General features: G+C 45.8%; 368 protein-coding genes, 7 tRNA genes, 1 other RNA gene and 2 pseudogenes (1 of these 378 only partly in view). 255 read left to right on the top strand and 123 right to left on the bottom strand.

The window, feature by feature from the left end:
* Both F3I09_RS12100 and F3I09_RS12095 read left to right on the top strand, forming a co-directional pair.
* On the top strand, positions 1–1399 hold the 3' portion of the coding sequence (locus F3I09_RS12100; RefSeq protein ID WP_149695281.1) for a DUF2357 domain-containing protein. 890 nt of this gene lie to the left of the window's left edge; the window shows 1399 of its 2289 coding nt (coding positions 891–2289); its start codon lies beyond the left edge, outside the window; it ends in the stop codon at positions 1397–1399.
* A gap of 23 nt (positions 1400–1422) precedes the next feature.
* On the top strand, positions 1423–2319 hold the full coding sequence (locus F3I09_RS12095; RefSeq protein WP_149695280.1) for an aldo/keto reductase: 897 nt from the start codon (positions 1423–1425) through the stop codon (positions 2317–2319).
* 2 nt (positions 2320–2321) lie between these two features.
* On the opposite strand, the gene F3I09_RS12090 is transcribed toward F3I09_RS12095, so the two are convergent.
* The gene (locus F3I09_RS12090; RefSeq protein ID WP_149695279.1) at positions 2322–3884 is read right to left on the bottom strand and encodes a S41 family peptidase; all 1563 of its coding nucleotides are present in this window, start codon (positions 3882–3884) and stop codon (positions 2322–2324) included.
* Between the two features lie 362 nt (positions 3885–4246).
* Between F3I09_RS12090 and F3I09_RS12085 the strand changes: the two genes are divergently transcribed.
* The 5 genes from F3I09_RS12085 to F3I09_RS12065 all read left to right on the top strand — a co-directional run bounded on the left by F3I09_RS12085 (position 4247) and on the right by F3I09_RS12065 (position 13299).
* Positions 4247–6535, top strand: a complete 2289-nt coding sequence (locus F3I09_RS12085) for a GH92 family glycosyl hydrolase (RefSeq protein ID WP_149695278.1) — start codon at positions 4247–4249, stop codon at positions 6533–6535.
* Positions 6536–6661: 126 nt separating this feature from the next.
* Positions 6662–7489, top strand: a complete 828-nt coding sequence (locus F3I09_RS12080; RefSeq protein ID WP_149695277.1) for an N-acetylmuramoyl-L-alanine amidase — start codon at positions 6662–6664, stop codon at positions 7487–7489.
* 17 nt (positions 7490–7506) lie between these two features.
* Entirely contained in the window at positions 7507–8259 is a 753-nt protein-coding gene (locus tag F3I09_RS12075) for a hypothetical protein (protein ID WP_149695276.1), read from the top strand.
* 376 nt (positions 8260–8635) lie between these two features.
* Complete coding sequence (locus tag F3I09_RS12070; protein WP_149695275.1) at positions 8636–11842, top strand: SusC/RagA family TonB-linked outer membrane protein; 3207 nt, start codon at positions 8636–8638, stop codon at positions 11840–11842.
* Positions 11843–11865: 23 nt separating this feature from the next.
* Positions 11866–13299, top strand: a complete 1434-nt coding sequence (locus F3I09_RS12065) for a SusD/RagB family nutrient-binding outer membrane lipoprotein (protein ID WP_149695274.1) — start codon at positions 11866–11868, stop codon at positions 13297–13299.
* A 230-nt stretch (positions 13300–13529) separates the two neighbouring features.
* Here F3I09_RS12065 and F3I09_RS12060 read toward each other — a convergent pair whose 3' ends face one another.
* The gene (locus tag F3I09_RS12060) at positions 13530–14315 is read right to left on the bottom strand and encodes an SDR family oxidoreductase (protein WP_149695273.1); all 786 of its coding nucleotides are present in this window, start codon (positions 14313–14315) and stop codon (positions 13530–13532) included.
* Between the two features lie 80 nt (positions 14316–14395).
* Complete coding sequence (locus F3I09_RS12055) at positions 14396–15520, bottom strand: acyltransferase family protein (RefSeq protein ID WP_149695272.1); 1125 nt, start codon at positions 15518–15520, stop codon at positions 14396–14398.
* Between the two features lie 129 nt (positions 15521–15649).
* Here F3I09_RS12055 and F3I09_RS12050 point away from each other — a divergent pair, with 129 nt between their 5' ends.
* The 3 genes from F3I09_RS12050 to F3I09_RS12040 all read left to right on the top strand — a co-directional run bounded on the left by F3I09_RS12050 (position 15650) and on the right by F3I09_RS12040 (position 20055).
* A complete protein-coding gene (locus tag F3I09_RS12050) occupies positions 15650–16678 on the top strand; it encodes a LacI family DNA-binding transcriptional regulator (protein ID WP_223233221.1) in 1029 nt (342 codons plus the stop codon).
* A 1063-nt stretch (positions 16679–17741) separates the two neighbouring features.
* Positions 17742–18908: a galactokinase gene (gene galK / locus F3I09_RS12045; RefSeq protein ID WP_149695271.1), complete on the top strand. Its 1167-nt coding sequence runs from the start codon at positions 17742–17744 to the stop codon at positions 18906–18908.
* A 79-nt stretch (positions 18909–18987) separates the two neighbouring features.
* Positions 18988–20055 (top strand): UDP-glucose--hexose-1-phosphate uridylyltransferase, encoded by a 1068-nt coding sequence (locus F3I09_RS12040; RefSeq protein WP_149695270.1) that lies wholly within the window; start codon positions 18988–18990, stop codon positions 20053–20055.
* A gap of 229 nt (positions 20056–20284) precedes the next feature.
* On the opposite strand, the gene F3I09_RS12035 is transcribed toward F3I09_RS12040, so the two are convergent.
* Entirely contained in the window at positions 20285–22333 is a 2049-nt protein-coding gene (locus F3I09_RS12035; protein ID WP_149695269.1) for a TonB-dependent receptor, read from the bottom strand.
* Between the two features lie 862 nt (positions 22334–23195).
* Between F3I09_RS12035 and F3I09_RS12030 the strand changes: the two genes are divergently transcribed.
* The 14 genes and pseudogenes from F3I09_RS12030 (at position 23196) to F3I09_RS11965 (ending at position 38525) form a co-directional block, all read left to right on the top strand.
* Positions 23196–24035, top strand: coding sequence for an energy transducer TonB (locus F3I09_RS12030; RefSeq protein ID WP_149695268.1), 840 nt, complete (start codon positions 23196–23198; stop codon positions 24033–24035).
* A gap of 210 nt (positions 24036–24245) precedes the next feature.
* Complete coding sequence (locus tag F3I09_RS12025; RefSeq protein ID WP_149695267.1) at positions 24246–26825, top strand: phosphoenolpyruvate carboxylase; 2580 nt, start codon at positions 24246–24248, stop codon at positions 26823–26825.
* A 169-nt stretch (positions 26826–26994) separates the two neighbouring features.
* Positions 26995–27297, top strand: coding sequence for an urease subunit gamma (gene ureA, locus F3I09_RS12020; RefSeq protein WP_089809655.1), 303 nt, complete (start codon positions 26995–26997; stop codon positions 27295–27297).
* 37 nt (positions 27298–27334) lie between these two features.
* Positions 27335–27631 (top strand): annotated as a pseudogene (gene ureB, locus F3I09_RS12015) (urease subunit beta); the annotation flags it as partial.
* A gap of 74 nt (positions 27632–27705) precedes the next feature.
* A complete protein-coding gene (gene ureC, locus F3I09_RS12010) occupies positions 27706–29427 on the top strand; it encodes an urease subunit alpha (RefSeq protein WP_149695265.1) in 1722 nt (573 codons plus the stop codon).
* Between the two features lie 8 nt (positions 29428–29435).
* Positions 29436–29939, top strand: coding sequence for an urease accessory protein UreE (ureE, locus tag F3I09_RS12005; protein WP_149695264.1), 504 nt, complete (start codon positions 29436–29438; stop codon positions 29937–29939).
* A 6-nt stretch (positions 29940–29945) separates the two neighbouring features.
* Positions 29946–30632, top strand: coding sequence for an urease accessory protein UreF (locus F3I09_RS12000; RefSeq protein WP_188133773.1), 687 nt, complete (start codon positions 29946–29948; stop codon positions 30630–30632).
* A gap of 55 nt (positions 30633–30687) precedes the next feature.
* The gene (ureG, locus tag F3I09_RS11995; protein ID WP_149695262.1) at positions 30688–31326 is read left to right on the top strand and encodes an urease accessory protein UreG; all 639 of its coding nucleotides are present in this window, start codon (positions 30688–30690) and stop codon (positions 31324–31326) included.
* Positions 31269–32105 (top strand): urease accessory protein UreD, encoded by an 837-nt coding sequence (locus F3I09_RS11990; RefSeq protein ID WP_149695261.1) that lies wholly within the window; start codon positions 31269–31271, stop codon positions 32103–32105. The genes ureG and F3I09_RS11990 overlap by 58 nt, the downstream gene beginning before the upstream one ends.
* An 11-nt stretch (positions 32106–32116) precedes the next feature.
* Positions 32117–32818: a sulfite exporter TauE/SafE family protein gene (locus F3I09_RS11985; protein WP_149695260.1), complete on the top strand. Its 702-nt coding sequence runs from the start codon at positions 32117–32119 to the stop codon at positions 32816–32818.
* Positions 32819–32996: 178 nt separating this feature from the next.
* Complete coding sequence (gene gndA / locus F3I09_RS11980; RefSeq protein WP_149695259.1) at positions 32997–34409, top strand: NADP-dependent phosphogluconate dehydrogenase; 1413 nt, start codon at positions 32997–32999, stop codon at positions 34407–34409.
* 60 nt (positions 34410–34469) lie between these two features.
* Positions 34470–35975, top strand: coding sequence for a glucose-6-phosphate dehydrogenase (zwf, locus tag F3I09_RS11975; protein ID WP_149695258.1), 1506 nt, complete (start codon positions 34470–34472; stop codon positions 35973–35975).
* Positions 35976–35980: 5 nt separating this feature from the next.
* Complete coding sequence (gene pgl / locus F3I09_RS11970) at positions 35981–36706, top strand: 6-phosphogluconolactonase (RefSeq protein WP_149695257.1); 726 nt, start codon at positions 35981–35983, stop codon at positions 36704–36706.
* A gap of 370 nt (positions 36707–37076) precedes the next feature.
* Positions 37077–38525, top strand: coding sequence for an alpha-L-fucosidase (locus tag F3I09_RS11965; RefSeq protein ID WP_149695256.1), 1449 nt, complete (start codon positions 37077–37079; stop codon positions 38523–38525).
* A 375-nt stretch (positions 38526–38900) separates the two neighbouring features.
* Here the strand turns inward: F3I09_RS11965 and F3I09_RS11960 are convergent, their stop codons facing one another.
* From F3I09_RS11960 to F3I09_RS11950, 3 genes are all read right to left on the bottom strand, one after another.
* Entirely contained in the window at positions 38901–41723 is a 2823-nt protein-coding gene (locus tag F3I09_RS11960; protein ID WP_149695255.1) for a S8 family peptidase, read from the bottom strand.
* A gap of 121 nt (positions 41724–41844) precedes the next feature.
* Positions 41845–43401: an FMN-binding glutamate synthase family protein gene (locus tag F3I09_RS11955; RefSeq protein ID WP_149695254.1), complete on the bottom strand. Its 1557-nt coding sequence runs from the start codon at positions 43399–43401 to the stop codon at positions 41845–41847.
* A 40-nt stretch (positions 43402–43441) separates the two neighbouring features.
* Positions 43442–44260 (bottom strand): mechanosensitive ion channel family protein, encoded by an 819-nt coding sequence (locus F3I09_RS11950; RefSeq protein ID WP_149695253.1) that lies wholly within the window; start codon positions 44258–44260, stop codon positions 43442–43444.
* A 148-nt stretch (positions 44261–44408) separates the two neighbouring features.
* Between F3I09_RS11950 and F3I09_RS11945 the strand changes: the two genes are divergently transcribed.
* The 8 genes from F3I09_RS11945 (at position 44409) to F3I09_RS11910 (ending at position 59572) form a co-directional block, all read left to right on the top strand.
* A complete protein-coding gene (locus F3I09_RS11945; protein WP_149695252.1) occupies positions 44409–47006 on the top strand; it encodes a family 20 glycosylhydrolase in 2598 nt (865 codons plus the stop codon).
* Positions 47007–47227: 221 nt separating this feature from the next.
* On the top strand, positions 47228–49813 hold the full coding sequence (locus F3I09_RS11940; protein WP_149695251.1) for a phosphatidylglycerol lysyltransferase domain-containing protein: 2586 nt from the start codon (positions 47228–47230) through the stop codon (positions 49811–49813).
* Positions 49814–49824: 11 nt separating this feature from the next.
* Positions 49825–50526 carry an AcvB/VirJ family lysyl-phosphatidylglycerol hydrolase gene (locus tag F3I09_RS11935; protein WP_149695250.1) on the top strand — a complete coding sequence of 234 codons (702 nt, stop codon included), beginning with the start codon at positions 49825–49827 and terminating at the stop codon, positions 50524–50526.
* Positions 50527–51317: 791 nt separating this feature from the next.
* The gene (locus F3I09_RS11930) at positions 51318–51608 is read left to right on the top strand and encodes a hypothetical protein (protein ID WP_149695249.1); all 291 of its coding nucleotides are present in this window, start codon (positions 51318–51320) and stop codon (positions 51606–51608) included.
* Positions 51609–51921: 313 nt separating this feature from the next.
* On the top strand, positions 51922–52236 hold the full coding sequence (locus tag F3I09_RS11925) for a LytTR family transcriptional regulator DNA-binding domain-containing protein (protein WP_188133772.1): 315 nt from the start codon (positions 51922–51924) through the stop codon (positions 52234–52236).
* A gap of 1784 nt (positions 52237–54020) precedes the next feature.
* Positions 54021–54617 carry a response regulator transcription factor gene (locus F3I09_RS11920; protein WP_149695247.1) on the top strand — a complete coding sequence of 199 codons (597 nt, stop codon included), beginning with the start codon at positions 54021–54023 and terminating at the stop codon, positions 54615–54617.
* Between the two features lie 315 nt (positions 54618–54932).
* Positions 54933–58040 (top strand): TonB-dependent receptor, encoded by a 3108-nt coding sequence (locus F3I09_RS11915; protein ID WP_149695246.1) that lies wholly within the window; start codon positions 54933–54935, stop codon positions 58038–58040.
* An 11-nt stretch (positions 58041–58051) separates the two neighbouring features.
* Positions 58052–59572, top strand: coding sequence for a RagB/SusD family nutrient uptake outer membrane protein (locus F3I09_RS11910; protein ID WP_149695245.1), 1521 nt, complete (start codon positions 58052–58054; stop codon positions 59570–59572).
* A 45-nt stretch (positions 59573–59617) separates the two neighbouring features.
* Here F3I09_RS11910 and F3I09_RS11905 read toward each other — a convergent pair whose 3' ends face one another.
* Together F3I09_RS11905 and F3I09_RS11900 are read right to left on the bottom strand one after the other, a co-directional pair.
* Positions 59618–60277, bottom strand: coding sequence for a siderophore-interacting protein (locus F3I09_RS11905; RefSeq protein WP_149695244.1), 660 nt, complete (start codon positions 60275–60277; stop codon positions 59618–59620).
* 39 nt (positions 60278–60316) lie between these two features.
* Complete coding sequence (locus tag F3I09_RS11900) at positions 60317–61171, bottom strand: AraC family transcriptional regulator (RefSeq protein ID WP_149695243.1); 855 nt, start codon at positions 61169–61171, stop codon at positions 60317–60319.
* A gap of 141 nt (positions 61172–61312) precedes the next feature.
* Here F3I09_RS11900 and F3I09_RS11895 point away from each other — a divergent pair, with 141 nt between their 5' ends.
* Positions 61313–61549: a hypothetical protein gene (locus F3I09_RS11895; RefSeq protein WP_149695242.1), complete on the top strand. Its 237-nt coding sequence runs from the start codon at positions 61313–61315 to the stop codon at positions 61547–61549.
* A 1-nt stretch (position 61550) separates the two neighbouring features.
* Here F3I09_RS11895 and F3I09_RS11890 read toward each other — a convergent pair whose 3' ends face one another.
* From F3I09_RS11890 to F3I09_RS11870, 5 genes are all read right to left on the bottom strand, one after another.
* The gene (locus F3I09_RS11890) at positions 61551–62483 is read right to left on the bottom strand and encodes a M48 family metallopeptidase (protein WP_149695241.1); all 933 of its coding nucleotides are present in this window, start codon (positions 62481–62483) and stop codon (positions 61551–61553) included.
* Between the two features lie 306 nt (positions 62484–62789).
* Entirely contained in the window at positions 62790–63266 is a 477-nt protein-coding gene (locus F3I09_RS11885; protein WP_149695240.1) for a MarR family winged helix-turn-helix transcriptional regulator, read from the bottom strand.
* A gap of 117 nt (positions 63267–63383) precedes the next feature.
* Positions 63384–64565 carry a mannonate dehydratase gene (uxuA, locus tag F3I09_RS11880; RefSeq protein ID WP_223233220.1) on the bottom strand — a complete coding sequence of 394 codons (1182 nt, stop codon included), beginning with the start codon at positions 64563–64565 and terminating at the stop codon, positions 63384–63386.
* A 204-nt stretch (positions 64566–64769) separates the two neighbouring features.
* The gene (locus tag F3I09_RS11875; RefSeq protein ID WP_149695238.1) at positions 64770–66080 is read right to left on the bottom strand and encodes a glycerate kinase; all 1311 of its coding nucleotides are present in this window, start codon (positions 66078–66080) and stop codon (positions 64770–64772) included.
* Between the two features lie 429 nt (positions 66081–66509).
* Entirely contained in the window at positions 66510–66938 is a 429-nt protein-coding gene (locus F3I09_RS11870; protein WP_149695237.1) for a hypothetical protein, read from the bottom strand.
* A 199-nt stretch (positions 66939–67137) separates the two neighbouring features.
* On the opposite strand from F3I09_RS11870, the gene F3I09_RS11865 reads away from it, so the two are divergent.
* From F3I09_RS11865 to F3I09_RS11855, 3 genes are all read left to right on the top strand, one after another.
* The gene (locus F3I09_RS11865; protein WP_149695236.1) at positions 67138–70155 is read left to right on the top strand and encodes an amidohydrolase family protein; all 3018 of its coding nucleotides are present in this window, start codon (positions 67138–67140) and stop codon (positions 70153–70155) included.
* Positions 70156–70180: 25 nt separating this feature from the next.
* Entirely contained in the window at positions 70181–71476 is a 1296-nt protein-coding gene (locus F3I09_RS11860; protein ID WP_149695235.1) for an amidohydrolase family protein, read from the top strand.
* 106 nt (positions 71477–71582) lie between these two features.
* On the top strand, positions 71583–72086 hold the full coding sequence (locus F3I09_RS11855) for a pyridoxamine 5'-phosphate oxidase family protein (RefSeq protein WP_149695234.1): 504 nt from the start codon (positions 71583–71585) through the stop codon (positions 72084–72086).
* Between the two features lie 92 nt (positions 72087–72178).
* Here F3I09_RS11855 and tyrS read toward each other — a convergent pair whose 3' ends face one another.
* Positions 72179–73462 carry a tyrosine--tRNA ligase gene (gene tyrS / locus F3I09_RS11850; RefSeq protein ID WP_149695233.1) on the bottom strand — a complete coding sequence of 428 codons (1284 nt, stop codon included), beginning with the start codon at positions 73460–73462 and terminating at the stop codon, positions 72179–72181.
* 128 nt (positions 73463–73590) lie between these two features.
* Here tyrS and F3I09_RS11845 point away from each other — a divergent pair, with 128 nt between their 5' ends.
* Positions 73591–74286 carry a hypothetical protein gene (locus F3I09_RS11845; RefSeq protein WP_149695232.1) on the top strand — a complete coding sequence of 232 codons (696 nt, stop codon included), beginning with the start codon at positions 73591–73593 and terminating at the stop codon, positions 74284–74286.
* Positions 74287–74350: 64 nt separating this feature from the next.
* On the opposite strand, the gene rfbD is transcribed toward F3I09_RS11845, so the two are convergent.
* The 6 genes from rfbD to F3I09_RS11815 all read right to left on the bottom strand — a co-directional run bounded on the left by rfbD (position 74351) and on the right by F3I09_RS11815 (position 80348).
* Positions 74351–75214 carry a dTDP-4-dehydrorhamnose reductase gene (rfbD, locus tag F3I09_RS11840; protein ID WP_149695231.1) on the bottom strand — a complete coding sequence of 288 codons (864 nt, stop codon included), beginning with the start codon at positions 75212–75214 and terminating at the stop codon, positions 74351–74353.
* Positions 75215–75781 carry a dTDP-4-dehydrorhamnose 3,5-epimerase gene (gene rfbC, locus F3I09_RS11835; protein ID WP_149695230.1) on the bottom strand — a complete coding sequence of 189 codons (567 nt, stop codon included), beginning with the start codon at positions 75779–75781 and terminating at the stop codon, positions 75215–75217.
* A 2-nt stretch (positions 75782–75783) separates the two neighbouring features.
* Positions 75784–76839, bottom strand: coding sequence for a dTDP-glucose 4,6-dehydratase (gene rfbB / locus F3I09_RS11830; RefSeq protein ID WP_149695229.1), 1056 nt, complete (start codon positions 76837–76839; stop codon positions 75784–75786).
* A gap of 92 nt (positions 76840–76931) precedes the next feature.
* The gene (locus F3I09_RS11825) at positions 76932–77870 is read right to left on the bottom strand and encodes a UDP-glucuronic acid decarboxylase family protein (RefSeq protein WP_188133771.1); all 939 of its coding nucleotides are present in this window, start codon (positions 77868–77870) and stop codon (positions 76932–76934) included.
* A 28-nt stretch (positions 77871–77898) separates the two neighbouring features.
* On the bottom strand, positions 77899–79212 hold the full coding sequence (locus F3I09_RS11820) for a UDP-glucose/GDP-mannose dehydrogenase family protein (RefSeq protein WP_149695228.1): 1314 nt from the start codon (positions 79210–79212) through the stop codon (positions 77899–77901).
* Positions 79209–80348 carry a DegT/DnrJ/EryC1/StrS aminotransferase family protein gene (locus F3I09_RS11815; protein WP_149695227.1) on the bottom strand — a complete coding sequence of 380 codons (1140 nt, stop codon included), beginning with the start codon at positions 80346–80348 and terminating at the stop codon, positions 79209–79211. The genes F3I09_RS11820 and F3I09_RS11815 overlap by 4 nt, the downstream gene beginning before the upstream one ends.
* 106 nt (positions 80349–80454) lie before the next feature.
* On the opposite strand from F3I09_RS11815, the gene F3I09_RS11810 reads away from it, so the two are divergent.
* Positions 80455–81723, top strand: a complete 1269-nt coding sequence (locus tag F3I09_RS11810; protein WP_149695226.1) for a 3-deoxy-D-manno-octulosonic acid transferase — start codon at positions 80455–80457, stop codon at positions 81721–81723.
* On the opposite strand, the gene F3I09_RS11805 is transcribed toward F3I09_RS11810, so the two are convergent.
* Positions 81693–82655 (bottom strand): hypothetical protein, encoded by a 963-nt coding sequence (locus tag F3I09_RS11805; protein WP_149695225.1) that lies wholly within the window; start codon positions 82653–82655, stop codon positions 81693–81695. The two genes, F3I09_RS11810 and F3I09_RS11805, sit on opposite strands and share 31 nt — an antisense overlap.
* A gap of 128 nt (positions 82656–82783) precedes the next feature.
* On the opposite strand from F3I09_RS11805, the gene F3I09_RS11800 reads away from it, so the two are divergent.
* The gene (locus tag F3I09_RS11800; RefSeq protein WP_149695224.1) at positions 82784–83356 is read left to right on the top strand and encodes a thymidine kinase; all 573 of its coding nucleotides are present in this window, start codon (positions 82784–82786) and stop codon (positions 83354–83356) included.
* 74 nt (positions 83357–83430) lie between these two features.
* On the opposite strand, the gene F3I09_RS11795 is transcribed toward F3I09_RS11800, so the two are convergent.
* On the bottom strand, positions 83431–83907 hold the full coding sequence (locus F3I09_RS11795) for a GtrA family protein (protein WP_149695223.1): 477 nt from the start codon (positions 83905–83907) through the stop codon (positions 83431–83433).
* A 60-nt stretch (positions 83908–83967) separates the two neighbouring features.
* Positions 83968–85452 (bottom strand): acetyl-CoA carboxylase biotin carboxylase subunit, encoded by a 1485-nt coding sequence (accC, locus tag F3I09_RS11790; RefSeq protein ID WP_149695222.1) that lies wholly within the window; start codon positions 85450–85452, stop codon positions 83968–83970.
* Between the two features lie 39 nt (positions 85453–85491).
* Here accC (F3I09_RS11790) and F3I09_RS11785 point away from each other — a divergent pair, with 39 nt between their 5' ends.
* The 4 genes from F3I09_RS11785 to F3I09_RS11770 all read left to right on the top strand — a co-directional run bounded on the left by F3I09_RS11785 (position 85492) and on the right by F3I09_RS11770 (position 88614).
* Positions 85492–86157 (top strand): heme exporter protein CcmB, encoded by a 666-nt coding sequence (locus tag F3I09_RS11785; RefSeq protein ID WP_149695221.1) that lies wholly within the window; start codon positions 85492–85494, stop codon positions 86155–86157.
* Between the two features lie 91 nt (positions 86158–86248).
* The gene (gene ccsA / locus F3I09_RS11780; protein WP_149695220.1) at positions 86249–86911 is read left to right on the top strand and encodes a cytochrome c biogenesis protein CcsA; all 663 of its coding nucleotides are present in this window, start codon (positions 86249–86251) and stop codon (positions 86909–86911) included.
* Positions 86908–87159, top strand: coding sequence for a CcmD family protein (locus tag F3I09_RS11775; protein ID WP_149695219.1), 252 nt, complete (start codon positions 86908–86910; stop codon positions 87157–87159). Before ccsA ends, F3I09_RS11775 begins: the two co-directional genes overlap by 4 nt.
* A 36-nt stretch (positions 87160–87195) precedes the next feature.
* Complete coding sequence (locus F3I09_RS11770; RefSeq protein ID WP_149695218.1) at positions 87196–88614, top strand: Glu/Leu/Phe/Val dehydrogenase; 1419 nt, start codon at positions 87196–87198, stop codon at positions 88612–88614.
* 227 nt (positions 88615–88841) lie between these two features.
* On the opposite strand, the gene F3I09_RS11765 is transcribed toward F3I09_RS11770, so the two are convergent.
* Complete coding sequence (locus F3I09_RS11765; protein WP_149695217.1) at positions 88842–89285, bottom strand: type I restriction enzyme HsdR N-terminal domain-containing protein; 444 nt, start codon at positions 89283–89285, stop codon at positions 88842–88844.
* Positions 89286–89520: 235 nt separating this feature from the next.
* On the opposite strand from F3I09_RS11765, the gene F3I09_RS11760 reads away from it, so the two are divergent.
* From F3I09_RS11760 to F3I09_RS11745, 4 genes are all read left to right on the top strand, one after another.
* A complete protein-coding gene (locus F3I09_RS11760) occupies positions 89521–90291 on the top strand; it encodes an AMP nucleosidase (RefSeq protein ID WP_149695216.1) in 771 nt (256 codons plus the stop codon).
* A 15-nt stretch (positions 90292–90306) separates the two neighbouring features.
* Positions 90307–92055 (top strand): ABC transporter ATP-binding protein, encoded by a 1749-nt coding sequence (locus tag F3I09_RS11755; protein WP_149695215.1) that lies wholly within the window; start codon positions 90307–90309, stop codon positions 92053–92055.
* Positions 92056–92146: 91 nt separating this feature from the next.
* Positions 92147–93196, top strand: coding sequence for a tRNA preQ1(34) S-adenosylmethionine ribosyltransferase-isomerase QueA (gene queA / locus F3I09_RS11750; RefSeq protein ID WP_089835339.1), 1050 nt, complete (start codon positions 92147–92149; stop codon positions 93194–93196).
* Positions 93197–93267: 71 nt separating this feature from the next.
* A complete protein-coding gene (locus F3I09_RS11745; protein ID WP_149695214.1) occupies positions 93268–93951 on the top strand; it encodes a 2-C-methyl-D-erythritol 4-phosphate cytidylyltransferase in 684 nt (227 codons plus the stop codon).
* 3 nt (positions 93952–93954) lie between these two features.
* Here the strand turns inward: F3I09_RS11745 and F3I09_RS11740 are convergent, their stop codons facing one another.
* Both F3I09_RS11740 and radC read right to left on the bottom strand, forming a co-directional pair.
* Positions 93955–94935 (bottom strand): Gfo/Idh/MocA family protein, encoded by a 981-nt coding sequence (locus F3I09_RS11740; RefSeq protein WP_149695213.1) that lies wholly within the window; start codon positions 94933–94935, stop codon positions 93955–93957.
* A 62-nt stretch (positions 94936–94997) separates the two neighbouring features.
* A complete protein-coding gene (radC, locus tag F3I09_RS11735) occupies positions 94998–95708 on the bottom strand; it encodes a DNA repair protein RadC (protein ID WP_149695212.1) in 711 nt (236 codons plus the stop codon).
* A 240-nt stretch (positions 95709–95948) separates the two neighbouring features.
* Here radC and F3I09_RS11730 point away from each other — a divergent pair, with 240 nt between their 5' ends.
* The 4 genes from F3I09_RS11730 to F3I09_RS11715 all read left to right on the top strand — a co-directional run bounded on the left by F3I09_RS11730 (position 95949) and on the right by F3I09_RS11715 (position 98919).
* On the top strand, positions 95949–96896 hold the full coding sequence (locus tag F3I09_RS11730) for a ribose-phosphate pyrophosphokinase (protein ID WP_149695211.1): 948 nt from the start codon (positions 95949–95951) through the stop codon (positions 96894–96896).
* Positions 96897–96935: 39 nt separating this feature from the next.
* On the top strand, positions 96936–97517 hold the full coding sequence (locus F3I09_RS11725; RefSeq protein ID WP_149695210.1) for a 50S ribosomal protein L25: 582 nt from the start codon (positions 96936–96938) through the stop codon (positions 97515–97517).
* Positions 97518–97668: 151 nt separating this feature from the next.
* Positions 97669–98244 (top strand): aminoacyl-tRNA hydrolase, encoded by a 576-nt coding sequence (gene pth / locus F3I09_RS11720; RefSeq protein ID WP_149695209.1) that lies wholly within the window; start codon positions 97669–97671, stop codon positions 98242–98244.
* A gap of 63 nt (positions 98245–98307) precedes the next feature.
* Entirely contained in the window at positions 98308–98919 is a 612-nt protein-coding gene (locus F3I09_RS11715) for a fumarylacetoacetate hydrolase family protein (RefSeq protein WP_149695208.1), read from the top strand.
* A gap of 377 nt (positions 98920–99296) precedes the next feature.
* On the opposite strand, the gene F3I09_RS11710 is transcribed toward F3I09_RS11715, so the two are convergent.
* A complete protein-coding gene (locus tag F3I09_RS11710) occupies positions 99297–99731 on the bottom strand; it encodes a MarR family winged helix-turn-helix transcriptional regulator (protein WP_149695207.1) in 435 nt (144 codons plus the stop codon).
* 73 nt (positions 99732–99804) lie between these two features.
* On the opposite strand from F3I09_RS11710, the gene F3I09_RS11705 reads away from it, so the two are divergent.
* The 3 genes from F3I09_RS11705 to F3I09_RS11695 all read left to right on the top strand — a co-directional run bounded on the left by F3I09_RS11705 (position 99805) and on the right by F3I09_RS11695 (position 103476).
* Positions 99805–101934, top strand: a complete 2130-nt coding sequence (locus F3I09_RS11705) for a thiamine pyrophosphate-dependent enzyme (protein WP_223233218.1) — start codon at positions 99805–99807, stop codon at positions 101932–101934.
* Between the two features lie 94 nt (positions 101935–102028).
* Positions 102029–102102, top strand: a tRNA-Met gene (locus F3I09_RS11700).
* 162 nt (positions 102103–102264) lie between these two features.
* Positions 102265–103476 (top strand): hypothetical protein, encoded by a 1212-nt coding sequence (locus F3I09_RS11695; protein ID WP_149695206.1) that lies wholly within the window; start codon positions 102265–102267, stop codon positions 103474–103476.
* Positions 103477–103742: 266 nt separating this feature from the next.
* Here F3I09_RS11695 and F3I09_RS11690 read toward each other — a convergent pair whose 3' ends face one another.
* Complete coding sequence (locus F3I09_RS11690) at positions 103743–104633, bottom strand: hypothetical protein (protein ID WP_149695205.1); 891 nt, start codon at positions 104631–104633, stop codon at positions 103743–103745.
* Between the two features lie 47 nt (positions 104634–104680).
* On the bottom strand, positions 104681–106120 hold the full coding sequence (locus F3I09_RS11685) for an MBOAT family protein (RefSeq protein ID WP_149695204.1): 1440 nt from the start codon (positions 106118–106120) through the stop codon (positions 104681–104683).
* Positions 106121–106423: 303 nt separating this feature from the next.
* On the opposite strand from F3I09_RS11685, the gene F3I09_RS11680 reads away from it, so the two are divergent.
* Positions 106424–107302 carry a hypothetical protein gene (locus F3I09_RS11680; RefSeq protein ID WP_149695203.1) on the top strand — a complete coding sequence of 293 codons (879 nt, stop codon included), beginning with the start codon at positions 106424–106426 and terminating at the stop codon, positions 107300–107302.
* 60 nt (positions 107303–107362) lie between these two features.
* Here F3I09_RS11680 and F3I09_RS11675 read toward each other — a convergent pair whose 3' ends face one another.
* Positions 107363–107557 carry a hypothetical protein gene (locus F3I09_RS11675; protein ID WP_149695202.1) on the bottom strand — a complete coding sequence of 65 codons (195 nt, stop codon included), beginning with the start codon at positions 107555–107557 and terminating at the stop codon, positions 107363–107365.
* 182 nt (positions 107558–107739) lie between these two features.
* Between F3I09_RS11675 and map (F3I09_RS11670) the strand changes: the two genes are divergently transcribed.
* On the top strand, positions 107740–108504 hold the full coding sequence (map, locus tag F3I09_RS11670) for a type I methionyl aminopeptidase (RefSeq protein ID WP_149695201.1): 765 nt from the start codon (positions 107740–107742) through the stop codon (positions 108502–108504).
* A gap of 148 nt (positions 108505–108652) precedes the next feature.
* Here map (F3I09_RS11670) and F3I09_RS11665 read toward each other — a convergent pair whose 3' ends face one another.
* Positions 108653–109525: an aldo/keto reductase gene (locus tag F3I09_RS11665; RefSeq protein WP_149695200.1), complete on the bottom strand. Its 873-nt coding sequence runs from the start codon at positions 109523–109525 to the stop codon at positions 108653–108655.
* A gap of 19 nt (positions 109526–109544) precedes the next feature.
* Positions 109545–109919 (bottom strand): AraC family transcriptional regulator, encoded by a 375-nt coding sequence (locus F3I09_RS11660; RefSeq protein WP_223233217.1) that lies wholly within the window; start codon positions 109917–109919, stop codon positions 109545–109547.
* A 196-nt stretch (positions 109920–110115) separates the two neighbouring features.
* Here F3I09_RS11660 and F3I09_RS11655 point away from each other — a divergent pair, with 196 nt between their 5' ends.
* Positions 110116–110883: an SDR family NAD(P)-dependent oxidoreductase gene (locus tag F3I09_RS11655; RefSeq protein ID WP_149695198.1), complete on the top strand. Its 768-nt coding sequence runs from the start codon at positions 110116–110118 to the stop codon at positions 110881–110883.
* 123 nt (positions 110884–111006) lie between these two features.
* Positions 111007–111585 carry a Crp/Fnr family transcriptional regulator gene (locus F3I09_RS11650; protein WP_149695197.1) on the top strand — a complete coding sequence of 193 codons (579 nt, stop codon included), beginning with the start codon at positions 111007–111009 and terminating at the stop codon, positions 111583–111585.
* 164 nt (positions 111586–111749) lie between these two features.
* On the opposite strand, the gene F3I09_RS11645 is transcribed toward F3I09_RS11650, so the two are convergent.
* Positions 111750–113165 (bottom strand): aldehyde dehydrogenase family protein, encoded by a 1416-nt coding sequence (locus F3I09_RS11645; RefSeq protein WP_149695196.1) that lies wholly within the window; start codon positions 113163–113165, stop codon positions 111750–111752.
* Positions 113166–113249: 84 nt separating this feature from the next.
* Entirely contained in the window at positions 113250–113501 is a 252-nt protein-coding gene (locus F3I09_RS11640) for a hypothetical protein (RefSeq protein ID WP_149695195.1), read from the bottom strand.
* Positions 113502–113917: 416 nt separating this feature from the next.
* Here F3I09_RS11640 and F3I09_RS11635 point away from each other — a divergent pair, with 416 nt between their 5' ends.
* The 3 genes from F3I09_RS11635 to F3I09_RS11625 all read left to right on the top strand — a co-directional run bounded on the left by F3I09_RS11635 (position 113918) and on the right by F3I09_RS11625 (position 120202).
* A complete protein-coding gene (locus F3I09_RS11635) occupies positions 113918–116371 on the top strand; it encodes a glycoside hydrolase family 2 TIM barrel-domain containing protein (protein WP_149695194.1) in 2454 nt (817 codons plus the stop codon).
* 120 nt (positions 116372–116491) lie between these two features.
* Positions 116492–118378, top strand: coding sequence for an alpha-L-fucosidase (locus F3I09_RS11630; RefSeq protein WP_149695193.1), 1887 nt, complete (start codon positions 116492–116494; stop codon positions 118376–118378).
* Between the two features lie 24 nt (positions 118379–118402).
* Positions 118403–120202 carry a glycoside hydrolase family 36 protein gene (locus tag F3I09_RS11625; protein ID WP_149695192.1) on the top strand — a complete coding sequence of 600 codons (1800 nt, stop codon included), beginning with the start codon at positions 118403–118405 and terminating at the stop codon, positions 120200–120202.
* A gap of 82 nt (positions 120203–120284) precedes the next feature.
* On the opposite strand, the gene F3I09_RS11620 is transcribed toward F3I09_RS11625, so the two are convergent.
* The 5 genes from F3I09_RS11620 to F3I09_RS11600 all read right to left on the bottom strand — a co-directional run bounded on the left by F3I09_RS11620 (position 120285) and on the right by F3I09_RS11600 (position 125153).
* The gene (locus F3I09_RS11620) at positions 120285–121076 is read right to left on the bottom strand and encodes a polysaccharide lyase family 7 protein (RefSeq protein WP_149695191.1); all 792 of its coding nucleotides are present in this window, start codon (positions 121074–121076) and stop codon (positions 120285–120287) included.
* A 48-nt stretch (positions 121077–121124) separates the two neighbouring features.
* Complete coding sequence (locus tag F3I09_RS11615) at positions 121125–122276, bottom strand: T9SS type A sorting domain-containing protein (protein WP_188133770.1); 1152 nt, start codon at positions 122274–122276, stop codon at positions 121125–121127.
* A 235-nt stretch (positions 122277–122511) separates the two neighbouring features.
* A complete protein-coding gene (locus F3I09_RS11610; RefSeq protein WP_149695190.1) occupies positions 122512–123192 on the bottom strand; it encodes a response regulator transcription factor in 681 nt (226 codons plus the stop codon).
* A complete protein-coding gene (locus F3I09_RS11605; RefSeq protein WP_149695189.1) occupies positions 123189–124010 on the bottom strand; it encodes a sensor histidine kinase in 822 nt (273 codons plus the stop codon). The genes F3I09_RS11610 and F3I09_RS11605 overlap by 4 nt, the downstream gene beginning before the upstream one ends.
* A 672-nt stretch (positions 124011–124682) precedes the next feature.
* The gene (locus tag F3I09_RS11600; RefSeq protein WP_149695188.1) at positions 124683–125153 is read right to left on the bottom strand and encodes a hypothetical protein; all 471 of its coding nucleotides are present in this window, start codon (positions 125151–125153) and stop codon (positions 124683–124685) included.
* A gap of 242 nt (positions 125154–125395) precedes the next feature.
* On the opposite strand from F3I09_RS11600, the gene F3I09_RS11595 reads away from it, so the two are divergent.
* The 7 genes from F3I09_RS11595 to F3I09_RS11565 all read left to right on the top strand — a co-directional run bounded on the left by F3I09_RS11595 (position 125396) and on the right by F3I09_RS11565 (position 130867).
* Entirely contained in the window at positions 125396–126337 is a 942-nt protein-coding gene (locus F3I09_RS11595) for a caspase family protein (protein WP_149695187.1), read from the top strand.
* A 26-nt stretch (positions 126338–126363) separates the two neighbouring features.
* Positions 126364–127491 carry an SUMF1/EgtB/PvdO family nonheme iron enzyme gene (locus F3I09_RS11590; RefSeq protein ID WP_149695186.1) on the top strand — a complete coding sequence of 376 codons (1128 nt, stop codon included), beginning with the start codon at positions 126364–126366 and terminating at the stop codon, positions 127489–127491.
* 14 nt (positions 127492–127505) lie between these two features.
* Positions 127506–127838 carry a YegP family protein gene (locus F3I09_RS11585; RefSeq protein ID WP_149695185.1) on the top strand — a complete coding sequence of 111 codons (333 nt, stop codon included), beginning with the start codon at positions 127506–127508 and terminating at the stop codon, positions 127836–127838.
* Between the two features lie 84 nt (positions 127839–127922).
* Positions 127923–128327 carry a TerB family tellurite resistance protein gene (locus tag F3I09_RS11580; protein ID WP_149695184.1) on the top strand — a complete coding sequence of 135 codons (405 nt, stop codon included), beginning with the start codon at positions 127923–127925 and terminating at the stop codon, positions 128325–128327.
* A gap of 3 nt (positions 128328–128330) precedes the next feature.
* The gene (locus F3I09_RS11575) at positions 128331–129572 is read left to right on the top strand and encodes a hypothetical protein (protein WP_149695183.1); all 1242 of its coding nucleotides are present in this window, start codon (positions 128331–128333) and stop codon (positions 129570–129572) included.
* Positions 129569–130477 carry a hypothetical protein gene (locus tag F3I09_RS11570; protein ID WP_149695182.1) on the top strand — a complete coding sequence of 303 codons (909 nt, stop codon included), beginning with the start codon at positions 129569–129571 and terminating at the stop codon, positions 130475–130477. Before F3I09_RS11575 ends, F3I09_RS11570 begins: the two co-directional genes overlap by 4 nt.
* 99 nt (positions 130478–130576) lie before the next feature.
* A complete protein-coding gene (locus F3I09_RS11565; RefSeq protein WP_149695181.1) occupies positions 130577–130867 on the top strand; it encodes a hypothetical protein in 291 nt (96 codons plus the stop codon).
* On the opposite strand, the gene F3I09_RS11560 is transcribed toward F3I09_RS11565, so the two are convergent.
* Complete coding sequence (locus F3I09_RS11560) at positions 130849–131565, bottom strand: Crp/Fnr family transcriptional regulator (RefSeq protein WP_149695180.1); 717 nt, start codon at positions 131563–131565, stop codon at positions 130849–130851. The two genes, F3I09_RS11565 and F3I09_RS11560, sit on opposite strands and share 19 nt — an antisense overlap.
* Before the next feature lie 88 nt (positions 131566–131653).
* On the opposite strand from F3I09_RS11560, the gene F3I09_RS11555 reads away from it, so the two are divergent.
* The 4 genes from F3I09_RS11555 (at position 131654) to F3I09_RS11540 (ending at position 135276) form a co-directional block, all read left to right on the top strand.
* The gene (locus F3I09_RS11555) at positions 131654–132058 is read left to right on the top strand and encodes a glycine cleavage system protein H (protein WP_149695179.1); all 405 of its coding nucleotides are present in this window, start codon (positions 131654–131656) and stop codon (positions 132056–132058) included.
* Between the two features lie 9 nt (positions 132059–132067).
* A complete protein-coding gene (locus F3I09_RS11550; protein ID WP_149695178.1) occupies positions 132068–132664 on the top strand; it encodes a methyltransferase in 597 nt (198 codons plus the stop codon).
* Between the two features lie 31 nt (positions 132665–132695).
* Positions 132696–134372 (top strand): SulP family inorganic anion transporter, encoded by a 1677-nt coding sequence (locus F3I09_RS11545; protein ID WP_149695177.1) that lies wholly within the window; start codon positions 132696–132698, stop codon positions 134370–134372.
* 196 nt (positions 134373–134568) lie between these two features.
* Positions 134569–135276: a Crp/Fnr family transcriptional regulator gene (locus F3I09_RS11540; RefSeq protein ID WP_149695176.1), complete on the top strand. Its 708-nt coding sequence runs from the start codon at positions 134569–134571 to the stop codon at positions 135274–135276.
* A 16-nt stretch (positions 135277–135292) separates the two neighbouring features.
* Here F3I09_RS11540 and F3I09_RS11535 read toward each other — a convergent pair whose 3' ends face one another.
* Both F3I09_RS11535 and F3I09_RS11530 read right to left on the bottom strand, forming a co-directional pair.
* Positions 135293–135898: a class I SAM-dependent methyltransferase gene (locus F3I09_RS11535; RefSeq protein ID WP_149695175.1), complete on the bottom strand. Its 606-nt coding sequence runs from the start codon at positions 135896–135898 to the stop codon at positions 135293–135295.
* 541 nt (positions 135899–136439) lie between these two features.
* On the bottom strand, positions 136440–136865 hold the full coding sequence (locus F3I09_RS11530) for an ADP-ribosylation/crystallin J1 (RefSeq protein WP_149695174.1): 426 nt from the start codon (positions 136863–136865) through the stop codon (positions 136440–136442).
* Between the two features lie 163 nt (positions 136866–137028).
* On the opposite strand from F3I09_RS11530, the gene F3I09_RS11525 reads away from it, so the two are divergent.
* Entirely contained in the window at positions 137029–137916 is an 888-nt protein-coding gene (locus F3I09_RS11525; RefSeq protein WP_149695173.1) for a sugar phosphate isomerase/epimerase, read from the top strand.
* 173 nt (positions 137917–138089) lie between these two features.
* Positions 138090–139313 (top strand): ATP-binding protein, encoded by a 1224-nt coding sequence (locus F3I09_RS11520; RefSeq protein ID WP_149695172.1) that lies wholly within the window; start codon positions 138090–138092, stop codon positions 139311–139313.
* Here F3I09_RS11520 and F3I09_RS11515 read toward each other — a convergent pair.
* The 8 genes from F3I09_RS11515 to F3I09_RS11480 are packed head-to-tail and all read right to left on the bottom strand — an operon-like array spanning position 139310 to position 146896.
* The gene (locus tag F3I09_RS11515; protein ID WP_149695171.1) at positions 139310–139993 is read right to left on the bottom strand and encodes a VIT1/CCC1 transporter family protein; all 684 of its coding nucleotides are present in this window, start codon (positions 139991–139993) and stop codon (positions 139310–139312) included. The genes F3I09_RS11520 and F3I09_RS11515 overlap by 4 nt on opposite strands.
* Before the next feature lie 23 nt (positions 139994–140016).
* On the bottom strand, positions 140017–141090 hold the full coding sequence (locus F3I09_RS11510) for a hypothetical protein (protein WP_149695170.1): 1074 nt from the start codon (positions 141088–141090) through the stop codon (positions 140017–140019).
* Positions 141087–142697 carry an FAD-dependent oxidoreductase gene (locus F3I09_RS11505; protein WP_149695169.1) on the bottom strand — a complete coding sequence of 537 codons (1611 nt, stop codon included), beginning with the start codon at positions 142695–142697 and terminating at the stop codon, positions 141087–141089. The genes F3I09_RS11510 and F3I09_RS11505 overlap by 4 nt, the downstream gene beginning before the upstream one ends.
* A 3-nt stretch (positions 142698–142700) precedes the next feature.
* Positions 142701–144227, bottom strand: coding sequence for a polyamine aminopropyltransferase (locus tag F3I09_RS11500; protein ID WP_149695168.1), 1527 nt, complete (start codon positions 144225–144227; stop codon positions 142701–142703).
* Positions 144228–144239: 12 nt separating this feature from the next.
* The gene (locus F3I09_RS11495) at positions 144240–144443 is read right to left on the bottom strand and encodes a DUF350 domain-containing protein (protein WP_149695167.1); all 204 of its coding nucleotides are present in this window, start codon (positions 144441–144443) and stop codon (positions 144240–144242) included.
* 16 nt (positions 144444–144459) lie between these two features.
* Positions 144460–144639 (bottom strand): hypothetical protein, encoded by a 180-nt coding sequence (locus tag F3I09_RS11490; RefSeq protein WP_149695166.1) that lies wholly within the window; start codon positions 144637–144639, stop codon positions 144460–144462.
* Entirely contained in the window at positions 144632–146539 is a 1908-nt protein-coding gene (locus F3I09_RS11485; protein ID WP_149695165.1) for a DUF4178 domain-containing protein, read from the bottom strand. Before F3I09_RS11485 ends, F3I09_RS11490 begins: the two co-directional genes overlap by 8 nt.
* A gap of 3 nt (positions 146540–146542) precedes the next feature.
* Positions 146543–146896: an S-adenosylmethionine decarboxylase family protein gene (locus tag F3I09_RS11480; protein ID WP_149695164.1), complete on the bottom strand. Its 354-nt coding sequence runs from the start codon at positions 146894–146896 to the stop codon at positions 146543–146545.
* A gap of 117 nt (positions 146897–147013) precedes the next feature.
* On the opposite strand from F3I09_RS11480, the gene yiaA reads away from it, so the two are divergent.
* Both yiaA and F3I09_RS11470 read left to right on the top strand, forming a co-directional pair.
* Entirely contained in the window at positions 147014–147439 is a 426-nt protein-coding gene (gene yiaA, locus F3I09_RS11475; RefSeq protein ID WP_149695163.1) for an inner membrane protein YiaA, read from the top strand.
* Between the two features lie 84 nt (positions 147440–147523).
* A complete protein-coding gene (locus tag F3I09_RS11470) occupies positions 147524–147856 on the top strand; it encodes a DUF4870 domain-containing protein (RefSeq protein WP_149695162.1) in 333 nt (110 codons plus the stop codon).
* A gap of 120 nt (positions 147857–147976) precedes the next feature.
* Here the strand turns inward: F3I09_RS11470 and F3I09_RS11465 are convergent, their stop codons facing one another.
* A complete protein-coding gene (locus F3I09_RS11465; protein ID WP_149695161.1) occupies positions 147977–149083 on the bottom strand; it encodes an isoaspartyl peptidase/L-asparaginase family protein in 1107 nt (368 codons plus the stop codon).
* A 119-nt stretch (positions 149084–149202) separates the two neighbouring features.
* On the opposite strand from F3I09_RS11465, the gene F3I09_RS11460 reads away from it, so the two are divergent.
* The 4 genes from F3I09_RS11460 to F3I09_RS11445 all read left to right on the top strand — a co-directional run bounded on the left by F3I09_RS11460 (position 149203) and on the right by F3I09_RS11445 (position 156917).
* Positions 149203–151365, top strand: coding sequence for a hypothetical protein (locus tag F3I09_RS11460; RefSeq protein ID WP_149695160.1), 2163 nt, complete (start codon positions 149203–149205; stop codon positions 151363–151365).
* A 64-nt stretch (positions 151366–151429) separates the two neighbouring features.
* Entirely contained in the window at positions 151430–152560 is a 1131-nt protein-coding gene (locus F3I09_RS11455) for a glycoside hydrolase family 88 protein (protein WP_149695159.1), read from the top strand.
* 137 nt (positions 152561–152697) lie between these two features.
* On the top strand, positions 152698–153867 hold the full coding sequence (locus F3I09_RS11450; RefSeq protein ID WP_223233216.1) for a PepSY domain-containing protein: 1170 nt from the start codon (positions 152698–152700) through the stop codon (positions 153865–153867).
* A 596-nt stretch (positions 153868–154463) separates the two neighbouring features.
* Entirely contained in the window at positions 154464–156917 is a 2454-nt protein-coding gene (locus tag F3I09_RS11445) for a glutaminase family protein (protein WP_149695157.1), read from the top strand.
* Between the two features lie 564 nt (positions 156918–157481).
* Here the strand turns inward: F3I09_RS11445 and F3I09_RS11440 are convergent.
* Complete coding sequence (locus F3I09_RS11440) at positions 157482–157715, bottom strand: hypothetical protein (RefSeq protein WP_149695156.1); 234 nt, start codon at positions 157713–157715, stop codon at positions 157482–157484.
* 167 nt (positions 157716–157882) lie between these two features.
* Between F3I09_RS11440 and F3I09_RS11435 the strand changes: the two genes are divergently transcribed.
* Positions 157883–159343 carry a sialate O-acetylesterase gene (locus F3I09_RS11435; RefSeq protein ID WP_149695155.1) on the top strand — a complete coding sequence of 487 codons (1461 nt, stop codon included), beginning with the start codon at positions 157883–157885 and terminating at the stop codon, positions 159341–159343.
* 238 nt (positions 159344–159581) lie between these two features.
* Positions 159582–160475, top strand: a complete 894-nt coding sequence (locus F3I09_RS11430) for a DMT family transporter (protein WP_149695154.1) — start codon at positions 159582–159584, stop codon at positions 160473–160475.
* On the opposite strand, the gene F3I09_RS11425 is transcribed toward F3I09_RS11430, so the two are convergent.
* Positions 160456–160875: a hypothetical protein gene (locus tag F3I09_RS11425; protein WP_149695153.1), complete on the bottom strand. Its 420-nt coding sequence runs from the start codon at positions 160873–160875 to the stop codon at positions 160456–160458. The genes F3I09_RS11430 and F3I09_RS11425 overlap by 20 nt on opposite strands.
* 105 nt (positions 160876–160980) lie before the next feature.
* A complete protein-coding gene (locus F3I09_RS11420) occupies positions 160981–161223 on the bottom strand; it encodes a hypothetical protein (RefSeq protein ID WP_149695152.1) in 243 nt (80 codons plus the stop codon).
* Positions 161224–161720: 497 nt separating this feature from the next.
* On the opposite strand from F3I09_RS11420, the gene F3I09_RS11415 reads away from it, so the two are divergent.
* The 7 genes from F3I09_RS11415 to F3I09_RS11385 all read left to right on the top strand — a co-directional run bounded on the left by F3I09_RS11415 (position 161721) and on the right by F3I09_RS11385 (position 171423).
* The gene (locus tag F3I09_RS11415) at positions 161721–162320 is read left to right on the top strand and encodes an RNA polymerase sigma-70 factor (protein ID WP_149695151.1); all 600 of its coding nucleotides are present in this window, start codon (positions 161721–161723) and stop codon (positions 162318–162320) included.
* A 41-nt stretch (positions 162321–162361) separates the two neighbouring features.
* A complete protein-coding gene (locus tag F3I09_RS11410) occupies positions 162362–163366 on the top strand; it encodes a FecR domain-containing protein (protein ID WP_149695150.1) in 1005 nt (334 codons plus the stop codon).
* A 58-nt stretch (positions 163367–163424) separates the two neighbouring features.
* The gene (locus F3I09_RS11405; RefSeq protein ID WP_149695149.1) at positions 163425–166913 is read left to right on the top strand and encodes a TonB-dependent receptor; all 3489 of its coding nucleotides are present in this window, start codon (positions 163425–163427) and stop codon (positions 166911–166913) included.
* Positions 166914–166937: 24 nt separating this feature from the next.
* Positions 166938–168560, top strand: coding sequence for a RagB/SusD family nutrient uptake outer membrane protein (locus tag F3I09_RS11400; RefSeq protein WP_188133769.1), 1623 nt, complete (start codon positions 166938–166940; stop codon positions 168558–168560).
* Between the two features lie 33 nt (positions 168561–168593).
* Positions 168594–169739, top strand: a complete 1146-nt coding sequence (locus F3I09_RS11395; protein WP_149695147.1) for a SusE domain-containing protein — start codon at positions 168594–168596, stop codon at positions 169737–169739.
* 84 nt (positions 169740–169823) lie between these two features.
* Positions 169824–170927 (top strand): glycoside hydrolase family 76 protein, encoded by a 1104-nt coding sequence (locus tag F3I09_RS11390; protein WP_188133768.1) that lies wholly within the window; start codon positions 169824–169826, stop codon positions 170925–170927.
* Between the two features lie 208 nt (positions 170928–171135).
* The gene (locus F3I09_RS11385; protein ID WP_149695145.1) at positions 171136–171423 is read left to right on the top strand and encodes a GIY-YIG nuclease family protein; all 288 of its coding nucleotides are present in this window, start codon (positions 171136–171138) and stop codon (positions 171421–171423) included.
* A 22-nt stretch (positions 171424–171445) separates the two neighbouring features.
* On the opposite strand, the gene F3I09_RS11380 is transcribed toward F3I09_RS11385, so the two are convergent.
* The 12 genes from F3I09_RS11380 to F3I09_RS11325 form a co-directional block, all read right to left on the bottom strand.
* On the bottom strand, positions 171446–171850 hold the full coding sequence (locus tag F3I09_RS11380) for a hypothetical protein (protein ID WP_149695144.1): 405 nt from the start codon (positions 171848–171850) through the stop codon (positions 171446–171448).
* A 3-nt stretch (positions 171851–171853) separates the two neighbouring features.
* On the bottom strand, positions 171854–172975 hold the full coding sequence (locus tag F3I09_RS11375) for a hypothetical protein (RefSeq protein WP_149695143.1): 1122 nt from the start codon (positions 172973–172975) through the stop codon (positions 171854–171856).
* Between the two features lie 88 nt (positions 172976–173063).
* Positions 173064–173225: a phosphatidate cytidylyltransferase gene (locus tag F3I09_RS11370; protein ID WP_149695142.1), complete on the bottom strand. Its 162-nt coding sequence runs from the start codon at positions 173223–173225 to the stop codon at positions 173064–173066.
* Between the two features lie 45 nt (positions 173226–173270).
* Positions 173271–174485, bottom strand: coding sequence for a DUF3570 domain-containing protein (locus F3I09_RS11365; protein WP_149695141.1), 1215 nt, complete (start codon positions 174483–174485; stop codon positions 173271–173273).
* A 6-nt stretch (positions 174486–174491) separates the two neighbouring features.
* Positions 174492–174728: a DUF4266 domain-containing protein gene (locus F3I09_RS11360; protein ID WP_149695140.1), complete on the bottom strand. Its 237-nt coding sequence runs from the start codon at positions 174726–174728 to the stop codon at positions 174492–174494.
* The gene (locus tag F3I09_RS11355; RefSeq protein WP_149695139.1) at positions 174715–175641 is read right to left on the bottom strand and encodes an FAD:protein FMN transferase; all 927 of its coding nucleotides are present in this window, start codon (positions 175639–175641) and stop codon (positions 174715–174717) included. Before F3I09_RS11355 ends, F3I09_RS11360 begins: the two co-directional genes overlap by 14 nt.
* A 6-nt stretch (positions 175642–175647) precedes the next feature.
* The gene (locus F3I09_RS11350; RefSeq protein ID WP_149695138.1) at positions 175648–176076 is read right to left on the bottom strand and encodes a thioredoxin family protein; all 429 of its coding nucleotides are present in this window, start codon (positions 176074–176076) and stop codon (positions 175648–175650) included.
* A 54-nt stretch (positions 176077–176130) separates the two neighbouring features.
* A complete protein-coding gene (locus F3I09_RS11345; protein WP_149695137.1) occupies positions 176131–178758 on the bottom strand; it encodes a mechanosensitive ion channel family protein in 2628 nt (875 codons plus the stop codon).
* Positions 178759–178839: 81 nt separating this feature from the next.
* Positions 178840–179421: a nitroreductase gene (locus tag F3I09_RS11340; protein WP_149695136.1), complete on the bottom strand. Its 582-nt coding sequence runs from the start codon at positions 179419–179421 to the stop codon at positions 178840–178842.
* Between the two features lie 98 nt (positions 179422–179519).
* Entirely contained in the window at positions 179520–179978 is a 459-nt protein-coding gene (locus tag F3I09_RS11335) for a thioesterase family protein (protein ID WP_149695135.1), read from the bottom strand.
* A gap of 55 nt (positions 179979–180033) precedes the next feature.
* On the bottom strand, positions 180034–180627 hold the full coding sequence (gene rdgB / locus F3I09_RS11330) for an RdgB/HAM1 family non-canonical purine NTP pyrophosphatase (protein ID WP_149695134.1): 594 nt from the start codon (positions 180625–180627) through the stop codon (positions 180034–180036).
* A gap of 45 nt (positions 180628–180672) precedes the next feature.
* A complete protein-coding gene (locus tag F3I09_RS11325; RefSeq protein ID WP_149695133.1) occupies positions 180673–181170 on the bottom strand; it encodes a hypothetical protein in 498 nt (165 codons plus the stop codon).
* Positions 181171–181361: 191 nt separating this feature from the next.
* Here F3I09_RS11325 and F3I09_RS11320 point away from each other — a divergent pair, with 191 nt between their 5' ends.
* From F3I09_RS11320 to rpsG, 4 genes are all read left to right on the top strand, one after another.
* Positions 181362–182474 (top strand): branched-chain amino acid aminotransferase, encoded by a 1113-nt coding sequence (locus F3I09_RS11320; RefSeq protein ID WP_223233215.1) that lies wholly within the window; start codon positions 181362–181364, stop codon positions 182472–182474.
* Positions 182475–183037: 563 nt separating this feature from the next.
* Positions 183038–183328 (top strand): hypothetical protein, encoded by a 291-nt coding sequence (locus F3I09_RS11315; RefSeq protein WP_149695132.1) that lies wholly within the window; start codon positions 183038–183040, stop codon positions 183326–183328.
* Between the two features lie 131 nt (positions 183329–183459).
* Positions 183460–183840: a 30S ribosomal protein S12 gene (gene rpsL, locus F3I09_RS11310; protein ID WP_012789278.1), complete on the top strand. Its 381-nt coding sequence runs from the start codon at positions 183460–183462 to the stop codon at positions 183838–183840.
* 33 nt (positions 183841–183873) lie between these two features.
* Positions 183874–184341, top strand: coding sequence for a 30S ribosomal protein S7 (gene rpsG / locus F3I09_RS11305; RefSeq protein ID WP_149695131.1), 468 nt, complete (start codon positions 183874–183876; stop codon positions 184339–184341).
* A 438-nt stretch (positions 184342–184779) separates the two neighbouring features.
* On the opposite strand, the gene F3I09_RS34680 is transcribed toward rpsG, so the two are convergent.
* Genes F3I09_RS34680 through F3I09_RS11285 form a run of 4 tightly spaced genes read right to left on the bottom strand, consistent with a single transcriptional unit; the run spans position 184780 to position 190479 of the window.
* Complete coding sequence (locus F3I09_RS34680) at positions 184780–188229, bottom strand: hypothetical protein (protein WP_304487123.1); 3450 nt, start codon at positions 188227–188229, stop codon at positions 184780–184782.
* Between the two features lie 31 nt (positions 188230–188260).
* The gene (locus tag F3I09_RS11295; protein ID WP_149695130.1) at positions 188261–188737 is read right to left on the bottom strand and encodes a hypothetical protein; all 477 of its coding nucleotides are present in this window, start codon (positions 188735–188737) and stop codon (positions 188261–188263) included.
* A gap of 41 nt (positions 188738–188778) precedes the next feature.
* Positions 188779–189957, bottom strand: coding sequence for a type IX secretion system outer membrane channel protein PorV (gene porV, locus F3I09_RS11290; protein ID WP_149695129.1), 1179 nt, complete (start codon positions 189955–189957; stop codon positions 188779–188781).
* An 18-nt stretch (positions 189958–189975) separates the two neighbouring features.
* On the bottom strand, positions 189976–190479 hold the full coding sequence (locus F3I09_RS11285) for a T9SS type A sorting domain-containing protein (RefSeq protein WP_149695128.1): 504 nt from the start codon (positions 190477–190479) through the stop codon (positions 189976–189978).
* 395 nt (positions 190480–190874) lie between these two features.
* Between F3I09_RS11285 and fusA the strand changes: the two genes are divergently transcribed.
* The 34 genes from fusA (at position 190875) to carA (ending at position 214561) form a co-directional block, all read left to right on the top strand.
* A complete protein-coding gene (fusA, locus tag F3I09_RS11280) occupies positions 190875–193022 on the top strand; it encodes an elongation factor G (protein WP_223233214.1) in 2148 nt (715 codons plus the stop codon).
* A gap of 435 nt (positions 193023–193457) precedes the next feature.
* Entirely contained in the window at positions 193458–194057 is a 600-nt protein-coding gene (locus F3I09_RS11275) for an outer membrane beta-barrel protein (RefSeq protein WP_149695126.1), read from the top strand.
* A 1396-nt stretch (positions 194058–195453) separates the two neighbouring features.
* Entirely contained in the window at positions 195454–195759 is a 306-nt protein-coding gene (gene rpsJ / locus F3I09_RS11270; RefSeq protein ID WP_012789286.1) for a 30S ribosomal protein S10, read from the top strand.
* Positions 195760–195972: 213 nt separating this feature from the next.
* Positions 195973–196590, top strand: coding sequence for a 50S ribosomal protein L3 (gene rplC, locus F3I09_RS11265; RefSeq protein ID WP_149695125.1), 618 nt, complete (start codon positions 195973–195975; stop codon positions 196588–196590).
* 1 nt (position 196591) lies between these two features.
* Positions 196592–197230, top strand: coding sequence for a 50S ribosomal protein L4 (gene rplD / locus F3I09_RS11260; protein WP_149695124.1), 639 nt, complete (start codon positions 196592–196594; stop codon positions 197228–197230).
* Between the two features lie 56 nt (positions 197231–197286).
* Complete coding sequence (rplW, locus tag F3I09_RS11255) at positions 197287–197586, top strand: 50S ribosomal protein L23 (RefSeq protein WP_089809394.1); 300 nt, start codon at positions 197287–197289, stop codon at positions 197584–197586.
* Between the two features lie 84 nt (positions 197587–197670).
* Positions 197671–198504, top strand: a complete 834-nt coding sequence (gene rplB / locus F3I09_RS11250; RefSeq protein ID WP_149695123.1) for a 50S ribosomal protein L2 — start codon at positions 197671–197673, stop codon at positions 198502–198504.
* An 84-nt stretch (positions 198505–198588) separates the two neighbouring features.
* Positions 198589–198855: a 30S ribosomal protein S19 gene (rpsS, locus tag F3I09_RS11245; protein ID WP_089835258.1), complete on the top strand. Its 267-nt coding sequence runs from the start codon at positions 198589–198591 to the stop codon at positions 198853–198855.
* Between the two features lie 86 nt (positions 198856–198941).
* Positions 198942–199301 (top strand): 50S ribosomal protein L22, encoded by a 360-nt coding sequence (rplV, locus tag F3I09_RS11240; protein WP_110054716.1) that lies wholly within the window; start codon positions 198942–198944, stop codon positions 199299–199301.
* 43 nt (positions 199302–199344) lie between these two features.
* Positions 199345–200139: a 30S ribosomal protein S3 gene (rpsC, locus tag F3I09_RS11235; RefSeq protein WP_149695122.1), complete on the top strand. Its 795-nt coding sequence runs from the start codon at positions 199345–199347 to the stop codon at positions 200137–200139.
* 41 nt (positions 200140–200180) lie between these two features.
* Positions 200181–200600, top strand: a complete 420-nt coding sequence (rplP, locus tag F3I09_RS11230) for a 50S ribosomal protein L16 (protein WP_012789294.1) — start codon at positions 200181–200183, stop codon at positions 200598–200600.
* 72 nt (positions 200601–200672) lie between these two features.
* The gene (gene rpmC / locus F3I09_RS11225) at positions 200673–200879 is read left to right on the top strand and encodes a 50S ribosomal protein L29 (protein WP_110054718.1); all 207 of its coding nucleotides are present in this window, start codon (positions 200673–200675) and stop codon (positions 200877–200879) included.
* 59 nt (positions 200880–200938) lie between these two features.
* Positions 200939–201196: a 30S ribosomal protein S17 gene (gene rpsQ, locus F3I09_RS11220; protein WP_176842403.1), complete on the top strand. Its 258-nt coding sequence runs from the start codon at positions 200939–200941 to the stop codon at positions 201194–201196.
* A gap of 71 nt (positions 201197–201267) precedes the next feature.
* Complete coding sequence (gene rplN / locus F3I09_RS11215; protein WP_012789297.1) at positions 201268–201636, top strand: 50S ribosomal protein L14; 369 nt, start codon at positions 201268–201270, stop codon at positions 201634–201636.
* A gap of 158 nt (positions 201637–201794) precedes the next feature.
* On the top strand, positions 201795–202133 hold the full coding sequence (gene rplX / locus F3I09_RS11210) for a 50S ribosomal protein L24 (protein ID WP_149695121.1): 339 nt from the start codon (positions 201795–201797) through the stop codon (positions 202131–202133).
* Positions 202133–202708, top strand: a complete 576-nt coding sequence (rplE, locus tag F3I09_RS11205) for a 50S ribosomal protein L5 (protein WP_149695120.1) — start codon at positions 202133–202135, stop codon at positions 202706–202708. The genes rplX and rplE overlap by 1 nt, the downstream gene beginning before the upstream one ends.
* Positions 202709–202779: 71 nt before the next feature.
* Complete coding sequence (rpsN, locus tag F3I09_RS11200) at positions 202780–203049, top strand: 30S ribosomal protein S14 (RefSeq protein WP_110054721.1); 270 nt, start codon at positions 202780–202782, stop codon at positions 203047–203049.
* 126 nt (positions 203050–203175) lie between these two features.
* A complete protein-coding gene (rpsH, locus tag F3I09_RS11195) occupies positions 203176–203574 on the top strand; it encodes a 30S ribosomal protein S8 (RefSeq protein ID WP_149695119.1) in 399 nt (132 codons plus the stop codon).
* Positions 203575–203724: 150 nt separating this feature from the next.
* Positions 203725–204279, top strand: a complete 555-nt coding sequence (rplF, locus tag F3I09_RS11190) for a 50S ribosomal protein L6 (protein ID WP_149695118.1) — start codon at positions 203725–203727, stop codon at positions 204277–204279.
* 86 nt (positions 204280–204365) lie between these two features.
* On the top strand, positions 204366–204719 hold the full coding sequence (gene rplR, locus F3I09_RS11185) for a 50S ribosomal protein L18 (RefSeq protein WP_149695117.1): 354 nt from the start codon (positions 204366–204368) through the stop codon (positions 204717–204719).
* A 38-nt stretch (positions 204720–204757) separates the two neighbouring features.
* Positions 204758–205276, top strand: a complete 519-nt coding sequence (gene rpsE / locus F3I09_RS11180; RefSeq protein WP_106604070.1) for a 30S ribosomal protein S5 — start codon at positions 204758–204760, stop codon at positions 205274–205276.
* A 69-nt stretch (positions 205277–205345) separates the two neighbouring features.
* Positions 205346–205531 (top strand): 50S ribosomal protein L30, encoded by a 186-nt coding sequence (gene rpmD / locus F3I09_RS11175; RefSeq protein WP_106604069.1) that lies wholly within the window; start codon positions 205346–205348, stop codon positions 205529–205531.
* 112 nt (positions 205532–205643) lie between these two features.
* Positions 205644–206090, top strand: coding sequence for a 50S ribosomal protein L15 (gene rplO, locus F3I09_RS11170; RefSeq protein WP_089835246.1), 447 nt, complete (start codon positions 205644–205646; stop codon positions 206088–206090).
* Between the two features lie 173 nt (positions 206091–206263).
* Positions 206264–207607: a preprotein translocase subunit SecY gene (gene secY, locus F3I09_RS11165; RefSeq protein ID WP_149695116.1), complete on the top strand. Its 1344-nt coding sequence runs from the start codon at positions 206264–206266 to the stop codon at positions 207605–207607.
* A gap of 120 nt (positions 207608–207727) precedes the next feature.
* Positions 207728–208528 carry a type I methionyl aminopeptidase gene (map, locus tag F3I09_RS11160; protein ID WP_149695115.1) on the top strand — a complete coding sequence of 267 codons (801 nt, stop codon included), beginning with the start codon at positions 207728–207730 and terminating at the stop codon, positions 208526–208528.
* A 115-nt stretch (positions 208529–208643) separates the two neighbouring features.
* Complete coding sequence (gene infA, locus F3I09_RS11155; protein ID WP_012789309.1) at positions 208644–208862, top strand: translation initiation factor IF-1; 219 nt, start codon at positions 208644–208646, stop codon at positions 208860–208862.
* Positions 208863–208890: 28 nt separating this feature from the next.
* Entirely contained in the window at positions 208891–209007 is a 117-nt protein-coding gene (gene rpmJ, locus F3I09_RS11150) for a 50S ribosomal protein L36 (RefSeq protein WP_012789310.1), read from the top strand.
* A 36-nt stretch (positions 209008–209043) separates the two neighbouring features.
* Positions 209044–209424 (top strand): 30S ribosomal protein S13, encoded by a 381-nt coding sequence (gene rpsM / locus F3I09_RS11145; protein ID WP_149695114.1) that lies wholly within the window; start codon positions 209044–209046, stop codon positions 209422–209424.
* Between the two features lie 92 nt (positions 209425–209516).
* The gene (rpsK, locus tag F3I09_RS11140) at positions 209517–209918 is read left to right on the top strand and encodes a 30S ribosomal protein S11 (RefSeq protein WP_110054730.1); all 402 of its coding nucleotides are present in this window, start codon (positions 209517–209519) and stop codon (positions 209916–209918) included.
* Between the two features lie 161 nt (positions 209919–210079).
* Positions 210080–210685 (top strand): 30S ribosomal protein S4, encoded by a 606-nt coding sequence (gene rpsD / locus F3I09_RS11135; protein WP_106604066.1) that lies wholly within the window; start codon positions 210080–210082, stop codon positions 210683–210685.
* Positions 210686–210811: 126 nt separating this feature from the next.
* The gene (locus F3I09_RS11130; RefSeq protein ID WP_089835240.1) at positions 210812–211807 is read left to right on the top strand and encodes a DNA-directed RNA polymerase subunit alpha; all 996 of its coding nucleotides are present in this window, start codon (positions 210812–210814) and stop codon (positions 211805–211807) included.
* Positions 211808–211876: 69 nt separating this feature from the next.
* The gene (gene rplQ / locus F3I09_RS11125; protein ID WP_149695113.1) at positions 211877–212356 is read left to right on the top strand and encodes a 50S ribosomal protein L17; all 480 of its coding nucleotides are present in this window, start codon (positions 211877–211879) and stop codon (positions 212354–212356) included.
* A 172-nt stretch (positions 212357–212528) separates the two neighbouring features.
* On the top strand, positions 212529–213356 hold the full coding sequence (locus tag F3I09_RS11120) for a hypothetical protein (RefSeq protein ID WP_149695112.1): 828 nt from the start codon (positions 212529–212531) through the stop codon (positions 213354–213356).
* Between the two features lie 95 nt (positions 213357–213451).
* Positions 213452–214561 (top strand): glutamine-hydrolyzing carbamoyl-phosphate synthase small subunit, encoded by a 1110-nt coding sequence (gene carA, locus F3I09_RS11115; RefSeq protein WP_149695111.1) that lies wholly within the window; start codon positions 213452–213454, stop codon positions 214559–214561.
* A 597-nt stretch (positions 214562–215158) separates the two neighbouring features.
* Here the strand turns inward: carA and F3I09_RS11110 are convergent.
* Both F3I09_RS11110 and F3I09_RS11105 read right to left on the bottom strand, forming a co-directional pair.
* Positions 215159–216385: a pyridoxal phosphate-dependent aminotransferase gene (locus tag F3I09_RS11110; RefSeq protein ID WP_149695110.1), complete on the bottom strand. Its 1227-nt coding sequence runs from the start codon at positions 216383–216385 to the stop codon at positions 215159–215161.
* Between the two features lie 154 nt (positions 216386–216539).
* Entirely contained in the window at positions 216540–216929 is a 390-nt protein-coding gene (locus F3I09_RS11105) for a DUF1573 domain-containing protein (RefSeq protein ID WP_149695109.1), read from the bottom strand.
* A gap of 208 nt (positions 216930–217137) precedes the next feature.
* On the opposite strand from F3I09_RS11105, the gene F3I09_RS11100 reads away from it, so the two are divergent.
* Complete coding sequence (locus F3I09_RS11100; RefSeq protein WP_149695108.1) at positions 217138–219537, top strand: thiamine pyrophosphate-dependent enzyme; 2400 nt, start codon at positions 217138–217140, stop codon at positions 219535–219537.
* Positions 219538–219960: 423 nt separating this feature from the next.
* Complete coding sequence (locus F3I09_RS11095; RefSeq protein WP_149695107.1) at positions 219961–220671, top strand: response regulator transcription factor; 711 nt, start codon at positions 219961–219963, stop codon at positions 220669–220671.
* 74 nt (positions 220672–220745) lie between these two features.
* On the opposite strand, the gene F3I09_RS11090 is transcribed toward F3I09_RS11095, so the two are convergent.
* Together F3I09_RS11090 and F3I09_RS11085 are read right to left on the bottom strand one after the other, a co-directional pair.
* Positions 220746–221456: a YebC/PmpR family DNA-binding transcriptional regulator gene (locus F3I09_RS11090; RefSeq protein WP_089835233.1), complete on the bottom strand. Its 711-nt coding sequence runs from the start codon at positions 221454–221456 to the stop codon at positions 220746–220748.
* 161 nt (positions 221457–221617) lie between these two features.
* Positions 221618–223114, bottom strand: coding sequence for an amino acid permease (locus tag F3I09_RS11085; protein WP_149695106.1), 1497 nt, complete (start codon positions 223112–223114; stop codon positions 221618–221620).
* A 197-nt stretch (positions 223115–223311) separates the two neighbouring features.
* Here F3I09_RS11085 and F3I09_RS11080 point away from each other — a divergent pair, with 197 nt between their 5' ends.
* The 3 genes from F3I09_RS11080 to F3I09_RS11070 all read left to right on the top strand — a co-directional run bounded on the left by F3I09_RS11080 (position 223312) and on the right by F3I09_RS11070 (position 226770).
* On the top strand, positions 223312–224679 hold the full coding sequence (locus tag F3I09_RS11080; RefSeq protein WP_149695105.1) for a dicarboxylate/amino acid:cation symporter: 1368 nt from the start codon (positions 223312–223314) through the stop codon (positions 224677–224679).
* A gap of 128 nt (positions 224680–224807) precedes the next feature.
* On the top strand, positions 224808–225473 hold the full coding sequence (locus F3I09_RS11075) for a DedA family protein (RefSeq protein WP_149695104.1): 666 nt from the start codon (positions 224808–224810) through the stop codon (positions 225471–225473).
* Positions 225466–226770: an MFS transporter gene (locus F3I09_RS11070; RefSeq protein ID WP_223233212.1), complete on the top strand. Its 1305-nt coding sequence runs from the start codon at positions 225466–225468 to the stop codon at positions 226768–226770. Before F3I09_RS11075 ends, F3I09_RS11070 begins: the two co-directional genes overlap by 8 nt.
* Before the next feature lie 35 nt (positions 226771–226805).
* Here the strand turns inward: F3I09_RS11070 and F3I09_RS11065 are convergent, their stop codons facing one another.
* The 3 genes from F3I09_RS11065 to F3I09_RS11055 all read right to left on the bottom strand — a co-directional run bounded on the left by F3I09_RS11065 (position 226806) and on the right by F3I09_RS11055 (position 229048).
* Entirely contained in the window at positions 226806–227267 is a 462-nt protein-coding gene (locus F3I09_RS11065; RefSeq protein WP_149695103.1) for a MarR family winged helix-turn-helix transcriptional regulator, read from the bottom strand.
* Positions 227268–227521: 254 nt separating this feature from the next.
* Positions 227522–228460 carry a malate dehydrogenase gene (gene mdh / locus F3I09_RS11060; RefSeq protein WP_149695102.1) on the bottom strand — a complete coding sequence of 313 codons (939 nt, stop codon included), beginning with the start codon at positions 228458–228460 and terminating at the stop codon, positions 227522–227524.
* Between the two features lie 78 nt (positions 228461–228538).
* The gene (locus tag F3I09_RS11055) at positions 228539–229048 is read right to left on the bottom strand and encodes a peroxiredoxin (RefSeq protein ID WP_149695101.1); all 510 of its coding nucleotides are present in this window, start codon (positions 229046–229048) and stop codon (positions 228539–228541) included.
* Positions 229049–229413: 365 nt separating this feature from the next.
* Between F3I09_RS11055 and efp the strand changes: the two genes are divergently transcribed.
* The 3 genes from efp (at position 229414) to accC (F3I09_RS11040) (ending at position 231958) form a co-directional block, all read left to right on the top strand.
* A complete protein-coding gene (gene efp, locus F3I09_RS11050; protein ID WP_149695100.1) occupies positions 229414–229980 on the top strand; it encodes an elongation factor P in 567 nt (188 codons plus the stop codon).
* A gap of 54 nt (positions 229981–230034) precedes the next feature.
* Positions 230035–230511 (top strand): acetyl-CoA carboxylase biotin carboxyl carrier protein, encoded by a 477-nt coding sequence (gene accB / locus F3I09_RS11045; protein WP_149695099.1) that lies wholly within the window; start codon positions 230035–230037, stop codon positions 230509–230511.
* Positions 230512–230620: 109 nt separating this feature from the next.
* The gene (gene accC / locus F3I09_RS11040; protein ID WP_149695098.1) at positions 230621–231958 is read left to right on the top strand and encodes an acetyl-CoA carboxylase biotin carboxylase subunit; all 1338 of its coding nucleotides are present in this window, start codon (positions 230621–230623) and stop codon (positions 231956–231958) included.
* Between the two features lie 78 nt (positions 231959–232036).
* Here the strand turns inward: accC (F3I09_RS11040) and F3I09_RS11035 are convergent, their stop codons facing one another.
* Positions 232037–232303, bottom strand: coding sequence for a hypothetical protein (locus F3I09_RS11035; RefSeq protein WP_149695097.1), 267 nt, complete (start codon positions 232301–232303; stop codon positions 232037–232039).
* A gap of 52 nt (positions 232304–232355) precedes the next feature.
* Complete coding sequence (locus tag F3I09_RS11030) at positions 232356–234554, bottom strand: glutamine synthetase III (RefSeq protein ID WP_149695096.1); 2199 nt, start codon at positions 234552–234554, stop codon at positions 232356–232358.
* A 363-nt stretch (positions 234555–234917) separates the two neighbouring features.
* Between F3I09_RS11030 and purL the strand changes: the two genes are divergently transcribed.
* Positions 234918–237173: a phosphoribosylformylglycinamidine synthase subunit PurL gene (gene purL / locus F3I09_RS11025; RefSeq protein ID WP_149695095.1), complete on the top strand. Its 2256-nt coding sequence runs from the start codon at positions 234918–234920 to the stop codon at positions 237171–237173.
* Positions 237174–237959: 786 nt separating this feature from the next.
* On the opposite strand, the gene F3I09_RS11020 is transcribed toward purL, so the two are convergent.
* Positions 237960–239207 carry a pyridoxal phosphate-dependent aminotransferase family protein gene (locus tag F3I09_RS11020; protein ID WP_149695094.1) on the bottom strand — a complete coding sequence of 416 codons (1248 nt, stop codon included), beginning with the start codon at positions 239205–239207 and terminating at the stop codon, positions 237960–237962.
* A gap of 119 nt (positions 239208–239326) precedes the next feature.
* On the opposite strand from F3I09_RS11020, the gene pafA reads away from it, so the two are divergent.
* From pafA to F3I09_RS11005, 3 genes are all read left to right on the top strand, one after another.
* Positions 239327–241018, top strand: a complete 1692-nt coding sequence (gene pafA / locus F3I09_RS11015) for an alkaline phosphatase PafA (protein ID WP_223233211.1) — start codon at positions 239327–239329, stop codon at positions 241016–241018.
* A 96-nt stretch (positions 241019–241114) separates the two neighbouring features.
* The gene (locus F3I09_RS11010) at positions 241115–241894 is read left to right on the top strand and encodes an enoyl-CoA hydratase/isomerase family protein (protein WP_149695092.1); all 780 of its coding nucleotides are present in this window, start codon (positions 241115–241117) and stop codon (positions 241892–241894) included.
* A 109-nt stretch (positions 241895–242003) separates the two neighbouring features.
* Entirely contained in the window at positions 242004–242666 is a 663-nt protein-coding gene (locus tag F3I09_RS11005; protein WP_149695091.1) for a hypothetical protein, read from the top strand.
* Positions 242667–242917: 251 nt separating this feature from the next.
* Here the strand turns inward: F3I09_RS11005 and F3I09_RS11000 are convergent, their stop codons facing one another.
* Complete coding sequence (locus tag F3I09_RS11000) at positions 242918–243301, bottom strand: hypothetical protein (RefSeq protein WP_149695090.1); 384 nt, start codon at positions 243299–243301, stop codon at positions 242918–242920.
* A gap of 152 nt (positions 243302–243453) precedes the next feature.
* Between F3I09_RS11000 and F3I09_RS10995 the strand changes: the two genes are divergently transcribed.
* The 3 genes from F3I09_RS10995 (at position 243454) to F3I09_RS10985 (ending at position 246673) form a co-directional block, all read left to right on the top strand.
* Entirely contained in the window at positions 243454–244884 is a 1431-nt protein-coding gene (locus tag F3I09_RS10995) for a tetratricopeptide repeat protein (protein ID WP_149695089.1), read from the top strand.
* Positions 244885–245163: 279 nt separating this feature from the next.
* Positions 245164–245928 carry a phosphosulfolactate synthase gene (locus F3I09_RS10990; protein ID WP_149695088.1) on the top strand — a complete coding sequence of 255 codons (765 nt, stop codon included), beginning with the start codon at positions 245164–245166 and terminating at the stop codon, positions 245926–245928.
* Positions 245929–245938: 10 nt separating this feature from the next.
* On the top strand, positions 245939–246673 hold the full coding sequence (locus F3I09_RS10985) for a shikimate dehydrogenase (protein ID WP_149695087.1): 735 nt from the start codon (positions 245939–245941) through the stop codon (positions 246671–246673).
* A gap of 246 nt (positions 246674–246919) precedes the next feature.
* On the opposite strand, the gene F3I09_RS10980 is transcribed toward F3I09_RS10985, so the two are convergent.
* The gene (locus F3I09_RS10980; protein ID WP_149695086.1) at positions 246920–247717 is read right to left on the bottom strand and encodes a bifunctional 2-polyprenyl-6-hydroxyphenol methylase/3-demethylubiquinol 3-O-methyltransferase UbiG; all 798 of its coding nucleotides are present in this window, start codon (positions 247715–247717) and stop codon (positions 246920–246922) included.
* Between the two features lie 103 nt (positions 247718–247820).
* On the opposite strand from F3I09_RS10980, the gene truB reads away from it, so the two are divergent.
* A complete protein-coding gene (truB, locus tag F3I09_RS10975) occupies positions 247821–248513 on the top strand; it encodes a tRNA pseudouridine(55) synthase TruB (RefSeq protein ID WP_149695085.1) in 693 nt (230 codons plus the stop codon).
* 68 nt (positions 248514–248581) lie between these two features.
* On the opposite strand, the gene F3I09_RS10970 is transcribed toward truB, so the two are convergent.
* On the bottom strand, positions 248582–251014 hold the full coding sequence (locus F3I09_RS10970) for a BamA/TamA family outer membrane protein (protein WP_149695084.1): 2433 nt from the start codon (positions 251012–251014) through the stop codon (positions 248582–248584).
* Positions 251015–251123: 109 nt separating this feature from the next.
* On the opposite strand from F3I09_RS10970, the gene F3I09_RS10965 reads away from it, so the two are divergent.
* Complete coding sequence (locus F3I09_RS10965; RefSeq protein WP_149695083.1) at positions 251124–251870, top strand: RNA methyltransferase; 747 nt, start codon at positions 251124–251126, stop codon at positions 251868–251870.
* Positions 251871–251957: 87 nt separating this feature from the next.
* On the opposite strand, the gene F3I09_RS10960 is transcribed toward F3I09_RS10965, so the two are convergent.
* Positions 251958–253190 carry an ABC transporter permease gene (locus tag F3I09_RS10960; protein ID WP_149695082.1) on the bottom strand — a complete coding sequence of 411 codons (1233 nt, stop codon included), beginning with the start codon at positions 253188–253190 and terminating at the stop codon, positions 251958–251960.
* Between the two features lie 105 nt (positions 253191–253295).
* Between F3I09_RS10960 and F3I09_RS10955 the strand changes: the two genes are divergently transcribed.
* Entirely contained in the window at positions 253296–254588 is a 1293-nt protein-coding gene (locus tag F3I09_RS10955) for a DUF5103 domain-containing protein (RefSeq protein WP_149695081.1), read from the top strand.
* A gap of 105 nt (positions 254589–254693) precedes the next feature.
* On the opposite strand, the gene F3I09_RS10950 is transcribed toward F3I09_RS10955, so the two are convergent.
* The 4 genes from F3I09_RS10950 to ffs form a co-directional block, all read right to left on the bottom strand.
* Positions 254694–256013: an NAD(P)/FAD-dependent oxidoreductase gene (locus tag F3I09_RS10950; RefSeq protein ID WP_149695080.1), complete on the bottom strand. Its 1320-nt coding sequence runs from the start codon at positions 256011–256013 to the stop codon at positions 254694–254696.
* 162 nt (positions 256014–256175) lie between these two features.
* Complete coding sequence (locus F3I09_RS34740) at positions 256176–256349, bottom strand: hypothetical protein (protein WP_188133767.1); 174 nt, start codon at positions 256347–256349, stop codon at positions 256176–256178.
* Positions 256350–256526: 177 nt separating this feature from the next.
* The gene (gene fsa / locus F3I09_RS10945) at positions 256527–257177 is read right to left on the bottom strand and encodes a fructose-6-phosphate aldolase (RefSeq protein WP_089835205.1); all 651 of its coding nucleotides are present in this window, start codon (positions 257175–257177) and stop codon (positions 256527–256529) included.
* Between the two features lie 238 nt (positions 257178–257415).
* Positions 257416–257515: signal recognition particle sRNA small type (gene ffs / locus F3I09_RS10940), an RNA gene on the bottom strand.
* 257 nt (positions 257516–257772) lie between these two features.
* On the opposite strand from ffs, the gene F3I09_RS10935 reads away from it, so the two are divergent.
* Entirely contained in the window at positions 257773–258219 is a 447-nt protein-coding gene (locus F3I09_RS10935) for a DUF5684 domain-containing protein (protein WP_149695079.1), read from the top strand.
* Between the two features lie 58 nt (positions 258220–258277).
* On the opposite strand, the gene F3I09_RS10930 is transcribed toward F3I09_RS10935, so the two are convergent.
* On the bottom strand, positions 258278–259003 hold the full coding sequence (locus F3I09_RS10930; RefSeq protein ID WP_149695078.1) for an RDD family protein: 726 nt from the start codon (positions 259001–259003) through the stop codon (positions 258278–258280).
* A 233-nt stretch (positions 259004–259236) separates the two neighbouring features.
* Here F3I09_RS10930 and F3I09_RS10925 point away from each other — a divergent pair, with 233 nt between their 5' ends.
* Genes F3I09_RS10925 through F3I09_RS10905 form a run of 5 tightly spaced genes read left to right on the top strand, consistent with a single transcriptional unit; the run spans position 259237 to position 264652 of the window.
* The gene (locus tag F3I09_RS10925; RefSeq protein WP_149695077.1) at positions 259237–260220 is read left to right on the top strand and encodes a stage II sporulation protein M; all 984 of its coding nucleotides are present in this window, start codon (positions 259237–259239) and stop codon (positions 260218–260220) included.
* On the top strand, positions 260217–261089 hold the full coding sequence (locus tag F3I09_RS10920) for a DUF4129 domain-containing protein (RefSeq protein ID WP_149695076.1): 873 nt from the start codon (positions 260217–260219) through the stop codon (positions 261087–261089). Before F3I09_RS10925 ends, F3I09_RS10920 begins: the two co-directional genes overlap by 4 nt.
* The gene (locus F3I09_RS10915) at positions 261086–262321 is read left to right on the top strand and encodes a DUF4350 domain-containing protein (protein ID WP_149695075.1); all 1236 of its coding nucleotides are present in this window, start codon (positions 261086–261088) and stop codon (positions 262319–262321) included. Before F3I09_RS10920 ends, F3I09_RS10915 begins: the two co-directional genes overlap by 4 nt.
* The gene (locus F3I09_RS10910; RefSeq protein ID WP_149695074.1) at positions 262321–263301 is read left to right on the top strand and encodes a MoxR family ATPase; all 981 of its coding nucleotides are present in this window, start codon (positions 262321–262323) and stop codon (positions 263299–263301) included. Before F3I09_RS10915 ends, F3I09_RS10910 begins: the two co-directional genes overlap by 1 nt.
* A gap of 10 nt (positions 263302–263311) precedes the next feature.
* Entirely contained in the window at positions 263312–264652 is a 1341-nt protein-coding gene (locus F3I09_RS10905; protein ID WP_149695073.1) for a DUF58 domain-containing protein, read from the top strand.
* Between the two features lie 118 nt (positions 264653–264770).
* On the opposite strand, the gene F3I09_RS10900 is transcribed toward F3I09_RS10905, so the two are convergent.
* The gene (locus F3I09_RS10900) at positions 264771–265406 is read right to left on the bottom strand and encodes a hypothetical protein (protein ID WP_149695072.1); all 636 of its coding nucleotides are present in this window, start codon (positions 265404–265406) and stop codon (positions 264771–264773) included.
* A 28-nt stretch (positions 265407–265434) separates the two neighbouring features.
* Positions 265435–266361: a hypothetical protein gene (locus tag F3I09_RS10895; RefSeq protein WP_149695071.1), complete on the bottom strand. Its 927-nt coding sequence runs from the start codon at positions 266359–266361 to the stop codon at positions 265435–265437.
* 516 nt (positions 266362–266877) lie between these two features.
* Here F3I09_RS10895 and F3I09_RS10890 point away from each other — a divergent pair.
* From F3I09_RS10890 to F3I09_RS10880, 3 genes are all read left to right on the top strand, one after another.
* The gene (locus tag F3I09_RS10890) at positions 266878–267243 is read left to right on the top strand and encodes a DoxX family protein (RefSeq protein ID WP_149695070.1); all 366 of its coding nucleotides are present in this window, start codon (positions 266878–266880) and stop codon (positions 267241–267243) included.
* A 1-nt stretch (position 267244) separates the two neighbouring features.
* Positions 267245–267817 (top strand): FMN-dependent NADH-azoreductase, encoded by a 573-nt coding sequence (locus tag F3I09_RS10885; RefSeq protein ID WP_149695069.1) that lies wholly within the window; start codon positions 267245–267247, stop codon positions 267815–267817.
* Between the two features lie 317 nt (positions 267818–268134).
* A complete protein-coding gene (locus F3I09_RS10880) occupies positions 268135–268335 on the top strand; it encodes a hypothetical protein (protein ID WP_149695068.1) in 201 nt (66 codons plus the stop codon).
* A 194-nt stretch (positions 268336–268529) separates the two neighbouring features.
* On the opposite strand, the gene F3I09_RS10875 is transcribed toward F3I09_RS10880, so the two are convergent.
* Positions 268530–269024, bottom strand: coding sequence for a DinB family protein (locus tag F3I09_RS10875; RefSeq protein ID WP_149695067.1), 495 nt, complete (start codon positions 269022–269024; stop codon positions 268530–268532).
* Between the two features lie 123 nt (positions 269025–269147).
* Here F3I09_RS10875 and F3I09_RS10870 point away from each other — a divergent pair, with 123 nt between their 5' ends.
* Together F3I09_RS10870 and F3I09_RS10865 are read left to right on the top strand one after the other, a co-directional pair.
* Positions 269148–270071, top strand: a complete 924-nt coding sequence (locus tag F3I09_RS10870) for an AraC family transcriptional regulator (protein WP_149695066.1) — start codon at positions 269148–269150, stop codon at positions 270069–270071.
* An 80-nt stretch (positions 270072–270151) separates the two neighbouring features.
* Positions 270152–271012, top strand: a complete 861-nt coding sequence (locus tag F3I09_RS10865; RefSeq protein ID WP_149695065.1) for an oxidoreductase — start codon at positions 270152–270154, stop codon at positions 271010–271012.
* Positions 271013–271259: 247 nt separating this feature from the next.
* Here F3I09_RS10865 and F3I09_RS10860 read toward each other — a convergent pair whose 3' ends face one another.
* Complete coding sequence (locus tag F3I09_RS10860) at positions 271260–272261, bottom strand: nitronate monooxygenase family protein (RefSeq protein WP_149695064.1); 1002 nt, start codon at positions 272259–272261, stop codon at positions 271260–271262.
* Positions 272262–272275: 14 nt separating this feature from the next.
* Positions 272276–272866 (bottom strand): riboflavin synthase, encoded by a 591-nt coding sequence (locus F3I09_RS10855; RefSeq protein ID WP_149695063.1) that lies wholly within the window; start codon positions 272864–272866, stop codon positions 272276–272278.
* Between the two features lie 116 nt (positions 272867–272982).
* On the opposite strand from F3I09_RS10855, the gene rpsU reads away from it, so the two are divergent.
* From rpsU to nusG, 12 genes and pseudogenes are all read left to right on the top strand, one after another.
* The gene (gene rpsU, locus F3I09_RS10850) at positions 272983–273180 is read left to right on the top strand and encodes a 30S ribosomal protein S21 (protein ID WP_089835189.1); all 198 of its coding nucleotides are present in this window, start codon (positions 272983–272985) and stop codon (positions 273178–273180) included.
* An 81-nt stretch (positions 273181–273261) separates the two neighbouring features.
* A complete protein-coding gene (locus F3I09_RS10845; RefSeq protein WP_149695062.1) occupies positions 273262–274206 on the top strand; it encodes a tyrosine-type recombinase/integrase in 945 nt (314 codons plus the stop codon).
* A gap of 192 nt (positions 274207–274398) precedes the next feature.
* Positions 274399–274698, top strand: coding sequence for a ribosome hibernation-promoting factor, HPF/YfiA family (gene hpf, locus F3I09_RS10840; RefSeq protein WP_149695061.1), 300 nt, complete (start codon positions 274399–274401; stop codon positions 274696–274698).
* Positions 274699–274932: 234 nt separating this feature from the next.
* A tRNA-Thr gene (locus tag F3I09_RS10835) sits at positions 274933–275006 on the top strand.
* Positions 275007–275075: 69 nt separating this feature from the next.
* A tRNA-Tyr gene (locus F3I09_RS10830) sits at positions 275076–275157 on the top strand.
* Between the two features lie 195 nt (positions 275158–275352).
* Positions 275353–275425: transfer RNA gene (locus F3I09_RS10825), tRNA-Gly, on the top strand.
* 71 nt (positions 275426–275496) lie between these two features.
* A tRNA-Thr gene (locus F3I09_RS10820) sits at positions 275497–275568 on the top strand.
* 33 nt (positions 275569–275601) lie between these two features.
* Positions 275602–275674: pseudogene (locus tag F3I09_RS10815) on the top strand.
* A 70-nt stretch (positions 275675–275744) separates the two neighbouring features.
* Positions 275745–276932 carry an elongation factor Tu gene (gene tuf, locus F3I09_RS10810; RefSeq protein WP_149695060.1) on the top strand — a complete coding sequence of 396 codons (1188 nt, stop codon included), beginning with the start codon at positions 275745–275747 and terminating at the stop codon, positions 276930–276932.
* Between the two features lie 125 nt (positions 276933–277057).
* Positions 277058–277128 (top strand) — tRNA-Trp (locus F3I09_RS10805).
* Positions 277129–277193: 65 nt separating this feature from the next.
* Entirely contained in the window at positions 277194–277388 is a 195-nt protein-coding gene (gene secE, locus F3I09_RS10800; protein ID WP_149695059.1) for a preprotein translocase subunit SecE, read from the top strand.
* Complete coding sequence (nusG, locus tag F3I09_RS10795; protein ID WP_106602920.1) at positions 277388–277978, top strand: transcription termination/antitermination protein NusG; 591 nt, start codon at positions 277388–277390, stop codon at positions 277976–277978. Before secE ends, nusG begins: the two co-directional genes overlap by 1 nt.
* Positions 277979–278034: 56 nt before the next feature.
* Here the strand turns inward: nusG and F3I09_RS10790 are convergent, their stop codons facing one another.
* Positions 278035–278619 (bottom strand): DUF1579 domain-containing protein, encoded by a 585-nt coding sequence (locus F3I09_RS10790; protein ID WP_149695058.1) that lies wholly within the window; start codon positions 278617–278619, stop codon positions 278035–278037.
* Between the two features lie 111 nt (positions 278620–278730).
* Between F3I09_RS10790 and F3I09_RS10785 the strand changes: the two genes are divergently transcribed.
* The 14 genes from F3I09_RS10785 (at position 278731) to F3I09_RS10720 (ending at position 301412) form a co-directional block, all read left to right on the top strand.
* Positions 278731–279909 (top strand): transglutaminase domain-containing protein, encoded by a 1179-nt coding sequence (locus F3I09_RS10785; protein WP_149695057.1) that lies wholly within the window; start codon positions 278731–278733, stop codon positions 279907–279909.
* Between the two features lie 326 nt (positions 279910–280235).
* Positions 280236–280676: a 50S ribosomal protein L11 gene (rplK, locus tag F3I09_RS10780; protein ID WP_149695056.1), complete on the top strand. Its 441-nt coding sequence runs from the start codon at positions 280236–280238 to the stop codon at positions 280674–280676.
* Between the two features lie 47 nt (positions 280677–280723).
* Positions 280724–281413 (top strand): 50S ribosomal protein L1, encoded by a 690-nt coding sequence (gene rplA / locus F3I09_RS10775; protein ID WP_149695055.1) that lies wholly within the window; start codon positions 280724–280726, stop codon positions 281411–281413.
* Between the two features lie 45 nt (positions 281414–281458).
* On the top strand, positions 281459–281986 hold the full coding sequence (rplJ, locus tag F3I09_RS10770; protein ID WP_149695054.1) for a 50S ribosomal protein L10: 528 nt from the start codon (positions 281459–281461) through the stop codon (positions 281984–281986).
* A gap of 96 nt (positions 281987–282082) precedes the next feature.
* A complete protein-coding gene (gene rplL, locus F3I09_RS10765; protein WP_149695053.1) occupies positions 282083–282457 on the top strand; it encodes a 50S ribosomal protein L7/L12 in 375 nt (124 codons plus the stop codon).
* Positions 282458–282702: 245 nt separating this feature from the next.
* Positions 282703–286512 (top strand): DNA-directed RNA polymerase subunit beta, encoded by a 3810-nt coding sequence (rpoB, locus tag F3I09_RS10760; protein ID WP_149695052.1) that lies wholly within the window; start codon positions 282703–282705, stop codon positions 286510–286512.
* A gap of 146 nt (positions 286513–286658) precedes the next feature.
* The gene (gene rpoC / locus F3I09_RS10755; RefSeq protein WP_149695051.1) at positions 286659–290954 is read left to right on the top strand and encodes a DNA-directed RNA polymerase subunit beta'; all 4296 of its coding nucleotides are present in this window, start codon (positions 286659–286661) and stop codon (positions 290952–290954) included.
* Positions 290955–291053: 99 nt separating this feature from the next.
* Complete coding sequence (locus F3I09_RS10750) at positions 291054–291743, top strand: DUF4397 domain-containing protein (RefSeq protein WP_188133766.1); 690 nt, start codon at positions 291054–291056, stop codon at positions 291741–291743.
* A 145-nt stretch (positions 291744–291888) separates the two neighbouring features.
* Complete coding sequence (locus F3I09_RS10745) at positions 291889–292506, top strand: OmpH family outer membrane protein (protein ID WP_188133765.1); 618 nt, start codon at positions 291889–291891, stop codon at positions 292504–292506.
* Positions 292507–292613: 107 nt separating this feature from the next.
* The gene (locus tag F3I09_RS10740; RefSeq protein WP_149695048.1) at positions 292614–294053 is read left to right on the top strand and encodes an APC family permease; all 1440 of its coding nucleotides are present in this window, start codon (positions 292614–292616) and stop codon (positions 294051–294053) included.
* Between the two features lie 833 nt (positions 294054–294886).
* A complete protein-coding gene (locus F3I09_RS10735; RefSeq protein ID WP_149695047.1) occupies positions 294887–295849 on the top strand; it encodes a FecR family protein in 963 nt (320 codons plus the stop codon).
* Positions 295850–295968: 119 nt separating this feature from the next.
* A complete protein-coding gene (locus F3I09_RS10730) occupies positions 295969–299127 on the top strand; it encodes a TonB-dependent receptor domain-containing protein (protein WP_149695046.1) in 3159 nt (1052 codons plus the stop codon).
* Positions 299128–299221: 94 nt separating this feature from the next.
* Positions 299222–300586: a hypothetical protein gene (locus F3I09_RS10725; RefSeq protein WP_149695045.1), complete on the top strand. Its 1365-nt coding sequence runs from the start codon at positions 299222–299224 to the stop codon at positions 300584–300586.
* Between the two features lie 70 nt (positions 300587–300656).
* On the top strand, positions 300657–301412 hold the full coding sequence (locus F3I09_RS10720) for a DUF4397 domain-containing protein (RefSeq protein ID WP_149695044.1): 756 nt from the start codon (positions 300657–300659) through the stop codon (positions 301410–301412).
* 302 nt (positions 301413–301714) lie between these two features.
* Here F3I09_RS10720 and F3I09_RS10715 read toward each other — a convergent pair whose 3' ends face one another.
* Complete coding sequence (locus tag F3I09_RS10715; protein ID WP_188133764.1) at positions 301715–303097, bottom strand: S41 family peptidase; 1383 nt, start codon at positions 303095–303097, stop codon at positions 301715–301717.
* Positions 303098–303116: 19 nt separating this feature from the next.
* Complete coding sequence (locus F3I09_RS10710) at positions 303117–303635, bottom strand: RNA polymerase sigma-70 factor (protein ID WP_149695042.1); 519 nt, start codon at positions 303633–303635, stop codon at positions 303117–303119.
* 154 nt (positions 303636–303789) lie between these two features.
* On the opposite strand from F3I09_RS10710, the gene F3I09_RS10705 reads away from it, so the two are divergent.
* The 3 genes from F3I09_RS10705 to F3I09_RS10695 all read left to right on the top strand — a co-directional run bounded on the left by F3I09_RS10705 (position 303790) and on the right by F3I09_RS10695 (position 305578).
* Entirely contained in the window at positions 303790–304392 is a 603-nt protein-coding gene (locus tag F3I09_RS10705; protein WP_149695041.1) for a DUF4254 domain-containing protein, read from the top strand.
* A gap of 3 nt (positions 304393–304395) precedes the next feature.
* Positions 304396–305442 carry a glycosyltransferase family 9 protein gene (locus F3I09_RS10700; protein ID WP_149695040.1) on the top strand — a complete coding sequence of 349 codons (1047 nt, stop codon included), beginning with the start codon at positions 304396–304398 and terminating at the stop codon, positions 305440–305442.
* Between the two features lie 65 nt (positions 305443–305507).
* Positions 305508–305578: transfer RNA gene (locus F3I09_RS10695), tRNA-Gln, on the top strand.
* 404 nt (positions 305579–305982) lie between these two features.
* On the opposite strand, the gene F3I09_RS10690 is transcribed toward F3I09_RS10695, so the two are convergent.
* From F3I09_RS10690 to F3I09_RS10665, 6 genes are all read right to left on the bottom strand, one after another.
* Complete coding sequence (locus F3I09_RS10690) at positions 305983–309117, bottom strand: efflux RND transporter permease subunit (RefSeq protein WP_149695039.1); 3135 nt, start codon at positions 309115–309117, stop codon at positions 305983–305985.
* A 26-nt stretch (positions 309118–309143) separates the two neighbouring features.
* On the bottom strand, positions 309144–310202 hold the full coding sequence (locus F3I09_RS10685) for an efflux RND transporter periplasmic adaptor subunit (protein ID WP_149695038.1): 1059 nt from the start codon (positions 310200–310202) through the stop codon (positions 309144–309146).
* Positions 310203–310234: 32 nt separating this feature from the next.
* Positions 310235–311560 (bottom strand): TolC family protein, encoded by a 1326-nt coding sequence (locus F3I09_RS10680; RefSeq protein WP_149695037.1) that lies wholly within the window; start codon positions 311558–311560, stop codon positions 310235–310237.
* 193 nt (positions 311561–311753) lie between these two features.
* A complete protein-coding gene (locus tag F3I09_RS10675; protein WP_149695036.1) occupies positions 311754–312143 on the bottom strand; it encodes a DUF2147 domain-containing protein in 390 nt (129 codons plus the stop codon).
* A gap of 116 nt (positions 312144–312259) precedes the next feature.
* Complete coding sequence (locus F3I09_RS10670) at positions 312260–313021, bottom strand: LytTR family DNA-binding domain-containing protein (RefSeq protein ID WP_149695035.1); 762 nt, start codon at positions 313019–313021, stop codon at positions 312260–312262.
* Positions 313018–314046 (bottom strand): sensor histidine kinase, encoded by a 1029-nt coding sequence (locus tag F3I09_RS10665; protein WP_149695034.1) that lies wholly within the window; start codon positions 314044–314046, stop codon positions 313018–313020. Before F3I09_RS10665 ends, F3I09_RS10670 begins: the two co-directional genes overlap by 4 nt.
* A gap of 188 nt (positions 314047–314234) precedes the next feature.
* Between F3I09_RS10665 and F3I09_RS10660 the strand changes: the two genes are divergently transcribed.
* The 7 genes from F3I09_RS10660 (at position 314235) to F3I09_RS10630 (ending at position 322182) form a co-directional block, all read left to right on the top strand.
* Positions 314235–315083, top strand: coding sequence for a hypothetical protein (locus F3I09_RS10660; RefSeq protein WP_149695033.1), 849 nt, complete (start codon positions 314235–314237; stop codon positions 315081–315083).
* Positions 315084–315121: 38 nt separating this feature from the next.
* Positions 315122–315682 (top strand): Crp/Fnr family transcriptional regulator, encoded by a 561-nt coding sequence (locus F3I09_RS10655; RefSeq protein WP_149695032.1) that lies wholly within the window; start codon positions 315122–315124, stop codon positions 315680–315682.
* A 128-nt stretch (positions 315683–315810) separates the two neighbouring features.
* A complete protein-coding gene (locus F3I09_RS10650) occupies positions 315811–316197 on the top strand; it encodes a hypothetical protein (RefSeq protein WP_149695031.1) in 387 nt (128 codons plus the stop codon).
* A 14-nt stretch (positions 316198–316211) separates the two neighbouring features.
* On the top strand, positions 316212–317249 hold the full coding sequence (locus tag F3I09_RS10645) for an efflux RND transporter periplasmic adaptor subunit (protein WP_149695030.1): 1038 nt from the start codon (positions 316212–316214) through the stop codon (positions 317247–317249).
* 9 nt (positions 317250–317258) lie between these two features.
* On the top strand, positions 317259–320354 hold the full coding sequence (locus F3I09_RS10640) for an efflux RND transporter permease subunit (RefSeq protein WP_149695029.1): 3096 nt from the start codon (positions 317259–317261) through the stop codon (positions 320352–320354).
* 13 nt (positions 320355–320367) lie between these two features.
* Positions 320368–321714, top strand: a complete 1347-nt coding sequence (locus tag F3I09_RS10635) for a TolC family protein (RefSeq protein WP_223233210.1) — start codon at positions 320368–320370, stop codon at positions 321712–321714.
* Positions 321715–321786: 72 nt separating this feature from the next.
* Complete coding sequence (locus tag F3I09_RS10630; protein ID WP_149695028.1) at positions 321787–322182, top strand: acyl-CoA thioesterase; 396 nt, start codon at positions 321787–321789, stop codon at positions 322180–322182.
* A gap of 70 nt (positions 322183–322252) precedes the next feature.
* On the opposite strand, the gene F3I09_RS10625 is transcribed toward F3I09_RS10630, so the two are convergent.
* The 4 genes from F3I09_RS10625 to F3I09_RS10610 all read right to left on the bottom strand — a co-directional run bounded on the left by F3I09_RS10625 (position 322253) and on the right by F3I09_RS10610 (position 325367).
* Positions 322253–323101: a dioxygenase gene (locus tag F3I09_RS10625; protein WP_149695027.1), complete on the bottom strand. Its 849-nt coding sequence runs from the start codon at positions 323099–323101 to the stop codon at positions 322253–322255.
* A gap of 186 nt (positions 323102–323287) precedes the next feature.
* Positions 323288–323947: a class I SAM-dependent methyltransferase gene (locus tag F3I09_RS10620; protein WP_149695026.1), complete on the bottom strand. Its 660-nt coding sequence runs from the start codon at positions 323945–323947 to the stop codon at positions 323288–323290.
* 129 nt (positions 323948–324076) lie between these two features.
* Entirely contained in the window at positions 324077–324262 is a 186-nt protein-coding gene (locus tag F3I09_RS10615; protein ID WP_149695025.1) for a hypothetical protein, read from the bottom strand.
* A 310-nt stretch (positions 324263–324572) separates the two neighbouring features.
* Positions 324573–325367, bottom strand: coding sequence for a TerC family protein (locus F3I09_RS10610; RefSeq protein ID WP_149695024.1), 795 nt, complete (start codon positions 325365–325367; stop codon positions 324573–324575).
* 251 nt (positions 325368–325618) lie between these two features.
* Here F3I09_RS10610 and F3I09_RS10605 point away from each other — a divergent pair, with 251 nt between their 5' ends.
* The 3 genes from F3I09_RS10605 (at position 325619) to F3I09_RS10595 (ending at position 330850) form a co-directional block, all read left to right on the top strand.
* A complete protein-coding gene (locus F3I09_RS10605; RefSeq protein ID WP_149695023.1) occupies positions 325619–326317 on the top strand; it encodes an HAD family hydrolase in 699 nt (232 codons plus the stop codon).
* Positions 326318–326459: 142 nt separating this feature from the next.
* A complete protein-coding gene (locus F3I09_RS10600; protein WP_223233209.1) occupies positions 326460–328502 on the top strand; it encodes a beta-L-arabinofuranosidase domain-containing protein in 2043 nt (680 codons plus the stop codon).
* 11 nt (positions 328503–328513) lie between these two features.
* Entirely contained in the window at positions 328514–330850 is a 2337-nt protein-coding gene (locus F3I09_RS10595; RefSeq protein ID WP_149695022.1) for a family 78 glycoside hydrolase catalytic domain, read from the top strand.
* A 794-nt stretch (positions 330851–331644) separates the two neighbouring features.
* Here F3I09_RS10595 and F3I09_RS10590 read toward each other — a convergent pair.
* Genes F3I09_RS10590 through F3I09_RS10580 form a run of 3 tightly spaced genes read right to left on the bottom strand, consistent with a single transcriptional unit; the run spans position 331645 to position 335255 of the window.
* Complete coding sequence (locus F3I09_RS10590) at positions 331645–332547, bottom strand: hypothetical protein (protein WP_149695021.1); 903 nt, start codon at positions 332545–332547, stop codon at positions 331645–331647.
* Positions 332548–332584: 37 nt separating this feature from the next.
* Positions 332585–333220, bottom strand: coding sequence for a response regulator transcription factor (locus tag F3I09_RS10585; protein ID WP_149695020.1), 636 nt, complete (start codon positions 333218–333220; stop codon positions 332585–332587).
* A complete protein-coding gene (locus F3I09_RS10580) occupies positions 333195–335255 on the bottom strand; it encodes an ATP-binding protein (protein ID WP_149695019.1) in 2061 nt (686 codons plus the stop codon). The genes F3I09_RS10585 and F3I09_RS10580 overlap by 26 nt, the downstream gene beginning before the upstream one ends.
* A 441-nt stretch (positions 335256–335696) precedes the next feature.
* Here F3I09_RS10580 and F3I09_RS10575 point away from each other — a divergent pair, with 441 nt between their 5' ends.
* The 12 genes from F3I09_RS10575 (at position 335697) to F3I09_RS10520 (ending at position 364056) form a co-directional block, all read left to right on the top strand.
* Positions 335697–339107 (top strand): SusC/RagA family TonB-linked outer membrane protein, encoded by a 3411-nt coding sequence (locus F3I09_RS10575; protein ID WP_149695018.1) that lies wholly within the window; start codon positions 335697–335699, stop codon positions 339105–339107.
* 11 nt (positions 339108–339118) lie between these two features.
* On the top strand, positions 339119–340570 hold the full coding sequence (locus F3I09_RS10570; protein ID WP_149695017.1) for a RagB/SusD family nutrient uptake outer membrane protein: 1452 nt from the start codon (positions 339119–339121) through the stop codon (positions 340568–340570).
* A 30-nt stretch (positions 340571–340600) separates the two neighbouring features.
* Positions 340601–341512: a putative zinc-binding metallopeptidase gene (locus F3I09_RS10565; protein WP_149695016.1), complete on the top strand. Its 912-nt coding sequence runs from the start codon at positions 340601–340603 to the stop codon at positions 341510–341512.
* Between the two features lie 88 nt (positions 341513–341600).
* Complete coding sequence (locus tag F3I09_RS10560; RefSeq protein ID WP_149695015.1) at positions 341601–342902, top strand: DUF4302 domain-containing protein; 1302 nt, start codon at positions 341601–341603, stop codon at positions 342900–342902.
* Between the two features lie 24 nt (positions 342903–342926).
* Complete coding sequence (locus F3I09_RS10555; protein ID WP_149695014.1) at positions 342927–351833, top strand: right-handed parallel beta-helix repeat-containing protein; 8907 nt, start codon at positions 342927–342929, stop codon at positions 351831–351833.
* A 2-nt stretch (positions 351834–351835) separates the two neighbouring features.
* A complete protein-coding gene (locus tag F3I09_RS10550; protein WP_149695013.1) occupies positions 351836–355966 on the top strand; it encodes a PKD domain-containing protein in 4131 nt (1376 codons plus the stop codon).
* 48 nt (positions 355967–356014) lie between these two features.
* Complete coding sequence (locus tag F3I09_RS10545; RefSeq protein WP_149695012.1) at positions 356015–357022, top strand: PorP/SprF family type IX secretion system membrane protein; 1008 nt, start codon at positions 356015–356017, stop codon at positions 357020–357022.
* Between the two features lie 18 nt (positions 357023–357040).
* The gene (locus F3I09_RS10540) at positions 357041–358807 is read left to right on the top strand and encodes an OmpA family protein (protein ID WP_149695011.1); all 1767 of its coding nucleotides are present in this window, start codon (positions 357041–357043) and stop codon (positions 358805–358807) included.
* Positions 358808–358810: 3 nt separating this feature from the next.
* Complete coding sequence (locus F3I09_RS10535) at positions 358811–359848, top strand: type IX secretion system membrane protein PorP/SprF (protein ID WP_149695010.1); 1038 nt, start codon at positions 358811–358813, stop codon at positions 359846–359848.
* Positions 359849–359929: 81 nt separating this feature from the next.
* The gene (locus tag F3I09_RS10530; protein ID WP_149695009.1) at positions 359930–360508 is read left to right on the top strand and encodes a collagen-like protein; all 579 of its coding nucleotides are present in this window, start codon (positions 359930–359932) and stop codon (positions 360506–360508) included.
* Positions 360509–360599: 91 nt separating this feature from the next.
* The gene (locus tag F3I09_RS10525) at positions 360600–362831 is read left to right on the top strand and encodes a GH92 family glycosyl hydrolase (RefSeq protein ID WP_149695008.1); all 2232 of its coding nucleotides are present in this window, start codon (positions 360600–360602) and stop codon (positions 362829–362831) included.
* A 385-nt stretch (positions 362832–363216) separates the two neighbouring features.
* Positions 363217–364056 (top strand): hypothetical protein, encoded by an 840-nt coding sequence (locus tag F3I09_RS10520; RefSeq protein ID WP_149695007.1) that lies wholly within the window; start codon positions 363217–363219, stop codon positions 364054–364056.
* Between the two features lie 168 nt (positions 364057–364224).
* Here F3I09_RS10520 and F3I09_RS10515 read toward each other — a convergent pair whose 3' ends face one another.
* Positions 364225–364527, bottom strand: a complete 303-nt coding sequence (locus tag F3I09_RS10515; RefSeq protein ID WP_149695006.1) for a helix-turn-helix transcriptional regulator — start codon at positions 364525–364527, stop codon at positions 364225–364227.
* Between the two features lie 113 nt (positions 364528–364640).
* On the opposite strand from F3I09_RS10515, the gene lysA reads away from it, so the two are divergent.
* Together lysA and F3I09_RS10505 are read left to right on the top strand one after the other, a co-directional pair.
* Entirely contained in the window at positions 364641–365948 is a 1308-nt protein-coding gene (lysA, locus tag F3I09_RS10510; RefSeq protein ID WP_149695005.1) for a diaminopimelate decarboxylase, read from the top strand.
* Positions 365949–365962: 14 nt separating this feature from the next.
* Entirely contained in the window at positions 365963–366619 is a 657-nt protein-coding gene (locus F3I09_RS10505; protein ID WP_149695004.1) for a suppressor of fused domain protein, read from the top strand.
* A 73-nt stretch (positions 366620–366692) separates the two neighbouring features.
* Here F3I09_RS10505 and F3I09_RS10500 read toward each other — a convergent pair whose 3' ends face one another.
* Positions 366693–368738, bottom strand: coding sequence for a metallophosphoesterase (locus tag F3I09_RS10500; RefSeq protein ID WP_149695003.1), 2046 nt, complete (start codon positions 368736–368738; stop codon positions 366693–366695).
* A 246-nt stretch (positions 368739–368984) separates the two neighbouring features.
* On the opposite strand from F3I09_RS10500, the gene F3I09_RS10495 reads away from it, so the two are divergent.
* Complete coding sequence (locus F3I09_RS10495; protein WP_223233208.1) at positions 368985–369821, top strand: DUF4846 domain-containing protein; 837 nt, start codon at positions 368985–368987, stop codon at positions 369819–369821.
* Between the two features lie 572 nt (positions 369822–370393).
* Complete coding sequence (locus F3I09_RS10490) at positions 370394–370933, top strand: DUF1349 domain-containing protein (RefSeq protein ID WP_089835125.1); 540 nt, start codon at positions 370394–370396, stop codon at positions 370931–370933.
* A gap of 803 nt (positions 370934–371736) precedes the next feature.
* Here F3I09_RS10490 and F3I09_RS10485 read toward each other — a convergent pair.
* Positions 371737–374139 (bottom strand): glycoside hydrolase family 2 protein, encoded by a 2403-nt coding sequence (locus F3I09_RS10485; RefSeq protein ID WP_149695002.1) that lies wholly within the window; start codon positions 374137–374139, stop codon positions 371737–371739.
* A 437-nt stretch (positions 374140–374576) separates the two neighbouring features.
* Entirely contained in the window at positions 374577–375440 is an 864-nt protein-coding gene (locus tag F3I09_RS10480; RefSeq protein WP_149695001.1) for a TIGR02452 family protein, read from the bottom strand.
* Between the two features lie 268 nt (positions 375441–375708).
* Here F3I09_RS10480 and F3I09_RS10475 point away from each other — a divergent pair, with 268 nt between their 5' ends.
* The 4 genes from F3I09_RS10475 to F3I09_RS10460 all read left to right on the top strand — a co-directional run bounded on the left by F3I09_RS10475 (position 375709) and on the right by F3I09_RS10460 (position 382464).
* Positions 375709–376737 (top strand): metallophosphoesterase, encoded by a 1029-nt coding sequence (locus F3I09_RS10475; protein ID WP_149695000.1) that lies wholly within the window; start codon positions 375709–375711, stop codon positions 376735–376737.
* Positions 376738–377060: 323 nt separating this feature from the next.
* Positions 377061–378779, top strand: coding sequence for an alpha-keto acid decarboxylase family protein (locus F3I09_RS10470; RefSeq protein ID WP_149694999.1), 1719 nt, complete (start codon positions 377061–377063; stop codon positions 378777–378779).
* A 43-nt stretch (positions 378780–378822) separates the two neighbouring features.
* On the top strand, positions 378823–380835 hold the full coding sequence (locus F3I09_RS10465; protein WP_149694998.1) for a hypothetical protein: 2013 nt from the start codon (positions 378823–378825) through the stop codon (positions 380833–380835).
* Positions 380836–381153: 318 nt separating this feature from the next.
* Complete coding sequence (locus tag F3I09_RS10460; RefSeq protein WP_149694997.1) at positions 381154–382464, top strand: T9SS type A sorting domain-containing protein; 1311 nt, start codon at positions 381154–381156, stop codon at positions 382462–382464.
* 61 nt (positions 382465–382525) lie between these two features.
* On the opposite strand, the gene F3I09_RS10455 is transcribed toward F3I09_RS10460, so the two are convergent.
* Positions 382526–383338 carry a DUF695 domain-containing protein gene (locus F3I09_RS10455; RefSeq protein WP_149694996.1) on the bottom strand — a complete coding sequence of 271 codons (813 nt, stop codon included), beginning with the start codon at positions 383336–383338 and terminating at the stop codon, positions 382526–382528.
* Positions 383339–383699: 361 nt separating this feature from the next.
* On the opposite strand from F3I09_RS10455, the gene F3I09_RS10450 reads away from it, so the two are divergent.
* Positions 383700–383885: a hypothetical protein gene (locus tag F3I09_RS10450; protein ID WP_149694995.1), complete on the top strand. Its 186-nt coding sequence runs from the start codon at positions 383700–383702 to the stop codon at positions 383883–383885.
* 56 nt (positions 383886–383941) lie between these two features.
* Entirely contained in the window at positions 383942–384583 is a 642-nt protein-coding gene (locus F3I09_RS10445) for a hypothetical protein (protein WP_149694994.1), read from the top strand.
* 134 nt (positions 384584–384717) lie between these two features.
* On the opposite strand, the gene F3I09_RS10440 is transcribed toward F3I09_RS10445, so the two are convergent.
* The 3 genes from F3I09_RS10440 to F3I09_RS10430 all read right to left on the bottom strand — a co-directional run bounded on the left by F3I09_RS10440 (position 384718) and on the right by F3I09_RS10430 (position 388141).
* Positions 384718–385173 carry a hypothetical protein gene (locus tag F3I09_RS10440; protein WP_149694993.1) on the bottom strand — a complete coding sequence of 152 codons (456 nt, stop codon included), beginning with the start codon at positions 385171–385173 and terminating at the stop codon, positions 384718–384720.
* A gap of 311 nt (positions 385174–385484) precedes the next feature.
* On the bottom strand, positions 385485–387053 hold the full coding sequence (locus F3I09_RS10435) for a S8 family peptidase (protein WP_149694992.1): 1569 nt from the start codon (positions 387051–387053) through the stop codon (positions 385485–385487).
* A 290-nt stretch (positions 387054–387343) separates the two neighbouring features.
* Complete coding sequence (locus F3I09_RS10430; RefSeq protein ID WP_149694991.1) at positions 387344–388141, bottom strand: AraC family transcriptional regulator; 798 nt, start codon at positions 388139–388141, stop codon at positions 387344–387346.
* A 92-nt stretch (positions 388142–388233) separates the two neighbouring features.
* On the opposite strand from F3I09_RS10430, the gene F3I09_RS10425 reads away from it, so the two are divergent.
* From F3I09_RS10425 to F3I09_RS10415, 3 genes are read left to right on the top strand one after another with little or no spacing between them, the layout of a single operon-like run.
* Positions 388234–389571: a TolC family protein gene (locus F3I09_RS10425; protein ID WP_223233207.1), complete on the top strand. Its 1338-nt coding sequence runs from the start codon at positions 388234–388236 to the stop codon at positions 389569–389571.
* A 3-nt stretch (positions 389572–389574) separates the two neighbouring features.
* Entirely contained in the window at positions 389575–390642 is a 1068-nt protein-coding gene (locus F3I09_RS10420) for an HlyD family secretion protein (RefSeq protein WP_149694990.1), read from the top strand.
* The gene (locus F3I09_RS10415; protein ID WP_149694989.1) at positions 390635–392230 is read left to right on the top strand and encodes an MFS transporter; all 1596 of its coding nucleotides are present in this window, start codon (positions 390635–390637) and stop codon (positions 392228–392230) included. Before F3I09_RS10420 ends, F3I09_RS10415 begins: the two co-directional genes overlap by 8 nt.
* Before the next feature lie 35 nt (positions 392231–392265).
* On the opposite strand, the gene F3I09_RS10410 is transcribed toward F3I09_RS10415, so the two are convergent.
* A complete protein-coding gene (locus F3I09_RS10410; RefSeq protein ID WP_149694988.1) occupies positions 392266–393777 on the bottom strand; it encodes a hypothetical protein in 1512 nt (503 codons plus the stop codon).
* Positions 393778–394632: 855 nt separating this feature from the next.
* Between F3I09_RS10410 and F3I09_RS10405 the strand changes: the two genes are divergently transcribed.
* The 12 genes from F3I09_RS10405 to F3I09_RS10350 all read left to right on the top strand — a co-directional run bounded on the left by F3I09_RS10405 (position 394633) and on the right by F3I09_RS10350 (position 413257).
* Complete coding sequence (locus F3I09_RS10405; protein WP_149694987.1) at positions 394633–397536, top strand: SusC/RagA family TonB-linked outer membrane protein; 2904 nt, start codon at positions 394633–394635, stop codon at positions 397534–397536.
* Positions 397536–399050, top strand: coding sequence for a RagB/SusD family nutrient uptake outer membrane protein (locus F3I09_RS10400; RefSeq protein WP_149694986.1), 1515 nt, complete (start codon positions 397536–397538; stop codon positions 399048–399050). Before F3I09_RS10405 ends, F3I09_RS10400 begins: the two co-directional genes overlap by 1 nt.
* Before the next feature lie 17 nt (positions 399051–399067).
* Positions 399068–400648 (top strand): carbohydrate-binding protein, encoded by a 1581-nt coding sequence (locus F3I09_RS10395; protein WP_188133763.1) that lies wholly within the window; start codon positions 399068–399070, stop codon positions 400646–400648.
* A 13-nt stretch (positions 400649–400661) separates the two neighbouring features.
* Positions 400662–401702 (top strand): DUF5007 domain-containing protein, encoded by a 1041-nt coding sequence (locus F3I09_RS10390; RefSeq protein WP_149694984.1) that lies wholly within the window; start codon positions 400662–400664, stop codon positions 401700–401702.
* Positions 401703–401727: 25 nt separating this feature from the next.
* Positions 401728–404859, top strand: a complete 3132-nt coding sequence (locus tag F3I09_RS10385; RefSeq protein ID WP_223233206.1) for a SusC/RagA family TonB-linked outer membrane protein — start codon at positions 401728–401730, stop codon at positions 404857–404859.
* Positions 404860–404878: 19 nt separating this feature from the next.
* Positions 404879–406405: a RagB/SusD family nutrient uptake outer membrane protein gene (locus tag F3I09_RS10380; RefSeq protein ID WP_188133762.1), complete on the top strand. Its 1527-nt coding sequence runs from the start codon at positions 404879–404881 to the stop codon at positions 406403–406405.
* Between the two features lie 10 nt (positions 406406–406415).
* On the top strand, positions 406416–407117 hold the full coding sequence (locus tag F3I09_RS10375) for a hypothetical protein (RefSeq protein ID WP_149694981.1): 702 nt from the start codon (positions 406416–406418) through the stop codon (positions 407115–407117).
* A 17-nt stretch (positions 407118–407134) separates the two neighbouring features.
* On the top strand, positions 407135–408709 hold the full coding sequence (locus tag F3I09_RS10370) for a DUF5008 domain-containing protein (protein ID WP_149694980.1): 1575 nt from the start codon (positions 407135–407137) through the stop codon (positions 408707–408709).
* 17 nt (positions 408710–408726) lie between these two features.
* On the top strand, positions 408727–410454 hold the full coding sequence (locus F3I09_RS10365; RefSeq protein ID WP_188133761.1) for an alkaline phosphatase family protein: 1728 nt from the start codon (positions 408727–408729) through the stop codon (positions 410452–410454).
* Positions 410455–410483: 29 nt separating this feature from the next.
* Positions 410484–411866 carry a discoidin domain-containing protein gene (locus F3I09_RS10360; protein ID WP_188133760.1) on the top strand — a complete coding sequence of 461 codons (1383 nt, stop codon included), beginning with the start codon at positions 410484–410486 and terminating at the stop codon, positions 411864–411866.
* Between the two features lie 323 nt (positions 411867–412189).
* Positions 412190–412726 carry a hypothetical protein gene (locus F3I09_RS10355; RefSeq protein WP_149694977.1) on the top strand — a complete coding sequence of 179 codons (537 nt, stop codon included), beginning with the start codon at positions 412190–412192 and terminating at the stop codon, positions 412724–412726.
* Between the two features lie 3 nt (positions 412727–412729).
* A complete protein-coding gene (locus F3I09_RS10350; protein WP_149694976.1) occupies positions 412730–413257 on the top strand; it encodes an O-acetyl-ADP-ribose deacetylase in 528 nt (175 codons plus the stop codon).
* Positions 413258–413488: 231 nt separating this feature from the next.
* Here F3I09_RS10350 and F3I09_RS10340 read toward each other — a convergent pair whose 3' ends face one another.
* Entirely contained in the window at positions 413489–413881 is a 393-nt protein-coding gene (locus F3I09_RS10340) for a response regulator (protein ID WP_149694975.1), read from the bottom strand.
* A 619-nt stretch (positions 413882–414500) separates the two neighbouring features.
* Here F3I09_RS10340 and F3I09_RS10335 point away from each other — a divergent pair.
* The 18 genes from F3I09_RS10335 to F3I09_RS10250 all read left to right on the top strand — a co-directional run bounded on the left by F3I09_RS10335 (position 414501) and on the right by F3I09_RS10250 (position 452914).
* Positions 414501–415013 carry a hypothetical protein gene (locus F3I09_RS10335; RefSeq protein ID WP_149694974.1) on the top strand — a complete coding sequence of 171 codons (513 nt, stop codon included), beginning with the start codon at positions 414501–414503 and terminating at the stop codon, positions 415011–415013.
* Between the two features lie 34 nt (positions 415014–415047).
* Positions 415048–416052, top strand: coding sequence for a helix-turn-helix transcriptional regulator (locus tag F3I09_RS10330; protein ID WP_149694973.1), 1005 nt, complete (start codon positions 415048–415050; stop codon positions 416050–416052).
* An 808-nt stretch (positions 416053–416860) separates the two neighbouring features.
* The gene (locus F3I09_RS10325) at positions 416861–418726 is read left to right on the top strand and encodes a beta-N-acetylhexosaminidase (RefSeq protein ID WP_149694972.1); all 1866 of its coding nucleotides are present in this window, start codon (positions 416861–416863) and stop codon (positions 418724–418726) included.
* A 174-nt stretch (positions 418727–418900) separates the two neighbouring features.
* Positions 418901–420556 (top strand): T9SS type A sorting domain-containing protein, encoded by a 1656-nt coding sequence (locus F3I09_RS10320; protein WP_188133759.1) that lies wholly within the window; start codon positions 418901–418903, stop codon positions 420554–420556.
* A gap of 568 nt (positions 420557–421124) precedes the next feature.
* The gene (locus tag F3I09_RS10315; RefSeq protein WP_149694970.1) at positions 421125–424301 is read left to right on the top strand and encodes a TonB-dependent receptor; all 3177 of its coding nucleotides are present in this window, start codon (positions 421125–421127) and stop codon (positions 424299–424301) included.
* 11 nt (positions 424302–424312) lie between these two features.
* Entirely contained in the window at positions 424313–426076 is a 1764-nt protein-coding gene (locus F3I09_RS10310) for a RagB/SusD family nutrient uptake outer membrane protein (RefSeq protein ID WP_149694969.1), read from the top strand.
* 70 nt (positions 426077–426146) lie between these two features.
* The gene (locus F3I09_RS10305; protein WP_149694968.1) at positions 426147–428252 is read left to right on the top strand and encodes a DUF3826 domain-containing protein; all 2106 of its coding nucleotides are present in this window, start codon (positions 426147–426149) and stop codon (positions 428250–428252) included.
* Positions 428245–431340, top strand: coding sequence for a DUF6298 domain-containing protein (locus tag F3I09_RS10300; protein ID WP_149694967.1), 3096 nt, complete (start codon positions 428245–428247; stop codon positions 431338–431340). The genes F3I09_RS10305 and F3I09_RS10300 overlap by 8 nt, the downstream gene beginning before the upstream one ends.
* Positions 431341–431349: 9 nt before the next feature.
* Positions 431350–432741, top strand: a complete 1392-nt coding sequence (locus F3I09_RS10295) for a glycoside hydrolase family 140 protein (protein ID WP_149694966.1) — start codon at positions 431350–431352, stop codon at positions 432739–432741.
* Between the two features lie 230 nt (positions 432742–432971).
* The gene (locus F3I09_RS10290; RefSeq protein WP_223233205.1) at positions 432972–433805 is read left to right on the top strand and encodes a glycoside hydrolase family 43 protein; all 834 of its coding nucleotides are present in this window, start codon (positions 432972–432974) and stop codon (positions 433803–433805) included.
* 32 nt (positions 433806–433837) lie between these two features.
* Entirely contained in the window at positions 433838–435685 is a 1848-nt protein-coding gene (locus F3I09_RS10285) for an exo-alpha-sialidase (RefSeq protein ID WP_223233204.1), read from the top strand.
* A complete protein-coding gene (locus F3I09_RS10280) occupies positions 435685–439473 on the top strand; it encodes a family 78 glycoside hydrolase catalytic domain (protein ID WP_149694963.1) in 3789 nt (1262 codons plus the stop codon). The genes F3I09_RS10285 and F3I09_RS10280 overlap by 1 nt, the downstream gene beginning before the upstream one ends.
* Positions 439470–440369 (top strand): sugar phosphate isomerase/epimerase, encoded by a 900-nt coding sequence (locus F3I09_RS10275; RefSeq protein ID WP_223233203.1) that lies wholly within the window; start codon positions 439470–439472, stop codon positions 440367–440369. The genes F3I09_RS10280 and F3I09_RS10275 overlap by 4 nt, the downstream gene beginning before the upstream one ends.
* A 190-nt stretch (positions 440370–440559) precedes the next feature.
* On the top strand, positions 440560–444882 hold the full coding sequence (locus F3I09_RS10270; RefSeq protein ID WP_223233202.1) for a glycosyl hydrolase: 4323 nt from the start codon (positions 440560–440562) through the stop codon (positions 444880–444882).
* Positions 444879–447281: a glycoside hydrolase family 2 TIM barrel-domain containing protein gene (locus tag F3I09_RS10265; RefSeq protein WP_223233201.1), complete on the top strand. Its 2403-nt coding sequence runs from the start codon at positions 444879–444881 to the stop codon at positions 447279–447281. Before F3I09_RS10270 ends, F3I09_RS10265 begins: the two co-directional genes overlap by 4 nt.
* Positions 447282–447286: 5 nt before the next feature.
* Positions 447287–450058 carry a family 78 glycoside hydrolase catalytic domain gene (locus tag F3I09_RS10260; protein WP_149694960.1) on the top strand — a complete coding sequence of 924 codons (2772 nt, stop codon included), beginning with the start codon at positions 447287–447289 and terminating at the stop codon, positions 450056–450058.
* Between the two features lie 304 nt (positions 450059–450362).
* Positions 450363–451343: a pectinesterase family protein gene (locus tag F3I09_RS10255; protein WP_149694959.1), complete on the top strand. Its 981-nt coding sequence runs from the start codon at positions 450363–450365 to the stop codon at positions 451341–451343.
* Between the two features lie 92 nt (positions 451344–451435).
* Positions 451436–452914, top strand: coding sequence for a glycosyl hydrolase family 65 protein (locus tag F3I09_RS10250; protein ID WP_223233200.1), 1479 nt, complete (start codon positions 451436–451438; stop codon positions 452912–452914).
* A gap of 23 nt (positions 452915–452937) precedes the next feature.
* Here F3I09_RS10250 and F3I09_RS10245 read toward each other — a convergent pair whose 3' ends face one another.
* On the bottom strand, positions 452938–453636 hold the full coding sequence (locus tag F3I09_RS10245; protein ID WP_149694957.1) for a nucleotidyl transferase AbiEii/AbiGii toxin family protein: 699 nt from the start codon (positions 453634–453636) through the stop codon (positions 452938–452940).
* On the bottom strand, positions 453629–454159 hold the full coding sequence (locus F3I09_RS10240; protein WP_149694956.1) for a hypothetical protein: 531 nt from the start codon (positions 454157–454159) through the stop codon (positions 453629–453631). Before F3I09_RS10240 ends, F3I09_RS10245 begins: the two co-directional genes overlap by 8 nt.
* 151 nt (positions 454160–454310) lie before the next feature.
* On the opposite strand from F3I09_RS10240, the gene bglX reads away from it, so the two are divergent.
* From bglX to hisB, 5 genes are all read left to right on the top strand, one after another.
* Entirely contained in the window at positions 454311–456566 is a 2256-nt protein-coding gene (gene bglX, locus F3I09_RS10235; protein WP_149694955.1) for a beta-glucosidase BglX, read from the top strand.
* A gap of 225 nt (positions 456567–456791) precedes the next feature.
* A complete protein-coding gene (gene hisG / locus F3I09_RS10230) occupies positions 456792–457646 on the top strand; it encodes an ATP phosphoribosyltransferase (protein ID WP_149694954.1) in 855 nt (284 codons plus the stop codon).
* Positions 457647–457713: 67 nt separating this feature from the next.
* Positions 457714–459003, top strand: a complete 1290-nt coding sequence (gene hisD / locus F3I09_RS10225) for a histidinol dehydrogenase (RefSeq protein ID WP_149694953.1) — start codon at positions 457714–457716, stop codon at positions 459001–459003.
* Between the two features lie 12 nt (positions 459004–459015).
* A complete protein-coding gene (gene hisC / locus F3I09_RS10220) occupies positions 459016–460065 on the top strand; it encodes a histidinol-phosphate transaminase (protein ID WP_188133757.1) in 1050 nt (349 codons plus the stop codon).
* A 52-nt stretch (positions 460066–460117) separates the two neighbouring features.
* Entirely contained in the window at positions 460118–461254 is a 1137-nt protein-coding gene (hisB, locus tag F3I09_RS10215) for a bifunctional histidinol-phosphatase/imidazoleglycerol-phosphate dehydratase HisB (protein WP_149694951.1), read from the top strand.
* Positions 461255–461373: the final 119 nt, after the last annotated feature.

Raw genomic sequence — 461373 nt, 5'->3', positions numbered from 1 at the left:
TAAGTTAATTCAGAAAGACAGCAGTAATACACGGATGGACAAGGAATACCGGATGCAGCTGGAATTTGTGGGGGAAGCGCTTACTCACTTACTGGCACATCCTGTTTTCAAAGACGTAGGAGAACTGAATGACAAAAAGCGGTTTTCGTCGGTACTGGCTAAACGGCCTGGATACGCAGGGCTGATGAAAGATTGGGAAACCCTGAAAATGGGATTTGAGTTACAGGAAGGGCTGTATGAAATAGAGCTGAAAGATATTGCTTATCTCTACCAGCTCTGGTGCTTCTTTGGCATGACAGACATGATACAACGGATAACAGGCGTATCGCCGGAGATCAAAAAAATGCCCACGATAAAGGGCAACACCTTCCGTCTGTCGCCGGATAAGAACATGCATTCCAAACTGGTGTTTGAGTGTGCCGATGGCATCAATATTGAGCTCTACCAGGAACTGTGGTACACGAATAACTTTGATGCGGGTAATGCAGGAACCATCAATGGAAGTAAGTGCCCGGATATTATCCTGCGGATAGGGAAAAGAGATCAGCCCAGAAACCTGTACCTGACTTACCTGTTTGACGCCAAATACCGCCTGATAGAATCAGACAGGTATAACAAGCTGGAAACGATCGATGTGCCGCTGGATGAAGACCTGAACAAGATGCGTGTTTACAGGGATGCTATTGTCCGCAGGAGGAAGAAGGGCAGTAGGTATGAACATTCCAAAGAGGTATTAGGAGCATATGTATTGTTTCCCGGGATCGGCAAGGAAGAATATTATGGCCGATATTACCGGCAGGTCATTCTTGTAGAGAATGCCGGCGGCTTCCCCTTCCTACCGGGTAATGCAGTGGGACTGGCTTTGCTGGAGCAACACCTGAGATATATTATAAAAGAGGATTCTGCCCGGCTGCTGCAAAAAGCAATGCCGCAAAACGGGATGGTTTATAAGGCTGCGGATGCTTTTGTCCTGGTAGAACCTGTGGCGGCAGCAGACAGCGCACTGTATGATGATCTTGTAACTGGTAATGCAACCAGTTATGCCAGCAGGAAGTTTGATCAGGTAGTGGGAACGGGAAAGGTGCGTTATTTCGCTCCCTACATAGAAGGGAGAGGTATTCCCTGTTTTTATGAAATTGCAGGAGTCAACCTCTTGCCCCGTAAAAAAGTGTTTTCACCCGGACATCCCTTGTTCGTCGACGATGGTCATAAATACATGGTATTAAAACTGGAGGAGAAAGAAACGCTGGATGATTATATACAGATCAAAGGGATGGCGGGCAACAGGCGATATACACAGATAAAACATCTCTATACGCCTAAGGGTGGTTTCATCAGTACTATCCCGGAAAAAGACATACGGCTGGCCGATCGCGGGGAAGAAGAGTCGGAGTCATAAGCAGAATTGCTTAAATTAGGACCATGAACTACAATATTCTTGGCAACTCTAATCTGGACATCTCCGAGATCGCTTTCGGATGTATGTCTTTGGGCAATAATGCTGCAGAAAATGAAGGCCTGATCAACCAGGCCCTGGACAAAGGGATCAACTTTTTTGATACGGCAGACCTGTATCAGCAGGGAGAAAATGAAAGACAGCTGGGCAGGGCATTGAAAGGCCGGCGTCACGAAGCCATCATCGCCACCAAGGTAGGTAACCAGTGGAGGAATGATGGCAGCGGGTGGGACTGGAACCCTTCGCCGGAGTATATTAAGAAAGCCGTGGATGATAGCCTGCGTCGGCTGGGAACGGATTATATAGATCTATACCAGTTACATGGCGGCACCCTGGAAGATCCTATTGATGATATCATTGAGACTTTTGAACAGCTGCAAAACCAGGGAAAGATCCGGTATTATGGCATCTCTTCCATCAGGCCCAATGTGATCAGGGAATATGTGAAAAGATCGAATATCAGCAGTGTGATGATGCAGTATAGCCTGCTGGACAGAAGACCAGAAGAAGAGGTATTCCAGCTATTGAAGAAGGACAATATTGGTGTACTGGCAAGAGGAAGCGTAGCCAAAGGATTGCTGGCAGGCAAACCGGCAGAGGCCTATCTGAACTATAGTGCGGAAGATGTCAGCAAAATGGCGAAAGTAGTAGTTAAATTCTCCGAACATAAACGTACCCCGGCGCAAACCGCTATTTGTTATGTACTGGGAGAACCTGTAGTAAGAGCCGCCGTAGTAGGAATAAGAACGCTGACGCAATTGGAAGAGGCTGCAGGTATGCCCGCTACCACCCCGCTTACGTCAGCGGAAAGAGTATTGTTAGGGTACGAGCTGGTCGCAAATTATTACGACCAGTACCGTTGATATTATTGAATCCGTTTACCTATGCGATAGTCCACCATCCCGTTGAAGCGGGGAGAGGCGATAGATGACTGGATCGCGGCACGCTGGTTGGCAGTGGTTTCTGTCAGCACACGGGCGTTGGCAGATGTTCTGGCAAAGCTACCGGTAGTAATGTAGTTGAAGATCCTATCCAGGTTCTCATCATCATTCCTGTATCCCCATGGCACATTGATATAATCATTCGCCAGCTGGTCGGGCACTATACCTGTGTAATAACCGCCTACGTGGTTAGCATTCTCCGTAGCAAAGTTAATCGCATACAGGTCTGCCAGGTATTGCTTGGTATGTGTGCTGTCATACTTTGAAATGTTGAATGTGATAAAACCTACCGGCTTACCGTAAGTAGTATCTCCTACCAGCTTCACACTCATATATGGCGTCAGGTTATTCAGCGTCAGCTCACTGGCGGAAGCCGTGTGAGCGCCTGTGATGAAGAACACATTGTTCAACGCCAGTCCGCCGGTAAGGTTCGGGAACTTTATACTGGCATCCAGTCCCGTACCGTCCAGGTTTGCCGTCAGCTTATCATTGTACTGATAGTAATACATCGTCTTGTTAGCCGCAGCCGCCGGAGCGATTGCGCTGTCCAGATATTCAGCTGTAGTAACGGAGCCTCCCTGGTTATAACGGAGGTCTACTATCAGGTTGGTAATACCGGCTGCTTTGTATTTGGCGAAAAGGCCATCCAGTTTGCTTTTCGTCAAGGTAGCGGCACCCTGTGTATTGTAGGTATTGGTGAAGGTGTAAAAGACGAAGTAACCCACCTTTTGACTGTTCACAGTATAGATCGTGTCAAACAATACGGGGTTGATGGTGAAAGAGCCGGATGTAAGACTATAGGTGGCCTCGGCCCCTGTCACTGCCTTCTTTACCTTCAGGGTTACGGAGGTGGAGTAATAGATGGCATTGGTCACTTTGGATACGTTGGTGCCATTAGCGCCGTCGTAGCTGATGTTGGTGTCTCCGTTCACGGCAATGATCTCATCTCCGCGGGTCAGGCCTTTCTGGCCGGCCGGGGAGTTCTTATCTGCATAGACGATATACAGGTATGATTTGGTGCCGTCCGAAGCATAGCTGACCTCCATGCCGTAGTTGCCGGTAGCGCTTATTTTATTGAAAGTCTCGGAAAGACCATTCTGTAGTGAGCTGGACAATGAACCAGTACGATCCAGGAAACTATAACGGTCCAGTACGGTGCCGCTGCTGCTTTTGGAATATGTTTTCATGGTGCTCAACAGATCGTCAGCGTTAGCATAGGTGCTGCTGGATGGGTCAAGCTGTGGTACCTGGTTGTACCAGAAATAAGTTGGCAGGTCGGTGGTTTTGTTGCGGCCCCCGTCTACATATGTTACCTGCATGATGCGGTACATAAGATATTTGAGGGAATCTTCATCTGACACTACTGTGGAGGAAGTTGGCGTAGTATTATCTACCTTGTTACTGTCCTTACGGCAGGCGCTGAATATAGCACTGCAAAGAACACCAACCACGACCATTTTCATGGCTAGCGTAAAATGTCTATTCATATGTTCATGTTCTTTTAGGTAATTGACTTGAAATGGGACTTGCGAACATTAAGGTGATTTGATTCGAACTATTTTTAAAACGGCAGATTGGCATCTTGTCGTATAAAGAAACATCACATGGCCTCTTTTCGTCTGTCAAACGACAAAATATATCGTTTGACTTAAAAAATTGGGGCAGGTTTATTCTTGCGGTTACGAATATATTAGTTTTAAAATAAAGATGGCACTCCGAGGTGCAAAGCTAAATCATTTAAGCCTCCGTGTTGGTCACGGTTTCGCCATTTTAAAAAATAGACTTCCACTTTTCGCTTGAAAAGCTATTTTTACAGACTATAAAAGCTAAAATTCCATTCAGTCTCAACATGAAAAGAGTTATTCTATCCGCCCTTATGCTGGCCTCCTGCTGGGTAAAGGCGCAAACTGTCAACAGCGTAACCGATCCTGTAGAATGGGTCAATCCGCTGATGGGTACCGATTCCAAAGGCTCCCTGTCTACAGGTAATACCTATCCTGCTATTGCCACTCCATGGGGTATGAACTTCTGGATGCCTCAGACCGGTAAAATGGGAGACGGTTGGGCTTATACCTACGATTCAGATAAACTGCGCGGTTTTAAACAAACCCACCAGCCTAGTCCATGGATCAATGACTATGGCCAGTTTGCCATCATGCCGGTAACCGGAAAGGTAAAATTCAAGGAAGATGACAGAGCCAGCTGGTTCTCTCATAAAGCTGAAGTATCTAAACCATACTACTATAGCGTATACCTGGCTGATCATAATGTGACCACTGAGATCACGCCTACAGAGAGGGCAGCGGCTATCCGTTTTACCTATCCTAAGACTGACAGCGCCTTTGTAGTGATCGACGCACTGGACAAAGGCTCTTATATCAAGGTATTGCAGGCTGAACGCAAGATCGTAGGTTATACCACCAAAAACAGTGGTGGCGTACCATCCAATTTTAAAAACTACTTCGTACTGACTTTCGATAAGCCATTCACTTATGTGGCGACCTTCAAAAACGGTGAACTGAAAGCCGGTGAAGCGGAAGCCCAGGACAAACACGTAGGCGCCGTGATCGGTTTTGCTACGGTGAAAGGGGAGCAGGTGAACGTTAAAGTAGCGTCTTCCTTTATCAGTCCTGAACAGGCTGAGCTGAACCTGCAGAAGGAGATCGGCAGCAGCAGCTTCGATGTTGTTAAGGATAAGGCAAAAGCTGCCTGGAACAAAGAACTGGGCCGTATCAAGGTGGAAGGCGGTACTTCCGACCAGACCCGCACCTTCTATTCCTGCCTGTACCGTGCCATGCTGTTTCCACGTAAATTCTATGAATATGACGCCAAAGGCGCCGTGGTACACTACAGCCCTTACAATGGCCAGGTACTGCCGGGTTATATGTTCACTGACAATGGTTTCTGGGACACTTTCCGCGCTGTCTTCCCGTTCTTCAACCTGATGTACCCGTCAATGAATGCGCACATCATGGAAGGTATGGTGAATGCCTACAAGGAAAGCGGCTGGTTGCCTGAGTGGGCAAGCCCTGGTCATCGTGACTGTATGATCGGTTCCAACTCAGCTTCCCTGATCGCGGATGCTTACTTAAAGGGTGTGACCGGTTTTGACGTGAACACTGCTTATGAAGCGCTCCTGAAAAATGCAGACAATGCTGGTCCGCTGACATCTGTTGGCCGCGCCGGTGTGAAATATTACAATGAACTGGGATATGTGCCTTATGATGTGAATGTGAATGAGAACACTGCCCGTACACTCGAATATTCATATGACGACTTCACCATCTACAAACTGGCCAAGGCACTGAAACGCCCGGCTGCTGAAGTAGAAAGGTTTGCAAAACAGGCTCGTAACTATCGCAATGTATTTGATCCTGAAACAAAGCTGATGCGTGGTAAGAACAAAGACGGCAAGTTCCAGACTCCTTTCAATCCGTTCAAATGGGGTGATGCCTTCACAGAAGGTAACAGCTGGCATTATACCTGGTCTGTATTCCACGACGTTCAGGGCCTGATAGACCTGATGGGTGGTAAAAACATCTTCGCAGATATGCTGGACTCTGTATTTGCAATGCCTCCGGTATTTGACGATAGCTACTATGGCGGCACTATCCATGAGATCCGCGAGATGCAGATCATGAACATGGGCCAGTATGCACATGGTAACCAGCCTATCCAGCACATGATCTACCTGTACAACTATGCGGGTCAGCCATGGAAAGCGCAATACTGGCTGAGGGAAGTACTGAACCGCCTGTATTCCGCTACTCCTGAGGGATACTGTGGTGACGAAGATAATGGTCAGACCTCTGCCTGGTATGTATTTACGGCTATGGGCTTCTATCCTGTATGTCCGGGTACACAGCAGTACGTAGTAGGTGCACCTTTATTTAAAAAGACCACTGTATCGCTGGAGAACGGCAAACAGCTGATCATCACCGCGCCTAAGAACAGTGAGGCAAACCGTTATGTAAAGGGTATGACTTTCAACGGTAAGCCATATACCAATAACTGGCTGGATCACAACGCGATCCTGAAAGGCGCCACCATCAATTTCGATATGGATGCAGTGCCTAACAAAACGAGAGGTACTGCTGACAAGGATGCACCTTATTCCCTGTCGCAGGAACTGAAATAATCAGCATATCAGTCCCAGACTGACGTCAATCATATACGAACAATAAGCCCGGCCGCTTTAAAACGAGCCGGGCTTCGTTGTTAATTAACGGATAATCATTAAATTAAGATACCAAAGATGAACACTATGAAACCATATCCACGTTTAATGTTATGGGTAATGGCCGCAACGATATACAGTTGTGCTCCTAAACCTTATGCAACGACCAATAAGGCGTACCGTCAGCAGGCAAAGCAATATGCCAATGTGCTGAGAGTACAGCCTGCACCGGTACCTGCAGACGGCGCTCCCACAGCAGTAAATTGGATCGGCACTACGAATTTTAGTATGCGGAAGCCTAACTATGTTATTATTCATCATACAGCACAGGGCTCCTGCGATTCTACTTTCCGCACCTTCACCCTGCCCCGTACACAGGTGAGCGCACATTATGTGATCTGTGGCGATGGGACGATCAATCATATGCTGAACGACTATCTGCGTGCATGGCATGCCGGCCTGTCCAAATGGGGAAACGTCACTGATATGAACTCCTGCTCCATCGGTATAGAGCTGGATAATAACGGGCTTGTGCCGTTTCAGTCACAGCAGATCAACAGCCTGCTGGTGTTGCTGGATTCCCTGAAGCACCGGTACAATATCCCCGCAGCCAATTTCATTGGTCATGGAGATATTGCGCCCAGCCGTAAGGTAGATCCCAGTGCTTATTTCCCGTGGCAGCAGCTGGCGGAGAAGGGGTTTGGCTTATGGTACGGAGATACTTCAAAGATCATTTTGCCGGTAGATTTCAGCAGCAAACAGGCGCTACGTATTGTGGGATACGATACCCGGGATACGGTGGCCGCTATAAAAGCCTTCAAAAGGCATTTTATACCTGCTGATTCCACGACCGGTAATGATTTGAATGAAGGGGAGAAGAAGATAATATTCAGTCTCATGGAACAAAGTGAATAACCTTTTTAATTAATGTTATGCGATCCTTGTCAATTAGCCTCTGCTCTCTTTTATGTATGCTTATTTCTCCCGTATTCGCACAGAAAGGGGACTGGTATACATTTACTACCGGGAATGCGCCGGTTTGTCATCTGAAGATTGATGATGATGAACTGATTGTGGATAACACAGATGGTCCGTCCAGGCAGGTAAAGCTGGCAGGGGCGCCCGGCAAGGGGAGCGGTGAGGAGCGTCTGGAAGTGAGGCGGGTCTTTGATAATGGCAGAATGTATACGATCCATCTGTCGGACGATAATGTCTATTTCTGCACTACCTTCCAGTATTTCAAGCGGCAGGATTCCCTGGTAATGTTTTGTGCAGATGGCGTGGACAATGGATATAAGACCATGCAGGAAGCATTGGCAGCCATTCGAAAAGATACCGGTTCACATTTCAGTATTACCCTCTATAAAAAGGAGCAGCTGGACGCGTTGAAGCGGAAACAGCCCATTACAAAGGCAACTGAAGAAGAGTTTAGTGCCGGTCTTGAAAAATTTACCCGGCAGATGGATCAATTCTGGCAATACAGGGGATATGGCAGGTATGAACCTTACTACGCCTGGATGAACCTGATATATGGTAATGCCTTCGCTGATGCATACCGTGATAAATTTAATCCCTTAACCCTGGATGCGAAGAATCTGAAAGATCCTATATCGAAGTACAGCGCGAACCCGGCAGTAAAAAAACAGCTCCAGGACGCAGGATTATTGCCAGCAGAGGATCATTAGGTACTTATTTCCCCTCTTACTGATATTATCTAAACAAGAATAAATATTATTCAGCCTATTAAGTCTACTTGTTTTGTAGATTACTAAATGTATGTTAATTTTGGCGCTATAATTAAACGCCAACATTAAATGGTCATAGCCTATATGCTCAACAAGGGTACCGCAGCAGAAGTCTGTAGTAAATCAGCCGAAACCATGTCCCGGTGTTGTACCGGCATGCATTGTTCTTCTTACATGTGTATGTAAAGCCAGTTTTCAGATAATTAAATAGTAAACCAACTAATCGTCGTTGCTGCAGGCCGTCGCCTGGCAGATGGAATTTTTTTGTCCCGACAGATCAGGAATCATTCTTAAAACAATCCGTAAATCTGATACAATGATCAAACAATTAAAAACAACAGCTGGCATACTGCTGTTCGTGTTACTGGGCCTGCAGTGGGCACAGGCGCAGGATAACAAGGTATCCGGTGTTGTTACTTCCCGCTCCGATGCGCAGCGTATTCCAGGCGCGATCGTTACTATCAAGGGAACTAACCGTGGTACAAACACAGATGCTGATGGTAAGTTCAGCATCACAGCAAAACCAACTGATACACTTCATTTCTCTTTCATAGGTTATAATCCGGTAGACCAGGTAGTAGGTACAGGTAAGGTAGTCAACATTGCGCTGGAAAGTGCTGAGAGCCGCCTGAACGAAGTAGTGGTAACCGCGCTGGGCATCTCCAGGGAAAAACGTTCCCTCGGTTATGCCGTACAGGAACTGAAGGCGAAAGACATCGCTGAAGCCAAGGAAACCAACCTGGTAAATGCACTGGCAGGTAAGATCGCTGGTGTAACGGTGACCAACAGCCAGGGTAACCTGGGTTCTTCCCGTATCATTATCCGTGGTGAAACTTCCATAGCAGGTAACAACCAGCCACTGTTCATTATAGATGGTGTGCCGGTAGATAACAGCCAGCTGGGTATTGGTACAGGCCGTGACTTTGCCAACGCTATTTCCGACCTGAACCCGGACGACATCGAATCGCTGAACGTATTGAAGGGTCCTAATGCTGCGGCTTTGTACGGTTCACGTGCAGCGGCGGGCGTACTGGTGATCAAAACCAAAACCGGTAAAGGCGCCAAAGGCCTGGGTATTACTGTAAACTCCAGCGCTACCTTCGAGAGCCTGCTGGTATTGCCTAAGTTCCAGGATGTTTATGGACAGGGTTCCGGCGGACAGTTCTCCTATGTAGATGGTAAAGGCGGTGGATTAAATGATGGTACAGATGAAAGCTGGGGACCGAAAATGGATGGCCGTCTGATCCCTCAGTTCTTCTCTAACGGTCAGCCGGCTCCTTTTGTGGCGCATCCTGATAACGTGAGAGATTTCTATGAAACAGGTTATACGCTGAACAATGGTTTATCTGTTGGCGGCAGCAACGAGAAACTGGATTACCGCTTCTCTTTTAATAATACCAAACAGACAGGTATCCTGCCTAACACAGGCATCACCCGTAACTCATTTACACTGAACAGTACCTACCGTATCGCTCCTAAACTGACCCTGAGCACATTCGCTAACTATACCAGGGGCGGCGCAGACAACCTTCCCGGTGTGGATGGTCGTCGCGGTAACAGTGTGACCCTGCAGTTCATCTGGTTCGGCCGTCAGGTAGATACCAAACTGCTGCGTAACTATAAAAACGCTGATGGTACAGACTACAACTGGAACCACAGTTATTACAGCAATCCTTACTGGATCCAGAACGAAAATACAGTAGGACAGGTACGTAACCGTTTCTTCGGAAATGCCCGTCTCTCTTACGATATCACTAACTGGCTCTCTGCCAATCTGCGTGTAGGTACAGATACTTACAACGACAAGCGTAAATACAAGGTAGCATTCTATACCAACGGTACTCCATTCGGTTCCTATACAGAGGATAACTACCTGGTAACAGAAACCAATATTGAGTTTACGCTGAATGCGAAGAAGAAACTGAACAGCGACTTCTCTATTGACGGATTGATCGGCGCTAACGAGCGTACCAATCAGTTCGAGCAGAACTATCAGCAGGCGCCTAAACTGGCGGTGAAAGATGTGTATACCCTGAACAACTCCAGGGACCCATTGATCTCTACCAGCTATTTCTCCAAACTGAGAGTATATAGCGCATTTGCATCTGCACAGCTGAGCTTCAGGGACTGGGCATACCTGAACGTTACCGCACGTAACGACCGCTCTTCTACTCTGCCTGCGGCAAACAACTCTTATTTCTATCCTTCCGTGAACGCAGCTGTGGTACTGAGCGATGCGCTGGGTATTAAAGGCGATGTGTTGTCTTCCCTGAAGATCAGAGGTGGATGGGCACAGGTTGGTAAAGACGCAGATCCTTATCAGCTGATCAATACTTATCCTTTCAGCCAGCCTTTCGGTAGCAACCCGCTGCTGACAGTGAATGATAAATTCCTGAAGAAAGATCTGAAACCTGAGATCACCAAAGCATCGGAAGTAGGTCTGGAGGCAAGTTTCTTCAATGACCGGATCCATACCGATGTGACCTATTATACATCCAGCAGTTACAACCAGATATTGCTGGCTGATGTAAGCGCCACTACCGGTTACCTGAAAAAACTGCTGAATGCAGGTAAGATCAACAACCATGGTGTGGAAGTAACCTTAGGAGGAACTCCGATAACAACAGCTTCAGGTTTCCGTTGGGACATCAACTTCAATTATGCGAAGAATATCAGTAAAGTAATTGAGCTGGATAAAGAAGGATTCCTGAATGATTATGTACTGGGTAGCTCCGGCAACATCCAGGTACTGGCCAGCAAAGGAAAACGTTATGGTGCGCTGTATGGTAAAGCCTACAAACGTGATGCACAGGGACGTGTACTGGTAAATGAATCTGGCGCTGCTGCCGGTACGCCGCAGATCGCTGACGATAAAAAGGTGCTGGGTTACTTTACGCCGAAATGGACTGGTAGTGTAAACAACAACTTCTCCTTTAAAGGATTCACAGTCGGTTTCCTGATCGATACAAGACAGGGTGGTCAAATCTGGTCAGGTACCAACTACACCGGTATCTATACAGGTGTACTGGCGGCAAGTTTACCAGGTCGTGATGAAGAACACGGCGGTCTTCCTTATTACTATGCCAACAATACGGGTACTACCGCGATACGTCTGGCAGATCATAATGCAACAACGCCGAACGGAGAGACCGTACATCATGACGGTATGGTCTTCGATGGTGTAACTGCTGATGGTAAAAAGAATGAGCAGTTGGTATCTGCGCAGACCTATTACAAATCTGTGTATAGTTCTTCCCTGAATGAAACAAGTGTATATAGTGCTTCTTTCATCAAACTGCGTGAAGTAAGACTGGGATATGCGCTGCCACAGGAGCTGATCCACAGATGGGGGCTGCAGGCGGTGAACCTGACTGTAACCGGACGTAACCTCTTTTATATTGACAAGAAGGTGCCAAACATCGATCCTGAAACAGCGTTCAACACTGGTAACGGACAAGGTCTTGAAACCTTACAGATCCCAACAACGCGTAGTATCGGTCTTAACCTGCGGGTATCCTTTTAATGAACAGTTTAAACGTAGCAATCATGAAATTAGTTAAATATATATTGGGTCTGGCAGGTGCAGCAGTGATCTTCAGCAGTTGCACGAAACAGCTGGAAGACATTAACAAGAACCCAAATGAATCTGAAACAGTACAGCCAGACTACCTGCTGACCAATGGCATCAAAGCCAATGTGGATACTTACTGGGGTACTGACGCCTCTATGGAAACCAGTCTGCTGTACGTACAATACTGGGCCAAGATCCAGTATACTGATCCCGACAGGTATGTGCCTGCGGCTACCAGTATCCAGGCGGTATGGAATAACTTCTATGCACAGGGCGTATCCGATTTTACCAAACTGATACAGCTGGGAGATACCCTGCATAATCCTAACTATAAGGCGGTAGGTATCATTATGCGTTCATGGATCTTCCAGGTGTTGACAGACCTGTATGGTGATGTGCCTTATAAGCAGACTTCACAGATCGAGCAATACCTGACGCCTGAATATGATACACAGCGTGATATTTATTTAGGCCTGCTGGCAGAGCTGAAAACAGCGGTAGGACTGATCTCTACGTCAGATAATCCTATTGCCGGCGATATCCTGTACAACGGAAGCATGCAGCGTTGGAAGAAGTTCGCCAACTCTTTAAGACTGCGTATTGCACTGCGTATTTCCGACAAAGAGTTTGCTGCGGCGAAAGCAGTATTTGATGAAATAGGGGCTGACGACAATAACCTGATCATTGACAATTCAGACAATGCACAACTGATCTATCAGGCATCTCCTAACCAGAACCCGGTAGCCAAGAACAGGGAAACCCGTAATGATTACAGGATCAGTAAGAGTGTGGTAGACAAGCTGAATGCATTAAATGATCCGCGTCTGACCATCTATGGTGCACTGCCAAGAGATACTAACAAGATCGTAGGTGTTACGAATGGTCTGCGTACTGATTCTGCAGCCCGTCTGGGTCTGAACAAGACTTCTGATGTTGGTGCGGTATTCACTGCTACTGCGGCTCCTGCTGTATTGTTCAATGCGGCTGAACTGTGGTTCATCAGGGCTGAAGCCGCGCAGGTCGGATTATTATCCGGTGATGCAGCTACGCTGTACACAAAGGCGGTGACTACTTCACTGAAGCAGTATAATGTAAGCGACCTGAATGTAACAGCTTACCTGGCACAGCCTTCGGTGCTATACAATCCTGCTAACTACAAGCAATCCATTGGTGATCAGAAATGGCTGGCGCTGTTTGGAGAAGGGCTGGAAGGTTTTGCAGAATGGCGCAGACTGGACTATCCTAAACTGACGCCGGCATATACCGGTGCACTTGGTGCCGGCAAGATGCCATTGAGATTGACTTATCCATCTTCTGAACAGGCTTTGAACGGGGTTAATTATAAGAAAGCTGTGGCCAATCAGGGCGCCGATCAGCTGACTACCCGTTTATGGTTTGACAAGGAGTAACATAAAAGCGGGACAGTTTTCCCGCTTGCGTAAATGAATTTCCGTTTTTGCTTTACAGAATGAGTCAGGAATGTGGAGTTTTGTTAGATCAGATACACACTTGTTCAATTTGTAATAGTAAAAAGTGATGAATTAGGCCCCGGTTTTTGCCGGGGCCTTTACTTTGTATAAGATCTTGTCTGTTATCAGGTGAATATCTCACATGGTATGTCGTGAGACTGGTATGCCATTTATAGCACAGGTGTTTTCCCTCCATCTACACAGAGGTTGGTGCCGGTAATATAACCAGCGGCCGGCGTAGCCAGAAATGCAGCGGCGGCGGCAATCTCTTTCGGGTCGGCAAACCGTTTCATTGGTATTTCATTCAGCAGTTCCTCTTCAATGGTGGCCACCACGGTATTGCGTCTGGCGGCATTCTGTTCCAGGATGGCCTGCAGGCGGGCGGTATTGGTCGTGCCGGGCAGGACATTGTTCACAGTGATGCCATAAGGCGCCAGTTCACTAGCCATGGTCTTGGCCCAGTTGGCCACTGCTGCACGGATGGTATTGGAGACGCCCAGGTTCCTGAGCGGCGTTTTTACCGATGTCGAAATGATATTGATAATGCGGCCATAGCCGGCAGCGGTCATGCCGGCTATGACTGCCTGTACAAGTATATGATTGATGATCAGATGCTGCTGGAAGGCATCTGTAAATTCGTGAATATCAGCTTCCATTACAGGGCCTGTTTTAGGGCCACTGGTATTGTTCACGAGGATATGCACTGTTTTGCTTTCTGTAATACTCTGGATAGTTTGTTCTACCTGTTGCGTATCCCGGAAATCGGCTACTTTGTAACTGTGTTCCTGTAAATGATCGGTGGCCAGTGTGGCTACAACGGCTTTTAGCGTATCTCTGTTCCTGGCCAGCAGGACGCATTCCGCACCCAATACCGCCAGTTCCCTGGCTGTAGCCAATCCTATACCCTGAGTGCTTCCACAGATAACGGCGGTTTTCCCCTTTAACGATAGTTCCATACTAATAGATAACTGATTATTACACAATGATCTGCAAAAGCCGTTGTCGTCATTATTTAGCTAAGATAGGATATCCTGATCTAAACACGTATGTATATACGCTTTTTATCAAGTATTTTACCTACGGTCCAGCAGAGCAGCATATACACCAGGGCGAACAGCAGCGAGCCTGCTTTTCCCGGAAGTATAGGCTGGAAAATGTAGGTATTGATCCAGCGGAACACACTCATATCGCCTACCTGGAAGAAGTAGAGGAAAATAACCAGTACTTCAGACAGTAAATAGAGGAACAGGGGATTCTTACCAAAAACGGTGAAGAAGCCAGTCCAGCGTTCCTGTTTCTTATAGTCGATCACATAAATCAGTATAGCAAGGATCCAGAGGTCAATTCCCACGGTAAAGAGCACATAGGAGCTGGTCCAGAGCTTTTTATTGATAGGGAACACTGTATTCCACAGTAAAGCCACCAGTATAAGCAGTCCGCCCATCTGTAACAGGCGCTTGCGCCCCAGCGCTGTTTTACTATGTTCCTGGATAAACAGGCCGGTAAAGTAGCCGGCAATGACGTTTACAATAGCCGGAAGTGTGCTTAGCAGCCCCTCAGGGTCGAATGCGATGCCTTCACCGTGATACAGGTGTTTGTCGCCCAGTATCAGTTTGTCAAAATGTATCGCTGCATTACCGGTCAGGCTGTAAGGATCGGCAGGATCTCCGAAGAAATACATGATGGCCCAGTAGCCCAGCAGGAATAATGCGCTCACGGCCCATACCGCCTTTTTAGGCAGATAGTGAATAAGCAGGGAGGCAAAGCAGTAACAGAGGGCGATACGTTGTAATACGCCCAGGATACGGGTGTCTGAAATGGGAATAAATTCCAGGCCGGTATCGGTATGCCGCACAAAGGGCAGCCAGTACATCAGGTAACCCAGCAGGAAAATAAGGATAGTACGGCGGAAGATCTTTGCCAGCACTGTTTTGTTGTCCAGCTCTGCGAATTTGCGCATGCTAAAGCTCATCGCATTTCCTACAGCAAAGAGAAAGGAAGGGAATACCATGTCGGTCGGTGTACAGCCATGCCATTTTGCATGGTTAAGAATGGAATAGGCCGTGTCCCATCCCGGCGTATTCACAATAATCATAAAACATACGGTCAGTCCCCTGAAAACGTCCAGCGGTAAAAAGCGCTGTGGTGTAGCTTTGCTCATAGTCATAATTAGTTACCTGGAAAATAGAAATTGGTTGCCTATAAATATAATACAACCATTTTACTACGCATAGCCAGAAATTTTAGCGTATCCGGAATGAATTTTTTACTTTAGTGTTAAAGCTACCCCTTGTTGAATAACAAAGTCACCATAGCAGACATCGCTAAAGAGCTGAATTTAACGGGTGCTACTGTATCCCGCGCACTGAACAACCGCAAAGGTACCAGTGAGGAAACACGTAAACTGGTGCAGGCTGCTGCGGAAAAAATGAATTACAGGCGGGACAGGATCGCCTGGTCGCTCAGATCAGGTCGCACTAATATCATTGGTGTGATTATTCCCAGTGCAGAAATTAACTTTTTCGGATCTGTTGTACATGGTATTGAAAGCATGGCGAACCAGCATGGTTACAATGTGCTAATTTATCAGTCCAATGAAAAGCCGGAATATGAAAAGAAGGCGATCGAGACCTTCCTGAGTACCCGTGTGGATGGTATTCTGGCGTCTATTGCCAAGGAGACCATGGAGTTCAGTCACTATCTTGAGATCAAGGAGCGGGGAGTACCGCTGGTGTTTTTCGACCGTGCTAATGATAGTCTTAATATTCCATCCGTCGTAGTTGACGACTTTAAGGGGGCGTATTATGCTACTGAGCATTTGTTGAAGCAGGGGTACAAGCGGGTTGCCCATATTGCCGGGCAGCAGCATCTGAAGATCTTCAAGGATCGTCTGGAGGGGTATAAAGCTGCTTTGACGGATAATGGTGTTCCTGTAGAGGATGAGCTGGTCTATTTTGGAGATGTTTCCATTAATGCCGGTCGTCAGGCTATTCAATACTTGTTGGCTTTACCCCAGCCGCCGGATGCAGTCTTTGCTGTGGAGGATTTTACGGCTTTGGGGGCGGTGAAGGAGTTAAAAGATAAGCATATAGATATTCCGGGTGCTTTTGGCGTTGTCGGGTTTGCGAACGAATCTTTTGATGAGCATATTACGCCGAGTTTGTCCAGTATCGATCAGCAGACTGTTGAGATGGGGAAGGAGGCGTTCCGCTTGCTCATGGAATTGATCGAAGGCAATGGTGTTGTCAGCCAGCAGACGCGGACGAAAGTTGTGCTTGAGCCTGTGACGCGGTTTAGGCAGTCTTCTCAGAAACAGTGATCTCCATTTGCTGCCCGTTGCTTATCGGGCTTTCTATTTCTTAAATGACTTTCAATAATTATAGCGAAGGGCTTACCGGCAGCGAGCAGTATGGGCTTGCTGGCTGAGTTCTTTGAAGTTTCTTCCCATTGAGCATCAGGAAGGCGTATTTGGCTTTGTTTATCTATTCAACCCCTGGTAGGTCGTGTCATCATACTTCAAATAACTAATGCCAGCAAGCTCCATCTGCTGCTGCCGTGGTACAGGGCTTCCACTTTCTTAAATGACTTTCAATAATCATAGTGAAGGAACGACCGCAGCGATTCTCTATTTGTTGCCTTGGAGTTCTGTAAGCATGCCATATCATTCATATCATATACAAGCTCCTTCTTCGTATCTCCATAAATTAAGTGGGCGAACTAAAGGAACCAGCGGTGTCAGGTGGAAATCCCTGGCCTTAGTTATTGGAAGTATGCTGATGCGACCTACCAGGGATTTAATAGATAAACAGCGCCCAACACGCCTTCCCAATGCCAAATGGAAGGGAACTTCCAGGAACTACAGCCAGGGATTCCACCTGAGAGCCGCGTACCAGTCCCTTTTTCCAATAGTAAAGAATATCTAAAACAACAAATTCGAAAGAAGGGCCCACAAGAAAAGTGAAGCTTGCAAAATTGAAAGTAAACGATTACATTTAATGTCTATTCCACATCCTTTTTTCTATACTGTGTTGTTTATCAATGATTTATTGTGATAACTGCCAATAGGTTAAGCGTACTGCACCGTAATTTAGAGAGAAGTATTGTAATCGTTTACGTAAATCATTTAACTTTGAGAATTATTCCACATAAATAAAAATTCCATGAGTAAATCCACGGTCAGATTTTAAATGTCAACAGGGTTTCTTCATCATTAACAATACAGTTTTCAGATGAAATAGAACAGCCGACAATAGACAGCCTGCAATATGGGCCGTCAGCTGATTTGTCTGGAATATGGCCTGTAACAGACCGCCACGATTAAGTCTTTGACGGGAGCGCAATGATCTCCCATTAGTATATCAACAAATTTAAAACAATACACAGTGGAGCAAGCTAAATTAAACGCCTTTTCCCAGCAGCATTTTGACCAGGAACCAATTATGGTAAGAGCGGCAGGGCGTATTAACCTGATCGGAGAGCATACCGACTATAATAACGGGTTTGTATTGCCCGCTGCTATTGACAAAGCCATTTACCTGGCTATTGTAAAACGTAATGACAATAAGATCATTTTACATGCACTGGATGTAAATGACAAATATGAAGGAACACTGGATAGAGTGGTACCTACCGCACAGCAATGGCCTGATTATCTGCTGGGAGTAGTACAGCAGCTGCAACAGGCGGGTCATATCATTGGTGGTTTTGAATGTGCTTTCTGTGGTAACGTTCCCCTGGGCGCCGGCCTTTCATCCTCCGCTGCACTGGAATGCGCTACAATCTATGCACTGAATGAACTCTTCGGACTGGAAATAGGCCGTAGGGATATGACGCTGCTGGCACAGGCTGCAGAGAACCACTTCGTGGGTGTGCGTTGCGGTATCATGGACCAGTTTGCGAGCATGTTCGGTAAAAAACAACAGCTGATCAAACTGGATTGCGCTTCACTGGAGTACGAATATATTCCTTTCAACTTTGATGATGTAAGCCTGGTGCTGCTGGATACACAGGTAAAGCACTCCCTGGCATCCTCAGAATATAATACCCGCCGCGAAGAATGTGAAACAGGTGTGGCATTGATCAAAAAACATCATCCGCATGTGAACAGCCTCCGCGATGCCAATATGGATATGCTGGATGCTTATGTAAAAGCACATGATGCTACTGTTTACAACCGCTGTCGCTATGTGGTAGAAGAAATACAGCGCTTGCAGGATGCATGTGAAGATCTGCAGCGTAATGATCTGCATGCATTTGGTAAGAAAGTGTTTGCTACGCATGAAGGGCTGGACAAGCTGTATAATGTGAGCTGTCCGGAACTGAACTGGCTGGCAGAATTTGCGGCTGGTCAGCAGGGAGTGCTGGGCGCCCGTATGATGGGAGGTGGCTTTGGTGGTTGTACCATCAATATCGTGAAGAAATCAGCAGTGCCGGCATTGCTGGAAAAAGCAGCCGCTGGTTATGAACAACAGTTCAAGACTCCGCTGAAAGCGTATGTTACCAGCATAGAAGATGGTTGTCGTACGGTGAATAATTTAGTTAACAATTAAGCGCTGATAATAAGGACTGGCCCTACACCATATACAGGGTCAGTCCTTCATTAAGTGTTCTGATAAATGTTCTGAGAGAATGTCTGAAAATACCTTTGATCTTACAGCTCATCCCCATACCCGTTTAAATATCCTGACAGGAGAGTGGGTATTGGTATCTCCTCACCGTTCCAAACGCCCGTGGCAGGGAAAGGTGGAGTCACCTTCGCTGGTACAGCGTCCGGCTTATGTGGAGGATTGTTATTTATGTCCAGGCAATACCCGTGCTGATGGAACTAAGAATCCGGCATATACCGGACCTATCGCCTTTACAAATGATTTCTCAGCCTTACTGGCCGATACACCAAAGGGCGGTGAGAATGAAGACGGACTGCTGGTAGCCCGGTCACAAAAGGGCATATGCCGTGTGATCTGCTTCAGCCCGCGTCATGACCTTACTTTACCTGAGATGGAACTGCCGGATATCCGTAAAGTGGTAGACCTCTGGCATACAGAACTGGAATCGCTGGCAGCAGTACCTTTCATCAAGTATATACAGATCTTCGAAAATAAAGGAGAGATCATGGGATGCAGTAATCCGCATCCGCATGGACAGATATGGGCGTCTGAAGATGTGCCGATGGAGATAGAAAAGGAAACACGCCAGCAACGCAATTATTATCAGCAGCATGGCCGTAGCCTGCTGACGGCTTACCTGGAGAAGGAGCTGAAACAGGAGGAACGTATCATTGCGCAGAATGAACATTTTGTGGCGCTGGTGCCTTTCTGGGCAGTATGGCCGTACGAGGCTATGATCATCAGCCGCCGTCATGTACAACATCTGTTGCAATTCACACCTGCAGAACGTGATGGACTGGCAGCTATCCTGAAAGAGCTGACCACCAAATATGATAATCTGTTTGAAACATCATTCCCTTATTCGGCAGGTATGCACCAGATGCCGTTTAATGATGGCGACAGTCATCCTGAATGGCACTGGCATATGCACTTCTATCCGCCATTACTGCGCTCTGCTACTGTGAAGAAGTTTATGGTGGGATATGAGATGCTGGCGCATCCTCAAAGGGATATTACACCGGAATATGCTGCCGGACGGTTAAGAGAGCTGCCGGTAGTGCATTATAAAAAAGCAGGGGTGCCTGCATAGACTTGTTTTTTGTTTATTCTTTTTTTGAACCAAAATGTGCAGGGGCCGCTTTTCAGCGGCCCTTTTGATGTGCGCCATGCAGGCCATAGTTCTTTAAAGTGCAGGTCTTGAACAAGCCAGCCAACGGGAATCGTTAGTCCCCGGCAAGGGTGTCCTTCAACCGCTGCAATACAGTAGGCAGGTGGGTATTATAAGGCTCCCCATGTATCCGTAATACAGCATTGGGGGATTATAAAATCACTCTCAGGCCGCCGTAATAATTTCTTCCCGGGGCTGGATTATAATACCTGGCGCCCACGGCATTCAGGTCATTGCCCAGGCTATAACGCTGGTTCAGCAGGTTGTCTGCGCCTGCATACAATGCCAGCCATTTATTGACACCCCAGTTGACTTTCGCCTGTACCAGGTGATATTCCTTAGCAAAAGCGGTATTGGCATCATCCAGCGGCAGGCGGTCTGTGTAGGTATACTGGCCGTATAGTGATACCCGTGCGGGGAATTCCACAAGCAGGGACGCTGTGGCAATATTTTTCGGAACGCCTGTTAATGCATTGCCGGAAAGATCCTTGCCTGCGCTGATATAGTCGCTGAAGAGGAAATGACTGTAGGTATAACTTCCCTGGAGCTGTATGCCGAGGATAAAGCCCTGACGTCTGGGGGACTGCAACCAGGCAGAACCCTGGAACTCCACACCTGTCTGATGAGTACCGCCGGCATTGGTGAAGAACTCTGTACCATCATCATGCAGCTTGCGGACGATGGCATCCTGCAGTTCGTAATAGAAAACAGCCGCATCCGCCTGGAAACGGTTGTTACGGCTATTGAACCGTAGGCCTGTTTCATAATTCCAGCCGGTTTCTGCCTGCAGGGCGGTATTGATAATATTGTCTGAAGCACGTACCTCCGCGATGGAAGGAGGGGAGTAGCCCCTGCTTACAGTGGCGCGTGCCGCCAGATCGGGTGTTATCAGGTAAGAGAGGGAGAAGCGGGGCATTAGTTCGGCCGTAAACTTCTTTTTACCATCCATGCCTGCCGCCAGATCATTGAAGTGGTAGCGGTAATAATTGACACTTACAGCTGCTTCGGCGACCCATTGTTTGCCGGGACGTAAGGTAACACCGGTAAAGTAGAAGTATTGACGGGCAGTGATGTCGCTGGCGGCTTGTAAGGTGTCTCTCACGCCGGCCCTGTTGCCATAGTTGTCAATATCGGCGCCTGTCTGCTGCCATTCCATACCTGTTGTCCAGTCCAGCCGCATATTGCTGTTGCCCAGCGGCTGGTCCTGCAGGGCAATATAGGTACGGGCGCCAAAAGTATTTTCATCCCTTGCTTCGAAGTTGGTGATAAATGGATTTTCGAAGTGGGTATTGCTGCCAAATACAGTGATCACATGCTGCCAGTGTGTGGCGAGCTGTGAGGTATGTACCAGGCCGCCGAACGCTGTTTTATTCCGGATGCCGGCCTGCTGAGTGATGGCGCTGGGCAATGTGGGCGTAGCGGGGCGTGATCCTTTTGGATTGGTTGCTAACTGTGCTGCCGTCAAACCACCAGGAGTATGGTAGTCCAGGTCACTGTAAAACGCGATTAGCTTAAGTTGGTTATGAGGATTATATTGCCATTCCTGGGCTGTTTGTACATAATATCTCTTCATAGCACTGTTATCCCGGTAGCCATCAGAATGGTGTATAGCTTGATAGATATTCAGCTTATAATTGCCCCACTGTTGGTGTAAGCCTATTTGCTCACGGAACAGGCCATAACTGCCACCCTGTATGTCGGCCTTCAGGCGACTGCTGTCTGACAATGTGCCTGCCGGATGGAACAGCACTACACCACCTGAGTTGGCACCGAACTGGCTGCCATCTGGTCCCTTTAATACTTCAATACCCTGGAAACTTCCCGGGTCGGCAAGATTGAGATAGGAATTGCCGCCAGCATCCGTCAGCGGGATCTCGTCCAGGTATAGTTTTACGTTCCGGATGCCAAAAGGAGAGCGTAAAAGGCTACCTCTTAAAGATAAACGGTAACTGCCGGGGGAACGTTCTTCCATCCGTACGCCGGGTACGGTATTCAATGCTGGTAATAGTGTGACGCCCTGTTGCAGTTGTAACTGGCGGTCGGTAAGTACAGTACTGCTGGTAGGTACCTGGAGCAAGGTAAACTGTTTGCCGGGATATGCCTGTATCACTACTTCCCGTAAACGGTGGGTAGTATCAGATGATGATTGTGCATAAGTGGCCAGCGGTAGTATACTAAGTGCCAGTAGAATTTTTTTCATCAGATGGTGTCTTCTATTATTTCAAATCTACTTGTATTTTCCTTATTTGACAGGCTAATTAGGATCACCGGTATTACTCACTACTAATAATATTATTCCCTGACAATGTTATGGCTTGCTATGGAATGTCTTTGCGATCCATCATGATGATATGCCCTGTATAAATTGCTACACGTTTTTCGGCTGTGATAATCAGCAGTTTGTTATGTGCAATAATGCTGCCTGAAAAAAATAATGTCTTTGAATTTGGAAATCTAATTACATGCTGTATATTTGTCTACAGATTCAGTAGACTAATAAGATTTACCACCACCCGGAGAAAAAGCGCTGAGTATTCTCCTTGTTTTGTCCCACCAGCAAAGCAATATTATCAGCAACATAAAAATCAAAAACTGATTATTATATGCATCAGCATAATGGATTATTGATACGTAGTAAGATGGGTGTAGTGGTGAAGAATGATCATACCCAATTTTGTAGTACAGTTGTTTACAACAGCTGTTGCTGATCACTAAGATATTGTTTGCTATAAGCTGTAAATAAAATGCCCGGTCAGGCTAGCGGGGAAGGTGTGTTGCAGATTTATTGGTGGTAAATTATAATGTAATATACCTCCCGCGCCCCCTGGCATTACCTCCTTACCTTTTTATCTACCAACTTTATTTATTACAACATTATTTATACCTGTGGGGTAACGATCATATCGTTACTATTAAAAGATAGTGAATACTTCCTTTAGCAAATAGGTGATCCCGATCCGGATTTCAATCTGGGCTGGTAATATTTATACTCCTCTTAAAGTTTTTAAAATTCTCTTATGGAAAAATAATGACGTTGCATCTATATTGTAAATGTTTATCCCATGAATGCAACGAACATTATTAAATCAGACTTTCTCGACATTCTTTTTGATGGTCGGAATAAAGACTACGGTGCCTATGATTTACGTAGAAGTGAAGACAGGCGTGTGCGCAACGCCATTATTGGTACGACTTCCATCGCATTGGTCATCATCGGTGGATATGTACTCAGTAATAAACTGATGGCTGCGGACATGCATACACGAAAAGACGTAGCAGTGAAAGAAACGATCTTAAAAGATCTTGAAATTCCGGAGGACAAACCCGTAACACCGCCACCACCACCTCCTGCTACACCACCACCGCCGGCCTCTTCATCCATTAGAGTTGCCACACCCACTATTACAGAAGATGATCTTGTACGTCCGGAAGATGAAATGCCGAAGTTAGATAGCATTGGTAATAAAGCTATCGGTGTCGCTAATATTCAAGGTGATCCCAATAGGGTTGAGAATCCGTTTGCCGGTGATGGTACGCCAGGCGGTCCCATTGTAGAACCACCCAAGGTGGCGGAAAGAGAAATTATAGATGGCTATATAGAGATTATGCCATCTTTTCCCGGTGGTGACGATGCATTGGCAAGATTCCTTCAGAAGAACATTCGGTATCCACACATGGCACAGGAAACTGGTATTGAGGGGAAGATATTTGTACAGTTTGTAGTAAACTTTGAAGGAAAGATCAGTGAAGTACAGACTGTAGGGGCCCAAAGGGGAGGCGGACTGGAAGAGGAAGCAACGAGAGTGGTAAAGTTAATGCCAAACTGGAAACCGGGCCGGCAAAACGGACATTCTGTGAGTGTAAGGTATATATTGCCGGTTGGCTTCAGATTAGAGAAATAAATAAGACTAATTCCTTTTTACCCGATCATATTACTCAATTAACAGGTTTATTCTCTCAACACACCCAAATTTAAGGGGGACTTGCGAAAAGGCCGTGGCGGAAGCTGCGGCCTTACTCTTTCTAATAACTTTCCATTCTACTTTGTAACTATTTTATATTATTTTTAGCTCCCGGTTGGCAAAGGCTCTTTTAAATTACGAAATTTAGTTATGGAAGCACCGGTTAATAATACCTTGCAATTATTCAAGAACCTGGTTGGCACCAAGTTCCAGTTATACAATAGTCTCTTTACTGCATTGCCTTTTCATAAGGTAGAAAGAACCGGCGTATTTTTATCATTGTTCCTGATCCATTGTGAAGAAGGATATGAAAAGGAAAAGAGTCCCCAGGAAATTCTCAACTCTTATTTTCAACAATACACCTCCTGCAGTAATGAGCAGCAGAAGCTGGACCTCATGTTCCGCTTTGTGCAGTATGCTGAAAGACAGGTAGTGCTGTTTGACGCCCTGGAAGATGCAGCTTTCCGCGATATTCATGACATGCACGGCTCAGGCTCGCTGAGCCATCTGCAGGCAGAGATCATCGCAGAACAGGCGGAAGAAAAGCTCGCTAAGAAACTGCAGGATTTTTCAGTGAGATTAGTATTGACGGCCCACCCTACCCAATTCTACCCGGGTAGCGTGCTCACCATCATCAATGACCTGTCAAGAGCATTGATCAATGATAATACAGCGCAGGTAAACTCTTACCTGCAGCAGTTGGGTAAAACACCGTTCTTCAAAAAGGAAAAGCCTACGCCTTATGACGAGGCTATCAGCCTGTTATGGTTCCTGGAGAATACTTTCTACCAGGCTGCCGGACGTATTATATCCAAACTAAAAGCACAATTCCCTTCCTCTATCAATAGTACTAATCCGGTGATCAGAATGGGCTTCTGGCCCGGTGGCGACCGCGATGGTAATCCCTTCGTAACTGCAGACACTACATTGCGTGTGGCGGAAGCATTGCGCGGAGGTATTCTCAAATGTTATTACCTGGATGTACGCAGGCTGAAACGTCGCCTCACCTTTAAAGGGATTGAACAGGAACTGGCCGCACTGGAACAGCAGCTGTACAGCAATCTGTTTATTCCCGGTCATAAGACCAATATCACCCAGCAGGAGATCCTGGATACACTGGCACGTATCCGCATTGTGCTCATTGAAGAGAACAATGCACTCTTCCTGAACCTGCTCGACGACCTGGCAAGCCGGGTAGAACTGTTCGGTCTGTTCTTTGCCACCCTCGATATCAGGCAGGATAGCTCTGTACATGGGCCGCTGCTGGATGCGGTAGCTGCTCAGTCAGACTTGTTGCCATCCAACTATGCAACACTCTCTGATGAAGAGAAAATAAACAGCCTGCTGAACATAAAAGGATCACTGAGCCAGGATGCGCTGAAAGAGCCACTGCATAAAGACACCCTGGCTACTATCGCAGCAATAAAGGAAATACAGCAGAACAACGGGGAGTTTGGCTGTCATCGCTATATTATCAGCCATAGTATGAATGCGCTGAACGTGATGGAAGTGTATGGACTGTTCCTGCTGGCCGGCTGGCAGAAGGAATCCATGAGCGTTGATATTGTACCGCTGTTTGAAACAATAGACGATCTCCGCCAGGCTGGTAATGTGATGCGTGAGCTGTATGATAATGCGGCTTACAGGGAACACCTGCGTAAGCGTTCTAATAAACAGACCATCATGCTGGGCTTCTCTGACGGTACCAAAGATGGTGGCTACCTGATGGCTAACTGGAGTATTCACAAGGCTAAGCAGGAGTTAACACGCATTTCCAGGGAATATGAGATAGATGTAGTCTTCTTCGATGGCCGCGGAGGTCCTCCGGCAAGAGGTGGTGGTAAAACACACCAGTTCTATGCATCTATGGGACGGGATATTGCCAATGAAGAAATTCAGCTGACTATACAGGGGCAGACCATCAGTTCCAACTTTGGAACAGTTGACTCTGCACAATTCAACATAGAGCAACTGGTGCATGCAGGTATCGCCAATGAGATATTCTCTTCCCGGGAGGTGACCCTTGCAGATGAAGAGGATGCATTGCTGCAGGAACTGGCAGATGAAGGCTTCAAGGCATTCAATAAACTGAAGTTACATCCTGACTTCCTGGATTACCTGGACTTTGCAAGCCCGCTGCGTTACTATGCTGAAACGAATATCGGCAGCCGTCCATCCAAACGGAATGCTGCAGCTAAGCTGAATCTCAATGATCTGAGGGCCGTACCTTATGTGGGCGCGTGGAGCCAGCTGAAACAGAACGTGCCTGGTTACTATGGCGTGGGAGCTTCATTGGAGGCGCTGGATAAAGCAGGTAAATGGAGTGCAGTTGAAAAACTGTATAAAAATTCACTGTTCTTCCGCACACTGCTGGACAACTGCCAGATGGCGATGAAGAAAAGTTATTTCCCGCTGACTGCTGCATATGGCAAACATCCCCGTTTTGGAGAGGTATGGAATATGATACATGACGAATATAAACGCACACGCGAATATATACTGCGCCTGGTAGGACAAACAGAGCTGATGGGTGCATCGCCGATTGACCAGCTGTCTATACAGATGCGCGAACGTATCGTACTGCCGCTACTAACCATTCAGCAGGGTGCATTGGCCCGTATCCGTGAGCTCAATGAAGCAGGTAATGGTGACGGACTGAAAGAAACGTATGAAAAACTGGTTGTACGTTGCTCTTTTGGTATCATCAATGCCGGCAGGAATTCTGCCTGATACGATTGCAACACTTGTCATAATAACAAACGCTCAATGCATTCCGCATTGAGCGTTTTACTTTCTGCTTTTTTTGCGTAAATTAACAGAGGGAAGATCACTGTAATTTCATTAACCCATTTCCCTGTAACAAACTGTCAGGACTAAGACACATTTAAACCAAAATACTATGCATTTAACGGCAAGGGAAACTGAAAAACTATTGTTATACCTGGCGGGAGAACTTGCTGAAAAGAGAAAGGCCAGGGGACTCAAACTGAATTATCCGGAAGCAATAGCATTGATCAGCAGCCGCTTACAGGAAGCGGCCAGGGACGGACAGACAGTTGCGCAGCTGATGCAGTACGGCGCTACTATCCTGACCCGCGAAGATGTGATGGAAGGTATTCCGGAAATGATCGATGAGATCCAGATAGAAGCTACTTTCCCGGATGGTTCCAAGCTGGTGACAGTACATCATCCGATCAGATAAGAACGACAATCAACCAATAGCTAAATCCTCTTCAACTATGATCCCAGGTGAATATTTTATTGTCCCCGGTGTGATCGACGCTAACAGCGGCCGGACAATCACACAGGTAAAGGTGGTCAACACAGGAGACAGGCCTGTGCAGATCGGCTCTCATTGTCACTTTTTTGAGGTAAACCGCATGTTATCCTTCAACAGGGAAGCGGCCTTTGGTATGCGCCTGAACATTGCGGCAGGTACCGCGGTGCGCTTTGAGCCCGGAGAAGAAAAGACAGTCACCCTGGTGCCGCTGGGAGGAAACAGGAAAGCCTTCGGCATGAATAATCTGGTGAATGGCACTACCATTGGAGAAGAAGCCCGTCATAAAGCCATGGAACAGGTAAAAGAACAACAATTTAAACACCAGCCGGAATGAGTCTTCAGATAAACCGTGACCGCTATGCGGCAATGTATGGTCCTACAACGGGCGATAAAGTACGTCTGGGAGATACAGACATTATCATCGAAATAGAGCACGATCATACTGTATATGGCGACGAGGCCAAATTTGGCGGAGGTAAAACCATCCGCGATGGCATGTCGCAGTCATCCACCGCTACCCGCGATCAGGGGGTGCTGGATATGGTGATCACCAGTGTGATGATCATCGACCACTGGGGCATCGTGAAAGCGGATATCGGCATCAGGGATGGGAAGATCGTGAAGATAGGGAAGGCGGGTAATCCAGATACCATGGACGGTGTAGACCCGGATATGATCATTGGAGCCAGCACAGAAGTACATGGCGGTGCCGGACTGATAGCTACCGCCGGTGGTATTGATACACATATTCACTTTATCAGCCCGCAGCAGATTACCCATGCTTTACATAGTGGTATCACCACGATGATTGGTGGTGGTACCGGTCCCGCAGATGGTACCAATGCTACTACTGTCACACCCGGTAAATGGTTCATCCGTAAAATGTTGCAGTCGGCAGATGCTTTTCCCATGAACCTGGGGTTTCTCGGCAAAGGCAACTGTGCCACCGAAGCACCGCTGTGGGAACAGATAGAAGCCGGTGCACTGGGTTTAAAGATCCATGAGGACTGGGGTTCGTCTCCGGCCGTTATCGATGCCTCTTTGAAGGCGGCAGACAAATACGATGTGCAGGTGGCTATCCATACAGATACACTGAATGAATCGGGCTTCCTGGAAGATACTATTAAGGCGATTGATGGCCGTGTGATCCATACCTATCATACGGAAGGCGCTGGCGGAGGGCATGCGCCCGATATTATCAAAGCCGCCATGTATCCGAATATCCTGCCCTCATCTACCAACCCTACAAGACCGTACACCGTCAATACGATCGATGAACACCTGGACATGCTGATGGTGTGCCATCACCTCGATAAAACTGTACCTGAGGATGTTGCTTTCGCTGATTCCCGTATCCGCCCGGAGACGATTGCTGCGGAAGATATCCTGCATGATATGGGTGTATTTAGTATGATGAGCTCCGATTCGCAGGCCATGGGCCGTGTAGGGGAAGTGATCATCCGCACCTGGCAAACAGCAGACAAGATGAAGAAACAGCGGGGGGCACTGGCAGAAGATAATGGTAAAGGCAATGATAATTTCAGGGCCAAACGTTATGTGGCCAAGTACACAATTAATCCTGCTATCACACATGGCATTGCGACACATGTAGGATCGCTGGAGCCGGGTAAACTAGCCGATATTGTACTATGGAAACCCGCTTTATTTGGCGCCAAGCCGGAAATGATCATCAAAGGCGGTATGATCATCTGTAGCCGTATGGGAGATCCTAATGCTTCTATTCCTACTCCGCAGCCTGTTATGTACAGGGAGATGTTCGGCGCTTTTGGCGGCGCCCTGCATAAGACCTGTGTGACGTTTGTATCACAGGCAGCAGCAGGGAAAAATATCGCGCAGGAATATGGTCTGCAAAAGATCATATTGCCGGTGAAGAACTGCCGGAACATCGGGAAGAAAGATATGGTACATAACAACAGTACGCCGGAAATAAAGGTCAATCCGGAAACATATGAAGTAAGTATAGATGGGCAGGTGCTGACCTGTGAACCGGCAGCGGTATTGCCATTGGCACAACGGTATTTCCTGTTTTAATTGCAGATATGATCATCATAGAAAAGATAGAAGGCAATGTTGCAAACTATTCCACAGCCAACCGGGTCATGGATCCTTTGCTGCTGGAATGGTTTGAAGCAGGCAAACGCTTGTTACGCCGGCATACGCAGGGCGGACAGGAAGTGGCGTTGCGCTTCATGCGGGAAGCACCTATGTTACAACAGGGAGATATTGTATGGATGGACGATAAAAAAGCTATCGTTATAGACATCGTTCCGGCAGCCGCTATCGTTCTGAAGCCGGTTACTATGAAGGATATGGCGGCTGTTTGTTATGAGATCGGCAATAAACACCTCCCATTATTCCTGGAAGGAGATGAAGTCCTGGTACCATACGAGGAGCCTTTGTTCCGCTGGCTGGAAGCTAAGGGATATAATCCTGTTAAAGAACAGCGTACACTAACCAATATGTTGCGAAGCAATATTATACCACATGAACATGGCAGCTCAGGATCGCTTTTTAGTAAGATCATGCAGCTCGCCTCCAAATAAACCATGATGCAGAACTGGCTACCATACCTGCTACACCTGAGTGATCCTACACTGCCGATAGGGGCTTATACGCATTCCGGCGGACTGGAAACCTATGTGCAGCAGGGATTGATAAAAGATGCCGGAGATGCCGCTGCTTTTATCAGGAACATGCTGGAGCATAACCTGCCATACAATGATGCACTTTTCGCTGTGCTGTCATATCGTGCGGCGGAAGCTGGGGATGTGCAGCAGCTGGTACAACTGGACCAGGAGTGTACTGCATTGAAAGCGCCACAGGAACTGAGGATGGCCAGCCAGAAGCTGGGCATACGCCTGCTGAAGTTATTGTCTCCACTGGTGGTGCATGCTACCGGAGATGCTTATATGGCGAACATCAGGTCTGGTGAAGCAGCAGGGCATTATTGCCTGGCATTTGGAGTGTATGCCTGCCTCTCAGGCATTCCGCTATCTGAAGCAATAACCGCGTTCTATTATAACGCAGCTACCGGTATGGTAACCAATAGCGTAAAGCTGGTGCCGCTTGGGCAGCAACAGGGACAGCAGATCCTGTTTGAACTGTTACCGAAGCTGCCTGCATTGGTTGAACAGACATTAAGTATGCCACGGGAACTGGCCGGACGTTGCAGCTTCGGATTTGATATCAGGAGTATGCAGCACGAAAGGCTATATTCAAGATTGTATATGTCTTAGTACATATTCTGTATGGCCGGTACCGTATGAATTGAATTACGTAAACAAGTTGAAAATGCAATCGCGTACATACATAAAGATAGGCGTAGCCGGTCCTGTAGGCGCCGGTAAAACAGCGCTGATAGAAAGGTTGTCCAGGCAGCTGCATGAGCAGTATAGCCTGGCCGTGATCACCAATGATATCTATACAAAAGAGGATGCAGAATTCCTGGTGAAGAACAGCCTGTTGCCTGCCGAAAGGATCATAGGTGTGGAGACAGGCGGCTGTCCGCATACTGCCATACGCGAAGATGCCAGTATGAACCTGGAAGCAGTGGAAGAAATAGCAACGAGATTCCCTGATGTAGAGATCATCTTTATTGAAAGCGGCGGCGATAATTTGTCTGCTACCTTCAGCCCGGACCTGGCTGATCTGACCATCTTCGTTATTGATGTAGCGGAAGGTGATAAGATACCCCGCAAGGGAGGACCGGGCATTACCCGTTCAGACCTGCTGGTCATCAACAAGATTGACCTCGCGCCCTATGTAGGCGCCAGTCTTGAAGTGATGGAAAGGGATGCCCGTAAGATGCGTCAGGGCAGACCATTCGTCTTTACCAATCTAATGACCCAGGAAGGGCTGGACACCGTGATAGGATGGATCAGGAAATATGCATTACTGGAAATGGTGGAGGAGCCTGCTTTGCTGCAATGAAGAGTGAACTGCAAATAAAGGCGGCTGTCAGGGGTATACGTACCTATCTGCAACACTGCTACTATACAAAGCCTTTTAAGGTGGCTGATATCAGTGGGAGCAGGCCCGGTATGTTACATCTGACCATGATGACGGCATCGCCGGGGATACTGGATGGAGATGCATATGATATCCGGGTTACATTGGCGGAAGACGCTGGCCTGCATCTGTACACACAGTCATATCAGCGCATATTTAACATGCAGCATGGGGCCCGGCAACGTTTTCATGTGGAGATGGGACGGGGCAGCAGTTTATGTTATCTGCCACATCCTGCGGTGCCACACGAGCAATCGGTGTTTGACAGTGCTAACCGTATTGAGCTGGGAGAGGATTGCCGCCTATTGTGGGGAGAGATCATTACCTGTGGGCGGAAACTGAGTGGAGAAGTGTTCAGGTGTAAACATTTTCAGAATATACTGGAAGTATACAGGGATGGCAGGTTGTTGTTTAAGGATGTAACCGTTTTGCAACCAGGCATAGTACCACCGGCTAACATGGGCCAGTGGGAAGGATATACACATCAGGCCTCCTTATTATGGCATGATGAAAAGCAGGATATGACAGCGATGGGAGAGGTGTTACACGAGTGTCTGTCCGCAGAAACAAATATTACTGCCGGTGTGTCCCGCACGGCCTCGGGGGCATTGCTCCTGCGTGTACTGGGGCAGGGAGGGGAGCAGTTGTATGAGCTATTCAAAAAGATAGCCCTGCTGGCCGGAGAAGAACGAAAACTATAAAAGTACAGGATATGAATACGGAATTGCAGGTATTGTTGCTGACAGCTGTCACAATAAGTTGTCTGCATACATTGACGGGACCTGACCACTATATCCCATTTATAGCCCTGAGCAGGGTGAGGGGCTGGACTGCCGGTAAGACGGTGGTCTGGACATTACTTTGCGGTATCGCGCATGTGGGCAGCTCCGTATTACTGGGATTGCTGGGTATAGGGCTGGGTTGGTCTTTGTCAAAGATCAGCGGTCTGGAAAACCTGCGTGGAGGGCTGGCCGGTTGGGCCTTGCTCACCTTTGGCCTGCTGTATACGGTATGGGGCCTGAAACGGGCCTGGAATAATAAGGTGCATAAGCATTTTGATGTGTATGATAACGGGGATATATACGTGTATGAACATAAACACGGGCAGATTGTTTATCCTCAGGACAGAACAAGGGTCACACCCTGGATCATGTTGCTCATTTTCGGGCTTGGACCCTGTGAACCGCTGATCCCCCTGTTGACCTACCCGGCAGCGCAACATTCTACCTATGGTATGGTAATGCTGATCGGGTCTTTTACACTGTTCACGCTGCTAACAATGACGGGCATGGTCATACTGGGGTATTATGGCTTTTCTATATTGAAAACCAGTAGTTTGGAGCGGTATGTGCATGCCCTGGGAGGGGGCACAATACTGATATGTGGCATTGGAATGGTATACCTGGGCTGGTAGATTTAAGAAAAATTTAAGACTAGCCGGGAGATTGCATTTATCACGGATTTTCATGTATAAACAATGGTAATTAACATGGGATGTTCAAAGTTTTGTCAGGTCATCTAATAGTAATTGTAATTGGTAATTGATAATTCGTACTTTTACTTCATTCTTTTAGGCACTTACACGATAATTTATGGCACAAAGCGTATTCGATTTTGGCATGATTGGTCTGGGCGTAATGGGTAGAAACCTTTTACTGAACATGGCTGATCATGGTTTTTCCGTTATTGGTTTTGATAAAGATAGTACCAAGACCGGGGCTCTGGAATCGGCTGCTACAGCTGGCACTACTGTAAAGGGAGTGGCAGAACTGGCAACCATGGTACAATTACTGGAGCGTCCGCGCAAGCTGATGATGTTGGTACCAGCCGGTCAGCCGGTGGATGATGTGATCGAATCACTGATTCCCCTGCTGGAAAAAGGTGATGTGGTGATCGACGGTGGTAACTCACATTATACAGATACATTGCGTCGGGTAAAATACCTGCGGGATAAAGGTATTCATTTCATGGGCATCGGCGTATCAGGTGGGGAGAAAGGCGCCCGTACGGGACCAAGCATCATGCCTGGTGGCGACAAGGAAGCTTACGAGAAAGTAAGGCCGATGCTGGAAGCAATTTCCGCAAAGGTAAATGGTGAACCATGCGTAGCTTACCTGGGTAAGGAAGGCGCCGGTCACTATGTGAAAATGGTACACAATGGTATCGAGTATTCCATCATGCAACTGATCAGCGAGGCTTATGCATTGCTGAAACAGGCTGGCCTGGATAACGACCGTTTACACCAGGTATTTAAAACCTGGAATGAAGGCGATCTGCAATCTTTCCTCATAGAGATCACCGCTGATATCTTCCTGCAGAAGGATGATAAGACCAGTGCAAGACTGGTGGACGTGATCTCCGATAAAGCGGGTTCCAAAGGAACCGGTAAATGGACTTCACAGGATGCGATGGAACTGCCTGTTGCCGTTCCGGTAATAGACACCGCCGTTGCCCTGCGTACCCTGTCCGGTTACAAGGATGAACGCGTACAGGCGGCTGCATTATACAAAGCTGCAGATGCAAAACTCAATACACCGGTAGATACCTGGATACAACAGGTACACGATGCACTGTACTTCGGTGTGATCATCAGCTACGCACAGGGGCTGGCTATGCTGCATCAGGCCTCCAGAGAGCTGCAGATGGAAATACCGCTACCTGAAGCAGTGAAAGTATGGAGAGGTGGATGTATCATCCGTTCTACCCTCCTGGAAGTGTACACCACCGCTTACAAAGCGTCTCCTGAGTTACCAAATATCCTGTTGAACAAGGACGTAGCAGCCCTTGTAGAGAATGCCATTACAAACACACGTGCAGTAGTAGCACAGGCAGCCCTGACAGGTACCGCAGCTGCTGGTATCATGTCAGCTCTTGCTTACTTCGATGCTTACCGCACAGAACGTATGCCTACCAACCTGGTGCAGGCGCAGCGCGATTACTTCGGCGCCCATACCTATCAGCGTATAGATGCACCTGGCAGTTTCCATACTGTATGGGGTGAATAAAAAGTTTTGGAGTGTCCGTCCGCCTGAGGCGTGATGGACACTCTCATAAAATATAGAGTTATGCAAAATCATAAACGTCCGCCTGCCTCCATCGTCTTCATCTTCGGCGGCAGCGGCGACTTGAATTACAGAAAACTATCGCCGGCTTTATACAACCTGTTCCTGGATAACTACATGCCGGAAAAATTTGCTATTGCCGGTATCGGCCGTAGTCCCTATGATAATGACGCTTACCGCGAGCGCTTACTGGATGGTATCAAGAAATTTTCCCGCCGTAAAGGAGAACAGAACGGTCACTGGAAAGATTTCAGCCAGCACATAAGCTACCTGCAGATGGATGCGGAAGACCAGTCGGCATATAGCGCCATCACTGACTATGTGAAGGTAAAGGAAGAAGAGTGGAATGAACATCCCAACGTTATATTCTACCTGTCGGTAGCGCCTCAGCTGATGCCTGCCATCGCACAGAAACTGGGTAGCCTGAACCTGTGCAGTGACAAGCGTAACACCCGCATCGTGATAGAAAAACCATTCGGACACGATCTGCAGAGCGCTCACGACCTGAATACATTGCTGCAAAGCCTCTTCTCCGAAGAACAGATCTACCGCATTGACCACTACCTCGGTAAAGAAACAGTGCAGAACCTGATCGCACTTCGCTTTGCCAATGCACTGTTCGAACCAATATGGAACCGCAACTACATCGATCATATACAGATCACAGCTTCCGAGACTGTGGGTCTGGAAGGCCGCGGTGGTTACTATGAAGGTTCCGGTGCACTGCGCGATATGGTACAGAACCACATCCTGCAGGTAATGTGTATGATTGCTATGGAAGCTCCTGTATCTTTTGATGCGAACGAGATCCGTAACAAGAAAGTGGATGTACTGAACGCTATCCGCAAATTCACTAAAGATAAGATACACGAAAACGCAGTACGCGGGCAGTATTCTGCCGGCTGGAGAAAAGGCCAGCAGGTAGTGGGCTACCGTGAAGAGAAAGGCGTAGATAAAGAATCTGCTACTGAAACTTACGCTGCCGTTAAGTTCTATGTTGACAACTGGCGCTGGCAGGGCGTACCGTTCTACGTACGTACCGGTAAGAACATGCACCAGAAGGCGACTAATATCACCCTGCAGTTCCGCCAGGCGCCGCACTACGCGTTCCCTGCCGAATCAGCAGAAACCTGGCGTCCTAACCGCCTGACCATCAGCATACAGCCTGAAATGGATATCCGCATCCGCTTCCAGGCAAAACGTCCGGGTCAAAGCATGGAACTGGATCCGGTAGAAATGGTCTTTAACTTCGACCGCCAATATGGTGACGACCATGCACCTGAAGCATATGAAACACTGCTGCTGGACGTAATGGAAGGGGATGCGACCCTGTTCATGCGTGCAGACCAGGTAGAAGCTGCCTGGAAAGTGGTAATGCCTATACTGGAAACATGGGAATCCCGTACGCCGGTAGATTTTCCTAACTATGCACCTGATTCCTGGGGACCTGAAGATGCAGACGCCCTGATCGCAAGAGATGGTCACGCCTGGATCAACTTACCTAAATAAGAGCAATGGAATTACATATAGCCAAGAACACCCAGGAACTGAGCGAGAACCTGGCCGCATGGATCAGCAATTATATCCAGGAAGTGCTGCAGGACCAGCCTATCTTCACATTTGCCCTCTCCGGAGGAAGCACGCCTAAACAGCTGTATACGCTGCTCACCAAAGAGCCGTATAAACTGATCATTCCATGGGAGAGGATCCACTTCTTCTGGGGAGATGAAAGGGCGGTACCTTTTGAAGATGAGCGTAATAATGCGCGCATGGCCTACGAAACCCTGCTGAACGTGGTAGGAGTGCCTTCAGAAAATATCCATGTAATGCGCACGGATATTGAACCTGAAGCTGCTGCTGTAGAATATGAAAAGATCCTGCAGCAATACTTCAAAGACAGCGACACAACTTTTGATCTCGTACTGTTAGGTATGGGAGATGATGGACATACCCTGTCCCTCTTCCCCGGTACAGAAGTAGTACATGAGAAAAAAGCCTGGGTAAAAGCGTTCTTCCTGAAAGCACAGGATATGTTCCGTATCACACTGACAGCACCTGTTGTAAATGAGGCAGCCTGTGTTATATTCATGGCTACCGGTACCGGTAAAGCCCTGACACTGAAAAGTGTGATAGAAGGCGACTTCAATGCGGAAAAATTCCCTTCCCAGCTGATCCGTCCACAGGATGGAGAGCTGCACTGGTTTGTGGATGAAGCAGCAGCCGGCGCCCTGGAAATGTAAGGGACCGCTGATGATAAAATACTTATAAAAGCCTCTCTGGTATAACCGGAGAGGCTTTCATATTTCAAAGGAATGAGGAATATTGAGTGAAAGTCCTGCAGATCGACGAAAGTTGTTATTGATCTCATTGCATGACCGCATCGACGGCCAACTATAAGTATCGTTGCGCTGGTTTTCCTGAAATAGCTGCTTGTACAGGTCGCGTCTTGCCTGACTGAAAAGGATGGTTTGGGACTATCAGGGAAAGACTAATATTATACCGGTCCCTGTGCAGATGCTATTAGGAATTCATACCCTGTCATTCTATATTTAAGGACGTTAATCAATTTCGGTATTTATCAATTCATGGTCTCATCTATCAACTACTGTTATGAAAAAACTCTTCCTTTATGCAGCGGCTTTTTTTATCGGCTGTGCGCCACTTGCGGCACAACAATACACCGCTGACTGGGCGTCCCTGAACAAACGCGGTATCCCTGCCTGGTTCAATGAAGCCAAGTTTGGCATCTTCATACACTGGGGTGTGTATGCCGTTCCTTCCTTTGCCGTGGTAGGGCCGGGTGGTTATTCCGAATGGTACTGGTATCAACTGGATGGTGCAAAGGACGAAACACATCAGAAAGTAAGGGCTTTTCATGATAAAAATTATGGCAAGGATTTCAGTTATCAGCAGTTTGAATCACAGTTCAATGCCTCCTTATTTGATCCTGCCCAATGGGCCGACGTGTTCCGCCGTTCAGGTGCTAAATATGTGGTGCTGACTTCCAAACACCATGAAGGATATTGCCTGTGGGATAACAAACAGGCAGATTCCGTATGGGGACGGCCCTGGAATGCGGTAACAGGTACCCCTAAAAGAGATCTGCTGGGAGATCTGACCAATGAGGTAAGAAAAGCTGGTTTGAAAATGGGCTACTACTACTCTCTCTACGAGTGGTTCAACCCACTGTGGAAAAAGGACAGAGCCAGCTATGTAAAAAATGTAATGACGCCACAGTTCAAAGATCTTGTAACACGTTATAAACCTTCTGTGATCTTTTCTGATGGTGAATGGGAACAGTCAGATACCGCCTGGCGCAGCACAGAACTACTGGCCTGGTTATTTAATGAATCTCCTGTGAAAGATGAAGTAGCAGTAGACGACCGCTGGGGGAGCAATACAAGAGGGCACAACAATGGCGCTACCTATCTTACCTCTGAATATGGAAGTGGCATGCAGCCCGGTGTAGTATGGGAAGAAAGCCAGGGTATCGGTAATTCCTACGGCTATAACCGTATGGAGACTGTGAATGATTATAAAAAGAGTAATGACCTGATCGTACTGCTGGTGGATATAGTGTCCCGTGGTGGGAACCTGCTGCTGGATATAGGCCCCACTGCCGATGGCCGTATACCAGTAATCATGCAGCAACGACTCGTGGATATGGGCGCATGGCTGGAAGTGAACGGAGAAGCGATTTACAATACAAAGTCATGGAAAGAGACACGGCAGTGGAGTGCAGGAAAGCGTCCACAGGTGAAAGAAGCCAGTTTCATGTCAGACTACAATGTTGCAAAGATGGTAAAGCCATCTAAAGAACATGCACATATTGAGATGTTCTTTACGAAGAAAGATGACGCACTGTATTGTATAGCTACCGGCTATGAACCGCAATTACGAATAAAAGATTTCACACCGGCAAAACAGGCGAAAGCAGTGATACTCGGCTGTAATAAAGCAATAACATGGCAGCAGCAAGGTAAAGACTGCGTGATTAACTTATCCGGATTACGTCCCGGAGATATTACCAGCAACCTGTTTGTAGTGAAGATCAAATAACATAAAGATAAATTGGTACGAAGATCAACTAGCATGAAGTGAAGTCCGGTTAGTATTAGTCTGAAGATAATTGCAGTTGTTTTCCAATACAAATACAGTCTAAGAAATATTAAGCCAGACTACAATTGGACGTCTGCAACCAGCAGTGGGTTCAGATGGAGATCTCTGGCCTTAGTTGTTTGAAGTATGCTGATACGCTTGACGGGAGTTAAATAGATAACTACTGCCCGTACGCATCCTACAGCTAAATGCTTAGGAACTTCAAAGAACTACAGCCAGAGGTCCCATCTGAAAACCCGCTGCAATGTGTTAAACCATCAATTTCACAAACTGTCAATACTTTCCGCATCCCATCTGAAAACCCACTGCAATATATTAATCCGTTATTTTCACAAACCGCTTTGTAAATATTTTCTGCTTTCCTTCATAGATCACGCAGATATAAACGCCCGCAGCCATTCCTTTCAGCGAATAAGTTTCCCGCATTTGCGTCAGTGGACGGGTAAACACAGTGCGGCCGTTCATATCTGTAAAGCGTATCTGGAAATCTCCCAGGCGGCTACTAAGTAGAGTCAGTTGTTGTGAAGCCGGTACAGGGAACAAGTGGAAGTCCTGGTTGATCAATATCTGCACAGACTGTACATCCGAATAAATAGAACGGCCATCAGTTAATTCCAGCCTCACACGATAATAAAAGATACCAGAATGGCCGGGATGATCTTTATAAAGAGCCATGTTATCCTGGCCGTCCGGAATGATATCCAGGCTGGAAAGTGTGATGAAATCGCTGCCCTGTAAGCGTTCCCAATAGATCTTTTTCACCTTGTACCCTGCGTTGAGCACCACGGTAATATCAACACTGTTGTCTGCCAGCACATCTGCCAGTACCTGGCGAAAGAAACAATAAACACCCTGTTGCTCATAGTTGTAAGTAGGACCCTGCAATCCGGCCCAGCCATCTTTATGTACCGGTACCACTGAAATATAAGGTGAGGAAAGCTGTGCTTTGGATATCAGCAGGATGGTGTCTGTCGTAGTCGTGACAGGAGACAGCACCTGCCCTTTCAGCGTATATATCTCATAAGCGGAAGCATGATCAACACCTTTCCAGTTTATCTGCAGCGTATCAGGACAGTTATATCCTACATTGATCGCGATTGGCGCAGATATATTGAAATAATTACTTGTCCAGCTGGTATCCGCGGTGCTCATCCGCAGTAATCCCTTACTGAAAATGCCGGGAATATTCCAGCGGCTGTTTGCACCTGCCAGGGGAATATCAGCAGCTATCGGTATCCAGGTAAGCCCACTGTCTGCACTAAAGGAAAGTGTGCCATTACCGGTATGTGGTGTACGCCAGCGTACCGCAATATTGTCTCCAGCGCTCAGTTGTTCGCCGGCGGCAGGGTATTGCCATTCAAAGGAAGACAGGGGAATAGCCTGCCAGGCAATATGAAAGCGTTGGATGGTACCTGAGGACAGCTGCCGGGCATGGACCCTGATATTCACTGTTCCCACTGCAGGCAGTTCAATGGATACCTGCTCCAGGTTATTCAGACTATCCCTGCCACGGCGGGCAGGGGCTGTAAGTGAATCGGCAGCAGGAAAAGTGCTCAGCAGCCAGGGAAGATAACTATTACCTACATTATCTGTAACAGATAGGTCCAGGTCATTGAGCAAAGCTTTACTAACATTCTCCGTAGCAGCAGGATCATTCCAGCTAAGCGTGATCTTCAACCTGGCGGTATTGGACGGTACATTGACAGGGATAACAGCTGTATTGCCTGTAGTGACCTCGCCGGAAAAAAGCCGCTTGTCTTTGATGGTACGCACTGCTGCGATAGCATTCAGTAGGCCGTATCCGCTGCTATAATCCGGCCCGGGAGTATTAATATCATCCGCGCTGTTGACCAGTATGGCTTTTACCATAGCGGCAGCCGGCGTCACACTATATTCCTGTTGGAAAGCCTCCTGTACAAGGGTTGTAATACCTGTTGTAGTCGCCGCCGCATCAGAGGTGCCGGCTTGTCCGTAAGCCACCAGCTGTGGGTAGATGCGGCCGTCAAAGGCAGGACCTTTGGAACTAAGTAGCGGAACATTATAACCAGTATCAATTCCTCCCACCACCAGCACATTCTTTGCCTGTTTAAATGTACCACTAAGATTGGCATAACCTGCCAATCCCCTGTAAGTGCCATCTGTTGGAGCGGTATTGCCGATATTGCCCGAAGAGAAAATATGTAGCAGCGTATCCAGCGTATATATCTGCTGATCGTATGCTACGGCTTCTGCTCCGTAATAGTTCTCAAGAGAAGTGCCATAGGAATGATTCTGTACAGTAATACCAGCATTCTTAAAATAGTTATTCTCATCTGGTAGCAGACGCTGATAATCGGAAGAACTAAGCTTTGCTTTTACAGCAACACCTTTGCCACTGGGCCCTGTATTTCCAAAACCTGCAATAAGCGTCGCCATCATGGTAGCATGCGGATTGACAGTATTGGCAGCGAGCGGAGAAGGAACCGCTTTTCCTAAAAGATCGATATCAGTTGTATCAAACCATTCTTCTTTCAGGCCTACAGTATGTTTATCGCCTTGTAAGGTAGGATATTGCTGATGGAGGGCATTGATGTAATCAACGGAAGGCAGCGCATTAAAGATAGCGACCTCTGTACGCGCAGTCCGCAACCTGTCTACAAAGCGCACGTTGTGTTGAGCGGTAAATAAAGCCCAGTCTCTCATCTTCACAGCTGCTATCACTACAGGGTAGGACGATGCCGCTGACAGTGGCCGGCAATATCGGAGGGTATTAACAGTATTGTTAAACGACACCTGTACCAGCAGGCTATCCTGCAATTGTAATGTACTCACATCCCTGACCAGCGCATCACTACATTTCCAGTTATGATTGGCAGGATAGATCTTTACAACATGTTTCGCTTCAACAGAATCAAACTGTGCCTGTTGCAGGATATGATGTTGGGGACTCAGTGATCTCGTCAACCCATGTTGTTGTAGCAGGGCATCGCCGGGGAATACGTCAAATTTCACCAGGAAATATCCGGAAGGGGATGCAGTGGTGTCTGCATAACGAAGTACAATGCTGTCGGTAGAGGTACGTTCCTGAGCGGATACATCATAGGTATTGAACAGATTGATCAGCAGGAATAGACATAATATCGGAATGCGGGCATTCATGTGCGGGCAACAATTTTGGTCGAGACATGAATGTAAATAAAAAAAACAGGAATTAAGAATCAGGAATTAGTGGCGGATGAGTATTCCGGCATTAAATTCCTGATCCTTAATTGTCAGGCTTTTACCATGCGTCTATGCTCACAGTCTCCATCTCTTGTCCGGTCAGTAATGAACCGGCGGGTGTGCTGGGATATATTTCTTCGAATGTTTTTACCTGGTTCATGAACACACGGCGGGAAATATGGCTGCGGGTAATGTGGTGTGGTGTTTCCAGACCAGCGGCAGCAGCCAGTTCTATGGCGCTTTCAATGGTATCCTGGTGATAATTGGATACGCGGTGTTTTTTGTCGTCTATTACCAGGCCGGCCATCAGCCATTTGTCCTGGGTAGCCACGCCTGTAGGACAGCGGTTGGTATTACATACCAGCGCCTGTATACAACCGAGGGCCATCATCATAGCACGGGCGCTGTTGCAGGCATCTGCGCCCAGGGCCATTGCACGAAGGATGTGGAAACCGGTCAGTATCTTACCGGAAGCGATCACTTTTACTTTACCGCGGATATTGTAACCAGTCAGGGTATCATGTACAAAAGCCAATGCGTCCATCAGCGGCATCCCTACAGAGTTGGAGAATTCAGGAGGTGCAGCACCGGTACCGCCTTCACCACCATCCACCGTAATAAAGTCCGGATAACAGCCTGTTTCCAGCATTGCCTTACAGATGGCATGGAACTCTCTTTTCTGCCCGATACAGAGCTTAAAACCTACCGGTTTTCCCCCACTCAACTGACGCATACGGGAGATGAACTGCATCATCTGCCTGGGCGTATTGAAGGCGGTATGATAAGGAGGAGAAGCGACGGTAGTATGCGGTTTTACATGACGGATGGCCGCAATTTCAGGTGTATTCTTTGAAGCTGGCAAGATCCCTCCATGGCCAGGTTTGGCTCCCTGGGAGATCTTTAGTTCAACCATTTTAATCTGAGGAGTGGCGCATTTTTCTGAGAAGAGCTTCTCATCAAAATTACCGTCAGCAGTACGACAACCGAAATACCCGGTACCAATCTGCCAGATAATATCGCCACCCTGTGTCAGGTGATGCTCGCTGATGCCACCTTCGCCGGTATTGTGAGCGAAATTACCCAGTTTAGCACCTCCGTTCAGTGCCTGTACCGCATTGGAACTGAGAGATCCGTAACTCATAGCGGAAACATTCAGGATGCTGGCAGAATAAGGTTGTGTACAATCATTCCCCCCGATCAGCACCCGTGGGTCCTTATTCATTTTCTCAAAGGCCCTGGGCTGAATGGAATGAGCCATCCATTCATAGCCTTCGGCGTATACATTGAACTGTGTACCAAATGGTTGGGAGTTCAGTTCCCTTTTGGCACGCTGGTAAATGGTAGAACGGTCCACACGATTTACCGGGCTGCCATCAATATCACTTTCCACGAAGTATTGGTATATCTTGGGACGGATATCTTCCATAAAATAACGCAGACGGCCCACTATAGGGTAGTTGCGCATAATAGCATGTTTTCGCTGGGTTATATCGATCAACCCCATGACAATCAATGGTAATATCAGTACCAATAACCACCAGGTCCAGGGAAAGAAATATCCCAGACAGGTAATGAAAGCCAAACTGACCACCGTAAAAGCAATAAATCCTTTCATATATAAGCTCCCTTTAATAAGGCAGCTAAGTTAGGAAAAATCAGATCAGCTTATTGTTCTTTAACACTGTTGTGATCTTCATAATGATCTCGTTTTTCGTGTTCTCAAAACTTCGGATATCCCCATTCACGATCCAGCAGGACACCGTCACTTTCAGGTTGGCGCCGTCTATATTAGTGAAATAAACCTCAGGCGTTTTGTGCTCCGGCAGTTTATCCACACCTTTCAGTGCGTCGGCGACCAGGCGCCGGATTTCTAACGCACTTTCATGTACGGCGGGTACGTTGAAAGTAATTTCTGTTCTCCGTTCAGGCGTGAGAGAATGGTTAATGATCGGTTTCTGAAAGATCTCTTTATTGGGAATGATGACATGGAGTCCATCGAGGGTACGGATCAGGGTAGAACGAAGCTGGATTTCTTCCACACTGCCGCAAAAGCCGTTTGTTTCTATCTGGTGACCTACTTCAAAAGGCCTGCGGAAGGTGATGAAGATGCCTGATATGAAATTGGCTGTCAGGTCCTGGAACGCAAAGCCGAGGGCCAGACCAATGATGCCGGCGCCTGCCAGCAGGGAGGAAACCGCCTTTTCCAGTTTGAGTACATCCAGCGCCACAAATAGGCCGATCAGGGTGATGATGATGGAAGCAAGGTTGGCAAACAGGCCGCTCAACGCAGGGGTATCGGATAGTTTTAATACAAATTTATACACCAGCATTTTAATGATCCGGGCCAGCAGGAAAAAGGCGACCACTACGAAGATGGCTACTGCCATATTGGGAAGCATTTTAATACCTGCGGTCGTCCACCGGTGCAGCTTATCCCATATAAGGTCTCCCCAGTGCGAAAAATCTGTATTCATAATATCCAGGTTTTGATGAACAGATGCTTATGCTATCCTAATAACTGTGCCATCTGTCTGAAACAGATCAACTGCCGAAAAACCGGGACAATATCAGTTTGTTTTAAATGGGTATAACCTTATCTTACGGGACAACTTATTTCAGCTTATGCAATTTCGCCATCTGATATTAGCATGTGGCCTGCTCACAGGAGCGGTAGCGCCCTCGCATGCACAGGCGCCGTTTGACGCCTCCAGGATCAAAGTTTCATGGGAAGTAGTGGAAAACAACCACCAGGGGAAGGCCGAGTTTCTTTCTGCCTTTACCATTGTAAACAAGGGTAAGACTGCTTTCCCCGCAAAGGGCTGGCAGCTGTATTTCAACTTCGTAAGATCAATTAAGGAAGGTGCTACTACCGGCGGTGTAACGGCCGCACATGTGAACGGTGACCTGTATAAAATATCTCCGGCTGACAATAGCAAGGGTATTGCCCCGGGCGATTCCCTGCGCATAGAAATGGTAGCAGAAGCATGGGCGGTGAACTTTACAGATGCGCCTGACGGGCTGTACCTGGTATGGGACAAGGAACCGGCTAAAGGATATCGCTTAGCCCCGCTGGAAATACGTCCGTCCACTCAGCCTAAACAATATCTGCGCTTCCCGGGCGATAAAACCGCGCTGACCACTCCGGCGGATGTGTATGCCCAGAATAAGAATATCATGGATATTCCTGCTGAACAGTTGCCACTGGTATTCCCCACACCGCAGGAAGTTATCCCCGGTACAGGCGCTTATGCGCTACAGGCCGGTATACAGATCAATGCAACGCCTGCATTTGCAAAAGAGGCTGCTTATCTGGCGGATGAGCTGGGAAAACTGCTGGGGGCTAAACCAACAGCAGGCAGTGGCGGCGGTGTTACTTTAGAACAGGATGCCAGTCTGGCGCCGGAGGCTTACTCCCTGCAGGTAACATCTCAGGGCGTGACTATCAGGGCTGCCGATGGCGCAGGTATCTTCTACGGCATCCAGACCCTGAAAAGTATATTGCCTCCTGCTTCCTGGGCTGGCGTACAGAAAACAGTACAGGTGCCTGCCATACAGGTAAAGGATGCACCCCGTTACGGATATCGCGCCTTTATGCTCGATGTGTCCCGCAACTTCCACAGTAAACAGGATGTATTACGCCTGCTGGAGTTAATGGCACTTTATAAACTGAACGTATTACACTTTCACCTCACTGATGATGAGGGGTGGAGACTGGAAATACCTTCGCTGCCTGAATTGACAGCCGTAGGCGGCCGTCGCGGACATGGCGTGGATGAAAAGGAGCACCTGCTGCCTTCCTATGGTTCCGGTCCTGATGTAACAGATACAGCAGGCAGCGGCTTTTATACAAAACAGGATTTCCTGGAAATATTGAAGTATGCTACAGACAGGCATATTACTGTCATTCCTGAAATAGAAACACCTGGTCACGCACGTGCAGCAGTAAAAGCGATGGAAGCACGTTATGCGAAATTACAGGCAGAGGGAAAGAATGCAGAAGCAACACAATACCTGTTGTCAGACCTGCAGGATAAATCGGTATATCATTCTGTGCAGAATTGGAATGATAATGTGATCAACGTAGCCCTGCCATCAGTATATACTTTCCTTGATAAGGTAGTGGAAGCGCTGCAGGCTTATTACAAGGAAGCAGGTGCGCCCCTGGAATATGTACATATGGGCGGTGATGAAGTACCTGCCGGCGTATGGACAAAATCGCCAGTGGTGCAGGCTTTAATGCAACAGGACAAGACAATTAAGAACACAGATGACCTGTGGTATTACTATTACAGTAAAGTGTATTCATTGCTGAAAGCACGTGGGCTTAAACAATACGGATGGGAAGAGATGGGCATGCGTAAGACCAGTGTTGACGGAAAACAACATTATATCCCTAATCCGGACTTCAGCAACAATGCATTCATGGTGGATGTATGGAACAATGTAATGGGCGGTGGCGCAGAAGACCTGGCTTACAGGCTGGCCAATGCAAATTATAAAGTAGTACTGTCGGGCGTAAGCAATCTGTATTTCGATATGGCCTATATGAAGTCTTTCGAAGAACCAGGATTCTATTGGGGCGGTTTTGTTGATATTGACAAACCATTCTATTTCATCCCTGAGAATTATTACAAAAATTCAAAAGTCGATGCATTGGGCAACCGTCTGAGCCCGGATATCTTCAAAGGAAAAGATCCGCTGACGGCTTATGGTGCAGACAATATCGTGGGGGTACAGGGATTGTTGTGGAGTGAAACAGTCAAGAATTCCGCACGTATGGAATATATGATCCTGCCTAAGTTATTGGGGCTGGCGGAACGTGCCTGGGCAGAGAACCCTGAGTGGGCAACAGAGAAAGACAGTGCCCGCAGTGAGGAATTATATAACAAGGCCTGGAATACTTTTGTGAATGTAGTGGGTAAAAGAGAACTGGTAAGACTGGATCATTACAATGGTGGTTACAATTACCGCATCCCTACACCGGGACTTCAGTTGAACAATGGCGCAGTTTCCGCCAATATACAGCTGCCGGGTTTCACCTTACGTTACACGACGGATGGAAAGGAACCTGATAACAAGAGTAAGATCTATACAGGCCCAGTCACCGAAAAAGGTACGATCCGCTTTAAAGCATTCGATACACGGGGACGGGGCAGCAGGACTGCAACAGTTATTAATCCGCTCAGAGCGCAAACATTATCAAAAGGTGGTGACTTATAGTCATCACCTTTTTTCTTTAATAACAGCTTAAAAACAGGTTAATCCGCCCTCCATTGTGTGGCAGAGACTGTTGTTCCTTATCCCCTTACTGGTGGCCCCTTTGTCCATAAACATAGCCTTAAAATCTCATTAAAGTAGCGTTCCCCTGGTTTTGCCTCTCAACTTCCCCGTAGTTTTGTGGAATAATGTAGTGAACATTTCTCCATTAAACCTAACCTGTAATGGCGTTGAAAGATAAACTGGACCTCGGAACATTGATGCGGAAGTTGCATTGGAAAGAATTATTAGCTGTACTGTTCATATTACTTGCCATCTACTTTTTCCGGCAACAACGGCACGAATTGTACGCACTCGGCCCTGCTATAGAAAAGGCAAACCGCCTGTGGGTGATTGCAGGCATCCTGTTAACAGGAGCTTATATCCTGATGCAGGCATTGATGTACCGTTACAGCTTCCGTTCTGTAGGCGGAAAACTGGACCTGCACCTTGGCACTGAACTCTTTCTGAAAAGGAATCTGCTAAGTATTTTCTTACCTGCGGGAGGCGTCAGCTCACTGGCCTATCTGCCACAAAATCTTCGCCGTAGTCACATCAATAAACAACAGGTACATCAGGCATCGGGTATCTACGGGTTTACCGGTATATTTTCCGTGTTCCTGGTAGGGATTCCTGTAGTAGGATATGCCATTCTGCACGATGAGTCGATGTTTGAAGCAGTGGGAGGCCTAGTTGCTATTTGCGGGGTGCTGGGTGGTGTAGCCTGGCTCGTGCGGTCTATGCAAACCAGAGGTGCAGCCTATAACCTGATGGCGAAGTATTTCCCGGGTGTGGTAAGTCATGTGGATGAGATCTTCGCCTTTAACCTGAATCGAACCTCTTTTGTCCATACTATCCTGGTTTCCGCCGGGATTGAGATCGTGGGGATTGCCCACCTGTACATCAGTATGATGGCTACAGGCGCCACACCTTCCCTGGAGGCGGCCTGTGTGGGATACATTGTTGCCACCATCTTCCTGATCGTATCCCCGTTTTTACGCGGTTTAGGGGCTATAGAATTGTCTCTCGCCTATCTGCTGACCAACTATGGCTTCACATCATTACAAGCGCTGGAAATAACCTTATTATACCGTCTTTTTGAATTCTGGCTGCCACTGGTTGCCGGAGTGGTTGCCTTTCTGCTGAAAGGAAAACAACTGATACTACGGTTAATTCCCCCGGTGCTCATTTTTTTGCTGGGGATGGTGAATATCTTTTCCGTGCTCACGCCGCCACTCAGAGGCCGTTTAAGGATGCTGAGAACTTATATACCGGTGGAAAGCATCCATGCTTCCAACCTGCTGGTAGTGTTTTTCGGACTGATACTGCTGGTGACGGCCACCTTTCTGTTCCGCGGATTGCGGAATGCGTGGGTCGTGGCGTTGTGTGTATCGCTGTTGTCGGTGTTCGGGCATATGAGCAAGGCGCTGGACTATGAGGAAGCATCACTGGCATTAGGCACGTCTATTATCCTGATCATTACCGCCGGCCAGTACCGGCTGAAGAGTAACCGGCAACTGATGAATATTGGTGTGGTAACGGCTGTTGCTACCTTGCTGGTAGTGCTCATTTTTGGGACGGTGGGCTTTTATTTTCTTCATGCCCGCCATTTCGGGATGGAGTTCACCTGGTTACGTTCATTGCAGGCATCCTTCCATGGATTCCTGTTATTGGAAGATGATGGCTTGCATCCGCTTACCCGTTTCGGACAGGAATTCCTGAGCGCCATCCGTGTATTGGGCGTGAGCGCCTGGACTTTTTTGTTCTACACCATTATCCGGCCTTACCTGCCCGCGGGTAAACACAGTAATGCGGCGGCGGAAAAGGCGCACTATTACCTGAGCCAGTACGGGAGTTCTGCCATGGACCACTTTAAGGTGGGAGATGATAAGTTGTTATATGTATCTGACGAATACCATGGCTTTATTGCCTATCGTATTGCGAATGGCTTTGCCGTTGTGCTGGAAGAGCCGGTGTGTGCTGATGAGGTGAAACTGCCTCTGCTGCAGGAATTTGAAAAGCAGTGCCTTAAAATGGGCTTAAAACCTGCCTTCTACCGGGTAGATGAGCAGAGCATGTACTACTTTGAACATCTTCGTAAAAAGAAACTGCTGATAGGGCAGGAGGGGATAGTGGATGTTTCCGCATTCACACTGAGTGGAAAGGACAGGAAGTCATTACGCAACGGTTTGAACAGTCTTGCTGCCAAGGGATATATTACGACGGTCCATACAGCACCTTTGTCACCTGCGTTGGTGGATGAGCTAAAGGAAGTGTCAGACGAGTGGCTGGAACAGTATGATGTAAAAGAGATGACATTCTCACAGGGGCTGTTTGACGCAGATGAGATCCTCGAGCAAGACGTTATTACAGTAACAGATCCGGAAGGCCGGATAGCGGCGTTCCTTAACATTATCCCCGATTATGCTCCGGGTGAGTGTACCTACGATCTGATCCGCAAGCGGACAGATGCCCCGGGGGGCTGTATGGATGCACTGATCATTGCCCTGATACAGGATGCAAAGGAGAAGGGATTACAATATCTCAACCTGGGCCTGGTGCCAATGTCGGGTATTAGCCAGCCGCAGAATACAGCCGAACAGGTAGTGAAATTTGCTTATGAAAAAATAAAAGCTTTCCGCCATTATCACGGTTTGCGTGAGTTCAAGGAGAAGTATGCAACAGAGTGGTCCAATAAGTACCTTGTATACGGGCATGACTTTGATCTTATCCAGTTGCCAGGTGCATTGAGTAAGGTGATGAGAGCATAAACAGGAATAATATGAGAAGAGGAAAGTATGTGTTGCTATTGCTGGCCATCATGGCCGGCGCAATGTCAGTGGAAGCACAAAGTGACATCAGTAAATTGCCCGTAACGGTGAAGGTGCCTGCGGTACCCCTGGCAAATCATCCTGTGGTGTTTTATATCACCGGTGACGGGGGAATGAAGAAGTTTTCCGTAGATATGGTGAATATGCTGGCCGGTAAGGGATATCCTGTTATCGGGCTGAATGCATTAAAATACTTCTGGAGTAAAAAGACACCGGAACAGGCTGCTGCTGATGTGGCGGCGCTGATGCAATATTATGCGGGGCAGTGGAACAATCACTCGTTTATCTTCGTGGGTTATTCTATGGGAGCAGATGTGCTGCCATTCATTTATCATAAGCTTCCTGCGGTGTTGCAGGAGCAGGTACATCACCTGGTCTTTATGTCTCCCTCTGCCAGTACAGATATGGTGGTGCATATATCAGATATGCTGGGCAGGACAAGTACGCCCGGTAGTATGAACGTACCTGCAGCGATGAATAATATTACCGGTAAACCGTTGTTGCTGATATTCGGACAGGACGAAAAGGATTTCGACAGTAAGACGCTTACCATTAGTAATTATAAGCAGGTAGTCTTGCCCGGTGGACATCATTATAATGATGATGCCTCTGGCGTAGTACAACAGATACTCTCATATATCGTACAACGTTAAGTCACTCTTTTGACTTAACTGCATGTTAACTCCCCTTGTTTTCGTGCTAAAACGTTCCACTTGCCCTCTTTTATAAATCTTTCATATACATGAGCTTAGCTAAGGCGAGGTGGACAATTTTGTTCCGTTAACATCTTATTAACTAAAATCTGCGGCGCGTATTGTAGTATTACAACGTAGTGATGCAGCGAAAGAAAGTTAAAGGATATACCACTATTTGTCAGCCATGGATACAGCCCTCAGGTATCTACCTGGGAGTTTTAAAAGTTATCTGAAGGTTACAGCTATAATGGATAAATATTTTTTACAGAAGACATTACCCGGTTGTGGATCTGTGCGGACGAAAACCGTGGTGGAAGAGACTTTTAATGGTTGGTTTTTGATGAATACTCCCCAGGTTTCAACCGGGGGAGTTTATTCTTGATATATGAAATACAACATCAAAAACCAGCAGGGCTGCAACAAAATAGCAGTACATTTTTTTAGCTTGCATAAGGGCCGTCTTTTATGCGAATTTGAGTTGATCGTATACCCTCAAAATATATGTTTATGAAAATTACACTTATAACTACCGGAAACGGTGGGCCCTGTTTGTATGATCCGGATCAATTAAAGTCTTATGAAGATGCCGTTGCCAAAAGAAAAATATCATCATAGCATTCAGCAATCGATACAAAAAGACACAAACATTATGGCTACTCACAACATTAGCCCGGAGAAAGCCGATGCGGACCAGGAAGCAAAAAGCAATTATAATTTAATCTGTTCATTGTAAACCCCACTATGCCAGCATGCCTAAACGTTATTTTGAAAGACTGCAGACCATTGATTACCTGATCAGGATCAAAGGAACCGGAAAACCCGCCCATCTTGCCAAAAGATTGCGTATTTCCGAAAGAACATTATTTGAATTTCTAAAAATGATGAAAGAGCTGGGAGCTCCTATAGCGTATGACCGTTATAAGGAAAGCTACTACTATTCGGAAAAAGGCGGATTCAATATTCGTTTCGTAAAAAACCTGACGCTTGCCTTGTTAGCCATTCAGGCAATGTTTACGGATATTTCGTTCTTACTGCCCTAACTCGTTTTCCTCCTGCTCTTATTTGCATCTGCAGGGGATTTCCCTTGCCTGAACGGAATTGCTGCGGAGTCCGACACTCCGCAGTTAACTCCGTATTAACTATTCCATTAACAGGGAGTTAACCACCCGTTGATGAATCCTTTATACCTTTCCTCATACATCCAAACGAACAAACTTTCAAAATACTTTTCTCATAAGACGGTTTAGATTTCATAAGCTTCTGTACGCAGGTTTCTATTCAGTTACCTGCTAGTTTTAAAACTGTATGCTATTAAAAAACTTTACATCAGCCATAACCACCGCTCCAGATAAAATGAAACACCACACTGTATTTCATGTACACTCCAAAGGCCAGCGTATCAGAATACCTCTGCAGGAACTTCAGTTTGTCGAGATCCGTGCAGACGGCTGCGTACTCCACCTCGCTCATTCACACGTTATTGCTGAAGACACTCCCGAGAAGATCTGGGCATGCCTGCCACATGATCGCTTCCTGGCAGTAAGGCGCAAGTTTATGATCAACCTGCACCACATTGCGGGTATCTGTGATGACTATATCCACATGCGGACAGGGCTTATTTCCCAGCGGGAAAGACAGACAGGCACGATCAGCGCCCATTGGTTGTAAGGAGCCTGAGAATCCCGGGAATTATCACCCAGGGCTACAAACATGTAGCTCCTGTCGGGGTCGGAATGCCGCGGAATTACATAAGGAAGCATGTATATCCTAATGAGGGTAAACATCATCCTGAGGGCTAATAAGATAAAAAACATGGTTGAAGGCCAGCCTGAATAGGCTCGTAATTCTTTTATTCACGCTAAGTAGCTCGGTTTCAGTATGGGATGTCGGTCGGCGCCTCTCTGGAAGGTTATTGAGCGTTGTCAATCGAATAGGATTTTGAATATGGATTGAACAGCATCTGTCGTGTCACCGGAGAGCCGAAGGCCCGCCATTCCCATCTGAAACCGCTGCTACTTATGCTCTCCCTACGATATAAATGGGTGCTTCTTACCCCGGTTTGGATTCGCTTTTAACTGCATTTAACATCGTACAAGCTTCGTTTCTCCTATGTCCAACTTACGTTCATCCTACGTCTTTGAACCTAAGATGAACGTAAGATGGACATAGGAGAAACGAAGCTATATCCTTGTTTAATCCTTATATCCCCGGGATTGCATCAGGGGCTGTAAACATGACGCCCGCCTCAGGCGGGCTGAATGCAGCGAATTACAAGACGTATAAGGCGTATATGAAATGTGTATATGAAATGTGTATATCCGGGGTCATTAGCTCCGCCAGATTCTCTGTTTATAACCTAAGGATACCCCCGGGGGAATCCGGTAACCACAACAAAACATCAATCAACCCTGTCAGGGGTCGCATGTTTGCAGCCTGATGATGACCGGGGGCGTGCATTGTTCGCCCATGGGATCGTGTGTTTATATCTGAGGCCGTTAGGTGCCAAAAAGCTATCAAAGAGGTCCTTATTCGCTTGACCAGTCTTGGAAATTCGGCTGAGGCTATAGCCTATAGGCTCTCTACTATAGCATTATAGGCACTGTTCTATAGCCAACGCTATACAAAAGCTATTGTAATGCAGGCCCAGAGAGCCTATAGATAGGAAGTCGAAGCGAATCTCAAGTGAAGTCGGACCCTATTATACCATAGAAGGCCCCAGTTCGGAATCGTCACATGTCAAGCTAGCGGCATGGTAAAGGCATGGTAAAGGCATGGCAAAGGCATGGGAACCACGACGAACCGTCCCGGAACGGGAATGGGGGGACGCACATAAATCGTATTTCAACAGGAGATAATAAATATTTCAACAGGGGGCAAAAAAGAGCCCTTACCAACTGATGGGTAAGGGCCCTGAACATTCACATGTCAACCGTTGCGGATTTCAGAATGGCAAGAATATCGATAAACCGCAACAAAATAAAATATTTGATAATCAGTACTAAAAAGGGTTATTTATATCAAAACTAGAGATAATATTTTGAATCCGTGGTTAACCGATTGTTAAGGACGCCTCACTTTTAAGATATCGTCCAATGACTTACAACTTGTTTCAGAACCTTGCAAGACATGACTAGTTTTTTCAGTATTTACCTGTAAATTGCTGACATAAATTACTCCGCGTTACACCTATGTCAAACTCTTCTATGGCCAGATATCCGGCTTTTCATTTTGGGATATTTTTAATATTGAATAATTTGTTTATTAGTATTTATTGAAAAATCATATACTTATCCGATTGACTACTGCTGGTATTTGTATCAAATTTGTTTCAGGTATGTGAAACCATGAAATCTAGCCAGTTTTAACATATTGTGCCATACTATTAGACGATCACCAGTATTTACAGTTACCGGCAGGAGGTTTCGCAACATTTCAAACCCAAAAAGAACATTATGAAAAATGTGAGGCGTAACAGCGCTGGGCAGACTGATGAAGCCGATGCTTTAGATGCGGAAGGACAGGGCGAAGCCAAACAACTTATCCAACAGTTAGCGAAAGATATAAGCAACGTCATATTCATGGACATGGATATACCCGGACTAACGCCCACAGAGGCCGCCGGTATATTAAAAGCAGCATACCCTGACATGAATATCATACTGTTCACCGCCCATGGCAATGAATTTTCTGTAGCCAACGTTCATCCACGTAATGTATCATTGAATCCACCGGTCTCCCTGACCAATTTCTTTTCCCAGGTATACGAAGCTGCCATGCAAACCAACATCCTCGCGGTGCAAAAGGTATTGGCCTTTTTTAACCGTAAGACGACCTACAGTCATGACCACCGTTATGGCCTGTCGCCCCGTGAGCTCGAAGTACTGGATTGTCTTGTAAATGGAGATACCTATAAAAAAATAGCTGAACATTGCCACATCAGCGTAGGCACCGTACGCTCACACATTATGAATATCTATCGCAAGCTGGATGTAAATTCCCGTTCCGGCGCCATCGTTAAAGCTATGCAGGAAAGACTGGTAGGTAGCTGAGCCTGTTCGTTCCCCCATCCTTAACTTTTTATTCCCTGTTTTGTTATCTAACTGGAACATGCTATTTTCGGCCAGACCGTATTGTCTGCAACAGCAGCAGCTTGTCTCCCGTGTTATTAGGATTTTGTACTAACCCGCAGTACCCGTAGCATATAATCCATGTATTGTAGGGCGGTCGTTTGTCCGTTTACCCGTACCTCTGTCTTCATATTTTGAACTGTCATTATTTCACCAGCGAGCCTAAAACTTTTGAATACTTAACATCGCACGGACATCACAGAAATTGATCAAACCCAAGCAACAAAAATTATCGTTATGAGAATTAATGGTACAAACAAAGCCGGAGCTTTGCTGCTATTGGCCCTTATTACAGCCTTCCCGGCTGTGGCACAGCAGTCGTCTGCCCCGGCAGAGGGAGCTGCCCCCTCTACCCAAAGCAGTAGATCTGCAGAGCAGGAAGGACCCGTAAGAGGGACTGTAAAGGACAATAACGGAGTCGGCCTCATAGGAGTGACCATCCGTGTCAAAGGGACCAATACAGGTACAACCTCAGGTCCGGATGGTGTTTTCTCCATCAATCTGCCGGCAGGAAAAGATACACTCGTCTTTTCATATCTCGGTTATGTAAGCCAGGAAGTAAAAGCAGGAACATCCCCGTTGAATATTATCATGAAATCTTCGGAAAGTCAGCTGGAACAGGTCGTGGTAATAGGATATGGTACCCAGCGTAAAAAAGACCTTACAGGGTCTATTTCTTCTGTCAAAGGTGAGGACTTGCTGACCCAGCCGGTGCAGACGGTCACGCAGGCTGCCCAGGGCCGTATAGCCGGGGTGCAGGTGATCTCTTCCGGACAACCCAACTCCCAGCCGCAGATCAGGGTACGTGGTACCGGATCAGTGCTGGCGGGTGCCAACCCCTTGTATGTTGTGGATGGCGTATTGACGGATGATATCCGCAATATCGCCACCGCAGATATCTTAACCATGGACGTGCTGAAAGATGCTTCCGCCGCCATCTACGGTGTGCGTGCTGCCAACGGCGTCATTATCATCACTACCCGTAAAGGAAAGGCTGGCGCAGCCCAGATAAGATATGATGCGAACGCCGGCTTCCGGGAGGCCTCCAGCCTGGTAAAAATGGCTAGCCGCGAGCAGTACATTGACTATCTCGCCGATGCAGCACCGGGTAAAGATCCTGTGAACAACCCCTACGTTTTCAACGGTACGACCAACTGGTATGACGAGGTGCTCAGAAAAGCATTTCAGATGAATCACAATATCTCCGTGTCAGGGGGCTCTGAGAAAAGCACCTATTACCTGAGTGGCGGTTATATACAGGAAGACGGTATCATCACTACCAACAATTTCAAACGGTTCACCTTCAGGGCCAACAATGAGATCAATATTACCGACCAGCTGCGCTTCACTGCCCAGTTGTCCTATTCCCGGGCTACCTCCCGCGATGTGGAACTGGGAGATACCTACCGGAACGTTTACAGAGCATCCCCCATTATCAAGGCCATGGAAGGCGGCAGGTATGGCAATACCTCCGGCTGGGCCAACGTGGGTAACCCCCTGCTGTCGCTGAATAAAAGGAATGACGGACGCCAGGAAAACCGTTTACAGGGTAATGTGGCCCTGGAATATTCCCCGGTGCCCTTCCTGAAATTCCGCTCCGGCTTTAATGCGGACCTGAAATATGGAAATGACCGCATCTATGCTTACCAGTACTTTAATGACGATAAGACCTTCCTCGTGGCTGGTGGTAACCAACAGAACCAGAACAGCCGTCTGACCCGGGAAGAATATCGCTCCCAGGGCTGGGTATGGGATAATACCATCACTTTTGACAAAACCTTTGATAAGCACTCTATAACTGTACTGGCTGGTTCCGTAACAGAAGGATTCTACAGTACTTCCCTGAAAGGGGTACGTATCAATGTACCGGAAAGTGAAGACCTCTGGTACCTGGATCTGGGCGATCCCAATATACAGTCCACCATCGCGAATGTGGGCGACAAGTATGCGCGTCAGTCGTTTGTAGGACGTATCAACTATGGTTATGGCGGCCGCTACCTGCTGAGTGCTTCCATCCGTGCAGATGGGAGCTCAAAGTTCAGCAAACGCTGGGGATATTTCCCTACCGTAGGGCTGGGCTGGGTGATCTCTGAGGAAAGTTTCATGAAAGGGAATGGCGTTTTTGATTTCCTGAAACTGCGTGGCAGCTGGGGTAAACTGGGTAACGACAATATCCCCACCAATGCCTATATAGCTGTGACCAGCGTGGACGCTCCTTATGTGTTTGATGGTATTGTTAACATCGGCGGTGCACTGAAAGAGATAAAAGACCCCTTCCTGAAATGGGAGGCTACCACCCAATATGATGTCGGCGTCGAATTTGCCCTGCTGAAGAGCAGGCTGAGTGGTGAAGTGGACTACTACAGTAAAAAGACAACAGACGCACTGGTGATTGTTAACACACCTGCTATCCTGGGGGACCAGGACAACTCCTACATCACCAATGCTGCCTCTTTTAAGAACCAGGGCTGGGAGATCTCCCTGAATTGGAAGGATAAGATCACTGAGGATCTGGGCTACAATATAGGCGGTAATATCACCTTTAACACGAACGAGCTCACAGGTCTTAATGGCGGGCAGGCGCTACTTGGTGGTAACGTCGGGCAACAGAGCTTTGTGACCCGTACAGACAACGGTCATCCTGTGGGTAGTTTCTATGTCAGGGATGCTATTGGCGTATTCAGGGACCAGGCGGAAATAGATAACTATAAGGGCACCAACGGCAACGTGATCCAGCCTGGCGCTGCTCCCGGCGATCTGAAATATAGGGATGTGGATGGCGACGGCGATATCGATGATAACGACAAAATTTACGCAGGCTCATTCCAGCCTAAATGTTTCTTTGGATTTAACCTGGGCCTTAATTATAAAGGATTTGACCTGAGCGCCAACTTCTACGGCAACGCAGGGAACAAGATCTATAACGGTAAAAAGGCTTTCCGTTTTGACCCGGCAGATAATATAGAGGCAAAATATGCTGAAAAACGCTGGACGACTGAACGGCCATCTTCCACTGATCCCCGGATTATTTCGTCCGGTACCCCTGCTTCTACCTATTTCGTGGAATCAGGTACTTATCTGCGTCTTAACAACCTGATGCTGGGATATACCATCCCGGCCAAATGTATGAAGGCGATCGGCATCAGTAATTTCCGCGTGTATGCCACTTCACAGAACCTTTTCACATTGAAGAAGTTCAGTGGCTTCAGCCCGGAATTGCCAGGTGGTACTATTGACGACGCAAACGCCACCAACAACAAAAGCGGTATCCTGGATGCCGGTATTGAACTGAACGCTTATCCAACCACCCGCACTTTTGCGCTGGGTGTTAATGTCACATTTTAAAACGGAACAAAATGAATCTTATACGCAAATATAAAACTATCTGGTGCTGCCTCATGACGGCACTGTTAAGCGGTGTTACTTCGTGCAGCAATTACCTGGATGTAAAACCTCAGGGACAGCTGGACCAGGAGGCTTCAGCCCTGGACCCGGCTACCGCTCAGAAACTGGTGGTAGGTGTGTACAATACTATGTGGGAAGGTGATATGCATGGTTTTGCCTTTGTACAGATGACCAATATTGCCTCTGATGATGCAGATAAAGGCAGTAATACCGGCGATGATATGCCTAACTCAGGCGCTCTGGACAACCTGACAATGAATGCTTCTGTCAATACGCTGAACAGCACCTGGAGGCTTTTCTTTCTGGGTGTGTCACGTGCCAATCAGGCGCTGTCTTCACTGGAATCAAGTACGCTGGATGCGACAATGAAAAATCAGCTGATGGGAGAAGTGCGTTTTCTGCGGGCCTATTTCTATTTTGACCTCGTGCGTTTCTTTGGCGGTGTGCCTAAGATAGATAGGGTGATCACGCCACAGGAAGCGGGTAGCGCCACCTTTCAGACTAAAGCCAGTGTTGATGAGATATATGCTTTGATCATAGAAGATCTTGAATTTGCCCTGGCCAACGTGGCTACGAAAGGCGCCCCTAATTCAGCTGCGGGTAGGGCCTCAAAAGGCGCTGCCGCCGGTATGCTGGCCAAGGTGATGTTATACCGCCAGAACTGGCAACGGGCATTCAGTCTTACAGATTCCATCATCACCCAGAAAGTGGGCGCTTATGGTCTGCTGGACAACTATTTCGAAATCTGGCGGGAAGCAGGGGCCAATAGTAAGGAATCCCTGTTTGAAGTGCAGACGGGAATAAATTCAGCCTGTGAAGCGGCTATTGCCAACTATGCAGAATGTCAGGCGCCCCGTGCCGGTGGTAAGTTCGGATGGGCTGATCTGGGCTGGGGATTTGGCACTCCTTCCCAAAGTCTGCTGGATGAGTATGACGCCGGCGATCTCAGGGAGGCTGCTACCATTATTTTCATCAATCCCAACGGTACTTTCCTCTGGGACGGCTTCCGCGTACCGGGCAGGGACAGCGTGGAAAATGCCCGTTATAATTATAAATCCTATCACAGCCAGACCGCCGAATCCAACTGCGGTAACAGGGGCCGTTTACCAAAGAATCTGCGCATACTGCGATATGGAGAGATCCTGCTGATCCATGCAGAGGCGGCGCTGGCTTTAAACAATCCAGGGGCGGCGATAACTGATATCAATGCACTACATCCGCGTGCCGGCCTGGCGCCTGTAGGAAGTGTAACCAGGGAGTCCATCTGGCATGAAAGGAGAGTGGAGCTGGCCATGGAACATGACCGGTTCTTTGACCTGATCAGGCAGAATGCATTGTCGCCCGGACGGGCAGCTGCAGCTTTTGCAGCGCATGGCAAAACATTTGCGGACAAGAATAAGGTGTTCCCGATTCCTCAGCGTCAGATTGACCTGGGAGGAGGTAACCTGAAACAGAACGATGGTTATAATTGATTAATTCGGCTATACAGCGGCGCCCCGTTTTCCACGGGGCGTTTTTTATTCCCAGAAACCCTGGGCCTTGACCTGTTGCGCTCTGAGCCGTTTGAGCAGTTTTCTTATCTGCACTACCATGGGAATATGTCCGGCAGTATAGAATGTCGTATCGTGCATGGGGATGGGTTGTTGCAGTAGCCAGCGCTCAATGCCTGTAATATGACCATAAGTGGTAATAACCGGCATATCCAGTATGCTGGAAGGTAATGACTGCTGATGACTGATAAGGGCATATAACTGCTGTTGTGCCCCTTTCCGGTGGTATAAAGAGGTAAACTGCCCAATGGCGCTGGCATCACCTATACAGACCAGGTGCGCCGCATTTGAAGGCTGATGAAAGCCACCTCCGGGGCCTGCATACACCAGGGATTGCCCTGGCAGCAGGTGCCTGGCCCAGTTACTGCCCGGGCCTTCATGGCCAACATCTATAAGCAGGACACCCTGTTTGCTGGCTTCATCCCATTGGGCCAGCGTATAGTCCCGGTAGTGGGACTTCCCTGTTTCAAACTTCAGGTGCTGACAACTGCGCCATTTCTCAAAGTCAGGCAGGTGCAATGTGATGGCAAGCAGGCTATCCGTAATATATTCCGCAGCAATAACATGCGCGGCTTTTCCTATCCGCGACATCAGGAATGCCGTGGCTTTTTCTTTCAGGTATGACATATCGCAAAACTAAGGGTGCCTGTAAGGCGGGTATTTATATTATTCCGGGTCAGATGGATACTTTTCCCGGGCTTTCTCTCTGAAGACGGCGGGTGTAAAGCCTGTATGCTGTTTGAAGAAGCGGTTGAAATAAGACACTTCGTTGAACTGCAGATGCCAGGCAATCTCTTTGATGCTTTCTTTTGCATGTAACAAAAGACGCTTTGCTTCCAGTACACGTCGCTCACTGATATGTGCAGAGAGTGTTTGTCCTGTATGCTGTTTTACCACTTCATTCAGATGATCAGCAGAGACATGCATAGCGCTGGCATACTGGGCAGGTTTGGTCCATTCAATGAAATGTACGGCCAGTAATTCCCGGTAGCGTGTCAGCAGCGGAGGGCCTGCCTGTGCATCGGGAGTGGCATGACGGTGAAAGAGCATGATCAGCAGGGCCAGGTAATGCTGTAACATTGCCACATAATGTGGTAAGCGCTCTATATACTCCTTTTGCAGCTGGCTGAATAGTTGTGTGACCTGTTGCAGATCTGCTTCCGGCAGGCGAACCGGCCCCGTTGCATAATTCGGCAATATGGTCTGCACAGGCAGTAGAAAATCTGCCGTAAATGCAATCACATAACTATCGCCATAACCATCGATAGCCATCACCTGATGCACCTGTCCGGGAATGATCAGCCTCATTTCCCCAGCCTGTATGGTGACTTGCTTAAAGTCCAGCATATGGGTAGTAGCACCTTCCAGGCAAAGTCCGAGTAGATAGAAATTATGACGGTGCAGATGCATCATCCTTTCGTCCTTCCCTGCGGGAGACATTTTTTCTATCATTAAGGGAACACCTGCCGGAGAAATATTCTCCAGTTCATAAGAGGTAATGAAGGGGACGGGAGCAGACATGATAAAATTGTTTCCATGGATGTAGACGGATGAAAAAGGGATAAATTGTATGGGTGACACAATAAAAAAAATATCTCCAACCCCTTGTTTATTAATTATATTATGAATAAATTTATATGCCTATGCAAAAACACATAACCTATGAAATGGATTGAAGAACTTAACGTAATCTACCAAAAGCTGGGAGCTGTTGGTTTTGAAGAAGTCAAAAAAGAGATCTTAAAGGCCCAGATGAGTGGCCACGGCGGAGAAACCTACTATCTCGTTCTGCAACAACTCATTATGATCAAAAAGGACAATGTTAAGATTTACGAACTGATCAAAGGAGAAGTAGAAAGTATCATTCACTTCAGCAAGCACATGATCCACCTGAACTGATCTAGTAGGAGTAGGACAGTTCCTCTTTGAGTCTGGCTGCTTTCCAGTATATAGGGGCATTCTCCGGAATTTTAAGCACCCATTCGAGGCATTGCTGCTTATCTCTTTCACGGATATAACTTAATGCCATATAGAAAGCGGCATCATAGCGATATGGTGAATGACTGTTGAAAACCATCTGAAGATCTTTACGCGCTTCCTCGAGATTACCCTCGTCTACAAGGCTGACTCCCCTGTAGTAACGGGCCGTTGCATTTAAGGAGTCCCTAACTATTACCTGATTAAGCAGGCCAATCGCTTTATTGAAATGACCATGATTGAAGGCTGCTGCTGCCTGATGCATAAGTAATGCGGTATCTTGTTCTGTTGGCTGATGATTGGCATGTACCATCTCCGTACCTGAGTACTGGCGGTAGATGTCTTTTTGCCAGGGGCTGACAAACAATAATCCTGCCATACCAGCGCCTATTATTGCCGTTATGATCACGTAGATGCCCACTTTTTTATTGGGGCCATCTTTGGTGTGAAACCAGCGTTCCCGCTGGTCAGCGATTATTTCTTCCAGTTCATCCCTGGTATTGTCCGCGCCTTGCTTGAGGTGAGGAGCCGCTAATGCAGCTTCGATATATCTGATATGCTGTTCGTCGAGGCCGGGTGCGGGCGCTACCGGATGGAAGGACATAGCCTTGCCAGGCTCTTTTTGCATGAGATCCTGCTTCCATTTCAGTTGACAGGCATACAGGAAAAAAGGCTCGAAGTGATTGGTCAGGGTTAATTTGTGAAGATGGGCATAGTCGTATATAGCCATTATCACATCTTCGAATACATTGGCGGCTTCCTTGATATTGCCTCCCCAACCCGTCACCATGTGTTTCACCTTACGGGCAAAACGCTTGTAAATGGCGTCTACAATGGCAGGGGAGCTGTCTAGCAAACCATCGATATATTCATCGTCATTATTTATTGTCCGGCTGGAAACCATAAGTTGCTACGTCTGCTACTTGATATTAAAAGTATTAAATCACTGGTCAATAGACAAAAATAATAATACAATGCCTGTGCCGGAATCTGGGACGGAACATATAAAAGTGAACAGTTATGTTTTATTTTTCGGTCTATGATATGAATTTCCTATTTGTATGACAGCAATCGTCATACATTTTATACTTAAATGAGCATAAACGCGTAGCTATCGCCGGGATTTAATCCACATTAGAAAGAGGTAAAATAATACAGGTATTCAGCACTGTGCGGGGTGCAGATTGGATACCAGCTTCCTTAATATCTGTTTCAGGGCGGCAGCGTCCTCTTCTCCGATAATGTCTGTATACTCCTGTTGTATTTCCTCGAAACTTTCGGCCGCGCAGATAATCAGTTTTTTACCCTCATCTGTCAGGGAAATAAGTGATGCCCGGTTGTCGCTGGCATGTTTGCAGGTACTGATATACCCTTCAGCTTCCAGGTTCTTCACCACTTTGCTCATGGCCTGTTTGGTGATACGGGCTTTTTTAGCCAGTTCATTGTTTATAGTACCCTGCGGCTCAATATTTACGATCAGCACAAGATCTCCCAGTTTGAAGTTGTTATATCCCCGGTGCTGTAGTTTCCCGGTTATTCTACAGTCCATATCCTTCTTCAACAAGCCTAACAACCTGATAAGACTATGTTGCCGTTGCGCCAGATGCTGCTCTAACTGCTCATCCAGTGAACTGTTCATGTTAAATTTTTTTGGAGCTATTAAATAATATTATCAGCGTTCCTGTAACCAGCTGCTTACCCTCTCATTCCTGATCCCAACCTTATAGAGCTGCCAATGGGCAGCAGGTGTGGACTTTCATTTGTTGAAGAGAGAACGTGCAATACCGAGTTCCAGACCCCTTAATTCCGCCAGTCCACGCAGGCGGCCTATGGCGCTGTAACCGGGGTTTGTTTTTTTGTGAAGGTCATCCAGCATCTGGTGACCGTGATCGGGACGCATAGGGATAGACACGCTCCGCTTGTGCATAATAGCCAGTAAGGCCCTTACCACTGCGTACATGTCCACATCTCCCTCCAGGTGATTGGCCTCGTGGAAATTGCCAATACTGTCCCTTTGTGTGCTTCTGAGGTGTATAAAATGAATATGTTCACCCAGGCGTTCTACCATACCCGGCAGGTCATTGTCTGCACGTACGCCATAAGAGCCGGTGCAGAAACAAAGTCCGTTGGCCGCATATGGTGCAGCTGCCAGCAGTTCCCTGGCATCCTGTTCTGTGCTGACGATCCTAGGCAGTCCCAGGATGGGGAATGGAGGATCATCAGGATGGATAGCCAGTTTTATGCCTACTTCCTCAGCAACAGGGGCTATTTGCTGCAGGAAGTAAAACAGATGCAGTTTCAGCTGGGTGGCGTCAATGCCTTTATATTTATCCAGGGCTGCCTGGAATTGCTGTAAGCTAAAGCTCTCTTCAGAACCTGGCAGGCCGGCAATGATATTCCTCTGCAGTAATGCTTTTTCAGCATCGGTCATACTGTCAAAGTGTTCTTTTGCCATGGATATTTCTGCAGGATCATAATCGTTCTCCGCACCCGGACGCTGTAACATGAACAGGTCGAAGGCCAGGAACGCCGCCTTTTCAAAGCGTAATGCCTTTGATCCGTCAGCAACGGTGTAAGCCAGGTCTGTCCTTGTCCAGTCCAGCACCGGCATAAAGTTGTAAGTCACAACATAAATTCCGCACTGTGCCAGGTTGCGCAGGGATTGTTGATAATGCTGTATGTATTCCTTGAATCGTCCGCTTTGCGTCTTGATATCCTCATGAACAGGAACGCTCTCTACTACAGACCAGGTAAGGCCAGCAGCTTCGATCGTCTCTTTCCGCTTCATTATTTCTTCTACCGTCCAGATCTCTCCGTTGGGAACATGGTGTAATGCCGTTACAATACCGGTTGCTCCGGCTTGTTTAATATCGGCAAGGCTCACCGGATCATTCGGTCCGAACCAACGCCATGTCTGTTCCATTCTTAGCATACGCATATCAAGATTTGAGTCCCAAAAATAGGACTTCCGGAAAATAATTAATGATTTAGTAATAAATGATTTCTTCTGTATCACAAGGCCACCGCCACATCGCTGCTTCTTTTTTCATACTGAAATTACGTGTGCTCCAATGGTTTATGCTGACGCTGTCCTTGTAAAAGTTTTGCAAACCTAAGAAAATCTGAGAAGATGAACCAACCTTCATGAAATGATTGCTAGCATTATATCCATAACATTGGTCTGCGTAGGTCCGGTTTTGATTAGTCCTCCTGCCTTTTCAAAGAAGTGGTAAGCATCGTGCTGTTCCAGATAATGCGCTGCATCCAGGCCTTTTGCAGCGGCGCTGAGCATTAATTCGCTGTCTGTAACAGCTCCTGCAGCATCCGTAGGGCCATCGGTACCATCGGTGCCCGCGCTCAAAATAGTAATTCCTGGTTCCGCTGCCAGTAACTGGCCAGCCGCAAGCGCCAGGTGCTGATTACGTCCTCCCAGTCCATGGCCGGTAACCGTAACGGTACTTTCTCCGCCCATTAAGATACATGCAGGCCGCCTGCCTTTCCAGTCTCTGGCTGCCGCCACCAGTTCTGCTGCAATAGACGCGGCCTGCCCCGTGGCTGCAGATGTAAGTACCTGTGTCGAATAACCGAGAGCGATAGCTTTTTGTTTTGCCGCCTCCAGCGCAATGGCATTGCTACCGATCAGGAAGTTATTCACAGCGTGTAGTCCCTGATGCCCGGGTTTCGGTGTCTCCCTGATATCGCCAGCACAGCCGCGCTGCAGGTGGTCATGTATGGCGGCTGGCAACTTTGCTGTCAGGCTATATTTATCAAGTATGGCGACTGCGTCTGAAAAAGTAGAAGGATCGGGTACTGTTGGACCGGAACCGATAATAGACAGATCATCGCCCACTACATCACTGAGAATAAGACTGCACCAGGCATGCGTGTTTGCCAGTAATGCCAGCTGACCTCCTTTCACTGATGACAGATGCTTGCGCACTACATTCATCTCGTGAATATCTGCTCCGCTTTTCAGCAATAGCTCAAATACCTGCTGTACCTGTGTCAGGCTGGCCCCTTCGGGATAATCGGCCAGCAGGGCAGAAGCTCCGCCGGAAAGCAGGAACAATACCACATCACCCGGCTGCACTGCTTTCAGCCGGGCAATCATTTGGGCAGTAGCCTGTACGCCACTTTCATCCGGCAGCGGATGTCCCGCTTCTGCTACCCGGATATGCTGCAACGGTAACGCATGTTCGTATTTGGTAATGACGATGCCCTGAACAGGAACAGGGGAGAGTATAGGCTCCAGTGCCTGCGCCATTGCTGCTGCTGCCTTGCCTGCTCCAAATACCCATACAGGTCTGCCCGCCGGCAACGAGAATGTTTTACCGCATACAGTTAGTGTACCATCCGGTAGCTGTACATGCTGCTGCATCAGGTGTGATGGTTGTACGGCGTCTACCGCAGCGCTGAATATGGATATAGCATGCTCCCGCATCATATTGGTCATAAGCCCGAAATTAAAGTAAATACGGGCGTATTTCAACAGAAAAGGCCCCGCATGTGCGGGACCTTTTACTCAGATGGGTTGGGACGATTAGGAACGTCTCCCGGAAGAATGTCTGTATCTTTCTTATTGCATGAAGCGATCAGATATATTGCTGTCAGTAATGGTACAATTCTCAATTTTGTTGTGTGCATAAGCGTAAAGTAATTAAACATGATTTCTTCAGTGCAGTTAAGACAGCACGTTTGAAAAATAATCTGATATGAGCGTAGCAGCGCAGGTTAAATAAAGGTAAGGTAGAGCTGTATGAGGCAGGTATGATTGGTATGCAGGAGTTGATACAAGCAGTCTGGTATTACTGTTGTTAGCCGGCTAATTTAATAAGAGTCCGATAGCCGTACTGTATTACAGGTTAGTAGCAATGTGATACCGTCAGCGGGCATTACGTTTTTGTTGCTTTTTGTCCATTCTTGTTTCCATTTGTTCTTTCTTCTTCATTTCCCAGTCATTCCATTTCTTATACTGCTCGGGCGTCAGCACTGATTTAAAACGCTGGCTGCGTTCTTCATTCAATGTTTTTACCTGCTGCATCTTGTCTTTTTTGGAAAGCGTGGTGTTATGTTTGATCTCTTCCATACGACGGGTTATATCAGTATTGATCGTATGAATATCTTTGTCCTGCTGGTTGGACAGGTTTAACCGCCGGTCAAGTTTATCGCTCATTTTATTAGCACGTTCTTCGGGCGTAAAGCGTACCTTTTTTGTTGCGGAGGAGTCCCCCTTCTGCGCCATGCTGGTGCCGCTGAGAGCCAGTAACAGACATACCAGCAGCCCACTGATACGGATCATATGTCTTTTCATAAAAAAGGAATTGTTCTCCTGTTAAATATAGGTATTTACTGCAATATTAATACCAATCATCAAAAAACTATATAAATATGCAGGCACCGCATTAATCATTTGTTACTTTTAAGGATCAGCTGGTATTATCCCCTTGATGGACCCTTCTGATAGTCAGGTTGCTATGAAACCAAAATCTAAATAGTTCAAACAAAAGCCAATGAGTAAATTCTTTTCGTCGCGTAAGCGGCTTTCCCGTCTGTGTCTCTTACTGGGCGGCCTGCTTGCAGGTAGTTATGCCCAGGCTCAGGAGACCTTTCCTGTGAATGGTGTGGCTGACAACAGAGAAGGCTGTTACGCCTTTGTCAAAGCTACTATTGTAAAAAGCGCAGGTACTGTACTTAACAATGCCACCCTGGTGATCCGCAATGGGCGCATCGTAAGTATCGGTAATGGCCCCGTGCCAAAAGATGCTGTGGTGATCGATTGTGAAGGTAAATATATCTATCCTTCTTTCGTAGACCTGTATAGCGATTACGGCACACCTGCCGTGAAAAAAGCTGCCGGTGGTTACAGAAGTGAGGTACAGTTCCTGTCTGCCACAAAAGGCGCCTATGGCTGGAATCAGGCTATCAGGAGTGAAGTGAATGCCTCCGCTGTTTTTACAACGGATGGCACCAGTGCAGAGGCACTCAGGAATGCAGGTTTTGGTACAGTCCTTTCTCATCAGCAGGATGGTATTGCCCGTGGTACCGGTGTACTGGTAACGCTGGCAGACCAGCGTGATAATAAAGCGCTGATAAAAGAGAAAGCCAGTGCTCACTATTCTTTTGACAAAGGAAGCTCTACACAGAACTATCCCAGCTCTTTAATGGGTAGCATTGCCCTGTTGCGACAGACATATCTTGACGCCCAATGGTATCAGTCACATCCGGCAAAAGAGGGTACCAACCTCACGCTGCAGGCCTGGAATGATAACCGTGCATTACCACAGATATTTGAAGTACAGGATAAATGGGATGTATTACGTGCGGATAAAATAGGAGATGAATTTGGTGTACAATATATCATCAAGGCCGGTGGTAATGAATACCAGCGCATACCTGAAATGATCGCTACCAAAGCATCATTCATCCTGCCCTTAAACTTCCCTCAGCCTATCGATGTGGAAGATCCGAACGATGCGCGTTTTGTGGCCCTGAGTGAGATGAAACACTGGGAACTGGCGCCTACAGAAGCAGCTGCTTTTGAAAAGGCGAATATTCCTTTCTGCTTTACCGCTTCCGGATTAAAAGATATAAAACAGTTGCTGGCAGCTGTAAGAAAGTCTATTGAATATGGCCTCAGTGAACAAAAGGCATTGGATGCATTAACGCTGTCGCCTGCACGTATCATTAAGGCAGATGATCAGGTAGGCTCGCTGGAACCGGGTAAACTGGCTAACTTCCTGGTAACTTCAGGCACCATCTTTAACGAGAACACGGTACTGTTCCAGAACTGGGTACAGGGTAAAAAATATGTGGTAAAAGATGAAGGCTGGAAAGATGTACGTGGTACCTATACCCTCACCGTCAATCCCGGCAATACAAAATATACCCTCCTGTTAAAAGGAACAGCGGCAACGCCTGCACTGTCGCTCTTGCAGCAGGATACACTGGCTGGTGCTGTTACTATAAATGGTCAGCTGGTAAAACTGGCATTCCCCCTGAAGAAAGGTGGCGCTCAGTTACGGCTGAGCGGCGTAGCCGGCACTACAGAATGGACAGGTACCGGAGTGGATACAAGTGGAAAATGGGTGAAATGGAGTGCTGTGTTCAGTGCAGCATATACACAAAAGGATACCGCTAAACCAAAGACGGCTCCACAGATCGGTAATATCTATTTCCCTTTCAATGGTTACGGATGGGAGTCATTACCTAAACAGCAGGACCTGCTGATAAAAAATGCTACTGTCTGGACAAACGAGCAGGAAGGTAAACTGGAAAATACAGATGTACTGGTACGTAATGGCAAGATCGCCCAGATAGGAAAGAACCTGCCTGCCGGTAATGCCCGTGTTATTGATGGTACGGGTAAACACCTCACAGCGGGCATCATTGATGAACACTCTCATATTGCTATTTCCAGGGGTGTGAACGAAGGCACGCAGTCTGTAACATCAGAAGTGCGTATTGCAGATGTGGTGAATCCTGATGATGTAAACATCTACAGGCAGCTGAGCGGCGGTGTAACAGCGTCTCACCTGCTGCATGGCTCTGCCAACACTATCGGCGGACAAAGCCAGCTGATAAAGCTGCGTTGGGGCGCTGATGCGGAAGAACTGAAGTTTGCAGGCGCAGATCCGTTCATCAAATTCGCATTGGGTGAGAATGTGAAACAATCCAATTGGGGTGACCGCCAGCGGGAACGTTTCCCTCAGACGCGTATGGGAGTAGAACAGGTGCTGACAGACGCCTTTACCCGTGCCCGTGATTATGAAAAAGCAGGTGCGGACAAACGCCGCGACCTGGAACTGGATGCGCTGGTAGAGATCCTGAACAGCAAACGCTTTATTACCTGTCACTCTTATGTACAGAGTGAGATCAATATGCTGATGCATGTGGCAGACACTTTCCACTTCCATGTGAATACATTCACCCACATCCTGGAAGGGTATAAGGTAGCCGATAAAATGAAACAGCATGGCGCCGGCGCCGGTACCTTCGCTGACTGGTGGGCGTATAAGATGGAAGTACAGGATGCTATCCCATACAATGCCACTATCATGCAACGTGTGGGTGTGACCGTTGCCATCAACTCTGATGACGCTGAAATGGCCCGCAGACTGAACCAGGAAGCGGCAAAGAGTATCAAATACGGCAACATGACAGAAGAAGAGGCATTGAAACTCGTTACACTCAATCCAGCTAAACTGTTGCATGTAGACACTCATGTAGGTAGTATCAAAGCTGGTAAAGACGCTGACCTTGTACTCTGGAGTGACAATCCACTCAGCATCTATGCAAAGGCTGATAAAACCCTGGTAGACGGTATCGTTTATTTCGACAGGGAGAAAGACCTGGAACTACGTCAGCGTATCAGTGCTGAGCGTAACCGCCTGGTACTGAAAATGCTGGGAGAGAAGAAAAAAGGCACGCCTACACAGAAAGCTGCCACTACCCTGGAAGAAATGTACCATTGTGAAGATCTGCAGGGTGGCCATCAGCAACGCCTGACAGATGGAAATAATGAATTGTAATTGCCGGACGCATTAACTAAACATCATGAAACGGATCATCTTAACATATATCACCGCGCTTTCCTGTACGGCCGCATTTGCCCAGGAGACAATATATCCTGCCCCGCCGCAGGGAAAGACCATTTACCTGATCAATGCCACTATTCATGTTGGCAACGGACAGGTGCTCGAAAATGGCGCACTGACTTTTTCCAATGGTAAGATCACTGCCGTAGGCAACAATCTTCCTGCTCCCGCTGCCGATGGTATCATCATGGATCTGAAGGGGAACCATGTATATCCTGGCGTTATTTCGCCACTGACCACCCTCGGTTTGACGGAAGTGGAGGCAGTAAGGGCTACTAACGACTTCACTGAAGTAGGGGAGATCAACCCTTCCATACATTCACTGGTAGCGTATAATACCGACTCAAAAGTGATTAATACGCTTCGCTCTAACGGTATCCTGCTGGCACAGGTAACGCCCGAAGGTGGAATGATACCCGGCACATCCTCAGTGGTGCAGCTCGATGCCTGGAACTGGGAAGATGCCGCCTATAAGAAAGACGGGGCCATCCATTTCTATATGCCCAGCCTGTTGCCGCCGCCTTCAATACCAGGACGTTCTTTCACTGTTACGAAAGATAGGGCAGAAGAATTTGCAGAAGAGACAGGTAAGGTACGTTCTTTTCTGAGTGAGGCGAAAGCTTACCTGCAAGAGGAAAAGCATACTGCAGTGAACCTGAAGTTTGAAGCTGTAAGAAAGCTGTTTACCAAAGAACAGAAACTGTTTATTCACTGTAACCTGGTAAAGGAAATGCTCGTGGCGGTTGATTTTGCGAAAGAGTTTGGGATCGATGTGGTGATTGCCGGTGGAGCCGATTCCTGGATCATCGCAGATGTCCTGAAACAAAACAATATTGCTGTCGTGCTGACCCAGCCGCATAGTCTGCCGGTGACGCCTGACGATGATGTAGATCAGCCCTATAAAACAGCCACGCAGCTCCAACAGGCAGGCGTATTGTTCTGCCTGAGCAATGAAGGCTTCTGGCAACAGCGTAACCTGCCTTTCGAAGCAGGTACCGCCAGCACCTATGGTCTTACTAAAGAACAGGCACTGACCGCAGTGACGTTAAATACAGCCCGCATCCTGGGGATCGACAAAAGCACCGGTTCCCTGGAAACAGGTAAGGATGCCAATATCGTTATCAGTACCGGAGATCTGTTGGATATGCGCAGTAGCGCTGTGGTCCATGCCTTTATCCAGGGTAGGGAAATCAACCTGGACAATAAACACAAACAGCTGTACGAGCGTTATAAATATAAGTACGGACTGAAGTAATAAATCAGGAAAATAATTGAAAAGCAGGGTGTTGTACTAACAATACCCTGCTTTTTTTTGAGTTATGGCATGAATTTTTATTGTTCCATAGCAAACACATAAAGAAATGGGAGCAATCCTTAAAAGAGAAGATGCTATCCGCAAGGTCACCGACCTGATCAACGATGTACGGATATGCATGTTCACTACCATAGATGATCACGGACATGTCATTTCCAGGCCTATGGCCACTGTTGATGTGGATAAAGATGGAAATGTATGGTTCTTTTCCGATGAATATTCGGGCAAGGTTACCCAGATCTCAGAGAATAATGAGCTGAACCTTATTTATTCCCATCCGGGTCATAATACTTACCTGAACATCTTCGGTATTGGTTCTATCATCGTTGACAAGGAGAAGATGAAGCAGTTATGGACACCGGCAGTAGAAGCCTGGTTTCCTATAGGTGTTGATGATCCACGGTTATGTCTGCTGAAAGTAGATACAAAACAAGCCTGGTTCTGGGATAATTCTTCCAGTAAGATGGTGATCTTCTTTAATATGCTGACGTCGATTATCACAGGGAAGAAGTATCAGGAAGGGGAGCACGGGGAGCTGGATATAGAGTAGAATACATGTTACAGGTTCAACTGAAAGACATTAAACAGCAAAGGCTGGCAGATGATGAATTGCCAGCCTTTGTTTGTTTATCTATAAATAATTTATTTCACTATCACCAGGTTATATTTGTTACTACCCTTTTGTACCAGGATGTACTTATCATTTAACAGCAGGCTCCTATCTACGATCTTATCTATCCCCGAAACTTTTATTTTATTGATGCTTACTCCATTGTTCTGCACCATTTTTCTCGCTTCACTTTTACTAGGGAATATGCCTGTTGCTGCAAGGAAAGAAACAATATCTTTACCTGCTTCCAGTTCGGATGCGGCAAATTCAAATTGAGGAACGCCATCCATGACATCCAACAGTTCTTGCTCTGTCAGGGACGTCAATACTTCCGTAGTATCTTTACTGAAGAGTATTTCAGACGCTTGCAACGCAAATTCAAATCCTTTCTCTCCGTGCACAAAGGTTGTCAGTTCTTTCGCCAGTCTTTTTTGCAGCAGCCATTGATTAGAAGGCAGCTTATGTAAGGCGATCAATTCATCGATCTCTTCCTTACTAAGGAACGTAAAGATTTTGATATAGTTCTCGGCATCTTCATCAGTAGTCTTTACCCAGAACTGGTAAAACAGGTATGGAGACGTTTTCTGCGGATCCAGCCACACATTCCCTCTCTCTGTTTTTCCAAATTTAGTACCATCTGCTTTTTTCAGCAGGGGACAGGTAAATGCAAACGCCTCGCCATTGGCTTTACGGCGTATAAGTTCAGTACCGGTCACAATATTGCCCCACTGGTCAGAACCGCCCATTTGCAGTTTGACGTTCTTCGCAGTATATAAATGATAAAAATCGTATCCCTGAATCAGCTGATAAGTGAATTCTGTAAAAGACATACCGCTATCGCCTTCCAGTCTTCTTTTTACCGAATCTTTGGACATCATGTAGTTAACAGTAATATGTTTACCTACATCACGGATGAAATCCAGGAAGGATATATCCTTAAACCAGTCAAAGTTATTGACCATTTCAGCGGCATTTGGCTTTGCCGGATCAAAATCCAGGAATTTCTCCAGCTGAGCCTTGATACCTTTCTGGTTGAGTGCCAGGGTATCCAGATCCAGCATTTTCCGCTCTTCTGCTTTGAAAGAAGGATCGCCCACCATACCAGTAGCGCCACCTACGAGCGCAAATGGTTTATGGCCAGCCCTTTGTAAGTGTACCAGCAGCAGGATAGGCACAAGGCTACCTATATGAAGAGAGTCTGCCGTAGGGTCAAATCCTACATAAGCACTGGTCATTTCTTTTAATAATTGCTCCTCTGTGCCCGGCATTATATCCTGCACCATACCTCTCCAGCGTAATTCCTCTATCAGGTTCATGATTAATTGGGATAATTTTTGCAAACGTAAGAAAAGAATTTTAAACGATATGCGGAGGAACGGCGATGTACCTTAAATTCGTACATTGAATCCCGGATAAAACCGCCATTTTCTGTAAAGAATAAACTATGAGAAAAATCTTGTTTTTTATCGCATGTCTGTTGCTGACAGTCAATGCTTTAAGTGCCCAGGACTGCAAGAACTACTACTATATGCTGAACAATGCAGAAGTAGAGATGACCATGTTCGATGCAAAGGGTACTGCTGTAGCTAAAAACGTTTACAACGTATTGTCTGTCAGTAAAGAAGGGGCTGCCAGCGTATCTGATTTTACTTCTACGCTAAAAGATGTAAAAGGAAAGACCATCTCTTCCGGAAAGGGAAAATTCAAATGTGATGGCGGCGCGATCATGGTCGATATGAAAATGTCCATGCCTAGCCTTCCCCAGCTGCAGAACATGAAAATGGAGTCAGAAGGGAACGCCTTTCTGAATTACCCGGCTAACCTCAAGGATGGCCAATCGCTGCCGGATGGTGCTTTCGAAATGAGTGGTAATGCCAATGGCATGGATATGAGCCTCCAGTATAAAGTGACTGACCGTAAGGTGACTGGTAAGGAAAAGGTAACGACCGCCGGCGGTAGCTGGGATTGTTACAAGATCACTTACAACATGAGCCTTTCCATGAAAATGATGGGCATGAACATCCCGATAGAAATGGTGGCTGCAGAGTGGTTTGCACCCGGCTTTGGCGTTGTGAAAACAGAAACCTCCAAAGATGGTAAACCTGCAGGTCATATGGAGATCACTCATGTAAAGAAATAATCTGATCGTATAAAAAAGGAAAGCCCCCTGCCTTGGCAGAGGGCTTTCCTTTTTTGAACCCGGTTTACAGGTTTTTCAGGCATTCCTTCAGGCTTTCACGCCAGTGAAGGATCTGTAAGCCGAAAGTATCTTTGATCTTTTGTTTGTTCAGCACACTGTAAGCCGGTCTTTTTGCCGGAGTAGGATACTTGTCAGAAGTAATAGGCGCCACAGTGCAGGATGCTCCTGTCAGTTCGCGGATCGCTACTGCAAAGTCATACCAGCTGGTTACCCCTTCATTGCTGAAATGATAAACCCCGCCATAATTGCCTGGAGCGTCCCATACTTTTGTGAGGGCGTTCAGGATGGCTTTTGCCAGGTCTACTGCATAGGTAGGTGTGCCTGCCTGATCGAATACCACGTTCAGGTGCTCTTTCTCCTGCATCAGCTCACGCATACGTTTTGCGAAGTTGACACCAAATTCAGAATACAGCCAGGAAGTACGTATCACGATGGTATCGGTATTGGCGTCTATAGCAGCAGCCTCGCCGCGCAGCTTGGAGCTTCCATAGATGCTGGTAGGGCTGGCGTCGTCTGTTTCTGTATACGGTACATTCTGTTTGCCGTCAAACACGTAGTCAGTGGAGATGTGCACCAGTTGTGCCTTGTGTTGCTGACAGATATTGGCCAGGTTCAGTACTGCTTCAAAGTTCAGTTTGAAGGCCAGCTCCTCGTCATTCTCCGCTTTGTCTACCGCAGTATACGCCGCACAGTTGATACAGGCGTGTATTTCCTGCTGTGAGAAAAAGTTGCTGACAGCTTCCTCACTGGTAATATCCAGTTCATTGAAGTCGGTATATACGAAGGAAAATCCGGAATAATCCGCAGCGATCTTTTTCAATGCTTGTCCCAGCTGGCCATTGGCGCCGGTTACCAGAATATTTTTCATTTACTTATTTGGATTGAAAACGAAATTATGCGTACAGTTTTCCAGTGTAGGCAGCACTATATCCTTTTCAGATACAATGGCATCGGCCAGGTCTATACCCCAGTCAATGTTCAGTGCTGGATCATTATAGATAATACCTCCCTCACTGGCCTTATGATAAAAGTTATCGCATTTATACATCACTTCTGCTGTTTCACTTAACACGGAATATCCGTGGGCGAAGCCTTTGGGCACCAGCAGCTGTAATTTATTTTCAGCACTCAGTTCTATGGTAAAGGCTTTGCCATAAGTAGGAGAGCCTTTACGGATATCCACTGCCACATCTATGATCTTTCCTTCCAGCACTCTTATCAGCTTTGTCTGTGCATACGGTTCCTGCTGGTAGTGTAACCCTCTCAGTACACCATAGGTGGAACGTGCCTGGTTATCCTGTACAAAAGGCAGGTGTAACCCTTGCTGCTCAAAGGTCTGCGCGCTGTAGCTTTCGAAAAAATAGCCACGGCTATCATTAAACACCCTGGGTTCATATACTAGTAACCCTGGGATCCCTGTTTCGGTAAAAGGCATAGTTATCTCTTTTGATACTGCTCACTGTAATAATCCTGGTACGCTCCGCTGGTCACATGTTCCAGCCATTCTTCATTGGCGAGGTACCATTCCACTGTTTTTTCAAGACCTTCTTCAAACTGGAGGGAAGGCTCCCAACCCAGTTCTTTATTGAGCTTAGTGGCATCAATAGCATAACGCAGGTCATGGCCGGCGCGGTCTTTTACGAAAGTGATCAGTTTAGCAGAAGTACCTGGTGCACGCTGAAGTTTTTTATCCATGATAATGCACAGCAGGTTAATAAGGTCAATATTTTTCCATTCGTTGAAGCCACCGATGTTGTAGGTTTCTCCTACGCGGCCCTTATGGAAAATAGTATCTATTGCTCTGGCATGATCTTCCACAAACAGCCAGTCACGTACGTTCTCACCTTTACCATATACCGGCACCGGCTTATTGTTCTTGATATTGTGAATGGCCAGCGGAATTAATTTTTCCGGGAAATGATTTGAGCCGTAGTTATTGGAGCAGTTGGATATAACAGCAGGCAGATGATAGGTGTGGTAATATGCCCTCACAAAATGATCTGAACTTGCTTTGGAGGCAGAATAAGGTGAACGGGGATCATACGCAGTCTCTTCGGTAAAGAGACCGTCTTCTCCCAGGCTGCCATATACCTCATCGGTTGACACATGATAGAACAGCTTGCCCTCATAGTTGTCTTTCCAGTATTTCCTGGCGGCGTTCAGCAGCACAGCAGTTCCCATCACGTTGGTCCTGATAAAGGCCAGCGGATCCATGATGGATCTGTCCACATGACTCTCGGCAGCCAGATGGATCACACCATCGAACTTATAAGTAGCAAACAGTTCGTCGATGAATGCTTCATCAGTAATATCGCCCTTCACAAATTTGTAATTGGGCTGATCCTTGATGTCCTTCAGGTTTTCAAGATTACCGGCATAGGTTAATGCATCCAGATTGATGATCTGGTAATGAGGGTAGTTCTTTACAAACAGCCTCACTACATGAGACCCAATAAATCCTGCGCCACCGGTGATTAATATGGTGTTGTGCATAATGATTATTTAATTCCGGGCTAAAATTACGAATTGCGGATGAACCTTTATCTAACCAGTTTTAGGAGTAAAGGCTCATCCGCCGTCCGGAGCTATTTATTAAGAGCTTGTTTGAAATACTCATAAGTGATCTTCAGCCCTTCTTTCCTGTCCACTTTCGGCGCCCAGCCCAGTAATTCCTGTGCTTTGGTAATATCCGGTTTTCTCTGTTTCGGATCATCTTTCGGAAGAGGCTGATAGATAATCTTTTGTTTGCTGCCTGTCAGCGCCAGGATCTCCTCTGCGAATTCTTTCAGGGAGATCTCGGCAGGGTTGCCGATGTTCACCGGAAGGTGATAATCACTCAGCAGCAGGCGGTAAATACCATCCACCAGGTCAGACACGTAACAGAAAGAGCGGGTCTGGGAGCCATCACCAAAAACGGTGAGGTCCTGACCTGTCAGCGCCTGACTCATAAAAGCAGGCAGTGCTCGTCCGTCATCGAGGCGCATACGCGGACCGTAGGTATTAAAGATCCTGATGATCCTTGTATCTACACCATGGAAATTGTGGTAAGCCATGGTGATGGATTCCATGAAGCGTTTGGCTTCGTCATACACACCGCGCGGACCTACCGGGTTCACATTACCCCAGTATTCTTCCGTCTGCGGATGTACTGTCGGATCGCCATATACTTCGGAAGTGGACGCCACCAGGATACGCGCCTTTTTTTCCTTGGCCAGTCCCAACAGGTTGTGAGTACCCAATGAGCCTACCTTCAGTGTCTGGATAGGCATTTTCAGATAGTCGATAGGGCTGGCGGGAGAAGCAAAGTGTAAAATATAATCCAGGTCGCCTGGTACATGTACGAATTTGCTTACATCATGATGGTAATATTCAAATTCCTTTAAAGGAAAGAGGTGTTCTATATTTTTAATGTTGCCGGTCAGGAGATTGTCCATGCCTACAACACGGTATCCTTCTGCGATAAAGCGATCACACAGGTGTGACCCCAGGAAGCCGGCCGCGCCGGTAATCAGTACTCTTTTCATTTCGATAGGCATTGATGAAGTGTGATAATTAGTTAGTTGCAGCAGCACGTCCGACGCTTTCGTAGTGGAAACCCAGTTCAGCCATACGGGATACGTCAAACAGGTTCCTTCCGTCGAATATAAGTTTGTTTTTGAGAGAAGCGCCTATCTTATCAAAATCAGGGGTTCTGAATACGCTCCATTCTGTTGCAATGACCAGGGCGTCTGCATTTGCGAGGCATTCGTACTGGTTGGAAGCATATGTTACTTTATCGCCGATAAGGCGTTTCACATTTGCCATTGCTTCAGGGTCAAACACGGTTACAGTCGCTCCCGCAGCCCGCAGGGCATCTATCATGTATAATGCCGGCGCTTCGCGGATATCGTCTGTATTAGGTTTGAACGCCAGTCCCCAGAGAGCGAAATGTTTACCTTTCAGTTCATCCTTGAACCATGCGTTGATCTTTGGCATGAGGAACAATTTCTGCCGCTCATTCACATCCATCACTGCCGTCAGTATTTTGAACGCGTAATCTGCATCTTCGGACGATTTAACCAGCGCCTGCACATCTTTCGGGAAGCAGCTGCCACCGTAACCGATGCCGGGGAACAGGAAACGTTTACCGATCCTGTCATCGCTGCCCACACCTCTGCGCACCATATCCACATCAGCACCGAGTTTCTCACACAGAATGGCAATTTCATTCATGAAAGAGATCTTGGTAGCCAGGAAGGAGTTAGCCGCATATTTGGTCAGTTCAGCAGATTTCTCATCCATGAAAAGTATAGGGTTACCCTGACGTACGAACGGTGCAAACAGGTCTCCCATCACTTTACGTGCTCTTTCAGAACGGGTGCCGATCACTACACGGTCTGGTTTCATAAAGTCGTCTACCGCCACTCCCTCACGCAGGAACTCAGGATTGGATACTACATCAAAAGGATGTTTACAGTGCTTTGCAACGGTGGCCTGTACCTTTTCGGCAGTGCCTACTGGTACAGTACTTTTATCAACTATCACTTTATAATCTGAGATGAGTTTTCCCATTTCATCGGCTACACGCAGTATATAGGAAAGATCTGCAGAGCCATCTTCTCCCGGAGGAGTAGGCAGGGCCAGAAAAATCACTTCCCCATGTTTTATACCATCAGCAAGGTTGGTGGTAAAATGGAGACGTTCTTCCTTCAGGTTACGCTCGAATAGTTTTTCGAGTCCTGGTTCATAGATGGTGATTTGTCCGTTGGACAGTTTGGCGACCTTGTTAGCATCGATATCAACGCAAACAACATCATTGCCTGTTTCTGCGAAACAGGTCCCGGTAACTAATCCTACGTAGCCTGTGCCTACTACTGTAATTTTCATTTGGAGTTATGATTTATGAATGATTTAACTGAATCAATAATGTGCTGTAGCTGATCTGCATCCATTTCAGTATGGATCGGAAGTGAAATAACCTTTGAGGTAAGGTTGTCAGTAACAGGAAGATTGAACTCAGCGCCACCAAAGCTTGCAAACATTTTCTGGCGGTGAGCAGGCACGGGATAATAAATCATTGCAGGCACCTGACGTTCCTGCAGGTATTGTTGTAACGCATTGCGGTCAGCGCCATTCAGCTGCAGTGTATACTGATGGTATACATGATAACAGTTGCCAGCTCTGTATGGAGTAGTGATCTGAGGAATACCCGCAAATCCGGCATCATAAGCATCCGCTACTGCGCGGCGCGCTTTAATATATTCATCCAGCAAAGGAAGCTTGATATTCAATACAACCGCCTGCAGTGTATCCAGACGGGAATTTACGCCTACTACATCATGGTAGTAACGGGCTGATTGTCCGTGATTGGCGATCATTCTTATCTTGGCGGCCAGCGCATCATCATTGGTGAAGATGGCACCGCCGTCACCGTAACAACCGAGGTTCTTGGAAGGGAAGAAGGAAGTACATCCTATCTGCCCTATGCTACCCAGCTTTTTGGTAGTACCGTCAGAAAAAGTATAATGTCCGCCTATGGCCTGTGCATTATCTTCAATGACAGGAATATTGTATTTCCTGGAAATCTCCATGATAGGCTCCATTTCTGCACTGTGACCATACAGGTGTACAGGAACGATCGCTTTTGTTTTTGGTGTAATGGCCTTTTCCACCTGCGCTGGATCGAGGCAGAATGTTTTAGGATCTACGTCCACAAATACAGGTTTCAGCTGTAACAGGGCAATTACCTCCGCAGTAGCAATGAAAGTGAAGGATGGCGTGATCACTTCATCTCCCGGTGCAAGGTCGAGCGCCATCATGGCTATCTGCAGTGCATCGGTACCGTTAGCGCAGGGAATGACATGTTTCACACCGAGATAACCCTGCAGTGCATTGGTGAATTGTTGTACTGGTGCGCCATTAATAAAAGCTGCATTATCGAGCACTTCAGTCATCGCAGCATCTACCTGCGGCTTTATTTTCAAGTATTGGCGTTTTAAATCCACCATTTGAATAGGAACCATGTGTGGGATAGATATTTTGTTTAAAGTGAGCAAATTTACAAAAATTGACATAGGAAGGGCAGTATCTTTGCAGCCGATCTAAAAAACAGTAAAAGTACCTTCAGGCATGCCGGTAAGCACCATCATATACGATCTGGGAATAAGAGGATATAAAGCAGGAGTGGCTCTGGCCGCTGCTACAGGCAATGTCAAGGCCCGGCGATGGCTGGAAGGGCGCCGCAACTGGAGGGCAGAGCTGGAACAGCACCTGTCCGGTGCCGGTCCCATCGTTTGGGTGCATGCCGCCTCCCTGGGAGAATTTGAACAGGGGCGGCCTGTTCTGGAAGCGATCCGGCAGCAGTATCCGCACTGTAAGATCCTGTTGACCTTTTTCTCGCCCTCAGGTTATGAGGTACGTAAAGACTATCCAGGTGCAGATTACGTATGCTATTTGCCGTTGGATACACCACGAAACGCAAGGGATTTTACCCGTATCGTAAAGCCGGCCCTTGCTATCTTTATCAAATATGAGTTCTGGTACCATATGCTTACCAGCCTTTACCGGGAAAAGGTGCCGGTACTTCTTATTTCGGGCATATTCAGGCAGGGACAGCCTTTCTTCAAGCCCTATGGCGGCATGTTCCGCAAACTCCTGCAACAGTTCAGCTACATCTTCGTACAAAACAGGGAGTCTATGTCCCTGCTGGAACAGATTGGCATCCAACATACAGCTTTAGCGGGCGATACCCGTTTTGACAGGGTCTGGGCCCTGCAGGAAGAGGAACGCACCCTGCCAGGCATTGGCGCATTTATCCGTGACCGGCAGGCCATTATTGCCGGAAGCACATGGGAAACTGACGAATCATTGCTGGTGGCCTGGTGGAAGAAACAGCCGCATGAAGGACCTTGTCTAATCATTGCTCCGCATGAAATAGACGCTGCTCACATCGGTAAATTACAGGGATTGTTCCCCGAAGCAATAAGATATACGGAGTGGATAAAAACAGAAAATAAGCAACCGGGGCGTGTATTGCTGATAGATAATGTGGGGATGCTGTCAATATTATATCGCTATGCAGCGGTTACTTATGTAGGAGGAGGCTTTGGGAAAGATGGTATTCACAATATACTGGAACCCGCTACCTATGGCAAACCCGTATTGTTCGGGCCTGTGTTCCACAAATACCCGGAAGCTGCGTCGCTGATCGCTGCAGGCGGAGGCATTAGTATCCATGACCTGGGTACCTTTGATACACAGATGGGAAGGCTGTTGCAGGATGAATCAATCCGCTTGCAAACAGGCGCCAATGCTAAAAACTATGTGGCTGAGAACAAAGGAGCTACAAGTAAGATACTACAGTATATTCAGGAAAAACGTTTCTTGACAAGATTGTAGAACTGCCTTACAGTACGGTTATCGTCCACCCATCCCTGACGGATCTTTAATTCCCTTTCAATCCAGTATTCTGCTTCCTGGAGAGAATTCAGCTCGTTGATGGTCTTGACAGAACGTTCATAAGTATCCACATCACCACGGAACAATTCCTGGATGAACTGGAATTTATCGTTGATCCCGATAGCCTGACGCAGGTCTTTGACAGGAATCTCATTGAAACGGTCAGCAATCTCTGTCTGTGCCTGTTTCAAGCGATCATTGAGTGAAGGCGTGTTCTGGGCTACCAGTTGATTCAGCTCTTTCAGTTCCTTGTGAACACCGTTGGTGTCCGGCTTTTTCTCAACATTGCCAGGAGTAGTACTAACCGGTTGCGGCGTTTCCTCATTACTATAGATGGTAACGAACGCCGGTTTCCTGTCTACTGGAGTCTGTTCCGTTTGTTGAGGTACGGGAGCAGGAGCTGTAGCCGTGGACGGATATGAAGTAGCGCCGTTAGTAGCTGCAAACGTAGCCGGAGTAGTATTTACAGGAGCAGCGGAAGTCCCGTTCACCGTGGCGGCAGGTGCCGAAGCCGGTTTGGGGAGTGACGTGTTCTGCAACGGTAATGTCAAGGTTGGGGCCTCCGCAGTCGCAAGTGCTGCTGCAGGCGCCGCCTGTTTATTTTCCGGTGATGTTTCTCTGGATGATGTTGTTACAGGGACTTCCACAATAACAGTGGCCGGAGTTGCAGTGGTTGTCAGAGGTGTAGAAGGCATAATCACTGCAACATGGCTGTCCTGCCTTTGTTGCACGCGTTCCTGGTCTCGTTGAAGATTCCTTGCGTGCAGGATCTCTGCCTGTAACAGCTGTACATAGTAAGAGATTGACTGCAGCCCAGCGTTTGAATTCTTTAATTCCTGTAACTTATCAATTAATGCACTTATTTTTTCCATAGCAGTAAAAAAAATAAATTGAATGCAAAATGCGTTCCATGCCTTAATTGTTAACGCGATATGGGGGAATTTATTTTATTTGCATAAAGTTAGCGCATTTTAATTAACTGTTAATCAAATACTAAAATATGTTTATTGAACCTTCTCTAGCAGGAGGGCGAAGGGGGTGGATAGAAGTGATCTGCGGCTCAATGTTTTCCGGGAAGACGGAGGAATTGATCAGAAGATTAAAGCGGGCCCGGATAGCCAACTTAAAAGTAGAGATTTTTAAACCGATGATAGATACGCGTTACGATGTGCAACACATTGTATCTCATGATGAAAGCCGTATCATCAGCACACCACTGGAAAATTCCCAGCAGATATTGCTCCTGGCACAGGAAGTGGATGTTGTAGGTATTGATGAAGCACAGTTCTTTGATGGTGAGTTGCCTGAAGTCTGTGACCAGCTGGCGTTACGTGGCATCAGGGTAATAGTGGCAGGACTGGACATGGATTACCTGGGCAAACCCTTCGGCCAGATGCCTTTCCTGCTGGCAAAGGCGGACTATATTACCAAGTTGCACGCTATCTGCGTGAAATGCGGCAATATCGCCAATTACTCTTACCGTAAAACGAAAGAAAAAGGCACTGTACTTCTCGGAGAAACAGATCTGTACGAACCGAGGTGCAGGCATTGTTATTATAATAATGTAGAATAATACAAAAGGCCGTATCAAAATATCTGATACGGCCTTTTGTATTACGCCTATAAATTTTATTACTCTTCCCTCTATTACCCTTCCTTCACTTTAAACGTAAATTTCTTCTGTGTCAGATAGCTAAAGCCTACTACAAAGATGGTTGTCAATATTTTAGAGATAGTTGGGTAGATAAGCAGATATTCTACGAATAGTTTCATAAATCCATAGTTCAGACAGATACAAATACCTACCAGCATAAAATAGCGGATCAGTTGCACCCTGCCTCTCAGGTTGGATTCAGAAAAAACAATGTATTTACTCAGCAGGAAACCTGTAGGGAATGTAACCGTCATGGCCATGAACAGTGCGGCAATATGCGGACTGATGGTCAGGAAAGTGAAATGCACAGGTTTTTCAATCAGGATGTAATGGTAGCTGATGTAATACAATAGGATATCCATCGCCGTATTGCCGCTGCCGCAGGCGAGATAGCGGAAAGTTTGCAAAGGCATCAGCTTCGCAAAGGGCTGGTAAAAAAAATCTAATACGAATAAAATGAACCTTTTCATAAAATATTTGTACAGCAACAAAACTAGTTAGTTTTACCGTTACTGTACTGCGCTTTTATATTATCTTAACAATTTCCTGTTCTTCCAAAGTTTTTGCTGCTGGTTCACAGGTTGTTGTCTGACCCTCCGCTGTTGCTCCTGCCATACCTGTACAGCCAGTATAGCCGCGGCTTTTGCGGCTTCAGGGTCTGTACGGTCCAGCGATTGCGGCGTAAAGTACTTTCCGATAAAATGAGTGTCAAAAGCGCCGTTAATAAATGCAGGCTGCTGCAGCGCCCAGCTACCGAAGGGTAGTGTAGTGCGGATGCCTTTCACATGATATTCACTGATGGCACGTAGCAGCCGTTCCCTGGCCTCTTCCCGGTCGGCTCCCCAGGCAATCAGTTTGGAGATCATAGGGTCATAATAGATGGGAATATCCATTCCCTGCTCATAACCGTCGTCCACCCGGATGCCATATCCCTGCGGACGTACATAGGTAGTGAGTGTACCCGTGTCCGGTAAGAAATTATTGGCCGGATCTTCCGCACAGATGCGCAATTCGATGGCATGTCCGTTTATTTTGAGGTCGGTCTGGCTGAAGGCAAGCTTTTCGCCCCTGGCCACCCTGATCTGCTCTTTGACCAGGTCCAGGCCTGTGATCATTTCAGTTACAGGATGTTCCACCTGCAGACGGGTATTCATCTCCAGGAAATAAAACTGCAGATTTTCGTCTACGAGGAACTCAACGGTACCTGCTCCATAATACTGGCAGGCACGGGCCACATCTAATGCACACTTCCCCATCGCTTCCCTGATCTGGGGTGTCAGGCAGGATGAAGGCGCTTCTTCAATCAGTTTCTGGTGTCTTCTTTGTATAGAGCACTCACGCTCAAATAGATAGACGTAATTGCCATGCTGATCGCCCAGTACCTGGATCTCAATATGCCGGGGGGCACCTACATATTTCTCAATAAATACTGCATCATCCCCAAAAGCACTCATCGCCTCACTTTTAGCCAGTCTGACCTGTTCTTCCAGTTCATCAGCGCTATTGACCACCCGCATACCCTTACCACCACCACCTGCGGATGCTTTGATCAGGATAGGGAATCCGGTCTTTTTCACTACTTCCCGCGCCTCGTCGATACTGCGCAGCGGCGTTTCTGTACCGGGTACCATGGGAACGCCAAACCGTTGTGCTGCCTGTTTGGCCGCCAGCTTGCTGCCCATTACCTCAATAGAAGACGGACTGGGACCAATAAAAGTAAGTCCGGCATCCTTCACCGCCTGTGCAAAGCGGGCATTCTCACTGAGAAAACCATATCCGGGATGGATAGCATCTGCCCCCGTCTGCCGGGCTGCGCCCATGATCTTATCTGTCAGCAGATAGGACTGGCTGGAAGGGGCCGGGCCGATGCACACCGCTTCATCTGCATATTGCACAAATGGCATGGCGCGGTCTGCCTCGGAATATACAGCTACGGTTGCGATGCCCATTTCCCTGGCGGATCGCATGATCCGCAGTGCAATCTCACCACGGTTGGCTACCAGTATTTTTTTCATGGAAGCGAATATAAGTGATTCTCCTATCTTTGCGCCAACATGAAATCTAGTGCCTTCCGACAAACCATTACCCTGGTAAAAAAGGACATCCTGCTTGAATTACGGCAGAAATATGCCTTTTACGGTATCCTCTTATATATAATATCTACCGTATTTGTGATTAACCTGATGGTCAGTAAGCCGGAAGAAAAGATCTGGAATGCACTTTTCTGGGTAGTACAGTTGTTCGTAGCAGTTAATGCCATCGCCAAAAGTTTCCTGCAGGAGAACAGGGGGCGTCTCCTGTATTTCTATTCCCTGGTGCATCCCCGCAGCTTTATAGTGGCCAAACTGATCTACAATATCATACTGATGTGCGTCATGACGCTGATCACGATCGTGTGCTGTATGATGTTCCTGGGCAATCCCGTTACCAGTTTCCTGTATTTCATGGGAGTGAGCCTGCTGGGAGGCATCAGCCTGTCCCTGCTCTTCACTATGCTGGCTGCTATTGCGGCCCAGGCCAACCAGAATGCCGCATTGATGGCTATTATGGGATTCCCCATTATGCTGCCCCTGCTTATGCTGCTGTCTAATATTGCCAAATCCTCCTTCATTACCGTATATCAACCCGGATTGCCCAAAATGTTCCTTATGTTAGGAAGTATGGACATTCTTATTATCGCTTTGTCCCTGGTATTATTCCCTTTTTTGTGGAAAGATTAACAACTGCTACCCGGATGACGGGAAACAGGTTACTGAATTTTGTGATTAGTGATAAAACGTGTAGGTTTGCCCCCAATATAGTTGGTTTAAAATGGCAAAGCATTGGTGGAAAGCTCTGACGGTATTGATCCTTGTTTATGTAATCATACGGGGATTTACGATTGAGATACCGATAATCGGCACAAACGGGCAATCTTCCCGGGGCCTTTTCTTTCACGTTCCTATGTGGATGTGCATGTACACCATGTTCACTATCTCTGTAGTCAATTCCGTTCTTTATCTCGCTAAATACGACCTCCGTAGAGATGTATATGCCAGCGCAGCTGCTAATGTAGGTGTGTTTTATGGCATTCTGGGTTTCGCAACAGGTACGCTGTGGGCCACCTACACGTGGGGAGGTTCTTTCACCAGCGATCCCAAACAGATGCTGACCGCTGTAGCGCTCATGATCTATATGGCTTACCTTGTACTGCGCCTGTCCATCCCGGACATCGACAAGCGCGCCAGGATCTCTGCCGTGTTTAACGTTTTCGCATTCGCTTTGTTGATTCCCTTAACGTATATCATCCCGCGTATGGTAGATTCCCTTCATCCCGGAAGCGCTACCACGCCAGGATTTGCATCCAGTGACACTGACAACCATATGAAAGAGGTGCTTTACCCTGCATTTATTGGTTGGGTTTTGTTAAGTGTCTGGATCTATACCCTGCTTGTACGGTACAAAAAATTAGAGCTAAAAAATATTTTTAAATGATCAACAAAGCGTTTTCTTTCTGCTGTACCTGCTTACTGTTACTCGTTTCTCTTTTCGCTAATGCGCAGGAAAACCAGAACCAGAATACGGAGACAGGGCCTGTAAACGAATTTTTCCGCAGCAATGGCAAGATATATGTTATAGTAGGAGTGTTACTGATCATCTTTATCGGCATTGTGATATTTTTGATAGCGCTCGACCGGAAGATCTCCAGGCTTGAAAAACGGGATAACTTGCATAGCAAATAAGTCCAACTCTACATATTTATACCAAAACAATTGTCTATGGCGCAAGAGCAACATTATGACTTCTTTAAGAGCGTAGAAAGAAGTTTTGACAAAGCCGCAAAATTCACGAAATGGGAAAATGGGATTCTTGAACAGATCAAGGCCTGTAATGCTGTGTACCAGATTAAATTCCCGGTACGCATCGGGGACAAGATCGAAGTAATAGAAGCCTACCGCGTTCAGCACTCTCACCACAAACTGCCCTGTAAAGGTGGTATCCGTTTTAGCGATGCCGTTAACCAGGATGAGGTAATGGCATTGGCTGCCCTCATGACCTACAAATGTGCTATCGTAAACGTTCCTTTTGGCGGCGCCAAAGGAGGTATCAAGATCAATCCACGTAACTATTCCCCATTCCAGTTGGAAAACATTACCCGCCGTTACACAGCGGAACTGGTAAAAAAGAATTTCATTGGTCCCGGTGTGGATGTTCCCGCTCCTGACTATGGTACAGGTGAAAGGGAAATGAGCTGGATCCTCGATACTTACATGAGCCTCCGTCCGGGTGAGATCGATGGTTACGGTTGTGTAACCGGTAAACCGGTTTCCCAGGGTGGTGTGCGTGGCCGTAAAGAAGCCACTGGTCTTGGCGTGTTCTTTGGCTTGCAGGAACTCTGTAACATCAAGGAAGATATGAAACGCATCGGTCTCGAACCTGGCATCATCGGTAAAAAAGTGATCGTACAGGGTATGGGTAATGTGGGTTACCATGCCGCTAAATATTTCCACGAAGCAGGCGCTATCATCGTAGGCCTGATAGAATGGGATGGCGCCTTGTACAGCGAAAAAGGCCTGGATCCTGATGCCGTGCTGAAACACAGGGCTGAAACAGGTTCCATTATCAACTTCCCGGGTGCAAAAACAATGGGCGCAAATGGAGAAGGTCTGGAAATGGACTGCGATATCCTGATACCTGCTGCGCTGGAGAACGTGATCCACAAAGAGAACGCCCCGCGTATCAAGGCTAAAATAATCGGTGAAGGCGCTAACGGCCCTATCACTCCTGAAGCAGATGAGATCCTGAACAAGAAAGGTGTGATCGTAGTACCTGACATGTTCCTCAACGCCGGCGGTGTGACCGTTTCTTACTTCGAATGGTTGAAAAACCTCAGCCACGTGCGTTATGGCCGTCTGGGAAAACGTTTCGATGAGAATATGAATATCCACATTCTGGGTGTAATCGAAGACCTCACCGGTAAATCAGTATCAGAAAGAGAAAGGAAATTCATCGCACATGGTGCTGATGAAGTTGACCTGGTATATTCCGGCCTGGAAGAAACCATGCATGCTGCACTGCACGAAGTGCGTACCATCATGGTAAATCACCCGGATATTCACGATATGCGTACCGCCGCTTATGTATGTGCAATTGATAAAGTGGGAGCAGCCTATGACCAGTTAGGTATTTTCCCTTGATCTTTGTATCAATATAAAAGTTTACAAAAGAGGGTGTATCTTTGCTGGATACACCCTCTTTTTATATTATGTTCTCTCTTTTAGTGTTGTTTTAAGTCCAACTCAAGTCCACCTCATCTCCACCTTAAATCCACCCTTACTTCATGTGTATAAGGTCTATACTACAGGGTTTTGCAGGAGTGTCTTCATGTAGCAGGCTATCGAAATCAAGCGATGTTAAAATACCATCAGAGATGCACGGGTAACTGTGCAATGAACTGCCATTGTTGTGCATCCACCATATGCTGGCAGCAGAATGTATGCACCCCATTGGTAATGACCAGGTAAGCCGTTGGCAATACCATATGATAACGGACGATTTGTTCCAGTGTGGTTTGGCTAAGCGGCACATCCATTTCCTTACATTCCACGATCATCCAGGGGCGCATATCCCTGCTGTAAACTACAATATCACAACGCTTCCGTAGCTCTCCCAGGTATATTTCCTTTTCTATACCAATCAGTGAAGCAGGGTAGCCAAGAGTGCTTACCAAATAATTGAGAAAGTTCTGCCGCACCCATTCCTCTGGTGTCAGCACCACATACTTTTTACGGAAACGGTCAAAAATGAGCGTTTTGCCGTTCTCCTGTACAATTTTGAAATCCGGTGCCGGAAACTCAATAGCGATCATTCCACAAAGATAAATGATAGATTCCCTTTACGGATAAGCTATACCGGCACTGTATATCCTCCTGATCTATATAGGAACGGCGCTGTACTCCCTGCATCAGATCTGTAAAAAGGGCTGTAATGCTGCAATAAGGGGCCTGTATGATATAGATATATGCAGGACATAACACATGGATAACACTACAGGAAGGGCCGGAGATCGGAGATTTTTCCGTATATTCGTTTGCCAAAAGGCTATGAAGACAAAAGAAGACATTGTAGCTAACTGGCTCCCGCGCTACACAGGAGAAAAGCTGGAGAATTTTGGTTCCCACATCCTCCTCACCAACTTTAGTAATTACCTCACTTATTTTGCGGAATGGCATAACACCGAAATTATAGGTGCCGGAAAACCTATGCAATGTGCCACTGCCGATGACATCACCATCATTAACTTTGGAATGGGAAGTCCCGGCGCTGCAACTGTAATGGACCTGCTCAGTGCTATCCATCCGAAAGCGGTGTTATTCCTTGGCAAATGCGGAGGGTTGAAGAAAAAGAACAATATCGGCGATCTGATACTCCCCATTGCTGCCATACGGGGTGAAGGTACTTCCAACGATTATTTCCCTGCTGAAGTGCCGGCGTTACCGTCCTTCGCGCTGCAAAAAGTGCTCTCCACCACTATCCGTGAATATGGTTGTGATTACTGGACAGGTACCTGCTACAGCACTAACCGCAGGGTATGGGAACATGATATAGAATTTAAACGCTATCTTGAAAAGATCAGGGCAATGGCCATCGATATGGAAACAGCCACCATCTTTTCTGTTGGCTTCTTTAACAAGATCCCTACCGGCGCCTTATTGTTGGTTTCCGACCAGCCGATGATCCCCGAAGGAGTAAAAACAGAGGAAAGCGACAGGAAAGTGACCACCGAATATGTGGAAAGGCATATCCGGATCGGTATTGACTCTCTGAAAAATCTGATAAACAGTCACCAGACAGTGAAGCACCTGCGGTTCTAATACCGCTTTCTCAATATGCAGCAACCATTATTATCCATCCGGAATCTGACGGTTTCTTTTGGCAGTGCAAAGGCTGTCGATGATATTTCACTGGATATTATGCCGGGTGAGATAGTGGGGATTGTGGGTGAATCCGGTTCCGGGAAATCCGTGACTGCATTATCACTTATGCGTTTACTGCAAAACCCCGGTAAGATAAGCGGGGGGAGCCTGCTATATCAGCTAAGGGGCAGCAAAGTGCCTTCGCGCGATATTGTCAGCCTGTCAGCGGCTGAAATACTTTCCTGGCGGGGCAATGAAATAGCCATGATCTTCCAGGAGCCAATGACCTCATTGAACCCACTGCTCAGATGTGGCTACCAGGTGATGGAAACCCTGCTCCTGCATAAAAGAATGAGCAGGGAGCAGGCAAAGCTACAAACCCTGGCCTTATTCAAACAGGTTCGGCTACCGGATCCGGAATTGCTGATGGAAAGATATCCGCACCAGCTCTCCGGCGGACAAAAACAACGCGTCATGATTGCCATGGCCATCAGCTGCCAGCCCCGTTTGCTGATAGCCGACGAACCCACTACGGCCCTGGACGTAACTGTCCAGAAGACCATCCTGGAACTGCTGAAAGAATTGCAACGCCAGACAGGCATGAGTGTGATCTTTATTACGCATGACCTGGGTGTCATTGCAGAAATAGCGGACAGGGTAGCGGTCATGTACAAAGGTCGCATAGTAGAAGAGGGCAGTGTACGGGAATTGTTTACCCACCCTAAGCATCCTTATACCAAGGGGCTGCTGGCCTGCAGGCCGCCGCTGGACAAGCGGTTGTTCAGGCTTCCTGTAACACGCGATTTTATGGAGATCGACCCTCGGGGCAATATTGTCGAAAAAGCCCTGGAAGTAAAAACATTTGTTCACAGTTTGGAGATTCCCCAGGATATTATCATCGATAGAGAACAACAGTTATCACAACGTCCGGCATTGCTGGAGGTGAAGGATCTGCATACCTGGTTCCCGGCCAGGAAGAACCTATTCGGAAAGGTGCTCTCCTGGACCAAAGCGGTCAATGGCGTCAGCTTTGATGTCAGGGAAGGAGAAACTATGGGCCTCGTAGGAGAGTCTGGTTGTGGTAAAACCACCCTGGGCAGGACGCTGCTGCGGCTGGTGCAGCCTACATCAGGCAGTATCCTTTACAAGGGGAAAGACATTACCCATTTGCCGGCTGCAGAGTTGCGGGACCTGCGTAAAGATATCCAGATCATTTTCCAGGACCCTTATTCTTCACTCAATCCCCGTCTGACCATCGGCAGGGCTATTCAGGAGCCAATGAAAGTGCATGGCCTATATGGTAACGAAGCCAGTCGCCGGGAAAAAGTAAGGGAGTTACTGGAAAAGGTGAACCTGCTGCCGGAGCATTATGACCGGTATCCGCATGAGTTCTCGGGTGGGCAGCGGCAGCGTATTGTTATTGCCCGTGCCCTGGCGCTGAACCCTTCCTTTATCATTTGCGATGAGTCTGTCGCCGCTTTAGATGTCAGTATACAGGCACAGATCCTGAATTTGTTAATGCAATTGAGGGAAGAGTTCGGATTTACCAGTATCTTTATCTCTCACGATCTGTCAGTTGTACGTTTTATCAGCGACCGGATGATGGTGATGAACAGAGGGCAAATTGAAGAAGCTGGGCCGGCTGCTGAAGTTTATGAAAATCCACAGCATGCATATACAAAGCAGCTAATTAATTCTATACCTAAAAATATTTATGTGTAAGTCCGTGAACGAGAATCTCACTATAATCAATTTTGATAGATTGTATAATAATCAATACCTTTGCAGCCTTTAAATTTATTCATACCGTAATATGAAACTATCACAGTTTAGATTCGATCTTCCTTTAAATCTGATTGCACAGCACCCTTCCAAGACAAGAGATGAAGCACGTTTGATGGTGGTAAACCGTGCCACCGGAAAAATTGAACACAAAGTTTTCCGTGACATTATCAACTACTTCAACGATAAGGATGTAATGGTGGTGAACAACACCAAGGTATTCCCTGCTCGCCTTTATGGCCGTAAAGAGAAAACCGGTGCAAAGATTGAGGTTTTCCTGTTGCGTGAGCTGAACAAGCAAAACCGTCTGTGGGATGTAATAGTAGACCCTGCCCGTAAGATAAGGGTAGGTAATAAATTATACTTCGGCGACGACGAATCGCTGGTAGCAGAGGTAATTGATAACACCACCTCCCGTGGCCGTACCATCCGTTTCCTGTTCGAAGGTAATGATGATGAGTTCAAACAGGTGCTCGATACCCTGGGTGAAACACCACTGCCTAAGTACATCAAGCGTAAGCCGGAAGATGAGGATAAGGAGCGTTATCAGACCGTTTATGCTAAATATGAAGGCGCTGTGGCAGCTCCGACTGCTGGTTTGCACTTCAGCCGTGAACTGATCAAACGTCTGGAAATCAAAGGTGTTAAATTCGCAGAAGTAACCCTGCACACCGGCCTGGGTACATTCCGTCCTATTGAGGTAGAAGACCTGAGCAAGCATAAGATGGATGCTGAGTATTTCAACATCGATGAGTATGCAGTTAAGATTGTCAACAAAGCGAAAGAAGAAAACCGTAAGGTTTGCGCAATTGGTACTACTACCGTAAGAGCGGTAGAATCTTCCGTAACCGCGCAGAACCTGCTGAAAGCAGCAGAGGGATGGACAAACACGTTCATTCATCCGCCTTACGATTTCGCTATTCCTAATGCACTGGTTACCAACTTCCATCTGCCTAAAACGAGCCTCCTGATCATGGTATGCGCTTTTGCAGGATATGATCTGGTGATGGAAGCTTACCAGCAGGCAATTAAAGAGAAATACCGTTTCTTCAGCTACGGCGACGCCATGCTGATTATATAAGGTTAACGAACTATTGAAAAAGGTCCTGTCTCGTATCAATGCGGGACAGGACTATTCATGTAAGGCCATTTATGGAACAACGTAATAAAATAGCGATCATTGTTGCCGGAGGGTCAGGTTCCCGTATGGGGAGCACCATTCCCAAACAGTTCCTCGAGCTGTCAGGAAAGCCTGTATTATGGCATACCGTGAATGCATTTGTAAGAGCTTTCAGTGATATCCGTATTGTATTGGTATTGCCGGAAGTACATTTTGGATATGTTGAACCCTGGCTGCATGAATTTAGTACAACCGCCAACGTTACCCTGGTAAAAGGAGGTGAAACCCGTTTCCATTCTGTGAAGAATGGTTTGCAGGAAGTAAAGACGCCCTCAGTCGTGTTTGTACACGATGGCGTACGTCCGCTGATCAGTACTTCACTGATCCATACCTGTTATGAAGCTGCTTTAACGAAAGGAATTGCTATTCCGGTTATCGATATGAAAGATAGTATCCGGCAGGTGGAAGGAGAGGAGAATAAAGCGGTAGACCGCGAGCAGTTCAAGATCATACAAACCCCCCAGACTTTTTTGTCTGAATGGTTATTGCCGGCATTTGAATTACCATATGATCCTTTGTTTACGGATGAAGCGACAGTAGTAGAGCGGCAAGGTCACCGCGTACACCTGGTACCCGGAGAAGAAGCCAATATAAAGATCACGCGCCCGCTTGATCTGACCATTGCCAGCGCATTACTAAAAGAAAAGAGTGTATAGTTTTTAAGCTACGTCTGCTGACAGGCTCTTATTGATTTTCGCCAGGATCTGGTGAGCAACTTCCATTGCCTGTAATCCATCAATTGCATTCACCGGCACAGGTTTGTTGAAGAGGATACTGTCACGGAACAGTTCCAGCTCCATGCGGATGGCATTCACCTGTTTGATCTCCGGATTATCAATAGCGATAGTCTTTTTACCGGAATTGGTTTCAATATCCAGGGTAAAGAGTCCTTCATCTTCAGGCGTTTTCAGCTTGATGATTTCGGTCTTTTTGTCGAGGAAGTCAATACCGATATAAGCATCTTTCTGGAACAGGCGCATTTTACGCATTTTCTTCAGAGAGATGCGGCTGGAGGTCAGGTTCGCTACACAGCCATTATGGAATTCTATCCTGACGTTGGCGATATCGGGTGTATCGCTCATTACAGCTACGCCGCTGGCGGAGATGCGGTTGACGGTAGATTGTACAATGCTGAGGATGATGTCAATGTCGTGGATCATCAGGTCGAGAATCACGCTGACATCTGTTCCACGGGGATTGAATTCAGCCAGGCGATGCACCTCAATGAACATAGGTTTCAGCTCATGGCCTTTGAGGGCCAGGAAGGCCGGGTTGAAGCGTTCTACGTGGCCCACCTGGAACTTGATATTGGCTTCTTCCACTAGTTTTACCAGTGTTTTAGCCTCTTCCATGGTGTTAGTCATCGGTTTTTCCACGAAGATGTGTTTCCCGTTACGGATGGCCTGTTCACATAATTTGAAGTGTTGTGTAGTAGGAGCGATGATGTCTATCGCATCTGACGCTTGTATCAATTCTTCCGCGGAAGTGAATCTCGGAATCTGGTACTGTTGAGCTACACTGTCGGCATTCGGATTGTTTGGATCAAAAAAACCGACTATTTCTACGTCTTTCATAGTGGCCCATTGGGATAGATGTATCTTGCCCAGGTGCCCCACACCGAAGATTCCTATTTTGAGCATGTTATTATCTGATAATAAAATAATTGCGAATGTAAGGAAAAAGAGAGTATTATATCGAGATATTATATAATGAATCCTTCCTCTGCCATACTGCAATAACCGGCCTCAGAAACTATGATGTGGTCCAGTATGCGGATATCAAATAAGCTAGCTGCTTTTATGAGTTTTTGGGTGGTATGAATATCAGTTGCACTTGGGCGCAAATTGCCGGATGGATGGTTGTGGCAGAGCATAATTTGTGTGGAGCCCAACTCGACTGCTGCTCTGAAAATGAGCCCGACATCCACGATGGTGCCGGTTATGCCGCCTTTACTGATACAGCGATGCTCTAGTACGCGGCTGGCATGGTTGAGATACAGTACATGAAATGACTCATAGTTGGAGTCGCCTAATATTGGTTTGAAAAAGAGTGCTGCTTCCGCACCTGTTCGTACAGACTTTTTAGCATGCATATACCCAGCCTGCCTGCGGCGTGCCAGCTCCATGGCAGCAACAATAGTACTGGCCTTGGCGATACCGACGCCCTGTATCTTTTTCAACTGGTGTACATTCAGTTTCCCCATTTCCCCGAGATTATTGGAGGACAGGCGTAATATTTCCTGGGCCAGTGACAGTGCAGACTTTTGTTTATGACCATTATTCAGCAGAATAGCCAACAACTCTGCATCGCTTAAAGCAGTGCTGCCTTTATTGATCAGTTTTTCCCGCGGCCGGTCATCAGCCGCCCAATCCTTGATTGCAACGTGATTTGCTGGGTTAACTACCATTTCCATTTTGCTAAAATTATTAGCAAATATATTCCTTCCTTCCGGTTTTTTTCACTTCCCCCAATTTTATTTTAAATTAGCTTCCTGATAAGGAGCCACGACTTAAGGTGTGAATGTAAAGTATTGTAAATAATCACGTTATCTATTTAGTTGTTACCAGAATTGTGTACCTTGGTGCACAATGACTAAAAAAATAAGAATAGCTACTCCAAAAAGCATAGTTTTGCAACCTCTTTCTAATAATCCATGCAACCATCAGTAAAAATTTTCACAGGGAACAGTAATACGGCTCTTGCAGAGAAAATTGCAAAGCGTTACGGTAACGGTCTTGGCAAGCTGACCATTCAAAAGTTCAGTGATGGAGAATTCCAGCCAATCTACATGGAAAGTATCCGCGGTGATTATGTTTTCCTGGTACAAAGTACCAATGCTCCTTCAGACAACCTGATGGAGCTGTTGATGATGATAGACGCCGCGAAAAGGGCCTCAGCAGGTTATATCACTGCAGTGATCCCTTACTTTGGCTTCGCCAGGCAGGACAGGAAGGACAAGCCCAGGGTGGCCATCGCCTCCAAACTGGTAGCCAACCTGTTAACTTCAGCAGGAGCCAACCGTGTGATAACCATGGATTTACATGCTCCCCAGATCCAGGGTTTCTTTGACATCCCGGTAGATCACCTGGACAGCTCCGCAATTTTCATCCCTTACATTGAGAATTTAAAGCTGGAAAATCTTACCTTTGCGTCCCCCGACGTGGGTAGTACCAATAGGGTAAGGGAGGTAGCAGCCTATTTCAATGCCGAAATGGTGATTTGCGACAAGCACCGTAAGCGTGCCAATGAAATTGCTTCCATGGTGGTGATAGGAGATGTGAAGGACAGGGATATTGTATTGATAGATGATATTTGCGACACTGCAGGTACATTGACCAAGGCAGCTAACCTGTTGAAAGAGAAGGGCGCAAGAAGTGTAAGGGCCTTTTGTACCCATCCGGTATTGAGTGGCAAAGCTTACGAAAACATTGAGAACTCCGTACTGGAAGAGCTGGTGATCTGCGACACAATGCCGCTGAAGCAGCAGAGTCCAAAGATCAAAGTGATCAGTGTAGCGGACCTCTTTGCAGTAGCCATCCGGAATATGCACGAAAACAGGTCTATCACGAACCTCTTCGTTCATAGTCACCGGAAGGGATAAGAACAAGCATTATTTATAATAATCATAAATGTTTAATCAATGAAAACGATAACAATCGAAGGACAACTCAGGAGCGAATTTGGCAAAAAAGCCACCCGCCAGGCACGTTCTGAGGGACAAGTGCCTTGTGTTATTTACGGGGGTGCAGAAACCGTAAGTTTTTCAGCGCCGGCAACATCTTTCAAAGATCTGGTATATACGCCTGATTTTCAGATCGCTGAGATCAAAGTAGGTAGCAAGACCTACAAATGTGTATTGAAAGACAAACAGTTTGACACTGTTACAGACGAACTGGCTCACATCGACTTCATGGAACTGGTAGAAGATAAGCCTGTTGCTGTTACACTGCCAATCAGAATTACCGGTCAGTCCGAAGGTGTTAAAGCTGGTGGTAAACTGGTAGTAAAGATGAAGACGCTGAAGGTAAAGGCGCTGCCTAAATATCTGCGTGAGAACATCGAGGTGAATATCGACGACCTGCAGCTGAACGCTAACATCCGTGTAGAAGATGTGGTTGCTGAAAACATCGAGATCCTGAACTCTCCGCGTATTCCTATCGCTTCCGTAGTAATGACTCGTCAGCTGCGTCAGGAAGAAGCTGCAGAAGGTAAAAAGAAATAAGTTTTCTTTCAGAATATTTTGCAAAAAGTCCCGTTCCGGCTCGTCCGGGATGGGACTTTTTCTATTTTTGCCCTGCATTACGTTTCTGTTTCCTTTTGTTATATATAAAAACAGGGCGTAATTCAGTGTTTAGCATTAAAATTGTAATCCGATGAAGTACCTGATAGTAGGATTGGGTAATATAGGTGCAGACTACGAACATACACGCCACAACATAGGTTTTGATATTGCAGATGCTTTTGTGGAAAAGCATGGAGGTAGCTTCCGGGAAGACCGTCTGGCTGATGTAGCTGAAGTGAAGTGGAAGGGGCGCATTTTTGTGGTTATCAAGCCCACCACTTACATGAACCTGAGCGGGAAAGCAGTAAAATACTGGATGGACAAAGAAAAGGTTCCATTGGAAAATATACTGGTATTAGTAGACGATCTGGCATTACCATTGGAAGTGATACGTCTTCGCGCTGGTGGCAGTGATGCCGGTCAGAATGGGTTGAAAAGCATCCAGGAACTGCTGGGCACCAACCAGTATCCACGTTTGCGTTTCGGTATCGGGAATAACTTCCCCCGCGGGCGACAGGTAGAATTTGTTTTGGGTAAATGGAATAATGAGGAATGGGCTATTGTGATGGCAAAGTTGGGGAAATGTGTGGAGCTGATCGAGAGCTTTGCAGCTGTGGGTTTGCCACGTACCATGAATATCTTTAATACCCTGGTCTATCCTTATTAGTAATAAATTTACGAAATCTGATATGATCCGTTCATTTAACCTTAAAACCAAGAAAAATCTATCATGAAAATTATTTGTGTCGGAAGAAATTATGCTGATCATGCAAAGGAACTGAAAAATGAGGTGCCAACCGAACCAGTGATTTTCATGAAGCCGAAGAATGCATTGTTACAGAACAATCATCCGTTCTACTATCCTGAGTTTACCGACAATCTTCACTACGAATGTGAGTTGGTATTGCGTATCAGCAAGAACGGTAAACATATCCAGGAGAAATTTGCGGATAAATATTATGATCAGATAGGTGTCGGCATTGACTTTACCGCCCGCGATCTGCAGGATAAGCAGAAGCAGAAGGGATTGCCGTGGGAGATCGCCAAAGCTTTTGACAATTCCGCTGTGGTGGGGCAGTTTATTCCTATTACACCGGAGCTCGACAAGAAAGATATCAATTTCTGTCTCTATAAGAATAAGGAACTGATGCAGCAGGGGAATACCAAAGACCTGTTGTTCTCGTTTGATTTCCTTATCGCCTACATCTCAAAATTCTTCACCCTGAATATCGGTGACCTTGTATTTACCGGCACACCTGCCGGCGTGGGCCCGGTTGAGATAGGGGATACGCTGGAAGCATTTATCGAAAATGACAGCCTGCTGGAATTCATGATAAAATAAGTGCAAGCAATTATAAGGAACGCTTAACGCAAACTGTTGTGTTAAGCGTTTTTATTTTATGTGAACTATTATCCTTCTATATCGCTATAGCGTAGCGGTTCGTGTTTGTGCTAAGTGTTCTTGTTTTATATGAACTCATATACTTCCAGACCTTTATAACATAACAGAATGTGCTTGCGTTGAGCATTGTTATGAACAATAACCTGCCTGCCGCATACACATGCGGTAATTATCTAAACTGGCAGAACAAAACTACTATCCGGGAAATTTCAGTGGTTAGATGAAGGTGTTGGCAGATAGCTTACGTTAATGACAGATTTCAGATGGTAACATTCATAGTCAGGACCAGCGTAGTCTTCAATTCACGATGATGGTTATCAGGGAATATTATTGTAGATCACATCAAGTATCCTCGTTAACTCAGAATAATCACTTTCAGTCAATCCTGTCCATCCCGTTTTTCGCATTTCCAATACCAGGGGTCTCACATCCTTATACTTTTCCGAACCTTTGGCCGTCAGCTGAAGGAATACCTTACGACGGTCATGCGGGGAGCCTTCTCTGACCACCAGTTCCTTTTTCACCAGTAGTTCAATGATGCGGGATACTGTAGTAATGTCCTTTGAAGTCACTTTGGCAAGCTCATTATGCGTGATTTTCTTGTGCTTATAGAGGTTTTCTATCAGTAACCACTGGTCTACGGTAATATCTTTTTTGTGGGCGTCAAAGGTTTTTTGCCAGTAATTCCGTATCCGTTTTAAGGTAGCGTCCAACTTAAAAAAAGACGGATTGCTTACAAAAGTATCAGTCATATTTGTTAATTTGCAATAGCAATAGTTGCTTTAGCAACTAAAAAAAAGAGTCACACACCAAAACAATTCTTACGTGTTTAAAGATAGTATAAGTGTTCCAACTTTTAAAGCTGCTGTTCCCGGTAAGGAGCGGTCTTCCGGCAAACAGGTCACACTACTCAAGGCTTACCGTTTCATGTGTCAGGCCGTTGAGATGGCCGCCATCTACGAAGCGAACCGCAATATCTGCAAATATGTACATTCTACTTCCCGCGGTCATGAGGCCATTCAGATCGCTGCAGGCATGCAGCTGAGCCCCTGGGATTATGCCAGTCCTTATTACAGGGATGATAGCATGCTCCTGGCTATGGGCTTTACGCCGTATGAACTGATGCTGCAGCTGCTGGCCAAAAGGGATGACCCTGCCTCCGGCGGACGTTCCTACTACAGTCATCCCAGCAGTCTGGATCCTGAGAAGCCCTGCATCCCACATCAGAGCAGTGCTACAGGTATGCAGGTGATCCCTTCTACCGGCATGGCGCAAGGCATCCGCTACCTGGAAAAGATAGGGGCTGCGTCCTTAAGGACGGGACCCAAAGGTGAAGCGCCGGTAGTGCTTTGTTCCCTGGGTGATGGCAGCGTAACAGAAGGAGAGGTAAGTGAGGCCTGGCAGAGTGCCGTATTATGGGAATTGCCTATTATTTACCTCGTACAGGACAATGAATGGGGGATTTCAGCCAGTGCAGAGGAAACCCGTGTAATGGATGCTTATGAATATGCAGCCGGCTTTAAAGGCATGGAACGTATGCGTGTGGATGGTAGCAATTTCGAGGAGTGCTTTCATGCAATGGGCGCTGCTATCGGCTATGTGCGCCAGGAGCGGAAGCCTATCCTGGTACATGCCTGTGTGCCTTTGTTAGGGCATCATACATCCGGCGTACGAAAAGAATGGTACCGCACCGAAGAGGATTTGGCGCTGCACGCAGCAAAGGATCCTAAACCACTGCTGAGGCAGCGGCTGCTGGAGATAGGAGTGCCGGAGAAGGATCTATTGGCAATAGAGTCAGACACCCCAAAATATATCAGTCTCGAATTCGACCGGGCAAAAGAAGCATCGGATCCTACTGTTGATTCAGTAGCCGATCATGTCTTTGCTCCGGCAGCTGTTACCGCTGAAAAAGGTAACAGGTTCCCTTCCAACGGTAATAAGGTTATGATGGTAGATGCCGCCCTGCACGCGGTAGAGGAGATCCTTCAGCAGTTCCCCGAAGCTATCTTTTTTGGTCAGGACGTAGGTCGCAGACTCGGAGGCGTATTCCGGGAGGCAGCTACGCTGGCGGAAAAATTTGGTGATAACAGGGTATACAATACTGCCATCCAGGAAGCTTATATCGTTGGTTCGACCGCCGGCCTTTCCGCTGTGGGCGTCAAACCCATAGTAGAGATCCAGTTTGCTGACTATATATATCCCGGCTTTAACCAGCTGGTGACCGAGATCTCCAAATCCTGTTACCTGAGCAATGGGAAGTTCCCCGTGCAGACACTTATACGCGTTCCTATTGGCGCATATGGTGGTGGCGGACCTTACCATTCCGGTAGCGTGGAATCAACCCTGCTGACCGTCAAAGGCATCAAAGTAGTATATCCTTCCAATGCAGCCGATATGAAAGGGCTGATGAAGGCAGCCTTCCTTGATCCCAATCCCGTGGTCATGCTGGAACACAAAGGTCTTTACTGGAGCAAAGTGCCTGGTACACAGGGCGCTATCACAGTAGAGCCGGACGCTGATTACGTATTGCCACTTGGTAAAGGCAGGATCGTACAACAGTCCCATCCCCGTGACCTGAAAAAAGGAGATACGCTCTGCGTTATCACCTATGGTATGGGCGTATACTGGGCACAGGCAGCAGCCGCCAGTTTCCCTGGTCAGGTAGAGATCATTGACCTGCGTTCCTTATTCCCGCTGGATGAAGAACTGGTCTTTACCACAGTTAAAAAACATGGCAAGGTGCTCATCTTAACAGAAGAGCAGCTGAACAATTCCTTCGCACAGGCATTGGCTGGACGGATTCAACGTACCTGTTTCAAATCATTGGACGCACCGGTGTTTACACTGGGAGCCCTTGACCTGCCGGCAGTGCCGATCAATACCATACTGGAAAATGCCATGCTCCCGAATCCTGAAAAGGTAGCAGCTGCGATGAAAGAATTGTTAGCTTATTAAATATTAGAAACTTTTTAAGGGTAGCTCTTGGCTTTTAGGAAATTCCCTATTATCTTTGCACTCCCGTTTTGGACGAGTGGAGCGGTGGAAATATGGCGAGGTAGCTCAGGCGGTTAGAGCGCAGGATTCATAACCCTGAGGTCAAGGGTTCAACTCCCTTTCTCGCTACAACATGGCAAAGGCTTTTAGAGGATTTCTCTAAAAGCCTTTTTGTTTTGGTGGGGTAAATTCATATTGGTTTATTGTTCCCCACATCCCAAAATTTATCATAGCGTTGACAATTTTGACAAGACATTCTCATTATAATACCTCATTCCTATTTTTTGCAACATGGAAAAACTACTTGATGACTTATTCCAAAGGTGGGAGTCTGCTTTTGACAGGTTTTACCTTATTAGCCATTACAGAGAGCAGGTAAAAACTATTCTGTATGCAGCCAGTAGTCGATATAACCTGGAGAAATTTGATTGGACATCATTTCCTGGTGGTGGCCCATTGATGGAAGATAGGGCTGAGTTGAAACAGGATACTTTGTATGAATATGGATTAAATGCAGAAGGATTTCCTTGTTATTTAAAATTGGAGTATGAGTATAATCAGGTAGGTTGGCAAGGCTGTTATATATATAATGACGACGATGTAGAATATTTAGAATTCAATGTTAGTACAGGTATACCCTCTGTATTCAAGCGAATGGTTTTTCAGGATGGAAAGAAGATCATGTTTCAAAGCCTGACCGTAAATTCTGGTGGTGGGGCTCCTGTATATTTCAATCTGTCAAAGAATGAGATAGTCAGAGAGCTTAAAAATAGTGACTCCTCTTTTTTTGTTGTCGTCAGACGTTTTGAATATGAAGGTGATAGAATTGATAGGTCTTCCAGTATCAATATTATGCCGGGTTTAGGGAAGTATACTTCTCGTAACGAATATACTTATGGTGAAACCGGCGTTCTTGACAAGATCAGAACATTTTTTGAAGACGGAAAGAGTCAGCTCAGTTATTGCAGGAATAGAGAGAATCTTGATTTATCCACGCTTATAGGCAAACTTGCATCTGCTATGGCAAGTGCAATAGTTGAAGTTCTAACGCATCAGGATATACAGGCACCGATTGCTCTTCTTGAGTTATATTATCATTTAGGGGATAATTACCATCCGCTTTTGTCATGGCAATCGGCTCAGGATATTGAGGAAAAAATGCAGCGTGGTGATTTTCCTTTTATCAATGATAAGTATGGTGGTCCTGGTGTAGACATAACACCTTTTGAGGATCTTTTTGTTTTGCTCGAACAGATGATGGATGAAAATGATGACATGGACCCTGGAAGTGTGATGCTACGAAAAGCTTGCGCTATTTTAACGGAAAGTAAACTTTTTGGTAAAATAGAAGTTGCTGAAGATTTTGCTGCATACGCTATCGATTGGTCTATAGATGGACATAATGATGAAGAGTTTGAAGAGATCCTGTTGGAATGTGGGGTGAAACAAGATGTGCTAGCACTATGGAGGCAAAGGGGAATGCTTCCTTTATCAGAGAGATAATCTCTGTAAAGAGAATGGTCCTCTAATAATTGGTTAGACAATTCTCCTTTTCTCGCTACGAAATTAAAATGGCTTTCAGGCAGACGCTTGAAAGCCGTTTTTTTATTAACAATATTCGCTTATGGAAAACGTAAAGGAAGATATCAAAACCTGACCATCATCTAAATCTTCCGAAAACGTCAAACTCAGTAACAGAATCCAACTCCCCACAAAATAGGAGATAAAAAAAAGCGAATTGGCCTCCCAATTCGCTCTTAAATATTCTATCACTCCCCCTTTAAATCAATGATAATTTTAGAAAGTTGTTCATTCACCTGTTCAGCCACCCTTGAATGTCCATAACAAGACCAATGACCATCATTCTCATTCAGTGCCCAACTCCTCTTATCTTGGCTGGAATCAAGAATAATTGTTCTAAACCCATACTGTGACGCCAGTTGAATCACCCTCTTATCCGCACCGGGATGAAAAACTAACATTGTTTTTTTGATCTTATAATGGTTTTGGCAATATTGGAAAAGCTGATTGATATCCTGCTCTTCGAAAGGCTGAGAAGACGCATCTGTATGCTGATGTTTTTCTTTATCCTCCTTATTCACCAGAACAGGAAATTTTAGATATAAAAAATATAGCAGCTTACATGAATACAGCATTTTTTTCAGCTTCGGACTTTTTAATGTTCCGACAAGGATTTTATTGTTTTTCAAGTCAATCTGAACTATATCGGATAATCGTTTTTTATTAGTGAGGCTCTCGGTGAAGTCACTGTTACTAACATATAGTAGATTATACTTTGGATGAATCGTTGAATCCAGGAAATTGGATATTTCCATCGCTTCAATAAAGCTCACTCCCGATCTGCCAGCTTCAAAAAAACCATAATCAGGCATATATCCTTTGAGCAAAGAACCCTGATTACAAGAACGAGGGTTCATCATGTTTTCAATATATGAATCACCAATAATGGAGATAAGAGTATCATTCTTTGTGTCTGCCATTCCAAGCCATCCATACTGATTGATATGCCATGGTTCTGTTGCCCGGGTGAAATAACCATGTTGTCCAGGAATATATCGTTGAATACCCGTTTTGTCAACAAATCGTTGCGGTACATCTGGTACAAGTCTGAAAACTCTGATGATAATCTCACCAGCCATGCAACAGAAAAGTGTGAATACTAATAACCTTAATAGGAACTTTCTCATTAGAATTGAAAATAAATAAATGTTTGAGCTTGCCCCTGGTATATAAACATCAGAAGGATCAATCCGAAATAAAATGTCCATCGCAATGGCAAAGGCAATTTGCTAATATTACTTAGTGCAAAGTTGTTATGCCGCCCAATCCATTCAACGATGAAAAAGAAACCTGTCAGGATCAAAATAATATTTGCAGTACCTGAAATCTCAGGCCTCATAAACAGTGTTTTTGAGAAAATTCCCGATAAGTAGAATAGGGCCTCGCCCACATTAATGGACCGAAAGAAAATCCATGCAAGCACGGTTAACGCAAATGTTGTTAATATCTGTAAAAATTCCTTTGCGGACGGTAGCACCCTGTTTTCGGCGACTATACCGAGATTATTACGGTTTGTTCCCCGCAAAATAGATGGCATAATGTATAGCGCATTTAACCCTCCCCATATAATAAATGTCCAATTGGCACCATGCCAGAAACCGCTGACAAGAAAAATGATAAATGTATTTCTTACTTTCATCCATGTACCGCCCTTGCTGCCTCCTAAAGGAATATAGAGGTAATCCCTGAACCAGCTTGATAATGATATATGCCATCTTCTCCAGAATTCTGCTATATCTCTTGAAAAATAAGGATATGCAAAGTTCTTTAGCAGCTCAATACCAAAAAGCCGGGCGGTGCCTAATGCGATGTCTGAATAACCGGAGAAATCGCCATATATCTGGATTGCAAAAAAGATGGCGCCGAGCAATAATTCGCTACCAGTATGAGCTGATGGATGATCGAATATATTATTCGCGAGCATAGCGCAATTATCAGCAATCACCAGCTTTTTAAAAAGCCCCCATAAAATTTGCCTCATGCCGTCTATCGCCTGGGAGTAGTCAAACGTTCGCCGGCGTTGTATTTGGGGAAGGAGATGCGTTGCCCGTTCTATAGGGCCAGCTACCAAAAGAGGAAAGAAACTTACGAAAACACCATACTCAACAAAGTTCTTTTCTGCTTTTATTCTGTTCTTATAAATGTCAATTACATAAGATAAACCGTGGAAAGTGTAGAATGAAATACCAATGGGCAGGACTAGTTGAAGTGTCCAGGGGTTTATCTTAATGCCCAATAATGATAGCCCGTCAGCAAAAGATTCTATGAAAAAGTTATAGTATTTAAATATGCCAAGAAACCCCAGATTAATAACTATACTTAGCCATAGCCAAAATTTTCTTTGTGCGATATTTTCCGCAGCCTCAATTTTGCGACCAGTGTAAAAGTCCAGTAACGTTGAAAAAAGAAGCAGGAACATAAAATGCCAACTCCAACAAGCATAAAAGAAATAACTGGAAATTAATAATAGAAAATTCTGAGAAATTAATTTCTTATTGAAAACGAACCAATATAAAAAAAATATAATGGGAAGGAATATGGCAAAGGATAAAGAGTTGAATAGCATAAGTTATTTTTAATTCCCTCATTTGAAATGAGCGGGTCAAATATAAGCAGTTTCAAACATATTATTAGAAGGTTCCTTGTAATAAAATGCTGTTATTTAGACATGTAAACTAAAAATATAAATATGTCAATTGAATCGCATTTACTGAGCATATCGGACAGATAGGATCAGGTAACCAGCTTGGAACCAACATAAAATGGTATGGAAAAAGAATGCTGAACGTTATAAGCTCCTTTCCTGTCCTGGAAACGTATATTCGGTTAAAAGATCGTAGATTTAAGATTAGTTGAAACCACTATTATCTTGAAAGCTATTATAACATTATTGAAATCCCTGTTGCTAAGTGATTACCCTTCCGGCTCCTCCATTAACTATTATAATGGCCACCTGTACATCATAGGAGATGATGCTAATAAACTGCTGGTACTCGACAGTAATTACAATGAAGTAAGTGCTGTACCCTTTTTTGATTATGAAGAAAAACGGATACCCAAAGTAAAAAAGGCAGATCTGGAAACGGCAGTCATACTTGATATTGACGGTGGAAAAAGCTTGTTGGCTTTCGGGTCGGCTGCGACAAAAGAAAGAAAAACAGTTGTATTGTTGAGGCTGCGGGATAATAAAGTGCAGTATATCTCATATACTCCATTTGTAAATCGTCTTCAGCAGATTCCGGAAATCAACGTCGAAGGCGCTACCATTGTAGGTCCTCATTTAATTCTAGCTAACCGGGGGAATAAAAGTAATCCTGTCAACAACTTTATCACAACTACTCCCGATTTTTGGCAACGGCAGGAAGATGTGTCGATCAGCATTTCGAAACTCATTATTCCTTTCTCACTAGCTGGCTTTGCCGGCATTTCTGAGTTGTGCTACATTGAACAGGAAGATGTTTTGCTGGTGGTTCTTTCAAGCGAAGACACCGGCAATACTTTTGATGATGGTGTGATAGGGGATAGTTACATTGGATGGGTCAAGAATATAAGTCAGAAACTAAATGAGGGAGACATTTTGCTGGATGGCATTGTTAATCTGTCTGATGCAGATCCCGCATTTAAAGGTGAAAAGCTGGAAGGAGTCTGCTTGTCTGCAGTTACAGACAATGGCTGGTATCTGCATCTGGTAGCTGATAATGATCAGGGAGAAAGTAGACTATTCCATATTAAAATTTTACTGGGATAATTAGTTAGTGACAATTGGTTAGATATTCTTCCCATTCTGGCTACAGAATGGGAAAGGCTTTCAGGCAAACGCTTGAAAGTTTTTTTGTTTCGGTACATACAGGTCCATATCATCCTGTAACACAGAATCTCCTTCATAAATCCTGACAATCAGTTCATCAGGGGCATCTAACAACATGGCAAAGTCTGTGATAGTTAGTGAGGTTAGGAGGTCTTTTTCAATTGCTTCTCTGAGTGGCAGTGATGTATAACTCAAAATGGATAGTTTTAAACAGGAGCTAAAGTAGGCAAATATTGGGTTGGATAAAATTGCGAAGTCGGGGGGATATTTAATTAGCAATTACAATCATGAAAAGCGCATCTTTAAGGGCTTTTTTATAACTTTATTATAGGTAGAAACTACAAAGTTAACACGCTGAAAACTCAAAAAGGGAAAATATGTCAATAACAAAAGAGTCGGAATTATTAGGCATGCAAAAAGCAAGTGAAGCTGTTGCATACACCTTAAAGGAAATGGTTAATTATGCACAACCTGGGATGAGTACGAAAGAGCTTGATGAATTTGGAGCTAAGGTCCTGGACAGCTTTGGAGCAAAATCAGCGCCGTACCTGACATACGGATTTCCAGGTTGGACATGCATAAGTGTCGGTAATGAATTTTGCCACGGAATTCCAACGGACAGACGCATTTTAAAAGAAGGAGACCTAATAAATATTGACGTTTCTGCCGAGCTTGAAGGCTTTTGGGCCGATAATGGAGGTTCCTTTGTCCTTGGACAAGATATCAATCAACATCAAAAATTAGTCGACGCTTCAAAAGAGATTCTGCGTAAGACAATCAGTAATATAAAGGGAGGAGTGAAAATAGCAGATATTGGGCAGCTCATGGAAACAGAAGCTAAGAAACATGGCTACAAGGTTATTAAAAACCTTGGGGGACATGGCATCGGCCGGGGCCTTCACGAAGATCCTGACAGTTTATTGAATTATAAGAACCGTTTTGACCAGAGGAGATTCAAGAAGAATTCGGTCGTAGCAATAGAAACATTTATTTCAACATCATCTACATATGCAGTGGAGCTCAACGACGGATGGACGATGGTCGGCAACAAGGGAGGGTATATGGCACAACATGAGCATACGATCGTTATTACCGATGGACAGCCTATAATACTAACGGAAATGAATGGAATATTTAATTAAGCTTAGATGTTCCGTCAATTCAGGCTACGATAAATTAAAATGGTCTTTCTGAAGAAGAAAGACCATTTTAATTTATACCAGATTTCACTCAGGGCATTTTTTAGCAAATACAAGTACAATCTCTGTTGCGTTACTTTAATGCAGCGCATTAACCTAAAAATTCCAACTCCTCTTTTGATAACGAAATCTCAGCGGCCTTTATATTTTCTTCAAGATGCTGGATGGACGTAGTGCCGGGAATAGGCAGAATCCACGGAGAATGATGAAGCAGCCATGCGATGTTAAGCTGTGCTGTAGTGATGCCTTTGGCATCTGCAACCTGTTTAATTTTATCCTGTCCGGTTGGCAAAGACGTTTGAAGTGAAAAATAAGGAATAAAAGGAATCTGATGTTCCTCGCACAAAGACAGTACCTCTCCGCCTTGCATGCCGTATGGATTGTTTGGATCTGTAACGCGCTGTGTATAGCTATACATATTTTCTACACTGGCAATTTTACTCATTTTGATGGCGGCGTTAAACTGATCAATAGTTGCATTAGTAAGGCCTAAATGCAGAATTTTACCTTCTTGCTGCATCTCTAACATAATTGAGAGGGACTCTTCATAATCTGGACTGTTCGTAGCCTTCCCCAAATGCACTAAAGGTAGCTGCTCCATTTTCAGTTCTTTAAGGTTGTTTTCAACACTCATCCTTAATTCCTCTGGCTTACTGTATGGTTGCCAGCTTTTGTCTGCTCCCCGTTTTGCGCCGACCTTGGTAGCTATGATGAGGTCAGCAGGATAAGGATATAATGCGTCCGCAAGAAGCTTGTTGGTTACTCCCGGCCCGTAATAATCTGCAGTATCAAAAAAGTTGACGCCCAGCTGCACTGCCCTTCTCAACAGCGCTATGGCGTTGTTGCGATCCCGCGGTTCTCCCCAAATATCTTCACCAGTCAAACGCATGGTTCCATAACCTGGCGTACGGGCGGTTAACGGGGTTGCCGTGCCCGCTCCAATAACAAATACTTTGTTACTCATTCTCTCAGTTTAAATCGTTCTACGAAATAGATTTCCTGTATAATGATGGCGTTATACCCGTGAACCTCTTAAAGAACTTAGTAAAATTTGATTCGTCATAATCCAGCTTGTAAGCGATCGTCTTGATCGATAAAGCTGTATCAGCTAATAACTTTTTAGCTTCCAGTAAGATCCTCTGCTCGTAGAAGTAACAGGCATGATGACCGGTTTCCAGTTTGATCACTTTACTCAGATGAACGGGATGCAGGCAGATAATATCAGCAATATCTTTAAGCTCGTACATTTTATCTACCCGTCCGGCCATAAAGTCATTCAAATGGTTGTCTAATACCTGCTTGAACTGAGCTACAATCTCAGCTTTCCGGGAAGTGGAGAGATCAGGAAGTTTAGCCATCATTTTACGTTTTGTATTGCCAATGCAAATTATGAAAGTGTGTTTCCCTAAAATGGTGAAGGATCAAGTTTTTGCTGGTTGATTCTCTTACTTCATGCGGGCCTGTGACATTTATCACATAAACTTCTTATCAAATCTCCTTGTACCATGGGGCAAAGGTAGATCAACTTTGGACTGTAATAAATCAATTAACAAAATGAGACTAAAGGACAAAGTAGCCGTGATAACTGGCGGTAATAGCGGCATAGGTTTTGGCATTGCTGAGGCTTTTAAAAATGAAGGTGCAACGGGGACCATCACTGGCAGGAATCAGAACACAATCGACACTTCAGTTCAGCGGTTAGGCAAGAATTTCGTCGGATTAAAAGGCGACGTGACCAATATGGACGACCTCGAAAATATTTTCAGGACAACATTCGAAAAATTTGGCAGGATTGATACCGTCGTGGTTAATGCCGGAGGGGTTGTTGAAGGCTCTCAAATGGGAACTGTGACCGAGACTGGAGAAGAAAGCTATGACCTGTATATGGACCTGAACTTGAAAAGCGTCTATTTTACAGTGCAAAAAGCACTTCCATATATGAATGATGGAGGGTCAATTGTACTTATCGGTTCCATTGCCGGACATCGCGTAGCTCCGGGAATGGCGGTATACGGTGCCGCTAAGGCTGCTGTAATATCGCTCGCCAAGGGGCTTTCCCTGGATTTGTTGTCCAGAAAGATCAGGGTGAATGTAATTTCGCCCGGGACGATAGATACACCGGTATTTGACAGATTTGTACCCGAAGAGCAGGTTGACCATGTGAAACAACTTTGGGTGAATATTATCCCGACCGGAAGAATTGGTCAGCCGTCTGATATTGGACATGCCGCCGTATTCCTGGCGTCTGACGAATCATCGTTCATTCTGGGGACTGAGATCCTTGTGGACGGAGGTACAACAAATATCAGTCTGATGAAATAGCCGGATACAAGCGGATAAAAGCATGCCCGTAGTGCCCCTACGGGCTTTTTTTACAATTACATGTCTCCCTGAGGATACCCCTGTTAGCGGATTTTGTATAGCTTTGTCAAAAGCTGTGAAATTATGTTTGAGTCATTGGCCGTTTATTTGAAAGAAGGGGCGGGGCTAAGTGATGAAGAACTGGACCTTGTGAGGCAAGTCACAATAGAAAGAAAACTGCGTAAGCGTCAATACCTTCTCCAGGAAGGATATGCCTCTATTTACAATTGTTTTGTTGCCAAAGGATGCCTGCGGCTGTACCGTATTGGTAAGGATGGTGCAGAGCATATCTTAAAATTCGCGATTGAAAATTGGTGGATCAGTGATTGCGAAAGCTTTAGTACAGGTCATCCTGCGCAGGGAACTATCGATGCCCTGGAGGACAGCGAAGTATTGCTTATCAAAAAAGAGGATTTTGAAGCGTTAACAAGAAGAATTCCCAAGTTTCAGCGGTTTAAAGAAAGACTGGATGCCAGAAATTATGACGCTACTCAGCGGCGAATACTAAGTAACATCAGCGAAACTGCTGAAGAGCGATATTTAAATTTTATTAAATCTTACCCTCAATTTTACAGCCGGGTACCGTTGCACATGGTGGCTTCATTCCTTGGGGTTACAAGGGAAACGCTTAGCCGCGTTAGGCAACAGTACTTAAAATCTTAATGCGGCAATTGGCATGCCTTTATTCCCTACGGAAACAAAGGCTTCAGAATACTATCCTGAAGCCTTTATTTTATAACGTTTGTGAATTAGCATATAATCATCTTCCAGCAGGAGCTTCCTGTCTCTCACCATACCGCTTCCATACCGCCGGCGATCTGTATAACTTAAGCAATTAACACCTTCACTTCCAGAAATGCCTCCAATCCGAATGTCCCGTTTTCCCGCCCGATGCCTGAATGTTTGAATCCGCCGAATGGGGCTAATGGATCATGTTTCAGCGTATTGATCAATACTCTGCCTGCTTTAAGCTTAGATGCCAGCTTTTCCGCACGACTTACATCTTTTGAACTGATATACGCCATTAACCCATAATCCGTATCATTGGCAATGGCAATCGCTTCTTCCTCATCATGGTAAGGAATGACACTTAGTACCGGACCAAAGATCTCTTCTCTCGCAATACGCATCCTATTGTTGACGCCCATGAAGATAGTAGGCTTCACATAGTAACCATCGTCAAGTCCTTCTGGACGGCCTGGTCCTCCCCATATTACTTCAGCGCCTTCGGCAATACCGATGTTGATATATTGTTGTATACGGTCATACTGCTTCTGGCTGGCAACTGGTCCAATATTAACGTCATCATTATAAGGTCTGCCTACTTTAAAGCGCCCGGCAGCCTTTATTAATGCTTCCCTTACTTCCCCCATTTTTGCTTCGGGTACCAGTAAACGCGAACCTGCAATACAAGCTTGCCCATTGTTCATAAAAGAAGCCTGCAGTGCCATGGGAATTGCAGTGGAGATATCCGCATCATCTAAAATAATGTTGGCTGATTTGCCACTTAGTTCCAGCGTTAGTCTTTTCATGGTTGCTACTGATTGTTGGGCGATCATTTTCCCTACCTGCGTAGAACCGGTAAAAGCGATCTTCGTAACCATTTGACTTTCCATCAGTGCTTTACTGATAACGTCTCCCCGTCCATTGACCATATTTACCACGCCTGCAGGCAAACCTGCAGCATCGATACATTCCATGATGATCTGAGACTGCCAGGGGCTGAATTCACTCGGTTTGATAATTACAGTACAACCAGCAGCCAGTGCAGGTGCAAGCTTCACCGCTATTGACCCGGAACTGGAATTCCAGGGTGTAAATAGTGCAGTGACACCAACCGGCTCCATTACAATTCTCGATTCATTGACCTTTTTTTCAAATGGATATTGCTCAAGGATCAATATATGACTTGAGAAAGTAGTTGCCGCAAGCATGTTTGACCACTTTGCCCGTTCTTTAGTTGCGCCATATTCTATAATAGTAGCTTCAATAAGATCATCCATTCTCTTCATGATCTCGTCATGGATCTTTTGGAGATAAGTGGTCCGTTCTTTTATCGTGCTTTGGGAGTAGTGCTTTAGCGCCTCACTGGCGGCGGCAATAGCATCATTTGTATCGCTTTCGTTCGCATAGGTGAGCTGCGCTATGGCTGAACCGTCCACTGGACTGATGATATCTGCCTTCTCTGTTCCCTTCGGAGTAGCAAACTTCCCGTTAATGTAAATTCGATCTATGTATTTCATTGTTCTTTTTTAGCAAAATTACAGTGGTGTTAGACACTGGCGTTTGCTATAAAGTCCAATTTACTTTGTTGTGGAGTTCAGCGCCTATCGAGCATACAACTTTGCGCCTGCTACTTCATTGGCATACTGAAGCAGGGCATTGCCTTCTCCACAACATAGGTCTAGCCATTTGGCATATCCTTGTTCTTCCAGACGTTTATCTATATATATTCCGGGATTAAAATTCAGCTCTTTTTCATAGCTATTGACCCCGCTTGCTGTTCGCTTCCGGTTCATCCGGTTATTAGCAACAACAGGCGACCAGATTAATTCGTTTTCTCTTAATAGTTCCATCATTATTAAATATAAAATATTTGAAACGTTTCTTTAGAGGATTTCCGGACCGTGCCGCTTTAAGGTTACTATACCTGGGATATACTTACTGAAGTTAACATGTCTTTGTTTGAACTAATCTTTGTGATTGAGAAAATAATATCAGGATGGGTTATTATTCTATACCCCTTCTCACCAATAGCTCCCACTCAGCCTTCTCTTCAGCTAAATTTCCCTCAAGAATTTCCTTTTATGCAAACGATTGCATAACTTACAACAAGATTCCAGGTTTATGAAAAAGAAGGAGTAGACACCCACTATCATCCATCCCTCTTTTTCTCAATAAATAACGCCGTCAAAACTGTATCGTTGCCATCAATGGTAACGCATGGTAGGGCTTTGCCTGTAATACGAGTATTACAACACATAATTCAATAATAATGATCCGTCACCTGCTCTTCACAGGACTTATCTTTTGTCTATTGCCATTCATGGCGCAGGCACAGCAAAGCCAGCGCCTTACACAGAACTGGGAATTCTTAAAGGAAGATTTAGGCAGCGTATGGGAAGCCGTACGCCCGGCTGCAGAAGGTAGCCCGGAATCAGTTCCCTTGTGGGATAAAGTTACTTTACCTCATTGCTTTAACGCAAAAGATGCCGTAGATCCGGATATAAACTATTATCAGGGTCCAGGCTGGTATAGAACAGCATTGGATATTAAGAATCCTTATGCACAAGGCCGCACCCTCTTACACTTCGAAGGCGCCGGACAAAAAACGGACGTCTATATTTATACTACTCTCGTCGCTCATCACACAGGAGGCTATGATGAATGGACGGTAGACGTCACAGACGCCATACAACGGTTCCTGCAAAGTACCGACGCTAAACGGTACAACGGTAGAGTGCCACTGGAGATCCGTTGCAGCAACGCCCGGGATGTAGAAATGATCCCTTCTTCCATGTCTGACTTTAATGTGTATGGAGGCCTATACCGGTACATAAATCTGGTATATACGCCCGCTTTATCCTTTGAACAATTACACATCAATCCGCAGGTAGATGCACAAGGTAAAACAGGTGTGGTGCAATTGCGTACAGTATTCCGTAATCCGCAGCATACAGCGCAGGCTACGCTGGATATTGACATTCTTGATCCTCAGAAAAAAGTAGTACAACACTACATGCAGCAGGTCGCGTTAAAAGATAGCATACTGGTTATACCTTCAATTACTATTAAGAGACCCTTATTATGGTCACCTGCCCAGCCGCAGTTATATACCGTGCAGGCCCATCTCAAAAGCAGCGCTGGTGAAGCTGTCTGGAGTGGCCATTTTGGCTTCCGGCACTTTGAATTTGTAACGCACGGACCTTTTATGCTCAACGGGCAACGCCTGTTGTTACAAGGTACGCACCGGCATGAAGATGGCGCTGGCGTGGCAGCAGCACTTACTGAAGATATGATACGCCGGGAAATGAAAATGATAAAGGATATGGGTGCCAATTTCATACGACTGGGGCATTATCAGCAGTCACCCCTGGTACTGGAGTTATGTGATAGCCTGGGTATACTCGTGTGGGAAGAAATTCCCTGGTGTCGTGGTGGATTGGGTGGTGACGTATACAAAGAGCAGGCACGCCGTATGCTGACCAACATGATCACGCAGCATGGTAATCATCCCGCCGTGATCTTATGGGGATTGGGAAATGAGAACGACTGGCCTGGCGATTTCCCGGAGTTTGACAAACAGAAGATCCGCGCTTTCATGAGTGAATTAAATGCGCTGGCGCATCTACTGGATAGCTCCCGTAAAACAACCATCCGCCGCTGCGATTTCTGTAAGGATATTGTAGACGTATATTCTCCTTCCATCTGGGCAGGCTGGTACCGCGGCCGTTATACAGAGTACAAGAATGAAACATTAAAAGCCATTGCCGACGTGCCGCACTTCTTTCATGCGGAATGGGGCGCTGACAGTCATCAGGGTCGGCATGCAGAATACCCTGAAGCAGCCCTGAAAAAAGTAACCACCGGCAAAGGCACAGATGAACGCACCGGCGATTTTGCCCTTACAGGCGGTAGCGCACGGGCATCCAAAGATGGAGACTGGTCAGAGACCTATGCATGTAACCTTATTGACTGGCACCTGAAAGAACAGGAAACAATACCACAACTCACCGGAAGCGCTTACTGGATCTTTAAGGATTTCTCTACACCCTTACGCCCTGAGAATCCCGTTCCATACGTAAATCAGAAAGGCATAGTAGCCCGTGATCTTACTCCCAAGGAGGCTTACTACGTATTTCAATCCTATTGGACCACCCAGCCCATGGCTCATATTTACGGACACAACTGGCCATTGCGCTGGGGGAAAGATGGAGAAGAAAAAATGATATGGGTATACTCCAACTGCCCGGAAGCAGAACTGTTTGTAAACGGAAAAAGTTATGGCGTTAAAAAGCGTAACAGCCAGGACTTTCCGGCGGGGGGCCTTCGCTGGCAACTGCCTTTGCACAAAGGGAACTATCAGGTGAAAGTAATAGCCCGTAAGGGAAAGGAAACTGTGACAGACGAAGTGGCCTTTACCTACCAGACAGACCAATGGACTAAACCCGCCCAACTGTTGTTGGAGAAAACCATTACCGGCGACACTGCCATAATAAAGGTAAAACTACTGGACGCACAAGGCGTTCCCTGCCTGGATGCAGCTGACTATATCAATTTTTCTATTGCAGGTAGCGGTACCCTGATTGATGATCAGGGTACCGCTGGTGGATCACGTAGAGTGCAACTGGCCAATGGACAGGCGCAGATCAGCGTGCAACTGAATAAAAGAAAGAGTATGGTAGGAGCCACCGTAAAAGGGATACCGGATGCGTTTATTAATTTATAACACTGCCGGAAACCTAAATAGCGTAGCCGTACTGAATGGAGATAATGAGACCGGAAATAACCACAAAAGATAATCATATTAAATACCTATAAACGTGTAACACACATAAAATATAGTACTATGAGGAACATATTTTTAAGTGTAGTCATTATCATTATGTCATTCAGGCTACAGGCGCAAACGCAGGCGGGCGCCGCTGATAAAGGTGACGAACAGGGCCTTCTGTTGCAGAAAGGTGCCGAACGGGATCAGGCAGCTATTGATGAAGCTGTGAACGGCTGGTGGAAACACAGTATGGAAAATCATGATGCCCGCATTGCCTGGTGGCGGGAAGCTAAGTTTGGCTGTTTTATTCACTGGGGCGTATATTCAGTTGCAGGCGGAGAATGGGACGGTAAAAAAGTGGATGGTTATGCAGAACACCTCATGCGTAAGGAAAGAATACCCAGGGCCGTGTATAGGGAGAAGCTGTTGAAGACATTCAACCCCGAACAGTTTGATGCTGATGCCTGGGTAAGAATGATAAAAGCCGCCGGCATGCGTTACCTGATTATTACATCCAAACATCATGACGGAGTGGCCATGTATCCCTCCGCGATAGGGGATATGAATATCAGCGCTTCCCCTTTTAAACGTGATCCTATGCAGGAACTGTCTGCCGCCTGTAAGAAGTATGGCATCCGCTTCGGATTTTATTATTCCCATGCTTTTGACTGGGAGCATCCGGATGCACCAGGCAATGACTGGGATTACGATAACCCTGCCGGAGACAAGCGTTTGTATGGCGGGCTTAATTGGTTTGATGTTCATCCTGAAAGATTGCCCAAAGCTGTGAAGTATGTGAACGAAAAGGCGATACCCCAGATAGTGGAACTGATCCACAAATACCACCCGGATATACTATGGTTTGATACCCCCAGTAAACTACCTTTGAGTGAGAATATCCGCATCCTGAAAGCGATCCGTGAAGTAGATAACAATGTTGTGGTAAATGGTCGCCTGGCGCGTTCTACCCGTATCTCTTTCGGTGACTATATAAACACTTCTGATCGTCCTGCAGAATTTTATCCCGTTACCGGCGACTGGGAGGCCATTCCTACTACGAATGAATCCTACGGTTATTCAAAGTTTGATGACAGCCATAAACCTGCTGCTTTCTTTATAAGATTGCAGGCTAAAGCTGCTGCCAGAGGAGGTAACCTGCTGATGAATATTGGCCCTATGGGCAATGGTTTGGTAGATCCACGGGATACAGTTATACTGCACAGCATTGGCACATGGATGCAAAAGAACGGAGAAAGCATTTACGGGACAAGCGCTTCACCGCTGCCGTTGCAGCCCTGGGGAGAAAGTACGTTGAAAGGCAATCGACTGTACCTGCATGTATTTGACTGGCCGGAAAAGGCGCCCTTATATGTGGGCGGTCTAAAAAGTAATGTTCGCAAAGCCTGGTTACTGGCAGACCCGCAACAAAAAGGCCTGACTGTAAAAAGGGTGAACAACGAAGATATCACGATTACCCTGCCGGCTAAGGCGACGGATGCTGCAAACAGTGTAATAGTACTGGACATGCAGGAAGTGAAGACCGATAGTATCCGTGTACTGGATTCCCGCTCTATTACCAATGTGCTGCGGGCCTTCGATGGTACGCTGCATGGAAGTGGTTTCCTGTATGGTGATGGTAAAGCCCCGAAATATTATGTATATAACTGGACAAAGCCCGAACAGTATGTCAGTTGGACATTCCGGCTGACGGCTCCTGCGCAGTTTCACGCGAATATCAAATACGCAGCAGATTCCACCACCAACGAAAATAAATTCATAGTAGCCGTAAACGGGAAAACCCTCAATGGGAAAACGCAGGCGGTGCCTTCAAATGAAAAGATCATCACCCAGCCTTTAGGCGATCTGTCTTTGCCTGCTGGCGTACATACCTTAAGTATACGTCCGGAGGCAATTACGGGTAAGGAATTGATGAAATTATTTGAGATCACTTTGGCGCCTTAATAGCTCATAGAAAATTTCATACAGATGATATTTAGGAAATTTTTTCTAGCCTTTTTATTAGCAGGACTGCTGCCAGCAGCAGGCTTGTATGCAGGTCCGGCAGACCAATTCCAGCAGGCCTTAAAGAACAGTAAAGGCATCGTTATAATGGGCAATGGAGAGACTGCCCCAGCTACTGTGCAACTCTCCCGTACCTGGGAAGGCGACTTTTGTACCTCGCGGATTGTAAACACTGGCAATACACCGGTACACCTCCGTGAGGTAATACTGGCGCAGGCAGGCAGAATATTGCCCTCCAATACACCCTTCTATGCAGAAGGATTCCAGATGCTGACACAGACAAGCGGTACCCTTGACAAACCGCAGGTGCTGGGTAATTATACTGATGAGGGACATTACAGGATCCCTCAGCCTGCTGGCTACCTGGCGGTATACAACCTGTTACGGCTATACCCGGTAGGAGAACCAGAGCTATTGGCAGGCTTTACCAGCTGCAGGCGCTTTGTAGGTAAGTTCTATCTCAACGCAGACACTGTTAAAGTGGTAATGGACCTGGAGAACCTGACCCTGGCTCCCGGGGCTTCATTTCAACTGGAAGAATGGGCCTTGCTGAAGGGGAGGGAAGGGAATGCCTTGCTGGAGAAATTTGCGGATCGTATCAATCACCACCATCCTCGCCTGGCCTTTAAAGAGCCTCCTACCGGTTGGTGCAGCTGGTATTGCTTTGGTCCGCGGGTGACTGCACAGAATATCTATGATAACCTGGATTACATCAAAGCTAACATACCCGCCCTGCGATATATACAGATAGATGACGGTTACCAACCGCATATGGGTGATTGGCTCTCAACCGGTCAATCATTTGGCGGTAATATACAACCGGTGTTGAGCAGCATACGGAGCAAAGGTTTCGAGCCTGCCATCTGGGTGGCTCCTTTTATTTGTGATAGCAACTCAATAGTATATAAAGAGCATCCTGACTGGCTGGTGAAAGACGCAAGCGGTAAGCCACTGCGTAGTGACCTGGTGACATTTGGCGGCTGGCGGTTGAAGCCCTGGTATGTACTGGATGGTACCAATCCTGCCGTGCAAAAGCACCTGGAAGAGCTGTTCCGCACCATGCGTAATCAATGGGGATGCACCTACTTTAAACTGGATGCCAATTTCTGGGGCGCTATACACGGAGGCCATTTCTATGATAAACAGGCTACCCGTGTAGAGGCTTATCGTCGCGGTATGGAAGCGATACTGAAGGGAACCGGAGACGCCTTTATCCTGGGATGTAATCATCCGCTATGGCCCTCATTGGGCTTAATACACGGTTCTCGCAGCTCGATGGATATCAAACGTCAGTGGTCTGTTTTTGAGCGATCTGGAAGGGAGAATTTGTACCGTGCCTGGCAGAATGGGCGTCTATGGTGGAATGACCCGGACTGCCTGCTGCTAACAGGTAAAATGCCGGATAATGAGTACCGTTTTCATGCGGCATTGATATACGGTACCGGTGGTATGTTGCTGAGTGGAGATGATCTGACCACTATATCACCCGAACGATTAAATATATTACGGAAAACGGTGCCACCTGCCGCACGTGCTGCTGCTTTTGAAAACACGAAGTTTGAAATAGGCAGGTTGTCTACGCCCAAAGGTAAAAGCCTGGTGTTGCTGAACTGGGATAGTACTGCCAAAACTATCACCGTTAAGCTGGACCGCCCCTGCGAAATCATAGATCATTGGAGCGGCAGAAGTCTGGGAAAATTCTCAGATAGATACACGGTGAACCTCCATGCACATGATGGAAGCGTAGTAGAAATAAAAGAATAGTACAGCGGATAATAAGACAGTTAAAAGGCTTTCAGGCATTTGTCTGAAAGCCTTTTGATTGAATTGAAGCTTTGTAACGAAATCAGTTGGGCGCAGTACCATCTCTGTACACTTTCACACCTCTCCATTTTACAGTGGCGGTGCCGGTCCTTAGTGTGCCGTAGTTGCCATACTTCATATAGTTGGTGACCGCTTCATTATCTGCGATATCTGCTTTCTTAACCCCATTGATATAGATTTTGATCCTGTTGCCCTTGTCTTCCTGTAAGTGAATTACGTTTATATGCACTTCTTTCCCATAAACGTTTGTAGCCAATGTCTGGCCAGCTCCTCTGATGGAACCTCCATCGGCGGCATATCCACGGATCATTAACTGGGTAGCACCGTCAGTACTGCCGAAGATCTGCATCAGTGATTCATCGTCCAGCGGGGCATTGAAAGTAACGTAACCCTCAAATTGGCGGCTGCCTGTCGAATACTCGTTCTGCAACCGTATTTCTGAGCGGTTTGACTTATTATTTACAATGCGGAAGGTCTCTGTGCCATTATCGTACTGGTAGTCCGCGCAGATAGGGTCTCCGACCGACTTATATGATGTCCAGTTAAAGATCTGTAATCCGTCCTCATTGTCCAGGTGGATTTTTTTGGTAGGAGAATATGCAACCCATCCGCTGCCTACTGCGGAAGCGATCGTTACATCTCCATTGATGCTTGCAGTTTTTTGTGTTTCAGATAAAGAGGAATAATGCTCATCAGGTGCCTGCGCCTCTTTTTTACAACTGCAGGTAAGAAAAATGATGACAGAAAGGATCAGCAGTGGTTTTTGCTGCCATAGCAGATGCATGGCATTACTGCCTATTGCCGGAATTTTCATGGCTGTTGGTTTGACCAGTTAATAATGAGGTGGAAATAAAATGTAGCGTTACTGTTTGGAGATCATCTTCGTAATAACTGTTCCATTATGCAGTATGCGCAGCACATAAGTACCTGCCGGAACGGACTTCATATCAAATAAAGTGCGATGGGCGCCGGCTTGCAGGTTTGTATTTATCAGTACGGCTACTCTCCTTTGCTGCATGTCATATACTTCGACAAGCGTCTTGCCAGCGTCTTTGAAGTTGAGATCAATAGTGCTGCTGTTTTCTGCCGGATTAGGAAATACTTTTACCGCTATTGCAGCAGGTTCTTTTGAAGGCTCATTTTTCTTTGAAAGAACCTCTAAATCCTCAGGCGGCGCTGCAAGAGTAGCGCTACAGGTTGCGTTGCCTTCTGCAATGCAGAAATCTGCGAAACGTACCTGCTCATCACGCAATTCTGATATACTGTTCAGGCTACGGTAGATGCCCCATTTAGGACGGCAGAATGTTGTTCCGTCCCGCCACATGTTAATATTACTGTTGCTGTAGGAAAGCAGTGTAACGCCATCACTAACTCTTTTGATCACTATCTCGTAAGTGCCGCTGGTGCTGTACTTTACCTTCTCGACCACATCCACCCATACGCCTTTGAATGAGGATAGGTTGACACTGTGAACTTCACCGCCAGTACCGCCACTGCCAGTGCTGTGGATGATCTGCAGTTTCTGTGGATTGCCTGCCCGCGGTGTAATGGTAATGAGCGGAGCGCCGTCATCGCCATCACCCGCCTTGATCTGGTGAATATGGCAGAAGTTGGCTGTAGGAATAAAACCTGCATCTAATTTGAATTTCCAACGATAAGTAACCGTTTCATTCAATGAGCCCTTCAGGTTGGCAGGGGAGGAGCTCTGTGTTTTGATTTCATTCCTTTGCCGGTCTGTACTGCCATTGCAGCGATCATTATCCGGTGTTACGTGAATGTGGAATACAAAAACATTCTTGTTAAGCTGGCTGTCAAATACCTCAGTAATATGCCTGCCAAACGAAGAGTGGCCGCAGTCGGGCACTTCTCCGGCTGTGCCACTGCCTAAAACGCTTTGAATAAGCTCATAAGTGTCGCCCGGACCATTTGCCTGTAATGTAACCTGGGCATGCAAACAGGTGAACATAGAAAATAAAAACAGCATAATGCTGCCGCATCGTAAGGATGTTTTCATAACGGAAATTTTGAGGTGATAGGAAAAGGGGATTGAAGTTTATCTAAGAAGTAAACGTTTGCTTCGGTTTGCCAATCGATTGCATCTAATGTTAAATTAGTGAGTTTCTAATGAAAAGCAAATTTTTTAATTCGGTAAATGATTGCTATATTCTATAATGAGTCCCCGGAGATGTAATATGTTTATCCGATACCGTGCTGGAGATTGAGTAGTGTCCTGGTTAAAATATATTGGTCTACAGTTGCACGATGCCATGTTTCACGGCATAAAGCGCCAGCATCACCCTGTTCTTTACTTTCAGGCGTTGAAAGAGCGCTTCACGGTAGCCATCAATGGTCTTAGGACTCAGGCTCATTTTCTCGGCAATCTGCTGATAAGTCAGCTCTGAAGCAACGAGCTTAATGAATTCTCTTTCGTTTTCTGACAGATATACAGTGTCTTTATTTTTGCTCATTGTGCCATTTAAATTGTGATTCATAACTTGGGTTGCAGTATCAGAATAATAAAAGCCATTATTGGCAATGGTTTCCAATGCGCGGTGCATGTCTTCGACTTCGATGTCTTTGGATAGATATCCTTTTACACCCAGTCGTAACATGCGTATGATCGCCTCATCCGATTCCACCATGGATATAACCAATACCTTTACCGAAGGATGTGTGCGTTGTAACCACTCCACCGCTTCAAACCCATTCATATCCGGCATATCTATATCCATCAGAATAATATCGGGAAATGGCACCTGTTTCATCTTTTCCTGGAGTTCATATCCATTGTCTGCTTCAAAGAGGATATTATATTTGTTTTGTATGTCACCCAGATTAATGAGTTTGATCAGCCCTTTTCGGAAAAGATTGTGGTCATCAACAATGGCAATATTCAGTGTGTGCTGTGTTGTTGAGGTGAGGTTCTTCATATAACAAGGGATTTAAGTATTTCGGGATGTGGAATGTTTATTGACACTAAGGTACCTTCTCCTTCCCGACTGGCAATATTAAATTCCGCGTTGATAAGGGCCGCTCTTTTACGGATATTCAGCAGTCCGGTACTTTGTTTCTCCCCGCTTTGTTTTAAGGCATCCTCTACATTAAATCCGGATCCATCATCTGCTATCGTCAGGGCAAATCGATCAGGAGAGAATGTGAGGGAGGTGGAGACCTTTGATGCCCTCGCATACTTTACTACATTGTTTAATACCTCCTGACACAGACGGAAGAGAATGATTTCATGCTCCGGGAGCATCCGGTATTCTTCGCCGGATTTGGCAATGATTACCTCATATTTTTTCGTTTTAGCAAGTCGGCTTAACTCATTGTCCAACGCTTTTACAAAGCCAATGTGTATGATATGATCTGTATTCAGATTGGCGCTTAGCGCCTTTAATTCACTCATCAACTGCTTGGCCAGCGACTTTGTTTCAATAATGTTTTCACGCTGTTCCGCCGGACTTTGAGGCAGTATCTCAGAAAGATTTATATTGATCAGCGACACGAGATGGCTGAAATTAGCATGTAATTCTTTGGAAATATGATCAAGGGTTTGCTCCTGGATCGCGAGTTTCGACTGAAGCAGGGTCTGATTAAATGTTTCACGTATTTCTATTATCTCCTGTTGATGTCGGAATCTTTTTCGCTGATAGAGGAACAGAAAATAGATAATAGCAATGCTAAGGCAAAGAACAATACCGGTGGAAATTATAATCGTTAGTGCGGTTGCGAGAGTTGAGGTTTGCATAAAAAGCTTATTAAATAACAGGTGCACATTAATAAATTGAACGTATCATTGATTGGCAGGAACACTAAAGATAAATTAGATTGCTGCATGTTCAGGAATCCCAACATTATCAGAAATGGGAGGGATACTGCGTGGTATATAAATATTCCCAACGTCATCCAAACCAATGGTTCTTTATGTAACACAATTATTCTGGTTTCCTGTAATAACTGTTTAAAATAAAAAAGGCATAGAATAATGATAGGAATGTGAGCAAAGATCACGCTATATGTATTATACTGAAATGGTCCCTGAATGAACAGGTAATCCAGTATGCCGAATGATACCAGCATGAGCGCCACAGGTGGGATGATCCTTTTTATCCGCGCGGCGTCCAGGATAAAGTAAAAGACAGCCAACAAAATTCCAAGGCGGATAGTGATAAAGAGATTATAGATCCAGAAGTTATTTTTTGAATAATCCCAGAAAAACATCTTGTGTATATACAACCGCCAAAAGAATGCCGCTAGTTCGGTTAACAGTGATACTATTACTAATATCGAAAGTAACTGATATGGCTTAGGCCATTTTTGCCGGAAAGTCTTCAGGCTAAAAATGGCGCTAAGCAATAATGGAATAAGAAATAGGTATTCATATTTTAGTAGACGCTGCATTTACTCAATTTACTGAATGTTATTCATAATTACTGTCGTCGCAGCGCGGGGGACATGGTAGTCCCAGGTTGAAATCTTTTACATCTTCAGTAGGGTCGTCTCCGGGAAATAAAATGATCTCTTTGGGGAGGGATGATCTTTCCGAAAAATTTGATTCTTTTTCCAACACCACATTGTGGTGGATGGTGGTGTTACCTATCGCCTTTTCCCTGGTAACATTGAACAACAAACATAACTGGCCTGCATACTGGTGGCCATCCTCGTAGGTGCCAAAGTTGATCCTTATGCCGTCTCCCCCGGCAAAGTCAATTTCTTCCAGCAACTTTACGAAATGCTCTTTCGAATACCAGACAGACTTCGTGTCTGGCTTACCTAATGCCTGACTTAAAACATTGTGTTTCTGATTTTGGAACCGGGTGATACGGTCAGCAGTTGTTTTTTGGCCCACATAGAAAAAGGGAAGGGGCTTTACTGTTACATGGTGTTGCATAATTGGAGTTTTAAAAAATAGGTGGAGTAGGAATTTTTACCACTGCGAAACTATGGCTTCAGTAGCTTACAAAATTCAGCTCATGTCAAATACAGGAAAAATCCTCCCCGCAGAAAAGGGGTTTATCCGGTAATGAGGAAAAAAGGGGATTTTTCCCCCTCCTTACAGGTTTTTTCCTTCATAAGGCTTTGTAACCTTTGTGTTGTCAAACAGAGATTGTTCTTATCCTCAATTTATTCCACATGAGAAAAGCATTGGTTGTCGGCATCGACGAATATCCGGGCGGCGCTAAGTTAAAAGGGTGTGTAAATGATGCAATGGAAGTGGCCGGGCTATTAGACACAAACGCTGATGGATCCCCCAATTTTGACGTGATGGTCAGCAATAATGTAAAGACCAGGTCTGTCCTCAAATCCCTCGTACTCGACCTTTTCAAAGGTGATGATGAAATCAGCCTTTTCTATTTTTCGGGCCACGGATATGTTACAGACATTGGCGGCTATATTGTAACGCCCGATTTCAGCCGTCATGATGAAGGTATTTCAATGGACGAAATACTGAGTGTCGCCAGCCTTTCTGCCGCAAGACACAAGATTGTGATCCTTGATTGCTGCCACGCAGGAGCTATGGGGGCTACCACAATACCCGGCAATAGTGCGGCTTTCCTGAAAGAGGGCGTTATTATACTGGCTTCAAGCCGTAGCACTGAATTGTCTGTGGAAGCATCGGGCCAGGGCGTATTTACCAGTTTACTCATTGACGCATTGAAAGGTGGTGCAGCTGATATTGGAGGAGAAGTAACACCCGGCAATATTTACAGCTATATTGACAAAGCCCTTGGCGGTTGGAAACAACGCCCGGTTTTTAAGGCCAATATAGTACGTACCATCAGCCTGCGTAAAGTAAAACCTCTGGTCGCCTTATCTGAACTGAGAAAACTGACGGAATACTTTCAGCATGCTGATAGCGAGTATCCACTTGATCCAAGTTATGAATATACCGCTGAAGCCCCCGACACCGATAATATCAACACATTTAAGATCCTGCGGAGAATGCAGCTGATAGGTTTGGTTGAACCTGTAGGGGAAGAATATATGTATTGGGCCGCTATCAATAAGAAAAGTTGCCGTCTCACCTCAATGGGGACCTATTATTGGAAGTTACTCACAGATAAAAGAATATAACTCCAATAACATGTAAAATTCCTTTAATGAGAAAGCTGTTTAAGTATGATGTAGCTATCTCCGTTGCCGAAGAAAATAGAGATATAGCAGAGCAAATCGTCGCAGCATTAAAGAAGAGGAGAATACCTCATTATTATTATGAAAATGACGTTGCTGGTAGCTGGGGAGAATATATAATGAATCTCACAAAGGATGCTTACGGCAAACATGCCAGGTACATTTTGCTGATCACCAGCAGGTTCTATGTGGAGAAATACTGGTCTGGCGTGGAATTGCAGGTAGCTGTTTCAAATTTCGTAACGGGGCGACCACGTGTACTACAACTGAGACTGGATGATACTCCTGTAGACAGTATTTCGAAGCATCAGGTATATCTTGAATGGAAAAATAATCCGGAAGAGATTGCCGGGATTCTTAAAGAGAAAATTAAACGGCAGAAACACGCAGCGTTACGTAGAAAGCTCCCGCTTTTCATATGTATTGCGATTTTGATTATTACCGCAGTGATAAGCTATTACATATCCTGGCTACCCGGAAGACACCGGTGGCCTCCTTTGCCTCCTCCCCAAGCGGAAAAGGTATTGATCACAGGTATGTCCATCTTACCGGAAAATGGGAGAAATACTCAAAAGAACATAGACTCTTTTTACATCAGCAACACCGAAGTAACTCTAGCCCAATACAGGAAATTTTGCGAAAGTCAGCAGAAAAGTTTTCCGCCACAACCTCCTTCATCTGATGAGAATGGTCCCGTAAGGAACGTAACATGGTATGAAGCACTCGAATACTGTAAATGGGTGCAGGGGCGGCTTCCCACTGAAGCGGAATGGGAGTATGCTGCCAGTGCAGGTCTGGCTGTCAGGTACAGCGGTAGTAATAATGCAGGAAAGGTCGCTGTCTATAACAAACAAAAACCCCTGAAGGTAGCCTCTAAAGAACCGAATGCATTTAAGCTTTATGACATGACCGGTAATGTAGCAGAGTGGTGCGACAATTGGTCTGATTCTACCCTCTCATGGAAAGCAGTAAGAGGTGGTTCCTACAACAGTAAAATTAATCCCGTGAACGAATTAGACCTGACCTACCGTACTAAAGAACATCCCGACATCCGGAACCCCTACATCGGTTTTAGGGTTGCCTGGAATAGCCACTAATAAAATCAAGCAACATGGAAAATCCCAAATTCGAGCTTTTCAAAAGCTCCGCTAACAGCCAGTACTATTTTCACCTGAAAGCTGGCAATGGAAAAATCACCCTCAGTAGTGAAGGGTATATCGCTAAGCAGTCCTGTAAAGACGGTATTACCTCTGTCAAACAAAATGCCACGGATGAGCAACGCTATGAGCGTAGGCAGAACAACAGTTACACGTTTGTGCTGAAAGCCCGTAACGGAGAGGTTATTGGCCGTAGCCAGAGCTATACTTCTGCTGAAAGCCGTGATGCCGGTATTGAATCTGTGAAGGGAGATGCACCCAGCGCAGATGTTGATGACCTGAGTTAAGATCAGCGGGGAACGATAGTGACTGTTCGTTCCCCTTTCTATCCTTTCTGGTTAACAAGTTACCTAACTCAAATCCAAATAAACATGTCCTTAACACCTGAACTCAAAACTCATTTCCTCAATCTCTATCATATGGCCCTTGCCGATTCACGGGTCGATATAAGAGAACTGGAAACGATTTATCGCATCGGAGAGGCGAGAGGCGTCAGCCGGTCTGACATTGATACTTTGTTATTACAACCCGGTCCTGCCAGTTTCTCTGCTCCTGAAACTGTACTGGAGAAGATAGACTGCCTGTACGATCTCTGTCTCATTGCATGGGCAGACGGCGTGTTGGATCAGGACGAAAAACAAACACTCGAGCTTTACTGCTCACGGTTTGGTTTCCGGGATGAAAACATTACCCCCATCTGTGAATTCCTGTTGGATGAGGCATTCAAAAACACTCCGAAACAACAAGTATTATCCACTGTATCTCAAAACCTCTGATTTATGGGTATTCTGAAAATCACCAAAGAACTTTTTGCCGTAAAAGAGCCGCCCCCGGCTCCGGCTAACCCGGTAGAAGAAAAGAAAGAGAAACTCAGCTACCAGGATTATGGCCTGTACCAGGCGCATATGCTGGGTGGCAGCATGCCCGGATTAAGGGTCTGTCTGCAAAAGGTATATTTTGATTTCAAAGAACGGATAAAGGACGATTTCGATAAACAGGAAGAATTGAAAAGACCCGTAAGAGTCAAACTTGAAGAATATAAAGGCGACATCGAACGATGGAGTAATAAAGTAAAAAAGATCCGCGAGGAAGACCTGCCCCGGCTGAAACAGAAAATTGAAACACTAAAAGAAGAAAAATCGCATATACGGAAGAACCCACAGGAGATCATCGGAGACCAGGCAGGTAAGCCCAGTTTCTATATTGGCAGCATTATCCTGATCTTCCTTACGGTATACCTTTTTGTATTTTATAGTTCAGCCTCTTACTCGGCTTTCTTCAAAGAATTTTCCTTAAACCAGATCGGCGTGGCGAACTCCATTTTTGACGCGCAGGCACTATCAAAAGCAGTCAGTGATGGTGTTACTGAACTGGTACTTATCCTGACTATCCCTTTCGTATTTATGGGATTGGGCTACCTTATTCATAAAATACAGGAAGAAAAAGGATACGTAAAGTATGTTAAGATTGCCTTTCTGATATTTGTTACATTCCTCTTCGATTCCTTTCTTGCCTATGATATTACTGAGAAAATATACAATATAAAGAAGGATAACAGCTTCGGAGACGTACCGCCATTCTCAATTCCGCTGGCTATCGGATCAATTAATTTCTGGCTGATCATCTTTGCCGGATTTATCGTCTACATCATCTGGGGATTTGTATTTGATTTTGTGCTGGATGCTTTCAGTAAGATCGACAAAGTAAAAGTAGCCCTGAAAGAAAAAGATCAGCAGATTGAAGATACTACCAAATTCATCGCTGAGCTGAATGTGGATATTGATAAAATGAGTCATCAGATAGATAATGCGAAAACGCAGATAAAAAAGCTGAATGAAACACTCCACAGTGTTATCATACCCAGGGAATTTGAATTGGAAGCTTTTAGCTTTATGTCGGGGTGGCTGGCCTGGATGAAAGGAAACGGAAAGAATCCTACAGAGCTTGAGGCAGCAGAATCTATCGTACATGAATTTGTCAATGTTGCCATTTACAATTACCCCAAAATGAATAACGGATGAAATACTCATTTTTTTTAGCGGTGTTCCTGCTATGGAGCTGCAAATCAGATACGGCACCGTCTGCAGAAAAGTATGCTAATACAGCGAATACTACTCCGGTCACAAAAAAAGACAAACAGATTAATCTGACAATATTGCTGGATCTGTCGGATCGCATTGACCCTCTGAAGAATCCTGCTAAGCCCGGGCATTTCGAAAGAGATAGTGCATTGATCAGTTATCTTTCGGAATATTTTATCAGCCAGATGAAAACGAAAGGTACTTATATGGCTAAAGGAAAGATGCGGGTAGTATTCCATCCTAATCCTCCTGACCCTGCTATTAGCCAGGCAGCAACAAAGTTGAGCGTCGACTTATCAAAGATGGATGTGAAACAAAAGAAAGTCGTTTACGAAACACTAAAGCAGACAGTCTCAGAAAATGTTAGCAATATCTACAATGCAACTATCAGGCAGTCATTATGGCCCGGCTCAGATATCTGGCGCTTTTTCAAAAATGATGTAAAGGAAATTGCTGTTGATCCGGATTCCAGCTATCGTAACCTGCTCGTCATTTTCACAGATGGATATATCTATCACGCCGACTCAAAAGATAATGATAAAAATCGTTACGCATATATCCTTCCTGAGTTGTTCGATAAATATAGGCTTCGAAATGACAACAACTGGTCGAAAAAGATGGACGACCTGGATTTGGGTCTGATCAGCAAAAGGTCCGACCTGGACCAACTGGATGTGTTAGTGTTGGAAATAACACCTTCTGAGAAATACAAAAACGATGAAGACATCATTCGTAAAATAATGGACAAATGGTTTTCGGAAATGAAAGTCAGGAAATGGAAAATTATTAACAGCGATCTGTTCGAATTTACAAAACAGAAGATCGAAGGTTTTCTGCGGGAATAAATACACTCTCCCTGGATCTTATTTTAACAAACAGCTCGCTAGAATGAATTTTAGACGGGATACCATCCTATTTTTTATACTGTTCAAACAGCACGCCATATGAAACTGGTGAATATTCTTGATACTTACGATACTGCTTTACTGGATCAATTATCCGCCGACAAGGTAGATGAGGCAATCAGTTTAAGATTACCTCAATCAGTCGTTGTTCAGGAGATTGTCTCAGCATTAAGCTCTCAATCTTACATCTCTGATAAGATCCTGTATGCCAGGCCTCCGGCTTTCGCCATATTGAACCTCATCCTGCAATCACCATCTTTTATGGTGGAAATTGAAGGATTCCGTACCAGAGTATTCTTCGGCATGTTATATCATCCGGGAATACCATAACCCGATAACCTGACCAGCTCCTTTACATCCGTGATCCAGATCTTTCTTCCCTGCGAATTCAAAATGCCGGCGGCTTTGAATTCTGTGAGGATCCTGACAATATTTTCCGTGCCCGTGCCTACCATATTGGCGAGGTCACTGCGGGAAAGATTGATCACTATTTCTTCTCCGGGTAATGTTTCTGCTTTGAATTTTTCGCGTAACACAATTAACGCGATTGCCAGCCTTTCTTTCACGGAACGGTGCGCAAATACAGAAATACTATTCGTCAGCACAGTAAATTCATGACTGAGCGCTTTCAGCAGTCTCCGGGGTAGTACGCTGGATCTTTCCAGTACAGCTGTAAAATCTTCTTTGGGAATAAATGAAATGACACTTTCTTCTAATGTGGCGGCAGAATCGAAGTAACGTTCATCCGCCAGGATAGCATGGTAACCGATCAGTTCTCCGGTATTGGCCACATATATAATTTGCTCGCGGCCGGTCTGGTCCACCCGGTATTTTTTAACTTTCCCCTTTTTGATAAAGAATATACCGGAAGCCACGGCTCCTTCCCTGAAGATGACCTCTCCCTTACCATATCGCTGTTCCTGCATATGGGAATAGAGATCAGCATGCTCATCCTCTGGCAGATTATTTAAAATGGAGTGGGATTTAAAATTCCATTTATCAATAGGAAACAGACCCGCTAAACTCATAGACCCGTGTGATTAAAAGTGATCTTTTGCAGCTTTTTAATTGAAAAGTATCAGTGAAATCAAATGGGATCAAAGGTACCTTCGCAGCATGAAAATATCAACTGTTTCTCGTCCGAGGATTAATTTTACCAGCAGTCATGAGTGGATTGATTTTAATGGTACTGTTGGGTTCGTAGGTATTTCAGCACATAGATTGAAAGGAATTAAGAATATAGTTAATATAAAATGGTATAACCCTAAAGGCACTGTTGAAAAAGGCGCTGTTATTGCTGAAATTCATACGGGCGATCAGATTATTCCGGTATGTGCTCCCCTTAGCTGTAAATACCTTGGACGGAATCAGAAATTATCCGGAGATCTGAACCTCATACTGGAAAGTCCCCAGGACAGCGGATGGTTATTCTTTGTAACTCCCCTAAAGATCTATAACCACGAGCCGCTGCTATCTCCGGATCACTATCAGAAACTGATACGCACCAAAGTTACCAATTGATTACAGACTATGGGAAATGCAATAATGAGACCAACATGGTTCCTGACCGACGCCTCATTTGACTGGCTATATCCGGAAAGGATCCAGCAAATGTCAAGAAGACACTGGACTCCGCTGGGCATCGCAAAAAAAGCCGCTGGCTTTTTGGCGGCAGAAGAAGGAAAGAATATTCTCGATATAGGAAGTGGTGTCGGCAAATTTACGCTCATTGGCGCCCATTATTATCCCCTGTCGGCTTTTTACGGTGTGGAGCAAAGAAGCGAACTACATCATTATGCGCTGGCCGCAAAAGAATATACAAAGACGGAGAATGCAGCATTCATAAACCTGAATTTCACACAGGTAGATCTTGCTGCATATGATCACTTTTACTTTTACAATGCTTTCTTTGAGAACTTAGATACCAAAGACAGGATAGATCATCAGATTGAATATTCTGACAGCCTGTATCAATATTATTCCCGTTACCTGTACAAGGAACTGGACAAGAAACCTGCCGGAACCAGACTGGTAACTTTCCATAGTCTTGAAGATGAGGTGCCGCCCGGTTACCAGCTGGTAGATGCCTCTAAAGATTTCCTGTTGAAAATGTGGATGAAAAGGTAATAGTTTGGAGTTTATGTTTTAAGCTTTTTCTATGTTCACGCCTAAACTACTGGAAACATTAAAGGGATATACCCGTAAACAATTTGTAAAGGATCTTCTTGCAGGAGTCATTGTTGGTATTGTAGCCTTGCCGCTGGCCATCGCTTTTGCGATAGCCTCCGGTGTACCACCGGAAAGAGGGCTTTACACTGCAGTTATAGCAGGGTTTATTATCTCAGCTTTCGGTGGCAGTAGGGTGCAGATAGGCGGTCCTACAGGTGCTTTCATTGTGATTGTATACGGCATTATACAACAGTATGGGCTGAATGGGCTGATAATAGCCACTCTTATGGCGGGCGTCATCCTTATTATAATGGGTATTGCGCGTTTAGGTTCTTTGATAAAATTTATACCGTATTCGCTGATAGTAGGATTTACCAGTGGAATTGCACTTGTGATCTTTTCTTCGCAGATGAAAGATTTTTTTGGTCTGGCCATTGTAAACGTGCCTGCTGGTTTTATTGAAAAATGGATAGTATACGGGCATCATATCCCATCCGTTAATTACTACGCGTTGGCTGTTGCTGCCTTTACTACAGGTGCTGTTTTTCTATGGCCTAAAGTCACCCACAAGATACCCGGCTCATTGATCGCCATCATCCTGACGACATTGGCGACTGTGATATTTCATTTGCCTGTGGATACAATTGGCAGCAGGTTCGGGGGAGTGCCAGATTCGCTGCCATACCCATCCCTGCCTCATCTTGATGTTGGGACTATCAGACTATTGATACAACCTGCTTTTACAATCGCATTACTCGGTAGTATCGAATCATTGCTCTCTGCCGTTGTTGCTGACGGGATGATAGGTGGCAAACATAAAAGTAATATGGAACTGATCGCTCAGGGAGCTGCGAATATATTTTCTTCAATATTTGGCGGTATTCCCGCTACCGGAGCTATTGCGAGGACGGCCACCAATATCAGGAACGGAGGACGCACACCTGTTGCAGGTATGATCCACGCGTTGACGTTACTGCTGATCATGCTTTTTGTCGGTAAATGGGCCGCCCTGATACCAATGGCCACCCTGGCCGGGATACTTGTGGTGGTTACCTACAACATGAGCGAATGGGAGAATTTTGTGGCTATAATAAAAGGCCCCAGGGGAGACGCCGCTGTGTTGGTAGTGACCTTTCTGCTTACTGTAATGGTAGATCTGACAGTAGCAATAGAGATCGGGATGATATTGTCTGTGTTCCTGTTCATGCGGAAGATGGCCTTATTTAGCAACGTGAGTATTATTACCCGGCAATTCGACAGCGATAAAACAAACGGAGCGCCTTTAGCTATATCCAATTTTGCCATACCCGAGGGGGTAGAAGTGTTTGAAATAACAGGCCCGTTTTTCTTCGGCGCTGCATATAAGTTTAAAGACGCCAGCAAAATCATTGAAAACAGGCCTCAGGTGCTGATTATCAGGATGAGGGAGGTGCCTGTTATTGATGCTACCGGCATCCAGGTGCTTAAAGACGTAATTCGTGATATGCAGCATCGAGGAACAAAACTCATATTGTCAGAAGTGACAACAAAGGAAGTATATGAAGAGCTGAGAAAAGCCCGGTTGTTGTTTGGTGTTGGGAAGGCCAATGTGGTAGACACTTTCATTAAGGCAATTGCAAGAAGTGAAACAATATTAGCAGACAGGCGGGGAAAACATATTATGTAGTCAATTATCAGAAACCAGCCTTTATCATCTACTTCGATAAGTACATATTCGAAAGTTAGACAAGGAAGATATGGCGTTTGTGAATAGCATAGCGCTATCTCTAACTTGAACAATAGGAGAGAGGGAGTACTTCTGTGCTCCCTTAACTCATTTATCCCATCCGCACGCTTGCTTTTAAAATAGTAACTTGTGCATTATGAGTATCCGGGATAAGTTTCCAATTGATAAATGGGATTTTAAAAGTGAGTCCATCCTGGTGGACCTGCCTCCGGCTGTGTATGAGATGCTGACAGCCCACATGAGTGAGCAGGTCTATAAGAAAAATGAACTGCTGTTCAGGGAAGGTGCTTATCCTTCCGGTATATTTTACATCACGCAAGGCAAGGTCAAAAAATATAAAGTAGACAAGGAAGGCAAAGAACAGATCATTTACATCGCCAATACAGGACAACTGATCGGGTATCATGCTATCTTATCAGAAGAGAGGTACCCCGACTCCGCCACGGTGATAGAAGAAAGCACGATCGCCTTTATTCCTAAGGAAGATTTTCTGAATACCCTCGACCAGTCTCCCTTGCTCAACAACAGGCTGCTCAAAACCCTAAGCCACGAATTTGCGGTGCTGGCCAACAGTCTGACGATGTTTGCCCGGAAAACAGTACGGGAAAGACTGGCGCTGCAATTGATCATTATCCGTGAAAAATACAAGGTAAATTATGTGGAAGGCATGCCCATAGAAATAAACATCAGCCGTGAAGACCTGGCCAGTCTGGTAGGTACCGCACGGGAAAATGTTGTAAGGGTGCTGACTGAATTTAAAGAGAATAATATACTGGAAACAAAAGGCAGAAAGATCATTATAAAAGACGTCAATCAACTGATTGCAATAGCGAACTATAAATAGCCCTTATTTGACGTTATCAGCGCTTTACCCACATTTTCAGTAGGAAATCGACTGTGGCATCCACCAGTTGATAACTAGGGGGTATTTCGTCTTCCAGGCTATGAAATGTCACTAAGCGGGTGCCGCTGGGTTTACTGTCCAATCCTTTGAACATATACCGGGCATAGTAGTTGTACAGGCTCGTGGAGTACTCTATCTGCTGATCAATTTGCCCGTCCTCCACTAAATTTTCAAAAAAGGCATTGTAAAAATAAAAATGATCGAAGTCCTCAAAATTTATCTGTGTAAAGTTGCCATGGATAAACTCAACATTTTTTGCTTCCGTTAAATCCTTAGCTGCACGGGCAAAATGATATAGTTCTTTTCGTTGTTCTACGCCATAGAATCTGGCTTCCGGGAAATGATATCCGCCGATAAGACAAAACTTGCCAACACCGCTGCCGATGTCGAGGATCCTTTTCCCTTCTCCCGTAGCCAGGAACCCGGCCGATCTTTTGGCTACCTCCATTGGTGTCCAGTGTTGCATGGATAGTTTCTGAATTCTTTGCGGATATAACCAGTCAAATGCGGCATCACTCACGTACCAGGACGATGCAGATGTAATATTTCTAATATTTCCCATGTTGGCGCTTAGTCACAATTAAAGATATTTCATCCGCCTGCGAATGAAACATCATTTGGCGCCACAAAGTTAGTAGTGGATGACTTCGTTTGGACTGATACTTTTCAATAAAAAAGCTGCAAAATGTCACTCTTTGACCTCCTGGCAGGAGCATGTGAGTTGCATGTGAGTTGCATATGATCAGGATGTTCCTCCGTTCTTCCTCCGTTCTTCCTCCGTTTTTAACGGAAGAAGAACGGAGGAATGACGGAGGAACATCCTGATCATATCCTGGACAATACCTGTTCTGAACGGGGGACGTCCAAAGGACATCAGATGACACGAAAGGCCTTTATCACGAGATAAGAGGCTTTAATATACATTCTTTAAAACTGCGTCTGGCTCTTTCCTGACATTGCATCGTAAGCGGCGGAAAACCGCTTTGAATGTTGCCCTGTGATGGCATTGTGCAATGCAGGACGCATAGTGAAATCATTTTATAAACGCTCAAAATAACTGAAAAATGAACTGTTTATTACTTCTCTTACTGATAATGCCTTTTTTACTGCTGGAGTGCCTGGCTGTTGGAAATAATCATTTCAGCCAGTACCGGGTCTTCAGGTTTGACAAACTTTTCCCCCAGGAAGGCTTTCACAACCTCAATTTTCCCCTGGATATGCTGATTGAAAGCTTCCAGATCTTCTGCCGGAACCCAGAGTTCATCATGACCAGTACTGCCCACATTTTGCGGCTCATATTTCTCAACAAAGGCACTGTCGATCCTGAACCGGGTAACAATACCGCAAAATCCCGACGCTTCGTCATGCGTATTCCATTCAAACGCGATCTGTTCCGCATATGCCTGATTAAGCACCGGGTAAAAAATGGGCTGCCAGGAAAGTCTTGGAGGGAAACTTTTAAAATCAGCGGCGGCTATCAACAAGAATTCTTTCAATCCTATAGGACGATAAAGGGTGGTCGTTTCCATATAGTTGCAAAATACATTGTTTGGTGGGAATCTGGCATACCACTATGCATCTCTTAGTGTTGTTAAAATTATTCCATCGGGTAGCAACATATTCCGCTAAACTATATCTTTATCCCGGTATCGGCGAGAGCACAGCCCATTTTAAAACAAGAAATAAATTCCAATGACGTCAAGAAGATCATTCCTTAAAACAACCACCTTGGCTTCGGCCGGTTTGCTGATCAGACCTTCCGAATTATGGAAAGCGCCAGCAACAAATATAGGACTGCAATTATATACCGTGAGAGACGCTATGCAGAAAGACCCGGCAGGCACCCTGAAAAAAGTGGCAAAACTAGGATTTAATACCGTAGAAGGCGCCACCTACACCGGTACGCAGCAATTCTATGGTATGGCTCCCAAAGCATATGCGCAGGTGCTGAAGCAAACGGGACTTAAGATGCCCAGCAGCCACTATATACTGGGAGAGCAAAAGATGAGCGGAGCAGACGTAAAAGGAACTGTGTTGCATGAATGGGACAAAGCAGTGGATGATGCAGCTACAGTAGGCATTAAATACATGGTATGTGCCTACCTGTTCGAAGAAGAACGTGGCAACCTCGACCACTATAAACAGCTGGCAGAATATTTCAACAAGGCAGGCGAGACATGTAAAAAAGCCGGTATACAGTTCTGCTATCACAACCACGATTTTGAATTCCAGCAACAGGAGGGGGGGAGGCCTTATGATGTCCTTTTACAGCAGGCCGATAAAGACCTGGTAAAAATGGAAATGGATATCTACTGGGTGTCGAAAGCTGGCCTGGACCCTGTGGCCCTGATGAAAGAACATAAAGGCCGTTTCCCGCTCTGGCACGTGAAGGATATGGATAAAACTCCCCAGCAGGACTTTACAGAAGTAGGCAATGGCTCCATAAACTTCAAGGAAATCTTCAAACATGCAGGCGATTCCGGCATGAAATATTTCTTCGTTGAACAGGATAAATGCCCCGGTGATCCCTTTGTCAGCATCGCCAAGAGCATTAAATATATCAAGAAGAACCTGGTATAGTTTACAAAGCTATCCGCAGTAGATAAATTTCTCATCCTGCCTCACATACCCGCCTTTCACAGCCGGTATGCAGGGCAGGATGATGTGTTTTATTGGGTATACGTCCTCATAATCAATAAGAAAAAATTCTGTGTTACTAAAAGAATTAGTAAATAGCAGCCAAATTAGCTAAGATGAAAGAAAAGGTGTCAGTGACGGATACCGGTATCCAGTCTTCCGGACTGCCGAAAGACTATATGGAGGCCGTAGCCGAATATATCTGGAACGGCTTTGACGCAGCCGCTTCTGTGATCGATATCCATTTTGAATCCAATGAGATTGATACGATCTATAGTTTATCTATTACCGATAATGGTACTGGTATTGACTATGACCTGCTGAAGGAAACCTTCGGTCATTTCAATGATTCCATCAAAAAAGCATCCTTCCAGAAATCTTCCTCCTTCATAAAAGGAAATAAGGGCCGCGGCCGTTTCTCCTTCTCTGCCTTCAGCGGAAAGGCAATGTGGCATACAGTATACAAGGATAGTCAGACGGGAGATATGATGGAATATGATATCTCCATCAGCAGAAATGCAAAGGATTTCTATGATCCGGAAGGGAAGAAGACAACAGTGAAAAAAGCTACAGGTACTACCGTTACTTTTTATGACCTCTTTGAAGTATCCGGTTTCTCTTTTCAGTCAGACGAGTTCAAAAGCTTCCTGGTACGTGAATTCGGCTGGTTCCTCATGCTGAACAGGGAGAAAGAATATAAGATCAGGATCAACGGCGTACCGATTGAATATACACCGTCTATCGCAGAAAGCGATACAGGCGTCATCTCCCTGAAAGATGGAGAAGGGGTGGAATATTACTTCAGGATCACCTTTGTAAGATGGGGCGAAAGGATAGGTGATAAGTTCTTCTTTTATTTCCTGAACTCAAAACAGTCGGAAGTGTTTAAAGACCTGACCTCATTCAACAACAATGCGATCGGGTTCTATCACAGCGTCTATGTGGAGTCCCGCTACTTCGATGCATTCAATCCCGGTGATAATGAGCAGTCCCAGAACCTGTTTGAAAGAACAAAATATCATAGCGTGTTCAAAGAAGTGATGGGGCATCTGCATGAACTGGTAAGATTAAGGCAGAAAGCTTTTGTAGATGGCGAAGCCGCCGTGAAGCTGATAGACATCTATGAGCGGAACGGGGCGTTGCCTAAAACAGGGAACGGCAAAGAATTGCAGCAGTTCCTGAAAGGGATCTACTCTACAGAGCCCCGACTGTTCCAGGGGCTGAATAAGGAGCAGCAACGTGTGTACGTAGGATTGATCGGTATGCTGCTACAGACCGGTAAAAAAGACGAACTACTGGCATTGGTAAGCCAGGGAAGTATGGCGGAGGCTGAAAACTAACTGATCATTTTTGCAATAATATATGCAGCCGCTGCGGCAAGGATGCCCGTGAAAGCTACTTTCAGGGTGCCTTTCAGCAGCGGCTGCCCTGTTACTTTTGATTTAAAATATCCGAATACAAGCAGCGCAAGAATGGTAATACCGCATGACCAGTAAAAGCCGTGCTGGTTGTTGCTGGTGACCAGGTAGGGGAATAAAGGAATAAATCCTCCCGCCAGGTAAGCCAATGCAATTGTAATAGCAGATTGATAAGCCCTGTTCTTATCAGGCTTGTCAAGCCCAAGTTCGTAGCGCATCATGAAGTCCACCCATTTATGCTTGTCCTGACTGATCTGTAAAGTGACTTGTTTACTCAATTCCTCATCTACTCCCATGGACATAAAGATCTCTTCCACTTCTTTCCGCTCTGTTTCCGGCACCCGCGCCACTTCTTCATATTCCCGCTTCAGTTCTGAATCATAATGCTCCACCTCCGTCTGACCTGCCAGGAAACCGCCAAGGCCCATAGAGATGCAGCCGGCAGCGATTTCGGAAACACCCGATACAATGATCAGGTGATTGGTGTCCAGCACGCCGCTTAATCCCGCCGTCAGGGCAAAGGGCACGGTTAGTCCGTCGGCCATACCAATGATGATATCCCTTACTATATTAGAACTGGTGACGTGCGATTCCTGGTGCATAGACGATCTTTTATCTAAAAGTATTAAATTTCATTGCTCCATTTAAATTCTTCTTTCTTTATCTTCCAGATAAAACCATCGAGAACATAATGTGTGATCTGCGGTAAAGCCAGTAACGGCACGATGAGGCTGAGTAACTGATGGCTCAGCTCCAGTGATGGTAGATGCGCGGTGCCGAAGATGGTGGCATGCTCCTGCCAGAGGGTCATATCCCAGAGCCCTTCTTCAATGAACGCAAACAGGAAGATCAGCAAGAGGAATATCACTATGCCATACCTGCTGAACACAAGCTGCAGGAAGGAATTGCCCTTACGCGGATCTTTGTATTGCTTCTGTCCATACATCCAGATCAATGCCATATAAGGAATGCCATGACTGACTACATTCAGGAGCGTAAAGGCCATATCACCGTTAAAGAAGACAATACCAAAGTACCAGGACACAAGCGTGCCCGTGATAATAGCTGTTTTCGGAATATTGATAGTACGTGTGGTAAAACCCAGGTACAATTCCTTGATAACGTATATGGCGACGATCAGGTAGTATACTACCGTCAATAGATGTAGCAAGGCTGCTGAAGGGAAGAAGACAAAGTCATTCTCAATGAACCAGCTAAAATTTCGCGGACCGCTGAAATGCCAGTATGCCATTGGATATAAAGCTGCCGTATAGATTGTAACGGTGTCTATCAATTTACTGTACCTGTGCGCATTTTCCTGTCTGCTATATACACGCATGAATCCGTATTGCTGACGTACGAAATGAAAAACAGCTACATAAGCCAGTATCCGCCAGAATAAAAGGCTGCTCATCGTATACACCAGCACACCTGCTACGAAGCTGACCAATGGTATGATCCAGAGGAGAAAACGTTGTTTGTTCAATGCCTGCGGATCGAAGTAGGTTCTGTACAGGGTACTGTATACATGCGCCACATCTACCAATAGTACCAGCACCACCCATCCGGCTTCAGGCATTTCCTTGTTGTTGCTGAAGAAGGAAGGGAACAGTATAATTACCAGCAGGCTTAAAAATGGAGGTAGTAGTATGAATATACTGTCAGTCCACGGTTTGCTTATCCACGGTTGCTTATTCATATGGTGCGGGATAAATGTGTCATTACTTTTTTTGCAGCGGAAAGCCCCTGGTAAAAGGCTTCCTCAAATATGCTGTTACCCGCCAGGTCGGTATGTGCAAAGTGCAGACGGTTATTCACAGAGGCGGCCAGTTCCTGCCGGATCGTTCCATGTATCATGCCAGGCAATGGTTTGGCCATGGCATGACCCCAGATCATCACATTTACTTCTTCTATGGCATCGGTTATATTCGCATGCACTTTCTCCAGATCATCTACGATCAGTTTCACCCATTCTGCATGTGTTCTTTCCAGCGCCGCTTTCCTCTCTTCTACAGGTGTATGGTCAGTTAAGGGGCGGTAATAGGTCAGGTTCCTGAGATGGATGCCTTGCCGTATGTCCTGGTGAGTGGCATCTACATATCCCAGTGATGGGCTGTTGTATAGCACGTTGTCCCAGCTGAGCGGGGGACCAGTCCTCTCGGTTAGTTCTTTTGTGCGGATATTGGCCACCATCCAGGGACTGTATTGCATATGCTGATGTACGCGTTGTATGCGCGCCTCATCCTGCAGTATCCTGCCTGCTACGAACTGTGGTACGGCAAGAATGCATTGTTGTGCATTGATTCTTTTTAAGCGGCTTTCTTTTACATCGAAGTAGTCCACCGTTAGCCTGTCATTTTCCTGCAGGATGCGTGTTACCAATGCCTGGTTATGAAAATAAGGTTGCAGTTCTTTCTTCAGATGCGCTGCCAACCAGCCATTGCCTTCCGGCCAGGTCAATACATCATGATGATCGGCGTTGCTGCCTTTACCTTTCCTACTGGCGAAATAATGAATACCTACCCAGGCACTGATCTCATCATACGGAGTACCGAAATCATCGCGGGTACAGTAGTTCACATACCACTGCAGGTAAGAAGAGGTCAATCCCTGCTGCTGCAGCCACTGTTTCATGGTGAGGCTGTCCAGTTGTACAAAGGCGGGATCTTTACTGGAATTATCCAGCGGAATAGCAAAAGCATCTTTTCCATCCTGCCCCTTAGCTAAACGAAAGGACTGCATTTTATCCAGGAACTGTTGTATCTGTGCCTTGTCCCCCGCTGGTACGCCAAACTGGGGGATGAGTCCTTCCTGCCACTGACCATTGATGTACAGCCTTTCCTCCGGGTCGAAGCAGATATAATAGTCGTTATAAGCAGGTAGGGGTGCAGAAGCATCACTGGTGATGACTCCACACTCACGCATAAAGTCGGTGTATTCCGTCAGGTCGTTGTTGGGAATGGGAACATAGTGCGCGCCCCAGGGATAGCCGGAAATGTCGTTCTTCCCACAGGCGGCATTGCCACCCATTTCTTTCTCCAGGTCCAGTATAACAATATCGCGGATGCCCTGGCGGTGCAGATGCCGCGCGGCGGATAATCCGCTGACACCTCCACCCACAATGACTACGGCATGTTCTGTCGTGCTGACCGGTGCAGCAAATTTTTTATCCCGCAGCAGATGGCCGGTATGGGCACTGGCTCCTATCACACTACCCCCGATCACCCGCTGCCTGTGGCAGGAGGCGATGAAGCTGCTGACTACTGTGAGCCCGGCTATGGATTGTATAAATGATCTTCTTTGCATATCTCAATGTTCAAGATATTTGCCCCACTCTTCTTCAAAATACTTTACCAGTGCCTGGTTATTGAGTTTATTGATGTCGAGCAACTGATGTGCTTTCATATCCTCTGGGAATGTGAGCATCAGTTGCAGGGTAGTTGGATTCAGGAATTTTAATGGCGATGGAAGATGACTGAACCAATGATGAGGTGCTGACGGAGTAGCCATGATATAGCCCCACTCGCCAAAGGAAGGAACATAGTTGTGATAAGCGATGGTGTGTAGCCCTACTGAACGCAGGGTAGTGTCCACACACCAGAAACTTTTTGGCGCTACATAAGGGGAGGTGCTTTGTATGACAGCAATACCATCCGGACGCAGCGCACGTTTCAGCAGCTGATAAAAAGAAGTGCTGTACAGTTTCCCGATGGAAAAATTGGAAGGATCGGGGAAATCTACTACGATCGCGTCAAATAATATTTTGTTGCTCCGCAGCCAGGTAAAGGCATCTGCATTATGTACATGCACTTTGCTGTTCAGCAGAGAGGAATCATTCAGTCTGACAAGTATCTCCTGGTGGGAGAAGAGCTTTGTCATGGCCGGGTCCAGGTCAACGAGGGTCACCTGTTTCACAGATGGGTATTTCAGTATCTCCCTTACGGCAAGACCATCGCCGCCACCCAATACCAGTACCTGCTCCGGTTGATTGAGAGAGGAGAATGCAGGATGTACCAGTGCCTCATGATAACGGTATTCATCAGCAGTGCTGAACTGCAGGTTGCCGTTCAGGAATAGCCGCAGTTCATGTTTATTTTTAGTGAGTACGATGCGTTGATAAGGAGTGGATGTAGCGTATACCACATTGTCATCATAGGTCATCGTTTCACTGTAACTCATAATGCTCTCGGAGAATACAAAACAGACCAGCTGCGCCAGCAGCAATGTAATGGCGGCCGTCTTCAACAGCACTACCTGTCTGATCTCTTTGGAAAAATGGTGGGCCAGGTACCAGCCTACGCCTACATTCAGAATGCCAAAGAAGAGGGAGGTTCTGATCAGCCCAAGATGAGGAACCAGCAGTAAAGGAAATATCAGGGAAGCCAGCAATGCGCCGATATAGTCAAAGGTGAATACACGGCTGACCAGTTCTTTGAATGCTACCTTTTTCTCCAGTATACGCATCAGCAGAGGGATCTCCAGTCCTACAAGTACACCCGTGATCAGCACAATGGTATACAGTATGATACGAAAGGAGGCCGCCAAGGGGAACACAATAAAAAGTAAGGCGGAACTGAATCCTCCTACCAGTCCTACCAGCAGTTCAATCCTGATGAACCATGCCAGCAGGTTATTATTGAAATACTTCGAGAGGAAGGAGCCTATTCCCATGGAAAACAGGTACACGCCAATAATAGTACTGAACTGTGTGATGCTGTCCCCCAGCAGATAAGACGCCAGGGTACCGGCTACCAGTTCATAGATCAATCCACAGGTGGCAATAACAAATACTGCCGTCAATAACAGCCACTGTGCGCCGTTTTCTTTTTTAGACATTGGTTCGTTTACTTAGTGAATGGCAGATGCGATGATAATAGCCATGGCCAGCATGAAAAATCCTGCCAGTACAGCTACGGCCATATTCTGCTTTTCCATGATCTCCTTGCGCAGGTTATGCCTGGGCGTTAATACTTCTACCAGTACAAACACGATTACAAGGATAGCAATACCTATAAAGGAATAAAGAATAGAGTTGAGAAGTGCGTTTGACATATTAGGTTGTTTGAATTTATTTATGATATCCGTGCTGGCCGGAGGCGCTCCATCTTTCCTGCCCTGACCCTGAGAACAGCCGCCATCCGTTGGTGTCCGAATAGAACAGCAATCCACCAATGAGGCTTGCAAATACAATGAACCACCGGAACGAAAATAAGGGTGATTCCCGCTGGAATGGGTTGAATTTATTCATCTTCGCCTGTTATAAATGTTGAGTATGGACTGTTTGACCAGCGTTGTCTTTCGCTGAAATAAGTTAAAAAATATTTGAAGATAGGCCACAGCAGCAGGAGCCCGATACATATGAACAGGTTCCTGGTATTGGGCACGTCATAATGCCCCGTGATAGTATAGCTTTTTAAAGGAAAATAGGTCGTTTCCCTGGTTGCCTCCAGTTTCAGTGTATAATCGCCATGGGGCACTTCATTGATATAAACGGTACCATTCTGGCTCCCTTCCGACCAGCTGTACCCATCTTCTACACCACTATAATATTCCACACCTTTATTAACGCTGTATTCAGTACCGGTTTTGGTATCGACGAGTGTTGCTTCTATGTCCATCCAGGTATTCTGTACAGGAGAGTAGAAATCTAACAGGATGTTACTTTTCCGTTTCTCCAGGTGGATATCATTGATCACAGCTGTTTGCACAGTGGAAGAATCGGAGAAATAAATTTCACGCATGAACAGTTCCCGCTCGCTGCTGCCGGAAGTAATAGCCAGATGTAGCAGGATCAGCACGCCTATTCCTATCAGGGTGTTCCTGACCAGTTTCATCAGGTCGATATAACCGTTTGGCTGTACTGCTCCAATGCCGATCTGTGTTGGCCGGATAATGGCATCTCCGAGGGCTTCTTTCAGCTCGTCAGGGTCTATATGCCAGCCCTTGAACCAGACAATACCTTCTTCCGGACTTTCCTCCCTGTTCCACATGATGGGTGGTGAAATAAACTCCCAGCACTTTACCTTTCCGTCATTGAAAGCGTTACCGGGAAATTCCCCCTGAGCGGAGATAATATTAAAGCTATACGAGTTGAACAGATCAAAACGATCCCCATCATAGTTGTACCCGCTGGTACTCCTATTTTCCGGAGTGGGTGTTTTACCTTGTTCCCGGAGGTAGATCCAGTGACCATCATATTCACTCAGAAAGGCATAGCCTTCCTGCTCATTGAATAAGGTGTATTCCCGCCATTGTGATTGATATTGGTTCCGTTCTTCTTTTACGATGAAACCGATCACCTTATAGAAAATCCCTTTTATAATACCGGTTGCACCCAGTGTAATGGCTGGAGTCATCTTTTTAAGATTCTTTCCGCGCTGCCTGATAAATTCAAGATCATTCTCAAATACGTATGAGTTGTGACACTTTGGGCATGCACAGCTTTGTGCATAAGGAAAAGTCGCAACATGCAGTGCCGCGCCACAGGTACACTTAAATTCCCTGCCCGGGTTCTCGTAGGGCCGGGTATATTCCAGGGCTAGCGATGTGAAATCGGTATAGTGAACTTCAAAGGTGGGTTGTACCTGCGACCAGTATTCAATAATATGTAAAATCTCTCCGTTGGGACTTGAAAAATCATAGGTGATAAAGGTGCTGTTGCATTCAGGAATAAATAATTCTCCTTCCACGTCCCATTTTTTACAATGGTCCTTACGCAGCAGCATATATCGCTCCTTATTCAGCAGCTTGTTTGTGCCGGGCGCCATCTGTTTGATCGCATCCTGGGCCAGCTCCGGAGGCGTTGCTATAGGCAGGAGAATGGCATACATGCCGTATCCTTCCATGAGGTAGGCAGCAGTTTCGTCCTGGAATATAATTGTCCAGTAACTGAACACCGTTTCTGCCGTCCAGGTCCTGAACCGGCCTGTTACCCTGAATGTTTTGTCCTTCCATTGCCCCATAGTGCCGGGAGCGATAACAGAAGCCTTTTTAGCAATAACAGGGAAGGGCCTGGGCACAATAGTGCCATCTGCCATCTTGTTCAGCACCGTTCCACATGTACACACTGCCACCGAGGTATGCCGGGAGCTGAATGTGACCAGGTTGTTACAGGACGTGCATTGATAGGTAGAAGGGATCACAGTCATTGATTAGCGTTTGAGGAATTGTTCATGTTCAACAGCCGCATTAAAATGAGCTTTGATCGCGCTGTATATATTGTCTACCGTGCCGTCATTATTCCGCAGGTAATTGCTGAGATAAATATCGACATTGATCTTCCCATGTTCCGGCCATGTATGTATAGACAGATGACTTTCACTCAGGCATACCACTCCCGTATAGCCGGAGGGGGAGAAATTATGATATACCTCCCCCAGTTTTTGTAACTGATGGGTAAGAATGAGTTCGTCCGTCAGGGTTTTAAACGCTGTGAATGTATTAAGTGATTGATGCTCAGTAGTATGTAGAGTCGCAATGAGGTGGGTCCCCTTATTATATTGCATAAGTATACAGGATATTCTGAGGCAAAATAATGAATCCCGATGATTTATACCTGAAAACCGCTATTCTCCACCCTTGCAATTTGATCTACTTTAGCGTCGTAATCATCACACAACATAATGAAGCAAAAACCATCACTTGCCTTTATTGCTACCTCCTGGCTTGCATTACTAATAGGAGTGTTAGGTTATATCATTGGACTGTGGAATGCAGAAATGCAGCTCAATGAAAAGGGCTATTATTTTACCATATTAATGTATGGTTTGTTTGCAGGCGTATCTGTACAGAAATGTGTCAGAGACCGTCTGGAAGGGATACCGGTAACGGATATCTATTATGGTATCAGCTGGGTATCTACTCTCTTAAGTATTGTATTGCTGACAGTAGGCTTATGGAATGCGACACTGTTGCCAAGTGAAAAAGGTTTCTACGCCTTCGCCTTTCTGCTGAGCATTTTTGGAGCTATCAGCGTACAAAAGAACACTCGTGATACCCAGGCTGCAAAAGCGGGTATCGTAACCGGAGACACGACAATCGAAAGATAACCCACCCAGATATTGATGGCAAAAGAGATAAATACTTTGGTAGCAATACCTTAGCTTTATCTGAAAAATTAAACCATATCTTTTATGAAAAACCAAACGTTGGCTATTATTGCCTACATCACATTGATTGGATGGATATATAGCTATGTCCAGTATAAAAATAACCCGTATAGGAGCAGGTTGGTGCGCTATCACCTGAACCAGGCACTGGGTATTTTTATCTTTACTGTGATTTTATGGACAGCCATTAAGGTCATTTCAGTAATTGTTCCATCAATAGGCTCAATATTAGCGGTAGCCGGCCTTCTTCCATTGGTCTTAATGACCTTTGGCGCTGCAGCAGCGTCCAAAGACATATTAAGCCCTGTCCCCGGAGTTGGAAAATTGTTTGAGAACAGGTTTGGTTTTCTGAACTGATCTGTTGCGGCATCGTATGCCGCCAAAAAAATAACTATATCCTAATACCCTATACTAACATGAAAAGTGAACCGGGAAACTCCGTTCTGGAGTTTCCCGGAACTTCCCTGAAACTTCCCATTATTTGTAGATCTCAATCGTTATTTTTCCTTCAGCGGTCACCATGCCCCTGTACATTCCTTCGGTATTGAAAGGGAGCGCGGCATGACCCATTTTGTCCAAAGCTATCAATCCTCCGTTCCCTCCAAGTGTGCCTACTTTCTCTATGGCGGCCTTACCGGCCTCCTCTACTGTTAACCCCTTATAGGCCATCAGTGCAGACAGATCATAAGCTACCACACTACGGATAAAAAATTCTCCCCAGCCTGTACAGGAAACGGCCACAGTATTATTGTTCGCATAGGTGCCAGCTCCAATGATAGGTGCATCACCGATACGGCCATATTTTTTATTGGTCATACCACCGGTAGAGGTACCTGCTGCCAGATTGCCAGCTTTGTCAAGCGCAACAGCACCTACAGTACCAAACTTATTATCAATGTTCTCAACACCCAGCTTTCCTGCTGGCTGATAACTATGGTCCAGCTTACTTTTTATGGAGTCTTCCTTCAACGCTTTCTGCAATCCTTCCCAGCGTTCCTCCGTACGGAAATAGGAGGGATCCACGATCTCCAGTCCTGCTTCTTTCGCAAACTGCTCTGCTCCGCGTCCTGCCATCATCACGTGTTCTGATTTTTCCATTACCGCTCTTGCTGCAGAGATAGGATTACGAATGGTAGACACACCAGCCACGGATCCAGCTTCCAGCGTTTTCCCATTCATAATGGCCGCATCCATTTCATTGCGACCATCATGCGTGAATACAGCGCCTTTGCCAGCATTGAACAGCGGATTATCTTCCAGTACACGGATAGTAGCTTCTACTGCATCCAGGCTGCTTTTGCCCGCCTGTAATACTTTGTAGCCTGTCTTCAGTGCTTCTTCCAGCCCCGCTTTGTAGGCGGCTTCTTTCTCGGCTGTCATGTTCTTTTTCAGGATAGTGCCTGCACCGCCATGTATGACAAGCACATATTTTTCCTGCCGGATAACGCATCTGGTACTTACGACAACATCATATTTTTTATGCCGGGTGCTGTCGTCGGCAGTAACGTTGTTGGCGTGCGCCTGCAGTGTGCTGCAAATGATCAGCATCCAGGCCGCGGATTGGAGAAGGGAACGTGTTTTCATGTGGACTAAATTATAAAATCTGGGACACTATGGGACACTTTGTTAACGCAGATGTTGCAAATTAATAATCCGTTTTGCGCAAACGTTTCCATACATTTATTGAAATGTGTTCCACCATCATGAAGTACAGGATACAAAACCGGTTATACGCGCTTTTATTCTTTATGTTACTGCTGTTCCTCAGCTCCACCTCCCGGAGCCAGGAGCTCATCGACCGTATGGCATTGGTTCAGCGGCATAACGTTGTCAATAATAAATTCGATTCACTTTCTTCACTCTCCCTCGGGAACGGAGGGTTTGCTTTTACTGTAGATATCACTGGACTGCAATCCTTTCCTGAAGCTTATAGCCAGGGTGTTCCACTGGGTACTCAGTCCGAGTGGGGATGGCATAGTTTCACCGATACTGCAGGCTATCGCTTTGAAGAAAGTCTTAAAACATATCACCTGAATAATCGTGATATCACCTATGCTGTGCAATGGAATACGCCCGAACGCAATAAACAGGCTTCAGACTGGTTCCGGCAGAACATGCACCGCTTACAGTTGGGGAATATCGGTCTTCAGATACTGCTGAAGAACGGCACTGCCTGTCACTTGTCCGACATCAAAGATGTATCGCAGGAACTGGACCTCTGGAAGGGGGTGATCAAAAGCCACTTCACGGTGGAAGGCAATCCCGTACAGGTGCTAACCACTGTACATCCTGAGACAGACCTGGTAGCAGTCAGGATAGAATCGCCTTTGCTGAAAGAAGGCAGGATAAAACTGCAGATACGTTTTCCTTATCCCACCGGTACTTTTTCAGATGCCGGTGTGAACAGGCAGTACCCTGAGAAACATGTGTCGCGCGTTGTGGAGGTTGGTCAGCGTTCCTTCACGATGGAACACAGCCTTGACAGAACGCGTTACTTCCTGCAGGTGGGAGGCTCAGATGCCATGACACTGGCGCAACAGCAGCGACATGATCACATTATCACGCCGGCTACAACATCTGCCCGTTTTGATTTTGATTTCCGCTTCAGCGAAGAGCGGCCCAATGCTACGCGCACCCTGCCTCCCTTTGAAACGGTACGCACCTTCAGTGAGGAACACTGGTTGCGGTTCTGGCAAACAGGAGCGGCTGTAGACTTCACCGGAAGTACTGATCCACGGGCACTTGAGCTGGAACGCAGGATCATACTTTCACAATACCTGATGGCGGTGCAATGTGCAGGTAACATGCCTCCACAGGAAACAGGGCTGACCTACAACAGCTGGTTCGGCAAGCCTCACCTGGAAATGCACTGGTGGCATGTTGTTCATTTTGCCTTATGGAATCGCCCTGACATACTGGAGAAAAGCCTGCAGTGGTATGCTACTGTCGCCAATAAAGCCCGCGCTATTGCACAACGCCAGGGATACGAAGGCATTCGCTGGCAGAAAATGACTGACCCGGAAGGCAATGAAAGTCCTTCTTCAGTAGGTGCTTTCCTGTTATGGCAACAGCCGCATTTCATCTATATGACCGAGCTGCTGTATCGCCATTATCACGACCACGGTACATTGAACAAGTATAAAGACCTGGTATTCGCTACCGCGGATTTCATGGCGTCGTTTGCGGCCTACGACAGTGCCACGCATCGTTATATACTGGGCAAGGGCATGATCCCAGCACAGGAGCGCTTCAAACCGGAAAGCACCTTCAATGCCACTTTTGAGCTGGCCTACTGGCGCTGGGGACTGACTACAGCCCAGGAATGGCGTACCCGCCTGGGACTGGCCCGTAACGCCCGCTGGGACGCCGTACTGGATAACCTGTCACCGCTCCCGCAAAAAGATGGTCTCTATCTGGCTGCAGAAAGTGCTCCTGATTCATATACCAATCCACCATACATGACAGACCATCCTGCTGTATTAGGCGCACTGGGCATGTTGCCTGCGCGGCCTTACATAGACACCGCTGTCATGCATCGCACTTTCAACAAGATATGGACTTCCTGGAACTGGCAGGAAACCTGGGGCTGGGATTTCCCACTCACCGCCATGACTGCCACTCGTCTTGGTCTGCCCGAGAAAGCGATCGATGCTTTGTTCATGCCTGTAAAGACCAACACCTGGCTGCCCAACGGACATAACTACCAGGACGAACGCCTGCGGCTCTATCTGCCTGGGAATGGTGGTCTTCTGACCGCTGTTGCGATGATGTGCGCGGGTTACGACGGTTGTACACAGGCATTACCGGGTATTCCCGACAATGGCAAATGGCACGTGACGTGGGAAGGGCTACATACCATGCCCTGATAAGCGATGATTGTGTGCGGGTATTTCCACGATTTATGATCCATCCACGTAAAAACTATATATAATGAAGATGCATCTTTTAGTCGCTACTATCCTGCTGAGTCTCGGCGGTTATCTGCCTGCCAGGGCACAGTCGCTGCCGCCAAAAAAGGAAGTGCTGAAAACCCTGACCCTCGCTAACCGTTACTTTATGGAGAAATGGCCGGACGCTGGTAAGGACATCGTACTCCATAAGACCTGGCCTTCCAATATCTGGACGCGGGCCGTCTATTACGAAGGACTCATGGCACTGTACCAGATCGATCCGCAGAAAAGCTACTACGACTACGCCGTACAGTGGGGCGACAAACACCACTGGGGCCTGCGCGGTGGTATCATTACCCGCAATGCCGATAACCAGGCCTGTGGTCAGACGTACATCGACCTCTACCTCATAGATAAACAACCGGAGCGTATTCATGATATTAAAGCCTCCATCGACAGCATGCTGGCGACAGACGTCATCGACGACTGGGACTGGATTGACGCCATCCAAATGGCGATGCCGGTGATGGCGCGGCTGGGGAAGTTGTATAATGACACCTCTTATTTCCATCGCATGTATGAGATGTATGCATTCACAAAATTCAAGCATGGCACTAATGGGCTTTACAATCAACAGGAGCATCTGTGGTGGCGGGATAAGGATTTCGTGCCTCCTTACAAAGAACCTAATGGGGCAAACTGCTACTGGAGCCGTGGTAATGGCTGGGTGTTAGCGTCGCTTGTCCGTACGATGGAATGGCTGCCGAAGTCTTCGCCTTATTATAACATCTATTTGCAGGATTTTAAGGATATGTCCGCTGCGCTGGTTAAACTCCAGCGCGAGGATGGTTTCTGGAATGCGAGCTTGCATGATCCGAATAATTTTGGCGGTAAAGAGCTGACGGGGACTTCGTTGTTTGTGTATGGTATGGCGTGGGGGATACGGCAGGGGTATCTTGATAAGAAGGTTTATCAGCCGGTGGTGGTGAAGGCGTGGAATGCGCTGGTGAAAGATTGTGTGCATGATAATGGGATGCTGGGGTATGTGCAGAGTACGGGGAAGCAGCCGTCTGATGGGCAGCCGCTGGGGTTCGATAAGATTCCGGATTTTGAGGATTATGGGTTGGGGGCTTTTCTGTTAGCGGGGTCAGAGGTTTGTAAGAGTAAGTAGTTGCGTTGATGATGAGGGTTACGTTTTTTTAGAGCCGCCCTGCACCTCAGCTTCAGCCAAGAAAAAATTCCGTTTTCGAGCAAACATTCCCCATTATTTATATCATTTTTACACCTACCCAGCCAACTCAGCCTGGAATGCGACTGCTTATGACTATCAAAAAACTCATCGGTAAACTACACCTATGGCTCGGCTTCATCTCCGGTTTAGGCGTTTTCATTATAGCTACTACCGGCTGCATCCTCGCATTCCAGCAGGAAATTGAAAGTGTCACTAAACCTTATACATACACCGCCAGTCGCCCGGGGGTGAGTCCATTATCACCGTCAGCCTTAAAAGCGATCGCGGTTAAACAGGTTACCCACAAACAACCGAATGGTGTTCTTTATCCCGGAAAGGATAAAAGCGCATCGGTGATGTTCTGGGGTGCTAATCCGGATTATTACTATCAGGTCTTCATGGACCCATACACCGGCAAAGTGATCAAGGTATGGAGTGAAGAAGACGATTTCTTCCACTTCATATTACACGGACATTATTACCTGTGGTTGCCACCCGCAATAGGACAGCCGGTTGTAGCGTCTGTTACATTGATCTTCTTTATTATGCTGATCACCGGCCTGGTGTTATGGTGGCCGAAAAATAAAGCTGCTGCAAAACAGCGGTTCTCCGTGAAGTGGGATGCGAAATGGAAAAGGCTGAACTACGACTTACACAATGTGCTGGGATTTTATATTCTGATAATAGGATTGCTGCTCGCCACTACCGGTCTCGTTTGGGGCTTCCAGTGGTTCAGCAAAGCGGTGTACTTCGCTACCTCCGGCGGCGAACAATTGCCAGCTGATGCGCCACCATTATCTGATACGACGAAAGCCGCCATCTACAGGATACCGGAAGACCATGTATGGCAACAGCTACGGAAGAAAGCACCCGCGGATGCAGCCATCATGGTGTCTTATGCAGCTGACAAATCAGCCGCTATTGCCGCATCGATCAATTACAGGCCCGGCACCTACTATAAACTGGACAATTACTACTTCGATCAGAATACACTGGCTGTACTTCCTGCAAAAGGCCCCTATACCGGAGAGTATGCCAAAGCCGGTTTCGCAGACAAACTGCGGGATATGAACTACGATATCCACATCGGCGCTATTATCGGTTTACCGGGAAAGATCATCGTTTTCCTTGCTAGTCTCGTCTGTGCCAGTCTGCCCATCACCGGAATTTATATATGGTGGGGAAGACGCAATAAGAAACTAAAAAAGAGCGCTGTAGCACGTTCTTCCTCAAAAATGAGCGCATAAGATTCCATGCTAATGTAAACCATTGACTAAATCAATCAACTCCAGGGAAAGGTGTACTTAGTGCTAGCGGGATGATGGACGTCTAACCCCTATGCGCGTTTCTTTGCGCTTGCCTCCAAAGGGAGTATCTGGTGTATGATGGACGTCCAACTATTAGCGGAGGAGTGGAATCAGGAAAAGTAAGGTGGAGCTTGTTGGCCTAAGTTGTTTGAAGTATGCTGATACGCCGCACCAGGGGTTCAAAAAGCTAATCAAAAGCCTAATACGACCTCCCAATGTTCCATAGCAAGGCAACTTCAAAGAACTCAGCCAGCAAGCCCACACTTACTTTTCCGTATGGAACGGTCTCTTAAAACGCGTAACTCTTATCATTCTACGCCAAAAGAACAAGCCGGCGCAAGGAAAAATTAAGCGTAAAGATTACGTTTCCCGAAAAAAATTTCTATTTTTCGTCGGTGAGGAAGATTGTGTGCAGTTAATTTAATCCACGGGTATCATAATATAGGTCTATGAGTCTCAACAGTACTGCCATTGCCGCGGAGGTAGCGGCGCGTTTCCACGTTTTTAATAATCATCATATAAAGCTCCACAAAATCATGAAAAGAATTTTTGGTATGGCTGCCGTATTGCTGTCACAACAGCTATATGCGCAACAACAACAGGCGCCTGCCTATCCGTTGATCACGCACGATCCTTATTTCAGTATCTGGTCGGCAACAGACAAGCTGACCGCCTCTACGACCCGTCACTGGACGGGTACAGAACAATCCCTGACAGGATTTGTAAAGGTAGATGGCGTTACCTATCGCGTATTGGGCGCACCCGGACATTCATACAGGGCATTAGCTGCTACTGCCGATATGGAGCCCTACCAGGTGCGTTATACGGAAACAGCTCCGGCAAAGGGATGGGAAGATCCTGCATTCAATGACGCAAACTGGAAAACAGGGAATGCGCCATTTGTAAAAGAAGAGAAAACTACCGGTACACCCTGGTTCACAGATGATGTATGGGTACGGAGAACCTTCACCGTGGATGATGCTAATGTGGATAAGCTGCTGCTGAAGATCAATCACGACGATAATGCGGAAGTATACCTGAATGGTGAGCGCATTTATAGTTACGTTGGATGGTTAAACCATATGGAATATTTCCCCATCAGTGAAGAAGCAAAAAAGAAACTGCGTAAAGGAACGAATGTACTGGCCATGCATTGTACCAATACCAGGGGAGGCGCTTATCTCGATGGAGGTATCGTAACAGATGATAAAGATAAATGGGCGGATAAAATCCAGGTGGCAGAACAGAAAAATGTTACACTGGAAGCTACACGGACAATCTACGATCTCACCTGCGGAAAGGTAGATGTAAAGCTGACTTTCACATCTCCGTTGTTGCTGAAAGATCTTGATCTGATGTCCCGCCCGGTGTCTTATGTATCATATAAAGTAAAAACCAACGACGGACGTAAACATAAGGTAGAAGTGTATTTCGGTGCATCTTCTGACCTGGCTGTAAATACGTCCGCAGAAGAAGTAACCGCGCAACAGTATACCAGTGAGGGATTGTCCATCCTGAAAACAGGTAGCGTAGCACAGCCTGTATTAGCAAAGAAAGGAGATGACCTGCGTATTGACTGGGGATATCTGTATGTAGCTGTACCACAGTCTGCCGGCGCTACGCAATATGTTACGAAGGAAGGGGTTGCTCCGTCTTCATTCGCAGCTAAACGCAAGCCAGAAACGCTTGACAGAGGCAGACAACTGGTGTTGAATACATCGGTGTCTCTTGGAAAAGTAGATGGTACTGAAAAGGAACAGGTGTTCCTGGTAGGATATGATGATATATATTCTATTCAATATTTTGAAGCAAATCTGAAGCCCTGGTGGAAAAAAGATGACAGCTATACGATAGAAAAAGAACTGAAGAAAGCGCAGGATGATTATGCATCTGTAATTGGCCGCTGTACTGCGTTTGACAAGGAGTTGTATGAGCTGGCAAAACAAACCGGCGGTGAGAAATATGCAAAACTCTGTGTATTGGGATACCGTCAGAGTATTGCAGCACACAAGCTGGTGAAGAGTCCGCAGGGAGAAATTTTGTTCCTCTCAAAAGAGAATTTCAGTAATGGTTGTATCAATACCGTGGACGTGACATATCCTTCTGCACCATTGTACCTGGTGTACAATCCGGATCTGATGAAAGGTATGCTGAACGGTATTTTCTACTTCAGTGAAAGTGGAAAATATACACAGCCATATGCAGCGCATGATCTGGGAACATATCCGCTGGCAAATGGACAGGCGTATGGAGAAGGTATGCCCGTAGAAGAATCAGGTAATATGATCATCCTGACTGCAGCTATTGCAAAAGCGGAAGGCAATGTGAATTATGCAAGACAACATTGGAAAACTTTGACCACCTGGGCAGAGTATCTGCTGAAAGAAGGTTTTGACCCGGCTAACCAGCTGTGTACGGACGATTTTGCAGGTCACCTGGCGAGGAATGCAAACCTGTCTGTAAAAGCAATTGTAGGACTGGGTTGTTATGCAATGCTGGCGGATATGCTGGGAGATAAAGCTTCAGCACAGAAGTATCGTACTGCGGCAACTGAGATGGTGCCGAAATGGATGCAGTTAGCGGAAGATGGCGACCATTACACATTAGCATTCGAGAATAAAGGTACCTGGAGCCAGAAATATAACCTGGTTTGGGATAAGGTATTAAACCTGGGACTGTTCCCCAAAGCGGTATACGAGAAAGAAATAAAATATTATCTGACGCAACAGTTAACATATGGACTACCACTGGATAGCCGTAAAAAATACACTAAATCCGACTGGATATTGTGGACAGCTGCGCTCACGGACAATCAGGCGGATTTCGCTGCCCTGGTGGATCCTGTGTATAAATACGCACAGGAAACACCTTCACGTGTGCCATTGAGCGACTGGCATGAAACCGCTGATGGAAAGATGGTAGGTTTTCAGGCAAGAAGTGTAGTAGGTGGATATTTTATGCAGATATTAGGTACAACGTTGAAGAAATGATATAATAGCTGATCGGCTGAAATGTAATGGGGTGGCTCTTTTGCAAAGAGCTGCCCTATTCTTTTTTAAGTGTAGTAATACTACTACAAAACAATAGGAAACCGGATCATATATTTGTATCAGCAACGAAAGAAATTGCTTCTGTTACTGTCCTATACTATAAAAAAGGTCCCACCCTTTCCCTATTAGAATAAATTACACAAGCGAAACATCTTATTTAAAATATTATACTTGATATGTTATTGCATAGAAAGTAAAGAACTTGGTTTTTATTAGGATATGGTTAGAAAGGGTTGTCATTCTTGGCGACCTTTACTTTTTTATATAAGAGCTTGTACATAAAAAGAGCCTGCAAAGTCATATTTGCAGGCTCTTACTTTTTCGGGTAATGGATAATGAGGTTAGTCTGTATAATGGATGCGTTCCCTTGGGGGACAATGAATGCATGGGGAAAGCACAATGAATGAAAACCCAGGGGGAACAATGAATGGTGGAGTTGAATGGATGAAACAGGGGAATGGATGAATGGGGAATGGATGCAATCGGGGTTAAATGGATGAAAAATCAGTTTTCGCTGAACTCACTGAAAAAGCGGCGCGCCACATGTTTGAACCTGTTTACGTCCTCTTCGTCTTCCAGTTGTATATCAGAATGGTCTGTTGTTGATTTATAATATTGTAAAGCTGCGGAAGCTATGTCCGTATTGGCACCAGCAGTAGCTTTGATATAACGGCTGTTGCTATTCAGATAGTGCAGTGCTTTTATGTCAAAATCGAGTGTGATGATACCGTTTATCATAATCTTATCGTTTTATGCAGAAGACATATAAAAATTTCGTGCCAAAATAATTCACACCCATAAAAAAGCCATTAAAAGACCTTACATAGGATACTTTATCAGGGGAAGTTATTGCGCATCTATTCCCCATTTTGTACCTTGACAAGCGGAATAAAAATTATCATTTCATGCAACTGACCACGTTATTAAAACCATTGCTGACAGGAGTACTATCCTGCGCACTTATACTGAATAGCTATGCTGATGTTCGTTTACCCGCTTTGGTCGGTAGCAACATGGTATTACAGCGTAATAAGCCATTGAACATTTGGGGATGGGCCGATAAGGGAGAAAAGGTGACCGTAAGTTTCCGTAATGGTACCTTTACTGCCATTACAGCAGCAAACGGCCAGTGGAAAGTAAAAATACCTGCCCAAATAGCAGGAGGACCCTATACAATGACCATATCCGGACATAATACAATAAAACTGGACAACATCCTGATAGGAGATGTCTGGGTGGCATCTGGCCAGTCCAATATGGAAATGCCCGTTAAAGGATGGGGAAAGGTGTTAAACTACGAGCAGGAAATCGCCGCTGCGAATTATCCCCAGATCCGTTTTTTTCAGGCGAAACATGTTACCAGTACCGCTCCGAAGGATGATATCACCCCCTGGGACGGAGCCTGGCAGGTCTGCTCTCCGCAGAGTGTACCGGAGTTTTCTTCTGTCGGTTATTTCTTTGCAAGGGAGATATATGGACATGAACATATACCCGTTGGCGTTATTCACAGTTCCTGGGGAGGGACGGTAGCAGAGGCATGGACCAGTGGAGAATCCCTGAAGACAATGCCCGCTTTTGCAGATACAGTGAAGGCGTATGAGCAGCTGACACCTCCGCAATCGCCATCTAATCCCAACAAGACCACCCTTCTTTATAATGCGATGATCCACCCATTGCTACCTTATGCCATTCGCGGGGCCATCTGGTACCAGGGAGAGGCTAACGTTGGCAGGGCATATCAGTATAGGGAATTATTTCCACTGATGATCAAAGACTGGCGCAAGCAGTGGAAAAATGGTGACTTCCCGTTCTATTTTGTACAACTGGCGAATTTTACGGAGAAAAAGGAACAACCTGTGGAATCTGATTGGGCAGAACTGCGCGAAGCTCAGTTAATGACATTGTCTGTACCGAATACGGGCATGGCTTCCGCTATTGATATCGGAGATGATAAGGATATCCATCCGAAGAATAAACAGGAGGTAGCCCGCCGCCTGTCACTCATTGCGAGGGCGAAAGTATATGGGGAGAAGATCCCGTACTCTGGTCCCATCTATCAACTTAAAACGATTTCGGGAAACAAGGTGTATATCGCTTTTAACCATAAAGACGATGGATTGATGGTAAAGGGTGGCAGCAAACTGAAAGGATTTGAGATAGCTGGCGCAGATAAGAAATTCCATTGGGCGGAAGCAAGCATCGTTGGTGACCGTGTGATGGTAACGAGTCCTGAAGTGGAGAAACCGGTAGCGGTGCGCTACAACTGGTCGAATAATCCCAGCGGCAATTTGTATAATGGTGCAGGCCTGCCTGCCAGTCCTTTCCGTACGGACGACTTCCAGGGAGTTACTTACGGTAAGCAATAGACCCGTTCAGCAGGAAATATAGCAACAACAGCTACCGGTAGTTTTGATCGTGATAACGACTTTCTGAACTGCCGGTAGCTTTTTTATTTCTGATACTTTTTATACAATGTTCACATCGTCATTTGTTCGATGCTTATTCGTCCCTAATTCGTCCCTTATTCGAACTGTCTTCGAATAAGGCTTTTTTGTTAAAATAACATCATACTTTTATGCCTGTTTACAAACAGACAGGAATAAAATGCGCCAGCTCGTAATAGGTCTTCTCTTTGCTTTACTGTGGGCATCAGCTGCAGTTGCCACAAAATTTGGTATTCATGCGGCAGATCCGCTGATCCTCGCCAATGTCAGGTTTTTCCTGGCAGGAGGAGGGATGCTGCTCTACGCTTATCTTATCAGAAAAGGCCAGCATGCATTACCAAAGGGAAAGGAGTGGTTGTACCTGACAATCTTCGGTTGCCTGAATACCACCGTTTACCTGGGTTGTTTTGTGATCGCCATGAAAACGGTATCCGCAGGTATCGGTAGTTTGGCTACTGCTACGAATCCATTATTCATTATGGTCATCTCTGCCTTGTGGTTAAAGCGGCCATTGAAGTGGTATGAGATAGCCGGTATGCTCCTGGGGATGGCTGGTGTTGCGATGGCCACCTGGCCCTTGCTGCAGGACAGTCATGCCACTGTAGGCGGGATAGTGATCCTGATGTTGGGAATGTTTTCCGTTTCCGTGGCCACGGTATATTATGCCCGGATCAACTTTGGGCTTTCAAGCCTGGTCATAAACGGCTGGCAGGTATTCCTGGGAGGACTGTTATTCATCCCCATTACAGCACTCTTTGCCAATTTTGAGACCACACATTTCAATGCGCAGTTCTGGCTCTCTGTAGGCTGGCTGATATTACCGGTATCCGTAGTTGCCTTGCAGTTATGGTTCTATCTTGTGCGTAAGGATGCTGTCCGGGCATCTCTCTGGTTGTTCCTATGCCCGGTATTTGGCTTCCTGTACTCCTGGATGCTCCTGGACGAGCCTATCACGTGGTATACCTTTGCAGGTACCATATTGGTGATTGGCGGCCTTTATCTGGCCCAGAGAGAGAAGTTCAGAAAACAATCTACTATTCCTCAAAATCAATAGACTTGATCTTATTGGCGAGATTATCGATGCTTTGCAGCTCAATCTCCCGCATTTTCTTTTTCAGCATTGCTGCTTCCTTTTCAGATATTATCCCGTTGTGAAGAGCATTTTCAATTTTCTGCAACAGCAGTTTCTTAGACCTTTCTATTTTCTTGACTTTGAAATATGCATTGGACTTCCGGGAAATATATTTCCAGAACAGGGACAATACGATGGACACGCTGGGCGCTATGATGACCAGCCATGATTTAAGGGGGTAAGCGTCAGGCAGATTGTTGGCCAGCAGCACCAGTAAGGTACCACCTCCTGCGCCGGCTATGCTGGCTGATGTCGAAGTTGGTTGCTGGGTATTGGAAGATTGCGTGGATGGGTTAGCAACCAAAGAATTTTCTTGTTCCAACGAATGAAAATGGTTTTATAGGATAATAGTTATAGATAATAAATATAGTGGATGATGGTATTTTGACCAGGCGATAGTGATAAGGTGAAATTGAAATGATGAGAACTATTTCCCTAATAATACATCGAGGGTACGGAGTATCTGTTGTGTATCATTCTGTTTTTCGAGATCAAGCACTACAACATGTCCTGATTTGTCTTCTACCACCAGCGCTTTTGGTGGAAACCGGCGGATTCTCTTGAGTCTGGCTGTTTCTCTGGATGCGCGTAACAGCGTTAAGCCCAAAGATGACAGTGAAGCGAACACCGCAATAATCACCAATATCGTAGTAAATGTAGATGACATCATATCTGATATGATTTTCTGGTTTTAGTCATAGCTATTAAAATTACGCATTTTCTGTCATAAAAACACTTAAAAGTTCTTTTATATATAGTTATGGAGCGATTTAAAATTATTCCTAATCCGACACTCTCCAAATATTTTTTTTACTCCTGTAAGTAGTTTTCAGAAATCGCCTGTCCTAGAATAGATACCGGATCAAATTCCGGACCAGCCGGCAACACAGATTGGGCGGGAGCAAGACTGAATGAACTGGGAATCACGTACGTAGAAACTGACATAAAAAATTAAAGCGCCAATTGAGTACTATGCCTGCCGGAAAACCGGATCGATACATTATAATAACACCGTTGTGAAAACTGATAAGATCTTGATCCGATACTTTATAAAGTTATCTTGATCATGATAATTTAGGACTATACCAACATCATAGGGGGACAAATTCCGCGATAATCATCCTTATATTTACCTCCGGGGTACCTGTAAACGAAGCTCAGTGCAGTATGATTAACAATGAAGACATCAGAAACTGGCAACGGCAGATTGCGTGTGATGGCGATGAGAAGGCTTTCTCAGAGCTGTTCCGTCATTTCTATGACCGTCTGTTATATTTTGCTATCCAGTATGTTTATACCCGTGAAGCTGCTGAAGAGATCGTTTCGGATGTCTTCGTGAAGATCTGGAACCGTCGTGAAGATCTTGAAAAAGTCACCAACCTCGAAGTGTACCTTTTTGTGGCTGTCAAAAATCAGTCGCTGAATTACCTGGAACAATATTCCTCCTTAAGAATCACCCCCCTGAGTGACGAATCCGGACTTTCTCAGTTGACTAACTCTGTCGACCCGGAACGTACGATGGAATGGAAGGAGATCCTCTTTAAAATGGACCAGGAGGTAGGCCGCCTGCCGGATCAATGTCGCCGTGTGTTTAAACTGATCAAGGAAGAAGGTTTTAAATATAAAGATGTAGCAGAGATTCTCAATATTTCTCCCCGTACTGTAGAAACCCAATTGTTTCGCGCTATGAAGCGCCTGAATGAAGTAATAGGACCTTATGTTGCCAACAGGCTGAAAGCAAAAAATAAAAAACCGGATTCCCTGTAAGTAGTTTTTCTATTCTGTCTGTCCTTCTAGTACAATCGCGTATGATAAACGAAGAATTATTTACCACGTTAGCCGCCAGGAAACTGGCTGGAGAAGCTACCACAGCAGAACAGCAGGAGCTTGAGAGGATGTTGCAGGAATATCCTGAACTCCGCGAAAGTTACCAGCTGCTGCAACAGTACTTCACAGTATCGGCATATCATTCTTCTGCTGAAACAGAACAGGCATTACAACGTACCATGTCCAGGATCAATATCAGTACAACTCCTGTAAAAAGGATGTTCCCCTGGAAATGGATTGGTATAGCCGCTGCCGCCGTATTAATCACTGCTGTTGCCGTTGTGGTACTCAGGCCCCGTCAACAGCAGGCGGAAGTGGCTAAGCTGATGGAAAGGCAGAATGGTAAAGCAACGAAGGCCACGATAGAATTGGCTGATGGTAGTAAGATCTGGCTGAACGCTGATAGCAAACTGTCTTACCCGGAAGTGTTCAATAGTAATACCCGTGAGGTGTATCTCACTGGTGAAGCCTTTTTTGATATTGCTGCTAATCCGAAGAAACCATTCATCGTACATCTCTCTGCCGGCAGTATACACGTGCTCGGAACTTCCTTCAACATCCGCGCCTATGAAAATGAAGCGGTGCAAACCTCTGTCAGAACAGGTAAAGTGGCATTCATTCCGGTTGTAGCGGCCGGACAGCAACCCGATACCATCTATATCACACCGGATGAAAAAGTGACCTATCGCCAGTCTCTGGCTGATGATAAAGAAGACGCTATCGTAAAAGAAACAACATCCGCAGAAGATGATAAAGCCTGGACAGAAGGACGGCTGGTATTCCGCAACAAAACACTGGAAGAGATAGCCTCTGAACTGGAAAGAACATTTGGCAAGAGGGTGAGTTTTGAAAGTGATGCGCCACGTTATTACAGGCTTACAGGGTCTTTCCAGGACAACAGCCTGCAGGATATCATGTACTATCTTGCGAGGTCTAAAGCGTTCCACTATACCATCACTGATAGCACTTTACTGATCACAGAATAATCGTTCACGTTCCATTATTTAATCAATTAAATCAATTCAATTCACAAACAGCTGCGTTATGAAAGAAAGACCGCTACCCACGCGTTTTTCGGGACTTTTCCGCTCGTTGTTCCTGCCGCTTTTTGTCTGCATGGCATTATTGAACATGCTGGACCTGAAGGCGCAGAGTGCATTTGCTGCTGAAGCAAATCACACTGCATATGGCCAGGGGCAACAGGTAAGGGACACAGATATCCCACTTGAAAACCGTATTAGTCTCCAGGTAAGCAATGAACTGCTCGGGCAGGTACTGGAGAAAATTGAAAAGCAAACACCCTACGTGTTTGTTTATTCAAATGATGAAATAAAAGTAGCACAGAAGATCTCCCTGTCTGTAAAAGACAAAAAACTGGGAGAAGTACTGGACATGGTATTGTCACCACTGGACATTAAGTTTGAAATGATCAACAACAAGATCATTCTGCGCCAGGCAACAGCTACTCCTGCACAACAGGCTGAAATCACGATCAATGGCCGGATCGTTAACAATAAGGGAGAAGGCATCCCGAACGTGAATGTTCGTTTGCAGGGTTCCAGTATCGGGGCCACTTCAAATGATCAGGGTTTTTTTACGCTAAAGATCCCAGCTGGGCAAGCCAATGGTACCTTGGTCTGCTCTTCCGTTGGTTACATCCCATCGGAAGTAGGGATCAGCGGAAGAACTAATATTACCGTAATGCTCACTGCCGACTCTAAGGACCTGGGAGAGGTAGTGATCACCGCTTATGGTTCACAAAAGAAAACGCAGGTAACGGCGGCTATCAATACGATCTCCACTAAAGATATTGAGGGCCGTCCCGTTGCCAATATGTTCCAGGCTTTGCAGGGAACAGCGCCCAACCTGATACTCCAGCAGAACAATGCAGAGCCGGGCGCACAGATGACCCTCAACATACGCGGCGTTGGCAGCCTGACAGGTAATGCTCCGCTCATCATCATCGATGGTGTGCAGGCAGGCCGCGACGGTTTGCAGAACCTGAACCCTTACGATGTAGAAAGCATTTCCGTATTGAAAGATGCTGCTTCTTCCGCCATTTATGGTTCACAGGCTGCTAACGGCGTTATTTATATCACCACCAAAAGAGGTAACAAAGACGAGAAACCAAGCGTTACCTACAACGGGATGTACGGCTGGCAAACGCCTACCACACTGCCCCAAAACGTGGAAGCCTGGGAGTACATGACGCTCAAGAATGAGGCGTTGGTAAACTCCGGTAAAACACCGCAGTTCTCTCCCGACGATATCAACTACTGGCATAAACGTGGTTCCGAACCTGCTTATCTGAAGGAAATGCTGCGCGACTATACGCCTATGCAGAACCATAGCATCAGTATGACAGGCGGCGGCAAATCCAGCAGCTACCTCGTTTCACTGGGATATGTGAACCAGGGCAATATGTTGCAGAACTCCTACGTGACAGAAGACTTCTACTACAAACGTTACAATGCCAGGGCTAACCTCGCGGTAGACGTCAGCAAGTATGTAAAAGTAAACGTCAACCTCGCCTATACCAAAGGCATCAAACGCAGGCAACAGGCAGATATCGGTTTCCTGATCAGGGACGCTATCCGTACGCCACGTATCTACCCGGTGCTTGACTCTCTCGGCAATTTTGTGGTACCAGCGCTAAATAGTAACAACGTACTGGCACAGCTGAAATACGGTGGTTTCAACAAGGAAGAGAAAGACAACCTGCTGGGTGGTCTGGACGTTACCATTACACCGGTAAAGCATTTCAAACTTAATTTCAACGCTTCCGGTACTTATACGATCACTAATCAGACTGATCGTCAGAACAAGTATTCTTACGCCCCTTACTATACCACGGCCAATCCTCCATTGTATAACAAGATGTATGAGTATGAATTCAAAGATCTTGCCTCAAACGTATACGCTACAGCAGAGTATGAAAATACTTTCGGCAAACATTATGTGAAAGCACAGGTGGGCGGCCGTAGTGACGCCATTAATGAAGAGTATGGACTGAAAGCTACCCGTTACGGTACTACCAACCTTGATGATGACTGGTCTATCGGTGGAGGATATATTCCTAAACCGGACGGAACATTCGATTATGCCAACATCGGTACTTACAATGAATTCATCAATCCTAACCTGTATGCACTGAACTCTCTTTTCGGAAGAGTGAACTATGCCTACAATGACAAATACCTGGCGGAATTCACCTGGCGTTATGATGGATCCTCTAAACTGGCTCCCGGCCACCGCTGGCAGTTCTTCCCGGCATTCTCACTGGGCTGGAGGATCACAGATGAAGCATTCTTCGAAGATTTCAGGGAAAAGTACGGTAACGTGAAATTCCGCTACTCCTGGGGACAGGTGGGTAACTCCAACATCGGAGGTTTCAACTACCTGGCCAGGGTAACCCTGAATACCGGTAAATATCCGTTCAACAATACACCTAACACCGGCGCTGATTTCTCCGCTTACAATGAAACATTGCAATGGGAAATTTCTACAATGAGCAACTATGGTGTAGATGTAGATCTCTTTAACAACAAGGTTTCCGCATCTTTCGACTACTTCAATAAAAACACAGATGGTATCTACCTGTTCCAGGTAGTGCCTGGTACCGCAGGTATCGGCGCTTCCCTGCAGAACGTTGGTAAGGTGCAGAACAAAGGCTGGGAACTTACAGTGTCTTATCATGCAAAAACAGGAAATGTTAACCACACCATTTCTGGTAACCTGTCTGACAACCTGAATAAGGTAGTGAAATACGGTGAGCAGTCTGTACAGGGTTCTGACTTCAGTTTCATCATAAAAGAAGGTTTCCCGATCGCTTCTTACTATGGTTATAAATCAAATGGTCTGTACCAGAACCTGGACGATATCAAGAGCGCTCCTAAAGTACCGTTTGCCTACAATCAGCAGGTAATGCCGGGAGATATCCGCTATATTGATCGTAACAAGGATGGCACCATTGATGCAGATGACCGCTACGTATTTGGGAATCCATTCCCCCGTTACACTTTCGGATTTACCTATGCTGCTAACTGGAAGAACTGGGATTTCTCCATGTTCTGGCAGGGAGTGGGTAAGAGAAGTCAGTTCCTCCGTGGTGATATCGTTGAAGCATTCCACAACAATGAGGACCATGCTTTTGAACAGCACCTGGATCGCTGGACACCTACCAATCCTGACGCTACTTATCCAAGGTTGACTATCGGTACTGCTGACGCCAACAACTTTGCGTATTCCGACTACTGGTTGTTTGATACCAAATACCTGCGCTTAAAGAACCTGCAATTGGGTTATACGCTGCCTCGTAGTGTAAGCCAGACGCTGCATATCCAGAGCGCGAGGGTTTATTTCACCAGTCAGAACCTGCTGACGTTCACTCCCCGCCGTTTCCGCGACCTGGGGGTGGATCCGGAATTCACACAGTTTGATGATAAACTGTCCTTTACCAACTATAACGCTATCGCAGGACGTAGTTATCCAAATGCAGCGACTTTCTCATTTGGTCTTGACCTGAAATTCTGATAATAGTGTTCAATGTTCAATAGTATGAAGAAATTATTATTGCCAATACTTTGCGCCGCTGTGCTGTTCTCCTGCCGTAAGCTGGATCAGCCTATCACGCGCGATTATACAGACGCCGCCTACTGGCGCACTGCTGATGATGCACTGGCAGCGCTTGCCAGCTGTTATGAGAACCTGTCTGACGATGGTTATTATTTCGGCGATGAAGCGCTCAGTGATAACGGTTTTGTAAGTGGTGTAGGTTACAATGCTGTCTCCACCATTGCATCCGGTGCTTATGATCCTTCCAACAAGCGGCTTACGGAAGAGTGGAAATACCGGTTCACGTGCATCCGCAAGTGTAATATTGTAACCACCAACATCGACAGGATACCTGCGCTGGATTCAACACTGAAACATCGCATCCTGGCAGAAGCAAGGTTCATCCGTGCATATTCTTATTTCCAGCTGGTGAGCTGGTTTGGTGATGTCCCTTTTTACACCAATCTGATCACCATTGCAGAAGCTAAAAGTATCTCACGCACTGATAAAAATGCTATTCTCGATTTTATTCAGTCAGAGCTGACCGCTATCCGTCCTGACCTGCCGGTAAATAACTATACCGGTACTAATGGTGGATACCAGGAAAAAGACAAAGGCCGTATTACCCGTGGAGCTGCTATTGCGCTGAGTGCAAGGGTACATCTGTTCAAAAGCGAATGGCAGGGAGCGATCAGCGACTGCGAATTGCTCATCAACAATACCAACAACGGTAGCTATGCATTGCAGAGCAATTACAGCAACATCTTCACCACTGCCAATGAGTACAACAGCGAAGTGATCTTCGATATACAATATGGCGGTGGCCGTACCTACGGTTCTCAGCGTAACTTCCTGCCACAGACAGTAGCGTTGCTGAGAAGTACACTGGTGCCCACACAGGATCTCGTGGATGACTACATCATGCTGAACGGCAAAGGTATCCGGGAGGCAGGTTCCGGTTATAACGAGAATGATCCTTACACGAACAGGGATCCCCGTTTTAATGCTACCATCCTGCATAATGGTTCTACCATCACAGACTTTGACGGTAAAGTGCAGACGATCCTGACCAAACCTGGTTCAAATCCGTCTACCAACAGTGTAGATGATCAGGGTGCTTCTCCTACCGGTTATTACTTCTATAAATATTACGATCGTACTGCTACCAACTACAACTCAGGCTTAAACCTCATCGTGGTCCGTTATGCAGATGTGCTGCTGATGTACGCAGAAGCGAAGAATGAACTGAGCCAGCTGGATGCAGGTGTATGGAACCAGACTATCCGTGCTTTACGTGCAAGGGCAGGCTTTAACGATGCAGGTGCACTGGAATTCCCGGGTGTGGCGCAGGATGCGCTGCGTACCATCGTACGTCGTGAAAGAAGAGCTGAGCTGGCATTTGAAGGCGTGCGTGCATTAGATATCCGCCGCTGGAAGATCGCTGACCAGGTAATGAACAAGCCTGTAAGAGGTATCAAAGTATCCGGAGGTGCATTCAGAACAGATGCCAACGGGTATATCATCGTGGAAGACAGAACTTTCATCAATCCCAAGCATTACCTGTGGCCTGTGCCCACGTTTGAACGCGATCAGAACACGAATCTTGGCCAGAACCAGGATTGGTAAAATTCCACATTAATATTTTCAAACAGATACGATATGAAAACATTTTTCGCCAATATACTCCTTGCACTACCGGTTTCATTGGGACTTATACTGACCGGTTGTGGAAAAGACGATCATGAACTAAATACTAACCTCATGCCTGTGAGCAGGCTGAATGCGCCTGTAGATGATAAATACATCAAGCTGCAACCCGCTACCAGCGCTACTGTTAGCTTTGAATGGGACCAGGCCCGAGCAGAAGACGGATCGCTGGTACTGTATGAAGTAGTGATAGATAAAGATGGTGGAGACTTCTCCAACCCGATTGCCAAAATCTCTTCTGATGGTGGTGGTGTACAGAACAAGCTGACGCTTTCTCACAAAGACCTGAACAGCATTGCCGGTAAGGCTGGTATTGCTGCACTGGCTACCGGTAAACTGAAATGGACCGTGAATGCTTCCAAAGGTTATAACATACAGCCGGCGGCAGAAGCCCGCACAATAGAGGTAGAAAGGCCAAATGGTTTTGCTGAAATTCCAGTGGATGTTTTCCTGACAGGAGATGCTACTGAAGCCGGCGCTGATCTGGCACAGGCTGTAAAGCTGAAATCAACTGCTCCCGGGGTATTTGAGATCTACACTTCCCTGAAAGATGGTAAATACAAATTCGTTGACAGGAATACCGGTACACCTGCTACTTACTTCATTGATGGTAGTACGCTGAAAGAAGGAGGGGAGAGCACCCAGTCCGGTGGTACAAAGGTATATCGTCTGCGACTGGACTTCAACAACACAGCTGCTACTATTACAGAGATCACCGCTATCGGTCTTTGGTTCGCGCCGGAGAATAGCATTATGTATGACCTGAGCTATACCTCCAATGGCGCCTGGACGTTCGAGAATAAACTGATCAATTTCCACCAGGAATCATGGGGCCGTGACGAGCGTTATAAATTCCGCGTGAGCGTAAAGGCTGCAGATGGCACTGCAGGAACTGAATGGTTTGGTAGTTCCAATGCAGATAACAACCGCCCTACAGCTACCACACCACTTTCATTCTGGGAGTTAAGGCTGATTGTCAACAGTGATCAGTATAACTACTGTTACAAATTTGCTTCAGAAGTAGATGGTAAAAACTGTGATGTGAAACTGTATTTCTCTCCGGATAAAACTTATACGCACCAGGTAATAGTGCGCTAATCCGGTACATCTTCACATCATGTAAACGATCAATCAAAAAAGCTTATGCGTCGGATATTTCTTCTATTCACAATAACAGCGGCTATGGCCACGACCTTCACGGCTTGTTTGAAAGAGCCTGTGGATGATGGTCCCGGACCAGGCGCCGGCAAAGCGACCTATAAATACAACTGGCCGTCTATTGCTGATTCCTCCTCCGCCTCCCTGATCAGTAATTTTTTCAATCAGAGTGGCAAGTATTTCAACAAGAACAATGCAGGCGATCTCACTTTCAACTACTGGCCCAATGCACATGCGCTGGATGTACTGACAGATGTTTATCTGCGTACCAATGACGCTGCTGTTAAGTCTCGCATGGATGAGCTGCTGGATGGTATGAAAGCTAAAAATGGCAATACCTATATCAACCATTTCTACGATGATATGGAGTGGATGACGCTGGCCTGCCTGCGTGCCTATGAAGCCACCAGCGACGATCGTTATAAAACCACTGCAGAGCTGTTGTGGAACGATATTAAAGGTGGTTGGGATGACACCTGGGGCGGTGGTATCTACTGGAATAAAGACCGCCAGAATAAGAATACACCGGCCAATGCACCGGCGTCTATCATTGCCTCCCGTATGTACCAGTTGAACCGTAATGGGGAAGACCTGGCCTGGGCCAAAAAGATCTACCAATGGCAGAAAGATAACCTGGTGGATCCTGTTACCGGTCTTGTATGGGACGGCCTGGATGGTACCGGCACTAACAAGAGCTGGAAGTTCACCTATAACCAGGGCGTCTTTATTGGAGCCGGCGTGGAACTGTATAAGATCACAGGGGAACAGACCTATATTGCAGATGCAATGAAAACCGCCAATAACTCTCTGGCTGGTGAGTTCAGCAGCGGTAACATCATGAAAGATGAAGGTGGTGGAGATGGTGGTTTATTCAAAGGTATCCTCGTACGTTACATGATGCTGCTGATCACTGACGGTAGCATTAGCAGTACCGATGCCGCCAGGTTTGTCAGCTTCCTGCAGCTGAATGCCCAGACAATGTGGTTGCAGGGCACTACCCGTCCGCAGGTGATATTCAACACCAGCTGGACAAAGACTGCTGCTACTACTGATCTTACTACACAACTCAGCGGCGCCATGCTGATAGAAGCGGTGGCCAGGCTGAAGGCGCTGGAGCTGATTGATTAAGATACAATACTCATAAAGTGTACAGGAAAGAACGTGACAACAAACATTTGCAGTTGTAATGTATTCTCAATCAGGTAGATATGGCAAAAATTTTTGGTCCGGCATGCCTGAATAAAATAAGTATCTTCGTTTCTCCTATGAGATGAAGGCAAAAGAAAGGTTACCCTCAATGGGTAACCTTTACTTATTTCAGTGAATAATATTATCTATGTATACCGTCTATGTCCTCTTTTCCCGCCAGTTCGAGAAGGTTTATACTGGTCATACTACCGACCTCCTGAAGAGGTTCCATTTCCATAACGAGCATGGCCGGCAAAAAGGCACACTGCCTTATCGTCCCTGGGAGGTTATTTACCTGGAGTATTATGAGGATAAGCAGGCTGCAATGAGGCGGGAATGGCTGTTGAAATCAGGGAAGGGGAGGGCCTGGATATGGGGCAAGATACAGGAGGAGTATTACCGGGATGGGTATATAGGGACGGTGTTGCCGGAGTGAGGGCTGCCTGAATAGTTTACCGCTATTCTTCATTATTTTGTTTATGAAGCCAGCCTCTATTCATTGCAACTACCTTTAACTTCTTTGCTTTTCTTTCTATCTGGCCATTAGTCAGGTTTGTAAAATCAATGATGGAATGCCCCTCAAAAGGATCATTGTTTTCTTTACAGTTGAGCTCTTCATTATTACATTCCTGAACTGTTACAGCAACAACTCCATAAGACTTGTTATTGTCGTCAATTTTTTTGAAATGTGTGTGTGATTCTTCAGGCGTAAACCTTTCTCCGTTATAAACGGAGAGTTTACTCTCATCTTTGGGTGTTGGCCTAAATACCTGAGAAGTTATGCTAAATACTTGTGATGATATTTTATCTGCCTGTACAAAAGATGGATGAACTTGTCTTAATAATAATGTGTTTTGGCGCATTTATTATACTTTAAAAATATCTGCTAGATTTTGATTGAGCAATTGCCAATCATCATCTTTAGTTAAATCGAATCTTTCTTCTATGACCTCGTCAGTATCGAGTTGTAACGAATGGTAAAATGCGGATTTATCATTTAAATCAATATTTAAACTGATATCCCAATTCTCAAACGACCATTCAGCTTGTATTCCACCCGAAGGTGTAGGATAGAGATAAGGAAGTGGGAGGGCAGGATTATAGTTGCTTTCAAATATATCAGCAAACCAGTTTATGTTTTCTTTTTTCATTCCGGTTCCTTCGCCATTTAGCCAGCCATTCTCAAGGTTTGAAAGTTCTTCTAACCGGGATGGAATGTCTAATGGGTCCAAAATGGATATATGTTCAATGGACTCAATGCTTACTAATTTATCATTTTTATCAAAACGACCTACTCCAGAAATCAGAACGCGGGATTTTGATTCATAGCTGTTAAAAGCCTCGAATATTGTCGCAGAATGCGGCTCTTGCAATCTTGCGGTTATTCTTTGTCCATTAAGGGCTAGTATAGTAAATGTTTTTTTACTTTTATCAACTTCCGGAATCGCACCCCGAATTGTCGTTTCATTGCTTACCTCATTTATATTCGATGATGCCAGCACCAACCTTTTACGGGTTGTTTTATTGAGTTTGGCATGTAAACCAGAATCAGGACTGAAGTCTATGGTTTCGTCATCCTTGAGGCGTTTGCCTATACGATTAAAATATACCAACAGATGTTCTGGTATAAACTTAGTTACTTCTTCTTCTTTGCCTGCCGCATCAATTGCAAATAAAATGTTCTCTTTTGCCTTCTCGAAGTATGGTTGGTTGTCGTTGGGGAACAATCCAAGAGAGGAGGTAACCAATAATATTTTCGGTATTGCGCTGCCGGCCGCTATTGAGGATAGTTTCAATGTTACTCCATTGGTAAATCCTCTTGGCACGCGTTTTCTATCTGTATTTTCGTCCAGATATATCCATTTTGCAACTTCAATAAATAACTCTTCTAAAGCCGCAAAATCTTCCAATAATTCTAATGGAATGGTATGGTCGTCAAAACGCTTACCATTTAAACGCGGATTTAAGAACTCGTTACTTTGGAGCATATCTGTTTTTGAAGCCTTTATTATTCTAAGTTAGGAATATTATATACTTCATTGAAGGATATACTCCATTTTTCTTAGTTTGATACGCTTATTTCCTCCCTCTCCTTACCAGCCACAAAATAATAATCACCACAAAAGCAACCGCCAGCACACCGACCCATACGCCCGCTTTAAAAATTCCTCCCACTACTTCACAGCTGCTCAATAACATCACGGCAAAGGCCAGCAGGCCCAGTTGTAAGTTTCTCATATACGCTCTTTTTCAGAAAGTATATCATACGCCATGCCAGTACTGTTAGCCTTTACTATGCTTAAAATCCAGCAGCAGCGACACCATATGGGCCGACAGCTGGTCTGAGCGTTTGTAGAAGGCATATCGCAGCCCGATCTCCTGGAAGGAATAATGGCGGAACATCGGCTGCAGCAATGCGTAGCGGGCGCTGATACCGGCTTTATAACTGTTGAACCGGCTCAGGTCATAGTCAGAAGTGTAAAAGGCTTCATTGATATTATGTTCCTTATAAGGTCTGAAATATTTCGCCCCTGTCTGGGTATAAAACCGCAGGAGGGGAGATAAGGTGAACCGGGGACTGGTCTTTACAGGGACTTCCAGCTGGAGGGTATGTCCGGTGATGCCGAAATTGTCGTGGTAAAAGCGATAATAGGAACGGATAATGGTATTTCGGCTTACAAACACGTTGAATTGCAGACCCAGGGGGAATTTCCACCTTTCCCGGGGCAGGTTTTCCACTCTTAGGGTATTCCCATCGTTAAAATATACCCGGTGGAAGGGAGTGGAAAGCAATCCTTTCTGGTAGACCAGTTCCGGGAAAACGGCAAATTGCATCCGCTGGTTAATCACCTGGTACAGGGCCAGGTTGAGATTATATGATTGCCGTGTATGGATATTGAACCAGGCAGTATCTCTCAGCTCTGAAGGGTAGACCAGTGTTTCCGGGCTGTAATAATCAGGGTCAAATCTTCCCCAGCGAAGATCATCGTAGAAATACTGAAAGGCGGCCGACCATTGCCGGCTATGATCTGCATTGTCATGCGATACGGAGACACCGACAGGCACGGAAAGGTAATCTGATTCCAGCGCCAGGCCACTGCTGATACCCACACGTAGCTGCGGTTTTTTCAACAGGCGGCTATAACCGGCATTGAGATGGAAACGGTTATCGTGCCGGGAGGCGGAAGACATTACCATATCAATACGGTCGGTAGATGCGGAGGTGATCATGTCAATTCCGAATCCGAGATCGAAGGTATTTATAGAATCCCGTTGATGGGAAATGGAGACATCAGTAGCATATACCTGCAGGTTCTCTGTACCTGTTCCACCGGTCACGGCTGAATGATTTCCGTCCTGCGTGTAGAAGGAGAACAACACCTGTATGTCTGTCTGAGAGATCTTTTGTTTCTTATAAGCCGTACTGTCGATTCCTTTTTGCGCAGATGCTGTAAAATAAGCAGCCAGCAATCCTGCCGCAATAAATAGTCTTTTCATTTAAGATCAGTTACAACCACATCCTCCGCTGCTCTTCCCACTACCACCCCCACTGCTTCCTTCACGGTAAGTATGTACGTTTTCGTCAAATTTTTCTATTCCTCTTTTACCCAGTTGCATACTCTCATCGTTGAGATACATCCGCTGGTATGGCTTTACTGCTACGCACGACTGCATGACCAGCAATACCAGTAATGTACCTGTGGCGATAAGCAGGATGCTGCTGCTATTAGCCTTTTGCATGTATTTGAATATTATCCGATTGAATTACTTTATTCCTCCCATCTATGATGATACAGTGTACGTCCGGCAGCTGGTTCACCAGGTCCAGGCCCACCACGGGACCCATGACGGTAATGGCGGTAGCCAGTGCGTCGGACAGTTCTGCGCTGGGACTGACCACGGTCACACTTTTGATATAAGGTACGGGCCATCCTTTGCGGGGATCGATATTGTGGGAGTAACGGATGCCGCCACGCTCCACATATTGTTCATAATTCCCGGAGGTGGCTACGGAGGCATTGTTCACTGGTAGCCATAGTAGTGCTTTACCGGGATCGTCGGGGTGTGCGATACCTATCTTCCATGGGCCGCCATCAGGCTGTGTACCCCAGGCGGTGAGGTCGCCGCTGGCATTGATCACGCCACTGGTAGCGCCGTCAGCTATCCAGAGGGCCTTTACTTTGTCTGCCGCATAGCCTTTACCAATGCCTCCGAACTCAATGCGCATGCCGTTGCGTTTCAGCTGTACACATTGATTGTTCAGAAGGGCAATATGCTGGAAACCTATGCATTGCATGGCCTGATCTATGTCAGCCTTTTCCGGCCAGGTAAAGTGCTCATATTTGAAGTTGAACAGCTTTTTCAAGACACCAGCCGAAATATCAAAAGCGCCCTGTGTAATAGTACTGATCTTATTACAACGATGTATCAGCTGGTATACTTCGGATGGTATAGACACCGGCGCTCCGCCTGCCTGTGCATTAATCTGCGCTGTAACAGAACTTTCATTGAACACTGTGAGCAGAGCTTCTATTCGCTGTATTTCCGATACGCCTTCCTGTAGCCGTCTGGCAGTGATCGCCTCTGTTGCTCCGCAAGCTATCAGCTCAAAATCGGAGCCCATTAACCTGGTATGAAGCTTACTGCTGTGCATGAGCGGCTATTGAAGCAGTTGTTTAAGTGTGGAGATAAAGCCGGCGGGTGTTTGTTCCCGGTAGGGTACATAGGCCACCAGTTTTTTACCTGGACTTAGCAGTACCACCTGTGGAAAAGCGCCCTGCGGATTAAAAGCTGCTGCTAATGAATCGTATTGTGAGCGGAGTGGACCTGCTATCTTTTTCCGCTGTGGAAAATCGGCTTCCAGGAGCACCAGGTTTTCTCCTGCAAAGCTCAGAAAGCTGCTATCTGATAATATCTGTTTATTAAACCTGATACAGGGTATGCACCAGTCTGACCCGGAAAACACCAGCATCACTTTTTTGCCGGAGGTCTGAGCCAGTTCAAATGCTTTATCGGGGTACCGGAGGATCTGGGCATGAGCAGATCCCCTCAAGGCTACAATCAGAAGCAGAAACAGAATACTTCGCATATCGCGATAAGTTTTTGTTGTGGCACGGTTACCTCTCACAAATGTAGGGGAATTTTACTTCACATCGCTGGCATCATCCGGGCTCTTCCCCGCTGCTGGTGATGCATCTGGTGGCTGCGTCTCAGGCGGTGTACCTGATGGCGGCACTACCGGTGAAGGCTTTACAAGCGTTATGGGCGCTGCCGGTGTGACCGGTGTTGAGGAGGCTGGCTGTTCTTTCCAGATGCCTGGTTCCATATTGATCTGTACCTGCTGTGGTCTCGGATAGGCGATACTGATACCCGCGTCCTGGAGTTTGATGTAGATGTCCGTCAATACCTGGCTTTTTATAATGCCTGCCTGCCCCAGATCGCTGATCCAGAACATGGCCTGGATATCCACACCTACATCCCGGAAGTTCTGCAGTAGTACAACAGGTTCCGGTGTTTTGAGGATATCGTCAAGGTTTTGGAGATAGTTTTTGACAACAGTAAGTGCCTGTTTCAAATCAGCGCCATAAGCGATACCCACCACTACGTCTACACGGCGCGTTCTGTTAGTCAGTGTCCAGTTCACCAGTTGCTGTGCTATGAGATCGCCGTTGGGTACAATCACTTCAGAACCATCTCCGGCAGAGATCTTACTGGACCGTATCCCGATCTCTTTCACCACACCTGTACGGGCGCCCAGCTCGATGACGTCGCCTACTTCAATAGGTTTTTCAAATGCAAGGATCACTCCCGATACAAGGTTGTTCACAATATTCTGCAGGCCGAAACCGATACCTACACCTAATGCTCCCACTACAATTGCCAGCTTATCCATAGGAATACCTGAGGCGGCAAAGGCCAGCAGGATACCGGCTCCGAGGATGGCCAGGCGTATCAGCAGCATGGCAGACCCCAGCTTCTTATGAGGTTGCGAGGTCTGACCGGTATATCCTAACAGGTAGGAAATGATCTGTGTGACAATGGTCGACAGCCAGATGATCAGCAGGAAAATGATCACGCTGCTGAAAGAGAATGCAAAGTTGCCGATCTTCCGCTCAGCCACCAGCATATCGGAAATGAGCTCATAAAGGCCGTCGTACAGGTATAGGTTACGTGCTATCAGCGCCAGCCAGCCTATAAAAGCCGCTATATAGAAGATGGTCTTCAGGCGGTCCTTGATATTCTGGTAGTCGATCATGGAGATGAAAGTGCTGGAATCCTTCTTGGCCTCCACCTGGAGGTAGATGGACTCCATCAGTATTTCTACCATCAAAATAATACCTGGCGCCATCGTAATGCCGACCACACTGGCAGCGCCGATGATCTTGGCGGCAGAGACCCTGGCCAATACCACCAGTATTACAGACAATCCGCTGAGGGCAACAAACAGCCAGATAGCAGACCGTGAATATTTAGGCAGCGGCAGGGTTGTATTCCGGAGGGTACGTAGCAGGTAACTGCCCAGCACAATAGATATGATACCACCAATAAAAACGCCCCATTGCTCAGTAAATGTTACCTGGATCAGCAGGTTGTTAATGCTGTATACTACCAGCAGTAATACCAGTATCAGCCATCTTTTGTAAAGATTGGGCGGAATATTATGACGGATGATACACGTCGTTGCAAGCGCAGTGATGATCCAGCAGATGCCCGTATATATGATGGGATACTGAATGGATATCAAAAAGGAAAGGGTTGATACCAGCAGGATGGTGCTGGCTATCGGATAGCGATAGAGGTAGCGGGATTGTTGCAGGATGCTCTCTGCTTCCCGCTCCTCATGTTTGCTTTTTACTTTCCGTGCATTAAATGCTACCCACCACAGGAACACGATGGCAGCCAGGAACCATAGCAGGTAGATAGGTCCCCGCACGGAAAAGAAGATCTTGAGGATGTTAAGGTTCTTATGGATGGAGCGGTTCAGCACCTGGGGGAATTTAGGGCCTTTTTTTCCCGGAAGGGGTGGCTCCCAGAGGTAGCTGAAATCCTTGTTGAACAGGCGCTGCGAGAACCTGGACAACTGGAAATCCATGTCCTCCAGGAGGTTCGTAACGTCAATATATCTTTTGGCTACCTTGTTCTGCACTAATCCGAGATGCAGGAGGTTTGTCTTGTTGGCGCTGTCCACCTGCCGCCATTTCTGTATGAGGGTGGCCATTTGTCCGACGTAGATATCCCTCAGCTCATCTTCCGCAGGAAAATTACGCATGGTCGTATCTTTCCTAAGGAGCTGGAGGGTGTCGGAGATATTCACCAGCTTATCATGGAATCGGAATAACTGATCCTGCCAGCCGTCCAGCTTTCTTTCCAGCTGCACCAGCAATACCCTGTTGGTATAGAGATCATGCATATTGTTGGCGCTACCGATAGCGGCCATATCCCGTTTCACGACCCTCATGGAAGAGTCTATCAGGGGAATGCTTTCACTGATCTCAACGGTATCCAGTCCGCGGCGCAGGGTACTCATAACCTGGTTAAGCATCAGGGTATAGGTTTCCAGCCGGCTGATGATAATAGCGACGGAGGTATCTGACAGTTTGATCACAGATTTCCCGGAGGATGTATCTTTCACCTGTTGGGAAATGATCTTACTGAGCGTAGCACTGTCTAATGTTTTCGGAGGGATGGGTTTATTCTGCGCATGAAGGTGGGTACAAAGCAGCAGCAATAAAAAGGAGGATAATATTTTCAGAGAAATATGGTTCCGCATGCTGTTAAAATTAGGAATGAAGAATCGGGGATTGAGAACAGGAGGCGATATTACTTTCCCTGTTCTCAATTCCTGATCAGTTTACTTTTCCCATTTCACTTTCTCTTCCTGTGGCTTCAGCCTTCTACCCTCAGGGATCTGTTCGTCAGTAAATCCGAGGTAAAAGAAACCAAGCACTTTATCTTCTTCACGTAAGGAAAGATACTCTTTCATGGCTGGGTGGAAGGTCATTCCACCGGAGCCCCAGTAGCCGGCAAATCCTCTTTCTGTAGCGCCTAGCCATAAGTTCTGGGTAGCACAGGCAACGGAGGCGATTTCCTCTACTTCAGGGATCGCTGGTTTGTTGCCTCTTTTCATACAGATAGCGATGACATGAGAGGCAAGGTCACCCTGTTGCTGCAGTTTCTCGTAGCTGGCCTGTGCAAATTTTTCGGCAGGTGTGTTAGTTTTATAAAGATCCGCATGATCCTGGCAGAAGCGTTTTACTGCGTCTCCGCTGAACACCACAAAATACCATGGCTCCGTATACCCGTGTGTAGGTGCCCAGTCAGCCAGTTCCAGTAACTCCTGTACCTGTTCATCCGGTATCTTCTTTCCATTCATGCTGGCCGGCTTAATATTACGGCGCTGTTTGATAATACTCGTCAGATTAGCTGTTCCCATTCTTTTTCCTGATTGTTTATATGTTTTTTGGGAGGTACTCCCTTTGTGTTGGCTTCCGTTTTTATAAGCCGTTTAAGACAAGGATTTCCCTTTGTAGTTTATTTTCCGGTGGATACTATATCCTGGTCGTACACCGCCAGTTTTTCCTTCCAGGCTTCCGGCAGTCTGGCCACCTTGCGGGCATTGTAATCGAAAAAGATCATGCCTGACTTTGCTTCCGTGATCAGGGTTGTTTTGCCGTTGCGGATTGTCGTGATTCTATAATAGAGGTCAAAACCGAAAGGTGTAATATCTGCAACACCGATAGCGATATCAAAGAGGTCCCCTGCGAAACCTTCTCCTTTATAGATCAGGGACGCGTCGGCCATGATCACTCCATCATTCGGACCTCTTTCTTCAAATCCCATGGATTTGAGAAACTCAACCCTGGCCTGGTGGAGAATGGATAGGATGGAATCGTTACCTACGTGTCCGCCGTAGTTGATATCCGTTATTCGTACCGGTATCTGCGTGGTGTAACCCAGTTTTTCCGGCATATTTATTTTTACTCTTGCCATATTAAAAAGTTCAATTACAAATGTGAAGCTGAAATAAGGTATGGTTACCGGTTATTCAGGAAAGTGGTTTATTGACAGTTTCCTTCAGAAAAGTGATCAGCTGCTGGAAGGCTTTGGCCCTGTGACTGAATTGATTTTTCCCTGCCATATCCATTTCAGCAAATGCTTTTGTGGCTCCGTTTGGTATAAAGATAGGATCATAGCCAAAACCTTTACCGCCGCGTCTTTCGGTGAGGATGGTGCCGGGGCACACGCCTGTGAACTGGTATTCCTGCCCGTTCAGTATCAGGGAGATCACAGTTCTGAAATGAGCCTGCCGGTTTTTCCGGCCATCCATTTCTTGCAGTACCCTGGTGATGTTATCATCCGCCAGTTTCTGTTCGCCGGCATAGCGGGCAGACAAGACTCCCGGAGCGCCATTCAGGGCATCTATCTCCAGGCCGGTATCTTCAGAAAAACAGTCTTTACCGGTCATTTCATATATGACAGATGATTTCTCCCTGGCGTTATCCTCCAGTGTATCATGAGGTTCAGGAATATCGATGTCGATGCCGGCCTCTTTCAGTGTGATGATGGAAAAATGATCACCCAGCATGGAGCGGATCTCCTTTACCTTGTTTTCATTGTTGGTAGCAAATACAAGCATCATTCGAAAAGCGGTATTTAGTGTCTATGGCAATGATATAATGATATATTATATACCCAATAATTGTTTCAGGCCCATCCAGAGTTTTCCTTTCAGCACTTTATCCTGTGCGATGAGCTGCAGCGGATCGGAGCAGATCAGCTGACAACCACTGACCTGCAACAACTGGTAGTTGGAAATGGCTTCAAGACCCATGGAAGCAGGATCGATCCCAAAAAGCACTGCCTGCTTCATGGGAAGGGCTGTTTGCCAGGTTGTAAATGTCATCGCATGGTATTGGGCTACATTTATAACCGCGATGTCCTGCATGCCCAGTTTACATGCGTTTAATATATTGGTAAGCAGGTTAAATAATTCTTCATTTAAATATGCTTCGCTGTCGTTTTGTATGAACAGCGCAATGTTTTTTTGATTTTCGCCTAAAAATTTCACTTTAGGAGGTGCTTCTGTCACCACTGCAACAGGTTCCTTTTTCCCCGGAATGATAGGCTGGGTGTATATCCTGGCCAATAAGTACGGATCCAGTTGCAATTTATCAAAAGACATGTATATGTATATTTAACTTAATGTATAGCTCCCCTTTGGGGAAAAAATCAGTTTATTTGCATCTGACAGTGAGCAAATGTAAGAGTATTCAATTTTAGATTCAGGATTTCCGACTTTAGATTTTTATACGGGAACAGGACCGGGAATTGAAATTCAGACACCAAAACACAAATAAAAAATTAATGGTCCTTATGATGGCAGTAGACAATCCAACAACAAACGCCGTACTTGAAGAGGCAGTTAAAAGAATTAAAGTGACCCGGACCAGTGAGAGCCGGATCAACGAAGTCGATTTTAACAACCTTGTGTTCGGGAAAAAGTATGCCGACCACATGCTGGTGGCAGATTTTGATGGAAAGGAATGGAAGAATGCAGAGATCCTGCCGTTCCAAAATCTTTCCGTAAGTCCTTCCAATGCCGCCTGGCATTATGGACAGGCCATTTTTGAAGGCATTAAGGCCTACAAAGACACTCAGGGAGAACCTATGATCTTCCGTCCGTATGACAACTATGCCCGTTTTAACACTTCTGCGGAACGCATGGGGATGCCATATGTACCGGAATGGTTATTTATCGGTGGGATGGATATGCTGATCGATCTTGACCGCGACTGGGTGCCTACCAATGAGGGTAGCTCACTGTACCTGCGGCCTTTTATGATCGCTGCCGATGAATTTATCGGGGTAAGGCCTTCTGACACTTACAAGTTTGTAATCATTAATTCACCGTCCGGCCCGTATTTTAATAAGCCTATTAAATTGCTGGTACAGGATAAATATATACGTGCCTTTCCTGGTGGCGTAGGTTATGCAAAAGCGGCGGGTAACTATGGCGGCGCCATGTATCCTACCATGCAGGCCCGTAAACAGGGATTTGACCAGATCCTCTGGGTAGATGGGCTGGAATATAAATATTTACAGGAGTGTGGTACTATGAACGTTTTTGCGATCATCGGCAACAAAGCTATCACACCTGACCTGACCCAGGGAACTATCCTGGCTGGGGTGACCCGTGCCAGCGTAATGGATGTTCTCTCTGATATGGGGCTGACCGTAGAGGAAAGACCTCTCTCTATAGAAGAGATCGTTGTCGCCTGGAAAGCGGGTACCCTGAGGGAAGTATTCGGTACGGGCACCGCATCGAGCGTGGCTTATGTGGAAGATCTGCACTATAAAGAGCACGAGATCCACCTGGATACTACTAAGTACACAGTGGGAGCTGAACTGCTGGAAAGACTGGATGCCATCCGTACCGGCAGGGCGGAAGACACCCGTAACTGGAACTACAAGGTATCAAAACACTAAAAATAGTCTTAGTTGTGTTAGTAAGGGGCCATTTGCGTATGCGGATGGCCCTCTTCGTTTATGCCTGAGTTGCTTCTGAACAGTGTACAAGTTTTGTAGCTTAATCCTGATCTGGTTTACTTCAAAGTTGCATATGGCTTGCATATGACTAGCATTATCCTTCGTTAATCTTTCGTTCGGAACGAAGGATTAACGAAGGATAATGCTAGTCACATCCTGGTTGTATCCTCCCTTAATCTTCCCTTCAGAAGGGGGGATTAAGGCCATCTCAAACGAATCTCCAGCGAATCATATCTTAATCTGGATCGGATTGAACCATGGGTGACACCCGTCCCCGGGGTTGCACCCCGGGCTACAAACACACGGCACCTGGCGGAGCCGGATGCAGCGGATTTTTCCTGCTTTTGCCATGCTTTTGGGGTGGACCTGTAACATCTTGTCGTAAGGATGAAATTCCCCCTTTAAGGGGGGAAATAGACGGGATTATCCGGACGCCGGGAACATTTTGTAGAAGAGGGGACAGCAGACTAGGCATTCCCGGAGAAAAAATGCATCTTTGCAGGATGACACTTTCAGCTTTTCTGGACTCCCTCAGCCAGGATACGCCTCCCGCAGGCATCTCATCTTATCTGGCCTCCCTTTGGTGGGAAGGTAAAGGAAACTGGCAAAAAGCGCATGATATAATAGAACACCTGGAAGACGATACAGCCGCCTGGGTGCATGCCTATCTTCACAGGAAAGAAGGGGACCGTGGCAATGCCCGTTATTGGTATGCCAGGGCAGGCCGGAAAATGCCGGAAGTATCATTAGACGAGGAATGGAAAGACATTGTGACTGATCTGTCAAGTCGCTAGCGGGGCCTCTCCAAAAAAATGTTTAAAACATTTTGTTATTAACATGGAGAAATGTACCTTTGCCCTCCCAAATTCCCATTCTGGGTGATTTGGATGTCATTGTAAACCGACAGAAAAAAAACTTAGGTAGAATGCCTACTATACAACAATTAGTAAGAAAAGGAAGAGAAATTATCCGGGCTAAATCCAAGTCCAGGGCTTTAGATAGCTGTCCTCAGCGTCGTGGTGTTTGTACACGTGTGTACACAACCACTCCTAAAAAGCCTAACTCTGCGCTGCGCAAGGTTGCAAAGGTGCGTTTGACCAATAAAGTAGAGGTGATCGCTTACATCCCTGGTGAAGGACATAACCTGCAGGAACACTCCATCGTGCTGATCCGTGGTGGTAGGGTAAAAGATCTGCCAGGTGTTCGTTACCACATCGTACGTGGTTCCCTGGATACTGCTGGTGTGAAAGATAGAAAGCAGAGCCGTTCCAAGTATGGTACCAAAAAGGAAAAGGCTAAGAAATAATACATTTACAAATAGTTGAAATTTTTCAGATAAATGAGAAAGCAAGCTGCAAAAAAGATGCCTTTGGCTCCGGATCCGCGCTTTAACGACAAGCTGGTTACAAGGTTTGTTAACAACGTGATGGAACAGGGTAAAAAGAGCATTGCCTACAGGATATTTTATGATTCAATTGACAGAGTAAGCCAGATCACCGGTGAAAACGGTTACGATGTTTGGAAAAAAGCTCTGACAAATGTAACTCCTGCTGTAGAAGTTAGAAGCCGTCGTATCGGTGGTGCTACCTTCCAGATCCCTTCTGAGGTTCGTCCTGACAGAAAGATCTCCCTGTGTATAAAATGGTTAATCCGTTACGCTGGTGAAAGGAATGGTAAGAGCATGGCTGAGAAACTGGCTAACGAAATCGTAGCTGCAAGCAAAGGTGAAGGTGCTGCTTTCAAAAAGAAAGAAGATACTCACCGTATGGCTGAAGCGAACAAGGCATTCTCCCACTTCAGGATCTAAAATCTACTACCGCTTAAGGTAGATGGTTTATAAAGATATAAGGGAAACATCCTCCGGGCTATACCGGGGGATGTTCTCTTTTTTTGTGCCCGCTGGAGCCAATAGCGAGCCAATCGTTTTCTTCCCGGGGAATTTCTCCAGTTCTCCTTCTCTTACAGCACGACTTTTACAGTTGAAATAATTCGCCAGGCCTGTACCCCGGAGAAATAAAACCCCCTGGTAACAAAGCATGTGCTAACCGTGATGTGGCCATTGCTCTGAAATCGATGCCCATGCCATAGGCAGGTGGAAAAATTGTTTCTAAAAAGCCATCAGTTTGATAGCTTTCCATTTATAGCAGCATGTGTTTTTAAATAACCGATACATCCGGTAAATAAAAACGGCCGGACAACGTATTGTCATCCAGCCGCTTTTGTGGGTTTGTTAGTATTTAGCCGTTTATCTAACGTTCACCAATACCTTGATCTTCCCGGTACCCTCGCCGTTGAAGTTCTCCAGCGCCTTGCCAATTACCTGACCCGGTTTAACCTTGTCCAGGTTTGCTTTCATCGCATGTCCCGCTTTGCTGGAAGTTACCAGCAGATCACCCCTGCGGATAGGACCATTCTCGTCGCATACCTTGGTAGGAATCACACCTATTACACCCATAGGCACTTTACCATCCAACTCACTGTCAATATTTTCTTCTGTTAATAATACACCCGGTTTGGTCGCATATACGCCAGCCACCAGAGTAGAATATGGTTTGGACGACAGTTCTACAGTCCTGTCGGCGTCTTCTGCTATCACCAGTACATCGCCCGGACTATATGCCTGTATATTGCCTGTTACATCAAAAGCTTCGGCCACGTCAGCACCACTGTTCTGGGTACCGCCATTAAAGAAGCCTCTTCCTGCCTTATTAATGCGGGCTACATTGACACTGCTACTCTGGAATACTGCTATACTGCCTGAAGGACCCTGGTGGTTGATCAGCTGCGTGGTGCCTGTACCTGTAGTAGTGATATGTACCACAGGCTGGGAGTTGGCATTATTGAAATTGGCAAACCGGCCGGCTTTACCTGTCCCGAAATTGGGTATAAAGCCGGAAATGGCGTTACCGGATCCGTCGCAGCTGGCTTCCACGCCGTCTCCATTACCGCCTGCATTGGCAGTGATACCATTCCCGCTACCTTCAGTCAATGCAAGAAGTGCCGGGCCACTGCCGGCAGGGTTGGAAGAATAGAACAGACCTGCATAGCCACCGGTACCGGATGACAAGCCATATATACCTGCAGTACCGAAGTTGGCGAATATTGAATTTACCTCGCCTTTTACTGCCGGAGAAGTACCTGTGGTCCGGTCCACTAGGAAGTTGCCGGCAGTACCATTACCAACGGTTTTTACCGTAATGACTTCATTGTCGTTGTTGTCATTAAAGATCTCGAACCTGCCAGCCCGGCCGGTAGCAAATGTAGGTACCCAGGCGTAAAGTGCATTGCCCGCTCCATCGATATTGGTTTCCACGCCGTTACCATCTTTCCCGGCATTGGCGGTAATGGCATTACCATTACCATCAGTCAGCGAAATGAGGGCTGCGCCATTACCCGAAGGGTTGGAAGCGTAGAAGAGTCCTGCGCGGCCGCCTGTACCGGATGAAACGCCGAAAACACCTGCTGCGCCGAAGTTGCCGAAGATGGTATTTACCTCTGCTCTTACGGCTGCACCTACACTGTTGGTATTATTCAGGAAGAAAGAGCTGGCATTGCCAAGTGTATTGTCCGGAATATTACCGTTACTGTTACTGCTTACTTCCAGGATGTTTGCTTCTGTATTACTTTGATTGAAGTTTTCAAACCTACCAGCTCTGCCAGTGCTATTGTTCAAACCTACCTGTCCTAATACGCCTACGGCTGTATTACTGGTATTGGTGGAAATGAAACCTCTTACACCATAACCTCCGCCATCATTACGGCCTACTACGGCGCCTGCAATATCAGAGGTAGTACGGCCCACCACTGCTTCGCCTGCGCCATTATTGTCTCCTATTATACCCGCAGAGCTTTGAGAGCTGGTAATGCCATGTACAGCAAAACCGGCACCTGTGCTGCTAAATATTCCTGTGCCATTGCCTGACGTAGTTACATTGATTACGGTGCCATTGCCTACTGTTGAGGCATTCAACGCATTATTATTATTCCCATTGTTGAAAATTGATATGCTGGCGGGGATACCATTATTGGAAGTAGCGGTTAAGCCTGTTCCGGTATTACTATTGGCATACACGCCGGTACCATTGGCAGAAGCATTCCCATATACGCCCAGGCCGTTTGGTGTCACCCCGTATACTCCCCATCCGGAGCCGTTTTGTGATCCCCATACGCCGATACCCAGACCACCGGTACCATTGTTGATCCCTCTTACAGCGGAGGAAAATCCGCCGGGAGATGTGCTGGTTACCACTCCCCGTATAGCGCTGACGCTGCTGGTGGCGGTATTGTTGACGCCTTCAATAGAGGTGCCATCTCCGTCATTGGTGATGGAAAACAGTGTGGCCGCGTTGTTTTCGGTTGTAACATATGGCAAGGAAAATCCGCCGCCGCCCAGTGGAGAAGGCGCCCAGTTTGCACCATCATATTTCAGTATCTGTCCGGCAACAGGTACTGCATTTGAAACAGGTATATTTTGTAAACGAACTACGTTCGGATTAGGATAAGTACCGCCAAGATCTCCTCCCGCAGCGATACCGTTAATATCGCCGGCAGGTCCTGCGGGACCAACAGGGCCAATGGGTCCAACCGGACCAGCAGGTCCAGGATCTCCTTGCGCGCCGGCAGGGCCAACAGGACCAATGGGACCGATAGGGCCAATGGGACCAGGCGCACCAGCGGGACCGGGATCACCTTGTGCACCAGCAGGGCCAACAGGTCCAATGGGGCCGATAGGACCAATAGGACCAGGAGCACCGGCAGGGCCTACAGGACCTACCGCTCCAACCGGTCCAACGGGGCCGGGCGCACCAGCGGGTCCAGGATCACCTTGTGCACCGGCAGGTCCAACAGGTCCAACGGGACCAGTTACGCCAGCGGGACCTACAGGACCCACAGCACCAACCGGACCAGCGGGTCCAATGGGACCGATAGGTCCAACGGGGCCAGGCGCACCAGCAGGACCGGGATCACCTTGTGCACCAGCAGGGCCAACCGGTCCAATGGGGCCGATAGGACCAATAGGACCAGGAGCACCAGCAGGGCCTACAGGACCTACCGCTCCAATCGGTCCAACGGGGCCAGGTGCACCGGCAGGACCGGAATCACCTTGTGCACCGGCAGGTCCAACAGGTCCAATGGGGCCGATAGGACCAATAGGGCCAGGAGCACCGGCAGGGCCAACAGGACCAACAGGTCCAATCGGTCCCACAGCACCAGCTGCTCCTACTGCTCCGGCAGCACCTGCAGGCCCAGCAGGGCCTTGAGGTCCAGCCGGACCCTGAGGCCCCGCAGGGCCTGCATTACCGTTGGCAGCATAGAGTGCATAGGGAACGCTCATTAATGCTGAGGTGCCTAAGTTCACAAAACCGCTGCCGGTATTCACTTCTACTTTCAGATACTGATTTGCATTGACCCAGGGTACCCCGGCAAAAGTGCCTGTAGTGGCATTTCCCTTACCAACCTGGATGTTGAACAAGCCCAGGACGCTGGTTGTCACCTCATGGGTTTCTTCATATTGAACCGGGCCGGCTGCAGAACCGCCCAGGATAGAAATACGCACGGTAATATCCTTATTGGCAACCAGCGTACCGTTCGGATTACGGACCACCGCCTGGTAATTTGTACCTGAAAGCCCGTTCTGGGCGTAGACACCGCAGGTAGCAGCCAGGAATATGAGTAGGAGATATAATTTCTTCATGACAATGTGTTTTGTATGCTTGCAGGGGGATTTACTGTTTTTTACGTTCGAATGATTTTCTTACCGGAGTGGTGGCTGGAGCGACCGTTTTCGCAGGGGGAGTTCCAGCGGGAGCTATTGTTTTTAGCGTATGGCTGGTTCTTTCTGATTCATTGCCCTGTGTGGGAGCCGCTTGCGGTGCAGGCAGATTGACCTCTCTCGCTTTTATCGTTTTTAGGGCTTCCTCAGCACTGATATCTGAGGCGTTTTTACCCGTAGCTGCCCGGTTTGTTCTTAATGTTTCTGTACTGCCTGGGCGGGTGTTGTGCTGGGGATGGTAGTCTGTAAAGATCTGTTCCCGGGTGGTGCGGGGATCTTTTGTATGGGGCGCCTGTTTACGTTCTTTTTGCTGCAGCGCAGACAGGTCCTGCTGGAACGAAGGGAACAGTTTGTCCCGGGTACGCTGCTGTGCTTTGGAGACGCCAAGGCCGAAGAAAAGCAGCATGATCAATAGTGTATATGGTTTCATATGTTGGAGTTAATAAATATATGAGTGATGAATAAGGATGTTTATTGACGGTTCTCGCCACCGATATGGTAGGCTACCGAGAATTTGAGGGTTCGTCTTTGATAAATACTATTTGCCGTAGGCATGATATAAGCCATGTCTATGGAAACGCCTTTGATACGGGTGCCGACGCCGGCGGAGAAGTGCTGCCTGTACCCTTTTTGCGGATGCTCATAGAAGTAGCCGGTCCGGATGAAAAGCTGATGCTGGTAAGTATATTCTATTCCTCCAGCTATTGTAAACTCACGGAGTTCTTCCTGGAAACCGCCGGGAGCATCCCAGAAAGAGCTAAACAATGCGGCTGTCATACTGCGATTGGGGTCTTTCCCATCCAGTATTTCCCCGGTAGGCTCTCCGTTTGCATCCAGCTTGTATGTGGGAGGGGTGGGTATCAGCAGTTTATTGACATCTGCCAGGACAGTGAACTGATGTTCGACGGTATTGACAAATGAATAGCCTCCACCGATGCGCAGGTTAGCAGGAAGAAAAGCCCTACGGTCATTATCATCAGTATAATTCAGTTTGGAACCGATGTTGGTAAAGGCAATACCCCAGCAGTAACGGTTGCCCGCAGGATCGTTCTTAGCGTAGTTCTGCGAGTAGAAGCCGATATCGCCAGCTACAGCGCTGGCGGGTTTTTGCTGAAGGCCATTATAACTACCCTGGCCAAGATCACTGCGGATGTAACGGAGGGAGATAGCCAGCGAATAACGCGCTCCCAGTTTACGGGCGTAGGTCGCGTCGATGGCATACTCTCTCGGCTTATAGCGCTGTAGTTCGGTACCATTGTCATCCCTGAAGATGAGCGTTCCATTGGTAAAATAGCGCATGGAAACGCCTACGCCTTCTATACCATTATTGAAATTTTTAAAGGCGGCGAGGTAGCCCATATTGGTGCGTTGATCGCTGTTGTTGAGGTCCCACATCCAGGGGGAATAGGAGGCGCTGACACCCCAGTCGCCGGCAAAGACGATCTTGGCGGCATTACCAAACAGGGAGTTGGCATCTGGCTCCAGTCCGGTCATGGCATCGCCGGTGCCGCTGCTGCGGGCATCAGGGTTCACCATCAGGAAGGCTGCTGCTGTATTGATGGCCTTGATCCCTTTGTTCTGCGCCGTTGCGGGACTGCTATGGACAAGCAGTCCGGCGGCACATAGCCATATGGTAAATTTTTTGATCATGGTCGTTGTTTTGAGAGGTTATTGTATCACCAGTTTTTCCTGGTACATATATCCGGCTGCTTTCAGGATGACAGTGTAGATGCCTGCGGCGAAACCGTTGACCGGCAACGTAATGAGTACCCTGCCCGCGCCGTATGTCCGGGCTTCCTGGTGCACGAGCTGGCCACCACTGTTGACAATGAGCAGTACCACGCCATTGTTGGAGAGCAGGTCAAACTGGATCTTCAGGTTGGTGGAAGCCGGGTTGGGGTAGAGGAGCATGTTGACAACAACTTCGGTACCTGCCGGAACAGGGGGAAGCTCTTCCGGTTGATGGAAGCCCTGGGTCAGGAGCAGTGTTCCTTTCTGAAGGGAGCTGACGGTTATTTCGCCGATGGTGTACTGGAAGATATAATTACCTGAGGAGCCTCCTCCTCCTGTACTGGCGTTCACCTGCCTGTTGAGTATGAGCTGGGCCCTGGCGGCAGGAACACCGCCGGCAGCAAGGCACAACAGCAGGAATCGTTTGTAGATAGTCCGCATTGAGGATTTATTTTGGGGGTGAATTAATGACAACGGTAACTGCTTCCCGGTATGACAATGACACAAAACGAGTTAGGGGTATGGGGTCAGGACATTTACAAGATCATATACAAATATGTTTTAAAGGGGAAAAAAAGGCAATGGGTAATTATTGGACGGCGGGATTATTGTAAAAACCGGTAGTGGAAATTGGACAATTGGTTTTCAGGGAGATGTCAGCCAGCGGTTAGCTCATGAAATTAGTGTAACTTTGCGCCGTTAATCATGGGGGCAAATCCCCTTCTGTAAAGGAATTCTTAAATAACTATCTGGTAGGTTACCAGGTTTTATTTATTGGTAAAAATCATTTACCTTTGCCCCCCAAATTGCATTAGTAATACAGTCATTTTAATATTATGGCAGACTTAAAATTTCAAAGAAACTTTGGTATTGCGGCGCACATTGATGCGGGTAAAACCACTACCACAGAGCGTATCCTGTACTATACAGGTAAATCCCACAAGATAGGGGAGGTGCACGAAGGTGCTGCCACCATGGACTGGATGGCACAGGAGCAGGAGAGAGGTATTACCATTACATCTGCTGCTACTACCTGTTTCTGGAAATTCCCAACAACCCAGGGAAAGCTTCAGCCAGATACAAAAGAGTACAAATTCAACATCATTGACACTCCGGGTCACGTGGACTTTACTGTAGAGGTAGAGCGTTCCCTGCGTGTACTGGACGGTCTGGTAGCATTGTTCTGCGCAGTATCCGGTGTAGAACCACAGTCTGAGACCGTTTGGCGTCAGGCTAACCGTTACCGCGTACCCCGTATCGGTTTCGTTAACAAAATGGACCGTGCGGGTGCTGACTTCCTGAACGTGGTAAAACAGGTGAAGGAAATGCTGGGTGCAAACCCTGTTCCCCTGATGCTCCCTATCGGTGCAGAAGATACTTTCAAAGGTGTGGTTGACCTGATCACCATGAAAGGTATTATCTGGGACGAAGAAGGTAAAGGTGCTACTTACCAGGAAGTTGAGATCCCTGCTGACATGAAAGATGAGGCAGAAGAGTGGAGAGCTAAACTGGTAGAAGCAGTTGCTGAATATGACGACACCCTGATGGAGAAATTCTTCGAAGATCCAAATTCAATTTCTGAAGCTGAGATCCACGAAGCTATCCGTAAGGCTACTATCGATATCGCTATCATTCCAATGTTGTGCGGTTCTTCCTTCAAGAACAAAGGTGTTCAGAAGATGCTGGATGCGGTTTGCCGTTACCTGCCTTCTCCTCTGGATATCGAAGCAGTAAAAGGTGTTAATCCAGACACTGGCGCTGAGATCTCCCGTAAACCAGATGCAAAGGAACCATTCTCTGCACTGGCGTTCAAGATCATGACCGATCCTTTCGTAGGTCGTCTGGCGTTCTTCCGGGCTTATTCCGGTCACCTGGATGCAGGTTCTTATGTACTGAACACCCGTACCGGTAAGAACGAGCGTATCAGCCGTATCATGCAGATGCACGCCAACAAGCAGAACCCTATCGATTTCATCGAAGCTGGTGATATCGGTGCTGCTGTAGGTTTTAAAGATATCAAGACAGGTGATACCCTGTGTAATGAGGACAATCCGATCGTACTGGAGTCTATGACCTTCCCAGAGCCGGTGATCCACATCGCTATCGAGCCCAAAACTCAGGCGGACATGGACAAGATGGGTTTGGCTATCGCTAAACTGGTAGAAGAAGATCCTACCCTGAGAGCTAAAACTGATGAAGAAACCGGCCAGACCATCTTGAGTGGTATGGGTGAGCTTCACCTGGAGATCATCGTTGACCGTATGCGTCGCGAGTTCAAGGTAGAAGTTAACCAGGGTGCGCCTCAGGTTGCTTTCAAGGAAGCATTTACTGCTAAAGTTACACACCGTGAAGTGTACAAGAAACAGACTGGTGGTCGTGGTAAATTTGCTGACATCCAGGTTGAGATCGGCCCTGCTGATCCAGAATGGATGAAAGAGAATGACGGTAAGACTTTCCAGTTCATCAACGACATCTTCGGTGGTTCCATTCCAAAAGAGTTCGTTCCTCCTGTACAGAAAGGTTTCGAAAGTGCAATGAACCAGGGTGTACTGGCTGGCTATCCGCTGGACAACCTGAAAGTTCGTCTGTTTGACGGTTCCTTCCACCAGGTGGATTCCGATGCAGTATCTTTCGAGTTGTGCGCAAGATCTGCTTTCCGTGAAGCTGGCCGTAAGGCTAAACCAGTTCTGCTGGAGCCGATCATGAAAGTAGAAGTACAGACTCCTGACCAGTACATGGGTGACGTAACAGGTGACCTGAACCGTCGTCGTGGTATGCTGGAAGGTATGGAAATGAGAAATGGTGTACAGGTGATCAAAGCTAAAGTACCGCTGAAAGAAATGTTCGGTTACGTAACTCAGCTGCGTTCAATGTCATCTGGTCGTGCAACTTCCATCATGGAGTTCTCCCACTATTCTGCAGCTCCGAACAGCATCGCTGAAGAGGAAATGGCAAAAGTGAAAGGTAAAGTGAGCGCTGACTAATAATTAGCAGATTCATATCAGAATTATAGAAAGAAGGGGTGCCTGAAGGCATCCCTTCTTTCGTTTATGGGGCCTGTTCATCTGGTACTGCACTGGATGGATCTGTAAGCGGAGCCTGATTCCCGTCTGACCGTAACAGGAAATATTGTGGCTATTGATGCCCGTCGATGGACCTTATTTCTTGCCTGTGCGCAAAGCCATCATGAATACCAGTGGCTGTTTCCGTTGAATATTTATCATGTCTCCTCTCTATTCTGTTCATTTTCAATAACTTTTATTGCCTGAACAAGCTACATGGCATTAAATTTGGTTACCCCTTCATATCCTGCCTGTATCAATAAGTTATTACGAGTCATCACTTAATGTTTCAACGCGTCCTGAAAAGGGCGTCTATAATTTTTGATGCCAGCTATTTATCAAATTAAACTTCAGAACATGAAAAAAATTCGTCTATTAACCCTTGTGCTGACGGCGTCATTTCTTGGCACTACTGCCGTCGCACAGACACAGCAAGGTAACCTCATGGTAGGATCTGATCTCACCGACCTGGGCTTCAATTTTCAGAAAGAGAGTACCATTTTCCATTTCAATCTGAACCCCAAACTGGCTTATTTCATCAAGGACGATCTTGCCTTGGGTGGTTATGTAAATTTTGGTCTTCAGACTACTGGCGGCAATGGAACGGACGTGAATTATGGTATAGGGGCATTGGCCCGTTATTATGTTCACGATGCGAATGTGCGTAAGCTGGAGTTTTCGAAGCGTGTACGTTTCTTTGCGGAGGCGAATGCAGGGTTTGGTGGTAGTAATCCGGCCAATGGTGCTTCTACTAATGGGGTACAGTTGGGAATAGGGCCTGGATTGTCGTATTTTATCACGCCTAATGTGGCGTTGGAGGCCTTATTGAAATATGATGTGATCATAGGTGGGGGTAATTCGACTACATCTCATCAGTTGAATCTGGGGTTGGGGTTCCAGATTTTCTTACCGACAGCGCGGGCGCGGGCGATCATACAAGAGGAGAGGGGTAAATAGTGGGAAGGGGAGCTTATCTGCTATCTGAACAGTTTGAACGAACTGTTTGATAATGAATGGAAATGAATGCGTTTTGAATGATGATCGCATTTTATCTTTATTGGGTTCGCGGGGAACAATGCTGCTGCGGACTGGAGTTTGCCGAAAACCATATAGAGTAGGCGTGACCCTCTTAAATTCACAGTTTATGACATCCACTATTCTCGCTGCAATTCTTGCATTTGTGAAAACGATCTTACGTGCTGTGTAAACCTCACAGACACCGTTTAAAATGTTTAAGCCCTGGCAATTGCCGGGGCTCTTTTTTACAAGGTGGTGTTACGGCCATTGGGTGACAAAAAGTAGCGGATCTATTTAGTAGCTGGTATGAACTGAATAGAATGATATAACTGATTGAAAATGAATGAAAGTGAATGTTTTAGTTTTGTAACTAGCCTTTAAATTCGCCGCGGGATTAGATGATCATCTCCTTTGGGATTTACCGAAAACCAAGAACAGAGTAGGTATTAATCAACAGAAAATCTAAAGTATGGATCTGTTAAATCAGTTGCTGGCAACCATCATTGCGTTCCTGAATTCTTTATTAGGCGGCCTGTAATAGTAGGTTTCCTTGTTCCCTAGGAATCCGTTCGGCAGCCACGAGGCCGAACGGTTCCAAATTTATTGGAGCTTCCTGACCGGGGGCTCTTTTTATTTGAACAGGGTATTTCTCCGCATCTTTGTTCATTATTATTCATCCCGTTCATTTTCTGTTCACTCTTCGATATGCATCGAATCGACTGATAATGAATGAAATGAATAGCCGTTATTTCCCTGTATGCTCTTAACTTAGGCCCATGCTCCAGTTAGTGGTCTGCATTTGGGATTGCCGAAAACCAAGAAGAGAGTAGGCATAACCTTATGGAAAACCTTTCAACAACTATGGATTTATTAAACCAGTTATTGGCTTTAGTTTTCGGCTTGCTGAATTCTTTGTTGGGGAATTTACCCCTCTGAGGTTTGACAGGTTGAGAAATATTGCTTATTGCATTCCCAGACAGGACAGGCCACCGGTTCCCCGGAGGCCTGTTTTTTTATGGGGGGTATGGGGAGGTACGGGGTACTTACCGGGGTAAGCAGGAGCCGCGAGGTAGGGGGGATGGAGCTTTGGCAGGTGGGCAGGGCTGGATTTTTCTGCCGGAGGCGGCCTGAACAATCATTTTTTTGGTATTTAATTGAAAAACAGTATTTTGCTGATCCTCGCCATATCTTCTTTGTGTAATATGAAGAGCTGTCCTTGCCTCATATTCACAGTCCCTGATTTATTTTTCCACAAATAATTTGTGAAGTAGAAAAAAACGGGTTACCTTTGCCCTCCCAAATTGTAAGGGTAAAAACAAGAAGAAGTTCATTGCATATGTCTCAGAGAATTAGAATCAAGCTGAAGTCCTACGATCATAATCTGGTAGATAAATCTGCTGAGAAGATCGTTAAAACCGTGCGTAACACGGGCGCCGTGGTAACAGGTCCAATTCCTTTACCAACCGAAAAGAAAATTTTTACGGTGCTGCGTTCACCGCACGTTAACAAGAAGGCACGTGAGCAATTCCAGCTGTGCACGCACAAGCGTCTGTTGGATATCTACACTTCTTCTTCAAGGACAGTAGACGCGCTGAGTAAGCTCGATTTACCTTCCGGTGTGGAAGTTGAAATCAAGGCGTAGGACATCGGCAGGTAGGCGAAAGGTCTGCCTGATTTGATTTAATATGACTGGTTGTTGCTGGCAGAGGGACTGAATCACCTTTGCCGGTCAGATAACAACACTCGAGTAAATACAGGCCATGCCTTCTGGGTGGCCGCCCAATAAAGCATTTAAACCGCCCATCCTGGGGATAGCAAGATCCACCCCCAGGCGCTGGGTAAAATATATATAATAATGAAAGGTATTATTGGTAAAAAGATCGGCATGACCAGCATCTTCGAACCGAATGGTAAGCAGACTGCTGTTACCATCATCGAAGCCGGTCCTTGCGTTGTAACTCAGGTAAAGACAGTAGAAACTGATGGGTACAACGCTATTCAAGTTTCATTTGGTGAGAAGAAAGAAAAGAACACTCCCAAAGCTGAACTTAATCACTTCGCGAAAGCAAGCACCTCCCCTAAAAGATTTGTAAAAGAGTTCCGCAACCCGGATGTACAAAAAGCTCTTGGTGAGACCATTACCACCGAAATATTTGCAGAAGGAGAAACTATTGAAGTAGTAGGTACTTCAAAAGGTAAAGGTTTCCAGGGTGTTGTAAAGCGCCATGGATTCTCCGGTGTGGGTGAAGCTACACACGGTCAGCACGACAGAAGCAGGGCTCCTGGTTCTGTGGGTGGTTCCTCTTATCCTTCCCGCGTTTTCAAGGGTATGCGTATGGCTGGTCAGACCGGTAACGAACAGGTGAAAGTGAAAGGTCTGAAGATCCTGAAGATATTCCCTGAAAAGAATTATATCCTGGTAAGTGGTTCCGTTCCCGGCCACATTGGTTCAATCGTTTTAATCCAGAAGTAACATGCAAGTTGATATTTTAAATAAAGAAGGTAAGAAAACCGGCAGGACTATCGAGCTTCCTGAGGAAATTTTCGGTGTGGAGCCTAACAACCACGTTATTTACCTGGCAGTAAAACAGTATCTGGCCGCTCAGCGTCAGGGTACTCACAAGGTTAAGACCAGAGCTGAAGTGAAAGGTGCTTCCCGCAAACTGCACAAACAGAAAGGTACTGGTGGTTCCCGTAAAGGTAACATCCGTAACCCGCTGTATAAAGGTGGTGGTACCATTTTCGGTCCTAAACCACACAGATATGATATTAAGCTGAACAGAAAGGTGAAAGATCTGGCTAAGATCTCTGCCCTGTCTACCAAAGCTAAAGAAAACAGCATCATCGTACTGGAAGATCTGAACCTGGATGCACCTAAAACCAAACAGTTTGCAAGTATCCTGGCTAATCTGAAGGTAAATGTATCTGGCCGTAAGACTTTATTCGTTCTGCCTGAGTACAATGATAATGTTTACCTGTCTCTGAGGAACATTCCTACCGTGGATAGCGTAATGCTGAGCGATATCAATACTTATGATATCATGAACAGCAACTACATCGTTCTGACGGAGAGTGCTGCTAAGATCTTCACTGAAGAGCCGGTAGAAGCTTAATTGTCAATATTACAAAAACACAGCTTGCGGGTAACCGCAACTCAAAGCTATAAAAGATGAGACTTTCAGACGTTTTAATCAAACCGGTGGTAAGTGAAAAGGTGAACAAAGCCACTGATAAATTCAACCGCTACTACTTCATCGTGGATAAAAAATCCAACAAACTGGAGATCAAAAAAGCAGTGGAAGAATTTTACGGTGTAACCGTAGCTGAAGTGAATACTGCCGTAATGCCAGGTAAGGCTAAACAGCGCTTTACTAAAGCTGGCTTCATCGCTGGTAAAAAACCTTCTTACAAAAAGGCGGTTGTTACACTGGCTCAAGGAGAAACTATAGATCTGTATGCTAACATATAGTGCTCATTCCTGCTAAAACAGGATGATGGATGTATATACAGATCACTTTTTATAATAGAAACTAGTTAAACACGACACTAGATCATGGCACTGAAGAAATACAAACCGATGACAGCCGGTACCCGTTGGAAAATAGGCAACGCGTACGCAGAGCTGACCACGGATATCCCTGAAAAAAGCCTGTTGGAGCCTGTTAAGAAATCCGGCGGTAGAAACGTACAGGGTAGAAGATCTATGCGCTACATTGGTGGTGGTCACAAACAACACTACCGTATCATAGATTTCAAACGTGATAAACACAGTATTCCGGCTACAGTTAAGTCTATCGAATACGATCCAAACCGTAGCGCATTCATCGCTCTGCTGAACTATGCAGATGGTGAAAAACGTTACATCCTGGCTCCTCAGGGTCTGCAGGTAGGTGCTACCGTACTGAGCGGTCCTGATGCTGCTCCGGAAGTTGGTAATGCGCTGGTGCTGAAAAACATGCCACTCGGTACTGTTGTTCACAACATCGAATTACAGCCTGGTAAAGGTGGTGCGATCGCAAGAAGCGCCGGTACCTATGCTCAGCTGTCCAACAAGGAAGAAAAGTATGCCGTTCTGAAAATGCCTTCCGGCGAACTGCGTAAAGTGTTGATCACTTGTGCTGCAACCGTAGGTACTGTTTCCAACTCAGATCACGCGCTGCAGTCCATCGGTAAAGCAGGTGCTAACCGTTGGAGAGGTATCAAGCCTCGCAACCGTGGTGTGGCGATGAACCCAGTGGATCACCCGATGGGTGGTGGTGAAGGTAAATCTTCCGGTGGTCACCCAAGATCCAGAACAGGTAAATATGCGAAAGGTCTGAAGACAAGAAAGCCGCATAAGAGCTCTGACAAACTGATCATCAGCAGGAAAAACGGTAAGAAATTATAAAACTTAACGCCTTAACAGTTCCGCTGACGCAGAGAACGCAAAAGCGGAACTGGTAAAGCGGATCAGGAATAAAAACAACAAGACATGGGTCGTTCCATAAAAAAAGGTCCTTACGTTGACCAGAAATTAGAGCAGAAAGTTGAGAAAATGAATGAAGGCACCAAGCGTACTGTTATCAAGACCTGGAGCCGTCGTTCTACTATCACGCCTGATTTTGTAGGCCACACATTTGCGGTACACAATGGCAACAAATTCATCCCTGTATACGTGACTGAATTCATGGTTGGTCATAAACTGGGCGAATTTGCACCTACCCGCAACTTTAAAGGACACGCTAACAAGAAAATGTAGTAAATCGTTTGAAGTTTAAAGTTTGAGGTTTTTGATTCACCTCTAAACCCAAACTTCGAACCTCAAATCACAAATTATAATAGAAAATGGAAGCAGTAGCTAAGCTTAACAATAATCCTACATCAACCCGCAAAATGCGTTTGCTTGCGGATCTGATCCGTGGTCTGGATGTAGAAAAAGCTCTGAATATTTTGAAATTCCATCCTAAGCATCCCAGCGTTCCGTTGGAAAAGCTGTTGTTGTCTGCCGTTGCAAACTGGAAAGTGAAGAACGAAGGCACAAGAGCGGAAGATGCTAACCTGCAGGTTAAAACCATCTTCGTTGATGGCGGCCGTATCCTGAAAAGAATGCGTCCTGCACCACAGGGTAGAGGTTATCGTGTTCGCAAGAGAAGCAACCATGTAACAATCGTTGTTGACAGCCGTCCTGCAGTGGAAGCAAAATAAAAGAAACTAAAACTATTTATCTAATAGACAAATAAACCAGAACATGGGTCAGAAAACAAATCCTATTGGTAACAGGTTAGGTATCATCAGAGGATGGGACTCCAATTGGTATGGTGGCAAAAAGGATTATGCTACCAAACTGATCGAGGATAACAAGATCAGGACTTACCTGAATGCCCGTATCAACAAAGGCGGCATTTCCAGGGTAGTGATTGAAAGAACTTTAGGTAAACTGATCATCACCATTCATACATCTAAACCTGGTATCATCATAGGTAAAGGTGGTGGAGAGGTAGACCGCATCAAGGAAGAGCTGAAGAAACTGACAGGAAAGGAAGACGTACAGATCAACATTCTGGAGATCCGTCGTCCTGAGATAGATGCAAATATCGTAGCTGAAACCATCGCTAAGCAGATCGAAAGCCGTATCAACTATAAACGTGCGATCAAGATGGCTATCGCGACTGCACTGAGAATGGGTGCTGAAGGTATCAAGGTGAAAGTAGGTGGCCGTTTAGGTGGTGCGGAAATTGCCCGTTCAGAAGAAATGAAGCAGGGTCGTGTACCATTGCACACTTTCCGTATGGACATTGATTATGCTTCTCTTTTCGCACTGACCGTATATGGTAAGATCGGTATCAAGGTATGGATCTGTAAAGGTGAAGTACTGGGTGAGCGCGATCTGAATCCGAACGCTATTTCCGCTAAAGATGGTGAAGGCCGTTCAGGTGGTGGCGAAAGAAGAGGTGGCGATAACCGTGGCGGTGACAGAAGAGGCGGAGATAACCGTGGTGGCGACAGAAGAGGTGGAGATAACCGTGGTGGCGGCCGCAGATAAGCTTACTTAACAATTAACATTAACAATTAACTAATACCAAGATGTTACAGCCAAAGAGAACGAAACACAGGAAGATGCATAAAGGCCGCATCAAAGGTAACGCTAAGCGTGGCGCGGCTATTTCCTTTGGTAGTTTCGGTCTGAAAGCATTAGAACCTAAGTGGATCACCGACAGGCAGATTGAAGCTGCCAGGGTTGCTCTGACCAGGCATATGAAACGTGAAGGTAACGTGTGGATCCGTATATTCCCGGATAAGTCTATTACCGCCAAACCACTGGAAGTGAGGATGGGTAAAGGTAAAGGTGCTCCTGACCATTGGGCTGCAGTAGTGAAACCAGGCCGTATCTTATTTGAAGCGGATGGTGTTCCTTTACAGGTAGCTAAAGAAGCAATGGAACTGGCTGCACAGAAACTGCCGATTAAAGTGAAATTTGTAGTGCGTCCCGATTACGTTGCATAATCCGGCAACCTGCAGGAATGCAAACGCAACGAGAGATAACTATAAACGATAAACCAGAAATTTTAAAATACAATGGCAAAAGATAAGCTGGATCTGAAAGGTTTAAGCGACCAGGACCTGAGAGAGAAAATCTCTGAGGAACAATTACGCCTGAAGAAAATTACATTCAGTCATGCAATTACGCCGATTGAGAATCCAATGAGCATCCGCTCTCTCAGGCGTCAGATCGCACAGCTGAAAACCGAGCTGCGCAAAAGAGAACTGGGCGCACAAGCCTAAATAATAAAATTCATTAATCCTGCGGTGAACGGAGGGTTAGAGAGTAAATACTTTCAACAATGATCGAAAGAAAATTAAGAAAAACCAGGACTGGCGTGGTATCCAGCAATAAGATGGATAAAACTATCACTGTAAGCGTTGAGCGTAAGGTGAAGCACCCTATCTATGGTAAGTTCGTTAAGAAAACTACCAAGTTCATGGCGCACGACGAGAAAAACGAGTGCAGCATCGGCGATACCGTTAGAATCATGGAAGTTCGCCCTCTGAGCAAGAACAAATGCTGGAGACTGGTAGAAGTTATCGAAAAAGTAAAATAATTATTTGTTTCAAGCTCCTTCCGGCATTCCCGGGTTGAGCCGCTGATTAAACAACATACAAATCTCATAAGATGATACAACAAGAATCAAGGCTGAATGTGGCTGATAACAGCGGTGCCAAAGAGGTACTGTGTATTAGGGTATTAGGCAACTCAGGCCAGGATTACGCTAAAGTGGGTGACAAGATCGTTGTGACAGTTAAGGATGCAATCCCAGGTGGTGGCGTAAAGAAAGGTATGGTAACCAAAGCTGTTATCGTAAGAACAAAAAACAAGCTGCGCCGCAAAGACGGATCTTATATCCGTTTTGACGATAATGCCGTTGTATTGCTGAACAACTCTGACGAGCCACGCGGTACCCGTATTTTCGGTCCGGTTGCCCGTGAGCTGCGCGATAAGGGATACATGAAGATTATCTCTCTGGCTCCCGAGGTGCTGTAAATCAAAGCATTATAGAGAGTTGAAAGCATAAAGCCAAAAGTTAGACCTTTAGGCTTTGTGCTTTCAGCTTAAAAGCATATCTTTGCAGCCCGTTTCAAAAACGACAATATTAATCAAGCGGAACGGGTGTTTCGCTTGGCGTTTTAAATAAACAAATAATGAAAACGAGATTCAAGCCTAAGTTCAACATTAAGAAAGGCGACACGGTAGTGGTGATTGCCGGTGATGACAAGGACAGGACCAAGCCCCGCAAGGTGCTGGAAGTGATTCCTGACAAGGCACGCATTCTGGTAGAAGGTGTGAATATCATCACCAAACATACCAAACCGACTGCTCAGAACACCAAAGGTGGTATCGTTAAGCAGGAGGCTCCTATCGCTATTTCTAACGTAATGTTATGGGATGCTAAGGCTGGTAAACCTACTAAAGTAAGCAGGCAGCGTGATAACGGTAAATTAGTTCGTATAGCTAAAAAATCAGGGGAGGTAATTAAATAATGGCAAACACTACATATACACCCAGGCTGCAGTCTAAATACCGCAATGAAGTGGTTAGTGTGCTGCATAAGAAATTTAATTATAAGAGCGTAATGCAGGTACCCCGTCTGGTAAAGATCTGTCTGAACCAGGGTATCAACGGTGCTGTTGGAGATAAGAAACTGGTAGATATTGCTGTTGACGAGATGACCCGTATTTCTGGTCAGAAAGCGATCGCTACTATGTCTAAAAAAGATATCTCTAACTTTAAACTGAGGAAGAACATGCCGATTGGCGCCCGCGTAACATTGCGTGGTAACAATATGTACGACTTCCTGGATCGTCTGATCGCAGTTTCCCTGCCTCGTGTACGTGACTTTAAAGGAGTAAATGAAAAAGCTTTTGATGGCCGCGGTAACTATACCCTGGGTATCACTGAGCAGATCATCTTCCCTGAGATAGATATTGATAAAGTAACAAAGATCTCCGGTATGGATATTACTTTTGTTACTACGGCTAACACCAACGAAGAGGCTTACGAGCTGCTGAAAGAACTGGGTATGCCGTTCAAGAATATCAGAAAGGATAATCAATAATACTGATATCAAATTCCAATCCCTGAAAGGGTTTGGAATTTGGAATTTATAACTGGAATCATAAACTTAACATGGCAAGAGAATCCGTAAAAGCCCGTGAGAGAAAGAGAGCTGCACTGGTTGAGAAGTTTGCAGAAAAGCGTGCTACCCTGAAAGCAGAAGGTAACTACGCTGCACTGGACCAACTTCCAAGAAATGCATCTCCTGTTCGCCTGCACAACAGGTGTCAGCTTTCAGGCCGTCCAAGAGGTTACATGCGTCATTTCGGTATGTGTCGTAACATGTTCCGTGACCTGGCCCTGGCTGGTAAAATCCCTGGCGTAAGAAAAGCTAGCTGGTAAGCCAACACCAGTTCCCGAATGCCTGCAACGCAGTGCTTCCGGACAAACCGGCAATAGTTATTTGATTTTCCTATCTATTACTGATTGGATATCGCATTGTAAAATAGTTTTTAAATTTTAAGAACAATGGTTACTGATCCAATAGCAGACTTCCTGACCAGAATCCGGAACGCGCAAATGGCCAACCACAGGATTGTGGAAATTCCTGCCTCCAAACTGAAAAAACGTATCACCGAGATACTGTACGACAAAGGTTACATCCTGAAGTACAAATTTGAAGAAGATACTAAACAGGGCCTTATCAAGATAGCTCTGAAGTATGACCCACAGACCAAAGTACCTGCTATCACAGATATGCAGCGTATCAGCCGTCCGGGTTTACGTCAATATTCTAAACCAGCTGATTTCAAACGTATCAAGAATGGTTTAGGTGTTGCCATCATCTCTACTTCCAAAGGCGTAATGACCGATAAAGAAGCCAAAGCACAGAATGTAGGCGGAGAGATCGTTTGCTACGTTTATTAATATATATGCCCGGTTGATGACACTGCTGGTATTCCGGTAAAGTGTTGACAACGGGGAGAAACCAAATGGACCTTCTGACAATTAAGCTTTCTATACGGCGCTGAACACGGAAGAGTTCCTAATCCAAACATAACAGTAAAAACTGCAATTATGTCTCGTATAGGTAAAAGTCCTATCAAATTGGCCAGCGGTGTAACAGCAACTGTTTCCCCTGCTAATGAGCTGACTGTAAAAGGCCCTAAAGGTGAACTGAAAAGGAACATCGACAGGGATATCAAGATAGAAGTGAAGGATGGCGTTCTGACAGTAGTACGTCCTACCGACCAGATCCGTCACCGTGCACTGCATGGTCTGTACCGCGCACTGATCGCCAACATGGTGACAGGTGTTACAGAAGGTTTCAAGAAACAACTTGAACTGGTGGGTGTGGGTTACAAAGCTGCTCATAGCGGTCAGTTACTGGACCTGTCTTTAGGTTATTCTCACAACATCGTTGTTGAGATCCCTAAAGAACTGAAAGTATCTACCCTGACTGAAAAAGGTTCTAACCCTAAGATCATGCTGGAAGGTATTGACAACCAGCTGTTAGGTCAGGTAGCTGCTAAAATCCGTAGCCTGCGTAAACCAGAGCCTTACAAAGGTAAAGGTGTTCGCTACAGTGATGAAGTGGTTCGTAAGAAAGCAGGTAAGTCTGCAGGTAAATAATTTTTAATTAGCTAATTGGCGGTATCGTCAATTAGCTAATTCAACAACATTCCGGCAGTATCGGAATGAATAAAAATGAAAGAGAAATGAGTACAAAAGTTAATAGGAGACAGAAGATCCGCTACCGCATTCGTAAAAAGGTGACGGGTGTTGCACAGAAGCCGAGATTATCTGTATTTCGCAGCAATAGCGATATTTACGTGCAATTGATAGATGATACCAATGGTGTTACTCTGGCTGCTGCTTCTTCCCGTGATAAAGATATCAAGGCACAGAAAGGTACCAAGAGCGAAAAGTCTAAACTCGTAGGTGCTGCACTGGCTACTAAGGCGAAATCATTAGGTATTGAAACCTGCATTTTTGACCGCGGTGGTTATCTGTATCATGGTCGCGTAAAGAGCGTAGCTGATGGCGCCAGAGAAGCTGGCCTCCAATTCTAATATCGAAATTGATTAAATCGTAATTCGCAAGTAAAAAAATGGCAAAGAATACATTTAATAGAGTAAAGGCCGGTGACCTGGAGCTGAAAGAGAAGGTTGTGGCTATCAACCGTGTAACCAAAACCACCAAAGGCGGACGTACTTTCAGTTTTTCTGCCCTGGTAGTAGTGGGTAACGAGCACGGTGTAGTAGGACACGGTCTGGGGAAGGCTAAGGAAGTGCAGGAAGCTATCACCAAAGGTATCGACGATGCTAAAAAGAACCTGATCAAGGTTCCGGTAATGCATGGTACTATTCCTCACGACCAGTTAGCTAAAGAAGGTGCTGCCAAGGTTCTGATCAAACCAGCTGCTCATGGTACTGGTGTGATCGCCGGAGGTTCAATGCGTGCCGTACTGGAAAGCGCAGGTATCACCGACGTTCTGGCAAAATCTCTGGGTTCTGCTAACCCGCACAACGTGGTAAAAGCTACATTCAAGGCATTAGGTCTCCTGCGTGAGCCAATCCAGATAGCTAAAACCAGAAGCGTATCGCTGAAGAAAGTATTTAACGGATAATAACACTATCCAGTTACGCAGGGCAGGTATTCTGTTCCTGGCAATTGTAAAGTGGCAATTCAAATAACAATGGCAAAGATCAAGATCACTCAAGTAAAAAGTGGTATAGACCGTCCTGAACGCCAGAAACTCACCCTGAAGGCGCTGGGACTGAAAAAAATGCACGCCACTGTAGAAGTGGAAGCTACTCCCCAGATCCTGGGTATGGTGCGTAAAGTGAATCACCTGGTAAAAGTTGAAGGAGAACAGGCGTAATAAATTTTATTACCCGGGAAATAATCCTACATTTATATTCGGAGATTTACGAATAAACATTTTACATTTAAAGCGAGCGGTTAATTTCCGCGTAAGTAAAAAAAATTAGAAAATGAATCTGCATACGTTACAACCTGCAAAGGGTTCCGTACATAAAGAGAAGCGCCTTGGTCGTGGTGAAGCATCCGGTAAAGGTGGTACATCTACAAAAGGTAATAAAGGTGGTCAGTCACGTGCTGGTTATCAGAGCAAAAGAGGTCACGAAGGTGGTCAGATGCCAATTCAGCGTCGTATGCCAAAACGTGGTTTCAAAAGCTTGAATCCTACTGAATACCAGGTATTTAACATCGGTCAGATCGATCACCTGGTTGAAAAATATGGTCTGCAGGACTTCTCTCTGGAAAACCTGTATATGAACGGGTTGATCAACAGGACCGCGAAAGTGAAGATCTTGGGTCAGGGAGAACTGAAGGCTAAAGTAACCGCAAAAGTGAATGCGATCAGCGAAAAAGCCAAGCAGCTGATAGAAGCAGCGGGTGGAACGGTAGAGCTGGTATAAGATTTCACGACTGAGGAGACGCCTACGGAGTAGTGCGTCTTTTCACATTTTATCAAGCCAGAGAAAACAACACAAATCCCGGCCAGAGTTACTGGATAGCAGCTAATGCAGGTTCGGAATTTGGTCTCGCCTGAGGCGGGATGAAATTTTGAATATTAAACATTCATCTTCCTGTGAAGAAATTTATCGAAACGATTAAGAATATCTGGAGCATCGAGGATTTGCGTAACCGCATTCTCACCACATTGCTTCTTGTCCTCATCTATCGTGTAGGATCCTATATCGCGTTACCCGGTATCGATGCCAACAGTTTGGGTATGGGAGAGTTTGCCAACAAATCTGAGAAAGGTATCCTGGGACTGTTCAATATGTTTGCTGGAGGTTCATTCTCCAGGGCGTCCATTTTTGCCCTCGGCATAATGCCCTATATCTCTGCATCCATAGCCATACAACTGCTTACAATTGCCGTGCCTTATTTTCAGAAACTCCAGAAAGAAGGCGAAAGCGGTAGGAAAAAAATTAATCAGTATACCCGTATACTGACAGTAATAGTAACCGGTTTCCAGGCGAGCGCATACGTTGCCTTCCTGAAACAGCAGTCTGCAGGTTCTATTATACCTGAATATGGTGCAGCTTTCTTCTGGCTGACCACTACCATCGTACTTACAGCAGGTACCCTGTTTGTAATGTGGCTGGGAGAAAAAATCACAGATAAAGGTATCGGTAACGGTACATCTATTATAATCATGGTCGGCATCCTCGCCCGTCTGCCACAGGCTATCATCCAGGAGTTCTCTTCCAGGAATGCCCAGAGTAATGGTGGTCCGATGCTGTTCCTGATAGAGCTGGCAGTGTTCGTACTGATCACTATCGGTCTGATCCTGCTGGTGCAGGGTACCCGTAAAATTCCTGTAAACTACGCAAAACGTATAGTTGGGAACAAACAGTTCGGTGGTGTACGTCAGTTCATCCCGCTGAAGGTAAATGCTGCAGGTGTAATGCCTATCATCTTTGCCCAGGCGATCATGTTCATCCCGGCTACAGCGATTGGTTTTGCTACAGACAGCGGCTCCGGATTCATTCGTATCTTCAGTGATCACACCAACGGCTGGTATAATCTGATCTACGCTGTATTGGTAATAGTGTTCACTTACTTCTATACTGCATTGATATTCAATCCGACCTCTATGGCGGATGAGATGAAACGTAACAATGGTTTCGTTCCGGGCGTTAAACCTGGTAAAGCTACTGCCGACTACATCGGCGCTGTAATGGACCGTATCACGTTGCCAGGTGCATTCTTCCTGGCACTTGTAGGTATCTTGCCAGGTGTAGCAGCAGCGGTGAATATCAACAGCAACTTTGCTACCTTCTTCGGCGGTACATCCTTACTGATCATGGTGGGCGTTATCCTGGATACGCTCCAGCAAATAGAAAGCCAGCTGCTGATGCGCCATTACGATGGACTCATGAGCACAGGTCGGATTAAAGGACGGACAGCTCCGGCTAACGTCTGATCAATCCAGGCTACCTGGTATAAAAAAGCCACAGAAGCATAAAACCAACAGAGTTGTATCTGCTGGTTTTATGCTTGCGTGGCTTCATCTTTTAAGTACTTTCCTAACCCGCTTTTTGGTATGGTGCATTATAAAACTAAGGAAGAAATTGAGCTAATGCGCAAAAGCGCATTATTGGTGAGTGCTACATTGGAAGAAGTGGCGAAGAATCTGAGACCGGGAATGTCTACCCTTGATATAGACGCGATCGTGGAGAAATTCATCGTGGCAAATGGGGCGGTACCATCTTTCAAGAATTACAGGGGATTTCCAAAGAGCTGCTGTATTTCTGTTAATGCAGAGGTGGTGCATGGTATTCCAAATTCCTATGTACTGCAGGATGGTGATATTGTGAGCGTAGATGTGGGCGTATTATTGAATGGATATCACGGTGACAGCGCCTATACATTCGCTATAGGCAACGTGAAGCCGGAAGTACTGGCGCTGATGAAAGCGACCAAGGAGGCCCTTTATAAAGGCATTGAGAAGGCCGTGGCGGGTAACCGTATTGGGGATATTGCCCATGCCATCCAGGAACATACGGAGAAACAGCGCGGTTATGGTGTAGTGCGCGAGCTGGTAGGGCATGGTTTAGGCCGTAATCTCCATGAAGATCCGCAGGTGCCTAATTATGGGAAGCGTGGAAGTGGTCCGATCATGAAAGAGGGGCTGGTAATTGCAATAGAACCGATGATTAACCTGGGGGTAAAAGAGGTTGAATATATGGAAGACGGCTGGACGGTGATCACCCGCGATGAGAAGCCTTCCGTGCATTTTGAGCATAATGTGGCGGTAATGAAAGGGAAACCTGACCTACTTTCGTCTTTTGAGGGGATAGAAAAGGCGGAAAAGAATAATCCAGCCTTGAGTTCAAGTTATTGATAATTAATGAGTAAGGGCGAGTATAGGAGATTATCCACAATTAATTATTCACGTTTATTTGATTAATTTTTCTTTTTCTTAAGATTTCGCTATCTTTGCAGTCCTAAAAATTTTTATGGCAAAACAGGCACTCATTAAACAGGATGGAATAATACTAGAAGCCTTGTCTAACGCTATGTTCCGAGTTAAGTTAGAGAACGGGCACGAGATTTTGGCTACCATTTCTGGGAAGATGAGAATGCACTATATCCGCATCCTGCCTGGTGACAAAGTAGGGGTCGAGATGAGTCCATACGATTTGAGCAGAGGCAGAATAATATTCAGATATAAATAATAACATACAGACTTATAACTTATAACTTATGAGGGTAAGAGCTTCCATAAAAAAAAGAAGTGCAGATTGCAAAATTGTGCGCAGGAAGGGTAAATTGTTGGTGATCAACAAAAAGAATCCCCGTTTTAAACAACGTCAGGGATAATCAATTAATACATAACTAGTAAATTAAAATACAAATATGGCACGTATAGCCGGTATCGATCTTCCTAAAAATAAACGTGGAGAAATTGGCCTGACCTACATCTTTGGTATTGGTCGTTCTACCGCTCAATATATTCTGGAGAAGTCTGCTATAGACTTGAACAAGAAAGTTAAGGACTGGAACGATGATGAGCAGGCTGCTATCCGTAACATCATTAACAGTGAGTTTAAGGTAGAAGGTCAGCTGCGTTCTGAAGTACAGATGAATATCAAGCGTTTATTGGATATCGCTTGTTATCGTGGTCTTCGTCACAGGAAGGGCTTACCGTTGAGAGGCCAGCGTACCCGTACCAATAGCCGTACCCGTAAAGGTAAACGTAAAACGGTTGCAGGTAAAAAGAAAGCGCCTAAGAAATAAACTTGATAATACAAATAACAAGTTCCGGTTTCCAGTAGTCGTATATATGGCAAGAGGAATCTGGAACCTGGAACCTGGAATTTTATATAATTATGGCAAAAGCAACAAATACAAAAACTGCTGCTAACAAAAAGAGGGTAGTTAAAGTAGATAACTACGGCGATGTGCACATCTCTGCTAGTTTCAACAATATCATCATCAGCATTACCAACAAGCAAGGTCAGGTGATCTCCTGGTCTACTGCAGGTAAAATGGGCTTCAAGGGTTCTAAAAAGAACACTCCTTATGCAGCTCAGCTGGCTGCTTCTGATGCTGCAAAAACAGCAATGGAAGCAGGTCTGAAAAGAGCAGATGTTTTTGTAAAGGGCCCAGGTGCTGGTCGTGAGAGTGCTATCCGTGCGATCGCTAACTCCGGTATCGAGGTTAACATGATCAAAGACGTTACTCCTTTACCTCACAACGGTTGCCGTCCTCCTAAGAAGAGAAGGGTATAGGATCGATATAATTTACGGTATTTCGAAAGTGGAGAGTTGGAGTTAGCTTCCGCTTCCTGCTTTCGAATTGCCGTTTAGGAATTTTATTAACAATGGGTGTATGATCAGGTTTAAGATTTTTTAAAGATCATATACCGAAACTAAAAAATCTAACAAAGAACATGGCAAGGTATACAGGACCAAAGACCAAGATCTCCAGAATTTTTGGAGAACCGATTTTAGGAAACGGTAAGTATTTAGGTAAGAACAGCAACCCTCCGGGTCAGCACGGTGTAACCCGTAAGCGTAAACAGCTGGGTGAATACGCGCTGCAGCTGCGTGAAAAACAGAAAGCGAAATACACTTATGGTGTGCTGGAGCGTCAGTTCGCTAATCTGTTCGTTGAAGCTAACCGTCGTAAAGGTGTTACCGGTGAAGTATTGATCAAATTACTGGAGGCTCGTCTGGATAACGCGGTATTCCGTCTTGGTATCGCACCTTCCCGTCCTGCTGCCCGTCAGCTGGTTTCTCACAAACATATCACTGTTAACGGTGAAGTTATGAACATCCCTTCTTATCAGCTGAAACCAGGTGATATCATCGGACTGAAGCCATCTGCAGCAACTAACACTGCAATTACCAGCAATATTCGTGGTAAGAATCCTAAATTCAGCTGGTTGGATTGGAATGAAAAAGAACTGAAAGGTACTTTCATTGCATATCCTGAGAGAGAGAGCGTTCCTGAGAACATTAAGGAGCAGCTGATCGTAGAATTGTACTCTAAATAATAATATGTCTTTAGCCGTTAAGCATGGGTCATTAGTTGCCGACGTAATATTCTTACGTGGGTTACTAAAGGCTGCATGCTAATGGCTAAAGGCAGTTTTACATCAACAATTAAACTTAACATATCAATGGCAATTCTGAATTTCCAAAAGCCTGATAAGATCGTTTTGCAGAAGTCTACTGACTTTGAAGCTCAATTCGAATTCCGGCCGTTAGAACCGGGTTATGGGGTGACTGTGGGTAACGCGCTGCGTCGCGTGCTGCTATCGTCTCTGGAGGGTTATGCCATTGTGGGAATAAAGATAGAAGGTGCAGATCACGAGTTTGCAACTTTAAAAGGAATCACTGAAGACGTAACTGAAATCATCCTGAACCTTAAACAGGTACGTTTCAAACGTATCGTTGAGAACGAAGTTAGCAACGAGAAGATTCAGATTTCTATTAAAGGGAAAACCGAGTTCCGTGCTGACATGATCGAAAAAGCTACCAGTGCTTTCCAGATCATGAATCCTGAATTGCTTATCTGTACGCTGGATCCATCTGCAAAGCTGGACATCGAGCTGACTATCGGTAAAGGCCGTGGTTATGTGCCAGCTGAAGAGAACAAACCTAAAGATGCCGTTTTCGGTTATATCGCTATCGACTCTATCTTTACGCCTATCAAGAACGTAAAATATAGCATCGAGAATACCCGTGTGGAACAAAAGACTGACTATGAGAAGCTGATCATGGAAGTGATCACTGATGGTACCATCCACCCGGAAGAAGCTGTAAAACAGGCTTCCCGCATTCTGATCCAGCACCTGATGATCATCACCGATGAGAACATCAGCTTCGATACTAAAGACACTGAGAAAGAAGATGTTGTGGATGAACAGACACTGCAGCTGCGTAAGATACTGAAAACGCCGCTGGAAGACCTGGATCTGAGTGTTCGTGCTTTCAACTGTCTGAAAGCTGCTAAGATCAACTCTCTGAGCGAACTGGTTCAGTACGAACAGGAAGAGCTGATGAAATTCAGGAACTTCGGTCAGAAATCCCTCAGTGAAATTGAACAGGTACTGAACGAAAGAGGTTTACATTTCGGTATGGACCTGTCCAAACTGAAATTAGACGAAGAATAGAAGAATTAATATCTAAATAAGTACCCTGTAATTCCTGACACGGTATAGGGGAATCTAAAACAAAACGTCATGCGTCACGGAGTAAAATTAAACCACCTCGGCAGAACTGCCGCACACCGCAAGAGCCTGATGGCTAACCTTGCAATGGAGCTGATCAAGCACAAACGTATCACTACCACTCTGGCCAAAGCCAAGTCACTGCGTGTGTACGTTGAGCCGCTGTTGACAAGAGCAAAAAGCGATTCTACCCACAACCGTAGGATTGTGTTCAGCTACCTGCAGGATAAAGAGTCCATCAAGGAATTATTCGGCGCTATCAGCGAAAAGATTGCTAACCGTCCTGGTGGTTATACCCGTATCATCAAGTTGGGTAAACGTGTTGGTGACAACGCCGAAACTGCGCTGATCGAACTGGTTGACTTTAACGAGATCTATGGTGGTAAAGCTGAGAAAGAAGCAGCTCCTGCCAAGAAAACTCGTCGTGCTGGCGGTAGCAAGAAAAAAGCTACTGAAGAAGGCACTGCAACTGAAGAAAAAGCAGCTGAGTAGTATCAGTTTTGCTTCAATTCATAAGGATCCCGGAGATTACTCCGGGATTTTTTTTTGCTTGATTTCCAGGCTGCTGCGAAAGCATAATATAGATTAATTATATTTTTTTGTAATATCGCATTCATATTGGAAATTATACGGGAAGATCCGTTTTAAAATCTCTCTATATCTTATGATTTACCTAAAATGTAAAAGCTGTGGGCATTACAATGAGCTCAAGTCAGAGTTTCTCACCTTTTGCGCTGAATGTGGCAAAAAATTGCCTACCAATTATGCTGAATGGAAGTTAAAAAGACCAGAAGGAAGTTTTGAAGACTTCCAGCGGGAAAAAGGAGTTAAACCCAAAAAAGCGAGAACCAATCCCCTGGGTGAACTGCAGCGGAAATATTTGGCGTGGGCCGGCCGTCGCGGAGCCATCATTACTGTGATATTAGTCATTGGCCTGGCAGCTGTGGCGGGTGGATATATTGGTAAGCGTGTTGTATTCAACCTGATCTATCCGAAAATAAACAAAGCATGGTTGTATTCTTCCTGGGAAACGGCCAAAATAGGGCGGCAGACCATAGAGATCAGTACACCTATGCATCTGGGGGTAAATGACAAGCCACTGGCCCCGGAAGTGTCACAGTTCGTTGAATACGCCAAGAGTTACAGGAACAGGGTAGAAGAGGGGATGCAGATTGAAGTGAACATGTACAGCTTCCGGCCGAATGTTTCCAATGATCTGGAGATTGCAGGGGCTGCTACTGCCGGCGAGATGAAAAAGAATGAGGAGATATCAGACCTGAAATATGAGACAGATACCGTTATGCAGAGTGGAATGAACGCCTTGTTACAGGAAGGTAGCTTTAATTATAAGAGTGGTATCAGGCTTTCTTTCTGTAATTTATTACTTGTAAATGGCCCACACCGCTGGGAAGTGGTGATTCGTTACCGGGAGGATGACACTACTGCTGCTGCTACCGCACATCGTATTATAAAATCGATTCATGTCAAATAATTGGAGGTAAAGATTAACAATTTATCGGGAGAAATCTCAATAGTTAATCTTTTATTCAATAACTTTGCACGATTTTTTAAAACGAAAAAATAAGCATGCCTCAGACAAGATCGATCCAGCCAGCCATACTGTTGTTAGACGACGGTACGGTATATCAGGGAAAAGCTTTTGGTAAAATTGGCACCGCCGCCGGTGAATTGTGTTTTAACACTGGAATGACAGGATACCAGGAAGTATTTACGGATCCTTCATATAAAGGCCAGGTACTGATCATGAATAACTGTTACGTAGGCAACTACGGCGTGAAGAAGGACGATGTGGAGAGTGACAGTGTGAAGATCAGTGGATTGATATGCAAGAATATTGCTTATAATTATTCCCGTCAGATGGCTGACGGATCGCTGGAGAAGTTTCTGGTTGACAACAACCTGGTAGCTATTTATGATGTGGATACCAGAGCCCTGGTTGCACATATCCGCAGCAAAGGAGCCATGAACTGTATCATTTCTTCCGAGATCCTGGATGTTGAGCAGCTGAAGGCAGAATTAAAGAAAGTGCCTTCAATGGAGGGACTCGCACTATGTGCTGAAGTGTCTACCAAAGAGGCATATAATGTGGGTGATCCGGCAGCTGATATCCGTATAGCTGTGCTGGACAACGGTGTGAAAAGGAATATGTTGAAATGTTTATCCGAGAAAGGTGCTTACCTGCAGGTGTTCCCTACAGACACAGCTTTCGAAGAGTGTGAGAAGTTCAAGCCACACGCTTATTTCATTTCGAATGGTCCTGGTGACCCTGCGCCATTGAAATATGCAGTTGATACGGTTAAAAAGATCCTGAATGCCAACAAGCCTATGTTTGGTATTTGTCTTGGACACCAGTTGCTGGCATTGGCTAATGATATTCCTACTTATAAAATGCATCATGGCCACCGCGGTCTGAACCATCCGGTTAAGAACCTGGCGACAGGACGTTGCGAAATCACTACCCAAAACCATGGTTTTGCAGTAGATCCAAAGGCAATAGCTGCGAGCCAGACGGTAGAAGTAACACACGTTAATCTGAATGATTCTTCGATAGAAGGCATCCGTATTAAGAATAAGCCGGCATTTTCTGTACAATATCACCCTGAGTCTACTCCGGGGCCATATGATAGTCGTTATCTGTTCGATGACTTCTTTAATATGATCAAAGAGAACATGTAAATTTTCTTCTGATAAATTTAAAAGAGGCGGCCTATAATCAGGACCGCCTCTTTTGTTTTATATAGATTTTAAAGGTTAAAGCCGGGAAGAGAGATAGTTATTTTTCTTAATAGATTGATTGTCAATATTATTTGAGGGTATTGGGCAAAAAAATACGGCTCTGTGATCAGAGCCGTTTGCCTTTATAAATTCCACGTTATGAAAAACTGATACAAAAATACGGTATTTAGCTAAAACGTTTTAGTATATCTTAAACTTTTTTACAAAAAGTTGATAACTTGTTTCTGAATGTTAATAACTCAAAGTTCAGAATTATAAAACGCTTCCTGAAATTATTAAGGTTAAATTTATGCTAAACAAGTCCACTATATCTTTCCTCTTTGATTCTCTCCGACCTGTTCAGTTGCCTTTCACAATTCAAATATACGAAGAAAATTAACGCAAAAAACATTTTTCATTATAAAAATCGAATTTTGCTACAAATAACCGCATATATTATTTTTATTAATGTAAAAAAAGGGGCTTTTGGAGGTAAAAATCAGCAAAACGGCAATAATCATATTATATAGATTTGTTTATAATATGATTATTGATCTCTTAATTCCCTTTTTCCAGTATTTCTTCCTTCAAGGCTACCCGTCCTGGATATACTTCTAATGCTTTCGCCAGGCAAATCATAGCATTCCTGATATCGTCCTTATTCAGTACATATGCTAGTCGCACTTCATTTGTACCCAATCCTGTTGTTGCATAGAATCCTGTAGCAGGAGCGAGCATCACAGTCTGCTGTTCATGGGAGAAGGATTCCAGTAGCCATTGACAGAATTTATCTGCATTATCAATGGGCAACCTGGCTATTGCATAGAATGCACCGCCTGGATTGGGACAGAATACGCCCGGGATATCATTTAGCATCTTTACCAATATATCACGGCGACTCTGGTATTCAGCCTTTATTCCATCAAAATAGTCCAGCGGAAGGTCTACAGCAGCTTCACCCGCTATCTGGGCAAAAGAGGGTGGGCTAAGTCTCGCCTGGGCAAATTTCATGACAGCATCGAGTACCGCTTGATTTTTGGTAACGAGGGCACCAATTCTTCCGCCACAGGCGCTGTAGCGCTTGGAGATAGTATCCATCAGGATAACATGATCTTCCAGGCCTTCCAGATTCATTGCGGAAAAGTGCTCGCCGGTATAACAAAATTCTCTGTATGCTTCATCAGAGAACAGGTAGAGATTATGTTTCAGACACAGCTCTTTCAGCACGGAAAGTTCTTTCTTGCTGTATAGATAGCCAGTCGGATTATTGGGATTGCAGATCATAATTGCTCTGGTCCGTGGAGTGATTGCTTTTTCAAAGGCATCCATGGCTGGCAATGCAAATCCGCTTTCTATATTGGCTGTTATTGTACGCACATTTATTCCCGCTTCAACGGCAAAGCCATTGTAGTTGGCATAAAATGGCTCTGGCACAAGCACTTCATCTCCAGCATCCAGGCAGGCCATGAAGGCAAAAAGGATGGCTTCTGAGCCTCCTGTAGTGACAATGATCTGCTGGTGATTTAGCTTAATGCCAAACCGCTCATAGTAGGTTACCAGTTTACGACGGTAACTTTCATTGCCTGCGCTATGACTGTATTCAAGTACTTTAAACTCCGAGTGGCGGACAGCATCCAGTACTGGTTTTGGTGTTTCAATATCCGGTTGCCCGATATTGAGGTGATAGACTTTGGTTCCTTTCTTTTTAGCTGTTTCTGCAAAAGGTACCAACTTCCTGATAGGAGAAGGAGGCATTTGTTCCCCTCTCTTACTAATGGTAGGCATAAATTGTCTTGATTTTGAGTATACAAAGGTAGTTGATATTAGGGGATCTGCGGGCTAAGTTCAGCGTGGAATCTGGCTTGGCTATAACAAAAAGGCCTTACAGCTCCAGCTGTAAGGCCTTTTTTATCGCTTATACGGGTAGTATCTGTATTGATTATTCAACAGTACCAGTCAGGTGCAGTTCTTTATCCTGATCAACACCTTTTAATCTTACCCAAACAGTTTTGTTCTGTTGGCCTAGGCTGTTAGCGGAATAGTTAGCAGTGACTTTACCTTTTTTACCTGGCAGGATTGGTTCTTTGGTCCAGCTAGGAGTGGTACAACCACAACTTGCACGTGCTGTTTCGATCAAAACAGGTTCTTTTGTGGTATTGGTAAATTCGAAGTCAACTGATACTGGTTTGTTCAGTTTAGTTTTACCAAAATCAATAGTTTCCTGTTTGAATTTCACTTTGGCATCAACAGGATTACCGGTCTGTGTTTGCGCCCAGAGAGCAGTGGTTAACAGCATGCTCGCAAATAGGGATAAGATAAATCTTTTCATGTATAATGTGGTTTTAAAACGATTGGTTAAATAATAGATCATCGTTTAACTTAGTAACAAATTTACAGCCAAAATTGATGCAGCACCAAAGAATTTATTAAAATCTTATTAAAAAAAATCAAATTATTTTACGCATTACATTTTCAGACGTTTCGCAACTGTATAATTAACTATAATTAACCTTACTTTTGTACTTTAACCAAGAGGCATGATAGAAAACAATGAACTGACTATGAATACGGAAAGCCGGTTATCATTCGATGAATTTCGGAAGGAAGTACTGGATGATTACCGCCTGGCTTGCGAAAGCAGGGAAGTTAGTCTGCTGGCCCGTAAGGAAGTACTTACAGGAAAGGCCAAGTTCGGTATTTTCGGAGATGGAAAGGAAGTGGCGCAGATCGCCATGGCCAAGTATTTCAAGCCTGGAGATTTTCGCTCAGGTTATTACCGGGACCAGACCTTTGCTTTTGCCAGTGGTATTGCCACACCAGAACAATTCTTTTCGCAGATGTATGCCGATCCTGATCTGGCCAATGAACCATTTTCAGGTGGACGCCAGATGAATTCCCACTTCGCGACTCCAAATCTTGGAAAGGATGGCAATTGGCTGGATCTTACGCAGATTAAGAATACGGCCACGGACATGTCTCCTACTGCTGCACAGATGCCGCGTGCGCTGGGATTGGCTTTCGCATCCAAGCTTTTCCGGGATGTGGAAGTGTTAAAGGATTTCTCAAAACTGTCCAATAATGGTAATGAAGTTTGTTTTGCTACCATAGGAGATGCTTCTACTTCTGAAGGTCATTTTTGGGAGACAATGAATGCCGCCGGTGTACTGCAGGTGCCATTAGCAGTTTTTGTATGGGATGATGGTTATGGCATTTCGGTTCCGCGTAACTATCAGACCACTAAAGATTCGATCAGTGCCGCTCTTGAAGGTTTCCGTAAAACGGAAGATTCAAACGGTTTTGACATATATAATGTGAAGGGATGGGATTATGCCTCCATGTGTGAAGTGTTTGAAAGCGGTATCAGGAAGATCAGGGAAACGCATATACCGGCATTGTTCCATGTTGAGGAAATGACCCAGCCACAGGGGCATTCCACCAGTGGATCTCATGAGCGTTATAAGAGTAAAGAGCGTCTGGCATGGGAAAAAGAGTTTGACTGTAATCACCAGATGAGGCAGTGGATCCTGGAAAATGCACTGGCAGATGAAGCTACCCTGCTGTCTATAGAAGCTGAAGCCAAAACAGTAGCACAGGACGCCCGCAAAAATGCATGGGAAAAATACATCACACCTATTCGTCAGCAGGTGCAACAGGTGGTGATGCATGGCCAGGCAGTAGCAGCTTTGCCGGGGGTGGATACCGGGATGATAAATAATCTGGTGCACGAGCTGCAGACAAATCGTGAGCCGCTAAGAAGGGATGTACTCAAAACTGCGTCTACCATACTAATTTATCATAAGAAGGTAAAAGCGCCAGTAATGGATGCTTTGAAACGTTTTTATGATGATCTGCTCAGCCATGAAAAGGAAAACTACAATTCCCTATTGTATGCAGAAGGAACAAACTCCACGGTGAATGTGCCGGTGGTACCGGCTGTCTACGATGAAGATTCAGCCACTGTAAATGGATATGAGGTATTGAACAAATACTTCGACCAGCTAATAGAAAATAATCCCAAAGTATTCGCGTTTGGTGAAGACGTGGGTAAAATAGGCGATGTAAATCAGGGATTTGCCGGCTTACAGCAGAAGCATGGAGCACAGCGGATCTTTGATACAGGCATACGGGAGCTTACCATTATGGGGCAGGGGATAGGCATGGCCCTCAGAGGCCTTCGTCCAATCGCTGAAATACAATACCTCGATTACCTGATATATGGGCTGCAGCCACTTAGTGACGATGTAGCCAGTTTACAATACAGAACAAAGGGCATCCAATATTGCCCGATCATCGTGCGTACGAGAGGCCACAGGCTGGAGGGGATCTGGCATTCCGGCTCTCCGATGAGCATGATCCTCGGATCTTTAAGGGGCATGAACGTTTGTGTACCGCGTAATATGGTACAGGCCGCGGGTATGTACAACACACTGCTGTCAGCTAACGAGCCTGCACTGGTAATTGAATCCCTCAACGGTTACAGGCTGAAGGAGAGACTACCCCACAACCTGAGTAGCTTCACTGTGCCTTTAGGGGTACCGGAAACAATACATGAAGGCACTGACATCACGATTGTTTCCTACGGATCTACCCTGCGCGTGATTGAAGAAGCTATGCAGACGCTTGAAAAACTGGGCGTTTCCTGTGAGCTGATTGACATTCAGACATTATTGCCTTTTGATACAGGTCATAAAATAGTAGAGTCACTGAAGAAAACGAACCGGATACTTTTCGTTGACGAAGATGTGCCTGGTGGCGGTAGTGCCTATATGTTCCAGCAGGTGATGGAACTACAGGGCGGATACAAATGGCTGGATGTGGCACCAAGAACCTTAAGTGCACAGGCGCATCGTCCTGCGTACGGCTCAGATGGTGATTATTTTTCCAAGCCTAATGTGGAGGATGTGATCAGAATAGTAATGGAAATGGTAGAAGAATAGTTTTTTAACTATAAAATGAAAACGCAAGGCTTACCGGCCTTGCGTTTTTGCATTTAAATGAGGTTGTAGGTTTAAGAAGATGTTAATGCAGTATACAAATATTATGAAATACTTTCATGATAGATCCATTAAAATATAATTGAATGATTATTTAATATAATAATATCGTTGACTCCGGAAGCTAACATTAACCAAATGTTATTTCCTATTGTGAATGATAATTAATATATTAGACATGCTTATTTTTCGTTTGGTCAGGAATGAACGAAATGGATGAAGATAATAGGTGTTGTGCAGCCAAAATTTAAAAGAATAAAACTAAATTGGATAAACATTTAGTCCACGTTAACAGTTAATAATTCGTCATTTTGTTAGGGCTTGTCAGGAATGACTTCTAAATTAACCATCAACCCAAATCCATTTATGAAAGCAGGAGTTCTGTTAGTAGAAGATGACCATTTTTTTGCCAAAGTTATCAAGAGCCACCTGGAAAAGGCGGGATATCTGGTTGTGCATTGTTCAGATGGAGAGGAAGGTTGGAATACCTTCCTGGAAAGACCATTTGACATCTGTTTACTGGACGTCGTAATGCCCGGGATGGATGGGTTCGCACTGGCAAGGGAGATCAGGGATAGAAATGATAATGTTCCCATTATCTTTACTACTTCACGATATATGGAGCAGGATAAGCTTAATGGCTTCGAATGCGGCGGGGATGACTACCTGGTGAAACCATTCAATATGGAAGAACTGCTTTGCCGGATGGATGTATTTATGAAAAGAAGCCGCCTGCTTCAAAACGATAAACAGATTGTTTTTAAGCTTGGATCACTCATTTTCAATTATAGTGAGTTTAAAATCTACCATCCTCCAACTTGCGGAACTATTAACCTGCCGCCAAAAGAAGCCGAACTGCTGAAGTTCCTTTGTGATAATCCTAACAAAAGGCTGAAAAGAGAGGGCATTTTGCTGAGTGTATGGGGGAATGATGACTTCTTTACAGGGCGCAGTATGGACGTTTATCTCACACGTATACGCAAGCACTTTAAGCTTGATAATAGCATTAAGCTCGAAACTATTCACGGCAAAGGCTTACGTCTTGTGATCGAAAGCGAGGTATGCCGCGTACTTTGATATACAAATCAATGGATAAAAGGAAATGGCCTTGTCTCAGACAAGGCCATTTCCTTTTATTGTAATTACAGATATTAACGCAGATTGTGGAATACCTGCTGTACGTCGTCATCCTGCTCCAGACGATCGATCAGTGTCAACACTTCTTTCGCCTGCTCTTCGTTCAATTCAACTGTTGTGGCAGGAATACGCTGCAACTCCGCACTGATAGGAACAATATTCCTTTCTTCCAGTGCCTTGGACATGTTACCGAACTCGGTAAATGGCGTATGCAGTATGATATTACCTTCGCTATCTTCTCCTATTTCTTCCAGACCGGCATCAATCAGTTCAAGTTCCAGCTCTTCCAGGTTCTGTCCTTCATTTTTAATCTTGAAAACACCCGTACGGTTGAATAAAAAGCCTACAGAACCGCTATTACCCAGGCTGCCGCCTTCTTTGTTGAAGTGCATACGCACGTTAGCCACTGTACGGGTGGGGTTATCTGTTGCTGTCTCAACCATTACTGCCACTCCATGTGGCGCATATCCTTCGTAAACAACTTCTTCATAATCAGTCTTGTCTTTGCCCATTGCCCGCTTAATAGCCGCTTCTACACGGTCTTTAGGCATGTTAACACCTTTGGCGTTGGCAAAACATCTACGAAGAGCGGGGTTATTATCCGGATCAGGACCTCCCTGTTTCACCGCGATCGCTATTTCCTTTCCTATCCTGGTAAATTGTTTGGCCATCCTGTCCCATCTGGCAAACATGGTGGCTTTTCTTACTTCAAATATTCTTCCCATATTGGGTATAATTAATTATTTAAGAAAATCGAGACGCAAAAATAGTCACTTTTATAGTAATAATGACTTCCTCCGGTTGCTTAACTCAGCAAGGCCGGAAATTCAGACTACCAATGCAGCATGAATTCCGGCCTTGAGATCTTTATTGTGAAATAACCTGATTATAATTTTCTGGCCTTACTGTGCTTAACGCTATAACCAAAGTAAATAACAAAGCCGATCAGCAGCCATACGATCAGTCGCGCCCAGTTTTCAATACCCAGGCTGACAATCATTGTCAGACAGAATATAGAACCCAGGACAGGTACAAACGGTACCCATGGTGTTTTGAACGCACGCTGTAATTCCGGGTTGGTTTTTCTCATTACTATCACACCCAGACAAACCAGTACGAAGGCGAACAGGGTACCGATACTGGTCATATCACCTACCACACTGTCTGGAATGAAAGCCGCGAAAATGGATACAAACACGAAAAACAATGCCTGTGATCTGTAAGGAGTGCGGAATTTCGGATGAAGGTTAGAGAATACTTTTGGTACCAGGCCATCATTTGACATGGAGTAGAACACCCTTGTCTGGCCTAACAGCATTACCAGGATCACAGAGGAAAAACCTGCGAGGATAGCAATAGTCACAAAAGTGGACAACCAGCCATATCCGTGCATGTAAGTATCAATTGCATAAGCTACGGATGCCTCACCACCTTGTCTCAGGAAGTCTTTATAAGGAGCGATACCAGTCAACACATAAGAGAAGAGAATGTACAGCAACGTACAGATAGCCAGTGATACCAGGATACCGATAGGCATGTTCTTCTTTGGATTCTTTGTTTCCTGTGCAGCTGTTGATACGGCATCAAAACCAATAAACGCAAAGAATACAACTCCCGCGCCTCTCAATACCCCAGGTATACCATGATACCAGAAATCACTGTAGTTGATCACTTTACCATTGTGCATAGTTACAGAACCAGCATCTGCAGGAATGGTGAATGGCGTGTGGTTAGCAGGATTGATAAACTGCCAGCCCAGGAGGATCAACAGGATTACGATGGCTACTTTTGTGATAACGATGACGTTATTAACAATAGCAGAACCTTCAATACCACGGATCAGCAATAAAGTGAGCAGTAATAATATGAAGACTGCAGGTATGTTCATGATACCATGTACACCTGCATCAGATATTTCAAATGGGCTATGAGACCACTGATAAGGTATGACATATGCTGCCCCGAAAACCTTTTCAATGAGTTTATTCAGGTATTGAGACCAACCAATGGCTACTGTAGCGGCGCCAAGCGCATATTCCAGCACAAGGTCCCATCCGATGATCCAGGCGATGAACTCACCCATTGTTGCGTAAGAGTAGGTATAAGCACTACCGGCAATAGGGATCATAGAGGCAAACTCCGCATAGCAAAGACCTGCCAGGGCACAACCAATAGCAGCGATAACGAAAGAAATCGTAACAGCAGGACCGGCGTGTTGTCCGGCAGCAGCAGCTGTTCTAACAAAAAGCCCCGCACCAATGATAGCGCCTATTCCCAAAGCTATAAGTGATGCTGCCCCTAATGTACGTTTAAGGCCTTTTTCAGATTCGGATGCTTCAGCTAATAACAGGGAGAGTGGCTTTTTTACAAAAAGTTTGCCCATACTAAAGAGATATTGTGGTTGACGTTTAAGTGGTTTAGTTGTTGTTTCGTTTTATTACAGATCGCCAAATATAAATATCAAAAAGCAAACCCTGAGCTTTTATTTTATAAATGAAGTCACAACTTTACAGTACTAACCTTATTTTTGGGGAATTTTAGCGTTTAGCACAAATATTAATAGTAATTAAAAGGCTTTGCATGAAGAGATCCAACCGGCTTACACTATTTATTTTCATAGCCATGGTATTGGGAATCCTGACAGGATACATTGTGAACGTTTCCTATACCGATACCTATGGTGGCGGAAATGCCGGACAGATGGTCTCCGCTGATAACGGTTCCCTGGGCAACACTGCCGGATATATTATTGGTCTCTCTACCGGTAAAGGCAGTACCGGGGAAGCTACCATCAGAAAATTTGCTGACAACATTTCTATTCTGACTGATATATTTCTGCGGCTGGTAAAAATGATCATTGCTCCCCTGGTATTTTCTACACTAGTGGTAGGAGTGGCAAAACTGGGTGACATTAAGGCGGTGGGCCGTATTGGTGGTAAAACCATGTTATGGTTTATTTCAGCTACTTTTATTTCCCTTTTCCTGGGACTGATGCTGGTGAATATTCTGCAACCAGGTCATTCTTTGAACCTGCCGATACCGGATTCTCACGCCAGTAGTGGTGTGGCTGCTGCCGCTATGACCTTGAAAGGCTTCTTTCAGCATGTATTCCCCGATAGTGTGATCGATGCGATGGCGCATAACGAGATCTTACAGATCGTTGTATTCTCACTTTTCTTTGGCGTAGCTACGGCAGCGGTGGGTGAGTTTGGGGCTGTCGTGGTAAAATTCATGGACAGCGTAGCCCATATCATGTTGAAAGTAACAGGTTATGTGATGAATTTTGCTCCTTTTGCAGTATTCGGTGCTATGGCAGCAATCATCTCTCAGAAAGGACTTACTATTTTGCTGACCTATGGCAAATTCATAGGACAATTTTACATGGGCCTTGTCACTTTATGGATAGTATTGGCTTTGGTTGGATTCCTGATACTCGGACGCCGGGTGTTTACATTACTCGGTCTGATAAAAGATCCCCTGTTACTGGCCTTTAGTACTGCCAGCAGTGAAGCTGCCTATCCCCGCACAATGGAAGAGCTGGAAAAATTCGGTTGTGATAACCGCATTGTTAGTTTCGTACTGCCTTTAGGTTATTCCTTTAACCTGGATGGCTCCATGATGTATATGACCTTTGCCAGCCTGTTCATTGCCCAGGCTTATAATATGCATCTGGGTTTTGAACAGCAGATTTCTATGTTACTTGTATTAATGATCACCAGCAAAGGTATAGCCGGGGTACCCAGGGCCTCTCTGGTGGTGATCGCCGGTACACTTTCAATGTTCAATATTCCTGAAGCCGGATTACTACTTTTGCTTGGGGTAGATCACTTACTTGATATGGGACGCTCTGCTACGAATGTTATTGGTAATGCAATGGCAACCGCAGTGGTATCCAAATGGGAAAATTCCCTGGCAGATGTACCTGCCTCCCAGTTAAAGGAAGTATAACAATTCAATAACAGTTTTATGCTTACTTTGCCCAGAGTCTGTGTGGTGTTGAACATTTTGTTCAGTGCTGACAGAAGGCAGTGTAAGCGCCTATATTAGTATCTGATTTTGAGATTATTAAAGTATATATGGACCAGTTTATAGAGTTATTCAAGCACCTTATTAACCCACATTGGATCATTGATCACGGTGGCCTGTATTTATTATTGCTGATCATATTTGCTGAAACAGGGCTTTTTGTTGGTTTTTTCCTGCCTGGAGATTCCCTGCTTTTCGTAGCTGGTATATATGGTGGTTTACTGAGTGAAAGCTTTTTTAATGTTCCTTTCTTCCTCATTATGGTAATGATCTCCATAGCAGGGGTATTGGGAAATTTCGTGGGCTTCTGGTTTGGCATTAAGTCGGGGCCATTACTTTTTAATAGAAAAGATACTTTCTTCTTTAAGCGGAAGCACCTATACCAGGCTAAAGAATTCTATGATAAATATGGCGGCGGCGCCATATTTCTGGCCCGTTTCCTGCCTATTATCCGGACTTTCGCACCTATTGTGGCCGGTATTGTGCAAATGGAAAGGAAGAGATTTATGTTCTTTAATATTATCAGCTCCTTCTGCTGGGTATTTTCTATGATGCTGGCAGGTCATTACCTGGATAAATTCTTTCCGACACTAAAAGAACATCTGGAACTTATTGTAATTATATTAATAATTATTACTACATTACCTGTTATTATTAAACTGGTTTTTGGTAAAGCAAAACATCCGCATCCTACTCATACCGATGTGAATGAATAAACAGGCACCCGTTATGCAATCCGGTAACCGTTCCGCTTCGATCTTTAATGTCGCAGTGATAGTAGCTTCTCTGGGATATTTCGTCGATATCTATGATCTGTTATTATTTACGATCCTGAGAGTGCCCAGTCTGAAAGACCTGGGAGTGCCTCAGTCGGAAATTGACTCGGGTGTAGGTATGTTACTAATAAATGTACAGATGGCCGGATTGCTCGTAGGAGGGATCTTCTGGGGAATTGTCGGAGACAAGAAAGGTCGTCTGAAGGTATTGTTTGGTTCCATATTACTTTATTCGATTGCGAATATTGCCAATGGGTTTGTGACTGGCACGACCGGTTACCTGTTCTGGCGTTTCGTTGCGGGATTGGGGCTTGCCGGGGAATTAGGCGCCGGTATTACACTGGTAGCTGAAATATTACCAAAAGAAAAGAGAGGGTACGGCACTATGATAGTTGCCACCGTAGGCGTTTCGGGGGCTGTTGCTGCAAATTTTATTGCCAAGGTAGTGCCAGACTGGCGTTACTGTTATTTTATTGGAGGTGGATTAGGCCTGTTACTGCTGATTTTACGTATCAGCGTAATGGAATCGCATATGTTCAACAAGACAGTAGAGAAAAATGCGGTGGGAAGGGGAGAGTTCCTCGCCTTGTTTAATAACAGAGAACGCTTTTTCCGATATTTGAAATGCGTGTTACTTGGTGCTCCCACCTGGTTTGTGGTAGGGATATTAGTAGCATTCTCCAATAAATTCGCTGTTGAAATGGGAGTGAAGTCCCCAATTAACCCGGGAGATGCAGTGGCATTTTGTTATGCCGGGCTGGTGCTCGGGGATTTTTCCAGCGGTTTACTCAGCCAGATACTAAAAAGCCGGCGGAAAGTGATGATGATCTTCCTGTCTTTGACTTCCATCTGCGTCTTTTTCTATCTTAATCTCCATGGTGCAGAAAAGTGGCTTTTCTATACAGTCTGTTTCATACTTGGTTTCAGTGTAGGCTTCTGGGCTATTTTTGTTACGATAGCTGCGGAAAGTTTTGGTACCAATCTCAGGGCTACAGTTGCCATTACGGTGCCCAACTTTGCACGTGGGATGCTGCCACTGATCACCATGCTGTTTGCTTTCGCTCAACACTATTTTAGTTACCTGCAAAGCGGAGCCCTTGTTGCAGTGATTTGTATCGCTGCTTCGTTGATAGCATCGTATACTGTAGAAGAAACTTTTGGGAAGGACCTTAATTACGTGGAAGACATAAACTACACTGAAGAAGATAAAGACATAAAAAAACTTTCAGCTGATTGAGTACTTGTACTCACCAGGCCGGTAGTTTTCTTACGCTAATAGCGTGTCAGGATCTTATCGAGGAGTATGTTTAGCTGTAACGCTTCCTCTTCCGTCAATGATAATTTCAGGGAATCTTCAAGATCCGGAAGGTCTACGTCCATTACTTTAAGTAAGGCTAATCCTTTCTCTGTGATCTGTACGTCCACAGCTCTGCGGTCCACTTCACTGCTCTTCCGTTCCACTAATCCAGCCTTACGCAAGCGCTCAACCAGTCGCGAAACATCACTCATTTTATCCAGCATTCTCTCTTTTAAAGTATTGATATTAGCAGCTTTAGGGTGTTGACCACGTAATATTCTCAATATGTTATACTGCTGCATGGTGATGTCAAACTTCTTGAAGAATTGTTGGTGACGTGACACGATCCAGTTGCCTACGAAAATGAGACCTATTAACCCTTTATTATACTCGCTGGTAAATGTTTTCTGCGAGATCAGCTTTTCTATGTTTGACATAAGTGAGAATATAGTCGGGTTAAAAATACGAATACCAATCATGCATTTGGCAAACAAAACATCACGTTTTGTATAATAACCGTTGAAACGAATGTAACAAATCTTTTCAGAGCCCGAAAGGATTTATTCCTGGGAATAGTAAGAGGGGAGGGGGGAGAGAGACATAGGACATTCCCGGGATGACATTAAAAAGGCTGACTGATAGCCGGATCATTTTTGGCTATTAGTCAGCCTTTTATATTAGGATGAATATATTATGCAATCACTTTCATGTTGTCCAATACATCCATAACTTCTTTAACGTGGATGGCAGAAGTTGCCAGTAAGGCCTTCTCGCTGTCATTGAGTTGTAATTCGAGGATCTTTTCGATACCGTTTTTACCCAGTACTACAGGAACGCCCAGGTATATGTCTTTCAGTCCATATTCACCGGTCAGCCATGCGCAGCAGGGGAATATCCTTTTTTCGTCTTTCAATATTGCTTCCACCATTTGTGCAGCAGCTGCGCCAGGAGCATACCAGGCGGAAGTACCCAGCAAGTTCACGATTTCGCCGCCACCTACCTTGGTGCGTTGTATAATAGCTTCCAGTTTATCAGGAGCAACAAGTTCTGTAACAGGAATACCTGATACGGTAGTATAACGAGGTAGTGGTACCATGGTATCTCCGTGTCCTCCCATCAGGATAGCCTGAATGTCTTTGGGGGAACAGCCGATCTCCTCTGCAAGGAATGCACGGTAACGGGCGGTATCAAGGATGCCCGCCATACCAAACACCTTACTGCTGTCTTTCTGGGCAGTCAGGTAGGCGCAATAAGTCATCACGTCCAGCGGATTACTTACTACTATAATAATGGCGTCAGGAGAATGCTTGATAATGCTTTCGGTAACCGATTTTACAATATTGGCATTGGTAGAGATGAGGTCATCCCTGCTCATGCCGGGTTTGCGGGGCAACCCTGAAGTGATGACTACTACATCACTACCAGCGGTTTTGAGATAATCATTCGTGACACCCGTTATCCTGGTGCTATAGTAATCAATCGGGGCCTGCTGCCAGCTATCCAACGCCTTTCCTTCTGCGGTGCCTTCTTTAATATCCAACAACACAACCTCCTGCAAAAAATCTCTGTGGGCCAGTACATTAGCACAGGTTGCGCCTACATTACCAGCTCCTACGACAGTAACTTTCATCGTTTGTATTAAGTTTTAAGGTGAAGAATATGAGGATAAACAAATGTAACCAATAGCCACTGAAACAGGCCCGCAATGTTAATTCAGATATTCCTGCAGCTGTTCCAGTTTCACGGTGCCTTCAAAGCCTTTCACGAACTGTTGTTTTTTGTCATAAATGAACAGTCCGGGGAAGTAATGCAGGTTATAGAAATACATGATCTGACGGGTCGGCTCGCTGGCCATTATAATATTGGGGTAGTTCTGGATGTTATAATTATTATAATACACCTTCATCTGTTCTGGTTGAAAAGGCGTGATCATAAGGATCTGTGTTTTTTTGAACTTGTCGATGTTCTTCAGCACCTCTTCCGTCAGATGCTTACAGTGGTCGCAATCTACGCTAAAAACAAAAACAATTGTCCTGACGTTCTTTCTCAGGTCATTTTTGGTAATAATGTGGCCGTCGGGCAATGTAAGCGGGAAAGATGGTACTATCGGATACTGAAGATAGGCAGGCTGATCCTTGGGCACAGACACCGTCCTGGTTTGAGCTTGTAACAGGAATGTCAGGCAACAGCAACATAAAAGGAACAGATAACGTCTCATAAGTCTGATTTTTGAACGCTTGATTTTTGTACAAAACTAAAGGTATCGAATTTTGTAATAGTCTATAAACCAAAGCCAGGAGTATTCGAACCTTTATTTTGAACGGTTTCTTTACTTAAAAAAGGACTATTCCGGGGCACTGGAAGGTAAGTATGGACATACTTGCCATTTTTTTATAAAAAAATTACTAGATTACCCTTCCTTACACTATGTTTGCATTCCTAAAAAAAATAATAGGTAAGAATAGGGTCTCTATATAACACTAAAACAAATTAGGAAGCAATCAGTTCCATGAGGGATTTTGCCAGAATGAATTACTTTTGCAGTCCTAATGTATTTTTAACTTTAAATTTAAGTATCCTTTTATGGCTACCACTGCAGATATCAGAACAGGATTAATCATTAAGCTGGAAAACAGCTTATATTCTGTTGTAGAGTTTGGTCAGAACAAAACAGCCCGTGCAGCAGCTAAAGTATGGGCTAAGCTGAAAGGTGTTGACAATAGCAGGTCTATTGAACATACCTGGAACTCCGGCGACACAATATACCCTGTACGTGTTGAAAAGAAAACTTACCAGTTTTTATACCAGGATGACAGTGGGTTCAATTTCATGGATAATGAGACTTTTGAGCAGATCGCACTGCCCGAGTCAATGATCGATGCTCCTCAGTTCCTGAAAGAAGGCCAGGAAGTAGCCGTAGCCATTAATACAGAGACCGAGCAACCTATGAGCGTTGAATTGCCTGACAAGATCGTTGTAAAAGTTACTTACTCCGAGCCTGGTCTGAAAGGTGATACCGCTACCCGTACACTTAAGCCTGCCACAGTTGAAACCGGTGCCACAGTGAACGTTCCCCTGTTTGTAAACGAGGGAGAACTGATCAGGGTAAACACCAAGAATGGTGAATACATCGAAAGAGTAAAAGAATAGTTTTAGTCCATATATTATCTACTTACAAGCATTTCTAAACCAAAAACTGTCTACATGGATTTTAAACAGATTCAGGAGCTGGTAAAGATGGTCAACAAGTCCAACATCAGTGAACTGAGCATAGAGCAGGACAAGTTTAAGATTACAATAAAGCAAAAAGATAACGAGCAACCAGTGTATACTGTTCCAGCAGTAGCACCTGTTTATCAACCAGTGCCTCAGGCGGCTCCTGTAGCTCAGGCTCCACAGGCAGCTCCGGCAGAAGCTAAAGCAGCTGAAGCTAAGGCAGACAACCTGGTAACCATCAAGTCTCCTATGATCGGTACTTTCTACCGCAGTCCTGGTCCTGACAAGCCTTCTTTCGTGAATGTAGGCGATGATGTAGCTCCCGGTAAAGTAGTTTGTATCATTGAAGCGATGAAGCTCTTCAACGAGATCGAGAGTGAAGTAAGTGGTAAAATCGTAAAGGTACTGGTTGACGACGCTTCCCCTGTGGAATATGATCAGCCTTTGTTTTTGGTAGAACCTTAATTTTTATTTAAAAGGTTGGAATATTATGAGGAGAAAAGGAGACTTATCTGCCTCATAGTTTTCCAACCTTTTAGATTTATTACTCTTTTCTTTAACCTATTGAAAAAACATGTTCAAGAAAATATTGATTGCCAACCGTGGAGAGATAGCCTTGCGTATTATTCGCACCTGTAAAGAAATGGGCATCAAAACGGTGGCTGTTTATTCTACTGCGGATAAAGACAGCCTGCATGTGAAGTTCGCAGATGAAGCCGTATGTATAGGTAAACCACAGAGCAGCGAATCCTATCTTAATATACCTCACCTGATGGCAGCAGCAGAGATCACCAATGCTGATGCTATCCACCCTGGTTATGGCTTCCTCGCAGAGAATGCACGTTTTGCAGAGATCTGCGGAGAGCACGGCATTAAATTCATCGGCCCCACTCCGGAGATGATCCGCAAAATGGGAGATAAGATGACAGCCAAAGAAACCATGATCGCTGCCGGCGTACCGGTTATCCCAGGTTCTGGTGGCCTTCTGCAGAACCTTGACGAAGCTAAGAAACTGTCAAAAGAAATGGGCCTCCCTATTATCCTGAAAGCTACCGCCGGTGGTGGTGGTAAAGGGATGCGTGTAGTATGGAAAGATGAAGAGCTGGAGAACGCCTACAACATGGCTAAAAATGAAGCCCGCGCTGCTTTCAATAACGATGGTATCTACATGGAGAAATTCGTGGAAGAGCCCCGTCACATTGAAATCCAGGTAGCAGGTGACCAATATGGTAAAGTGTGCCACCTGAGTGAGCGTGATTGCTCTATTCAGCGTCGTCACCAGAAACTGGTGGAAGAATCTCCTTCCCCATTCATGACTCCCGAACTACGTGAAAAGATGGGTGAAGCAGCTATCAAGGCTGCTGCCGCTATCAATTACGAAAGTGTTGGTACCATTGAGTTCCTGGTGGATAAACACCGTAACTTCTACTTCATGGAAATGAATACCCGTATCCAGGTAGAACATGGTGTGACCGAAGAGGTGATCAATTTTGACCTGATTAAGGAACAAATTAAGATCGCTGCCGGTATTCCTATCTCCGGTAAGAACTATACTCCGGAAATGCACGTAATCGAATGCCGTATCAACGCGGAAGATCCTTACAATGATTTCCGTCCATCTCCCGGTAAGATCACTACCCTGCATATTCCAGGCGGTCATGGCGTGCGTGTAGATTCCCACATCTATGCCGGTTACGTTATTCCTCCGTACTATGACTCCATGGTGGCGAAACTGATCACCATTGCGCAGACTCGTGAAGAAGCGATCAATACCATGGAACGTGCGCTGAGCGAGTTTGTGATCGAAGGTGTGAAGACTACCATACCTTTCCATCAGCAGCTGATGCGTGATGAGAATTTCCGTAAGGGTAACTTTACAACCAAATTCACGGAAACTTTCAAACTGGTTTAATCTATCAGTGCGATATAAAGAAAGCCGGCTTGTCTCAGACAGGCCGGCTTTTCTGTTTTAAGCAATCTGCCTGTATTGCTATTTATATTTATAAGTAATCTTCACATTAGTCAGATAAGTATCCAGGAAAAGAACCGTTTTGCCTTTTGGATCATCGGGGAATTGCAGCGGAAGACCGTATTTATTGTAAGTGACGGCATTCCGGGTATTGTTCTCGCTATAATCGCGGGTAAGTAACTGCCAAACCTTATTCGTTCGCAGGAAATTGACCTTGTTGTCATAAGACCTGTAATAAATGCTATCCAGACTTGGGCCCAGCGATCCCAGGCCGTTATGAAAACACAAAGCCCCGGGTAAATACCCGGGGCTAATCATACACCAAAACAATCTTACGGTTTTATCGCAAGAAAAGCAGCTCTCTGTACTTAGGCAGTGCCCATTGTTTGTCATCTACAAGGAACTCCAGTTTATCCGCGTGGTAACGGATAACATCAAAGTACGGCTTAATTTTATCACAATAATCTATAGCTTTCTGGCGGCTGTCAGTAACTTTATTAGCTACTTTACGCGCTTCAATCATAGCCTGTACATTCTCACTGATGACGTTAATATGTTCAGCTATTTTTGCGGCGATCTGGGTTTGCGCTTTAACAGCGTTGTCACCGAGACCTATGCCTTTCAGACCGTTAATATTGATAATCAGACTATTCAGATAGTTAATCGCTGAAGGCAGGATCGTGTTGGTAGCCAGATCTCCGATTACACGGGCTTCGATCTGAACTTTCTTCACATAATCTTCGAGCAGGATCTCATGACGGGCATGTAATTCTTTCTCGTTATAAACACCTACCTCAGTGAACAGTTTTGCTGCTTTTTCAGTAACGTAAGCATCCAGTGCCTTAGGAGTGGTTTTTACATTGGCAAGACCTCTCTTTTCAGCTTCTTTTTCCCATTCTTCACTGTAACCGTCACCTTCAAACAAAACTTTTTCCGAATCTACAATATATTTCCGAAGAGTTTGCATAATCGCAATCTCTTTTTTCTCGCCTTTTTCGATCAGGGCATCAACTTCAATTTTGAAGTTAGCCAGTGTTTTAGCTACGATAGTATTCAACACGGTCATAGCGGAAGCGCAGTTTGCGGAAGAACCAACGGCACGGAACTCAAACTTATTACCGGTGAAGGCAAAAGGTGAGGTACGGTTACGGTCAGTATTATCCAGCAGCAGCTCAGGAATATGACGGTGCAGGTCCAGTTTCAGGATAGCTTCGTCCTGCTCATCGAACTTGTTGCTCACGCGGGTCTTAACTTCCTGCAGTACATCGTACAGGTATTTACCGGAGAAAACAGAGATGATAGCCGGAGGCGCTTCGTTGGCACCCAGACGGAAGTCATTGCTTGGAGAAGCGATGGAAGCTCTCAGAAGGTCTGCGTAGTCATGAACGGCCTTGATCGTGTTAACGAAGAAGGTCAGGAACATCAGGTTGGTCTTCGGCGTTTTACCCGGAGCCAGCAGGTTCACACCGGTATCTGTAGCCATGCTCCAGTTGTTGTGTTTACCTGAACCGTTGATGCCTGCAAATGGTTTCTCATGCAGTAACACTCTCAGCTTATGACGTTTTGCCACTTTAGTCATTACGTCCATCAGCAGGGAGTTGTGGTCAACTGCGATGTTTACTTCTTCAAATATAGGAGCACACTCGAACTGAGAAGGTGCAACCTCGTTGTGACGGGTTCTTAAAGGAATACCCAGTTTGTAAGACTCTTCTTCGAAATCGCGCATGAAAGAATATGCACGCTCAGGAATTGAACCGAAGTAATGGTCTTCCAGCTGCTGACCTTTGGATGGAGCGTGACCAACTACAGTACGGCCACACATTACCAGGTCCGGACGGGCGTTAGCCAGACTTTCGTCTACCAGGAAGTATTCCTGTTCCCATCCCAAAGTAGCTGTAACTTTGGTTACATTTTTATCAAAGTAGTTACATACGTCTACTGCAGCTTTATCCAATGCAGAAAGAGCTTTCAGCAGCGGGGCCTTGTAGTCCAGTGATTCACCGGTGTACGCAACAAATATAGTAGGAATGCAAAGTGTTTTACCGTGACCCTGCTCCAGGATAAAAGGAGGAGAAGATGGGTCCCATGCAGTATAACCACGAGCTTCGAAAGTAGCGCGCAGACCGCCGTTAGGGAAGCTGGAAGCATCAGGCTCCTGCTGTACCAGCGCGTCGCCGTCAAAGGTTTCGAGGGCAGAGCCATCGCCTTTCAGTGTAAAGAAAGAATCATGTTTTTCAGCTGTAGTGCCGGTTAAAGGCTGGAACCAGTGGGTATAGTGGGTAACGCCTTTTTTCATTGCCCATTGTTTCAGACCAGAGGCGATCTGCTCGGACATCTTACGATCGATCTTAGTGCCAGATTTGATGGAGTTCATTAAGCTTTTGTAAGCCTCATCACTCAGATTCTCGCGAACTACTTTTCCTGCGAATACATTGCTGCCGAACACTTCGGTGATCTTGTTACCGTTCAGTTGTTCAGGCCTGATTTTTAAATCAACACCAGAAAGGTTTTCCAGTGCGGTGAAGCGTAACGATTGCATGCTGTAAATAATTTTACACAAAAGAACGCTGTTGCGCTAACATAAGCAAGAATTAAGTTGATTTTAACTAAAAAATTACATTTAGTAGATAAAAAGGTTAAATTTTTTAATTTTTGAATAAAAAATGAATAGTCAGTCCTATCTAAACTGATATATTTAAAATAATATAATTCGTTATTACTGCATAGATGTTGCACTGTCTGATGATTCAGAGGATTACAATATATAATATGATAGGGGAAGTAGCAACGATTGTTTTACCTGCCAGGGCCTGTAATTGCCAGATATCCTTTGTCAATTGCAGGAAAAACCTGTAGGTTTGCATCTTCTTTTTTTATCTATCGTACTTATACATTCAGTTACATGCAAACTAACGTAGAAACTACAGATAAGTTTTCCCAAACTACTGTTGAAACTGCCGAACAACTTGGTCTCACAGCAGACGAATTTGAGCGTATAAAGGGCATCCTGGGCCGCACGCCCAATTTCACAGAATTAAGTATGTACTCTGTAATGTGGAGTGAACATTGCAGTTACAAGAACTCAATTGTCTGGTTGAAATCACTGCCCCGTGATGGTGAACGCTTGCTGGTAAAGGCTGGTGAAGAAAATGCCGGCCTGGTGGACATCGGCGATGGTTACGCCTGTGTGTTCAAGATAGAATCTCACAACCACCCTTCCGCTATTGAACCTTTCCAGGGCGCGGCTACCGGCGTGGGCGGGATCCACCGTGACATCTTCACCATGGGTGCACGTCCTATCGCAGCGCTGAACTCTCTGCGTTTCGGGAATATCAATGATAAAAAAACACAACATCTTATTAAAGGGATTGTTCACGGTATCGGTCATTACGGTAACTGTTTCGGTGTGCCTACCGTTGGTGGTGAAGCATATTTCGAAGATTGTTACGGTACTAACCCATTGGTGAACGCAATGAGCGTTGGTGTTGTAAAAGTAGGACAGACAGTGTCTGCTACTTCCTATGGCGCCGGTAACCCTGTTTTCATCGTAGGTTCTGCTACGGGTAAAGACGGAATCGGGGGCGCATCTTTCGCAAGTGCCAACATTACTGAAGACAGCGTGGAAGACCTGCCTTCAGTTCAGGTAGGAGATCCTTTCCAGGAAAAGAAACTGCTGGAAGCATGTCTTGAGATCATCCCGACAGGCGCTCTGGTAGGTATGCAGGATATGGGTGCTGCCGGTATCACCTGTTCTACCGCAGAGATGAGTGCAAAAGGTGAACATGGTATGATTATTCACCTGGATAAAGTACCTACCCGACAGGAAAACATGAAAGCCTGGGAAATGCTGCTCAGCGAAAGCCAGGAAAGAATGCTGATCGTGCTGCACAAAGGCAAGGAAGCTGAAGTCCTGAAAATATTTGAGAAATGGGACCTGCACTGTGTACAGATCGGTGAAGTCACAACTGAAAAGCAACTGAAGTTCTATCTGAACGGTCACCTGGAAGCGGATGTTCCTGCTGAAAGCCTGGTACTGGGCGGTGGCGCTCCTCAATATCACCGCGCTTATACAGAGCCTGCGTACTTCGAGAAGGTTAAATCTTTCGATATCCATAAAATACCTGATACCCTGCATCCCCGATTTGCTGCAGAAAGACTGGTAAAACTGCCAAACATTGCTTCCAAACGCTGGATCTATACCCAGTATGACAGCATGGTAGGTACTGCAAATGCCAGCACCAACGCACCAAGTGATGCTGCTATCGTTACTGTAAAAGGTACCAAAAAAGCCCTTGCAGTGACTACAGACTGTAACAGCCGTTACGTATATGCAGATCCGCATGTAGGTGGCCAGATAGCTGTAGCAGAAGCAGCACGTAATATCGTATGTAGCGGTGGAGAGCCCGTGGCTATCACCAACTGTCTGAACTTCGGTAATCCTTATGATCCGGAAGTGTACTATCAGTTCGTACATGCGATCAAGGGAATGGGTGAAGCCTGCCGTAAATTCAATACGCCCGTTACCGGTGGTAACGTGAGCTTCTATAACCAGTCACCTGATGGTCCGGTGTATCCTACTCCAACTATCGGTATGCTGGGTATACTGGATGATATGTCTCAGCGGATCACCCTCAACTTCAAACAGGAAGGTGACCTGGTTTACCTGCTGGGCCGCAGCCGTAATGATATCAGCAGCTCTGAATACCTGCACAAACTGATCGGCATTGAGCATAGTCCTGCTCCTCACTTCCACCTGGAAGAAGAGCAGCGTCTCCATCATACTATCACCAAACTGAATAAAGCCGGCATCATACAGTCAGCGCACGACGTAAGCGAAGGTGGTCTCTTCATCTCCCTGCTGGAAAGCGCGATGTCTTCCGGATTAGGCTTTGATGTACATACTAACCAGAACTTCCGTAAGGATGCCTACCTGTTTGGTGAAGCCCAGAGTCGCGCGGTAGTGACTATCAGACCGGAAGACAAGGAGAAATTTGACGCTATCTTACACAGCGTGATCGATGCAACTGAACATTCTGTGAAAGTTGAAAAGATCGGTGTGGTGAAAGGAGAGCAAATTGTAATTGATAACGAAGATTGGGGTACAGTTGCCAGCTGGAAACAACCTTATGACATTGCTATAGAGTCTCATTTACAATAATAAGTGGTACTTAAAAAAGTAAGAGGTGTAACATATATCCCACATGGGTGTTATGTTACACCTCTTCACATTTTATAGCTGTTCATCATACACTTATAACAATTGGGGAATTGGGGAATGCCCGTCAATAAAGGGTTTGACAAAAGGAGGGTGTTTATTGTACGCTTAATTCCTTTTAACAACTCATTAACAAAATCCCATCTTTGTGTGAATTTATATCACACGGCTTAAACTATTTTTGATAAAGAGAAATGCGAATACACCGGGTCCGATAAAAAGGACCAAGTCCAATAATATTTATCCCGTGGAATCAGATTGATTCCCGTCCTATGAAAGCCAATGCCAATATTTATCCCCGGAATTAAAAGGATTCCGGTCCTATGAAATCCAGAAATCAGAACAATTATTATCCCTGGAACCGAATGGCTCCAGACCTATGAAACCAGTTTATTTATCCCAGGAATCCGTAGGATTCCTAATTCTATGAAGACCAATTGTTCTACCATGTCCTAATGAAAGCTAAGTGAAACTTACACCTAGTGAGAAAGAACGATTTGTTGTGAAGCCCCTCGTATAAACGAGGGGTTTACTTTTTTGTCTCAGTTCCAGTATAAACGCAAAAGTTATGCCAGTTAGTATAGGCATGCCCGTGAAATTTTCTTTTGATCTTATTAATTAATCACCTGTTACTCACTATTGTTTCCGTATCTCATTAGTTCTTCCGGTAAAAAGAAAGCCCGGATCATGTGATCCAGGCCTTTTTTATACGCTAGTGATATGTGTACCTTATACCATTGGTATTTCAGCTACTTCATATACTTTCTTATCCAGTTTCTCTTTTGTTTCGCTGAATGCTTTCAATGTCAGCTCGATATCTTCGTCGGTATGGGCTGCTGTCGGGATCAGACGGTAGATGATCTGTCCTTTAGGGATAACAGGATATACCACGATAGAACAGAAGATATTGTAGTTCTCACGCAGGTCCAGACACATTGCAGTTGCTTCCGGAATATCTCCCTGCAGGTAGATTGGCGTTACAGGTGAATTGGTTCTGCCGATATTGAAACCGCGGTCACGCAGACCTTTCTGCAGTTTGTTCACATTTTCCCACAGTTTGTTCTTCAGGTCTGTGTTTTTGCGCATCAGCTCAACGCGTTTCAGGTGTCCGATTACCAGCGGCAATGGAATTGATTTTGCGAAGATCTGGGAACGCATGTTATAGCGCAGGTAGTTGATGATAGCTTTATCACCGCTCATGAAAGCGCCGATGGAAGCACCTGATTTTGCAAAGGTATTGAACAGCAGGTCGATCTTGTCCTGAACGCCCTGTTCTTCACCTGTACCGGCGCCGGTTTTACCCATGGTGCCAAATCCATGTGCATCATCTACCAAGAAACGAAACTCATATTTCTCTTTCAGCGCAGCAATTTCTTTCAGTTTACCCTGATCGCCAGCCATACCAAACACACCCTCAGTTACCACCAGGATGCCACCAGTACCGCCATTGGCTTTAATCAGCTCTTCCGCGCGTTTCAACTGTTTTTCACAGTCTTCAATGTCGTTGTGTTTGAATACATAACGGTGTCCCTGGTGCAGGCGCAGACCATCAATGATGCTTGCATGGCACTCAGCATCGTAAACGATCACATCGCGACGGCTACAGATAGCATCGATCGCACTCATAATCCCCTGGTAACCATAGTTAAGAAGCGTAGTATCTTCCTTACCCATGAATTCGGATAATTCTTTTTCCAGCTTTTCGTGGAAGTTGGTATTCCCACTCATCATACGGGCTCCCATTGGGGTGGCGAGACCATAATCCGCCGCTGCTTTGGCATCAGTAGCACGTACCTCAGGATGGTTGGCAAGGCCCAGGTAGTTATTCAGGCTCCAAACAATTTTCTCATTACCCCTGAACTTCATGCGGGGACCAATCTCACCTTCCAGCTTGGGGAAAGCAAAGTAGCCATGGGCTCTGTCAGAGTGTTCGCCTATAGGGCCCATGTGCTTAAGCAGTTTCTCAAAAATATCCATATGTTAAATAATAATTAAGAGTGATCATTGAAAACCCGCACAAAGGTATTAAAATATTAGTTTTTGTAAACTTGGGTTACCTTTGAAAATGTGAATAATAAATAATGTATTTAAAAATCATGAATTGTAAGTTCTTGTCGTGTGTGTGCATAACGGCCGCCCTATTGGTTACACAGTCTGCTGACGCTCAGAAAGCTACCTCTCCCAAACCTGGTTACGTTACTGCATGGAGTAAACCCGCCGTACCTAAAAAAGTTAGCCGCCCCAAGCTGGTGGTTGGCATCGTGGTGGATCAGATGCGTTGGGACTATCTCTATCGTTATGCAAACCGCTATACAGATGGTGGTTTTAAGCGGTTACTGAAAGATGGCTTCTCCTGCGAAAATACGTTAATTAATTATACTCCCACCATTACCGCCTGCGGCCATACCTGTGTATACACCGGATCAGTGCCCGCCATACACGGTATAGTAGGTAACGACTGGTATAGCAGGGACCTGAACAGGGACATGTATTGCGCTGAAGATACTACTGTAAACACAGTTGGCAGCACTTCCAATGCCGGCAAAATGAGTCCCCGTAATATGCAGGTTACCACCATTGGCGATGAATTACGCCTGGCCACCAATTTCCAGAGCAAAGTGGTAGGTGTTGCTATCAAAGACCGTGGCGCTATCCTCCCTGCAGGTCACAGCGCTACAGCTGCCTATTGGTATGATGGCGGTACCGGCAACTGGGTGACCAGCACTTATTATATGAATCAGCTGCCTGACTGGGCCGCAGATTTTAACAGTATGAAATGGCCGGCACGTTATCTCAGCCAGCCATGGAGCACTTTATACCCTATCGAAACTTACCAGTTGAGCACTGCCGACAATAAGCCCTATGAAGGTACTTTCAAACCAGGTAAAGCGCCCGTTTTCCCATATGAACTGGGCGGCGAAACCGGTACACCATTCAAGGCCATCTCTTCCACTCCCTTTGGTAACACAATGACGCTGGAATTTGCAAAGAAAGCATTGGAAGCTTACCAGCTGGGAAAAGGAGACGTGACTGACATGCTGGCTATCAGCCTGTCATCCACTGACTATGTAGGTCACCAGTTCGGTCCTAACTCGATCGAGATTGAAGATACTTACCTGCGCCTGGATAAAGACCTGGCTACTTTCTTCCAATACCTGGATGCCGCTGTTGGTAAAGGACAATACCTGTTCTTCATCACTGCCGATCACGGTGTTGCACACGTTCCCGGTTTTATGCAGGAAAACAAACTGCCTGGCGGTGTCTGGAGCGAAGGAAAAGCTGTAAGCGACCTGAATAAACTGGTAAAGGAACAGACAGGTGTTGATAAAGCTATTTCCGGCGCCAGCAACTACCAGTTATACCTGAACCATGAAGCAATTGCAAAAGCAGGAAAATCTTCAAAAGATGTGCGTGATCTCATTATCAGTACGTTATTGAAAGATCCTGCCATCGGCAATGCTTTCCCATTGCAGGAGTTAGTGACAACTACCCTGGCAGAACCAATGCGTACAATGATGACCAACGGTTTTAACAGAAAACGTAGTGGTGATATTCAGATAGTGCTCCAGCCAGGATATATTGACGGTGGAAAAACCGGCACTACGCATGGTTTGTGGTATGCCTACGATGCGCATATCCCACTGGTATGGATGGGATGGGGAATCAATCCCGGTAAAAGCAACCGCACCATCGGTATGACAGATATCTCTCCTACCATTGCGGCATTGTTACATATTCAGATGCCGAACGGTAACGTCGGACATGTAATCGAAGAAATAACACGATAAAAACATCATTTCGGAAAGCTGGCGATTTCAGATCACAGAATTTAACAAGTTCTTGTTATATTCATTCTGCGATCTGAAATCGCCAATCCATAAATAATGGCTTTCGAACATATCCTATATGATGTTAAAAGCCGTGTAGCCAGTATAACGCTGCACCGGCCGGAAAAACGCAATGCGCTGAATGGCGCTATGGTAGCCGAACTACGCGCTGCTTTCAAGCAGGCGGAAAGTGATCCCGATGTGAAGGTGATCATATTGAAAGGCGCCGGTGATGCATTTTGCGCCGGGGCAGACCTTGAATACCTCCAACAACTCCAGTTAAATACAAGAGACGAAAATCTTGCCGATTCAAAAGAACTGATGCAGTTGATGCAACAGATCTACTATCATGAGAAAATAGTAATAGCCCAGGTGGAAGGGCATGCCATTGCCGGCGGCTGTGGTCTGGTCACATTGTGTGATTTGAGTTATGCTGTGCCGGAGGCTAAGCTGGGATATACCGAAGTGAAGATCGGTTTCATTCCAGCCCTTGTAGCCGTATTCCTGGTCAGAAAAATAGGAGAGGGGCGTGCCCGCGACCTGTTATTGACGGGAAGACTGATCACCGCCGAAAAAGCAGCATATTATGGCTTGCTGAATGAAGTGATATCAGCTGACCGCATCGCTGAACATGTAGCCAAAGTAGCGGACGATCTCTGTACCGGCGCTTCCGCTAACTCTCTGAAAGTTACCAAAAAGCTGATCACAGACGTCTTTGACCAGCCACTGGAAAATGCGTTGGAGCAGGCAGCCAGATTAAATGCGGAAACAAGAGAACATGTTGATTGCCAGCGAGGTATAAAAGCCTTTTTGGATAAGGAAAAAATGGTTTGGTAATCCGGTATGATTTTTTCAATATAACCTATGAAGTCAGGCATAGTGGATCCCTATACAGCGGAAATATTATGCAAGGTGACATCCGGCCTTAACTTTTAAAACATTGCGGATGAAATACATTACTGTCATGCAAAAAGCTATTTTAACACTTTTATGCTGTTGCCTGATCACTGGTAGCCTGTTTGCCCAGCGACTGGTATCAGACGCGAAGATCGTTTACAAGATCGAAACACCACCACAGGCGGATGCCTCTTTTGAAGGCGGCACACTAACCCAATACATGAAGGGACACCTGAGCAGGGTAGATATAGATTTTAAATCTGTACACTACAGCTATCTCATTAACAGCCGTGAAGAAACAGTGGTTACCCTGATTGATAATCATGGGGATAAATACCTGATCCGCGCTGGTAAGGATGAATATACCAAGGAACTGAAGGAATATACACAGGTGCAATTCAATGATGGCGTTGAAACAAAACAGATTGCCGGGTATAACTGTAAAAAAGCGATCGGTAAAATGCCTGATGGGCAAACGTTTGAGGTATATTATACCGTCGATCTCTTGCCGGAAAACAGGCAATATAACCGCCGTTTCGTGAATCTGAAGGGAATTCCTTTACAGTTTGAGATCATCAATAAAAACGGCTCCAGAATGCATGTAGTAGCTACTAAGGTGGACCTCTATGCAGTGCCGGGATCTTTCTTTGACATACCTAAGTCAGGATATAAGGAGATCAGCCGTGAAGAGTTGCTGAAAATGGGAAGTTGATAAGATCTTGCCTCATAATTATTTCTGGAGGGTTCTGTCTTTGACAGAGCCCTTTGTTTTTTAACGGATGGTCCCTGGCGCTGGGGCTTGATGGCTCCATCGCCATTTTGTATTGTTTTTCTCTGTTGCAACCCCGGGGACCATCGGGAAGCGGAAATCCCCCAACCTTCCCGAAAACAATAAAAAGGAAAAGGTCCCGTCTCAGACGGGACCTTTTCCTTTTTATGCAGAATGCAAAATGGTCAATGTGATCAGTTCTTCCTCAGGGGCAGCACTATGTGCAGCTGATGAAAATTCATGTTGGAAGGCGGTTGTATTTGCGTAGCATATGGCAATACATATGTTACGTTCCCTTTCTTGATTGTCATTACTGACTTAAAGTTCCAGGAGTTACTTTCTGACAGCTTAAAGCTGGAGCTCATAGCACCATTGAAACGGAAACCGGCATCAAGGCTCAGGTTGGTCTTTCCTGACAAACCTGCCAGAGAAAGTCCTGTTTCATTCTTCTTTATCTTGTCTTTATTATCGGAAGTTAAATTATCGTTGGCTTTAGCCGTCAGTCCTGATATTACCAGGATGCCAGCCAATAAAAAAGACAATGAAAAGGTCTGCAATATGTTAGTTATCTGTTTCATTGTATCACAAATGTACAAACTTTTCTATATATTATATAACAAATTCTTAACGAAGATACGAAAAAATCTTAAAGTAATGTTAAATAATTTATAGAATCCTGGGAGCCTGGGGCGATAAACGCCCGATTCAAAAAATACTTATATTTACATTAATGAATCAAGACTTTCCATTTTTAAACGACGATTTTGAGGAGTTAAGAGACTTGTTGCAGCAGTTTGAAAACCTGAAAGCTGGCCAGTCTCATTCCTTTCTCGACGAGGATTCTTTCGAACTGATCATAGACTACTATGATGAGCATGATGAACTTCCTAATGCCATGCAGGCTGCTGAAATGGCTATTGAACAGTTCCCTTATTCTTCCACCCTCTTACTCAAAAAGGCCAATCTACTCATAGAATCAAAGAAATACCAGGAAGCTATGGATCTGCTGGAAAAAGCAGCCATACTGGATAGTACAGATATCAACCTTTACATCCTGCAGACTGATGTATACCTTGCTATGAACCAGCATGAAAAAGCTGCGGCCGTGCTGGAAGAACAGATTGCCGTATTTGAAGGAGAGGATAAGACAGAATTGCTCCTGGAACTGGCCGATGTATATGACGACTGTGAAGAGTTTGAAAAGGTTTTTGACTGTTTGCGCCTCACGCTGGAACACGACCCCAATAACGAAGAGGCTTTGCATAAGATCTGCTTCTGGACGGAGTTTACCGGCCGGAATGAAGAAAGCATCCGCCTCCATACCAACATTATCAATGAGCATCCTTACAATCAGCTGGCCTGGTTTAACCTGGGTACCGCTTACCAGGGGCTCAAATTGTATGAAAAAGCAATTGATGCTTATCAGTACGCTATCGTAATTGATGAGAAATTTGATTATGCTTACCGCAATATGGGCGATGCCTATATCAGGCTGCGTAAATACGGCGAAGCAATTGATGTGCTGAAGAAGCACCTCGAAATTGCTAAACCGGAAGATGTTATTTACGAAGCTATCGGCCACTGCTACGAACGTCAGCGTAAATATACCCAGGCTCGCTATTACTACCGTAAAGCATCCCACCTGAGCCCAAGCGATGATAAGCTCTACTACAAGATCGGTATTGCTTACATGACTGAAGCCAACTGGGAAAATGCTATCAAATCTATTATGAGCGCTATTAAGATTAATAAGAACAGCGCCGAATACCTGATAGCACTGGGCCAATGTTATCTTGAACTGGACAAAAACAAGGAGGGATTGATCCATCTCCTTGCCGCTGTGCGTATCCGTCCTTCCAGTATCACTACCTGGCAGGAATTTATCCGTGGTCTCTATGTTTCAGGTTTCTTCGAAGAAGCCCTGTCACAGCTGGAAGCTGCCACACAGAAAGTAGGCCATAAGCCTGTCCTGCAATATTACCGGGCTGCTATTATGTTTGCAACCGGTAAATCAAAAGAAGGTATGTTACAACTGGAAACAGCGCTTCAGGTCAATGCAAAACATGTGAAGAAACTGATAGAACTGGATCCGACATTGTTGCAACATCCCGGTATCGTAGAACTTATCACCAGGTATAAACGTACCAAAAAAGGGAAGTAATAAAGTTCTTATCAGGAACCTTTGTTCCTTAAATGCGTAATATTATGTGCTGTAATTTTGCACTGAATATTACGCATTTTTTATTTTAATTTGTTGGTATTTAGTATATTATGAGATAAGAAAATTTCTTTCTGATAAAATCTTTTATTTGAAACTCTTTAAACCGGAATATGTTAATTTTGCGCCGGTTTAATAAAGATGGGCAGTTCCCTATTCCAGAAAACCAGTGAAGTATAGTAGTTTGGTTTACAGACCGTCAAGACGAAAAAAAACGTTCAAATGAATTTTAATCTGACACAAATTCCCGATCGGACAAAGAAACCTCGTAACCATGGTTTGACCATGGTGATGGATAAAGGGCTAAGTTTGGAAGAAGCTAAGAATTTTTTATCAGTAGCGTCTCCACATTTTGATATCCTGAAGCTGGGTTTCGGAACTTCGTTTGTAACGCCTAACCTGCGCCAGAAAATAGAATTATACCAGTCTGCCAATATTCCTGTGTATTTCGGCGGAACTTTATTTGAAGCATTCCTTATCCGTAATCAGTTTGATGAGTTCGTGAGCGTGATCAAAGATTATGGTATCAAACATATTGAAGTATCTGATGGGTCCATTACCATCCCGCATGCTGAAAAATGCGGTTATATCGAGAAGCTGTCAAAGATCGCTGTTGTGTTGAGTGAAGTAGGCTCTAAAGATGCAGAACATATCATTCCTCCCTATAAATGGATTGAACTGATGAACGCCGAGCTGGGCGCCGGTGCTACTTATGTTATCGCCGAAGCTCGTGAAAGCGGTAACGTGGGTATCTATCGTGGTTCCGGTGAAGTAAGGGAAGGCCTGGTACAGGAGATCCTCACCAAGGTCCCTTCAGAGAAGATCATCTGGGAGGCGCCACAGAAAGCGCAGCAATTGTATTTCCTGGAACTGATCGGTTGTAACGTGAACCTGGGTAACCTTGCGCCACATGAAGTGATTTCCCTGGAAGCAATGCGTATTGGCCTCAGAGGAGACACTTTCCACCTCTTCCTGGATAAAGCATAATCCGTTCTTTATGAAGGTGTACGGTCTTATCGGGTATCCACTTAGTCACTCATTTTCAAAAGGTTTTTTTGCCGGGAAATTTGCCCGTGAGGGTATCAGGGATTGCATGTACGATAGCTTCCCGATACCCGAAATAGGTGAATTACCTGCATTGATTGCCGAACACCCTGACCTGCAGGGACTGAACGTCACTATTCCATATAAGCAGGCAGTGATGTCTTACCTGGATGAACTGAGTCCTGCTGCTGCACAGATAGGGGCTGTTAACTGCATCCGGTTCAAAGATGGGCGTAAGATAGGCTACAATACAGATGCTATCGGCTTCAGAAGATCTCTGGAGCCACTGCTGCAATCCCATCATAATAAGGCACTGGTACTTGGTACCGGTGGCGCGGCTAAAGCAGTACAGTATGTGCTGGAAAGCCTGAATATTCCTTACAGGCTGGTCAGCAGGCAGGCTTCCGCTGATTCGATTTCTTATGAACAGCTGGATGCTTCCATAATGGCATCTCATACACTGATCGTTAATACGACGCCTTTGGGCATGTATCCTAATGTCGATGCGGCACCTGCATTGCCATATGAGCAATTAACTGATAAGCACCTGTTGTACGATCTTATCTATAATCCCGCCGTGACGGCGTTCCTGCAACAAGGTGCTGACAGAGGCGCAACTATTAAGAATGGTCATGAGATGTTGATACTACAGGCTGAAGCGAGCTGGGAGATCTGGAACAATGATTAATATTTAAGCTAAAATAATAGCTTAAATAAGAAGAATAACTGGCCGGAAGATTAAGTACAATGATCCTGGTTGAATGGCCGTTAGACCATAGTAATAACCAGACTTAAACCAATCATCTGACGAAACATACGAACTAATAATTAAACGACATTGTAACAATAAAAAACAAAAGCTCCTGCCTTGGCGGGAGCTTCTGCTTTTTATAATCTTGAATGATCTTAATAAGATCGGTGATGTCAACTATCCTCACTGCGCCTTGATCATATAATAAACACAGGTTGTAAAGAAGTTCCTCACAAAAGGGATCGCAGCCACAGGGCCCCACTGTAGGCGGGGTTTCAATCCAAATTTATATTTGTAGATAGGATTAATCAGATAGAATTGTTTCTTCGTAATCTTGTATCCCTGCTCTTTCACAATTCGCTCAAAACGCTCAATAGAGATCCCTGTTTCCTTGATCTCCATCAACTCCGCAATAATATTCGGTGGTTCTCCAAATGCGCGTAAAACGCCTCTATAAAGCGGATTAGGCAGCAAATGGATATAAGGCATCATGTTCAGTACTTTACTTTCACATGTCTGCTGATGGCCGCCATGTGGCATATACCAGGGTGGGAATCCAAAATATACCTGTCCACGGGGAGTCAGTAGATTTTTCAGATAGCCAATGATCTTCGCCTGATCAGGAATATGTTCGATGGCATCTTTCAGGATGATGAGGTCGAATGAGTGTTTAAACTCACCCAGAAAATCAACATCATAAATATTCTTATTGATGAGTTGCATGTTACCCGCGTCAACATATTGTTTCAGGTAATCATGTGCCAATGCAATTTTATCATCCGAAAGATCTACACCTACGCAGTGACAGCCTTTTTCGAGAAAAGGTATCAATACGCCTCCTTCACCACAGCCTATTTCCATTATCCGGAGATCCGGCGTCACCGGCATGGCTGCATCTATAAAAGGCAGCACATAGTTAATGGAATTATCCACCTGTTGCTGATATCTGACATTCGCGTTGCTGTGTTGTACTAAAGACATATTATGAAAATTGCGTGAAAATAGTGAAAAAGCGCATATTTTATACCAGTCTGGTGTTTCTTAGGATGAACGCCGCATTCCGGGTTTCTATTATCTTTGCGGGATGAATCAGACAGCAGAAAAAAACATTTACGAAGAAGGACAGGTAATTCTTATCAACAAGCCCTTAAAATGGACCTCTTTCGACATCGTAAGAAAGATCAGGAACACAACAAAGGCGAAAACTGGTCATGCCGGAACCCTGGACCCACTGGCAACAGGATTACTGATCTGCTGTACAGGTAAAATGACTAAAAAGATTAACGAATACCAGGCACAGGAGAAAGAATACACTGGTACTTTCACCATAGGCGCCGTTACTCCCACATACGACCTGGAGTCTGAACCCACAGACTTCAAACCGCTGGATGGTATCACCGAACAGACGATCCATGACACTACCCGCCAGTTCCTTGGCGAACAGCAACAGCTTCCTCCCATACATTCTGCCATCAAACAGAATGGTAAGCCCATTTATGAACTGGCGCGCAAGGGAGTCGAAGTAAAAGTGGAACCCCGCACAGTTTTCATCAAAGAATTTGAGATCACCAAAATAGAAATGCCCGTAATATACTTCCGTGTTGTGTGCAGTACAGGCACCTATATCCGCTCTCTGGCCAACGATTTCGGCGCTGCCCTGGGCGTAGGAGGATATATGAGCAGCCTTTGCCGTACGAGAATAGGGGAGTTTAAACTGGAAAATGCCTGGGAGATTGAGCAATTTATTGAGGAAGCAAAGAATGTCGTAAAGAAATAGGCCCTGCCACCCAGGGCCACAAACACGGTTTCAGGTGGAAATTGCCGGCCTGAAACCGCAACCAATTCCTAGAACGGATATCCTATCGCCACATTCCAGATAATATTATTCCTCCGCCAGGTCCCATCCCCCAACTGCCACTGACTCAGATACCATCCATTCTTATTCCCCTTATAATAAGGCACCTTCACCGGTACCCCCCAATCCAGCCTGATCAAAAAGAATGAAAAATCCAGCCTTAACCCAGCCCCCGTACCTACTGCCAGATCGCGGTAAAGGTTCTTCAGTCTGAACTCACCCCCCGGACGAATAGTATCCTTCTTGAGCATCCAGATATTTCCCATATCCAGGAAGGTCGCGCCCTTGAGGTTGATACTGCCATTGAACAGGCGCAGCAGGTCAAAACGGTACTCAATATTACCTTCAAGCTTCATATCCCCCGTCTGGTCAGGGAAGGTGCTGGCAGTAACAGAACTGTCTTTGAAAGTGCCCGGTCCGAGCGTACGCAGACGCCAGGCACGGATACTATTAGGACCACCAGCCGTGAACTGGCGGATATATGGCATTACATCAGATTTGCCGTATGGAATACCCACACCGCCATAAATACGGGTGGCAAGTGTTGTATGACTAGTCAGCGTCCAGTAATGCCTGTAATCGGCCTCTAGCTTGAGGAAATTGGCAATCGGCATATTGGTCAGGCTCTCGAGATCGGTGCCTTTGCCGGAAATACTCCCCCAGAGGCTGTTGATACCATTCAGCCATGCACCAGACTCTTCGACATTCGCGCGGAAATAGGAATAGTGGTTACGGTGCAGTACATCATTGTTACTGTAGATATAAGTGACATTCTCACCGCCGATAAACGCCGGCTCAAAGCTTCTTTTCAGATACGGGTTCTTGTTTACAATACTGTCGCGGAACCCTGCATTCAGGTTCACCCCCACATAGTTGAGGGAGATAGGTTTGACGATCCAGTGTCTATAGCGGCTCTGATTCCATTCGTATCCAAAAGAAGCATTCACGTTGGAGATATAGAACTTGGCAGAACGGGTCAGATAATCGACCCCTGCAGTCAGCCTGGTACGCACCGTAGACCGGTTACGCTGGGCAATATGGAAGGGTGTGATGAAACGGGGGAAGATCAGGCTGACCTGTCCGCCTATTTCCTGCGATTGCAGCATCCAGTTACCCTGGTTACGGATGAGCTCAACGCCGGTATTCAGGCTCACATTTAACTGCGTAGCCGAACGGCCTATGTTCAGGTGCCGGTAGTTCAGGGTGATACCACTACCCACGAGGTAGTCAGAGCTCGTGCTGACCTCAAAGTTCGCCCCTATCTCCTGACGGCGTTTGGGCGTCATGAAGATATAAGTGTTCAGTGTATTCGGTTTGTCTTTGCTTTCCCTGTACTGCAGGTTTACAAACTGCCATGCGCCCAGGTCATAGAGACGGCTGATGGCGTCGTTGGTACGTTGCTGGGAAAAACGTTCATCCTTTTTCAGGAGTACAGACCTGTAAAGCACGGCCGGCTTCAGGATGTCCTGACGGTAGCGGATGGTCAGGTCCCGGCGTTGTGTGGTCTTGAACAGGGAGTCGGCAGTACTGCCATATACCGGGTAATCGGGATAGGCAATAATGCTGTCCAGCGCATACTGCTGATAGCGGAGTGAAGAATCCTCCGGATTCCAGATCTTAATAGTGATATCCATTTTAGGTCTGTCCTGACCTTTACGCTCGTTATACACGTTAACAATCCCCTCGAAAGGGTTCATAAGGTTGCGGAACAGCGTTTTATGGAGGGTGTCGATCTCAAATTCGATGGCATTGCGGTCAAATTTATAATAGCCGGCATTGCGTACCACGCGCATCAGTCGCTCACGCTCGCTGCCCAGGGCCTCCTGTTTGTAGGCCATGCCTGACTTGATCAGGGCGAGTTTTTCGTTTTCTTTGACCAGTTTCAGCAGATTGGTATCCGGTATTTCATAGCGGATCTTATTGATCACAAAGTTCTTACCGGTATTGACCTTGTAGGTGACATTGACTTTCTGCCGTTTGATAGATTCCTCATAATCCACAGTAGCATAGAAGTAGCCCTGGTTATTCAGGTAGCTGACCATGCGCTTGACAGATTCCTTGGTTTTGGTGGAATCATAGATTACCGGTTCTTCCAGGTTGCGGGGAGCCAGCATCAGGTTCCAGAACCAGTTGGATTTCTTTTCGTTGTACTTCTGGTTGTAGAGCCACACCTTGAAACGGGTACCCGAAAACAAGGTATTGGACTGTTGCAGCATGAGTTGTTTGGAAGTAAGGGAGGCGCGGATATCCTGTTTTTCAGCTTTAGATGCTTCCCCTTTCACATCCACGTCGCTATCCACATAAAGCAGCTGATTCTTTTGCAGGTATTTTGTATTGGAACAAGCAGCCAGCGCCAGTGTGGTCATCAGGATGATTATATAGTTCAGATAAATAAAAAGGGAACTATGTGGCCGCTGCTGCATCAGAGTCAATACAATTATTAATAGTTAGAAGCTTTGTTTTCTGTTTATTTCCATAGAGGCCAGTCCGCGTGGCTTTGCCGATTAAAAGAATTCATGTAGGTTTGGCTCTATGTTGTCGAAGGCGCAAATTAAGTATATTCAATCATTACAGCATAAAAAATACCGTCAAAAATCCGGCCAGTTCATTGCTGAAGGAGATAAGATCGTTCCGGAGCTCCTGCAGGAAGGCATTCCCGTGCAGGAGGTGTATGCAACTGCCGCCTGGATCAGTACTCATAAGTCTTTGCTGGACCGTATACCCACGACAAGGGTTACAGAAGTAGAAGAAAGTGTCCTGAAGCAGCTGTCAGCGCTGACTACACCCAATCAGGCATTAGCCCTGCTGGATATTCCGGGATCTGCTGACGTAGCGCCGGGAGCTTTAAAAGGGACCGTTTCTCTGGCGCTGGAAACTATCCAGGATCCTGGTAATCTCGGTACCATCATTCGTATAGCCGACTGGTTCGGCATCCGTCAGATCATTTGCTCTCCGGATTGTGTGGATGCTTATAACCCCAAAACAATCCAGGCCACAATGGGAAGCATCGCCCGGGTAAATATACTGGAAAGTGATATTGTTACTTTGCTACAGCAGGCAGGCGTACCTTCTTATGCGGCTACCTTACATGGCACAAACATCACCGAATTTTCCAAACTGAAAGAAGGTATTATACTCATTGGCAACGAGTCCCGCGGACTGAGTGAAGCCGTAATTGCCGCCAGTACCTATAAGATCACCATCCCAAGACTGGGAGGAGCAGAATCCCTGAATGCCGGTGTAGCTGCCGGTATCATCTGCGGAAGATTGTTAGTGTAGCAAACTGATAACGATATAACGAACACTGTACCTGATCCCTCGCACTGATTGCCATGGCTTTCGCTGTTTTATATCGTTAATCAATGATCACTTAAACTGTATCGCCTTCATAGGCGTGATCCTTCTGGTGATCTCGGACGGTAGTATTAACACCAATATGCAAAGTATCAACGTGCCCAGGTCAATCAGCAGTACCTGCCACCAGCGCAGGGAAATAGCCGCTACAGACATGTAATAGGACTCCTCCGGTAATTTAAAGAGACCGGTGGTCTGCTGTAGGATAGCTAAGCCAATACCCAGGATATTCCCCAGGACAATTCCCGTTATAACTATATATGCCGCCTGGGCAATGAAGATCTCCTGTATTCTGGCATCCCGCATACCCAGTGCTTTCACAATACCGATCATATTCGTTCGTTCCAGGATGAGGATGAGAACAGCCGTGATCATGTTGATAGCCGCTACAATAGACATGATCACAAGAATAATGGCCTTATTTTTATTCTGTAAACGCAGCCAGGCAAAGATGTTGGGGTAGATATCAGCGATGGAACGGATAAACAACTGATCGGGAAGAACATCAAAAGCAGCAGTGCCAATCTCTTTCAGATTACGGTAATCATCCGTAAAGATCTCATATCCGCCGATGCTGCCGGGCTCCCAGTTATTCAGCTTGCGGATCAGTTCAATATCACCCAGTATATATGTCTTGTCATATTCTTCAATACCCGTCTTAAAAATGCCGCTGATGGTCAGTTTACGCGCCCTTGGCGGTTGTCCCGGCCCCTGGATAAAGTAAATGATAAGCGGATCATGCAGTTTCAGTTGTAATTCTTTCGCAAGCCTGACAGAAATAAGCACTTCCGGTGCATAACTGCTGTCGTTGTAGTGGATAACAGTACCTTCCTGCAGGAATTGCTGTATATGGTTCCAGCTATAATGGCTGTCTACACCCTTGAAGATGACGCCTTCCAAATCTTTTTCTGCTTTTATTATAGCAGATTTGGTAGCATAAGCGTTTATTGTATTGATACCTTTTACCTGTCTGAGCTTTGCTAAAGTAGCGCTATCCATCGTAAAGGGGAATTGTTCCGTCAGCGGACCGGCATTAGGCTGATACTGGGTAATGTGCATATGTCCCCAGAAACTGAATATTTTCTGCTGGATGACCTCCTGAAAACCATTCACCAGGGCCACTGCCAGTATCATTACCGCTACGCTTATCGCAGTAGCTGCAATAGCGATATTGATAATGAACTTTGAAAAGGATGATGACCGGTTAAAGGCGATCCGCCTGGCAATGAATAATGGCAAATTCATAAGACAAATGTATTGAATATAATCATAAACAGCCGGCCGCTTATAATGAAGCTGCTCGGTACAAATTGAAAAAATAGTACCTTAATGGTTACTTGAAATGCTATTATGAAGATAAAATCCTTCTTCTGTATACCGGTAATATGTTTACTGGCATACGTTCTGCCGGTAGCTGCGCAGGAGAATACCAATAGTCCTGACCACGTTTACTACAGTAATATCCGGTCTGTGAAGCTGAACCAGGCCGGCGATCAGCTCAGTTATCCCATTATTACGCTCAATGGCGATGAAAAGCTGGAATTGAGCTTTGATGACCTGGACAATGACGTGAAGAACTACTTTTATACGTTTGTTCTGTGTAATGCCGACTGGACAAGGGCCCAGATCAATCAGGTGGAATACCTGCGGGGCTTCTCTGAGAACAGGATACAGGACTACCGTTTTTCCAGCATTGCTTTACAGAAATATACCCACTACTCGGTGCAGCTGCCCAATCAGAACTGTTACCCGACAAGGTCGGGCAATTACCTGCTGAAAGTTTACCTGGACAGCGATACCGATCAGCTGGTATTGACCCGCCGTATGCTGGTAATAGGCAATAAAGCCAGTGTAAGCGGCTTTATCCAGCAGCCTGTTACGCCCAAGGTCTTCCGGACACACCAGAAGATCAACTTTTCTGTCAATACCGCCGGACTGAATGTTATAAATCCCTTCGACCAGATGAAAGTGGTCATCCTGCAAAATTATCGCTGGGATAATGCGGTCAAATTCCCCCGCCCTTTGTTCATCAAAGGCAATGTGCTGGAATACAACTGGGAGGTAGACTGTGTGATGCCGGCAGGTAAGGAATGGCGCTGGATAGATCTCCGGAGTTTCCGTTTGCAGACAGAAAGGGTGAGGACGACAGAGTATGCAAAAGATCATACAGATGTCTATGCCCTTCCCGACTTTGAAAGAGGTGGTAAAATGTACCAGTATATCAAGGATATCAACGGATTGTACTATCTCGCTACATTGGATGATTATGATCCTTTCTTTGAAGGGGATTACGCTACTGTGCATTTCTCTTTCCCTGTTCCCGAGCCATATGCAGGCTACGACATGTTCATCCTGGGAGAATTGACGAACTATGAGTGCAACGACAATAATAAGATGGTATTTAATCCCGCCAGCAGGGCATATGAGGGAACGTTGTTCCTGAAACAGGGTTTTTATAACTACGTATATGCATTGGTGGATAATACAGTTGCTGACAGTAAGCCTGATACCCAGTTGACAGAAGGAAACTGGTGGGAAACAGAGAACAACTACACGATATTGGTTTATTATCGTGCATTGGGTGGTCGTGCAGATGAACTGGTCACTACCACTACACTGAATTCTATGTTAAGCCGTAAATAACAGCAACATAAAAAGCAACGCGTCCATAGCATGTATTATACACTATGGACGCGTTTTTTTTATCACTGCGGATGATATATCACGTTACAAATCTCCCACAAAAAATCAGCTGACAACAGTCTGGCGGAGTTTCACAATATTCGCAGCACCGCGTTTAATGATAATACGCGTACCACGGTCAAAAGTAAAGTAACGGTAGAACCAGTTACTGAACACCACCAGTTTGTTCCTGAATCCCAGGAGGCTCATAAGGTGTACCGCCATCCATACCATCCAGGCCATAAATCCGCTCAGTTTCATCCCTGCAAATTCAGCCACAGCATGATTACGTCCTATGGTAGCCATGCTGCCAAGATCATTGTACTTAAATGCTTTCAAACCACGTCCGGCAGATTTGATGATCTTCACAATATTCTCAGCCAGGTTAGCTCCCTGCTGGATAGCCACCTGCGCTACCATCGGATAGCCTTTCGGGAATTTAGGATCATTCACCATCTGGGCAATATCGCCGATAGCATAGATATTGAGCGTACCGTTCACCAGGTTGAATTCATTCACCTGTATGCGACCATTTGGTAGTATTGATTCCTGCGGAATACCTGCTACCGGTACGCCTTTTACGCCAGCGGCCCACAATAAGGACTGGGTCTTCAATGTTTCGCCATTGCTGAGCAAAAGTGTTTTACCATCGTATTCTTTCACTACCGCATTGCACAATACCTTCACACCCAGTTTCTCCAGGCTTTCCAGCGATTTACCGGAGGAGTGCTCACTCATACCGTTCAGGATACGGCCACTACCTTCAATGAGGTAGATGTTCATGAGAGATACCGGCAGTTCGGGGTAATCTTTTGGCATTATATACTTACGCAATTCAGCGAAAGCGCCCGCCAGTTCTACACCGGTAGGACCACCGCCTACCATCACGAAGTTCAGTTTTGACCTGATCTGTTCTTCGTCCTCCAGCAGCAGGCTTTCCTCAAATTGTTTGATCACATAATTACGGATCTGTACTGCCTCAATGAGCGACTTCATACCAATAGCATGTTCTTCAATGATCTTGTTACCAAAGAAGTTGGTGGTGCTGCCTGTAGCGAGCACCAGGTAATCGTAGTGTAGATCTCCGATACCTGTTTCCAGTATATTTTCTGCAGGCCGTACACCGGTTACCTCGGCCATACGGAAGATGAAGTTAGATTGGTTCTTAAAGATTCCGCGAAGCGGAAAAGCAATACTATCTGTTTCAAGACCAGCGGTAGATACCTGGTAGAGGAGAGGTTGGAAGAGATGATAATTGTTCCTGTCCAGCATTACAACCTGTACGGGGGCGTTCTTGAGCTTTTGGGCTAAGTTGATACCTCCAAAACCGCCACCTACAATTACTATACGGGGCATTCCTGTTTCCGGAATATTCGGTTGAATCATAATACAATCATTTAGCAATCAAAGAAATAAATTCGAAATGAACGTGCTTATGTCTTGCGACAATATGTATTCAAACGCCGGAAATTATAAATGCAGATCAAAGTTACAATACTTTCAGAAAAAAATGAAAGTTATATCAAGAAAAGTAGGAAATTATTCGCGTCAATCAGTTTCGTTAGATTTGGGTTTGAAGCCTGGAGTGCGTCCGCTGGGGCATAGGTTTTGGCTGGTCTGTAAAGAAAATCCGGGAAAACTATAGCAAGTATTGGGGAAAAGAAGATTATGAATTACAATGCTGTTAAAGAATCCAACCAGGTAGCATAATAGATATAACAAACGCCATTAACAAAACATAATAGGACTCCTTTAGGAGTCCCGTGTTTGTAGCCCGGGGTGCAACCCCGGGGGGACGGCAGAACGATATAATTGAATGGGATCACGGAATAATATGACGGAATAAAAAAATCCCCGATGCATGGCGTGCACCGGGGAGTATACCATCTAAAAACAAGATTACATTTTCTTAGCGTCTTCCAGGAACTTAGCCAGACCGATGTCAGTCAGCGGGTGTTTCAGGAGACCGAGGATAGAATCCAGCGGACATGTACAAATGTCTGCACCGGCTTCAGCGCATTTGATGATGTGTAAAGGAGAACGGATAGAAGCCGCCAGGATCTCTGTTTTGAAGCCCTGAATGCTGTAGATCTGTGCTATCTGGGCGATCAGCTCAACGCCATCCCAGTTACTGTCATCAATACGGCCAATGAAAGGAGATACAAAGGTAGCACCTGCTTTAGCTGCCAGGATAGCCTGACCTGCAGAGAATACCAGCGTACAGTTGGTTTTGATACCGTTGTCGGTGAACCATTTCAGCGCTTTGATACCGTCTTTGATCATTGGCACTTTCACCACGATATTTGGGTGGATAGCAGCCAGTTTCTTTCCCTCTTCAACGATGGCGTTGAACTCGGTCGACAATACTTCTGCACTGATAGGACCATCTACCAGCTCGCAAATTGTTTCATAATGTTTGAGGATGTTAGCTTCGCCTTTGATGCCTTCTTTAGCCATCAGGGAAGGGTTGGTGGTAACACCGTCAAGAACGCCCAGGTCGTTTGCTTCTTTAATCTGTGCCAGATTTGCAGTATCTATGAAGAATTTCATTGTGAAATGATTTAGTCCTTTTTAAATAATTTATTGCCGCCACAATAGTACGGAACAAATAATATATAATCAACAGTACTCACTGATTCATTTAGAATGAACACAGAAACCTGACAATCGCGAAATAAACAGTTGGAACGCATTGGGTAGAGTCAGGTCATCCTTATGAGAATGAGTAGTTAGTTAATAGTATTACAATTGAATCTATTGACTGATGACCTGGAATATCAAAAAAAAAAAACGGCAAGTTACTTACATCGCACCGCTACAACCGCCTACCCTTGCTACATTCCTGTCCTGGGGGAGTTCAGCAGGAGCTGGTCGTATAAGACTTGCCGGCTGCAAATGTACACTAATTGAAATAAATAACAAATATTAAAAGAAGAATTATCAGAATTATTTAAAAAAGAGAACAAAAAATGTGTTGTTGCAGTGATCAATTCTGTCACATTGGATGTTATATCTCTTGTATCAGTGACCGGTTGAACCCCTGCAGAGGCTCCATACTCCATGAAACAAACCTTTTTCACACCACGATCCGATAGGTATTATGTTCAATTTCTATACATATGTCCTTTCACCTAAACTTTTAATCATGCAAGACGTCTCTTACGATTCTTCAGGCGCTGCCATGAGTGGCGCATTCGGTGTTCTTATGGTGTTCTATCTGGCTATTTGCGTGTTGCTCATTGTCTGCGGCTGGAAAATATTCGAAAAGGCCGGCAAACCGGGCTGGGCAAGCATTATTCCTATTTACAATTTAATTGTGATGCTGGAAATTGTAGGGAAACCCTGGTGGTATATTTTTATGTTTCTGATCCCTATCTACGGATGGATCATCCTGCCTATTATGTTGACCCATGATCTCAGCAAGAGCTTTGGGAAGGATGTTGGGTTCACAATAGGATTACTACTACTGGGGATCATTTTTTATCCGATCCTGGCTTTCAGCAAAGACATCCGTTATATAGGTCCTGGCGGTCGTCCTGCCGGGGCTGCACTGGATAGCCAGATAGGTAGTATCGGAAATCCTGCTGTGTAAAAAACTTTTTGCCATAATTAGTTTTCCTGCCGGTTGTCATTTATTTGGCGACCGGCAGTTATCGGGTAGTATAGTAGTTGTAATCGTTCAGTACTGTTTCCAGGAATTCCGCCGGCTGCATATCCGTTTTGATCTCAAGCACATCTTTTACGCGATAGGCTACACGTGCCGCCAGCTCCGGGTTATTTGACTTGATAGCCTGGTCCATCAGTGTTTTGATCTTGTTCATGTCCCTGTCAGATAACTTCAGGATCTGCGGGAAATGTGGCTGATAATCCACCGCAGACATATCCCTGAAAATCGTATCATTCAGGCTTGCCTTTGTTTTGGTGCTCACTACGATCGTTCCCGCCACTATATCCCCCAGCCGTTGATCATACGGCGATCTTAACATGGCAATGATGGGTATAATGCCATTCCAGAAAATATAGGGCGTTTCCAGCAAACGGAACAGCCATCTGATCAGGTGCTGGCTGATGCTGGGCTTCCCTCCCTGCATATTCCTCACTTTGATGTTCAGCAGCAGCTTGCCCGGCGTCTGCCCGTTCATAATGATCTCTAACACAAGGAAATAGAATAGCATCGGCAATACGCCCAGGAAAAAATACACGACATAGCTGACCGTCTCGCTCAGCTGCAGGTTATACACCGTGTAACCCAATGCTATACAATATACCAGCCTGATGAGCGTATCCAGCAACCATCCCAGAAAACGCTGGAAAAGGTTAGCCGTCTCAAATTCAAGATCTATATTGAAAGAAGTGGGTATTTTTATAGAGGCCATGTATAAATTTACTAATTAATCTATATGTTTGTAAGTAGTCCATAGATCGCAGACCATAAGCGGTAGACCTTTGTTCCGAACGGTTCCGTTGCTGACTAATCTAGCTACATTTATTTAATTAATATTAGCTGCCGGGGTCTTTTTTTTGTATATTCTGAGCAAAATCCTTTCATTGAACATTTGATGGCTTATCCTTTATAGCCAGCTATGGATGACGGACTAACAGACAGCCCATGCGTGAATCAACCTTCATAAAAAAGAATCTGCAGCGTTGGAAAAGATACCAGGAGCAACCTGCCGAAGATCCGGACGAGATGGCGGAACGTTTTACCAGCCTGCTGGATGATCTGGCTTATGCCAAAACTTTCTACAGTTTTAGCAAGGTGACCGCTTATATCAACAGCCTGGCTGCCGGTATTTATCATCATATCTATGGCAACCGGAAAGAACAGGATGGCCGGGTCCGGAATTTCTTCATCTACGAGCTGCCACTGCTGTTCCGCAAATACCACCGTTTGTTCCTGTTCTCCTTTTTATTCTTCCTCCTGTTCTGCGTGATCAGTGCTTTCTCGGCCGCTCACGATGAAACTTTCGTACGTGGTGTGCTGGGAGATGAATATGTGGGCATGACGGAACGGAATATCAATAACGGCGATCCTTTTGGCGTTTATAAACAGGAGAACGAGCTGGTGATGTTCCTGAGAATCGCGGAGCGGAATATCACTATAGCTATGTTGACCTTTGTAAGCGGCCTCACGTTGGGAGTTGGTACCCTATGGCTGATGATGAAGAATGCTGTAATGCTGGGAGCCTTCCAGTATTACTTCTTCTCCAAGGGCCTGGGCATGAAATCAGTACTCGTGATCTGGATACATGGCACCCTGGAGATCTCTGCTATTGTAATAGCCGGTTGTGCCGGGTTGGTAATGGTCAGCGGACTGATATTCCCGGGTACCCGTAAAAGATTGGACGCGCTAAAAAATACAGCCCGCGATGGCGTAAAAATAGTCGTGACGCTGATACCCGTATTTATAGTGGCGGCTTTCCTGGAAGGCTTTGTAACCCGGCATACCGCCATGCCTGTATGGACAAGTATCAGTATCTTGTCGCTATCGCTGCTATTTATCGTTGGTTACTTTATTGTTTACCCGATCTATCTGCATCGTAAAGGATATAAGCTCGGACCAAAAGCAACTATTATAAAGCCTGTGAAATGAGGAAGACGCGTGTTCATTATATCCTGGTATTATTGTGCCTGCCTTTGTTCACCAAAGCGCAGGAGTCTGTGCCTACAGAAAAGTGGGATTCGATGGTGGCTGAAGACATGGTCGCTACAGCTGCAAAAAGAGAGGCAGCAGAAGAAGCAGCCGATGCAGGCGTCAGGGAAGATATCAGTCAGGATACAGAAAAAGTGCCGGAAGTACATTATCTCTGGGACCAGGCAATGCCGGCCATGGCTGATACGATGGAGTCTTATGCGGATTATCCACTGGTGATACGGGCCGTACCCGACACCATCATGAAAGTATTGCTGGCAGATGAGGAATTGCAATACAAAAAAAAGGAGCCGGAACAACGCAGGGAATCGTCCTGGCTTGATGATATCTTTTCGGGACTGCTGCGACTGGTAGGGCTTTTCCCGGTTGCGATCGTATGTATCATATTAAGTTGTGCCGGTTTGCTGTTATATCTCTACCTGAGACAGAATGGCTACCTGTTTAAGAGAAAGAAGCCGGATATTGATAAGACTGTAAAACTGACGGAGGAAGAACTGGATGTGGAAACATATCATCAGCAGATAGAACAGGCCATTTCTTCCGGCACGTTCAGAGTAGCAGTAAGACTGTTATACCTGCAAACGCTGCGGGTATTGGTGGATAAGGGGATCCTTACTTATAGCAGGGAGAAAACCAATGCAGCTTATCTGCGCAGCCTGGTGTCTACACCATGGTATAAAACATTTGCAACGCTGACGCTGGATTATGAATATATCTGGTACGGAGAGATGCCTGTGAACAATGAACAGTTCAACATTATACACAGGCAGTTCCGTCAATTTATGAACGAATTAGGCTATACCCGGTGAAATCAAAATTAATAGCAATAATCAGCGCCATTATCCTGGTATTTTTGATACTGCTGGTCTTCTCGTCGCGTACAGGTAAGCCGGACAGCAAAAATATTGATGAGAAGGAACTTGCGCGCCAGAGCTTTTCCCACAAAGACAAAAGCCCCGGCGGATGTTATGTGATGTTTAAGACCCTGTCTCATCTGTTTTACTATGATATCAAACCACAGGTAGTTACCAAGCCTTTTTCCCGTACGTACAGCAAGGATGAAACACTGGCCTCTACCGATTATAACCTGTATATCCTGGTGGCAGACAGATTATATACTTCAGCAGAAGACGCGAAGAATATGATCAAATTTGCTTCAGCGGGTAATCAGCTGTTCATTGCTTCCAACCGGCCGGATAGTATGCTGCTGGAATACCTGAATATAGCAGTGGATGATGAGGGTATCTTCCAGTCTTTTACCAATGCTGACCAGCGTTATGTGAACAGGAACCTGGCGCCTGATACAGCCTTTTCCCGTAAAGGCATCAGAGCGGGAAGCTTCATCACAAAAATGGATACCAGCCGCACTACTATATTGGGTACAGATGCATTCAAGCGTCCTGATTTTGTAAGGATAGCAGTTGGCGAAGGCGCTGTATTCCTGCTGTTGCAGCCATCTACACTGACCAATTACTTCCTGATGCAGGGGCGTAATATCGTGTCTTTGGAAAGACAACTGGCATACACCAATCTGTACATGGATCATGTGTATTGGGATGAGTTTTATAAATATCAGCGTTATCGTCAGTCATCCGATTTCAGCGAATGGCAGGTGCTGATGCGTTATCCTGCCATGCGTTGGGCCTTGTGGCTGGCTGTGGCATTACTATTGATCTATATGTTATTTGAAAGCAAGCGCAGACAACGTATCATTCCTGAAAAGCCGATGCTGGTGAATAACTCGCTGGAGTTTGTGGATGCGTTGGGACAATTATATTATCAGCAGCATGATAATCGTAACCTGGCGCAGAAGATCATTTTACAGTGGCAGGAGTTTGTACGCACACGCTATTATCTGAACACAAACAACCTGGATGCTGCATTTGCAGAGGCATTGTCCCGCAAGGCAGTCATGCCACTGGAACAGGTGAAAGATATCCTGAGCAGTATTCAGCAGGTGCAGTCAGGTTACACTATTACAGATGAATATTTACAGCGATTTTATAAAAATATACAAGCGTTCTATTTAAATACGAAATAATGGAGGAAACTACATTTCAGCCCCGTACTGATTTTACCGCTCTTCATGAAGCGGTAGTGGCCATCCGGGAGCAGATAGGAAAGGTAATCATTGGTCAGCATGAGATGATTGATCTGTTAATAGCCGGGCTGCTTACTCAAGGACACGTGCTCATAGAAGGCGTACCTGGAGTAGCAAAGACACTAACCGCCAAACTGCTGGCGCGCTGTATAGATGCAGACTTTTCCAGGCTGCAGTTCACACCCGATATTATGCCTGCGGATGTGATCGGTACTTCCATATTCAATCCGGAGAAAAGAGAGTTTGAATATAAGCGTGGCCCGGTGTTCAGTAACCTCGTGTTGATAGACGAAATTAACCGCGCTCCTGCAAAAACGCAGGCGGCTCTGTTTGAAGTGATGGAAGAAAGGCAGATAACGAATGATGGCATCACACATCCTTTGCCTGCTCCTTTCATGGTAGTGGCTACACAGAACCCGATAGAGCAGGAAGGAACTTATCGCTTGCCGGAAGCACAGCTGGACCGTTTCCTCTTCAAGATAGAAGTGAAGTATCCTGCACTGGCGGAAGAGATCTCCATGTTGCAGGCCATGCATCAGTACAATGGTTTGTCTGACCTGACCCAGCTTGTAGAACGTGTAGTAACGGCCATACAGATCATGGAATACCAGGTGCTGGTGCGTAAAGTGCATATAGAAGATAAATTGCTGCATTACATCGCTGCCCTGATCCATGAAACGCGTAATAATGCTTCATTGTATCTCGGTGCATCGCCACGTGCATCGCTGGCAGTGATGAATTGTGCAAAGGCTATTGCCGCTATGCAGAGCCGCGACTTTGTTACACCTGATGACATCGTCAGTATGTTGCCGCATGTATTACGGCATCGTATTATGTTGACACCTGAGCGTGAAATGGAAGGTATTACTGCAGACGAAGTGATCTCACAGATCGTGAAGTCAGTGGAAGTGCCGAGGTAAACATTATTGTATGTTGAAAGCATTCTATCAGTCTTTATTTTTTACAACACGCTTCTATGCATTGCTGGGAAGTACAGCGATGTTATTCGTTGTGTCTTACTTCTTCCCGCCATTGTATATCGTGTCGGAGCTGATCTTTGCATTACTCGCGTTCCTGCTTGTACTGGATCTGTTCTTCCTGTATGTGGCAGGAGAGAAGCCGTTGGAGGTGACACGCACTATGGCGAGCCGTTTCAGTAATGGTGACAATAATGACATCAGCATAAAGCTGGTGAATAATTATCGTTTTCCCATCACCGTTATTATACTGGAAGAATTGCCGGTGCAGTTCCAGATACGTGATTTCAGGAAGAAGGCAAAGCTGAAAGCAGGAGAGGAGCAGGAGATCCATTATACTTTACGTCCTGTAGAAAGGGGGGAATACCGTTTTGGTAAAACCAATGCTTTTGTACGCAGCTTACTGGGATTGTCGCAGCGGCATGTTGCTCCGTTGAATGAGGAAATTGTTAAAGTATATCCTTCTTTTCTGCAGTTACGCAACTATGAGTTCTTTTCTTTCAATGGCCGTTTACAGGAAATGGGCGTGCATAAGCAGCGTGTGGTTGGTCATAGCATGGAGTTTGATCATATTAAGGAATATGTACGTGGAGATGATGTGCGTATGTTGAACTGGAAAGCTACTGCACGCAGGGGCACTCCTATGGTCAATAACTATGTTGAAGAAAAGTCGCAGCAGGTATATTGCGTGATCGATAAAGGCAGGGCCATGAAGATGCCTTTTGAAGGATTATCCTTATTGGATTATGCTATCAACGCCTCACTGATATTCAGTAATATCGCCCTGCAGAAGGGAGATAAAACAGGACTGGTTACGCTGGCTGCGCAACAGGTAGATGTGTTGCCTTCTTCCGGTAAGAAGACTCAAATGAACCTGATACTGGAGAGATTATATGCACAGGAAACGCAGTGGGAGGAAAGTGATTATGAGAGACTGAGTGTTACGTTACGTAGTGTTTTTTCTCAGCGTTCTTTACTGATACTCTTCACCAATTTTGAGTCGATGACGGCGCTGCAGCGACAGCTACCTTATCTCCGCAAGCTTGCGAAGTATCACTTGTTGCTGGTGGTCTTCTTTGAAAATACAGAGCTCAGGAAAGTAACGAAAGATCACGTGCACACTGTAGAAGGGATCTATCGTCAGGTGATTGCACAGAAATTTGCTTATGAAAAGAAACTAATGGTCAGGGAACTTACGAAATATGGCATCCTGTCCTTACTTACCCCACCGGAACAACTCACACTGAATGTGATTAACAAATACCTGGAACTGAAAGCCAGGGCGCTTATTTAACCGTGGAAATCAGCTCCAATGCTCATGAAATTATTTATTCAGGAGCTGTTTCAAAATACCTGGAGCTGAAAGCCAGGGCGCTTATTGAGCCATAGTAATCAGCTCCGGGGCTCATGGATTATTTATCCTGGAGCTGTTTCACAGGTATTGTACTTGATATAGACATTGATGGATCGTTTTTATTGGTAGCTGTAACCGTAATAGTGCGGGTTGCATCATTACTGTTCAGCAGCAGGTCCTGTCCCAATAGTTTCCCTGCACTGGTTGTGAATTTAATAGCGGCTGTATCCAGCGGGTAGATCTTTCCGCTGCTGAAAGAGCCTTCCACATTCAGGTAAAACCTGATGTTTCTTTTCAGGCTGTCGGCGTAGTGGTTAAAGCGGATACTTTCCAGGTGCGGGAGTGTCAGTGTTGTGGTCAGCGGCTGTGCTGTTTCAGGTAGTGTGATATTAAGTTCCACCTGGTAATGCAGCTTTGCCAGTCGTTGCCTGTCGAGCTGTAAATAGCCGTTCTGCACGCTGCCGGCAGAACTGGTCACTTTGATGTTCCTCCACCGGTAAGCGCCCTGTAAAAATCCTTCTGTTTTACTTACCTGTCCGTTTGCATATTTGAATTCCAGACCAATAGGGATATGATCGTACAGTTCGGCTATGGAAGCCGGGTCATAACTGGCCGTAACGCTGGTTATATTGTTTTGCTGTGCCTGGGCGTTGAAGAAAAGCAATAGCTGCGCGATGATTAAAAAAGCTCTCAATGTGTTTTTTACCTGAAAGCTGAAAAAATCATTCCACATTTACAAGTGTAGGCGGTTTTTTAATTTTCTTAACAGATAGTGTGGACGCTATGCTATGAGTGTCAATGGGCAATGGCGGGAAGGGTGCTGGCGAGGACTGGCCGGCAGCTTCCAGTATCGTTGTTGCCGACCGTTTCTTCCGTGCAATCCTGGGTGCTTTGGATGACCGTTCCTGTTTTTCTGCTGATGGCAAAGCTGGTTCCAGTACTGCTGTAATAAATGCCTGTTCGCTTCTGACGGAGTTGTTAACCTGGATACTCATATCCGGATGAAGAAAGCGCACTTGCAGCACAACGATCGTGGCAGTCGCCTTGACGGGTATGGCCGGCAGGAGCAGTGAATGCCGTTTTTCTCCCATGGGGATGCAATTGGCCGCTGTGGCGGTCCCCACACAGGTATTATTATCGAGATCCATGTCCAGTGCGGCTGCGTGAAGCTGTATGTACCCGGTGTCTTTAGGAGGGTTCAGCCAGTTCTGCCAGTTGGGCGGCAGTTGCAGAAGGATGCTGCCATCTTCCTGGCGGACGGTATCTATACCTCCAATGGCCATAACAGCCTTCTTGTTATACCGGAAGTCTTTCAGGTTCTTGTGCAGGGCAGCGGGGCTGAATACACGCTTTCCCCGGGGATGTAGGGTATCTTCTCTTAGAGCCGCATAAACGGCCTTATTTAGCCTGTAAATCGTCGTTTCTTCCTTTACCGGCTGCCATACTCCATTCAGGGCTGAACGGATCGATTTTGCGGCCTTACTGGCTTTTGCAAATTCGCGGCTGCTTTGCTTACTGGCGGCGGACATACTATCCGGGCCATACTGGGGCATTTTACGACAGAACGGCTTCCCGTTCCGCTCATAAAAGATCAGGTCTCCGACATGACCGGAGAGACCCTGGGTGAGAATATTTAAGTTTTGGGCCATAAACGTACAATAGATTTCATCTAATATACAAAAAAAGGGGTAATAACCAGCTGATAAATAGGTCTTTGTCAGGAATATACCTCTATTGTTCAGGCGCTTTATAAGTACTTAATAAGGACATCTGTATATCTCTTTAGGGAGCCTGAAATGAGCCTATAATGAGCCTGAAATGACCTTAAAGAATAGGAGTTTAGCCGGAGATCAATCGGGCTTGAGTTGGACTTGATCAGGGTACGGAAAGAATTTTAAGTGATGATCGGGAAGATGGCAGATCTTTTTGGGAAGACGACAATCAGTGCCTGGGAAACGCCGCTATAGAAGCCGCAAATGCAGCACTGCAAAGGTAAGATATTCAGCAATCAGACGCTGGAATACTATGCAGAAGTCCCATAAAAAGGAGCTCCGGTCACAGCGGGAAGATGTTTTAACTATCCTGCAGGTTACTACTAACCTTTGGTATACTACTAACTATTTGATAGCAATTGTAAATAGTTTTGCCCTGTCAAAAAATATCAAATGAAAACATTAAGGATTGTTTATTGGATTAGCACTGCGATTATCGCACTAATGATGACGTATTCAGGGTATGCTTATTTCACGGATGCAAAAATAGATCAGGCGTTTCAACATTTGGGTTTTCCGGCTTATTTCAGGATTGAACTGGCCATTGCCAAATTTATAGGTGTTGTGTTGTTACTGGCACCGGTTGGTGGCAGGATAAAGGAATGGACATATGCAGGTTTCACCTTTACGTTTATCTCTGCCGGTATTGCTCATGGTATTTCAGGTGATCCGATGCCGGTTCCGGTTGTACCGTTTGTTTTCTTTGCCGTACTGGCGGTATCCTACTTTACTTATCACAAATTAAATAAATCAAAATAGCATGAAAAAGATATTGAAGATTATATCAAGCGTAAAAGGAGCTGAATCCAAAAGCACTCAGCTGGCAGATGCTGTCATTGAAAAACTGATAGCGCAGTATCCGGGTAGTACCGTTAAGGTAAAAGATCTGTTAAAGCAGCCATACGAGCACTTTCATGAGGGACATTTGAAAGTATACCGGGGTATGGGAGATGTAGCGCCGGAGATAGCAGCAGGAGTGGAGAAGATTTCTGAAGAAGCAATCAATGAGTTAATGAGTGCTGATATTATTGTGATAGGAGTGCCCGTGTATAACTTCCATATTCCATCCACGCTGAAAGGATGGCTGGATCACGTGATGCGCGCAGGAAAAACTTTCTCTTATGCGAGTGGTCAGAAGGAAGCACTGGTGAATGATAAAAAGGTGTACCTCGCAGTAGCTTCAGGAGGTGTTTATTCTGAAGGACCGATGCAGGCATATAACTTTGTTGTTCCGTATCTGGAAGCGTCTCTTGGTTTTATTGGTATGACGGATATCAGCACATTCTGGGCGGAAGGGTGTGATATGCCTGGTTATAAAGAGACGGCGCTATAGAAAGCGATTGACAGAGTGGCTGTATAGTATTTAGAATACGTAAACAGTAACAAAGCTCCGTAAGGAGCTTTTGTTATTTGATATCGATATTGTCATTTTAAGAAAAGTTAGAAAGATTTATTGTGGTTTTGTTTGTTTGATATAAATTCGGTTATTGTTTGTTGACGTTACTCCACTGGAAAAAATAATTGAAAACTTCCTGAATGATGATTGTGATATGCTCATGCCATGCTTGTGGCATAAGGATGGTTGTGCGTTTGCGCGGCGAGGGGGTATTGGAAGTGAAAAATATTATTTACTTAGATAAAATTATAATCATGACATCAGAACACATTCAGGAAGTAATTGAATTTATGAAGAGAGATAGGGCGAGAAAAAAAACGAAGGAGGAGATAATAAGGAAATTTCAAGAAATTGGTTTTTTAGATAGCAATGGAGATTATACCGCTCCTTACCGAAATTTAGGTAGGTGGATAGATGAGTGTACCAGAAGGGCTAAAGAAAAAAAGGAACGTTAGCGGCATTGAATTATTATGTGTTGCCAGATTTTAAATAAGATTGTTAACGCCAAAATAATAAGTACTGTAAAATGTATCATATCAGACCGAATTTAATTGTTGGCTTTCACGGCCAGAATGCCTCATAGCGCATAAAAAAGCCCCGGGAATGCGCTATTTCCGGGACTTATATTGTGGTGTAAGTACATGCGGGATTACATATACTTCATAGCTTCATAGCCCAGTAACCTCCGCCATAATGCTAATTGTCCGATACAGTTGGCCTCGCGGTAGGTCTGAAAAGAAACCAGATCAAACAGGCTCATTTTCATACCCGGCATTTCAAAGGGCTCATCAAACTTTTCATCATCAGCATTGATGAGGGCCTCTCTTAAAAGCGGAGAAATGATCTTCCAGTCTTTTTCAAAAGCGGCCAGTGCAGGATAGGTCGCACCATCCTGTATGCCCTTGTGGTCTTTAAATAGTTCATGCGCCTGCTGCTGTTTTTCAATACCGAAGGACCTGGCTAATTCAAATCTTTCCTGTACCAGGCTGCCCGTCAGCCACGCCATGTGATTGGCTTTTGTACCCAGGCGTTCATTGGCGTCTTTTTCAGAAATGCCTGCAATAACATTTGAGAAAAAAGTGGTATGCATGTCATACAATACCATAAAGCCAAAAGTTTTGCTGCTAAGTGGTTGTACTTCCATTTTAAATAGTATTGGTGAATACTAAGGTAACTAATAGTCACCGGGTGGCAGGTTGCTGAAGTTGCCATCCTTAGGGGGTATTTGCGACAAATGCAGTAAATTGGTAGTCATATATACTCAGTTATGCCATCTCAGACGCTCGACAGCCGAACCATAGATACACTAAGAGATATTCCCGACCTGATCCCCGTATTCCGTGAATTTTTTGAGGATTGGACCATCAGGGTGTTTAACAGGGAAATACATGAATGCCGGAATTATCTGTCTCCTAACCGGAGAGATTTTTATAAGGTACTGCTGACCACGAAAGGAGCAGGGGTATTTACAATGGGATTAAATACCTATTACCTGGAAGAGCCGACTATTCTGTTCATCCATCCCAATGATATTATTTCCTGGAAAAATCTGTCTGAAGAGTCGGGTGGATACTACTGTCTCTTCAAAAAGTCCTTTATTAGTGAGCACCCTACTTTAAAGGCTAGTATGGATAAATTCGCCCTGTTCACTGACAAGTCTAAGAGTGTGATCAGGCTGACGGAACAGCATGCACAGACACTGGAGCAGTTATTTGCGAAGATGAAGGAGGAAGAACTGCTGGGCAGTAAGTGGAGCGATGATTCTATGCAGGCCTATCTGCAGCTGATAATGGTGGAAAGTGCGAAAATTGGCAATTTCCCACCACCGGATAATGTAACGGATGAGTTTCATCATGTGCATGAATTTTTCAGATTGCTGGAAGCAGAAACCTCTGGTATCAATAAGGAGACACCCATCCGGATCCGGACCGCCAAGGAATTTGCTGCAGATCTGGGAGTGCATCCCAATCATCTGAATGCCTTGCTGAAGAAACATACAGGCCAGAATGTAAGCACCCATATCAAAAGTCGTTTGCTGGACGAAACCAAGGTATTGTTGTTACAAACTGATTGGTCATTGCAGGAGATCGGACATAGTATTGGTTATGCGGAACAACCCAATTTCAATTCATTCTTTAAGAAAAATACCGGTATTACCCCCGCTGAATTCAGGAAGACATACCATCTTTGATTTTCATAAAAGGTTCAGTGTTTTTGCTAAAGCCCGGCTGCTGGCTTCTTTTCATCTTTGTATCACAAAACACAAACAAAATGAAAAGCATAAACACACAGAAAGTATGGTTCATAACCGGAGCATCCCGGGGTTTTGGATTAGAAATATCAAAAGCAGTTCTTGCAGCAGGTGATAAACTGGTAGCTACCGTACGTAGCAAGCCGGAAGACCTGGCCGCCCAGCTGGGAAATCATGAAAATCTTGCCGTTGTAACCCTGGACATCACCAATGAAGAACAGGCGAAAGTAGCAGCTAAACAAGCTAATGACACTTTTGGCAGGATTGATATCCTGGTGAATAATGCCGGTTATGGTTTATTAAGCGGTGTAGAGGAAGCCACTGCTCAGGAGGTAAAGAACAATTATGAAGTAAATGTGTTCGGATTGTTGAATGTGACTCGTGCGATATTGCCTTATATGCGTGTACAGGGATCCGGTCATGTGATCAATATTTCTTCCATAGGAGGTTTGTTTGGCTATGTAGGCTGGGGTATTTATGGTTCTACCAAATTTGCCGTGGAAGGTATTACTGAAGCTATGGCGCAGGAACTGGCTCCGCTGGGTATCTATGCCACTGTGGTAGCGCCTGGTTTCTTCAGGACGGAATTCCTCGATCACTCTTCCCTGGTAAAAACCAGCAATGAGATCAACGATTACTCAGCTACCGTTGGTGAAATGCGTTCCTTTGCAGCGGCTGTAAACAAAAAACAACCCGGAGATCCCGTGAAACTGGCAGAGGCCTTTGTGAAACTGGGACATGCGGAAAAACCTCCCGTACACCTGCCATTAGGTAAGGATACCCTGGCCAAATTCAGGGAAAAGACCGCCGCTTTTGAGCAAGAGATCTCAGAATGGCATGATGTGATCACCGGAACAGATCATGATGATGTTGCTGCGTAAGATGTGCAGTGGAAAAGTAGGATATTAGGAAATGGGAAACTGACCCAAAAGTAAGATGAAGGCGTCGTGCATCGCTTAAATGATAACAAATCCCCCATGGGGACCTGAATAAAACAGGGGCTGACCATTATTTGGGATCAGCCCCTGTGTATTAAGTTGCTTATTGCAGGATTGTTGGGAAGATTGACGTTCCCTCCTTATTAGTATATCTGAATTGATTATTACCGCATTTTTTTGAGGAGCCTCCTTATTTGACGAACAGCTGGCTTGTCTTCTCCAGCGTTTCTTCCAGTTCCTGTATCAGTCTGTTCACAATGTCATGGATAGAGCTGATATCTTCCACCATTTCAACGCTTTGGCCGGCGGACCAGAGTTGCTGGTAATTGCCAGGTCTTACCGCAGCTTCCAGTTTTTTCATGCCTCGCAGTTGTACCAGCATTTTGAAATATTTGCGGGTGCGGGCGTTTTTATTCAGTTGCTTTTCCAGCCAGTTCTGTTTATAGCCGATCTTTTTTGCTGTCGGAGTGTTGATGACGTTGCAGGGGGTACCAGACAGGCGTTCTGTCAATACGATATCTTCCATGCCATAGTCCAGGATGGCGTTCTTGTATTCATCGCTGACGCTTGCTTCTTCGCTGGCGATGAACCGGGTACCTATGGAGGCGCCATGAGCACCCAACACCAGGGCGCTGGCAAGTTGCTGACCGGTAGCAATGCCGCCGGCGGCTACCAGCAGTTTTCCGGGAAAGGCTTTCTGCAGGGCTGGAACAAGTATATGCATCGGGTAGGGGCCTGCATGGCCACCGGCGCCTGCACATACCGCTATGAAACCATCGCAGCCAGCCTGGGCCGCTTTTTCCGCGTGCTGTATATTGGTGACGTCGCAGAGTACCTTAGCGCCATAGCTGTGGGCGGCCGCGATCACCTCTTTGGGACTGCCCAGGGAGGTGATATAGAAAGGTACTTCTGCCGCTACGCAGTCTTTCAGGTGTTTTGAATAGAGGGGATTGGTTTTCTGAACGATGAGGTTGACGCCATAGGTTCCCTGACCGGGCGGCAGTTGTGCCCGGTGTTGGTTCAAATGGTCCAGCACCTGCTTCAGTTCTCCCTCTTTTCTGTAATTAAGGGAAGGGAATGTCCCGGCTATCCCATTGTCCATGGCGGCTTTAACCATTTTTTCGTTGCTGACGAGGAACATGGGCGCCATGATGACCGGATAGCGGATGGCAAGGGCTGAGGTTAATTGCATAAGTGGATGTTTAGCTATGATTTGACAGCAAGCTGCCTGGCCACGAATTTTCCAAGGATGTCAAATTCCAGGTTAATTGTGTGTCCGGGTTGAACGGCTGAGATATTTGTGTGCTCATATGTATATGGAATTACAGCGATGCTGAACTCCGTATTGGTCACATTATATATGGTCAGGCTGATGCCATTGAGGCAGATGGAGCCTTTTTCCACGATCAGGCCGGCAAATTGTTCCGGGTAGCGGAAGCGGTATTCCCAGCTGCCACCCTGAGGGGTGCAGGAAATACATTCGCCTGTGCTGTCAACGTGGCCCTGAACGAGGTGGCCGTCAATCCTGCCGTTAAAGACCATGGCCCTTTCCAGGTTTACTTTTTGTCCGGGGGTGAGTTGGCCGATATTGCTTTTCAGCAGCGTTTCGGCGACAGCGACGATATCATAGGTATCGCCATCTGTGCGGGTAACAGTGAGACAAACGCCGTTGTGGGCTACGCTTTGGTCAATTTTCAGTTCCGGTGTGAGGGAAGAGCGGATGGTGATGACCATATTGGTGCCTTCCTGCCTGGTAGCTATTACTTCTCCTAATGATTCTATGATTCCTGTAAACATAGGGCTAAATTAAGTAATAATGGGGAGATGGCCGTGGAGATAAGGACCTGACATTATTTTGATAATTAAATGGAATGTTATATCTTTGCCTTCCTGAAAAAAAGGAGTATTATATTATGTTGATCATCGATTCCAAAGATTGCGAAAACATTGACAAGGCGCTCAAAAAATACAAAAAGAAATTTGAGAAAGCCCGTATCCTGCTGCAACTCAGGTCACGTCAGTCTTTCACAAAACCTTCCGTTAAGCGTCGTACTGAAGTGCTGAAAGCTGTTTACAAACAGCAGTTGGCCAGTGGTAAATTAGACGATTGATTCTATCGGGGGTAATTCCCCACGCAAAATATTGATGATTGTAAGGTTTATTATAACTTTACAATCATCAAACTTTTTATTTTGAGTGAAGTCTTACACCCGGTAGCTAATCGTTTTCTGGCTTACATCCGGCTTGAGAAGCGCTATTCCGCACATACTGCTACTGCATATCAGCAGGACCTTACCCAGTTTTTTATCTTTTTAAGATCTCATTATGGCGATGTGTCACTTTCTGGCATATCGCATTCGCATGTCCGTACCTGGCTGGCCTGGCTGATGGAGGAGGGCATGATCGCCAAGAGTGTTAACCGCAAGATCTCCACCCTTAAATCATTTTTCAAATACGCATTACGTCATGGGGAAATTACAGCCTCTCCGATGACGAAAGTGACTGTCCCGAAGGTCGGGAAGCGGCTGCCTGGTTTTATTGACGAAAAAGGCATGCAGGCGGTGGAAGATAACCGGAGCATGCGCAGGGGGCAGGAGGATACGCCGATTTTTACGGATGGCCTGGAGGGGAGAACGCACCGGATGATATTTGAGCTTTTGTATCATACCGGCATCCGGTTGTCGGAGTTGATCAATCTGCAGGAGCGACATGTGGATACGGGCAATCTGACCATAAAAGTGCTCGGAAAGGGCAATAAGGAGCGGATTATTCCGATCAGTACTATTTTGAGGGATGAGATAGGGGAGTACCGGGCCATGCGCCGGAAGGAGCTGGCAGCGTATGACAGGGAGGTATTGCTGGTAAATCCGCGGAGCGGGAAAAAATTATATCCGAGATATGTTTACAATGTGGTGCGGGGGTATCTGACCGACCACCAGATCACGACACTTAGTCGCAGAAGTCCGCATATACTGCGGCATACGTTTGCCACCCATCTTATGAACAATGGCGCTGACCTGAATGCGGTCAAGGAGCTGTTGGGGCACTCCAGCCTGGCGTCCACACAGGTTTATACGCACAATAGCATTGAGAAGTTGAGGGAAGCGTACCGGAAGGCGCATCCAAAGGGCGAGTGAAAAGGCGCGTCTGCACTTTAACAAAATATTACTAAATGGTTATGCAAAAGAATCGAAAAGTGAGTAAATTAGTAATGAGTTCTTTGTATACTTTTTGCATTAGTCGATATCCATTACCATTAAAACAATGAAAGCCTATGGACGTAATGTTACGAGCATGTACAAGATTGTTTAAAACTAAAAATTAGTGCTATGAACGTTCAAATTCAAACAGTACATTTCGATGCTGACTCAAAGTTGATTGACCATGTGAGTAAAAAACTTCAGAAACTCAATACTTTTTATGACAGGATCATTAGCGTGGAAGTCTTTTTAAAGTTGGATGGAATTGCCCATCAGATTAAGGATAAAATAGCTGAGATAAAAGTCCATATCCCCCGCCAAGACTTATTTGTAAAGCATGAATCCAAATCCTTCGAAGAGTCATTTGATCTCGCCTTCGACTCGGTTGTTAACCAGATCAAGAAAACCAAAGAGAAGAAATTTCAGTAAAATCTTAAAAATATTTTGGAATTAAATATCTGTTTACTACCTTTGCCATCCCGATCGAAAAAAGGGATCGGCAAAGGTAGTAAAGTTCTTTACTGTAGGGTGTTTTAGCCAATTAATACAAGTCTTAAAATTTGTATCCGGGTGCTGAAAAAAAGATTTTGAGATTAATTAAATTCAACTATTTTTGCACCCTCTTATAACGGATACCTTTTATAAGATTCTTGAATAACATAAGCCAGCATAGCTCAGTTGGCCAGAGCTACTGATTTGTAATCAGTGGGTCGGGGGTTCGAATCCCTCTGCTGGCTCCGGAAAAATTCCGAAGCAAAATGGTCCGGACGGACGTGATTTTTGGAAAGGAGTTTAAGGATTAAAAAGGGCAGGTTCCAGAGTGGCCAAATGGGGCGGACTGTAAATCCGCTGTCTACGACTTCATAGGTTCGAATCCTATCCTGCCCACTCAGTGCAAATGTTCCGCCTTTGCCCCTTAGCAAAGGCGGAACTTGTCTGTTAAATGCAGGTTCTCCCGAAAGGGATATATAGAGTAGAGGGGAATGGTTCTTTCAGTGTCTGTTATTAAATTGCAGGTTTCCCCCGAAAGGAGACTGACAGGAAGTAGGGGCACACAGTTCTTTAGTTTATTATTTATTAAATGCGGGAGTAGCTCAGTTGGTAGAGCGACAGCCTTCCAAGCTGTAGGTCGCGGGTTCGAACCTCGTCTCCCGCTCATCGTAATACCGGTTCGAAATTTTGTCTTGGTATTACATGGGATGAAAGTTCTTTAAGAAGATTTTCAATGCTGTTGTAGCTCAGGGGTAGAGCACTTCCTTGGTAAGGAAGAGGTCGTGAGTTCAATTCTCATCAACAGCTCAACGGATTTCCAAACATCCGGGATCCGGATTTCGTTGTAGCTCAGTGGCAGAGCGTTCCTGGTAAATACCGGGAAAGGTCGTGGGTTCAATTCTCATCAGCGGCACAAGTTTGTAAAACCGTTTTTTAAAAACAACTATCAATACAATCTTTACAAACCATCTAAAAAAAATACAATGGCAAAAGAAACCTTTAAGCGGGATAAACCCCACGTAAACATTGGTACCATCGGCCACGTTGACCACGGTAAAACTACCTTAACTGCTGCCATTACTACGATTTTGGCAAACAAGGGTCTGGCAGAGAAGAAAGGTTATGATGAGATCGATGCAGCTCCTGAAGAAAAAGAAAGAGGTATTACCATCAATACAGCACACGTTGAGTATCAGACAGCTAACCGCCACTATGCGCACGTTGACTGTCCTGGTCACGCTGACTATGTGAAGAACATGATCACTGGTGCTGCGCAGATGGACGGTGCTATCCTGGTGGTTGCCGCTACAGATGGTCCGATGCCACAAACTAAAGAACACATCCTCCTGGCTCGTCAGGTAGGCGTTCCTCGTATCGTAGTGTTCATGAACAAGGTTGACCTGGTTGATGATCCTGAGCTGCTGGAACTGGTTGAACTGGAAATCCGCGAACTGCTGAGCAAATATAACTATGATGGTGATAACACACCAATCATCAAGGGTTCTGCAACCGGCGCTCTGGCTGGTGAAGACAAATGGGTAGCTGCAGTAGAAGAACTGATGAACGCAGTAGATGAATTCATCCCACTGCCTCCTCGTCCGATTGATCTGCCGTTCCTGATGTCTGTAGAAGACGTATTCTCTATCACCGGTCGTGGTACTGTTGCTACAGGTCGTATCGAGCGTGGTAAGATTAAAGTTGGTGAACCAGTTGAAATCGTTGGTCTGATCGAAAAACCACTGACTTCTACATGTACTGGTGTTGAGATGTTCAAAAAATTACTGGATGAAGGTGAAGCTGGTGACAACGCTGGTCTGCTCCTCCGTGGTATTGAAAAGTCTCAGATCCGTCGTGGTATGGTTATCACTAAACCAGGATCTATCACTCCGCACACTGAATTCAAATGTGAAGTATACGTACTGAGCAAAGAAGAAGGTGGCCGTCACACTCCGTTCTTCAACAAATACCGTCCTCAGTTCTACTTCCGTACAACTGACGTAACTGGTGAAGTTGAATTACCAGCAGGTGTTGAAATGGTTATGCCTGGTGATAACGTTTCTCTGACTGTAAAACTGATCGCTCCAATCGCTATGGAAAAAGGTCTGAAATTCGCTATCCGCGAAGGTGGACGTACCGTAGGTGCTGGTCAGGTTACTGAGATCATTAAGTAATCACTTTCTTGATATAGAAGGCCATTAGCAATTAGTAAATTGCATTCAGCGGATAAATTTAATTTATGTAAATTTGTTCTGCCGGATAGCCTGGAGCTGGCGGCTAATGGTCTTTTCTTACATACACGGGCATAGTTCAATGGTAGAATAGAGGTCTCCAAAACCTTTGATCAGGGTTCGAATCCTTGTGCCCGTGCTAACAATGGTGAAAAGTGAAGGCTTTTCACCTTTCATGTTTTCAAACGGTTAATTTTTAAACCAATGAATAAGGTTAGAGCATACTTCCGGGAGTCTTATCACGAGCTGGTGCATAAAGTATCCTGGCCTACATGGCAGGAGCTACAGTCTTCCACAATGATCGTATTAATCGCTACTGTTTTTATCACTGCGATTGTTTGGGGTATGGACGCCCTTTCACATCTCATGATGACTCAGTATTATAAAATGATAGGATAATGATAGAAGCATCCAATAACCCTGCAGAAGAAACAAACATTCCCACCCAGGACACCAAATGGTATGTTCTGCGTGTAGTGAGTGGTAAAGAGAAAAAGGTAAAAGAATACCTGGATATTGAGGTACGCCGCTCCGATTGGGGCAACGTGATCACCCAGATATTTTTACCTGTAGAGAAAGTGTATAAAGTGCAGGCAGGTAAAAAGGTGATGCGCGAAAAGAATTTCTATCCGGGTTACGTAATGATCGAAGCAATAGATGGTAAGATGACCGACGAGGTGATCCAGTCCATCCGCAACGTATCAGGCGTTATTCACTTCCTGGGTAAAGATAAACCCATCGCTCTGCGTAAGGCTGAAGTAAACAAAATGCTGGGTAAAGTTGATGAAATGTCTGACAACGGACTGACCATGAGCGAGCCTTTCATTGTTGGCGAAACGATCAAGATCATAGATGGGCCTTTCAACGACTTCAACGGTATCATCGAAGAGGTGATAGAAGACAAGAAGAAACTGAAAGTAACTGTGAAGATCTTCGGTCGTGCCACTCCGGTAGAACTGAACTTCATGCAGGTAGAGAAAATTAGCTAACTATTTCAGTAATCATATTAAACCGTCCCGCTTTAAGCAGGACGGTTTTTTTTTGTCTAATTCTTTCTGGTGTATTTGATCTCCATTGTCTTGAATTCCTTGCCATCATTCACCATGTACATTTCCATAACCTGGTGATCATCGTCGATCATCTTAAAGATCTCTTTAACACCCATATCTTTCCCAGTCATGGGATCTAGTGATTTGCCGGTAAGTGTGGCGGACTTTGTAGCCTCATCCCAGGTACCTTCTGTGTTCATGATGCCGGTACCCATGTTGTCTACCCAGGAGCTCTGGAATATTTTCTTTGCATTGTCATAGGCGAGCAGGCCATGACCTTCGAAAGGCATTCCCATAAAAGTGCCCTTGTGAACTGATTCCTGATAGCGGCCACCCAGGATCATCCTGTTGACAGTAGTGCCTGTTGAAGTGGTCGGAGGGGCATCTGGTTTCATCCACATCGTCAGGTCAAAGCTCCACTCACCGTCACATTTGGCAAGCATCTGGTGAATGGCACCTGGTGTCATATATTCCATCCAGGCTTTTTGTTCGTCAGATTGCGTCTGCTGAGCTTGAGACGTAGTGGTGAGCGATAAAAATGAGATGAGCACTGAGGCTGAAAATAACAATAGACGTCGCATAATTGGTGGAGTTTTGTTTGAATCATAACATTTGAGAATCGAGAAGGTTGGATCGGAGGAACTCCTAAGTTGACTGATATTTACTAATTTTGCGGACATTTCGCTATACATATGAGGGTTGTTTTTATATTGTTAACTGTCATTACATTATTTTCTGTATCATCATTATGTGCCCAGCCTAAGGAAAGAGTCAGCACGGAACGTCCGGTTCCGGCAGCCCTGGTAATACCGGAGGCAGACCTGGCCACACCTGTTACATTCAGTCATTATTTATCGGCACATACCACCTCCCGGAAGGAATTTGTCCGGCAGTTGTACAGCTGGCTGGTATGGAACGTCGGCTATGATGTGCCCAATATGTATAGTCCGGACTATTATAAAGACACCCTGGATGCGGCACAGAAGACCTTAAAGACCAGGATTGGTGTTTGTCAGGGGTATGCGAATTTATATTACCTGGTTTGTAAAGAGGCGGGCATCCCGGTACACCTGGTGGGAGGGTATACCAAAACATACGGTAAGATCAGTAATGCCAGTCACGCCTGGATAGCTGTGCAGCTGGATAACACCTGGTATATGACAGATCCGACCTGGGGAGCGGGGGTGGTGAACAATAATAAATTTATCAGGAAGCCGGTAGATAGCTATTTCCTGGTAGCACCGTCAGCTTTTGTGGAAACGTACATGCCTTTTGATCCTTTATGGCAGTTGCTGGAGCATCCTTACCGGCATGATGAGTTCCGGGATAATAATCTGAAAGCAGCGGCAGGGCGTGCTGTATTTAATTATAAAGATTCGCTGGCAGCCTACGAAACAATGAAGGATGACCTGTTGAAATACCAGCTGGTCATCAACAGGATAGAAGGGTATGGGGTAACTAACCAGCTGATCAGTCATGAGCTGGCGTATTATAAGAACCTGGTAAAATATATTGCCGAGAACCGGCAGATAGCGGCGGCGAACAAGGCAATAGATGATTTTAACAGGAGTAGCAACCAGTATAACCGGGCTGTGAACCTGTTCAATGAATATGTGCAGTTCAAGAACAAGCAGTTCAGGCCTTCGAAGCCAGACAGTGAGATCAGGGAGATGGTAGCTGCGGTAGGCCGAAAGCTTGCGGAGAGCAGGAAGGGGCTGGCGGGATTGAACCGGAATGAAGGTACTATCAGGGCGAATATCAGCGAGCTGGAGGAATCATTGAGTGCGATGGAGAAGCGTTTAAATGAGGAGCAGGCATTTGTTGACAAATATATCAGGACGGGGAAGATGTTCAGAAAAACTTTATTTTAAAAGACGACGACATGGATGGGAATTCCATTAAATTAAATTAGATTTGTCACAGACCATAGAGACATTGTTACGCCCGAAAAGTTTTTACTATTGGGTTAAGATAAAATACTTTTGCAATAGAATTGTAAAATTTTCGACCCGAACTGATTATAATAGCAAAAAGAATGCCCGAAAGCAAATTCTTTTTGAGATTTAATTCATTATTATATACCTTTGCATCCCCTTCAAAAGGTAAATTTTCTCTTTATTAGTAAGTAAATTTTCTCCTTTTAGTTTTGGGAGTCCCGTCAATGACGAGACGTTTTCACCAAATTAAACTTTATAACATGGCAAAAGAGATCGCTACGTACGTGAAATTGCAGGTGAAAGGCGGCCAGGCCAACCCTGCACCTCCGATCGGTCCCGCATTGGGTTCTAAAGGTGTGAACATCATGGAGTTCTGTAAGCAGTTCAATGCCCGTACCCAAGATAAGATGGGTAAGGTATTACCTGTATTACTGACTGTTTACACTGACAAGTCATTTGATTTCGTAATTAAGACGCCTCCTGCTGCTGTACAGCTGCTGGAAGCCGCCAAATTGCAGAGTGGTTCCAAAGAGCCTAACCGTAACAAGGTTGGTAAAGTTACCTGGGCACAGGTTGAGGCAATAGCTCAGGACAAAATGGCTGACCTGAACTGTTTCACCAAGGAAAGCGCCATGAAAATGGTAGCTGGTACTGCCCGTTCTATGGGTATCACAGTAGACGGTAACGCTCCCTGGAATTAATTGTGTCACCCTGTTGAAAGCAGGTTAACTTTTTAAAACATTTTGCAATGGCAACTAAGAAAAGAAAAGCAGCCGATACAAAGGTGGACAAGAACAAGGTTTATAGCCTGAAAGAAGCTTCCACACTTGTAAAAGATATTAACTGCACTAAATTCGACAGTTCTGTCGATATACATATCCGTCTGGGCGTAGATCCCAAGAAAGCAGACCAGGCTATCCGTGGTTCCGTAACGCTTCCCCACGGTACTGGTAAAACAAAGCGTGTACTGGTTCTTTGCACTCCTGATAAAGAAGCTGCAGCAAAAGAAGCTGGTGCTGATTTTGTTGGTCTGGACGAATTCATCCAGAAGATTGAAGGTGGTTGGACCGATGTTGATGTTATCGTAGCAACTCCTGCTGTGATGCCTAAGATCGGTAAACTGGGTAAGATCCTGGGTCCACGTAACCTGATGCCGAACCCTAAGACTGGTACTGTTACCAATGACGTAGCAGCTGCAGTTAACGAGGTGAAAGGCGGTAAGATTACTTTCAAAGTGGATAAAGCAGGTATCATCCACGCTTCAATTGGCCGTGTATCATTTGCTTCTGACAAGATCGAACAGAATTCTCAGGAGTTGATCAACGCTATCATCAAGCTGAAACCAGCTACAGCGAAAGGTACTTACCTGAAAGGACTGTCTATGGCGAGCACAATGAGCCCGAGCATTACAGTTGACACAAAATCTGTTCAAAACTAATGATTGGCCGGTAGTATCAGGCAAATCAACAAATTGACAAAAGCTATGAACAAAGATCAAAAAAACGAAGCGATTGAACTGCTGAAAAGCAAGTTCTCTCAATATAACAACTTCTACATCACCAACACCGAGTCTCTGACCGTTGCGCAGGTAAACAACCTGAGAAAGGTTTGTTTCGACAAGAATGTAGAAATGAAGGTGGCTAAGAACACCCTGATCCGCAAGGCGCTGGAATCTCTGGATGCTGAGAAATATACAGGTGTATACGACGCGCTGAACGGCGTTACTGCCCTGATGTTCTCTGACAGCCCTAAAGAGCCGGCTCTGATCATCTCTTCTTTCCGTAAGGAAAACAAGAAAACAGAAAAACCTGAGCTGAAAGCGGCTTTCGTAGGTGATGAAGTTTACACTGGCGATGCTCAACTGGCTAACCTGGTGAAAATCAAGACCAAGAACGAACTCATTGGAGACGTTATCGGTCTGTTGCAATCTCCTGCAAAACGCGTTCTCGCTGGCTTGCTTGAGAAAGCTAAGAAAGAAGGTGCTGGCGCAGAAGCACCTGCAGCTGAGTAATTGGCTGAAAGCCTTGACAGGCGCGCAAAATAACACTGGCTTCCAAGTCACAATATAAATTATTACAATCTTTAAAATTCTTAAAAACATTATACAATGGCAGACGTTAAAGCTTTAGCCGAACAATTAGTAGGTTTAACTGTTAAGGAAGTACAAGAACTGGCTGATTTCCTGAAATCTGAATACGGTATCGAACCAGCTGCTGCTGCAGTTATAGTTTCTACAGATGGTGGTGGCGGTGCTGCTGCTGCTGAAGAAAAAACTGCCTTCAACGTTATCCTGAAAAGTGCAGGTGCTAGCAAACTGAACGTAGTTAAGATCGTTAAAGATCTGACCGGCCTTGGTCTGAAAGAAGCTAAGGAACTGGTAGACGGTGCGCCTAAACCACTGAAAGAAGGCGTTTCCAAAGCTGAGGCAGAAGATCTGAAAGCTAAGCTGACAGAAGCTGGTGCTGAAGTTGAAATTCAGTAATCTTTGCTTAAAGGATACCTCTTTATAAAGGTCAAAAGTGCTTCTGGCACTTTTGGCCTTCTTCCCTTTGGGAAAGTGTCTTTTCGGAGCGTCAAAAAGGGGGAATCACCAGGTCGGTGGATTTGACACAGCAGAGAAGACAGAAATTTTTGAGGGTATTTGGCAAAGATGTCTTAATTTCCCCGATTCATGTTGTGATTTACTTCACAATATTATATAAGTTAATATAACTGCTAACTTCGAATATGTCTCTAAAAAAAGCCCAAACAAACGAAAGAGTAAATTTTGGAAAGATCAAACAAGTTACTGAGACACCGGATCTGTTGGCTATCCAAATCCAATCTTTCAAGGATTTCTTCCAGTTAGAAACCACACCAGACAAACGTAACAATGAAGGCCTTTTTAAAGTATTTAAGGAGAACTTCCCGATTACAGATACCCGCAACATCTTTAATCTGGAGTTTCTGGACTACTTTGTAGACCCTCCGCGATATACTATAGAGGAATGTATTGAACGTGGGCTTACCTATTCTGTACCGCTGAAGGCGAAGTTACGCCTGAGCTGTAACGATGAGGAGCACGTTGACTTCCAGACGATTGTGCAGGACGTATTCCTTGGGAATATACCCTACATGACTCCTAGAGGTACATTCGTGATCAACGGCGCAGAGCGCGTGGTAGTATCTCAGCTCCACCGTTCTCCTGGTGTATTCTTCGGACAGTCCATACATCCAAACGGTACTAAAATCTACTCTGCAAGGGTGATTCCGTTCAAAGGGGCATGGATGGAGTTTGCAACTGACATTAACAATGTGATGTACGCTTACATCGACCGTAAGAAGAAGTTCCCTGTAACTACCCTTCTGCGTGCGATCGGCTACGAAACAGATAAGGACATTCTGCAGCTCTTTGGAATGGCTGACGAAGTAAAAGCAGACAAGAAGAGCCTGGAAAAATATGCCGGTAAGAAACTGGGTGCACGCGTACTCAGAAGCTGGGTAGAAGATTTCGTAGATGAGGACACCGGTGAGGTAGTGAGCATCGAGCGTAATGAGATCATGCTGGAGCGTGACAGTATCCTGGACGAAGCGAATATCGAGACGATCGTGGATATGGGCGTGAAGAGCGTGTTTGTGCAGAAAGAAGAGGTGAGCGGCGACTTCTCCATCATTTACAATACTTTAAATAAAGATACATCTAACTCTGAGCTGGAAGCCGTTCAGCACATCTACCGCCAGTTACGCGGTGCCGATGCGCCGGATGATGAAACAGCAAGGGGTATCATCGATAAATTATTCTTCTCTGACAAGCGTTATGACCTCGGAGATGTAGGCCGTTACAAGATCAACAGGAAACTGGGTCTGCCTACACCGCTGAACATGAAGGTGCTGACCAAAGAAGATATCATCGCGATCATTAAATACCTGGTACAGCTCACCAACAGTAAAGCGGAGATCGATGATATCGATCACCTGAGCAACCGTAGGGTGCGTACCGTGGGCGAACAGTTATATGCGCAGTTTGGTGTTGGTCTGGCCCGTATGGCCCGTACCATCCGTGAAAGAATGAACGTTCGTGATAATGAGGTGTTCACTCCGGTGGACCTGATCAATGCAAGGACACTGTCTTCCGTAATCAACTCCTTCTTCGGTACCAGCCAGCTGAGCCAGTTCCTGGATCAGACTAACCCGCTGTCTGAGATCACGCACAAGCGTCGTATCTCTGCACTCGGACCCGGTGGTCTTAGCCGTGAAAGGGCAGGTTTCGAGGTGCGTGACGTACACTATAGCCACTATGGCCGTCTGTGTACCATTGAAACACCGGAAGGTCCGAACATCGGTCTGATCTCCACGCTTTGCGTACACGCGAAAGTGAATGACATGGGCTTTATCGAAACGCCTTACCGTAAGGTGAATGATGGTAAAGTTGACATGGATAAGGTACAGTTCCTGAGCGCGGAAGAAGAAGATTCTGTAAAGATTGCACAGGCAAACGCACCATTGGATGAAGGCGGCCACTTTATCAATGACAAGGTGAAATCCCGTGAAACCGGTGACTTCCCGATCCTCGATAAAGGTGAGGTTGAATACATGGACGTTGCTCCGAACCAGATCGTGGGTCTGAGCGCCTCCCTGATTCCGTTCCTGGAACACGATGACGCCAACCGTGCTTTGATGGGATCAAACATGCAACGTCAGGCCGTACCGCTGATCAATCCGCAGGTGCCTATCGTAGGTACCGGTCTGGAAGGTAAAGCAGCGCGCGACTCCCGTCTGCAGATCACCGCTGAAGGTAAAGGTGTGGTTGAATTCGTGGATGCAAATGAAATTCATGTTCGTTACGAGCGTGATGAAATGCAGAAACTCGTGTCATTTGAAGATGACCTGAAAATATATCAGCTGACCAAGTTCGTTAAAACCAACCAGAGCACCTGTATCAACCTGCGTCCTGCCGTTAAGAAAGGACAGCAGCTGGTAGAAGGAGACTTCCTCACAGAAGGTTATGCTACCCGTGGTGGTGAACTGGCGCTGGGCCGTAACATGAAAGTGGCGTTCATGCCATGGAAAGGTTACAACTTTGAGGATGCGATCGTAATCTCTGAGCGTGTGGGCCGTGAAGACCTCTTCACTTCCATCCACATCGACGAATACGAGCTGGAAGTACGTGACACGAAACTGGGTGAGGAAGAACTGACCCCGGATATTCCGAACGTAAGTGAAGAAGCTACCAAAGATCTGGACCAGAACGGTATCATCCGTGTTGGTGCGCACATTAAAGAGGGAGATATCCTGATCGGTAAGATCACCCCACGTGGTGAATCTGATCCTTCTCCTGAAGAAAAATTGCTGCGTGCGATCTTCGGTGACAAGGCTTCTGATGCGAAAGACGCTTCCCTGAAGGCGCCTCCAAGCACAGAAGGTGTGGTAATTGACAAGAAACTGTTCAGCCGCGCCAAGAAAGATAAGAACTCCAAGACCCGTGAAAAAGCGGCCCTGGAGAAACTGGAAAAAGTACACCAGAAGAACGAAGAAGACCTGCTGGAAGTGCTGATGAGTAAGTTGCTGACACTGCTGAAGGATAAAACCTCTCAGGGTATCACCAACACTTACGGTGAAGTATTGATCTCCAAAGGCTCTAAATTCTCTGCCAAGAACCTGGCAAACATCGACTTCCAGAATGTGAATCCGCTCGGCTGGACCACCGACGAGGTGACCAACGATCAGATCAACACACTGCTGCACAACTATAACATCAAGTATAATGAAGAACTGGGACGTTACAAACGTGAGAAGTTCAACATTTCAATTGGTGATGAGCTGCCAGCAGGCGTACTGAAACTGGCGAAGGTATACCTGGCCAGCAAACGTAAGCTGAAAGTGGGTGATAAGATGGCGGGCCGTCACGGTAACAAGGGTATTGTTGCCAAGATCGTTCGTGATGAGGACATGCCATTCCTGGAAGACGGTACACCGGTAGATATCGTACTGAACCCATTGGGCGTACCTTCCCGTATGAACCTTGGACAGATTTACGAAACAGTACTGGGTTGGGCTGGTCTGAAACTGGGAATAAGGTTTGCAACGCCAATCTTTGATGGTGCTACTACAGAAGAAATAGCCAACTATATCGACGAAGCAGGTCTGCCAAGCTTCGGCCATACTTACCTGTATGATGGCGAAACCGGTGAGCGTTTCCACCAGAAAGCTACCGTGGGTGTTATCTACATGCTCAAACTGAGCCACATGGTTGATGATAAGATGCACGCCCGTTCTATCGGACCGTACAGTCTCATTACACAACAGCCATTGGGTGGTAAGGCGCAGTTCGGTGGTCAGCGTTTTGGTGAGATGGAGGTGTGGGCACTGGAAGCATATGGTGCATCCAATATCCTGCAGGAACTGTTAACCATTAAGTCTGATGACATTGTAGGCCGTGCCAAAGCATATGAGTCTATCGTTAAAGGCGATAACATACCAAAAGCAGGCGTACCGGAATCATTCAATGTATTGATACATGAGCTCCGTGGTCTGGGTCTGGATTTGAAATTTGATTAATATTAGTCCATAAGTTGATGGTCCATAGTCCTAAGCAACCGCTTTAGACTATGGGCCTTAGGCTTTAGATAGTCAGACACGGTCTCCATGGACTTTGTCTATGCCCGCGGACTGAATAACATGTGAATTTTCTTTAAACAACATATATGGCCATCAAGAAAGAAAATCGTCCTAAATCAAACTTTAGCAGCATTACCATTAGTCTGGCTTCTCCGGATTCAATCCTGGAGCGCTCATATGGGGAAGTGCTGAAGCCGGAAACCATCAACTACCGTACTTATAAGCCGGAGCGTGATGGTTTATTCTGTGAAAGGATCTTCGGCCCCGTAAAGGACTATGAGTGCTATTGCGGAAAATACAAACGTATCCGTTACAAGGGTATCGTGTGTGACCGTTGCGGTGTGGAAGTGACTGAGAAAAAGGTACGTCGTGAAAGAATGGGTCACATCCGCCTGGTTGTGCCTGTTGTACACATCTGGTACTTTAAATCATTACCTAATAAGATCGGTTACCTGCTGGGGATGAGTTCCAAGAAACTCGAAACCATCGTTTACTACGAAAGGTATGTGATCATACAGGCTGGCGCTAAACAGGAGAAAGGCCTGAACTACGGCGACCTGCTGACAGAAGAAGAATATCTCGACATACTGGATACCCTGCCGAAAGACAACCAAATGTTGCCTGACGAGGATCCAAACAAATTCATCGCCAAGATGGGTGCTGAAGCGGTAGAAATGATGCTGGCCAGAATTGATCTGGATAGCCTTTCTTACCAGCTGCGTAACCAGGCGGCAACTGAAACCAGCCAGCAACGTAAGGCAGAAGCCCTGAAACGTCTGAGCGTGGTAGAAGCTTTCCGTGAAGCAAATGGTCGTGTTGAAAACCGTCCTGAATGGATGGTGATGCAATATATTCCTGTAGTACCACCAGAACTGCGTCCGTTAGTTCCATTGGATGGTGGCCGTTTCGCGTCTTCCGACCTGAACGACCTGTACCGCAGGGTGATCATCCGTAACAACCGTCTGAAACGTCTGATCGAGATCAAGGCGCCAGAGGTGATCTTACGTAACGAAAAACGTATGCTGCAGGAAGCAGTTGACTCCCTCTTCGATAACTCCCGTAAGTCAAATGCGGTGAAAGCAGAAGGTGGACGTGCACTGAAATCCCTGTCTGACGTACTGAAAGGTAAACAAGGTCGTTTCCGTCAGAACCTGTTGGGTAAACGTGTTGACTACTCCGGTCGTTCCGTTATCGTGGTAGGGCCTGAACTGAAACTGCACGAGTGTGGTTTGCCTAAGGATATGGCGGCTGAGTTGTTCAAACCGTTTATCATCCGTAAACTGATAGAAAGAGGTATCGTTAAAACGGTAAAATCAGCGAAAAAGCTGGTTGACAGAAAAGAAGCAGTGGTTTGGGATATCCTGGAGAATGTACTGAAAGGACATCCTGTAATGCTCAACCGTGCTCCGACCCTGCACCGTTTGTCTATACAGGCGTTCCAGCCTAAACTGGTGGAAGGTAAAGCGATCCAGCTCCACCCACTGGTGTGTTCTGCGTTCAACGCCGACTTTGATGGTGACCAGATGGCCGTGCACGTACCGCTCAGCAATGCTGCGATACTGGAAGCACAGTTACTGATGCTGTCATCACACAACATCCTCAACCCGCAGAACGGTACGCCTATCACCCTGCCTTCACAGGACATGGTATTGGGGCTGTACTACATCACCAAAGGCAAGAAATCTACTCCTACTGAAAAAGTAGAAGGAGAAGGTAAGGCTTTCTATTCTGCAGAAGAGGTGATCATTGCTTATAACGAGCAGAGAGTGAACCTGCATGCGAACATCCGTGTAAGAGCGACTATACGTAATGAGAAGGATGAACTGGAAACTAAACTGATCGAAACAACTGTAGGCCGTGTGATCTTCAACCAGCACGTTCCAAAAGAAGCTGGTTATGTGAATGCACTGCTGACTAAAAAGTCCCTGCGTGAGATCATCGGTGACATCATCAAGTATACTGATATCCCTAAAACTGCGAAGTTCCTGGATGATATCAAACAGCTTGGTTTCCGTACCGCATTCCGTGGTGGATTGTCCTTTAACATCAATGACCTGATCATCCCAGAGGTGAAACAGCACATGATCGATGGCGCTGCCAGTGAAGTTGATGAAGTATGGGATAACTATAACATGGGTCTGATCACGAATAACGAACGTTATAACCAGATCATCGATATCTGGTCACGTGTGGACACCAAAGTAACTGAAACGCTGATCCGTGAGCTGGCCAATGACAAACAGGGCTTCAACTCTGTGTACATGATGCTTGACTCAGGTGCGCGTGGTTCCAAACAGCAGATCAAACAGCTGGCTGGTCTGAGGGGATTGATGGCAAAACCGCGTAAGAGTGGATCTACCGGTTCTGAGATCATCGAGAACCCGATCCTGTCCAACTTTAAGGATGGTCTGAACGTATTGGAATACTTCATCTCTACGCACGGTGCCCGTAAGGGTCTTGCGGATACGGCACTGAAAACGGCGGATGCGGGTTACCTGACCCGTCGTCTGGTGGACGTAGCACAGGATGTGGTAATTAATGAAGAAGATTGCGGTACCCTGCGTGGTATTGCGACTTCCGCACTGAAAGATAACGAAGAGGTGGTTGAGCCGCTGTACGACCGTATCCTTGGCCGTACTTCCCTGCACGACGTATTCGATCCTCATACAGAGGAAATTATCGTTGAAGCAGGTAGCCTGATCAACGAAGATATCGCTCACCGTATTGAAGATAGCGCTATCGATACTGTAGAGATCCGTTCCGTACTGACCTGCGAAAGCCGCAGAGGGGTGTGCGTGAAATGTTACGGTAAGAACCTCGCTACGGGTTATGTAACCCAGCGTGGTGATGCTGTAGGTATTATCGCAGCACAGTCCATCGGTGAGCCTGGTACACAGCTGACACTGCGTACCTTCCACGTGGGTGGTGTGGCTGGTTCTACTTCCGTGGATACCGGCTTACAGGCTAAATTCGACGGTACAGTGCAGTTCGATGGTCTGCGTACTACTACATACGAAAACAACGAAGGAGAGAAAGTGCAGGTGGTAATTGGCCGTACCGGTGAATTACGTATCATGGACGTGAAGAACGACAGGTTGCTGATCACTAACAACATTCCGTACGGTTCTACCCTGCTGGTGAAAGACGGACAGAAAGTTGCGAAAGGTGACATGATCTGTACATGGGATCCATACAACGCCGTTATCGTATCTGAAATCGCGGGTAACATCCGTTTCGACAGCATCATCGAAGGTATCACCTTCCGTGAAGAAGCTGACGAGCAGACTGGTCACCGTGAGAAAGTGGTAATTGAAACAAAGGATAAGAACAAGATCCCGTCTATCTATGTAGATGGTAATAAAGAGGTGAAATCTTATAACCTGCCGGTAGGCTCCCACATCGTAATTGAAGAGGGTGAAGCTGTAAGAGCTGGTCAGGTAATTGTTAAGATCCCTCGTATACTCGGTAAACTGCGCGACATCACGGGTGGTCTGCCACGTGTAACTGAACTGTTTGAAGCACGTAACCCAAGCAATCCTGCCATCGTATCTGAAATTGATGGTGTGGTAGCTTTCGGTAACATCAAACGTGGTAACCGTGAGATCATCATCGAAAGCCGTGAAGGTCATATCAAGAAATACCTGGTGCCATTGACACGTCACATCCTGGTACAGGACGGTGACTTCGTGAAAGCAGGTACAGCGCTGTCTGATGGTTCCATCACACCTGCGGACATCCTGTCCATCAAAGGACCGTTTGCCGTTCAGGAATATCTGGTAAATGAGATACAGGAAGTATACCGTTTACAGGGTGTGAAGATCAACGACAAGCACATTGAGGTGATCGTACGTCAGATGATGCGTAAAGTGAACATCGAGGATCCGGGCGATACCCGCTTCCTGGAAGGTGACACTACCGATAAATTTGAATTCTTTGAAGAAAACGACAACATCTTCGATAAGAAGGTGGTTACCGAAGCAGGTGAATCTACTACGCTGAAAGCTGGTCAGATCGTTACGCTGCGTCAGGTAAGGGAAGAGAACTCCCTGCTGCGTCGTGCAGATAAGAAACTGGTGGAATTCCGTGATGCAAAACCGGCTACCTCCAGCCCGCTGTTACAGGGTATTACCAAGGCGTCCCTGGGTACTCACAGCTGGATCTCTGCAGCGTCCTTCCAGGAAACAACCAAAGTACTGTCTTCTGCAGCCATCAACGGTAAAACAGATGATATGCTTGGCCTGAAAGAAAACGTAATCACCGGTCACCTGATACCTGCAGGTACTGGTCTGCGTGAGTTCGAAAACATGATCGTAGGTTCCAAAGAAGAATATGATATCCTGGCGTCTTCCAAAGAAGTGTTCCAGTTTGACGAAGAGGAATAGAAGAGATACACTCATGTATAAAAAAAATGTCCCGGCACTACGCACGGGACATTTTTTTTACCTGTAACTTTCCGTCAATTAAACTACCGGATGATAGTCATGAAGCAACGGCTCTATTTAGTATTGTTATTAATAGTAGCAGGTATTATTGCCTGCAGTAAAGACACTGACAGCTCTATACCGGATACCAGTTCCAACATCAATTTTTTTACAGCGGTACCTAACCAGGAATTTGATGTGACGATAGACACCACCAGTATTGGCACTGAACTGGGATATGGTGAAAGTACGGGCTATCATGCATTCCAGGCAAAACGTTATACGCTCCGGATCTATCGTACGGGAAATCATACGGTACCAATAGGTGGTGGTGAGGTCAGTTTACGAAACGGGCATTATTATTCCGTATTCCTGTCTCAGAATAACAGTAATACGCTGCAACTGACGCTTGTTGAAGATAACCTGGGGGCATCCAGGCCCAGTTATGGTAAAGTGAGGTTCATTAACCTGAGTGATACTTATGTAAATGCGGTTTCGAGGCTGACCCTGGACATTTATGTGGACAATCTGCGGCTTTTCCGGCGTCAGAGTTACCAGGCGGCCACTGATTTTGCAGAAGTGCCGGTTGGAACACGTAATGTGGACGTCCGTTATGCTGACTCCAGCCTGAGTCTTATGGGGGCCAACAGCCATAGCTATGAAATACAGGACCAGAAGCAGTATACTATTATCGGCTATGGAAATGCTTTGAAGGCGGATTCCTTCAAACTGACGACGTTCGTGCATTAAAAGCAGCTTCCGGAGCAGGGAAAAAATTTATATGTGAAAGTGTTGTTAAGAAAGTGGGGGACTAAGTATAATCATCTAAAAACCTTATTTTAGCCGTTCAATTTTAAAAATGTATTTAAGGAGATTAAAAAATCCACCTAACAACATGCGCACTACTAAACAACTTGTGAAAAGCGGATTATTAACGGTACTGACAGCCGGAACATTTATTGCTTGCCAGCAGCCTAACAAACAGGGAGACAATAGTCCGGCGGCAGCTGCCAAGGACGGCAGTGTTGCATCTAATAGCAGTTTTATCATTGCATATGTGGATATCGATACCGTTGAAGCTCATTATGAATATTTCAAGGAGAAAAAGTCTGAGTTAGAGAAGAAACAGCAGGCTATTGACAATGAACTGCAGGCCAATGTGCGTGCATTACAGAACGAAGCTGCTGATTTTCAACGCAAAGCTAATGGCATGACGCAGGCAGAAGGTGAAGCAACTCAGCGTGCTTTATATAACAAACAGCAGCAGCTGGAAGGTAAGGCGCAGAACATGCGTTCCCAGTATGCAGAGCAGGAAAACAAGTTTAACGAAGAGCTGCAGAAAAGGCTGAACGATTTCCTGGCAAAGTATAACAGTAATAAACGTTATGCCTATATTCTTTCTTACCGTACCGGAGCCAGCAATGTTTTGTACAAGGATGAGAAGTATGATATTACAAATGAAGTAATTAAGGGTCTGAACGAAGCAAATGCATCAGCTACTGAGAAAAAATAATAGTTGCTATAGCAAAAACGTTTAAAAAATAATTATAAATTGGAATCCCGTCTCGTAAACATTACTGAGACGGGATTTTTTTAATCATATAGACACACACAGAACATATGGAAAACCACAACTCAGCTTTTCGTCCCAGTTTAAGTTTACTGGACGCAACCATGATCGTAGCCGGTTCGATGATAGGCTCCGGCGTATTTCTTGTATCTGCAGAAATTGCCCGTAATGTGGGCTCTGCGGGTTGGTTAACGTTAATGTGGGTATTAGGTGGTATCGTTACGATTATCGCTGCGGTGAGTTATGGAGAGTTGTCTGGTATGTACCCAAAAGCAGGTGGACAATATGTTTACCTGCGTGAAGCTTATAACCCATTGGTAGCCTTTCTGTTCGGCTGGACACAATTCAGCGTGATCCAGACAGGGACTATTGCGGCAGTGGCCGTGGCGTTTGCCAAGTTTTCCTCTTACATTATCCCGGCCTTCAGTGAAGAGCATATATTGCTGGACGCGGGTTTGGTAAAGGTGTCAGCAGCGCAGATCGTGGCTATCATTTCTATTATATTGCTTACCTGGATCAATACACGTGGTATTAAGAACGGTAAGATTATCCAGACAGTATTTACGCTGGCAAAACTGCTCTCCTTGTTTGGACTGATCATATTCGGGTTCCTGCTGGGAGCGAAACAGGAAGTATGGAATGCTAACTGGGCGAATGCCTGGGACGCTGTGAGCCTGACGCAAGTGGATGGGCAGGTTGCTACGTCACTGTTATCCGGACTTGCTTTATGTGGTGCTATTGCGATTTCTATGAAAGGGTCATTGTTCAGCAGTGATGCCTGGAACAATATTACCTTCATTGCAGCAGAGATTAAAAATCCGCAGAAGAATATAGGACGTGCGTTATTCCTGGGTACGCTGCTGGTGACTATCGTATATGTAAGCGCCAACCTGATGTACCTGGCGGTGCTGCCAATGCATGATATTGCTTTTGCAGCGAAAGACCGTGTAGCTGTTGTTGCTGCTGAGCAGATCTTTGGCGGAAGTGGTTCCCTGGTGATCGCAGTAATGATCATGGTATCCACTTTCGGATGTAACAATGGACTGATCCTGTCTGGCGCCCGTATTTACTATACAATGGCCGAGGACGGGCTGTTCTTTAAAAAAGCAGCTGAGCTGAATAAAGATAATGTACCAGCCAACGGGTTATGGATACAATGCGTGTGGGCATCATTGTTATGTCTGACTGGTAAATACAACGATTTGCTGGTAATGGTAATTTTTGGTGTACTAATTTTTTATGTTATCACAATTGCTGGTATCTTTGTGTTACGCAACAAGCGTCCGGATATTCCACGTCCCTATAAAGCATTTGGTTATCCTGTATTACCAATGATATATATTGTGGTAGCATCCGTACTGGCATTATTGTTACTACGTTTTGAGAGCGGCTATGCTTTATCCGGATTATTGATCATCATTATTGGTTTCCCGCTGTATTATCTGGCCATGAAGACACAAAAAACAGCTCGGAGAGTACGGGAAAACTAATATGGACAACTAATAATGCGGGTCTGACACAAAAGTTGTATGTAAAACGGTTGAAAATTTATCCGACTGCTGTGGAACTTTCAGTGAATTGATGTAATTTGCATGAAGACTTCCGGAAATAGAGGATTGATTTGTGTGTAACCCTTGACGCAACGACACGTATGAATAGAAAACCCTTTGTCAACAAAGAGCATTGCTTTTCCAAAAGAGCAATGAATAGAAGGGGAGGGAACCTATCATATTTCACTAAAGTGGAAGCCCGCAAGAATACAGGAGTAGAAAGGAAAGAATAGATGTTCAAACATTCATTAAATGATGCATGTATGAATAAATATTTATCAACATTGTTTGACGATAGGTAACACGTACTGAGAAACGAAAGTTAACATTAGAAGACTATATGCCGACAACAAACAACATCAAAAACAATATTCAATAAAGATATTTATAAAGGCAATTATTTCTCATTGGGTGGGAGTGAAGATGATTTGAACAAAATCTCTGAGCCCCATAATGACCATTAAAAGCCTACACGATTTGCATTCTCGAACATTCACATGACAATCTTAACAACAAGCGTATGGTATCTACCATACGCTTTTTTTGTGTTCGGTGGGTAAATACCGCATAGTGGATACTCAGGTATATCGAACGCTGCAAATATGCGAACGGTGGGCTTAACCGCAGGGGTAGGGGGGAGAGTGGGGAGATTAAGACCACTCTCAGGCTTTAATGTTAAGGAATTATGAACTCGTGTTTTCTCATTGGTATTTCTTTCTTCGGCCAGCGTTCTCTTTATGTAGATTGAATATTTGGATTACGACTTACCAATAATGAAAATAGATAAGCAATTACTTGAAAGATATTTTAAGGGTGACTGTACAGCAGCAGAAGCTGAACAGGTTGCTGCTTATCTTGATCAGCCCGAAACGCCCGAAGCAGATGAGTGGTTTGATAATATATATGAAGAGATCGAAGAGGAAACAAAGATAGAACCGTTGGTAAGCCCAGCTGGCAAAGGAAGGAAAGGAGCGGTTGTTTACAGCCGGTGGTATAGTGTAGCTGCGGCAGTGGTGGTGCTTTTGGGTGTTTGTACATGGTTGTTACAGCTTAGGCAACGAAATGGAGGGAAGGTGACGCTCGCACTCACCTGGGATACGCTAACCAACAATGACAGGAATATTAAGTTAATGACAATGACGGATGGGTCGCGTGTTTGGTTGGCGCCTCATTCAAGGATAGTTTATCCCTATAACTATAATGACACCAGCAGGGAAGTTTGGTTACAGGGCGAGGCATTTTTTGAAGTAGCGCAGGATCCGAAGAAATCTTTCAGTGTTCATACTGGTAAACTGAAAACAACAGCACTAGGTACTTCTTTTAATATTTCTACCGGCAATTTTGCTGACAGTAGCATTCAGGTAAGCTTGCTGGATGGAAAGATAGCTGTGATAAGTGAATCATTCTCTCTTATACTGAAGCCCGGAGAAATGATACGCTACGGTGGAAATAACTACCTCAAGCCAGTGGCGTTCAATGTCAGAGAAGTAATGGACTGGAAAAATGGAAAGCTCGTATTTGACAAAACGTCATTGGAAGACGTGTTTGCTAAATTACAATCCCGTTATGGATGTAACATTGTTATGGACAAAACTGTAAAAAGATCATATAAAGTCTCCGGTGTGTTCCGGGCAGGTGCACCGATTGAATATATTCTGGAAGCTATAAGATATGTACATGGTTTCCGGGTTGAGAAGAAGGACGAAAACACGTATGAGATAACTACGGCAAAATAATTTAAAGGTCACAACATATTTTATCGGGGAAAGAGTACCCGGCCTGTATTTATTTACTATTAAATAGCAATTTCTAAAGTATGCAAAAATCTACAAAGGGGTTTTGTAATGGGAGAGTTATGCACAGTTGGAAAGCTTTCCTGTTATGTTTTTTAACAGCAGGGTTTCCTGTTGTGTTAGTGGGACAATCTTATCAATCATTAGGGGACAAAGTATCAGTGAATTTACAACACACGAATGCTGCAGCCGTTGTAAAATCACTTGAGCAGCAGACATCTTATACTTTCGCGTATGATCCGGATTATCTGGCACATTGTACGTTAGAAGCTGTGAAATTCGATGGGCAGCCACTGGGGCAGGTTTTGAATTATCTGGATCTATATACGCCGATAGACATCGTTTTTGCAAATAATACCGTTGCCCTGAAGCAAGGTAAACAGGAGAAATCGTCCAATAAAGAAAAAGGACGTGTAAAAGGGAAAATTGTTGATAATAAAAATGAACCCTTACCTGGTGTCACAATCCAGGCTGATGGCGGATTGGGAGTTGTGACAAGTGTTGACGGAACATATGAATTGAACCTGGCGCCAGGTACCTATACACTTACATTCAGTTATGTTTCTTATGACACTCGTAAAGTGACTGAAGTGATAGTGAAAGAAGGAGGGATCACTCCACTTGATATTATCATGAAGAGCAGCAGTTCCCGGTTAAAGGAAGTTACTGTTACCGGGAATTACAAACGTGCCTCAGTAGAGGGTTTGTACGCGCTGCAGAAGAATAATGCTGCCATTACGGATGGTATCAGCGCTGAGCAGATCAGCCGGACACCCGATAAAAATATAGGTGATGTCTTGAAACGTGTAAGTGGTCTGTCTACGGTAGACAATAAGTACGTTGTAGTAAGAGGATTAAGTGAGCGTTATAATCAGGCAGTACTGAATGGTCAGATAATGCCGAGCACTGAACTGAATAGAAAGAACTTCAGTTTCGATATTATCCCTTCGAATATAGTAGAAAATGTTACTGTAGTAAAGACATTAACGCCAGATCGCAGTGCTGAATTTGGTGGTGGTCTGGTGGAAGTGAATACGCTTGACATGCCTGCGCAGAATTTCCTGAACATAGGTGTAGGAGGTAGTATTAATAATCTGACTACTGGTGAGAATTTCCGCAGCCTGAAGCTGGAAGGCAAGGAATATTGGGGTAAAGCTTCCGATCACAGGAATTTGCTGGGGCAGCAGAAGTGGAATAGCTCTGCTGACGTTATTGCAAAATATGAAGCGGGCAATAAAGATGTAAAGCAATTCAGCAATAACTGGGGCGTATATGAAATGAAAGCGCCGGTTTCACAGAACTATCAGTTATCAGCTGGAAAAGTATTGCCACTCACTGGCAACAGGCAAATTGGTATTGTGGCATCTGCGAGCTACAGAAATACGTTTCAAACACAGGATATAGAAATGACGAGGGATGGATTTGACGGTGGTTTTAGCGGTAAAAGATATGGATTTATCACGAACCTGGGAGGATTAGTAGGCATCGGCTATAAAAGTGATCGCACGAGATTAAATCTGCAAAGTATTTACATCCGTACACTGGACCAGCAGTTACTGATTGGAGAAGGTGAGCATGCTGATCCAAACGGACATTTGCTGGGATATTATGATCTCACAACACAGACTTCCCTCTGGCAAACGCAATTAAAGGGGGAGCAGGCTTTAGGCAAACGTGGTATCAAACTCAAATGGTTGGGTAGTTATGTATTGCTGGACAAGCAAAAGCCAGACAATCACCAGTTCCTTGCTACCACAATGGAAGATAGCAAACTGCCCTCTAATGAGTTTAATATCAGATCACCATTTAGCGGTGGTATCAGTGAGGGCGCTTTACGTTGGTGGAGCAGAGCGTATGAGAAAGATTACAACTGGGATGTTGCATTATCGGCTCCGTTTAAATTCGGCGGTGGTAACTTCCAGACAGACAATACCTTTAAAGTGGGTTATTCAGGATGGAGCAAGAACAGGCTGTTCTATGTGTTGAATTCGGGATCTAAAGGTTTTAATTCTGAGGATTACCCACCATTGTCACAGTTGTTTACACCGGAAAGAGGTGGTGAAATCTACCTGAGCCGGTTCACTGACGATTTTCACAGAACAGCAGTATTGCATGGTATGTATGCAATGCTGGATAATAAGATCAACGAAAAGTGGAGATTGGTATGGGGTGTAAGAGCAGAATATTTCAATCTCAATAAGATCAATAGCGTATTGGATTCTGTGTTCAGAGAGATTAACGCATCAAGGGGTGGAAACAATCAGCTGGACTATAGTGCGCTGTTGAACCGTGAGCCCAACTGGCATCTCTTCCCCTCTGCAAATCTGACCTATAGTGTTACTCCGGCGATGAATCTTCGGTTGTCTTATGCAAAGAGTATCATTCGTCCGGATCTCAGAGAGCTTTCCTTCTTCCGTGAGTATGATTTCGAGTTAGGTGGCGCATATGAAAGCGCTTTGGTGAAGTCAACAACTGTACAGCATTTTGATTTCCGTTACGAGTGGTATCCTGGTCCGGGAGAAATAATATCAGCGTCCCTGTTCTACAAAAACTTTAAAGACCCCATGGAGATTTACAAACAGGGCGACATAAGGTTATATAATCTCAAGAATAACAGGACAGCAAAGAACTATGGTCTGGAGATAGAAGTAAGAAAGACGCTGGCATTTACAAATGTGCCTGTTATTAAGAATATCACACTTTATGGAAACTTCACAGCATTGGATTCACGTGTAACGCCTGTGGATATTGATTTCAACAGAATGGACCCTAATGATCCCAATAAAGTACTCCCAAGTGAATCTGTGAGGAAAGAGGAGAAGAGGCCGCAGACTGGTGCTAGTAACTACATGGTAAATGCGGGATTCTATTACGATGTAAAACCTGCTTCATTTAGCCTTGTATACAACTATGTCAGCAACAGGATGTTCCGTCCGGCGCTGTATTATAGCGAATCACTTTTTGAGCGTCCACTGGAGGCACTTGATGCACAGCTGGCAATCAGAATGCTGAAACAGAAAATGCAGCTGCGTCTGAATGTTTCTAATCTGTTGAATAGCTATTCGATCGTTTACAGAAATTTTTATAAAGACCCAGCTATCAGTAATAACGAGAAAGACCCAAGTGTCAAAGACCTGCTATACAAAAAAGGAGAGGACCGGATAGATTATCAGGCAAAACCAGGCAGGACTTATAGTGCAACTCTTACATATAGTTTCTAAATTTTTGCATACGCGTAAACCCAAGAAAAAACCCTGATCAGGTAGTATTCTTAGACACAAACACAAAAAACAAACAAACTCAAAACGAGAACCCATGAGAAAACACTCTCTTATTCTTTCTGTTGCTGCTGCTCTGATCGCACTGAGCACCGCTTGTAAGAAAGAAAGCAATGTCGTAAACGACCGTCCATTGACAGCTGCTGCAGCTGACCACACCTGTGGTGATAGCACCATCTCCGGTGTAATCACTTCTAACCTGTATCTGGGTGATTGTAAAATTTACAAGCTGAGTGGAATAGTGTACGTTTCTAACAACGCCACACTGACCGTCGCTCCAGGTGCATTGATCCAGGGTATTAAAGGTGCTCCAGGTGGTACACTGGTTATCACCCGCGGTTCTAAACTCAATGCAGCTGGTACCCAGGCTGCTCCAATCCTCTTCACTTCAGATCAGGCATCTCCTGTATCTGGCGACTGGGGTGGTATTGTTCTCTTAGGTAAAGCTGATATCAACCAGGGAGATACTGCTCTGGTAGAAGGTATCGGTGGTACACCTCCTGCAAGTCCTTACTATGGTGGTTCAGTTAATACTGACAACTCAGGTGTTCTGACTTATGTTAGAATCGAGTATGCTGGTTATGAACTGTCTACTGACAATGAACTGAACGGTCTGACTCTGGCCGGTGTTGGTTCAGGTACTACAATCAACCACGTTGAAGTTTACAAATCAAAAGATGATGCATTCGAATTCTTTGGTGGTACTGTTAGCGCTTCTTACCTGATCGCAGTTGATCCACTGGATGACATGTTCGATTTCGACAACGGTTATACCGGTACAATTAATTTTGCATTGGGTGTTTCCGATCCTGCACGTGCTGACAAGAGCCAGTCAAATGGTATCGAGTGCGACGGTCTGTCTACAGGCGATTCAACTAAGACTCCGTTCACCAAACCAGTTCTGAACCACATCACTATCATCGGTCAGCCAACTATTGCTGCTGCCAGCATCACTAACGGTCAGCCATCTGGTACTGGTAAATATGGTCGTGGCGCACACTTCAGAAGAAGCGCTCGTTTCAATCTTCAGAACTCTGTCGTTATGGGTTTCCTGACTGGTGTTTCTCTTGATACAGCTTTAGGTAACACTAAATCTGCTTACTTCAGAGGTCTTTCTACTCTGAGTAACAATCTGGTGCATGCATATGTAACTGTATCAACTCCATGGGCTCCATACGCTAATGAACTTAATGCTTCTTTAGCAGACTTCTACAACAAAGCTACCGTTGATAACAGTGCTTATAGCGGAACTAACCCGAACACAGGTATCAGCCTGGTTAATCCGTTCGCAAGAACTGTAGCTGGTTACTACCCAGCAGCTACTTCCGATGCCCGCACATTTGCTGCTGGTGCATTCACATTCGGTGGTGCTGACTGGACTGCCGGTTTCGTACGTCTCTAAGATCTGAGGTCATCACTATAAGTGTGGAGAGCAAGTCTCTCCACACTTTCTTTAAAAACAAATTAAAAACATGCTGAGATTTTCAAAGGTTATTTTATTGGCTGCTTTAGTATTGCTGGCAGCATGCAAAAAGGGGGAACCAGTAAGCGAATTTAGCTTCGCTTCTTTTACAGCTGAACTGCTGGCATTGCCTGGCACAGCTAATGTTGATATATATGTGGGACAAACCAAAGTTGATTCACTTTCTGCCGGAACTGTTGCGGGAATTTCTTCTCCTCTGATGCTGGCGGCTGGACAATCAAGTACAATTTCATTTAAAAAGGCAGGGACCGACAGCCTGCTGCTGGATACTGTCGTAAATGCACTTGCCGGTGACAAACTGATGTTAAAACTGGCATATAGCCCTACGTTAGGTATACAGAGTTTTATGACTGGCGGTGACGGAAATATACCTGCTGATTCAGCTGTATTTTTCTTATTTAATCAGTTGCCTGCAGAATTACAGGCAGATGATGTACATGTAGACGCATATCTATTCAAGTTTAATGGGACGGATTATGACGACACCGGTATTTCCTGGACGAACCTTGAAAAGAATAAGCTACATTCTAATCAGACAGCACTAGCGGTAACCGGTGAAGACGGGTTACCGATCCAATATATAATCAAACTGAAAAATAAAGCTACTGGTGAATTTCTGGTAGATGCATTTGGCATAGATGGATTATCGCTAAATATTTTACCAGGTGAACGGCAGATCATGACGCTGACAGGAATGCAGGCTAGAGGAAGATGGAAATTTCTGGCTGAAAGTGCAGTCTATTAAAATATTATTTTGTTAAACGGATTCAATACTAAAAGACACAATACCCCCCGACTAGAAATAAGATGTTATAAGGAATAACGTCTCATAGAATGTTTCACTAATGGTATGTTGTATCGACAGCATACCTTTTTTTATGTGTTACCCATACGGTGGAGCTAATCCGAATATTAGTCTGGTCTTTCCTCCTTTAGGTGTTCACTACCCGGCATACCCCGCCGGTGCCTACCCGGTTAGTGCGTTCGTACGGTAGTAATTAAAACTATACCGGGGGTATCAAAGTTAATTTGCCAGCTGATTTATTATTATCTCAATCCGGCTGGTATTTTCAGAATATTCCCATCAGCCATTGCTGCCTGTGAGTCAAAGTGGCGTTGTACAATGGTCTCTGAATAACTCTGTTGTCTGCCGCCTCCGGAAATCAAAGAGATAGCTTTGGCGATAAGCGGATCGCTTATGTCTCCGATTGGCAGCAATGGCAGTTGGGATAGTTCATCTATGCGATAGTCTGGTGTAATACCATTTGTATATCCGCCTTCTCCTTTTGCATTTGCAAGGTTATAGGTGATGGGCAAGAGCGTATAAGGAATGCGTTTGGGAGAGCGCATATCACTAATGATGACGGCAGCTTTATCTTTCCCCAGGGTATTAAGACCTATCTGCACAACCTGCATATAAGGTTTTAGTGTGTTGATAGTTAATTCTGCAGCAGATGCAGTCTGCGGACCGGAAAGAATAAATACACGTTCTAATGAAAGCCTGTCTGGAGAAAGTGAACTGAATGATATAGCGCCGCCGCTTTCAGGTACAGCCAGCGTGGCTTTATAGGTGACGGTTCGCTGTCCCATATTGTTGTTGCCTGAATACTTTGCAAATGTGCTGCCCTCATTTATTCCCGGGGCAATCAGTGCATTCAGTAGTGCTGCGCCTGCCACACTTCCGCCGGGATTGTACCGAAGGTCCAGTATCAGTTCTGTAGCGCCGGCGGTTTTAAATTGCTGGAATGCATTGATCAGGTTCTGATTATAATTGTCATCAAAGGCATTGTAGAACAGATAGGCGACCGTCTTATTATTTACCTTTTGTATACTTTGTTTGTAAACAGGCTGCTCACGGACGGATTGCGCCGTGAGGGCAATATTTTCTCCCTTAGTTACCGTGGTGCCATTCACTGTGGCCATGGTAAGCGTTGCACTGCTGGCATTCAGCATTTCCCCGCTAAGCGTTGCCGCATTGGCCATTGTAATTGTTGTGCCATTGATAGCAGTAAAATATTGTCCTCTTTCCAGGCCCTGAGAAACCGGGGCAGAACCGGGTACTACCAGATTGATCACGCCTATAGCCCCGCCGGGTGCAGTGGCATAGCTGATAATGCTGTACGCGATACCAAATGAGTAGAGCATATATTTCGGAAAGCTGGAAGGATCGTCCTGCCGGTATATAACAGAAAACCTGTCAGCAGTATTCTTTATCCGGGTGAGGAACTCCGTGGCGGATGGTTGGGTGTCGGCCACAGCAGGTAGCGTGTTATTCCAGAGATAAAAGTATCGCATGCTGTCGAGCATCCAGTTATTGATCTCTTTTTGAGTAACGGGGCCGGTAGGGATATGAGGTTTGACTACGTCATCTTTGCGACATGAAAAGATAAGCATTGATGAAGCCAGTGCAAGGGTTATTTTTCGGAACATATAAAGGTGGGTTAAGTAATTACATGTCATAATGCGCCATCATCTCCCGCCTGATATATTGCAGCGCGAGATTAAGGTGATTCCTTACGGTAGCTGGAGAGAGGCTTAGCTGGTCCGCTATTTCTTTGTAGCTTTTTCCTTTGTCACGGCTAAGCAGATAAATGTTGCGCCGTTGTTCCGGCATTTGTTCAATTAACTTGTGGACCTGCTGTTTGAATTCTTTGCGTAGCAGCGACTCCTCGTCTTTGTTTTCTGAAGATATCTGACCTGAAGACAATTGTGATAGTGATTGTCTTTCACGGTACAGTCTACGGGTTTCATCGATGACAATGTGTTTGGTAAATACGAACAATAGTGGGAAGACATCCTGTCCTTCCTGTACTTTATGCATGTTTTCCCAGAGCTTGATGAAGCACTGCTGAGTGATCTCTTCCGCTCGTTGCCGGTCGGAAGTAAGTTTGAATGCTAACCGGTACACCTTTTCCCTGTTGGCTTCAAATAATTGACCAAAGAGTATTCTGGATGGGTTATCAGACATATAGTTTGATATGTGGTTGCTATAATGGAAAATAAATGTAGGTCTTAGATGTTACTTGAATGTTAAGACTCTGCAGTCCTGCATTTGGGTGTGGTCAGAAGAAGGATGGAGACCCTTCTATGGACTATTTCGCCAATTTATATACTTTTGTCCCATGTCTACAGAACTGTACAATCAAATATTTGATCAGAGTATTGCCGATTATCATGTGCATAACAGTGTACATCAGCCTATCCTGAACCCTTACGAAAAAAACGCTTTTGAGCATCTGCTGTATCTGAAAAACTGGATCGATACGGTGCAGTGGCACCTGGAGGACATTGTCCGTGATCCGCTGATCGACCCGGTGAAAGCATTGGAAATCAAGCGTTGGATAGACCGTTCCAACCAGGAGCGTACGGATGTGGTAGAGTATATTGACAGCTATTTTCTTGATAAATATGACGATGTGAAACCGGTTGCCGGCGCCACTATCAATACCGAAAGCCCTGCCTGGGCGATAGACCGCCTGTCCATACTGGCGCTGAAGATCTATCACATGCGGGAAGAAGCTACCCGGCCGGATGCTACGCCAGCGCACAGGGAAGCCTGCCAGCGCAAGCTGGACATCCTCCTGGAGCAGCGGAGGGACCTTGGAAGCGCGATCACCCAGTTGCTGGAGGATATCGCTGCCGGTAAGAAGTACATGAAGGTGTACAAGCAGATGAAAATGTATAATGATCCTGCCTTAAACCCCGTTCTTTACAAGGGAAAATAATATATGCCAGAACAACTGAGAACGATATTGTCTATCCGCTTTTCCGCCATGGGAGATGTGGCTATGACCATTCCGGTGATGCAGCAGGTCCTGGAGCAGCATCCGGACATACAGATCGTTTTTGTCTCTAACAAGAACTGGGGAGCCCTGTGTGAGGGCATTCCCCGGCTGATATTCTTTCCGGCAGACCTGAAGGGGGAGCATAATGGTTTAAAGGGATTATACCGGCTTTATAAGGCTATCAGGAAATCCTGGAAGATAGATGCGGTGGCTGACCTGCACCATGTACTACGTTCTCAGATCGTCCGTACCTTTTTCCGGCTGAGCGGTTGTCCCGTGGCTGTCATTGACAAAGGAAGGGCGGAAAAGAAGGCTATGGCAAGACCGGAAGAAAAGGTCCTCCTGCCGCTGACCAGTACTATAGAGCGATATGCCGCCGTATTCCGCCAATTGGGGCTGTCCCTGACCATTAACACGACCAGGGCAGTATTTCCCCGTCAGCCCCTTACACCGGAGCTGATGGCCCTTACAGGGCCTAAAAATGGGGATAAATGGATAGGGCTGGCGCCTTTTGCCACTTATAAAGAAAAAACCTATCCGCTGGCTAAGATGGAAGAGGTGCTGGCCGCATTGGTCAAGCATCGCGGAGTCAAGGTGCTGCTGATGGGAGGCGGAGCTGCCGAAATAGCTCAGCTGACCTCACTGGCCATAAAATACCCGGAAGCTGTAGTGGTGGCAGGGCGATTCAAACTGCCGGCAGAACTGGCCATTATTAGCAACCTGGATGTGATGATCAGTATGGATTCGGCCAATATGCACCTGGCGTCTCTGTTCCGGGTGCCGGTGGTCTCCGTCTGGGGGGCTACGCATCCTTTTGCCGGGTTTATGGGATTCGGACAGAGTGAGGCCAATACAGTGCAGCTGGAAAGCCTTTCCTGCCGTCCATGTTCCATATTTGGCAATAAACCCTGTTTCAGGGGAGACCATGCCTGTATGGAGTGGATACCGCCTGCGGCCATTGTGGATAAGGTCGTGAAAGTGGCTGGATAGGCAAATTTGAAAACTTTTTTTTGTGGAATAAGAAAAAATACTAATTTCGCCATCCCAAATAACAATGTCCCATAGTATAATGGTAGTACAACTGATTTTGGTTCAGTTTGTCTAGGTTCGAATCCTGGTGGGACAACAGAAAAGAAAAAGAGTGGTCGATGCACTCAAAAACTATTAAAAACGCTTCAGTAATCACTGAAGCGTTTTTTTATAATCCACTGGTGCCAACCGGGGGGATATAAAAAATCAGTCCGCCTGGTGACTGGACTCATTATGGCGAATGATTTCGTTATGCACCCCCGGGGTTATCACCCCGCGCTACAAACACGCAGCTCCTGACGGAGCTAATCTACGCGACCTTTCCCCAGGTTTTCTATTGATCCATAATCTATATACAATCTATTTACCTGTAATCTTTTTTGGGGACATGGAATGTGGGATCTAGCCAATTATTACTGATGTAATCGTAAAATAAAAGGCGACCGTAGAGACAGTCGCCGTGTTTGCACTAATCAATAATCCATGTTATGATATGGGGTGTTACACCTGTAGCACTCCTCCCAGCGTTTTTTCATCTGTGCTTCGTTTCCTAGCAAGCTTTTCTTTTATTTTATCCACGACGTAATAAACCATCGGCACAACAAATACGGTCAATACAAGGCTGGAGGAAAGACCTCCTATCAAGACCCAGCCTAATCCGTTTTTCCATTCAGAACCTGCTCCTTTGGCTATTGAGATAGGTATCATGCCGGCCACCATGGCAATGGTAGTCATGAGTATGGGCCGAAGTCTTGTTCTACCGGCAGCTATCAGTGCATCCCATGTACTAATTCCTTCTTCCTTTCTGTGATTGGCGAAGTCAACGATCAGGATGGCGTTTTTAGCTACCAGGCCAAATAACATGATGAGGCCCAGCATGGTAAACATGCTCATAGAGGATTTGGCCAGGTTAAGCGCCAGGAAAGCACCGATGAAAGAGACCGGGATAGAGAACAACACCACAAACGGATAGATAAAATTGTCATACAGTGCCACCATTACGAGGTACATCAGAACGAGGGCTGCTGCCATAGCCAATCCTAAAGCTCCCATTGAATCTGCCTGGCGTTCAGTATCACCGCTCCATTTTATGTCAACTCCGGCTGGCAGGGGATGTTCGGCCAAAGACCTGTTAATATTGTCAGATATGATGCCCGAAGTGATGCCAAGTACATTACTCTTCACAGTAACAGATGTGCGCCTGTCTTTTCGCTCGAGTATGCTTGGCCCGCTGCCTTGTACTACAGTTGCAAACTGTGACAGTTTAATTTGTTGTCCTGCCGCATTTAAGAAAGTAAGGTTTTCTACATCTTCCACATTCTGTCTGTCGAAATCATCCAACTTGATGTTGATGTCATATTCGTTCAAACCTGCCCGGTATTTCGCATCGGTATTGCCTGCATAAGCATTTTGAAGGGTGGAGCCTACGATATTGATGTCGAGCCCTAGTTGCTCCATTTTTTCCCTATCAATATTTACTTCAGCCTGCGGATTACCTTCTTCTACGCTCAGGGAAACATCGTTGGCGCCCGGCATGGCTTCAATACGCCGCTTGAGGTCATTTGCAGCCTGCATCAGCAGTGTGCTGTTTTCTGCATTCAGCACGATCTGGATAGGTTCACCCAGACTCACCATGCCGATTACATTTGAACGGATCTTCACTCCGGGAAAACGCTGCTCCAATTCACGGCTTTTCCGGATCATATAATCTTCGGTGGCAACAGCACGTTGCTTTCTGTCCACTAACTTGACCGTCAGTTCCGATTTGTACTCACTGCCTACCGCCGTAGCCGACTCCATGCCTGAAGTGCTGGGCCCGGCTACGTTGGCAAACACCGTTTTTACTTCCGGCTGTTGTAACAGGAAATCTTCAATTGCTTTGGTCCGCAGGTTGTTCTGTATGACCGTGGTATTTTTATCGTATTCCAGCTTTAGCCGGAACTTGCCCTGATCGCCGCTGGCTACCAGCTCGCTTCCCAGTATACCCATATTCATCACTATGGCGATACACGCAAATAAGCTGAGTACAATAGCGGTCATGATCAGCTTGTGCCGCAGCACCCATTTTAATGCACCTGTATACCAGTTGGTTAACCACTCCAGGAAGTTTTCAAACAGGATAAGTGGTTTGTGCAGCCAGTTGCTGTTTTCGAGTTCCGTTATTTTGCCAAAACGGGAAGCCAGCCAGGGGGTTAATGTATAACATACAAAGAGGCTCATCAGCGTAGCCGTAACGATGGTCAGTGAATATTGGCGCAGGATTGCCGAAATAGTGGTGTTTACGAGTGCAATCGGACCAAATACCACTACGTCTACCATCGTAATTGCCATGGCGGAGAAACCGATCTCATTTCGTCCATCCAGCGCTGCCTGACGTTTGGGTTTGCCCATATGCAGATGGCGGTGAATGTTTTCCAGTATCACAATGGAGTCATCTACCAGGATGCCGATCACCAGCGATAGGGCCAGTAAAGTCATTAAGTTCAATGAATAGCCCAGCAGGTACATCACAATAAAGGTGGAGATCAGTGAAGCAGGAATGGAGATCAATACAATAATGGAATCGCGAAGACTGTGTAAAAAGAGTAACATAATGACAGCCACGAGTACGACTGCGATCATCAGGTCGTGTGTTACGGCATTAGCCGATTCCATCGTAAAATCCGCCGTATCGTCGGCTATGATCATCTTTACATTGTCGGCGGCATACTTCTTCTCCAGGAGGGCAATGCGCTGTTTTACCTGTTTACTGATCTCGACTGCGTTGGCGCCGTTTTGCTTTTTGATCGAGATACCTATTCCATTCATCCCGTTATACCTGTTTACCGCAGCAGCATCCTTTACAATATCGCTGACTGCAGCAATATCCCGGAGTTTAATGACGCTGCCGGCAGCTGGTTGCGCAACTGTTACATCGTTCAGCTGTTCTACGGAGGTGAACTTGCCGGTTACCCTTACCGTCATCTGGTCCTGCCTGGTTTTGACCTTACCGGTAGGGAATTCTGTGTTCGCCTTGTTTACAGCGCTGGTGACCTGTGTAATGGATAAGCCGTAATAGTCCAGTTTGTCTTTGTTGATGTTCACCTGTATTTCCCTTTCCTGCCCACCTATCAGTGTTATTTCTCCCACTCCGGGAATCTGTTGTAGTTGTGGCCGGATCTCGTTTTTTACCAGGTCGTAGAATGAGGCATTATTCAAAGAAGAAACGGCGGTTAGCTGCATAACCGGTTGATCGCTGGGGGTAACCTTTGAGATGCCCGGCGTCTTTACATCATCCGGCAGGGAAGACATAATGTTATTGATCTTCCGTTGTACTTCCTGCTGCTTGTCGTCTATGTCTGTATTCATAGAGAACTCCGCCTGGATGATGGAGTTGCCTTCTGTAGATTGAGAAGTGATGCTTTTCAGTCCATCAATACTGCTGAGCACATCTTCTATTTTCTTGGTAACCGTCTGTTCCACATTACTTGGTGTGGCGCCGGGATAGGATGTAGTAATAACGAGCGTCGGCTGCGACATGTCCGGCATCAGCTCATAATTAAGTTTGCTGTAACAAAACAAACCGCCGCCTATCAGCACTGCAAAGATCACAATGATGAGGGAAGGTCTTTTAATAGCTATTTCTGTTAATGACATAACCCGTGTTTTAATGTTAGATGTGCTTATTTTGCAATGCTTACCTTGCTGCCTTCAGTGAGATTTATCAGTCCGCCGGTTGCCACGATGTCACCTGGCTGCAGCCCGCTTGTAACCTGTATGATAGTTTCGTTGCTTCCACCAGTTTGTATGTTGCGAAGCCTTGCTATGCCATTTTCGATCACAAACACCTGTGGCCGGCTGGAAGAACCTACCAAAGCTGAACGGGGGATGCTGATGGCCTCCTTCGTTGTTACATCACTAAAGGAAATGCGGCCATACATCCCTGCTTTCAGGGCGGTTGCTGCATTATTGGTGACCAGTATTTTCACTGCGTAGTTGTGCGAAGCATCTGCTTTTGCTGCTATCATGTCCACGTGTCCCTGGAATTTTTCATCGGGATATACATCCGTTACCACGGTCAGTGCCTGCTCCTTTCTGAACTGCATGATGTTCTTTTCCGGCACACTGATTTCCAGTTTTAATCTGCTGATATCCGTCAGCTGTGCCATTTGCGCACCTGCGCTGACTACTGCGCCCAGTTCAAAGTTCTTGCTGGTAATAATACCGCCGAAAGGCGCTTTGATGCTGCACATACTGATTTGCTTTCTCAGCTGATCTATCTGGGCTTTGTCTGTCAGCAATTGTGTGCGGGCATTGTCAATCTGCAATTTTGTGACGCCGTTGACTGCCTGTTCGTAACGCCTGAGTGTTAGTGCTGCATTGTCATAATTTGCGAGGGCGGATTGTAACTGCGCCTGTAATAGGTCTGTGTCCAGCTGGGCAATGAGGCTGCCGGCGCTTACCTGGCTGCCTTCCCGTACGTTTATTCTTACAACTTTCCCCGTCGTTTCGGAAGCAATAATCACTTCGCGGTCAGGTACAAAGGAACCCAGAAAAGCTGCTGTTTCTGTAAACGGTGTGTACTTTATGGTATCTGCCTGTACTGTTGCCTTCAGGTTGGGATCTTTATGGTATACCTTCTCTACTACTTCCTTTTTGTTGCTGTTGAGTTTTACTGCTATAAATCCTACTGATAAAAACAGTACTGCAGCTGTTATTGAATAGCGAATGATCTTTTTCATTTGTTTGCTTTGATTAGTTTAAATAAGGTTGTTTACTGCAATAAAGCGCCCTGAGCTTTTTTGAGATCCAGCTCAGCTTTCCTTACATTGATCAGGGCATTAATAAAATTGTTCTGGGCAGACTGCAGTTCTGTTTGAGAATTGATAGCGTCGGTTAGTTTCGCAATGCCACTTTTGTATTGGGTATTTACATCATCGAGTACTTTTTGTGCCAGTACCAGGTTGCGTCTCTGCGTCTGCAATGTGATGTAGTTGCTTTTCAGATCGGCATAGGCATTTACCGCATCCTTGTTGTTCTGCTGAAGCGTTTGTTCTGCCTGTACATCATATTTTTTGATCTCTATTTGTTTTTGTTTGATCTGGTACTTTTTACTGAATCCATCAAAAATGGGCACACTTAGCGTCAGGCCTATAGAAGAGGAATAATACCATTTGTTGTTCAGGTTTTTGAAAGGGTTGGCATTGGAATAATAACCGGTGTAGCCATTGCTCATAGTTTGCGACAGTGTGGGCAAATAGCCGGCTCTGATGTTACGCCGTTCCAGATCGGCTACCCGCTTTTTTTCCTGTATCTGCAGGTAATTTGTTTTTTTGGTAGGATCGAAAGCTGGCATATCGAGATTGACAATTACCTGTTCATAATCCTCTTTCACTACACTGATCGGTCTATCCAGAGGAAGGTTCATCAGTAGCTTCAACAGGTTATACTGTTTTTCAAGATCTGTAACTGCATTTTGCAGACTGGCTTCTGTATTATCTCTGGAAACAGTTAGCCTGTCTACATCGGTCTGCGTTGCCAGACCTGCTTTAAGTTGCTCACTGGTTACTTCTAACAGCGATGCTGTAGTGGTAAAGTTGTCTTTGAGTAATTCCTGCTGCCTGATAATGGTTTGTATGTTATAGTAGGTAGCAGAAATATTGTACACCAGGTCCTCCTTTGAGCTTTGTATCTGTAGCATGTTCAGGTTGACCGCTACCTTGGCCGCTTTTAAGGCAATTAACAACGAAGCGTTAAAGAGTGGTTGGTTCATCTGTAAGGTGGCAGACTTGGTTTGAGGTACGCTGAATTTTGAAGCCTGGTAGGTGCCTGGTGTTCCACCGAAAACATCTGCTGGTATCATCTGCACCGGCACATTGGCCTGGTACTGATATGATCCGCTAAGGCTTAGCGAAGGTAGCAGACTGCTACGCGTCTGTTTCACAGCTGCCTTCGTTTTTTCCAGATCGTAATTGTCGGCTTTCAGCTGAAGGCTGTTGCTAAGCGCTGTGTCAATAGCTTCCCTTAATGAGAACTCCCGTTGTGCATTCACAGATTTTACTAATAGTAAAAGAATGACGGTATAAAAGACGTGTTTCATAAATCCCTGATAATTTGAATTAGTGTTTGAAGTAGTATTCAAAATGCCGATAAAAGAAACCTTTCATAATGGCAACAGGCATCAGGAAAGCAGGCCGGAACCTGCAACATTTGCACTAGTGGGGCCGTGCTCATGATGATGTAAGCAACTGATTGGTGTTTTGAATAGTCTTCAGGGTTGGTGTTTGTTATTTTTATTTTATTCTCGTTAGATAGACGGTTTTGCTTACGAGCAACTTTTTAGCTGTCATCTTCAAACGATCTTTGTCTACCGGATAGACAGTTACGTTCAAATCAATGTCTGCATCAGCCGGGCGCATGATGCCTTTAAAAACCTGATCAGCTTTGTTGTATTTAAGCGCTTTCAGAACAATTGTTCCGTTCTTTGACGGAGTATTATTGTCATTTATTACTTTACCGTAGTACGTATCGTCTTTTGCCGGATATATTTCTATCTCAACCGGTTTGTCTTTGACTTCGATCTTCCAGTTGCCTGTAAGATTTACACGTATCTGGCAAAACGCCGGTGTACCAGCAAAAAAGCAGGCGGTAAAAATGCTTGTACGAATTACTGATTGTGCCATATTCTTTAATTATGACACAAAGGTTTATATATCTCGTGTGTATCGCAATTGAATGTAATGCAGGATGGACAAAATGGGGGTTGAAAGGGAATAAAGGGTAGAAATAGCGGACAGGCCTAGTACTGCGAAAGCCATTCTACAAATTGGGTGTTTTTTAGTTTTCCTACCAGTATCTGTTCTTTGAACGGCACATTAAGGTTCACAATGATTTTGCGATTAAAGTAATGAGTGGCGTCTATTATCGCTTTCCGGTTAACAAGATATTGCCGGTTAGCCCTGAAAAAAGAAGGTGTAAAATAATTTTCCAGGACCTCCAGATTCTCATTTACGATGAATTTTTCCTGGCTAAAGGTATAAGCATATGTATAGCCGTTTTCGCTAAAGAAAAAAGCTATAGCAGTGGATTCTAGCGGGATAATCTTGTCCCGTTGACGGATGATGACAGCACTTTTTTTAGGTGTTATCCTGGTTTCCAGTATACTTAGCTGTTCTTTGAAAGTATCATTGCTCTTTGTGAACTGTCTCTCCAATGCAGCATATTTTGCCAGTGCTTTCTCAATAGCTGCTTTGTTAAAGGGTTTTAGTATGTATTCAATTCCAGTTGCTTCAAAAGCTTCCGAAAAGTAATTGTTGTATGCTGTGCAGAAAATGATCGGAACCGGATGTTCCATCTTTTTGAATATTTCAAAACTAAGCCCATCGCCCAATTGAATATCCGAGAAAATAAGGTCTGTGTCTTCATGATCCTTAAAGTATTCAATTGCTTCTTCTACTGAATGTAGTAAAGCCGCAATTTCTACGTCAGGTTCTACTGTAAGAAGGGTCCTTTTCAGATCTTTTGCAGTAACTTTCTCATCTTCAATAATTACGATCTTCATATTTGGCTATTATTTAGCAGATATACTTTGGCGCTAAACTTATCTTCGGTGTCAGTAATCTCTATCTCCTTGTTCGCAATGATTTTATAACGTTGATTCAGGTTTTTTAATCCTGTGCCGGTGCTTTCTATGGCCTTAATAAACATTTTGTTGTTACTTACCAGAATAGCATTGTCACCTGTATAATCAATTTTTATGTGCAAAGGTCTTTTTTCTGTAAATGAGTTGTGTTTAATGGCATTCTCCACGAGTGTCTGAAGCGCATATGCAGGTATCTTCATTTCATATACCTCATGTGGAATATTTACATCGAATATTACAGAGCCTTCAAAACGTACTTTTTGCAGATCAATATAATCGTTGGTGAATTTTAGTTCCTCTTCGACTGATACCAGGTCGTTCTTTTGCACCTGTACGGAATAGCGCAGGAATTCAGATAGGTTTATTGAGTAATTTTCGGCTTCGTCGGGATTGTCTTTTATCAGCGACTTTAGCACACTAAGTGTATTAAAGAGGAAATGAGGTTGAAGCTGTTGCAATAGTACCTGCTTTTGTGCTTCGAGATTACTTACTTTAAGTTTCTGAATTTCAATTTCGGCAGTTCTGTTTTTTTGAGTTGCCAATATTGAGTTGCATATTATTAAAATGATGGCGTTAATAGCAAGTAATGAAACAAAAGGATACACAATTAAGATATCGCTTCTAAAAGTCAACTCGCCTTCGATAACAAAAGCAGGTTTCGGCGTCATCTCTCTGAGAGTAATAAGAATAAGATGAAATGTAACAACAAAGGTGTAACTGAGCATATATCCCTTCCACTTTTTTTCTGCTTTTAAATAGTGGATGAGGAGGATATTAGCCACCCAGAAAATGAGCACATTAGCCAGCATCACAAGGCCGGCAACCAGAATAAATGGGGACAGTACTTTATTAAAGACATAAAAGGGGGTTATGCCATATAATGCGATTATTGGCGATGAAATAAGGGCAGTTTTTATGAATCTTATGTATAGAGGTTTATCCATCTTACTACAAAGTTAAATTATTATAAAGTAAACATTTATCGAAATAGGTACCGCTCAACCGGCCATTTGTCCTGTGTTTTACGGTTTTTTCCCTTTGAGGGTCCATTTTGTCCATTTCAACGAAGCCTACATATTTTGTTTTCTACATATACCGCACATTTGGCGTATCAACCAGAAAATGTTCTCTAATGAAGATTAGCAAATGGCATCGTCTTCCTACAAATAAGTTGCTTGCTACTGGCGCCTTTTATTGCATAATGACTTTGTTGACGGTCAAACTATGCGCTCAGGACAAGGTTAATACCGATAAGGAATGGGAAGTTGTCAAATACGAGCGATATGTAAAAGCGTTGAAATTTAGCATGGATTCTTTAAAGCTAATCTACAGACATAGATGGTCTATTGGTTTTTCATTTGGTGGTTTGTATATGCCGGGAGCGACTTCAACGGAAAAGGATTATAATACGCGCGTAAATATGCGGGAGAAGCATTCCTTGTATATGTTGTCATTTGAATACTACCTTACCGATATATCGCGAGTGGGTATAGAAGCCGGGTGGCAGATGCTCCCTATGAAAATAGAACCCCGGGCTGGAGGGACCTATGTTGATGGCGGCGGCGGTGTAAATATTCCTGTTTTAATATATCTGAAGAGGGATATTTTTGGCGGCGTACTGAACAGAACGGTTATGAAACCGGAGAGCCGGGGAGCGGTTAACCGGCCCTCTTTTTTTGCAGTGGCTGCTGCCGGGCGGACCCTTACCAATCTGATAAAGATTCAAGCTGGCCGGCAGGAGTTACGTACTTCGCAATATAAGCAGGTGCCCTTTACTGCTAAATTGGGGATCGGGATGTTTCAAAGGATTGGAGGAATTGCAGGTGTTGAATTTATAGCTGCTTACCAGCTTTCAAGTAGTTATTCACCTGCTATTGGCAGTGTAAGCGCTTATAGCGGGTTTAACCTGTCTACCAGATTAAGTTTAATAGGTGATGGGAAATTTAGTAAAGTGAAGAAGCGGATTGCTGAGATGTATTGATTTGTTTTTCCACTATCTTTATCGTAATAGCGTGAGATATGGAACTGATTCAGTACATCAACTCTAAAGTGAAACTTAGCGAAGAGGAAAGCGCTATCATTGATGCCGCTTTTAAAACTGAGACCTATCCTAAAGGAACTATTTTGATGCATCCGGGCAATAATTCCCAAAAAGTCTTCTTTGTAGAGAAGGGCCTGATCCGGACGTTTTATAATAAAGATGGAAAAGACATTACACATTTTTTCTTCGATGAGGGCAAGTTTACTATGTCCCTGGAGAGTGTTTATTTCAACCGGGCGGACCCTTATGGCAGAGAAGTATTGGAGGCTACAACACTAAGGGTAATCCTGTTCAGAGATTTTAATGCATTGCTCGACGAAATTGGAGCATTTAAGCACCTTGGTCTTATGGTAGCCATTGAATTCCTGAAGCTGTTCTCCGACAAATTATATTCGTTGCAGTTCCAGACGGCGGAACAGCGTTATAAGTTTATGATGGATAATTATTCAAATATACTGTCAAGAGCCCCACTTGGACATATCGCCTCTTACCTGGGCATAACCCAACAGACCCTGAGCGTTATAAGAGCTAAATATTAATTTATCTGCTTCGAGCGAAACAAAACCCGGTTTAGGGTGTTCATTTTTTAATATAGATTAAAAGTGGTCCCGCACTTCTTTCTTTGCTTTGCATTGTAATTATTAATCAATACAAAGCTATATGAGGAATGGGTATTCATTATGTATTTATTGCAGATGATTTGGGTATTGCCTCCATCTATCCTGCTTTAAAAGACAGGCTTGCCAAACAAGGTCACACACATGTGTCGCTGCTTTATTGTGCTGCTCATAGCTCATATGAATTTCAAAGAGAATTGGAAATACTGCAGAAACATTTCCCCACGAGGTTATTGGTATACTACTATTTAAAAAAGTCAACCGGACAATGGACCATCCAGCAGAGCGAAATTGAAGCTGTATTGAATGCAAACACAATGCGGCAAATGAGTTTTATCATATCAGGTAATGGGTTGTTTACTGCAAACGTCAAAGAACTTCTGCTCTTTCTAGGTATAGAAAATGTAGCCATACAGGAACAATATTTCACAGAATAATAAAACATAAAAAGATGAGACGATCTCTATTTTATTTTACACTGATTGCCATCTTGCTTTTCTCGAGTTGCAAGAATAAAGAAACACAAACATCCGGAGATACTGCATCGTCCCTGGCTGTCAAAGTTGAAGAAGTGCACCCCACCACCATTTCAGGTGAAGTTTCCGTAAGCGGAAATATAGAAGGTAATACTACCGTAAAGCTGGGCTTTATGGTAGGCGGTAAGATCAATTATATCTCTAATAATGAAGGGGATAATATCTCTAAAGGGCAATTGATTGCCAGCCTTGATCCAACCAGTTATTCCATCGCTAAGGGGCTGGCAGATGTTCAGGTAAGCACGGCAACTGATGAATTTAACCGCCTGAAAATACTGCATGAACGGGGAAGCCTCAGTGAAAGTGACTTTTCCAAAATAGGCTTCAACCTGCAACAGGCAAAGCTTCAACAGCAATTACAGCAAAAGAACCTGTCTGATACCCGCTTATATTCCCCGGTTAGCGGTGTATTACTGAAAAGGCAGGCAGAAGTAGGTGAGATCGTAAGCGTTGGCTTGCCATTGTTTATTGTATCTGATATCAGGACAGTAAAAGTACTGGCCTATGTTCCAGAGGGTGAGCTGCATGAAATTAAGATAGGTCAAACTGCAAACATTAATATTTCGTCTCTCGACAGAACGTTTACCGGTAAAGTGATGGAGGTAGGTTCTGCTGCTGATGCCACATCCAGGGCTTTTACAATAAAGATCGCGATAGAAAATCCGGGATTGATAATCCGGCCGGGAATGATTGCCGAAGCCCGCATCGCCACTAATAGTAATAAACAGGTGATCCTGTTGCCTGCCGAAAGTATTCAGCAAGACGTGGCCAATCAGAGTTTTGTCTTTGTGGTGGACAGATCTCAGAACAAAGCATTCCGGCGCAGAGTAAGCCTGGGAAGCATGGTAAACAACAAGATCGAAATTGTATCAGGGCTTTCCGAGAATGAGCTCGTAGTTACCGGCGGCCAGAAAAGATTGTCTGATGGTTCCAGGATCACTATTACTAAATAATTACTGCAAATGAACATTATAAAATCATCACTAAAGTATAAGCATGTAACCTTGTCTGTATTGTTATTGCTTTTTGCAGTAGGTGTCAATTCCCTGTTCAATATGCCGCGCAGGGAGGATCCAAAGATCACTATACGGCAGGGGCTGGTCATTGCATATTTCCCGGGGGCGAACTCTGTGCAGGTGGAGGACCAGGTAACCAGGAAGCTGGAACAGTATCTCTTTCAATATGAAGAGGTCGATAAATCGAAAACATATTCTACTACAAAAGATGGAGTGGTGGTAGTAAATGTGGAGCTCACAGAGAATGTGAAGCAACCGGATATATTCTGGAGCAAACTTCGCCATCAACTGCTCGTTTCAAGACAGATTGACCTGCCGGAGGGTGTAAGGGGGCCTATTGTCAATTCGGATTTTGGCGATACTGAAGCCATGGTGATCGGGTTGGAAAGCAACAGCTCCAGCTATGAAGAATTAAAGCGATATGCCCAGCGCCTGGAGGACTATCTGCGAACTATCCCTGCCGCTTCTAAAATAAAACGAATAGGTGAACAGCAGGAAGAAATTGTAGTATCGTCTACTTCAGAAAAGCTCTCCCAATATGGGGTGAGTACGGACCAGGTGGTAAAGTTATTACAATCTCAGAATAGCATTAATGCAACAGGAGAGGTGAAAACCAGCAGTAGCAAAGCGCCGCTGTATACCAATGGTTACTATAATACCGAAACTGACCTGGCCAGCCAGATTGTGGGTACTTCTCAATCGGGAGCAGTAGTTAAGTTGGGCGATGTTGCCAGTCTGAAAAGAGATTATGCGGATCCGCAGAGTATTATTACTGTAAATGGCAATAAGGCGATGATGCTTTCCATTCAAATGCAGGAAGGCAACAATATTGTAAAGTTCGGAGAGGATGTGAATCGGAAGATTGAAGACGCCAGGAAGGTTATACCCTCCCCGGTCAAGATCACCACTATCGTTAACCAGCCGCATGTAGTAGATGAGAATATTTCTCATTTTATCCGGGAATTCTTCCTGGCCATCCTTTCGGTGATTGTTGTTGTGGTTTTATTACTACCGCTGCGCATAGCGATGGTAGCGGCTATGGCCATTCCTATGACGGTGGCAGTAACATTTGCAGTAATGCATGCATTGGGTATTGAACTACACCAGGTGTCCCTGGCTGCCTTGATACTGGTATTGGGCATGGTGGTAGATGATGCTATTGTCATTGCAGATAACTATGTGGAATTGCTGGATGAAGGTGTTGACAGGTGGACTGCTGCCTGGCGTAGCGCCAATGACCTGGTAATACCTGTACTGGCGGCAACAGTTACCATTATCGCGTCCTTCATGCCGATGATCTTGCTAAGAGGGACTGTTGGCGAATTCATTTTCGCCCTGCCCATAACAGTCGCAGTGGCCCTCGCTTCCTCCTTCTTCGTTGCCATGGTGCTGACGCCATTGCTTTGTTGCACTTTTATAAAAAAAGGCCTGCATCAGCAATCAGCCACTACAGGGGAGATTGATAATGTTTCCACGAAGCGGAAAAAGAGATCCGTGCTGGATCTGATGCAGGATGGATATAATGCATTGCTGGACTGGTGTGTGCAACATCCCAGGCTGACAATTCTCAGCAGCCTTGTACCTGTTATTTTTGCAGGTTTGCTGTTTTCAAAGGGTGTGAGGCAGCAATTTTTCCCGGCAGCAGAAAGAAACCAATTTGTTGTAGAACTATGGATGCCAACCGGAACAAAACTGGAAACGACCAATGAGGCTATCCTGAGGGTGCAAGCCTTGTTGAAGCATGATAAGCGTGTAGTTTCTTATGCAACATTTACGGGAACAGCTTCGCCCAGGTTTTATTATAATTTCTCTCCGGAGTTTCCTACCTCCAACTACGCACAAATACTTATTAATACTACTACGGAAGAGACCACCGATGAGCTCTCGGCGGAATTGAGCAGCAAAGTAGATGAACTGATACCTGAGGGTACCACTTATATCAAACTTATGCAGCAGGGATCGGCATTAAAGGCTCCTGTAGAAGTAAGGATCACGGGTGAGGATATCGATCATTTAAAGGCCATTGGAGCCGAGGTAACCAACATACTCAGAAAAACAAAAGGCGCCCGTTTTGTGAGAAGCGATTTTGCTGAAGATTATTATGGTATCGGGATAAGGCTGAAGGAAGAGGCCAGCCGGCTGGGTTACACTACTACCAGCATATCTCAGTCAGTATATACCGGTTTCAGTGGAGCCGCTGTTTCCACGATGTATGAAGGCAATGATCCGATAAACATTTTATTGCGCCTGGATGAAAAAAGCAGACAGTCTACGAACGATCTGGAGAATCTCTATTTGAAATCTCCGATAACAGGTGCAGCAGTCCCTTTAAGGCAGATTGCTGATCTGAGCCCTCAATGGCAAACCGGCCGGATTATGCACCGTAATGGTGTACGGACGCTTACTATTCAGAGTGAAACGGCACCGGGCGTACTGCCCTCCGAGTTGCTGGCTGCCATACAACCAGCGATAAATAAATTGGAGCTTCCTAATGGATACCGCATTGAATACGGAGGGGAGGAGTTTAATAAGAAAGAAGTGTTAGGACAGTTAATTGCTGCATTGCTGGTGAGCCTTGTGTTGATATTCTTCATTCTGTTGTTTCAGTTCAGGAATATCAAAGAGGTGCTGATTGTAATGCTTACTATACCATTAAGCCTGTTTGGCGCTATCATGGGACTGTATGTTACAGGTAACTTTTTCAGCTTTACGGCCTTTGTTGGTTTGATTGCGCTGTCGGGCATCGTCGTCCGTAATGCAATCATCCTGGTGGATCATACGCATGAACTGATGAAACAGGGACTTGATATTAAATCAGCAGCAATTGAATCGGGTAAAAGACGTCTGAGGCCCATCTTCCTTACAGCAATGGCGGCAGCTATTGGCGTGTTGCCAATGATTATATCCGGATCTCCCATGTGGGCGCCACTGGCAAGTGTGCTGGCATTTGGTGTGGTATGGAGCATGATCATGGCATTACTCTCTGTTCCGGTAATGTATATATCCCGGATAAAGTCAAAACCTATTAATGTAGAACAATAAAGTCAACAGCGAAATGAAGCAATATATAAAACATCTTGCCCTTTTATTCATGGCTTTCATCTGCTGCTGCACCTTGCTGAAAGCGCAGAATAGTCAGTCATACTCCCTGGAGCAGTTAAAGGCCGCCGCTTTAAGGAACAACCATACACTTGCCATCAAGGAATGGCAAATAAAAGAAAAGCAGGCAAAGATCAAAGAAGATGAAATCAAGAAGTATCCTTCTGCAACAGTGAACGGTAATTACTTATACAATTTCAACCTGGGAGAAATAACAATACCGGCTGGTACAATTGGTGAATTGCAGCTTAGTCCGACTAATACTGCACTACTTCCTAACACTGACAAGACTTTTGAAGTAGGTCAACATAGTAATTTTGCTATCGGCATGATGGCATACCAGCCTATTACCCAGCAAGCCAAGATAAAAACCGGACTGGAAATAGATAAGACAGAAATGGCGGTGACAGAAAAAGAGCGATTTAAGATATCTCTGCAAATAAAACAGGCAATAGATAAACTTTACTACGGAACCTTAATTACACAAAAACAGCTGGAGGAGGCAGAGGCAAAACTAGCTTTAGCCAGTTCAAGACTAACGGACCTGGAGAATGCGCAACTGGCCGGCAAAACAACCACCGCAGATAAAGCCGGACTGCAGGCTGCTGTTGCCAATGAAGAACAAAATATCCTCAAGTTAAATATTCAGCTACAGGATTACACGGGGGACTTAATAAACCTGACAGGTATTAATGCCCAATCTTTGAAGCTGGAAGCAATTGAGCCGGATATTCAGCAAATAGAAGCACTGGAGGGTTATAAAAGTGCCGCATTTGATTCAAATGCTGATATGCAGATAGCTAAGCTGGGTAAGTCAAAAGCCTTATTGGGAATCAAAGCAGCTAAACAAAGCAATATCCCCGATTTTGGCTTGGTTGGCGGTTATTCTTATCAATATGGAAATGCAATATTACCTTCTAATATTCCTTTTTTAGGAGTGAACCTCAAATGGAATGTACAGGATGTCTTTTCCAATAAACAAGTATTAAAACAAAGACAGTTCCAGTTAAAGCAGGCGGAAGAGAATATCCAGTATACGCAGCAGCAGGTGGACAATGAAGTTGCGAAAGCTTACAGGAAGATTAACCAATCGCAGGCATTGATAGCTGTTGCACAAAAAGCCCTTTTTTATCAGAAAGAGGCGTTTAAACTGCAGGAGGATAAACAGGCCGCTGGTCTTAATGTGAAAACAGATCTGCTCAACGCAAAATCTTTATTGGCAAAATCTGAGGCCGATATGTATGCTGCGCAGTTGTCTTATCTGATAGCGGTTTCAGACTTAAAAATACTGACAGGACAATAAAATGCTATCAAAATTTGTCGCATTGTGTTTAATTTTGCGCCGATATCCGGGGACGGCAAAATTAATCGAGCAATGAATTTTTATACGCGTAAATGGGTGAAACCCGAAGATTTGAATGCACATGGGACTTTATTTGGTGGCAGCCTGTTGCGCTGGATAGATGAAGAGGCAGCTATTTATTCTATCATCCAGCTGGGTACAAACAGGTGTGTGACCAAATACATGTCAGAGATCAATTTTATCAACTCTGCCAGACAGGGCGACATTGTAGAGTTAGGGATCAAAGCGATCCATTTTGGAAGAACGTCTTTAACACTGACCTGCCAGGTAAGGAATAAGATCACCCAGAAAACGATCCTCACGGTAGATAAAATGGTATTTGTAAGTGTGGATGAACATGGTGTACCGGCGCCACATGGCCGTACAAAGATCACCTATACTGACGAACGCTTAAGGGAAGAGGATTAACTGAGTTCGACGGTGAAGCCACGCATATTTACTGTGCCAGATGCTTCTTTGCAGGTAAACGAGAAGAGGATTAACAACGTCCTACCGTAAAACAACGCATGCTTACTGCAGAAAACACTTCTTCATAGGTATAGTGGATCTCTTCATGTTTATCTGCCAGTGCAATGCTGTATAACATGGGAATGTAATGGTCTTCCGTAGGCACAGCCCTACGGGCCAGTTTCCCCAGATTCCGGTAGTAGAACAGACTGCCGAAGTCGCGTTCATTGATCCTGGCTTTTACCCATTCATCAAACTCAATAGCCCAGGAATAAGGCTTTCCATTACTGAATGTTCCCTTCAGCAGGCTGAGTTGCAGGTTGTGCACGATATTGCCACTACCGATGATCAATACGCCTTTTTCTCGCAATGGCTTCAGTTTCTGAGCCAGATTCCAGTGATAGTCCAGCCGCTGGCTGACAGGAACGCTTAGTTCCATTACCGGAATATTAGCGTCAGGCATAATATGTCGGAGAATAGCCCAGGCGCCGTGGTCAAGGTCGGTGCTTTCGTCTATTTTGACCTGTGGTGATAGTTCTGGTATGACAGTACTGAAGCGGGTTGCTCCGGCTACATCGTAGTAAGAGCAGTTGAAATGTGCAGGAACCTTCAACCAGGAGTTTTCTGCGGTCAGGTAATGGCCGGAAATGATCAGTATCGCAGATGGCTTCTGTGTGAGCCCAGCTCCCATTTTACGCAGGCTTTGGGTAAAAGGATTGTCCCTGAATGCATTTTCCGGATCGCCATGACCCACAAAAAACACCGGCATCTTTTCAGTAGGCTGGAAAATGCCTGGTAAGTTCAATAACCGTTCTATCTGCGATGAATAGGGGATGAGTGGCAGTAGTGCCGCCATCTTTATAAATCTTTTCCGCTCCATACCAGTTTTATAAAACCGGATAAATATATCTACTTTTAAGTATACCCCGTGTCCCCCTTTTGAATTTTAACTTTTACGAAAAATGCCAGGAGTTCCCACTACCTAATGCCGAAGACGTACAACAGATCAATTATGAACGCCATGCTATTGTAGCCTTGTAGAAGGTGTTTTCCATCTTCCTGTTGCTTAAGCCTTCACCAATACACTCCCCCTCAGAAAGTTCATCTTAACAAAAGAGTCTGTTTCCTCAAATCCTGCATCCAGCCATTGTTGTTTGCACTCCGGATTAGCATAGAGGATCTTTATAGGGCGTTGTTTTCTGCGCAGACTTTCTTCGACTTTCGCGATGAATTCCTCCATGATTACTTGATCAAACGGGTTAAAGAGGAAGATTACGCCAACAGTCTCGGGAATGCTATAAAAGCGTGCATCCTGGCAGGCAATATTGATCCTGATATTCTGATACCGGTTATATAGCATATCCCGCATTTTTACGGTAGCCTGGTAGAGTTTTGGGGAAAGGTCTATGCCGGCAAGGGCAGTGAAACCGTAGGCCGCTCCCATGGCTAATACACGTCCTTTTCCGCACCCCACGTCCAGCAGGGTAGTGGACAGATCGGTGGGCTGCAGATGATCAAACAACCAGGTGGCGGTATAGTAGTTGACCGGCTCGTACATGGCAATATGTTTTCTGTCCTCTTTGGAAAGTTCTGATGCGAGGCTGTCTGTTCCTATGGTCCGGATGCCGTATTTCTTTTCTCCGCGGATTTCGTGCCTGATGATGAAAAAGGCCAGATCTAATCGCCAGTGCCATCCGATATATAAAAAATATAACAGGTACCTCATGGTTGATACGCTTGTTGATTACAGGGTGACTTATCTAGTTCTATTTCAGGATTGTAGGGTTCAGGCAGTAATATTGTAATATAAGTAATTTATGTGAGATGCTATTATTTACGCTAAGTAGCTCCGGTTTCAGTATGGGATGCCGGTCGGCGCCTCTCTGGAAGGCGATTGGGCCTTGTCAAGCGAATAGGATTTTGAATATACATTGAGCAGCATCTGTCGTGTCACCGGAGAGCCGAATGCCCGCCATTCCCATCTGAAACCGGGTGCTACTTTCGCTCTCCCTATTACTTTTTTATACGGTCTCCTTATCATGACCCTGACTGACAAGCTTTTGTATGGCTGCAGACAATGATTCATCCCTTTTAGATTATCTCTTTTATGTGTTTATGTGGTCTGGTTATTTTATAACAGACACTGTTATCCTCTCTGGAAGGGAAATGCTTCGTGGGAATCAGGGAAAAATAGGGGGCGCAGGCAAGTAGTTGCGGCCGGTTTACTGCCAGGAGGAACAGGGGTAGCACGACTCAGCTCTTCCCCGAAGGGAAAAAAAATTCGAACTGAGCAAAAACAAAAAAGCCGCCTCCTGGCAAGGGAGGCGGCTTTTTTGTAATATGTATATCTGTTACTCCTTCAGCCGCGGCTGGTGTAGCTGTACGGGCTTGCCGGCCTTAGATTTCATTTTCAGGTTCAGCATTTCTATGAAGACAGAGAATGCCATTGCGAAATAAATATATCCTTTCGGGATATGCTGTTCAAAGCTTTCTGCGATCAGTGATACACCGATGAGCAGCAGGAAGGAGAGTGCCAGCATTTTCACCGTAGGGTGCTTGTTTACGAAGTTACTGATGCCTTCGGATGCCAGCACCATAACACCTACGGCGATGATCACGGCAACGATCATAATCTGGATGTGATCGGCCATACCCACTGCGGTGATAACAGAGTCCAGGGAGAAGACGATGTCCAGCAGTAAGATCTGGATGATGGTCTGCGTGAAACTGACAGGCTTAGGGTTTGATTCATCGTGCCCACCACCTTCCAACTTCTCATGTATCTCGGCAGTGCTTTTATAGATCAGGAAGAGGCCTCCGATGAGCAGGATGAGATCCCTTCCGGAGATAGCGGTGGCTTCCAGCCATTTTTCATTTTCTATGCCTATCCAGTGGCCGACATTGAACAGCGTACTGGTGAGGGACATGATCCAGCTGATGGATAGCAGCAATAGTATGCGAACAAACATCGCAAGGGTCAAACCGAGACGACGGGCTTTCTTTTGCTTGTTTGCAGGCAGTTTTCCTGCCATGATAGAGATGAAGACGATATTATCAATTCCAAGTACTATTTCAAGTACGCTTAAAGTTAAAAGGCTGATCAATGAGTCTACCGTAAACAAGCCTTCGACGGAAAAAAGATCCATATTTAATGTGCATTATTAGGTTTGATGCCGCAATCTTACAATTTTTTAAGCTGATCAGGAAGTTTGTTGACAAGTTGTCACCCGCTTTCTGATAAACCCCATGCCCATTGATGGGATTGTTACTGCTGTCCGGCAATTCGGGGTATCACAAAATCTGCGCCACTGCTGCGGTGAACTTTAGTGATTAAAAAAGGAGGAAAAGCGCCGCTAATTGGATACTTTTGTTACAGTATAACCCTTGTAGAAGATATATGGATATAAAAGTTATTGCCTTTGACGCAGACGATACATTGTGGATAAACGAACCCTATTTCCGCGAAACCGAAACCGAGTTTTGCGAACTGATGGAAAGTTACTTACCTCAGCATACCGCAGCGCGTGAATTATTACAGGTAGAGATCAGGAATCTTTCCCTGTACGGTTATGGTATTAAAGGATTTATGCTGTCGATGATCGAAACGGCATTGTCAGTCTCTAACAAAACCATTGATGTCAGTGCAGTTGAAAAGATCATTGAGTTAGGGAAAGCGCTGCTGGCCAGACCGGTGGAGATACTGCCGGGAGTGCCTGATGTATTGTCGGCCCTGAAAGATGATTATCGCCTGGTGGTAGCTACCAAAGGCGACCTGCTGGACCAGGAACGTAAATTGCGCAATTCCGGTATCCTGCATTTCTTTCACCATGTGGAAGTGATGTCAGACAAACAGGAAGCGGACTACCGTAAACTATTAAAACATCTTGATATTGCGCCTGAGCAGTTCCTGATGGTCGGTAATTCAGTGAAATCGGATGTATTGCCGGTACTGGGCATTGGCGGTCATGCTATTCACATTCCTTATCATGTTACATGGGAGCATGAACATGTAGATGTACATATTGATAACCCCAACTTCAAACAGGTAGAGCACATTTCAGATGTACTATCGTTACTGTATGCTACATTGCCGTAGGCAGTAACAGTTGTTTTTCCTGCTTGTCTATCCTATACTGTCCCAGTGCCAGCAGGACTTTTAATGCTTAATTATTAAGCAGGATTTACTATTTTGTAGCCCACGTTAGAATTCCATATTATTCACTACTCAAGTCAAATTAATGAAAATTAAATGGATGGTGTGTTGTGCACTTCCAGTGGTTTTCATGTTACCACTGGGGGCACAAGCCGGCATTAAACAGGTCTCAACCGGCGCCTACACTCCTCCCGCTTATGAAGCATTGCCATTAGGCGCCGTTAAACCCACGGGATGGCTGAAACACCAATTGCAGATCATGCGTGACGGTACAACCGGCCACCTGGATGAGGTGTATGCCAAAGTTAAAAATGATAATGGCTGGCTGGGCGGCCGGGGTGATGGCTGGGAGGAAACCCCTTATTGGCTGGACGGGGCATTACCGCTGGCTTATTTACTGGATGACAAAATCCTGAAAGAAAAAGTACTCCGCTATGTTAACTGGACGATGGAACATCAGCGTCCAAGCGGTTATTTCGGTCCGCTGACAAGGATGGAACTGGACAGTAATGTTACCATTGATCCACAGCATGCGGCCTATGGTGAAGACTGGTGGCCAAAGATGGTCATGCTGAAAGTATTGCAACAATACTATTCCGCTACCGGAGACAAAAAAGTTATCAAGCTGATGTCGAAGTATTTCCGGTATCAGGCGGAGGCCCTGAAAGTAGCCCCTATAGGTAAGTGGACGGAATGGGCTACATCCCGTGGCGCCGAAAATGTAATGATGGCACAATGGCTGTATGGTATCACAAAAGAGGATTATCTATTGCAACTGGCCGACCTGATAGAGCAGCAGGCATTTCCCTGGACCACCTGGTTCGGAAACAGGGATTGGGTGATCAGCACCACTACCTATCGTAACAATCACCAGTGGATGAACCGTCATGCCGTAAATGTTGCTATGGGACTGAAAGCTCCGGCTATTAACTATCAGCGTACCGGCAACAAACAATATCTGCAGAACCTGCACACTGGCTGGACAGATTTGATGACAGTTCATGGATTGCCTATGGGGATCTTTTCAGGAGATGAGGACCTGAACGGCAATGATCCTACGCAAGGCGTGGAGCTATGTGCTGTAGTGGAAGCGATGTATTCGCTGGAGCAGATCAGCGCTATTACGGGCGATGTAGCCTATATGGATGCGCTGGAGAAGATGGCATTTAATGCCTTGCCTACACAAACAACAGACGACTACAATGCAAGACAATACTTCCAGGTAGCGAACCAGCTGCAGATCAGTAAAGGTGTATTCAACTTCTCCCTGCCTTTTGACCGGGAGATGTGTAATGTATTAGGTCCCCGCAGCGGTTATTCCTGTTGTCTGGCGAATATGCACCAGGGCTGGACAAAATTTACCACACACCTGTGGTATCAGTCGATTGATAATGGCCTGGCGGCATTAGCCTATGGCCCGAATACAGTAACGGCGAAAGTTGGGAAGAAGCAGCAGGAAGTAACCATCAGAGAAATCACAGACTATCCTTTCAATGAAACGGTAAAGTTTGAAATTGCGTTGAAGAAGGAAACCGAATTCCCTTTACAACTACGTATTCCTCAATGGTGCGAGACAGCCGTCATCTTGTTGAATGGGCAGCCTTACAGTAAGGAGAAAGGCGGGCAGGTCATCACTATCAAACGTGAGTGGCAGAACAAAGACCTGCTGACATTGCAGCTGCCTATGAAGATCGCTACAGGCACCTGGGGACGAAACTCCAGCGCTGTGGAAAGAGGCCCGTTGGTATATGCCCTGAAAATACAGGAGCGATGGGAGAAAGCTATTGATACCATTGAAGGAGATTTCTTTAGCGTATATCCTGAAAGTATCTGGAATTATGGCCTGCGTCGTGTAGATGTGCGGCATCCTGCAGACAGTATGAAGGTAAGTATGCAGCGGCCTGTAGATGATAGCTTTGTATGGAACCTGCAACATGTTCCTATTGAGATCACAGCGCCTGCTAAAAAGATACCGTCCTGGAAAGTATTGAACGGTGTGGCTTATCAGCCCCCTACTGATCGTGAGGGCATTTATAAAGGGAAAGTGGATACTGTTCTGCAACATATTACCCTTGTGCCCTATGGTTTTACTAAAGTCAGAGTTGTTGCATTTCCTGTTGTACCATAAAATATCACACATTGAGAGTTATTCTATCTGCCATTTTTATTTTCTTTACCTGTATCGCGTATGCCCAGCGTCCTGAATGGAAGGGAAACTGGATCACCAATACAGAAGACACTACTGCTACAAAAGCGCCTTATTTCAGGAAAACTTTCAGACTGCAAAAGAAAGTAGTCAGTGCTACTGCCTACGTCTCTGGCGTAGGGTATCACATTGTGTATGTGAACGGCAAGCCCGTTACTAATGCGGTGCTTGAGCAGGCATATACACGTTATGACAAACGTCTTTTGTACAAAGAGTACGATGTAACTGCATTGTTATCCAAAAACAATACTGCTACACAAAGTATTGCTGCGGAGTTAGGTAATGGCTGGTATAATATACAGTCGCACGCCGTATGGGGCTTTCAGAACGCTCCATGGAGAAAAACGCCACGTCTGTTATTAGACCTTGTTATCAAATATACTGATGGCACCAGCGAAACCATTGCTACTGATGATAGCTGGAAATGCTCCACAGGTCCCAGTCAGTTTAACTGTCTGTACACAGGTGAAATATATGATGCCCGACAGGAAGTTCCCGGATGGAATCAACCATCATTCAACGATGCTGCCTGGGCACGTGCATTGAAAACATCTTCTCCCGGAGGTACGCTGCATGAGCAGGTAATGCCATCTATCAAAGTTATCCGCCACATTAAACCAGTGTCTGTGAAGAAGCTGGGTAATGGCAGGTATCTTTTTGACATGGGGCAGAACTTTGCCGGTGTAGCTACACTCAGAGTGAAAGGCAAGGCTGGTACGAAAGTGACGATGTATTACGGAGAAGTGCTAAGAGATGGTGAGCTGGATATGAAACATAATACTGAGCATATGCGCAGTATGCCTGGCGAGTTACGTTTCCAGACAGATGTATATTATCTGAAAGGCACTGTCAAAGAGACTTTTACTCCCCGGTTTGTATATCACGGTTTCCAGTATGTACAGGTAGAGACTGACAATGCGCTTGCCCTGGATATTCATTCACTGGAGGGATTATTTTACAGCACTGCCTTTGAAGAAGCAGGGCATTTCACCAGTTCAGATACCATGGTGAACAAGCTGTACGCTGCTGCGCGACAGTCTTATCGCAGTAACTTCCTGAGCATTCCTACTGATTGTCCGCAACGTGAGAAGAATGGCTGGACGGCGGATGCGCACATCTCCACAGAAGTAGGGCTCTGGAATTACAAAACTGCAGATGGTTATCGTAAATGGCTGGATGATGTGAGTGACGCACAATTGCCCAGTGGGGCTATGCCGGGTATTACGCCTTCCAATGGGTGGGGATATGACATGGCTGGTGATGAAGAGCATACTTTCGGACCTGCCTGGGGAAGCGCGCTGGGCTTTGTGACATGGTATATGTACCTGTATCATGGGGATACTGCTTTGGTGCAAAAGCATTATCCTGCGATTAAAAAGTATACTGATGTTGTAGCGAAGGAGGCAGAGGGTTATTTGTTTAAATACGGCCTGGATGACTGGATGTCGCTGGTACAAACGCCAAGAACCTTTACATCTACGGCTTATTTTTATACAGATGCAGTGCTTGTTGCTAAAATGGCGCGTGTGTTAGGGGATAAGGCTGATGAGGTTACTTACACTAAACTTGCGGATAGTATCCGTACTGCGTTTAATCGTACGTTCTTTGATCCTGTTACCGGTCATTATAAAGACAGTACGATGACGGCGTTGAGTACGGCTGTGTTCCACCACTTAGCGTCTCCTGATGCGGCCATTGCTGCTACAGCACAACTGACAGCTAAAGTGCAGCATAGTAATTATCATGCGGATTTTGGGGTGATGGGGACGAAGTATGTGTTGCCTGTGCTGAGTGAAGGTGGTTATGGAGATATTGCTTTTCGCATGTTGACAGATACTGGTTATGCAGGATGGGGGCACTGGATTGCGCATGGTGCTACTACGTTGTATGAAGACTGGCCTGGGGAATTGTCGCATAATCATATCTTCTTTGGAGATTATTGTGCGTGGTTTTATAAAACTCTGGCGGGGATCCGGCCGGATGAGAATTTACCTGGGTTTAAGCATTTCTTTTTGCAGCCGTGTTTTGTGAAGGGGTTGAATTTTGTGAAGGCGGATTATGAGAGTAGGTATGGGGTGATTAAATCGGAGTGGCGGCGCTCTGCGGGAAAGATCCGGTTTTCTTTCGAAGTACCGGTTGGTACGACGGCGACTGTACGATTGCCGGCGGGGGCGTTGGTTTCGCAGAAGGTGAAGCGGGTTGCGGATCTAGAGTTGGATGAGGTTGAGTTGAAAGGAGGGAAGTATGTGTTTGATTTGCAGGTGAAGTAAAATGAGCTTGTTTTTGGTGTAAGGCCTGGCAGTTGTTGCCGGGCCTTTTTTTATTATTGCGGATCTGGGCTGACAGTGATTATTGCGCTGACCTTCTTGCTCACGGTGCAGGCTGGGATCACTGGCTGTAGTTCTTTGAAGTTCCTTGCTATTTGGCTTGGGAGGGCGGGTTGGCTTTTGAATATGTATTGAACCCCTGGTAGGGCGCGTGAGCATACTTCAAATAACTAAGGCCAGCGATTCCCACCTGCCCGCTCGCTGCGTACAGTCTCCAAAATAATTGTAGGGCGGCTGATTCTATATAGCCCTGTTCTTTAAGGGTGGTGGTGGCAAAAACGGCATAATTGGCATAAAAGGCAATGTATTAGTGCTAGTATAGAAAAGCAGAGCGAAGTGGAGTAAAAACTACAATCTTATAGCCCGGCATTAACATATGTGATCAGGGTATGGCCTACGATATAGGCGGCTTACAATAATTTTTGAGGCCGTACGCAGCGAGCGGGCAGGTGGGAATCACTGGCCTTAGTTATTTGAAGTATGCTGATACGACCCACAAGGGGTTTAATAGAATTCCCAAAGCCCATCGGCTTTCCCACAGCTCCATAGTAAGGAACTTCAAAGAACTACAGCCAGTGATCCCAGCCTGCACCGTGAGCAAGAAGGCCAGCGCAAGAATCACTGTCAGCCTCATACGCCAGGAAATATTAACAACCCGAAAGCAAGGTGAAATCATCCACCCGGAAAACAGGCAGCAATAACATTCACACTACGGAAATATGCCCCAGGTAAGCCACTCAAAACTTATGCGGATAAAAATTCACCGCCGGATTTTTCCCCTCACTAATAGTGATATACCCTGAATTATCAACACTAATAGTCACGCCTTCTCCCTGCTTCTCCGGCACATAAGGCAGCACAACAGCCGCCCTTGACATCGCCGCCTCTACACTCTCCCCGGCATTCCGACGCCAATAATAAATCTGATCTTTGTTTTTAATAACAATATGCCTCCCATCCTGCGAAATATCCCCCGCCGTAATCCACGTATAAGGTACCGTTCCTGCCTTCTGAAACACAGCCCTGTCGCCGTTTTTAAAGTCCAACGGCGCTTTGTATATCCCCACCGCCTTCTCACGTTTGCTGACAATATAAAAGTACCGCGAAAGAGGATCCACCATCAGCGTCTCCGCATCCCGGGGACCATCAGCAAAAGCAACATGCAATACCTCGGGGTTAACGCTCATCTTTCGCCCCGGCGCCTCTACAGGCGCGGGAAAACGTAAGATACGCGTACGCAGATCTACCTGGACATTGTTACCAATATCGCCGACATATACATATTGTTTGTGTGGAATTGGACCGATACCTTCCGCGATATCTTCCCAGTCGCGGTTGAACACACCCTCCAGGTGTATGGTACTCACCAGCTGGCCTTTATTATCCAGCAGATATACTTCAGGTTTATTACCACTGTCATTGTGTGTCCAGAAATGGCCTGGCAGTGCCTTGCTGGCTGCAATACCTGATGCCTCGGCAACGGCGGGTGATTGTACTATGCCGAGCACCACCGGTTGAACAGACTCCGTCTGTTGGGCTTTCTTTTTCTTCTTATGTTTCTTTTTCTGTGCCGGCGCTGCGATAGCTATAGAAAGCATGATCATCAGCAGGCTGCTAATGCGAAAAGTCCGTTTGCTCATTACACGATACTACGAAATAATGAGCATATAAACCATGCTATACCAGCCCCGTCTGTAATGCTACCTTCACCAGCCCTGCGGTGTTCTTCACTTCCAGTTTATGCAGTAGGCTGATACGGTGATTTTCTACGGTGTGCAGGCTGAGAAAGAGTTTGTCGGCAATTTCCTGGTTGGTATGTTCGTCAATGATCAGCTGCAGTACTTCTTTTTCCCTGCGGGTTAAGGTAGTTGTTTTCTTCTCTGATTTCTTATTGCGGAACATATCCTCTATGAGCAGCTGGTTGAGGGCAGGAGAGAGGAATTGACCGCCTTTATACACGGTTTCTATTGCCTGGAGAATAGTGGTCTCGTCAGAGTCTTTCAACAGGTATCCCATACAACCCAGTTTCAGCATTTTCTTTACCTGGAAGATGACATCTGAGCTGCTGAGTACGAGAATGCGTACCTGTGGATAGTTCTTCAGGATGCTGGCCGCCAGTTCGGGGCCGCTCATGTCGGGTAAGTGCATATCCAGCAGCAGTACGTCGGGTTGACTTTCTTTGATGCCCTTGAGGAGAGCGGTTCCATTGGCATAGATATCGGTGACTTCTACATTGACGGCATCACGTAAGATGTTACAGATGCCTTTAGTTACAATAGGATGATCGTCAGCGATCGCTAGTTTTATAGGCATATCTGGCAGTATTTTGTTTGAGCGTAATTTCTATGTGTACACTGGTTCCCTGCCCAGGTACACTGTCTATATGCAATTCCCCGTTCAACGAATTTACGCGTTCCCGGATAGTTTTCAATCCTATGCCATCTGATTGTGAGTTAGCCGGCATACCGTTACCATCATCTTCCACGGTGACAGCCAATTGCGTTTCATAATAAGCGATCTGGACGATGGCATGCCGGGCATTGGCGTGTTTGAGGATATTATGCACCAGTTCCTGGATGATGCGGTATATGGTAAGTTCGGCATCAGTGGAGAGGCCGGAGGCGGTGCCGATAGCCTGGAAGGTGATTTCCAGGGTATGACCTTTGCGTACGCGCTCACAGAAGAGTGCAGTGGCTTTAGCCAGGCCTTCCTGCAGGAGTATTTCCGGCATGAGGTTGTGGGCTGTTTTACGCAGTTCCACAGAAGCCTCTTCGAGGAGATGGAGCACTTCCCGGAAATCTTCTGTAACATCGGCGGTGGTATGCCGGCGGAAGATGGAGCTGAGGCGGGTACGGATGGCCCCCAGTGTGCCGCCCATACCGTCGTGAAGATCGCGGGCAATACGGCTGCGCTCTTTCTCTTCTCCGGTTATCATGGCCTGGAGATTACTGATCTGTAATTCCTGCCGGAGGTTGCGGATCTTTTCGGCCTGCAGTTTCTGTTTGTTGAGATTATTACGATAGATGAGGATACTGACCATCAGTATCAGCAGTAAGCCGGAAGACACGCCTATGATGAGGAAGTTCTTGGTTTTGATCCGGCTTTCATTGCGGGTAATAGCCAGTTGCTTTTCCGCCAGTTCCTTGTTCTTGTCGGCGATGCGGTATCTCATTTCCAGGTTGTACACCAGTTCCAGCTTCTCTACTTTCATCATGCTATCCCTGATGGCGCTGTATGTTTTTCTGTATGCTGCGGCTTTTTTATACTGTTCCAGGGCCTCATAGGCATCTGCCAGTACCTGGTTGCCACGAGCTGTCAGGAGGTGCACCATATTGCGTTTATGCGCACTCTCCAGGGCGGGTAAAGTAATGGCGATAGCCTTGTTGTATTGTTGCTGCATCAGGTAGGCCTGTCCCAGGCAGATGTCAGCAAAGATCTGGTGACGATTGGTGACCGGGTCGAGCTGAGGAAAGAGGGCTTTCGCCTTTTCCAGGTGGTGGATGGCAGGAACGGGATTTTTATCGTCCAGGTAGGTAAGTGCGGTATTGATAAGCAGGCCGGCTTCCATACTGGGAGAGATCTTCGTAGCCTTTCCCATCTGGATGGAAGAGCTGCAGTAATAGCGGGCGGAATCATTCTGAACGATGTTATTAAAATAGCCTGCCTTATAAAAGTATAACATCATCAGGGCGGCCGTATCTTTTTTGATTTTAGCACTGTCTATCAGGCTGTTGATATGCCCCATTACCTGCTGGATGTGCATATCGTTGGAGATATTCTCGTTGATGTTGAGCCAGAAATCTAACAGGCTGCAGTATACGCGGGTCTGCATTCTTCTGTCGTTTACCTGGTTGGCTTCCAGTACGTCCAGCGCTGCGTAGCGGTAGAAGGCAGAAGAATCGTATTTGCCTCTATAGTAGAACGTCTGGGACATGAGGATGTAGAGATCGACCCTGATGGCAATGCCCTGCTCGTTGTTTTCGCAATAGTGCAATGCCCTGCGCTCGCAGGAGAGGGCTTTATCTTTTTCATTGTTATTGTTGTAACAGAGGGCCAGTCCGGACAATGCACGGGCTACCCCATTGTTGTAACGAAGCATACGGGCGTCTTCCATGCCCGTATAATATAGGCGCATGGCAGTACCGGCAGCGGTATCTCTCTTGGTGCCCGCCAGTTTCAGGAGGCTGTCCACATTCTTTTTACTGGTATGTGAACGTGTGACAGTTTGAGGTAAACGATCTTCTACCGTCTGTGCGGTAAGGGATAAGCAGTTACCTGAAAGGAGCACCAGTAAGAAAAGCAGGGCCCGACGGATAGTTCCGTGGCTGTTGTTACTAAGGTTTCCCATAATTAGAAGTCATTTCTTTCCTCTTTGTGGCATCACTGGCAAAGCATGCCTGTAAAATTGACAGTTATTACAGGGATGTGATTAGATTCTGGTTGCTACAAAGGTCGTTTCCTATAAAAACAGACGTTACGAATATAATTCCTGGTTGATTCCGACGGGTAAGATAATAATTAAATAGTGGTTTACCGCTATTTTCTACAAAGGCGGTTTACCCCCGTGGAAGAACGTTCGCAACTGAATAATTTTAGGTTTTGGAAAAAGGAACATCGTTGGAAACATGTTGAAGGGGGAATTGATGGAGAGAATTAATTCGTTACAGCCTGAATCTATTGCCTGATCTGTTGAGTAACCAGATAGAACGTCAATCTATTGTAGTACAAGGAACAACCAGAAAGTAGGAATTTTTACAACCAGGATCTATTCAGTAAATCAGCTATACATATGACATTACCTATACACGGTAATCAATTGACGGCGCCCTTAAAAAGACGCCGGCAGGGAATTATTACGGTAACAATATTGTTATTACTATCCGCCAGTGCGCATGCCGCTGGTGATACCCATACGGCAGACCGCCGTGCAGTGCGGGATTCTATTCCTATGAGCCTGGCCAAGGGACGTGTGAGCGGCGCCGAAGAAAAAGTAGCCTTACCTAATGTATCAGTAGTCAACCTGTCTACACGCAAGGGAACAGTAACAACCCTGGATGGCGATTTTGCGCTGGCTGCCCGTTCCGGCGACAGCCTTCGTTTTTCCTATATCGGTAAACAATCGAAAGTAATATTGTTCAGCGGACAATCATTACTGAATGTAGTATTGAGCGGTACAGAAGGTTCACTATCTGAAGTAGTGGTAACCGGTTACCAGAATGTGGACAAGAAGAAATTTGCCGGTTCGGCCGTATCCCTGAAAGCGGAAGATGTGAGACTGAGTGGTGTGGCAGACGTGAGCCGTATGCTGGAAGGCCGTGTGGCCGGCGTATCTATCCAGAACGTGTCGGGTACATTTGGTACTGCACCTAAGATCCGCATCCGCGGTGCTTCTTCCATTAATGGTGATAACAAACCATTGTGGGTGGTAGATGGTGTGGTATTGGAAGATGTGGCCAATATTTCCAACGATCAGCTCTCCAGTGGAGACCCGACCACATTGTTAGGATCTGCAGTGGCGGGACTGAACTCCAACGATATTGAGAGCTTCGATATCCTGAAGGATGCAGCTGCAACGGCCCTGTATGGCGCCCGCGCTATGAATGGCGTAGTCGTGATCACGACCAAAAAAGGACGTGCTGGTAAGACGGCTATTGCCTACAGCGGCAACTTCAGTACTCAGCTGAAACCTACCTATGGAAGCTTTAATATCATGAACTCCGCCAGACAGATGTCTGTTCTGGCGGAGCTTGAGCGTAAGGGTATCCTTACCTCCGACATTCTTTCCCGTGGCGATGTGGGCGTGTATGGTAAAATGTATGAGCTGCTGCAGGCAGATGAGAATGGGAACTATGGACTGGAGAATACGCCTGAAGCACGCAAGGCCTTCCTCCTGAAATATGGAAAGGCCAATACTGACTGGTTTGACCTCCTGTTCCGGAATAACTTTGTACAGGAACATTCCCTGAGCGTATCGTCCGGTACTGACCGTTCACAGTCTTATTTCTCCACCAGTTATTATGGCGATAATGGCTGGACACTGGCAGATAAAGTACACCGTTATACACTGAACTTCCGTAACAACTATAAATTTTCCGATAGGTTGTCTGCCGGTTTCTCCACCCTGGGTTCCGTGCGTCAGCAGCGTGCTCCGGGTTCTCTGACCCGCAACAGCAATCCTGTGGAAGGACAGTACGACCGTGACTTCGATATCAATCCTTTCAGTTATGCATTGAATACCAGCCGTACACTGAGGGCTTATGATGATAACGGTGAGCTGGAGTATTTCAGGAGGAATTATACTGATTTCAACATCATCGATGAGCTGCGTAACAACTACCTTACCCTGAATGTAATGGACCTCCGTTTGCAGGGCGATATCGGCTGGAAGATCACTGACAAGCTGAAATGGGAATTTGTAGGTGCATTGCGTTATGTGAAATCATCCCGTGAACACCAGATCACGGAAGACGCGAATATGGCGAATGCTTATAGGGCGGCAGACAATGCCACTATCGCGCAGAATAATAAATTCCTGTACAGAGACCCTGAAGATCCCGATGCACAGCCAGTGATCGTACTGCCCGCTGGTGGTTTCTACAATCGTACGGAAGATCAGTTGCTGAACTATGACTTCCGCAATACCCTGAGCTATAGAACTACTTTTGGCGGTAATCACAATGTGAATATACTGGCAGGTCAGCAGGTGAAATATGCTGACAGGCAGAATGCTTCCAACACGGGTTATGGTTATCAGTATAACAATGGTGGTGTACCTTATATCGACTACCGCATTGTGAAACAAACCATAGAGAGCAACTTCCCTTACTATGGTATGGCCCGTGATTACGACCGTTTTGCGGCGTTCTATGCTACCGCAGATTATTCCTACGGAGATAAATACAGCATCAGCGGTAATGCCCGCTATGATGGTTCCAACCGCTTAGGCGCTTCTTCCAGTGCACGCTGGCTGCCTACCTGGAGCTTTGCAGGTCGCTGGAACCTCGACAGGGAGAGCTTTATGCAGCAGATGAAAAATGTAGATTATCTGTCGTTGCGTGCTAGTTATGGTCTGACGGCAAGTATGGGACCTGCTACCAACTCCAACATCGTATACCAGACCGTAAACAGCCGCCGTGCACATCTGAATGAAGTAGAGTCTGTGATACAGCTGGCGCATCTGAAAAATACAGAACTGACCTGGGAAAAACTATATACTTCTAACCTTGGCCTGGAAGCTGGTTTCTTTGACAGACGTTTAAACATTACCCTCGATCTGTATAGCCGCAAGAGCTTTGACCTCATCAGCATTATCAAAACTGCCGGCATTGGCGGGGAACTGTATAAGGCTGCCAACTATGCAGACATGGATTCCAGAGGCATAGAGTTGATGTTGGGTGGTGAAGTGATACGCAGGAAACTGTGGGGCTGGAGAACCAATCTGACGTTTGGCTACAATACCAATAAGATCACCAATGCAAAAAATTCTCCGCTGATCTTTGACCTGGTAGCACCAGAAGGCGGTAATAAGGAAGGATATCCTGTACGCAGCCTCTTCTCTCTCGATTACAAAGGACTGGACCCACATACTGGTCTGCCTGCTTTTGTAACACCTGACGGACATGTGAGCTCTAACATAGATCTGCAGGACGATGCTACAGGCAACCTGGTATACCAGGGCCCTGTTGATCCTCCGGTGACGGGTGGTTTCAACAACACCTTCCGCTATAAGGCTTTATCACTGAATATATTCATGACCTATCAGTGGGGTAACAAGATCCGTTTGTATCCTGCCTTCAAGACTTCCTACTCTGATCTGGATGCTATGCCGAATGAGTTTTATGATCGTTGGGTAATGCCGAAAGATGAAACGAAGACAAATGTACCATCTATCCTGGATGCTTATGAGCAAACCTTACTGGGAGGCGCTTATCCTTACAGTAACTACAACTTTTCTACTGAAAGGGTGGCCAAAGGAGACTTTGTGCGCCTGAAGACGGTATCTCTTACTTATCAATTGCCTGGCAGCCTTATTAAGAGAACTGGCTTTAACAGCCTGGTGGTAACCGGTGCTGCGAACAACATGTGGCTGATCTATTCAGACAAGAAACTGAAAGGCCAGGACCCTGAGTTCTTCAACGCAGGTGGTGTTGCACAACCGATCCAGAAGCAGTTTACATTATCCGTTAAAGTGGGCATTTAAAAACAGACAGTATGCAAAGAAAAGCGCTATATATTCTTTTAGCTATTCTCCCGGTGTTTGCGGGTTGTAAAAAATACCTTGACCAGGCACCCGATAGTACCTGGACCCTGCTGGATACACCGGAAAAGGTGAGCCAGTTACTGGGCACAGCTTATCCGCAGGCCAATTATATGACCTTTTGTGAGGCGATGTCAGACAATGTGATGGATAAAGGCACAGGCGTGGATGTACGCACAAACAGGGACCCTTTTTATTTCAACGACGTACAGTACACCGAACAGGATTCTCCTGAATACTACTGGCAGGCGGCTTATAAGGCTATCGCTGCTGCAAATAATGCGCTGCTCGCCTGTGAAAATGCAAAAGATACTGCGGCTTATAGTCGTCAGAAAGGAGAGGCGCTGGTAGCACGTGCGTATTCCCACTTCATGCTGGTGAACCTATTCTCCAAAACTTTCGATGCTGCTACAGCTAATACTGATATGGGGATCCCATATGTAACAGCGCCGGAAGAAGTAGTGTTCAAGCAGTATGACAGGAAAACGGTAGCATATGTATATGAGCAGATAGAGAAAGATCTGCTGGCAGGTTTGCCACTGATCCGCGATGATAAGTACAAAGTACCTTCTTACCATTTTACACAGAAGGCAGCTTATGCATTTGCAGCAAGGTTCTACCTCTATAAGGGTGATTACAACAAAGTGGTGATGTATGCGGATATGGCATTCCCTACCAGCCAGACAGGCGCTTACCTGCGTCCATGGAATACCTCTTATGTGTTCATGTCGCCGCTGGAGCTGTTCAATGTCTATACCAACTCCAGCGAGAAAGCTAACCTGCTGCTGGTGGAAACGATTTCCAGTTATGGCCGTAATGTGGGGCAATACCGTTTTGGTATGAACTATCCCATGTACTATGAGATCCTGGGCAGCCGGAATGTAACCGGTGGCGGCTGGTGTTTTCCGGTTTATACCTATGGTGTCAACGATTATTTCGTGCCTAAAGTGAGTGAATACTTTGTGAAGCAGTCTGTGAATGCCAACATTGGTTACATCTATACTATGGTGCCTTTATTTACCGCAGAAGAAGTACTGTTCAACCGGGCGGAGGCCAATGCAAACCTGGGTAATACCGCTGCTGTACTGGCTGACCTGAACCTGTATGCCAGTACACGTATCACCAATTACGATCCTTCCAGTCATAATATCACCCTGGCTAAATCCAAGACCTTCTATGGACTTAGCGATAACCGGGAGGCTTTGCTGAGTGTATTATTCGATTTCAAAAGAGCAGAATTCGTGCAGGAAGGACTGCGCTGGTTTGACCTGATGCGCTACAAAGTACCTGTTACGCACATTACCCGTGAAGGGGAGACGCTGACACTGGGCGCTGACGACCCGCGCAGGGTATTCCAGTTGCCGGTTACAGCAAAGACTTCCGGTCTTCCTATGAACCCCCGTTAACAATATTCTCAAGATCTATCAGCTAATAGCATGAAAACGATAAAAACAGTAATAGTCCTTCTCAGTGTGGTATTGTTCACAGCCTGTTCAAACGATGATGATCTCAGCGGTCTGCAGGATATTCCCGGTCTGGGAGGCGATACCTGGCAAAAGACGGCGCTGGATAAATGGTTGTACGATACCCTGGTGGTGCCTTATAACATCGAAGCAAAATACAAGTGGGACCAGTTTGAGTTTGACCTGGACAAGACACTGGTGCCGCCACAGGAATCTATGGTGAAGCCTGCCCTGCAGTCTATCAAGAAAGTATGGATCGATACCTATGTAGCAGAAGCGGGTGAACTGTTCTTCAAACGTTACAGCCCGAAATTCCTGATACTGTGCGGCAGCGCCAGCTGGAATGTGGATAACGGTACTATTACCCTGGGTACGGCAGAAGGCGGCCGTAAAGTGGTGATCTATTCTATCAACTCTTTCCGCATTAAGGGCATGCCGAATTACAAGCCTTCCGACTCAACGGTGTTAAAGCAGATCTTTCACGTCATAGAGCACGAATTCGGCCATATTCTCCATCAGACAATACTTTACCCTCCTGCGTTCAAAAACATCTCTGCCGGGCATTATACGGCCAACTGGAACAACATCAGTGATGAAGAGGCGCATGCCAACGGTTATATCTCCGCTTATGCCATGTCTGGTTTTGATGATGATTTTGTGGAAATGATCTCCCTGATGATGATAGATGGCCGTGATGGTTTCAACAGGCTTGTTGAAAGCATTCCTGCAGGTTCATCTGCCAGTGGGGTGACACAGGCACAGGCGAAAGCTGCGCTGCGCGAAAAGGAGACAATGGTAGTGGCTTATTTCAAGACAGCCTGGAATATTGATTTCTATAGCCTGCAGGCCAGGAAACGGAAGGCGGTGGAGTCCCTGATCTACTAGCCGGATACTGCAAATGACAACCGGTGAGAGATGGAATAGGGATGTTGAATGAACATTTAATTGAAAATAAAAAAGGCTCTAAGATATTATGTATAAACGCTTACTTCTGATATGTTTTACCCTTTCTGTACTGGCGGCCTGCCGGAAGTCGGACGAAAGTGTGTTCAGCGCAGGGCCTGATACCCGCCTGAACGATACCCTGAAGAAATACGGGGATATACTGGTGGCAGCTCCGCATGGCTGGAAAGGGCTTGTTTATCCCCAGGGATTGGAGAACGGGGTGTTTTCCTTCTTTTTCCAGTTCAATGATTCCAACCGCGTTAAGATGTATGCTGACTTCGACTCTGCATCGTCTGTTACGCGGATGGAGAGCAGCTACCGTTTAAAGGCATTACAGCAGCCCTGCCTCTTATTTGATACTTATTCCTACATCCACCTGCTGAGCGATCCTGATGCGGCTGTAAATGGCGGAGTGTATGGAGAAGGATTGTATTCCGATTTTGAGTTTTCCATTGAAGGCATGAATGGCGATACCATCCTGTTGAAAGGAAGATATCACAATAGTAAAGCGGTGTTGATTAAAGCTACAGAAGCGGAAGAAGCTGCATATGCGGCAGAAAAGACCAATCGCCTGATAGACAAGATAGATACTTACCTCACCTATTTTAAACGCTTTGCTACAGGTGGCAGCAATTATGATGTGGCTTTCAATATCCTGAGCAGGAGCGCCACTTTCAGCTGGATAGATGAAAACGGCCAGAGCCATGTGGTGACTACCGGATTCTATTATACCCCTTCCGGTGTAGGATTTTCTCCTGCGGTAAATATCGGGGCGGTAACGCTGACCTCTTTCGATAACATAACCTGGAGCGCAGCTACTACTACGCTAAATTTTACTGTGAATGGCAATGCCGGTACTATCAAAGAAACAGCGAAGCCGCAGGTGATAGACCGGGATGCGCCTAAAACATGGTGGCAGCAGCAGGTTGATGCCGGCAGTTACTGGGTAACACTGGAAGGGTTCCATGTGGATGGCGTGGATGATGCATATGGTATCACGAAGCTGCCTAACTATTCTTTTACGGTCTTTTATCCTCAGTTTGGAACAAGCGACAATATCCAATATGACCTATTAGGTTTTGTAACCCGTGTTGATGGCGAACAATCCATAGAATATGGCCCTGCCTTCAGAGCCCCTACCTATAAAGCAGACGGACGTATCGTATTCCCTTACCTGGGTATACTGGGAGACCTTCCGGAGGGACAGACCGCGGTCACCAATACGATCACCAGGATCACTGACTCCAATGGGTATTACCTGGTGAAAACAAGCGACGGTTACGACATGGTAAGCGCAAAAGACGGCAAATCCTGGATATCCTGGTTTTAACAATCCAAAAAGAAAGTTATTCACATGAAACGGCATTTTACTTATTCTTTTTACAGGGGCTTATTGCTCATGGCAATTTTGCTGACAGGCACATTGTCCATGCAGGCCCAGACCACCGATATCAAGATCGGGTCAAGTACGGTGGGGAACGAGATCAGCTGGTATCCCTGTCCTTTGCAGGACTATAGGCAGGGGGCGCGGGCACAGTACCTCTACCTGGCTTCTGAACTGCGTGCAGCAGGTATGGAGCCGGGCGATATCAGCGCACTGGCTTTCAATGTACTGAACCTGCGAGGTGTTGGTAAGGTGGAAGGCTATGTAATAAAGATAGGTTTCACAGCTGTGAATAACCTGGATCAGAATAGCTGGGAGACGGTAAATACACAGGTATACGGCCCCGTGCATTATCAGCCGGTGGCAGGATATAATAAGTTCTCCTTTTCGTCGGCAGTGAGCTGGAATGGCGTGGACAATATCATTGTGGAGGTGTGTAACGGTGATCCTGGTGGTGGTACCAGCGATGAGAACCCCGAGGTTGCCTATACAGAACTGCTGCCGTTTAAAGCCTCTCATACTTATCGCGCTAACACCGGTAATGAGTGTGGCAGTACAACAACTACCAACACCGGCGATATGAGCAACCGCCCGGATATTATGTTTTCCTGGACGCCGGCTCCGGCATGTACAGGTACACCTGTTGCCGGTACGCCTGTTGCAAATACAGCAGATATCTGTGCAACAGGAAAAGTAGCGCTGTCACTGACAGGAACAACGATCGCTTCCGGTTTAACTTTCCAATGGCAATCATCTCCCAATAATGCTACCTGGACAAATATCCCGGGAGCCAGCCTGCCAACTTACGCTGCCTCACAGACAGCCACTACCTGGTATCGTTGTGTGGTGACCTGTGCCGGCGGAGCTTCTTCTACATCCACTGGTGTACAGGCAGTAACGCCTGCACCGGTGAGTGGTACTTTCTTCATTAACAATGCTGTAGCTACCGGTGGTAATAGCTTCCATACTTTTAAAGAGGCGATTGATTTTATCAAATGTGGTATCAGCGGAGCAGTCACCTTTAACGTAGTTGCTAATGCCGCTGCATATGATGAACAGGTAATGATCCCGGTCATAGCAGGCGCTTCTGCTACCAATACCATTACATTTAATGGTAACGGCGCACAGTTGCACTACCTGTCTACCGACGTAACAAAACAATATGTACTCGAACTGAATGGCGCTGATTTCGTGACTGTGGATCACCTGCAGATAAAAGCGGATGGTACCGGCTGGGATCAGTATGGTATTGCTGTACACCTGACGAATGATGCGGATAATAATACCATCAGCAACTGTACTATTATTACAGATACACAGGCGTCTGACTTTAACTATGCGGGTATTGCGCTTACCGGTGGTGCAACGATCAATGATGATGATGCCCGTTCTGACAACAACACTTTTATTGGCAACACGATTACCGGTGGTATCAATGGTTTCGTGATGCTGGGCAGCAGCACACAGGCTGTTATGAATAACAAAGTCATCAACAATAAGATCTACGATTTTCACAGTATAGGTATCAGACTACAGGGTACATTCAGTGCGGTGATAGATGGTAATGAGATCAGTTGCCCTACACGTACTTCTTCATGGTCGTTCATCGGTATTGAATTAAACGGCCTGAACACGAAAGCTACTATCAATGGTAACCGTATCAGTAATCCTTATGGCGCATCGCCTGGTAAGGAGAGTCCTGCAACGGGTATCAATGTAAATATGGTAGTGGCGCTGACTGGACTGGAAAACAAGATCACCAACAACCTTATATATAACCTGAACAGTGGACAGCATGTAATAGGTATCAACTGTTATTATTCCAACAACATCTGGTTCTATCATAATACGATTGTCCTGGATGGAGCTATGGCACCCGGTGCTTATGATACAAAGGGCTTCACCACAGATAATGGCGCCGGTGGACTCGTTTTCAAAAATAACCTGATCTATATTTCCAGGACCGGTACTTCCAAAAAGTACGCGATATATTCTGATGGTGCTGGTGCTGGCCTGGAAGCAGACAGGAACAACTATTATATCACTGCTGCTGCTACGAATGCCTTTGTAGGGTATGAAGGGCAGGATGCGGCTACATTGGCGCAGTGGCAGGCACTGAGCAATCGCGACCAGGCGGCTGTATTTGCACCGCCATTGTTTGTAGATGCCGCTACGGGCAATTACAAACCACAGAACAATGTACTGGATAATAAAGGTAGCTATGAAAATGTGGACCTGGATATAACCGGCGCTACCCGCAGTACAACTACGCCTGACATCGGGGCATATGAATTTACACCGCCGGTTTGTACGGCTCCTCCCACTCCTGGTACGGCGACATTGTCCAAACCTGTAGTGTGTGTGAATACTGCTGTTATACTGGGCGCTACCGGCAATTCAGTAGGCGTAGGGCAAACCTATCAGTGGCAGACGGCTATTGCCCCGGCAGGTCCGTTTACTTCCATAGGCAATGTATTGGATGGCCCCGATACCGTGATCACAGCTACTACTTCACTGTGGTACCGCTTGGCAGTAACATGTAGTGGCAACACCGCCTATACTGCTCCTGTACAGCTGACAGTAAATCCGGCAATGGCCCCCAACACTTATACCATCAACAAAAATGCCGCGGCTTCTGCCACGAACTTTACCAGCTTCAGCGCTGCCGCGGATGCATTGTCCTGTGGTATAACCGGTCCTGTGGTATTCAACGTGGTGGCAGGATCTGGTCCTTATAATGAACAGCTCATCCTCGATACCATCAAAGGCGCTTCTGCTGTGAATACCGTTACCTTCAATGGAAATGGTAACACGATCGCTTACAGCGCCATTTCATCTATGGAAAGAGCGGTGATCAAACTGCGTCATGCTGACCATGTGATTATTGACAGTCTGACCATCGATGCGAATGGTACCGGTGATTACGGATATGGTGTTCAACTGTTGTATGACGCAGACAGTAACGTGATCCGCAGGTGTAACATTCTTGTGAGCACGACAGAGTACTCCGGAAGAGCTGCTGTAGTGATCAATGGTAATGATGAATCAGACAGGTACAGCGCTTCTTATTGCGATGCGAACCTGATAGAAAAGAATAACATTGAGGGAGGATATGCAGCAGTGACGCTGTATGGCGGATCTGATTATCCTGTGAGGAACAACCGCATCCTGAATAATAAGATCTCCGACTTTACACAGTGCGGCATCAGTTTGGGTAATACGGCTAATACTACAATTGCCGGCAACACCATCAGCCGTCCTACCCGTAATGCCAGCATGTCTGATTATTACGGTATCCTCTCTGAAGGTCATAGCGGCCTGCTGATAGAAGGTAACAGGCTGGTGAATCCTTATGGCGGCAATCCTTCCGCTTATGGCGGTTTCCGTGGTATGGATATCGAACAGACGCAGCAGGGTGCATGGAACAACATCAGAAACAACGTTATCCATGCTACTGGCGGAAGTGGCAATGAGGTGACAGGTATCTATTCTTCTTTCACCGACAAGACCAACTACTATCATAACACTATTGAAATAGAAAGTTCTCCTGAAGCAGGTGTTACTGGTTTTGCACTGTATGGTAATGCAGATAGCCTTGCCTTTACGAACAACATTGTGAGTCTTAGGAGCGAGAGTGGCAGGAATGACAGGATTGGTCTGAACCTCGCGAATGCCGGTCAGCAGATCCTGAGCATCAGCCATAACAATATCTACCTGAAAGCAACCACCGCTGCTTATGTAGCGAAAGTTGATCAGGCTGTATTCACCGACATTGCCGGATGGCAGGCTTCTCCTTTCGGGGTAGCTTCTATTGGGGTGGCGCCGGTGTATGCAGATGTAGCAAATGGGAACTTTACACCAATTATTTCTCCTTTTGATAATGCAGGTGCACCTGTAGGTGTAGCGAAAGATATCCTGGGTGTGAACAGGAGTATGACAACGCCTGACCTGGGAGCTTATGAGATCAACATCCCTGTATGTGTAGCACCACCAACACCGGGAACTGCCGTAGCCAATCCAACAAGTGGTATCTGCCTGGGAGATACAGTAAAACTGGACCTGTCCGGCAATACCAAAGGTGGTACACAAACTTACCGCTGGCAGCAGGCGAAATCTGCTACCGGCCCATGGACAAGCATTGGAGAGTGGCAGTACCTTTCTTCCTTTGCTACGCCAATTACATTTGAAAACTACTTCCGCTGCATACTGGTATGTGGTACAGATACTGTATACTCCGCACCGGTACAGGTAAATATGAACGCAGCCTTCCCTACGGGTGAATACACTATTAATCCTGCTTTACCAGCTGGCGTGACCAACTTCCAGTCTTTCAACAAGGCAGTGGAAGCCCTGGAATGCGGTATTACAGGTCCTGTTGTGTTCAAGGTAGCGGCAGGTACTTACAATGAGCAGATAAGAATGCACACAGTAGCAGGCGCAGGTCCTGACAGCAGGATCACCTTCCGCAGTGATAATGGTGATGCTGCCGGTGTGATACTTACGAATATTTCGACTTCCAGTGATAACTATGTATTGTCTCTCGACAGCGCCATGTATGTGACCTTCAGGAGCATTACTATGAAAGCTGGTGATAACAACTATGGTAAAGTGGTGTTACTGTCTGGTACTGCTTCTTACGACAGTATCCTGAACTGTAAGATCATTGCACCTGATGTGATCAACAGCAGCACAGATGTAGCCGCTATCATCGGTGAAAGCTTCCTCGGTAAACATATTGTGATCAAAGGAAATACCATCGAGAACGGTTCCGCCGGGGTTTATCTCTTTGGTGTGAACGACCAGAACCTGTCGCAGGACCATGTGATAGATAGCAATATCATCAGCAATAGCTTCAAATGGGGTGTTTATTCACAATACACCAGCCGTGTGAATATTACCAGGAATACCATTAACCTGGATGGTGATATGAGCAGCAGCGGTTATGGTATCTGTCAGTTTGAATCAGATACTGCATGGCATATCAATTACAATACTGTTAACATCCTGAATACTGTGGCAGGCGATAAGATATATGGTATACAGGCAAGATGGAGCAATACATTAGCTGCAGGACAACTTCAGATAGAAGGCAACAAGATCATCGGGTTGACCAATAACAAAGCCAGCCTGTATGGTTTGTACACAGAGCATAACAATTACACCAGCATCCTGAACAACGTGGTAAGTGTGCAGACAACGGCGAAACTGGCTTATGGCCTGTGGGTATCGTCAGACGAAAATGCCGCTTATTACAATAACACTATCTACAATGGTTCTGCTGACCTGTCAGCTAAAACCAGCAGCGCGGCTAAACTCAATGAAGATGGCGCGAGTAATGTGGTGGTAAGGAATAACATCTTCTATCATGGCGCAGCAGGCATCGCGCTTGAGATCAACAATGAAAAAGAAGAGAATACCGACTACAACGTATTGTACAGCACAGGCGCCGTACTGGCATCTACATCTCTCTACAAAGAGGCCACGCTACCTGCATGGAGTGCGCGTACAGGATTGGATCTGCACTCTATCTACTACAAACCGGAACTGACCCTGACTGATGGTACTCCTGTAGTAAGCAGCCCCGGTGTATGGGCAATACATGGTCGTGGTGTACAGATACCAGGCAATGATCATGACATCAATGGCAAAGCAAGACCCGTTACTTTACAGGCAGGTGTACCTGACCTGGGAGCTTATGAGTTCGAACCTACATCCGTTCCTGCCTTGCTGACCGCTGTTCCTGCTGCTCCAGCTGCGGGTACTATACAGCACTTTATGATGGGGTCTGACAGTGTGATGAGCATTACCTGGGCAGCCGGCGCTCCTGTTCCTGCTTCCGTGAATATAAGAAGGTATACGGGCGTACTGCCTCCGAATGTACCTGCATCTGCTGAACAGATGTACTTCTACAATGATGTGGAAACAACAGGTACAGGCGCGTATGATTTCTCTGTGAAAACCTTCTACATGGATCCATGGCAGGGTTTTGTGAAAGCACAGTACCAGTTAGGATTAGGAAGAACAGATGCGAATGACAAATGGCTGGTAGGAGATAGCAGTAAAGTAAATGAGTTCGATAATTATATCACTGAGCCTAAACTCAGCTTCCTGGATAAATTCACTGGTCTGGTGGATAGCGCGAGGGCAGTAGTGCCGGTAGTGATCCCGCCAGCAGATAGTTCCAACAGAGGCACCCGCTTCTGGGTAGGTTATGGTCATCATGACTTCTTCAGCGGTAGCAACGACCAGGATATGGTGCTGTACCTGAGTGCAGAAGAAGCTGCGGATGTTACTGTAAAAGTGAACGGTACCAGTTGGATCAAACGTTATCATGTAGCTGCGAATACGACATTGGCAACCGACCTGATACCGAAGAACGGGCTGGAAGATGCACGTTTAATGACTGAAGGTATTTCTGACAGAGGTATCAGTATTGAGAGCGACAAACCAATTGTGGCATATGCACATATTTATGGTCACCAGTCCTCAGGTGCTACGATGCTCCTGCCAGTAGGTACCTACGGATATGAATACTACTCCCTGGGTTATAGCCAGGTATATGGCAGTGGCGACTATTCGTGGGCTTATGTAGTGGCAGATCAGCCAAATACCGTTGTGGAGATCACACCATCTGTGCCGACGGTAACAGGTCATCCGGCTAACGTACCATTTACCGTAACACTGAACAAAGGAGAGGTGTACCAGGTGCTTGGTGCAAGGATCAACGAAGCGAAAGGATATGACGTGACGGGTACAAGATTCAGAGCTGTACAGAACGCACAGGGCAAATGTTACCCGATAGCGGTATTCTCCGGTAACAGCCGTACGAGTGTAAGCTGTGATCCGAGCGGTAGCGGTGGTAACGGGGATAACTTCATCCAGCAGTGTTTCCCTTCACAGGCATGGGGTAAACGTTACCTGACGGCGCCGACATCTACTGACGAAGATCCGAAGGTACTGATGGGGAATGTGTACAGGATTATGGTAAAAGATCCGGCTACGAAAGTGAAGATTGACGGATCATTACTGGCAGGATTGAACAATGGCCGTTTCTACCAGTTTGTAACGGATGCACCTGCCTATATTGAAGCTGATCAACCTATCATGGTGGCACAGTACATGGCTTCCTGGGACAGATGTACCAATACCGGTGGCTATGGAGATCCTGAAATGATCTATCTCAGTCCGCTTGAACAAGGTATTAAGAAACTGGGCTTCTACCGTAACACTGAAGAAGGTATTGTAACGAACTACCTGACACTGATCATTCCTACAGGTGGTCTGTCCAGCCTGAAGATCGACAACAGTACATTATTTGATTATACTTATGATCACCCCTCACTGCCTGGTTATTCTGTCGTAGTAAAACGCTGGGATGCTACAAAAGACCAGAGTTATGCAGTGAGTGATTCTGCCTTTACCGCTATCACTTATGGTTTGGGTGAAGATGAGAGTTATGGTTATAACGCAGGTACACTGGTAAGGAACCTGAACACGAGAACATCTATCTCCAATGTAAATGGCGGTACGAATGCGGTGAGTGAATATACCTGTGAGAACACGCCGTTCAGATTCACGTTCATCTCCACACAGCGTCCCGCTTCCTTACAGTGGAACATCAGCAAGGTGAGCAACATTACACCGGCTGCTGACGTGATACAGGACAATCCCGTACCGGTAGATTCTTTTATAGCTAACAACAAGAAATACTATCGCTTCGTCATAGACCAGGATTACTCCTTCTCCAAAGCAGGTACTTATTATGTACCGGTAGTGATGCAGGATCCATCTTTCGAAGGATGTGACAATAAAGTAGAAACCTTCCTGCCTGTAACTGTGATCGGTGCGCCGAAAGTAGACTATACTGCTGTATTCAACGGCTGTGTAAGCGACTCCGTACACTTCACTGGAAGTGCAGTAACTGCCAATGGCGCTGCTATCGGTAAATGGAAATGGGACTTTGGTAACAGTGCGATTGATAGTGTGAAAACACCTGTTCATCTCTTCACAGCCGGCGGTACTTATCCTGTGAAATTGACAGTGATCGGGGAAGACGGATGTATTGCAGATACTACAAAAGACCTGGTGGTAAAAGGCCCGGCAGTGGGTATACTGGTAACTGATTCCTTCACCGTATGCCTGGGCAACAATGTAACCTTCGAAGTACAGAGCCCTGCTACGGGAGTTGACTATAACTGGTATGATGCAGCTACCGGTGGTAAGCTGGTAGCAAGCGGCAGCACACTGAATCTGACCAATGTAACTGCTGATGCTCAATACTACCTGGAAACAGTAAAAGATGGTTGTACTTCTCCTGAACGCGTACAGGCAGAAATAGTGGTATTGCCAGCGCTGACTGCTCCTGTAGTGAAACTGGATTCAACGGGTGTCAACACCCTCCGTTTTACATGGGATGCTGTACCGAATGCAACAGGTTATGAAGTATCAACGGACGGTTTGAACTGGACGGCACCATCAACAGGTAGTCAGGGTCTTACCCATACTATCTCTGGTTTACAGCCGATGCAGGAAGTGAAACTGTATGTGAGGGCATTAGGTTGTGAGCCGGTGGCAGCAGCACCTGTAAGTGGTACGACACTACTGGATGGTATCTACATTCCGAATGCCTTTACGCCGAATGGCGACGCTGTGAATGATGTGCTGAAAGTGTATGGTAGCATCATCAAAGATATCCACCTGATGATCTTCAACCAGTGGGGTGAAAAACTGTTCGATTCCGACAGCCAGGACAGAGGATGGGATGGAACACACAAAGGCAAACAGCAACCATCAGGTGTATACATGTATGTGTGCAGGCTGGTATTGATAGACGGAACTACGGTAGATAAGAAAGGTATTGTCAACCTGATCAGATAACCATGACGACATTCGTAACCTATATTTTCAATCATATGCAGGCAGCAGTCCGTAAAGGCGCTGTTGCCTGCATCTTCACACTGTGCGGCATCAGCGCGATGGGACAGGGCCTGTCTAACAGGGGCAAGGAATTCTGGGTAGGGTATGGACACCATCAGTTCATGGAGCCTGGTTTTACCAACAGCCAGGACATGGTGATCTACCTGAGTGCAGAGGAAGCCGCTACAGTAACAGTGAGTATTGATGGAACCGCGTGGACAAGAACATATAACATCCCTGCCAATACGGTGATAGTGTCAGAAATTATCCCGAAGTCAGGGCCCATTGATGCCCGTCTTTTCTCGGTGCCGCCTTCTTATGGTGGTACAGGAGGTGAAGGATTATTCAGTAACAAAGGGATCCACATTGTAAGTAATGTGCCGATCGTAGCTTATGCACATATTTTTGGAAGTGTATCATCAGGAGCTACTATGTTGATGCCGGTAGCTACCTGGGGATACTCTTATATCTCATTAAACAGCCAACAGAGCTTTTCAAATGACTGTTTTTCCTGGATGTATGTCATCGCGAAGGAAGACAATACGATGGTTGAGATTAACCCCTCTGAGTCGAGCCGTAACGGGCGTGCAGCAAACGTCCCGTTTACGGTGACACTCAACAAAGGCGATATTTACCAGCTGATCGGCGCCCCGCTGGGCAGTGGTAAAGGAAAAGAGCTGACAGGCACCACCGTCCGTTCTATCGCCAACGCATCCGGCAAGTGTTTCCCCGTAGCCGTATTTTCTGGTAGCAGCCGTACCAGTATTAATTGCACCGGCGTAACAGCCGGCACCAGTGGTGACAATAATATGCAGCAGGTATTCCCTTATCAGGCCTGGGGAAAACGTTACCTGACCATGCCCATCTCCGGAAGGGTTGCTACCAGCTTTCAGACCAATATCTATAAAGTAGTTGTTAAAGATCCTTCTACTATTGTAAAGCGTAATGGCGTACAATTGACAGGACTGACCCCTCATATGTGTTATGAATTCCAGAGTAGTACAGCAGATTATATAGAAGCAGATAAGCCGGTATTGCTGGCGCAGTTCATGGCTTCACAAAATGGTTGTCCGAACACTACAGGCATCGGGGATCCGGAGATGATCTATTTAAGCCCTATTGAACAGGCAACAAAGAAAGTAGCCTTTTACAGGAACAATGTGGAGAAGATTCAAATAAATGGATTACTGCTGGTGATCCCTGATAACGGAATGAAATCCCTTACGGTAGATGGTGGTACTACATTTGACGTCACTTACCCACATCCTAACCTGCCGGGATATACCGTTGTTGTAAAACGCTGGCCGGCAGCAGCAGCCCAGTGTACGGTAGTGAGCGATTCGGCTTTCAATGCCATCACTTATGGCCTGGGCGATTTTGAGAGTTATGGATATAATGCCGGTACTTATATCAACAACCTGAATGCCATTGGTCAGATACACAATGAAGCAGATACGACGAAAGACGTGCATACGTTTACCTGTGTGAATACACCGCTGGACCTGTCTGTATTACTGACCTATCAGCCTACCAAACTGGAATGGCAGCTGGGTAAACTGGGGACGGGTATTACACCTGATACTGATGTGATACAAAATGCGCCTTCACCGGTTAAGCAGCTGGTGGTAAATGGCGTGGTGTACTATCAATATACTTTACCACAATCCTATCAGTTTACAAGCGCTGGTTACTTTGATATAACAGTGCTTTCTACCGCTCCGCATATTGATAACTGTAATAATACCGAGGAGATCAATTACAGTGTGACCGTAAAAGGTAAGCCTAATGCTGTGGCTACGTATACCTTCCCTACGGGCTGTGTGTTGGATACTGCTTACTTCGCAGGGAAGGACAGCAGTAATGGTTACAAGCTGGCGCAATGGAAGTGGGAATTCCCCGGTAATATTATTTCAACATTGCAAAAGCCCGGACAGCAACTGAATGTAGGCACACAACTGGTAAAATATTCCGTTGCTACTGAAGATGGCTGTGTGGCAGATACAAGCTTTAACCTGACAGTATATAACAAACCAGCCGCAGATTTTGCCGTAACACCTACGGCAGTCTGCGCTGGCAGTACCGTGACCTTTACAGACAATGCCACTTATACAGGGCCTGCTCCCGTGAAGGAATGGTACTGGGACTTTGGTAATGGCGATACAAAGACCAATACGACCAATACAGCTGCAACAACTGTTTATAAAACCTACAATACCTACACTGTAAAGCAGGTGGTAAAGGTAAGCCAGCTATGTGTGAGTGATACCGTGAAGAAGACGGTGACCGTCTATGCAGCGCCGGTGGCTTCCTTTACCTACCCGCAGAATTGTATATCGCAGGGCGAACAGATACAATTCAGCAGTACTTCGGCTGCTCCCGACGGGCAAGCGCTGGCCTCTTATGCATGGGATTTCGGAGATATCAATGCTACGCCTGCCAATCCGAATACATCGACTTTAGCTGATCCTGTACATTCCTATACCTACTATGGTTCCTATAAAATCCGGCACAGTGTGACGACCGTAAACGGTTGTGTGAAGGATACTGTCGTAACGGCCACATTCAATGTGAAGCCTGTACTGACGTATGCCAGCATACCAGCTGTTTGCGAAAGCGTAAAGGGGCTTGTTTCCATTGCGCTTGCCGGGGTTACGAATGGCGTGACCGGGGCCGGTATCTACCGGGGCCCGTATATTGATGATGCCGGCAATTTCAATCCCGCTGCAGCAGGGGCCGGCACGCATACTGTGAAGTATGTATTTACCACCACCAATGGATGTACAGATTCTATTACTGCAATGGTAACAGTATTACCTGCTCCTGATGCAGATTTCACTGTTAACCCGGATGTGTGCCTGGGTGCAGCGGTAACGATCACTGATCAGTCCTCCATAGCCAGCGGCGCGATCACTTCCTGGAACTGGAGCTTAGGTGATGGTACCACGGATGTGCAGACTGTGGGTGGTGCATTTGACAAGTTGTACACAAAGGCAGGTACTTATGCAGTGAAACTGGCTGTAATAAGCGACAATGGTTGTGCCAGTGATACAGTGACAAAGGCTGCTGTGGTTCATCCTTACCCGGTTGCTGATTTCCGTATGCCTGTGGCGGTGTGTATGCCGCAGGGAACTGCTGAATTTACCAATGCCTCTGCCGTAGGCGATCAATCTGCATTGAGCTATCAGTGGAATTTCGGTGATGGCATTGGTACTTCTACAGCTACCAATCCTGCATATCACTATACCGGCGCCGGTACGTACGATGTTGTGCTGTCTGTCACCTCTGCTTATGGTTGCACACATGATACCACGAAATCATTCAGCGCATTTTTTGATAGTCCGGTAGCTGCCTTTACTGCCTCTCCGGATACGCTCTGCCAGGGGACAGACAATTTCTTTGCAGATGAAAGCACTGTTGCGAATGGTACCATCAGTGCATGGGCATGGGAATTCGGAGATGGCAGCACTGATGATGTAGCTGATCCTGTAAAACGATATAAAGACCCGGGTGATTATACGGTTCAATTAGTGGTAACAAGTAATGCAGGTTGTGTATCAGCGCCATTCACTGCTCCTGTGAAGATCTACTTACAGCCTGTTGTGGATGCAGGACCTTCATTCGTGGTAACAGAAGGTACGGTGGTACAGTTCAAGCCTGTAGTGAACGATGAAACGGGATTAAGCTTCAGATGGACACCGGTTGAAAACCTTTCTAATCCTGATGTATTAAGGCCACAGCTAACCGTAACAGATGACGCCACTTATACGCTGACGGCAACTGGCCTGGGTGGCTGTACTGCAAGTGATGAGCTGACAGTGAAAGTATTCAAGGCGGTAAAAGTGCCGAATGCTTTTTCTCCCAATGGAGACCATATCAATGATACCTGGGAGCTGACCAATCTTTCAGATTATCCTGGTTGCACGATTGAGATCTTCAACCGTTATGGACAACGTGTGTATCAGTCCACCGGTTATAGTACACCATGGGATGGTACGATGAACGGGCATCCTTTACCACTGGCAACTTACTATTATGTTATACAACTGAAGAATGGATATGCGCCGATGACTGGTTATGTAGTGTTAGTGAAGTAACGATAACAAATTTTCAAAAAACATTGATCAATAAAAAATGCTGACATCATGAGAACTTTTACCAAAGCATTGCTGATGCTGACCCTGGTGAGCCTTACCGGTAAAAAGCTGCAGGCGCAGTCAGACCCGCACTTCTCTGGCTATTATGTATATCCTGCGTGGTTGAATCCTGCATTGACAGGTGTGTTTGATGGTAATTACCGGGTATCCGGTATCTATCGTTCGCAATGGGGCAGTGTAAGCAGTCCCTTTAAGACTTATGGTATAGCGGGAGAGGTGAATACGAATAGCAATATCAGCTTCGGCGCCAGTGTGCTGAACCAGAAAGCAGGTGATGGTGGCTATAACTATACGACTGCTTACGGAAGCGCCTCATACAGCGGTGTGCGCTTTGGAGCATTTGAGCAGCACAGGCTGATGTTTGGTATCCAGGTGGGCATGATACAGCGCAGGTTCGATCCTTCCAAACTGCATTTCGGCGATCAATGGAATCCTATTACCGGTTATAATCCGGGTCAGGCAACAAATGATATGTTCAACAAAACGTCCGCCGCTACATTCGATGCAGGTGCAGGTGTGTTGTATTATGATGCGCAGCCGGGTAAGAAGTACAATGTATATGGCGGTTTCTCTGTCATGCACCTGAACAGGCCCAGTGATCAGTTTAGTGCTACAGGAGATGCACGTATCCCCATGCGTACTACTGCTCATGCGGGGGTGAGGGTGATGATCTCTGAGCTGTTCAGTCTTACGCCGAATGTATTGTATATGAAACAGGGATCAGCACAGGAAAAGATGTTTGGCGCTTATGGACAGTATACTGCTGCTCCTGAGACGGATGTGATGCTGGGAGCGAACTACCGTTTCAAAGATGCGTTCTCTGTGTATACAGGTGTAAGTTATAAGAGTTTCATGTTGGGACTGAGCTATGATGTGAACTCGTCTGACCTTGGTAAGATCACCAGGGGCTCTAACAGTTTTGAGTTGTCCTTATCATTCATCGGCAGGAAATCAGTGAAGACTCCGGCAGGTGATTTCGTTTGTCCAAGGTTATAAAGAAAAAATTATTGCATCATGAAGAAATTATTCCTGACAGTTATAGGCCTGGCCGCTATGCAGCTGGCATGGGCACAACATAAAGCAAGTTATCTGAGGGCCGCGGATACTTATTATAAGCAGGCAGATTATTATTCAGCTTCTCTCTACTACGAGAAGTACCTGGCTGTGAATATTAAAAAAGACGCGAAGGATGCATATAGCCCCTATGCTGCACCTGGTGGCTCTGCAAAAGCAGCACCGGCTGCTGACGAGATACAGGCTGCTTATCAGCTGGCAGACAGTTATCGCCGCCTGCACGATCCTGCGAAGGCAACGCCTTTGTTTGGTAAGGTAGTGGCGGCTGATAGTGCGCGTTTCCCACTGGCAGCATATTATTATGGGGAGAGCTTACGAGCCATCGCACAATATGATGCAGCAGCATCTGCATTTAAAACCTTCCTGGCACAATACAATCAGAAAGATACCTACAGTGCAGCAGCGGAACAGGAGTTACGTAACCTGCCCTATATCCGTGAGCAGTTGCAGAAAAAGGAACTGTCCGACTATCATATCAGGAAAGCGCCACCCGTGCTGAATGCCGGTGGCGCTACCTATGCACCTGTCTGGGCAGGTGATCAGTTGCTATTCACCTCCACTAAAGAGTCCAACTATGTGAACCGTATTTACACGGCAAAAGATACCGCTGCTGCTGCCATCAGTAAAGCAGGTATACCACAGCCATCCAAAACGCACCAGGGAGCGATCAGTCTTTCTGCGGATGGTAACACATTGTATTTAACGCAATGGACTGTAGCAGATGGCAAAAAATCCGCAGCTATTTATACCAGCCGTAAAGAAGCCGATAAATGGAGTGAACCGGTGAAACTGAGTGATGTGGTGAATGTTGCCGGTGCTAATACACAACAACCTTTTATCATGGCAGATGGCCATCACCTGTTGTTTGCAAGTGACAGGGCAGGAGGTGCGGGAGGCTATGACCTCTGGTCCGCAGAACTTGATGCCACCGGTAAACCTTTATCTGCACAGAATCTTGGGACAGTCATTAATACTTCCGCCAACGAGGAAGCGCCATTTTTTCATGCTGCTTCCGGTACGCTGGTGTTTGCCAGCGATGGAAGAACAGGCATGGGTGGATTTGATCTCTATTATGCGAAAGGTAATCTGAGTAAATGGGAAACACCTGTGAATTTCGGTTATCCGGTGAATGACGTGAAGGACGATATGTATTTCTTCAGCCGTAGTAAGTCTGAATATATCCTGGAAGACGCCTGGTTCTCTTCCGATCGTTCAGCTGAATGCTGCCTGGAGCTTTTCAGTCTGCACCTGGCGCCACCGCCGCCTCCTGTGAAGGAAGAACCTGTAGCAGTAGTTACCAGGCCGGCTCCGACTTTAGCGGATACTATCCTGAGCGCACCTGTTAATACAGCCATCACCATGCAGGAGATCTACTATGAGTTGAATGAGTTTGTGGTGACGCCGGCTTCACATCCTGCATTGGATAAACTGGTGGAATTACTAAAAGATCATCCGCAGATGGAAATAGAGATCAGCGCACATACGGATAATACCGGTACCGCGGCCTTCAACCAGAAACTATCAGAAAAACGTGCATTGAATTGTGTGGCTTATATAGTAAGCAAAGGCATTGACAGAAAGCGCCTGCAATACAAAGGATATGGCGCAAGCCGTCCTGTAGCGCCGAATACTTTGGCTGACGGATCAGACAATCCGGAAGGCAGAAGATTGAACAGGCGTATAGAACTGAAGATCTTAAAACAGTAACGTATGCAGTTGAAGGGCATGATAGCAGCAATAATACTTGTACTGGCATTGCCGGTACAGGTATTAGCGCAGCAGCAACCACACTATACACAGTATGTGCTGAACACGTTCATCATCAATCCCGCCGTAGCGGGTATAGAGAACTACTGGGATGTGAAGGCCAGTCACCGGCACCAATGGGCAGGTTTGAATGGCAGTCCGGTTACCACTTACCTGACGGTGCATGGGCCCTTAAGTAAGACGGATTATCCGGAGGCATCTGTCACAGGCTTCAATCCGGAAGGATCGAACCCACGGGGAAAGGCATACTGGGCCTCTTATTCAGCGCCTGCATCGCATGCCGGTGCCGGAGTTACTATCCTGAATGATCGTACCGGACCGCTGAACAGGTTTTCGATAAGTGGTACTTATGCCCATCACATTGGGATAGCGCCGGGAACCAGTCTGAGTGCGGGTATTTCACTAGGCGCGCAGCGCATCTCCCTGGATGCATCGAAACTGGAATTTCAGAACCCATCTGATCCGGCTATTGCAGGCAGTACAGTGTTAGGCAGGTGGCGTCCCGATGTGAGCATTGGTATGTACCTGTATTCCGCGCAGTACTTCGCCGGCATCTCTGCACAGAATATAGTGCCGTCAACAATAGGTTTCGATAATGGAAAAGTAAAGGGGGACAGTGTCTATCGCGGAAAACTGGTGCCGCATCTGTTCGGTACTGCCGGTTACCGGTTGTGGGTAAATGAAGATCTCAGCCTGCTGCCTTCTGTCATGATCAAATATGTGACCGCATTGCCTGTGAGCTTTGATGTGAATGCGAAACTGCAATACCAGGACCGTGCATGGGTAGGCGCTTCTTACCGCCATAAGGATGGTATAGCTGCCATGCTGGGTATTAATGTGAATGCCACTTTCAACGTGGGATATGCCTATGATTATACTACTTCAGGGTTGAATATTGCCAGCCATGGTTCTCATGAGATTGTAATAGGTATCATGATCGGAAACCGCTTTGCGGACCTATGCCCGCGTAATGTCTGGTAGCGGGGAGGACTCGCTTCGTAACGGAAACGCTTTTTTGAGATAATCACTTTAACACTTAAAATTTAAAACCTAAATCGAAACATGAGAAAAATGTCTTTGTACGCCCTGTTGTTATGTGGTATTTGTTTATTTGGTGCATGTGGTAAGGATGGCGCTGCTGGTCCTAAAGGAGATACCGGTGCCGCTGGTCCTGCAGGTCCTAAGGGCGAGCCCGGTAAGGATGCTACTTCCGGTATTATTTATTCTGACTGGCTGGATGTAACATACGAGGCCGTTAAAGAAGAAACAGATACTGATGGTAACGGCAAATTGGATACTATCTTTTTTGGTGCACGTATCGAAGCTGAGAAACTGACGGACGAGATCCTGTCTACCGGCGATATTAAAGTATTTATCAACACCTACTCTGAAGCTGAAAAGGACATTGCTCCATTGCCTTACACCAACCCATTCAGTGGCGCCAGTATTAACGCGTCATATTCGCTGAAGCTGATTACGCTGATTGCTAATGGACCGTTCAATACTGTAACTGACGCAGGCGTTAAATACCAGCAGTACAGGTATGTGCTGATCCCTGGTGGTACTGAAGCACGTAAAGCTGCCGGCATTGACTGGAACGACTACAAACAGGTAAAAGCTTACCTGCACCTGAAAGACTAAGCAATTAAAAAGCGCAGAAAAAAGAGACTCCGGTTTTGGAGTCTCTTTTTTCATTTGTACATTGTCCGTCCTGATCATTCAAAAAGAATCTATGAAAAGTTACAGGCACTTGATAAGTACAGCTATTCTATTATTGGGATCGGTCACTGCGGCCATGGCTCAACAGTCATTGAAGGCCAGCAATGTATCGTATGTAGATCCCACTATTGGCAGTGTAGGGCTCATATTGGAACCTACCCGTCCGGCTATGTATCTGCCTAACAGTATGGTGAGAGTATTTCCCGGGCGTAAAGACCAGCTGGATGATAAGATCAGCTATTTCCCTTTAACGATTGTCTCGCACCGCCAGGAGAGTGTATTCGGTTTACTGCCTGTCTCCGGTGAGATCAACACCGTTAACCTGCATCATTCTTTAGTATATGACAGGGAAGAGGCGAGCCCCTATAAGTACAGTGTTTATCTTGAAGATACTGACAAGGTACAGTTTTCGCCGGCGGCCCATAGTGGTTACTTCAGCATAAATTTTTCCGGCAATACGCCGCATTATCTGCGGCTGACCACCCTTAACAGGGGTGGCAACCTATCGGCCAGCGGAAAACGTGTCATCAGCGGGAAAGAGTCTTTCAATGGTATGAGCGCTTACTTCTATGCAGAGCTGAATACGGATATTACCGGAACAACATACTACGCCGATAGCTCGATCCTGTTTGTGGCTACAGGCAGTAAAACGCAACAGGTAGATGTGCGTTACGGTGTATCATTTATAAGTGTAGAACAGGCAAAGGCCAACCTGCAGAAAGAGATCCCTGAATGGGGCCTTGCTACTGTGACCAATAAGGCATTTCAGGCCTGGGATAAGGTGCTGGGACAGATCAACGTAAAAGGCGGCACACCGGCACAGAAAAGGGTATTCTATACTTCCCTGTACCGTGCCTATGAGCGGATGGTGAACATCAATGAATATGGCAAATATTACAGTGCTTACGATCACCAGGTACATACTTCCGACAAGCCTTTTTATGTGGATAACTGGCTGTGGGATACCTATATAGCGCTGGAGCCATTACAGACCCTGTTGAATCCGGCTATGGAAACTGACAAGATCCGGTCATATGTGACCATGTACGAGCAGAGCGGCTGGATGCCTTCCTTTTCCATCGTTTGGGGCGATAATCCTTGTATGACGGGCAATCATGCTGCTGCCTGGATGGCGGATGCCTGGTTCAAAGGCATCAGGGACTTCGATATTAAGAAGGCTTATGAGGGGCTGAAAAAGAACTCCCTGCAGGCTACACTGCTGCCCTGGAAGAATGGACCGGCTACCTCGCTGGATTCCTTTTATAATGAGCATGGATATATGCCGGCGCTGAAACCGGGAGAGAAGGAAACTGTGAAAGCAGTGCATAGCTTTGAACGCCGTCAGGCGGTAGCGGTAACGCTGGAGAATAGTTATGATGACTGGTGCATTGCACAGCTGGCGAAAGCTGCAGGTAAACCTGAAGATACCGCCCTGTTCCTGAAGCGGGCGGCCAACTATAAAAATGTATATCGCGAGACCCAGGGCTTTATGTGGCCAAAGGATGCAGATGGCAACTGGATAGAGCCATTCGATCCTAAATTCTCCGGTGGTCAGGGAGGGCGCGATTACTTTACAGAGAATAATGCCTACACTTATAACTGGGACGTAAAGCATGACCTGCATGGCCTGATTGAATTGATGGGTGGGAAGAATACAGCTGAAGAGAAACTGGACCAGCTGTTCCGCGAAAGCCTGGGCCGCAGCAAATACCAGCTATGGTACACTTTCCCGGATGCTACCGGCCTGGTAGGGCAGTTTGTGATGGGAAATGAGCCCAGCTTCCACATTCCTTACCTGTATAACTATATGGGTGCTCCCTGGAAAACACAAAAACGTATCCGTATGCTGCTGGATACCTGGTATACTGACAACCTGTTTGGTATCCCCGGCGATGAAGATGGTGGCGGCATGACGGCTTTCGTGGTATTTTCCATGATGGGTTTTTGTCCGGTAACGCCTGGTGTGCCGGTATACAACATCGGCAGTCCTGTATTTGAAGAAGTGACCATCAAACTGTCAAATGGAAAAGTATTCACTGTATCTGCACCGGGCAGTTCTGCGAAGAACAAATATATCCAGCAGGCATCATTGAACGGTCAGTCGTTGAATGTGCCCTGGTTCACACACGAGGCATTGTTGAAAGGAGGAGTACTGAAATTAATGATGGGAGAAGCGCCGAATAAGCAATGGGGTAGCGGGGAACAGGCCGCGCCGCCTTCATCATTGAAGTATAGGCCAGAATAATAAGGGCGCTCTTATTTTTCCGGCAGATAATATCTGAATACAGCCGTGATCATTATTGTTCAATGATTGCGGCTGTATTTTTATTAAAAAAACATAGCCAATTTTATAATAATATTTTCACTACTGCGTTATACATGATGGTAACCCGGCCGGTAACCCTTAAGACCTATAGTAAATAGCCCGTAAACAATCATGTAACAACAGCCCGAACCCTTAATTACCGTTAGCCAAGTCTACAGGCTTATTGCCTATTGTTAACCATTTCCGTGATGGGAGCAATATGTGATATGCTATTGTCCGGACTATGTTCTATTCACAAAAATTATCAACTTAAATTCTCAATCGTATGTTTAAAAAGATCATAATTGGCTGCTTATTGACTAGCATGATCCTCACTAGTTGCAGTAAAAAGACTGCTGACACGAATTCTTCTCCCAGAAGGCTGACTAAAGCTGAATTGTATGCGGACCTGAAGGCCTTTAATGCGGCGCATGGCGTAAGGCCGGAATGTAGCGGTTTTTGGAGCTGCCTTGGTAAAGTAGCCGCGGTGGCTGGTGCAGATATCACAGGCGCCGCTGCGGGTGTGGTTGGTGTCAGTGAGGCTGCCGGAGCACTCGGTATTGCTACTGGTGGTACAGGCGCCGTTGTTGTGATGGCTGCAGGTGGCGCTATCGCGGGCGGCGGTGCTTCCTACGCTGCTGCAAAAGCTGTATACACCGCTGTTGCTCCCAATGAAAATAAATACGGCGATTTAAACCTGGATGTTCCATTGGAATTTCATGATCTCAGCGACGTAGGCATTAAGCATAATAATGCCATGTATAATATATTTTTCGCTGGCCAGGAAGTAACAGACAGTTATTACACCGGTGCACTGGGAGTTGGCCGTGAGTATTTACCTGTTTTAAATAATGAGATTTATCAGCAGAGAGTTGCAGCGGCCTCGAATCTTGGCAGGGACTATGTTTCCAGCGGATTTGACTACGCATTTTTAACAAATAGGGCTTACGAAACGGGTTTGATCACAGATGATATGCGCCAGATATTGTATTCCTTTATGGAGGCATATGGAACAGGTGCAGATATGGAGAATGTCATCAATCATTACATCAGCGCAGTTGACCAGTCAGAGCTGACCGATATAGAAAGGAAGGCGCTTATTGCTGGCTTCATTGTTGCCTCCGAGAGTCCTTATGTGTTCTATAACAATGTTAACGAAAAATAGCAGCTCTCAGATACTTTAAATTTAAGGCGCCTCTGCATTCATTGCAGGGGCGTTTTAGTTTTCCCTTACAAGGCTTTTCCGGAACTATAGGAATATCTGATATTCCCCTGGAAATTTTTTTATCTTCATCCGGATTTATGGTACAAAGTGTAGCAGGCCATGCTTAATCTACAGTTCATCCTGGATATGGAGGCCCAGTTTTTTAATGGCTTCCTCATTCCTTTTATAGTGTGTCCATTGGCCCAAACGGGTAGCTATCAGCAGGTCAGCCCGCTGCAGCATAGACAAATATTCAGATACTGTGGATTGGGTGAGCCCTGATTTCTGCTGAATATGGCCCACGCACACGCCTGTCTTGCTGAATTCCCCGCATTCCTGTTTCGGGAAATGCTTTTCCGGTTCCTTCAGCCAGGCTAGGATTTCCAGCCTTTTTTTGTTGGATAAGGCCTTAAAAATTTCAACTTGATCCATACTGCAAAGGTATCGGAATTTACCGATTTTAATGGAATGGCGTTTTATAATGGGTTAATAATGTTTCCATAACAATAAATTCTTTTATCTTACTGTTTTATAGATAATTTATTATGGATCTGTTTCAATATAAGAATGGAGTACTGCATTGCGAAGATGTACCGGTGAACAGTTTACCGGAGAGGGGTCTTCCTACGCCTTTTTACCTGTATTCAGCGAATACCTTAAAGACGCATTATCAGAAGATCTACGGGATCTTTGAGAAGCTGCAGCCTATGATCTGCTTTTCTGTGAAGTCGAGCAATAATGTACACCTGCTGAATGAACTGGCGGCCCTGGGCGCCGGGATGGATATTGTGAGCGGTGGAGAGCTGTTTGTCGTGAAACAGAGTAATGCAGATCTTTCAAAAGTAGTGTTTGCCGGTGTAGGTAAATCTGACGAAGAGATCACAGATGCGATCCTCAGTGAAGTGGGTTTTATTAATATCGAATCGGAACAGGAGCTGGCAAAGGTCCAGGAGCTGGCCGGAGAGCTGAAAAGAGAGGTGAATGTGCTGATCCGCATCCTGCCGGATGTCCTGGATGAGAAGACAAATGAAAAGACACGTACCGGTCATAAGGGTGCGAAATTCGGCATTGATTACGCTCACGTGGAAACGCTGATAGAAGAGAATGCTGATCATCCTTATGTGAAGATCAGGGGGCTGCATTCCCATATTGGTTCTCCTATCTCTTCGTATACATTTTATGTAGCCGCTATTCGCAAAATGGTGGAGCTGGTAGAAGACCTGAAGCGTAAGAACATCCGTCTGGATGTACTGAATATAGGCGGTGGTTTCCCGGCTAATTATATGGATAATGACAATTTCTCCTGGGAAAGTTTTGCTGGTCCAATCACAGAATTACTGGAGCCTTATGTGAAAAATGAAGGCTTTAAGATCATCCTGGAGCCAGGACGTTCTATCTCTGCGAATGCAGGTATCATGGTCTGCAAGGTGCTGTACGTAAAACAATCAGGCGACAAAAATATCGTCATCCTGGATGGCGGTATGACGGAGTTGATCCGTCCTGCCATGTATAACGCCTTTCATTTCATCTGGCCGGTAAAACCGCAGGCGGAACATGTGTTGACGAACCGTAATTACCCGGTGCCGCAGGAAGGGCTGACTACTTATGATGTGGTGGGACCTATCTGTGAATCGTCTGATTATCTGGCGAAAGAAAGACCTTTACCTGCTTTGCGTCAGGGAGATTACGTAGCGGTGTTTACGGTAGGCGCTTATGGCATGGTAATGGCTAGTAACTATAACCTTCACGTAAGGCCGGCGGAGATCATGATCGACAAAGACAAAATATATGTTATCAGGGAGCGCGAAACGCAGCAGGACCTGGTAAGGAAAATGATCCGACACGAACTGTAAACGTTAAATCACCTATGACTAAGGAAGAGTACAAAAAGTTATTCAAAGAAGACGATGCAGTGGGATGGCTGGCGATAGATAAACAACTGGAAAGCATCTATGGTACACAGGAACCAAGGCATTATGCGCCGCCCTTACACTTTGCAATAGGAGGTGAAGATCCTATTGACGGTACCAGTATCTATGAGAGTGAAAAACAGATCCCGCATCTGCACATGGTCAGCTATGGCATGTCGCAGTTGTATTACGATGAAGAACAGGCGGGTGGTGAGTTCAGTAAATGGGGTTTTGAATTTACTTTCCGGATCAAACCTTTTTCAGAAGATAACGGCAGCGACCCTACATGGGCTATACAGGTGATGAATAACCTGGCGCGTTATGTATTTGAAAGCAAACGCTGGTTTGAGCCGTATCATTTTATTCCTGCCAAAGGGCCTATCAGGCTGGAAACTGCTACTGACATCGTCGGAGTGGCATTCGTTCCTGATCCTGAACTGGGCATGATCCAGACGCCTCACGGAGAAGTAACCTTTCTGCAGATGGTAGGGTTGACTACCAAAGAAGTGGAGCGCTTACTGGCCAAACCGCAGACAGGTGAAGTGGAGAAGCTGATAAATGAGATGCGGGAGTCTAATCCGCTATTGATCACTGATCTTGACAGGGTAGATTGATAAAAGAAAATAAAAAAGAGACTGTCTCATATTAATGAGCAGTCTCTTTTTTATTATGGAATGTTATTGTGTTTTATACAATAACGTTCTGTTCTTTTTTAACAAACGGCAGGTGCTTCTTTTTGTAAGGGCTCTGTTTCTGCGTTACAGTGATACCGTCTAAAGCGCTGTTCTGTGACTGCGTGATGGTCCAGTAATAACCGGCGTTTTCCTCCGTAGTCAGGTACAATACACTGTACAGGATACTATCATAAGGTAACATCCATTGGTTCCAGTCTACATTGACAAAATATACTTCATCGCCGTAGTGGATATCTGTTCCATCGGAAGTATCCCGCTTGTACACAACCCATGCTGTTTTATCATTGCTGTCATTATCATAGTACAGTGATTTTCTGCTAAAGGCACCCAGCTGGTTTTTATCGCCCACACTGCTTTCCGTAGTAAGGATGCGCAAAGTGTCTCCGTGGGTAAGGTAATTGCCCTGGGTGGTCAGCGGATAGAACTGCAGTGCTACCGGGGAATCATTACTCATATAGGGATAGTCTTTATACTCCGGCCCGATGAACTGACCATCCTGGGAAAGGAGGTAGCTATTGGTGTTGTAGGGTATCTGTACCTCTGACACTGCAGGAAGACTGTATTGTTCCTGGTACAATTGGGTGGATTCAGGATCGTCCGGCGGATTATCTCCCCAGGAAGGATACTCGTAATAAGTGGTTGTCACCGGATCAGTAGGATTTGTTCTGCCACTGAAGTCAATGATCGCGTAAGCATGATTGTAATAAGTCACACCATTCAGATCAGCGTTAGTGGAGAGTTCAATCATATTGCCCGTCTCAGGGTCAATGAAATTTTTGATGTCCGGATAGTTGATTGCATAAGGATCGGAAGATGTCAGTTCTTCGAATGCACTGCAGCCCAGCAGTCGTCCTTTTGACAGCCCCAGCAGATCATTTTCAAACATCACAAAGTTGTGTTCATGTCCCCAGATCCAGGCCGCTATCTTCGGAAAATAGGGTAGGAAGTTCTGGTACAGATATGCGTTCTGTGCAGGCAATGCGCTAAAATCGGACAAAGCCCCGTTGATCTTGGCATTGCTGGAGAACAATTGGTGATGGGAGAGCAGGATAGTAGCTCCTCCGAAGTTGTTCAGTTTATCCTGGTGCCATTCTATCTCATTCGGTTGCAGCCAGGGGCCTGCATAGAGCGGGTCCGCCTGATCGGCAGGATTACTATCGTTATAGCCGGTATCCATTCCCAGGAATTGCCATCCGCCGTCTTCCGTACGCAGGCAGAAGTAACTGGCCGGTTGAAAGGCAGCTGTTCCGATCTCACTGTTCAGATCATATACCATGCTGTAATACCCCCATCCGAGTGAGTAATAATCATGGTTGCCGGGAATGGTGAAAACAGGAACAGGATCTTTTTCAGCGATGTCAAAAGCATTTTTAATAACGGCTGAGAAATTGTTGATACATTCTTCAGGTGTACCGGAATAATAGATGTCTCCGAGGTGAATAATACAATGTGGATTATGCTGTTGGATGATGTCCACCAGCAAAGCCTGTGCATCTGCCAGCCCGGTACCCCAATCACCGATGATGGCTACTCTTGCATCTGATGGAAGGGAGAAGCCGTTACCGCCGTCATTTTCATTGATGACGCCGTAGGTAGAGATGTCTTCTCCTAATTCTTTCCAGTCATTGTAAGCGAAGACACCTCCGTATTGTGTCCAGTATTCCGCGAAAGTAACAACACAGGATGCGAAACCAATGATATCCTTGTCGCTATACTTACGGTATTCCGTATCGAGCGCTCCGGCTCTTTGTATATCGCCTTCTGTCAGGCATAACGCTTTTTCATAAGCCAGATGGGAGAGATATACCACCTGCTGATCAGGATCATTAAGGTCTAAGGTGTCCGGACCGGGAGGTGTGCCCTTAGCCGTTAGTTTGACATGTTTCGCGGTGGCGGCGATTGCGGGATGCTTGAGTAATTGATTGTGGCTAACCTTGCTGTCGGTCAGTTCCATTTGTTGGCGTACGCGTTGCGATACAACAGATTGCCAAAAGGACAGATTGGCATTGTGTACCCGTACGAAGTTCTGCAGAGACATACGAATGGGTTTTAGGAATGATTAGATGTTTACGATCGAAAAGTGCGTAGCGATCCGTATGAATAAGTAATTTTTCTTATTCATAAGATATTAGTGACCGTGGCTATATGTCTCAGGAAGGAATGGGTGCCGTGTAAGGCTATACTAAAATGAGGCTTCTACGTGGCCTGAACAAATTTAATTAAAAAATTAACACCTTCTTATGGAATCTTTTTATTCCTTGCATCATTATAGAAATTTGTCGAATTGAAGTACTTTCCATGGGCCTCTATGGTCATGTTTGTTAGCGGCGCGTCCCTTCTGTTCTGGCACTATCTTGAAGCCAGGAGCCTGCAACTGAGTCCTGCTATGCGTTATGAAACGGTAGGGCAGATACCCTTGCCTGCGGGATATAAACGGGTGTCGCTTGAAGCGGGTTCGTTTGGGGCGTGGTTGAGGGGCGTACATGTAAAAACAAATAATACTGTATATCTATATAATGGCGAAAGAAAGCCGAATCAGTCAGCACAATTTGCTGTGCTGGATGTTTCTGTGGGGAAGAAAGACCTGCAGCAATGTGCGGATGCGGTGATCAGGTTATATGCGGAATATATGTATGCTTCACAGCGGTATACGCGGATAGCGTTTCATGCTACTGATGGAACGCTGATGGATTATAGCAGCTGGATGAACGGATACCGGTTTCCTGTTAAACACGGCCGTTTGCAGCGGCAGTTGACTGGTATGGCTTGTCAGGGTAAGGATTGTTTTTATCAATATTTGCAGACGGTGTTTTCTTATGCGGGTACATTGTCGCTGAGTAAGGAGCTTGCGGCTGTTGATGCGCCGGCAGATATACAGGCCGGGGATGTGTTTATTCGTGGTGGTTCTCCCGGGCATGCTGTGTTAGTGATGGATATGGCGGTGAATGCTGCGGGGCAGAAGGTGTTTTTATTGGCGCAGAGTTATATGCCTGCGCAGGATATACATATATTAAAGAATCCGGTTAATTCTTCTCATCCATGGTATAATGTTGGCGCTGATAAGCTGCTGACTACGCCGGAGTGGATTTTTAGATGGGAGGAGTTGATGCGGTTCAGATAAAGATTGTCGATTCCCTATACTATGCGACGCTGGCGAGCTACTACGGTATGCTTGCCAGCTTTTTTTTGTTTGCTTGGGGTGAGTATGGAGGATTGACGTCTGCACGGTTTCAGGTAGGATGCCGGTCGGCGCCTCTCCGGGCATTGGATGACTATTAAACTTTCTCAATCGTATGGATTGGGAATGTCTATTAGACTTTATCAATCGTGCACCCGAAGAGCCGAAGGCCCGGCATTCCTACCTGAAACCGCTTATTGCAATCTTCTCCCAATTGATTTTAAGCTGACGCTGAATATGGCTTTTTTGTATGTCATTCTCCTTTGGTAAGCTTCTTTGTTAGCTGAGTCTTTGTTATTGCTTGTTACTTTCTTTTCTTCTCTTCTCTTCTCTTTCCTTTTTCTTTTCTTCTTCTTCGATTCTTGTTTTCGTACTTTTTGTAAATTTGAATACTTTGCAATGATGTAACCCGTAACCCGGTCATTCAATCACTTATAAAACATTTCATGAAAACTTTAGTATTAATTCTCAGTACTGTTTTGTCATCAACATTTTTATACGCTCAAAATAATCAGATGAAGTGGAACAACGAACCTAAAAAGTGGTCAGGTGATGAAAAGAAACTGACCTGCACCATTGAACCCAATACAGACTTCTGGCGCGTAACGCATTATGGTTTCATCCGGGATAATGGTCCTTTCTATTACAAGGAAATGACTGGTAATTTCGAAGCCAGTGTTAAGATCAGTGGCCATTATAAAGAACTATTCCATCAGGCCGGATTGATGGTGCGTATAGACGAAAAAAACTGGATTAAAACCGGCATAGAATACGTAGATGGTGTACAGAACGTCAGCGCTGTTGTAACCCGTGAAGTATCTGACTGGTCAGTAGTGCCAAGACATGATAGCCCCGCTTCCATCTGGCTGAAACTGTTGAGGAAAGGTGACTATGTGGAGATAAAATATTCCTTTGATGGGGTGAAATATGATATGCTGCGTTTAGCCTACTTCCCGCCAAATGTAAAGGCAGGAATTGGTATAGTGGCTGCTGCTCCGGGTAAACAGAGCTTTGATGTGACGTATGAGAATTTTGAAGTGAAGGCCGTTGAATAGTATGTAAGAAAAAAATAATTCAACCTTATATGCAGAAGTAATGCTGTGAACTAATTTGGAAGAGGCTGTCTCATCTGTTATGAGGCAGCCTTCGTTATTTAGGGTTGAGATATAGTAGAGATTCAACTGAATCTCAAACGGATTCTAAGTAAACCAAAATCTGGGGTTGAACTGGATGAGACTTCCATATGACTAGCATTATCCTTCGTTAATCTTTCGTTCCGAACGAAGGATTAACGAAGGATAATGCTAGTCACATCCTGGTTGTATACAAAGTAAATTCCGGATATGTTCTGCATCAAACCAGCATACAACCTGTATACAATCAGCATCTTCCTCCGTCTGTCCTCCGTTCTTCCTCCGTTTTTTAACGGAAGAAAGACGGAGGAAGATGCTAGTCATATCCTGCTTGTATCCTGGAAACATACTGAAGTGAATCTGATAGCTGGTCAGGATCATACAATATCCAATATTTTGACTTTGCAATGCAAAGCGAAAACGGTTTTATAACGCGATTTCGATGGTTTATGATCGATTTTACCGGCTTCGTGTACTTTCTTTAAAACCGCTTTGATATCTTCCTTAACATTGTCTCGTGAATCATGAATAGTGCAGGTGAAGTAGGATTGCAAGGGACAGCCGAGTGATCGGGGATAGCATGATAAGCCTTGCGGTGGCTGTGTTGAGGGGAATGGCAGGAGTGGGGTTAAGGAAAGCAATGACTGATCAATACTGATGATATTGAGGGTGAATACAGGTAATTTTTGCGGGTGTATTACCTGTATTCACTATTAGGATGATGGTTATTGGTTTTTGCTGTTGTTGATGGCCTGACGGAACATGTTCCTTTCCTGTTCAGGAATATTCTGACCGTATTTCTCCAGGTAGGTATTAGCTGCGGAAGCGTAATTTGACCAATCCTGTTTGTTGAAGGTGTATACTGTTTTCGCTCTCAGGAAGATCTCTTCGCCTGGTTCGCCGTAGGGTTTGATGCTGTTGGCGATCGCGTTCCAGTCAGGAGTATCTCCGCTCTTCTGCAGTACCGGATCGATCACGTCTTTGAAAACAATATTCATCAGCTTAACGGTAACGGGTCTTTTTTCCAGTTTGGCGTTGTTGGATTGTAATTGCTCCTGTAATACGCTGAAGCCTTTGTCTTTTGTGCTGGAGGTGAACTGGAGAATGAGGGCCAGCTGTTCAGGTGTATAAGGGGCCTGTAAGGTAGCTATATACGCTCCGCCTGCCAGGTTTGCACCGTTCTTATCGCCGGCCTGTTGGGCCATCATCGACATTTTGAAGAGGAATTCGGGATCGCGGCGACCATTGATGTAGTCCTGCAGCATTTTGCTGTATACTTCACCCGGATCAGTGAGGTCAGCATTTTTGGCTGTTACCTGTGGGATGGTACCCAGATCAGGGTTCAGTTGGGAATGGATCTTACGCATCTGGTCAAATGGGATCTTGATCACTTCACGGTCGTAGGTGAGCAGGCCGTTTTGTTCTCCCTCCACGTCAAATGGTTGGGTGTAGATAGAGCCTGAGAGACCTGCTGCTTCCAGCAGTTTCAGGTGCTGATTCATGATGGTGTATTTGGTGGCAAGGCCTGCTGCTTTTTCCTGGATGTAGCCCCATGCGCTGCTGGTATTCCACTGATGGTCCGGGATGAATACGCCGATACCGCCGAATTCACCGAGTACTCTTGCTTTGCCTGGTTCGGCAGGTGCATCCATCGGGTCAGGGTAGGAGTGAACGTCGGTCATGTCGGCACTTACCCATGCATTGGGAGAGGGACTACGGAGTTGTTCATTGACATACAGCATTTCGCCGGAGTGGCCATTCACAATACGGGAAGGATCGGTGGCTTTTACCCATTCGGTGATACGCTGCTGGTCATATGCGCCCCATTTCTCGTTGAAGATCACCCAGGTGGTGATAGAAGGATTATTGTGCAGCTGTTCGAGCGTTTCTTTGGTTTCTTTCTCGTACTCTGCTTTAGCGCCTTCCGGTAATCCCTGGTTAGGGTTCACGAAATCCTGCCATACCAGTATACCCAGTTTGTCTGCGTGATAATACCAACGGGCAGGCTCTATTTTGATGTGTTTACGGATGGTGTTAAAGCCCATCGCTTTGATGGCTTCTATGTCGAATTTCAGCGCATTATCTGTAGGAGCGGTATACAGACCGTCGGGCCAGAAGCCCTGGTCTAATGTACCCAGGTTGAAGTAAGCCTGGTTGTTGAGGAAGATGCGGTCTACACCCTTTTCATCTTTCTGAATGGCGATCTTACGCATACCGAAGTAACTCTTTACCTGATCTACGGTTTGGCCGCCTTTGGTGAGTTTTACGGTCAGGTCGTACAGGAAAGGATTCGAAGGGGACCACAACTTCGCGTTCTTTACAGGCAATTTTAAGGCGGCGCCTGCCTTACCTTTGGTCTTGCTGACCTCAGTACCCGCGTCGCTGGCAATGAGCTCAACATTGGTGCCCGCAGGGGCATTTACAGTAACGTTCAGAATACCTTTGTCAATATCGGGTGTCATGACCAGTCCGGAGATGTAGGCGGCAGGCACTGTTTCCAGCCATACTGTCTGCCAGATACCGGAGGTGGGAGTGTAGTAGATATTAGCAGGATTGAGTACCTGTTTGCCATGGGGGCCGATGCCTTCGCTGGTGGGATCAAATACCTTCACTACGATCTCATTTTCGCCGTCTTTCAGGGCAGCGGTGATGTCCTGGGAGAAGGCCTGGTAACCGCCGCTGTGGCTGCCTGTTTCTTTGCCATTTACATATACGGTAGCCTGCCAGTCTACGGCGCCAAAATGCAGCAATACATGCTCGCCGTCTTTCAGGGCAGGTTTGGTAAAGGCGCGTTTATACCAGAGGTTCTCGGAGGGCTGTAATGGCTTTTTTACGCCTGACAGGGCCGATTCCAGTGGATAGGGAACGAGGATCTGTTCCTGGTAGCCGGAAGGCATGGCCGCATCTTTAGGGGTAATGGTATAGTTCCACAGTCCGTTCAGATTTTGCCAGTTCTCCCTTACCATCTGCGGACGGGGATACTCGGGTAAAGCGTTAGTGGGGGAAACTTCCTTCGCCCAACGGGTCTTGATCGTTGTAGGCTGGACTTGCCAGTTGGTCTGCGCCATCAGGCCTTGACCAAGCACGACACTCAAAAAACATACACTAGCAGTCTTAGACAGGTTCATTGTTGTAAATGATTGGTTATTAATTGATTGATTGATGTTTTAGATAAGCTGTTCATCTCAGGTAATCGATTACGTCGTGGATGGTAAAAGATTCCTTTCGAGGTGTCACAATTCAATAAGTATTTATTGGTAAAATGGTAACGTGTTTGTCGTCTTTCTTCGGATGGAGATTGTTTTGGTCGCTAACTTCTTTGTCTTGATCTGTCTGCAATAAAGATATGGAAATTCATTGATAATCATTCTATTTTCATCACCGGGCTCCTTTTGCCAACTCCATTCTCATTGATGGGCTCAATGGAAAAATAGTAGATGGTATAAGAAAAGGATGGCGGCTGGGGATATATTGCGGAATAGAATATCTGTTGGGGATAACAACAAGGGGTGAAACAGCTATAAACCGGAACACAGGCTATTGGCCGGCATTCCGGTGGGTTGACTTACATGGGTGAATGGCCGAACTGTTGTATGAATGCCTTGGCTGTTTGTTTCTTTTCTGAAGGATCATAGATCGCGAAAACAATACGTGTGAATGCATTTTTGAAAGTTTCATTTTTCAGCAGGTGATGTGCAAACCAGGTTGCTACATCTTCTGTGCTGTTCCTGAATACGCCGCAGCCCCAGGCGCCCAGTATCAATGTGGTCTGTTTATTAACCACAGCCACTGACAGCAGCTTTTCAATCCTGTTAATCATCACGGGCTCTATGCTTATTGCATATTCAGGCTCATTCATTAATAGTGCGCCCTTGTTAACAGCAGGTGCCGTGATGATAGATACGAGATAGTGTTGATCTATCAGGTGGTCTTCATCATTTCTGAAAACAGGTACCAGGGGAGAATAGATCATATGGTCTGTGTACAACAGACTGGCGTGCTTCCTGTTGGTCTCATACATTTCAGGATGCTTCTTCAATGTAGGATAGAGTCCGCTGGCCCTTGCCAGGCTTTCTTCCTGTGCCTGCGCTCCACCCAGGAAACCACCACCTGGGTTTTTAGCAGAGGCAAAATTGAGGCAGCATACATTTTCTGCTCCTTCAGTTACCACCAGTCTGCGGGCAGCCGCAAAGGTACTTTCAGCCGTTACTTCAATGCGGCAGTTGCCGGCAGGGGCATCTTTTAGTTGAGCATCTCTTGTGATGAATACTTTCTCAAAATCATCGGGTTTGTAGTGAATGGTGTTCTCTACAGCATATTTGAGGTCCTTACTGATATCCACCAGTTCATGCCGTTCGTTCTGGTACTGGCCGGCTGCCAGGATGTCCAGTGTTTCATAGGCGATAGCCACTCTTGCACTTTTATTCATAGGGGCATATTTAGTTTGTGTTATTATGACGCAAAGTGAATGTATTTTTGGGAAACATTCAAATTTTTTTTGAAGGAGAGGAATTTTGGAGAGGGTGAAAGTCAATACAGGATATGCTTTGCCGGTAGCTAAGTGTTTGATAGACATTTCTTTCCCTGTTCTGAAAAAAATATTGTCAGCACAAATGACGGATAAGCTTAGTCCATGGCCGGGACCTGCGAATAAATAATAATTGTAATTTCACCGTTCCCTAAACCTATACCGCAATATGAGCCGCACATTTGTAGTAGGAGATATCCATGGCTGTTATGATGAGTTAATCCGGTTAACCGCCCAAATCGGGCTAAAAGAAGACGATCTGCTTATTTCTGTAGGCGATATCATTGACCGCGGAGGGAAGTCGAAAGAAGTGTATCGTTATTTCAGGAACAGACCCAATAGTATAGTGCTTGCCGGCAATCATGAGCGTAAGCATCAGAATGGCGTATTGAGTTATGCGCAGGAGATCGTAAAGCTGCAGTTCGGTGATGAGTATCCGGCATTCCTGGAGTGGTGTGCTTCTATTGGTTATTATCACGAAACGGATGAAGCTATTATCGTACATGCTGCTTTTGAGCATGATTGCGCACTGGCGGAACAAAGGGAGGACGTATTATCCGGATCAACTGCCGGCGATAGGTACCTGGAAAAGAAATATGGAACATCCGCAGAATGGGTAAACAAATATCAGGGTGTTAAGCCTGTTATTTATGGCCATCATGTAACCGGCGATCAGCCTGAAGTGAGGAATAATACATATGGTATTGATACCGGCGCCTGCCATGGTGGATATCTTACCGCGATAGAATTGCCCGGTTTCATTGTGCACCAGGTAAAGGCTGAGAAAGATTACTGGAAGGAGGAACAGGCCAGCTGGCAGATTCCTGTACTGCGAGCAAAGGATTGGGAGAATATGCCTTTTGAGTCCATCAGAAAACAACTGGATAAACTGGCCTACATTGAAGTGCCGGAAGTAAAGGCTTTTCTCGCGGATATTGAAAGCTGGTCGTCCGGGCTTTGCGCATTATATCCTATCATCATAGATGCCCTGGCTGCTTTTGTGGAGCAACTGGTATCCGCACACGGAGCAGACTTCTCCAAAGTAGCTAATCAGTATGTGTTCAAGACATATCTGTTTAAGAGTAAGGGAAATAATCTGAAGACAGAAGATATGGAGAAGAGCCTTAACACACCGGCCAAAGTAACGGAACTGGCAAAGGTATTGGGTGTGGCGAATATTCCATTAAGAAATAATTAATCCCGGATAACACCTGTAACGAAGTTTTTGTTTTTTTATAAAATTGCTCTAATTTCAGTGCACAAGATGTGCTCAGATACCCTTTTTGCTTTAACATAACCAGACCTCAAGTTCTAATATCATCAACAAATTTGACATCATTATATTGCTGTTATCGCATCGGAAGTATGTTCAGGTCGATGTAATGCAGCGCACGTGCTTTTACTGAGAATCGCAAACTGTAAAGAAAATACATCTTATTGTTTAATATCCGGGCTGTGTGTCCGGCGAAAACACCGTACCCTATTGTATGTCGCTCTCAAATGAATAATAAACCATCATTCATGCAAAACACCACCTTTACCGTTGCGGATTATCTTTTAACCCGGTTGAAACAATTAGATGTCACAGAGGTCTTCCAGATACCCGGCGACTATGTTAAACACTTTACCCAGGCATTGGAGCATTTTGACGGCGTTACTGCCATTGGTTGTATTAATGAACTGGATGCGGCCTATGCGGCTGATGCATATGGCAGGACCCGTGGACTGGGCGCTGTGTCCCTTCAATACGGCGTAAGTACATTCATAGCGCTGAACGCCATTGGAGGAGCTTATGTAGAGCGTAGCCCCGTGGTTGTTATCTCGGCAACACCGGGAGCAGATGCCCGCCAGATCACAAAGATGTATGATGTGTTGTACCATCACTCTACCGGCAACCTGGCGGCCGACCAGGAAGTATACGATCAGGTAACGGTAGCCAGTGAAACACTCAGTACCTCTGCCGGCGCTGCGGAGAAAATAGACAATCTCCTGATTGCTGCGTTGACGCACAAAAGACCGGTGTTCATCGAATGTTACAAAGAGGTATGGGGTGAACCTTGTCCGCCGCCGCCAGATATTGTATTACAACCCATCATTCCCAAAAGTGATCCTCTTGCACTGGAGAATGCTGTTACCACTGCCTGGACGCAGATCACCCAGTCGAAGAACCCGCTGATCTTTGCTGGTGTGGAAGTATTACGTCATGGGCTGTCGCCTCTTTTACAGGAACTGATCGATGTGAGTGGTTTCCTGTATACCACCACCAGCCTGGGTAAAACAGTACTGGATGAAGGAGGGGATAAGTTCATCGGCACTTATTCCGATCAGGCGTCTATTCAGAGTGTGTTAGACCTGGTATCGGCGGCAGATTGTTTCCTGACGCTGGGAACTATCATCACCGACGATTATCTCTGGTTTGTCGAGAACAAGTATGCAGACATGGTGCTGGCTACTACAGAGACGATCAGGGTGGGATATTTCACTTATGAGAACGTGACCATGCGCGACTTCATGGAAGCCTTAATAGCCCGTTTTAAAGCCCAGGGAAGCCCTTATCCGCTGCCGGTAAAGGCACCGCCACAACCTCCGTATCCGGAACCCTGGTTGTCCAATTCTGATCCCCGCTGGAATGATCAGCCCCAGGTGATCACCTATAACCGTTTCTTCCAGCAATCCATGAAGTTCCTCAATGATAATAATATGCTGAAGGATATTGTCTGGACTTTCGGTATCAGCTCTGCCATGTATGTGGCTACCAATGCCTATGGTTTGCCGCAGAACAGTTTCCTGGCATCAGCGGCCTGGCAGATCATCGGGTATGAAACAGGGGCGGCATCGGGAGCGCAGCTGGGCAGTGGAAAGCGGGCATGGACGGTAGCCGGCGATGGCGGTTTTATGATGGTTTGCCAGTCCTTGTCGACATTGGTAAGGAACAAGCTTAACTCCGTGATCTTTGTTATGAGTAATGGCGTATATGCGATCGAGCAGGTGTATGTCAATATGGAAGCTTTTGAACCCGGCCCTGAACACAAGTTTGATACATTCGACATCCTGCCTAAATGGGATTACCTGGCGCTGGCGAAAGCTTTCGGAGCTAACGGGTATCGCGTTACCACCATAGACGAGCTGTTGGCTGCATTGGGCGAGATCAAAAACCTGAGCGGCGTACCTGCACTGGTGGAAGTGGTGATCCCTGAAAAAGATCTTCCGCAACAGATGCGCCGCCTTGGTAACGAATAACAATCAGATATCTAATACACTTATAATATTAAACCATACATCTATGGCTAAGACTTATTCTATTTTCGGCGCTGGCGCTGCCGGGCTTTATACCGCATGGCGATTGCTCAATGGTACTGTGAACAGCGAATCGGGCAAAGCTAAACAACTACAGTCGGGCGATACCCTGGAGCTCTTCGACTGGGGCCAGTATACTTTCAATAAAGATAATCAGGGTACCCGCGAGGCTGGTGCACGTGTATGTACATGGCATTATAAGGATGACCCCAATAAATCATACCTGGAAGTAGGAGGGATGCGTTATTCCTACTGGGATGGCAATAACGATGGTAAAAGCGGAGGTCATCGCCTGGTGACAACGGTTATCGAAAAATTGGGGCTGAAACCATTGTCTGTACCATTCAATGAGTCAACTAATCCCCTGTTCTACCTGCGTACAAAGAACATGTACCTGAATGATATTACATCCAGCAATCCTGCTCCCTACAATGCGGATCATTACGCCGCTTCAGACTCCCCTGATACCGGGTTCAACACGGTAGAGAACCTGGCTGTTACCGCCAATTCCGGTCCGACAACAAGGGCTGAATGGTGTAACTTCTACCAGAACGGGGTGATCAAGGTTGATCTGCCGGATTCCTCTATTTTCAAGAAGGGGGATAAATTAAGCGATATCGGCTACTGGAACCTGATGTTTGATCAGTTGGGATCGGAAGGATACAGTTATACTGCCGATGGTAATGGTTATACTTCCAATGTGATCAACTGGAACTCGGCAGTAGCTTTCCAGGCGAATAATGAGTTTACGCCAGGTACAGAATACCGTACGCTGAAGACGGGGTATTCCACTATGTTCAATGCTTTGTTTGACGCTATCGAGGTGTTGGCGAAGGCCCAGGGCGTAACGTTTAATTACCAACCTAATACACGCCTGCATTCCATCCTGGCAACAGATGATGGTAAGGTGAGGTATACTACCGCTACGCGTTCAGCACCTAATAAAAAGGACGGCATTTTTATTACGGACGCTGCATGGATGGCAATGCCTCGCGCCTCAGTGGAACTGGTGGCACAGGCTACCCGTTATGAAGATCATGAGGGTACTGATGTGCTGAATGACAGCCAGGTGCAGTTGTACCTGGAATCGGCCGTTCTGCAGCCATCTTATAAAGTAGGTATGTTCTTCAAAGAGCCATGGTGGGCGAATAATTATAGCGGAGATAATGCGGCTGTCTATCCTGCACAGATCAATAGTTATGAAGTGACGCAGGATGTTATTGATAACCTGCAGAAACAGGGGTTTCCCCAGGGCTATCTGAATGTTATGCAGGACCCGAAGAATAATATCCTGGAAGTACCATACGCCTCTACACCTGATTTCATTAAAGCGGTGGAGCATGCTATCCAGGCCCGGCTGACTGTTCCGCAGGAAGAACAACTGTTACTTGCCGCTGAGCGTAATACCATCGGACCAAGTGTTACTGATACGCCTATCCGGCAGGTAGTTTATTTCGGCAACAATGCGCTGGATCAGAGTGGGGAATCAGTATATGGTCTGCTCGCAGCTTATGATGATGAAGAGTTTACTACCTTTTGGAGAGAGTTAGAGCTGGGACCGGAGAAGACCCGTACTATACCGACTTCACAGGATCTGCAGACACTTGAGGGGCCGCGTGCAGCACCTGACATTATGGTGAAGATGTTACGCAAGCAACTGGCAGCAGTGCATTACGGTCCGGCGTCAGATTATACCTTCGTGCCCGAGCCATTGGAGACACGGTATATGGACTGGTCACTGCCTCCATTTAATGCAGGTTACCATGCTTATGCAGCGCATTATGATGTTTGTGATGTGCAGCAGAAGATCAGGAAACCTTCACAGCTGATCCCGGGAGCGGATGCGAATATCTTTATAGTAGGAGAGGCGTATTCGAATGATCAGGCCTGGGTTGAGGGAGCTTATTGTACGGCGGAGTCGGTGTTGAACGATTTCTTTGGGGTGGAGCCGTTGATTGATAATACACATTATCCGTTTATATGTCCTTGTGGAAAGTGATTTGCTTATGAAGAATAGAGGCCCGTTGCGATAAGTGCAGCGGGCTTTCTTATTACTCTGATGCATCTATGTTAGCATTTTCGCGATGCTGGCGCCGGGTTATTTCATGAATAATAAATGAACCTATCGGGCACTCTTTTTCTTATAATTTTTCTTGCAGGTTACTTTCTTTTTTCGTACTTTTGATGTGTTGAATTGTTTAACCCATTAGGACTTCTAATGAACCAATAACCATTTATTTTCACCAGATAATCTCAATATTTACCCTTAGTGCCTTCGCGCTAACATACTCCGTTTTTTTAATCCTAAAAATATACTATGAAAAGTATCCTTACAAGGAAAGCTATGCTTATGGCCCTCTGTGGCATGTTAACCACTTTTGCAGCCTCCGCCCAGGGCTGGGTAGCTGATGCTACCGGACAGCGATTATACGCTGTAAATGATTCTCTGAAATTTGGCAGTCTGTTTGTAGGCATTGGCACCAATGTTCCTTCTGCTCAGCTGCACACAACAGGTACTGTGAGATTTGCTGGTATCACGCAGAATAACACATTCAACCGCCTGCTGGTGCAGGATACCAGTGGCCGTTTATTCTGGAGAGATGCAGCCTCTGTTGGTAGTGGATCTGCGTGGCTGTTAACCGGTAATGCAGGGACAAATCCCGCAACTAATTTTCTCGGTACACTGGATACGGCGAGATTGGTATTCAGAACCAACAACACAGAAAAAGCTACTATTCTATCCAATGGTAATGTAGGTATTGGTGTAAGCCAGGCAGCCAAATTGCTGCATGTGCACAACAACAACGCAAATGTTGAAGACAACAATGCGTTTCTGTCAGGCCGTGCTCCTTCTCTTTATTTTAGCCTGAACCCAACTCAACCTACGGCGCCACCTTACAGCAGCCCTTATGCAAGAATAGGACTGTCAACAAGACTGGGAAATTTTGTGACCACCAGTCAGGTAGGCGATTTTGTTATCCATACTATTACTGCTGGCGGAAGCTTGGTATTTGGTGTGGGTACAGATGCTCAGGGTACTAATGGTGTGGAGCGTGCACGGTTAAACAGCAATGGTAACTTCGGTATCAATGCTCTTAATCCTTCAGCGAAATTGCATGTAAACGGCAATGTACGTTTCCAGAATCTGCCTTCAGGTACTGGCAGAGTATTGGTGGTAGACGATAGCGGATATGTATACAGAAGCAACACTAGCAGCGCACGTGCTGCGGAAACTGCTGGTTCAGGTGAAGATGTCGCTGCCCTGCAACAGGAAGTGAATGCTTTAAAACAGACGCTGGCAGAAGTACAGGCACAGTTGGCCGCAATAAAAAGTGGCAGCCTGCAGGTAAACGCAAATGCTTCCGGTGAATCTTTCGTACTCGGTAATGCGCCTAATCCGTTCAATGGCAGCACTACTATTAAGTATGCTTACCCACGTTCAGCATCTAAAGCATATCTGACTGTATCAGACCTGAGTGGCAAACAGATCAGACGTTTTGATCTGAAAGCTAACAGTGGTAACAGCGTTACGGTGACACTGGATGGCGTTAATGCCGGTACTTATATCTACAGTCTGGAAGTAGACGGACGGATCGTAGAAAGCAAGAAAATGGTGTATACAAAATAAGCGCGATTGGCGGATCCCGCTTAGTAAAAAGCCCGCTGCTATTGACGCGGCGGGCTTTTGGTTATTTTACTACTACAGTTTCCCAGCCATCATAAACGCCGTTACATTTCTTTGCTTCTTTTCTCAGTTCAGTGGTGATTTTGCTTATGGATGGCAGATCAATCTTGTCGGTTCTTGAGATATGTAGTTTAAGCAGTTCACTTTTTGTGTCTTTTCCTTTTGTTTCTACTTTGAATCCCTGTTTGGTAGCGTATGGGATAAAGCAATCCATATCTTTCTCAGTAGTGAACCCTATTGAATGATCAACACGTCTTTCTTTATCCAGCTTATCGCCCTGCTTTTCAAGCGTCATCAGTATTTTCTCATTCTGCATGTATTCCAATGTCTCTTCATTTGGATATAAAAACTTCAGGTAGGCATCCCAGTCTTTATCAGGCTTAATGTTGATGTAGGGATCATATGAATTAAAGTGTTTTTTATATAAAGCAGTGAGGCGGTCTCTTATTTGTGTTGTATCCGTTATATAGTAATATTCCAGCCGTTCACATTGATAAGTGAATGTACCGGCCATGATATTCTTTACCAGTGTAGTGACAGTCGCGTAGACAGAGTCGGAGATTGTGTATAGATGGGATAATTCGTTTTCTGTTGGTACGCCGTTCGCGCAGTCCTTAAATTTCACGCCTGTTATAAGCACAAAAGGAAATCCGTTGACAGGGGCGGTTTGTTTGAGTCCTTTGTCGAAAACGGTGCTGCCGGCTCCCTGGCCATATTGGGCCTTGTAGGCGTCAAAGTCTGTCTTCTGGGCTCTCAGGGAAGAGGAGAGGATGAGAGGTAAGGTGATGGATAATATGAGGCGGATAGAGATATTCATGTTATTGGTTTAAGATATGGAAGTATGCTTTTTCCCGGGTTTTACCTGACAATTTCTAATCTGTTTTGTGTTACCAAAAAAGCATTTTTTTCTGATATTTTGTCAAGTAAATTCCGGAAAATACCTGACAATGGAAATGGCTGATTATGGCCATTCGTGATGGTTATTTTTGGCAAAGAATGTCGAAGGGGAGTCCATAAATTCGGAGGGAAGTTGTAAACTAAAGTGCGGAGTGATATTCTCTTTTTTAAATTAAATGAATGGTAATTAATAAAATATGAATATGATTGTTTTATTCAAAAACAATATTTTAGGTAGCTATTAGGGGGCGGAATAGGAATAAAATTTGTAAATTTGTGTCATGACTTCTGTAGTACTATATAATCAAATCAAGGAAGCCCTTGTCAGGCAAAGACAGGTTATCGCCAGTTCGCCGCAAACTGCGAGTAAGCTTGTTGAAGATTTAGGTATAGGAGATTTGTATATCGAAAGTAAGAAGGTTAAAGTTGCTCCCAAAAAGATTGCTGCTAGAAAAATAGCTTCTTAATAAAATTTTCCTCCTCCAAAAAAGATTTATTTCCACGTAACTTCCTACCGAAGAATATGATCTATTCAACTGATCCTGGCTTAATAATAGGCTTTCATGGATGTGACTTAAGTGTACAGAATAAGGTTATTAATGGCAAAACATCGTTGCGTCCCAGCAGGAATGATTGGGATTGGCTTGGAAATGGTATATACTTTTGGCAAAACAATTATGAGCGAGCCTGGGATTTCGCTTCCAATCCTCCGCCAAATGTCAAAATAAAGAAGCCAGCAGTCATTGGGGCTGTTATAAGCTTAGGACACTGTTTAGATCTGTCAGATAAAATGTGGCTGGATTTGGCGAAGTATTCTTTTGATAGCCTAAAGAAATTAAAGGAATCTGAAAGCAAAAAGCTGCCAGCAAATATTAATCCACCGAATGATTTGGGCGCAAAGGATAAGATCATAAGAAGATTGGATTGTGCCGTAATACAAAATATCCATCAGTTGCTTGAGGCTAATAATATCACTCCATTTGATTCAGTGAGGGGCATTTTCTTTGAGGGAAATCCATTGTATGATGGTGCTGGGTTTCACGATAAAACACATGTGCAAATTTGTATCAGAAATCCTAATTGCATAAAGGGATACTTCCTTCCCAGAAAGGAGATCATTTGGCCATCAGCGAAAAAGGAGCACAGGTACCGGGAAGCAGTTTAAGCTGCTTTTGCTGGAAAGCCCATAAAACAAAAAGAATCCGCCTATGAGAGCGGATTCTTTTGAAAGTTGGTTAATGCGCTATAAATGTAGACGCTTGAATGTCATCTCAGGCGTTGGATAAGATATCGGAGTTGTTACTTTTTAGAGGAAATAAACCTTGTTTTGATAGTCTCTTTGCCGTCTGTGATGTCCAGCATTAAAACATATCCTTTTGAATACCCTTCCGACGTCATCATCTCCCTAAATAAATCAAAGTCGAAAATCGATGGTAAAATCAGGTTATCATCTACCTTCAGAAACTCGTTTGTACTATCGATCAGGTGTTGATATTTAAATTTTGCCCCCTTTGGATAGGCTTCCATGGTTATTGTGTATCGTTTTACTTCAACGAGTGCTTCTTCCAGCATCACATAAAAATTCAGTTTATTAATGGGCATTCCCAGGTCACGTGCAATCACCTGCATACCGGCTTTGATGCTGTCAGTCAAATTGTGGCTTTTATAATCGACGATACGTTTCGTTTCTTCCTGTGCGAAGCTATTTAAGCACAGGCTCAGGAGTAGGCAGACAGAGAATAGGATTTTAGGCATAGAGGGATGTTTTACAATTAATAAATAGGGGTGTAGTGAGAGATAAAAGAAAAGCCCGCTCATTGAGCGGGCTTTTTCGTTGCCTGACCTGGATTCGAACCAAGACAAAGCGAGTCAGAGTCGCTTGTACTACCGTTATACTATCAGGCAATAGTACCGGGGAATATTTCCCCGTTCGGGACGGCAAAATTATATATTTCCCTTCAATTTCCAAAAAAATCCTCAATAAAATTATAAATGACTGTAAATCAAAAAAGTAGTTCCGCATATGCGAAACTACTTTTCTATTGGAAAAAAGGAAATTGATTGTCTTATTTATAAGTTGCGGCCAGTTCCAGCGCTTTATAAGCATTCACTACACCGCCGGTGCGGCAAAGGTCTGTCATCTGTACTGTTTTAGGCTGACCTTCTTCAAAGATGGTCACCGGGTGTTCTACTTTTACCACTGATTTCAGGATGATATCTTTTACCTGTATTGCGCTCAGCTTAGGGTAATAAGAACGGATCAGGGCAGCCAGGCCGGTTACCACAGGAGACGCCATACTGGTGCCATCATGGTAGTCGTAATGGGAGCCTGGGGTGGAGGAATAGATGCCTACACCAGGAGCAAATACATCCACGGAGATTTTACCGTAGTTGGAAAATGGCGCTGCCAGTGTTTCGTCATTATCAGGGCCGGAAGCTCCTACTTCTATCCAGGCAGTTGCGGTGTCACCATTCTGATAAACACGGCTGGGATAGTTGGGCGTAATGTCGATGTTCTCTGCATCATTACCTGCCGCATGAATCAGTAATACGTCTTTGGAGATGGCATATTTAACCGCTTCGTCCACAACATTCTTGTTAGGGGAGTAAGCCTTACCAAAACTCATATTGATCACGCGGGCACCATTATCTGCCGCATAGCGGATAGCATTGGCTACATCCTTATCTCTTTCATCACCATTAGGGACAGCCCTTACTGACATGATCTGCACATTGTTAGCTACACCGTTTATGCCCAGGTTATTATTCCTGCCTGCGCCAATAATGCCTGCTACGTGTGTACCGTGGTCAGCGTCTGGACCGGTTGCATCGCCGGAACCATAATATCTTTCAGTTGGATTGTTATAGTCGTCGCCTACAATAGCGCGGGGATCGTAGTCCAGGTTCAGCTGGTATTGCACCTGCTCTTTATAGTGGGCTACAGCAGCATCCAGTTCTTTTTCGCGGAAGGTTTTGAAATCAGGGAAACGCTCCAGTTGCTGAGATACTACCTGCTTGATCTGTGCTTCTGCCGGGTTCTGCGGAGTGTATGCCTGTAATTCGGCTGCTGTTGGGTTATTATTGCCCAGTTTGATCAGCATGGTATCCAGCATACCTACAAAACGGGTGATGCCGTATAGTGTTTGCTGCGCTTCAGATAGTTTCAGCTCATATTTATTTCTAAGTACCTTATATTGGTATAGTCCGGCGGTGTCTTTAGGCGCACTGTTCAGACTGCCGAATTGTTTCTGTTGCTGGCGGATGATACGGGTCAGCTCCAGGTTGTCGTAGTCAACATTACCTTTAGTAGAACCGATGAAATTCCAGCCGTTGATATCGTCTGTATAATGGTTCTTATCATCATCTTTACCATTGCCTCTTTTTTCTTTAACGTTTACCCACAGCACGCTTTTCAGGTCCTCATGCGTTGTGTCAATTCCACTATCGATTACCGCAACAATTACAGGTTTGGATTTCTTGTCCTTTAGCAGTTCCGTATAAGCTTTTTCAACACTGATACCGAATACGGAATCTTTCTGAAGGTCCATGTTCTGCCAGTTCTGTGTCTGTGCCTGTGCAATGTAACCTGACGCTAATAATGAGGCAATGACTGCCGCCCGCTTGAAAATCTTCATGTGATAAATCATTGAATCAGCTGTAGTCCTGTTCTTGTATGTGACTAGCTGGGGTTGGTTTAAGATTGAATTGAATGTTGTTAATAAAATGCTACGTCCAATCCTGAGTTGCTCTGACCTAATGCTCCTGAAGGAAATACTGTTGCGCAAGGTAGAAATTTAATAGTATTGGAAATGTTAAAAGTTGCCCAGCGGTAAGGTGTTTATTCAATTGGATTAACCGTTTTTTCTTAAAAGCAGATGTTATAGGGGTAATATTTCATTGAAAAATACGGATTTGCAGGCGCATTTTAGTAAATATCCTGTTGAAAACTGGAAGGCCGTTTATTCGTGAGCTGATAAAAGACCTTACTAAAAGCAGCAATGCTACTATAGCCTGTTTGATAAGCAATTTCACTTAATGTCTGGTTCGTCTGAAGGATCATTTCAATGCCTTTCGCAACTCTTAATGTTTTCAGGTATTGTACAAAAGACATATCCAGGATATTGGTGAAGAGGCGGGAAAGGGTACGCGGACTCATGTCGAACTGATGACTAACCGTTTCCAGGGTCAGCTGCTGATCAAAATGCTGAGCAATATATTGCAGTACCGGTTGCAGCCGTTCATGTTGTGTGGTAGGTAATGCCACGGGTAATGCAGCGGTACTTATATCCGGTAGAATATCTTTAATAGCGCTCAGGAAACTGAAGCCGGGTTCGCCGGGTAAAACATGTTGCCCCCAACGGGCCGAATAGCTGATCATCTGCAGCAATAATTCATTGACAGGATAAATGCCCAACCTGGTATAAAAGGGTGTCAGGTGATCGTTATGGCTATAGAAATACAGATTACGGGTAGTGGTAGCCGCCTTTGAATGTTTTATCTGCATGTAATGCTGCTGATGTTTAGGTATCCATATATAATGACGGGCAGGAATTACATAAGATCTGTCAGGCATGTTACAAAATGCAATGCCTCCTTCCACATAGGTCAGCTGTCCCTTTTCATGCGCATGCATAGAAAACTTTCTCTCCACTTTTTCGTGCAAAACATAGACTGATTGAGGATGTACATCTATCTCACTTAAATAAGCGGCTAGGGGCTGCATGTTCTTAAATGGCTTGAATGGATAAATAATTGGCAATTTAGATAAAAGTGTTCATATCCACGCACAGTACCTTTGCATGCAGAATAAGGAATATGTTTACAAATATCAGAAAGGCATATGCACTGTTGCCTTTTATGTTTTTGACATTGTGTGTAACGGCACAACAATCTCAGGACACTACCAAACCGTTACATCTATCCATTGAGCGGATATGGGAACAGGCGGAATTGAACAATAAACGGATAGAAATGTCCAGGCTACGCGTGGAAAGCAGTGAAGAAGCTTTGAAGGATGCGAAGGCCGAACGGCTACCGGAGATCAATGCTGCAGGCGCTTATGCACGCGTTACCAATATGCCGGTATATGAAGATGGCCTCTTTCATACACCACAACAATTCCCTGTCTTACATAACTATTATAAGGTGGGAGGAGAGGCATACTTTAATATTTATAACGGGAATAAGACGAACCTGGAAATTAAAAAGGAAGCGACGGAGCATGTTATAGCTGAACAACAAAAGAATCTGACCGTATCCGAAGTGAAATTCAATGCGGCAGTCTGTTACCTGGATCTGGCGCGTAGTTGCCGGTTTAAAGAATTAATAGCAAAGGATATTGCCGAACAGGAAAAGCAACTCGCCCATATCCGGGAGTTACAGAAGAATGGTGTTGTGCTGAAAAGTGATGTGTTGAGAGCAGAGTTAAAATTGTCCCGCCAGCAGATGGGTATGGTGCAGATCAACAATGATATTGCTATTTCCAGTCAAAAGCTGGCCATTATGATCGGGGCGGATGAGCATATGTTAATTGAACCCGACAGCTTATTTACAGACCAGGAGACAATACCTGGTACCTACGAGGAATACCTTACTGCTGCCACAGATCATGCATATGAATTCAAGATCTCTGAGGGAGAAACTGCACTGAAAGAACTATCGCTTAAGCAGGTGAAAGCAAATGTATCTCCTAAGGTTGGCTTGTTTGCAGAATATGCATGGGCCTATCCGCAGATACAGTTTTATCCTTATGCCGCTGCAATGTATGGATTAGGCATGTATGGTGTGAAAGCATCTTTTCCTATCTCTTCATTTTATCATAATAAGCACAAGGAGAAAGTCGCGCAACTGCAACTGGAGAGACAGGAAGTAGAACATAAGGAGACGGGCGACGAGGTAAGGCAACAGGTGAACGAAGCATTCCTGCGATACAAGGAGGCGCTGACACGTATAGACGTAGCAGAGACAAATGTGAAGCAGGCTACCGAGAATCTCAGAATAGTGAATAACACTTATTTCAATCAGCTTTCCCTTGTGACCGATCTGCTCGATGCAGATACACAAATGCTGCAGACACGTTTTGACCTGGTGTCGGCAAATATTGCCGCCCGCGTCAGGTATTACCAGTTACAAAAAGTTATAGGCAATTTATAAATTATGACAGGCAAGAGGAACAACTATGCGAAGACCGACAAACTGATCACAGCCATCACCGGCTGGATAGCTGGTATCATCCTGGTGGCGCTGGCTGTATGGGGGATCATTACCTTATTTGAACTGCGCAGGTATGAAGAGACCAATGATGCACAGGTGGAGGAATATATCAACCCTATTACTTCACGTGTGACGGGTTATATCAGCAGGATCAATTACGAAGAAAATCAGGATGTAAAGAAAGGAGATACTTTATTGGTGATAGATGACAGTGAATATGTGCTGCAGGAACAAGAGGCAAGTGCTGCGTTGATGAATGCCAGGGCGCAGATACAGGTACTGGAGAGTAATGTGCTTACCAGTACCAAAACAGCAGAAGGGACACAGGCACAGATCGCGGCAGCTAAGGCTAAACTCTGGAGACAACAGCAGGAATATGACCGCTACAGGAAATTGTATGATGCGGAATCGGCTACGAAGCAACAACTGGAGAATGTGGAAACAGCGTTGGATGTAGCGAAGGCCGATTATCAATCCGTCTCTAATAACTACGATGCTGCTGTATCCAAAATCAATGATATCAGGTCTCAGAAAGCAGTGTTGATGGCAGAGATACAAAGGCGGGAAGCCCTGCTGGGACGTAATAAACTGGATGTTTCCTATACTGTGATAAGAGCGCCTTATGATGGTAAAATGGGCCGCCGTACTATACAGGATGGTCAACTGGTTCAGGCAGGACAAACATTAGCCTTTATTGTGAACCAGGCTACCGGTAAATGGATCATTGCCAACTTCAAAGAAACGCAGGTCAGCAAAATGCATATTGGGCAGTCGGCTGATATTGAAATAGACGCCTTTCCGGGTAAAACCTTCAACGGAACGATTGAGTCGTTATCACCTGCTACCGGTTCCCGTTTTTCTCTTTTGCCGCCGGATAATTCATCAGGTAATTTCGTGAAGATAGTACAACGCATACCGGTGCGCATTAAACTGACGAATACTTCCAGCGAGACTGTCCTGTTACGCGCTGGCATGAATGCCACTGTTTTAATCAGTAAGAAGCATGGCTGAGCGTACTCCTATCTTTAAACCATGGGCCTCCGAATGGCTGATCAGGGCAGTGATCTTTATCAATCTGATGCCTTCCATGTTGACGTTCGGGCTCTCAACTGCGTATGGGCCTGCCGCAGCGGGATACTACGGTATAGAGCCTGCGGATGTGCAGTATTCGATGGTATTGCTCTATGCATCACTGGCAGGATTCTTTGCGCTGGAAAGAAGATTCTTTGTTTTTATTGCCAGTAAAGAATACCTGATCATAGGGACCGTGGTACAAATCATTACTTCCTACGGCTGCTATATTACACGCGATCTGCATATACTATTGGGGCTTCGCTTTATACAGGGGATGGCGAACTGCGTAACCACGAGTGTATGTGTTACACTTGTGTTCAGCAGATTACGGACAAACCGTGCCAGGGAAATAGGTTATTCCCTTTTCTATGCTATCCTGCTTTGTATAACTGCTATTACCACTTTGCTGACCGCGCCGATCATTGATACCTTTGACTATAATGTGCTGTACAAGTGGATGATCTTTATGTATATACCCGGTGCGGTATTACTGATGCTGATCATGAACAGAATACGGCTGAATAGGAAGTTCCCTTTGTACCAACTTGACTGGGCAAGTTATGTGATCTATACTTCGGCGCTTTGTTTGCTGGGATATATTCTCCTGTACGGGCAACAGTATTTCTGGTGGAGCGATGAGAGGATCATGGCGGCTACGATAGGTGTGATCGTGCTGACACTTATACATGTCTTCCGCCAACGTTCTTTAAAGAGACCTTACCTAAGCCTCGAAGTATTCCGTTACCGGAACTATGTGATTGGCGTAGGCCTTATAGTGGTCCTCTATATCTGCAGGGGAGCATTGAATATTACAACGAATCATTTTACGACTGTATTGGGTATGGATCCAGAACATTTATCTTATATACTGCTGGCTAATATTGGCGGTATCGTAGGTGGTGTGTTGTATTCATCAAGATGGATCGTGATGAAAAGACCAGTGAGATGGATATGGATAATAGGATTTGCCTTGCTGCTGGTATTTCATCTGTGGATGCATGCTTTATTTACTACGCAGGCAGATGCGTCAACGTTCATAGTACCATTGATCATACAGGGGTTGGGTGCAGGGATGCTGATGGCGCCTATGATTATTTATACTATCTCTTCAGTGCCGTCGCACCTGGGAGGTACAGCATCAGCAACAGGTGTCTTTTTCCGCTTTGCAGGTTTTTGTCTCAGCATTGCGTTCATCAACTACTTTCAACTCTTTTCCAGGAAGGTGCACTACAACCGTTTCCTGGAACTGGTCACTTCGCTGGATCCCTTTGTAACAGCAAGGCTGGAGGGATATAAAAAAGCTGTTGCAGCAAAAGGGATTCCGGCAGACCAGGCTGTAAAGATGGCGAATGGGTTATTATACCGCTCCGCAGATATACAGGCGCAGATCCGTTTTTCTATGGATTATTATTACCTGATCAGTTGTCTGCTGGTGGTGATCATTCTGTTGATTGCATTACTGCCTTATCTGAACAGAACTGTTATTAACCTGAGGAATAATCAGCCTGCGCCTGCATCGTATTGAGCAATTGAAATAACGTAATGATTTTTACGAACCAGTTAATTCTTAGTTTTCTCCTGTAGTACCGCACTTAAGGTCTTACGCTTCAACTTTGCTTCTATCCAGGCTGAGAAGTCAAAAAGTTTCAGCTGCTGGCGTTCATATTTGTCAGCTTTTATTTTCTCAAAACTGGCATTGATCTTTTTCCATAGTGCTGCGCGATAAGCAGTGACGGGAGGTATTTCACCATTTCCAAGGAACTTGATAACAGTTCTCTCCAACAGATAGGAGCGTTTTGTATCTGGTTGCAGGTGACGGCGGAAAGCTCTTGTCTCATAACGGATATATTCGTAGTTGCCCAGTTCATATTGTATAAGCAGGTGTACCAGGCGACAGGTGCGGTAGATAGGCAATGTGCTGTAAAGGTTACTTTGTAATACCTGTTCAAGACTGTTATGCGCATTGTTAATGTCTTCATTGCCCAGGTATATCAGCGTCATATAGAGATAGATCTCAGCCTGCTTACTAATATCCATCAACAGGATGTTCTTTTTTATTTCAGGCATATACTGTTGCAGTAGTGTTAGTGCTAGTGAGAAATTGCCACTGTCTATATAAGCGCCTGCCTCATAGATAAATAACAGGCGTTGCTGCATGATGGCGAAATAGACATTATCGCCATTCAAACGTTTTACCTTATCTATAAATGAAAATAGCTCCTCATAGTGTTTGCCTGCCCGCAAACTGTCCAGTATGCCTTCTATGATCAGGAGATGATCGGCTGGAGTGTCTTCGAAAAGCACCGGATGGGTTTCCAGTAACTGATGCAGTTTGTGGAATACCTGTAATGCCGCAGGGTAGTCGCTGGTGACGAGGTGATAATGCGCTTCGAACAGCAGATGTACCTTCAGACTGGTTGCAGAATGATGTATAGGCGGAGGCATGTCAGCATTCAATGCATCTATCGTCTCCTGTTGGCGGACAGTACGTGCGCTGCCTCTGTATAACAGGTGATGTCTGAGCGTTTCGTACCGGGATGTCTGTTGTCTTATCTGTTGCATATCCAGCATTGTTTGCTGTATACCAGATTGTTTTTGTAACAGGTCTTCTTCAGTAATACCCGGAAAATTCATCTGCTGCAGCAATTGCATCTCCTGTTGTTGCGCCCATAACTGCAATAGTTGTTTTTCATTGGCTGATGCAGTTGTTTGTGCTTTATGTAATTGCTTCAATGCGTCTTCATGTAAAGAGCGTTCAAAAAGGATATCGCATTTCAGAATACCAGCTGTCAGTACCGCAGTAGGATGTCGTTGCATGCGCAGATGCAAGAGGCAGTCCAGTAATACTTTGTACAGATATTTACTGCAAACTTCATAACTACAGCCAGCATATTGTTGCTGAAACGCCTGCTTTAGTTCAGCAGTGCTTCTGAAAGACATGCGTTCCATCATGTTGAAAAGGTTGACATAGTCTTTGTTACCCTGCTGGAGCGCCGTATACAAACGGAAATATCTTTTTTCAGCTTTTGTAAGTGTATTTATAAGTCTGCTAAGCATGTCAGCTTTAGCCATAGTCCAGTTGGTTTAAATTTATAAGGCCCCCAAACTTTCCATTGTTTCAGTAAGAGATCTGGTTGATACGAACCAAAATAAGTTAAATAACGAATAGTATTCTATTGATGTTATAAAGACAATGTTATTGCTTTTGGATTATCCTATTTGTATAAGAATATTGTATTATTTGTGTAGTTGTAATGTTTGTTAAGTGATTGATTTATATTGTTATGTGGGCTTTTTGAAGTAGCGGGAATATTGAAAATAATTGTGTTGGGAATGTCTATTCTTTATAAAAAAAGGTTAAAAAGTTATCAGATGGCTCATTATATTTGAATCGTAATAAAGGCACAAATGCGAAAACATGTAACCTGTACTTTGTAGATTCCCGTTGACAGCCCTGATGAAATGAAGAGTGTTAGTTAATCGTAAGAGTTCAACCTAAATCGCAAACCAAGAAAATATTGTAGCAGGAACGAAGAAATCAAGTAAACAGGATTACAAGTAACCAGTAGCTTCACAAAGTATCAACAGCAAACAATTTATTTTTTTTAAACTTAAACACATTCTATTGATGAAAAGTATACGCTAAAACGTTTTATACAAGCAGTTAAGAGATACTAAGTCCAATGCAGCAACACTGCATATTATTTATTTCACGTTATAGTTTCCACGGGTCAGGTTCGGTGTTGTTCACCCAGTTCACTCAAGTATAAATACCACTTTTAGCGTTTAGCTACGCGGGGGGAAGGCCTATCATTGTTGGTCTATACCTTCTAATAAATTCAATTTTAAATACAGGATGTAATCGATTACTCAGTGTGCTTTCATCACTGTGGTGATCAGCTCTGCCTATCTTAAATCATATACGTTATGCGTGTACTTGTACGGATCTTCATCACGTGCCTGGCTGTGTATTGCCCACAGTATGCCTTTTCACAGGATACGGTTAAACAATATCATCCGGTGGTGAGGGTGACAAAAGCGGATTCCATATCACCTGAACGTGAGCATATTTATCCTTATGCTTCATTACAACAACTATTAAAGGGAAATACTGCGGGGGTATACATACAAGAACCCAGTGGAGAGTCTGGAGGCTTTACCAGCATTGCTTTGAGGGGTACGGCTATCCCTTTCATTTCGAGCAAGGATATCTACGAATCACAGCCTACCATTGTACTGGATGGCATTCCACTTATCATGGATCATCCTTTCACTTTTGACATTCAGCTGTTTGGATATAATCATCTGGGGCCGGCTACCAACTTGTTATCCGCCATCGATATGAATAATATCGAGAAGATAGAAGTCGTGAAAGACTTTGGCAGAGCTGCATTATACGGGCCGCGTGCTGCGAATGGCGGTGTAATCCTCCTTACTACCAAAGCGCCTGTTACGGTCCGCCGGAAGATCAGTTTCAATACCTACTTTGGTATGGTACAACGGCCACATATCTATACGACGAACGCAAAGTTTGAAAATGATTTCCGTCAGCGGTTCTACGATAAATACGCTACCACTGAGCAATTGCAGACTTATCCGCTTTATTTGCGTGACTCTACGAATAATGCCTACTATGGGCCTTCCAACTGGACAGATCTTTATTTTAAGAACACACCTGTGTATGGCGTAAATGCCAGTCTTTCCAGTGGAACTGACAGGGCTAACTTCAGGTTTGCTGCCGGTAATCAGCGTTCCGCCAATACTGCAGACAATAGCAGGATGGACAGGTACAATGCTATGTTCGAGATCAACATGGTGCCGTTGCCGGGATTCACCGTATCCTCCATGATCAGCGCTTCAAGACTGGAAAGAACACGGAGCAGATGGCTGCGTGACAGATTTGCTGAAATGCAGTACCTGCCTGACCTGAGCAGCCCATTGCCACCTAATAAACAATACTATGGACAGTACCTGCATGAGTTCACCAAATCATTCGACGATAACAAAACCAACGAGATTAACGGGTATTTTAAGATCAATATAAAGCTGTCCAATAGTCTGCAGATCAATTCACAATTCGGTTTTGATTATAATGAAGGACTGAGAGATCTGTTCTATCCGAGCACTCTGCTGGAGACAGTGAACTATCTGTCTAACTATTTCGGGTATAATCAGCGGGTACTGTTCAATAATACCATCAGTTATGATCATACCTTTAAACAGAAGCATCGCGTGACTATTGAAGCTGGAGAAGGATTTCAGGCAGATTATCACAGGTATAATTATGCCTATGCCTACAAAGGCCCTAATGACCTGATCCGTATTAACCTGTTACATTCAGATAATACAAAAACAGAATACCTGTCGCCAAAATCGTTCGATCATGCATTGATCTTCTCTTTCCTTGACAAACAACGCGACCGCTTATTGTCTTTCTATGGCCGCGCTGCTTATTCCTATAATGATCAACTGGATTTCTCCGTACTGTTACGTGCAGACGGTTCTTCCAGCGCGCAGCCTGACAACTGGTGGTTATTTACTCCCACATTCACAGCAGGCTTGAATGTCAAAAATACCTGGTTAAAGGATAACCATACCATCAATGCATTAAAACTGCAAACCACCTGGGGAAGAGTAGGCAGGCTGATGCCGGACGACCGTTTTGGTGAAGGGCCACAATATACTTCCGACCTTTCATTCAGTAATAACCCCGTTCGCTTCTCCTACAACGGTTTTCCGGGCATCAGCCGTGGCTACTCTTCCGGTTATATCGGCTATGGCATCACATGGCCTTATACAGACCAGCTGAATGTAAATGTCAGTTCCGCATTACTGAACAATAAACTGCAGGTCTCCCTTGATCTTTACAACAAGACTGATCATAACATGCTGGTGGGTGTGCCTTTTTCGGCGGAATACGGCTATAACTTCCGCTACAAGAACGGAATGACAGTACGCAATCGTGGGATAGATCTTGCCCTGAAAGCAGCGGTATTGCCTGCAAAGAGCGCTATACAATGGGTGCCTGGCATCACGCTTAACTATAATAAGAACACATTACTTGCTTTACCGGACGGTCTGAAGGAACTGACTGTTGCCAATGGCAGCAAGCTGTTAAAGGTGGGTAATTCCATAGATCAATACTGGGTACTGGAGAATGAAGGCATCTATAACCGGGATGCAGACATTCCTACAAGCCAGGGAGAAGGGAAGCGCCTGAATTACAAAGGCATTCCTTTGATGGCGGGCGATCCCCGCTGGAAGGATATCAACGGCGATAATGTGATCGATGATAAGGATAAGGTGCTGAAGGGCCATGTATCACCTGTTATCTCCGGTGGTTTTAATAATGACTTCTACTGGAAAGGCTTTACGCTTGGCTTGTCCTTCTATTACGCACTTGGCAGAAAGGTGATGAATGCAGAAGTGGCAGATCGTTTTGACTTCATTAACAGGGAAGGGAAAATTGATATGAGTGCGGTGAAAGAGATCACATTCTGGAGCAAGGTGGGCAACTATGACAAGTACCCTTTATACAATCCCTGGAGCACGGTAGATGCCTACCGTATAGACCAGGACCTGTTCCTGGAAAATGGTTCCTTCCTGAAACTGCGTACACTGTCTTTGCAGTATGATGTGACCACTGCAAAGTGGTGGAACAAAAAAGGCAAGATCAATGGATTGGCGATCTATGCTACTGCGACAAATGTTTTTACGATTACGCCTTATACAGGGGGAGACCCTGAGCTGGTCGATTTCAATGGTTTTGATACTGGCTATTCCCTGCCATTATCCAGGACATATACAATAGGGTTAAAAATGGATCTCTGATGAAACGCTTATTCCTGATAACAATCATCTTCTATTGCACCACTTTTACCGGTTGCAAAAAACTGCTGGATATTAATTCTTCTCATGCTGTATCGGAGGAGAATTTCTGGAACTCGCATGAAGATACACGTACGGCGTTGGTAGCTGTTTATGGCCTCCTGCGGGCTGCCATGGCAGACAATAATGCCTGGTGGATGTATGGCGAATTGCGCAAGGGAGACTTTTATGCTTTGCAGCGGCAGGATATGAAAGCCATTATCCGTAATGATCTACGGGCAGCCTATCCCTTACTGGAATCATTGTCCAACTGGCGCCGTTTTTATGCTGTGATCAATGCTGCCAATATGTTCCTGGAGCATGTGGGCGAAGTAAAAGCACGCGATCCGAAATACTCTGAAGAGAATATGCGCGTGGATATTGCACAGATGCGTTGCATACGGGCATACGTTTATTTCTTCCTCGTATCTGTATGGGGAGATGTGCCGCTGATCACTTCATCACATGACGGTGAGTTTGCCAATAAACCAAGAGAAGATAAACAGACGGTACTCGCATTCGTGGAGAAAGAACTGGTGCAGTCTGCGGCAGATCTTCCATATAAATACAGCGCAGATGATCCGCAACAATCAGGTGCCTACTACAATGAAAGCAGCACCCGCTGGTTTGGCGTACTGGCACGTAAACATACGGCTTATGCTATCCTTGCTCATGTGGCCGCATGGCAGGGAAAGTATGTAGATGCATCTGTATATGGTCAGTTTGTACTGGACAATTATTCCAAAGGCGGCAGCTATTATGTTGGTACCGATGAACTGGTGAGCGGTAATGGTTTTTTCAAATGGAAGAAAGATAACCATATCCTTGCTTTCAATTTTGACTGGGGCCATGTGGATGCATCCTTCTCTGGTCACCTGGAAGAAATGACACTGGCAGAACCTGTTATCAATAAAGCACTACCGGATATCTATGTACCGAAAGACACTATACTTTCAGTGTTCGACCAGCCGGTGGATGAACGTTTCAGCCTTGATACACTAACCGGTGTGCCTACTTCCCAACGTTACTTCTCCAACTTCAACAGTCAGATCCCCATCTTCAGTAAGATAAAAGTGATACAGGATGGTAATACTTCTGATCCTTCTTTCAGGATATATTCCAGCACCATTGTTATTACCCGGCTTGAGAATATTGCATTGCTGCAGGCGGAAGCGTTGGCAGTAATCGGAGAGCAGCAGCGGGCCATTGATCTGCTGAACACCATCAGGGACCTGCGCAGGATAAAACGTTATGACAGTGCCAGGGAAGGCGACCTGATAGACGCCATTTTCAAAGAGCGGCGTAAAGAATTGATGGGAGAGGGCTGGCGCTGGTTTGATCTCATTCGCTACAACAAGATCAAACAGAATGATCCTGCTTTTATGGAGCTGATTGCCAAGGGTGGTATCTATTGGCCGGTGGCAGATGAGGTCATCAAACAAAATCCATTGATCACCCAGAATCCCTATTGGCAATGATAAAAACGATAAGATATATGATCAGCATAAAGAGGCTCCTGGTAGCAGGACTGGGAATACTGTTGTTATTCCCGGCTTGCAAAAAGGACAGTGGGTACTACAGTTATGAGAACCAGCTGAAGGAATTTGATGGTAGTACCCTCGAGTTCCTGCAAAGCGAACATCAATATGATTCCTTCCTGCTGGCAGTGGAAAGGGTACACCTGACGGATACATTGAAGTCTGGTTTGTATACCGTATTCGCTCCTACTGACGCCAGCTTCAAACAGGCGATTGAAAACATGAATACGCTCCGCACTATTCAGGGAAGGGCACATATGTTTATCAACACTATACCTTATGAGCAACTGGATACGCTCGTATGCCGCTACATTGTCAGGGATACATTTGCCTCCCGCACTATGGTGTTGCAGGATGGTATCGGACTGACAGCTATAAGGTATAACTATCCCATGCATGGTAAGTTCAATCGTACGGATGCGGAAGGCCACGTGAACGGCGGGCCTGGCGTGATCACCTTCAGTGACACGAAGGGCGTGATCTACACCAATCGCTGGAGTAACGCCAGCACAGTGGCTATTGACATTAAGACCAAAACAGGACTGGTGAATGTGCTGGATAAAGATCACATGTTCGGCTTTGATGAATTTATCCCGAGGATGAACCCTACTGTGTCTTCTCCGTGGAATGAATTTCCTTTCTACATACCCGGCGTAGTAGGACTGGAACAATTCAATCGCGGTGGTAATAAGGTTGCTTACCTGGATTTCTCCCTGAACAACCAGGGAGGACAATATCGTCCGGCCGACCAGGTAGATATTGCTACTGCCGGTGAAGCTGGCCTGAAAGTAGGCTGGACAGAAACAGGAGAGTGGATGGACTACACGGTTGAAGTAACAGAGACCGGTGAGTATGATATGACCTTGCGTTATGGTAGCGGTGGCAGTGATGGCAGGGTACACCTTGAGATGGATGGAAAGCCGATAGTGGGCAGTGCTCTGGTGATGCCGGGGACTGGCGGCTATGATACTTTCCGTGATATTACTACAACAATACAACTGACCGCAGGCCGCCATCTCATGAAGCTATACTTCGATTTCGCCAATTACGATCTGCGTTTCCTCAAGTTTTTACGTAAAGGTGCCCCGATGACTATCCCCGGTGTGATCACCCTGGAAGACTATGACAGCGGCGGTGAAGGGGTAGCTTATCATGATGACAACACAGGTAACAATGGTGGTAAATACCGTCCGAATGAAGGTGTGGACATCGACTTCGCTAAAAACGAAGGCGGCGGCTACCAGGTGGGCTGGACGGGTACGGGCGAATGGATGAACTACACAGTAGTGGTAAAAGAGACAGGATATTATAACACATACATACTCGCCGGTTCTGAAAGGAGTGATGGGGTTGTTCACCTTGAGTTTGACGGAGTGGATGTTACAGGCCAGCTGAAAATGCCTAACACTGGCAATTATCATAAAAGACAAAACGTCACCACCAGTGTCTATCTGACTAAAGGGACGCATGTGATGCGCTTTTTTGTAGATCACGAAGGGTTCGATGTGAAGTCTGTCACATTCCGGCCATTAAACTAAAACATTACTACCCATGCGACGACTTTTTATATTACTGTCTTTATCATTGTTGTTCTTCGCCTGCCGTAAATGGGCGGCAGACGATCTCGACTACCTCAGCAAGCGCGCGGTGTATAACCAGCGGGTATTCTCTCCTATACTGGGGCGGACCACTTTATATTCCCAGATCTTTAATACAGATAACTCTACAACCCCCATCAATTTCCGCATACTGAACGTAAGGTATAAGAAGGATGGTAAAGCTACCAATGATTTTGAACAGAAAGTAGAAGCACTGGTCTGGAAAGCGACTTATACCGGCGAGGAAAAATCACTGGCAGAGATAGAAGCCAAACGTGGTATAGAAACCCATTCTGTTTTTGAAGTCAGACAACAGTCAGGCGATTTTGTACTCTGGGCGGAAGCAAAGGGCATCTCCATGCGACAGCAACCTGACTCTGGTTATTTGTTCGATGTGGAAGCCTCCAATTCCGGTGGCACCAACATGTATAAAGACCTTTCCCTGATGCCATTCAAGGAACAAGCTTATGCGCCTTATGAGTATGATGCGATCACAGGCGCACATCGCGCGAATTATCCCAATCCTAATGATTCATCCATATTTGAGCTGATCTACAATCACCCGGGTGTATACAACATGATAGATGATGGCACCAATCTGCAATTGAAAGGCGATAGTGTCAGGGTATTCTTTCATCGCAAAGGAGACGGCAATTCTTTATCCTTCAAGTTCATGGATAAGGATTCCCTGCCTATCAATCCTGAGAAGTTCAATCTTACGCCCTGGGATTCCCTTTTACACGGCTTCAATAAACAGATGACGGCAACGGAGGTGAACTACCAGGTGGCTTATCCGATCCCCGTAATGCGCTTTAAAACAAGATATACGAATGGAGACGGCTCGCAGGCATATGTGAAGTTCAGCTTCAGCAGGCTGGGATTTGGGAATATCAGGGAAATCGGCGTACTGGACCTGAATTTCAATATTTATCAGAAAGGCGACTGGGAGATCATTTTCTATTTCCGGAATAATCCAAGGTTCAGGGATGAATGAGTTAACAACACAAAAAACTGTGACTATGCAATGTCTGCGTTTATATAAAATGATAGGACTGTTACTGTTGCTGCCGGTACTGGTGGCGCAGGCACAGGAGAAAATACAGGTGAAGGGCGTAGTAAGGGATGCCCAGACCAATGAACCGCTGGTGGGCGTAAGCATCATGGCGGGTACTCCGCCTAAAGCAGTAGGCGTTACTAATGCTTCAGGTGCTTTCAGTGTATCTGTTGTACCGGATGCTGCTTTGTTGTTCCGCTATATCGGCTTTTCAGATTATAAGTTTAAACTGAAAGACAAACGTGATCTGGTGATAAGGCTGGTGGTAACGGAGAATAAACTGAATGAAGCGGTCGTGATCGGTTACCAGAAGAAGACCAGGGAGGTTACCACAGGTTCTGCCGTGATCGTAAGCGGTAAGGAGCTGCAGGATATTCCTGTATCGAATGTGGAACAACTCTTACAGGGGCGCGTAGCAGGTCTGAATATTCAGAACAATACCGGTACACCGGGTGGCCGTGGTATCATACAAATCAGGGGTTTGTCCAATATCAGCGTTACCGGTAGTGGTAATGACGCCTTTCTTTCTCCCACGTCTCCGCTATATGTAATAGATGGGGTACCGGTAGAGGCAGATGCCAACTTTGAATATGGATATCAATCGGCGGGACCAGGCGTAAGCCCTTTATCACTGATTCCTCCGGAAGACATTGAAAGTATGGAGATCCTGAAAGACTCGCAGGCTACGGCCTTGTATGGATCAAGAGGCGCATATGGTGTGATCCTGATCACGACAAGGCGTGGTAGTTCTCCTATCCCCATAGTAAGATATACGGGTAACTTCTTCATCAATAACCCTCCTAAACTACGCCCTACCATAGGTGGTAAGGAAGAGAGAAGAATAAGGCTGGGAATGATCTATGGAGGAAATAACATGGAGGATATTTACAAGATCTCTAACCAGCCTTTCCTGGCGGATAGTCTGAATCCATATTACAACAACTCCACAGACTGGCAGAATGTTTTCTATGCTACTACTTACAACCAGACGCACAACGTGAATATCAGCGGTGGTGATCCTAAGTTTAACTATAAGGTAGACCTGGGGTACTATCATGAAAATGGGGTGATCCGCAATACAGGATTTGACCGTTATTCTATTAATACGAATATGCTGTATCAGCCTAATCCCAAATTCAGAGTGTTTACTACTTTGTCCACGCAGGTGGGTAGAAGGAATAAGGGCGATGGTAATGGCCTTACACAGAGCGGGGTATCGAGTAACGCGTCTGCCTCATCATTACTGCCGGGACCTTCTTTTTACCAAAGTACTGCCGGCGTGTTATCTGCATTGAACACCAGGAATGACAACAAAACGGGAAACGTGCGCAGCAGTCTTGATGTGAGCTATCAATTAATACAGGGCCTGAACCTTGGTTCCAGCGTGAGTTATGAATATGCTTCCAATACGGAAGACAGATTCACTCCTGCAGAGGCTCATAATGATTTCTCTCAGATCTATGCTTACAATGACCGGAAGTATACACTGTACAACCGCAATACGATATCATATAACTATATCCTGAATACAAACCATAATTTCTTCATTTCTGCTTTTAACGAATTCTATAACCGCGGTTTCCAGGCACAGGTGATTCAGCAGGAAAAAACGCCGAATAACCAATACGAAGGACCGCTCGGTTATGATGGATATGCTTCCCGCGGAGGAGGTCTCCTGGATAACTACAGCAAACAGCACGTGGCCTCCTTTGCAGGAACATTTTCCTACAACTACAAGCAGAAGTATGTAGTGGATTTCAGTTACCGTATGGATGGCACATCCAGCAGCGGTTTTGAGGATCCATACTCCAAGAACCCCGCCATTGGTATCCGTTGGAACTTCAACAAGGAACCGGGTCTGAGCAGCAGTAAATGGCTGACCTATGGATCACTGCGTGGTAGCTGGGGGCAGAACATTGTACCTACCGGTGATATCTTTTCCATCTACGGTACCTATGATCCACGAGGTACTTATAATGCGAATCCCCGCTTAGGCATTAACTTCGGCCAGCTGCCCAATACCTATCTGCAGCCCACTGCCACGACACAGTATAACTTTGGTTTTGAGGCAGGGTTCTTTGACAGCAGGTTAGAGGTGATCTTCGACGGATACTATAAAACCGTGAAGAACCTGCTGCGTACCAAATCATTGTCCAATATTACCGGCTTCAATGAGATCACTACTAATGAAACTTCACTGATCAACTACGGATATGAGCTGACCTTCACCTTCCGTCCGTTGCCACGTACGAGTGCGGTACAGTGGACCATTTCACTCAATGGCGCCTTGAACAAAGACGTGCTGACCAGTCTTCCGAACGGCGCAAGACAACTGGTGCAATATGACAATTCGACTAGTCAGCATACATTGTTCCGTGTGGGACGTAACAGTCTTACCAACTATCTGCTGAAGACGGAGGGCGTTTACGCCACCGATGCGGATGTGCCTGTAGATCCTGCTACCGGTCAACGTTTCCGTACCGCAAATGGTACTTACTTTAAAGCAGGAGATCCTATCTGGAAAGATGTGGATGGTAACTACATCCTGGATGGAAATGATTATGTGCCTGCCGGTAATTCACAACCGCTGATCACTGGTGGTATACAGTCTTACGTGAACTGGAAGAACTTCTCTCTCAACATCAGCACTTCTTTCACGCTCATCAGGGATATCCTGAATAACGCATTCGCAGAGAGAATGCAGTTCCTGGGAGATCCTTATAATAAGAAAGCGATGGTCGATTTCAGTGATGTCGACTACTGGAAAGGGCAGGGGTCCACTGCGAAATATCCTAATCCTTTTGACTACAAACGCTACAACGACATCAGGCCTTACCGCTATGATCAGACGCTGATACAGGAAGATGGCTCGTACTTCAAGGTGAATACCATGACGCTGGCTTACCTGGTGAACAGGAAGTTTACAAGCCGTTACAGCATCAACTCTGTCCGTATGTACCTGTCTGCCAATAACCTGATCACCTTCTCGCCGTATAGCGGCCCTAATCCGGAGAACGTATCTGCTCTGGGGCGCGATCAGTCAGGAGGTTATCCGATTGCCCGTAGTTACAACTTCGGGATGAATGTTGAATTCTAATGTCTTTAAAAGTATTGCTATGCTCCGGAGGTTTATTTATATCACTGCCTGTTTACTGCTTTGCAGTCAGTACGGGTGTAAGAAGTTCCTGAATGTGGAGCCGCTGGACCGGCTTTCAGGGAACACGTTCTTCAAATCAGCGAAAGATGTAGAAGATAATATATGGGATATCTATGGCCTGTTCAGGGATGCTTCAGGTTCCTGTCCGCTGTTTGCCCTGGCGGGGGAAGCAAGGGGGGGGATGCTGGCCATGTCGCCGAAGGGGGACGGGTCTGACAGGACCTTCGTGGAATATGTAGCCAAAAATGACCTGATACCGGTTATTTACAGGCCGGCAGGAAAAGATTTCTGGGACATCTTCGATCTCTATATGCTGGCAGACTGGAAGCCTTTCTATCGCGTGATACAGGCCTGTAATATCCTTATCTATGAAGTGGACAGAAGGGCTATACCCGACCTGGACGAGGCCCGTAAAAAGACTTATAAAGCAGAAGCCACCTTTATGCGCTGTCTTTCCTATTTCATCATGGTAAGGCTATGGGGAGATGTGGTGTACTACACAGATGCTTATCACCAGGCGCCATTACCGAGGGAGAAAATGGTGACAGTAATGAACAATTGTATTGCAGACCTGACAGCGGTATTGGAAGCGTTGCCCTGGAGCTTTACGGAGCCTGCTTACCAGGGTGCCCGTACCAGTCGGGGATCTGCTATCGGACTGTTGATGGAAATGCATATGTGGAATGCCGGTTTCGATAAAGCAAACGCACAAAATCATTATCAGACTACAGCTGATCTGGGTGATGAACTGATGAAAAGCGGCGCTTATATGCTATTGCCGATAGAAGAGTCATTTACCATCTTCAAAGGCCGTTCAAGGGAAAGCCTGTTTGATATCGTGATCAGCTCCAACTATGGAGAAGGACTGGCAGAGAAATGGAATGACCTTTCCGAGCTGGTGGTGCATTACCCGTATAAACGTCCTGCCTGGAACCACCAGTATAGCTTCTGTTACTTCCGTGCAGAGTATCTGCGGCGCCTGTATCCATCGGGTGTGCCCGATGCCAGGATCCAGATGTGGTTCGACTCACAGATGTTTGCCAACGATGGCACTTTCATGTTTCTCAAGTATAACAGCCTTTACGAGCAGGGTAATTCGGACGTGAATGTGGATAACAACCTCATTGTATTGCGGTATGCCGGCGCCATCCTGCTGAGAGCAGAAGCATTGGCAGAACTGGGACAGACAGATGAAGCCATCCGTTTGATGAACATGATCAGGCAGCGTGCAAAGACGACGTTATACCAGGGAGGAACAGGCCAGGCACTGAAGGACGCCATTTTTACGGAAAGGGCAAAAGAGCTGATGATGGAAGGTCACTATTATTTTGATGTGGTGCGTACCGGCAGGGTGACGAACCAGCAATGGTGTTACTATCCGCTTACACAGGCGCAGTTCGATAACGGTGGCTGGACATGGCCTATCAATACTGCTGCGCTGGATAACAATCCCTATATGCAACTGAACAATTATTGGTTAAGATAAAATAATACTTATGCGGACAATACTGTGCTTTATGGCTGCCCTCTTACTGGGTTTGTGCGCCTGTAATAAAGATAAATACTATCAGGATTCCGGTACCCACGATCCTGTTTTTAAAGGAACTACACTGGACTACCTGGACGCTGTACCTTTCTATTTTGATACCGTGGCTACGATTGTAAGACTGGCGGGTATGGAAGAGGTTTTTAACAGTGATACGCTTACTTTCTTCGCGCCGACTGACAGAAGTGTGCTGCGTTTGATGAGGTCCCTTAATTATGACCTGTACCGTTTAGGGCATGATACTGTCAAAGCGCTGTCGGACGTACCAAAGGAGATCTGGTTTAAATACCTGCAGCGGTATATGTTTCATGGCAGTAATGAACTGAAGGATTATCCTCAGATAGATTATAACCTGCTGAATACCTATCCGGGGCAAGGGTTCCTGTCATGGAATGGCTCGCCTATGAACATTGGCGTTGTGTATAATGATGATAACGGTGTGAAGTATGTGGGGTACCGGCAGCTCTCCATTGCCTGCATCCCGGATCCTGCAAGGCCCAGGGAGAACTGGATCATTGATTATGTGGCCTCCTGTAATATCACTACTTACAACGGGGTCGTCCATACATTGACGGATGATCATTACTATTTCGGATTCCAGGGAGATCTCTTCATTGCAGACATGATCTCTGTAATGGAAAACGGAGGTTAATAAAAAGCGTGTATCACATGAGAATAATATCAATGGCAGCGCTGTTAATGATGCTTTTCGTAACAGCCTGTAAAAAAGATAAAGCGTACGATGATCCTTATGCCGGGGGAAAAGAACCGCTGGGAGTAACGCTAAGTACGGAAATACCCAATCCGTCAGAAGCTGCGCCGGGTACTGTGATCACCTTTAAAGGTAAGGGGCTCATGAAATACAGGGATTCCCTGCTGTTCAACTTTAACGGAGAGGCCGCAGAGATCGTAAAAGTGGATTCTACCGGCATACAGGTGAAAGTACCTGTTACTGCCAGTACTGGTGTGACTTCTGTGACTATCGGCGATCAGATCTTCTTCGGCCCCCTTTTCAAAGTAAGAGGCAACCTGGATATCGACAACAACTATAAAGTAGTGGTAGGCGCCAACAGCTGGGTGAGCGATGTATATCGCTTTGCTGACGGAAGGATATTGCTGGTAGGCGATTTCCTGGACTATGAACGTAAAGGCATAGTAAGACCTATCAGCAGGATAGTGTTGACTTCCCGCGATGGGGAAATGGACCGCAGCCTGCAGTCGGGAAGAGGAGCTGATGGTTCGCTGAACAGTATAGGGGTATTGCCCAGTGGTAAGCTGGTGGTAGGCGGCAGCTTTGCTTCCTACGACATCCATCAGGCAGAGATCCATAACATCACCGTATTGAATAGTAACGGTTCTATTGACTCTATGAGTGTGAACACTTTTACTGACAAGGATACAGTGCCTTCTTTCAATGGCGGTACAGACGGGAGGATTAACCGGGTCTTTGTATATAATAATCGTATTACCGCCATTGGTGGTTTCAACTACTACCTGCGGTTTGTATATGGGAAATCAGATTATCTGCAGGAAAGAGATTCACTCGTTACCGATAGTATACTGGTCCGCCAGCTGATACGCTTTTATCCTGACGGCACCCTGGATTCCTCTTTCAACTATGACCTGGCGCGTCACAGGAGTTTTGATGGCCCTAATGGTCCTATCAGCGACGCTTATCAGCAGGCTGACGGGAAGATCATCATTGTAGGTCGTTTTACACGCTATAACGGGCAACCGGCGCCCTATATAGCACGTCTGAACCTGGATGGCAGTCTGGACCCCGGCTTTGGTGGCAGTGGTGCTGACAACGATATTATTTCCATCCGTTATAATGAAACCACACAACGCTTCGTGCTGGCGGGCAACTTTGATAAGTTCGATGGTACTGCGCACAGCGGGTTAGTGATGTTACGGACGGACGGTACGCCTGATGAACAATTCATCGCTGCACAGAGGGCAAGTAATGAAAGTTATTACTGTGCACAGCAGCTGAGTAACGGACTGGTAGTTGTGAATGGGAATTTCACCCGCTATGATAACGTGCACCGCAGTGGGTTCATGGTGTTGGACAGAACGGCCAAACTGGCGCAGGGATATAACAATACCGCTGATTTTTCAGGCGTCCTGCTTAGGGTATTTGAAACCATCAATACCTCCGGACAAACGCAGGCCCTCATTATGGGAAGATTTAGCCGCTTTAATAATAAAGAGATCAGTAATGTAGTCCGCCTGTTATTCAAATGATAAAATTATCCGCATATATGAAGAATTTCAACCGGCTGGCAGTTATCATTACAGTTATACTGCTTTCAGCCTGTAATAAAGGCTATGACAGGCTGCTCGATGAGAGGGAGTATGAAGATACGACAGGTGTGACCGGTAAGCAGCCTAAAATACTATTTCTCGTCGTAGACGGCGCCCGCGGGGAATCTGTACGGAATGCACAGGCATCACACCTGCTTGAGCTGGGCGATAATGCCATCTATTCCTGGAACAGCATCAGCGATACCCTTAGTCTGGATGCTACCGCATGGGCAGATCTGCTGACAGGGGTGCGCAAGGAAAAACACGGTGTGGTGAAAAGTAATTTCAGCGACAACAGGCTTGGGCAATATCCTGTCTTTTTCAAATACATTAAAGCGCGTATGCCAGCGTTCCGAATTGCGGCATACAGCGCTACAGATTCACTGGGTAAAATGCTGATCACTGACGCAGATGTGAACCGGACCTTTGGTAATGACGATGACGCGACGGAACAGGCTATCCTGGACGAACTGAAGATTGATACAGCTGGACTGGTATTTGGTCAGTTTAGTCAGGTAGCTACAGCCGGTAAGACTTATGGTTACGATGCCAGCATACCGGAATACAAGGCGGCAATCCTGCGTGTGGATGAATATATCGGTAACATTATGAATGCCCTACGGCAGCGTAAGAATTATCAGCATGAAAACTGGCTGGTGGTGGTAACATCCGGCAGGGGTGGTCCTTTCAATATTCCGCCTGATGAAGATGACGGCACCATTCTCAGTAATCCGAAAGTGAACACTTTCACTATTTTTTACTCACCCCGCTATATACCGAACTTCATAGACAGGCCTTATACGGGAGCCCGTTATACGGGCAAGGCGGTGCGCCTCTATGGGAAAACAGCTGCGGATGCTGTATATGCCACCATTGACGAAGGCAAGGAGGACCTGAGCCTTGGTAAGACCAATGAAGTGACCATTGCACTGAAGATCAAAAAGAATAAGACCATTTATGGTGACTATTCCTATACCTATCCTAATATCATTGGCAACAACCTGTCCCTGGACTGGTGGAAGAATACCGGCTGGGCTATGTCCCTGGAAACAAACGGTTGGGGTGTACACTACGGGCAGAATGGCGCTGGTTTTAATATGGCGACCGGCGCCAATATCAGTGATGGTAAATGGCATGATCTGACAGCAGTGTTCCTGAACAGGGACAATAAACGTTTCATCCGTCTGTTCACCGACGGGAACTTTAATACCGAAGCGGAGATCACTTCTTACGGCAACTTTGATACAGATGATCCGCTGACGTTGGGATATGTACCGGGAAATGTTACTGATGATAACCGCTGGCTGAATGCCTATGTTACGGAGATCCGTTTCTGGCGGGCTGCATTGCCAGATAACGTGATCAAGGAATATGTCTGTGCGGAAGAATTACCTACTTCTCATCCTTACCATGACTACCTGATTGGATACTGGCCCTGCAGGGATGGATTTGGCGGTGTCTTCAAGGACCAGACGGAATACAAACACGATTTCCAGATACATAACAACTACCAGTGGGATGACTTTAGTGACCTGATGTGCCCTAATTCCTCCGCCAACCTGACGCAACTGGTGCCACAACCGGTGGATGTAGCCCGGCAGATCATGAACTGGCTGCAGATAGCGGTAGATACCAAATGGCAGATGGACGGCAGGGTATGGGTGACTTCCTATGTATCTATCTGAATATATTTTTTAACTGCAAATACGCTGATATGAGTCGCAATATGCTTCCTGTGTTGTTACTGCTCCTGTTGTCTGGTATGGTATCCTGTAAAAAGGATGACAAGTTCCAGGATGAGCAGCTGGACGCTGTGAATATATCCATTCAAAGTACAAACGGGCGGATAGCTGTGCCTGCGGGTAACAATTACACCAAAACAACCGATTATCTCAATATACCTGTTAAGATCGTACTCTCTGCCACTGCTCCGAAGATCTTTACAGTAGATGTGCATGTGAACAACGATACCATCACGCACCTGATAGAACAGCAGCAGCTGGGAGATGCGGTGTTGCTGGAGGAAAGCTATTATCAGTTGCCCAGGATGGCGGAGATCCGGTTTGGGATAGATACATTCACGCTGCCTCTGCAGATCAGTATGCAGGCTATTGAACGGTATTATGGCAAGACATTGGCGCTGGCTGTCGGGCTTTCCGATGTGGGTAAGAACAATACCCTGGATGCTGCCGGTAAGATGGCTATTCTATTAATCAATACTGCAGAAATTATCCGGCAGGAGGATATTCACTACATCTCCTTTACGGCGGCAGGCAGTATATTACAGCAACCTTCGGGAACTGATCATGTGTTGGGTACAAACGAAGTGGTATTGCCTGTCAGTGTAACGTTGGGAGGAGTGGCAGGAGGCGCCTTTACCGTGAGTGTCAATGCAAGCCCCGATACGGCGCAGGTATTGATAGATGACGGTACATTGAGCGGGTCTGCATTGCTGAAAGAAGGAGATGATTATAGCATTCCATCCACGCTGACATTCCCCGCCAATACAAATACGGCCAGATTTAACCTGGTAGTGAAAACAGAAGCTCTGAAAAGGAATGTGCAGAATAAACCGGTGCTGGCATTAAGTCTTAGCAGCCCCACCAGGCATCTGTTGGATGCGGAGCGCAGTACCATCGTGATGACATTGGATCCTTCCAAACTGATCGAAACAGATATTACCAATACCAATATCGGTTATAAGACACAATACGAGAATACCAGTAATGCGAACGAAACATCAGGTAAACTGATCGATAACAACATCAACTCCAAGTTCCTGTTGTTTAATTTCTCTACGGTTTGGGCGCAGCTGGAATTTGCTACCCCACAAACCACTGGCGCTTATACCATGACGTCTGCCAATGACGCCCCCGAACGTGATCCTAAGAACTGGACACTGGAGGGGTCGGACAATGGTACAGACTGGACGGTGTTGGATACGCAAAGGGACCAGGCTTTTGGCTCCAGGTTCCTGACGGTGAAGTATACCTTCAACAACCAGGTGGCGTTTAAATTCTATCGCCTGAATGTATCTGCCGTGAAAAACAGCTCATTATTCCAGCTGGCCGAGTGGAGGCTTTTAAAACGTCCATAATATTTTTCCTGTTCCCTCAGAACCAGGAGGTTTAGATCCAGAGGCCGGTAATTGCCGGCCTCTTTCTTTAGTGTACTCAGAGGAACGCTCCTTTTTTGAAGTTGTAGGTTCTGCTCTCCCCGGCAGCGGAAATACACAATACATCACTTACCTCTCCTTCTACCATGGAAGGCCAACCAACATAGTGAGACCGAACAAAATGACGAAAAGGGCAGCGGGCTTGGATTTGCGATTCATTGGGTAAAAATATCTTTAAACGTGCAATGCTACAGCGGCACAAGTTATTAATTTTATTAATTTGGAACTTGGTAAATACCCACCCTATGTTAAGAATATTATCCTTTCTATTGATATTGAGCCTTCAGGGTTTTGCGCAGACGGAAAACGTATTGCAACAAATTAGAGAAAGGTACCAGGAAGTCAATAAAAATATCGGCTCTTACAGAGTTGCTGAAGTATATATGTTAGGGATCAGTACAGAAGGGGCCGTTCTGGAAGGGTATTTTACCGGGGACACACTCCAGTTGATGGTGCAGGATGTAACTGGAGAGACGGGCAGATACCGGTTGGAGGTGTATTATGATAAGGGAGCACCGGTGTTTTATTATAATAGGGATTACGAATATGAAGTACCGATATATGATTCTACTTTTAATCAACATAAAATAACTATCGGGGAATGCAGGGCATATTTTGACAAGGGGAAGATGATACGACTGATAGACGAAAAAAACAGGATCTTTGCAAAAAGAGATGCTAAGTTTATAAAAACAGAGCAGGAATATCTGAAAACGGCAGCAGATTTGTATAAGATTGTCTTTGCACACAGATATGAAGAGTACTTCGAGTGGGAACAATAAAATATGAAAATAACACTGTTACAAGGAGATATTACCAAAATGGAAGTAGACGCCATCGTCAATGCGGCTAATTCATCATTATTAGGCGGCGGAGGTGTAGATGGCGCTATCCATAGGGCAGGAGGACCTGCTATACTTGAGGAATGCCGTAAGATCCGCGATAAGCAGGGCAGGTGCGCTGTAGGTGAAGCGGTCATCACAACAGCAGGCAGGCTGCCTGCAAAGTACGTTATACATACGGTCGGGCCTGTATGGAACAAAGGGAATGATGAAGAGAAGGCATTACTGAGGGATGCTTACATGAATAGCCTGGCATTGGCTGTGAAGTATGACGTGAAGACGATCGCCTTCCCCAATATCAGTACGGGTGTGTATCGTTTCCCAAAACAGGTAGCCGCTGAAATAGCAGTAACAGCTGTGGCGGATTTCCTTAATAACGATAACAAGATAAGTAATGTAATATTCGTCTGTTTCGAAAAAGATAATTACGACATCTATTCTCAACTGCTTACCCAACAGGGAGCCATATAGCTTTTCTGCGGTAACGGTGTGTGTCATTGATAAGAGCATGATTGCATTCAGCTGCAGTCATGCTTTTCTTTTTTAAGATTCATTTAGTACTTTTTCCCGTAAAGAGGCTGGAGGGAAGGAGGACGGTATCTGCAACAGCGTTCAGATATCTCATCTGTTGTATACTGGTACCAAACGGAACCGCATCAGCCATTCCCGAAATTGCCTGCAAAGGAATAAACTGGAGGTTTATTAAGCGAGGGTTATGGCCAGTACATTTTCAAGCTGTTTGCACAGCTCGCCAAAACTGGAAGGTTTTGTCAGGAAGTGTGATGCACCGAGTTCGGCAGTCTCAATGCCATCTTGTTCTCTAAGTGAGGTGGTGAAAATAACAACAGGAATATCGCGATAGGCGCTGTTCTTTTTTATTTCAGCCAGGAACTGTTTGCCATTCATCTTAGGCATATTCAGGTCCAGGAAAATAAGATCGCATTGAAGAATGCCGCTGTCGAGCATTCGCAAGCCTTCTTCTCCGTCAGAAGCAAAGTGACAGGTAGCAGCACTATCCACGATGGACATTGCCTCTCCAAAAAGCTCCTGATCGTCCATGTCATCGTCTACCAGTAAAATTACTTTTTTTGCCATATGTGCCGCAAAATTAGTGATAATCTGTCAATCTATGGCGGGTTTAAGCGGAATGTTTATGCTTACCAGATATTAGAAAAATGGGGTATGAGTATATCGCCGCAGTGAATGTACTGTATACTGCAGGGAAGATCTGTAAGTTGCTGTCTGCAGGACAGCCGGATACTGCTGCGGCGCCTGCATCAATGTCTCCATCCTTTGCAGCAAACGCGCTATGAGAAGATGTTTGCGTAATATGATAAAATAGAACGGCTTATGATTATTATTAATTGTTGTAACTTTTTTTGTAGGAAATGTTGTATATTCAAATAGTCGCAATTAGTCTATAATGCAATACTGCACTGCAATTGCAGTATTGCTGGGAACCCAGTTAAGAGGGTACAGATAAAGTTAACCTGATTGAAATGGAAGACAACCTTTACTTGCGCATACTCAACGCGCTGTCTTTGAAATTGTGTTTATACTTCACTCCTCCAGGTGTTCAGGAAATTAACCGCCAATATTACTGCAACGACTCCGCAGCACAAACTGTAAGCTGGTTAAATCTCCATCCCGGATAGTATAGTGTGAATAAAGCAATCCCTACCACGTTCTCTTCCTCACCTAATAATTAACTAACATGAAACTAGACGTTAACTTTAATCCACTTTTGACATTTCAACAAACTGAAAATGTACCTGCATCACTTGAACATTATCTGTCTTCAGAGAAGCCTCCCTTATTTTATACGGCGCCCCAGTGCAATGTATTGATACAGCAGCTGCAGCTTTTTGAAAGAAGTTTCTGGTATACTGTGATCAACGCCACTGAAGATAATCTGCTGTTAAGATTTGACCTGATGCCTGGTCTGAGTAAATTATTGATCTATACTATTCAGAATGATGATGAAATGATGTTCCTGCATCAGGATATAGGAATTGATATCGGGGAGAATGATTACTGTTACCTGGGAGGCGGGTTTCAGTCAAAAGACCTTCGGGTGCTGGTGAGCAAAGGGACATACCAGTCATTGGCTTTTCCTTTCTCTCCTGAACAGGATGATAGTGAAAGTATGAAGAGTGCGGAAACTTTTTCGTTCGTAAACAAATTTCTTTTCGCGCTGGGCCTGTTGAATACAGAGACCAGGAAGTAGATACCATTTATTCTATCATAAAAACCTTACCAATATGCCAATTGAGTTCCGGTTACCTCACTATTTAGTGCAGGACGTAGTGGTAACGCATGCTGTGCCGACCCGTTACCGTAAATTGAAATTGCCTATTGAGGATACAGCAGCATTGTTCTTATCCGGCAAATGGGGAGCGATGCTCAAACAGCATGTGCAGGTGGCCGACAGTTTTTATTGCGAATTATATGCTGAACCGGCAACCGACATGGAATTGTTGCTCTCCGTCACAGAGCCGGTCATTATCATGCAGACAATGATGACCGGCAATATACGTGTTACATATGCTGACAGCCGCATGCAGCTGCACCCCGGCAAAATAGGGATGCAATACCTGGCCCCGGGAGTTACTTATACTATCAGTCTGACGGCCGGACAACATTACCGCAGTGTTTATTTCCAGGCGCCGGCAGCCATGCTGGAAGAACTGAGCGACACTTATCCGCAGATAACGGATATGCTGCAGACCGTAAAGACCGGTAGTGGTTTTTCGACACATCTGCCCTACATCCGGTTGAGCGCCGCTATGCGCAGCGAAATAGAGAAAATGAAGAATTGCCCGCTGACGGGGCAGGCGCGTACCCAGTACTATAATAACCGTATCAGTGATGTGGTGATCGCTTACCTGGATAGTATGCATCGTATTACTTTGCAGGATAGCAGACTAATATTACTGCATGAAAAAGAGATCGATGAATTCATTGAAAGGGTAGACAGATGTCCGGAAGAACATGTGAACGTAGAGCAACGTGCACATGCTCTGGGATTGACAGAACGTGCGCTGGAAAACGCTTTCAAGTTGAAGCTGGGCAGCACCGTAAAGATATACATACTGCAGCAGCGGGTAGAAAAGGCCAAGCAGTTGTTACTGGCTACCATGCATACGATAACAGATATCGCTATGGAAGTTGGTTATTCTGACCCCTCTTATTTTATCAGGATCTTTAAACAGACGGAAGGCGTCACGCCGGGACGGTACAGAAGTGATCACAGTGCAGCTATATAGCTGCGTATAGGACAAAAGAAATTAAAAAGTGCTGATAATTTGCCGCCTTTGTCCTATCCGTTTTATGAATGACTAGCGATATTTGAATTGTATTTATGAGATTACCCCGTATAGAAAGCCATTACGTTAAGAATTGTTAATACCACAAAAGAAATAATCTTATGAAAGATCTCTAAAGAGCCTTGTTTGTAAAATGATTTTTCAGGTCTTATTTAAACTGTCATAGCATAACATATTTTGCCTTTTCATAATAATGCGGGCAGGCATTCTTCCCAGGATGCTGTTTTCCTCAACTACTTACGGAGTAAGTATGCCTTGCAGAAGATCAATCAGCCGGATGTCCACTCCTTTGTAGATGCAAAGGTTTGGAATCCGCTGGTGGAAAGGATTTGAACAGCTCTTTTTAATGGTATATTGAGGATATTTAGCTGTTCTGCTTGTCCAGGCGGGACATTTCTGAAACTAATTACATTATAGCCCATGGAGATGGTCATCCGATGAGGCGCCCGTCAAAAAGCGATGCATGTTCGTAAACATTTGTTAAGCGTTGGTCCCTGGCCTGCCACCCTTTCTTCATCCATTGAATTAAGCCCCCTCCGAAAGGCAGGCTGCACTTTCGCAATACAGTTACATATTGACTCAGCCTTTCCCTCGTTAACATCGTGAGTCAGCAACTGTATTTTTAATCGTTCCGGGAGAATTGCCATCAGGCTTTTTTCCCGGAATTTGTATTTTCTCCCCGTTGTTCACAACCTGCCCTCCAAAATGCCCGGTATTTGTTATCTTATAGCCCACAAATCAACTCTCCATGAAGAATCCCGCATTATTATGCTTAGCGTTATGCTGCCTGCTCCCGCAGGTTTTTGCCCAGAAAAGGGTTCACGTTATACCAGAACCGGTGTCCGTACAGGAGCAACCGGGCGAATTTATTATCGACAATAATGTCGCCATTACCACCACATCTACGGATAAGCAGCTGGCTGGCACGTTACAGTGGTTTTCCGATCATGTAAATACCGCTACCGGATTCCGTTTAAAGCAAAGCAGGGAACCCGGTGTAAAGGCGATCAACATTGTCCTGAAACAGGGCGAAAAAGAGGAAGGGTATACGCTGGCCGTAATGCCAAAAGAGATGACCCTGACAGCAGGGAGTCCGGCAGGTGTTTTTTATGGTCTGCAAACCTTGCTGCAGCTATTGCCGCCGGATATTGAAAGCCGTAAACCTGTTAGCCGTACCTGGGCGGTTCCCTGCGCTACCATTACGGATTACCCCCGTTTTGGCTGGAGAGGCCTGATGCTGGACGTAAGCCGACATTTCTATACCAAGGAAGAGGTAAAGCGCTACATCGATGAAATGGCCAAATACAAGTACAACATCTTCCACTGGCACCTGAGCGATGACAATGGCTGGCGTATAGAGATAAAGAGCCTGCCTGAACTGACAAAAACCGGTGCATGGCGTGTGCCGCGTACCGGCAGATGGGGTAATTTTGAATCGCCCCAGCCGGGAGAAGCTGCTACTGACGGCGGTTTCTATACCCAGGAGGATATTAAGGAGGTGATAGCCTATGCCCAGTCCCGTTACATTACCATCCTGCCCGAAATAGATGTACCTGCGCATAGCCTGGCTATGATCGCTTCTTATCCTAACCTGTCCTGCACGCAGTTGCAATACAGTGTAAACCCGGGCAGCCGTTTCTATAAAATGGAGGACAATGCATTGTGTATAGGCAACGATTCTGTTTTCCTGGTGCTGGATAAGGTCTTCACTGAGATAGCGGCCTTATTCCCTTTCAACTACATTCATGTGGGCGGAGATGAAGCTTATAAAGGCTTCTGGGATAAATGCCCGAAGTGTCAGAAAAGAATGGCGCAGGAGCATCTGAAGAATGTGGATGAACTGCAGAGCTATTTCGTGAAACGCATGGAAAAAATGTTGAAGAGCAAAGGTAAAAAGCTGATCGGATGGGATGAGATCCTGGAAGGAGGATTAGCGCCGGAGGCGACTGTTATGAGCTGGAGAGGCATGAAGGGCGGCATTGAAGCAGCAAAGCAAAACCATCATGTGGTAATGAGCCCCTGGGACTTTTGTTACCTCGACCTGTACCAGGGAGATCCTGCTGCAGAACCGCCTACTTACGGTATGTGTCGTCTGACTGATTCATACAATTACGACCCGGTGCCGGAAGGAGTGGATGAGCAGTACATCCTCGGTGGACAAGGCAATCTGTGGACGGAATCCGTATCCAATTACAGGCACATTCAATACATGACCTGGCCGAGAGCATTGGCATTGTCTGAAGTGTACTGGAGCCCGAAATCAAAACGTAACTGGGATGATTTCATTAACAGGATGGAGATAGAATTTGTCCGCATGGACACTGCTCAGATCAAATATTCCCGCAGCGCCTGGAATGCGATTGTAAAACCTCAGCAAAGCAATGGCGGAGAATTGTCGGTACAGTTATCAACAGAGATCAAGGGATTGGATATTTATTACTCATTTGATAATTCCGATCCTGATAACTGGTACCCGCGTTATACCGGACAGCCGCTGATTTTTCCACCTGGTGCAACAAATTTGAGTGTCATTACTTACAGCAACGGAAAGGCAATCGGAGAACAGGTGACCGTTAGTAAAGAAGAGTTGTTAAAACGATTAAAGGATAACTAGTTAATACCCAGTCGGGTAATTCTGAAAGCGTCGTCTGAGTTATCAGACGGCGCTTTACTGTATTACATATATAACATTTTTATTCTTTTTTCAGAAAACAATTCCTTACTTTGAATGTAATTTAACTATCCGGAAAACCTGATGACTATACCAACTAGGAGTCTACTTCCCTCAGTGGCTCTAACCATTATTTATTGCCTGGTCTCTTCTATTTTTATTCATGCACGGAATAACAGTATTACAGACAGTGAGCTTTGTACCCAGCCAACCGGCATACAAGTGAAGAACGGGAACAGTGGAGGGACTGGAGTCCGGGATATGGATACAACACCTGTTGTTACCACTATTTCTACCAATGCCGCCAGTGGTATTTATGGCGTTGGCAGCACGATTACCTTTAACGTTACTTTCGATCAGGTAGTTAGGGTAAGCGGAGGTACACCCGCGCTTATACTGGGCACAAATCCTGTGAACAGAACTGCTTTATATATTTCCGGAGATAATACGAATACGCTCGCTTTTGCCTATACTGTAAATACAGGAGATACCACTGCCAAACTGGATTATACCGGTACGGATGCATTGCTTTTCAATGGCGCTGTTATTCGGGGTGGTGGTGGCTCCATAGCTTCACTTTCATTACCTGTGCCCGGTAGTGCGGGTTCTATTGCCGGCCAGCGCACAATTGTGATTGACGGGAATGCGCCTGCTGCACCTGTTATCAACATACCTGTTCCCAATGCCGTATTCAATACCACTGATATGCTGATCAGCGGCACTGCTGAACCTAATACCCTGATCACTGTATATATTGACGGCAATGTGCTGACCACCGCCACTACTGATGCAGGCGGCAGTTGGTCGTCGGCCTTTACGGCCAACTTACTGGCTGATGGAAACCACAATATCAGGGCCACAGCAACTGATCTGGCGAAGAATGTAAGTCTGCCGGGTACAGCTATTCCCATCGTAACAGATGTTACCATTCCTGGCGCTATGTCGGTGGCGATGCTATCCAGCAATCAGAATCCTTCCTATGCCACTACAGATGATGTGATCACGGTTTATTTTACGGTAGATGATAATATCTATCTACCGGAGATCACCATACTGGGTAAGCCTGTCGTTGTTAATATGGTAGGCGCCAAAGAGTACGTTGGCAGATATACAGTGACAGCAATTGATCCTGATGGATCAGTCCCGTTCTCCATCGACTTTAAAGATCTGCATGGAAATGCCGGGGCCACTATTACTACTACAACAGATAACAGCAAAATTGTGATAGACAGAAAACGACCAGCCGTTACACTGAATACAATAGAAACTTCGCCGCTCAGGCATGCATTTATTGTCTACATCAGTTTCAGTGAGGCGATAGCTGATTTTGACCTGAGTTATCTGACTGCTACCAATGCTATTATTTCTGATCTGACCAGTGTGAGTAACAACGTAATGACGGTCCTGGTCACACCTCAGTACGATGGCATGGTTACTCTGAAGCTGGCCGCCAATGCTGCCCACGACGTAGCTGGCAACCCCAGTCTGGCATCTGCAGATCTGGAAGTGGAAGCACTCTTCGGAGGATATTTTGAGAAAGTGTACCCCAATCCTGCATCAGGAATCATGCATCTTCATTTCACCGGTACTGTGAACGAAAAAGCTAAAGTAAGCATGACAAGTTTCATGGGTGTGTTGGTATATGAGAAGGACCTGCAGATGGATAATAAGACGCTGACAGTGGATGTGAGCGGTCTGGAAGCAGGAGCGTACATCATGAGAATTACGTCAAAGAATTATAATTTTTACACCAATGTTATGGTGGTACATTAACATAATCAGGTCCGTAACCGTACTGTTGTTACAACACTTCTAAATATTTCCCCTGCATTTTGCATGCTGTGCCTTTGTCTCCGGTATGGACAAAAATCCTGTATGAGTCTGTTCTGTAGCCCATTTCAGCCCTTGTCTTTTGAGCAGAATTGGTCGGTTCATGCGCTGTTTTTTGGAGAAAATAATTTCCGGCAACGATTGCGTAAATAAAAAGTACGAGAATTAAATAATTCTGTAGCTTGTCAAAAATTAGTGTCACACAGACACTGTTGACAAATAGTAATCAAGATTCCATGGTTGTGAAACGGGGGCTGTAGCTCAGGTTTTGGCATGCAAACATTGTCACGATGCTTCGTAGAAAGGTATGAAGAAAAGCTTAAAATTCCTTTGGTATGAAAAATTATGTATTCCATCATCTGATCGCTCAGAAGATTTTTTGCCAGCGGTTATTTAGATGCCATTTCCTGAATTAAGGACGCCTATTTATTAAGAAAATTCCACTATTAAAAGCAGCATTCAGTTAGACCACTGTGTTTTGGTTTGCTGTATTCAGCAAAAAAATCAGCTGATGAAAAATTTTTTATTCCACAAAAAACTGTTATTGCCTGGTGCATTATTATTCCAAATGACGACTGTTGCACAGCAGATGGCTGTTAACAATCCTAATGCGACACCACCAGCCATTGCACAGGCAAAAGAAATTATCCTCAAGGGGAAAGTAATAGGGACAGAAGAAGGTACCGGCCTGCCCGGAGTTACCGTACGCGTAAAAGTGGGCAACAAAGGTACCACCACCTTGCCTGACGGTTCTTATACCCTGAAAGTGCATGAGAATTCCACTATTGTTGTATCCCTGATAGGATATGTTACACAGGAGATTCCTGTGAACAGACAACAAAGTATAGATGTGTTCCTGGCTAAAGACGTAAAGGCCCTGAATGAGACTGTGATCATCGGCTATGGCTCTCAGAAGCGGCCTAACGTGCTTGGCGCGGTAGCCGCGGTAAGTGCCGCCGAGATCGAGGACCTGCCTGTCGCCAATCTGGCTACCGCCCTGCAGAACAAAGTGCCGGGTGTATCAGTGTCACAGTCTTCCGGCCGTCCGGGTTCCACTACATCCCTCACCATTCGTAATCCGGTGACCTGGGCTGCCACTGGTTCTTCCACTGATCCGCTATTCGTGATAGACGGCTTCCAGATGACTAAACAGGATTTTGACAACCTGGATGCTACACAGATAGAAAGTGTTACCTTTCTTAAAGATGCGGCAGCCTCTATTTATGGAGCCAGGGGGGCTAACGGTGTGGTGCTGGTGAAAACCAAAATGGGCCGTCCGGGCAAGCCCCGTATCAGTTATGCTGGCTCTCACGGTATCTCTTCGGCGACCTACATTCCTGAAATGTTATCCTCCTACGATCATGCGGTAATGCTGAACAATAAGTATACCTCTCTCGCAGATGCGAATACTGCGAAGTATTATACTGCCGACGAACTGGCTTACCTGAAAACACATAATTACAACTGGATAGATGATGTCTGGAAAAGTTCACACCTCAGCCGTCATACGCTCAATGTGAGCGGCGGCAGCGAACGGGTGACATTCTTCACCGGTGCCAACTACTACTCGGAAGATGGTAACGTGGGCGATCTGAATATCACTAAATATGGTCTGCGCATGGGTGTGAATGCGAAGATCATCGATAATCTGACCGCCAGCATCTCCTTTTCTACCGACAACTCTAAGATAAACAGGCCCACTCCTAAAACGGTACAATCCGGGCTGACCGAACAGGCTGACCAGATGAATGGCACTGTAAGCGCCCTGCTGCTGACGCCGGGATGGGTGCCTATGTATATTGACGGCAGACCGGTTTACTCTTCTGCTCCCGGATGGCATCCCGGAGAGTTGGTAAAAACAGGAAGTTACAGCCGTACCCGCTCACAGGGACAGACCATCAATGCCAGCCTGGATTATAAACTGCCGGCTATCGAAGGACTCTCTTTCCGGGTACAATATGCCCGCAACTCCCGGAATACTTTTGGCAAAGAGTTTTACCTGCCTTATTCCCTGTACAACTTTGTAAGAGAAGGTGTGCATCAGACTACACAGAACGTCATTTTTACCAATCAGCTGACATCCACTAATCCTAGTACGCTGATCAAGAATGGTAACCTGATGACGGAATCTTACGGTGGCTCCAACAACTACCAGCTGAATGAGGCTATCAATTATTCGCGAACCTTCGGCAAGCACGATATTAGTGTAATACTGGTGGCAGAACAGGGCGAATCATTCACAGATGCTTTTGATACCCGTCGTGAACAGGTAGTGATACCTGGCATCGATGAGCTGTTCGCTTTCAGCATGGATAAGAGCTTCTACGACAACTCCGGTTCTTCCGGCGAAACTGGCAGGATGAGTTACATCAGCCGTCTGAACTATGCCTTTATGGATAGATACCTGCTGGAGGCTACCTTCCGTGCGGATGCTTCCCAGAACTTCCCGAAGAATTCCCGCTGGGGTTACTTTCCTTCCGTAGCAGTGGGCTGGAAAATATCACAGGAGAAATTCTTTATCGATAATGTGAAGTTTGTGAATGACCTGAAGATCAGGTTCCAGGTAGGTCTTACCGGTAATGACGCTGTACAGAACTATCAATACAAGGAACGTTATACCCAGACTACCGGTATGCTGTTTGGCAATACTATGACCAGTGGTTTGAACAATAACAATATTCCTAATTACGCTATTACCTGGGAAAAAGCATTGTATAAGAACCTGGGATTTGATGGTAGCTTTTTCGACCGCCGTTTTGATTTTGCTATCGACCTGTATCACCGCTATAACTATGACATGCTGATGCAGCCTACCAGCACAGTGCCTACCAGTTTTGGCGGTGGTATCTCCGATCAGAACTATGGCCGTCTGAAATCATATGGTATTGAGGCTATGCTGAACTATAATGGTAGTGTGGGTAAGGATTTCAAATATAATGTGGCTGTCAACTTTGGTATCAGCGACAACAAGGTGATCCGGAAATACTATGGCGCCGGGGATACTGCCTGGAGAAATCCTATAGGCCGCAGAACAGATAATGGCCTGGAAGGATACAAGTCAACCGGCATCCTGCGCACACAGGCAGAAGTAGATGCTTTCCTGGCCAAGAATCCTAACTGGACCATCGACGGCGAAAAGCTGATACCGGGTTATATGAACTATGAAGATATTAACAAGGACGGTCGGATAGATGAGAACGACAAGACACGTATTGCACCAAGAGGTAGCAGTCTGTTTGGCGTAGGATTCAACCTGGGCGCATCCTGGAAGACGCTTAAGTTCAGTGTGAACATCGGTCTGCAGGTGGGTGGTTCTTTAGCTTATGACAAGTCAGCAAGAACACCGGCTACTGAGAACCTGCGTTCCCTCGCCATCTGGAAAGATTCCTGGTCGCCGGAGAATCCTGATGCGAAATATCCGCTGATCAACTCTCCGCTGATTAAGGAAGTTTCTGACTTCTGGGTGCGCAGCGCTACTACCATGCGTGTGAATAACATGATGTTGTCTTACGGTATTCCGCAGGCTCTTTCCGCCCGTTGGAAAGTGCCTGAGTTCAGGGTATTCGTGACCGGTACCAACCTTTGGTCCATTATTAACAATCAGCCTTACAAAGATCCGGCAACCAACCTGGCGGTAGATTATCCTGCCCTGCGTACCTATACTTTCGGATTGAATGTGAGCCTGTAAATTATCAAGCCATGCGAAAAATATTCAGCTATATATTACTTACTGCCTGTCTGAGCGCCTGTTCTGACATTCTTGATAAGACAGACCTGACAGGTATCGACGAGCGTACCTGGGATAACGAGTCTACCGCCACGCTCTACCTGAACAGGTTGTATGATGTATCCATGCCTTCCTGGCCCAACCTGTCAGGTTCTACTTTGCTGCCTACCGCTATCCACGACTTGTCTGACGATTATAACGGTGGAGAAGCGAAGATCTGGTATGGTACATTGTCTGTGGATAACATCACCGATTTCTTTGGGGGTAATGCCTCCAACAATGCCTGGGCATATATCCGCAAGATCAACATCCTGCTAACGGAAATAGAAAAAGGAGCGCTGCCCCTGGACATAAAGACAAAGATCAAGGCGCAGGCGTATTTCCTGAGGGGATGGTTATATTTTCAGCTCATCAAATTGTATGGCGGCGTACCTTATATCAGTCATCCGCAGGACTGGATCACAGAAAATCTGTATGTGAAGAGGAACAAGACCTCAGAATGTGTGGATTCCATTGCCCGGGATTTTGACATGGCTACTGCCTTGCCGGCTACCTGGGGTAGTTCGGACAGGGGAAGGATCACAAGAGGGGCTGCATTGGGAATTAAGGGCCGTATGCTGCTGTTTTGGGCCAGTCCGCAGTTCAACCCTAATAATGAAGCAGAACGCTGGGAAAGGGCTTATAAAGCCAATAGGGCAGCATATGATACTTTGCTGATAGATGGATATGGATTGTTTTCCAGTTTTGCCAATATCTGGCTGGATGAAGGCACCGGTAACAAGGAAGTGATCATGTTACGTTCTTTCGATGGGGCTAACAAGGCAAGCACTTTTGAAGATGCCGCCCGCCCTTATTCTGAATCTAATGGCGGGGGTGGCTCTTATCAGCCAACGCTGGAACTGGTGAATGCGTTCCCTACTGCAGACGGTCTGCCGATTACTGACCCTGGTGCAGGATACGATCCTGTATATTACTGGAAGAACCGGGACCCCCGTTTCGATGCCACCATCGCTTATAATGGTTGTATATGGCCATTGAGTAATAAGACAGGACGTAAGCAATGGACATATACCGGGGTGACTGAAGACAAGAACAAGCCTACTGCCACTGGCTTCTATTGCCGTAAGAATATCAATACTTCGACGATTAAAGATAATACCAAACTGGGTAAAACAGACTGGATAGAAATGCGTTTTGCTGAAGTGATGCTGAACCTCGCGGAGTGTGCCAACGCTACCGGCCGTATGCAGGAGGCTTATGATCTGTTGATTGCCATTCGGAAAAGAGCCGGTATCCGTGCTGGCGAAGGAGGACTCTATGGATTGAAACCTGCTATGTCCAAAGATGAAATGTTCACTGCTATTATCAACGAGCGCCGCATAGAACTGGCTTTTGAAGGTAAACGTTATGATGACCTGCGCCGTAACAAACTGTTCGATCAGTTGAATGGTAAAAAACGTTCTATTCTGAAAATCGCGGTGAAGGCACCATATACAGTAGCAGACCTGGAAAAAACAGATGCTACGGGCCTCATGCTGCGTGACAAGCTGGACCTCAACGGACCGGATTATACGACATATTTTACAACAACAGTAGATGTGCTGGATACGCAAAAGCCGATCAACTATCCGTCCAACTATTATTTTTACGCCATTCCGACTACGAATATTACGAGGAATCCCGGTCTTGTGCAGACAGTAGGGTGGACGAATGGCACTTTTAATCCGCTTGAGTAAAATAACATAACATAATTAATCATCTCTGGACTGTTAAAAAGGTTAAAGACCATTAAACTATCTGACTCGTATGAAACATTATCTCGCCGGAACTTTGCTTATCGCCGCCCTCGGCACGGCGCACGGCGCTTTTGCTCAGTATCCAACCATCCCGAAAGCAGTACAGGAGGTCAGTGATTCACTGCTGGAAGCAGCCAAAAAACATGCTGATGAGGCATGGGAGAAGGCTTTGCCTATCGTAAAACAGGAAGCCCGTCAGGGGAAACCTTATGTACCATTTGCCGCCCGTCCTACTGACCTGCCGCAGGCAACGATCCCTGCTTTCCCTGGTGCGGAAGGTGGTGGCGCCTACACCTTTGGCGGAAGGGGTGGAAAGATCTTTGTGGTGACCAGCCTTGCCGACAGTGGCCCCGGTACCTTGCGTGATGCCTGTGAAGCAGGTGGCGCCCGTACCGTTATCTTTAACGTTGCCGGTATCATCAAACTGAAGACGCCTATTATTCTCATGGCGCCATATATCTCTATTGCGGGACAGACAGCACCCGGCGATGGTGTCTGTGTAGCCGGTGAATCTTTCTGGATCAATACACATGATGTCGTGATCCGTTATATGCGTTTCCGTCGTGGCGAAACTACTGTGGGCCGCAGGGATGATGCCCTGGGTGGAAATCCGATCGGTAATATCATCATAGACCATTGCTCTACCAGCTGGGGCCTGGATGAGAATATCTCCCTCTATCGTCACATGTACAACCCGGGTGCAGGGTATCCGGAAGAAAAATTACCTACAGTAAATATCACTATCCAGAATACGATCTCTGCCGAAGCGCTGGATACTTACAACCACGCGTTTGGCAGCACATTGGGAGGAGAGAATTGTTCCTTCATGCGTAACCTCTGGGCTTGTAATGCAGGTCGCAACCCGTCTATCGGCTGGTTCAGCGTATTCAATTTTGTTAACAACGTAGTCTTCAACTGGAAACACCGTACCGTAGATGGTGGCGACTACCGTTCACAGTTCAATATTATCAATAACTATTTCAAACCAGGTCCTGTCACTCCTAAAGACGATCCTGTTGGTCACAGGATACTGAAACCGGAATCTGGCCGCAGCAAGCTAAAATACAGGGAATTCGGCCGCGCTTATGTAAGTGGTAACATCATGGATGGCTATCCAAAGATCACAAGTAATAACTGGGATGGCGGTGTACAGATAGAAGATATGGATAATGCCGGCGAATACCAGCCAGATATGCGTGTGGAAAAACCACTGCCTATGCCGCGTATGATGATCATGCCCGCAAAGGATGCTTATGAATATGTACTGGATAATGCCGGTGCTACGCTGCCTAAAAGAGATGCAGTAGACACCAGGGTAATAGAGCAGGTAAGAACAGGTAAGATCCAATATAAGGACAATACCGGTTCAAAGATCGGTAGCGAATACATCAAGCGACGCCTGCCGGAAGATTCTTACAAACAAGGTATCATTTACGATATCGCACAGGTGGGTGGATATCCTGAGTATAAGGGAACACCTTATAAAGATACTGACGGAGATGGTATTCCTGATGAATGGGAAACCCGCCATAAGATGAATCCTAAAGATGCAAAGGATGCAGTGCTGGATGCCAATGGTGATGGTTATACCAATATTGAGGACTTCCTGAATGATATCAAAGGAGAAAAGAAGAGTTACCAGATGATCGTGACTGAGCGTGCAGCAAAGATCGTTTCTTCGCTGGATATCAATGATGCGGGTAAGTCAATGCAGGTGCAGGATATCATTGCACAGCAGTATGTGGACCTGCATGATACCGAAGAGAAAAAGGACACGACAATGGTGCATCAGCTGCACGAACGTTACCTGTCGAAATTATCGTCTGTGCTGACCACAGAACAGGTAACAAAAGTAAAAGATGGTATGACTTACAGCATTCTGCCTGTTACCTACAATGCATACCTGCAGATGCTGCCACAGTTGACCAAACAGCAACAGCAGCAGATCATGACCTGGTTGGAAGAAGCACGTGAGAAAGCAATGGATGCCGGTTCATCAGAGCAGAAGCATGCATGGTTCGGTAAATACAAAGGCCGTATCAACAACTATTTATCATCAGCAGGTATTGATATGAAAAAGGCGGAAGCCGAATGGAAGAAACGCAGGAATGAATAGAAGATTATTAATAGCATGGATGGCCTGTTGCATGCCGGCACTGGCAAACGCACAGGTAAAGAAACCGAAAGCACCTTTGGCCCCCGTTTCATGGGAAAAAGGGCAACCGATATACCAGCAGGATGAGCGGGGAAACCGTGTCCCCGACTTCTCCTGGTGTGGTTATATGTCCGGAGATAAAGCATTGCCCCTGGCCCCTGTAAGGGTCAGGGTGCCTGCTATGAAGGAGGATGCTACCGCGAGGATACAGGCAGCGCTTGACTATGTGGCGGCTTTGCCGGCAGACAAAGATGGTATACGCGGAGCGGTGTTGCTGGATAAGGGAACATATGCTGTGAGCGGTAGCCTCCGTATTCATAGCTCTGGTGTCGTGCTGAGAGGAAGCGGAGACAGCACGGTGCTGCTGGCTACGGGTTATAGCCGTGACATATTGGTGCATGTAAGCGGCCGCAATGACAAACAGTTATCACCTGCCATCAAGCTGACAGATGTTTATGTGCCGGTGAATAGCGCTGTCGTGCATGTACCTGCTGGCACTACATTAAAAGTGGGAGATGATGTGGAGATAACAAGGCCCTGCACACAGGCCTGGATACAACAACTAGGTACCGCGCATTTCGGTGGCGGTATTACTACATTAGGATGGAAACCTGGTGACCGGGACATCCACTGGTACAGGAAGATTAGCAAAGTAGAAGGAAATACAGTAACCCTGGATGTACCACTGACCACTGCCTTAGACACTGCTTATGGCGGTGCTGCTATTGCCGTATACAAATGGCCGGGACGTATATCACAGGTGGGTGTGGAAAACCTGCATTGCCGTTCAGTATTTGATGCTAACAATCCTAAGGATGAAGATCATTGCTGGACAGCCATCGCAATAGAAAATACCACAGATGCCTGGGTAAGACGGCTCACTTTCGAACACTTTGCCGGTTCGGCAGTATCAGTCCTGGAAACTGGCCGCAGGGTGACGGTAGAGGATTGTATCTCTTTGTCGCCGGTGTCTGAGATAGGTGGACAGCGCCGGTATACTTTTTTTACTTCTGGTCAGCAAACCTTATTCCAGCGTAACTATGCCCAGTATGGGTATCATGATTTCGCAGCTGGCTTCTGTGCTGCTGGTCCCAATGCTTTTGTGCAATGTATGTCTGATATGCCTTACAGTTTCAGTGGGGCTATTGATAGCTGGGCATCTGGTCTGCTGCTGGATAATGTGATTGTTAACGGTCAGGCATTAGGATTCCCTGACCGCGGACAGGATGGACAAGGTGCAGGATGGACAGCTGCCAATAGTATGCTGTGGCAATGTGCAGCAGCCAGGATTGATTGTCCACGGCCTCCGGGCGCTAATAACTGGGCATTCGGCGCCTGGGCACAGTTTACAGGAGATGGGGAATGGTATAGTTCCAATGAATATGTTCAGCCACGTAGCCTGTATTATGCGCAACTGGCCGCCAGGTTGGGAGGGCAGGCTACGGCGCGTGCTTACCTGTTGCCTGAACTGGGAGATGCTTCCAGCAGTCCGACAGCTGCAGTAGCTGCCGACTTATCCCATCAGGCGATGCAACCTGCTGTTACGTTATATGAATGGATCAGACAGGCTGCACAACGCGAGCCTATTCCGGTAGATGCAGCAGGTGTGCGCATACAGGGAGAGGTGCAATCGCTGCAGGCATCCGCAGTAACAGGAACGAAAATAGTGAATGGATGGCTGGTGAATAATGGTGCCGTTATGATTGGTGATAGAAGGGAAGTGTCCTGGTGGCGTGGGAATATACGCCCTGATGGCATACAGGAAGCTACGCCGCATATTACCCGCTTTGTGCCGGGAAGAACAGGTACAGGTTTGACTGATGATCTGGATTCGGTATCTGCCTGGATGGAACGTAAACATATCGTAGCGATGGATCATAACTATGGTTTATGGTATGAAAGACGTCGTGATGATCATGAACGGGTGCTACGCCTGGATGGTGATGTATGGCCGCCTTTTTATGAGCAGCCTTTCGCCCGTAGCGGACAAGGCACAGCATGGGATGGTCTGAGTAAATATGATCTCACAAAATATAACCGTTGGTATTGGTACCGTCTGCAACAGTTTGCGCATCTCGCTGACCGCAAAGGACAGGTGCTGATCCATCAACAGTATTTCCAGCACAATATTATCGAAGCAGGGGCACACTATGCTGATTTCCCCTGGCGGCCTGCCAACAATGTAAATGCGACCGGCTTTCCTGAGCCGCCGCCCTATGCCGGTGGTAAACGTATTTTCATGGCGGAGCAATTTTATGATACTACCCATGCTGTAAGGAAACAGTTTCACCGCGCTTATATACGCCAATGCCTGGACAACTTCAGCAACAATCATAATGTGATCCAGCTGATAGGTGCGGAGTTCACAGGCCCTTTACATTTTGTGGATTTCTGGGTGGATGTGGTCAGCGCCTGGGAAAAGGAAAAACAGCAACATCCTGTGATCGGGCTCAGTACGACGAAAGATGTGCAGGATGCTATTCTGCAGGATCCTGCACGTTCTCCTGTGGTCGATCTGATAGATATTCGTTACTGGCATTACCAGACAGGTGGTACTACTTATGCTCCTGAGGGAGGTCAGAACCTGGCGCCTCGTCAGCATGCGCGCCTGCTGAAACCTAAACGGAGTGATGAAAAAGAAATATACCGGGCAGTCCGTGAATACCGCGATAAGTATCCCGGTAAAGCGGTGATCTATTCTGCCGATGGTTATGATAAGAACGGCTGGGCTGTATTCATGGCAGGAGGTTCTCTCGCCAATATTCCATCCATAGCTGTACCCGGTTTCCTGTCTGCCGCTGCTGTTATGCATCCGGCAGACATGCCGGGGTTCTTTGCCCTCGCCAACGATCATGGCGATTATATCATCTATACGCCAGGTGCAGCTGCTATTGATGTAGCAGGAGCTTCCGGTACTTTTAATGCTGTATGGATAGATGCCGCCAGCGGACAAACACTGTCAAACAAGAAGAATATTAAAGTTGGTACTGGTGATCCATTATCGACGCCACAACAAGGTGCGTTGGTATTATGGCTGGTACGTAAATAAAGACCTGTTATGCTGAACAAGACCTGTATTGTGACCTTTTGCCTGTTCATTTGTCTGATAGCCTATGCGGATGCTCAGCAGAAAAAGATGTTACCATTGCGTGTGTCTGCCAATGGAAGATATTTTGAAACTACTGATGGCAAGCCTTTCTTCTGGTTAGGGGATACTGGTTGGCTATTATTCACCCGGCTTACCCGGGAAGAAACGGAACAATATCTCACTGACCGTCAGCAAAAGGGGTTCAATGTTATCCAGGTGATGGTACTTCCCGGTGTTACTGCCGCTAATATTTACGGCGACTCTGCACTGATAAGCAAGAATGTTAGTCGTCCGTTGACTACTCCGGGCAATCAATTTGCTGATACTACGCAATATGATTACTGGGATCAAATGGATTTCGTGATTGCCAAAGCAGCGGAGAAAGGGCTGTATATGGCATTGGTGCCTGTATGGGGGAGTCCGGTTAAGGCTGGTCTTGTAACAGAAAAAGAAGCAGCTGCTTATGCGTCTTTTCTTGCGAAACGATATAAAGATTATTCGAACATTATCTGGATAAATGGAGGTGATATCAAAGGCAGTGATGCTATGAACGTCTGGATGGCTATTGGTAATACATTACACAGTGAGGATCCCGGACATCTTGTGACTTTTCATCCGCGTGGACGTACGCAGTCGTCCGACTGGTTTCATAACAGTTCCTGGCTGGCGTTTAATATGTTCCAGTCAGGTCATCGTCGTTATGATCAGGATACTGCTGCTGTTGATAAAAAATATGGAGAGGATAACTGGAAGTATGTAGCTACAGATTATAACAGGAAGCCTGTTAAACCTGTGATAGATGGAGAGCCTTCTTATGAGGGCATTCCTCAGGGCCTGCATGATCCGAAAGAGCCTTTCTGGAAGGATTGTGATGTAAGGCGGTATGCTTATTGGTCTGTGTTTGCCGGAGCTTGCGGATATACTTACGGACATAATGCTGTTATGCAGATGCATAAGCATGGTGATGGGCCTGGGGTGTATGGCGTACGTGAGTATTGGGATACGGCTATTAAGGCGCCTGGTGCCGGGCAGATGGTCTATCTGAAGAAATTGATCTGCTCGCGGAATTATGCTGACCGTATCCCTGATCAGTCACTGGTGGCGGATAATGCTACAGGATATAAACGTCTTTCTGCCACGCGGGGGAAAGATTATGCGTTTGTCTACACTTACACTGGTAGTAAGATCCCTGTGAATATGGGGCGGATTGCAGGTAGTCGTGTTAAAGCTTCGTGGTATGATCCGCGGAATGGTCTTGTTAGTGAGATTGGTGTTTATGCGAATAAAGGTGTGATGGTATTTGATCCGCCCGGAGAAGAACAGAATGGGAATGATTGGGTGTTGGTGATTGACAAGATGTGATTTTGGGAATACGCTTCCGGGGTGTTGATGATTGGTGGGCGTCCTGTCGTCAGCACCAACTCCGTTAGAAGTTGGGTGTTTGTTGCCCGGGGCGATAACCCTGGGGATTCATGTCCCCCCCGAGGGGCGCGAAGGATGATCAATTGAAATTCCCGTTTTAAATGAAACAATTCATCATATACATATTTGCATTCACATTGTTTGCGTGTCGCTCACGAAAAGAGGTCTACATGTTCACCTCATTCCGTGAGCCAGGTAAAGACGGATTGCACTTCCTATATAGCTACGACGGTTATAAATGGGGTAGCTTGCCCAATAGCTTTTTAACCCCGGTAGTAGGCAAGGATAAGATCATGCGGGATCCCAGTATTGTGAAAGGCCCTGATGGTACATTCCATCTTGTATGGACTACCAGCTGGAAAGGTGATAAGGGATTCGGATACACTTACTCAAGAGACCTGCAGCACTGGAAACCGCAACAGTTCATCCCTGTTATGGAGCATGAACCTACTACTGTAAATGTCTGGGCGCCCGAGTTGTATTATGATGACGAGGAAAAACAGTTTATTATCATCTGGGCATCTTGTTTACCCGGGCGTTTTGAGAAAGGGATAGAAGAGGAGAATAATAATCACAGGATGTATTATACGGTTACCAAAGATTTCAAAACGTTCTCTCCTGCGAAGTTGTTCCTTGATCCGGGTTTTAGTGTGATAGATGCTGTGATCGTGAAGACAGGTATACAGGATTATACCCTGGTATTGAAAGACAATACACGGAATGAGAGGGATCTCAAACTTGCTTTTGCTAAACATCCTTTAGGACCTTATAGTACGGCTTCTGCTGCATTTACCGGTAAGCTGACTGAGGGACCCACTGTATTGAAGAACGGCAATGAGTGGTTGATCTATTATGATGATTATGGGAATAAGAGATATGGTGCTGTTAGTACAACAGACTTTCACAACTTTAAAGACATCACCGGGCAGATCAGGGTGCCCGCAGGACATAAGCATGGAACTGTGTTTAAAGTTCGCCGGAAAATATTGAATCAGATCAAATGACCGACATGAGGAAGAGTGCAACGATATGCATTTTGAGTTTATTCTTAGGTACTGTTGCTAAAGCACAGGAAAGTATCCGCTATACAGGTAATACATTAGTGAATGTAGACTATCACCATGGACAATTGCGCCCGGCCATGGGAGTACATAGCATACAGATCATGCGCGCTAATAGGGAACATCCGGAGTTGGGAGATAATATGGGATGGACTTACAATCATGCACCTATGCTGGCGTACTGGAATAAGCGCTTTTATGTGGAATACCTGAGTGATGAGAAAGGAGAAAGTATACCTCCCGGACAGACGCTTTTACTTTCTTCTCAGGATGGTTACAACTGGGGAATGCCCGTGTTGTTGTTCCCTCCCTATAAGGTGCCTGATGGTACTATGAAGGAAGGACATCCAGGTGTGGCGAAAGACCTGATGGCAGTGATGCACCAGCGGATGGGATTTTATGTGTCAAAGAGCAACAGGCTGCTGGCATTAGGTTATTATGGCATTTGCCTGGATGCAAAGGATGACCCGAATGATGGGAATGGAATAGGTCGTGTGGTGAGAGAGATACTGCCTGATGGGAAGTTTGGGCCTATTTATTTTATCAGGTATAATAAAAAGTGGAATAAGGATAATACGTCATTTCCTTTTTACATCAACAATAAGGATAAGGGATTTGTGACTGCCTGTGATGAATTGCTCGCTACTCCCCTAATGATGCAGCAATGGAATGAAGAGGCAGATAGAGATGATCCACTGATCCCTATACATAAGGAATACAAGGCATTCTGTTACTATCACCTGCCGGATGGACGAGTAGTTGGTTTATGGAAGAATGCATTGACAAGCATGAGTAAGGATGAAGGACGTACATGGGGAACAGTAGCACGTGCGCCAGGATTTGTGAACAGTAATGCCAAGATCTGGGGACAACGTACTGCCGATAGAAGATATGTAACAGTGTACAATCCTTCTGAATATCGCTGGCCGCTGGCCTTGTCTGTAAGCCAGGATGGAATAGATTATACAAATCTACTGCTGGTGAATGGGGAAATCACTCCAATGCGGTATGGTGGTAATTATAAATCTTATGGTCCGCAGTATGTGCGGGGAATAGAGGAAGGGAATGGTACACCATCTGATAGCAATTTGTGGATTACTTACAGCATGAATAAGGAAGATATCTGGGTATCTGTAATACCGGTACCTGTTGTGGATAAAGCACCTGCGCATGTGAATGATGTGTTCCCGGAAATGAAGCCGGCTACTGCGTTGAAAGACTGGAATATCTATAGTCCGCGCTGGGCGCCCGTGTCTATCGGAGTAGTACCTATAGATGCACATTTATCTAATGGAACGCCTGCCACAAATGGAGAACCTCAGCTGGTGCTGGAAGATAAAGATCCTTTTGATTATGCGAAGGCAGAAAGACTATTTCCTGCTTCTTCAAAGCTGGCCGTGTCATTTATAGTGAAGGCTGAGCAAAATGATCATGGTTGTTTACACGTCGAATTACAGGATGGGATGGGAACGCCAGGGCTCAGGTTAGTATTTGATGCTGATAGTGTTTTTAAAGCGAAGGCAGGAGCCAGGTTTAAGAACTTCATGAAATATGTACCGGACAGTGTGTATAACGTGCGTCTCACTATTAATACTAAAAATCGCATTTACACTATTAATGTAAATGGAAAAGATGTATTGACCAGTTTAATGTTTGCGCCTGTGGATAAACTGGAAAGAATTGTATTCCGTACCGGTGAGCCAAGACATTTCCCTGATGCGGATACACCTGCTGACCAGGACTATGATCTGAAGCAGGCCGGCGAACAGGAATTCCGTACGGCGAAATTTTATATAAGGTCCCTCAAAACAGCTGAACTATAATGCGTGCATTCGTTTATATATTATTGACGATTGGTATTACTCAGACAATAATAGCCAATTTCCCGTACGATAGGCTTGTTGTATCTAAGTCAGGCGCTGTATCTCTGCAATATCTCCGTTGTGAGATGCTTGTCAATCCGGAGGGTATTGATGCTGTCCGTCCCCACCTCAGTTGGGAGATAACTGGTACAGGCCGTAATATCATGCAGACCGCCTACCAGATCCTGGTGGCATCTACTCCTGAAAAGCTGGCTGCCAATCAGGCGGATCTTTGGAATTCAGGAAAGATGATCTCCCGGAATAGCATTCATATATCCTACAATGGTAAAGTATTACAAAGCCGTCAGCAGTGTTACTGGAAAGTGAGAGTGTGGACAACTGCCGGTGAATCTGAATGGAGTAATGTCGGCTTATGGAGCATGGGACTACTGAATAAGTCCGATTGGAAAGCCAGATGGATAGGTGCAGATACCAGCTTTGCCTGGGATAGTGCCCATACTAAGTTTTCCCGTTTGTCAGCCCGCTATTACCGTAAATCATTTACAGTTAAGCAACCTGTTAAGCGTGCTATGGTCTATGTGGCAGGACCGGGCTCATATGAATTATATATAAACGGAAAACGTACCAGTACGGCAGTGCTGTCGCAATCGCCAACTGATTTCCGTAAGACAGTGAAGTATAATACCTATGATGTTACCAGTGCTTTGCAGAAGGGTGAAAATGTGATCGGTGCTGTATTAGGCAATGGACGCTTTTTTACTATGCGGCAGGCATATAAACCACATAAGATCACCACCTTTGGTTATCCCCGGTTATTGTTGCAGCTGGAAGTGGTGTATGCAGATGGAGCGCGGGATGTTATTGCCAGTGATGCAAGTTGGAAGCTAACTGCTGATGGACCTGTCAGAACAAACAATGAATATGATGGAGAAGAATATGATGCAAATAAAGAGACGCCGGGATGGAATGCTGCAGGCTTTAATGATAAGAGCTGGCAGCAGGTAGAAGTCGTACCTGCACCTGCTGGTATATTACAGGCGCAGATGAATGAGCCTATGCGGATCGTTGACAGGTTACGTCCTCTGTCTGTTAAAGAGAAACAATCAGGTGTATATATTGTGGACATGGGGCAGAATATGGTGGGTTGGTTGCAGTTGAAAGTAAAAGGGAAAAAAGGACAGCAGGTAGTTATGCGTTTTGCAGAAACGCTGAAGGCTGATGGTAGTCTTTATACGGACAATCTTCGTGATGCGAAAGTGACAGACATCTATACTTTGAAAGGAGAGGGGGAAGAGACCTGGTCGCCCGCTTTTGTGTATCACGGATTCCGTTACGCGGAGATCAGCGGTTATCCGGGAAAGCTGGAAAAGAGCGACCTCGAAGGACAGGTGATCAGTGATGATCTGGCGCATACTGGTACATTTGAAACATCTGATCCCACTATCAACAGTATTTATAAAAATGCATACTGGGGTATCCTTGGCAATTATAAGGGGATGCCATTGGATTGCCCGCAGCGCAATGAGCGTATGCCCTGGTTAGGAGATCGCGCTACAGGTGCTTATGGAGAAAGCTTTCTGTTTGATAATGCGAAGTTATATGCCAAATGGCTGGATGATATTGAACAGTCGCAAACCAAAGAAGGTGCTATACCGGACGTGGCTCCCGCCTACTGGAACTATTACTCTGATAATATGACCTGGCCGGGTACTTACCTGATGATCGCCAATACGCTTTATGACCAGTATGGAGATCTGCAGCCCATTGCGAGGCACTATGCATCCATGAAACAATGGCTGCATTACATGAAAACAAAATACCTGGTGGATGGTATTATGACGAAAGACAAGTATGGCGACTGGTGTGTACCACCTGAATCCAAACAGCTGATCCATACTAAAGATTCTTCCCGTATTACAGACGGTGCACTCATTGCAACAGCCTACTATTATCACTATCTGAATATGATGGCAAGGTTTGCCGGATTGTTGCATCAGCCATCTGATGTAGTGATGTTTAAAGCAAGGGCAGATAGTATTAAGACTGCTTTTAATAATCGTTTCCTGCATACAGATCATTACGGCAATAATACGGTAACAGCCAATCTGCTGCCGCTTTCATTCGACATGGTACCCACAGGCGTCCGCAGTCAGGTCTTTAAACATATTACAGACAGCACGCTGTTGAAGTATGATGGTCATATCAGCACCGGGCTTATTGGTACACAGTGGTTGATGCGCGGTCTTACTCATAGTGGCAGACCAGATATTGCCTACCAGATAGCGGCAGACAGGGATTATCCGGGCTGGGGATACATGGTGGAGAATGGTGCCACTACTATCTGGGAATTATGGAATGGTAATACCGCTGCTCCTGCTATGAATTCACACAATCACGTGATGCTGTTGGGAGACCTGCTGGTATGGTTGTATGAGGATATTGCGGGTATTAAAAGCGGTGCACCTGGATATAGTCAATTGGAGATGAAGCCTGTACTGGTTCCTGGCCTTGACTACGTGAATGCATCTTTCCATACTATGCATGGTGTGGTACATAGCAGCTGGAAAAAGGATATCGACAAATTTACGTGGAAGATCTCCATTCCTGTGAATACCACTGCCTCCGTGTATATACCCGCTCGTGCTGTGGCGGGTATACAGGAGGGTGGAAATCCCATTACCAGCATGAAAGATATCAGCTTCCTGAGAATGGAGGGTGATAGGGCTGTATATAAGATCGGGTCGGGTGATTATGTGTTTACTTCCGATCTGCAACTGCCCTGGAAGAAAGGTATTGTGGAAGATGAGTTCATCTTTGAAACAGCCCCTTTCCCTGAAAGCCATGCAGCTACACTGGCTGAAACGCCCAATGGACTGATAGCAGCATGGTTTGGCGGTACAAAAGAAAGAAACCCTGATGTAGGAATCTGGGTGAGTCGTAAAGCGGGTAATAAATGGACAAAACCCGTAGAAGTAGCGAATGGTATCATGTCGGATACAGAACGTGTAGCCTGTTGGAACCCTGTATTATACCAGGTGCCGGGCGGCGCATTACAGCTATTCTATAAAACCGGGAAAAATGTAGGAGCATGGAAAGGCTGGATGAAAACATCCGCCGACGGCGGACTGACATGGTCAGCTGCACAGGCATTGCCAGAAGGCTTTCTGGGACCGGTAAAGAACAAACCTGTTCTGCTGGACAATGGTGAGTTGCTTTGTCCGTCGAGTACCGAAGGAAAAGGTTGGAAAGTACATTTTGAATGTACTACTGATGGAGGTAAGACCTGGACAATGCGTGGTCCTATCAATGATGGTAAGACATTCAATGTTATTCAGCCAGGCGTATTGAAGCATGGCAATGGCAAATTACAGATACTCTGCAGAAGTAAGGAAGGTGTGATTGTGCAGTCATGGTCGGAAGATAATGGTAAAACCTGGTCTCCGCTCAGCGCTACTGCACTGCCTAACAACAACTCCGGTACAGATGCGGTAACGCTTGCAGATGGCAGACAGTTGCTGGTGTACAATCATGTAAAGACGCCAGCTGGTAAATCAAAAGGAGCACGTACGCCATTGAATGTGGCCGTGTCTGATGATGGTATCCACTGGTCTGCTGCCCTGGTGCTGGAAGGATCACCGGTAAGCCAGTATTCTTATCCTTCCGTGATACAGACTGCTGATGGTTACGTTCATGTAGTGTATACCTGGCGCAGGCAAAGGATCAGGCACGTGAAGATAGATCCGCGTGCTCTTGAATTGAAACCTATAAATAATGAGCAATGGCCATGATGGGGAAAACTGGCAGACGTCGCTTCCTGGGCAACGCCGCTTTACTGGCAGGAGGATTATTACTACCGGAAATGGTGCTGGCAGCCTTTAAAAAAGACCCAAGATACCGGGTGGCGGTATGTGACTGGATGATCCTGAAACGTCAGAAATTAGGCGCTTTTCAGCTTACAAAGGATATCGGTGCTGATGGCGTGGAAGTAGATATGGGAGGATTGGGCAACCGTCCGACCTTTGATAGTAAACTATCTGATCCTGTTGTACGCCAACAATTCCTGGATACGTCTAAGTCGCTCAGTATAGCGATCAGCTCTATTGCTATGTCAGGCTTTTACGCACAATCTTTTGCAGAAAGACCGGAAGCTGAAGTGGAAAAGATGGTACAGGATTGTATCGATACCATGGTGCAGATGAATGTGAAAATTGCCTTTCTGCCTCTGGGTGTGCAGTGCGATCTGGTAAAACGTCCTGAACTGTGGCCGGTGATCGTGCAGCGGTTAAAAACTGTGGGCGCGAACGCAGAAAAGGCAGGTGTGATCATTGGGGTGGAAACAGCACTGCCAGCTACTGAGGAAGTAAAGTTGCTGGATGAAACAGGTTCTCCTGCAGTAAAGAGTTATTTCAATTTTTCCAATGCCCTGCAGGCAGGACGTGATCTGCACCAGGAATTAAAGGCCCTGGGCGCTAAACGCATCTGTCAGATCCATTGCACTGATACAGATGGTGTATGGTTGCAGAACAATCCGCGCATCAATATGAAGGAGGTGAAGCGCACGCTGGACAAGATGCACTGGAGTGGGTGGCTGGTAATAGAACGTTCCCGGGATGCGAATGATCCCCGGAATGTAAAGAAGAACTTCAGTGCGAATGCGGCTTATATGAAGTCTGTATTTCAGTAAAGATGCAGCCGGTATGTCAACACTCCGCCGGGAAAGGTCTGTCTGCAGGAAGTGTTAATGGTCTTGCCAGCCAGGAATTTTTTCACAAAATGAATATTAGTCAACCCATAGATGCTTGCATGGCATCCGTACGATTTTTATGAAGCGATATTTCTTTCTGATCATTTTTTGTATTTCTGTAAAAGCTGGTATGGCACAGGATCAATACCTGGACAGCATATTCAGGCAACCTCCTGCCAGTGCGAAGCCCTGGGTGTTCTGGTACTGGATGCATGCCAGTGTGAGCCGTGCGGGGATCACCGCCGATCTGGAAGCAATGAAGGAAGCAGGCATTGGAGGTGCATATCTGATGCCTATTAAAGGAAAAGCGAACCCGCCTTTTATCAATCCGCCGGTAGAACAGTTAAGTCCTGCCTGGTGGGATATGGTACGCTTTGCACATAGTGAGGCCGGGAGACTGGGGCTGCAGCTGGGAATGCATGTAAGTGATGGTTTTGCTTTGGCCGGAGGTCCCTGGATCACACCGGAATTATCTATGCAGAAAGTAGTATGGACAGCTACCTCAGTAAAAGGGAACACTGTATTCAATGACACTTTACCTCAACCCGAAACTAACGAAAAGTACTACAGAGACATTGCTGTGCTGGCATTCCCTTCCTTACCGGTAGATAAACAAACGCCTGTTGTAAGTACCAGTCAACCAGGCGTTAATGGTCAGTTCCTCACTGTGCCCGCGAATAAGGAAAGTTTCCGCAGCCAGGACCCTTGCTGGATCCAGTATGCGTATGAACGGCCTTTCACCTGTTATGCAGTGACAGTACGTACTAATGGTAATAATTACCAGGCGCACCGCCTGCGTATTTCAGTAAGCGATAATGGAATTGATTTCAGGCCCGCCGCTAAGCTCGATGCTCCGCGCCACGGCTGGCAGGATACTGACGCGCCAGTTACACATGCTATTACGCCGGTAACGGCCCGTTTCTTCCGCTTTTCTTACGATAAGGAAGGATCGGAGCCTGGGGCGGAAGACCTGGATGCCGCCAAATGGAAGCAAAGTCTGAAGATAACAGGACTGCTCCTTTCAGATCAGCCGCGTATTCACCAGTTTGAAGGTAAGAGTGGCGCTGTATGGCGCATCAGCCCTTATACCACAACACAACAGATCCCTGATAAAGATTGTATTCCCCTTGATAAAATAGCAGATCTCACTGCGCTGGTGGACACAAAAGGTAAACTTCACTGGAAAGCGCCTGCGGGTAACTGGACAATTCTGCGCATAGGGCATACCTCTACAGGGCATACCAATGCTACCGGTGGCGTAGGCGCGGGACTGGAATGTGACAAGTTTAATAGTGCCGCAGTACGTGTACAGTTTGATCACTGGTTTGGAGAAACTGTCCGCAGGATAGGGCCACAACTGGCAGACAGCGTATTGAAGGTTTTTCATGTGGACAGCTGGGAATGTGGTAGTCAGAACTGGTCATCCCATTTCAGGGAAGAGTTTAGCAAGCGTCGTGGTTATGATCTCTTGCGTTATCTGCCGGCCATGGCAGGATATCCTGTACAGAACACACAAACAGCTGAATACTTCCTGCACGATGTAAGAACTACGATCACGGAATTAGTAAAACAGCACTTTTATGATACGCTGGCAGCATTAGCACATGCACATGGATGTACGTTCAGTGCAGAAAGTGTAGCACCTACTATGACCGGAGATGGCATGCAGCATTATCAGTCAGCCGATATCCCGATGGGAGAATACTGGTTGAGAAGCCCTACGCATGATAAACCCAATGATATGCTGGACGCTATTTCCGGAGCGCATATATACGGCAAACAGATCGTGCAGGCAGAGGCATTTACAGAATTGCGTATGCGCTGGGATGAATATCCTGGTATGCTGAAGACACTGGCTGACCGCAATTATGCATTAGGAATTAATAAACTGGTGTACCATGTGTTTGCACATAACCCCTGGACAGATCAGCGTCCTGGTATGACACTGGATGGCATAGGTCTCTATTTTCAGCGTAACCAGACCTGGTGGAAACCAGGCAGGGCATGGGTATCCTATGCACAGCGCTGTCAGGCCTTATTGCAGCAGGGACGTCCGGTGGCAGATGTTGCAGTATTCACCGGAGAAGAGATACCACGCAGGGCAGTATTGCCTGAAAGATTGATAAGCGTATTACCTGGTCTTTTCGGGGATAGCATGGTCTATATGGAATCGCAGCGTATGGCCAACAGGGGTGGTCCTTTGCAGGAAATGCCTGCTGGGGTGACTGCTTCTGCGAATATTACAGATCCTGCTGTTTGGGTGGATGCATTGCATGGATACAATTATGATTCATTTAATAAAGATGCCTTATTGCGGCTCGCAACAGTGAAGAACGGCAATATCGTGTTGCCGGGAGGAGCCATATACCGGCTGCTGGTGTTGCCCGGTACGATGGCTATGTCTCCTGAAGGCAATTTATTATCCCGCGAAACGGTATTCCATCTCAGAAGATTACTGAATGAAGGAGCAACTATACTAGTGAACGGGCCTGTCAGATCTCTCGAAGCACCGGATAGTGTTATCACTTTAGGTAATGAAGGTGTGATACAAGGTCCCTGGAAAGCAGCTTCATTTGATGTAATAGGATTGTTGCCGGACCTGCTGGTGAAAGAACCATCAGGTAAAAGAGCTAAGGCTATTGCATGGACACATCGCAGCTCCCCTGACTATGATATTTATTTTGTGTCTAATCAGGCGGAGATGGAACGCATGGTGAATATGTCTTTCCGTACAACCGGCAGGTTGCCCGAATTGTGGGACCCGGTAACAGGTGAACAGCGTATGGCTACAGACTGGGCATTGCAGGATGGGCGTACAAACCTGCAATTGCAATTATCAGCTAATGGTAGCATTTTTATTGTCTTTCGTAAAGCAACAGGAGCAAAGGAAATGCATAGGGCAGTTAACTGGCAGATGTTGGAAACCATAGGAACATTGAATGGTCAATGGGAAGTGAAGTTTGATACAACGGCAGGTGGTCCTGAAGCTCCGCTTATGTTCAATGAGCTGACAGACTGGACGAAGCATGCTTCTCCGCAGATACGTTATTATTCAGGTACAGCAACATACAAGCAAAGTTTTGAATGGTCCCTGGACAAGCAGGATACTTTATCCCGCGTCTTCCTTGATCTGGGGCGTGTAGCCAATATGGCAGAGGTTACCGTGAATGGTATCAACTGTGGTGTAGCATGGACGTATCCTTACCGTGTGGATATCACACCAGGCTTACGTGAAGGAAAGAATGAATTATCTGTCGCTGTAACAAATACCTGGGCTAACCGCCTGATCGGGGATACTGCTTTGCCGGTGGCACAGCGTATTACACATACTACTGCTCCCTTACGTCTGCAGAATGTTCCGTTGCTGGAAGCGGGATTGTTAGGGCCGGTACAGCTGCAGCGGGAGAAGATGATGACTGTTGACCGTGTGCCTGCAACCATAATGGAGAAAATCTATCATGAGATTAAAACGCCTTACAAGTACGGCATGGTGATGACTCCGCCGGATGACAGTAAGAAGCTGGATTGCCCCAGCATATTCCGTAAGGGAGGGAAATGGTATATGGTATATATCATGTATGATGGCCGCGGGTATGAAACATGGCTGGCGGTAAGCAAAGACCTGCTCCACTGGAAGACAAAAGGAAAAATGATGTCATTTGCTGATAGCACCACTTTGTGGGATGTGAATCAGCGGGCAGGGTATATTTCCCTACAGGATTATGAGTGGGGTGGTAACTACAAATGGCAGTCGTTCAGGAATAAACATTGGATGACATATATCGGTGGCGCCAGGACAGGATATGAACAGGGCCTGTTATCTATCGGTATTGCTAACACCCCTAAAAAGACCACTAAGCCGCATGAGTGGTATCGCTTTGATAAACCTGCCTTAATGGCGACAGATAGCAATGCTGGCTGGTGGGAGAATAACACCATTTACAAAAGCTCTGTAATATGGGATAAGACAAAAACTACAGGTTATCCTTTTGTGATGTACTACAATGCCAAAGGGGATAGTCTGAATCCTAAGCGGGGAAAGGAACGTATTGGTATGGCGGTATCTGATGATATGGAACACTGGAAAAGATATTTCAATCAGCCTGTGTTGGACCATTATACCGGTATTACCGGAGATGCCGTGATACAGCGTATGCATAATGTATGGGTGATGTTTTATTTCGGTGCATTCTGGAAGAACAGACCTACAGCCTTTAATCGCTTCGCCTGTTCTTACGACCTGGTACACTGGTCTGACTGGTATGGGGAAGACCTGATCAATTCAACAGAAGATTATGATGGCCGCTTTGCCCATAAGTCTTTTGTTATTTCTTACAAGGGAGTTGTCTATCATTTCTATTGTGCGGTCAATAAGAAAGACCAACGTGGTATTGCAGTAGCAACTTCCAAAGATCTTGGTAAAAGCACACTTAATTTCACGAAAGATAAATGATGATGAGCCGTCTGCTGATAGGATTATTCACTTGTTTGCTGTGCAGTACGAAGCTGACAGCACAACGTGTACAGTTGTTTGACGATAACTGGCTTTTCTGGCGGGGCGCTGCACAGGGAGCAGAAGATACTTTATTCAATGATGCCGACTGGCGTAAGGTATCATTACCACATGACTGGAGTATTGAAGACCTGCCCGGAACTGTTTCTCCTTTTAATAAGGGGGCGCTCAGCCAGGTGAGTGGCGGATTTACTACCGGAGGCAGTGGCTGGTACCGCAAGCATTTTGTTATGCCTGTTGGGCAACATGGTAAGCGCATCATCATTCAGTTTGATGGTGTGTATATGAATGCGCAGGTGTGGATCAATGGAAAGAAACTGGGTAAACATCCTTACGGGTATACTGCTTTCTGGTATGATGTTACGCCGCATGTAAGATTTGGAAAGGAGAACCTGTTGGTAGTAAAGGTAAGGAATGAAGGAGAGAACAGTCGCTGGTATGCAGGATCGGGTATTTACCGGCATGTGTGGCTCAAAGCGTTGGAACCGGTGCATGTGGCTCAATGGGGTACTTATATTACTACGCCCCTGGTGAATAACAGTGCAGCAACAGTCAACGTCAATACAACATTACAGAATGAAACAGGGGCAGCTGTCACTGCTACTGTGGTTACACGCTTGTCAGATGAAAAAGGGAAAGTGGTGGCAGAACATAAGGGGCAGCAACAGGTACAGGCAGGGAAGGATACGGTACTGCAACAACTTATTACAGTGAAATCTCCCGCGCTTTGGTCTGTTGAGTCGCCGGTATTGTATAAAGCCATCTCACAGATATATGTTGGTGATCAGCTGAAGGATAGTATTACTACCTCCTTTGGTATCCGCACAATTGCCGTGGATGCACAAAAAGGCTTTCAGCTTAATGGTAAAACAATCAAGCTGAAAGGAGGTTGTGTGCATCATGATAACGGGCCATTGGGCGCAAAGGCATATGACAGGGCAGAAGAGCGTAAAGTCTCATTGCTGAAGGCCAGTGGGTACAATGCGATCCGCTGTTCACACAACCCGCCTTCACCTGCTTTCCTAGATGCCTGTGATCGCTTAGGTATGCTGGTGATAGATGAGGCTTTTGATACCTGGAAGGATGGTAAGAATCCGGAGGACTACCACCTGTATTTTGATGACTGGTGGAAACGTGATATAGAAAGCATGGTATATCGTGACCGTAATCATCCCTCCATCATTATGTGGAGCACAGGAAATGAGATCCCTCATCGTGAGAAGCCGGAAGTAGCAAAGGTAGCGGGTATGCTGCGGGATCATATCCGCAGTATAGATACAACACGTTTCATTACCTGCGGTGTAAATGGTATTGCCCCGGATAAGGATGCTTTCTTATCAACACTGGACATTGCCGGTTATAACTATGCCCGTGATCAATACGTGAAAGACCATGAACGCGTTCCACAGCGCGTGATGATGGCTACAGAATCTTTTGCCATAGAAGCTTATGATTACTGGATGGCTGTTGCAGATCATCCCTGGGTGATTGGTGATTTTGTCTGGACGGCTTTTGATTATATCGGGGAGGCCAGTATTGGATGGTTGGGATATATGCAACATCAGGGTTTTTATCCCTGGAATCTGGCTTATTGTGGTGATATTGATATCTGCGGATGGAAACGTCCGCAGTCATACTACCGTGATGTACTTTGGAAACCTGATCAGATCTCTCTCTTTGTAAAACCACCAAAGCCTTCTTTTGATACAAATACCCATAAAGTAGAATGGAGTCACTGGGAATGGTATGACGCCCGGGATAGCTGGAACTGGGAAGGTTATGAAGGAAAGCCGCTGGAAGTATCAGTATATACTTCCTATGAAGAAGCGGAGCTATTTCTGAACGGCGTTTCTTTAGGCCGCAGAAAAGCAGGCAGGGAGAATCGTTTTATGGCGGTATGGCAGGTGCCTTATTCCCCGGGAAAACTAACAGCAACTGGGTATAAAGGCAAACAGAAATCTCCAGTTGCCATATTGTCCACAGCGGGGAAGGCTGCACAGATAAAGCTGACGGCCGACAGGCAGCAAATCATTGCTGATGGGCAGGACCTGAGTTATGTGACTGTTGAGCTGACCGATGCAGATGGTAACAGGTTGCCCAATGCAGATGATCTGGTAAAATTTGAGATCGTTGGTCCCGGTTCCATCGCAGGTGTAGGTAATGCCAATCCAATGAGTGTTGAGAGTTATCAATTGCCACAACGTAAAGCCTGGCAGGGTAGGTGTCTGGCTATCATAAAGGCAGACAAAGCTGCAGGGAATATCACTTTACAGGTTACAGCAGCCGGTTTGCCAGCGGCGCAACTAACCATTACATCGACATCAGCGCATAAAGAATGATAAGCATGAGATTGTGTATCATAGTGCTATTCCTCTCATTATCCATGAAAGGGTGGGGCCAGGAATTGCAGACCGTTAACCTGAGTACTGATCATAAGATAGATCCTATAGGTACTTCCCTTACTCCTACATTCAGCTGGGAAATAACTGCTTCCCAAAGAGGATGCATGCAGACGATGTTCCAGATACAGTTAACTGAGGATAGTACATTGACCGGAACGAAAGATACAAGCGCCCGTATTGGTACTTCGCAGTCTTATAACATAGACGCTCATCTTGTGAACCGCTCCATACTGCCTGCACATAAATATTACTGGAGGGTGCGTGTATGGGATAATCATGGTAATGTGTCATCGTGGAGTGCTGCAGCGGCTTTTACAACAGCCCTTGCCAGCCGGCAGGACTGGGGACAGGCGCAGTGGATAGGTTATGAGGATATTCCAGATTCCATGCGTGTAGTGCCCGGCGTACATAGCGGCGGTGATAAGTTCTATGAGAAACATAAAGCCCGTCAGCGTCCGGTGGTGCCATTGTTCCGTAAGGAGTTCCCGGGTGGCGATCATATTAAGAGCGCTTTACTCTTCATCAGCGGGCTTGGTCAGTACGAAGTGAACCTAAACGGGGAGAAACTGGGAAACAGCTTCCTCGCGCCCGGTTGGACCGATTATGATGAAACAGTATTGTACAACACCTATGATGTAACAGATAAGGTAAAAGCAGGTGGAAATGTATTGGGGGTAATTGTAGGAAACGGATTCTTCAATGTGAATAAAGAGCGCTATAAGAAATTGTCTATTGCTTATGGCATGCCCAGGATGATCTGCAAACTGATAATTACCTATGCAAATGGAACGGTTAAGAATATTGTTTCCGGGGAAGACTGGAAAACAGCGCCGTCTCCCGTTACGTTTGCCAGCATCTATGGTGGAGAGGACTATGATGCCCAGCTGGAACAAAAAGGATGGGACCAGCCTTCTTTCGATGATGCACACTGGAAACAGGCCATCATTGTAAAAGCAACAGAAAGAAGATTGGAACCAGAGCTGGACCATCCTGTAAAGGTGATGGAAGTACTGCCTGCAAAAACGGTCACACAACCCCAGCCAGGTGTGTACATGTATGATTTTGGCCAGAATGCATCAGGTATCGTGGAGCTGAAAGTAAAAGGTAAAAAAGGACAGATGGTAAAACTGATACCTGCTGAATTACTGAATGCCAGTAAGCTATCCAATCAAAAAGCCACGGGCTCTCCTTATTACTTCTCCTATACGTTAAAGGGAGACGGAGAAGAGATCTGGCGCCCACGTTTCACCTATTATGGTTTCCGTTATGTGCAGGTGGAAGGCGCTGCGCCTGATACTGCATCCAATGCATCGCTGCCTGCGATCACTCAACTGAATTTTCTGCATACCCGCAATGCCGCTCCTGCCACTGGTAGTTTCTCCTGCGCAAATCAGCTGTTTAACAAGATCCATACCCTGATACAGTGGGCTATTAAAAGCAATCTGCAAAGTGTGGCAACGGACTGTCCGCACAGGGAAAAACTGAGCTGGCTGGAACAGGATTACCTGATGGGGAATTCTATCCAATATAATTATAACATCTCCCTGTTATACCGGAAGTTGCTGGATGATATGCGGGAGGCGCAGACTGATAGTGGGCTGGTGCCTGATATAGCGCCTGAGTATGTTTTCTTTGATGATAAAGGTTTTGGTTTCAGGGATTCTCCGGAATGGGGAAGCGCCTGTGTCATACTGCCCTGGCAATTGTATAAATGGTATGGAGATACAGGAATCATCCGCAAGGCTTATCCTACTGCCAGCAAATATGTAAAGTACCTGCAATCAAAAGCTGTTAATAACATTCTTTCCCATGGCCTGGGAGACTGGTATGACAATGGTCCTCAACGTCCGGGAGTAACGCAGCTGACGCCGAAAGCCCTGACGGCTATGGCTATTTACTATTACGATCTTGTATTGTTGTCGAAGATGGGAAGTATGAGTGGGGATCCGGAAGGAGCAAAAAGAGCCGCTGCATTGGCTGTCAAAGTGAAAAAGGCATTCAATAAACAGTTCTTTAACCCAACAACAAAAGTGTATGCAACAGGCAGCCAGACGGCTATGGCGATGCCTCTATGTGTGGGATTGGTAAATGCGCAGTACGGGAAGGCTGTTTTCAGGAACCTGGTGGATTCCATTGTGCAGAACGGCAAAAAGCTCACGGCGGGGGATATTGGTTTTCATTTCCTGGTGCAGGCTTTACAGGAAGGAGGCGCTTCTCAGTTATTGTATGAGATGAATAACCGGGATGATGTACCGGGGTATGGTTTCCAGCTGGCAAAAGGAGCCACGGCCCTGACAGAATCCTGGGCTGCCCTGGAACGGGTGTCAAATAATCACCTGATGCTGGGGCATCTGATGGAATGGTTTTATACCGGATTGGGAGGGATCACCCAGCAGGATCATTCTATTGCTTATAAAGAGGCGATTATACGGCCGGAAATTGTGGGTGATATCTCTTGGGTTAAAACTTCCTATAAAACGGTTTTTGGGGCTGTAATTAGTGAATGGGAGAAAAAGGCAGGCGAGTTGACTTTTCATATCGTCATTCCTCCTAATAGCAGTGCATTGATCAAATTACCAGCTGCGAAAGGTCAGCAGGTAATGCAGGGCGGGCAAGTTGTTGATAAGCAAAAAGATGTGAAGGTGAAGGGGTATGAGGATGGGCGAATTATATTAACGGCTGGGTCTGGTGACTACCGGTTTGTAGTGAAATAGGCGTTTTTAAGGGCCCGGAAAGCCTTAAGGTAGTATAGAGATTCAGTGGAGGCTATAGCCTATAGGCTCCTTACTATAGCATTATAGGCACTGTTCTATAGCGAACGCTATACAATAGCAGGTGTAATGCAGGACTATAGCGCCTATAGATATGAATCTGCAGTATAGTCGAAGCGAATCTCTAGCGAAAGTCTGACCGGGGATGCACCGGTAACGATTGCGTAAATAAAAAGGCCGGCTTTCTTTTTCAACCGCACAGATTTTTATAGTTTGTTCCGTCAGCTGTATGACTAAATTCCTTGTTATGAAGAAATATGTTCATCTTATTTCCGTACTGCTTTTACTGTTGTCTGTCTGCGTGCATGCGCAGGATACACGTAAACGACTTGTGGTAGCCCAGGATGGTTCCGGTGATTATCGCTCGATCCAGGAAGCGGTGAATGCCGTACGGGATTTTACGTATTTCCGTGTTACTATCTTTATCCGGAAAGGGGTGTATCATGAGAAATTGTGTATCCCTTCCTGGAAATGCAGCATCACTTTAGAGGGTGAAGACCGGGACAGTACCATCATCACCAACAGTGATTACTGGGGAAAGCCCTATCCTGGTAAGGATGCGTCTGGCAGAGATAAGTTCGGCACATTTACCTCTTATACAGTATTGATAGCGGGAGATGATATCATAGCTGAAAACCTGACCTTTGAAAATGCCGCTGGTCCGGTGGGACAGGCGGTAGCACTGCATGTGGAAGGTGACCGTTGTGTCTTCCATAATTGTCGTCTGTTGGGTAACCAGGATACGCTGTATGCGGGTAGGGCGGATAGTAGACAGTATTATAAAGATTGTTATATCACGGGCACCACTGACTTCATTTTTGGTGCAGCTACCGTATGGTTCGAAGGCTGTACTATCCACAGTAAAAGAGATTCTTACATTACCGCTGCTTCTACAACAGAACGGCAGTCATATGGTTTTGTATTCAGTCATTGCACATTAACGGCAGATACAATTGCGAAAAAGGTTTACCTGGGCCGTCCATGGCGTCCCTATGCCTCTACTGTGTTCATGCATAGTACACTGGGAGCACATATTCTGCCCCAGGGCTGGCATAACTGGGACAAAGTGGAGAATGAAAAGACGGCCAGGTATGCGGAATATGAGAACACCGGTGATGGTGCGGTTAGCCGTCAACGAGTAGGCTGGTCGAAACAACTGAGCGCGAAGGATGCGAAAAATATCACACTCACTAAAGTATTAGGCAATTGGGATCCTTTAAAACAATAGCAGCGATATGTATTTTTTTTCCGTTACATCTTTTGGGACAGCGGGGAAATGATGGTAATAGATCAGGTGTTGATCCGTCAACGAGACAGTATGTGTTGGAGAATACACTGAAAAAGTATACCGACCGTTTTAACAGCCTTGATTCGGAATATGTAGTCAACTATGTGAGTAATGCAAAGGCATTCGACTGGCTGAAAACAAATGTGCCATTATTAGAATGCCCTGACAGTATCATTGAGCAAACCTATTATTATCGCTGGTGGACATTCCGTAAGCATCTGAAAGAGACACCTGATGGATTTATCTTCACTGAATTTATTACACCTGTTAAACATGCGGGTCGGTACAATGCCTTGAGCTGTGCATTCGGGCATCATGTCTATGAAGGAAGATGGCTGCGAAACGGGCAATATATCGATCAGTATATCCAATACTGGTATCTGAAAGATGCGCAGCAGAAATCTCCCCGTTTCCATCAGTTCAGCAGCTGGGCGGCAGACGCAGTATACAACCGTTTCCTTGTAGATAGGGACAGTAGTTTTGTGACGGCCCTGCTGCCATATATGGATAAGGATTACCGTTTGTGGGAGCAGGAAAAACGACTATCCAATGGCCTGTTCTGGCAGTTCGATGTGAAAGATGGTATGGAAGAATCCATCAGTGGCGCCCGTAGGGAAAAGCATACACGCCCTACCATCAGCAGTTATATGTATGGCAATGCCAATGCACTTGCGAAGATTGCTGTTATGGCGGGGAATGATACGCTGCAGCAAAGATATATAGCTGATGCAGCGAAGATAAGGCAACTGGTGCAGGATCAGCTGTGGGATGATACGGCCGCTTTTTTCAAAGTAAGACAGGCAATAAAAGGTAGTGATGAAACCCATTTCTCCAATGCGAGGGAGGAGATAGGCTTTATTCCCTGGTATTTTAATTTACCTGCGGATAAATCCAGGTATGCCAAAGCCTGGGAACAGGTTACTGATACCAGCGGTTTCGATGCGGGCTGGGGGCTTACTACTGCTGAAAGACGGCATCCTGCTTTCCGCTCACATGGTAGTGGTGGCTGTGAATGGGATGGCGCGATCTGGCCTTTCGCTACTACACAAACATTAAAGGGATTAGCACACCTGCTGACTGATTATAAACATCATGATGGGATGTCGCCGGCTGTGTATTATCGCGCATTACAGGTATATGCTCAGTCACATCAGAAAAATGGGAAACCCTACCTGGGAGAATACCAGGATGAACGCACTGGCTACTGGCTAAAAGGAGATGATCCGAGAAGTAGTTATTATAATCATTCAGGATTTTGTGACCTGGTGATCAATGATCTGATAGGATTGAAGCCGCGTGCTGACAATAATCTGGAATTACGTCCGCTTATTCCGGAAGGGCTGTGGGACTGGTTTATGCTGGAAGGAGTGCCTTATCATGGGAAGCTGGTAACGGTGAGATGGGATAAGACGGGAGAGCGATATAAAGCGGGGAAGGGGCTGAAGGTGTTTGTGGATGGGAGAGAGGTGTATAGTGGGGGGCGGTTGAAGCGGGTGGTGGTGTGGTTGTAGAAAAGGTAAATATATTCATTTATCTATGTTTTTAGTACCAGATTCAAGCCTGCTGCTATCTTTGCTATCAGCTTTTCCGGGCTTGCGCCATATCTGGCACTTTCCATGTGGCAGTATAATGCTTCTTCGAAATCCGGATGTTGGAGAAGTTCTGAAAGTTCCTGGCTGAGATATTCTCTAACGGATTCGGGGCCACTCAAAAGTTGTTCATCGAAATCTTTACAGTTCTCAAAGACATACACCATATCCTCAAAATCCCGGCTTGTTCGTAATTCATTGGCCCCTCTTGATTTATGGGCTTCCCATTTCGATGCCAGAAAGTATGGGAGGGAGAAAATTTGAATTTCTGTCTCGTGATCCAGGTTGTAGGGAATTGCATGCCGGAAGCCATCGGCATACCATCTATTACTGAACCCAAGGGCTTGTGATGTAATAGGCATGATATCTACAATAATCCCCTGTGCTTTATAGCGACAAATTACACCTGATTCTATATCGTTGACAACTCCCAATTTTCTCAGCTTTTCCTCCATTTGAGAATGATCTGCGTAAGATGCTACCTCTGTTACAACATCCACATCATCAGTTGGACGGATACTTTCGACTAGTGCCTTCTGTGTTGAATATAAGGACACAGTTGCACCACCGACAAATACACAAGGTTGGTTGAGTCCTTTCAGAATATTAGCAACTGCTTTGATACGAACAATATTTTCATGCATGACGTGTATCGAATTTTTCTTTCAGCAAGTTAAGGGCAATTTCTTTCTCCCGAACTTTTCCTAGACGCATTGTGTCTACCAGAGCAAATAATTCGTATAGTTCGGGATCCCTGAGGGCCGCTTTTACTGCATTAGGATATAATGGAATAATGGATTCCCCTCTGGCTTGACCTTCGAGATAAGGCCAGACAACCATTTCGCTTGATTGATTTGTCATTAAGTGTTTGGACATAACAGGAGATGAAAATGCTGTCGGTATGCCTACAGCAATCGCACCTTTTATGGCGGGAAAAACATGAGGCAGTCCATACCGGATGAATTCAAGGAATGTTTTTCGCATAACTTTTCTCTTAGACGGGTCAATAAGTTCTGCAAGAGTGGACCTTTGTAAGGAATAACTTATTTCCGCTGGGCTTAGAAGCAAGGCTTCTGCAATATCTTTATTCATCCAATTGGAAGGAGATATGATTATTTTTAACAATACGGCAATGTCTTGCGGCCGCATTCCATTATGCTGATTCATATTCTAAAGATAATGAATTCATGATTCATGAATTGTGAATTATATCTGTATTTCAAATAACGTTTTAGGGTCAATAGAACAAACCATGGCGTTACCCCTTTGAATTTATTCCCTACCTTAGTCCCCTCTTGTAAACCTTAAAAACACAGTTATGAAAAACCCGAAGCGCTTGCTGGTAGCATCTTTGCTGCTGGCTGCCCTCAGCGTGAAGGCACAAAATACGAAGCAAACCTTCGTCAGCAATCTGATCAAACGCATGACCCTGGAAGAAAAGATAGGACAGCTGAACCTGCTCACCAGCGATATGGATGTAACGGGCCCTTTTATGAAGCCGGGATATAAAAAAGATATTGAAGCCGGTTTGTGCGGCTCGATCTTCAATGCGTACACTCCTCAGTATACCCGCCAGTTGCAGGAGATGGCCATGAAGACCAGGCTGAAAATACCGCTGTTATTCGGGTACGACGTCATACACGGACATAAGACGATTTTCCCTATTCCATTGGGGGAAGCCTGTACCTGGGATATGGCCCTGCTGGAACAGAGTGCCAGGATCGCTGCACAGGAAGCGAGCGCTGATGGGTTACACTGGACATATTCCCCGATGGTGGATATTGCCCGTGATCCCCGCTGGGGTCGTGTAGCGGAAGGTGTAGGAGAAGATACCTGGTATGGCACCCAGGTAGCAAAGGCTAAGGTAAAAGGTTACCAGGGATCAGACCTGTCTGCCAACAACACCATCCTGGCCTGTGTGAAACACTTCGCTTTATATGGCGCCATCGAGGCGGGCCGTGATTATAACACCGTGGATATGAGCCGCAGGCAGATGTACCAGTATTATCTGCCGCCTTATAAGGCAGCCGTAGACGCCGGAGTAGCCACTGTCATGACATCTTTTAATGAAATTGATGGTACGCCTGCCACTGCCAATAAATGGTTGCTGACAGACCTGCTGCGGAAGGACTGGGGATTTAAAGGCTTCGTGGTAACAGACTATACCGCTATCAATGAAATGATTTCCCATGGCAATGTAAAGGATGAATATGAGGCCGGCGCAGCTGCCCTGAATGCCGGTGTGGATATGGATATGCAGGGAGGTGTTTTTGCGGGTCAGCTAAAAAAGCTGCTGAAAGACGGAAAAGTAACCCAGAAAGAGATCGACAGCGCTGTATATCGTATTCTGGCGGCAAAATATGACCTGGGTCTCTTCCAGGACCCATTTAAGTATTGTGATACTACCAGGGCGGGAAAAGAGATTATGTCTTCAGCGAACCTGGCCACCGCCCAAAAAATAGCAGAACGCTCTATCGTGCTGCTGAAGAATGAAAACCAGCTGCTGCCCCTGAAAAAGGACGCGAAGATCGCATTGATCGGGCCCCTGGCCAACAGTCAGCGTGACATGATCGGCAACTGGTCGGCGGCAGGGGATTATAGCAAGGCTGTAACTATACTGGAGGCGCTGAAACAACGTTCTGCCAATGTGCAGTACCTGCCGGGAGCCCATTATACTGCGGATACCACTTTACTGAAGAGAGCTACACAGAAATCAAGACTGGAAGCGGCGGATACAACTGATAGTCAGCAGATGCTGGCGGCAGCGGTGGACCTGGCCAAACAGTCAGATATTGTCGTGATGGCATTGGGAGAATCCCAGGGAATGACGGGAGAGGCGGCCAGCAGGTCCAATATCAGTATTCCGGAGAACCAGCAGCAGCTGCTGAAGGCAGTATACGCCACCGGTAAACCCGTAGTGCTCGTGCTGATGAATGGCCGCCCGATGACGCTGGAATGGGAAGATGCCCATATCCCGGCTATCCTGGAAACATGGTTCCTGGGTACCCGGGCGGGTAATGCTATTAGTTCCGTGCTGTTTGGCGATTATAACCCGGCAGGTAAGCTGACAATGAGCTTCCCGCGGAATGTAGGTCAGATACCGATATACTATAATCATAAGAACACCGGCCGCCCGCTGAACCCAAATAATAAATACTCCACCAAATACCTCGATACGGAGAATGAACCGCTGTATCCTTTTGGCTATGGGCTGAGCTATACAAAGTTCACCTATGGCGATTTAAAGCTGAACAAACAGCAGATCACAGCCGCAGACAAGCTGCAGGTGAGCATACCGGTAACTAACAGTGGTAACTACGACGGGGAAGAGGTGGTACAGCTCTATATCAGGGACCTGGTAGGATCAGTAACCCGGCCAGTAAAGGAACTGAAAGCCTATAAAAAGATCTCCCTGGCCAAGGGAGAAACCCGAACTGTGACGTTTGACATTTCTTTGGAAGACCTGAAGTTCTACGATAAAGACATGCGCTGGAAGGCAGAACCAGGCGATTTTACTGTATTTGTAGGTACTAATAGCAGGGATGTCCAATCAGCAGGGTTTACATTAAAATAATGGTGGATAAAGCAAAAATTAGTTTGATTATTCAAAATTGTTATTACCTTCGCATCGTTATTTCAAATTATGAACATTAACGTACATACACATCATCACCATCATTTCTTACCACGCAGGTAGGCTGGGATGATTTTATGTATTACATAATAAGATATTAAAACATCATCAGGGGCTTACCAAACGGTAAGCCCCTTTTTGTTTTCACCGAACATTGTCAAAAACATGAAACTGAGAATTGCCATTCAGAAATCCGGTCGCTTACACGACGACTCTATCAAACTGTTGAAAGAATGTGGTATCGACATCAACAACGGTGTTAACAAGCTGAAAACGGAAGCCAGCAATTTCCCGCTGGAGGTCTTCTTCCTGCGTGATGATGATATCCCGCAATACGTGGAAGATGGTGTGGCAGATATCGGTATTGTTGGTGAAAATGTGATCCTGGAAAAGAACCGTCCCGTGAAGATTGCGGAGAAACTGGGATTTGGCAAATGCCGCCTCTCTCTGGCAGTGCCAAAATCTGTAGAGTATAACAGTGTGAAGGATATGGACAAACTGCGTATCGCCACCAGCTATCCGGTAATATTGCAGAACTTCCTGAATGAGCATAACATCACCGCTGAGATCCATGAGATCAGTGGTTCCGTGGAGATCGCTCCCGGTATCGGATTGGCAGACGCTATCTGTGACCTGGTAAGCAGTGGTTCAACATTGTTCATGAACGGTCTGAAGGAAGTGGAAGTGATCCTGAAATCTGAAGCGGCACTAATCAGTAATGACAACCTCCTGCCGGAGCAGGAAGTGTTGCTGCAGAAACTGTTGTTCCGCATCCAGGCAGTAAAGAAAGCAAAGAATAATAAATATGTGCTGTTGAACGCACCGAATGATAAACTGAAGGAGATCATCGCTCTCCTGCCGGGTATGAAGAGTCCTACAGTACTGCCACTGGCGGAAGAGGGATGGAGTTCTGTGCATTCCGTGCTGAATGAAAATGCTTTCTGGGATATTATTGAAAGTCTGAAAGCAGCTGGTGCACAAGGTATCCTCGTAGTGCCAATTGAAAAGATGATCATATAACGAGGATCATTGCATTCGTCACTGATCATTCGTTATTCATAATAGTCCAACCGTAATTGATTATACCATGCTTGTATTCGAATATCCAGAACGTGCACAATGGCCGGCATTACTCCAACGTCCGGTTTTAGATACAACAGCGCTGGAAACCAGCGTAGGCAATATCCTCGAAGCGGTAAAGCAGGAAGGGGATGCCGCAGTGCGCAGATATGCGCAGCAGTTTGACAAAGTACAATTAGATGCACTGGAGGTTACTCCTGCAGAATTTGCACACGCCAACAATGTGGTGGATGCAGGTCTTAAAAAAGCGATCCTTCAGGCGAAACATAATATAGAAGTCTTTCACAAAGCCCAGCAGGAACAAAGCCGGATCATAGAAACTATGCCGGGAGTACAATGCTGGCGTAAGCCGGTAGCTATCGAAAAAGTAGGCCTGTATATACCCGGAGGTTCTGCTCCACTATTCTCTACTATTCTCATGCTGGGTATACCGGCCATGATCGCAGGTTGTAAAGAGATCATCCTGTGTACGCCATCCAATGCCGCCGGAGAAGTGCATCCTGCGGTATTATTCGCTGCACAGGAAGTAGGAGTTGAGCGTGTTTTCAAAATAGGCGGTGTACAGGCGATCGGTTCAATGGCTTTTGGTACAGAAAGTGTACCACGTGTACATAAGATCTTTGGTCCGGGGAACCAGTATGTAACCTGTGCAAAACAGCTTGTTAATAAAAGCGGTATAGCGATTGACATGCCAGCCGGGCCATCCGAAGTTGCCATACTCGCTGACGAGACCTGTGTGCCAGCCTTCGTAGCTGCTGACCTTCTTTCACAGGCTGAACATGGTCCTGATAGCCAGGTACTGCTGGTAACAACAGCACCCGAGATCATCAAGGCAGTACAGCAGGAAGTTGCCGGTCAGCTGGCGCAATTGCCACGTAAGGATATTGCAGCGCTTGCGTTAGAGAATAGCCGGATCATCCTCGTAAAAGATACGTCTGAAGCGATGGAGCTGCTGAATGCATATGCTCCTGAACACCTGATCGTAGCCTGTAAAGATGATATCACTATCGCTGATGCGGTAGTGAATGCAGGTTCTGTATTCCTCGGGAATTATTCACCGGAAAGTGCGGGTGACTATGCTTCCGGAACCAATCACACATTGCCAACGAATGGTTATGCAACTGCATACAGTGGCGTGTCTCTCGATAGCTTCGTAAAGAAGATCACCTTCCAGCGCCTCACGCAGGAAGGACTACAGCAGATCGGAGCCACCATCGAAACAATGGCTGCCGCAGAAGGCCTGGACGCTCATAAGAATGCAGTGACTGTCCGCCTGAAACAAAAGACTCAACTATAAAATCTGTTATCAATGTTCGATCTTAATAGCTTACTACGCGACAATATAAAACGCCTGGTACCTTACTCCACCGCCAGGGATGAATTCAAAGGAGAGGCTTCCATTTTCCTTGATGCCAACGAAAATAGTTTCGGCTCCCCGCTGCCGGTGGCTTATAACCGCTATCCCGATCCTATGCAGTGGAAAGTGAAATATAAACTGGCAGATATCAAAGGTGTACCGCCACAGAATATCTTCCTCGGCAATGGTAGTGATGAAGTGATAGATGTATTATACCGTTCATTCTGTCGCCCGGGTATTGATAACGTGGTATTGTTTCCGCCAACCTATGGTATGTATGAAGTGAGCGCCAATATCAATGATGTGATTGTACGTAAGGTATCGCTGACACCCGACTACCAGATTGATATGGCTGCTTTGCAGGAAGCTGTAGACGAGCGTACAAAGCTGATCTTCATCTGCTCTCCCAATAATCCTACCGGCAACTCGATCAATCGTTCCGACATTGAAATGATCCTGAATAATTTTGACGGTATCGTTGTAATTGATGAAGCATATATCAACTTCGCGCGTCAGAAGACATTCATTCCTGAACTGACAGAATATCCTAATCTCGTTGTCATGCAGACCCTCTCCAAAGCATGGGGACTGGCGGCATTGCGCGTGGGAATGGCTTTCGCCGGAGAAGAGATCATCAACGTACTGAATAAGGTAAAACCACCATACAACATCAACCAGGCAGCGCAGGACCTCGTGCTGGAAGCGCTTGATAACATCATCCAGGTGAATGAATGGATCAAGGATACCGTAGTGGAAAGAGATAAACTGGCTGCTTCGCTGATCAATCTGCCACAGGTACTGGAAGTGTATCCGAGTGATGCGAACTTCCTGCTGGCTAAGACAGTGGATGCAAAAGGTATTTACAACTACCTGGTGGAAAGAGGTATCATCGTACGAGACCGTTCCAAAGTAGAATTGTGTAATGGCTGCTTACGTATCACTGTAGGTACGCCGGAGGAGAATATCACTTTGCTGGAAACTATCGCGGAGGTTACTGTATAATCATATAACAAACAGTTCGCCACTGTTTACAACATAACAACACATAGCTACAATGAAAAGAGTGCTCTTCATAGACAGGGATGGTACCATTATCAAAGAAGTCCCGCCTACATACCAGATCGACAGCCTTGAAAAGGTAGAATTCTATCCAAAGGTGTTTACTTACCTTTCCCGCATTGCTGCGGAACTGGACTATGAGCTGGTAATGGTGACCAATCAGGATGGCCTGGGTACTGCCAGCTTTCCTGAAGCAGACTTCTGGCCAGCGCAGAACTTCATTGTGCGGACTTTTGAAAATGAAGGGGTCGTTTTTAAAGCGGCACATATTGACCGCTCTTTCCCTCATGAGAATGCGCCTACCCGCAAGCCTGGTACAGGCATGCTGATGCAATATTTCTCAGCTGAATATGACCTGGCGAATTCAATCGTGATCGGTGACCGTATCACAGATGTGCAGCTGGCGAAGAATCTTGGTGCTAAGGCTATCTGGATGAATGAAGGTACCGGTTTGGGTAGTGCGGAGGTCAATGCTGATGCGCAGGCATTGAAAGAGGTGATCGTGCTGGAATCTACTGACTGGGAGAAGATCTATGAGTTCCTGAAATTAGGTTTGCGTACAGTTTCACATACGCGGACTACTAAAGAAACCGACATCTTCATTAGCTTGAACCTGGATGGTACGGGCAAGGCTGATATCAGCACCGGTCTGGGATTCTTTGATCATATGCTGGATCAGATTGCCCGTCACGGTAGTATTGATCTGACCATCAAGGCTAAAGGTGATCTGCATATTGATGAGCATCATACCATTGAGGATGTGGGGATTGCTTTGGGAGAGGCAATGGCGCAAGGACTGGCTGATAAGAGAGGTATCGAGCGCTACGGTTTCTGTTTGCCGATGGATGACTGTCTGGCGCAGGCTGCGATTGATTTTGGTGGTAGGAACTGGATTGTGTGGGATGCGAAGTTTAGCCGCGAGAAAATAGGGGAGATGCCGACGGAGATGTTCTTCCATTTCTTTAAATCTTTCTCTGATGCGGCGAAGTGTAATTTGAATATTAAGGCTGAGGGGGAGAATGAGCATCATAAGATCGAGGCGATCTTTAAGACGTTTGCGAAGGCGATAAAAATGGCGGTGAAGAGGAATCCGGCGAATATGCAGTTGCCGAGTACTAAAGGCGTGCTGTGATTTTGCTACCTGGCTGCCAGGTTCGGGGGCTATCAGGATATTGGATAAGGTTTTCGTTTTTTTCCGCAAGTAGCGTGCGGTTAAAGTATGGGCCTGCGGTCGGCGCCTCTCTGGGGATT

It is taken from the genome of Chitinophaga sp. CF418, assembly GCF_900142925.1.
Lineage (GTDB): Bacteria > Bacteroidota > Bacteroidia > Chitinophagales > Chitinophagaceae > Chitinophaga.
The sequence above is the reverse complement of the archived record's forward strand: the minus strand, read 5'-3'. Positions and strand labels throughout refer to the sequence as shown.

Bases quoted from the DNA above. Each gene is read 5' to 3' on its own strand.
- F3I09_RS11445 (WP_149695157.1), top strand. From the start codon at position 154,464: ATGAAAAGAATTTTTGGTATGGCTGCCGTATTGCTGTCACAACAGCTA.
- rpsN (WP_110054721.1), top strand. From the start codon at position 202,780: ATGGCAAGAGAATCCGTAAAAGCCCGTGAGAGAAAGAGAGCTGCACTG.
- F3I09_RS11925 (WP_188133772.1), top strand. From the start codon at position 51,922: ATGAAACACCACACTGTATTTCATGTACACTCCAAAGGCCAGCGTATC.
- F3I09_RS11525 (WP_149695173.1), top strand. From the start codon at position 137,029: ATGACGTCAAGAAGATCATTCCTTAAAACAACCACCTTGGCTTCGGCC.
- F3I09_RS10910 (WP_149695074.1), top strand. From the start codon at position 262,321: ATGGAGGAAACTACATTTCAGCCCCGTACTGATTTTACCGCTCTTCAT.
- uxuA (WP_223233220.1), bottom strand. From the start codon at position 64,565: ATGCGTATGCTAAGAATGGAACAGACATGGCGTTGGTTCGGACCGAAT.
- F3I09_RS10410 (WP_149694988.1), bottom strand. From the start codon at position 393,777: ATGGCTAAAGCTGACATGCTTAGCAGACTTATAAATACACTTACAAAA.
- F3I09_RS10745 (WP_188133765.1), top strand. From the start codon at position 291,889: ATGCGCACTACTAAACAACTTGTGAAAAGCGGATTATTAACGGTACTG.
- rpsD (WP_106604066.1), top strand. From the start codon at position 210,080: ATGGCAAGGTATACAGGACCAAAGACCAAGATCTCCAGAATTTTTGGA.
- F3I09_RS10440 (WP_149694993.1), bottom strand. From the start codon at position 385,173: ATGCCTAAAATCCTATTCTCTGTCTGCCTACTCCTGAGCCTGTGCTTA.
- F3I09_RS10275 (WP_223233203.1), top strand. From the start codon at position 439,470: ATGATGGGGAAAACTGGCAGACGTCGCTTCCTGGGCAACGCCGCTTTA.
- F3I09_RS10750 (WP_188133766.1), top strand. From the start codon at position 291,054: ATGAAGCAACGGCTCTATTTAGTATTGTTATTAATAGTAGCAGGTATT.
- F3I09_RS10325 (WP_149694972.1), top strand. From the start codon at position 416,861: ATGAAGAATCCCGCATTATTATGCTTAGCGTTATGCTGCCTGCTCCCG.
- mdh (WP_149695102.1), bottom strand. From the start codon at position 228,460: ATGAAAGTTACTGTCGTAGGAGCTGGTAATGTAGGCGCAACCTGTGCT.
- F3I09_RS11585 (WP_149695185.1), top strand. From the start codon at position 127,506: ATGGAAAATCCCAAATTCGAGCTTTTCAAAAGCTCCGCTAACAGCCAG.
- ureC (WP_149695265.1), top strand. From the start codon at position 27,706: ATGAGTCTTCAGATAAACCGTGACCGCTATGCGGCAATGTATGGTCCT.
- F3I09_RS11100 (WP_149695108.1), top strand. From the start codon at position 217,138: ATGATAGAAAACAATGAACTGACTATGAATACGGAAAGCCGGTTATCA.
- F3I09_RS10420 (WP_149694990.1), top strand. From the start codon at position 389,575: ATGACAGGCAAGAGGAACAACTATGCGAAGACCGACAAACTGATCACA.
- F3I09_RS10790 (WP_149695058.1), bottom strand. From the start codon at position 278,619: ATGCGACGTCTATTGTTATTTTCAGCCTCAGTGCTCATCTCATTTTTA.
- F3I09_RS11590 (WP_149695186.1), top strand. From the start codon at position 126,364: ATGAGAAAGCTGTTTAAGTATGATGTAGCTATCTCCGTTGCCGAAGAA.
- F3I09_RS11405 (WP_149695149.1), top strand. From the start codon at position 163,425: ATGAAAGAAAGACCGCTACCCACGCGTTTTTCGGGACTTTTCCGCTCG.
- F3I09_RS11110 (WP_149695110.1), bottom strand. From the start codon at position 216,385: ATGCCTACCATTAGTAAGAGAGGGGAACAAATGCCTCCTTCTCCTATC.
- ccsA (WP_149695220.1), top strand. From the start codon at position 86,249: ATGGCAAAGCATTGGTGGAAAGCTCTGACGGTATTGATCCTTGTTTAT.
- F3I09_RS11510 (WP_149695170.1), bottom strand. From the start codon at position 141,090: ATGAATAAGCAACCGTGGATAAGCAAACCGTGGACTGACAGTATATTC.
- radC (WP_149695212.1), bottom strand. From the start codon at position 95,708: ATGGAAATGGTAGTTAACCCAGCAAATCACGTTGCAATCAAGGATTGG.
- F3I09_RS11630 (WP_149695193.1), top strand. From the start codon at position 116,492: ATGAGGAACATATTTTTAAGTGTAGTCATTATCATTATGTCATTCAGG.
- rpmJ (WP_012789310.1), top strand. From the start codon at position 208,891: ATGAGGGTAAGAGCTTCCATAAAAAAAAGAAGTGCAGATTGCAAAATT.
- F3I09_RS11605 (WP_149695189.1), bottom strand. From the start codon at position 124,010: ATGCAAACCTCAACTCTCGCAACCGCACTAACGATTATAATTTCCACC.
- F3I09_RS11815 (WP_149695227.1), bottom strand. From the start codon at position 80,348: ATGGTTCCTATTCAAATGGTGGATTTAAAACGCCAATACTTGAAAATA.
- F3I09_RS10480 (WP_149695001.1), bottom strand. From the start codon at position 375,440: ATGAATAAAAGTGCAAGAGTGGCTATCGCCTATGAAACACTGGACATC.
- F3I09_RS11990 (WP_149695261.1), top strand. From the start codon at position 31,269: ATGGATCAGGAAATATGCATTACTGGAAATGGTGGAGGAGCCTGCTTT.
- F3I09_RS10550 (WP_149695013.1), top strand. From the start codon at position 351,836: ATGACGACATTCGTAACCTATATTTTCAATCATATGCAGGCAGCAGTC.
- F3I09_RS10305 (WP_149694968.1), top strand. From the start codon at position 426,147: ATGAAACATTATCTCGCCGGAACTTTGCTTATCGCCGCCCTCGGCACG.
- F3I09_RS10980 (WP_149695086.1), bottom strand. From the start codon at position 247,717: ATGTCTTTAGTACAACACAGCAACGCGAATGTCAGATATCAGCAACAG.
- F3I09_RS10460 (WP_149694997.1), top strand. From the start codon at position 381,154: ATGAAAAGTATCCTTACAAGGAAAGCTATGCTTATGGCCCTCTGTGGC.
- F3I09_RS11710 (WP_149695207.1), bottom strand. From the start codon at position 99,731: ATGACTGATACTTTTGTAAGCAATCCGTCTTTTTTTAAGTTGGACGCT.
- F3I09_RS11760 (WP_149695216.1), top strand. From the start codon at position 89,521: ATGAAGACAAAAGAAGACATTGTAGCTAACTGGCTCCCGCGCTACACA.
- F3I09_RS11010 (WP_149695092.1), top strand. From the start codon at position 241,115: ATGGCTTTCGAACATATCCTATATGATGTTAAAAGCCGTGTAGCCAGT.
- F3I09_RS11955 (WP_149695254.1), bottom strand. From the start codon at position 43,401: ATGAAAGGATTTATTGCTTTTACGGTGGTCAGTTTGGCTTTCATTACC.
- F3I09_RS10560 (WP_149695015.1), top strand. From the start codon at position 341,601: ATGTATAAACGCTTACTTCTGATATGTTTTACCCTTTCTGTACTGGCG.
- F3I09_RS11900 (WP_149695243.1), bottom strand. From the start codon at position 61,171: ATGTCTGCTCCCGTCCCCTTCATTACCTCTTATGAACTGGAGAATATT.
- F3I09_RS11530 (WP_149695174.1), bottom strand. From the start codon at position 136,865: ATGGAAACGACCACCCTTTATCGTCCTATAGGATTGAAAGAATTCTTG.
- F3I09_RS11120 (WP_149695112.1), top strand. From the start codon at position 212,529: ATGATTTACCTAAAATGTAAAAGCTGTGGGCATTACAATGAGCTCAAG.
- F3I09_RS11275 (WP_149695126.1), top strand. From the start codon at position 193,458: ATGAAAAAAATTCGTCTATTAACCCTTGTGCTGACGGCGTCATTTCTT.
- F3I09_RS11335 (WP_149695135.1), bottom strand. From the start codon at position 179,978: ATGGCAAGAGTAAAAATAAATATGCCGGAAAAACTGGGTTACACCACG.
- F3I09_RS10400 (WP_149694986.1), top strand. From the start codon at position 397,536: ATGAAACGCTTATTCCTGATAACAATCATCTTCTATTGCACCACTTTT.
- F3I09_RS12060 (WP_149695273.1), bottom strand. From the start codon at position 14,315: ATGGAACTATCGTTAAAGGGGAAAACCGCCGTTATCTGTGGAAGCACT.
- F3I09_RS11350 (WP_149695138.1), bottom strand. From the start codon at position 176,076: ATGCGAAGTATTCTGTTTCTGCTTCTGATTGTAGCCTTGAGGGGATCT.
- F3I09_RS11800 (WP_149695224.1), top strand. From the start codon at position 82,784: ATGTTTATTGAACCTTCTCTAGCAGGAGGGCGAAGGGGGTGGATAGAA.
- F3I09_RS11565 (WP_149695181.1), top strand. From the start codon at position 130,577: ATGAAACTGGTGAATATTCTTGATACTTACGATACTGCTTTACTGGAT.
- F3I09_RS10535 (WP_149695010.1), top strand. From the start codon at position 358,811: ATGCAGTTGAAGGGCATGATAGCAGCAATAATACTTGTACTGGCATTG.
- rplD (WP_149695124.1), top strand. From the start codon at position 196,592: ATGCAAGTTGATATTTTAAATAAAGAAGGTAAGAAAACCGGCAGGACT.
- rpsM (WP_149695114.1), top strand. From the start codon at position 209,044: ATGGCACGTATAGCCGGTATCGATCTTCCTAAAAATAAACGTGGAGAA.
- F3I09_RS10280 (WP_149694963.1), top strand. From the start codon at position 435,685: ATGCGTGCATTCGTTTATATATTATTGACGATTGGTATTACTCAGACA.
- hisB (WP_149694951.1), top strand. From the start codon at position 460,118: ATGAAAAGAGTGCTCTTCATAGACAGGGATGGTACCATTATCAAAGAA.
- F3I09_RS11500 (WP_149695168.1), bottom strand. From the start codon at position 144,227: ATGTCTAAAAAAGAAAACGGCGCACAGTGGCTGTTATTGACGGCAGTA.
- F3I09_RS11440 (WP_149695156.1), bottom strand. From the start codon at position 157,715: ATGATAAACGGTATCATCACACTCGATTTTGACATAAAAGCACTGCAC.
- F3I09_RS10350 (WP_149694976.1), top strand. From the start codon at position 412,730: ATGAAAATAACACTGTTACAAGGAGATATTACCAAAATGGAAGTAGAC.
- rplW (WP_089809394.1), top strand. From the start codon at position 197,287: ATGAGACTTTCAGACGTTTTAATCAAACCGGTGGTAAGTGAAAAGGTG.
- F3I09_RS10705 (WP_149695041.1), top strand. From the start codon at position 303,790: ATGTCTACAGAACTGTACAATCAAATATTTGATCAGAGTATTGCCGAT.
- F3I09_RS10335 (WP_149694974.1), top strand. From the start codon at position 414,501: ATGAAACTAGACGTTAACTTTAATCCACTTTTGACATTTCAACAAACT.
- rpmD (WP_106604069.1), top strand. From the start codon at position 205,346: ATGGCAAAGATCAAGATCACTCAAGTAAAAAGTGGTATAGACCGTCCT.
- rpsK (WP_110054730.1), top strand. From the start codon at position 209,517: ATGGCAAAAGCAACAAATACAAAAACTGCTGCTAACAAAAAGAGGGTA.
- rplO (WP_089835246.1), top strand. From the start codon at position 205,644: ATGAATCTGCATACGTTACAACCTGCAAAGGGTTCCGTACATAAAGAG.
- F3I09_RS10610 (WP_149695024.1), bottom strand. From the start codon at position 325,367: ATGGATCTTTTTTCCGTCGAAGGCTTGTTTACGGTAGACTCATTGATC.
- F3I09_RS11795 (WP_149695223.1), bottom strand. From the start codon at position 83,907: ATGAAAAGGTTCATTTTATTCGTATTAGATTTTTTTTACCAGCCCTTT.
- F3I09_RS12085 (WP_149695278.1), top strand. From the start codon at position 4,247: ATGAAAAGAGTTATTCTATCCGCCCTTATGCTGGCCTCCTGCTGGGTA.
- rpsJ (WP_012789286.1), top strand. From the start codon at position 195,454: ATGTCTCAGAGAATTAGAATCAAGCTGAAGTCCTACGATCATAATCTG.
- F3I09_RS10715 (WP_188133764.1), bottom strand. From the start codon at position 303,097: ATGTTCCGAAAAATAACCCTTGCACTGGCTTCATCAATGCTTATCTTT.
- F3I09_RS12000 (WP_188133773.1), top strand. From the start codon at position 29,946: ATGCAGAACTGGCTACCATACCTGCTACACCTGAGTGATCCTACACTG.
- lysA (WP_149695005.1), top strand. From the start codon at position 364,641: ATGGATCTGTTTCAATATAAGAATGGAGTACTGCATTGCGAAGATGTA.
- F3I09_RS11825 (WP_188133771.1), bottom strand. From the start codon at position 77,870: ATGAAAAGAGTACTGATTACCGGCGCGGCCGGCTTCCTGGGGTCACAC.
- rfbB (WP_149695229.1), bottom strand. From the start codon at position 76,839: ATGCACAACACCATATTAATCACCGGTGGCGCAGGATTTATTGGGTCT.
- F3I09_RS10505 (WP_149695004.1), top strand. From the start codon at position 365,963: ATGACTAAGGAAGAGTACAAAAAGTTATTCAAAGAAGACGATGCAGTG.
- rdgB (WP_149695134.1), bottom strand. From the start codon at position 180,627: ATGATGCTTGTATTTGCTACCAACAATGAAAACAAGGTAAAGGAGATC.
- F3I09_RS10675 (WP_149695036.1), bottom strand. From the start codon at position 312,143: ATGGCACAATCAGTAATTCGTACAAGCATTTTTACCGCCTGCTTTTTT.
- F3I09_RS11845 (WP_149695232.1), top strand. From the start codon at position 73,591: ATGAGAAAAATCTTGTTTTTTATCGCATGTCTGTTGCTGACAGTCAAT.
- F3I09_RS11455 (WP_149695159.1), top strand. From the start codon at position 151,430: ATGAAGATGCATCTTTTAGTCGCTACTATCCTGCTGAGTCTCGGCGGT.
- F3I09_RS11805 (WP_149695225.1), bottom strand. From the start codon at position 82,655: ATGGAAAAAATAAGTGCATTAATTGATAAGTTACAGGAATTAAAGAAT.
- F3I09_RS11105 (WP_149695109.1), bottom strand. From the start codon at position 216,929: ATGAAAAGATTTATCTTATCCCTATTTGCGAGCATGCTGTTAACCACT.
- efp (WP_149695100.1), top strand. From the start codon at position 229,414: ATGGCTACCACTGCAGATATCAGAACAGGATTAATCATTAAGCTGGAA.
- F3I09_RS11085 (WP_149695106.1), bottom strand. From the start codon at position 223,114: ATGGGCAAACTTTTTGTAAAAAAGCCACTCTCCCTGTTATTAGCTGAA.
- F3I09_RS10435 (WP_149694992.1), bottom strand. From the start codon at position 387,053: ATGAAGATTTTCAAGCGGGCGGCAGTCATTGCCTCATTATTAGCGTCA.
- F3I09_RS10680 (WP_149695037.1), bottom strand. From the start codon at position 311,560: ATGAAACACGTCTTTTATACCGTCATTCTTTTACTATTAGTAAAATCT.
- F3I09_RS10390 (WP_149694984.1), top strand. From the start codon at position 400,662: ATGCGACGACTTTTTATATTACTGTCTTTATCATTGTTGTTCTTCGCC.
- F3I09_RS10730 (WP_149695046.1), top strand. From the start codon at position 295,969: ATGCACAGTTGGAAAGCTTTCCTGTTATGTTTTTTAACAGCAGGGTTT.
- F3I09_RS11770 (WP_149695218.1), top strand. From the start codon at position 87,196: ATGGCGCAAGAGCAACATTATGACTTCTTTAAGAGCGTAGAAAGAAGT.
- F3I09_RS11660 (WP_223233217.1), bottom strand. From the start codon at position 109,919: ATGGCTAAACTTCCTGATCTCTCCACTTCCCGGAAAGCTGAGATTGTA.
- F3I09_RS10860 (WP_149695064.1), bottom strand. From the start codon at position 272,261: ATGCAATTAACCTCAGCCCTTGCCATCCGCTATCCGGTCATCATGGCG.
- F3I09_RS12040 (WP_149695270.1), top strand. From the start codon at position 18,988: ATGTCTGAAAATACCTTTGATCTTACAGCTCATCCCCATACCCGTTTA.
- yiaA (WP_149695163.1), top strand. From the start codon at position 147,014: ATGAAGCAAAAACCATCACTTGCCTTTATTGCTACCTCCTGGCTTGCA.
- F3I09_RS11090 (WP_089835233.1), bottom strand. From the start codon at position 221,456: ATGGGAAGAATATTTGAAGTAAGAAAAGCCACCATGTTTGCCAGATGG.
- pth (WP_149695209.1), top strand. From the start codon at position 97,669: ATGAAGTACCTGATAGTAGGATTGGGTAATATAGGTGCAGACTACGAA.
- F3I09_RS10970 (WP_149695084.1), bottom strand. From the start codon at position 251,014: ATGCAGCAGCGGCCACATAGTTCCCTTTTTATTTATCTGAACTATATA.
- F3I09_RS10365 (WP_188133761.1), top strand. From the start codon at position 408,727: ATGAAGAATTTCAACCGGCTGGCAGTTATCATTACAGTTATACTGCTT.
- F3I09_RS10725 (WP_149695045.1), top strand. From the start codon at position 299,222: ATGAGAAAACACTCTCTTATTCTTTCTGTTGCTGCTGCTCTGATCGCA.
- F3I09_RS11515 (WP_149695171.1), bottom strand. From the start codon at position 139,993: ATGCACCAGGAATCGCACGTCACCAGTTCTAATATAGTAAGGGATATC.
- nusG (WP_106602920.1), top strand. From the start codon at position 277,388: ATGATAGAAGCATCCAATAACCCTGCAGAAGAAACAAACATTCCCACC.
- F3I09_RS11320 (WP_223233215.1), top strand. From the start codon at position 181,362: ATGATGGCAGTAGACAATCCAACAACAAACGCCGTACTTGAAGAGGCA.
- F3I09_RS11645 (WP_149695196.1), bottom strand. From the start codon at position 113,165: ATGAAATACATAGATCGAATTTACATTAACGGGAAGTTTGCTACTCCG.
- F3I09_RS10870 (WP_149695066.1), top strand. From the start codon at position 269,148: ATGCCATCTCAGACGCTCGACAGCCGAACCATAGATACACTAAGAGAT.
- rpsQ (WP_176842403.1), top strand. From the start codon at position 200,939: ATGATCGAAAGAAAATTAAGAAAAACCAGGACTGGCGTGGTATCCAGC.
- F3I09_RS11695 (WP_149695206.1), top strand. From the start codon at position 102,265: ATGGAAAAACTACTTGATGACTTATTCCAAAGGTGGGAGTCTGCTTTT.
- F3I09_RS10740 (WP_149695048.1), top strand. From the start codon at position 292,614: ATGGAAAACCACAACTCAGCTTTTCGTCCCAGTTTAAGTTTACTGGAC.
- F3I09_RS11595 (WP_149695187.1), top strand. From the start codon at position 125,396: ATGAGAAAAGCATTGGTTGTCGGCATCGACGAATATCCGGGCGGCGCT.
- F3I09_RS11000 (WP_149695090.1), bottom strand. From the start codon at position 243,301: ATGAAACAGATAACTAACATATTGCAGACCTTTTCATTGTCTTTTTTA.
- F3I09_RS11580 (WP_149695184.1), top strand. From the start codon at position 127,923: ATGTCCTTAACACCTGAACTCAAAACTCATTTCCTCAATCTCTATCAT.
- hisD (WP_149694953.1), top strand. From the start codon at position 457,714: ATGCTTGTATTCGAATATCCAGAACGTGCACAATGGCCGGCATTACTC.
- hisC (WP_188133757.1), top strand. From the start codon at position 459,016: ATGTTCGATCTTAATAGCTTACTACGCGACAATATAAAACGCCTGGTA.
- F3I09_RS12090 (WP_149695279.1), bottom strand. From the start codon at position 3,884: ATGAATAGACATTTTACGCTAGCCATGAAAATGGTCGTGGTTGGTGTT.
- F3I09_RS10465 (WP_149694998.1), top strand. From the start codon at position 378,823: ATGGCTAAGACTTATTCTATTTTCGGCGCTGGCGCTGCCGGGCTTTAT.
- F3I09_RS10300 (WP_149694967.1), top strand. From the start codon at position 428,245: ATGAATAGAAGATTATTAATAGCATGGATGGCCTGTTGCATGCCGGCA.
- F3I09_RS10485 (WP_149695002.1), bottom strand. From the start codon at position 374,139: ATGAACCTGTCTAAGACTGCTAGTGTATGTTTTTTGAGTGTCGTGCTT.
- F3I09_RS11650 (WP_149695197.1), top strand. From the start codon at position 111,007: ATGTTTGAGTCATTGGCCGTTTATTTGAAAGAAGGGGCGGGGCTAAGT.
- rplC (WP_149695125.1), top strand. From the start codon at position 195,973: ATGAAAGGTATTATTGGTAAAAAGATCGGCATGACCAGCATCTTCGAA.
- rpsG (WP_149695131.1), top strand. From the start codon at position 183,874: ATGAGAAAGCAAGCTGCAAAAAAGATGCCTTTGGCTCCGGATCCGCGC.
- F3I09_RS11960 (WP_149695255.1), bottom strand. From the start codon at position 41,723: ATGAATGCCCGCATTCCGATATTATGTCTATTCCTGCTGATCAATCTG.
- hisG (WP_149694954.1), top strand. From the start codon at position 456,792: ATGAAACTGAGAATTGCCATTCAGAAATCCGGTCGCTTACACGACGAC.
- F3I09_RS10555 (WP_149695014.1), top strand. From the start codon at position 342,927: ATGAAACGGCATTTTACTTATTCTTTTTACAGGGGCTTATTGCTCATG.
- pgl (WP_149695257.1), top strand. From the start codon at position 35,981: ATGGAATTACATATAGCCAAGAACACCCAGGAACTGAGCGAGAACCTG.
- F3I09_RS11620 (WP_149695191.1), bottom strand. From the start codon at position 121,076: ATGAAAATTCCGGCAATAGGCAGTAATGCCATGCATCTGCTATGGCAG.
- F3I09_RS11905 (WP_149695244.1), bottom strand. From the start codon at position 60,277: ATGTCATACCTGAAAGAAAAAGCCACGGCATTCCTGATGTCGCGGATA.
- F3I09_RS10500 (WP_149695003.1), bottom strand. From the start codon at position 368,738: ATGTCTCTGCAGAACTTCGTACGGGTACACAATGCCAATCTGTCCTTT.
- F3I09_RS10450 (WP_149694995.1), top strand. From the start codon at position 383,700: ATGACTTCTGTAGTACTATATAATCAAATCAAGGAAGCCCTTGTCAGG.
- F3I09_RS10415 (WP_149694989.1), top strand. From the start codon at position 390,635: ATGGCTGAGCGTACTCCTATCTTTAAACCATGGGCCTCCGAATGGCTG.
- purL (WP_149695095.1), top strand. From the start codon at position 234,918: ATGCAAACTAACGTAGAAACTACAGATAAGTTTTCCCAAACTACTGTT.
- F3I09_RS11450 (WP_223233216.1), top strand. From the start codon at position 152,698: ATGCGACTGCTTATGACTATCAAAAAACTCATCGGTAAACTACACCTA.
- F3I09_RS11730 (WP_149695211.1), top strand. From the start codon at position 95,949: ATGCAACCATCAGTAAAAATTTTCACAGGGAACAGTAATACGGCTCTT.
- rplE (WP_149695120.1), top strand. From the start codon at position 202,133: ATGGCAAACACTACATATACACCCAGGCTGCAGTCTAAATACCGCAAT.
- F3I09_RS11940 (WP_149695251.1), top strand. From the start codon at position 47,228: ATGGCGTTGAAAGATAAACTGGACCTCGGAACATTGATGCGGAAGTTG.
- F3I09_RS10950 (WP_149695080.1), bottom strand. From the start codon at position 256,013: ATGATTCAACCGAATATTCCGGAAACAGGAATGCCCCGTATAGTAATT.
- F3I09_RS10710 (WP_149695042.1), bottom strand. From the start codon at position 303,635: ATGTCTGATAACCCATCCAGAATACTCTTTGGTCAATTATTTGAAGCC.
- rpmC (WP_110054718.1), top strand. From the start codon at position 200,673: ATGGCAAAAGATAAGCTGGATCTGAAAGGTTTAAGCGACCAGGACCTG.
- rplA (WP_149695055.1), top strand. From the start codon at position 280,724: ATGGCAACTAAGAAAAGAAAAGCAGCCGATACAAAGGTGGACAAGAAC.
- F3I09_RS11370 (WP_149695142.1), bottom strand. From the start codon at position 173,225: ATGAGAAACTTACAACTGGGCCTGCTGGCCTTTGCCGTGATGTTATTG.
- rpsC (WP_149695122.1), top strand. From the start codon at position 199,345: ATGGGTCAGAAAACAAATCCTATTGGTAACAGGTTAGGTATCATCAGA.
- F3I09_RS10965 (WP_149695083.1), top strand. From the start codon at position 251,124: ATGTTGTCGAAGGCGCAAATTAAGTATATTCAATCATTACAGCATAAA.
- accC (WP_149695098.1), top strand. From the start codon at position 230,621: ATGTTCAAGAAAATATTGATTGCCAACCGTGGAGAGATAGCCTTGCGT.
- F3I09_RS10290 (WP_223233205.1), top strand. From the start codon at position 432,972: ATGTTCACCTCATTCCGTGAGCCAGGTAAAGACGGATTGCACTTCCTA.
- F3I09_RS11930 (WP_149695249.1), top strand. From the start codon at position 51,318: ATGCCTAAACGTTATTTTGAAAGACTGCAGACCATTGATTACCTGATC.
- ureE (WP_149695264.1), top strand. From the start codon at position 29,436: ATGATCATCATAGAAAAGATAGAAGGCAATGTTGCAAACTATTCCACA.
- F3I09_RS11325 (WP_149695133.1), bottom strand. From the start codon at position 181,170: ATGTCTTTTGATAAATTGCAACTGGATCCGTACTTATTGGCCAGGATA.
- F3I09_RS10640 (WP_149695029.1), top strand. From the start codon at position 317,259: ATGAACATTATAAAATCATCACTAAAGTATAAGCATGTAACCTTGTCT.
- rpsE (WP_106604070.1), top strand. From the start codon at position 204,758: ATGGCAAAGAATACATTTAATAGAGTAAAGGCCGGTGACCTGGAGCTG.
- rplL (WP_149695053.1), top strand. From the start codon at position 282,083: ATGGCAGACGTTAAAGCTTTAGCCGAACAATTAGTAGGTTTAACTGTT.
- F3I09_RS11495 (WP_149695167.1), bottom strand. From the start codon at position 144,443: ATGTCAAACGCACTTCTCAACTCTATTCTTTATTCCTTTATAGGTATT.
- rplV (WP_110054716.1), top strand. From the start codon at position 198,942: ATGGAAGCAGTAGCTAAGCTTAACAATAATCCTACATCAACCCGCAAA.
- F3I09_RS11430 (WP_149695154.1), top strand. From the start codon at position 159,582: ATGCGCCAGCTCGTAATAGGTCTTCTCTTTGCTTTACTGTGGGCATCA.
- F3I09_RS10330 (WP_149694973.1), top strand. From the start codon at position 415,048: ATGCCAATTGAGTTCCGGTTACCTCACTATTTAGTGCAGGACGTAGTG.
- F3I09_RS10445 (WP_149694994.1), top strand. From the start codon at position 383,942: ATGATCTATTCAACTGATCCTGGCTTAATAATAGGCTTTCATGGATGT.
- F3I09_RS10615 (WP_149695025.1), bottom strand. From the start codon at position 324,262: ATGATAAGGAGACCGTATAAAAAAGTAATAGGGAGAGCGAAAGTAGCA.
- F3I09_RS11535 (WP_149695175.1), bottom strand. From the start codon at position 135,898: ATGGGAAATATTAGAAATATTACATCTGCATCGTCCTGGTACGTGAGT.
- F3I09_RS11355 (WP_149695139.1), bottom strand. From the start codon at position 175,641: ATGCACAGCAGTAAGCTTCATACCAGGTTAATGGGCTCCGATTTTGAG.
- F3I09_RS10890 (WP_149695070.1), top strand. From the start codon at position 266,878: ATGAAAACATTAAGGATTGTTTATTGGATTAGCACTGCGATTATCGCA.
- F3I09_RS11950 (WP_149695253.1), bottom strand. From the start codon at position 44,260: ATGAATACAGATTTTTCGCACTGGGGAGACCTTATATGGGATAAGCTG.
- F3I09_RS10540 (WP_149695011.1), top strand. From the start codon at position 357,041: ATGAAGAAATTATTCCTGACAGTTATAGGCCTGGCCGCTATGCAGCTG.
- F3I09_RS11985 (WP_149695260.1), top strand. From the start codon at position 32,117: ATGAATACGGAATTGCAGGTATTGTTGCTGACAGCTGTCACAATAAGT.
- F3I09_RS11485 (WP_149695165.1), bottom strand. From the start codon at position 146,539: ATGACTGTGATCCCTTCTACCTATCAATGCACGTCCTGTAACAACCTG.
- rpsL (WP_012789278.1), top strand. From the start codon at position 183,460: ATGCCTACTATACAACAATTAGTAAGAAAAGGAAGAGAAATTATCCGG.
- rplJ (WP_149695054.1), top strand. From the start codon at position 281,459: ATGAACAAAGATCAAAAAAACGAAGCGATTGAACTGCTGAAAAGCAAG.
- F3I09_RS11870 (WP_149695237.1), bottom strand. From the start codon at position 66,938: ATGAAAAGACATATGATCCGTATCAGTGGGCTGCTGGTATGTCTGTTA.
- F3I09_RS11345 (WP_149695137.1), bottom strand. From the start codon at position 178,758: ATGCGGAACCATATTTCTCTGAAAATATTATCCTCCTTTTTATTGCTG.
- F3I09_RS12080 (WP_149695277.1), top strand. From the start codon at position 6,662: ATGAAACCATATCCACGTTTAATGTTATGGGTAATGGCCGCAACGATA.
- F3I09_RS12055 (WP_149695272.1), bottom strand. From the start codon at position 15,520: ATGAGCAAAGCTACACCACAGCGCTTTTTACCGCTGGACGTTTTCAGG.
- F3I09_RS10855 (WP_149695063.1), bottom strand. From the start codon at position 272,866: ATGTTTACAGGAATCATAGAATCATTAGGAGAAGTAATAGCTACCAGG.
- F3I09_RS10785 (WP_149695057.1), top strand. From the start codon at position 278,731: ATGAGGGTTGTTTTTATATTGTTAACTGTCATTACATTATTTTCTGTA.
- tuf (WP_149695060.1), top strand. From the start codon at position 275,745: ATGGCAAAAGAAACCTTTAAGCGGGATAAACCCCACGTAAACATTGGT.
- map (WP_149695115.1), top strand. From the start codon at position 207,728: ATGGTGCATTATAAAACTAAGGAAGAAATTGAGCTAATGCGCAAAAGC.
- F3I09_RS11030 (WP_149695096.1), bottom strand. From the start codon at position 234,554: ATGCAATCGTTACGCTTCACCGCACTGGAAAACCTTTCTGGTGTTGAT.
- F3I09_RS10655 (WP_149695032.1), top strand. From the start codon at position 315,122: ATGGAACTGATTCAGTACATCAACTCTAAAGTGAAACTTAGCGAAGAG.
- F3I09_RS11315 (WP_149695132.1), top strand. From the start codon at position 183,038: ATGACACTTTCAGCTTTTCTGGACTCCCTCAGCCAGGATACGCCTCCC.
- F3I09_RS11755 (WP_149695215.1), top strand. From the start codon at position 90,307: ATGCAGCAACCATTATTATCCATCCGGAATCTGACGGTTTCTTTTGGC.
- F3I09_RS11820 (WP_149695228.1), bottom strand. From the start codon at position 79,212: ATGAAAATTACAGTAGTAGGCACAGGCTACGTAGGATTAGTTACCGGG.
- F3I09_RS11415 (WP_149695151.1), top strand. From the start codon at position 161,721: ATGATTAACAATGAAGACATCAGAAACTGGCAACGGCAGATTGCGTGT.
- F3I09_RS10295 (WP_149694966.1), top strand. From the start codon at position 431,350: ATGCTGAACAAGACCTGTATTGTGACCTTTTGCCTGTTCATTTGTCTG.
- F3I09_RS11610 (WP_149695190.1), bottom strand. From the start codon at position 123,192: ATGAAGAACCTCACCTCAACAACACAGCACACACTGAATATTGCCATT.
- rpsS (WP_089835258.1), top strand. From the start codon at position 198,589: ATGGGTCGTTCCATAAAAAAAGGTCCTTACGTTGACCAGAAATTAGAG.
- F3I09_RS11065 (WP_149695103.1), bottom strand. From the start codon at position 227,267: ATGTCAAACATAGAAAAGCTGATCTCGCAGAAAACATTTACCAGCGAG.
- F3I09_RS10475 (WP_149695000.1), top strand. From the start codon at position 375,709: ATGAGCCGCACATTTGTAGTAGGAGATATCCATGGCTGTTATGATGAG.
- F3I09_RS10935 (WP_149695079.1), top strand. From the start codon at position 257,773: ATGCAAGACGTCTCTTACGATTCTTCAGGCGCTGCCATGAGTGGCGCA.
- F3I09_RS11490 (WP_149695166.1), bottom strand. From the start codon at position 144,639: ATGAATAAATTCAACCCATTCCAGCGGGAATCACCCTTATTTTCGTTC.
- F3I09_RS11550 (WP_149695178.1), top strand. From the start codon at position 132,068: ATGGGAAATGCAATAATGAGACCAACATGGTTCCTGACCGACGCCTCA.
- F3I09_RS11055 (WP_149695101.1), bottom strand. From the start codon at position 229,048: ATGAGACGTTATCTGTTCCTTTTATGTTGCTGTTGCCTGACATTCCTG.
- F3I09_RS10985 (WP_149695087.1), top strand. From the start codon at position 245,939: ATGAAGGTGTACGGTCTTATCGGGTATCCACTTAGTCACTCATTTTCA.
- F3I09_RS10585 (WP_149695020.1), bottom strand. From the start codon at position 333,220: ATGCCTATAAAACTAGCGATCGCTGACGATCATCCTATTGTAACTAAA.
- F3I09_RS11520 (WP_149695172.1), top strand. From the start codon at position 138,090: ATGAAAGAAAAGGTGTCAGTGACGGATACCGGTATCCAGTCTTCCGGA.
- F3I09_RS10700 (WP_149695040.1), top strand. From the start codon at position 304,396: ATGCCAGAACAACTGAGAACGATATTGTCTATCCGCTTTTCCGCCATG.
- truB (WP_149695085.1), top strand. From the start codon at position 247,821: ATGAATCAGACAGCAGAAAAAAACATTTACGAAGAAGGACAGGTAATT.
- F3I09_RS10625 (WP_149695027.1), bottom strand. From the start codon at position 323,101: ATGGAGCGGAAAAGATTTATAAAGATGGCGGCACTACTGCCACTCATC.
- ureG (WP_149695262.1), top strand. From the start codon at position 30,688: ATGCAATCGCGTACATACATAAAGATAGGCGTAGCCGGTCCTGTAGGC.
- rpsH (WP_149695119.1), top strand. From the start codon at position 203,176: ATGGTTACTGATCCAATAGCAGACTTCCTGACCAGAATCCGGAACGCG.
- F3I09_RS10650 (WP_149695031.1), top strand. From the start codon at position 315,811: ATGGGTATTCATTATGTATTTATTGCAGATGATTTGGGTATTGCCTCC.
- rpoB (WP_149695052.1), top strand. From the start codon at position 282,703: ATGTCTCTAAAAAAAGCCCAAACAAACGAAAGAGTAAATTTTGGAAAG.
- F3I09_RS10685 (WP_149695038.1), bottom strand. From the start codon at position 310,202: ATGAAAAAGATCATTCGCTATTCAATAACAGCTGCAGTACTGTTTTTA.
- F3I09_RS11285 (WP_149695128.1), bottom strand. From the start codon at position 190,479: ATGCGGACTATCTACAAACGATTCCTGCTGTTGTGCCTTGCTGCCGGC.
- F3I09_RS10530 (WP_149695009.1), top strand. From the start codon at position 359,930: ATGAGAAAAATGTCTTTGTACGCCCTGTTGTTATGTGGTATTTGTTTA.
- F3I09_RS10605 (WP_149695023.1), top strand. From the start codon at position 325,619: ATGGATATAAAAGTTATTGCCTTTGACGCAGACGATACATTGTGGATA.
- F3I09_RS11400 (WP_188133769.1), top strand. From the start codon at position 166,938: ATGAAGAAATTATTATTGCCAATACTTTGCGCCGCTGTGCTGTTCTCC.
- F3I09_RS10470 (WP_149694999.1), top strand. From the start codon at position 377,061: ATGCAAAACACCACCTTTACCGTTGCGGATTATCTTTTAACCCGGTTG.
- rplQ (WP_149695113.1), top strand. From the start codon at position 211,877: ATGCGTCACGGAGTAAAATTAAACCACCTCGGCAGAACTGCCGCACAC.
- F3I09_RS11855 (WP_149695234.1), top strand. From the start codon at position 71,583: ATGGGAGCAATCCTTAAAAGAGAAGATGCTATCCGCAAGGTCACCGAC.
- F3I09_RS11005 (WP_149695091.1), top strand. From the start codon at position 242,004: ATGAAATACATTACTGTCATGCAAAAAGCTATTTTAACACTTTTATGC.
- F3I09_RS11685 (WP_149695204.1), bottom strand. From the start codon at position 106,120: ATGCTATTCAACTCTTTATCCTTTGCCATATTCCTTCCCATTATATTT.
- F3I09_RS10430 (WP_149694991.1), bottom strand. From the start codon at position 388,141: ATGCAGCCCCTAGCCGCTTATTTAAGTGAGATAGATGTACATCCTCAA.
- F3I09_RS10995 (WP_149695089.1), top strand. From the start codon at position 243,454: ATGAATCAAGACTTTCCATTTTTAAACGACGATTTTGAGGAGTTAAGA.
- F3I09_RS11690 (WP_149695205.1), bottom strand. From the start codon at position 104,633: ATGGCTGGTGAGATTATCATCAGAGTTTTCAGACTTGTACCAGATGTA.
- F3I09_RS10620 (WP_149695026.1), bottom strand. From the start codon at position 323,947: ATGAGGTACCTGTTATATTTTTTATATATCGGATGGCACTGGCGATTA.
- F3I09_RS10565 (WP_149695016.1), top strand. From the start codon at position 340,601: ATGAAAACGATAAAAACAGTAATAGTCCTTCTCAGTGTGGTATTGTTC.
- F3I09_RS12025 (WP_149695267.1), top strand. From the start codon at position 24,246: ATGGAAGCACCGGTTAATAATACCTTGCAATTATTCAAGAACCTGGTT.
- F3I09_RS10355 (WP_149694977.1), top strand. From the start codon at position 412,190: ATGTTAAGAATATTATCCTTTCTATTGATATTGAGCCTTCAGGGTTTT.
- F3I09_RS10690 (WP_149695039.1), bottom strand. From the start codon at position 309,117: ATGTCATTAACAGAAATAGCTATTAAAAGACCTTCCCTCATCATTGTG.
- rpoC (WP_149695051.1), top strand. From the start codon at position 286,659: ATGGCCATCAAGAAAGAAAATCGTCCTAAATCAAACTTTAGCAGCATT.
- F3I09_RS10340 (WP_149694975.1), bottom strand. From the start codon at position 413,881: ATGGCAAAAAAAGTAATTTTACTGGTAGACGATGACATGGACGATCAG.
- F3I09_RS10490 (WP_089835125.1), top strand. From the start codon at position 370,394: ATGAAGTGGAACAACGAACCTAAAAAGTGGTCAGGTGATGAAAAGAAA.
- F3I09_RS10720 (WP_149695044.1), top strand. From the start codon at position 300,657: ATGCTGAGATTTTCAAAGGTTATTTTATTGGCTGCTTTAGTATTGCTG.
- F3I09_RS11295 (WP_149695130.1), bottom strand. From the start codon at position 188,737: ATGAAACCATATACACTATTGATCATGCTGCTTTTCTTCGGCCTTGGC.
- F3I09_RS11560 (WP_149695180.1), bottom strand. From the start codon at position 131,565: ATGAGTTTAGCGGGTCTGTTTCCTATTGATAAATGGAATTTTAAATCC.
- rplX (WP_149695121.1), top strand. From the start codon at position 201,795: ATGAAAACGAGATTCAAGCCTAAGTTCAACATTAAGAAAGGCGACACG.
- F3I09_RS10315 (WP_149694970.1), top strand. From the start codon at position 421,125: ATGAAAAATTTTTTATTCCACAAAAAACTGTTATTGCCTGGTGCATTA.
- F3I09_RS11395 (WP_149695147.1), top strand. From the start codon at position 168,594: ATGAAAACATTTTTCGCCAATATACTCCTTGCACTACCGGTTTCATTG.
- map (WP_149695201.1), top strand. From the start codon at position 107,740: ATGTCAATAACAAAAGAGTCGGAATTATTAGGCATGCAAAAAGCAAGT.
- F3I09_RS10240 (WP_149694956.1), bottom strand. From the start codon at position 454,159: ATGAATCAGCATAATGGAATGCGGCCGCAAGACATTGCCGTATTGTTA.
- F3I09_RS11420 (WP_149695152.1), bottom strand. From the start codon at position 161,223: ATGATGTCATCTACATTTACTACGATATTGGTGATTATTGCGGTGTTC.
- F3I09_RS10895 (WP_149695071.1), bottom strand. From the start codon at position 266,361: ATGGCCCAAAACTTAAATATTCTCACCCAGGGTCTCTCCGGTCATGTC.
- F3I09_RS10455 (WP_149694996.1), bottom strand. From the start codon at position 383,338: ATGAATATCTCTATCCGCCTCATATTATCCATCACCTTACCTCTCATC.
- F3I09_RS11865 (WP_149695236.1), top strand. From the start codon at position 67,138: ATGAGTAAATTCTTTTCGTCGCGTAAGCGGCTTTCCCGTCTGTGTCTC.
- F3I09_RS10665 (WP_149695034.1), bottom strand. From the start codon at position 314,046: ATGGATAAACCTCTATACATAAGATTCATAAAAACTGCCCTTATTTCA.
- F3I09_RS10425 (WP_223233207.1), top strand. From the start codon at position 388,234: ATGTTTACAAATATCAGAAAGGCATATGCACTGTTGCCTTTTATGTTT.
- F3I09_RS11885 (WP_149695240.1), bottom strand. From the start codon at position 63,266: ATGAACAGTTCACTGGATGAGCAGTTAGAGCAGCATCTGGCGCAACGG.
- F3I09_RS11640 (WP_149695195.1), bottom strand. From the start codon at position 113,501: ATGATGGAACTATTAAGAGAAAACGAATTAATCTGGTCGCCTGTTGTT.
- infA (WP_012789309.1), top strand. From the start codon at position 208,644: ATGGCAAAACAGGCACTCATTAAACAGGATGGAATAATACTAGAAGCC.
- F3I09_RS10260 (WP_149694960.1), top strand. From the start codon at position 447,287: ATGAGATTGTGTATCATAGTGCTATTCCTCTCATTATCCATGAAAGGG.
- pafA (WP_223233211.1), top strand. From the start codon at position 239,327: ATGAATTGTAAGTTCTTGTCGTGTGTGTGCATAACGGCCGCCCTATTG.
- F3I09_RS12075 (WP_149695276.1), top strand. From the start codon at position 7,507: ATGCGATCCTTGTCAATTAGCCTCTGCTCTCTTTTATGTATGCTTATT.
- F3I09_RS12030 (WP_149695268.1), top strand. From the start codon at position 23,196: ATGAATGCAACGAACATTATTAAATCAGACTTTCTCGACATTCTTTTT.
- F3I09_RS11375 (WP_149695143.1), bottom strand. From the start codon at position 172,975: ATGCTCCAAAGTAACGAGTTCTTAAATCCGCGTTTAAATGGTAAGCGT.
- porV (WP_149695129.1), bottom strand. From the start codon at position 189,957: ATGATCAAAAAATTTACCATATGGCTATGTGCCGCCGGACTGCTTGTC.
- F3I09_RS11080 (WP_149695105.1), top strand. From the start codon at position 223,312: ATGAAGAGATCCAACCGGCTTACACTATTTATTTTCATAGCCATGGTA.
- F3I09_RS10385 (WP_223233206.1), top strand. From the start codon at position 401,728: ATGCAATGTCTGCGTTTATATAAAATGATAGGACTGTTACTGTTGCTG.
- F3I09_RS11480 (WP_149695164.1), bottom strand. From the start codon at position 146,896: ATGCAATATAATAAGGGGACCCACCTCATTGCGACTCTACATACTACT.
- F3I09_RS10670 (WP_149695035.1), bottom strand. From the start codon at position 313,021: ATGAAGATCGTAATTATTGAAGATGAGAAAGTTACTGCAAAAGATCTG.
- bglX (WP_149694955.1), top strand. From the start codon at position 454,311: ATGAAAAACCCGAAGCGCTTGCTGGTAGCATCTTTGCTGCTGGCTGCC.
- F3I09_RS10885 (WP_149695069.1), top strand. From the start codon at position 267,245: ATGAAAAAGATATTGAAGATTATATCAAGCGTAAAAGGAGCTGAATCC.
- ureA (WP_089809655.1), top strand. From the start codon at position 26,995: ATGCATTTAACGGCAAGGGAAACTGAAAAACTATTGTTATACCTGGCG.
- F3I09_RS11095 (WP_149695107.1), top strand. From the start codon at position 219,961: ATGAAAGCAGGAGTTCTGTTAGTAGAAGATGACCATTTTTTTGCCAAA.
- F3I09_RS10630 (WP_149695028.1), top strand. From the start codon at position 321,787: ATGAATTTTTATACGCGTAAATGGGTGAAACCCGAAGATTTGAATGCA.
- F3I09_RS34680 (WP_304487123.1), bottom strand. From the start codon at position 188,229: ATGAAGAAATTATATCTCCTACTCATATTCCTGGCTGCTACCTGCGGT.
- rplN (WP_012789297.1), top strand. From the start codon at position 201,268: ATGATACAACAAGAATCAAGGCTGAATGTGGCTGATAACAGCGGTGCC.
- rplB (WP_149695123.1), top strand. From the start codon at position 197,671: ATGGCACTGAAGAAATACAAACCGATGACAGCCGGTACCCGTTGGAAA.
- F3I09_RS11765 (WP_149695217.1), bottom strand. From the start codon at position 89,285: ATGATCGCTATTGAGTTTCCGGCACCGGATTTCAAAATTGTACAGGAG.
- F3I09_RS12070 (WP_149695275.1), top strand. From the start codon at position 8,636: ATGATCAAACAATTAAAAACAACAGCTGGCATACTGCTGTTCGTGTTA.
- F3I09_RS11860 (WP_149695235.1), top strand. From the start codon at position 70,181: ATGAAACGGATCATCTTAACATATATCACCGCGCTTTCCTGTACGGCC.
- F3I09_RS10580 (WP_149695019.1), bottom strand. From the start codon at position 335,255: ATGGGAAACCTTAGTAACAACAGCCACGGAACTATCCGTCGGGCCCTG.
- secE (WP_149695059.1), top strand. From the start codon at position 277,194: ATGAATAAGGTTAGAGCATACTTCCGGGAGTCTTATCACGAGCTGGTG.
- F3I09_RS10635 (WP_223233210.1), top strand. From the start codon at position 320,368: ATGAAGCAATATATAAAACATCTTGCCCTTTTATTCATGGCTTTCATC.
- F3I09_RS11810 (WP_149695226.1), top strand. From the start codon at position 80,455: ATGCCGGTAAGCACCATCATATACGATCTGGGAATAAGAGGATATAAA.
- F3I09_RS11505 (WP_149695169.1), bottom strand. From the start codon at position 142,697: ATGCAAAGAAGATCATTTATACAATCCATAGCCGGGCTCACAGTAGTC.
- F3I09_RS10245 (WP_149694957.1), bottom strand. From the start codon at position 453,636: ATGCATGAAAATATTGTTCGTATCAAAGCAGTTGCTAATATTCTGAAA.
- F3I09_RS10575 (WP_149695018.1), top strand. From the start codon at position 335,697: ATGACATTACCTATACACGGTAATCAATTGACGGCGCCCTTAAAAAGA.
- F3I09_RS11740 (WP_149695213.1), bottom strand. From the start codon at position 94,935: ATGCTCAAAATAGGAATCTTCGGTGTGGGGCACCTGGGCAAGATACAT.
- F3I09_RS11570 (WP_149695182.1), top strand. From the start codon at position 129,569: ATGAAATACTCATTTTTTTTAGCGGTGTTCCTGCTATGGAGCTGCAAA.
- F3I09_RS10880 (WP_149695068.1), top strand. From the start codon at position 268,135: ATGACATCAGAACACATTCAGGAAGTAATTGAATTTATGAAGAGAGAT.
- F3I09_RS11555 (WP_149695179.1), top strand. From the start codon at position 131,654: ATGAAAATATCAACTGTTTCTCGTCCGAGGATTAATTTTACCAGCAGT.
- zwf (WP_149695258.1), top strand. From the start codon at position 34,470: ATGCAAAATCATAAACGTCCGCCTGCCTCCATCGTCTTCATCTTCGGC.
- queA (WP_089835339.1), top strand. From the start codon at position 92,147: ATGAAACTATCACAGTTTAGATTCGATCTTCCTTTAAATCTGATTGCA.
- F3I09_RS11470 (WP_149695162.1), top strand. From the start codon at position 147,524: ATGAAAAACCAAACGTTGGCTATTATTGCCTACATCACATTGATTGGA.
- rfbC (WP_149695230.1), bottom strand. From the start codon at position 75,781: ATGCCTTTTACCGAAACAGGGATCCCAGGGTTACTAGTATATGAACCC.
- F3I09_RS10735 (WP_149695047.1), top strand. From the start codon at position 294,887: ATGAAAATAGATAAGCAATTACTTGAAAGATATTTTAAGGGTGACTGT.
- F3I09_RS11435 (WP_149695155.1), top strand. From the start codon at position 157,883: ATGCAACTGACCACGTTATTAAAACCATTGCTGACAGGAGTACTATCC.
- F3I09_RS10360 (WP_188133760.1), top strand. From the start codon at position 410,484: ATGAGTCGCAATATGCTTCCTGTGTTGTTACTGCTCCTGTTGTCTGGT.
- F3I09_RS11875 (WP_149695238.1), bottom strand. From the start codon at position 66,080: ATGACCAATATGATGCGGGAGCATGCTATATCCATATTCAGCGCTGCG.
- F3I09_RS11600 (WP_149695188.1), bottom strand. From the start codon at position 125,153: ATGCAACACCATGTAACAGTAAAGCCCCTTCCCTTTTTCTATGTGGGC.
- F3I09_RS10515 (WP_149695006.1), bottom strand. From the start codon at position 364,527: ATGGATCAAGTTGAAATTTTTAAGGCCTTATCCAACAAAAAAAGGCTG.
- rplP (WP_012789294.1), top strand. From the start codon at position 200,181: ATGTTACAGCCAAAGAGAACGAAACACAGGAAGATGCATAAAGGCCGC.
- rplK (WP_149695056.1), top strand. From the start codon at position 280,236: ATGGCAAAAGAGATCGCTACGTACGTGAAATTGCAGGTGAAAGGCGGC.
- rplF (WP_149695118.1), top strand. From the start codon at position 203,725: ATGTCTCGTATAGGTAAAAGTCCTATCAAATTGGCCAGCGGTGTAACA.
- F3I09_RS10660 (WP_149695033.1), top strand. From the start codon at position 314,235: ATGAAGATTAGCAAATGGCATCGTCTTCCTACAAATAAGTTGCTTGCT.
- F3I09_RS10955 (WP_149695081.1), top strand. From the start codon at position 253,296: ATGAAGATAAAATCCTTCTTCTGTATACCGGTAATATGTTTACTGGCA.
- F3I09_RS11910 (WP_149695245.1), top strand. From the start codon at position 58,052: ATGAATCTTATACGCAAATATAAAACTATCTGGTGCTGCCTCATGACG.
- rpsU (WP_089835189.1), top strand. From the start codon at position 272,983: ATGTTGATCATCGATTCCAAAGATTGCGAAAACATTGACAAGGCGCTC.
- F3I09_RS11390 (WP_188133768.1), top strand. From the start codon at position 169,824: ATGGCCACGACCTTCACGGCTTGTTTGAAAGAGCCTGTGGATGATGGT.
- F3I09_RS10545 (WP_149695012.1), top strand. From the start codon at position 356,015: ATGAGAACTTTTACCAAAGCATTGCTGATGCTGACCCTGGTGAGCCTT.
- F3I09_RS10520 (WP_149695007.1), top strand. From the start codon at position 363,217: ATGATCCTCACTAGTTGCAGTAAAAAGACTGCTGACACGAATTCTTCT.
- F3I09_RS10395 (WP_188133763.1), top strand. From the start codon at position 399,068: ATGATCAGCATAAAGAGGCTCCTGGTAGCAGGACTGGGAATACTGTTG.
- F3I09_RS11575 (WP_149695183.1), top strand. From the start codon at position 128,331: ATGGGTATTCTGAAAATCACCAAAGAACTTTTTGCCGTAAAAGAGCCG.
- F3I09_RS11935 (WP_149695250.1), top strand. From the start codon at position 49,825: ATGAGAAGAGGAAAGTATGTGTTGCTATTGCTGGCCATCATGGCCGGC.
- F3I09_RS11945 (WP_149695252.1), top strand. From the start codon at position 44,409: ATGCAATTTCGCCATCTGATATTAGCATGTGGCCTGCTCACAGGAGCG.
- gndA (WP_149695259.1), top strand. From the start codon at position 32,997: ATGGCACAAAGCGTATTCGATTTTGGCATGATTGGTCTGGGCGTAATG.
- F3I09_RS10990 (WP_149695088.1), top strand. From the start codon at position 245,164: ATGAATTTTAATCTGACACAAATTCCCGATCGGACAAAGAAACCTCGT.
- F3I09_RS11380 (WP_149695144.1), bottom strand. From the start codon at position 171,850: ATGCGCCAAAACACATTATTATTAAGACAAGTTCATCCATCTTTTGTA.
- F3I09_RS12065 (WP_149695274.1), top strand. From the start codon at position 11,866: ATGAAATTAGTTAAATATATATTGGGTCTGGCAGGTGCAGCAGTGATC.
- rfbD (WP_149695231.1), bottom strand. From the start codon at position 75,214: ATGAAAAATATTCTGGTAACCGGCGCCAATGGCCAGCTGGGACAAGCA.
- F3I09_RS11410 (WP_149695150.1), top strand. From the start codon at position 162,362: ATGATAAACGAAGAATTATTTACCACGTTAGCCGCCAGGAAACTGGCT.
- F3I09_RS11540 (WP_149695176.1), top strand. From the start codon at position 134,569: ATGAGTATCCGGGATAAGTTTCCAATTGATAAATGGGATTTTAAAAGT.
- F3I09_RS10930 (WP_149695078.1), bottom strand. From the start codon at position 259,003: ATGGCCTCTATAAAAATACCCACTTCTTTCAATATAGATCTTGAATTT.
- F3I09_RS10265 (WP_223233201.1), top strand. From the start codon at position 444,879: ATGATGATGAGCCGTCTGCTGATAGGATTATTCACTTGTTTGCTGTGC.
- F3I09_RS12095 (WP_149695280.1), top strand. From the start codon at position 1,423: ATGAACTACAATATTCTTGGCAACTCTAATCTGGACATCTCCGAGATC.
- rplR (WP_149695117.1), top strand. From the start codon at position 204,366: ATGAGTACAAAAGTTAATAGGAGACAGAAGATCCGCTACCGCATTCGT.
- F3I09_RS11715 (WP_149695208.1), top strand. From the start codon at position 98,308: ATGAAAATTATTTGTGTCGGAAGAAATTATGCTGATCATGCAAAGGAA.
- F3I09_RS10310 (WP_149694969.1), top strand. From the start codon at position 424,313: ATGCGAAAAATATTCAGCTATATATTACTTACTGCCTGTCTGAGCGCC.
- F3I09_RS11965 (WP_149695256.1), top strand. From the start codon at position 37,077: ATGAAAAAACTCTTCCTTTATGCAGCGGCTTTTTTTATCGGCTGTGCG.
- F3I09_RS11625 (WP_149695192.1), top strand. From the start codon at position 118,403: ATGATATTTAGGAAATTTTTTCTAGCCTTTTTATTAGCAGGACTGCTG.
- F3I09_RS10380 (WP_188133762.1), top strand. From the start codon at position 404,879: ATGCTCCGGAGGTTTATTTATATCACTGCCTGTTTACTGCTTTGCAGT.
- F3I09_RS11785 (WP_149695221.1), top strand. From the start codon at position 85,492: ATGAAATCTAGTGCCTTCCGACAAACCATTACCCTGGTAAAAAAGGAC.
- tyrS (WP_149695233.1), bottom strand. From the start codon at position 73,462: ATGAACCTGATAGAGGAATTACGCTGGAGAGGTATGGTGCAGGATATA.
- F3I09_RS11070 (WP_223233212.1), top strand. From the start codon at position 225,466: ATGAATAAACAGGCACCCGTTATGCAATCCGGTAACCGTTCCGCTTCG.
- F3I09_RS11385 (WP_149695145.1), top strand. From the start codon at position 171,136: ATGTATACCGTCTATGTCCTCTTTTCCCGCCAGTTCGAGAAGGTTTAT.
- F3I09_RS10905 (WP_149695073.1), top strand. From the start codon at position 263,312: ATGTTGAAAGCATTCTATCAGTCTTTATTTTTTACAACACGCTTCTAT.
- F3I09_RS10920 (WP_149695076.1), top strand. From the start codon at position 260,217: ATGAGGAAGACGCGTGTTCATTATATCCTGGTATTATTGTGCCTGCCT.
- F3I09_RS11545 (WP_149695177.1), top strand. From the start codon at position 132,696: ATGTTCACGCCTAAACTACTGGAAACATTAAAGGGATATACCCGTAAA.
- F3I09_RS11665 (WP_149695200.1), bottom strand. From the start codon at position 109,525: ATGAGTAACAAAGTATTTGTTATTGGAGCGGGCACGGCAACCCCGTTA.
- F3I09_RS11465 (WP_149695161.1), bottom strand. From the start codon at position 149,083: ATGAAAACACGTTCCCTTCTCCAATCCGCGGCCTGGATGCTGATCATT.
- F3I09_RS11655 (WP_149695198.1), top strand. From the start codon at position 110,116: ATGAGACTAAAGGACAAAGTAGCCGTGATAACTGGCGGTAATAGCGGC.
- accC (WP_149695222.1), bottom strand. From the start codon at position 85,452: ATGAAAAAAATACTGGTAGCCAACCGTGGTGAGATTGCACTGCGGATC.
- F3I09_RS11615 (WP_188133770.1), bottom strand. From the start codon at position 122,276: ATGAAAACATCCTTACGATGCGGCAGCATTATGCTGTTTTTATTTTCT.
- F3I09_RS12035 (WP_149695269.1), bottom strand. From the start codon at position 22,333: ATGAAAAAAATTCTACTGGCACTTAGTATACTACCGCTGGCCACTTAT.
- F3I09_RS10925 (WP_149695077.1), top strand. From the start codon at position 259,237: ATGCGTGAATCAACCTTCATAAAAAAGAATCTGCAGCGTTGGAAAAGA.
- F3I09_RS11920 (WP_149695247.1), top strand. From the start codon at position 54,021: ATGAAAAATGTGAGGCGTAACAGCGCTGGGCAGACTGATGAAGCCGAT.
- F3I09_RS10525 (WP_149695008.1), top strand. From the start codon at position 360,600: ATGAAAAGTTACAGGCACTTGATAAGTACAGCTATTCTATTATTGGGA.
- F3I09_RS11075 (WP_149695104.1), top strand. From the start codon at position 224,808: ATGGACCAGTTTATAGAGTTATTCAAGCACCTTATTAACCCACATTGG.
- F3I09_RS11895 (WP_149695242.1), top strand. From the start codon at position 61,313: ATGAAATGGATTGAAGAACTTAACGTAATCTACCAAAAGCTGGGAGCT.
- F3I09_RS11915 (WP_149695246.1), top strand. From the start codon at position 54,933: ATGAGAATTAATGGTACAAACAAAGCCGGAGCTTTGCTGCTATTGGCC.
- F3I09_RS11725 (WP_149695210.1), top strand. From the start codon at position 96,936: ATGAAAACGATAACAATCGAAGGACAACTCAGGAGCGAATTTGGCAAA.
- F3I09_RS11365 (WP_149695141.1), bottom strand. From the start codon at position 174,485: ATGAAAAGACTATTTATTGCGGCAGGATTGCTGGCTGCTTATTTTACA.
- F3I09_RS11775 (WP_149695219.1), top strand. From the start codon at position 86,908: ATGATCAACAAAGCGTTTTCTTTCTGCTGTACCTGCTTACTGTTACTC.
- F3I09_RS10375 (WP_149694981.1), top strand. From the start codon at position 406,416: ATGCGGACAATACTGTGCTTTATGGCTGCCCTCTTACTGGGTTTGTGC.
- F3I09_RS10405 (WP_149694987.1), top strand. From the start codon at position 394,633: ATGCGTGTACTTGTACGGATCTTCATCACGTGCCTGGCTGTGTATTGC.
- F3I09_RS10875 (WP_149695067.1), bottom strand. From the start codon at position 269,024: ATGGAAGTACAACCACTTAGCAGCAAAACTTTTGGCTTTATGGTATTG.
- F3I09_RS10570 (WP_149695017.1), top strand. From the start codon at position 339,119: ATGCAAAGAAAAGCGCTATATATTCTTTTAGCTATTCTCCCGGTGTTT.
- F3I09_RS10865 (WP_149695065.1), top strand. From the start codon at position 270,152: ATGAAAAGCATAAACACACAGAAAGTATGGTTCATAACCGGAGCATCC.
- F3I09_RS11020 (WP_149695094.1), bottom strand. From the start codon at position 239,207: ATGGATATTTTTGAGAAACTGCTTAAGCACATGGGCCCTATAGGCGAA.
- F3I09_RS11340 (WP_149695136.1), bottom strand. From the start codon at position 179,421: ATGGGAACAGCTAATCTGACGAGTATTATCAAACAGCGCCGTAATATT.
- F3I09_RS10600 (WP_223233209.1), top strand. From the start codon at position 326,460: ATGAAAATTAAATGGATGGTGTGTTGTGCACTTCCAGTGGTTTTCATG.
- carA (WP_149695111.1), top strand. From the start codon at position 213,452: ATGCCTCAGACAAGATCGATCCAGCCAGCCATACTGTTGTTAGACGAC.
- F3I09_RS10270 (WP_223233202.1), top strand. From the start codon at position 440,560: ATGGCACAGGATCAATACCTGGACAGCATATTCAGGCAACCTCCTGCC.
- fusA (WP_223233214.1), top strand. From the start codon at position 190,875: ATGGCAGACTTAAAATTTCAAAGAAACTTTGGTATTGCGGCGCACATT.
- F3I09_RS11635 (WP_149695194.1), top strand. From the start codon at position 113,918: ATGATCCGTCACCTGCTCTTCACAGGACTTATCTTTTGTCTATTGCCA.
- hpf (WP_149695061.1), top strand. From the start codon at position 274,399: ATGAACGTTCAAATTCAAACAGTACATTTCGATGCTGACTCAAAGTTG.
- accB (WP_149695099.1), top strand. From the start codon at position 230,035: ATGGATTTTAAACAGATTCAGGAGCTGGTAAAGATGGTCAACAAGTCC.
- F3I09_RS11130 (WP_089835240.1), top strand. From the start codon at position 210,812: ATGGCAATTCTGAATTTCCAAAAGCCTGATAAGATCGTTTTGCAGAAG.
- F3I09_RS10370 (WP_149694980.1), top strand. From the start codon at position 407,135: ATGAGAATAATATCAATGGCAGCGCTGTTAATGATGCTTTTCGTAACA.
- F3I09_RS11745 (WP_149695214.1), top strand. From the start codon at position 93,268: ATGGAACAACGTAATAAAATAGCGATCATTGTTGCCGGAGGGTCAGGT.
- F3I09_RS10255 (WP_149694959.1), top strand. From the start codon at position 450,363: ATGAAGAAATATGTTCATCTTATTTCCGTACTGCTTTTACTGTTGTCT.
- F3I09_RS10590 (WP_149695021.1), bottom strand. From the start codon at position 332,547: ATGAGCAAACGGACTTTTCGCATTAGCAGCCTGCTGATGATCATGCTT.
- F3I09_RS11460 (WP_149695160.1), top strand. From the start codon at position 149,203: ATGAAGTACAGGATACAAAACCGGTTATACGCGCTTTTATTCTTTATG.
- F3I09_RS10960 (WP_149695082.1), bottom strand. From the start codon at position 253,190: ATGAATTTGCCATTATTCATTGCCAGGCGGATCGCCTTTAACCGGTCA.
- F3I09_RS10645 (WP_149695030.1), top strand. From the start codon at position 316,212: ATGAGACGATCTCTATTTTATTTTACACTGATTGCCATCTTGCTTTTC.
- fsa (WP_089835205.1), bottom strand. From the start codon at position 257,177: ATGAAATTCTTCATAGATACTGCAAATCTGGCACAGATTAAAGAAGCA.
- F3I09_RS11360 (WP_149695140.1), bottom strand. From the start codon at position 174,728: ATGCAAAAGGCTAATAGCAGCAGCATCCTGCTTATCGCCACAGGTACA.